At 62.7% G+C, this 461,373-nt stretch carries 394 protein-coding genes, 4 pseudogenes and 1 riboswitch (2 of these 399 only partly in view); of the genes and pseudogenes, 188 read left to right on the top strand and 210 right to left on the bottom strand.

The window, feature by feature from the left end; genetic code table 11:
* Positions 1-1,150, top strand: the 3' portion of a protein-coding gene (locus AC6H4Z_RS21740) for an alpha-ketoacid dehydrogenase subunit alpha/beta (RefSeq protein WP_497544067.1). Its footprint begins 959 nt before the window's first position; only the last 1,150 of its 2,109 coding nucleotides appear in the window; the start codon falls outside the window, past its left edge; the stop codon is at positions 1,148-1,150.
* A 103-nt stretch (positions 1,151-1,253) separates the two neighbouring features.
* On the opposite strand, the gene AC6H4Z_RS21745 is transcribed toward AC6H4Z_RS21740, so the two are convergent.
* Entirely contained in the window at positions 1,254-2,867 is a 1,614-nt protein-coding gene (locus AC6H4Z_RS21745; protein ID WP_497544068.1) for an amidohydrolase, read from the bottom strand.
* 123 nt (positions 2,868-2,990) lie between these two features.
* Between AC6H4Z_RS21745 and AC6H4Z_RS21750 the strand changes: the two genes are divergently transcribed.
* Both AC6H4Z_RS21750 and AC6H4Z_RS21755 read left to right on the top strand, forming a co-directional pair.
* Entirely contained in the window at positions 2,991-4,865 is a 1,875-nt protein-coding gene (locus AC6H4Z_RS21750) for a sensor histidine kinase (RefSeq protein WP_497544069.1), read from the top strand.
* Between the two features lies 1 nt (position 4,866).
* Positions 4,867-5,670, top strand: coding sequence for a LytR/AlgR family response regulator transcription factor (locus tag AC6H4Z_RS21755; protein WP_497544070.1), 804 nt, complete (start codon positions 4,867-4,869; stop codon positions 5,668-5,670).
* Here the strand turns inward: AC6H4Z_RS21755 and AC6H4Z_RS21760 are convergent.
* On the bottom strand, positions 5,667-6,374 hold the full coding sequence (locus AC6H4Z_RS21760; RefSeq protein ID WP_497544071.1) for an energy transducer TonB: 708 nt from the start codon (positions 6,372-6,374) through the stop codon (positions 5,667-5,669). The two genes, AC6H4Z_RS21755 and AC6H4Z_RS21760, sit on opposite strands and share 4 nt — an antisense overlap.
* A gap of 168 nt (positions 6,375-6,542) precedes the next feature.
* Between AC6H4Z_RS21760 and AC6H4Z_RS21765 the strand changes: the two genes are divergently transcribed.
* Together AC6H4Z_RS21765 and AC6H4Z_RS21770 are read left to right on the top strand one after the other, a co-directional pair.
* Positions 6,543-7,883 carry an SMP-30/gluconolactonase/LRE family protein gene (locus tag AC6H4Z_RS21765; protein WP_497544072.1) on the top strand — a complete coding sequence of 447 codons (1,341 nt, stop codon included), beginning with the start codon at positions 6,543-6,545 and terminating at the stop codon, positions 7,881-7,883.
* 38 nt (positions 7,884-7,921) lie between these two features.
* Entirely contained in the window at positions 7,922-8,848 is a 927-nt protein-coding gene (locus AC6H4Z_RS21770) for a TerC family protein (RefSeq protein ID WP_497544073.1), read from the top strand.
* Between the two features lie 8 nt (positions 8,849-8,856).
* Here the strand turns inward: AC6H4Z_RS21770 and AC6H4Z_RS21775 are convergent, their stop codons facing one another.
* A complete protein-coding gene (locus tag AC6H4Z_RS21775) occupies positions 8,857-9,036 on the bottom strand; it encodes a hypothetical protein (protein ID WP_497544074.1) in 180 nt (59 codons plus the stop codon).
* 140 nt (positions 9,037-9,176) lie between these two features.
* Between AC6H4Z_RS21775 and AC6H4Z_RS21780 the strand changes: the two genes are divergently transcribed.
* Positions 9,177-9,500, top strand: a complete 324-nt coding sequence (locus AC6H4Z_RS21780; protein WP_497544075.1) for an HNH endonuclease — start codon at positions 9,177-9,179, stop codon at positions 9,498-9,500.
* A gap of 22 nt (positions 9,501-9,522) precedes the next feature.
* Here the strand turns inward: AC6H4Z_RS21780 and AC6H4Z_RS21785 are convergent, their stop codons facing one another.
* Positions 9,523-9,807: a (2Fe-2S) ferredoxin domain-containing protein gene (locus AC6H4Z_RS21785; protein WP_497544076.1), complete on the bottom strand. Its 285-nt coding sequence runs from the start codon at positions 9,805-9,807 to the stop codon at positions 9,523-9,525.
* 129 nt (positions 9,808-9,936) lie between these two features.
* On the opposite strand from AC6H4Z_RS21785, the gene AC6H4Z_RS21790 reads away from it, so the two are divergent.
* From AC6H4Z_RS21790 to AC6H4Z_RS21805, 4 genes are read left to right on the top strand one after another with little or no spacing between them, the layout of a single operon-like run.
* Positions 9,937-10,740: an alpha/beta hydrolase gene (locus AC6H4Z_RS21790; protein WP_497544077.1), complete on the top strand. Its 804-nt coding sequence runs from the start codon at positions 9,937-9,939 to the stop codon at positions 10,738-10,740.
* Positions 10,741-10,765: 25 nt separating this feature from the next.
* On the top strand, positions 10,766-11,098 hold the full coding sequence (locus tag AC6H4Z_RS21795; protein WP_497544078.1) for a tRNA-binding protein: 333 nt from the start codon (positions 10,766-10,768) through the stop codon (positions 11,096-11,098).
* A 13-nt stretch (positions 11,099-11,111) separates the two neighbouring features.
* Positions 11,112-11,999: a sulfurtransferase gene (locus AC6H4Z_RS21800; RefSeq protein ID WP_497544079.1), complete on the top strand. Its 888-nt coding sequence runs from the start codon at positions 11,112-11,114 to the stop codon at positions 11,997-11,999.
* Positions 12,000-12,011: 12 nt separating this feature from the next.
* Complete coding sequence (locus AC6H4Z_RS21805; RefSeq protein ID WP_497544080.1) at positions 12,012-12,497, top strand: OsmC family protein; 486 nt, start codon at positions 12,012-12,014, stop codon at positions 12,495-12,497.
* A 17-nt stretch (positions 12,498-12,514) separates the two neighbouring features.
* Here the strand turns inward: AC6H4Z_RS21805 and AC6H4Z_RS21810 are convergent, their stop codons facing one another.
* Positions 12,515-13,084 carry a sigma-70 family RNA polymerase sigma factor gene (locus tag AC6H4Z_RS21810; RefSeq protein ID WP_497544081.1) on the bottom strand — a complete coding sequence of 190 codons (570 nt, stop codon included), beginning with the start codon at positions 13,082-13,084 and terminating at the stop codon, positions 12,515-12,517.
* A gap of 251 nt (positions 13,085-13,335) precedes the next feature.
* Between AC6H4Z_RS21810 and AC6H4Z_RS21815 the strand changes: the two genes are divergently transcribed.
* From AC6H4Z_RS21815 to AC6H4Z_RS21825, 3 genes are read left to right on the top strand one after another with little or no spacing between them, the layout of a single operon-like run.
* Positions 13,336-14,865 carry a hybrid sensor histidine kinase/response regulator gene (locus tag AC6H4Z_RS21815; RefSeq protein WP_497544082.1) on the top strand — a complete coding sequence of 510 codons (1,530 nt, stop codon included), beginning with the start codon at positions 13,336-13,338 and terminating at the stop codon, positions 14,863-14,865.
* Positions 14,862-15,809, top strand: a complete 948-nt coding sequence (locus tag AC6H4Z_RS21820) for an EamA family transporter (RefSeq protein WP_497544083.1) — start codon at positions 14,862-14,864, stop codon at positions 15,807-15,809. The genes AC6H4Z_RS21815 and AC6H4Z_RS21820 overlap by 4 nt, the downstream gene beginning before the upstream one ends.
* A 53-nt stretch (positions 15,810-15,862) precedes the next feature.
* Positions 15,863-16,624: a DNA polymerase ligase N-terminal domain-containing protein gene (locus tag AC6H4Z_RS21825; protein ID WP_497544084.1), complete on the top strand. Its 762-nt coding sequence runs from the start codon at positions 15,863-15,865 to the stop codon at positions 16,622-16,624.
* On the opposite strand, the gene AC6H4Z_RS21830 is transcribed toward AC6H4Z_RS21825, so the two are convergent.
* From AC6H4Z_RS21830 to AC6H4Z_RS21845, 4 genes are all read right to left on the bottom strand, one after another.
* Positions 16,625-17,410 carry an enoyl-CoA hydratase/isomerase family protein gene (locus tag AC6H4Z_RS21830; protein WP_497544085.1) on the bottom strand — a complete coding sequence of 262 codons (786 nt, stop codon included), beginning with the start codon at positions 17,408-17,410 and terminating at the stop codon, positions 16,625-16,627.
* Between the two features lie 61 nt (positions 17,411-17,471).
* Positions 17,472-18,344 (bottom strand): GGDEF domain-containing protein, encoded by an 873-nt coding sequence (locus tag AC6H4Z_RS21835; protein ID WP_497544086.1) that lies wholly within the window; start codon positions 18,342-18,344, stop codon positions 17,472-17,474.
* A gap of 136 nt (positions 18,345-18,480) precedes the next feature.
* On the bottom strand, positions 18,481-19,698 hold the full coding sequence (locus tag AC6H4Z_RS21840) for a DNA polymerase Y family protein (protein WP_497544087.1): 1,218 nt from the start codon (positions 19,696-19,698) through the stop codon (positions 18,481-18,483).
* Positions 19,695-19,952: a hypothetical protein gene (locus AC6H4Z_RS21845; protein ID WP_497544088.1), complete on the bottom strand. Its 258-nt coding sequence runs from the start codon at positions 19,950-19,952 to the stop codon at positions 19,695-19,697. Before AC6H4Z_RS21845 ends, AC6H4Z_RS21840 begins: the two co-directional genes overlap by 4 nt.
* 178 nt (positions 19,953-20,130) lie before the next feature.
* Between AC6H4Z_RS21845 and AC6H4Z_RS21850 the strand changes: the two genes are divergently transcribed.
* Entirely contained in the window at positions 20,131-20,907 is a 777-nt protein-coding gene (locus tag AC6H4Z_RS21850; protein ID WP_497544089.1) for a GntR family transcriptional regulator, read from the top strand.
* Between the two features lie 15 nt (positions 20,908-20,922).
* Here the strand turns inward: AC6H4Z_RS21850 and AC6H4Z_RS21855 are convergent, their stop codons facing one another.
* From AC6H4Z_RS21855 to fadI, 10 genes are all read right to left on the bottom strand, one after another.
* Positions 20,923-21,891: a tetratricopeptide repeat protein gene (locus AC6H4Z_RS21855; RefSeq protein WP_497544090.1), complete on the bottom strand. Its 969-nt coding sequence runs from the start codon at positions 21,889-21,891 to the stop codon at positions 20,923-20,925.
* 292 nt (positions 21,892-22,183) lie between these two features.
* Complete coding sequence (rsgA, locus tag AC6H4Z_RS21860) at positions 22,184-23,179, bottom strand: ribosome small subunit-dependent GTPase A (protein ID WP_497544091.1); 996 nt, start codon at positions 23,177-23,179, stop codon at positions 22,184-22,186.
* Positions 23,176-23,598, bottom strand: a complete 423-nt coding sequence (locus tag AC6H4Z_RS21865) for a hypothetical protein (RefSeq protein WP_497544092.1) — start codon at positions 23,596-23,598, stop codon at positions 23,176-23,178. Before AC6H4Z_RS21865 ends, rsgA begins: the two co-directional genes overlap by 4 nt.
* Positions 23,598-24,536, bottom strand: a complete 939-nt coding sequence (locus tag AC6H4Z_RS21870; RefSeq protein WP_497544093.1) for a proline dehydrogenase family protein — start codon at positions 24,534-24,536, stop codon at positions 23,598-23,600. Before AC6H4Z_RS21870 ends, AC6H4Z_RS21865 begins: the two co-directional genes overlap by 1 nt.
* Positions 24,536-26,413, bottom strand: coding sequence for a M14 family zinc carboxypeptidase (locus tag AC6H4Z_RS21875; protein WP_497544094.1), 1,878 nt, complete (start codon positions 26,411-26,413; stop codon positions 24,536-24,538). The genes AC6H4Z_RS21870 and AC6H4Z_RS21875 overlap by 1 nt, the downstream gene beginning before the upstream one ends.
* A gap of 56 nt (positions 26,414-26,469) precedes the next feature.
* A complete protein-coding gene (locus AC6H4Z_RS21880; protein ID WP_497544095.1) occupies positions 26,470-27,081 on the bottom strand; it encodes a hypothetical protein in 612 nt (203 codons plus the stop codon).
* The gene (locus AC6H4Z_RS21885; protein ID WP_497544096.1) at positions 27,078-27,656 is read right to left on the bottom strand and encodes an isoamylase early set domain-containing protein; all 579 of its coding nucleotides are present in this window, start codon (positions 27,654-27,656) and stop codon (positions 27,078-27,080) included. Before AC6H4Z_RS21885 ends, AC6H4Z_RS21880 begins: the two co-directional genes overlap by 4 nt.
* Positions 27,649-28,173 (bottom strand): RNA polymerase sigma factor, encoded by a 525-nt coding sequence (locus tag AC6H4Z_RS21890; protein ID WP_497544097.1) that lies wholly within the window; start codon positions 28,171-28,173, stop codon positions 27,649-27,651. The genes AC6H4Z_RS21885 and AC6H4Z_RS21890 overlap by 8 nt, the downstream gene beginning before the upstream one ends.
* Positions 28,174-28,289: 116 nt before the next feature.
* Complete coding sequence (fadJ, locus tag AC6H4Z_RS21895) at positions 28,290-30,479, bottom strand: fatty acid oxidation complex subunit alpha FadJ (protein ID WP_497544098.1); 2,190 nt, start codon at positions 30,477-30,479, stop codon at positions 28,290-28,292.
* Positions 30,476-31,768: an acetyl-CoA C-acyltransferase FadI gene (gene fadI, locus AC6H4Z_RS21900; protein ID WP_497544099.1), complete on the bottom strand. Its 1,293-nt coding sequence runs from the start codon at positions 31,766-31,768 to the stop codon at positions 30,476-30,478. The genes fadJ and fadI overlap by 4 nt, the downstream gene beginning before the upstream one ends.
* A gap of 104 nt (positions 31,769-31,872) precedes the next feature.
* Here fadI and AC6H4Z_RS21905 point away from each other — a divergent pair, with 104 nt between their 5' ends.
* The 5 genes from AC6H4Z_RS21905 to AC6H4Z_RS21925 all read left to right on the top strand — a co-directional run bounded on the left by AC6H4Z_RS21905 (position 31,873) and on the right by AC6H4Z_RS21925 (position 38,169).
* Positions 31,873-33,462 (top strand): glycerol-3-phosphate dehydrogenase/oxidase, encoded by a 1,590-nt coding sequence (locus AC6H4Z_RS21905; protein ID WP_497544100.1) that lies wholly within the window; start codon positions 31,873-31,875, stop codon positions 33,460-33,462.
* A 223-nt stretch (positions 33,463-33,685) separates the two neighbouring features.
* Positions 33,686-34,285 carry a hypothetical protein gene (locus AC6H4Z_RS21910; protein WP_497544101.1) on the top strand — a complete coding sequence of 200 codons (600 nt, stop codon included), beginning with the start codon at positions 33,686-33,688 and terminating at the stop codon, positions 34,283-34,285.
* Between the two features lie 41 nt (positions 34,286-34,326).
* Entirely contained in the window at positions 34,327-35,385 is a 1,059-nt protein-coding gene (locus tag AC6H4Z_RS21915; RefSeq protein ID WP_497544102.1) for a tetratricopeptide repeat protein, read from the top strand.
* A gap of 58 nt (positions 35,386-35,443) precedes the next feature.
* Positions 35,444-36,541, top strand: a complete 1,098-nt coding sequence (locus AC6H4Z_RS21920; protein ID WP_497544103.1) for a sigma-54 interaction domain-containing protein — start codon at positions 35,444-35,446, stop codon at positions 36,539-36,541.
* Positions 36,538-38,169, top strand: a complete 1,632-nt coding sequence (locus AC6H4Z_RS21925; RefSeq protein WP_497544104.1) for an HD-GYP domain-containing protein — start codon at positions 36,538-36,540, stop codon at positions 38,167-38,169. The genes AC6H4Z_RS21920 and AC6H4Z_RS21925 overlap by 4 nt, the downstream gene beginning before the upstream one ends.
* On the opposite strand, the gene AC6H4Z_RS21930 is transcribed toward AC6H4Z_RS21925, so the two are convergent.
* On the bottom strand, positions 38,166-38,645 hold the full coding sequence (locus tag AC6H4Z_RS21930) for a GreA/GreB family elongation factor (RefSeq protein ID WP_497544105.1): 480 nt from the start codon (positions 38,643-38,645) through the stop codon (positions 38,166-38,168). The genes AC6H4Z_RS21925 and AC6H4Z_RS21930 overlap by 4 nt on opposite strands.
* 114 nt (positions 38,646-38,759) lie before the next feature.
* Between AC6H4Z_RS21930 and AC6H4Z_RS21935 the strand changes: the two genes are divergently transcribed.
* Entirely contained in the window at positions 38,760-39,563 is an 804-nt protein-coding gene (locus AC6H4Z_RS21935) for an MBL fold metallo-hydrolase (protein ID WP_497544106.1), read from the top strand.
* Positions 39,564-39,569: 6 nt separating this feature from the next.
* Here AC6H4Z_RS21935 and AC6H4Z_RS21940 read toward each other — a convergent pair whose 3' ends face one another.
* Together AC6H4Z_RS21940 and AC6H4Z_RS21945 are read right to left on the bottom strand one after the other, a co-directional pair.
* Positions 39,570-40,820 (bottom strand): homospermidine biosynthesis protein, encoded by a 1,251-nt coding sequence (locus AC6H4Z_RS21940; RefSeq protein WP_497544107.1) that lies wholly within the window; start codon positions 40,818-40,820, stop codon positions 39,570-39,572.
* A 12-nt stretch (positions 40,821-40,832) separates the two neighbouring features.
* Entirely contained in the window at positions 40,833-41,759 is a 927-nt protein-coding gene (locus AC6H4Z_RS21945; protein WP_497544108.1) for an LOG family protein, read from the bottom strand.
* Between the two features lie 77 nt (positions 41,760-41,836).
* Between AC6H4Z_RS21945 and AC6H4Z_RS21950 the strand changes: the two genes are divergently transcribed.
* The 4 genes from AC6H4Z_RS21950 (at position 41,837) to AC6H4Z_RS21965 (ending at position 47,711) form a co-directional block, all read left to right on the top strand.
* Positions 41,837-43,243, top strand: a complete 1,407-nt coding sequence (locus AC6H4Z_RS21950) for an alkaline phosphatase family protein (protein WP_497544109.1) — start codon at positions 41,837-41,839, stop codon at positions 43,241-43,243.
* 13 nt (positions 43,244-43,256) lie between these two features.
* On the top strand, positions 43,257-43,508 hold the full coding sequence (locus AC6H4Z_RS21955; RefSeq protein ID WP_497544110.1) for a hypothetical protein: 252 nt from the start codon (positions 43,257-43,259) through the stop codon (positions 43,506-43,508).
* Positions 43,505-44,464, top strand: a complete 960-nt coding sequence (gene queG, locus AC6H4Z_RS21960) for a tRNA epoxyqueuosine(34) reductase QueG (protein WP_497544111.1) — start codon at positions 43,505-43,507, stop codon at positions 44,462-44,464. Before AC6H4Z_RS21955 ends, queG begins: the two co-directional genes overlap by 4 nt.
* Before the next feature lie 109 nt (positions 44,465-44,573).
* Entirely contained in the window at positions 44,574-47,711 is a 3,138-nt protein-coding gene (locus AC6H4Z_RS21965) for a protein kinase domain-containing protein (RefSeq protein WP_497544112.1), read from the top strand.
* A gap of 247 nt (positions 47,712-47,958) precedes the next feature.
* On the opposite strand, the gene AC6H4Z_RS21970 is transcribed toward AC6H4Z_RS21965, so the two are convergent.
* The 3 genes from AC6H4Z_RS21970 to AC6H4Z_RS21980 form a co-directional block, all read right to left on the bottom strand.
* Positions 47,959-49,506 (bottom strand): serine hydrolase, encoded by a 1,548-nt coding sequence (locus AC6H4Z_RS21970; RefSeq protein ID WP_497544113.1) that lies wholly within the window; start codon positions 49,504-49,506, stop codon positions 47,959-47,961.
* Between the two features lie 70 nt (positions 49,507-49,576).
* Positions 49,577-51,883, bottom strand: coding sequence for a S9 family peptidase (locus AC6H4Z_RS21975; RefSeq protein ID WP_497544114.1), 2,307 nt, complete (start codon positions 51,881-51,883; stop codon positions 49,577-49,579).
* A gap of 68 nt (positions 51,884-51,951) precedes the next feature.
* Positions 51,952-53,508: a serine hydrolase gene (locus tag AC6H4Z_RS21980; protein ID WP_497544115.1), complete on the bottom strand. Its 1,557-nt coding sequence runs from the start codon at positions 53,506-53,508 to the stop codon at positions 51,952-51,954.
* Between the two features lie 680 nt (positions 53,509-54,188).
* Between AC6H4Z_RS21980 and AC6H4Z_RS21985 the strand changes: the two genes are divergently transcribed.
* From AC6H4Z_RS21985 to AC6H4Z_RS21995, 3 genes are read left to right on the top strand one after another with little or no spacing between them, the layout of a single operon-like run.
* The gene (locus AC6H4Z_RS21985; protein WP_497544116.1) at positions 54,189-56,783 is read left to right on the top strand and encodes a UvrD-helicase domain-containing protein; all 2,595 of its coding nucleotides are present in this window, start codon (positions 54,189-54,191) and stop codon (positions 56,781-56,783) included.
* A gap of 26 nt (positions 56,784-56,809) precedes the next feature.
* Positions 56,810-57,169, top strand: coding sequence for a topoisomerase DNA-binding C4 zinc finger domain-containing protein (locus AC6H4Z_RS21990; protein ID WP_497547075.1), 360 nt, complete (start codon positions 56,810-56,812; stop codon positions 57,167-57,169).
* A gap of 51 nt (positions 57,170-57,220) precedes the next feature.
* Positions 57,221-58,651 (top strand): ATP-binding protein, encoded by a 1,431-nt coding sequence (locus AC6H4Z_RS21995; protein ID WP_497544117.1) that lies wholly within the window; start codon positions 57,221-57,223, stop codon positions 58,649-58,651.
* Between the two features lie 11 nt (positions 58,652-58,662).
* Here the strand turns inward: AC6H4Z_RS21995 and AC6H4Z_RS22000 are convergent, their stop codons facing one another.
* On the bottom strand, positions 58,663-60,372 hold the full coding sequence (locus AC6H4Z_RS22000; protein ID WP_497544118.1) for a BamA/TamA family outer membrane protein: 1,710 nt from the start codon (positions 60,370-60,372) through the stop codon (positions 58,663-58,665).
* A gap of 229 nt (positions 60,373-60,601) precedes the next feature.
* On the opposite strand from AC6H4Z_RS22000, the pseudogene AC6H4Z_RS22005 reads away from it, so the two are divergent.
* Positions 60,602-61,863 (top strand): annotated as a pseudogene (locus AC6H4Z_RS22005) (MFS transporter).
* A gap of 242 nt (positions 61,864-62,105) precedes the next feature.
* Positions 62,106-63,821, top strand: a complete 1,716-nt coding sequence (locus AC6H4Z_RS22010) for an alpha/beta hydrolase-fold protein (protein ID WP_497544119.1) — start codon at positions 62,106-62,108, stop codon at positions 63,819-63,821.
* Positions 63,822-63,836: 15 nt separating this feature from the next.
* Here the strand turns inward: AC6H4Z_RS22010 and AC6H4Z_RS22015 are convergent, their stop codons facing one another.
* The 3 genes from AC6H4Z_RS22015 to AC6H4Z_RS22025 all read right to left on the bottom strand — a co-directional run bounded on the left by AC6H4Z_RS22015 (position 63,837) and on the right by AC6H4Z_RS22025 (position 66,475).
* Entirely contained in the window at positions 63,837-64,403 is a 567-nt protein-coding gene (locus AC6H4Z_RS22015) for a hypothetical protein (protein ID WP_497544120.1), read from the bottom strand.
* A gap of 79 nt (positions 64,404-64,482) precedes the next feature.
* The gene (locus tag AC6H4Z_RS22020) at positions 64,483-65,340 is read right to left on the bottom strand and encodes a D-hexose-6-phosphate mutarotase (RefSeq protein ID WP_497544121.1); all 858 of its coding nucleotides are present in this window, start codon (positions 65,338-65,340) and stop codon (positions 64,483-64,485) included.
* A gap of 10 nt (positions 65,341-65,350) precedes the next feature.
* The gene (locus AC6H4Z_RS22025; RefSeq protein ID WP_497544122.1) at positions 65,351-66,475 is read right to left on the bottom strand and encodes a citrate synthase; all 1,125 of its coding nucleotides are present in this window, start codon (positions 66,473-66,475) and stop codon (positions 65,351-65,353) included.
* 55 nt (positions 66,476-66,530) lie between these two features.
* On the opposite strand from AC6H4Z_RS22025, the gene AC6H4Z_RS22030 reads away from it, so the two are divergent.
* Positions 66,531-67,748: a citrate synthase family protein gene (locus AC6H4Z_RS22030; RefSeq protein ID WP_497544123.1), complete on the top strand. Its 1,218-nt coding sequence runs from the start codon at positions 66,531-66,533 to the stop codon at positions 67,746-67,748.
* 4 nt (positions 67,749-67,752) lie between these two features.
* Here AC6H4Z_RS22030 and AC6H4Z_RS22035 read toward each other — a convergent pair whose 3' ends face one another.
* Positions 67,753-69,696: an HD domain-containing phosphohydrolase gene (locus AC6H4Z_RS22035; protein ID WP_497544124.1), complete on the bottom strand. Its 1,944-nt coding sequence runs from the start codon at positions 69,694-69,696 to the stop codon at positions 67,753-67,755.
* A gap of 123 nt (positions 69,697-69,819) precedes the next feature.
* On the opposite strand from AC6H4Z_RS22035, the gene AC6H4Z_RS22040 reads away from it, so the two are divergent.
* The gene (locus tag AC6H4Z_RS22040; RefSeq protein WP_497544125.1) at positions 69,820-70,656 is read left to right on the top strand and encodes a slipin family protein; all 837 of its coding nucleotides are present in this window, start codon (positions 69,820-69,822) and stop codon (positions 70,654-70,656) included.
* 13 nt (positions 70,657-70,669) lie between these two features.
* Here the strand turns inward: AC6H4Z_RS22040 and AC6H4Z_RS22045 are convergent, their stop codons facing one another.
* Positions 70,670-71,992 (bottom strand): LIC_10091 family protein, encoded by a 1,323-nt coding sequence (locus tag AC6H4Z_RS22045; RefSeq protein WP_497544126.1) that lies wholly within the window; start codon positions 71,990-71,992, stop codon positions 70,670-70,672.
* 121 nt (positions 71,993-72,113) lie between these two features.
* Between AC6H4Z_RS22045 and AC6H4Z_RS22050 the strand changes: the two genes are divergently transcribed.
* Positions 72,114-72,947 carry a carbon-nitrogen hydrolase family protein gene (locus AC6H4Z_RS22050; protein ID WP_497544127.1) on the top strand — a complete coding sequence of 278 codons (834 nt, stop codon included), beginning with the start codon at positions 72,114-72,116 and terminating at the stop codon, positions 72,945-72,947.
* Between the two features lie 311 nt (positions 72,948-73,258).
* Positions 73,259-73,612 (top strand): hypothetical protein, encoded by a 354-nt coding sequence (locus tag AC6H4Z_RS22055; protein WP_497544128.1) that lies wholly within the window; start codon positions 73,259-73,261, stop codon positions 73,610-73,612.
* Positions 73,613-74,100: 488 nt separating this feature from the next.
* Here AC6H4Z_RS22055 and AC6H4Z_RS22060 read toward each other — a convergent pair whose 3' ends face one another.
* The 5 genes from AC6H4Z_RS22060 to thiC all read right to left on the bottom strand — a co-directional run bounded on the left by AC6H4Z_RS22060 (position 74,101) and on the right by thiC (position 78,598).
* Positions 74,101-74,454, bottom strand: a complete 354-nt coding sequence (locus tag AC6H4Z_RS22060; RefSeq protein WP_497544129.1) for a thioredoxin domain-containing protein — start codon at positions 74,452-74,454, stop codon at positions 74,101-74,103.
* Between the two features lie 81 nt (positions 74,455-74,535).
* Positions 74,536-75,369 (bottom strand): bifunctional hydroxymethylpyrimidine kinase/phosphomethylpyrimidine kinase, encoded by an 834-nt coding sequence (gene thiD / locus AC6H4Z_RS22065; RefSeq protein ID WP_497544130.1) that lies wholly within the window; start codon positions 75,367-75,369, stop codon positions 74,536-74,538.
* Positions 75,366-76,022 carry a thiamine phosphate synthase gene (gene thiE, locus AC6H4Z_RS22070; protein ID WP_497544131.1) on the bottom strand — a complete coding sequence of 219 codons (657 nt, stop codon included), beginning with the start codon at positions 76,020-76,022 and terminating at the stop codon, positions 75,366-75,368. The genes thiD and thiE overlap by 4 nt, the downstream gene beginning before the upstream one ends.
* On the bottom strand, positions 76,019-76,849 hold the full coding sequence (gene thiM / locus AC6H4Z_RS22075; protein WP_497544132.1) for a hydroxyethylthiazole kinase: 831 nt from the start codon (positions 76,847-76,849) through the stop codon (positions 76,019-76,021). The genes thiE and thiM overlap by 4 nt, the downstream gene beginning before the upstream one ends.
* A gap of 3 nt (positions 76,850-76,852) precedes the next feature.
* Positions 76,853-78,598: a phosphomethylpyrimidine synthase ThiC gene (thiC, locus tag AC6H4Z_RS22080; protein ID WP_497544133.1), complete on the bottom strand. Its 1,746-nt coding sequence runs from the start codon at positions 78,596-78,598 to the stop codon at positions 76,853-76,855.
* Positions 78,599-78,706: 108 nt separating this feature from the next.
* Positions 78,707-78,809: riboswitch (TPP riboswitch) on the bottom strand.
* A gap of 44 nt (positions 78,810-78,853) precedes the next feature.
* On the opposite strand from thiC, the gene AC6H4Z_RS22085 reads away from it, so the two are divergent.
* Both AC6H4Z_RS22085 and AC6H4Z_RS22090 read left to right on the top strand, forming a co-directional pair.
* Entirely contained in the window at positions 78,854-79,309 is a 456-nt protein-coding gene (locus tag AC6H4Z_RS22085; RefSeq protein ID WP_497544134.1) for a MerR family transcriptional regulator, read from the top strand.
* Between the two features lie 40 nt (positions 79,310-79,349).
* Entirely contained in the window at positions 79,350-80,381 is a 1,032-nt protein-coding gene (locus tag AC6H4Z_RS22090; protein ID WP_497544135.1) for an ion channel, read from the top strand.
* Positions 80,382-80,394: 13 nt separating this feature from the next.
* On the opposite strand, the gene AC6H4Z_RS22095 is transcribed toward AC6H4Z_RS22090, so the two are convergent.
* The gene (locus tag AC6H4Z_RS22095; RefSeq protein ID WP_497544136.1) at positions 80,395-81,969 is read right to left on the bottom strand and encodes a Na+/H+ antiporter; all 1,575 of its coding nucleotides are present in this window, start codon (positions 81,967-81,969) and stop codon (positions 80,395-80,397) included.
* A 94-nt stretch (positions 81,970-82,063) separates the two neighbouring features.
* Between AC6H4Z_RS22095 and AC6H4Z_RS22100 the strand changes: the two genes are divergently transcribed.
* From AC6H4Z_RS22100 to AC6H4Z_RS22115, 4 genes are read left to right on the top strand one after another with little or no spacing between them, the layout of a single operon-like run.
* Positions 82,064-82,399 (top strand): PadR family transcriptional regulator, encoded by a 336-nt coding sequence (locus AC6H4Z_RS22100; protein WP_497544137.1) that lies wholly within the window; start codon positions 82,064-82,066, stop codon positions 82,397-82,399.
* The gene (locus AC6H4Z_RS22105; protein ID WP_497544138.1) at positions 82,396-83,061 is read left to right on the top strand and encodes a hypothetical protein; all 666 of its coding nucleotides are present in this window, start codon (positions 82,396-82,398) and stop codon (positions 83,059-83,061) included. The genes AC6H4Z_RS22100 and AC6H4Z_RS22105 overlap by 4 nt, the downstream gene beginning before the upstream one ends.
* Positions 83,062-83,108: 47 nt before the next feature.
* A complete protein-coding gene (gene rsmD / locus AC6H4Z_RS22110; protein WP_497544139.1) occupies positions 83,109-83,630 on the top strand; it encodes a 16S rRNA (guanine(966)-N(2))-methyltransferase RsmD in 522 nt (173 codons plus the stop codon).
* Complete coding sequence (locus AC6H4Z_RS22115) at positions 83,627-84,934, top strand: flavin monoamine oxidase family protein (RefSeq protein ID WP_497544140.1); 1,308 nt, start codon at positions 83,627-83,629, stop codon at positions 84,932-84,934. The genes rsmD and AC6H4Z_RS22115 overlap by 4 nt, the downstream gene beginning before the upstream one ends.
* A gap of 3 nt (positions 84,935-84,937) precedes the next feature.
* Here AC6H4Z_RS22115 and AC6H4Z_RS22120 read toward each other — a convergent pair whose 3' ends face one another.
* Positions 84,938-85,597 carry an NAD-dependent epimerase/dehydratase family protein gene (locus tag AC6H4Z_RS22120; protein ID WP_497544141.1) on the bottom strand — a complete coding sequence of 220 codons (660 nt, stop codon included), beginning with the start codon at positions 85,595-85,597 and terminating at the stop codon, positions 84,938-84,940.
* Between the two features lie 84 nt (positions 85,598-85,681).
* Here AC6H4Z_RS22120 and AC6H4Z_RS22125 point away from each other — a divergent pair, with 84 nt between their 5' ends.
* Positions 85,682-86,128: a pyridoxamine 5'-phosphate oxidase family protein gene (locus AC6H4Z_RS22125; protein ID WP_497544142.1), complete on the top strand. Its 447-nt coding sequence runs from the start codon at positions 85,682-85,684 to the stop codon at positions 86,126-86,128.
* A gap of 12 nt (positions 86,129-86,140) precedes the next feature.
* Here AC6H4Z_RS22125 and AC6H4Z_RS22130 read toward each other — a convergent pair whose 3' ends face one another.
* Positions 86,141-86,602, bottom strand: coding sequence for a hypothetical protein (locus tag AC6H4Z_RS22130; protein WP_497544143.1), 462 nt, complete (start codon positions 86,600-86,602; stop codon positions 86,141-86,143).
* 153 nt (positions 86,603-86,755) lie between these two features.
* Here AC6H4Z_RS22130 and AC6H4Z_RS22135 point away from each other — a divergent pair, with 153 nt between their 5' ends.
* Positions 86,756-88,210 (top strand): helix-turn-helix domain-containing protein, encoded by a 1,455-nt coding sequence (locus AC6H4Z_RS22135; RefSeq protein WP_497544144.1) that lies wholly within the window; start codon positions 86,756-86,758, stop codon positions 88,208-88,210.
* Here AC6H4Z_RS22135 and AC6H4Z_RS22140 read toward each other — a convergent pair.
* The 4 genes from AC6H4Z_RS22140 to galT are packed head-to-tail and all read right to left on the bottom strand — an operon-like array spanning position 88,207 to position 92,574.
* Entirely contained in the window at positions 88,207-89,139 is a 933-nt protein-coding gene (locus tag AC6H4Z_RS22140; protein WP_497544145.1) for a carbon-nitrogen hydrolase family protein, read from the bottom strand. The genes AC6H4Z_RS22135 and AC6H4Z_RS22140 overlap by 4 nt on opposite strands.
* Positions 89,140-89,147: 8 nt before the next feature.
* Positions 89,148-90,512: a galactokinase gene (locus AC6H4Z_RS22145; protein ID WP_497544146.1), complete on the bottom strand. Its 1,365-nt coding sequence runs from the start codon at positions 90,510-90,512 to the stop codon at positions 89,148-89,150.
* A gap of 6 nt (positions 90,513-90,518) precedes the next feature.
* A complete protein-coding gene (locus AC6H4Z_RS22150) occupies positions 90,519-91,547 on the bottom strand; it encodes an inositol monophosphatase family protein (protein WP_497544147.1) in 1,029 nt (342 codons plus the stop codon).
* Positions 91,540-92,574, bottom strand: coding sequence for a galactose-1-phosphate uridylyltransferase (gene galT, locus AC6H4Z_RS22155; RefSeq protein WP_497544148.1), 1,035 nt, complete (start codon positions 92,572-92,574; stop codon positions 91,540-91,542). Before galT ends, AC6H4Z_RS22150 begins: the two co-directional genes overlap by 8 nt.
* Before the next feature lie 67 nt (positions 92,575-92,641).
* On the opposite strand from galT, the gene AC6H4Z_RS22160 reads away from it, so the two are divergent.
* Both AC6H4Z_RS22160 and AC6H4Z_RS22165 read left to right on the top strand, forming a co-directional pair.
* On the top strand, positions 92,642-93,625 hold the full coding sequence (locus tag AC6H4Z_RS22160) for an aldo/keto reductase (RefSeq protein WP_497547076.1): 984 nt from the start codon (positions 92,642-92,644) through the stop codon (positions 93,623-93,625).
* Positions 93,585-94,646, top strand: a complete 1,062-nt coding sequence (locus AC6H4Z_RS22165; protein ID WP_497544149.1) for a Gfo/Idh/MocA family protein — start codon at positions 93,585-93,587, stop codon at positions 94,644-94,646. Before AC6H4Z_RS22160 ends, AC6H4Z_RS22165 begins: the two co-directional genes overlap by 41 nt.
* A 5-nt stretch (positions 94,647-94,651) precedes the next feature.
* Here AC6H4Z_RS22165 and AC6H4Z_RS22170 read toward each other — a convergent pair whose 3' ends face one another.
* Genes AC6H4Z_RS22170 through AC6H4Z_RS22185 form a run of 4 tightly spaced genes read right to left on the bottom strand, consistent with a single transcriptional unit; the run spans position 94,652 to position 98,873 of the window.
* Positions 94,652-95,470, bottom strand: coding sequence for a fumarylacetoacetate hydrolase family protein (locus AC6H4Z_RS22170; RefSeq protein ID WP_497544150.1), 819 nt, complete (start codon positions 95,468-95,470; stop codon positions 94,652-94,654).
* A 2-nt stretch (positions 95,471-95,472) separates the two neighbouring features.
* Positions 95,473-97,485 (bottom strand): YjhG/YagF family D-xylonate dehydratase, encoded by a 2,013-nt coding sequence (locus AC6H4Z_RS22175; protein WP_497544151.1) that lies wholly within the window; start codon positions 97,483-97,485, stop codon positions 95,473-95,475.
* A gap of 16 nt (positions 97,486-97,501) precedes the next feature.
* Positions 97,502-98,722 carry a GntP family permease gene (locus AC6H4Z_RS22180; RefSeq protein ID WP_497544152.1) on the bottom strand — a complete coding sequence of 407 codons (1,221 nt, stop codon included), beginning with the start codon at positions 98,720-98,722 and terminating at the stop codon, positions 97,502-97,504.
* 22 nt (positions 98,723-98,744) lie between these two features.
* On the bottom strand, positions 98,745-98,873 hold the full coding sequence (locus AC6H4Z_RS22185; protein WP_497544153.1) for a hypothetical protein: 129 nt from the start codon (positions 98,871-98,873) through the stop codon (positions 98,745-98,747).
* A gap of 306 nt (positions 98,874-99,179) precedes the next feature.
* Here AC6H4Z_RS22185 and AC6H4Z_RS22190 point away from each other — a divergent pair, with 306 nt between their 5' ends.
* Positions 99,180-100,229 (top strand): Gfo/Idh/MocA family protein, encoded by a 1,050-nt coding sequence (locus AC6H4Z_RS22190; RefSeq protein WP_497544154.1) that lies wholly within the window; start codon positions 99,180-99,182, stop codon positions 100,227-100,229.
* On the opposite strand, the gene thrA is transcribed toward AC6H4Z_RS22190, so the two are convergent.
* Both thrA and AC6H4Z_RS22200 read right to left on the bottom strand, forming a co-directional pair.
* Positions 100,195-102,684, bottom strand: a complete 2,490-nt coding sequence (gene thrA / locus AC6H4Z_RS22195) for a bifunctional aspartate kinase/homoserine dehydrogenase I (protein WP_497544155.1) — start codon at positions 102,682-102,684, stop codon at positions 100,195-100,197. The genes AC6H4Z_RS22190 and thrA overlap by 35 nt on opposite strands.
* 1 nt (position 102,685) lies before the next feature.
* The gene (locus AC6H4Z_RS22200) at positions 102,686-104,155 is read right to left on the bottom strand and encodes a M20/M25/M40 family metallo-hydrolase (protein ID WP_497544156.1); all 1,470 of its coding nucleotides are present in this window, start codon (positions 104,153-104,155) and stop codon (positions 102,686-102,688) included.
* An 88-nt stretch (positions 104,156-104,243) separates the two neighbouring features.
* Here AC6H4Z_RS22200 and AC6H4Z_RS22205 point away from each other — a divergent pair, with 88 nt between their 5' ends.
* The 4 genes from AC6H4Z_RS22205 (at position 104,244) to AC6H4Z_RS22220 (ending at position 108,039) form a co-directional block, all read left to right on the top strand.
* Positions 104,244-105,131 carry an alpha/beta fold hydrolase gene (locus AC6H4Z_RS22205; protein WP_497544157.1) on the top strand — a complete coding sequence of 296 codons (888 nt, stop codon included), beginning with the start codon at positions 104,244-104,246 and terminating at the stop codon, positions 105,129-105,131.
* A gap of 69 nt (positions 105,132-105,200) precedes the next feature.
* The gene (locus tag AC6H4Z_RS22210; RefSeq protein ID WP_497544158.1) at positions 105,201-105,989 is read left to right on the top strand and encodes a matrixin family metalloprotease; all 789 of its coding nucleotides are present in this window, start codon (positions 105,201-105,203) and stop codon (positions 105,987-105,989) included.
* A 27-nt stretch (positions 105,990-106,016) separates the two neighbouring features.
* Positions 106,017-106,823 (top strand): matrixin family metalloprotease, encoded by an 807-nt coding sequence (locus AC6H4Z_RS22215; RefSeq protein WP_497544159.1) that lies wholly within the window; start codon positions 106,017-106,019, stop codon positions 106,821-106,823.
* A gap of 91 nt (positions 106,824-106,914) precedes the next feature.
* Positions 106,915-108,039, top strand: a complete 1,125-nt coding sequence (locus tag AC6H4Z_RS22220) for an NAD(P)/FAD-dependent oxidoreductase (RefSeq protein ID WP_497544160.1) — start codon at positions 106,915-106,917, stop codon at positions 108,037-108,039.
* On the opposite strand, the gene AC6H4Z_RS22225 is transcribed toward AC6H4Z_RS22220, so the two are convergent.
* The 3 genes from AC6H4Z_RS22225 to AC6H4Z_RS22235 are packed head-to-tail and all read right to left on the bottom strand — an operon-like array spanning position 108,023 to position 110,428.
* Complete coding sequence (locus AC6H4Z_RS22225; RefSeq protein ID WP_497544161.1) at positions 108,023-109,156, bottom strand: PDZ domain-containing protein; 1,134 nt, start codon at positions 109,154-109,156, stop codon at positions 108,023-108,025. The two genes, AC6H4Z_RS22220 and AC6H4Z_RS22225, sit on opposite strands and share 17 nt — an antisense overlap.
* Entirely contained in the window at positions 109,156-109,860 is a 705-nt protein-coding gene (locus AC6H4Z_RS22230) for a hypothetical protein (RefSeq protein ID WP_497544162.1), read from the bottom strand. The genes AC6H4Z_RS22225 and AC6H4Z_RS22230 overlap by 1 nt, the downstream gene beginning before the upstream one ends.
* Positions 109,841-110,428, bottom strand: a complete 588-nt coding sequence (locus AC6H4Z_RS22235) for an RNA polymerase sigma factor (protein WP_497547077.1) — start codon at positions 110,426-110,428, stop codon at positions 109,841-109,843. Before AC6H4Z_RS22235 ends, AC6H4Z_RS22230 begins: the two co-directional genes overlap by 20 nt.
* 368 nt (positions 110,429-110,796) lie before the next feature.
* Between AC6H4Z_RS22235 and AC6H4Z_RS22240 the strand changes: the two genes are divergently transcribed.
* Positions 110,797-112,227, top strand: a complete 1,431-nt coding sequence (locus AC6H4Z_RS22240) for a serine hydrolase domain-containing protein (protein WP_497544163.1) — start codon at positions 110,797-110,799, stop codon at positions 112,225-112,227.
* 47 nt (positions 112,228-112,274) lie between these two features.
* Positions 112,275-112,673 carry a metal-sulfur cluster assembly factor gene (locus tag AC6H4Z_RS22245; RefSeq protein WP_497544164.1) on the top strand — a complete coding sequence of 133 codons (399 nt, stop codon included), beginning with the start codon at positions 112,275-112,277 and terminating at the stop codon, positions 112,671-112,673.
* Between the two features lie 384 nt (positions 112,674-113,057).
* On the opposite strand, the gene AC6H4Z_RS22250 is transcribed toward AC6H4Z_RS22245, so the two are convergent.
* Positions 113,058-114,269 (bottom strand): ribonuclease D, encoded by a 1,212-nt coding sequence (locus tag AC6H4Z_RS22250; protein WP_497544165.1) that lies wholly within the window; start codon positions 114,267-114,269, stop codon positions 113,058-113,060.
* Between the two features lie 44 nt (positions 114,270-114,313).
* Between AC6H4Z_RS22250 and AC6H4Z_RS22255 the strand changes: the two genes are divergently transcribed.
* Genes AC6H4Z_RS22255 through AC6H4Z_RS22275 form a run of 5 tightly spaced genes read left to right on the top strand, consistent with a single transcriptional unit; the run spans position 114,314 to position 118,408 of the window.
* A complete protein-coding gene (locus tag AC6H4Z_RS22255; protein ID WP_497544166.1) occupies positions 114,314-115,552 on the top strand; it encodes an AI-2E family transporter in 1,239 nt (412 codons plus the stop codon).
* Positions 115,549-116,523 (top strand): 1-aminocyclopropane-1-carboxylate deaminase/D-cysteine desulfhydrase, encoded by a 975-nt coding sequence (locus AC6H4Z_RS22260; protein ID WP_497544167.1) that lies wholly within the window; start codon positions 115,549-115,551, stop codon positions 116,521-116,523. Before AC6H4Z_RS22255 ends, AC6H4Z_RS22260 begins: the two co-directional genes overlap by 4 nt.
* Positions 116,520-116,933 (top strand): acyl-CoA thioesterase, encoded by a 414-nt coding sequence (locus AC6H4Z_RS22265; protein WP_497544168.1) that lies wholly within the window; start codon positions 116,520-116,522, stop codon positions 116,931-116,933. Before AC6H4Z_RS22260 ends, AC6H4Z_RS22265 begins: the two co-directional genes overlap by 4 nt.
* On the top strand, positions 116,930-117,724 hold the full coding sequence (locus tag AC6H4Z_RS22270; protein WP_497544169.1) for an alpha/beta fold hydrolase: 795 nt from the start codon (positions 116,930-116,932) through the stop codon (positions 117,722-117,724). The genes AC6H4Z_RS22265 and AC6H4Z_RS22270 overlap by 4 nt, the downstream gene beginning before the upstream one ends.
* A gap of 9 nt (positions 117,725-117,733) precedes the next feature.
* Positions 117,734-118,408 carry a methyltransferase family protein gene (locus AC6H4Z_RS22275; RefSeq protein ID WP_497544170.1) on the top strand — a complete coding sequence of 225 codons (675 nt, stop codon included), beginning with the start codon at positions 117,734-117,736 and terminating at the stop codon, positions 118,406-118,408.
* Positions 118,409-118,412: 4 nt separating this feature from the next.
* Here the strand turns inward: AC6H4Z_RS22275 and AC6H4Z_RS22280 are convergent, their stop codons facing one another.
* From AC6H4Z_RS22280 to AC6H4Z_RS22290, 3 genes and pseudogenes are all read right to left on the bottom strand, one after another.
* Complete coding sequence (locus tag AC6H4Z_RS22280) at positions 118,413-121,046, bottom strand: ABC transporter permease (RefSeq protein ID WP_497544171.1); 2,634 nt, start codon at positions 121,044-121,046, stop codon at positions 118,413-118,415.
* Between the two features lie 123 nt (positions 121,047-121,169).
* A complete protein-coding gene (locus AC6H4Z_RS22285; RefSeq protein WP_497544172.1) occupies positions 121,170-121,499 on the bottom strand; it encodes a PadR family transcriptional regulator in 330 nt (109 codons plus the stop codon).
* Between the two features lie 196 nt (positions 121,500-121,695).
* A pseudogene (locus tag AC6H4Z_RS22290) lies at positions 121,696-121,944 on the bottom strand (ferredoxin family protein); the annotation flags it as partial.
* Between the two features lie 54 nt (positions 121,945-121,998).
* On the opposite strand from AC6H4Z_RS22290, the gene AC6H4Z_RS22295 reads away from it, so the two are divergent.
* The 4 genes from AC6H4Z_RS22295 to AC6H4Z_RS22310 all read left to right on the top strand — a co-directional run bounded on the left by AC6H4Z_RS22295 (position 121,999) and on the right by AC6H4Z_RS22310 (position 127,059).
* Positions 121,999-122,472, top strand: a complete 474-nt coding sequence (locus AC6H4Z_RS22295) for a (2Fe-2S)-binding protein (RefSeq protein WP_497544173.1) — start codon at positions 121,999-122,001, stop codon at positions 122,470-122,472.
* Positions 122,462-124,732 (top strand): xanthine dehydrogenase family protein molybdopterin-binding subunit, encoded by a 2,271-nt coding sequence (locus AC6H4Z_RS22300; RefSeq protein WP_497544174.1) that lies wholly within the window; start codon positions 122,462-122,464, stop codon positions 124,730-124,732. Before AC6H4Z_RS22295 ends, AC6H4Z_RS22300 begins: the two co-directional genes overlap by 11 nt.
* 288 nt (positions 124,733-125,020) lie before the next feature.
* Positions 125,021-125,848, top strand: a complete 828-nt coding sequence (locus tag AC6H4Z_RS22305; protein ID WP_497547078.1) for a Mom family adenine methylcarbamoylation protein — start codon at positions 125,021-125,023, stop codon at positions 125,846-125,848.
* Between the two features lie 125 nt (positions 125,849-125,973).
* Positions 125,974-127,059 carry a hypothetical protein gene (locus AC6H4Z_RS22310; RefSeq protein WP_497544175.1) on the top strand — a complete coding sequence of 362 codons (1,086 nt, stop codon included), beginning with the start codon at positions 125,974-125,976 and terminating at the stop codon, positions 127,057-127,059.
* 180 nt (positions 127,060-127,239) lie between these two features.
* On the opposite strand, the gene AC6H4Z_RS22315 is transcribed toward AC6H4Z_RS22310, so the two are convergent.
* Entirely contained in the window at positions 127,240-128,124 is an 885-nt protein-coding gene (locus AC6H4Z_RS22315; RefSeq protein WP_497544176.1) for a metallophosphoesterase, read from the bottom strand.
* A gap of 172 nt (positions 128,125-128,296) precedes the next feature.
* Here AC6H4Z_RS22315 and AC6H4Z_RS22320 point away from each other — a divergent pair, with 172 nt between their 5' ends.
* Positions 128,297-128,887: a hypothetical protein gene (locus AC6H4Z_RS22320; protein WP_497544177.1), complete on the top strand. Its 591-nt coding sequence runs from the start codon at positions 128,297-128,299 to the stop codon at positions 128,885-128,887.
* A gap of 6 nt (positions 128,888-128,893) precedes the next feature.
* Here AC6H4Z_RS22320 and AC6H4Z_RS22325 read toward each other — a convergent pair whose 3' ends face one another.
* The 3 genes from AC6H4Z_RS22325 to AC6H4Z_RS22335 form a co-directional block, all read right to left on the bottom strand.
* The gene (locus AC6H4Z_RS22325) at positions 128,894-129,295 is read right to left on the bottom strand and encodes a DUF350 domain-containing protein (RefSeq protein WP_497544178.1); all 402 of its coding nucleotides are present in this window, start codon (positions 129,293-129,295) and stop codon (positions 128,894-128,896) included.
* Between the two features lie 142 nt (positions 129,296-129,437).
* Positions 129,438-130,232 (bottom strand): signal peptidase I, encoded by a 795-nt coding sequence (lepB, locus tag AC6H4Z_RS22330; RefSeq protein WP_497544179.1) that lies wholly within the window; start codon positions 130,230-130,232, stop codon positions 129,438-129,440.
* Between the two features lie 53 nt (positions 130,233-130,285).
* Positions 130,286-132,238, bottom strand: coding sequence for a serine hydrolase domain-containing protein (locus AC6H4Z_RS22335; protein ID WP_497544180.1), 1,953 nt, complete (start codon positions 132,236-132,238; stop codon positions 130,286-130,288).
* 179 nt (positions 132,239-132,417) lie between these two features.
* On the opposite strand from AC6H4Z_RS22335, the gene AC6H4Z_RS22340 reads away from it, so the two are divergent.
* Positions 132,418-133,674 carry an ACS family MFS transporter gene (locus tag AC6H4Z_RS22340; RefSeq protein WP_497544181.1) on the top strand — a complete coding sequence of 419 codons (1,257 nt, stop codon included), beginning with the start codon at positions 132,418-132,420 and terminating at the stop codon, positions 133,672-133,674.
* Positions 133,675-133,799: 125 nt separating this feature from the next.
* The gene (locus AC6H4Z_RS22345; protein WP_497544182.1) at positions 133,800-136,178 is read left to right on the top strand and encodes a hybrid sensor histidine kinase/response regulator; all 2,379 of its coding nucleotides are present in this window, start codon (positions 133,800-133,802) and stop codon (positions 136,176-136,178) included.
* A 22-nt stretch (positions 136,179-136,200) separates the two neighbouring features.
* Here the strand turns inward: AC6H4Z_RS22345 and AC6H4Z_RS22350 are convergent, their stop codons facing one another.
* Complete coding sequence (locus AC6H4Z_RS22350; protein ID WP_497544183.1) at positions 136,201-137,451, bottom strand: M28 family peptidase; 1,251 nt, start codon at positions 137,449-137,451, stop codon at positions 136,201-136,203.
* A 125-nt stretch (positions 137,452-137,576) separates the two neighbouring features.
* On the opposite strand from AC6H4Z_RS22350, the gene AC6H4Z_RS22355 reads away from it, so the two are divergent.
* On the top strand, positions 137,577-138,824 hold the full coding sequence (locus tag AC6H4Z_RS22355; RefSeq protein WP_497544184.1) for a hypothetical protein: 1,248 nt from the start codon (positions 137,577-137,579) through the stop codon (positions 138,822-138,824).
* 9 nt (positions 138,825-138,833) lie between these two features.
* On the opposite strand, the gene AC6H4Z_RS22360 is transcribed toward AC6H4Z_RS22355, so the two are convergent.
* Entirely contained in the window at positions 138,834-139,871 is a 1,038-nt protein-coding gene (locus AC6H4Z_RS22360) for a hypothetical protein (protein WP_497544185.1), read from the bottom strand.
* Between the two features lie 150 nt (positions 139,872-140,021).
* Here AC6H4Z_RS22360 and AC6H4Z_RS22365 point away from each other — a divergent pair, with 150 nt between their 5' ends.
* On the top strand, positions 140,022-141,080 hold the full coding sequence (locus AC6H4Z_RS22365; RefSeq protein WP_497544186.1) for an LLM class flavin-dependent oxidoreductase: 1,059 nt from the start codon (positions 140,022-140,024) through the stop codon (positions 141,078-141,080).
* Positions 141,081-141,189: 109 nt separating this feature from the next.
* Here the strand turns inward: AC6H4Z_RS22365 and AC6H4Z_RS22370 are convergent, their stop codons facing one another.
* A complete protein-coding gene (locus AC6H4Z_RS22370; protein ID WP_497544187.1) occupies positions 141,190-141,564 on the bottom strand; it encodes a YkgJ family cysteine cluster protein in 375 nt (124 codons plus the stop codon).
* A 94-nt stretch (positions 141,565-141,658) separates the two neighbouring features.
* Between AC6H4Z_RS22370 and AC6H4Z_RS22375 the strand changes: the two genes are divergently transcribed.
* Positions 141,659-143,008, top strand: coding sequence for a hypothetical protein (locus AC6H4Z_RS22375; RefSeq protein ID WP_497544188.1), 1,350 nt, complete (start codon positions 141,659-141,661; stop codon positions 143,006-143,008).
* Between the two features lie 323 nt (positions 143,009-143,331).
* Here AC6H4Z_RS22375 and AC6H4Z_RS22380 read toward each other — a convergent pair whose 3' ends face one another.
* Both AC6H4Z_RS22380 and AC6H4Z_RS22385 read right to left on the bottom strand, forming a co-directional pair.
* Positions 143,332-144,174, bottom strand: coding sequence for a polysaccharide deacetylase family protein (locus AC6H4Z_RS22380; protein WP_497544189.1), 843 nt, complete (start codon positions 144,172-144,174; stop codon positions 143,332-143,334).
* 85 nt (positions 144,175-144,259) lie between these two features.
* Positions 144,260-145,426 (bottom strand): hypothetical protein, encoded by a 1,167-nt coding sequence (locus AC6H4Z_RS22385; protein ID WP_497544190.1) that lies wholly within the window; start codon positions 145,424-145,426, stop codon positions 144,260-144,262.
* 229 nt (positions 145,427-145,655) lie between these two features.
* Between AC6H4Z_RS22385 and AC6H4Z_RS22390 the strand changes: the two genes are divergently transcribed.
* Positions 145,656-147,416 (top strand): OPT/YSL family transporter, encoded by a 1,761-nt coding sequence (locus AC6H4Z_RS22390; RefSeq protein ID WP_497544191.1) that lies wholly within the window; start codon positions 145,656-145,658, stop codon positions 147,414-147,416.
* Positions 147,417-147,435: 19 nt separating this feature from the next.
* Here the strand turns inward: AC6H4Z_RS22390 and AC6H4Z_RS22395 are convergent, their stop codons facing one another.
* Positions 147,436-148,233, bottom strand: coding sequence for an alpha/beta fold hydrolase (locus AC6H4Z_RS22395; protein WP_497544192.1), 798 nt, complete (start codon positions 148,231-148,233; stop codon positions 147,436-147,438).
* 164 nt (positions 148,234-148,397) lie between these two features.
* Here AC6H4Z_RS22395 and AC6H4Z_RS22400 point away from each other — a divergent pair, with 164 nt between their 5' ends.
* The 5 genes from AC6H4Z_RS22400 to AC6H4Z_RS22420 all read left to right on the top strand — a co-directional run bounded on the left by AC6H4Z_RS22400 (position 148,398) and on the right by AC6H4Z_RS22420 (position 154,639).
* A complete protein-coding gene (locus AC6H4Z_RS22400) occupies positions 148,398-149,192 on the top strand; it encodes a hypothetical protein (protein ID WP_497544193.1) in 795 nt (264 codons plus the stop codon).
* Positions 149,193-149,232: 40 nt separating this feature from the next.
* Positions 149,233-149,769 (top strand): DinB family protein, encoded by a 537-nt coding sequence (locus AC6H4Z_RS22405; RefSeq protein ID WP_497544194.1) that lies wholly within the window; start codon positions 149,233-149,235, stop codon positions 149,767-149,769.
* A gap of 88 nt (positions 149,770-149,857) precedes the next feature.
* Positions 149,858-150,568 carry a hypothetical protein gene (locus AC6H4Z_RS22410; RefSeq protein ID WP_497544195.1) on the top strand — a complete coding sequence of 237 codons (711 nt, stop codon included), beginning with the start codon at positions 149,858-149,860 and terminating at the stop codon, positions 150,566-150,568.
* A 100-nt stretch (positions 150,569-150,668) separates the two neighbouring features.
* Positions 150,669-152,699, top strand: a complete 2,031-nt coding sequence (locus tag AC6H4Z_RS22415) for a hypothetical protein (RefSeq protein ID WP_497544196.1) — start codon at positions 150,669-150,671, stop codon at positions 152,697-152,699.
* Positions 152,700-153,373: 674 nt separating this feature from the next.
* The gene (locus AC6H4Z_RS22420; protein ID WP_497544197.1) at positions 153,374-154,639 is read left to right on the top strand and encodes a hypothetical protein; all 1,266 of its coding nucleotides are present in this window, start codon (positions 153,374-153,376) and stop codon (positions 154,637-154,639) included.
* Positions 154,640-154,641: 2 nt separating this feature from the next.
* On the opposite strand, the gene AC6H4Z_RS22425 is transcribed toward AC6H4Z_RS22420, so the two are convergent.
* From AC6H4Z_RS22425 to AC6H4Z_RS22445, 5 genes are read right to left on the bottom strand one after another with little or no spacing between them, the layout of a single operon-like run.
* Positions 154,642-155,355, bottom strand: a complete 714-nt coding sequence (locus tag AC6H4Z_RS22425) for an ABC transporter permease (protein WP_497544198.1) — start codon at positions 155,353-155,355, stop codon at positions 154,642-154,644.
* A gap of 4 nt (positions 155,356-155,359) precedes the next feature.
* Positions 155,360-156,289, bottom strand: a complete 930-nt coding sequence (locus AC6H4Z_RS22430; RefSeq protein WP_497544199.1) for an ABC transporter ATP-binding protein — start codon at positions 156,287-156,289, stop codon at positions 155,360-155,362.
* Complete coding sequence (locus tag AC6H4Z_RS22435) at positions 156,286-157,224, bottom strand: hypothetical protein (RefSeq protein ID WP_497544200.1); 939 nt, start codon at positions 157,222-157,224, stop codon at positions 156,286-156,288. Before AC6H4Z_RS22435 ends, AC6H4Z_RS22430 begins: the two co-directional genes overlap by 4 nt.
* On the bottom strand, positions 157,221-158,132 hold the full coding sequence (locus tag AC6H4Z_RS22440) for an ABC transporter ATP-binding protein (protein ID WP_497544201.1): 912 nt from the start codon (positions 158,130-158,132) through the stop codon (positions 157,221-157,223). The genes AC6H4Z_RS22435 and AC6H4Z_RS22440 overlap by 4 nt, the downstream gene beginning before the upstream one ends.
* Positions 158,129-159,034, bottom strand: coding sequence for a tetratricopeptide repeat protein (locus tag AC6H4Z_RS22445; RefSeq protein WP_497544202.1), 906 nt, complete (start codon positions 159,032-159,034; stop codon positions 158,129-158,131). The genes AC6H4Z_RS22440 and AC6H4Z_RS22445 overlap by 4 nt, the downstream gene beginning before the upstream one ends.
* A gap of 183 nt (positions 159,035-159,217) precedes the next feature.
* Between AC6H4Z_RS22445 and AC6H4Z_RS22450 the strand changes: the two genes are divergently transcribed.
* A complete protein-coding gene (locus AC6H4Z_RS22450) occupies positions 159,218-160,345 on the top strand; it encodes a protein kinase domain-containing protein (protein WP_497544203.1) in 1,128 nt (375 codons plus the stop codon).
* A gap of 4 nt (positions 160,346-160,349) precedes the next feature.
* Here AC6H4Z_RS22450 and AC6H4Z_RS22455 read toward each other — a convergent pair whose 3' ends face one another.
* Together AC6H4Z_RS22455 and AC6H4Z_RS22460 are read right to left on the bottom strand one after the other, a co-directional pair.
* Positions 160,350-161,108 (bottom strand): SGNH/GDSL hydrolase family protein, encoded by a 759-nt coding sequence (locus AC6H4Z_RS22455; protein WP_497544204.1) that lies wholly within the window; start codon positions 161,106-161,108, stop codon positions 160,350-160,352.
* Between the two features lie 109 nt (positions 161,109-161,217).
* Positions 161,218-162,609: a monooxygenase gene (locus AC6H4Z_RS22460; protein WP_497544205.1), complete on the bottom strand. Its 1,392-nt coding sequence runs from the start codon at positions 162,607-162,609 to the stop codon at positions 161,218-161,220.
* 72 nt (positions 162,610-162,681) lie between these two features.
* On the opposite strand from AC6H4Z_RS22460, the gene AC6H4Z_RS22465 reads away from it, so the two are divergent.
* The gene (locus tag AC6H4Z_RS22465) at positions 162,682-163,095 is read left to right on the top strand and encodes a Holliday junction resolvase-like protein (RefSeq protein WP_497544206.1); all 414 of its coding nucleotides are present in this window, start codon (positions 162,682-162,684) and stop codon (positions 163,093-163,095) included.
* A 9-nt stretch (positions 163,096-163,104) separates the two neighbouring features.
* Here AC6H4Z_RS22465 and AC6H4Z_RS22470 read toward each other — a convergent pair whose 3' ends face one another.
* The 5 genes from AC6H4Z_RS22470 to AC6H4Z_RS22490 form a co-directional block, all read right to left on the bottom strand.
* On the bottom strand, positions 163,105-164,748 hold the full coding sequence (locus AC6H4Z_RS22470; protein ID WP_497544207.1) for an ATP-binding protein: 1,644 nt from the start codon (positions 164,746-164,748) through the stop codon (positions 163,105-163,107).
* Positions 164,749-164,830: 82 nt separating this feature from the next.
* Entirely contained in the window at positions 164,831-167,254 is a 2,424-nt protein-coding gene (locus tag AC6H4Z_RS22475; protein ID WP_497544208.1) for a protein kinase domain-containing protein, read from the bottom strand.
* Positions 167,255-167,273: 19 nt separating this feature from the next.
* Positions 167,274-168,089, bottom strand: coding sequence for a DUF4159 domain-containing protein (locus AC6H4Z_RS22480; protein ID WP_497544209.1), 816 nt, complete (start codon positions 168,087-168,089; stop codon positions 167,274-167,276).
* Complete coding sequence (locus AC6H4Z_RS22485) at positions 168,089-168,757, bottom strand: VOC family protein (RefSeq protein ID WP_497544210.1); 669 nt, start codon at positions 168,755-168,757, stop codon at positions 168,089-168,091. Before AC6H4Z_RS22485 ends, AC6H4Z_RS22480 begins: the two co-directional genes overlap by 1 nt.
* A 12-nt stretch (positions 168,758-168,769) precedes the next feature.
* Positions 168,770-169,201 (bottom strand): twin-arginine translocation signal domain-containing protein, encoded by a 432-nt coding sequence (locus tag AC6H4Z_RS22490; protein WP_497544211.1) that lies wholly within the window; start codon positions 169,199-169,201, stop codon positions 168,770-168,772.
* A 125-nt stretch (positions 169,202-169,326) separates the two neighbouring features.
* Between AC6H4Z_RS22490 and AC6H4Z_RS22495 the strand changes: the two genes are divergently transcribed.
* Positions 169,327-172,485 carry a protein kinase domain-containing protein gene (locus AC6H4Z_RS22495; RefSeq protein WP_497544212.1) on the top strand — a complete coding sequence of 1,053 codons (3,159 nt, stop codon included), beginning with the start codon at positions 169,327-169,329 and terminating at the stop codon, positions 172,483-172,485.
* Here AC6H4Z_RS22495 and AC6H4Z_RS22500 read toward each other — a convergent pair.
* Positions 172,482-174,191 (bottom strand): ATP-binding protein, encoded by a 1,710-nt coding sequence (locus AC6H4Z_RS22500; RefSeq protein ID WP_497544213.1) that lies wholly within the window; start codon positions 174,189-174,191, stop codon positions 172,482-172,484. The two genes, AC6H4Z_RS22495 and AC6H4Z_RS22500, sit on opposite strands and share 4 nt — an antisense overlap.
* A 187-nt stretch (positions 174,192-174,378) precedes the next feature.
* Between AC6H4Z_RS22500 and AC6H4Z_RS22505 the strand changes: the two genes are divergently transcribed.
* On the top strand, positions 174,379-175,527 hold the full coding sequence (locus tag AC6H4Z_RS22505) for an endo-1,4-beta-xylanase (protein ID WP_497544214.1): 1,149 nt from the start codon (positions 174,379-174,381) through the stop codon (positions 175,525-175,527).
* A 3-nt stretch (positions 175,528-175,530) separates the two neighbouring features.
* Here AC6H4Z_RS22505 and AC6H4Z_RS22510 read toward each other — a convergent pair whose 3' ends face one another.
* Together AC6H4Z_RS22510 and AC6H4Z_RS22515 are read right to left on the bottom strand one after the other, a co-directional pair.
* Positions 175,531-176,016, bottom strand: coding sequence for a hypothetical protein (locus tag AC6H4Z_RS22510; RefSeq protein WP_497544215.1), 486 nt, complete (start codon positions 176,014-176,016; stop codon positions 175,531-175,533).
* Between the two features lie 94 nt (positions 176,017-176,110).
* A complete protein-coding gene (locus AC6H4Z_RS22515) occupies positions 176,111-176,320 on the bottom strand; it encodes a hypothetical protein (RefSeq protein ID WP_497544216.1) in 210 nt (69 codons plus the stop codon).
* A gap of 162 nt (positions 176,321-176,482) precedes the next feature.
* On the opposite strand from AC6H4Z_RS22515, the gene AC6H4Z_RS22520 reads away from it, so the two are divergent.
* Positions 176,483-177,028 (top strand): hypothetical protein, encoded by a 546-nt coding sequence (locus AC6H4Z_RS22520; RefSeq protein WP_497544217.1) that lies wholly within the window; start codon positions 176,483-176,485, stop codon positions 177,026-177,028.
* A gap of 93 nt (positions 177,029-177,121) precedes the next feature.
* On the top strand, positions 177,122-179,656 hold the full coding sequence (locus AC6H4Z_RS22525) for a zinc-dependent metalloprotease (RefSeq protein WP_497544218.1): 2,535 nt from the start codon (positions 177,122-177,124) through the stop codon (positions 179,654-179,656).
* Between the two features lie 23 nt (positions 179,657-179,679).
* Here the strand turns inward: AC6H4Z_RS22525 and AC6H4Z_RS22530 are convergent, their stop codons facing one another.
* Positions 179,680-182,553 carry a BTAD domain-containing putative transcriptional regulator gene (locus AC6H4Z_RS22530; RefSeq protein ID WP_497544219.1) on the bottom strand — a complete coding sequence of 958 codons (2,874 nt, stop codon included), beginning with the start codon at positions 182,551-182,553 and terminating at the stop codon, positions 179,680-179,682.
* Between the two features lie 198 nt (positions 182,554-182,751).
* Between AC6H4Z_RS22530 and AC6H4Z_RS22535 the strand changes: the two genes are divergently transcribed.
* Both AC6H4Z_RS22535 and AC6H4Z_RS22540 read left to right on the top strand, forming a co-directional pair.
* Entirely contained in the window at positions 182,752-183,393 is a 642-nt protein-coding gene (locus AC6H4Z_RS22535; RefSeq protein WP_497544220.1) for a YceH family protein, read from the top strand.
* 96 nt (positions 183,394-183,489) lie between these two features.
* The gene (locus AC6H4Z_RS22540; protein WP_497544221.1) at positions 183,490-184,467 is read left to right on the top strand and encodes a nuclear transport factor 2 family protein; all 978 of its coding nucleotides are present in this window, start codon (positions 183,490-183,492) and stop codon (positions 184,465-184,467) included.
* A gap of 9 nt (positions 184,468-184,476) precedes the next feature.
* Here AC6H4Z_RS22540 and AC6H4Z_RS22545 read toward each other — a convergent pair whose 3' ends face one another.
* From AC6H4Z_RS22545 to AC6H4Z_RS22565, 5 genes are all read right to left on the bottom strand, one after another.
* Positions 184,477-185,208: a LytR/AlgR family response regulator transcription factor gene (locus AC6H4Z_RS22545; RefSeq protein WP_497544222.1), complete on the bottom strand. Its 732-nt coding sequence runs from the start codon at positions 185,206-185,208 to the stop codon at positions 184,477-184,479.
* Positions 185,192-186,295 (bottom strand): sensor histidine kinase, encoded by a 1,104-nt coding sequence (locus AC6H4Z_RS22550; protein WP_497544223.1) that lies wholly within the window; start codon positions 186,293-186,295, stop codon positions 185,192-185,194. Before AC6H4Z_RS22550 ends, AC6H4Z_RS22545 begins: the two co-directional genes overlap by 17 nt.
* 9 nt (positions 186,296-186,304) lie before the next feature.
* Positions 186,305-187,276, bottom strand: a complete 972-nt coding sequence (locus AC6H4Z_RS22555; RefSeq protein ID WP_497544224.1) for a sensor histidine kinase — start codon at positions 187,274-187,276, stop codon at positions 186,305-186,307.
* Positions 187,277-187,428: 152 nt separating this feature from the next.
* Positions 187,429-190,095: an ABC transporter permease gene (locus AC6H4Z_RS22560; RefSeq protein ID WP_497544225.1), complete on the bottom strand. Its 2,667-nt coding sequence runs from the start codon at positions 190,093-190,095 to the stop codon at positions 187,429-187,431.
* Positions 190,096-190,105: 10 nt separating this feature from the next.
* On the bottom strand, positions 190,106-190,447 hold the full coding sequence (locus AC6H4Z_RS22565; protein ID WP_497544226.1) for a PadR family transcriptional regulator: 342 nt from the start codon (positions 190,445-190,447) through the stop codon (positions 190,106-190,108).
* Positions 190,448-190,722: 275 nt separating this feature from the next.
* Between AC6H4Z_RS22565 and AC6H4Z_RS22570 the strand changes: the two genes are divergently transcribed.
* Both AC6H4Z_RS22570 and AC6H4Z_RS22575 read left to right on the top strand, forming a co-directional pair.
* Entirely contained in the window at positions 190,723-193,482 is a 2,760-nt protein-coding gene (locus AC6H4Z_RS22570; RefSeq protein ID WP_497544227.1) for a DUF3160 domain-containing protein, read from the top strand.
* Positions 193,458-194,876, top strand: coding sequence for a CapA family protein (locus AC6H4Z_RS22575; RefSeq protein ID WP_497544228.1), 1,419 nt, complete (start codon positions 193,458-193,460; stop codon positions 194,874-194,876). Before AC6H4Z_RS22570 ends, AC6H4Z_RS22575 begins: the two co-directional genes overlap by 25 nt.
* Here AC6H4Z_RS22575 and AC6H4Z_RS22580 read toward each other — a convergent pair.
* Both AC6H4Z_RS22580 and AC6H4Z_RS22585 read right to left on the bottom strand, forming a co-directional pair.
* A complete protein-coding gene (locus AC6H4Z_RS22580; protein ID WP_497544229.1) occupies positions 194,867-195,238 on the bottom strand; it encodes a YciI family protein in 372 nt (123 codons plus the stop codon). The genes AC6H4Z_RS22575 and AC6H4Z_RS22580 overlap by 10 nt on opposite strands.
* Positions 195,239-195,268: 30 nt before the next feature.
* Complete coding sequence (locus AC6H4Z_RS22585; RefSeq protein ID WP_497544230.1) at positions 195,269-195,676, bottom strand: DoxX family protein; 408 nt, start codon at positions 195,674-195,676, stop codon at positions 195,269-195,271.
* 168 nt (positions 195,677-195,844) lie between these two features.
* Between AC6H4Z_RS22585 and AC6H4Z_RS22590 the strand changes: the two genes are divergently transcribed.
* Positions 195,845-196,180, top strand: coding sequence for a cupin domain-containing protein (locus tag AC6H4Z_RS22590; RefSeq protein WP_497544231.1), 336 nt, complete (start codon positions 195,845-195,847; stop codon positions 196,178-196,180).
* Between the two features lie 60 nt (positions 196,181-196,240).
* On the opposite strand, the gene AC6H4Z_RS22595 is transcribed toward AC6H4Z_RS22590, so the two are convergent.
* Complete coding sequence (locus AC6H4Z_RS22595) at positions 196,241-196,756, bottom strand: L,D-transpeptidase (protein ID WP_497544232.1); 516 nt, start codon at positions 196,754-196,756, stop codon at positions 196,241-196,243.
* 113 nt (positions 196,757-196,869) lie between these two features.
* Here AC6H4Z_RS22595 and AC6H4Z_RS22600 point away from each other — a divergent pair, with 113 nt between their 5' ends.
* The 3 genes from AC6H4Z_RS22600 (at position 196,870) to AC6H4Z_RS22610 (ending at position 202,585) form a co-directional block, all read left to right on the top strand.
* Positions 196,870-197,442 (top strand): class I SAM-dependent methyltransferase, encoded by a 573-nt coding sequence (locus AC6H4Z_RS22600; protein WP_497544233.1) that lies wholly within the window; start codon positions 196,870-196,872, stop codon positions 197,440-197,442.
* Between the two features lie 15 nt (positions 197,443-197,457).
* Positions 197,458-198,480: a serine hydrolase gene (locus AC6H4Z_RS22605; protein WP_497544234.1), complete on the top strand. Its 1,023-nt coding sequence runs from the start codon at positions 197,458-197,460 to the stop codon at positions 198,478-198,480.
* 172 nt (positions 198,481-198,652) lie between these two features.
* Entirely contained in the window at positions 198,653-202,585 is a 3,933-nt protein-coding gene (locus AC6H4Z_RS22610) for a DNA/RNA non-specific endonuclease (RefSeq protein WP_497544235.1), read from the top strand.
* A gap of 81 nt (positions 202,586-202,666) precedes the next feature.
* Here AC6H4Z_RS22610 and AC6H4Z_RS22615 read toward each other — a convergent pair whose 3' ends face one another.
* Complete coding sequence (locus AC6H4Z_RS22615) at positions 202,667-205,918, bottom strand: S41 family peptidase (RefSeq protein ID WP_497544236.1); 3,252 nt, start codon at positions 205,916-205,918, stop codon at positions 202,667-202,669.
* 220 nt (positions 205,919-206,138) lie between these two features.
* Between AC6H4Z_RS22615 and AC6H4Z_RS22620 the strand changes: the two genes are divergently transcribed.
* Together AC6H4Z_RS22620 and AC6H4Z_RS22625 are read left to right on the top strand one after the other, a co-directional pair.
* Positions 206,139-208,160: a Xaa-Pro dipeptidyl-peptidase gene (locus AC6H4Z_RS22620; protein ID WP_497544237.1), complete on the top strand. Its 2,022-nt coding sequence runs from the start codon at positions 206,139-206,141 to the stop codon at positions 208,158-208,160.
* Between the two features lie 4 nt (positions 208,161-208,164).
* Positions 208,165-208,809 (top strand): dihydrofolate reductase family protein, encoded by a 645-nt coding sequence (locus AC6H4Z_RS22625; protein ID WP_497544238.1) that lies wholly within the window; start codon positions 208,165-208,167, stop codon positions 208,807-208,809.
* A gap of 43 nt (positions 208,810-208,852) precedes the next feature.
* On the opposite strand, the gene AC6H4Z_RS22630 is transcribed toward AC6H4Z_RS22625, so the two are convergent.
* Together AC6H4Z_RS22630 and AC6H4Z_RS22635 are read right to left on the bottom strand one after the other, a co-directional pair.
* Complete coding sequence (locus AC6H4Z_RS22630; RefSeq protein ID WP_497544239.1) at positions 208,853-210,178, bottom strand: amidohydrolase; 1,326 nt, start codon at positions 210,176-210,178, stop codon at positions 208,853-208,855.
* 70 nt (positions 210,179-210,248) lie between these two features.
* On the bottom strand, positions 210,249-211,916 hold the full coding sequence (locus AC6H4Z_RS22635; protein WP_497544240.1) for a hypothetical protein: 1,668 nt from the start codon (positions 211,914-211,916) through the stop codon (positions 210,249-210,251).
* A gap of 123 nt (positions 211,917-212,039) precedes the next feature.
* Between AC6H4Z_RS22635 and AC6H4Z_RS22640 the strand changes: the two genes are divergently transcribed.
* Positions 212,040-214,439, top strand: a complete 2,400-nt coding sequence (locus AC6H4Z_RS22640; protein ID WP_497544241.1) for a BamA/TamA family outer membrane protein — start codon at positions 212,040-212,042, stop codon at positions 214,437-214,439.
* A 14-nt stretch (positions 214,440-214,453) separates the two neighbouring features.
* Here the strand turns inward: AC6H4Z_RS22640 and AC6H4Z_RS22645 are convergent, their stop codons facing one another.
* Positions 214,454-215,482 carry a c-type cytochrome gene (locus tag AC6H4Z_RS22645; protein ID WP_497544242.1) on the bottom strand — a complete coding sequence of 343 codons (1,029 nt, stop codon included), beginning with the start codon at positions 215,480-215,482 and terminating at the stop codon, positions 214,454-214,456.
* Between the two features lie 76 nt (positions 215,483-215,558).
* Between AC6H4Z_RS22645 and AC6H4Z_RS22650 the strand changes: the two genes are divergently transcribed.
* The 8 genes from AC6H4Z_RS22650 to AC6H4Z_RS22685 all read left to right on the top strand — a co-directional run bounded on the left by AC6H4Z_RS22650 (position 215,559) and on the right by AC6H4Z_RS22685 (position 223,845).
* On the top strand, positions 215,559-216,320 hold the full coding sequence (locus AC6H4Z_RS22650) for a L,D-transpeptidase family protein (protein WP_497544243.1): 762 nt from the start codon (positions 215,559-215,561) through the stop codon (positions 216,318-216,320).
* Positions 216,321-216,390: 70 nt separating this feature from the next.
* Entirely contained in the window at positions 216,391-218,568 is a 2,178-nt protein-coding gene (locus tag AC6H4Z_RS22655) for an acylase (protein ID WP_497544244.1), read from the top strand.
* The gene (locus AC6H4Z_RS22660; RefSeq protein ID WP_497544245.1) at positions 218,565-219,272 is read left to right on the top strand and encodes an HAD family hydrolase; all 708 of its coding nucleotides are present in this window, start codon (positions 218,565-218,567) and stop codon (positions 219,270-219,272) included. The genes AC6H4Z_RS22655 and AC6H4Z_RS22660 overlap by 4 nt, the downstream gene beginning before the upstream one ends.
* A complete protein-coding gene (locus AC6H4Z_RS22665) occupies positions 219,272-220,330 on the top strand; it encodes a winged helix DNA-binding domain-containing protein (RefSeq protein WP_497544246.1) in 1,059 nt (352 codons plus the stop codon). Before AC6H4Z_RS22660 ends, AC6H4Z_RS22665 begins: the two co-directional genes overlap by 1 nt.
* Positions 220,331-220,366: 36 nt before the next feature.
* A complete protein-coding gene (locus AC6H4Z_RS22670; protein ID WP_497544247.1) occupies positions 220,367-221,101 on the top strand; it encodes a DUF4159 domain-containing protein in 735 nt (244 codons plus the stop codon).
* A 14-nt stretch (positions 221,102-221,115) separates the two neighbouring features.
* Complete coding sequence (locus AC6H4Z_RS22675) at positions 221,116-221,535, top strand: PGPGW domain-containing protein (RefSeq protein ID WP_497544248.1); 420 nt, start codon at positions 221,116-221,118, stop codon at positions 221,533-221,535.
* A gap of 82 nt (positions 221,536-221,617) precedes the next feature.
* Positions 221,618-222,874: an OmpA family protein gene (locus AC6H4Z_RS22680; RefSeq protein WP_497544249.1), complete on the top strand. Its 1,257-nt coding sequence runs from the start codon at positions 221,618-221,620 to the stop codon at positions 222,872-222,874.
* Positions 222,875-222,990: 116 nt separating this feature from the next.
* Complete coding sequence (locus AC6H4Z_RS22685) at positions 222,991-223,845, top strand: class I SAM-dependent methyltransferase (protein ID WP_497544250.1); 855 nt, start codon at positions 222,991-222,993, stop codon at positions 223,843-223,845.
* Between the two features lie 6 nt (positions 223,846-223,851).
* On the opposite strand, the gene AC6H4Z_RS22690 is transcribed toward AC6H4Z_RS22685, so the two are convergent.
* The 6 genes and pseudogenes from AC6H4Z_RS22690 to AC6H4Z_RS22715 form a co-directional block, all read right to left on the bottom strand.
* The gene (locus AC6H4Z_RS22690; protein ID WP_497544251.1) at positions 223,852-224,691 is read right to left on the bottom strand and encodes a DUF4062 domain-containing protein; all 840 of its coding nucleotides are present in this window, start codon (positions 224,689-224,691) and stop codon (positions 223,852-223,854) included.
* A gap of 142 nt (positions 224,692-224,833) precedes the next feature.
* Positions 224,834-227,635, bottom strand: coding sequence for a TonB-dependent receptor domain-containing protein (locus AC6H4Z_RS22695; RefSeq protein WP_497544252.1), 2,802 nt, complete (start codon positions 227,633-227,635; stop codon positions 224,834-224,836).
* Positions 227,636-227,747: 112 nt separating this feature from the next.
* Entirely contained in the window at positions 227,748-228,374 is a 627-nt protein-coding gene (locus tag AC6H4Z_RS22700) for a matrixin family metalloprotease (protein ID WP_497544253.1), read from the bottom strand.
* A 35-nt stretch (positions 228,375-228,409) separates the two neighbouring features.
* The gene (locus AC6H4Z_RS22705; RefSeq protein ID WP_497544254.1) at positions 228,410-228,820 is read right to left on the bottom strand and encodes a ribosomal maturation YjgA family protein; all 411 of its coding nucleotides are present in this window, start codon (positions 228,818-228,820) and stop codon (positions 228,410-228,412) included.
* Positions 228,817-229,191 carry a VOC family protein gene (locus AC6H4Z_RS22710; RefSeq protein WP_497547079.1) on the bottom strand — a complete coding sequence of 125 codons (375 nt, stop codon included), beginning with the start codon at positions 229,189-229,191 and terminating at the stop codon, positions 228,817-228,819. Before AC6H4Z_RS22710 ends, AC6H4Z_RS22705 begins: the two co-directional genes overlap by 4 nt.
* Before the next feature lie 51 nt (positions 229,192-229,242).
* Positions 229,243-230,268, bottom strand: a pseudogene (locus AC6H4Z_RS22715) (NAD(P)H-dependent flavin oxidoreductase); the annotation flags it as partial.
* Between the two features lie 100 nt (positions 230,269-230,368).
* On the opposite strand from AC6H4Z_RS22715, the gene AC6H4Z_RS22720 reads away from it, so the two are divergent.
* Positions 230,369-232,294: a serine/threonine-protein kinase gene (locus tag AC6H4Z_RS22720; RefSeq protein WP_497544255.1), complete on the top strand. Its 1,926-nt coding sequence runs from the start codon at positions 230,369-230,371 to the stop codon at positions 232,292-232,294.
* Positions 232,295-232,318: 24 nt separating this feature from the next.
* Here AC6H4Z_RS22720 and AC6H4Z_RS22725 read toward each other — a convergent pair whose 3' ends face one another.
* The 4 genes from AC6H4Z_RS22725 to AC6H4Z_RS22740 form a co-directional block, all read right to left on the bottom strand.
* On the bottom strand, positions 232,319-232,696 hold the full coding sequence (locus AC6H4Z_RS22725; protein WP_497544256.1) for an iron chaperone: 378 nt from the start codon (positions 232,694-232,696) through the stop codon (positions 232,319-232,321).
* A 24-nt stretch (positions 232,697-232,720) separates the two neighbouring features.
* Positions 232,721-233,995: a serine hydrolase domain-containing protein gene (locus tag AC6H4Z_RS22730; RefSeq protein ID WP_497544257.1), complete on the bottom strand. Its 1,275-nt coding sequence runs from the start codon at positions 233,993-233,995 to the stop codon at positions 232,721-232,723.
* Between the two features lie 106 nt (positions 233,996-234,101).
* Positions 234,102-235,241, bottom strand: a complete 1,140-nt coding sequence (locus tag AC6H4Z_RS22735; protein WP_497544258.1) for a metal-dependent hydrolase — start codon at positions 235,239-235,241, stop codon at positions 234,102-234,104.
* Positions 235,242-235,284: 43 nt separating this feature from the next.
* Entirely contained in the window at positions 235,285-236,070 is a 786-nt protein-coding gene (locus AC6H4Z_RS22740; protein ID WP_497544259.1) for an SDR family NAD(P)-dependent oxidoreductase, read from the bottom strand.
* Positions 236,071-236,238: 168 nt separating this feature from the next.
* On the opposite strand from AC6H4Z_RS22740, the gene AC6H4Z_RS22745 reads away from it, so the two are divergent.
* The gene (locus AC6H4Z_RS22745; protein ID WP_497547080.1) at positions 236,239-237,264 is read left to right on the top strand and encodes a sigma-70 family RNA polymerase sigma factor; all 1,026 of its coding nucleotides are present in this window, start codon (positions 236,239-236,241) and stop codon (positions 237,262-237,264) included.
* 13 nt (positions 237,265-237,277) lie between these two features.
* Here the strand turns inward: AC6H4Z_RS22745 and AC6H4Z_RS22750 are convergent, their stop codons facing one another.
* Together AC6H4Z_RS22750 and AC6H4Z_RS22755 are read right to left on the bottom strand one after the other, a co-directional pair.
* The gene (locus tag AC6H4Z_RS22750) at positions 237,278-239,053 is read right to left on the bottom strand and encodes a hypothetical protein (RefSeq protein WP_497544260.1); all 1,776 of its coding nucleotides are present in this window, start codon (positions 239,051-239,053) and stop codon (positions 237,278-237,280) included.
* 140 nt (positions 239,054-239,193) lie between these two features.
* Complete coding sequence (locus AC6H4Z_RS22755; protein ID WP_497544261.1) at positions 239,194-239,907, bottom strand: DUF998 domain-containing protein; 714 nt, start codon at positions 239,905-239,907, stop codon at positions 239,194-239,196.
* A gap of 59 nt (positions 239,908-239,966) precedes the next feature.
* Here AC6H4Z_RS22755 and AC6H4Z_RS22760 point away from each other — a divergent pair, with 59 nt between their 5' ends.
* Together AC6H4Z_RS22760 and AC6H4Z_RS22765 are read left to right on the top strand one after the other, a co-directional pair.
* Complete coding sequence (locus AC6H4Z_RS22760; protein ID WP_497544262.1) at positions 239,967-240,674, top strand: TetR/AcrR family transcriptional regulator; 708 nt, start codon at positions 239,967-239,969, stop codon at positions 240,672-240,674.
* 40 nt (positions 240,675-240,714) lie between these two features.
* Entirely contained in the window at positions 240,715-242,148 is a 1,434-nt protein-coding gene (locus AC6H4Z_RS22765; protein WP_497544263.1) for a M20/M25/M40 family metallo-hydrolase, read from the top strand.
* Positions 242,149-242,166: 18 nt separating this feature from the next.
* Here AC6H4Z_RS22765 and AC6H4Z_RS22770 read toward each other — a convergent pair whose 3' ends face one another.
* The 7 genes from AC6H4Z_RS22770 to AC6H4Z_RS22800 form a co-directional block, all read right to left on the bottom strand.
* Positions 242,167-244,284: a M13 family metallopeptidase gene (locus AC6H4Z_RS22770; RefSeq protein ID WP_497544264.1), complete on the bottom strand. Its 2,118-nt coding sequence runs from the start codon at positions 244,282-244,284 to the stop codon at positions 242,167-242,169.
* A gap of 93 nt (positions 244,285-244,377) precedes the next feature.
* Positions 244,378-245,547 carry an exo-beta-N-acetylmuramidase NamZ family protein gene (locus AC6H4Z_RS22775; protein WP_497544265.1) on the bottom strand — a complete coding sequence of 390 codons (1,170 nt, stop codon included), beginning with the start codon at positions 245,545-245,547 and terminating at the stop codon, positions 244,378-244,380.
* 52 nt (positions 245,548-245,599) lie between these two features.
* Positions 245,600-246,118 carry a hypothetical protein gene (locus tag AC6H4Z_RS22780; RefSeq protein WP_497544266.1) on the bottom strand — a complete coding sequence of 173 codons (519 nt, stop codon included), beginning with the start codon at positions 246,116-246,118 and terminating at the stop codon, positions 245,600-245,602.
* Between the two features lie 84 nt (positions 246,119-246,202).
* Positions 246,203-247,081 (bottom strand): NAD(P)H-binding protein, encoded by an 879-nt coding sequence (locus AC6H4Z_RS22785; protein ID WP_497544267.1) that lies wholly within the window; start codon positions 247,079-247,081, stop codon positions 246,203-246,205.
* Positions 247,082-247,124: 43 nt separating this feature from the next.
* A complete protein-coding gene (locus AC6H4Z_RS22790) occupies positions 247,125-247,424 on the bottom strand; it encodes a hypothetical protein (protein WP_497544268.1) in 300 nt (99 codons plus the stop codon).
* Between the two features lie 115 nt (positions 247,425-247,539).
* Positions 247,540-248,250: a type 1 glutamine amidotransferase domain-containing protein gene (locus AC6H4Z_RS22795; protein ID WP_497544269.1), complete on the bottom strand. Its 711-nt coding sequence runs from the start codon at positions 248,248-248,250 to the stop codon at positions 247,540-247,542.
* 11 nt (positions 248,251-248,261) lie between these two features.
* Entirely contained in the window at positions 248,262-249,398 is a 1,137-nt protein-coding gene (locus AC6H4Z_RS22800; RefSeq protein WP_497544270.1) for an alpha/beta fold hydrolase, read from the bottom strand.
* 65 nt (positions 249,399-249,463) lie between these two features.
* On the opposite strand from AC6H4Z_RS22800, the gene AC6H4Z_RS22805 reads away from it, so the two are divergent.
* Positions 249,464-249,811 (top strand): PadR family transcriptional regulator, encoded by a 348-nt coding sequence (locus AC6H4Z_RS22805; protein WP_497544271.1) that lies wholly within the window; start codon positions 249,464-249,466, stop codon positions 249,809-249,811.
* Complete coding sequence (locus AC6H4Z_RS22810; protein WP_497544272.1) at positions 249,808-251,007, top strand: hypothetical protein; 1,200 nt, start codon at positions 249,808-249,810, stop codon at positions 251,005-251,007. Before AC6H4Z_RS22805 ends, AC6H4Z_RS22810 begins: the two co-directional genes overlap by 4 nt.
* A 22-nt stretch (positions 251,008-251,029) precedes the next feature.
* Here the strand turns inward: AC6H4Z_RS22810 and AC6H4Z_RS22815 are convergent, their stop codons facing one another.
* The 5 genes from AC6H4Z_RS22815 to AC6H4Z_RS22835 all read right to left on the bottom strand — a co-directional run bounded on the left by AC6H4Z_RS22815 (position 251,030) and on the right by AC6H4Z_RS22835 (position 255,915).
* A complete protein-coding gene (locus AC6H4Z_RS22815; RefSeq protein ID WP_497544273.1) occupies positions 251,030-251,539 on the bottom strand; it encodes a hypothetical protein in 510 nt (169 codons plus the stop codon).
* Between the two features lie 24 nt (positions 251,540-251,563).
* A complete protein-coding gene (locus tag AC6H4Z_RS22820) occupies positions 251,564-252,202 on the bottom strand; it encodes an Ig-like domain-containing protein (RefSeq protein WP_497544274.1) in 639 nt (212 codons plus the stop codon).
* Positions 252,203-252,418: 216 nt separating this feature from the next.
* Positions 252,419-253,330 carry an ROK family protein gene (locus AC6H4Z_RS22825; protein WP_497544275.1) on the bottom strand — a complete coding sequence of 304 codons (912 nt, stop codon included), beginning with the start codon at positions 253,328-253,330 and terminating at the stop codon, positions 252,419-252,421.
* On the bottom strand, positions 253,330-255,579 hold the full coding sequence (locus AC6H4Z_RS22830; protein ID WP_497544276.1) for a protein kinase domain-containing protein: 2,250 nt from the start codon (positions 255,577-255,579) through the stop codon (positions 253,330-253,332). Before AC6H4Z_RS22830 ends, AC6H4Z_RS22825 begins: the two co-directional genes overlap by 1 nt.
* 57 nt (positions 255,580-255,636) lie before the next feature.
* Positions 255,637-255,915 carry a hypothetical protein gene (locus tag AC6H4Z_RS22835; RefSeq protein ID WP_497544277.1) on the bottom strand — a complete coding sequence of 93 codons (279 nt, stop codon included), beginning with the start codon at positions 255,913-255,915 and terminating at the stop codon, positions 255,637-255,639.
* A gap of 212 nt (positions 255,916-256,127) precedes the next feature.
* On the opposite strand from AC6H4Z_RS22835, the gene AC6H4Z_RS22840 reads away from it, so the two are divergent.
* Positions 256,128-256,322 carry a hypothetical protein gene (locus tag AC6H4Z_RS22840; RefSeq protein ID WP_497544278.1) on the top strand — a complete coding sequence of 65 codons (195 nt, stop codon included), beginning with the start codon at positions 256,128-256,130 and terminating at the stop codon, positions 256,320-256,322.
* 56 nt (positions 256,323-256,378) lie between these two features.
* Here the strand turns inward: AC6H4Z_RS22840 and AC6H4Z_RS22845 are convergent, their stop codons facing one another.
* Entirely contained in the window at positions 256,379-257,563 is a 1,185-nt protein-coding gene (locus AC6H4Z_RS22845; RefSeq protein WP_497544279.1) for a helix-turn-helix domain-containing protein, read from the bottom strand.
* Between the two features lie 51 nt (positions 257,564-257,614).
* The gene (locus AC6H4Z_RS22850; protein WP_497544280.1) at positions 257,615-258,415 is read right to left on the bottom strand and encodes a hypothetical protein; all 801 of its coding nucleotides are present in this window, start codon (positions 258,413-258,415) and stop codon (positions 257,615-257,617) included.
* 161 nt (positions 258,416-258,576) lie between these two features.
* On the opposite strand from AC6H4Z_RS22850, the gene AC6H4Z_RS22855 reads away from it, so the two are divergent.
* Both AC6H4Z_RS22855 and AC6H4Z_RS22860 read left to right on the top strand, forming a co-directional pair.
* Entirely contained in the window at positions 258,577-260,292 is a 1,716-nt protein-coding gene (locus AC6H4Z_RS22855) for a serine hydrolase domain-containing protein (protein ID WP_497544281.1), read from the top strand.
* Between the two features lie 90 nt (positions 260,293-260,382).
* Complete coding sequence (locus AC6H4Z_RS22860) at positions 260,383-260,796, top strand: hypothetical protein (protein ID WP_497544282.1); 414 nt, start codon at positions 260,383-260,385, stop codon at positions 260,794-260,796.
* Positions 260,797-260,869: 73 nt separating this feature from the next.
* On the opposite strand, the gene AC6H4Z_RS22865 is transcribed toward AC6H4Z_RS22860, so the two are convergent.
* Both AC6H4Z_RS22865 and AC6H4Z_RS22870 read right to left on the bottom strand, forming a co-directional pair.
* Positions 260,870-261,373: a GNAT family N-acetyltransferase gene (locus tag AC6H4Z_RS22865; protein ID WP_497544283.1), complete on the bottom strand. Its 504-nt coding sequence runs from the start codon at positions 261,371-261,373 to the stop codon at positions 260,870-260,872.
* A gap of 58 nt (positions 261,374-261,431) precedes the next feature.
* The gene (locus tag AC6H4Z_RS22870; protein ID WP_497544284.1) at positions 261,432-262,469 is read right to left on the bottom strand and encodes an alpha/beta fold hydrolase; all 1,038 of its coding nucleotides are present in this window, start codon (positions 262,467-262,469) and stop codon (positions 261,432-261,434) included.
* Positions 262,470-262,570: 101 nt separating this feature from the next.
* Here AC6H4Z_RS22870 and AC6H4Z_RS22875 point away from each other — a divergent pair, with 101 nt between their 5' ends.
* On the top strand, positions 262,571-263,692 hold the full coding sequence (locus tag AC6H4Z_RS22875; protein WP_497544285.1) for a hypothetical protein: 1,122 nt from the start codon (positions 262,571-262,573) through the stop codon (positions 263,690-263,692).
* 15 nt (positions 263,693-263,707) lie between these two features.
* On the opposite strand, the gene AC6H4Z_RS22880 is transcribed toward AC6H4Z_RS22875, so the two are convergent.
* Positions 263,708-265,570 (bottom strand): hypothetical protein, encoded by a 1,863-nt coding sequence (locus tag AC6H4Z_RS22880; RefSeq protein WP_497544286.1) that lies wholly within the window; start codon positions 265,568-265,570, stop codon positions 263,708-263,710.
* Between the two features lie 263 nt (positions 265,571-265,833).
* Between AC6H4Z_RS22880 and AC6H4Z_RS22885 the strand changes: the two genes are divergently transcribed.
* The 8 genes from AC6H4Z_RS22885 (at position 265,834) to AC6H4Z_RS22920 (ending at position 278,442) form a co-directional block, all read left to right on the top strand.
* Entirely contained in the window at positions 265,834-266,751 is a 918-nt protein-coding gene (locus tag AC6H4Z_RS22885; protein ID WP_497544287.1) for a CsgG/HfaB family protein, read from the top strand.
* Entirely contained in the window at positions 266,748-267,965 is a 1,218-nt protein-coding gene (locus AC6H4Z_RS22890) for a hypothetical protein (protein ID WP_497544288.1), read from the top strand. The genes AC6H4Z_RS22885 and AC6H4Z_RS22890 overlap by 4 nt, the downstream gene beginning before the upstream one ends.
* Positions 267,962-270,427, top strand: coding sequence for a hypothetical protein (locus AC6H4Z_RS22895; RefSeq protein ID WP_497544289.1), 2,466 nt, complete (start codon positions 267,962-267,964; stop codon positions 270,425-270,427). The genes AC6H4Z_RS22890 and AC6H4Z_RS22895 overlap by 4 nt, the downstream gene beginning before the upstream one ends.
* 45 nt (positions 270,428-270,472) lie before the next feature.
* Entirely contained in the window at positions 270,473-272,233 is a 1,761-nt protein-coding gene (locus AC6H4Z_RS22900) for a serine/threonine-protein kinase (RefSeq protein WP_497544290.1), read from the top strand.
* A 111-nt stretch (positions 272,234-272,344) separates the two neighbouring features.
* Positions 272,345-274,582 carry a protein kinase domain-containing protein gene (locus tag AC6H4Z_RS22905; RefSeq protein ID WP_497544291.1) on the top strand — a complete coding sequence of 746 codons (2,238 nt, stop codon included), beginning with the start codon at positions 272,345-272,347 and terminating at the stop codon, positions 274,580-274,582.
* A gap of 237 nt (positions 274,583-274,819) precedes the next feature.
* On the top strand, positions 274,820-275,311 hold the full coding sequence (locus AC6H4Z_RS22910) for an Ig-like domain-containing protein (RefSeq protein WP_497544292.1): 492 nt from the start codon (positions 274,820-274,822) through the stop codon (positions 275,309-275,311).
* A 114-nt stretch (positions 275,312-275,425) separates the two neighbouring features.
* The gene (locus AC6H4Z_RS22915; protein WP_497544293.1) at positions 275,426-275,764 is read left to right on the top strand and encodes a PadR family transcriptional regulator; all 339 of its coding nucleotides are present in this window, start codon (positions 275,426-275,428) and stop codon (positions 275,762-275,764) included.
* A gap of 2 nt (positions 275,765-275,766) precedes the next feature.
* Positions 275,767-278,442: an ADOP family duplicated permease gene (locus AC6H4Z_RS22920; RefSeq protein ID WP_497544294.1), complete on the top strand. Its 2,676-nt coding sequence runs from the start codon at positions 275,767-275,769 to the stop codon at positions 278,440-278,442.
* 186 nt (positions 278,443-278,628) lie between these two features.
* Here AC6H4Z_RS22920 and AC6H4Z_RS22925 read toward each other — a convergent pair whose 3' ends face one another.
* From AC6H4Z_RS22925 to AC6H4Z_RS22985, 13 genes are all read right to left on the bottom strand, one after another.
* Positions 278,629-279,648: an SIR2 family protein gene (locus tag AC6H4Z_RS22925; RefSeq protein ID WP_497544295.1), complete on the bottom strand. Its 1,020-nt coding sequence runs from the start codon at positions 279,646-279,648 to the stop codon at positions 278,629-278,631.
* A 101-nt stretch (positions 279,649-279,749) separates the two neighbouring features.
* A complete protein-coding gene (locus tag AC6H4Z_RS22930) occupies positions 279,750-280,229 on the bottom strand; it encodes a type II toxin-antitoxin system HicB family antitoxin (RefSeq protein WP_497544296.1) in 480 nt (159 codons plus the stop codon).
* A 189-nt stretch (positions 280,230-280,418) separates the two neighbouring features.
* Positions 280,419-281,204 (bottom strand): HNH endonuclease, encoded by a 786-nt coding sequence (locus AC6H4Z_RS22935; protein WP_497544297.1) that lies wholly within the window; start codon positions 281,202-281,204, stop codon positions 280,419-280,421.
* A 119-nt stretch (positions 281,205-281,323) separates the two neighbouring features.
* Positions 281,324-281,965 (bottom strand): hypothetical protein, encoded by a 642-nt coding sequence (locus AC6H4Z_RS22940; protein ID WP_497544298.1) that lies wholly within the window; start codon positions 281,963-281,965, stop codon positions 281,324-281,326.
* 94 nt (positions 281,966-282,059) lie between these two features.
* Positions 282,060-283,028 carry a hypothetical protein gene (locus tag AC6H4Z_RS22945; protein WP_497544299.1) on the bottom strand — a complete coding sequence of 323 codons (969 nt, stop codon included), beginning with the start codon at positions 283,026-283,028 and terminating at the stop codon, positions 282,060-282,062.
* A gap of 144 nt (positions 283,029-283,172) precedes the next feature.
* A complete protein-coding gene (locus AC6H4Z_RS22950) occupies positions 283,173-284,087 on the bottom strand; it encodes a PD-(D/E)XK nuclease domain-containing protein (protein ID WP_497544300.1) in 915 nt (304 codons plus the stop codon).
* A 163-nt stretch (positions 284,088-284,250) separates the two neighbouring features.
* Entirely contained in the window at positions 284,251-285,024 is a 774-nt protein-coding gene (locus AC6H4Z_RS22955; protein WP_497544301.1) for a hypothetical protein, read from the bottom strand.
* Positions 285,025-285,136: 112 nt separating this feature from the next.
* Complete coding sequence (locus tag AC6H4Z_RS22960; protein ID WP_497544302.1) at positions 285,137-286,267, bottom strand: hypothetical protein; 1,131 nt, start codon at positions 286,265-286,267, stop codon at positions 285,137-285,139.
* Between the two features lie 246 nt (positions 286,268-286,513).
* The gene (locus AC6H4Z_RS22965) at positions 286,514-287,059 is read right to left on the bottom strand and encodes a hypothetical protein (RefSeq protein ID WP_497544303.1); all 546 of its coding nucleotides are present in this window, start codon (positions 287,057-287,059) and stop codon (positions 286,514-286,516) included.
* Between the two features lie 1,330 nt (positions 287,060-288,389).
* On the bottom strand, positions 288,390-288,620 hold the full coding sequence (locus AC6H4Z_RS22970) for a DUF4926 domain-containing protein (RefSeq protein WP_497544304.1): 231 nt from the start codon (positions 288,618-288,620) through the stop codon (positions 288,390-288,392).
* Between the two features lie 140 nt (positions 288,621-288,760).
* Positions 288,761-289,258 carry a hypothetical protein gene (locus tag AC6H4Z_RS22975; RefSeq protein WP_497544305.1) on the bottom strand — a complete coding sequence of 166 codons (498 nt, stop codon included), beginning with the start codon at positions 289,256-289,258 and terminating at the stop codon, positions 288,761-288,763.
* A gap of 513 nt (positions 289,259-289,771) precedes the next feature.
* Positions 289,772-291,487: a TldD/PmbA family protein gene (locus AC6H4Z_RS22980; RefSeq protein WP_497544306.1), complete on the bottom strand. Its 1,716-nt coding sequence runs from the start codon at positions 291,485-291,487 to the stop codon at positions 289,772-289,774.
* Positions 291,488-291,510: 23 nt separating this feature from the next.
* The gene (locus tag AC6H4Z_RS22985; RefSeq protein WP_497544307.1) at positions 291,511-292,908 is read right to left on the bottom strand and encodes a metallopeptidase TldD-related protein; all 1,398 of its coding nucleotides are present in this window, start codon (positions 292,906-292,908) and stop codon (positions 291,511-291,513) included.
* Between the two features lie 236 nt (positions 292,909-293,144).
* Between AC6H4Z_RS22985 and AC6H4Z_RS22990 the strand changes: the two genes are divergently transcribed.
* The gene (locus AC6H4Z_RS22990; protein WP_497544308.1) at positions 293,145-293,477 is read left to right on the top strand and encodes a PadR family transcriptional regulator; all 333 of its coding nucleotides are present in this window, start codon (positions 293,145-293,147) and stop codon (positions 293,475-293,477) included.
* Between the two features lie 3 nt (positions 293,478-293,480).
* Positions 293,481-296,150, top strand: a complete 2,670-nt coding sequence (locus tag AC6H4Z_RS22995) for an ABC transporter permease (RefSeq protein WP_497544309.1) — start codon at positions 293,481-293,483, stop codon at positions 296,148-296,150.
* A gap of 280 nt (positions 296,151-296,430) precedes the next feature.
* Here AC6H4Z_RS22995 and AC6H4Z_RS23000 read toward each other — a convergent pair whose 3' ends face one another.
* The 6 genes from AC6H4Z_RS23000 to AC6H4Z_RS23025 are packed head-to-tail and all read right to left on the bottom strand — an operon-like array spanning position 296,431 to position 304,968.
* Entirely contained in the window at positions 296,431-298,176 is a 1,746-nt protein-coding gene (locus tag AC6H4Z_RS23000; protein WP_497544310.1) for a hypothetical protein, read from the bottom strand.
* Positions 298,173-300,254, bottom strand: coding sequence for a hypothetical protein (locus tag AC6H4Z_RS23005; RefSeq protein ID WP_497544311.1), 2,082 nt, complete (start codon positions 300,252-300,254; stop codon positions 298,173-298,175). Before AC6H4Z_RS23005 ends, AC6H4Z_RS23000 begins: the two co-directional genes overlap by 4 nt.
* Positions 300,244-301,602, bottom strand: coding sequence for a BatA domain-containing protein (locus AC6H4Z_RS23010; protein WP_497544312.1), 1,359 nt, complete (start codon positions 301,600-301,602; stop codon positions 300,244-300,246). The genes AC6H4Z_RS23005 and AC6H4Z_RS23010 overlap by 11 nt, the downstream gene beginning before the upstream one ends.
* Positions 301,599-302,519: a DUF58 domain-containing protein gene (locus tag AC6H4Z_RS23015; RefSeq protein WP_497544313.1), complete on the bottom strand. Its 921-nt coding sequence runs from the start codon at positions 302,517-302,519 to the stop codon at positions 301,599-301,601. The genes AC6H4Z_RS23010 and AC6H4Z_RS23015 overlap by 4 nt, the downstream gene beginning before the upstream one ends.
* 21 nt (positions 302,520-302,540) lie before the next feature.
* Entirely contained in the window at positions 302,541-303,554 is a 1,014-nt protein-coding gene (locus tag AC6H4Z_RS23020; RefSeq protein ID WP_497544314.1) for an AAA family ATPase, read from the bottom strand.
* Positions 303,555-303,600: 46 nt separating this feature from the next.
* Positions 303,601-304,968, bottom strand: coding sequence for a sensor histidine kinase (locus tag AC6H4Z_RS23025; RefSeq protein ID WP_497544315.1), 1,368 nt, complete (start codon positions 304,966-304,968; stop codon positions 303,601-303,603).
* A 226-nt stretch (positions 304,969-305,194) separates the two neighbouring features.
* Between AC6H4Z_RS23025 and AC6H4Z_RS23030 the strand changes: the two genes are divergently transcribed.
* Together AC6H4Z_RS23030 and AC6H4Z_RS23035 are read left to right on the top strand one after the other, a co-directional pair.
* Positions 305,195-306,673 carry an aminopeptidase P N-terminal domain-containing protein gene (locus tag AC6H4Z_RS23030; protein ID WP_497544316.1) on the top strand — a complete coding sequence of 493 codons (1,479 nt, stop codon included), beginning with the start codon at positions 305,195-305,197 and terminating at the stop codon, positions 306,671-306,673.
* A gap of 54 nt (positions 306,674-306,727) precedes the next feature.
* Positions 306,728-307,459: a DUF8737 domain-containing protein gene (locus AC6H4Z_RS23035; protein ID WP_497544317.1), complete on the top strand. Its 732-nt coding sequence runs from the start codon at positions 306,728-306,730 to the stop codon at positions 307,457-307,459.
* Here the strand turns inward: AC6H4Z_RS23035 and AC6H4Z_RS23040 are convergent.
* The 12 genes from AC6H4Z_RS23040 to AC6H4Z_RS23095 form a co-directional block, all read right to left on the bottom strand.
* The gene (locus tag AC6H4Z_RS23040) at positions 307,456-307,842 is read right to left on the bottom strand and encodes a group II truncated hemoglobin (protein ID WP_497547081.1); all 387 of its coding nucleotides are present in this window, start codon (positions 307,840-307,842) and stop codon (positions 307,456-307,458) included. The genes AC6H4Z_RS23035 and AC6H4Z_RS23040 overlap by 4 nt on opposite strands.
* A gap of 153 nt (positions 307,843-307,995) precedes the next feature.
* Positions 307,996-309,792, bottom strand: a complete 1,797-nt coding sequence (locus tag AC6H4Z_RS23045; RefSeq protein WP_497544318.1) for a CocE/NonD family hydrolase — start codon at positions 309,790-309,792, stop codon at positions 307,996-307,998.
* A 10-nt stretch (positions 309,793-309,802) separates the two neighbouring features.
* Positions 309,803-311,203 carry a hypothetical protein gene (locus tag AC6H4Z_RS23050; protein WP_497544319.1) on the bottom strand — a complete coding sequence of 467 codons (1,401 nt, stop codon included), beginning with the start codon at positions 311,201-311,203 and terminating at the stop codon, positions 309,803-309,805.
* A 19-nt stretch (positions 311,204-311,222) separates the two neighbouring features.
* Positions 311,223-314,714 carry a SusC/RagA family TonB-linked outer membrane protein gene (locus AC6H4Z_RS23055; RefSeq protein WP_497544320.1) on the bottom strand — a complete coding sequence of 1,164 codons (3,492 nt, stop codon included), beginning with the start codon at positions 314,712-314,714 and terminating at the stop codon, positions 311,223-311,225.
* A gap of 44 nt (positions 314,715-314,758) precedes the next feature.
* Positions 314,759-315,877, bottom strand: a complete 1,119-nt coding sequence (locus AC6H4Z_RS23060; protein ID WP_497544321.1) for a FecR family protein — start codon at positions 315,875-315,877, stop codon at positions 314,759-314,761.
* Between the two features lie 113 nt (positions 315,878-315,990).
* Positions 315,991-316,596: an RNA polymerase sigma-70 factor gene (locus AC6H4Z_RS23065; RefSeq protein ID WP_497544322.1), complete on the bottom strand. Its 606-nt coding sequence runs from the start codon at positions 316,594-316,596 to the stop codon at positions 315,991-315,993.
* A 102-nt stretch (positions 316,597-316,698) separates the two neighbouring features.
* On the bottom strand, positions 316,699-318,006 hold the full coding sequence (locus AC6H4Z_RS23070) for an MFS transporter (RefSeq protein WP_497544323.1): 1,308 nt from the start codon (positions 318,004-318,006) through the stop codon (positions 316,699-316,701).
* Positions 318,003-318,683: a DUF2848 domain-containing protein gene (locus AC6H4Z_RS23075; RefSeq protein WP_497544324.1), complete on the bottom strand. Its 681-nt coding sequence runs from the start codon at positions 318,681-318,683 to the stop codon at positions 318,003-318,005. The genes AC6H4Z_RS23070 and AC6H4Z_RS23075 overlap by 4 nt, the downstream gene beginning before the upstream one ends.
* Before the next feature lie 45 nt (positions 318,684-318,728).
* Positions 318,729-319,865, bottom strand: coding sequence for a DUF1028 domain-containing protein (locus AC6H4Z_RS23080; RefSeq protein ID WP_497544325.1), 1,137 nt, complete (start codon positions 319,863-319,865; stop codon positions 318,729-318,731).
* Between the two features lie 22 nt (positions 319,866-319,887).
* Positions 319,888-320,757, bottom strand: coding sequence for a hydroxypyruvate isomerase family protein (locus AC6H4Z_RS23085; protein WP_497544326.1), 870 nt, complete (start codon positions 320,755-320,757; stop codon positions 319,888-319,890).
* Complete coding sequence (locus AC6H4Z_RS23090) at positions 320,757-322,448, bottom strand: GMC oxidoreductase (RefSeq protein WP_497544327.1); 1,692 nt, start codon at positions 322,446-322,448, stop codon at positions 320,757-320,759. The genes AC6H4Z_RS23085 and AC6H4Z_RS23090 overlap by 1 nt, the downstream gene beginning before the upstream one ends.
* Entirely contained in the window at positions 322,441-322,929 is a 489-nt protein-coding gene (locus tag AC6H4Z_RS23095; RefSeq protein ID WP_497544328.1) for a gluconate 2-dehydrogenase subunit 3 family protein, read from the bottom strand. Before AC6H4Z_RS23095 ends, AC6H4Z_RS23090 begins: the two co-directional genes overlap by 8 nt.
* 165 nt (positions 322,930-323,094) lie before the next feature.
* Here AC6H4Z_RS23095 and AC6H4Z_RS23100 point away from each other — a divergent pair, with 165 nt between their 5' ends.
* The 5 genes from AC6H4Z_RS23100 to AC6H4Z_RS23120 all read left to right on the top strand — a co-directional run bounded on the left by AC6H4Z_RS23100 (position 323,095) and on the right by AC6H4Z_RS23120 (position 328,667).
* Entirely contained in the window at positions 323,095-323,394 is a 300-nt protein-coding gene (locus AC6H4Z_RS23100) for a hypothetical protein (protein ID WP_497544329.1), read from the top strand.
* Between the two features lie 22 nt (positions 323,395-323,416).
* On the top strand, positions 323,417-323,959 hold the full coding sequence (gene msrB, locus AC6H4Z_RS23105) for a peptide-methionine (R)-S-oxide reductase MsrB (RefSeq protein ID WP_497544330.1): 543 nt from the start codon (positions 323,417-323,419) through the stop codon (positions 323,957-323,959).
* Between the two features lie 99 nt (positions 323,960-324,058).
* Entirely contained in the window at positions 324,059-326,173 is a 2,115-nt protein-coding gene (locus AC6H4Z_RS23110) for a M28 family peptidase (protein ID WP_497544331.1), read from the top strand.
* 165 nt (positions 326,174-326,338) lie between these two features.
* On the top strand, positions 326,339-327,121 hold the full coding sequence (locus tag AC6H4Z_RS23115; RefSeq protein WP_497544332.1) for a carboxypeptidase-like regulatory domain-containing protein: 783 nt from the start codon (positions 326,339-326,341) through the stop codon (positions 327,119-327,121).
* A gap of 82 nt (positions 327,122-327,203) precedes the next feature.
* Entirely contained in the window at positions 327,204-328,667 is a 1,464-nt protein-coding gene (locus AC6H4Z_RS23120; RefSeq protein ID WP_497544333.1) for a DNA-3-methyladenine glycosylase 2 family protein, read from the top strand.
* Positions 328,668-328,679: 12 nt separating this feature from the next.
* Here the strand turns inward: AC6H4Z_RS23120 and AC6H4Z_RS23125 are convergent, their stop codons facing one another.
* Positions 328,680-329,876, bottom strand: a complete 1,197-nt coding sequence (locus AC6H4Z_RS23125) for a phosphodiester glycosidase family protein (RefSeq protein ID WP_497544334.1) — start codon at positions 329,874-329,876, stop codon at positions 328,680-328,682.
* Positions 329,877-329,961: 85 nt separating this feature from the next.
* On the opposite strand from AC6H4Z_RS23125, the gene AC6H4Z_RS23130 reads away from it, so the two are divergent.
* A complete protein-coding gene (locus tag AC6H4Z_RS23130; RefSeq protein ID WP_497544335.1) occupies positions 329,962-332,769 on the top strand; it encodes a TonB-dependent receptor in 2,808 nt (935 codons plus the stop codon).
* A 7-nt stretch (positions 332,770-332,776) separates the two neighbouring features.
* Here the strand turns inward: AC6H4Z_RS23130 and AC6H4Z_RS23135 are convergent, their stop codons facing one another.
* Positions 332,777-333,991 carry an exo-beta-N-acetylmuramidase NamZ family protein gene (locus AC6H4Z_RS23135; RefSeq protein ID WP_497544336.1) on the bottom strand — a complete coding sequence of 405 codons (1,215 nt, stop codon included), beginning with the start codon at positions 333,989-333,991 and terminating at the stop codon, positions 332,777-332,779.
* Between the two features lie 73 nt (positions 333,992-334,064).
* Between AC6H4Z_RS23135 and AC6H4Z_RS23140 the strand changes: the two genes are divergently transcribed.
* Complete coding sequence (locus AC6H4Z_RS23140) at positions 334,065-334,613, top strand: hypothetical protein (RefSeq protein WP_497544337.1); 549 nt, start codon at positions 334,065-334,067, stop codon at positions 334,611-334,613.
* 161 nt (positions 334,614-334,774) lie between these two features.
* On the opposite strand, the gene AC6H4Z_RS23145 is transcribed toward AC6H4Z_RS23140, so the two are convergent.
* Complete coding sequence (locus AC6H4Z_RS23145; protein WP_497544338.1) at positions 334,775-335,173, bottom strand: hypothetical protein; 399 nt, start codon at positions 335,171-335,173, stop codon at positions 334,775-334,777.
* Between the two features lie 102 nt (positions 335,174-335,275).
* Between AC6H4Z_RS23145 and AC6H4Z_RS23150 the strand changes: the two genes are divergently transcribed.
* Positions 335,276-336,433, top strand: a complete 1,158-nt coding sequence (locus AC6H4Z_RS23150; RefSeq protein WP_497544339.1) for a pyridoxal phosphate-dependent aminotransferase — start codon at positions 335,276-335,278, stop codon at positions 336,431-336,433.
* Here the strand turns inward: AC6H4Z_RS23150 and AC6H4Z_RS23155 are convergent.
* Both AC6H4Z_RS23155 and AC6H4Z_RS23160 read right to left on the bottom strand, forming a co-directional pair.
* A complete protein-coding gene (locus AC6H4Z_RS23155; RefSeq protein ID WP_497544340.1) occupies positions 336,414-337,052 on the bottom strand; it encodes a YbhB/YbcL family Raf kinase inhibitor-like protein in 639 nt (212 codons plus the stop codon). The genes AC6H4Z_RS23150 and AC6H4Z_RS23155 overlap by 20 nt on opposite strands.
* Positions 337,053-337,061: 9 nt before the next feature.
* Complete coding sequence (locus tag AC6H4Z_RS23160) at positions 337,062-337,928, bottom strand: DUF1028 domain-containing protein (protein ID WP_497544341.1); 867 nt, start codon at positions 337,926-337,928, stop codon at positions 337,062-337,064.
* Between the two features lie 35 nt (positions 337,929-337,963).
* Between AC6H4Z_RS23160 and AC6H4Z_RS23165 the strand changes: the two genes are divergently transcribed.
* The 4 genes from AC6H4Z_RS23165 to AC6H4Z_RS23180 all read left to right on the top strand — a co-directional run bounded on the left by AC6H4Z_RS23165 (position 337,964) and on the right by AC6H4Z_RS23180 (position 344,317).
* Positions 337,964-339,019 (top strand): MBL fold metallo-hydrolase, encoded by a 1,056-nt coding sequence (locus AC6H4Z_RS23165; RefSeq protein ID WP_497544342.1) that lies wholly within the window; start codon positions 337,964-337,966, stop codon positions 339,017-339,019.
* The gene (locus tag AC6H4Z_RS23170; RefSeq protein WP_497544343.1) at positions 339,020-339,538 is read left to right on the top strand and encodes a nuclear transport factor 2 family protein; all 519 of its coding nucleotides are present in this window, start codon (positions 339,020-339,022) and stop codon (positions 339,536-339,538) included.
* Positions 339,539-339,925: 387 nt separating this feature from the next.
* Complete coding sequence (locus tag AC6H4Z_RS23175; protein ID WP_497544344.1) at positions 339,926-342,961, top strand: SusC/RagA family TonB-linked outer membrane protein; 3,036 nt, start codon at positions 339,926-339,928, stop codon at positions 342,959-342,961.
* A gap of 24 nt (positions 342,962-342,985) precedes the next feature.
* The gene (locus tag AC6H4Z_RS23180) at positions 342,986-344,317 is read left to right on the top strand and encodes a RagB/SusD family nutrient uptake outer membrane protein (RefSeq protein ID WP_497544345.1); all 1,332 of its coding nucleotides are present in this window, start codon (positions 342,986-342,988) and stop codon (positions 344,315-344,317) included.
* An 84-nt stretch (positions 344,318-344,401) separates the two neighbouring features.
* Here the strand turns inward: AC6H4Z_RS23180 and AC6H4Z_RS23185 are convergent, their stop codons facing one another.
* From AC6H4Z_RS23185 to AC6H4Z_RS23210, 6 genes are all read right to left on the bottom strand, one after another.
* Positions 344,402-345,244 carry an NAD(P)-dependent oxidoreductase gene (locus AC6H4Z_RS23185; RefSeq protein WP_497544346.1) on the bottom strand — a complete coding sequence of 281 codons (843 nt, stop codon included), beginning with the start codon at positions 345,242-345,244 and terminating at the stop codon, positions 344,402-344,404.
* Positions 345,241-346,299, bottom strand: coding sequence for a beta-propeller fold lactonase family protein (locus tag AC6H4Z_RS23190; RefSeq protein ID WP_497544347.1), 1,059 nt, complete (start codon positions 346,297-346,299; stop codon positions 345,241-345,243). Before AC6H4Z_RS23190 ends, AC6H4Z_RS23185 begins: the two co-directional genes overlap by 4 nt.
* On the bottom strand, positions 346,299-347,510 hold the full coding sequence (locus AC6H4Z_RS23195; protein WP_497544348.1) for a metallophosphoesterase: 1,212 nt from the start codon (positions 347,508-347,510) through the stop codon (positions 346,299-346,301). The genes AC6H4Z_RS23190 and AC6H4Z_RS23195 overlap by 1 nt, the downstream gene beginning before the upstream one ends.
* Before the next feature lie 70 nt (positions 347,511-347,580).
* Entirely contained in the window at positions 347,581-348,066 is a 486-nt protein-coding gene (locus AC6H4Z_RS23200; RefSeq protein WP_497544349.1) for a hypothetical protein, read from the bottom strand.
* Positions 348,067-348,083: 17 nt separating this feature from the next.
* The gene (locus tag AC6H4Z_RS23205; protein WP_497544350.1) at positions 348,084-349,868 is read right to left on the bottom strand and encodes a M28 family peptidase; all 1,785 of its coding nucleotides are present in this window, start codon (positions 349,866-349,868) and stop codon (positions 348,084-348,086) included.
* Positions 349,869-349,948: 80 nt separating this feature from the next.
* Positions 349,949-350,989: a VOC family protein gene (locus tag AC6H4Z_RS23210; protein WP_497544351.1), complete on the bottom strand. Its 1,041-nt coding sequence runs from the start codon at positions 350,987-350,989 to the stop codon at positions 349,949-349,951.
* Between the two features lie 69 nt (positions 350,990-351,058).
* Here AC6H4Z_RS23210 and AC6H4Z_RS23215 point away from each other — a divergent pair, with 69 nt between their 5' ends.
* Positions 351,059-351,721: a hypothetical protein gene (locus AC6H4Z_RS23215; protein WP_497544352.1), complete on the top strand. Its 663-nt coding sequence runs from the start codon at positions 351,059-351,061 to the stop codon at positions 351,719-351,721.
* Positions 351,722-351,794: 73 nt separating this feature from the next.
* Positions 351,795-352,283, top strand: coding sequence for a DinB family protein (locus AC6H4Z_RS23220; protein ID WP_497544353.1), 489 nt, complete (start codon positions 351,795-351,797; stop codon positions 352,281-352,283).
* A gap of 15 nt (positions 352,284-352,298) precedes the next feature.
* On the opposite strand, the gene AC6H4Z_RS23225 is transcribed toward AC6H4Z_RS23220, so the two are convergent.
* From AC6H4Z_RS23225 to AC6H4Z_RS23240, 4 genes are all read right to left on the bottom strand, one after another.
* Positions 352,299-353,465, bottom strand: a complete 1,167-nt coding sequence (locus tag AC6H4Z_RS23225) for a serine hydrolase domain-containing protein (RefSeq protein ID WP_497544354.1) — start codon at positions 353,463-353,465, stop codon at positions 352,299-352,301.
* Between the two features lie 3 nt (positions 353,466-353,468).
* Positions 353,469-354,665: a pyridoxal phosphate-dependent aminotransferase gene (locus AC6H4Z_RS23230; RefSeq protein WP_497544355.1), complete on the bottom strand. Its 1,197-nt coding sequence runs from the start codon at positions 354,663-354,665 to the stop codon at positions 353,469-353,471.
* 126 nt (positions 354,666-354,791) lie between these two features.
* Positions 354,792-355,625: an alpha/beta hydrolase gene (locus tag AC6H4Z_RS23235; RefSeq protein ID WP_497544356.1), complete on the bottom strand. Its 834-nt coding sequence runs from the start codon at positions 355,623-355,625 to the stop codon at positions 354,792-354,794.
* Between the two features lie 21 nt (positions 355,626-355,646).
* Positions 355,647-356,306, bottom strand: coding sequence for a TetR/AcrR family transcriptional regulator (locus tag AC6H4Z_RS23240; RefSeq protein ID WP_497544357.1), 660 nt, complete (start codon positions 356,304-356,306; stop codon positions 355,647-355,649).
* Positions 356,307-356,367: 61 nt separating this feature from the next.
* On the opposite strand from AC6H4Z_RS23240, the gene AC6H4Z_RS23245 reads away from it, so the two are divergent.
* The gene (locus tag AC6H4Z_RS23245) at positions 356,368-357,066 is read left to right on the top strand and encodes a CAAX prenyl protease-related protein (RefSeq protein WP_497544358.1); all 699 of its coding nucleotides are present in this window, start codon (positions 356,368-356,370) and stop codon (positions 357,064-357,066) included.
* A gap of 2 nt (positions 357,067-357,068) precedes the next feature.
* Here the strand turns inward: AC6H4Z_RS23245 and AC6H4Z_RS23250 are convergent, their stop codons facing one another.
* Complete coding sequence (locus AC6H4Z_RS23250; RefSeq protein ID WP_497544359.1) at positions 357,069-359,534, bottom strand: ABC transporter permease; 2,466 nt, start codon at positions 359,532-359,534, stop codon at positions 357,069-357,071.
* Between the two features lie 204 nt (positions 359,535-359,738).
* On the opposite strand from AC6H4Z_RS23250, the gene AC6H4Z_RS23255 reads away from it, so the two are divergent.
* The 8 genes from AC6H4Z_RS23255 to AC6H4Z_RS23290 are packed head-to-tail and all read left to right on the top strand — an operon-like array spanning position 359,739 to position 367,360.
* The gene (locus AC6H4Z_RS23255; RefSeq protein ID WP_497544360.1) at positions 359,739-360,485 is read left to right on the top strand and encodes an FMN-binding protein; all 747 of its coding nucleotides are present in this window, start codon (positions 359,739-359,741) and stop codon (positions 360,483-360,485) included.
* On the top strand, positions 360,482-361,426 hold the full coding sequence (locus AC6H4Z_RS23260) for an FAD:protein FMN transferase (protein WP_497544361.1): 945 nt from the start codon (positions 360,482-360,484) through the stop codon (positions 361,424-361,426). The genes AC6H4Z_RS23255 and AC6H4Z_RS23260 overlap by 4 nt, the downstream gene beginning before the upstream one ends.
* Positions 361,413-362,234 carry an RnfABCDGE type electron transport complex subunit D gene (locus tag AC6H4Z_RS23265; RefSeq protein WP_497544362.1) on the top strand — a complete coding sequence of 274 codons (822 nt, stop codon included), beginning with the start codon at positions 361,413-361,415 and terminating at the stop codon, positions 362,232-362,234. The genes AC6H4Z_RS23260 and AC6H4Z_RS23265 overlap by 14 nt, the downstream gene beginning before the upstream one ends.
* Before the next feature lie 3 nt (positions 362,235-362,237).
* Entirely contained in the window at positions 362,238-363,638 is a 1,401-nt protein-coding gene (locus tag AC6H4Z_RS23270; protein WP_497544363.1) for an MmgE/PrpD family protein, read from the top strand.
* Positions 363,635-364,804, top strand: a complete 1,170-nt coding sequence (locus AC6H4Z_RS23275; RefSeq protein WP_497544364.1) for an acyl-CoA dehydrogenase family protein — start codon at positions 363,635-363,637, stop codon at positions 364,802-364,804. Before AC6H4Z_RS23270 ends, AC6H4Z_RS23275 begins: the two co-directional genes overlap by 4 nt.
* A complete protein-coding gene (locus AC6H4Z_RS23280) occupies positions 364,801-365,937 on the top strand; it encodes a CaiB/BaiF CoA transferase family protein (RefSeq protein WP_497547082.1) in 1,137 nt (378 codons plus the stop codon). Before AC6H4Z_RS23275 ends, AC6H4Z_RS23280 begins: the two co-directional genes overlap by 4 nt.
* An 8-nt stretch (positions 365,938-365,945) precedes the next feature.
* Complete coding sequence (locus AC6H4Z_RS23285; RefSeq protein ID WP_497544365.1) at positions 365,946-366,872, top strand: HpcH/HpaI aldolase/citrate lyase family protein; 927 nt, start codon at positions 365,946-365,948, stop codon at positions 366,870-366,872.
* Entirely contained in the window at positions 366,869-367,360 is a 492-nt protein-coding gene (locus tag AC6H4Z_RS23290) for a MaoC family dehydratase (RefSeq protein ID WP_497544366.1), read from the top strand. The genes AC6H4Z_RS23285 and AC6H4Z_RS23290 overlap by 4 nt, the downstream gene beginning before the upstream one ends.
* A gap of 22 nt (positions 367,361-367,382) precedes the next feature.
* On the opposite strand, the gene AC6H4Z_RS23295 is transcribed toward AC6H4Z_RS23290, so the two are convergent.
* Both AC6H4Z_RS23295 and AC6H4Z_RS23300 read right to left on the bottom strand, forming a co-directional pair.
* Positions 367,383-369,293, bottom strand: coding sequence for an Ig-like domain-containing protein (locus AC6H4Z_RS23295; RefSeq protein WP_497544367.1), 1,911 nt, complete (start codon positions 369,291-369,293; stop codon positions 367,383-367,385).
* Positions 369,290-369,916: a hypothetical protein gene (locus AC6H4Z_RS23300; RefSeq protein WP_497544368.1), complete on the bottom strand. Its 627-nt coding sequence runs from the start codon at positions 369,914-369,916 to the stop codon at positions 369,290-369,292. Before AC6H4Z_RS23300 ends, AC6H4Z_RS23295 begins: the two co-directional genes overlap by 4 nt.
* 314 nt (positions 369,917-370,230) lie before the next feature.
* Between AC6H4Z_RS23300 and AC6H4Z_RS23305 the strand changes: the two genes are divergently transcribed.
* Positions 370,231-370,788, top strand: coding sequence for a hypothetical protein (locus tag AC6H4Z_RS23305; RefSeq protein ID WP_497544369.1), 558 nt, complete (start codon positions 370,231-370,233; stop codon positions 370,786-370,788).
* 9 nt (positions 370,789-370,797) lie between these two features.
* Here AC6H4Z_RS23305 and AC6H4Z_RS23310 read toward each other — a convergent pair whose 3' ends face one another.
* Entirely contained in the window at positions 370,798-371,976 is a 1,179-nt protein-coding gene (locus AC6H4Z_RS23310) for a serine hydrolase domain-containing protein (protein WP_497544370.1), read from the bottom strand.
* 118 nt (positions 371,977-372,094) lie between these two features.
* Here AC6H4Z_RS23310 and AC6H4Z_RS23315 point away from each other — a divergent pair, with 118 nt between their 5' ends.
* The 3 genes from AC6H4Z_RS23315 to AC6H4Z_RS23325 are packed head-to-tail and all read left to right on the top strand — an operon-like array spanning position 372,095 to position 377,765.
* Positions 372,095-375,757: an outer membrane beta-barrel protein gene (locus tag AC6H4Z_RS23315; protein ID WP_497544371.1), complete on the top strand. Its 3,663-nt coding sequence runs from the start codon at positions 372,095-372,097 to the stop codon at positions 375,755-375,757.
* Between the two features lie 10 nt (positions 375,758-375,767).
* Entirely contained in the window at positions 375,768-377,123 is a 1,356-nt protein-coding gene (locus AC6H4Z_RS23320; protein WP_497544372.1) for a hypothetical protein, read from the top strand.
* Between the two features lie 48 nt (positions 377,124-377,171).
* The gene (locus AC6H4Z_RS23325) at positions 377,172-377,765 is read left to right on the top strand and encodes a hypothetical protein (protein WP_497544373.1); all 594 of its coding nucleotides are present in this window, start codon (positions 377,172-377,174) and stop codon (positions 377,763-377,765) included.
* Here the strand turns inward: AC6H4Z_RS23325 and AC6H4Z_RS23330 are convergent.
* The gene (locus tag AC6H4Z_RS23330; RefSeq protein WP_497547083.1) at positions 377,762-378,262 is read right to left on the bottom strand and encodes an SRPBCC family protein; all 501 of its coding nucleotides are present in this window, start codon (positions 378,260-378,262) and stop codon (positions 377,762-377,764) included. The genes AC6H4Z_RS23325 and AC6H4Z_RS23330 overlap by 4 nt on opposite strands.
* A 2-nt stretch (positions 378,263-378,264) precedes the next feature.
* Positions 378,265-378,588, bottom strand: coding sequence for an ArsR/SmtB family transcription factor (locus AC6H4Z_RS23335; RefSeq protein ID WP_497544374.1), 324 nt, complete (start codon positions 378,586-378,588; stop codon positions 378,265-378,267).
* Between the two features lie 132 nt (positions 378,589-378,720).
* Here AC6H4Z_RS23335 and ggt point away from each other — a divergent pair, with 132 nt between their 5' ends.
* Positions 378,721-380,466 (top strand): gamma-glutamyltransferase, encoded by a 1,746-nt coding sequence (gene ggt, locus AC6H4Z_RS23340; protein WP_497544375.1) that lies wholly within the window; start codon positions 378,721-378,723, stop codon positions 380,464-380,466.
* A 53-nt stretch (positions 380,467-380,519) separates the two neighbouring features.
* Here the strand turns inward: ggt and AC6H4Z_RS23345 are convergent, their stop codons facing one another.
* From AC6H4Z_RS23345 to AC6H4Z_RS23355, 3 genes are all read right to left on the bottom strand, one after another.
* Positions 380,520-383,138 (bottom strand): ABC transporter permease, encoded by a 2,619-nt coding sequence (locus tag AC6H4Z_RS23345; RefSeq protein ID WP_497544376.1) that lies wholly within the window; start codon positions 383,136-383,138, stop codon positions 380,520-380,522.
* 102 nt (positions 383,139-383,240) lie between these two features.
* Positions 383,241-383,549 (bottom strand): ribosome assembly RNA-binding protein YhbY, encoded by a 309-nt coding sequence (yhbY, locus tag AC6H4Z_RS23350; protein ID WP_497544377.1) that lies wholly within the window; start codon positions 383,547-383,549, stop codon positions 383,241-383,243.
* Positions 383,550-383,557: 8 nt separating this feature from the next.
* Positions 383,558-384,208, bottom strand: coding sequence for a M23 family metallopeptidase (locus AC6H4Z_RS23355; protein ID WP_497544378.1), 651 nt, complete (start codon positions 384,206-384,208; stop codon positions 383,558-383,560).
* A 121-nt stretch (positions 384,209-384,329) separates the two neighbouring features.
* On the opposite strand from AC6H4Z_RS23355, the gene AC6H4Z_RS23360 reads away from it, so the two are divergent.
* Entirely contained in the window at positions 384,330-384,875 is a 546-nt protein-coding gene (locus AC6H4Z_RS23360; protein WP_497544379.1) for a DUF4142 domain-containing protein, read from the top strand.
* 24 nt (positions 384,876-384,899) lie between these two features.
* Here the strand turns inward: AC6H4Z_RS23360 and AC6H4Z_RS23365 are convergent, their stop codons facing one another.
* Entirely contained in the window at positions 384,900-387,404 is a 2,505-nt protein-coding gene (locus tag AC6H4Z_RS23365; protein ID WP_497544380.1) for a protein kinase domain-containing protein, read from the bottom strand.
* A gap of 193 nt (positions 387,405-387,597) precedes the next feature.
* On the opposite strand from AC6H4Z_RS23365, the gene AC6H4Z_RS23370 reads away from it, so the two are divergent.
* From AC6H4Z_RS23370 to AC6H4Z_RS23415, 10 genes are all read left to right on the top strand, one after another.
* Positions 387,598-387,807 (top strand): hypothetical protein, encoded by a 210-nt coding sequence (locus AC6H4Z_RS23370; RefSeq protein WP_497544381.1) that lies wholly within the window; start codon positions 387,598-387,600, stop codon positions 387,805-387,807.
* Positions 387,808-387,865: 58 nt separating this feature from the next.
* On the top strand, positions 387,866-388,828 hold the full coding sequence (locus AC6H4Z_RS23375) for an FAD binding domain-containing protein (protein ID WP_497544382.1): 963 nt from the start codon (positions 387,866-387,868) through the stop codon (positions 388,826-388,828).
* Positions 388,828-389,622 carry an FHA domain-containing protein gene (locus AC6H4Z_RS23380; RefSeq protein ID WP_497544383.1) on the top strand — a complete coding sequence of 265 codons (795 nt, stop codon included), beginning with the start codon at positions 388,828-388,830 and terminating at the stop codon, positions 389,620-389,622. Before AC6H4Z_RS23375 ends, AC6H4Z_RS23380 begins: the two co-directional genes overlap by 1 nt.
* Positions 389,623-389,837: 215 nt before the next feature.
* Positions 389,838-391,271 carry a Fe-S cluster assembly protein SufB gene (gene sufB, locus AC6H4Z_RS23385; protein ID WP_497544384.1) on the top strand — a complete coding sequence of 478 codons (1,434 nt, stop codon included), beginning with the start codon at positions 389,838-389,840 and terminating at the stop codon, positions 391,269-391,271.
* A gap of 200 nt (positions 391,272-391,471) precedes the next feature.
* Entirely contained in the window at positions 391,472-392,254 is a 783-nt protein-coding gene (gene sufC / locus AC6H4Z_RS23390) for a Fe-S cluster assembly ATPase SufC (RefSeq protein WP_497544385.1), read from the top strand.
* Positions 392,251-393,567, top strand: coding sequence for a Fe-S cluster assembly protein SufD (gene sufD, locus AC6H4Z_RS23395; protein ID WP_497544386.1), 1,317 nt, complete (start codon positions 392,251-392,253; stop codon positions 393,565-393,567). The genes sufC and sufD overlap by 4 nt, the downstream gene beginning before the upstream one ends.
* 31 nt (positions 393,568-393,598) lie before the next feature.
* Positions 393,599-394,087, top strand: coding sequence for a Fe-S cluster assembly sulfur transfer protein SufU (sufU, locus tag AC6H4Z_RS23400; protein WP_497544387.1), 489 nt, complete (start codon positions 393,599-393,601; stop codon positions 394,085-394,087).
* Positions 394,084-394,410 carry a non-heme iron oxygenase ferredoxin subunit gene (locus tag AC6H4Z_RS23405; RefSeq protein ID WP_497544388.1) on the top strand — a complete coding sequence of 109 codons (327 nt, stop codon included), beginning with the start codon at positions 394,084-394,086 and terminating at the stop codon, positions 394,408-394,410. Before sufU ends, AC6H4Z_RS23405 begins: the two co-directional genes overlap by 4 nt.
* Positions 394,407-395,606, top strand: a complete 1,200-nt coding sequence (locus tag AC6H4Z_RS23410; protein ID WP_497544389.1) for an aminotransferase class V-fold PLP-dependent enzyme — start codon at positions 394,407-394,409, stop codon at positions 395,604-395,606. Before AC6H4Z_RS23405 ends, AC6H4Z_RS23410 begins: the two co-directional genes overlap by 4 nt.
* Positions 395,606-395,914 (top strand): YciI family protein, encoded by a 309-nt coding sequence (locus tag AC6H4Z_RS23415; RefSeq protein WP_497544390.1) that lies wholly within the window; start codon positions 395,606-395,608, stop codon positions 395,912-395,914. The genes AC6H4Z_RS23410 and AC6H4Z_RS23415 overlap by 1 nt, the downstream gene beginning before the upstream one ends.
* Here AC6H4Z_RS23415 and AC6H4Z_RS23420 read toward each other — a convergent pair whose 3' ends face one another.
* From AC6H4Z_RS23420 to AC6H4Z_RS23440, 5 genes are read right to left on the bottom strand one after another with little or no spacing between them, the layout of a single operon-like run.
* Positions 395,915-397,300 (bottom strand): M20/M25/M40 family metallo-hydrolase, encoded by a 1,386-nt coding sequence (locus AC6H4Z_RS23420; protein ID WP_497544391.1) that lies wholly within the window; start codon positions 397,298-397,300, stop codon positions 395,915-395,917.
* A 5-nt stretch (positions 397,301-397,305) separates the two neighbouring features.
* Positions 397,306-398,589, bottom strand: a complete 1,284-nt coding sequence (locus AC6H4Z_RS23425; protein WP_497544392.1) for a M20/M25/M40 family metallo-hydrolase — start codon at positions 398,587-398,589, stop codon at positions 397,306-397,308.
* Positions 398,590-398,635: 46 nt separating this feature from the next.
* On the bottom strand, positions 398,636-399,709 hold the full coding sequence (locus AC6H4Z_RS23430) for an ATP-binding cassette domain-containing protein (protein ID WP_497544393.1): 1,074 nt from the start codon (positions 399,707-399,709) through the stop codon (positions 398,636-398,638).
* A gap of 9 nt (positions 399,710-399,718) precedes the next feature.
* Positions 399,719-400,561 (bottom strand): ABC transporter permease, encoded by an 843-nt coding sequence (locus AC6H4Z_RS23435; RefSeq protein ID WP_497544394.1) that lies wholly within the window; start codon positions 400,559-400,561, stop codon positions 399,719-399,721.
* Positions 400,545-401,432 carry an extracellular solute-binding protein gene (locus AC6H4Z_RS23440; RefSeq protein ID WP_497544395.1) on the bottom strand — a complete coding sequence of 296 codons (888 nt, stop codon included), beginning with the start codon at positions 401,430-401,432 and terminating at the stop codon, positions 400,545-400,547. Before AC6H4Z_RS23440 ends, AC6H4Z_RS23435 begins: the two co-directional genes overlap by 17 nt.
* Positions 401,433-401,593: 161 nt before the next feature.
* Between AC6H4Z_RS23440 and AC6H4Z_RS23445 the strand changes: the two genes are divergently transcribed.
* Positions 401,594-402,559, top strand: a complete 966-nt coding sequence (locus tag AC6H4Z_RS23445) for an ABC transporter ATP-binding protein (RefSeq protein WP_497544396.1) — start codon at positions 401,594-401,596, stop codon at positions 402,557-402,559.
* On the top strand, positions 402,552-403,883 hold the full coding sequence (locus AC6H4Z_RS23450) for an ABC transporter permease (protein ID WP_497544397.1): 1,332 nt from the start codon (positions 402,552-402,554) through the stop codon (positions 403,881-403,883). The genes AC6H4Z_RS23445 and AC6H4Z_RS23450 overlap by 8 nt, the downstream gene beginning before the upstream one ends.
* A gap of 57 nt (positions 403,884-403,940) precedes the next feature.
* Here AC6H4Z_RS23450 and AC6H4Z_RS23455 read toward each other — a convergent pair whose 3' ends face one another.
* Complete coding sequence (locus AC6H4Z_RS23455) at positions 403,941-404,519, bottom strand: TMEM175 family protein (RefSeq protein WP_497544398.1); 579 nt, start codon at positions 404,517-404,519, stop codon at positions 403,941-403,943.
* Between the two features lie 46 nt (positions 404,520-404,565).
* Here AC6H4Z_RS23455 and AC6H4Z_RS23460 point away from each other — a divergent pair, with 46 nt between their 5' ends.
* Together AC6H4Z_RS23460 and AC6H4Z_RS23465 are read left to right on the top strand one after the other, a co-directional pair.
* A complete protein-coding gene (locus tag AC6H4Z_RS23460; RefSeq protein WP_497544399.1) occupies positions 404,566-405,183 on the top strand; it encodes a GNAT family N-acetyltransferase in 618 nt (205 codons plus the stop codon).
* Positions 405,180-405,671, top strand: a complete 492-nt coding sequence (locus tag AC6H4Z_RS23465) for a DinB family protein (RefSeq protein WP_497544400.1) — start codon at positions 405,180-405,182, stop codon at positions 405,669-405,671. The genes AC6H4Z_RS23460 and AC6H4Z_RS23465 overlap by 4 nt, the downstream gene beginning before the upstream one ends.
* A 16-nt stretch (positions 405,672-405,687) precedes the next feature.
* On the opposite strand, the gene AC6H4Z_RS23470 is transcribed toward AC6H4Z_RS23465, so the two are convergent.
* The 4 genes from AC6H4Z_RS23470 to AC6H4Z_RS23485 all read right to left on the bottom strand — a co-directional run bounded on the left by AC6H4Z_RS23470 (position 405,688) and on the right by AC6H4Z_RS23485 (position 408,322).
* Complete coding sequence (locus AC6H4Z_RS23470) at positions 405,688-406,068, bottom strand: DUF3618 domain-containing protein (RefSeq protein ID WP_497544401.1); 381 nt, start codon at positions 406,066-406,068, stop codon at positions 405,688-405,690.
* Complete coding sequence (locus AC6H4Z_RS23475; protein WP_497544402.1) at positions 406,026-406,451, bottom strand: phage holin family protein; 426 nt, start codon at positions 406,449-406,451, stop codon at positions 406,026-406,028. The genes AC6H4Z_RS23470 and AC6H4Z_RS23475 overlap by 43 nt, the downstream gene beginning before the upstream one ends.
* A gap of 10 nt (positions 406,452-406,461) precedes the next feature.
* A complete protein-coding gene (locus tag AC6H4Z_RS23480) occupies positions 406,462-406,926 on the bottom strand; it encodes a hypothetical protein (RefSeq protein WP_497544403.1) in 465 nt (154 codons plus the stop codon).
* A 61-nt stretch (positions 406,927-406,987) separates the two neighbouring features.
* Positions 406,988-408,322: a spinster family MFS transporter gene (locus AC6H4Z_RS23485; RefSeq protein ID WP_497544404.1), complete on the bottom strand. Its 1,335-nt coding sequence runs from the start codon at positions 408,320-408,322 to the stop codon at positions 406,988-406,990.
* A gap of 82 nt (positions 408,323-408,404) precedes the next feature.
* On the opposite strand from AC6H4Z_RS23485, the gene AC6H4Z_RS23490 reads away from it, so the two are divergent.
* Entirely contained in the window at positions 408,405-408,887 is a 483-nt protein-coding gene (locus AC6H4Z_RS23490; RefSeq protein ID WP_497544405.1) for a hypothetical protein, read from the top strand.
* 39 nt (positions 408,888-408,926) lie between these two features.
* Here AC6H4Z_RS23490 and AC6H4Z_RS23495 read toward each other — a convergent pair whose 3' ends face one another.
* The 3 genes and pseudogenes from AC6H4Z_RS23495 to AC6H4Z_RS23505 form a co-directional block, all read right to left on the bottom strand.
* Positions 408,927-409,844: a ketopantoate reductase family protein gene (locus AC6H4Z_RS23495; protein ID WP_497544406.1), complete on the bottom strand. Its 918-nt coding sequence runs from the start codon at positions 409,842-409,844 to the stop codon at positions 408,927-408,929.
* Between the two features lie 3 nt (positions 409,845-409,847).
* Positions 409,848-410,288: pseudogene (gene msrB, locus AC6H4Z_RS23500) on the bottom strand (peptide-methionine (R)-S-oxide reductase MsrB); the annotation flags it as partial.
* Positions 410,289-410,352: 64 nt separating this feature from the next.
* Positions 410,353-413,721 carry a S41 family peptidase gene (locus AC6H4Z_RS23505; RefSeq protein ID WP_497544407.1) on the bottom strand — a complete coding sequence of 1,123 codons (3,369 nt, stop codon included), beginning with the start codon at positions 413,719-413,721 and terminating at the stop codon, positions 410,353-410,355.
* 127 nt (positions 413,722-413,848) lie between these two features.
* On the opposite strand from AC6H4Z_RS23505, the gene AC6H4Z_RS23510 reads away from it, so the two are divergent.
* Positions 413,849-414,331 (top strand): methyltransferase family protein, encoded by a 483-nt coding sequence (locus tag AC6H4Z_RS23510; RefSeq protein ID WP_497544408.1) that lies wholly within the window; start codon positions 413,849-413,851, stop codon positions 414,329-414,331.
* Positions 414,332-414,340: 9 nt separating this feature from the next.
* On the opposite strand, the gene AC6H4Z_RS23515 is transcribed toward AC6H4Z_RS23510, so the two are convergent.
* Both AC6H4Z_RS23515 and AC6H4Z_RS23520 read right to left on the bottom strand, forming a co-directional pair.
* Positions 414,341-415,561 carry a hypothetical protein gene (locus tag AC6H4Z_RS23515; RefSeq protein ID WP_497544409.1) on the bottom strand — a complete coding sequence of 407 codons (1,221 nt, stop codon included), beginning with the start codon at positions 415,559-415,561 and terminating at the stop codon, positions 414,341-414,343.
* Positions 415,562-415,563: 2 nt separating this feature from the next.
* Complete coding sequence (locus AC6H4Z_RS23520) at positions 415,564-415,968, bottom strand: hypothetical protein (protein ID WP_497544410.1); 405 nt, start codon at positions 415,966-415,968, stop codon at positions 415,564-415,566.
* 83 nt (positions 415,969-416,051) lie between these two features.
* Here AC6H4Z_RS23520 and AC6H4Z_RS23525 point away from each other — a divergent pair, with 83 nt between their 5' ends.
* A complete protein-coding gene (locus AC6H4Z_RS23525; RefSeq protein WP_497544411.1) occupies positions 416,052-417,704 on the top strand; it encodes a SulP family inorganic anion transporter in 1,653 nt (550 codons plus the stop codon).
* Positions 417,705-418,604: 900 nt separating this feature from the next.
* Here AC6H4Z_RS23525 and AC6H4Z_RS23530 read toward each other — a convergent pair.
* On the bottom strand, positions 418,605-420,155 hold the full coding sequence (locus tag AC6H4Z_RS23530; protein ID WP_497544412.1) for an ATP-binding protein: 1,551 nt from the start codon (positions 420,153-420,155) through the stop codon (positions 418,605-418,607).
* A 3-nt stretch (positions 420,156-420,158) separates the two neighbouring features.
* Complete coding sequence (locus AC6H4Z_RS23535; protein WP_497544413.1) at positions 420,159-420,860, bottom strand: response regulator; 702 nt, start codon at positions 420,858-420,860, stop codon at positions 420,159-420,161.
* A 107-nt stretch (positions 420,861-420,967) separates the two neighbouring features.
* Here AC6H4Z_RS23535 and AC6H4Z_RS23540 point away from each other — a divergent pair, with 107 nt between their 5' ends.
* The 7 genes from AC6H4Z_RS23540 to AC6H4Z_RS23570 are packed head-to-tail and all read left to right on the top strand — an operon-like array spanning position 420,968 to position 425,171.
* Entirely contained in the window at positions 420,968-421,387 is a 420-nt protein-coding gene (locus tag AC6H4Z_RS23540) for an Ig-like domain-containing protein (RefSeq protein WP_497544414.1), read from the top strand.
* On the top strand, positions 421,384-421,680 hold the full coding sequence (locus AC6H4Z_RS23545; RefSeq protein ID WP_497544415.1) for a hypothetical protein: 297 nt from the start codon (positions 421,384-421,386) through the stop codon (positions 421,678-421,680). Before AC6H4Z_RS23540 ends, AC6H4Z_RS23545 begins: the two co-directional genes overlap by 4 nt.
* Entirely contained in the window at positions 421,677-422,564 is an 888-nt protein-coding gene (locus tag AC6H4Z_RS23550; RefSeq protein WP_497544416.1) for a metallophosphoesterase, read from the top strand. Before AC6H4Z_RS23545 ends, AC6H4Z_RS23550 begins: the two co-directional genes overlap by 4 nt.
* Positions 422,565-422,939, top strand: a complete 375-nt coding sequence (locus AC6H4Z_RS23555) for a hypothetical protein (RefSeq protein ID WP_497544417.1) — start codon at positions 422,565-422,567, stop codon at positions 422,937-422,939.
* Entirely contained in the window at positions 422,936-423,439 is a 504-nt protein-coding gene (locus AC6H4Z_RS23560; protein ID WP_497544418.1) for a protease complex subunit PrcB family protein, read from the top strand. Before AC6H4Z_RS23555 ends, AC6H4Z_RS23560 begins: the two co-directional genes overlap by 4 nt.
* A 25-nt stretch (positions 423,440-423,464) precedes the next feature.
* Positions 423,465-423,986 carry a hypothetical protein gene (locus AC6H4Z_RS23565; protein WP_497544419.1) on the top strand — a complete coding sequence of 174 codons (522 nt, stop codon included), beginning with the start codon at positions 423,465-423,467 and terminating at the stop codon, positions 423,984-423,986.
* A gap of 6 nt (positions 423,987-423,992) precedes the next feature.
* Positions 423,993-425,171, top strand: a complete 1,179-nt coding sequence (locus AC6H4Z_RS23570; protein WP_497544420.1) for an alanyl-tRNA editing protein — start codon at positions 423,993-423,995, stop codon at positions 425,169-425,171.
* On the opposite strand, the gene AC6H4Z_RS23575 is transcribed toward AC6H4Z_RS23570, so the two are convergent.
* A complete protein-coding gene (locus tag AC6H4Z_RS23575; protein ID WP_497544421.1) occupies positions 425,158-426,237 on the bottom strand; it encodes a glycosyltransferase family 9 protein in 1,080 nt (359 codons plus the stop codon). The two genes, AC6H4Z_RS23570 and AC6H4Z_RS23575, sit on opposite strands and share 14 nt — an antisense overlap.
* A 93-nt stretch (positions 426,238-426,330) precedes the next feature.
* Here AC6H4Z_RS23575 and AC6H4Z_RS23580 point away from each other — a divergent pair, with 93 nt between their 5' ends.
* The 3 genes from AC6H4Z_RS23580 to AC6H4Z_RS23590 all read left to right on the top strand — a co-directional run bounded on the left by AC6H4Z_RS23580 (position 426,331) and on the right by AC6H4Z_RS23590 (position 431,044).
* Positions 426,331-427,779 (top strand): M16 family metallopeptidase, encoded by a 1,449-nt coding sequence (locus tag AC6H4Z_RS23580; RefSeq protein ID WP_497544422.1) that lies wholly within the window; start codon positions 426,331-426,333, stop codon positions 427,777-427,779.
* A complete protein-coding gene (locus tag AC6H4Z_RS23585) occupies positions 427,779-429,269 on the top strand; it encodes a M16 family metallopeptidase (RefSeq protein ID WP_497544423.1) in 1,491 nt (496 codons plus the stop codon). Before AC6H4Z_RS23580 ends, AC6H4Z_RS23585 begins: the two co-directional genes overlap by 1 nt.
* Before the next feature lie 332 nt (positions 429,270-429,601).
* Entirely contained in the window at positions 429,602-431,044 is a 1,443-nt protein-coding gene (locus tag AC6H4Z_RS23590; RefSeq protein ID WP_497544424.1) for an MATE family efflux transporter, read from the top strand.
* A 40-nt stretch (positions 431,045-431,084) separates the two neighbouring features.
* Here AC6H4Z_RS23590 and AC6H4Z_RS23595 read toward each other — a convergent pair whose 3' ends face one another.
* Positions 431,085-431,282, bottom strand: coding sequence for a hypothetical protein (locus tag AC6H4Z_RS23595; protein ID WP_497544425.1), 198 nt, complete (start codon positions 431,280-431,282; stop codon positions 431,085-431,087).
* A 114-nt stretch (positions 431,283-431,396) separates the two neighbouring features.
* Between AC6H4Z_RS23595 and aptA the strand changes: the two genes are divergently transcribed.
* The 5 genes from aptA (at position 431,397) to AC6H4Z_RS23620 (ending at position 436,040) form a co-directional block, all read left to right on the top strand.
* Positions 431,397-432,749: an omega-aminotransferase AptA gene (gene aptA / locus AC6H4Z_RS23600; RefSeq protein ID WP_497544426.1), complete on the top strand. Its 1,353-nt coding sequence runs from the start codon at positions 431,397-431,399 to the stop codon at positions 432,747-432,749.
* Between the two features lie 7 nt (positions 432,750-432,756).
* A complete protein-coding gene (locus tag AC6H4Z_RS23605; RefSeq protein ID WP_497544427.1) occupies positions 432,757-433,719 on the top strand; it encodes a c-type cytochrome in 963 nt (320 codons plus the stop codon).
* 16 nt (positions 433,720-433,735) lie between these two features.
* Positions 433,736-435,025 (top strand): sulfite dehydrogenase, encoded by a 1,290-nt coding sequence (gene soxC / locus AC6H4Z_RS23610; RefSeq protein WP_497544428.1) that lies wholly within the window; start codon positions 433,736-433,738, stop codon positions 435,023-435,025.
* Entirely contained in the window at positions 435,022-435,612 is a 591-nt protein-coding gene (locus AC6H4Z_RS23615; RefSeq protein WP_497544429.1) for a c-type cytochrome, read from the top strand. Before soxC ends, AC6H4Z_RS23615 begins: the two co-directional genes overlap by 4 nt.
* An 80-nt stretch (positions 435,613-435,692) precedes the next feature.
* Positions 435,693-436,040: a hypothetical protein gene (locus AC6H4Z_RS23620; protein WP_497544430.1), complete on the top strand. Its 348-nt coding sequence runs from the start codon at positions 435,693-435,695 to the stop codon at positions 436,038-436,040.
* Between the two features lie 18 nt (positions 436,041-436,058).
* Here AC6H4Z_RS23620 and AC6H4Z_RS23625 read toward each other — a convergent pair whose 3' ends face one another.
* The 3 genes from AC6H4Z_RS23625 to AC6H4Z_RS23635 all read right to left on the bottom strand — a co-directional run bounded on the left by AC6H4Z_RS23625 (position 436,059) and on the right by AC6H4Z_RS23635 (position 438,799).
* Complete coding sequence (locus AC6H4Z_RS23625; protein ID WP_497544431.1) at positions 436,059-436,601, bottom strand: arsenate reductase/protein-tyrosine-phosphatase family protein; 543 nt, start codon at positions 436,599-436,601, stop codon at positions 436,059-436,061.
* Between the two features lie 34 nt (positions 436,602-436,635).
* On the bottom strand, positions 436,636-437,781 hold the full coding sequence (locus tag AC6H4Z_RS23630; RefSeq protein ID WP_497544432.1) for an alpha/beta hydrolase family protein: 1,146 nt from the start codon (positions 437,779-437,781) through the stop codon (positions 436,636-436,638).
* A gap of 97 nt (positions 437,782-437,878) precedes the next feature.
* Positions 437,879-438,799: a glycoside hydrolase domain-containing protein gene (locus tag AC6H4Z_RS23635; RefSeq protein ID WP_497544433.1), complete on the bottom strand. Its 921-nt coding sequence runs from the start codon at positions 438,797-438,799 to the stop codon at positions 437,879-437,881.
* Positions 438,800-438,978: 179 nt separating this feature from the next.
* Between AC6H4Z_RS23635 and AC6H4Z_RS23640 the strand changes: the two genes are divergently transcribed.
* Positions 438,979-440,319 carry a dipeptidase gene (locus tag AC6H4Z_RS23640; protein WP_497544434.1) on the top strand — a complete coding sequence of 447 codons (1,341 nt, stop codon included), beginning with the start codon at positions 438,979-438,981 and terminating at the stop codon, positions 440,317-440,319.
* 50 nt (positions 440,320-440,369) lie between these two features.
* On the opposite strand, the gene AC6H4Z_RS23645 is transcribed toward AC6H4Z_RS23640, so the two are convergent.
* Positions 440,370-441,860 carry a glycoside hydrolase family 10-like protein gene (locus AC6H4Z_RS23645; RefSeq protein ID WP_497544435.1) on the bottom strand — a complete coding sequence of 497 codons (1,491 nt, stop codon included), beginning with the start codon at positions 441,858-441,860 and terminating at the stop codon, positions 440,370-440,372.
* Positions 441,861-441,918: 58 nt separating this feature from the next.
* On the opposite strand from AC6H4Z_RS23645, the gene AC6H4Z_RS23650 reads away from it, so the two are divergent.
* The 3 genes from AC6H4Z_RS23650 to AC6H4Z_RS23660 all read left to right on the top strand — a co-directional run bounded on the left by AC6H4Z_RS23650 (position 441,919) and on the right by AC6H4Z_RS23660 (position 448,470).
* On the top strand, positions 441,919-443,730 hold the full coding sequence (locus AC6H4Z_RS23650) for an ABC transporter ATP-binding protein (protein ID WP_497544436.1): 1,812 nt from the start codon (positions 441,919-441,921) through the stop codon (positions 443,728-443,730).
* 68 nt (positions 443,731-443,798) lie between these two features.
* Positions 443,799-444,563, top strand: a complete 765-nt coding sequence (locus AC6H4Z_RS23655) for a DUF3108 domain-containing protein (protein ID WP_497544437.1) — start codon at positions 443,799-443,801, stop codon at positions 444,561-444,563.
* Between the two features lie 235 nt (positions 444,564-444,798).
* Positions 444,799-448,470, top strand: a complete 3,672-nt coding sequence (locus AC6H4Z_RS23660; protein ID WP_497544438.1) for a TonB-dependent receptor — start codon at positions 444,799-444,801, stop codon at positions 448,468-448,470.
* 135 nt (positions 448,471-448,605) lie between these two features.
* On the opposite strand, the gene AC6H4Z_RS23665 is transcribed toward AC6H4Z_RS23660, so the two are convergent.
* A complete protein-coding gene (locus AC6H4Z_RS23665; RefSeq protein ID WP_497544439.1) occupies positions 448,606-449,742 on the bottom strand; it encodes a C40 family peptidase in 1,137 nt (378 codons plus the stop codon).
* A gap of 188 nt (positions 449,743-449,930) precedes the next feature.
* Positions 449,931-450,479, bottom strand: a complete 549-nt coding sequence (locus AC6H4Z_RS23670; RefSeq protein ID WP_497544440.1) for an FKBP-type peptidyl-prolyl cis-trans isomerase — start codon at positions 450,477-450,479, stop codon at positions 449,931-449,933.
* 137 nt (positions 450,480-450,616) lie between these two features.
* Here AC6H4Z_RS23670 and AC6H4Z_RS23675 point away from each other — a divergent pair, with 137 nt between their 5' ends.
* The 4 genes from AC6H4Z_RS23675 to AC6H4Z_RS23690 all read left to right on the top strand — a co-directional run bounded on the left by AC6H4Z_RS23675 (position 450,617) and on the right by AC6H4Z_RS23690 (position 456,698).
* Positions 450,617-451,786 (top strand): ABC transporter permease, encoded by a 1,170-nt coding sequence (locus AC6H4Z_RS23675; protein WP_497544441.1) that lies wholly within the window; start codon positions 450,617-450,619, stop codon positions 451,784-451,786.
* Between the two features lie 650 nt (positions 451,787-452,436).
* Positions 452,437-453,033 (top strand): FtsX-like permease family protein, encoded by a 597-nt coding sequence (locus AC6H4Z_RS23680; RefSeq protein ID WP_497547084.1) that lies wholly within the window; start codon positions 452,437-452,439, stop codon positions 453,031-453,033.
* 16 nt (positions 453,034-453,049) lie between these two features.
* Positions 453,050-453,898, top strand: a complete 849-nt coding sequence (locus AC6H4Z_RS23685) for a HipA family kinase (RefSeq protein ID WP_497544442.1) — start codon at positions 453,050-453,052, stop codon at positions 453,896-453,898.
* Positions 453,899-453,995: 97 nt separating this feature from the next.
* The gene (locus tag AC6H4Z_RS23690; protein WP_497544443.1) at positions 453,996-456,698 is read left to right on the top strand and encodes a S9 family peptidase; all 2,703 of its coding nucleotides are present in this window, start codon (positions 453,996-453,998) and stop codon (positions 456,696-456,698) included.
* Between the two features lie 102 nt (positions 456,699-456,800).
* Here AC6H4Z_RS23690 and AC6H4Z_RS23695 read toward each other — a convergent pair whose 3' ends face one another.
* Positions 456,801-458,072 carry a M28 family metallopeptidase gene (locus AC6H4Z_RS23695; RefSeq protein ID WP_497544444.1) on the bottom strand — a complete coding sequence of 424 codons (1,272 nt, stop codon included), beginning with the start codon at positions 458,070-458,072 and terminating at the stop codon, positions 456,801-456,803.
* 1 nt (position 458,073) lies between these two features.
* Between AC6H4Z_RS23695 and AC6H4Z_RS23700 the strand changes: the two genes are divergently transcribed.
* The gene (locus AC6H4Z_RS23700) at positions 458,074-458,223 is read left to right on the top strand and encodes a hypothetical protein (protein ID WP_497544445.1); all 150 of its coding nucleotides are present in this window, start codon (positions 458,074-458,076) and stop codon (positions 458,221-458,223) included.
* Here AC6H4Z_RS23700 and AC6H4Z_RS23705 read toward each other — a convergent pair.
* The 5 genes in view from AC6H4Z_RS23705 to AC6H4Z_RS23725 are tightly spaced (at most 38 nt apart) and all read right to left on the bottom strand, a layout consistent with a single transcriptional unit that may run on beyond the window.
* The gene (locus AC6H4Z_RS23705; protein ID WP_497544446.1) at positions 458,220-459,401 is read right to left on the bottom strand and encodes a hypothetical protein; all 1,182 of its coding nucleotides are present in this window, start codon (positions 459,399-459,401) and stop codon (positions 458,220-458,222) included. The two genes, AC6H4Z_RS23700 and AC6H4Z_RS23705, sit on opposite strands and share 4 nt — an antisense overlap.
* Positions 459,398-460,669, bottom strand: a complete 1,272-nt coding sequence (locus tag AC6H4Z_RS23710; RefSeq protein WP_497544447.1) for a hypothetical protein — start codon at positions 460,667-460,669, stop codon at positions 459,398-459,400. The genes AC6H4Z_RS23705 and AC6H4Z_RS23710 overlap by 4 nt, the downstream gene beginning before the upstream one ends.
* 38 nt (positions 460,670-460,707) lie before the next feature.
* The gene (locus AC6H4Z_RS23715; protein WP_497544448.1) at positions 460,708-460,875 is read right to left on the bottom strand and encodes a hypothetical protein; all 168 of its coding nucleotides are present in this window, start codon (positions 460,873-460,875) and stop codon (positions 460,708-460,710) included.
* Positions 460,872-461,315 carry a hypothetical protein gene (locus AC6H4Z_RS23720; RefSeq protein WP_497544449.1) on the bottom strand — a complete coding sequence of 148 codons (444 nt, stop codon included), beginning with the start codon at positions 461,313-461,315 and terminating at the stop codon, positions 460,872-460,874. The genes AC6H4Z_RS23715 and AC6H4Z_RS23720 overlap by 4 nt, the downstream gene beginning before the upstream one ends.
* Before the next feature lie 25 nt (positions 461,316-461,340).
* Positions 461,341-461,373, bottom strand: the final stretch of a protein-coding gene (locus AC6H4Z_RS23725; protein ID WP_497544450.1) for a hypothetical protein. It continues 918 nt past the right edge of the window; only the last 33 of its 951 coding nucleotides appear in the window; its start codon lies off the right edge, out of view — the gene reads right to left on this strand; its stop codon occupies positions 461,341-461,343.

Raw genomic sequence — 461,373 nt, forward strand, 5'->3', positions numbered from 1 at the left:
CGCCGCAACGGACGCAGCACTGGCAGCGGAACAGCCTGGGCCGGAGACGGTTTACGACTTCGTGTATTCGCCCGACATCGATCCGACGAGCGAACAGTTCGACACGGAAGACGATCCGCAGTTCTCGGGCAACGAAACGACCATGGTCGATCTGCTCAACGCCTGCATGCGCGACGAAATGCGGCGTGATGACAAGATCCTCATGTTCGGCGAAGACGTTGCCGACGTGTCGCGCGAAGAGCACCTCGGCAAGGTCAAGGGCAAGGGCGGTGTGTTCAAAGTGACGTGGGGCCTGCAGAAGGAATTCGGCAGCGCTCGCGTGTACAACTCGCCGCTCGCCGAAGCGACGATTGTCGGACGCGCGATTGGTCTCGCGATTCGCGGCTTCAAGCCGGTCGTCGAGGTGCAGTTCTTCGACTACATTTGGCCGGCGTACATGCAAATTCGCGACGAGCTCGCGACGATGCGTTGGCGCTCGAACAACGACTTCAGCGCGCCAGTCGTCATCCGCACCACGTATGGCGGATACATTCGCGGCGCGATCTATCACTCGCAGACGGGCGCTTCATTGTTCACGCATTGCCCCGGCTTGCGAGTCGTCTGCCCCGCCACGGCGCTTGACGCCAACGGCCTGCTGCGCACCGCAATTCGTTGCGACGATCCGGTGATCTTCCTCGAACACAAGCACCTGTACCGGCAGACGTACAACAAGGCCGCGTACCCGGGTCCGAACTTCATGATTCCGTTCGGCAAGGCGAAGGTCGTGCGTGAGGGTACGGATGTTACGGTCGTCACCTACGGCGCAACGGTTCAGCGCGCCTTTGCCGCGGCGAACCAGCTCGCAGATGAAGGATTGTCCGTCGAAGTGATCGACCTCCGCACCCTGTCGCCGTGGGATCAGGAAACGGTGTACGAGTCGGTCAAGAAGACGAATCGCGCCATCGTGCTCTATGAAGATTCGATCTCATGGGGCTACGGCGCCGAAATCGCCGCTCGTATCTCCGATGACTGCTTCGCCTGGCTCGACGCGCCGGTCAAGCGTGTCGCGTCGACAGACACGTTCGTCGGCTACGCACCGCGTCTCGAAGACGCGATCCTCCCGCAGATCGAAGATGTGAAAAAGGCGTGTGAGGAGATTGTGAAGTTCTAGGCGCTAGGCGCTGGGCACTAGAGGCAAGGAAACGGGTCGCGGCGAGTGCCGCGACCCGTTTTTTTCGTTTCAACCCTCAGACCAGTGACCTCAGACCAGTGACCTAGTCTCCGTATACCACTCGCCCCCCCGCAACAGTCATCGCGATTTTTGCGTCCCAAATTTCCGCGCCGGGAATTCTGGTAATATCCCGATCGATGATCGCAAAGTCGGCCAGCTTGCCGCGTTCCAGACTTCCTTTCCGCGCTTCGTCGAACGACGCGAATGCGGCGTCGATCGTGTAGGCGCGCAACGCTTCTTCAACTGTGATGCGCTGCTCGGGAATCCACCCATCTGGCTGCTTACCGTCGAGCGTTCGCCGAGTGACGGCGGCGTAGATGCCTTCGAGTGGCGTGGGCGGCGCGACGAACCAATCGCTGCCAAACGCTACTCGTGCGCCGGCATCGAGCAGCGCGCGAAACGCGTACGTGAGTTTCGCTCGCTCGTGGCCGATCAATCGCTCGGCCCAGCGTCCGTCGTCGATCGCATGATACGGCTGCGCGCTTGCAATCACTCCCAGCGACTTGAAACGAGGAACGTCGGGCGCGCTCAGATGCTGCGCGTGTTCGATCCGGAAACGACGATCGCGCGCGCCGTTTTCGCGAATCACGCGCTCGTAAATGTCGAGCTGCACACGAATCGCGTGATCACCGATTGCGTGCACGATCATGCTCAAGCCCTCGGCGTCCGCCGCCTTCGTCCACGCGTAGAGGTCCTCCTCCGTGTTGACGAATAGACCGCGATCGTTCGGTGCGTCGTCGAACGGCTCGAGCATCGCGGCCGTGTGCGATCCGAGCGATCCGTCAACGAAACCCTTCAGCGCGCCAATGCCGAGCCAGGCGTCGCCGCGACCGGTCGCGCTGACGCGATCTCTGAGTCGCGCCCACGTGTCGATCGGCACTGCGGCGTAGATGCGAGTCGCAAGCCTCCCACTCTTCCACGCGCGCTCGAAGACTTCAAGATCTTCCCACGTTCCCATGTGGTGCACAGACGTCACGCCATGGCTCGCGACGAATCGCATCGCTGCGGCAAGTGCGTCGTCGAGCTCCGCGTTCGACAGTGGCGGAGCAGCACGCAACACGAGCTGCTGTGCATTGTCTTTCAGAACTCCAGTCGGCTCGCCGCGCTCGTCGCGTACGATCGTCCCGCCAGCAACGTCAGCCGTATCGCGCGTCACTCCGGCCACGCGCAGCGCCGCGCTGTTCGCTAGCGACATGTGGCCGTCGAGCCGATTCACCCACACTGGATGATCTCCCGTGTACGCATCGATCCACTCGCGCCGCGGCAGTTCCCCGCCCCACAACTCGTGATCCCAGTCGCCGTTTCGAATCCACGTTCCCGCTGGCCGCGACCGCGCAAAATCCGCGATACGTCGCGTGAATTCCTCGGGCGTCGTTGCATCACGCAACTGCACTGACGACAAGCCGAGCCCGCCTTGTAGGAAATGGATGTGAGAATCGATGAAGCCCGGCACGACGAGCATTCCGCGCGCATCGATCACGCGCGTCGCCGGCTGCGCCCGCTTCATGACCTCCGCACTCGCACCAACGGTGGCGATCTGATCGCCGCTCGTAAGAAGTGCGTCGGCCCACGGACGGCGCGAATCGCCAGTCCAGACCCGCGCGTTGACGACCGCAATCGAGTCGTCGCGTGTCCCGCTATCGCTGTCGAGAGTCATACCGCCAGATAGCTTAGTCCGTTTCGGCCCTTCGGCAAACGGGCCGACCCACGCCCGGCGCATTCCGCCCCTCGCACGCCCCACGCGCGCGGTAAAACTGCGACCTTTCATGTCATGCCGGCCATGTCTCGCCCAAACACGCGAACGATACGAACGCTCAAGTCTGTCTCGCTCGTAACCGGCGCGTGGGTCGCGTTCTTCGGCATGCAGGTGGTGCTGTCGATCGCGCTGGCGCGGCGGGGGCCGGCTCAGCTCGTATCGTTGGTCGAGGTCGACCTCGCGATCGCAGTGCTGTGGGCGTCGATGAGCTTTGCCATCGCGGCGTGGCATCGCACCGTGCGCGCGATCGCGCCGAGCGTGCTGGTGCTCATTCTCCTGCACCTCCCGTCGCTCTTTCTGGCCGCGCTCGCGGACACCGTGGTCACCCGCGCCATCATGCTGGCCATCGATCCGGCGCGACAGATCACACCGTTCTGGGCTTTTCTCGTCTACTACCTCGACTTCGACATCGTGAGCTACGTCGCGGTCGTGGCAGTGTCGGAAGCGTTGCTCGTGCGCGGTGCCCTGGTCGCTCGACAGCACCTCGCCAAGCGACTCGAGACGTCGCTCAGCCGCGCGCGGCTCGACTACCTCGAGGCGCAGCTCCAACCGCACTTTCTCTTCAATTCGCTCGGTGCCGTTTCGGAACTCGCGTACGACGCGCCCGCTACGGCCAACCGCGTTCTTCGACAGCTGATCTCGATCTTCCGTACCGCGCTCGCTCGTAAGAGCGACGAAGTAACGCTGGGCGAGGAGATCGTGGGCATTGAGCCGTATCTCGACATTCAGCGCATTCGCTTTGCCGACTGGCTGACGATCGACTATCAGGTCGCCGACGACGCCGTCGAGTGCCTGCTACCGCGCTTCATTCTCCAGCCGCTCGTCGAGAACGCGATACGTCACGGACTGAGCGGTCGCAGCGCCGCGGGTACGATCGACATTTCTGCGGTCGTCGAACGCGACAAACTGATCGTGCGCGTTTCGGACAACGGCGTTGGGCTCATGGCGGCGTCTTCCACGGGTGGCCATGGCATTGGCCTCACCAACGTCCGCGATCGCCTGGCAATCATGTATGGCGACGACGATCGCTTGCGACTCGTGAACAGTAGCGCCGGCGGCACGATCGCCGAGTTGACTATTCCCGTGCGGCGGCGCGGCGAACATGTGGCAACGACGGAACCAGACAGCACTCCGGTATCGATCGGCGACACGGACCTTCGCGTGCTGCGCGTTCCCGCCGCGCTGCGAAATCCCGCGGTCTCGATCGTTGTGACGTGGCTGCTGTGCGGTCTCGTCTGGACGCAGCAAAGTTTCGTCTTCCTTCAGATGCGCGGACGACTCGGCACAGCCTCGTGGGCGTCGATCGCGCGGAAAGACATGACGTCCGCGCTCATCTGGGCGTTACTCACGCCGCTGGTGATCGCCGGCGCCAAGCGCTTTCCGATTCGCCCACATCGATTGGTGCTTCGCGCCACCGGCCTTCTGCTCGCAGGCGGCCTTACGACAATGATTCACGTCGCGCTGTTGCAGCGTCTCACCAATCGAGTTGGTCCGCTGCTCGCGCCGGAGTGGCAGCTCACGTTGATCGTTGGGTTTGCGATTTATCTCGTGCTCGCGGCGATCGGACATCGCGGCGTGCTGCTCGAATGGCTCCGTGCGCGCGAAGCCGCGTCGATGGACCTGACCGCGGCGGTCGCCGCTGCGCAGGCTCGCGCGGCCAAGCTCCAGGCAATTCCTCCAGTGCTACTTCGTTCACTCGACGGAATCGCTGAAACGGTGCGCCACGATCCAGCGCTCACCGAAACACAGCTCGCGCGCCTCGCCGACTACCTCCGTCTCGCTCTCGAGAGCACCGATGAGCGAGGTATGACCGCCGACCGTGAACGCGCTCTCGAAGCTGCCGTCGCTGCGCTGCGCGACAGCGGTGCCTACCCGCACGACTTCACCCTGAGTGCCTGAAATGCTGACTGTCATTGTTGCCGACGACGAAAAGATCGCCCGCCGTCGCCTCGTTCGCCTCATCGAGGAAACCGGCGAGGCCGAGGTGGTTAGCGCGTGTGCCGGCGGACGCGAGGCTGTTGAGCAAACGCTCAAACTCCAACCACGGCTGCTCTTTCTCGACGTCCAGATGCCGGACCTCGACGGCTTTGGTGTGTTGCGCGAGATCTCCGGCAAGGCAGGCCCGGCGACGGTGTTCGTAACCGCGTTCGATCAGTACGCCGTGCGCGCCTTCGACGTACACGCCGTGGACTACCTGCTCAAGCCCTTCGACACGGCGCGCTTCCGAGACGCCTTTGGCCGAGCGAAGGAGCGTTTGCAGGGCGACTCTCGCAACGTGGACGACGACCGCATCCGCGCGCTGCTGACCGACTACGTCGCACACAACAAGCCGCAAAATGGCAAGCAGCCGTTGGATCGCGTCGCAGTCAAAGTCGATGGCGTGCTCAAGATCGTTCGCACCGCCGACGTTGATTGGTGGGAAACCGACGGCAACTACATGCGCCTTCACGTCGGCGGTGGCAGCCATCTCATTCGCATGACGGCTGCGGCAATCGAACCGCAGCTCGATTCGCGCTCGTTCATCCGCATTCATCGACGATACATCGTGAACGTCGATCGAATCGTCGAAGTGCAGCCCTGGTTTGCCGGCGACGCCATCGTGGTGCTTCGCAATGGCGCGAAGCTGCGCCTCTCACGCACCTATCGCGAGCGTTTGCACGCCAGACTCGGCGCTCGAAACGAGGCTGCCGAGGAGGAGCGTTAGGGCTTTGCGCCGCCCGCCACGGTGGGCGTGATGCGGAAGGTGAATCCCTGCTCCACGAGTTGACGCACCTTGTGCGTTCCGATCTTCGCGGGCGAAAAGCGCATGTACGGCAGCGCGTCGCGTACCGACCGGATGAACTCCGGATGCGTCGAGCTCACGATCTCGAGCGACGTGGTGTCGGCGAAACCGGTGGTGTCCACTACGTAGCGCGCGACCACTCCCCCCTCGACGCGCTTCGATAGCAGGTCGAGCGGATATGCGGGCGCCGCGCTGCTCTGCGATCGAACGACCACGCTGTCGACGTCGAGCTCCGTGAACACCGAGTCGCCCGCAGGTTCGCCGACTACCGGCGGCGGTGGCGGCGGCGTCACCGAATCGGCGCGCTCACCACCGGGGGCTTTCGACGTCACAAGCGCGGTGCTCGGCCGTCGCGCATCGATATCGGTCGGACCCGGCCCCAATCCCAAACCGGGTGTGAGCGTGAGGTAGTGCACGACCTCGTGCGTCTCGCGCGGCACCATCGGCTTGTTGGGCGGCGGTATGTAGTACGCGCGATTCGCAAAGCTGTCTGATGGAAGCGACGCTGCGGGCAACGTGACGATCACCCACGCGGCAATCACCACCGCGTGCGTCACGACGCTCACGATTCCCGCATTGCTCGTCGAGACCGGACGAGCGTAGGACGTCTTCCAGAGTCGCATCATACGCCTGTACCATGCGCTGCGGGGCACGATGCTTCTAGAATCTCGGTGCGAACCGTTTCCGCCGAGGGACGAAACGACTCGCCCCAGACACCGGCGTTCGAACCCGCGGCGATTCTCGATTCGTCCCGCACTGATGGCCGCGACTGCCATGCGCGCTCATGATGCCTCGTGCCCAATGTCATCAACTCACAGTGCGCAGTACGCACGCTCTGGATCGCCGCTGTCGCGATTGCCTCGTTTCGCACCGCCAGCGCACAGCTTCCAACCGGAATTCCCAGCGTCGACTCGGCGAGCGTCGCGCGCACAGCGTGGGGTCGAGCTGCGTCGGCACTGCAACTTCACGACACCGTCGCCGCTCGATTGGAGATTGCTCATGCCGCGGAATCGTGGCCTTTGCAACCGTCGTATCTCTGGGCGAACGCCGTTCTCGCGGCCCGCAGTCATGACAGTGCCTCGGCGATCGATGCACTGCGCCGGTACGCGGCGCTGGGTCTCGGTCGTGACCTCGGCGCAGATCAAACCTTCACGTGGCTCAACAGATCGCCGTCCTTCGCCGTGGCACGAGCGGAACACGATGCGAATCGGCGCCCGCTGGCGCGGAGTCACGTTCGCGCGACGCTCGCGGATTCCACTTTCTGGCCAGAAGGCATGGACTATGATCCGCGTACGCAACGTTTCTATGTCGCGAGCGCCGGTCACGGTATCATCGCCGAGCTTCGGCCAGACGGTAGCAGTCGAATCATTACGCCAATCGATCGCAGGCCCATCGCCGCGATTCTCGGCGTGCGCGCCGATGCGCAGCGCGGCGTGCTGTGGGCCACCACATCGAGCGTCCGAGCGTCGCCAGCGTTTCGTGTCGCCGATACCGCGGTTGCGGCATTGCTGAGAATTCGAATAGCCGACGGCGCTGTCGAACGACGATGGGACCTGCCGGCGGTTCCTGCAGGACACACGCTCGGCGATCTTGTCATCGGGCCGCTCGGCGACGTCTTCGTCACCGATTCGGATGACCCAGTCCTCTATCGACTTAGGCCCAACGGCGACACACTCGAGGCGATTCGCAACCCGCTCTTCCGCTCGCTTCAAGGTCTCGCCCCGTCACCAGACGGTAAGCGGTTGTATCTGGCCGACTACTCTCACGGGCTTTTGCGCGTCGATCTGGCAACGGGTGTAGTCAGTCGCCTGCCCGATGCGCCGAATTCCACCGCGCTCGGGTGCGACGGGCTCGCATGGGATTCCGGCGCGATCGTGGCCGTTCAGAATGGCGTTGTCCCCGCTCGGATCATTCGCTTCGTGCTCGACGCTGCTGGTGCGCGAATCGTCCGGACCGAGCTGATCGATCGGAACTTGGCGGTGGCTGACGAGCCAACGATTGGGACAGTCGTGGGTCGCGAATTCGTCTACGTCGCGAACAGCCAGTGGGAGAAATACGACGCGCTCGGTCGGCGAAAAACCGACAAGCCTCTTACGGCACCCATTCTTTTGGCCGCGCCGCTTCCGCATCCGTAGCCGCGTCTGGTGGGGCTTCTGGGTAATTTTCCCAGAACATGATCAACACCAACATTTGGTTCTGGGTCGGGTTCATCGGGTTCGTACTCGCGATGCTCTCCCTGGACCTTGGCGTCTTCCATCGCAGTCCGCACGAAGTTCGGCCGAAAGAAGCCGCCATCTGGACGGTGGTATGGGTGACGCTGGCGCTCATCTTCGCCGCCGGCCTCTTCTACTTCTACGGCCGCGAAGTCAGTCTGACATTCCTCACCGGTTACATCATCGAGGAATCGCTCAGCATCGACAACATCTTCGTCATCGTTTTGATCTTCGAGTACTTCCGAGTACCGAAGAATTGTCAGCACCGAGTGCTGTTCTACGGAATTCTCGGCGCGCTCGTCATGCGAGGCATCTTCATCGGCCTCGGTTCGGTCCTGATCGCGCGCTTTAGCTGGATTCTGTACGTGTTCGGCGCGATGCTCGTGATCACCGGCATTCGGATGGCGATCAAACGGGACGAGGAGTTTCAGGGCGAGGAGAACGCGATCGTTCGGCTCGTGCGACGCTTCATTCCAATGACGGCGAGCTACAGCGGCAAGCACTTCTTCGTCATGGAGGCGGGACGTCGCCTGGCGACGCCGCTGCTGCTCGTGCTCATTCTGGTCGAGTTCACCGACCTGATCTTCGCCGTCGACTCCATTCCCGCGATCTTCGGCGTGACGACGGATCCTTTCATCGTCTTCACGTCGAACATCTTCGCGATCTTGGGACTGCGGTCGCTCTATTTCCTGCTTGCCGCGGTCGTCGACAAGTTCTATCTGCTCAAGTACGGGCTCGCCGTAATCCTGACGTTCGTCGGCGTGAAGATGCTCGGCGAGAGCTTCTTCCACATCAACATCGTCCTATCGCTGGCGATCATCCTTGGCGTGCTGGCTCTGTCGATCATTGCCAGCATCGTTTGGCCGAAGAAAGAGGCCGGGCACTAGGCCCGAGTTTACCTCTTCTCGGTTGCGTCGCGAACGTCGAGCAGAATTTCGAAATAGAGCTGCTCGCGGCGATAGGCGAAATCGAGCGTCGCCATCTGCGCGTCGTCGCCCGTAGCCTTGGCCCGTTCGAACGCTTCGCGGTACATCTCGTCGAGGTTGGCCAGAATACGTTCGCGGGAGCGTGACATACGAGTCTTCTCGAGGGCTTGAAAGGTCAGACGGGGCGGTTCGTCGTCGGGGCGAGGCTGCGGACCAACGTCGATCTGATCCAACAGAAACTTTCTCGCCCGATCAAGGACTATCCGTCGCGGCTTTGGGAGGTTGTCCATTGAAACGAAGCGGAATCTTCGACCGCGACGAAAATCGATGCGTCTACTGCGGCGAGCAGTTCACCGCGGACGAACTTTCGCTCGACCACGTGCAGCCCCGCGTTCGCGGAGGCGACCGCTCGGAGGGCAACTTAGTGGCCGCGTGTAAGGCGTGCAACACGCTCAAAGGTCACCAACGCCTCAGCGAATTTCTCTTTGCGCACCCTGCGGCACGCGAGAACTTCTTTCGCTACGCCACACACGTCTGGCCGAGACTTCTGCGGCTGGTCCAGGAGGAGCTGGACGATCTCGCGGCTGGCCGCACCGCAGTGAAGAAAGCTTAGCCGGGTATCGGCGTCGCTCGCACTACAAGCGATGAAAAACCGCCTCCTCCACTACGCGACCACCGCGCAGATGCTCAACGACGATCCGTTCGAGGAGCGCGGGCGTCACTCCGCCGTACCACACACCGTCCGGATACACGACGACGATCGGACCACCCGTGCACACGCCGAGGCAGGGCGTTTCACCTCGCTTCACGCGATCGGGGCCGAACAGCAGGCCTTCTCGCTGCAACAGCGACGGCAACAGCTGATACAGCTCCCGCCCTCGCTGGTCGGGCGAGCAAAAGCCGCCCACGCAGACGAGCACGTGACGGGAGTACGGGTCCATACGCGGTGCGGCCGATGCGGGCATGCATGTGCATGAATAGCGAGTTCAGCTCCAATTGACCATCGGCTGGCTCGTCAACCCGGCAGTGATGACCCATCTTCACTATCAATGATCGAAACCATTCGTGGTGGCGAGCTGGCCGTGCTCTGCGCACGCCCCGCCGAGCAGCGGCACAATCCGGTGTTGTTCGTTCACGGCTTTCTGGCTGACGCCTCGGTGTGGACGTCATGGCTGGAGTTCTTCGCGGCCAATGGCGTACCGGCGTACGCCGTTCACCTTCGCGGTCGTGCCGGCAGCAGACCAACCGTCGATATCGGCCGCGTTTCGATCGACGACTACACCGACGATGCTGCCGACGTCGCGCGGCACGTCGGTGCGACAACCGTCGTCGGGCACTCGATGGGCGGTCTCATTGCGCAGAAACTGGCCGAACGCGGAATTGTGAGCGCCGCGGTGTTGATCACGCCGGCACCGCCGCGCGGAATCAGCATTTTCTCGCCTCGCGTCGCGATCCGACAGCTCAGATACCTGCCCGCGCTCTTCCGCTCACGCGCCATTCATCCCGGCCGTGACGATTTGCGCGAGATCGTGATGAATTGCGTGCCTGAAAACCGAAAGGATGCGCTGCTCGACATGCTCGTTCCCGATAGCGGTCATGCCGCGCGTGAAATGTCGGTCGGTGGCGTTCCGGTCGATCGCGAGCGTGTTCGCTGCCCCATGCTGGTCATAGCCGCTGAACACGATCATTTCGTTCCGGCCCGCATCGTCGCGCGTATCGCGAAGCGATATGACGCCGAGCTCGAGACTGTATCGGGTCGCGGCCACATGATCATCCTCGAGCCCGACTGGGAGCAACTCGCCCGGCGCGTCCAGCAGTGGATCGAGCACCGCGAAGGCACCCGCGGCACCTGACGGCCGAGGGGGATATCTTTTTCGAATGGCCACGGCCGACGACTTTTTCGCGATCGACATGCGGGTAGGAACGGTGCTCGAGGCTGAGCCCTTCCCCGAGGCGAGGAAGCCGTCGATCAAGCTCGCAATCGACTTCGGCGCCGAGCTCGGCGTGAAGCGGTCGAGCGCGCAGCTCACGGTGCACTACGCACCGGAGCAGCTCATCGGTCGACAGGTCGTCGCCGCCGTGAACCTCGGCCCACGACGCATCGCGGGTTTCACCAGCGAAGTCCTCGTCCTCGGTGGAATGCCCACATCCACCGAGGTGATACTGCTTTCGCTCGAACGTCCGGTCGCGAACGGAACGCGCATCGGATAGGACGGAGATCAACATGGCGGCAGCTGCAGGGACATCCGACACACCGATCGTTGCAAAGGGCTACGCGCACCCCGATTCGCTCGTCAGCACCGAGTGGCTCGCCGCGCATCTCGGCGATGCGAACATTCGAATCATCGAGAGCGACGAAGATGTGTTGTTGTACGAGACGGGACACATTCCCGGAGCCTTCAAGGTCGACTGGCACACCGACCTCAACGACGCCGTGGTTCGCGACTACGTGAGCACGGAGCAGTTTCAAGAACTGCTGCGCGCTCGAAATATCGACGAGTCGACGACGGTGATCTTTTACGGCGACAAGAACAATTGGTGGGCAGCATACGCGTTCTGGGTGTTCCAACTCTTCGGATTCACGAACGCCAAGCTGCTTGATGGTGGTCGGCTGAAGTGGGAAGCTGAAGGCCGTCCAATGAACACGGACGCACCGGTCGTGAAGGGCCGATCCAACTACACGGCGCGAGCAAGAAACGACGAGCCAGTGCGCGCCTTCATGAACGACGTGCGCAAGCACGTCGAGTCGAAGGGCAAGCTCGTCGACGTTCGCTCGCCCGACGAGTATTCCGGCAAGAAGCTGCACATGCCGGAGTACCCGCAGGAGGGCGCGATTCGCGGCGGTCACATCCCTGGCGCGAAGAGCGTACCATGGGCACGCGCGGCAAATCCGGACGGAACCTTCAAACCCGCCAGCGAGCTGCGTGCGATCTACGAGCAGGAACAGGGACTCTCGGCCGCGGACAACGTCGTGGCTTATTGCCGGATCGGAGAGCGCTCCAGTCATACCTGGTTCGTTCTGCGATATTTGCTCGGGTACGAGAACGTTCGAAACTACGACGGCAGCTGGACCGAGTGGGGAAATGCCGTCCGTGCACCAATCGAGAAATAAGGATTCTTTAACGTGTCATCTACCGAGACCACGCCGCCGGCCCCGAAGCCGGTCATTACGCGCTCCGAAATCACGTGGCGCGGCGAGCGCTTGTTCGATGCCGGCCCCGCCGGACGCACCCATCGAATCGACGCGAACGCGAAGGAAGCACCGGGCCCAGTCGAGACGCTACTCAACGCGTTGGCGGCGTGCGCGAGCGTCGACGTCATCGAGATCATTGCCAAACGTCGTACGCCGGTCGAGCGCATGAGCGTACGTATCGTCGGCGAGCGGCGGCCAGAAGCGCCTCGTCGCCTTCGACACATTCAGATCGAATACGACATCGAAGGAACGGGAATCGAGCGCGAGCACGCCGAGCGGGCGATCCAGCTGTCGTTCGAACGGTACTGTTCGGTCGCCGCGTCGCTTGCGCCGGACATCGTTGCCGAGGCTCGCCTGAAGTTGAATGGCGAGCTCGGAGGTCCAATCCAACAGCAGGTCTGGACCGAAGCGCAGTAGTTGTCGATGGGGCTCGCTTACGAGGCGAGCCCCAAATCCATCGCGTACGTATGTAGCTGCTCTTGCATGAGCCGACGCCCGCGGAACAACCGCGAACGAACGGTTCCGATCGGCACGCCAAGTGTCTCAGCGGCCGACTCGTACGATTGATCCTCGACGTCGACGATGATGAGCGTCGACCGGAACGGCTCCGGAACCTTGGCGAGCGCCAGGTTGATCGCCGGCCCCAGGTCGAGCCGCGACGACGCATCATCGAAACCGTCCCTGCTTCCTCCGAGCTGCGCTGAGTCGGCCGCGATCTGCTCGGCGTCGGCCGCGTCCAGTTCCACCATTGGACGCACCCGCTCGCGCGACCGGAGAAACACGTTGCGACAAATGGTGAACAGCCAGCGGCGACAGTCGCTCCCTGGCAGATAGGTGTGCCAGGACCGATAGGCGCGAAGGAAGGTGTCCTGCACGACGTCGTCGGCGTCGGACTCATCACGCGTCAGGGAGAGGGCGAACCTGTAGACGTCCTCGATCCAGGGAATCGCCTCCAACTCGAAGGCGGCGTGTCTATCAACGAATGCGTTATTAGTGTATTGCACGTGAGTGAATAGTTGACTGGTAAAGTATTAGAACGCAAAAAGGCCTGTTGACGGGTCACGCCCCAATGATCAGGCTACACTCCGGATAACCTCGGCGCTAGGCAATTTGGTCATCCAGAGCTCGGCGCGGAAGAATACCCTAGTTAACTCGCCGTATCCGATGTTAATTAGGCCGCCAAGATGACAACGGTTTCGCCAGCCGTTGGTTAATCTTAGTTCCGTTCCTGTAGGTGAAGCCCGCAGTTCCCCCGATGACTCCCCGCGAAGCGACCACTCCCCGCGCCGCCGACGTCGCATTGACCGAAGCGCTCACAAATAGCGAGCAGCGCTACGCACTCCTCATCGAGCGCGTGGGCTACGGCGTCTATCGATCAACACCCGACGGCCGCTTTCTCGAAGCGAATTCGGTCCTCGCCGCGATGCTCGGGTACACTTCCGCTCGGGATCTGCTCGCGCTGGATCTCGCGCGCGATTTGTATCTCGATCCAGAAGAGCGAGAGCGGCTGCGCGGTCGCCCAGCCGGCGCCGCGTTTCCCGAATGGGTGAGCACGCGATGGAAGCGCCGAGATGGGAGCGCGATCACCGTGCGGGTCTTGGTTCGTCGGCTGCACGACACCGACGGCGAACTGGTTGCCTACGACGGCATCGTCGAGGACGTCACCGAACGCCAACGCCATGATGAGCTACTGAGACGAAGTGAGCGCATGGCGAGCCTTGGGACGACTCTCGCCGGCGTCGCCCACGAGCTGAACAATCCGCTCGCCGCGATCATGGGCTTCGCACAACTGCTGCTCAAGAAACCGTGGCCGTCAGAAGATCGCGCGGCACTCGAAACGATCAACCACGAAGCGATTCGTTCGGCAACGATCGTCAAAGACCTGCTCGCATTGACGCGGAAGCGAGACGTCGAACGACGCGTCGCCACCGACGTGAATGACATCGTCGGATACATCGCACGCACGCGACGGTACTCGCTCGAAACCGCGGGCATCGCCTGCAGCGTCGAGTTGCAGCCTGCGTTGCCACTCGTTCACGGCGACCGCGCACAGCTCGAGCAGGTCATGCTCAACCTGCTGACCAATGCGGAGCAAGCACTCCACGCCGCCACGGATTCCCACGCCCCAGTACGGCCGCCGAGAATTGCGATTCGCACGCGGCAGGAAGGGAACGAGGTCGCGATCGAAGTCGAAGACAACGGACCAGGAATTCCCGAGAACGTTCAATCCAAAATCTGGGATCCGTTCTGGACCACGAAGGACGAAGGCGAGGGGACCGGCCTCGGTCTGTCGGTGGTTCACAGTATCATCGTCGACCACGGCGGAACGATCTCGCTGGAAACGGGAATGCAGACTGGCGCGCGATTCATCGTCCGACTGCCCATCGCCGCCGAATCGGTCCTGCCTGCGCCGAGCGTAAAGGCATCGCGACCACTCGATGTACTCGTGGTGGACCAGGGAGCGTCCGACCTGATGTTCGTCGAGCGTTTTCTCACAGCGCGCGGTCACGCTGTCATCAACGCCGGGAGCGGTGAGCTCGCTCGCCGACTCGCCGAGCAGACGTCGTTCGACGCGGTCGTGTGCGATGCGCGCCTGGTCGACCGCGAAGGAACTCCGTTGGCCGCAGTGCTGCGGGCCCTTCCCGGTTGCGTCGCCGCTCGATTCGTGTTGTCCGTTTCCACTGCGCTCGACGCGCAGGTTCTCCCTACACCGATCCCGGGTGCCGCCCTCGTGGCGCGACCCTACGACGTCGAAGAGCTTCGACGGCTCATCGAGGGCGATTGACCGCAACGAGAGCGCGCGCGTGGATGCCTCGGCTCGAGCCGCCGCCCACGCCACAGGAGCACTACCCACGCTCTCGCATCATCGCGGCGTTCGTAGCCGTCTACATCATCTGGGGATCCACGTACCTCGCGATTCGATACGCGGTCGCCGACATTCCACCCTTCCTCATGAGCGGTGGTCGGTTCCTCGTTTCGGGCGCGCTGCTTTACGGTTGGGCGCGCGCGCGAGGCGCCGCGGCACCGCAGAAGCTGCAGTGGCGTGACGCGACGATTGCCGGTTTGCTCATGCTTTGCTGCGGCAACGGCGCAGTCGGCTGGGCTGAGCAGCGGGTGCCGTCGGGTCTTGCAGCACTGCTCGTTGCGGTCGTTCCTCTATGGATGGTCGTTATCGACTGGGCACGGCCCGGCGGAAAGCGACCACGGACCGGCGTGTTGCTGGGTCTCGTCGTCGGTTTTGCCGGGCTAATCGTGCTCGTTGGATTCGACGCGACGACCGGACACGGCAGCGTCGATGCGATCGCGGCAATCGTTCTCGTTGCCGCGTCGGCCGCGTGGGCGTGCGGGTCGGTTTTCAACCGCGTTGCCCATCGACCTGAATCGGCCGCGCTATCGACAGGCATCCAGATGCTCGGTGGGAGCGTGGGGTTGATCGTCGTCGGCATTGCACGCGGCGAACTCGGCGACCTGCACGTTGCGCAGATTGGCGTACCCGCATGGACCGGCTGGATCTATCTCGTGACGTTCGGATCGCTGATCGGCTTCACCGCGTACATCTTCCTGCTCAAAGCGGTCTCACCGGCCAAAGCGTCGACGTACGCGTACGTGAATCCTCTCGTGGCCGTTTTCCTTGGCTGGGCGATCGCCGGCGAACCTGTCACCGGACGAACCCTCGGCGCCGCGGCGGTGATTCTCGCTGGCGTCGCAATGATCGGCGCGGCCGCGTAGCGACGAGTTCTCGCGACCATGGTGGCGCGGCTGTTGCCGAGCTCACGCTGGCCATGGCTACCAAATCCAAGCGCCCGTCGCGACGTAAGCGCGCGACGAGCAAACGCGCTCCACTCGCCGAGTATCGGAAGAAACGCGACTTCACGAAGACGAAGGAGCCGTCGGGCAAGTCGACGAGCGCTCGGTCGAAGCGCTCGCTCGCGTTCGTGATTCAGAAGCACGCTGCATCGCACCTGCATTTCGACCTTCGCCTCGAGCTCGACGGTGTGATGAAGAGTTGGGCTGTTCCAAAAGGCCCGAGCTACGATCCACGCGTGCGCCGTCTCGCAATGGAAGTCGAGGATCATCCGCTCGACTACAACACCTTCGAAGGAACGATTCCGGAAGGCGAATACGGCGGCGGAACGGTGATGCTCTGGGACCGCGGAACGTACGAAGCCCAGGATGGCGGCGGCGTGGAGTCGCTACGCGATGGCTACGAGCGCGGCGATCTCAAGGTCATCCTGCACGGAAAGCGAATGCTCGGCGGATGGGTGCTCGTGCGAATGAAACGAGACCGCGCGGCGCGCAATCAATGGCTGCTCATCAAGCATCGCGACGACTACGCGTCGGCAAAGCTGGATGTCGTTGGGAAAGCCATCACGTCGGTAAAGAGCGATCGAACGATGGAGCAGATCGCAAACGGCCGCTCTCGCGTGTGGCGAAGCGACAAGAAGACCGTGAGCGTGAAGAAGAAGTCGACCGCCAAGAAAACCGCGAAGAAAGCGCGCAAGACAGCGGCGCGGCGCCGCACCGCAAAGCGAAAGGCCGCTTAGTCAGCGGCCCTTGAACACAGGGCGGCGCTTCTCGCTAAACGAAGCCATCGCCTCGGCGACGTCGTTCGACGCGAAGCACGTCTTGATGTAGGCGAGTTCTCGCTCGAGTTGCGCCTCGAGCGGCACGTCGAGGCTGGAGGCAAGAAGTCGCTTGGTCAGCGCCAGCGCGGTCGGCGGCCCGGCGGCGAGTCGCTCGGCGTACTCGTGCACGTGGTCGCCAAAGCCGTCGTCGGCAATCACCATCGACGCGAGTCCGATACGTTCGGCCTCGGTAGCGTCGATGTCGCGACCAGTGAACAGAATCTCAGTCGCCCGCGACAATCCGACGAGGCGCGGAAGCAAGAAGCTCACACCCGCATCCGGGCTGAGCGCGCGACGAACGTAGCCCGCAGTCATGCGCGCATTGGTCGAGACCAGACGAATGTCCGCGGCGAGCGCGAGTCCGAAACCAGCGCCGGCCGCAGGTCCGTTGACCGCGGCGATCACCGGTTTTTCGCAGCGCATCATGGACAGCACCCATCGCCCGACCCACGCGAATGGATCGAGCCGCTCCGCGCGCGTTGCGTCGGGAAGGCGCGGTGGCGTCGACAGATCGAGGCCGGAGCAAAAGCCACGACCAGCTCCCGTGATCACGATGACACGGATCGCGTCCTCGGCCGCGGCGATGTCGATGGCGCGCGGTAGCTCGTCGGCCAATTCCGGATCGACGGCGTTCAGTCGATCCGGACGATTCAGCGTGATTGTGTGGACGCCCGTGGGCGACGTCGAACGAAGCAGAGACGGCATGTGGCGATCGCGGTCTGTTTGGACTGCTGGAAGCTAGCAGCCACAGTGCCGTGGCCAACCGTCAACGCGCTGTGTTCAGCCTCGGATCGCTCTGACGCTTCATCACGCGCACGGCCATCATGCCACGGTCGGCACGATCGAGCAGGCGCTGCACCGACTCACCAGTCTCACGGGCAGCCCAGCCGAGCGAGAATGGAACAGGTGCTTTCTCGAACGCTTCGGTGCGAAAGCGATCGGCGACGAGTTTCGTTTCGGCGACGTCGGCGCCATGAAGGATGACGACGAACTCGTCACCCCCAAAGCGAAGTACGGCTTCTTCGGGCCGAGTGTACCGCATGAGGAAGCGCACCATACGCTTGAGCACGTCGTCGCCCTCGTGGTGACCGCGGGCGTCGTTATAGATCTTGAAATGATCGATGTCGACGAAAATGCAGCCGCACTTGAGTTCGGGATCGGCATGAAAGCGCTGATCCAGCTCGACGAGGTATCGGCGGTTGAGCGCGCCGGTGAGCGGGTCGTGCGTGCTCATCTCTCGCAGCTGCGCCTCGAGCTGCTTGCGCGCCGTGATATCGACGATGATTCCGTGTACCAAGTCGTCGCCGGTCTCGGGATCTCTGATCAGATAGCACGTGTCGAGCACGGTACGCTGAACGCCGTCGGGGCGTTTGACGACGATCTCGAACTCGCGCACCGAGCCGTCGCGATCGAGCAGTCGCAGTTCTTCCACGCGGCGTGATGGGTCGACGAAGAGGTCGACTGCTCGCCACGTTCCGAAATCGGCAACGGTAGGAACGCCAAACATCTCGAGGAACGCTGGGTTCGCGTCGAGAATGCGGCCGTCCCGAGTGATGATGTAGATGCCCTCGCGCAATTGCCGCGCGAATTCGCGCAGGCTGTCAGGATCGGAAAGGCTGCGAAAGCGCGTGGAGCTCACTGCAATTTGCTTCGGTTTTTGTATGGGTAAGGAACTCACAGGATCCATAGCGAGATTATCGGCAGAACTGGACGAATCCAGGGCCGGTCGGAATGATTCGAGACGATCGCTGGCCCGGAAGGCGGCCCAGGCGCGTTTAGTCGATCAATCGCGCCGGAAGGATGCCGCGATCGCCGAACTTAGCGCGGACGCGGTCGACGGTTCTGGCGAGTAGCCGATCGCGATCGGTTTCGCGGTTTCGCGAGTCGCGCACCTCGAACAGAGTAAGCTGGTCGGCGGTCGCGTCGGCGCCAAGGGAGGAGAGGCCAACTCCGATGAGTCGCGCCGGAACACGCCGCGCCGACCGAAGCTTGGCCAGCAACGTATGCGCGGTCTCGAGGATCACGCGATCGGAGATCACCGCGGTCTCCAGCGTCCGGCTGGCCTGCCGTGTCTTGAAGTCGTAGTCACGAAGTCTGACCGTGATCGTTCGTGCGGTCATCGCGTCGGCACGAAGGTCGGTTGCCGCACGCGTGACCAGCGCGAGGAGTTCGCGATCCAACTCGTGGTCGTCGTTGATATCCTGCGGAAACGTCTCGTCGCGACTGATGCTTTTCGCGTCGCCACGCGAGTCCACCTCGCCGTGATCGATGCCGCGGACGCGGTCGAACAGCCACGCCGCTTCTCGCTCACCCAACCAGCTAGTGAGGGTGACGAGATCATACTGAAGAACATCAGGCACGGTGCGCATTCCGAACTTGGCCAGTCGCTCCTGGAAGCGCGGGCCAATGAACGGAATCTCCGCGAGCTCAAAGCTTTCGAGGAATGACGCTTCAGAACCTGGCGCAACGATGTGAACGCCCGTGGCGCTGGTGCCTGGCTTTGGCTTTGCGCGCTCGACGGCGAGTTTGGCGACGAGCTTGGACGTGCCGCCACCAATGGAGACCGAGAGCGACGTTTTCGCCTTGACGTGCTCGCGCATACGAGCCGCGGTCACAGCGAGCGGCTCGTCGTCGTACAGCTTTTCGGTTCCAGCGAGATCCATGTACCACTCGTCGACGCTCGCGCCCTCGACAACCGGCGAAAAGTGTTCGAGGGCAGCACGGATCTCGCGGCTCTTTTGCCCGCATGCTTTACTCGGCACGGGAACGCACATCGCGTTTGGGCAGAGACGGAGCGCACGCGAGATTGGCATTGCCGACCGAACGCCGAACTTCCGCGCCTCATACGACGCCGAGCATACGACGCCGCGGCTTTCGCGCGTGCCGCCAACGATGAGCAGGGGCTCCTTGCCGGCGCCATCGGGGTCGACTGCTCGGGCCACGGCGACGAAGAACGCGTCGGCGTCGGCCAAGAGAATCCGTCGGGGCGTCACCTGATGTGCAGATCCTGGACGAAGCGGGATGACTCGTCGTACCGAGTCACTCCGAGTGTCCTGGCCATGATCTCGCCGACGACACCCGCGACGTGGTCGCGAAACTCTTCGTCGTCCATGCCGTCGGTCGGCGACGTGTTGTCGACGACGAAGTCGATCACCGCGCCGGGCGTCTCGAGGTAGCCGGCGTCACCAGTTGGGACGTCGAACTCTTCGCCGACGGCGGAGAAGAATTCGTCCAGTGCCCAGCTCACAGCGCCACCCGCGAGTACGACGACAGCTTGAACGCGATGGCGCCGGTCGTCCGTAGGTCTATGGGGGTGACAGGCGGCATGGTTGTCTCAATGTCGTTGCGCAATCGTGCCGGAGCAACAGTTAATGACCGGGCGCAGTTGCCGACAGCAGTACTTGGATCCAGTATATTCCCCGACGATGCCTGCATCCCGAAAGCAAATCCCGCGAACCGCCGTGGTCGGCGAAGCGCCGTCGGCTGAGCTCCCAATGGGAAGCGCGGCTGACGCCCCGCATGGCTCGCGTCCCGAACAGGTTTACGCGCGGCTCCGAGACCTCATCGTTCAAGGTTTACTCGCGCCGGGAAGTCGCATCGTTGAAACGGAAATCGCGTCGCGGCTTGGCGTGAGCAGAACACCGGTCCGGGAAGCGCTACAGCGTCTCCAACAGGAAGGATATGTCATGGGATCGCCGGGCGCGCAACAGTCGCGTCTCACGGTGGCCCCACTGACGCGCGACGACGTTTACGAACTACTCAACATCGTTGGAGCGCTCGAAGGAATGGGCGCGCGCGGCGCAGCGTTGGTTCCGTTGAACGACCGCCGCAACCTCATCCGCGATTTGAAAAATCTAAACGCCGAGTTCCATCGGGCCGGCAAGGTTGTGCCGATCGACCATGGTGCTCTGTACGACGTCGACGAGCGTTTCCATCGCCGTATCGTCGAGGCGAGCGCTGGACCGCGTCTGCTGGCGCTTCACGACGCGGTCAAGCCGCAGGCCGAGCGCTACATCCGCATGTATATCAGCATGCTGACGAGCGATATCCGGACGTCGGTCTATGAGCATGACATCATCATCGGCGCAATCGACGAGGGCCGCGCCGACGACGCCGAGCTCGCCGTGCAGGTAAACTGGCGCCACGCCGCCGATCGGCTCAGCAAGGTCATTGCGATGGCGGGCGAGCGCGGCTCCTGGTAGCTCGCCCCGCACGCGCTATTTGAGCGCGGCGAGCGCGCGCTTCGCGTCCTCGTTCTTGGGATTCGCCGTCACCGCTGCCTGATACTCCGTCCGCGCGGCGTCCTTCTTTGATTGCTTCTCGTACGCCATGCCCAAGAAGTAGTGGGCGACGCTGAAGTTTTGGGCCGGCGCGTCCTTTGGCGATTCGTCGAGCCACTGCTTGATCTCGTGTTCGGCACGATCGAGACTCTGGTTCGATTGCATCAGCGCGACGCCAATGCTCAGATGCGCCGTCACGGCATCAGGCTTGGCCTTGAGCAAACGCTCATACGTAATGATCGCCTCGGGGTAGCGCTTCTGCCGGCGGAAGAAGTTTCCGAGGTTGTTGTACGCCGCGGCACTATCAGGCGCCGCCGCCAGTGCGGCGGTGTATTCACGCTCGGCGCCGGCGATATCCTTATCCCGCTCGAGCAACGCCGCGAGCTCGAAATGGCCGCGCATGGCGTTGAGTTTTTGAATCTCGATCGCCTGCTCTTTCGCTTTGTCCATGCTGCCGCCCATCACGCCCGGCGCCTTGGAGTAGAACTCGATCAACCCGTGACGCGCGTCGATGGACGTAGGATCGAGCTGCGATGCCCGATCGAATTCTGATTTGATGCGCCGCGCCAGGAACGGGAGCTTGATCTTGCTGGTATGCTCTGCTTGCTGGCCGAGCGAGTTGGCGAGCCACAGGTGATGATTCGAGACTTTTTCGTTCGCGTTCACCGCTTTCTCGAACCAGTCGATCGCGTCGCTCGGCTTGTCCATCGCGAGGTAAACACGCCCCATGCAATGCAGTGCGACGTCGTCCGATCCGTTCTTCTTCACCACCGCCTGCATCTCTGACTTCGCTTCGTCGTACTTCTGATCGGTGATCAGCTTCTGAACGGCGGGAGCGCACTGCGCGTCTACGGCTTGCTGTGTAGCAGCGAGGAGCACTACCGACAGGATGAAGCGAGAGTGCATGGGGCGGCTCGATCGGGTGGGATAGTTCACCGTACGCGAGAACAGTGCACTCGGTTTTGCTGACAGGCGAGACCTTACGGCTCGATTTCAGTTTCCTATCACGGCCGCAGGCGGAGTATCAGGGACGAAATTCGTTTGGACACGAACGACATGAATGAAACAGACATCGAACCGTGGCCGCGTGTGGCAGTATCCCACCGTACTGGCAGCGGTTCGATTCGTTTTGATTCGTGTCATTCGTGTCCAAGCTTTACGTCCAGGCGCCACCGAACCGCCGGGAATACCGACACACTCAGTTTCGGTCCGCCGACTCGAGTTCTTCGAGCAACCGAAGATAGCTGTCGTACCGCTGCTCGCTGATCCGGCCGTCACGAACCGCGTCGCGAATGGCGCAGTCCGGCTCAGCGACGTGACGACAGTCTGCGAAGCGACACTCGTCTCGCAACGCACGCATCTCGGGAAAGCAGCGATCGAGCTGCTCGGACGGCAGTGACCAGAGGCCAACCTCGCGGAGCCCCGGAGTATCGATGACGTACCCGGCATCGGCGCCGTCGCCTGGAAGCGGTAGCATGAGTGCGCCGACAGTCGTATGCCGTCCCTTGTTTACCGATTCGCTGATGGCACCAACGCGAAGGTTCGCGCCAGGGAACAACGCGTTCAGCAACGACGACTTGCCCACGCCAGACGGGCCGGTGAACACGGAGCGTCGGCCAACGAGCGCGGAGCGAATGCCCTCGAGCCCGATCGCGGCTTTCACACCGGTATAGTGAACGGGATAGCCGGCGCGCTCGTAGATGTCGAAGCGCTCGCGCGCCACGGCCTCGCCCACGAGATCGACTTTGTTGATCACGATCCGTGCGGCGAGCTCATTGCCTTCGGCGATCACGAGAAATCGATCGAGCATGCGCGGATGCGGCTCTGGCTTCGCCGCCGCGAACATCACTACGACCTGATCGACGTTTGCCGCGACGATGCGCTCACCCTGGCCGCCGCCCGGCGCGCGACGCGCGAGCTTCGAGCTTCGCGGAAGGATTTCGGAAATCGCCCATGCCTCTCCGCGGTCGCCCGGCTCGACGATCACGTTGTCGCCAACGGCGAGCTTGAGCGTCGCGCTCGCGGCGAGGATCGTATCTCGACGCAGCGATCCATCAGCGCGCTTCCCGCTATTCGATTTCTTCAATCGACCGCGCATCGAGGCTTCAATGGTCTCACCGTTGGCAGTGCGCACCTGCCAGATGCCACCGGTGCCGCCAACGACCGCGCCGTGAATTGCCGTCTCGTCCGTCATGGCGCAGAGCCTTCGTCTTCATCGCGCATTGCGTCCCACCAGCGACGCCCATCGTCGCGCGCGCGGCGCTCCTCGATCAGATCATCGAGAAGATCCTTGACGTCGCCCAGCGGCAGGAGGCCGAGGTGTTGGCGCGCATCGGCCTCGGAGAGGCCGTGCGCGAGGTACTCACTCTCGAGATGGCCTTCGGGCGTTTGTGCTCCAATACGCGCCCACTTCACGAAGAGGAAGAACGCGCCCCACGGCTGCGCGCTCTCCCCAGTTTCGTCGGCCATGATCTCGACGCTGTACGAAAAGCCGTCGCTCCCCTCGAATGCTGCAGGGCGATCGTGCACTGCCATGTACCCGCCGATCGTCGACTCATCACCCTTGGAGTGATCGGGTGGTTGGAATCGAGCGTGCGGGCGATGGGACGCCATCAGGATTTCCTGCGTCCGATCATCTCGCGCATGACGTTGCCGGTGATGAATGCGACGTTGGCGGGTCGTTCAGCCAAGCGACGCATGAGATACGGATACCACTGCGTTCCGAATGGAACGTACACCCGCATACCGTATCCTTCGCGCACCAACTGCTGCTGAAGATCGCGCCGGACGCCATAGAGCATCTGGAATTCGAAGCGCGAGGGATCGATACCGCGCTCCGCCACGAACTTCTTGACGTCGGCAATGATCGCCGGATCGTGCGTGGCAATTCCTGGGTAGTTTCCGCGCTCGATCAGCTCGTGCGCGCACTTGATGTAGTTCTGATCGACTTCCTTCTTGTCGGGAAACGCAACAGCCGCGGGCTCCTTGTAGGCGCCCTTGCAGATGCGCACGCGACACTTTGCTTGCACCGAGCGCTCAACGTCGGACCAGGTGCGGTAGAGATAGCTCTGCAGCACGATCCCGACGTTGTCCTTGTACGCAGGGTACAGACGGTCGTAGAACAGCGACAGCGTGCGGTCGGTGTACGCGCTCGACTCCATGTCGAGCCGAACGAACGTGTCATACTTCTGCGCGCGGTCGAGCACGTCGTGCATGATCGAAACGCACAGCTCCTCGGAGATGTCCATACCCATCGCCGTGAGCTTGAGCGACACGTTCGCGTTCAGCTTCTGCTGATGAATCCGATCGAGGATCGTGAGGTAGTCGCTTCCGGTCGTGCGCGCCTCTCGCTCGTTCGTGACGCTCTCGCCCAGCAGATCGAGCGAGGCCGTGATTCCCTGCGCGTTGAGCGCCCGAACCGCCGTGAGCGCTTCGTCCAACGTTTCACCAGCGACGAAGCGTGACGCGAATTTCTTGGCGAGCTTGTTGTTCCGCACGAAGCGGAAGACGCGCGGCTGATTCGAGAGGTACAGCAGTGATGAGCGAAACATCAGTTACGAACGGCGTGTGATCGGAAGGTCGCCGGCTTCGTGATCCGAACGACTGGGAAGTCGGCATGCGCCGCCACGATGTTGTCGAAGAAGCTCCATTGCATGAGCCCATCCTCGCTCTCAGGTTCGAGCAAGTAGAACGCCGCGAGGCCGTATGGCTGGCCGGCACGCACGACATACGTGCCCTTTGGCAGCGTCCGTGTCGCAGGCTCATTCCACTTCCCGCCCACATCCTTGAGCAAACGCGACGTTTCAGAACGGCCGCGTTCGATCACCGTATCGACAGCAAACGCCTGAGCAGTCGCGGTCGCTGGTGCATCGAGCTGTTCGACGGCAATGCCATGCACCTTGAAGATGGGCAGCAGCGCTTTGGCGGTGACCGAATCGAACGTGTACGCAAAGGGCAGCGTGCTCGTGAGCGTCGGCGTAAACGTCGCCATCACAGGCATGCGAACGAGCTTGATGATGCCGGTACGCTGGCGCATTCCCATTCCAGGCTCGCGCTTGACGCTGCTATCGGTGATCGGCGTGATCTGCTCCACGCGTACGTTCTCGATGCGCGTCGTGTCCATGCGCGACTTGAGCGACAGCGCTGGCGACGAGCCTGGGTTCTTGGCCCAAGCTGCAACCTTGGCCTCACCATCGCGGCTCAACTTCATGATTTCCGTCTTGTGTTCGGCGAGGTACGACAGAATTTCGCTCACGAAATCGTAGGTCGCCGCGACTCGGCGATCCATCGGATCGTGCGAGAACGCTTCGCTGAGAATCGCAATGCGATTTCGCAATCCGTAGTAGTTGGTTCCGTAGCGCGCGAGCGATTCGTACGTCGAGAAGGCCCAACCGCTCTGCGGGATAGAGTCCGCGATCATCTGTTCGAGCGACACACCGCGTCCACCACCGAAGCCGCCACCGCCACCAGCGGCGGCACCGCGACCAGCACCGCGCGCCGCACTATCAGCCCCGCGGCCACCAGCCGCCGCGCCCGCAGCAGTCGGAGCACCGCGCCCAGCGCCACGACCACCACGTGCTGCACCCGGACGACTGAAGTCGCCGTAGTCGATCGACTCGAAACCGTCACGCTCAAGCAAGCGCTTTCGGATTTCGGGGATCATCGTGTTGTTGACGTACGGCAGCACGTTCACCGCAGTCGGCGTGAGCGGCGGCGCGTACGTCAGCGCATAGCCGTGAATGCTTCCGTCGGTCGTGTGGAGATCCATGAACAGATCTGGATTCCACTTGTTGAGCATCGCGAACGCGCCCTTCGTCTCCGGAGCATCCGCGCCGATGTAATCGCGATTGAGATTCCAACCCTGCGCGTTCTGCCTGGTGCCGACCAACTCAGGACCGTTCTGTGCGCCGCGATTGCGTTCCTGCGGCCCCCATTTCTCGTTGCCGTCGGCATTGTAAATCGGCTGTACAATCAGCACGATCGAATCGAGAACGTTTTTCTTTTTGTCGAAGAGCAGGTCGCGAAGCATTGCCTGCATCGCTTCCTTGCCTTCGATCTCACCGGCGTGGATGTTCGCCTGGATGTACGCGACCGGACGGTTGAGTCGCTTCGCTTCAGCAGGCGTCGTGATCAACGGCCGCGATGCGATGACGTATGGCAGCTCGCGTCCTTCCGCCGTTTTGGCGATGGAGCCGGTCGCGATCTTTGCGCCGAGCTTCTTGAGCGAGTCGATGAAGACGATGACGTCGTCGTAGTGCGACGTCTCGGTGAAGTTCGTTCGCTCGGCGCGCGTCAGCGGACGCTTACCAACGAAGCTCTTCAGATTGTACTTGCTCTGCGCAGGGATCGAATGAGTATCGACCACCTGCTGAGCCGGCAAAGCTCCGGCGATGACAACAGCCGCGAGACTGAGCGCGACACGACGCATGAATTCCCCGAATGCGAGATAGAAGGGGAATTGTACCCGATCGGTCCGCCAGGACGCTACTCTGACGGCTTGGACGGGGTCGAGTTGCGAAGCACGAGGCCGCGGGCGCGGGTCGTGGCCGCGACGGTCGGATCCGCGCCGCGATCGATATCCGCGCGAACGTTACGCTGGAAGGTCGACAAATCGCCGTCTTTGACGCCCGCTCGCGTGAGCTGCAGCACGAGGTCTGTGGCGGTTGGGATCGGCACTTCTCTCGCGATGAGATCGGTCAGGACGAACAGGGGCATCGTGACACCCCGCTTTCCCGATGCGGACTGCACACGAGCGACGTCGCGCACCGGAACGCCCAATTCCAACGCGCTCGCCGCCAACTTGATCTCTTCAGTCGTGGCGCTGGAGCCGAGGGTTCGCTTGGCCGAGCCCATCCGGAGAGAAAGCTGATGCACCGCGACAATGATCTTGGGACCGTCAGATCCCTTGGCGACGCCTTCGAGCGCCTTGTCGTGGAGAGGCTTGGTTGGGAGCTTGGCGACTCGCGCCGAATCGATGATGGCAGTAACCGCCACGAGCGTTGGCTTGTCGAGGCGGGCTGCGAGTTCAGAGTCCTGCGCGCCCGCCACACCGCTGGCCAGCAGACAGACCGCCAGCGTTCGCGCGAACAGCTTCATTCTTGGTTCGAAACGACGATCGCCGAGTTCGCTACGCCAAAGTCGCTGTCAGTTGCGCGCGGGGCCGTGGGATCGGTCATCCAAAGGCTGTCGTCGACCACAAACGAATAGCGGTGATGTCCGACCGGAACCGGCGCGGTGACCGACCAAACGCCGCCGCCACGATGCTGCGCCTGGTAAGCAACGTGCGACGCGTCCCAGCCATTGAAATCGCCGACGACGGCGACCTTTTTGGCGTCGGGCGCGACGAGCACGAACTGCACGCGCTGCGGCTGAGCTTTGGCGGTATTGGAAAACAGAGAACGGCCGTTCTGCGAGCCGACTCCATTGCCGGAGAATTGGACCGCGCCAAGAACGAAGAAGACCGCGATTCCTGCAGCCAACAGTCCCCACGACAACGGCGCGACCATGACGCTTCGCGGCGTCGTGAGACGCGACCACAATCCGAAACGCGAATGCCTCGGCAGCCCTCGCACCGCCTGCATGACGCGGGCGTCGAATGAGCTGTCGATGCGCACGGGCTTTTTCAGCTCTCGCGCGATTCGATCCAGTCTTCCTTCATTTTCGTCACGCACTCTGCACCTCACTCAGCAGTTCACGAAGGCGGTCGCACGCGCGCATGACTCGCATCTTGAGCGCCGACACACCGACTCCAGTGACCCGCGACATTTCGTCGTAACCCAGTTCCTCCACATACTTCAGCAGGAAGGCTTCCCGTTGTTCCGGGCGGAGACGCTCGAGCGCGCGATCGATTTCTTCGCGCCATGCGCCCCGGTCAGCGGGGTGTTCCACCGCGGCTTCGAGAAGCGCGACTTCGTCAACGACGAAGGTTCGCGCTCGGCGACCGCGCCGGGCCCCGATGGTGCGGCAGCGGTTGACGAGAATGCGGAACAGCCATGCGCCGAAGCGCTCCGGATCCTCGCATCGAGCCAGCGATCGATAGGCACGCGTAAAGGCATCCTGAAGCGCCTCCTCCGCGTCCTCGCGATTGCCGAGCATATGGACGGCGTAGCGCGCGTACCGGTCGCGATACCTCTCGACCAGAACACGGAACACCTCCACATCCCCGCGTAAGACGCGGGCGACGATCACTGCGTCTGAACTACCTTCCACGAAGGACAGACCTGGGGTATGTGGTGAGGGTCACATTAAGGAAATCGCTCATTTCGGCCGTGGAAAAAGCACCGGAACGAGTGAGGCACAGGATGTTACAGCGCCGAGGACTGCGCCGTTCCACCGTTCCGTCGATCCGACGCGTAATACGTCCGACGCGACCTCGCGGCCTCGAGTAGCCCCTCCGCAGGCTGGAAGCGCCCTGGGAAACGCGTGTTCAGCTCTTCCAACTGATCTACGATGTGAGACGCCGATACGCTGTCGACGTAGCGGAAGGGTCCGCCACGAAAGGGCGGAAAGCCGATTCCGAAGACCGCGCCAACGTCTCCATCCCGGGGCGAGCGAAGGATTCCCTCGTCCAGGCAGCGGGCGGCCTCGTTCACCATGGCCAACACGCAGCGCTGGGTAATCTCCGCGGGATCGATCTCGCGACGCTGGCCGCCAACGAGTTCGTAGATGCTTTCGTCGACAGAACCTTTCCCGCCCTCGCCGTCATATCGATAGAAGCCCTTCCCGCCCTTTCTGCCCGTGCGTCCGGCCGCCACCACGCGGTGCATTGCCTCGGAAGGCGCCATTCGCGGCCCGAACGCTTCACCCAGCACCTGACCGACCTTGCCGCCGACATCGATGCCAACTTCGTCGAGCAGCGTGATCGGCCCAACCGGAAAGCCGAAATCCACGAGCGCTCGATCCACGGATTCGATCGACGCGCCCTCTTCAATGAGACGGCCCGCCTCGTTCATGTACGCCGATAGCGTGCGCGTCGTATAGAAGCCGGGACCATCGTTCACGACGATGACCGTTTTTCCGAGCTTCTTTCCGTAGGCCACCGCCGTCACCGTCGCTTCTGGATCGGTATGCGGTGTCACTATCACTTCGAGCAACGGCATTTTGTGCACGGGCGAGAAAAAGTGCATGCCCAGCACTCGCTCGGGATATCGCGCCGACTCGGCGATGCGTGCAATCGGAATGGTGCTCGTGTTCGACGCGTAGATCGCGCCCGGATTGATCGTCGGCTCCACTTCTTCGAGCACGCGATGCTTGAGGCCGATCTCCTCGAAGACCGCTTCGATCACGAGATCGACCGACGCAAAGCCGGAGTAATCCGTCGATCCGCCGACGAGACTCAGGTAGTCGTCGACTTGCTGTCGCGTGATCTGTTTCCGCGAATAGCGTTCGTCGATCACGCCGCGAATGGCCGCCAGACCTTTGCCGATTCGTGCGGTGTCGGTGTCTTTGAGTCGCACGAGCGTGCCTTGCTGCACTGCGATCGACGCAATGCCCGCTCCCATGAAGCCGGCGCCGAGCACACCAAGCTTGTGAATCTCGCGCGGCGGCGGTGCCAGCTCGTCGACGCCTGGATCCTTCTTCAGCGCATTGCTCGCGAAGAACAGAAACACGAGCTGTCGCGATACAGACGTCACGGCCATCTCACCGAACAGCCGCGCCTCTTCGCGAAGACCGCCTTCGAGGCCGCGTGTGTAGCCGGCGTGCACTGCGTCGAGTGCGGCGAGCGGCGCGGGATAGTGGCCATGCGTCTTCTGCATGACACTTTCGCGCGCCTTCTTGAAAACGACGCTACGACCGAGCGGGTTGTGCTCGAGCAGCAGACTCGACGCACCTCGAATGCGAGGCCGAGATGGCGCCCGGGTGCCGGCGGCGAGCCCACGCGCACGGTCGATCGCGACGTCGCGAAGGATTGCCGGATGCACCATCTCATCGACGAGACCCATCTGCAGCGCGCGCTTTGCGCGGATGCTGCGCCCGGTGAGAATCATGTCGAGCGCCGCCTGCAAACCCACCACGCGTGGTAGGCGCTGCGTTCCGCCCATTCCGGGAATCAGCCCGAGCTGAACTTCGGGAAGCCCGAGCGCCGTTTTGGGATGGTCGGTGCAGATCCGATAACGACACGCGAGCGCCGTTTCGAGGCCTCCGCCCAGACAGGCACCGTGAATCGCGGCCACGACGGGAACGCGCAACTCTTCCATGCGATGGAGCAGGTCCTGGCCAAGCCGGCTGATTCGCTCCGCCTCGCCGGACGATTTGATCTCGAGAAACTGGTCGATGTCAGCGCCGGCAATGAAATTGTCGGCCTTGCCGGAGATCAGTACGACTCCCTTAATGAGCGGATCATCATCAACCCGCATGAACAATCCCTCGAACTCCCCAACGAGGCTTGGACTCAGCGTGTTCACCGCCTCGCCCGGCCGATCGATGGTAACAACGAGGATGTCGTTGTCCACGCCCATCGAAAGCGTCGGAGGCGCGCCCGTGACTGCTGTCATCGTTCGATCACCATGGCGTGACCCATTCCACCGGCGGCGCACACCGTCATGAGTCCGAACTGCCCGTCGCGGCGAATGAGTTCATTGGCCAAGGTGATGAGAATTCGTCCACCAGTCGCGCCAAAGGGATGGCCGATCGAGATCGAACCGCCCATGACGTTCAACTTCGATCGATCGACCTCGCCAACAGGCTCGGAGAATCCGGCGCGCGCTGCCCACTCGCGTGAGACGAAGCCGGCGAGGTTACACAGCACCTGAGCCGCGAACGCCTCGTGCATTTCGACGAGGTCTATGTCGGCGAGTGAAAGGCCGGCGCGTTGCAGCGCGACAGGCGCCGCGAGCACCGGACCCATGAGCAATTGCTCACCAGGATCCAACGCGGCGTACGCATAGGAGCGGATGAAGGCCAGCGGCTGATACCCCAGGGTCTGTGCGCGCTCCTCGCTCATCAGCAACACGGCACTCGCACCGTCGGTGAGCGGCGACGAATTGCCCGCCGTGACACTGCCGTATCGCTTGTCGAACACGGGCTTGAGGGCACGCAGTTGTTCGATCGACGAGTCCGTGCGAATTCCGTTGTCGCTCGTGAGAACAGTCTCATAGCGCGGCGGCACGTACACTGGAACGATTTCCGATGTCAGCCTTCCGTCCTCGGTGCCGACAGCCGCAAGGCGGTGCGACCGCAGCGCGAACTGATCCTGCTCCTCGCGCGGAATGTGGTTGAGCTTCGCCATCTTTTCCGCCGACTGCCCCATTGTCTCACCCGTCGACGGCTCGGCGATCGCTGGCGTGATGGGCACGAGATCGCGCGGACGAATCGAGCCAGCAATGCGCACACGCTGCCCAGCGCTCTTGGCGCGCGACAGCGCGACGAGCTTGTCGGACATGCTGCGCGAATGCAGAATCGGAACGTTCGACAACGATTCCGCACCGCCCGCGATGACGACATCGTGATGACCGAGCGCGATCTGATCCGCGGCGTCGGTGATCGCCTGATTGGCCGACGCGCAGGCGCGACTCACGGTGTATGCCTGGCAGCCGCGCGGCAGCATCGGCATGAGCGACACTTCGCGCGCGATGTTTGGCGCAAGCACCGACGGGACGACGGTGCCGTACACGATTGCCTCGACGAGATCGCCATCGAGATTCGTTCGCTGAATGAGCTCGGCCACGCATCGTTTCCCGAGCTCGATCGCGCTCAGATTCTTGAACGCCGTTCCCGCGCGCGCAAACGGAGTGCGCACGCCCGCGACGATCGCGACGCGCCGGCCGGTGCCGAGAGTTGCCATGCTTGAAGGTGCGGGGGTCGGGGTGGCCGTGGTAGAGGGGGCAGACGGGCGAGCACGGCCGCACGAACGTCGACGCCGAGGCATGGCCGACTAACATTCGAACAATGACATCCGCTGCCGTCTCACGTGCCAGACAACTCGCCGCGTTGGGTGAGCGACCGTTCGACCTTCTGGTCATCGGCGGCGGGATTACGGGCTGCGGCATTGCGCGCGACGCTGCGATGCGCGGCCTTCGCGTGGCGCTAATCGAGAAGAACGACTTCGCGAGCGGCACGTCGAGTCGGTCGTCGCGACTCATACACGGCGGCGTTCGCTATCTCGAGCACGGACATCTGCGGCTCGTCTTCGAATCGAGCGCCGAACGACGACGGTTGCTCCGCCTAGCGCCGCATCTGGTTCGTCCGCTCGAGTTCACGTGGCCCGTGTATGCCGGCGCACGAATTCCCCGCTGGAAACTCGGCGCAGGTTTGACGCTGTACGACACGCTCGCTCTGTTCCGCAACGTGCACCGCCATCATCGCCTGAGTAGGTCGGCGGTGCTCGAGCACGAACCTGCACTTCGCGCCGATGGACTCGAGGGCGGCGCGTCGTACTTTGACGCCGCGACAAACGACGCACGCCTGACACTAGCCAACGCACTCTCGGCGGTCGAAGCGGGCGCGGTGGTCGTGAACCACGTTGCGTCGACAGGACTCATCGTGGAGAGCGGCCGCGCAGTCGGCGCCACCGTCGAGGACGCTTTGAGTGGACATCGAGGCGATGTTCGCGCCTCGGTCATTGTCACCGCCACCGGGCCGTGGACGCAGAAGGTTCGCGGCAGCAAGGGCGCGCACATCGCAGTCCCACGCGATCGCGTCGGCAACCGACACGCGCTGACGTTGCTCTCGCCAAACGACGGCCGAGTGCTGTTCGCACTTCCGGGTGGTTCACACGCGATCATTGGAACGACGGAGACATACACCACATCGTCGCCCGACTCCGTGCGGCCCTCGAATGACGACGTGCGCTATCTCATCGACTCGGCCAATGCATTCTTTCCGCGAGCAGCGCTTACGCCCAACGATGTCGTGAGCGCGTGGGCAGGGATTCGTCCACTCATTGCCAGCGCTGGCGATAGCGCGGGCGCGGCAACGCGTGAGCATTCCATCTCCACGAGCACCGAAGGCGTCATCTCCATCACCGGCGGAAAGCTCACGACGTACCGCGTGATGGCCCACGACGTGGTGGACGTCGTCGTGAAGCGGCTGCGGCGCACCGAAACTGGCGCACGAGCTAAGGAGACACCGCTTCCCGGTGGCGACTTCACATCGCTCGACGATCTGATCGCCGACGCCGCACGGACAACGAACGACGTCGCGCTGGCTGATCACCTCACGTCGGCATACGGAACGCGGTGGCGCGCGGCGTGGGACGAGATCAGCCAGAATGCCGGGCGCGCGCGACTTCACGACGACCTTCCGTACACGATCGGCGAAGCCCGATACGCGGCGTGTCACGAGATGGCAGCGACCATTGGCGATCTGCTGATTCGCCGAACGCACCTCGCTTTCGAGACACGCGATCACGGGATGGACGCCGCGCCGGGCGTGGCCAAGGCGCTGGCCCCACTCCTGTCCTGGGACAGCGAAGCTCAGGCGCAGGCCGTCGACGATTATGCGGCTGAGGTTGAGCGAATCTTCAGCAACGACGAGTAGCCGAAGCGCTCGAATCGAGCGACCAGCGGCAATCCGGCGAGCGCCAAGAATCTTTGCTGATGCCGAAAAAGGGGCGCCAAGAAAGTTGACTTCCAGCGTTTGTGCGGTCGATCACTTTTCACGTAAGTTGTTGCAGGTAATGGCGATGGGAGCGTGGCACGAGCGCTGCTTAAGTGCAGGCTCAACCGCAAGCAGTACCGCCACACTTCAGAGGATCGCAACGATGCGCCTTCGTTCTCTCACCACCGTCGCCGTAGCCATTGCAGCGACGTTCATCGCTACCGGCTGCGCGAATGACAATCCCGCCGCGCCGAAAAGCGAAATAGCTCCGCCCCAGTCGTCGCTGACCAGCACGCTCGGCTCGCTGTTGGGTGGTCCGCAGACCATCACGCCGATGCAGCGCATCACGCCCCTGCGTTCCGACCTGACCGTCTCCAAGACGATCGGCGTGCTCGGTGGTACGCTTGCGATTCCCGAGGCCGGGGTCACGATCGTCGTCCCGCCGCTCGCCGTGGGCAAGCCGACCAACTTCAGCATCACGGCCCGCGCGGGCTCCACGCTGGCGTACGACTTCGAGCCGCATGGGACGAAGTTCGCGGTTCCGCTCGTGATGACCCAGAACCTCCGACTCGCCAAGACCGACAAGAGCCTGCTCAACCTCGGCGTGCGCCTCGGCTATTACCCGGATGCCAGCAAGCCGACGAGCGTGACCGAGTTGCTGAACGTCAACATCGATCTGCTCAGCGGGACGGCTGTCTCCACGATCTGGCACTTCTCCGGGTACATCTACGCCAGCGGTCGCGACTCGGACGATCAGTTCTAAACCCGACCCGACACGGTCCCCCCCGTGACGATCGGCGCACGATGACTCCCTTTCAGCGTACCAACGAACGACACGTCGGATCAGCCGACGCGCGCCAGCTTGCTGAGCTGGCGCGCGCGGCCGGCCTAGGGTGCTCGCCGGACGATGCACTCAAGTGGAATCGCGAGGCGATCGCGATGCTCGCGGGAGAGGACGATACGTGCCTTCTCTCAGACGTCCTCCGGTGGCAGGGCTCGGTATTTCGCGATCGCGGACGAACTTCCGAGGCGGAACCGCTCTATCGGCGCAGTTTGGCCATTGCCACGCGCCTCAAGTACGACGCTGGAATTGGCCATGCGCTCAACTGTTTGGCGTCACTTGCACAGCGTCGAGGCGACATCAATACGGCAGCACTGCTTGTTACCGACGCTCTAGTAGTTGCTGAGCGTTCGGGCGACCGGCGGCTCATGGGAATGCTCCAGCAGAACCTCGGCATGTTCGCCGACATCCGGGGAAACCCGGCGGCGGCGCAGGCGCACTACCGCGTAAGCCTCCGAATCTTCGAGTCGACGAACGACTCGCAGCTCGTTTGCTGGATCCTGAACAACCTCGGTGTCCTGCTACTGAAAGAGGGCAATTACGACGAGGCCCGCAGCTCTTTTGAGCGAGCCATCGCGATTTCGCGCTCGCGCGGCGACCTCATGTCCGAAGGCATTCTCGAGGAAAACCGCGCAGAGCTCGAGCTGATCCACGGCAAGAACGACGAGGCTTTTGCGTCGATTGCTCGCGCCCAGGACGTGGCCGAGCAGCGACACGATGACCTGCGGCGGGCGGCCGCACTCAAGTTGCGGGGCGCCTACCAGCGGCTCGTCGGCCGGCCCGACGACGCGATCGACACGCTTCGGCAAGCGCTCACACTCAGCGCGATTGGCGAGGACGCCCTGCTCGGCGCCGAGGTGCTCTATCAGTTTGGACTCGCGCTGCATGCCGCGGGTCAGGAGCGGTCGGCGCGAGAGGTCTGGAACGCGGCCCTCGAAGCCTTCGAGAGGATCGCTGCTCGGCAGTGGGTGGGTCGGGTCCGACAGCGGTTAAGCACCGGAACCACAGGTCGATACTTGTAGCAAAGATCGCGTCCGCCCTGGGCGCGCCGTTGCTCTCTCTATCGTTCCGAGGTCCCCGGTGTCTACCGCCGAAGTCGGCGTTACCGAGGTGAGTTCGGCCGAACCCGCGTTCGGCTTCCGCACAATCGTTGGCGCCAGTCCGCTTCTGCGCGACGCGATGAAACTCGCGACGCGAGTGGCGTCGACGCGCCGAACGACAGTCCTGCTGATCGGTGAAACCGGCACGGGCAAAGAACTCTTTGCGCGTGGTATTCACTACGCCAGCGCAAACGCCGACGAGCCGTTCGTGGCGATCAACTGCGCCGCGATCCCGGAAGCGCTGCTCGAGTCCGAGCTGTTCGGACACGAGCGCGGCGCGTTCACCGGCGCTCACTCGCGCAAACAAGGTTTGCTCGAGCTGGCCGGCATGGGCACGCTGTTTCTCGACGAAGTCCATCAGCTGCCAACGCAGCTCCAGCCCAAGCTCCTCCGCGCGTTGGAGTCGCGGCGCGTGCGTCGGCTTGGCGCGCTTGACGAGTTTCCAATCGAATGCCGCATCATCGCCGCGGGCAGCCCGATGCTCGAGCAAGTCGTGGCAACGGGTGAGTTCCGCGAGGATCTCTATTATCGCTTGAACGTTTTCTCGATCACGCTGCCGCCACTCCGGGAACGACTCGAGGACGTCGAGCTCACCGCGCGCCATTTCCTCGCCGAAGAAACGCGCGAGCACCAGCGGCCCAAGCGCTTCTCCGACGATGCCATCGCCGCGCTACTCGTGCATCGCTGGCCCGGCAACGTTCGTGAGTTGAAGAACGTGGTCGAGCGCGCCGCCATTCTCAGCGCTGACTCGCTCATCGTTCGCGCCGAGCATCTGATGATTCAGCGACGCACGGCTCGTCCGGTCACCACCGACGATTCGATCGGCGAGATCCGGATTCCGAGGATTGGTAAGCTGCTCGACGACGTCGAGCGAGAGGCAGTTGCGCTCACGCTCAAGATCACGGGTGGCAATCAGGCCGCGGCCGCGCGACTGCTCGGCATCTCTCGACCGACCCTCGCCAAGAAGATGGTTCCGCGAAACGGCGTGCACGCCGAGTCGAACGGAAATGGGAACGGGAACGGGAATGGGAATGGCAATGGGAACGGCAACGGCTACGGGAACGGAAACAGCAGATGAAGGCTCCGCTCGACCCCGAGGGTTTGTCGCCAGCGGTTGCGACGCTCCTCGAGGAGGCGCAGCGCTCTGATCGTGCGGGTCAGCGGGAGATTGCGCGCCGACGATACGAAGCCGCGCTGTATCTGTTGCGAACTGAAGATGGAGCGGCAGCACCGGCGATCATCCGCCGCATCGCCCGCTCATATGTCGACGACGGCCAGTTCGACGCGGCGCTCGACTGTCTGACTGGCGCGCTCGGCATGTCCGAGTCGCTCGGCGACAAGGCTGGCATCGCGCACGCCGTGAATCTCATGGCGATCACGAACGGCCATCGCGGTGACCTCGACGAAGCAGAGCGCTTGTACGCGCAGGCGCTCGTGCTGGCGGGAGAGGCAGGCGATGAGCGTTTACGAGCAATGGTCTCGCAGAATCTCGGTATCGCCGCGAGCATGCGCGGCGATGTTCGCGCGGCACTCGAGCACTACGCGGCGAGCCTCGTGACGTACCGGACGGCCGGTCTCCGTGAGTTTCTCGGGCCCGTGCTGAACAACATGGGCCTCGCCTACACGCAGCTCGACCGTCTGGAGGAGGCTCACGCGGCCTATGACGAAGCGTTGCTGCATTGCGACGCGGTCGGCGACTCGGCACATCGACTGCTCGCGCTGGTGAATTCCACCGAGCTGTGGCTCGCGCGCGGCGAGGTACAACGCGCGTCGGCGCTGTGCGACACCGTCTTGCTCGAAGCCACAGTAGCGAAAGACCATCGCGCCCTCGGCGAGACGTACAAGTACATGGGTGTGATCGCCCGAACACGCGGATCGCTCGATGACGCCGCTCGCTTCTTCGGTACGGCGTACGAGAATGCGATGAGTCGCGAGGATCTCCTGCTCGCCGCGGAAACGTCGCGCGAACAGGCCGAGTTGTACGAGTCGATGGGCAAGAATCGCGAGACGCTGCAGGCGCTCTCGAAGGCGCACCAGTTGTACACGAAGCTTAGGGCGCAGACGCATCTCGCCGATCTCAAGAAGCGCATCAGTCGGCTGGAAACACGATTCTTCGACCTCGTGGCGCGCTGGGCGGGCACGATCGAATCGAAGGACGCCTACACGCTGGGCCATTGCGAGCGCGTGGCAGACTATGCGTGCGCGTTGGCGCGCGAGTGGGGCTATGACGAAATCACGATGTTCTGGTTCCGCATCGGCGCGCTGCTGCACGATGTCGGCAAGGTCGCCGTGCCATCAGAGATCTTGAACAAGCCTGGCCCGCTGACGGCCGACGAGCGGGCGATCATGGAAACGCACACGGTCGCCGGCTACGACATGCTCCGCGACATCGACTTTCCCTGGGACATCCTGCCGCTGGTGCGAGGCCACCACGAGCGCTGGGACGGCCGCGGCTATCCCGACAAGCTTGCGGGCGAAGACATCGCCGAGAGCGCGCGCATCGTGTGCGTGGCGGATGTGTTCGACGCGCTGACCACGGATCGGCCGTATCGTCGTGCCTTCACGTGGGACGAAGCGCTGACGATGATGGCCAAGGACACCGGGAAGATGTTCGACCCCGACATGTTCCCACGCTTCGAGCAGATCATGCGGAGCTCGACGGTCTACACGCTGGGAGCGCCGTCGGCGCTCGCCGCGGCAAGCTAGGCCTTACGTTCCGCCTCGTGAATGGTGCGTAGCTCGATCACCTTGAGCTGACGAACCATGGTGGGGAGCTTGAGATACGCGATCTCCCCGACCGATTTGTTGAGCAGCGCACGGCCGATCGGCGACGCCATGGTGACCTGCCCTTCTTCGAACTCGAGCGCGTCGCCGAAAACCAGATCGTAGGTTTCCTTGACGCCGGTCTTTTGGTCTTCGAGCACGACTTTGGAGCCGAGGCCGACACGGTCGGTCGGAATCTGGGCTAGATCGATCGACGCCAGTTTGCTCAATCGCTCACGAAGCTGACCCAACCGGGCGCGCACGAACTGCTGGCGTTCGAGCGCGGCCTTGTATTCGCTATTCTCACGAAGGTCGCCGTGTTCGACAGCTTTCCGGATCTCGTTGGGAAGCGTGACGTTGAGCTCGTGCTGGAGCTTTTCGACTTCTTCTCCGAGCTTCTGCTTCAGTTCTTCAATCATGATTGGTGCAGGCCTTCCTGGCGACAAAACTGAGCGCCCGGCCGAAGGGGCCGGGCGCGGTCGACTTCGTGAACATACCCCTCGCGCGCGATCTGGCAAAGGGGAGCTTAGCCGATGAGCCTTTCTGTCGAGCGCTACGGCGACGTACAGCGCATTCGGATGGCGAGTCTGGGGAGTAGGGCCTTCAATCTCGACGTCAGCGCTTATGTCATTCGCGGCGTGATGATCGACAGCGGCTTCCACCACGCGCGTCGCCCATTCCTCAACGCGATACACGCGATAGGAGTTCGCGGCTGCGTTGTAACGCACTGGCACGAAGATCATTCAGGGAACGCGGCACTGATCGCGCGGCGTGGCGTTCCGGTTTTGCTTCGGGCCGACACCGAGGAAATCGTGAGGAGTCGGCCACACATCGGCGCGTATCGACGAGTCACGTGGGGACGGCCGCCAGCGTTCGAAACGTCGCTCGCGCCATTCGATCTCGCGGGACTGGAGTTCGTGCACACGCCAGGCCACACGAAGGATCACCAAGTCGTCTGGGATCCGATGACGCGAACCGTGTTCTCGGGCGATCTCTGGCTCGGCGTTCGTGCGCGGACAGTGCATTCGTCAGAGAATCCATATCAAATCATGGATAGCCTCCGACGAGTTGCCGCGCTGCAACCCGTGCGAATGTTCGATGCACACCGTGGGCTGATCGAACCCGCGGTTAAGGCAATCGATCGGAAGATTGCCTGGCTCAGCGAGACCATTTCAACCATCGACCGCCGCATCGCGGACGGTTGGAGCGATGCGGAGATCGTGAAGAGAGTACTCGGCGGCGAAACCGCTGCCGCGGTTCTCTCGAACGGCGACTACACGACGCGGAATTTCGTCAGCGCCGTTCGGCGCGGCAGTTGTTCGGCCGCCGCGCCGTAGTCCGAGCTATTCCTTTGAGGCTTTCTCGAATTCACTGACGAGAAGCTTCATCATCTGTGCGCGACGGTCGTAGAGACGCTTGAGCGGGCGCTTCTTGTGCCGCGCGTGTGCGTATGCGGTGAGCAACGGCAGCGCGACGGTCGAGTCGAGATAGCAGACGACGGCGTCGGGCAAGCGATCCGGATCGATCTTACCCCAACTCACTGCCTCGGCCGGCGTTGCGCCCGACAGACCACCGGTGTCGGGGCGCGCATCCGTGATCTGCAGGAAGAAGTCGTGGCCCTTCTCGTCGATACCGAGAACTTCCTGAATCTGCGGCTCGGTTTGCAGCATGAAATTCTTTGGGCTACCCCCGCCGCAAATGAGGACGCCGGACTTACCGCCTTTGCGCTTTGCCGTGAGCACGATCGACGCGGTCTCGTTCACGTCGAGATTCGGATCGATCGTGCACTTGTTCCCTTCGAGCGCGAGCGCGGCGACGTTCATGCCAATCGATGAATCACCAGGCGACGACGTGTAGATCGGAACGCCGGCTTCGTACGCGGCCGACAGCAACGACTTTCGCGACAGGCCGAGTGCCTTCTCGCGTTCGCGGACGTACTTGCCGCAGAGGTTGTGAAATTCCGCGCTCGACATCGGCTTCTGGAATTCCTTCCCCTGAATCACTTTGCGGAAGAATGCGTCAGTCGAGAGGAGAACGTCGTAGTCGAAGAAGATGTCGTAGATACGAACGACTCCCTCTTCACGGAGCACGACGTCGGACTCCTGCGGATTGCCGCGGTGCATCGCAAGGCCAAGTCCGAAGTGCGTGTCGTGATAGAGATTCGCACCGGTGGAGATGATCCAGTCGACGAAACCGCTTTCGATCAGCGGAATGATCGCGGCCATTCCCAATCCAGCGGGCGTGAGCGCGCCGGTGAGCGTGAGACCGACGGTGACGTCGGGCTCGAGCATCTTCTTGGTGTAGAGACCGCACGCCTCGCGCAGACGCGCCGCGTTGTAGGCGAGGAACGCTCCGTCGATCAGATCCGCGGCCGTTTCATTGCCGGTGATCGGGGTCGGATCAATGCGCGGACCGCGTAGGTATTTGCTCTTCTCGCCCGACGTGTGCTTCACGCCAGCCTTTTCGCGCTCCTCAGCGGCTCGCTTCTGTTCGCCCTTGGGGCCAGCAGCGGACGCGCGCTTCCCGTCGCCATGACGCGACGACTTGAATCCGCCGCGATCGCGGCTGGACGACGTGACCTTCTTTTTCGCCATTGCTCTAGTTCTCTATTTGACTTGCTGTGATTCCCACGCCTGGATCACCGCGTTCGCCGCTTCCTGCGGGTCGTCGGTGAGAAGCATCAGATCGAGGTCGCCTGGGGAGATTTTTCCCTCGCCGAGCACGCGCGACTGGATCCAGCGAATGAGCCCGGCCCAGTAGTGTCGGCCGAACATGATCACCGGGAACTGATAGATCTTTCCCGTCTGAATGAGCGTCAGGGCTTCGAACGCTTCGTCGAGCGTGCCGTACCCGCCCGGGAAGATGATGAATGCGTTCGAGTATTTGATGAACATGGTCTTCCGCACGAAGAAGTAGCGGAAGTTCACGAGTGTATCGACGTACGGATTGGCGCCCTGCTCGAACGGCAGCTCGATGTTGCACCCGACCGAACGTCCGCCCCCGAGTTTGGCGCCTTTGTTCGCCGCTTCCATGATCCCCGGGCCAGCGCCGGTGATGATCGCAAAGCCGGCTTCAGCGAGTATCCGAGATACTTCCTGGGCCGCTTGGTACTGCGGATCGTCCGGGTGCGTGCGCGCCGAGCCGAAGATCGTCACGCCCTTGTCGATCGTGGCGAGATTGTCGAAGCCCTCGATGAACTCGCCCATGATGCGCATGACGCGCCAGGTGTCGGTCGCGCGGAAATCGCGGCGATCGGGGCTGGTCTGCAGGAGCTTTTCGTCTTCGGTGATGGCGCCGTCGAAGCTGCGGATCGAGTCGTCGATGACGCGCGCGGCGCCCGACTGACGCGACTGGGTCTTCTCGGACGGGGGCGTGCGGCCCGCGGCGCGATGGCCCGCCTCGGTCCGCTCGCGATATCCTTCGCGAGACGTCATCGTGGCTTCGGCGAGCTGTTCCGGGCTCGACTTTTTCCCGCTGGCGGTGCGCGGCGCTTTTGGCTTCTTGGCGCTTGGGCGCTTTTTCGAGTCGCTCATGCGTGCATCTTAGTGGGGTTGAGGCGCAGGAGCACAGAGGCGACCTTCCGGAACTCAGACTCGACTCACTCGATCATTTGTCCGTCGTCATCCTGCTCGCCGATGGCGCGCGTCCAGACGTTCTCGACGCAGCGCTCGACAGTGGATCCCTGCCGTCTCTTGCGCAGCTGCGCGCCGAGGGCGGCGGCGCGTTGCACACGATCACGACCTGCTTCCCGTCGGTCACGGGGCCAGCATACGCCCCATTTCTCATGGGGCGCTTCCCCGGGCCGATCGGCTTACCGGGGCTTCGCTGGTTCGATCGGGCGCGAGAGGTCTGCAGCTTTCCCGACTACACGCGGAGCTACGTCGGGTACCAGATGGGCGCGATCGACCGCGACATCGCGGCCGACGCGCCGACGATCTTCGAACTCTGCTCACCAAGTCTTGGCGCGCTCAACGTCATCGGTCGTGGGTTGCCGAAGCAGAATCGTATCGGTTCGATCACGCCGCGGTCGGCGGTGCGAGCAGCGAGGACACACTTCGCCGGAAACGTCGCGGGTTGGCTGACGATCGATCGCGACGTGGCGGACCAGGTCGTTCAGCGCGTCGCCGACGACAAACCCGAGCTCGTGTTTGCTGCACTGACGGGTGTCGACAAGGTGTCGCACGCGCGAGGGCAGAATTCTCCGATGATCATGGATGCGCTGCGTATCGTCGACGAAACAGCGGCGCGCATTCGTGCCGATGCGGAGCGCGCGGGCCGTTGGGACGACATGTCCCTCTGGATCGTGAGCGACCACGGTCATTCACGCGTCACCCAGCACGAGGATCTCGTGCGCGTCGTCGAAGCTGCAGGCTATCGGACCGTGTCGCACCCGTGGGTGCTGCGCGTTGGATCTGATGTCGCCGTGATGGTGAGCGGCAACGCGATGGCGCATTTGTACCTCGAGCTGCCGTCGCGAAAGCGTCGCGCCGACGCATTGAATGGCCGGTATGTAGAGCTCTTTAACACCGTGCTGGCCCTTCCCTCCGTCGATCTCGCTCTCGTGCCGCGGGCGTCGACTGTCGACATCCACTCTGGTGCCAGCGGCGTTGCATCGGTGTGGATGGAGGGCGATCGGTATTTCTATCGTCGTGATTCCGGCGATCCGCTCGGAATTGGTCGCGATCTTTCTGGCCTCACGAGCGATGAAGCGTACGACGCGACAATCGAGACTGACTATCCCGACAGCGTCGTGCAGATCATTCACCTCGCGCTCGCACCGCGCTCGGGCGAGATCATTCTCTCGGCGGCGCGCGACTGGGACTTTCGTGCGCGATACGAACCGATTCCACATGTGAGCTCGCACGGCGCGTTGCATCGCGAGCATATGCTCGTGCCGCTCCTGACGAATCGACCAGTGCAGCGCGCACCGCGGCGCACCGTCGACGTCATGCCGAGTGCGTTGGCGGCGCTGGGCAAAGCGATTCCGTCCGGGCTGGACGGTGCATCGTTTATCTGACGATCTTTCAGCCATGCCTTCCTGGTCACGCCTGAGTTTTTCGCTTTTCCTGCGGTCGATGCGCAGCCCGAGTACCGGCGTTGCGCTGTTGCGCGTGGCGTGGCGCTTTCGGGCGCGCGGCTGGTATCGACGGTTTCCGTTCATCCCACTGCCGGCCAAGGACTATGTGCGCTGGCGGATGTACACGGCATACGGCGACGAGAACATCGTTCCGCCGCCCGAGGATGTCGTGCGGTACGCGCGCTGGGCGGTGCGCGACCATTGATCGCGCCGCAGGACACGCTCGAACAGCTGATCAAGGCGCAGAGCTACGGCCTCGGCTTCGATCTCGTGGGTATTACGACACTCGGTCCTGCACCTACGGCGCCCGAATTCGACGCATGGCTCGCGAAGGGCTTCGAGGGCGAGATGTCGTATCTGTCGCGCACCGCGGAGAAGCGACGCGACTCGCGACTGCCGCTGGAAGGAATGACTCGCGCGATCGTGGTGGCGATGAACTACGGCGGGCGCGAGCCGTCGGGTCCAGTCGCGCGATACGCGCGCGGCGATGACTATCACGACGTCGTTCTCGAGCGGCTCAACGATTTGCATCGATGGATCGAGCAGCACGTTGGGCGACGCGTGCCGGGAAAAGCGTACGTCGACACCGGGCCGATTCTCGAGCGCGATCTCGCGCGGCGTGCTGGGCTTGGTTGGTTCGGAAAGAACACGACGCTGATAAATCCGCGACTTGGGTCGTTCTTCTTTCTTGCGGCGCTACTCGTCGATCTGGAGCTGACGGCGGACGAGCCGTTCGCCACCGATCATTGCGGCACGTGTCGGCGGTGTCTCGATGCGTGTCCCACGCAAGCGCTGGTGGAGCCGCAGGTGCTCGATTCGAACCTGTGCATCTCGTATCTCACCATCGAGGCGAAGGGTGAAATTCCCGAAGTAATGCGCCCGCTGATCGGCGACCTGCTCTACGGGTGCGACATCTGTCAGGAAGTCTGCCCATGGAACGTTCGCTTCTCGCAGGAATTGCGCGAGCCGGCGTTCGCGGCGCGGGAGGCAATCGCAGGGAAAGCTTCGCGCACGCTTGCGCGCGACATCCTCGCGATGAGCGATGAGGATTTTCGAATCGCGTTCAAGGGCTCGCCGATGAAGCGCGCGAAACTTCGTGGGCTGAAGCGCAATGCGGCGGTAGTGCTCGGCAACATGGGCGACGAGGATGTCAGACCATGAATCGTTTCGACTGGTGCATGGGCGCTGAGATCTGCATGTTTACCGCTCCCGCCTCTCCCAAATCGGCCCCCGACACAACATGGATCTTCGGCAACGCGTACAAGACTCGATGAGCGGTACGCACACGATCGAGCGTGAGCTCGGTGGTGGCGGAATGTCTCGGGTCTTCGTTGCGGTCGAAAACAGGCTGGGCCGGCACGTCGTCGTGAAAGTGCTTGCACCAGAGCTTGCGGCGGCGATGTCGACGGAACGATTCGAGCGCGAGATCCAGCTCTCCGCATCCCTCCAGCAAGCAAACATCGTCCCGGTGATTGGCGCCGGAGACCTGGACGGGCTGCCGTATTACACGATGCCGTACGTCGAAGGCGAGAGCCTCCGCGCGCGGCTGGCAAAGGGACCTGTCTCGATTGATGCGGTGGTCGACATTCTTCGCGACGTGGCCAAGGCGCTCGCCTACGCGCACGAGCGCGGAGTCGTGCACCGCGACATCAAGCCCGACAACATTCTCCTATCCGGACGTTCGGCCGTCGTCGCCGATTTCGGAATTGCCAAGGCCATCGCGGCCGCGCAAGAGCGACCCGCCGGTGCAACCCTCACGCAGCTCGGCACCGCGGTTGGAACGCCCGCGTACATGGCGCCGGAACAAGCGGCGGGCGATCCCGCCACTGACCATCGCGCAGACATTTACGCGTATGGCTGCATGGGGTACGAGTTGTTGGCCGGCCATCCACCGTTTCACGGGCTCCCGCCGCACAAGTTGATGGCGGCGCACATGGCAGAGATTCCGCGTCGCATCGATGAGCTGCGCCCGGACACTCCGCCCGCACTCGCGCAGTTGATCACCCGCTGTCTTGCTAAGGATCCGGCAAACCGTCCCGCCAACGCCGATGAACTGCTGCAGGAACTCGCGGTAACGACGTCGGGCCCGAGCCTCGCGATGCCATTTCACGGGCGCGGACTGTTGTTGCGTGCGATGGGCGTGTATGCCGCAACGTTCATCGGCGTCGCCATCGTTGCGCGTCTCCTCATTGCAACGCAGGGCCTGCCCGAATGGATCTTCTCCGGCGCGCTCATCGTGATGGCGCTCGGCTTTCCCGTAATCCTGTTCACCGGGTACGCACAGTACGTCGCCCGACGCGTCGCGCAGGCGACACCAACGCTCACCCCTCAGGGAAGCGTCGTGCGGCCAAGTGCGAACGGCACGCTCGCGCAACTCGCCGTGAAGGCGAGTCCGCACATGTCGTGGACGCGCACTGCACGTGGTGGCATCGCGGCGCTCACCACGTTCGCGCTGCTCGTCGCTGGGTACCTCGTTTTGCGCGTGCTCGGCATCGGTCCATCGGGGTCGCTACTTGCCGCGGGAAAATTGAATGCGCAGGACAAGGTACTGGTCGCCTCGTTCGACGCAGCCAGCAAGGATTCTGCGCTCGGTGATGTCGTGTCTGTCGCGGTGCGCACGAACCTGGCGCAGTCCCGTGCCGTGCAGCTCGTGCCGACCAGCGGCATTGTCGCGGCGCTCGAGCGCATGCAGAAACCAGCGACGTCGCGCGTCGACCTTGCCCTTGCGCGCGACATCGCCGAACGCGGGGGCATCAAGGCCGTCGTCGCAGGAAACATTGCCTCGGCCGGCACGGGTTTCATCATCACAGCGCGGCTCGTAAGTGCCGCCAAGGGCGACGAACTGGCCGTGTATCAGGAGTCCGCAGCCAGCGCGGCCGACATCATTCCCGCCGTCGACCGTCTCACCAAGCAGTTGCGCGGCAAGATCGGCGAATCGCTCAAGACGGTGGCGGACGCTCCGCCGCTGGCCCAGGTGGCAACGTCGTCGCTCGATGCGCTGCGTTCGTATGCGGCGGCACTCCGGGCCAACGACGTCGAAGGGGATTTCCAGAAGGCGGTTCCGCTGTTCGAGGATGCGATTGCGAAGGACTCCGGATTCGCCTCGGCGTACCTGCAGCTCTCCACGACGCTCTCGAATGCCAATCTCCAGGCGGCGCGGCGCGACACATTGCTGTCGACGGCGTATAAGCTGCGCGCGCGGTTGCCCGAGCTCGAGCGGAACGATGTGGAAGGCGCGTACTTCATGAACAAACGCGATCGTCCGAAGGCGATCGCTGCCTACGAGCGCGCGTTGCGCGTCGACTCGATGGATGCCGAGGCGCTGAACTCGTTGTCGATCATCGCTGGACAGACGCGACAGATCGCCCGCGCCGAACAGCTCATGCGTCGCTCGATTGTGGTCGAGCCCGAAAGCGGCATTCTGTACGCCAACCTCGCGTTCACGCTGGCTGACGAAGGCAGGTTCGACGCGGCGGATTCCGTGTATCGCGTGATGCGGGAACGGAAGATCGAGTACCCAACCGAATACCAAGAAGCGACCTTGCTGTACATGCGAGGCGAGATCGATTCGGCCGAAGCACGCGCGAGGGCGAGCGCGAAGAGAGCAGGAATACTGCAACAATCGGCGGGCCTACTCGGATTGGTGCGACAGATCGCGGAAGTGCGTGGCCGGCTTCGCGAGTCCGACAGCATCGCGCTCGAGGTTCGTGCGCGGAACAAGGCGCGAGGCGCGACTGTGAATCTCCTGCAGATTCCCTTCCGGATGGCGCTCGACGATGCGTTCCTCCGCGGGCAGAACCAGCGAGCGATCGCCAGGCTCGATTCGGCAATCCGCACCATGCCCCTCACGGCCGCATCACCCACCGGGGCAATTCTCGACGCGGTCGCCAACTATTCGATTGCCGGCGCACCTGAGCGTGCGCGCCCGTTGTTACAGCTGTTCGACGTTGCGGCCAAGGACTCCGTCAATCGGCAGTCGTATCCTGGCCATCGGGCCTTTGCCGAGGGCAACATGCTGATGGCCGAAGGGAGGCCGGACGAGGCAATTCGGGTTTTCCGGCGCATGGATAACGGTGCAGACGGGCTGCCGATCAACTGCTCCTTCTGCATGCCGCTGATGCTCGGCCGCGCGTACGATCAGCTGAATCAGGCTGATTCAACGATCGCGAACCTCGAGCGATACCTCGCCGTCACGCAGAACGGCCGCATCAATGCCGACAACTGGGCGCTCGGTCCGGTTCACAAACGGCTCGGCGAGCTGTACGAGGCAAAGGGCGACACCAAGCGCGCCGCGGAACACTACGCCACGTTCGTCGAGCTCTGGAAGCAGGCGGATCCCGAGCTTCAGCCCAAAGTGACGGAAACGCGAACGCGGCTGGAGCGCATTCGGCGGACGCTGCCGAAGTAGCGCGAGCGAGACACGCGTCTTGCCTACCCGAGTCGCAGGGAGAAAGAACTTCATCCACGGCTCGGCAGCCACCGCGATCGACTGGCCGGCGACGTTCGACACCTAGCACGATGTCATCGTACATGCCCACGGATTGCAGCGATGGGCACGCACACGCTGAAGGTCGAACAATTTCCTTGAACACAGCAACGCCCGAAGCGTGAAAGCGCTTCGGGCGTCAGGTATAACGTTCGAGCGAGCCGCCGGATTACGATCCGCCTCGCCCGCGACCGCGGCCGCCCCCGTCCGCTCCCTTTCGGGCAAGAAGGCTCTGATCGCCGGGCAGACCGAAATAGAGGCCCGTGACGCGATTCTCCGGCGAGACCTCGAACTTCATGAACATCGGGCCCGTCGGTGAGCTCGGCAGAACGGTCCAGCGGAAGTTCGTCGCGTTCCAATACTCTAATGGGCCGTGCCAGTCGCCGCGTGTGAGCTCGAGGCGTCCATCCTTCATGGACACCGTTGCCTCGCCGTACATGCTGTCGGCGTAGGTGCCGACGAAGGCGGCCAGCGGCACCTGCGATTCGCCGGTTGCACGCGCACCGGCCTGTGCGACCGCGCCGGAATCGGCGCGCTGGCGCGGCGCCCGCGCAACCAGCTCATGTGTCGGCACGTTGAGCTGGCGATCGAAGAGGTACCGCATGATCTGAGCAGGCAGTTGCGCACTGAGCATGTTGCTCAGCACGACGACGCCGAATTTTTGCTCCGGCATCACACCCATGGCGGTGGTCATGCCGTCGGTATTTCCACCGTGCTGCCAGACGAGCTCTTTGCGGTAGTCTTCGACGATCCAGCCCATGCCGTATGTGTTGAAGTGATTGATGGGCACCGAGTCTGCGCCGCCACGGCCGCCGCCACCCATGGCGCCCATGACGATCTGCGGCGTGTGGGTCTCGCGCAGCGCGGCACTGCTGACGAGTCGTTTGCCGTTGTATACGCCGTCGCCCAACTGAAACCGCAGCCACTGCGCCATGTCGTGCGCGTTGGAGATGATGGAGCCGGCAGGGCCGATGTTGTCCATGTTCGTGTGCGGCTTTACATAGACTGAGTCGCCGGACATTCCGTGCGGGGTCGCAAAGTTGCGCGTCGACAGTCCAACCATCGTCGATACACTCGACCGCATGCCGAGCGGAACGAAGATGCGCTGCTTCACCATGTCGTCCCACGAAGTGCCGGCCGCTTTCGCGGCGGCTTCGCCGGCGGCCGTCACCATGATGTTCTGATACGAGTATCGTGATCGGAACGGCGACTGCGGCTTGAGGAAGCGAACGCGATACAGCACCTCGGCACGCGTGGCGCCCGAGCCGAGCCAGATGAGCTCACCGCGGCTCAATCCTGCTCGATGCGTCAGTGCGTCGCGCACGGTGAGCTCGGCGCTGGCGACCGGGTCGTTCAGCTTGAGATCTGGCAGGAACCGCGTGACGCGGTCGTCGTAGCGCATCTTGCCGTCGGAGACGTCCATCGCTACCAGCGTCGCAGTGAACGACTTCGAGCTCGACCCGATCTCGAACAACGTCTGGTCGTCGACCGGGGTCGTCGATCCGGCCGCAAGAACGCCGAAGCCTTTCGTGTACAACACGGAGTCGTTGCGCACGATTGCGACGCCGATCCCCGGAATCTTCGAGGCCTGCAGCGCCTTGGTGATGTAGGCCTCCATGCCGGGAAACGGTTCCTGCGCGGCGGCGCTCGACAGGGCGAGCGCTGGTGCCAGGCAGACCGCGGCGCGAAGGCCGGCTCTCACTAGTAGCCTTCTCATACGGGGAACTCCCTGTGAACGAGTAGACGGTTCAGCGGCTGTACGAACGCGAGATGACATAGTACTCGCTCTATTTCCGAGACGGTGGTGTCTGTTTTTCCCAGACGAAGCGATGCAGAAAGTCCGCGGTATGCTCGTACATGTCGAGCACGTGACGATGCAACGCGGCTTCGTGCATGTCGTCCGGAACCACGAGGAGCTCGTAGTAGATATTTCGCGCGCGCAGAAGCGAAATGAGTCCGATCGTCTGCGAGGCATCCAGATTCCGGTCGTCATCACCTTGCCAGAGGAAGACGGGTGATTTCCAGCCGTTGATCGCACCGATGGGTGACGACTTGTACGCGACCGAACTGTCGGAAATCGTTGGTACATACTGGTGCAGCCCCGCGAGATCGGCCCCCGCCACAAAAATGTCGGAGTTGCGAGCCAGTGCTTGTGCCGTCAGCAAGCCGCCGTAGGACTGACCGTAGATGCCAATGCGGGTTGAGTCGACGTCAGGTCGCGATTGCAGATATTTCGCGCCTGCGACCACGTCCTGGTATTCGGCGTTGCCGTTCGTCATGGTGCCAGGCGCATTGGTGAACGACCGGCCGTACCCAATGCCCATGCGGTAGTTGATGGAGATTACGATATAGCCTTGATCAGCCAGATACTGATTGAAGGCATACATCCACGTGTACGCCCCCATGTAGTGGTAGAGCGGCAGCATTTGACGTGGCGGGCCACCGTGCACGAATACCAACGCCGGACGGCGCTCACCAGGCTTCAGGTCCTTCGGCACGAAGACCTGGTTGTGCACCTCCATTCCATCGGCTGCCTTGGTGATCACAACCTCCGGCGTCACGTGCGCGGCGCGCGGAAAATCTTTGCCAAGCGTCGGGAAGATGACGCGTGTGGCGCCGCTCTGGCGTGACATCACTGACACCGATGGCGGCTGTGCTACGCCATACGAGAGGTAGGCGAGGTATTTCTCCGAAGCCAATGGCGTCGGATCGGTTTCTGCGTCACGCCCGACGGTGATTTGCCGCGGCGTTCCCCCTGCTACCGGGACGGCCCAAATGTGTCGACGTTCGATGTCGGTCGCGTTCGTCTGATACAGAAACGTCTGACCGTCGCGGGAAATTGCGCTGTCTTCGATCAGACCATCGTTGGTGGTCAATCGCACCGGCGCAGGATTTCCTTCGCCTGACAGGTCTACGCTATAGAACCGATCCCACTCGTCGCGCGGGACCTGGACCGGGAACACGATATGATCGCCAGCCAGGCGCATCGCGCCGATGTTGGCAAAGAGAGGATCCTTCGAATCGTTGTGCCACACCTCGAGCGCTTTTCGCGTGGTGACATCCGCCACCATCAGCGACTGAGTATGACCGCCCGGGAATGTGGCGCTGTACAGTCCTGGTGAGCTCTGCAACGGATTGGCGGTGGCACCTCCACGTCCCGCTCCGCCCCGCCCTCCTCCTCCGCCGCCGCCGCCGCCACCACCACCACGTCCTGCGCTACAACCAGCTTCGAGGTCCCCGCTTCCTCTACCGTTCGCGGCGCTCGGGACGGCTGCCGTCCCGGCGGGAAAACCAAGACTGCCATTGCCCTGCTGTGTTTGTCTTCCAAACGGCACGCCAGGCCGTCGAGAAAACAAGAGACGCTTCCCGTCCGGGAACCACATCGGCGTGCCGTCGCAGTCGAAGCTCGGGTCGACGTAGTCCACCGTGCGCGTCTTCCCATCGTAAATGCCGATCAGCGAGTGATTCATGCGAAGACTCACAAACGCGATCTTCGATCCGTCCGGAGACCACTGCGGGCTACCATTGCTTCCCCACACTTTGATAAAGGGGACGCCACCGGTGTCCATCGCTGTCTTCGGGCCGCCGCCGTTTGCGACACTGACGCGATAGATCTGACCGTTCCGTGCAGTGATGGCGTAGCGACCGTCAGGCGAGACAGCAAAGCCGGCGCCTTCTGCAACTCGCCACGCTGGTCCGCCGCTCGTTCTCACTGCCCATGTGGCAAAGGTCCCACCGTCTGGGTCAGTGGCGGGGTTGGCAACCCACGCCTGCCGGTTCGGTCCCGTTCCGCGAACGAACAACGCGGTCGATCCGTCATCGGACAGCGACAACGTGTTGATTTCGATCCCGTCGTCCTTCGTGAAGTTCGTAAGCCGCACCGGAGCGAAGTCCGGTGCGGCAGCCGTGTAGACGTTGCGCATGCCCCGCTCGTACGCGACCCACGCAATGCGGTCCGCCTTCTTGGCCGTCACGAGGCTCGAGGGGTACGCGGGACTCAGGAATTGCGCGATCGTGGGCTTTCCTTGCGCCGATAGGTGCGGCGCGAACGCCAGAGACAGCGACACCATCGCCATCACCTTGATGCGATTCATTGAGCGTCTCGAAACTAGAAGGTTGTGTACTGTGGCCGCGTCAGCCCAGAGTGCGGCGCTCCGGGTGCTCATTGTCTATCCTGTCCGTTTCCCCCCGCAGGCGTTCGCGTTGGCTTGCGGCTAAGGAGCCAGGACTCTCCGCCGAACGTTATCGAGAGAGCGCTTGCTCGTCCGTCTGCGCCGACGAGGAACTCGACCGGAAGTGTCGGAAGTACCGTGAGCCCGGTAGACCACGTGAAGTTGTCACGATTCACTGGCTCCATCGTGCCATTCAATCCGCCACGCACCGCGTGGAGCTTGTCGCCCTTCACGCTGACCGTGACTTCGCCAAACAAACTGTCCACGAAGGTGCCGACATACGCGGTCAAAGGCAGCGCCGGCGTGCTCGTTACCGGCGGCGCAGCGTTGCCGCGACCGGCGCCGCCTCCACCGCCGCCTCCACCGCCGCCTCCACCACCACGGCCGCTCTGAGCAACGGCTTCAATCGGAACTTTGAGGTGCCGTTCGAGCACGTAACGCACAATCGCGTCTGGTACGCCGGTGTGGTCGAGATTGCTGAGAACGACGGCGCCGATTTTTTCCGTAGGCAGCATACCCATCGCGGCGGTCATGCCGACGGTGTTGCCGCCATGATTCCAGTAAACGTGATCGCGGAAATCTGCGACAAAGAAGCCGAGCCCATAGGCGTTGAGTCGTGCCACCCCAGCGCCACCTCGACCGCCACTGCCGATGAGCATTTGTGGCGTATGAATCTCGCGCAGCGCAGCGGTTGAGATGATGCGCTTTCCGTTGAACGTGCCATCACCCATCTGGAAGCGTAGATACTGCGCCATGTCCCGCGCCGTCGAATTGATCGAGCCGGCGGGCCCGATGTTCTCGAGGATCTCATGTTCCTGCGCGTACGATCCGGAAGGACCCATCGCGTGCGGCGTGGCAGCGTTGGACACTCGGCTGAAATCCTTCACCAACGGCGTGCTTCGCGTCATTCCGAGGGGCGTGAGGATCCGCTGCTGGATCAGATCTTCCCAGGTGCTGCCGCCCGCTTTCGCCGCGACTTCGCCGGCGACGACGACCATCGGATTGTTGTAAGCATACGCCGAGCGAAAACTCGTTGCGGGCGGTTGGAACCGCAGGCGATGGATGATCTCCGTGCGTGACAGTCCCGAGCCTAGCCACATCAATTCGCCGCGAGCCAGGCCGGTGCGATGTGAGAGCGCGTCCCGGACGGTGACTTCGGCGCTCGCATAGGGGTCGTACAGCCGGAAATCAGGAAGGTGGGCCGAAATCTTGTCATCCAAGCGAAGCTTGCCGTCGGTTTGCATGATGCCCACCAACGTCGACGTAAAAGTCTTGGTGGTCGACCCGATCTCGAACAGCGTGTTCTCGTCCACCTTGTCCGGCTTACCGACTTCCTTCACGCCGTAGGCCTTGATGTAGATCACGGAATCGTTGCGTACGATGGCGAGCGACAATCCTGCCACCTTCCCGTCGGCCATCGCCTTCGTGACGTAGGCATCGAAGCCGGGATAGGGCTCTTGCTGGGCGCGCGCCAGCGGTGCGGCCAGCGCCATGCAGCCGAACGCAAAGCCTGCGGTTTGCAGAGCGGAACGGAAGAACGAGAGCATCAGCGGAATCTCCACAATCGTGACACAGGCGGTGATGGAGCATGGGCATCGAGACGCGGGAAGAAGAGCGGTGCCTCGTGGCGCCGCTCTTCTTCCGTTCTTGCTGGGAAATGGAGCTGGGGCTTTCGGTCAACGCACATCGTTCCAGCGCAGAACGGAGGACGCAGCCCCTGAATGGTGCAGCGGGCAGATGTGGACCGCAATGGTATACTGAAACGGCGTACGGGGTTGACGAGGAGCGGGTGCAGCTCGAGATCGGCCCTGGCCGGTTCGTCGCCGCGGGTGCGTTTGGCCGGCTGCAGGGGTGAACGCCGGAACAGGTCCGCGGTGCCGACGCGCGAGCTGTTAGAGATATCTAAAAATTCCGTCGGTCGCACTTTTGAGGGGTCGACGACGAGGCGTGGCGAGCATCGCGGACTCAAGCGCAATGTCTTAGTCGGGCTGGGCACCGTCGAATCGGATGGGGTAGCCGTTCAGCTCGAAGTATTCCGCGACGGGCGGTGTTCGCCCCAGCGAGACGCCCGCGGTCTTCCAATTGGCCTGCTTCTTCCCCGGATGGGCCGCGCAATGATCGTCACGGAATAGCCCCGGTTGGCGAACGGGATCCGCCGTTCATCGAGCGCGGCCTGATCCGGCGCGGCTGACGCGTGCTCTTCGCTGATGGTCTTTGGGGAGACTGTGTGGCACTCCTTGATCGCCCAAAGCAGATGACTGCGGCGTCACGACAGTCGTCGACGAGCTTCTTCGCAAGGCTGCTATTCCGCCAGTCACCAATCTCGGTGGAGGTCCAGCCGAGCGAATTGGTACTCTTAGGCCGCCGTGGCGAAGTTCGTTTGTCGCGTCGGGACGTTCGCGCGGTCAACGCTAAGCGTGGAGTATTCTGGGACACGCTCAGCATCGAGCTGCACGACGGGACCATCCGCCGCGTGCGCGGAATGCCACGCGAGACAGCCAAACATGTCGCGCTCTACTGGGCAGCGTGGGGCGTCGCCCCGCTCGCCCAGACCGCTGCTCGAGCATTGCGTTGCCTTGTCGACCGCGACGCGTATTTCAACCGAACCGCACTCACGGAGTGGCAATCGCAGACGCGAGGACTGCGCGGCGGAATTCTCGACGCGTTTGACACGCTCTCGCTGCCTACTGACGTGGCACGCGACTTCGACGATTGTCGGCGCTATCTCGCCAACGGTGAACGACTCGTCGAAAAACGAAATGACGAGTTCGTCCAGCGGAAGAAGCAGGAACACGCCGCGTGGTTCGCGTCAGCTGGCGGAAAACACGCGCTCACTGATGAACAGCAGGAGGCGATTCTTCGCGACGAAGACAACTGCCTCGTCGTTGCTGGTGCCGGAACAGGCAAGACCAGTACGGTCGCCGGTAAGGTTGGGTATCTGCTCCGCACCGGCGCAGCGAGGCCTGACCAGATCCTGCTGCTCTCCTTTAGCAAAAAAGCGGCGGCGGAGATGACGGAACGCATCGCCTCGACGATAGGGAAAAGCGCCACCGAGCAGATTCGATCCGCGACATTCCACTCACTCGGCCTCGAGATCGTGGCCGCCGCCGACGGTGTGCGCCCCTCGCTGTCAAAGTTCGCCGAAGACCCGTATTCGCTGGCCATAGCGCTAACGGAGTATCTCAAGGCCCTGGTCGACGATCCAGAAACACAGGGCGATACTACCGCGTTTTTGTCCCATTTCCAATTTCCTTACCAATCATCGTTTTCATATGAAAACGCTCACGAATACCACCAGCTCATTCTGGGTCTAGACATCCGTACCCTTCAGGGCGAGAAGGTCAAGAGCTACGAGGAACTCTTCATTGCAAATTGGCTGTTCGTGAACGGCGTAGCCTACAGATACGAGGACCCATACAAGCACGATACGGCCACCGTACAGCACCGTCAGTACCAGCCGGACTTTCATCTCACGGACTACGACATCTATCTGGAGCACTTCGGTGTCGATCGCAACGGAAACACTGCGCCGTTCGTAGAGCGCGAGAAGTATCGGGACGAGATGGAGTGGAAGCGGAAAACGCATCGCGACTTCGGCACTCGCCTGATCGAGACGTACTCCTACGAACAGCAGGAGGGCTATCTCCTCCGGCTGCTCGAGGAGAAGCTTCGTGCGGCGGGGGTGACGCCGCGGCCGCTCAGTCCCCAAGCGGTGTTCGCTGCAGCGCAGGAACAGAAGCTCGTCGATCCCATCGCGAGACTCCTTGTGACGTTCCTCAACTTGTTCAAGGGGAACCTCTGGACACTCGAGGAGGTCGAAGCCGCCGCGCGGTCACTCTCGGGGGCAGAGAACCGAAGGCGTTCACAGGCGCGTGCCGTGGCCTTCCTCCGCGTGTTCAGGCGAGTCCTCCAGTTCTATGAGGCCGCGCTCTCCGCTGCGGGCACGATCGACTTCGACGACATGATCGCCCTGGCGACTGAACGAGTGGAGACCGGACGGTTCGTCTCGCCCTTCACGCATGTGATTGTCGACGAGTTTCAAGATCTCTCACGTGGGCGAGGTCGACTCCTGCGGGCGCTGCTTGCCCAGGTCACTGACCGTCGGCTGTTCTGCGTGGGCGACGACTGGCAGAGCATTTACCGATTCACCGGCAGCGATATCGAGCAGATGACGCGATTCAACGAGGTGTTCGGTGTCACGCGCCGCTGCGATCTCACGCTGACACATCGCTTCACTGCTGAGTTGTTGGCCGCGAGTTCTACTTTCGTTCAGAAGAACCCGTTCCAACTCAAGAAGAACTTGGTGTCGCATCGCACACTGCGTGAACCGGCCATCGAGGTACACGCTTCTGCCGCCGGCGAGAGGACGGACGAGACGCTCGACCGCGTCCTCACTCGGGTCGCTAGCCACGCGGTACGCGAGTGGCGTGCTGCACCCGCCGCGAAGGACCAACGGCCGACGGTGCTGGTGCTCGGACGGTATAACCACACCAAGCCGAAGCTCTGGGAACGCATAGCGCGCCGACATAGCAATCTGGCGCTCGAATTCTTGACGGTGCACCGCTCGAAAGGACTCGAAGCCGACTACACAGTCATCTTGGATGTCGTCGAAGGCTGGATGGGGTTTCCGGCCGAGGCGGTTGATGACCCAGTGCTCGATCTCGTGTTGGCTGGAGACGGCGCGTTCGAAACGCGGAGGAGCGACGTGTCTTCTACGTCGCGCTCACGCGAGCGAGATTCAGGTGCTTCATCCTCACGGACCCGGCACGTCGATCAAAGTTCGTCGAGGAGATCGAGCGCACTGAATACCGGCAGTGGGTAGTACCCTCCGTTGCGGCGGACGCGCACATTGCCTGTCCGACGTGCAAGGGTGGGCGGCTCTTGCGCCGGCAGGGCGAGCTTGGCCAGTTCTGGAGATGCAGCGACTATCCACTCTGCGAAGGTAAGGCGAAGTTCTGCCCGGCTTGCGGAGTCGGCGCATTCGTTCGCGAACGATCCGGTTTCCGCTGCACGGCGCCGGCGTGCGCGTTCGTCGCCGAGCTCTGTCCCTCCTGCGGTCAGGGCGCTTTGGTCGAACGCGACGGACCTTACGGCCGGTTCATGGGGTGCACCGAGTGGCGACCGGAGGGGACAGGACCCGCCTGCACGTTCAAGCAGAAGCTCGCGAATGCGGCGGGCACCGCACAAAGAACGCGACGGCTGAAGTAAGTCGATGACAAGAACCAGTTGCACTTCCATATCTCACCATGATGTCAGCCGATGACCGCCTCGTTACGTGATCTCAGGCCAGCGAAGGACGATCCCACGATCGTCGAGTCGCTGCGCGCGCACAGAACGCTGTCGGCGGCACCGCAAAACGAGCTCGATTGGATAATCGAACGCGGCACACGCGGGTACTTCTTGCCGGGCGATCGGGTCGTCAGCAAAGGCGTCCCGGTGAATCTGCTGTACGTCATCCTCAAGGGACGGGTGTCGCACCTCGCCGACGTTGGCGGCAGCCTGCGCAAGGTGATGGATTGGCGCGACGGAGACGTCACGGGAGTCTTTCCCTACTCGCGTATCGCGATATCGCCGGGCGATTCCGCGGTCGAAGAGCGGACGGAAATGATGTGCCTCGACCGCGACTATGTGAACCAGATGCCGGTGTCCTGTCCGCACACGACCGCCGCGCTCGTGCATGCGATGATCGATCGCGCGCGGACCTTCAGAGCGAGCGATCTCGAAGGGGAGAAGGCGGCATCGTTGGGGCGCGTCGCCGCCGGGCTCGCGCATGAATTGAACAATCCGGCATCCGCCGCGACGCGCGGCGCAAAGCTCCTTGGCGATGCCGTTGCCGAAGCCGAAGAGGCGGCACTCGCCGTCGGCGCGGCACAGCTGAACGAGTCCGAGCGAGCGGCCGTCGAGAGCGTGCGGGTGACGTGTCTCCGGGCACCCACGACGATCTCTCTCTCCCCGCTCGAACGCGCTGATCGCGAGGAAACGATCGCTGACTGGCTCCTGCAGCACGGCATGGACGACTCGGCGAGCACTGCGCTCGCCGAGTCGGCTGTTTCGACGGATGCGCTCGATCGATTGGCGCGCACGTTGTCGCGCGACAAGCTTGTCGTTGCAGTTCGGTGGATGGCGGCGAGCAGCCACGTGCGCTTTCTCGCGCACGACGTCGAGCGTGCGTCATCGCGCGTTCACGATCTGGTGAGTTCCGTGCGGCGAATGACGTACATGGATCGTGAGTCGACGCCGGAGCCAGTGGACCTGCGTCAGGGACTCACCGACACGTTGGCCATACTGGGACACAAGGCGCGGGCCAAAGCGGCGTCGCTAACGCTAAACGCTGCGGACGACCTCGCACGACCACTCGGAATCGGCAGCGAACTGAATCAGGTGTGGATGAACCTGATCGACAACGCGCTCTACGCGGTGAACGGCGGCGGTCGCGTGACCATCAACGCGAGCGCCGAAGGGCCGAACGTCGTCATTCGCGTAATCGACGACGGTCCGGGAATTCCCGATGAAATCAAGCGACGCATCTACGATCCGTTTTTCACGACAAAGCCAGTGGGACAAGGTACGGGCCTGGGTCTCGACATCGTTCGACGGTTGGTGGAAGCGAACCATGGACGAATCGATTTCGATTCCAAGCCCGGCCACACCGAGTTCAGAGTCGCACTTCCGGCCACCAAGGGCGCATGAAAACTCGGCTCCTACGGCCAGCCGAAAATCGGTGATGCAGGCATTCCGGCCCGCACCGGCGCGAGATCGCTCGGGTCGCGCCAAAATTCGCGCGTAGCGTCCACTGAGGAAACTCTCAACATCCAACGTTTCGCGGCGCCGCCAGTGACTGGCATGACGAGGTCGGCGCGCAGCATCCGCCGAGATTTGGGTGGTACGGCCGCAAGGAGTGAGACACCGAGACTTCCGCGCGCGACGGTCGTTTCGCCGAACGGGACGTCGCCCGACCACGTCTTGCCAATGTCGGTGAACAGCGCGCCGCCCCACTGAGCAAGCCTGCCAGTCGAGAACAACGTCCGCCGTTCCTCGAGCCGGAGCACTGCGCGGCGCCCGCCCGCGATGGCCGTTCCGTTGTAGCCGCGCACTCCAGATGGCGTCTCTCCCAACGACAGTTGCAGCGGAAGTCGCTCACGCCATCCACCCGCGAACTCGGCGCTCGCTTCGAACACGCTGACGTCGGAACTCTTGTGATACCACGCGCCGCGGCCGCTGAGCGCAGCATCGCTCCAGCTTTCTCCGCTCGCGCCGGCCAAGCCGTCGCCTTCGAGCCGGAGCGCGGCGAATGAACGTGCGGTGCCCGCACCAGAGTACAGGTCGAGGGTGACGAGTGTCGATCCGCCCATTCCCGCGGTACCCGAGAGCGCGCGCTGCGCCGTTGCTGCCACCTGCACGCCACGCGCGAGATCTTGCTCGCCAAGGAGTGCGTCGAATCCCTGCACATGTAGGTAGTCGAGAACGCGAAGACCGATTGCACCGCCGGCGCGGAATGCGCGATACGGCGCGTAGCGTCCTTCGAGAACAGAAGTGTCGGCGGGAATCAGTCCGCGTTCCGCGACGATCACGCCAGATGCGTCAGGACGCGACTGCTCGTATGTCGACAGCGGACCAATCAGCACGCTCGCGCCGCGCCATGAATAGCGAGCAACGCCGCCCATTGCCCAGATGTCCCGCGTGATCGGCAGCGAGAGGTCAGGACCGGAGCTGCGTACGAACCCACGGTACGAGGTGTTCTGTGTCCCGCCTGCGTACCACGCGATGTGTTGCAGATCGCTGAGAAATGGCTGCGTGATTGCGGCAGTAAACTGTCCGCCGACTGGATCGCGGACAACGTCGAGCGACGCGACGAGTGGTCGGTCGAACAAACCGTACTGTCGCAACGAGAGCGAGAGACCGTCGCGATAGAAGCGCCCGTCGCGCCATTGCGTGGACGCCGAGAGCCCCGAACCGCCGATGTTCGCGTTCCCGTATTTGATGTTCGACAATCCTCCTTTGGTGTAGCCGCCACCAAGGATCACCGGCACTTCATCGACGGTCTCGATAATCAGGCGGACACCATCGTTCCCATCGTTCGCAGTGCGTACGGCGACCGACGCGAGATAGGGCTGCGCACGGAGCACTCGGGCCACCTCGCCCAGCCAATGATCCGAGCATCGATCGCCAACCTTCGCACGGAGGAAAGAGCGAACGGTCGTCTCGCGCGTGGTGCTCGACTGAAAAACCGCGTACTTCGCAGCGAGTCGCCACCCGGACAGTTCAGTGCCAACGAGCGCCGGCGGCTGTGGATGGACGTCGATGGCAGTCACGAGACGTCCGTCGCAACTGACCTGCAATGAATCCGGCGTCTGCGCCGGAAGGCGCGCCGCGGCGATAACGATGGCAACGACCAATATGGGATTCGTCATGTAGCTCCTCGGCCCTCGACGTCGGTGGCACGTGGTTTTGTTCAATCGCCTGATGTTGATCGGTCCCGGGCGTACGCGGTAGAGTCCCGAAGGAACCCTAGTGCCAGCCCAGGTCGCTGTAGAGATTGGCGCCTGATCGTGACCCACCGTACGTTTTCGGCGCCGTCCTTCCCCCTCCTAGCGACGGCGATTGAGCAAGGTTGCGTCATGTAACGACCCACGAGGCCGTATGAGCGACACGCTTACGAATCCCGTCCGAACGCCGCTCAGCCACAATTTCAGATTGTATCTAGCCGGCGCCACGCTGTCGGCGATCGGTACAGCCATGGTACCCGTAGCTCTGAGCTTCGCGGTGCTGGACGCCGGACTGCGAGCGGGTGGGCTCGGACTCGTGCTTGCGGCGCAAACCATCCCGACTGTCGCCCTGCTGCTGATCGGCGGTGTGATTGGAGATCGCTGGTCGCGCCGCGGCGTGATGATTGGCAGCGACATGCTTCGGTGTGTTGCCCAGATTGCGCTCGCTGTCGCTTTGATGGCGGCTCTCACTCGCTCGCGCTGATCGTTACGCTGACCGCGCTGGTTGGCGTCGGCAACGCCTTCTTCGGGCCGGCGAGTAGCGGGTTTCTCGTTGGGATCGTGGACAAGCAGAATCTGGCGCGCGCGAACGGAGCTCTGAGAACGGGGACTGCGCTCGCCATGATCATCGGACCCTCCATTGCGGGCCTGATCGTCATTGGCGTTGGCCCAGGATGGACGCTCGGCATTGATGGGTTGTCCTACGCGGCCAGCGCCGTGTGTCTCCTTCTCGTTCGGCTTGGGCCGGATGCACAAGCGTCGAAGCTATCAAAGAACCCTCATGTCTGGCGCGATCTTCGAGAAGGATTTCAGGCGTACGCCGAGAGACGCTGGCTGTGGCTGGTGGTCGGTCAATTTGGGTTGCTGAATCTGATTGCGATCGCGCCGTTCCGTGTGATCGCGCCGACTCTGCTCGCGACGCTCCCGAACGGCGCGCGAGCTTGGGGCGTGCTACTGGGTATGGTTGGAGCGGGCGCGCTTGCGGGGGCGATTGGAGCGATGCGATGGCAGCCCAAGCGCTCCCTCGTGGCCGTCGAACTGGCGGTCTGCTCACTCCTTCCGCTGCTCTTTCTTCTCGCCGTCGGTGCGCCGCTCGTCGTGCTCCTCGTCGGAGGCATCGCGTTCGGCGCGGGTGCGGCGGTGCTGAGCGTACTGACGTTGACAGCAATCCAGCGAGAGGTCCCACTTGGCGTACTGTCGCGCGTCATGTCCGTCGTCCAGCTGACCGACATGGGCCTAACTCCGCTTGGCTACGTTCTCGCGGCGCCGGCAGTCGCGCTCCTCGGACCGCAAGCGGCGCTGGCCTCGGCGGCATCCTGCATCCTCGTCAGCGTCGGAGTCTTGCTCAGCATCTCGGATGTGCGCCGCTTCGGCGCGCCATCGTATGCCGGCGACGCTATCCCCGGAGTGTCTTAGGCCCGCGTCCGAAAACAGCAGTGAGTCTGGATTCTCAAGCCTGCACGGCGTTCCTTTGGACACGAATGCGACGAATGACAATCAATCGAACCGTTGGCATTTTAGGCGACGATGCACCGTGGACGCACACGGTTCGATTCGGTTTGATTCGTGTTATTCGTGTCCAAACCCGCTGCGTCTGAATCTCGACGTCGGATTTTGAGGTGAGTCTGCGATCGTCGACACACACTTCGAGGCTTCACATGTCCAATCGGTACGTCGCTCGGCTCGGTATCCTTTTGGGTCTTTCGTTTGCCGCGTTCACGACGAGCAACGCACAACAAGCGCGACGCGCCGTTCAGACTCCAGCGACGCTAGCAGCGGAATCGCAGCAGCTCGCGCCTGGCCCACGCGTTGACCCGTCGACGCTGCGATTCGAGATCACGTATCCGGCAGCCGCGCACGATGGTCCGGTCACCGGCCGCGTCTACGTCATCCTGTCCAAGACGAGCGCGCCCGAACCGCGAACGCTGGTTGGCCGGCTGGGCGCCCCCTTCTTCGGACGCGACGTCGAGCGGCTTGCCGCGGGTGCCCCTGCCGTTGTCGACGCCAGCGATCTCGGACATCCCGTGTGGGACATGCGCGACATTCCGGTCGGCGACTACTACGTGCAAGGCTTCGTGAACGTCTACTCGGAGTTCAAGCGCGCCGACGGACGTGTCCTCTGGATGCACGACGATCAGTGGGAGGGCCAGAACTGGAGCCGCTCGCCGGGCAACCTGTACAGCGACGTGCAGAAGATTCACTTCGATCCGTCGAAGCCCTTCAAGGTGCGGATCGATGCGTCGCACGTGATTCCACCGATCGCGATGTTGGCCGACACGAAGTTCGTGAAGCGGTTCCGTTTTCAAAGCCCGATGCTCACGAAGTTCTGGGGGCGACCGATCTACCTTGGTGCCACGGTGCTCCTCCCGCGCGACTACGAGACTTCGCCTTCGATGAGCTACCCGGTCTTGTACGATCAAGGACACTTCAGCACGGCCGCACCGCTACGATTCCCCGAGACCGGTGCCGACAGTCCGGTGTCTCACGAGTGGATGCGCGACGATTTCCCGCGTGTGCTCGTCGTGACCTTTCAGCATCCCGCCCCGTATTTCGACGACTCGTACGCCGTGAATTCGGTGAACGTCGGCCCGTACGGTGACGCAGTCATGAAAGAACTCATACCAGAAGTCGAGAAACGCTTTCGCACGATCAAGGAGCCGTGGGCGCGCTGGCTCGACGGTGGATCCACCGGCGGATGGGAGTCGCTGGCGCTGCAGATCTACCATCCGGACTTCTTTGGCGGCACCTGGTCCGGCTGTCCCGATCCCGTCACGTTTACCGACGTGGAGGGAATCAACGCGTACAAGGATAAGAACGCGTTCTGGAAGGACATGGAATGGTACCGAGAGCCGACCATCAACTCGCGTGAGCTCGACTACTCGCCGCGCCAGACGTCGCAGCAGCGGAACTACATGGAGCTCGTGAACGGCACAAAGGGACGATCTGGCACCGGACAGCTCGACATCTGGTCGGCCGTGTTCGGGCCGGTTGGCGACGACGGATACTTCAAGCCGCTCTTTGACAAGACGACGGGCGTGATTGACCCGACAGTCGCACAGTATTGGAAAGACAACTTCGACCTACTGGAATACCTGAAGCGGAACTGGACGACGGTCGGCCCAAAGCTGGTCGACAAGATCCACGTGTACGTCGGCGACAACGATACCTACCAGCTCGACCGAGCGACGCGCGAGCTGGAAGCGTGGATGAAGACGACACAGAATCCGCACTATGAGGGTTTCTTCATGTACGGCGATGGAAAGCCGCACTGCTGGAGCGGACCGGGCACGGCGACGGATCGCATTCGCGAAATGGCCGCACACGCCGTGCGCCACAAACCAGACGGCACTACGACACCCTGGTGGAAATACTGACCAGGGTGTCGCGCGCTACGCCGTGCGCATCTGTTTCGCGGGCGCGGGACGTCGCATACCGAGCGCGGCACCCAACAGGATAGCAATTGCCAGAACGCTCATCGCGACTGGAATACTCGTGGGCTTCGTCACCATATCGAACGCCACTCCCAACGCGATAAACGGGTTGATCTTTGCGAGGGCGACGACGAAGGGCGGTGGAACCAGTTTGGGCGCGGGTTGGTCGGCGCCCTTCGCCGCCATTCCTTCCAGTACTTGCTTGAGTCCATTGCCCTTGATTCCCAGGAACGTGCCGCTGGCGAATAGCAACAAAACGCCAACGATTCCTGCGACCACGAACCCGGTCGACCAGATGGCAAGTCGCGTGACGCTGAGCATGTAGAAGCCGGTGATGACAAACACGGCCAGACAGATCGGAAAGATCTTGGAGGCCGACGCCAACACATTGTGCCACTCGAGGACCTCACCCACGGTACGGGCGCGATGTCGACGAGTCTCGGCAAGCTTGGTGATTGCCGAGACACCGCCGGCGACGACGAGTGTGACGATGTGGACGAAGAGTACTATGTGATAGAGATCCATAATCAGGCGTGCCGGAATTTGGTTAGACTTCGTGTCCACCCTTTACGGGACCTACGGATTCCAGGTTTCAGCCTGATCGTTAGACGGCAGTCAGACGCTGACTCCCCCGCCACCGCCCATGGGGCGCCACCGTTATGGGTGATTCCACCGCGGCCGCCTCGATGCAGACCATCCTTAGATAACCGTTGGGCTCGAGGTCCGATAGCGTGGCGGCCGTAACCGGTCCCGGGTTCCAAACCACGACGTCGGGAAAACCGTCCATCTCCACGCGCGTGACACGCTGCGGTTCCTGTACCTCGAGTGGCGAGGTCACGTCTCGGTAGATCCGATTGACCTCGCTCTCGATGACGAGTCGCTCGGCCGACTCGACTCGTCGTGCGCCGCCGTCAGCGGTATCGCGGTAGTGGCATCCAGCCAGGCCGTGAAGGACAGTCTCGCGTACGTCGGCCACGCGCAGGTACGTATGCAGCGCGGACGTGAACGTGAACGGCTCGTTGCCGGTATTGGCAATCGTCAACGCGAGTTCAAGGGATTGGTCCTGCACGCGCGCCGTGAACTCGGCGTCGAATGCATGAGGCCAGATCGCCATGGTCGCCGGCGATGAGCGGAGCCGAAACGTCGCGGTCGCCGCGTGAGCGTCTGATGTCGGCGGGCCGATAAGCTCCCACTGCGCGGTGCGCGCAAATCCGTGTTTCGGGAGCGGTCCTTCGCTCGCGAACTGCGGGAAGATGACCGGCACTCCGCCGCGAATCGCTGCGGTGGAAGTGAATTCCGACGTCGAACTCACGAACAGTCGCTCGGTGCCGCGTGCCGGAATCCATGACGTGACGTGCGCGCCGTGGAGATACACCTCCATGCGCGCACCGTCCGGTGCGACGACGACGACCTTGGGCAGTCCGCCCGCGCCGATGATCGTCTCTTGGTCTTTAGATGACATCCGGCAAAAGCTAGCCGGCCATGGACTCCTCGGCGCTCCACTGTCTATCGCGCGGGCCGACATACACTGACTTTGGCCGGATGAGGCGGTTGAGCGCGCGTTGCTCGAACGCGTGGGCAATCCAACCGCTCACGCGGCTGATAGCGAAGGTCGGCGTGAACAGCGGAACGTCGAGTTCGAGACCGTGGAGCAGCAGTGCTGTGTAGAACTCCACATTGGTCTGAAGCCGGCGTCCGGGTTTGTACTCCTCGAGCAGGCGGATGGCAGTGCTTTCGACGGAGCGCGCCAGCGTGTACAGCCGCATGTCGCCCGCGCGCGTGAAGAGTCGCTCGGCCGCGGCTGCGAGAACATCGGCGCGCGGGTCACGGACTTTGTACACGCGATGCCCAAAGCCCATCAGCCGCTCGCCCGCCTCGATCTTTCGACGCAACACCTCCTCGGCGCGCGACGCATCGCCGATCTCGAACACGGTCTCGAGGGCGGGACCGGGCGCGCCGCCATGCAGCGGACCTTTGAGCGCTCCGACCGCGCCGACGACGGCCGAGACGAGATCGGAACCCGTGGACGTGATCACGCGACACGTAAATGTCGATGCATTGAGGCCGTGGTCGACGACGGTGTTGAGATAGGTCTCGAGGCCGCGGACGCGCTCGACGTCTGGCGCAACACCGGTGAGCATGTAGAGGTAGTTCGCCGCGTGACCGAGGTCGGCGCGTGGCGCGATCGGCTCGTCACCGGCGGTCAAACGAGCAAATGCCGCGACGATCGTTGGGGCAATCGCGACAATATCCGATGCCTCGCTCGAGCGGAGCGAGACAGTGCCGAGCGCGATGCGGAGTGCGTCCATCGCGTCGATGCGAGCGCGTGCGGATTCCCGCAGGATTGCGAGCGTAGCCGGCGGCAACGCGCGCCGTGCCGCGAGGTCAATGCGAAACGCGTCGAGTTGGTCCGGTGTGGGCAGGTCGCCGTGCCAGAGGAGCCAGGTGGTTTCCTCGAAGGTGGCGTGTGCTGCCAGTTCGCCGACCGGGAATCCGGCGATGATGAGTTCGCCTGCCTCGCCGTCGACATGACTGAGGCGCGTCGTTGCCGCAACGACGCCTTCGAGGCCGCTGGAGATCGTGTTGTCGTGTGCCATGGCGAAAACGTAGGGATCAGTGCATGATTGCGTCAACGTTGATTGATTGATCAATATGCCATCGAACGACCAGTGGATCACGGCAGCCGAAGCGGCGCGCACCCTGAAGGTCACGCGAGCAACATTGTACGCGTACGTCAGTCGCGGCCTGATCCGTTCAGCGCCGGGAACCGGCGCAACGCGCGCGCGCCGATACTCGCGAGAGGATGTCGATCGCCTGAAACGGCGGGCCGAGGAACGGCGCAATCCCGACAAGGTCGCGGCGCACGCGTTGCAATGGGGCATGCCAGTTCTCGAATCGTCCATCACGTTGATCGCCGACGAGACACTGTACTATCGCGGCCATGACGCGGTGACGCTCGCGCGGACCGCAACGGTCGAAGCCGTGGCGCGGCTCATCTGGACCGGCCGCCTCGACGTCGAGACACCGATGGCGCCGATGAACACGCCCGTCGCTCGGGGCAATCGTGCGGCAACCGACGATCCTTACATCGTGCGAGCGCAATCGGCGCTCGTGCACGCGTCGGTGGCCGATACACTGGCCTTCGACCTTCGCCCCGATGGCGTGGCGCGAACCGCAGGCCGCATCCTCGATCTGATGATTGGCGCGGTAGCGCAGCGCGCGCGCGACGAGCGCATCGACGCAGCGCTGGCCCGCGGTTGGGGCGTGCGAGCCGGCGGCGAAGCGCTGATTCGCGCCGCACTGATTCTCTGCGCCGACCATGAACTCAATGTTTCGGCGTTCACGGCGCGCTGTGTGGCGTCCGCTGGTTCACCGCCGTACGCCGTCGTCGTCGCGGGCCTCGCGGCGCTCGAGGGGGTGAAGCACGGCGGGAGCACAGCACGCGTCGAGTCGCTACTCGCGGCGACACGGCGCGAGCGGTCCGTGCGCGCGGCGTTGGCCGAGCGACTGAGGCAGGGAAATCGTATCGACGGATTCGGGCATCCGTTGTATCGAAACGGCGATCCGCGTTCGGCCGCGCTCCTCGAGATGCTCGACGATCGATTTCCACGATCGCCCGAACTCCGATTCGTTCGTGAATTCGCGCGCGTGACCGAGTCATTGACCGGCGAGAAACCCAACCTCGACTTCGGGCTTGGCGCCGTGTCGCGCGTACTCGGATTGCCTGCAGCGTCGGGGCTAACGCTCTTTGCGATCGGCCGGACGATCGGCTGGATCGGGCATGCGATCGAGCAGTACGCCGTCGATCAGATCATACGGCCGCGTGCGCGATACACGGGCGTGGCTCCAGTGACGAGCAGCGCTGTGTGATGCCCTACAATCGACGCCAATCTTCGTCGAGAACTTTGCGGTAGACCTTACTCTCGGCGAGGATGTCCACGAGATCTCGATCGACGAGGCCGGCATCTGCATCCGCGCGAATGATCTCGAGTGCTCGCTCCGCCGTCACCGCAGGCTTATACGGGCGATCGTTCGCCGTGAGCGCGTCAAACATGTCGGCGACGGTGATCATTCGCGTTTGAATCGGAATCTCGTCGTTCTGAAGATGCCTCGGGTAGCCAGTGCCATTCAGTTTTTCGTGGTGGCCGGAGGCGTACGCGACGAGGTTCTTCAAATCATGCGTCCACGGAATTCGCTCGAGAAACGCGCTCGTCTTGGCGACATGTGATTCCACCTCGGCGCGTTCGCCAGCGTCGAGCGTTCCGCGTATCAGTTGGAGATAGCGCAGCTCGTCCGGCGTGAGATACGGCGCCGAGCCTCCGCCTTCGACCGGGAAGGTGCGCTGAGCGATCTTTCCCAGCTCGATGGAATGCGGCTCGTCGACGACGGACGGCTCGTTGGCGGCGCGAACGATTTCGCGGAGCCGGTCCACGTCGCGCAAGCGCTCGTCAAGCTCGGCGTCGAGGCGCGCGACGCTCGCTGCATCGGCGCGATCGGATTTGCACGCGGCCACGAGCTGCTTGTAGTGCTCGAGTTCCAGCGTCCGACGAATCAGATCGAAACGTGAGTCGACGCGCTCCCACAGCACCGGCGGAAGCTTCTTCGCTTTCATCAGCACATCCTCGCGAACCGCCACCTTGCCGATGTCGTGAAGCAGCGCGGCGAAATGCAGCTCGCGCATTTGCTCTTCCGTGAACCGAAGATCGTGATACGGGCCGTGGCTGGTTCGCTGCACCGCCTCGGCGAGTGCCGTCGTGAGCGCAGCGACACGAACCGAGTGTCCTGCTGTCGACGGATCGCGCGCGTCGATTGCTGACACGGCAGCCTTCACGAGGCTTTCGAGAATGTGTTCGATCTCCGTGTATAGACCCGAATTCTCGATCGATACGGCCGCTATACTCGCGAGCGAACGGGCTAGCCGTACGTGTCGCTCAGCGAAGGGCACGATGTACCTGTCGGCATCTGCGTCTGCCATGATCGACGCATTCGGGTCGATCTTGCGATTGATGAAAAAAACGACGCCGAGTACTTCGCTCCGTTGCGTGAGCATTGGCACGGCCAACATCGATCGTGCGGGATAGCCGTAGCGACGTTTGAAATCCGCGCTCGCGACGAAAGTCGACCCTGGCGGTAAGGCTTCGGCGTCGGCCACGACTACGGGCTTCTTCGTAAATGCCGCGTGGCCAACCATGCTCGTGCTGCCGACCGCAAAACTGACAGTAGGAGTTTCGATGTCGGGCAGCGAGTCGAGCTCGAAGACGACCGGACGCAGGTGCGCGTTGCCGTGCTCGTCTCGTTCGAGGATCAGGACGCCGCCGCCATCGCTTTCCGTGAGTCGTTTGCCGTGTGCGACGATGAGTCTGAGGAGCACCGTCCGATCGCGTTCGTGCATGAGCGCGATACCGATTCTGTTCAGCTCTCTCGACTCATCGTCGACGCGCGCGAGGTCGCGCTTCATCTGAGCGCCCTCGGCGCGCGACGCGGCAAGCTGACAAGCAGCGTCCAGCAGACTCGCCCTGATGGCGGGGTCGTGGGCGCCCACCAGCGTGATGTCGGCGCGGTCACCGAACGCGGTTGACGCGTCCGTGTCTTCGGCGACGACGACAACGTGAGCCGGCAAATGCTGGAGCGCAGCGAACCGTTCGAGCAATCCACCATTCGCGACGAGCACGACGGCGTCATCGTCGTTGATCGCGCCGGCGACCAGGTCGCTCGGCGAACGCCACTGAATTGTCGAACGTCGCGCAGCGCTCAGGCCCGCTCTCAGTTCGTCAGGCGCGTCTGGCGACTCTTGGTAGACGACGCACTTGCTGGCCATGCGTTTGAGCTAGCGCAGTGATCATGCCGACCATGACTCGGCGCGCGTCGGGCTCGGGTATCGGAAAGCCGAGGGATCGTTCTATGCGTCGCCGGCTGACGCTTCTCGTCCTCAAGGTTTTGCATGAACGGCAACCTGACTCTGCCTTCGGCCACGCTGATCATCGGCGTGCTCGTCGTCGTCATCGCACTCTTGTTCGTGCTGCGATGCATCAATGTCCTGCGGGAGTACGAGCGCGGCGTCGTGTTCCGCCTCGGCCGAGCAGTGAAACGGGAGAAGGGCCCCGGATTGGTGATGATTGTATGGCCGATCGACCGAATGGTGCGCGTGTCGCTCCGTATCGTGACGTGGGATGTGCCGCCACAGGACATCATTACGCGAGATAACGTGTCGCTCAAGGTGAACGCGGTCGTCTATTTTCGCGTGACCGATGCGAACAAGGCCATCATCGAAGTCGAGAATTACCGGTTCGCCGTAGAGCAGGCGGCACAGACGGGACTTCGGTCGGTGCTAGGCGAAGTCGAGTTGGACGACCTGCTTGCTCAGCGCGAAAAGCTCAATGCGCGGCTGCAGACGATACTCGACGAGCACACGGAGACGTGGGGTGTGAAGGTGACGCAGGTGCAGGTCAAGCAGGTGGATCTTCCACAGGAAATGCAGCGTGCGATCGCGGCTCAGGCGGAGGCCGAGCGTACGCGTCGGGCAAAGATCATCGCGGCCGACGGAGAATTTCAGGCCTCGGCGAAGCTGGCCGAGGCGGCGGCGGTGCTCAATCGTGAACCGATTTCGGTGACGTTGCGGTATCTACAAACGCTCATCGAGATCGGAACGGAGCAGAACACGACGATCGTGTTTCCGCTGCCGCTCGACTTGCTCGGCGGCCTGCGGCAGAAGACGCCGAGCGAAGTATCGGCGCCGCCTCTGCAGCCGCCAGTTTTGCAGCCGCCGGCGACTGCTTAGCGCTGCGCGGCAGTCACGGCCGAGTCTTCCACTCATCGGTCTTGGTTGTCGCCGTCACCTGCTGGTAGGTCTTGAGCTCGCCGTTGTTGAACGCTTCGATCGTGCGTCCGATTGGAGCGATCCCGGAGAGGAACGCCGACGTGTTGGCGAGCGTCGGCGGTGGCGGGACCGTGACCACGCGAGTCGTCAGCGCTTTTCCGGTGCTGTCGGTGCCTGTTGCCGTAAGGATGCCAACACCGCTGCTGTCCCTCACGTCCATCGAAGTGATGACGAATTTTGGCGGGAGCGATCCACCGAGTTGCGGAACATAGATAATGGGCGCGGGAGGGGATGGGACCGCGCGAATGAAACGACTGGTCGAGTCGATCGGCAGTGCCTGGATGTTGCGATAGAAGCGCTCGTCGATACTTCCTGTGAAGAGGTACTGCTCGACGTTCGAGGTGTAGAAGGCGGTGACGATCTGGTTTCGCTGTTTCAGGTAGTCGCCGACGCTACGGATCGCTTTGGCGCCAGAGAAATCCCCGACAACCGGCACTATCAGATTTCGGCCTTCGAAGGTCCGAAGCCAGCGATATCGTTCCTCGGTCGCCAGAAAGGCTGTGTTGACACCGTCCTCGGTCGTGAGCGTCTGGAGTTTGGAATAGGCTACGTGCCACTGCGTCACGGCCGGCGGCGGCGCCCCAAGACGTGATGCGTAGCTGATGTTCGGGCCAGCTTCACGAAACGCCTCAAAGACTCGGCGCATCGACGCGATATCGGCAGGGGACATCGCGAAACCGTGCGTCACTGTGAGGCGATCGACGATCGCCGTCCACGTGGCGTTGAACGCGGAATCACTGACCGGTGCGACGGCGAGCGAATCGAAGATTTCGTCGGGGGTCGCTGAGGACGCGAGTGTCGGCGGGAGGGACCGAGAGAACAGTCGTGCGACGAATGCGGCGCGCGTTGGCGACAGCTCGAACAGCGCTTTGTACATGAGGTGCAACATCGCGTTCTGGCGGCGGATGTCGAAGATCACCGCCAGCCGCGGCTGGAGATTGACGATGTACGTGAAGTTCTGTTCGGGTCCAACGCCGAGGTAGGCGCCGTTTGGCGTTAGCGTTTTCTGAAGTGTGGGAATGACGTACTGATAGGTTTTTTCGTTCGAGACGAAGTTTTCCGACGGAAACGAGCCTCCCTCCTCGGACATCGTCGTGAAGATGCGCCAGAATTCGCGATCCGACAGCGAATCCGTCGTCGCACGTTTGGTCTGTGCCGGCGAAGTCGCTGGCAGGAAGACGAGAACGGCGGCGCAGAGTAGCGCAAGGCGGGCAGAACGACGGGACGCGAGCGGCAAACGATAGCTCCGGTGAGACCGTCAGAGCACCAAGACTAGCATGCGGCGCAGCTCCGCGGCAACGCCGCGTCGAATCGTCGGTGGGGATGGCGCGAAACCGTTCACCGGATCATTCTGAACGGTGCTCGACAGTCGCGCGGGTCACGCCGTTCACATCGCATCCAATCTCATGATCGTTGGTCTCGCATCGCCCCGCATCGCGTCGTCCGTTGACGACGGGTTGGAACGAGTACGGCGTCTCATCTCCGACGCGTCAGCCCGAGGCGCCGAAGTCGTGTGCTTTCCGGAAGCCTACATACCCGGACTGCGTGGGTTGGATTTCGAGGTTCCGCCATTCGAGCGCGCAGACGAAGAACGAGCGCTGCAGGAAGTCGCCAAATGGGCGCGCGAATTCAAGATCGCGACGATTCTCGGGATCGAGCACATCACTGAAACGGGACGGCAGATTGCGTCGGTCGTATTCGACGCAAAAGGAATGGAGCTTGGACGGCAGACCAAAGTTCAACTCGACCCCAGCGAGGAGAAATTCTACGAAGCCGGAACGGGACGAGCGATTTTCGAGGTAAATGGGGTGAAGTTCGGGATCGCCATTTGTCACGAAGGTTGGCGGTATCCCGAGACAGTCCGATGGGCCGCGGTGCGTGGGGCGAAGATCGTGTTTCATCCGCAGCATACAGGAAGCGAGACTGACGGGGTCGTACTGACGAGTTGGGGTTCGGCGAAGGCGCCGTACTATGAGAAGGCGATGATGTGCCGGGCGCTCGAGAACACGATCTATTTCGCCAGCGTCAATTATGCGTTGCGGTTTCCGGAATCAGCGACGGCGGTGATTGGGCCGACCGGAGAGTGTGAAGCGAGTTTGGCGTATGGAGAAGAAGGGGTGCTGATCCACGAGATCGACGAAGAAAAGGCGACCGGGTTGTTGGCGGGGAGGTTTGCGCCTTCGAAGTATTGATGGTTTGAAAAGGCGCAACGACTGAAGGGCGGGACAGCCGAACGACGCACCGGCCGAACAACGCACCGGCCGAACAACGCACCGGCGAACAACGCACCGGCCGAACAACGCACCGGCCGAACAACGCACCGGCCGAATAGCGCACCGGCCGAATAGCGCACCGACCGAACAACGCACCGGCCGAACGGCGCACCGGCCGAATAGCGCACCGGCCGAACAACGCACCGGCCGAACAACGCACCGGCCGAATAGCGCACCGGCCAAACACCGCGACGGCCGAACACCGCACCGGCGAAACAACGAGGCGGCCGGTGTCACGTCTTCAAAAGCGACGTGAGCATTTTGATAATCGTGACGAGGCGGTTGCGAAGCCTCCAGAAGGTCGCCTCCGCGATTCGTTCGGACTGCAGGTTGGCTCGCAGGTGCCGAATCGTCTCTTCCGCCTCGCCCCGCGCGATTCGAAGGGCTCGGTTGCGCTCACCCTTCTTACCTCGACCGAATCCTTCGCTGATGTTGGCACCGATCGAGTGGGCGGAATCCCGGAGTTGGCTCGCGTGGATCAACTGTCGCGGAGCGCGATCGATGAGTTGACTGATTTCGTCCGCGACGTGATCCGCGGCGTCGAGAACGGCAAGATCTCGGTGATTGCTCATTCCTCACACTAGATCATCCGCGCGACGTCTCTGCGACCGGTTCGTTGCGTAACGCATCTCCATATTTCGCCTCCGCCGTCCCGCGCCGGACGGCCGGGGGGGGGGCGGGTGCGTCGTCTGGCCGGTGCGCTGTTTCGGCCGTCACGTTGTTCGGCCGCCGCGTTGTTCGGCCGCCGCGTTGTTCGGCCGCCGCGTTGTTCGGCCGCCGCGTTGTTCGGCCGCCGCGTTGTTCGGCCGCCGCGTTGTTCGGCCGCCGCGTTGTTCGGCCGCCGCGTTGTTCGGCCGCCGCGTTGTTCGGCCGCCGCGTTGTTCGGCCGTCGCGTTGTTCGGCCGCCGCGTTGTTCGGCCGCCGCGTTGTTCGGCCGCCGCGTTGTTCGGCCGCCGCGTTGTTCGGCCGCCGCGTTGTTCGGCCGTCGCGTTGTTCGGCCGTCGCGTTGTTCGGCTGTCGCGTTGTTCGGCTGTCGCGTTGTTCGGCCGTCGCGTTGTTCGGCTGTCGCCTTCTACTCCCCGACCTGTCGCCGATTCATGTGCTGAGTGAGCCGATCAATCAGCTTCGCCTTTGGCATGATGCCAATGACGCGATCGACGAGCTCACCATCCCGAAACACCAGCAGCGTTGGAATGCTGCGCACCCCGTATCTCACCATCGTAGCCGGCTCGGCATCTGTGTCCATAGCCAACACGCGAATGGCCGATCCCAGTTCGCCCGCAACGGCTTCGATGATCGGTTGCATCACTTTGCACGGCGGACACCACTCCGCTGAGAGGTCCACGGCGACGAGGCCCGTACCTGGAGCGATGGCAGACGCGAACGCCGCGTCGGTAACGGCGTGGAGAACGGTGGATGCAGACATCGAGATGAACCTCCCATCGAGTTGGCCCGGTGCGCTCGCTACCGGTTATCGAGGAGGTTAAGCCTTAAAGCGCGCTTTAAGTCAAGCCGACGGTAGGCCGCCACGCGACCACAGCGCGCCAAGCTGATGTACCGGACCCGCTCCGCCGCCCACCGTGAGATCGTTACCGTGCGCGATCGACTCGGCGACGAAGCGCTGCGCGGCCGCGCATGCGTCCGCGAGCGAGAATTCTCGTGCAAGGAAGACTGCGATCGCCGACGAGAGCGTGCAGCCAGTCCCGTGAAGCGTGGTCGCCGCCACGCGCGGCGCGCGAAGCTCTCGCATCTCCACGCCATCGTCTAGCACGTCAACTGCGAACTCGGCGTCATCGAGATGGCCACCAGTCACCAAGACGGCACGGACACCAGAGCCCATGAGACGACCGGCCGCCTCGCGCATCGCCGCAACGGAGCGCGGCTCCGGAATCTCGACAAGCACGGCCGCCTCATAGACGTTCGGCGTGACGACCGTGCCCAGGGGGATCAGCTCGCGGCGCAGGGCGTTGAGCGAAGTCTCATCGATCAAGCGAGCACCAGTCGATGCTCGCAGGACTGGATCGATGACGACGATCGGTGGCTTGAACGTTCGCAACACGTCGGCCACGACGCTCACGGCGTCGCCCGAACCAAGCATTCCGATCTTCACAGCATCGACGCGTACGTCGTTGAAGACTGCCTCGAGTTGCGCGCGAAGCACGTCGGCGGGAACTGGGAACACACCTGACACGCTAACCGTGTTCTGTGCCGTCAACGCCGCCGGAGCGGCACAACCGTATGCGCCGAGCGCAGCGAAGGTCTTGAGATCGGCCTGAATGCCAGCACCGCCGCTCGGATCAGAGCCGGCGATGCTCAGAACATTCGGGACGCGATCGTTCACGTCGCGAACTCGAACGCGGGGCGCGTCGACACTTCGACCAGTTGACGCGCAGCATCAGCGGGATCCTGAGCCGAACAGATGGCCGAGACCACGGCAATGCCGCTCACGCCGGTCGCGCGTACTCGCGCCGCGTTACCGTAGTTGATCCCACCGATTGCGACGCTCGGCAGCGATAACGCGCGACAGACAGCAGCGGTTCCACTCAACCCGAGCGGCGGCGCTGCATCGAGTTTGGTTGGTGTCGTGAACACCGGCCCCACGCCGATGTAGTCGACGACTGATGGATCGACCAACTCCGCTTCGGCGAGCGTCGTGACCGATAGGCCGACGATTGCGTTCGGTCCGATGAGACGCCGAGCGTCGGCCGCGGACATGTCGTCCTGGCCGACGTGCACTCCGGTTGCGCCGGCGGCGAGTGCAACGTCGACGCGATCGTTGACGATGAGTGGAATGTCGAACGGGCGCAGCACCGCGGCGAGTGCTGCGGCGACTTCGACAAACGCACGAGTCGACGCATTCTTCTCACGAAGCTGCACCGCGGTGACGCCGCCGCGCACGGCTTCCATCACGAGATCCTCGATCGATCGTCCCATTGTATCGTCGCGGCCAACGACGAGATACAACGACAAATCGATCGATCGACGCGCGCTCATTCTCGGTCGCGCACGCGGGCGCGCCGTTCGAGTTCGTCGCGATCCAGACGGTACAATGCGTCGAGCAGATGCAGTTGCAAGGAGCCCGGTCCGGGCGACTGTTCCGCCGCTATTTCACCCGCGACGCCCAACGTCGCGAGTGCCGACACCGTCGCTGCGAACGGATCATCGTTGGCGCCGAGAAAAGCGCCGACGAGTGCGGTGGCAGTGCAGCCCAACCCGGTGACGCGCGCCATCATCGGATGGCCGTTGTGAATCGCAACGACGCGATCGCCATCCGTGACGTAGTCGACCACGCCGGTCATGGCAACGATTGCATGCGTATCGCGAGCGAGCGAACGTGCAGGCTCGAGTGCCGCCTGCGTCGAGTGCGTTGCGTCTACGCCTTTGCCGGCGGCGCCGAACGATCCTGCCAGCACCATGATCTCCGACGCATTGCCGCGAATCACCGCCGGCGTGAGGCGCGCGAGATCGGCGCTGACCTGCGACCGATAGCTCGTCGCGCCGGCGCCGACGGGGTCGAGCACCCAGCGAATGCCTGCGCTATTCGCTCGGGCGACCGCGAGATGCATGGCGTCGACCCAGCTGGGCGATAACGTACCAATGTTGATCACGACCGCACGCGAAATCGCCGCGAATTCTTCGACCTCTTCCGCCGCGTGCACCATCGCAGGCGACGCACCGACGGCGAGCAGCGCGTTCGCCGTGTTATTCATGACGACGTAGTTCGTGATGTTGTGCACCAACGGCGCGGCGTCTCGCACACGTACGAGCGGCGTGGAGAAATCGAGCGTCGTCGTGTTTGTCGGAATCGTTGTCGTTGCCATCGCTCAATCTCCCGTAGCGACAGTCGCCGTTGTGGCGACATACAGTTCTCCACCGGTAGCGCGGAACTCAGACGCTTTCGCCGCGAGTCCAACGTCCAGCGCATCGGTGGTATTCGCGCCAAGCGATGCGGCGTAGTCGCGGACATCTTGAGTGATCTTCATCGAGCAGAACTTCGGGCCGCACATCGAACAGAAGTGCGCGACCTTCGCACCATCTGCCGGCAGCGTTTCGTCGTGATAGGCGAGCGCCGTCACTGGATCGAGCGCGAGGTTGAACTGATCGCGCCAACGAAACTCGAAGCGCGCCTTGCTCAGCGCGTTGTCCCAGTCGCGCGCGTGTGGATGGCCCTTGGCAATGTCGGCAGCGTGCGCGGCAATCTTATACGTGATGACGCCGGCCTTCACGTCGTCGCGATTCGGCAGACCAAGGTGTTCCTTGGGCGTGACGTAGCAGAGCATGGCTGTGCCGTACCAACCGATCTGCGCCGCGCCAATGGCGCTGGTGATATGGTCGTAGCCCGGCGCGATGTCCGTGGTGAGCGGTCCGAGCGTGTAGAACGGCGCTTCGTTACACCACTTGAGCTGCTTGTCCATGTTCTCTTTGATGAGATGCATCGGAACATGGCCCGGGCCCTCGTTCATTGTCTGAACGTCGAACTCCGACGCGATCTTGTTCAACTCTCCCTGCGTCCGCAGCTCGGCGAATTGCGCTTCGTCGTTCGCATCGTAGATCGAACCGGGACGAAGGCCATCACCGAGCGAGAAGGACACGTCGTACGCACGCATGATCTCGCAGATTTCGCGGAAGTGCGTGTAAAGGAAGCTTTCTTTGTGATGCGAGAGACACCATTTCGCGATGATCGACCCGCCCCGTGACACGATTCCGGTCATTCGCTTGGCGGTCATCGGGACGTACCGTAGCAGCACGCCAGCATGCACAGTGAAGTAGTCGACGCCCTGCTCCGCCTGTTCGATCAGCGTGTCGCGATAGAGCTCCCACGTCAGCTCTTCGGGAACGCCGCCAACTTTCTCGAGCGCCTGATAGATCGGCACCGTGCCGATGGGCACCGCGGAATTGCGAATGATCCACTCGCGTGTTTCGTGAATGTCCTTGCCGGTCGAGAGATCCATGACCGTGTCGGCACCCCACAGGGTTGCCCAGCGGAGCTTCTCGACTTCGTCGTCGATCGACGAACGAATGGCAGAATTACCGATATTGGCGTTGATCTTCACCTTGAACATGCGGCCGATGATCATCGGCTCGAGCTCCGGGTGATTGATGTTCGCTGGAATGATTGCGCGGCCGCGCGCGACTTCGTCGCGGACGAGTGTGGCCGGCAGACCTTCGCGCAGCGCAATGAACTCCATTTCAGGAGTGATCTCACCGCGCCGCGCGTAGTACATCTGCGTTACCGGTCCGGTGCCGCGTAGCGTTGGCCGCTGCAGACCTTCAGGGATTTCGGCGCGCGGGCCGGCAGGTGCCGTGTACGTGCGCGACACCGTCGCTACGTTGCCGCGCGACTCGATCCACTCGGCGCGAAGCGCAGGCAATCCATCGCGCACGTCGTAGCCGCGTGGGCCACTCGTGTCGTAGACGCGGAGCGATGGCTCGCCGCCGGAGAGCGTGATCTCCCGGAACGGAACCTGGATTCCATGCGGTCCACTCACGTGAACCTTGTGGGAGTTCGGGAACGCGTCGCCGTAGCCGGTGTCCGCGATCTCGAGCGGCGGCAAAATCGTAGCAGCCATGGTGTCTCTCCTGCCAACAATTGCAGTCGAGATCCGGATGGGTTCGGTGGCCGTCGACACGACGGCCATCGAGGCGACGGGACGCGAAATCCTGGGAATTCCAGGAATCCTCGCGACTCGCCGCGCTCCCTACGCCGGTGTGATCCGGATCAGGTTCCAAGGGACTATCTCAACTCCGCGCTCTCGCGACGGAATACCCCTGGCGGCAGGGGTGAATTTACCTGATACGGAAGAAATCAGCGAGGGTGAGTCACGATGGACGGTCTGAGCATTGGCGAGATCGGTGAACGGGCGGGGATCGCCGCGTCGGCGATACGCTACTACGAGCGGCTGGGACTGCTCCCCAAACCGGCCCGCATTGGCGGCCAGCGACGGTACGATGAGAGTATTCTCGAATGGCTGTCGCTGATCGCGCTCGCGCGCGAGGCCGGGTTCACCATGGCCGAGATCAAGCGCCTCGTGACCGAATTCAAACCCGGCACGCTGCCGGCGGCGAAGTGGAAAGAGCTCGCGACGCACAAGCTCGAGGAGATCGACGAGACCATCGCGCGCGCCGAACGAATGCGCGCCGTGCTACGCATCGCACTGGACTGCGGATGCTTTCGACTCGAGGACTGCGGTGCGCTGTTGGCTGCCGGGCCGGTCGACGGTCAGAGTCCATGCGTACTTCCAAGCTCCGTCAAGCGCAAAGCGTCCGGTCGCATTCGCTGAATGACTTGCGTCCCTTCCTCGACTCATCGATCATCCCACTGTGCACCAACCTTCGATTGACGATCGCGACGGTCAGCCGCCGCCAAACGCGCCGCCGGGACGCGAATACACCGACCTGGGCTTCGGGCGTGTCGTTTCCCAGCAGGTTCGCGGACGTTTTCTCTCGCACGACGGCGAACCAACAAGCCGCAAATATGGCCTCGGCTCGCAACGACTCGAGCGCTTCTATCTCGCCGCGCTGAACGCACCGCTCGCCGTCTTCGCACTGTGGGCGCTCGGCACGCTGCTGCTGCTGAATGGCTTCTTCACGCTCGGCTACCTCGCGCTCGGCGACAACACGTTGCACGGCGGCGATCTGCTCGGGCTCAAAGATCCGTTTTTGCGCGCATTCAGCTTCAGCGTCGCCAAGTTCACGACGAGCGATCCCGGGCCGATCTACGCGATCGGTCCTACGGCGCATTGGCTCGTGGTCTTCGAGTCGTTCTTTGGGCCGTTCATGCTCGTCGCCACGGCCGGTCTGCTCATCGCGCGACTGACGCGTCCGCGCATGCGTCTGCGTTTCAGTCAGTCGGCCGTCATTGCGCCGTATGAAGGTGGCCGTGGCCTGATGTTTCGCTTCGTGAATACGCAGCCGAGCGAGTTGAGCGACGTACAGGTTCGCGTCAGCCTCACCCTGTTCGAAGAAGTCGACGGCAAGCGTGAGCGCAACTTCTATCCGCTCAAGCTCGAGCGCGATTCGGTCGACCTGTTCACGCTACACTGGACGGTCGTTCATCCGATCGACGCCGACAGTCCGATGCGCGGCATGACGCCGGACAAAATCCGCGAGGCGCAGGCCGAGGTGTTGATTCTCGTCAATGCGCACGAGGAGAATTTCTCGACGCGCGTCACCGCTCGCGCCTCATATTGGTGGGATGAGATCCGCTGGGACGCAAAGTTCGCAAGCTTGTTTGCGAGTACGACCGATGGTGCGATCGCGATCGACGTCGACCGACTCGATCGACTCGACCGTTTGGATCCTGGGGCGACGAGCGCGCCCGCTGCAATCGAACAGGCCGCCGCGTCGAAATAGCGGTGACAGCTAGCTAACGATCCTCGCCTGCTCCGACTCGAACGGCTTCGAGGTCGAGTTCCTGTTCGAGCTGGCGTAGCACATCGTCGGAGATCGCGCCTTCATTGCGCAGCCGGACAAGCATGCGTCGCTCGGCTTTCAGCATTTCAGTCCGAAGCCGGCGACGCCCTTCTGGTTCGCCCGAACTGTACTCGAGCAGGCGAATCCGATCGCGCAGTTCGTTGCGGAGCCATTCGACATCGCGACCGTCGACCCACGATTCGCGAGAGACGTCCTCGAGTGCCTCGGCGCCGCGACGTGCCGCCTCCAGGCGCGCGACGCGCGCCTCGGCGTGATGCTCTTCTTCAGGCGTGAAGTTGAAGCGACGAATCAGCGGCGCGAGCGTGAGGCCCTGAAGCACGAGCGTCATCACGATGACGCACATCGTGATGATCACGATCTCGCTGCGATACGGAAAGGCTGCGCCACTCGCGACGACGAGTGGCAGTGCAAGCGCAGTCGCCATGGAAACGATGCCGCGCATGCTCGTCCAGGCGATGAGAAACAACGCTTGCCACGCCGGCATTGGATCTCGCTCGCGAAGGCGCCGGCTCAGCGCGCGGGGGATGATGGCCATGAGCGGAACCCAGACGAGTCGCACGACAATCGCGACCACGCCAATGATTGCGCCGGAGCGAATGAGCGATCCGATCGTTCCGGGCGGCACGCCGGCCATGAGCGCGCGGAACTGAACACCGAGCAGAAGGAAGATTGCGGCGTTGAGTACGAAGACGAGCAGATCCCAGATTGATTGATTTTGCAGTCGCGACATCGGCGCCACGGCGCCGGAAAAGCGGCGGCGCAGGAACAGACCACCGGCAACGCACGCGAGCACGGCGGAAACATGCAGACTCTCTGCCGCGAGCCACGCGACGTACGGCGCGGCGAGCGTGAGCAGCGTCTCGGCCATCGCGTCCTTGGACCAGCGTAGCGCCAGCAGAACGATCCACGCGATCAGAATGCCGACGAGGACGCCGACGCCGGCGTCCACAAAGAAGCGAACGATCGATTCGCCCCAGCTGAACGTCCCAGCAACTGCGGCGGCGATGGCTGATCGATAGAGAATGAGGGCCGACGCGTCGTTGACGAGACTCTCACCTTCGAGAACGACGATCACTCGGCGCGGCACTGGGAGGCGCGACACGATCGCGGTGGCAGCAACCGCGTCGGGTGGCGAGACGATTGCGCCGAGTGCGATTGCGATCGGCCAACTCATGCCGGGGAAGAGCGTGCGTGCAACAATTGCGACGGCGACAGACGTAACGAGAACAAGTCCGATCGCCAGCAACCCAATGGGGCGGCGGTTCGCGCTGAAGTCGCGCAGCGACGTGAAGAACGCTGCTGCCCAGAGAATGGGCGGCAGGAACACGAAGAAAACGAGATCTGGATCCAGTTCCGGGAGAGCGGCGCCGGGAACGAGAGCGACGACGAACCCCGCGGCGACCTGGAGGATTGGTGGTGGAATCGGCAGCCGTCGGGCGAATGCCGTAACGGCGATGACCACCGCGGCGAACGCGAGCGCGAGAACGACCGGGGGAAAGTGCGTCATGTCGGTCAGGTAATCTCGACGCGACCGATCGTGCGTGCTAGGCGCGACGCAGCATAGGGCTTGCGGATTTTCTATTTGTTCTACAGAATAGAATATGGCTGCAACGCCCCTCGGAACCCTCGAACTATCTGTGCTGCTATCCGTCGCCCGACTCGGCGCCGAGGCGTATGGGCTCGCTGTGCGTCGAGATGTGTCGGCGCGATCCGAGCACGACTACTCGGTGGGCGCGGTGTACACGACGCTTCAGCGACTCGAGACGAAGGGGCTGATTTCGTCGCGCACGGCTGAGGCAACGCCGGCGCGCGGAGGTCGGTTGCGCAAGCAGTTCAAGATCACGGCGTCGGGGCAGCGATCGCTTCGCGAGGCACAGCGCGCCACGGCGTCGATGTGGGCAGGACTCGGTACAACATTCAAACCGGAGCCAGCATGATCGAGCCACCGCGAAACATCGAACTGTTGCTCGCGTCGTTCGGCGCGGAACCGGAGTTTTGCGACGCCGTGATTGGCGATCTCGCTGAAGAGTTTGCCTATCGAATAGAGGTGGATGGCGTGGACGCGGCCGAACGCTGGTACTATCGCGAGGCGATTCGCGCGACTCCGCACTTGGCGTACAACTCACTGCGTCATCGCGGATTCGCGGGACTGTTCCGGTCTGCCGGAACAATCCTCAGCGCGTACGCGATCGTGTTTCTTGGAATCATCACGCCCGTCGCAATCTTTGCCGGCGCGGCGACGAGAGCCGGAGCGCTCGGACCACCGATATCGCATGCCTCCTCGAAGGGTTCACCCACGCTCCTGGCGATTGCGTTTTGGCTCACGGTGGATCTGGTCGTGTTCTCGTCGGTTGGTTACGTCGCTGCCTACCGGGATGAGGATTCCCCGCTTACTACCGCGGCAATGTCGGGGGTAGTGGCAGCGGTTTTCGGGGTCGCGACAGTCGTCGTCCAAGCGCTTAGGACGCCTTGGATGGTCTCGCTGCCGGCACTCGCGCCCGTTGGCGCCGCCGTCACAGTGATCGTTGGCTCGGCGATCGCCGGAGGAGCGCTCCGAGTTCGCGTCGTTGATCGCAGTGTCCGCCGTGAAATCGTTTAGAGGAGCGGCCTAAGGCGAAATCGCGCCGAGGACTCTAGTCTTCATGGATGCGAATCATCGCCGGAAAATTTGGCGGTCGTAATCTGACCTCCCCTGCCGACCAACGCGTTCGACCCACTGCCGAGCACGTGCGCGGCGCGGTGCTCGACCTGCTCGCGCCAGAGCTCCCCAACGCGCGCGTGCTCGACCTCTTTGCCGGGACCGGCGCACTCGGCCTCGAAGCGCTGTCGCGCGGCGCGAAGCAGTGCGACTTCGTCGAATTCCGACCGGCAAGCCTCCACGCTCTTCGCGCCAATGTCGCCGCCCTTCGGCTGCGCGAACGCACACGCATCTTCAAGCGCGACGCTCTGCCCTTTGCCGGCGCACTCGCCACAGACACGTACGACATCGCCTTCGTAGACCCGCCGTACGAGTCGCGCATTCTCGATCGCGTGATCGATAGCTGGAACGCCAGCCACTTTGCGCGAGCGCTCGTGGTCGAACACGCGCGAACACACGAGCTTCCGCGCGGCGCACTCTATCGCGTCTACGACGACACCGCGATCACGATCTATCGCGTGGCAGAATGAGCGACGCTGACATAATCGTGGTTGGTGCCGGTGTCGCCGGACTTGCCGCCGCGCGCCGACTCGCGGAAGCTGGCCGGTCGGTGTTGATCCTCGAGGCCCGCAATCGAGCCGGTGGCCGGATTCTCACCGGCGACGACGGCGTTGACCTCGGTCCGGAGTTCATTCATGGATCTCCAAAGGCGACGCTCGCGCTGCTCAAGGAAGCAGGCGTGCCGTTTATCCCGACAGCAGGCTCCGCATGGAACTCCGATAACGGACGCATGCATCGCGGAGACTGGCGCCACGATGACGACCTACACGCGCTGATGCGCGTCGCCGACGGGCTCGAGTCCGACCTGTCGGTTGATGATTTCCTCGATCGAGTCGTGCACGACGAGCCACGCTTTCGTCACGCCGCCGATTCGGTTCGGCGTCGCGTGCGAGGGTTCGACGCTGCCGATACACGACGAGCGAGCATGAAGGCGATCGTCACGGAGTGGAATGGCGACGCATCCGCCGACTCGGAGGCCGGGCGACCACGCGGCGGCTACTCCAGATTGACCGCCCACATGGTACGAACGCTTGACGCCGATCGCGTCGCCGTTCACTACGAGAGCGTGGTGCGCACAATTCGCTGGACGAAAGGCGCGGTCGAAGTCGAAGTATCGCGCGGCGAACAACAGATCGAACGAATTCGCGCGCGAGCGGTCATCATCACCGTCTCGCTCGGCGTGCTATGCGCTGCGTCAAATGACATCGGCGCAATTCGCTTCGAGCCCGAGCTCGCCGCGAAACGGCACGCGCTCGACGGACTAGCGATGGGACCAGCGCTCAAGGTCATGCTCCACTTCAGTGATGCGTTCTGGGAGCGCATCGATGACGGACGCTACGCTGACGCGAGCTTTTTCTTCGCGGAGCATGAGTCGCCATTTCCCACGTTCTGGACATCGATGCCGGAGCGCACGGCGTGGCTCACGGCATGGATGGGCGGCCCTGCTGCCGCCGAGATGTCGGCGCAGTCGGATGAGGTGATCAAAGCAAAGGCTGCCGAGAGCGTACAACTGCTTTTTGGTGATCGCGTCCGTATTGACGAACTCCTCACCGAGATTCGCGTGCACAACTGGCAGCGCGATCCCTTCGCCCGCGGCGCGTATAGCTACACCGTGGCTGGAGGCTTGAACGCCAGGCGAGAGCTCGCGACGCCGATCGACGACACGTTGTTCTTCGCTGGCGAAGCAACCGACGACACCGCGGAAGCAACGACGGTCGCGGGCGCCATCGCATCGGGCGAGCGAGCGGCGCAAGAAGTCATCGGTGCGACCTGAGTCTCAAACGCGAACGATGTCGCTGGCCTCGAGGATCTGCTTGTCGTAGCCGTGCTTGGCAACCTTGATCAAGGCGCGGCCGAGCTGTTCAGTCGTCGTCACCCAGCGCGATAGGCTCGTGCGAAGCAGCGGATACAACGGCCTGAGCACGCCGTAGATGATGTTGTACGACGTCGTCCGTGATCGAATGCCGTGAAGCGGCAGGATAATTCCCGGCCGAAACACGTACACGGCCTTGAATGGCAGACGCATGAGCGCGTTCTCCGTGCGCCCTTTCACGCGCGCCCACATCACTCGGCCTTGCTCGGTACTGTCGGCGCTGCCACCCGAGACGAAGACGAACGTCATTGCGGGATTGCGCTTCACGAGCGTTTGCGCGACCGAGAGCGCAATCGAGTACGTCACGCGCGTATACTCCTCTTCGCTGAGTCCAAGCGACGACACGCCGAGGCAGTAGATGCACGCATCGAAACCGGAGAGTTGCGACTCGATGGGCGTGAGATCGAGTAAGTCGCCGTGGACGAGCTCGCGAAGCTTCGCATCGCTGCGGCCGCTTCGAGCGCGGCCGAGCGTAGTGACCTGAGTGACCTGTGGATCGAGCAGACACTCGCGAAGCGCGCCTTGCCCAACCATTCCCGTTGCGCCCAAGAGGAGCACGTTCACGTGATCGGTCCCGTTGAAGAGGCGTTCGCCTGAAGTTCAACTGGCCGGGAAGCCCTGGAAAGCTTCTTGCGCGCACCCTCGCGCATGACGACACCACCCGACGTCCGCGTCCTGACGCAAGACGAAGCCGAGGCGCTCCTAACGCGCAATCAGGTTGGCAGAATTGCCTTTTCGCTGCGCGATCGCGTCGACATCGAACCGGTGAACTACGTCTACGACGCGCCGTGGATTTTCGGACGAACGAGCGTTGGCGCGAAGCTGCTCACGCTCGCGCACAATCGCTGGTGCGCATTCGAGACGGACGACGTTCGCGGACTCTTCGATTGGCAGAGCGTGGTCGTGAAGGGCCCATTCGAGGTCTTCAATTCTGCGATCGATACGTCGGACAAGTACGAGCGAGCTGTCGCCGCCATTCGTCGCATGATTCCGAAGGCCTTTGCCGACGGCGACCCGACGCCGCAACGAAACATTGCGTTCGGGGTGCACGCGTCGGAAATCGAAGGCCGCGCGTCGACGACGAAACCCGCCTGAGCGGGTTCGGAGCTACGCGCGTCGCACCTTAGCGCGGACCGAGCCACGCGGTAGGCCGAGCGCGTCCTGCGCCGCAACGAAGACATCCGTCCACAGACGCGCGTCGCGCGGAGCATCGAACTTCGGGAGCTCGAAGTACGGGACCGTTCCGCGCGGCAGGAATCGGTCGGCGTTGTGGTAGACGAAGAGGCCAAAGTCGAACACGCCAGCCGAGACAGGCAGTCCGTCGACCTCGATCTGCGGGTCGACGCGATTCAGTTCGCGCGCCGAGTTGTTGAACTCAGCCGGCGTCGCACGTTCGCTCGGCTCGGCACCGTACGCCTCGGCCAACGCCGGCCGGACTCGTCGGACCAAGGCGGCCAGGAACTCGAGGGCGTCGTCGGTGAGGAGGTGCTCGAATTCCGGCGCGGTGGGGCCAACGACGACGACAGAGCGCGTGAGTGACGTGGTGATCGACTGATCGAGCCCTTGCATCGCGGGTGTCCTGGCTGGCGGTGAAAATGGTGCGAGCGATCGTGCAACAGAGTTAACCTGGCGGCTGCTCTGTACAAGCAACCTTTTGTTGCATATGCTGTTAGGACTGTGAGACTGTAAATCGCTGGTTTGTCATTTAGTCAATCCTTGTAAATGACTGGACCAAAACTCGACCCGCCGCGCCTCGGATCGCGCCTACGCGCCCTACGCGCCTCACACGGCCTCTCTCAAAAACAGCTCGCCGAACGACTCGGCGTCTCCGCCAGCTACCTCAACCTCATCGAGCACGACCGGCGCCCGCTCACGGCCGACCTGCTCCTCCGCCTGGCCCGGACGCTCGATACCGACCTCCGCGCCTTTGGCTCGGAAGACGGTCAACTCGCCGCCGAGCTCTGTGAGGTCCTTAGCGACCCAGTATTCGAGTCGCACCCGCTCACCGCGCCCGACATTCGCGCTGCCGTCGGCTCACATCCGGACTTCGCGCGCGCATTTCGCCATCTGCACGAACGCTTCGTCGAAGCCCGCGAATCGCTCGACGCGCTCGGCGCACAGCTGCTCGATGCGCAAGCCGAATGGGGCGGAAGCGATCGCACGCGTCTCGCGTCGGAACAGGTCTCCGACTTTATCGAGCGCCACGCCAACTACTTCCCGGCGCTCGAAGCAGAAGCCGAGCGCGTTCGTCAGGACGGGCGTATCGACGACGCGGATCTCTACGGCCAACTCTCGCGATATCTCGCGCGCACGCATGGCGTGACGGTGCGCATTCGGACCGTCGAAGAGATGGGGCGCGCCGTTCGTCGGTATGACGCCGACAAGCACGAGCTGAATCTCTCGGAGATCCTTCGCCGCGGATCGCGCAATTTTCAGCTCGCGGTGCAAACCGGCTTGCTCGACTGCGCCGATACGCTCGACCAACTCACGCGCGACGCGGCGCTCACGTCGGACTCCGCGCGCTCGCTCGGTCGCGTCGCGCTCGCGAGCTACTTCGCCGGCGCGGTGCTCATGCCCTACGCAAAATTTCTCGCATCGGCAGAGCAGGAGCGGTACGACATCGAGCTGCTCGGCCATCGCTTTCGCGTCGGGTGGGAACAGACGTGTCATCGTTTGACGACGCTGCGTCGCCCAGGAGCCGAAGGCGTATCGTTCTACCTGCTGCGCGTCGACATGGCGGGAAACATCTCGAAGCGCTTCAGCGCCGCGGGCATTCGTTTTCCGCGCTTTAGCGGATTGTGCACACTATGGAATGTGCACGGTGCGTTCGCGCAACCAGGCCGAGTGCGCGTGCAGCTCTCGCAGCTGCCCGACGGTCAGACGGTTCTCGCGGTAGCACGCACCGTTCGCCGCGACGTGGGATCATACGCGAGTCCGGAGGTTCTTTACTCTGTGGGTATTGGATGCTCGGCGGCCGAGGCGCGGCGACTCGTGTATGCCGACGCGATCAATCTCGAGACGCGCGCGGCCGCGGTGCCGATCGGTATTACGTGTCGCTTGTGCGAGCGATCCGATTGTACGGCGCGAGCGTTTCCATCAATTCGAACGCCGTTGGCGATTGATGAGAACACTCGTGGCGTGTCGTTCTTCGCGCCGGTGAGCCAGCGATCGACCTAGCGATTTGGCGGCCGGTTCACCGAGAAGTTGAATACGTCCGGACGATGGTAGTGGCCCGTGACGTCGAGCGTCATCCGTTCTTCTCGCACGCGGTCGAGGTCGAGATCCGCGTAGAGAATCGCCGGCTCGTCGAACACAGGACCGGCGAGGTACGCGCCATTCGGCGCGATGATCGCACTGCCGCCGCGCATGATCCACTGATCGTCGCTCGATACGCGGGCGGGATGCGCCGGCAATTCAGGCGGCAACGCCGACGCGTGCATCACGCTTCCAGCGGCGAGCACGAAGCATCGCCCCTCGAACGCATATTGTCTGCTCGCGATCTGATGCATCTCGTGCACCGTTGGCCACAGCGCGACGTGCACCTCTTCGCCCGACTCGTGCATCGCCTGGCGAGCGAGTGGCATCCAGTGCTCCCAGCAGACGAGCGACCCAATCTTTCCAAAAGGCGCGTCGACGGAGCGAAGGCCGGCGCCGTCACCCTGGCCCCACACCATTCGCTCCGTGTACGTCGGCACGAGTTTGCGATGGTGATTGAGTAGCGATCCGTCGGGCCCAAAGGTGAGGATCGAATTGTAGAGCGTTCCCTGCCCCGGACCTTCGGCGATTCGCTCGATGATGCCGATTACCAACGTCACGCCGTGGTCTCTCGCCATCGTCGCCAGATGTTCGGTTGCCGCACTCGGGACGACCACACTCTCGCTCGCCATCTTGCGATACACCGCTTTCACCGGACCGTGATCCCACAGCGCGACGTCGGCGGACACGTCGAGCCAGATCGGATAGCCAGGCAGCCACGTTTCCGGAAACGCAATCAACGTCGCGTCATTCTCCGCACACTCGGCGATTAGATAACTCGCATGATGCAGGCCATGTGCGAGGCTGGTGGGCGTTTCAGCCTGGATGACGGCGGCGCGAATGATTGACATACTGAAAGCTATGCGGGCGGGCGATCGAGATGCACGACGCCAATCTCGGCGGCGCCGGGACCAGATTCGGTGAACACCTCCGACGCGCGGCCCGTTTCACGACTGTATTCGGCCGCAATCTCGCGGATGGCTGCCTCCGCGTCGACCGTGCCGAGGATTGCCACAGTTCCGCCACTCCCGCCGCCGGTGATCTTCGCGCCAAACAATCCGCGGGCCGGTCCGGCGCGCATCACCAGCTCGACGAGTCGATCGGTGGCAGTACTGCCAAGACCGCACGCGCCGTAGCTCGCATGCGAGCCGAGCATGAGCTGGCCGAGTTCGAGCGCGACACTCGGCGTGCGACTGAGATCGTCGAGGAGCGCCGCGAAGCGCTCGACACGCGCCTGTTCGTGAATCGGATGCGCGGTTGCCTGACGCACTGGATAGTCGTGCCGCGGGTCGACGCGCGTGACCGAGTCGGTCGTGCCGGCGTACCGCGCGAGAAAGTCAGCACCGGTCATACGCACCGGCAACGTCTGCTCGAAGCGCGTCGCGAATTCTTCAGGCGACAGGTTGGCGAGATAGCCGCGCCACACCGGATCGTCGATCACCAGGCTTTCGCCCGCGAGATGCGCGTCGAGTCCGGCCGCTTCGGCGATCATGCGATAACCCATGAAGGCCGCGGTCCGTACAGTACCGTAGTCAGCGCCAGTCACTGCGTGCCGAACACCGGAATCGATTCCGTAGAATCGATAGCCCTGCGGGATCGACACGTATCCTTCGATTGTTGCGGGCTGGCAGCGGAGACGAAGCAGTCGATCGCGTTGCCCGCACGCACTCGTCATCTGATCCATGATGCCGCACGGCGCACCGACAACGTGATTCTCGACCCACTGACAAGCTGTCGCGATTTCATGCGGCGTGAGGGCGAGGCCGTAGCTCGCTGCGACTGCAGCCATGGTCGCCACTTCGAGCGCGGCCGACGAACTCACGCCCTTCCCCTCTGGCACCGTCGAATCGATGAGAAGGCGCAGGCCGTGAATTGAATCAGCGGCGGCGCGAAAGAGGCAGTACTGCACGACGCCGATGACATACGCGGCCCATCGATCGTTCGATCGGCCGACGAACCACTGCGCAAGCGCGTCAGGAGTGCGGAGTGCGCCCGAGAGCAATTCGTCGAGATCGATGCTGAACTCCGCCCACTCGTTCCCGCGACGCGACGCGATGTCGCACCGGTGTTGCGACTGTCGCTGCAGCACAACTGACGTCGCGCGTGCCAGCGGTAGCTGCAACACAACCGCACCACTGTAGTCGGCAATTCCGCCCATCACGTCGAGGCGACCCGGTGCGCGGCTCACCAGCACCGGCTGATCGTGGTCCAGAAAGCGTTGCACCGTTTCCTAGATCCGATTCGACAGCACGGACAATAGTCCGCGCTTTCGGAGCGCCGACGTCAGCGCCGGTTCCACGCTCGAGCGAATCTCTGCGTTCGCGTATCCCGCCCATGACACGTCTGACTCGACGTCGAGTGGCGCGTCGAGCGGTCCACCCAGTGCATTCGTGAGGATCACACCTAATTCTTCGGCAATGAGCGCGGTGCTGACATCGTAAGGATGACAGGTCAACGGAGCCGGCAGCCCACGTTGCGCGTGAATCGGCAACATCAGCGGACGAATGTCGGCGATGAAGCGATCGCGGCCGGCCATCAGTTCGTAGAACTGACCGCCCGTCGAGAGATATTGATCCTCGAAACACGCCGCCTTCTTCGCGACAGCTGGCCCGAGCACTTCGCTGATCACCTCGTCGTCGATGGCGGCGAGTACATCGCGAACGCCAGGAAAGAATCGACTCACGCTGGCAAAGCCATGCGCGAGCGTTGTCGCACGCGACGGCACGAGAGCGAGTGTTTCACGCGCGCCAGTGAGGCGGTTGATGCGCGCGGCGTGCGCGCCCTTCCCTCGCTCGGCCCACAGCTGATCGCAGAGGTGCTGCTTGAGCACCGGAATCTCAGTCTGCACCGCGAGAACAACGTCGCGAAGCCGCGTTGCGTCGCCACGATTCGGCGCCACGCCTGTGAGCACCCACGCACTGCGCTTTTGGTACATGATCTCGCGCGTGCCGTCGATCGGATCGACGATGATCCGCCATTTACAGTCGGCCTCCGAAGCGCCTTCGGGAAGTACGAGCACCTGCTCGGACAATCCTTCCGCGATCAGGCAGAGCGGCTCTTCACGTGCGACCTCGGCCAATCCTTCGACGAGAATCGATTCGCTCACTCGATCGACGCGATAGATCGTGTCGCTCGGCTCTTCCGCGTCGACCGTCGCCAATTCCTCGGTCGCCTGGCGCTCGCACGCAGCAACGACCGAATCGCGAATGCGATCGTGGAGTGCGAGGATCGGCTCGAGGAGTTTGGTGACGTCAGACATTGCCGCTGCCGTGCTTGTAGTGCGTGCTCGAGACCGCGCGCAACTCGGCTGCTTTTTCCTCTGGCGCGGTATCGTTGAGAAAATTTCCCGCGCCAACTTCCGGCCCGGCGAGGTACTTCAGCAACCCCGGCTTTCGCAGCGGTGGAAGAATCTGAATATGAAAATGAAAACCAGGCGCCGCTTCCTGCGTCGGTGCTTGGTGAAGCACCATTACATACGGCAAAGGCATTCGCCACAAATTCTCGAGGCGCACGAGCGTCTCGCCCAGCACCTCGGAGAAATCAGCGAGCTCGGCATCGTCGAGATCGGCTATACTCGCGCGCGTGGCGCGCGGCGCGACGTACGTCTCGTAGGGATAGCGCGCGAAATACGGAATAAACGAGAGCGCACGATCGCGCGAGACCAGCAAGCGCCGGCCATCCTTCTCCTCGGCCGCGATGATGTCGTGAAAGAGCGGACGCCCGTGCTCGGCCAGATGCTCCGCAGACGCCTGCGCTTCGATCTCCATGGTCTTGAAGACGAAGTTCGTGGCGTAGATCTGACAGTGCGGATGCGGGTTGCTGACGCCGACGACTTCGCCTTTGTTCTCGAACATCAGAATGCTGCGAACCTCAGGACGCGTCGCGAGGTCGCGGTATTCTCGCTGGAGCGTATGTAACAGTTCGGTAATACGCGCGGGCGGAAGCTCGGCGAGCGTCAAATCGTGGCGAGGCGTGAAGCACACGACGCGCGACATGCCCGACGCCGGACGGTTCCGATAGATGCCAACCGGAGTTTCCAACTCCTGCGGAGCACCGGGACCAACACTCGGGTGATCGTTATCGAACACGAACACGCCCGAGTAGTCGTCGTTGCGTCGCCCCGAGACGCGAGGATTCCCCGGACAGAGGTAGCAGGTGGGATCGTACTCGGGCAGGGTGCGCCCGGCGTCGGCAACGGTCGCGCCGGACCACGGTCGATTGTTGCGGTGCGACGAGATCACGACCCACTCGCGACGGAGCGGATGCCAACGTTCTTCCCATGCCATGGGCGAAAGCTATCCGAGATCGCCGATGATGCTACGTTTCCCAGCGACGAGAATAGGAGAAGAGGCCGTGGAGTATCGGGAACTCGGGCGCACCGGGTGGCGCATTTCGACGATCAGCTTTGGCGCATGGGCGATCGGCGGCGACGCATGGGGCAAGACGGACGACGAGGAGTCCATGCAGTCGCTGCACCGAGCGGCGGACCTCGGCGTCAACTTCATCGACACCGCCGATGTCTATGGCGACGGGCATTCCGAGCGACTCGTCGCGCGCTTTCGACGCGAGCGATCGGAGCCGATCATCGTCGCGACCAAAGCCGGCAGGCGCCTCAATCCGCACGTCGCGGGCGGCTACAACCGCGCCAACCTCACCGCATTTGTGGAGCGCAGCCTCGTGAACCTCGACACCGAGGCGCTCGACCTGCTGCAGCTCCACTGCCCGCCGTCGCCGGTCTACGAGACGCCCGACGTATTCGGCATTCTCGATGACCTGCAGCAGGCGGGCAAGATTCGGCACTATGGCGTGAGCGTGGAACGCGCTCAGGAAGCATTCCTCGCCGCCGAGTATCCGAACGTGCAGTCGGTTCAGATCATCTTCAACATTCTGCGGACCAAGCCAGAGCAGTTCTTTCCGATCGCGCGTGCGAAGCGCATCGGTATTCTGGCACGGGTACCGCTCGCGAGCGGTCTACTCACCGGAAAGCTGCGCTCAGACTCGCAATTCTCCGATACGGACCACCGTAAATACAACCGGCACGGCGAGTCGTTCGACGTCGGCGAAACGTTTTCCGGCGTCGACTACGACACCGGACTGCGAGCGGTCGACGAGCTGCGCGATGTCGTGCCGGCTGGAATGACGATGGCGCAAGCAGCGTTGCGTTGGACATTGATGTTCCCCGAGGTCACCGCTGCAATTCCCGGCGCGCGCAATCCGCAGCAAGCGGAGGACAACGCGCGCGCCGCCGATCTTCCGCCGCTCTCAGACGCGTTCATGTCGCGCGCGAGCGACATCTATGACAGCCACGTCCGGGCACTCGTCCATGACCGCTGGTAAGACATCGACTGCCGCGCCCGTTCGCTGGGGAATTCTTGGCGCGGCAAACATCGCCGTGAACAAAGTCATTCCCGCGATGGCCGGCAGTGACCGCTCGCAGGTCGTTGCCATAGCATCGCGGAACCTCGCGAAAGCGCGTGAAGCCGCGGAGAAGCTAGCCATTCCCCGTTCGTACGGATCGTACGAAGAGTTGATCGATGATCCGGACGTCGAAGCGATCTACAATCCGCTGCCGAATCATCTTCACGTTCCGTGGTCGATTCGCGCTGCGGAAGCCGGTAAGCACGTCCTGTGCGAAAAGCCGATTGCTCTCACGGCCAAGGAAGCGCGACAACTCCGCGACGTTCGCGATCGCACCGGCGTTCAGATCGCCGAGGCGTTCATGGTGCGCACGCATCCGCAGTGGGCTGGCGTTCACCGGCTCGTTGCGGACGGCCGAATCGGCGAACTGAAATTGATCGTCGGCCATTTCAGCTATTATCGCCGAGACGAGAACGATGTGCGTAGTCGCGTGGAGTGGGGCGGCGGCGCACTGCTCGACATTGGTTGCTATCCGATCACGCTGTCGCGCTGGCTGTTCGGCATCGAACCCGAAGTGGTTGTCGGACAGATCGAGCGCGATCCCGACATGAAGGTCGATCGGCTCGTGTCGGCGCTGATGCGTTTCCCGAATGGCCAGGCGTCGTTCACGTGTGCGGGCCAACTCGTGCCGTACCAGCGAATGAACATTTTTGGAACGCGCGGACGGATCGACGTCGAGATTCCCTTCAACTCTCCGAGCGATCGACCGGCCCGCATTTTTGTCGACGACGGCGGCCAATTCGCTGGTGGCAATGCCGAGATGATCGAGTTTCCAGCGGTCGATCAATACACACTTCAGGCCGATCGGTTTTCAGACGCGGTGCGCGGAATCGGAAAAGTGCCCGTTCCGCTCGAGGATTCGATCGCGAACATGGCCGTCATCGACGCCATCTTCAAATCATCCGACAGCAGAAAGTGGGAGGCGCCCGCGTCACTCTGAGCGTGTCACTCCACGCTGTTCTCGAGCACGCCAATCGAGCCAATCTCGATTCGCACGTTGTCGCCCGACCGTAGGGTGAAATCGTCGGGCGGTACGACGCCGGTTCCGGTGAGTAACACACATCCGGTCGGAAAGCTCGTCTCGCGATAAAGAAAGCCAACGAGCTCACTCGGCGTGCGGCGCATTTGTGAGACGGTCGTTGCGCCTTCAAATACGATCGAACCGTGGCGACGAATCTCGATGCCGATCGTCGTCTCGCTCGACAACGGACCTTCGGCGACCAGCATGCTCGGCCCGAGTGCGCACGATCCGTCGTAGGTCTTCGCCTGCGGCAGGTAGAGCGGATTCTCTCCTTCGATGTCGCGCGAGCTCATGTCGTTGCCAATCGTGTAACCAACGACCTCCGCGCGCGCGTTGATGCAGAGTGCGAGTTCGGGTTCGGGAACACTCCACGTTGCGTCGCGCCGAATGCGCACTGGTGCCTCAGGGCCGCGCACGCGCCACGGCGCTGCCTTGAAAAACAGCTCCGGACGCTCGGCTTCATACACACGATCGTAGAAACTTCCGCCGCCAGCGCTCTTCGACTCCTCGATTCGCGCAGTTCGGCTGCGCCAATACGTCACGCCCGCCGCCCAAACTTCCTGACTCCCAATTGGCGCGAGAATTCTACCGCTGATCGCCGAACTGCCGGCGCGTGACAGCATCGCGCGCAGATGGCTCACGAGGTCGTCGTGATTGATCAGCGTATCCCAATCATCGTTGAGCGAGTGGAAGACGCCGTCGGCATCAAGCACGACCTCGCTCGCAGTTCGAATGAGACGCATTGTCATGCTTTGACCTGGTTGGCCTCGAGTGAAGCGACGCCGGCGTCGAGCGCAGCAATGATTTGATCGACATCGTACACACAGCCACCCCACGTTCCTCCGCTCGCGCGCTGCAGCGCCGCCCAGAGACGCGTGTCATCGGGAAGCGCGGCATTCGGCGCCAAGGCTGGAGCCAGAGCACGAGACTCGAGCAACTCTGCACCAGTTGCTCTGTCGACTCGCGCACCGTCCGCCTCGACGAGATCGATCGAGCCATTGAGCGCCTGCCGATCAATCACGATCTCGATGATGTCGCCATCGCGCACACGACCGATCGGACCGCCTTGCAACGCCTCTGGTCCGACGTGCCCGACGCATGCACCGGTAGAAATTCCGGAGAAGCGCCCGTCGGTGAGTAGCGCGACGTGCTTGCCCCACGGCAGATACCTGAGCGCCGTGGTGATCTGCGCGGTCTCCTGCATTCCAGTTCCGGTTGGCCCATTTCCGATCAGCACGATGACGTCGCCCGCGTTGACGGCCGGCGTTGTTGCGTCGCCGCCTTTCACGGCCCGAATAGCGTCGCGCTCGTCGACGAACACTCGCGCCGGCCCGCGATGACGATACACGCCGTCGTCGCCGACAACGCTCGGGTCGATTGCGGTCGCTTTGATCACCGAGCCTTCTGGGGCCAAGTTGCCCGTCGGGAATACCACGGTGCTCGTGAGACCGGCTTTGCGCGCGGCGCCCGGACTAATGATCACATCGTCAGGCGAGATCGTACCCGCGCCGAGTCGTTTGCGAGACGCCTCGCGGCGCTCGCTCTGCTCCCACCAGTCGAGCGACGCGTTCAGTGTATCGCCTGTCGCGGTGAGCACGTCGCCATTCAACAAGCCCATTCGCCGGAGATGTAGCATGACCTCAGGAACGCCGCCTGCCATGAACACCTGCACCGTCGGATGTCCTTTTGGTCCGTTCGGCAGCGCGTCGACGAGACGCGGCGTGGCGCGATTGATTCTGTTCCAGTCTTCAACCGTTGGTGCGCGCAAACCAGCGGCTCGCGCGATGGCCGGAATGTGCAAGAGCAGGTTCGTCGATCCGCCGAACGCAGCGTGCACGAGCATCGCATTCTCGATCGCCTGATCGGTGACGATGTCGCCGATAGTATACTCTAAAGCCTTGAGTCGCGTGAGGGCGATGGCGGACCGCGAGGCGAGCTCCAGCCACACGGGTTCACCGGATGGCGCGAGCGCGCTGTGCGGCAGTGCGAGTCCCAATGCTTCCGCGACTACTTGCGATGTAGCGGCAGTGCCGAGGAACTGACATCCACCGCCCGACGATCCGCAGGCACGACAACCCATCTCCGCAGCATAGTCGAGACTGATCAGATCGCGCGCGAAGCGAGCGCCGAGGCTTTGAATCTGGCCGGCGTCTTCTGCGCCAATCACAGGGAGTGTCACACCACCCGGCACGACGACGCCCGGAAGATGTTTGACACCCGCGAGCGCCATCATAGTCGCGGGGAGTCCCTTGTCGCAACTCGCGATACCAAGCACACCGCTCGCCGTCGGCAGCGATCGTATCAGCCGACGCATGACGATCGCCGCATCGTTGCGATAGGCGAGACTGTCGAACATCCCAGTCGTGCCCTGTGTCCGTCCGTCGCACGGATCGCTGCAATACGCCGCAAAGGGAATGGCTCCGGAGGAGCGCAGCGTCTCGGCCGCGCGACGCACGAGCAATCCGATTTCCCAGTGGCCCGTGTGATAGCCGAGCGCGATCGGAGTTCCGTCGGCATCGCGAAGGCCACCGAGCGTGCTGACAATGACGAATTGATCGCCGCCGAGGTGGTCGGGCGTCCAACCCATACCAACGTTCTGCGTCAGACCAAACAGATCGCCACTCGGCGACTCGCGTAGCATCTCGGGCGTGAGCGGCAGACGACCGCTCGGACCTGCGCCAGAGATACGACTCACGGCGATGCTCTGCGCTGAGCCGAGGACGGAATCGATCGAGGGAATGATTCGAACGTCGCTCATCTTGTGAACCTCACCATCACTTGAGCGGAAAGACAACAGCGAGCACCAGCGTCACGATCATCGATGTGGTACCGACGATCGCCGACAGCGGCGTCCATGACTTGAGCGTCTCGACTTCGGTCACACCACCGATCTTGCTGAACACCCAGAAGCCGGCGTCGTTCATCCACGAGCCGACGAGAGACCCCGCCGAGATCGCGGTGCCGAGGTACACGGTGTGAAACGGAAGGCTGATTCCTTTGACCATCGCTGCCATCATGCCCGCTGCCGTGATCATCGCGACGGTACTCGATCCCTGCGCAACCTTGATCACGATGGTGATCACGAAGGCGAGAAAGAGAAACGTGAATCCAGAACCGCGAGAGCTGTCGCCGAAGATGCCTTGAATCGCCGGGCCGAGTTGCGCGGCCTGCAGCATCGCGCCGAAGGCGCCACCTGCCGCGATGATGAGAATCACGACACCGGCACCCATGAGCGACGTCTCGACCATCGCCGACATCTCGGCGCGATTCGGCTTGCGCTGTCTCGCGTAAAGAATCATCGCGACGATGGCCGAGATGAGCAGGGCGAGGTTCGGATTGCCGATGATCGCCGTGATTGGGCGAAGCGCGGTCCACAGTGCAGCGTGCGACGAATCCCATGTGCGAAGCGCGTCCACGATTGTGTTCATCGCGATCAACAACACTGGCAGGACAACCGGAATCAACGCGAGAATCAACGGCGGTGGCGCGACCGCGCCCGGCTGTTCGATCTCGACGCCAGGACGCGGGCGCATCGGAATCGGCATCCGAAAGTCGGTCCAGCGAGCGAACTGAAATCCGACGAGCGCCGCGGGAATCGACACCGCGACGCCCATGAGAATCATCACGCCGAGATCGATGCCGAGTGTGTCGGCGATGGCGAGCGGTCCGGGGTGCGGCGGCACGAGCGTGTGCGTCGAGATTCCGCTCGCTGACATCACGAGCAGGTATTTCAGATAGTTGCGATTCGTGCGTCCGTACATCGAGCGCGCGAGCGGTGCGAGCAAGAAGAAGACAGTGTCGAAGAAAACGGGGAGCGATAAGACAAAGGCCGTCGCTGCCAGCGCGACGGCCGCTCGCTTTTCGCCGAGCAGCGACAGAAAGCCTTTGACGATTCGATCAGCGGCGCCACTCTCCGTCATCGCGTTTCCGATGATGGCGGCGAGCGCGATGACGATGCCAATGCTTCCCGCGGTGCGGCCAAACCCCTCGGCCACGCGCGTGATTTTCGTCGCGGGATCACCCGGGAGCGAGCAGGCTCACGAGAATCGCCGCGCCGATCAGCGCGAGAAATGCGTTCAGTCGCAGAACGATGATGGCGCCGAGAATGGCCGCCATGCCGACCAGCAGGATGAGGATTGGGTTCATCGGGGCCGGGTCGTGAATTCTTTTGACAAGGTGACCAGATGAGTGCAGGCTTTTGCTCTGAAAAGCAACCCGTTCGGTGTCAAAAATCGTTGGAGTGCAGGCCACGATGAAAAGGGGGAACGACAGACGGATTGAGCGAATTTCGCGAATTGGGCGGATACGACGAGACAACGAGGGCTAGGCGGCTTCTCGCGCGAAGACTCGTCCGCGAAATTCGCGAAATTCGTCTCATCCGTGTTGCAGTCTCACTCGGTCATTGTGGCCAGCCAATCAGCACGACGCCCTCTCCACCGCCTGCAACTCCCCATGTCAGTCAGAACCCCTCGGCTACGATTTGCCGTCGTCGGCATCAACCATTCGCACATCTATGGAATGGTGGACGCCGTATTACGCGGCGGCGGTGAGCTCGCGACAGTGTTCGCCAAGGAGCCTGAGCTCCTCGCCGAGTTCTCGAAGACGTATCCGCACGCGAGCGTTGCACGGGATGAGCGCGCCGTGCTCGAGGATCCGTCGATTCAGCTCGTGCTGTCGTCGATCGTTCCGAACCAGCGCGCAGCACTCGGAATTCGCGCCATGGAGCACGGCAAGGACTTCATGGCCGACAAGCCTGGCGTCACCACGCTCGAGCAGCTCGACGAAGTACGACGCGTGCAGGCGGCGACGAAGCGCATCTATTCGATCGTTTACAGCGAACGCGTCGAGAACGCAGCGACGGTGAAAGCCGCAGACCTCGTGAAGGCTGGCGCGATCGGTCGCGTCGTGCAGACCATCGGCCTCGGACCACATCGCATTAGTCCGCCCGAGCGTGCGCCGTGGTTCTGGGACCCGGCGCAGCACGGCGGAATTCTCTGCGACATCGCATCGCACCAGTTCGATCAGTTCCTGTACTTCACCGGCTCGATGCAGGGCTCAATCGTTTCATCGCAGGTTGCCAACTACGCACATCCCGATCATCCGGCCTTTCAGGATTTTGGCGACGCGGTTGTTCGCGGCAACGGTGGTACGGGCTACATCCGCGTTGACTGGTTCACACCGGCCGGCCTCCCGACGTGGGGCGACACGCGCCTCACGGTCATCGGCACGAACGGCTACATCGAAGTTCGCAAGAATGTCGACATCGCCGGTCGCGAAGGCGCGAACCATCTCTTTCTCGTCGACGCCAAGGGCGTGCAGTATGTCGACTGCTCCAAGGTCGAGCTGCCGTTCGGACGTCAGCTCGTCGACGATGTGCTCAATCGCACCGAGACTGCTATGACGCAAGCGCACTGCTTCCTCGCAACAGAGCTCGCACTCCGCGCGCAAAAGCAGGCGCACCGCGTGACTACAACGGCGCGCCCAGGTACGACGCCAACCTGAGTAGATCGGCGAATGCGCCCGCGGCGGTAACTTCGCGTCCAGCACCGGGCCCCTGCACCACGAGGGGATTCTCGCGGTATCGGCTCGTTCGAAACAGTACGATGTTGTCGGTCAGCTGAATTCGTGCGAACGGATGTGTCGTCGCGTACGCATGTAGACCTACGCTCGCCTTTCCAGTCCTATCAACTCGGCCGACAAAGCGCAGGACCTCCCCACGCGTCGCGGCGTCGCGACGCAACGCCTCCATCTCGGCGTCATGATTCGGCAACGCGGCCAGAAATTCGTCCACAGATCCGCCCTGTAACACGACAGGCACGAGGCTGCGGACGTCGACGTCAGACAGCTCGAGCGACATTCCCATTTCGCGCGCGAGGATGACAACCTTTCGACCCACGTCCGTGCCCGAGAGATCGTCGCGCGGATCGGGCTCGGTGTATCCCAGCTCGCGTGCCTGCACCACAAGCTCCGAGAACGATCGGCTTCCGTCGAAGCTGTTGAACAGATACGACAGCGTGCCGGACAGAATCCCTTCGATCTCGTAGATCTCGTCGCCCGTCTGCACGAGATCACGCAACGTCTGCACGATTGGCAACGCTGCGCCAACAGTCGTCTCGTACAGATAGTGCGCGCCCACAGCACGATTCGCCTGACGCAAGCGACGATAGTACTCGAGCGGTCCCGTGTTCGCGCGCTTGTTTGGCGTGATCACGTGGATGCCGCGCTCGAGCCACGTGCTGTACAGCTTCGCGACGTCGTCGCTCGCGGTACAGTCGATCAGCACGGCGTGCGGCAGATGATCAGCATGCACGTGCATCGCCAGTCGAGCCAGATCGACCGGCTCGCCGTGCGCCTTGAGATCATCGCGCCAGTTCTCGAGATCGATCGGTTGATCCGAGAGCAGCATCGAACGCGACGTGGCGATCGCACGCACTCTGAGGTCGACGTCGAAGTCGTCCTTCAGCCGCTTGGCCTCGTGCGCGAGTTGGCGCAACAGCGTCGCACCGACGTTTCCCGCGCCAACAAGCCCGATCGACAACGTTTGATCGGAGAGATAGAACCCCGCGTGCGCGGCGCGCAGCGCTCGTTGCGTGTCCGCTTCATCGACGATCACCGAGATGTTGCGCTCCGACGCGCCCTGCGCGATCGCACGCAAACTAACGCCCGCCTTTCCCAGCGCGCTGAAGAATCTCGCCGCAATACCTGGACGCCCCGCCATGCCATCGCCAACGACTGCCAAGATGCTGCACCCGGTCGTCACGTCGACGCGCTGGATCTGTCCATGATGTCGCTCGGCGAAGAACGCGCGCTCCACGGCTTCACGCGCACGCTCGGCAACCGCCGACGGCACGGCGAAGCAAATCGAGTGCTCCGAGCTTCCCTGCGAAATCATCACCACCGAGATGCCCTCGTCGCGCAACGCACCGAACAGCCGGTGCGCTGTGCCAGGCACGCCGATCATGCCCGTGCCTTCGAGGTTGAGCAGCGCGATCGACTCGACCGTCGCCAATCCCTTTACCGGAAACGCCGATGACGAGACCGCGTGAATACGCGTGCCTTCCAGCGCCGGCTTGAAGGTGTTGCGAATGAAAATCGGCAGCGCGCGTTCGACTGCCGGCGCCATCGTGCTCGGATGAATCACCTTCGCACCGAAGTACGCGAGCTCCATCGCCTCGTCGTACGACAGTGCGTCGAGCGTCACGGCTTCCGAAACGAACCGGGGATTGGCGCTCATCACGCCATCCACGTCCGTCCAGATGTGAATCTCTTCCGCATCGAGCAACGCCGCAAAGATCGACGCGCTGAAATCGCTGCCGTTCCGCCCGAGCGTTGCCGCGACACCTTCGGGAGTGGATGCGACGAAGCCGGTGATGACCAGCGTTTCCGGTAGCGACTCACGTCGCGCAACCCATTCATCCGTACGCTGACGCGACGCGTGCCACGACACATCGGCCGCAGTCTCTGTGCGCGTGACGGTGAGCACGTCGCGCGCATCCAGCCAAGCAACGTCGTTCCCCGCTCCCGCAATCACAGCCGACAGAATCTGCGCCGACCACACTTCGCCGTAACCGGAAACCAACTCCAGCGTGTCGCGCGAATAGCCATGAAGGAGCACGGCCGCGCGAAGCACATCCAGCAGATCGCCGACATCTCGATCGACAGTTTCAACGAGAGCCGCGGCCGTTTCCCCCGACATTAGCTCTCCAATCGTCGCATGATGTCGCGCACGAACCGCCTCGATGGCGTCGAGGTAGGCCGGATCGCGCGCGCCGGCAAGATGGACGGCACGGACGAGCGAGTCCGTGACACCGCCCATAGCCGACACGACAACGAAGCGCTGCGACTCCGGCCGCGCCGCGATGATCTCGGCGACGCCACGGATTCGCGCCGCGTTCGCGAGGCTCGTGCCGCCGAACTTGTGAACGACGCGCTCTGGAACCTTCGACGTTGGCGTCAACTCAGCGCGGCGCCCGAGGAATCAACCCGTCGCGCATCGCGGCATTGTAGGCGAACGTCGCGAAAACGATCGCGGCCTGCTTCACGTCATCTGGCTGCGTGCGCTCCATCGTATCCATGTTCGTGTGATGAATCCGCACGTCGTAGTACGCATACTCCTGAACCGGATTGAACCCCGGAATCCCCTCGGCGATGAAGCTCAGGTGGTCGGTGTTGCCAATGCCCGCCGCAATGTTCTTACGGAAGCTGAGGTCCTTGAACGGTTCCATCCAGGAGTCGAAGATCGCTCGCGCTGCGTCGTTCCCTTCCGTATAGAAGCCATAGATTGGACCGTAGCCCGGGTCGATGTTGAGATACATCGACATCTTCTCGCGCGCCGCTTTGTTCGCGTCGCCTGACAGGTGCTGCGCGACCCACGCTTTGGAGCCGTAGAGACCTTCTTCTTCGCCGCCCCACAGCGCAAAGCGAATGGTGCGACGCGGCTGCGCACCAACTGCCTTGAGAATGCGCGCGGCTTCGAGCACCGTCGCGGCGCCATCGGCGTTGTCCGTGGCTCCAGTCGCGGCGTGCCACGAATCGAGATGTCCGCCGAGCATCACGACCTCGTCCTTCAGCTTGGGGTCGGTGCCTGGGATCTCGGCGATGATGTTGTAGCCGAGCGTGTCCTGGGTGAAGTACCGGCCCTGGACGTTCACGCGAACCTTGACGGGAACGTGGTCTTCGAGAAGTCGAATGAGATTATTGTAGTGCTCTCCGGCAACGACGATCGTGGGCACGGCATTGGCACCAGCGTCGCGCGTCTGGAGGAAGATCGTTCCGTGTTCGCCCCGACTCGGCTTGAGCACCGCACCAACACCGACGTCGTGCAGCAGCTTGGCAATCCGCTGTGCCTCGCTCGGACCGCCGCGCGGCGTGCGGCTCGCCTGAACCGGCGCAGCCGGCGGCGGCGCATTCGGAGCTGTTGGGTTGACGCGATCTTCGCGAATGAACGTCGTCATTAACGGCTGCGTCATCACGATCGCGCCCTTCAGCCGATCGCGCATCTTCTCGAGCGAGTCGGCGGAGATTCCGGCGATGAACAGCGGCGTTCCTACAATTTCGCCCTTCGTAGACTCCGACCACGCATCCGGATAGCCGATCATCGGCGCGAAGCGCGGCTCCGTCATCTCGAGCGTGAACTTCTGCAGCTCCCATCCGCGGCCGAACGGCCACGTCTCGAAGTGTGTGTCGCGCAGGCCCCAAGCGGTGAAGTGGTCGCGCGCCCACGTCGCGGCGCGCATGTACGCGGGCGACGCCGTGAGCCGCGGACCGATCACCGTCGAGAGGCTGTCGACCATCGCCCAGGCGTGCGACCGATTGAGGCCTTCGTCGCGGATCTTCGCAACCATCGCGCGATCGAATGGTTCCTGCGCGGCGAGCGTGGGCGCGAAGGCGCTGGTGAGCGCAGCGAGACGAATGAATCGACGAAACATTGGCAGATCGGGGCGACGGGCGAGTGGACGAACGCTATCAATGGATGTTATCCGTCAACGGGTCTGCCCGTCCACCCGTAAGCCTGCAATGTCCTACGCCGACTTCGTCGCTTTCCGACGTTCTCTTCCGCGCACACCTGCGCTCCACCGGCAGACCGTGCGCGCTCGCGGCGTCGACTTCGCCGTGTTTTCCAGCCCGCCTGTGGGTAACGGGCCGCCGCTGATGTGCGTGAACGGCGGAATGCTCTACGACCATTCCATGCTCTGGCCGGCCCTGTCGCCGTTGGCCGAGCGACGCCAGGTCATTCTGTATGATCAGCGCGGTCGGGGAAAATCGTCGGTGCCGGCCCAGCCTGCCGACACCACGATCGAGGACGACGCCGCCGACATCGGCGCCCTCCGGCGCGCGCTCGGCATTCGGACCTGGGACATCCTCGGCCATTCGTGGGGCGGCGGAATCTCCATGCTCGCCACTGCCGCTGACTCCGGTGGCGTTCGCCGGCTCGCGCTGGTCGATCCCGTGTGGTCGACCAGCGCGTGGATGGCACCGTTGCGACAGAGGGTGCTGGCGCGATTGCACGGCGCAGAGCACGACGCCGTCGCGCAGATCTCAGAAGAATCGCTCGGCAATCCCGACCCTGTGCTCCACAGCACATATAGCCGAGCGGTGTATCCGGCGTGGTTCGCCGATCGCGAGATGGCGAGCCATTTCACACCGCCACATTCGACAAGTGTGACCGGCGCCGCAGTACTCGCGCGACTACGACGCGATGGCTACGACTGGACGTCTCGTCTGCGTTCCCTTTCGACGCCGACGATCGTCATTCATGGCGAACAGGACGCGTTGCCTCTAGCGAAAGTCGGCGACGATTCCTATATACGCAGCGCTCGTGTCGTTGAAGTTCCCGCCTCGGGGCACATGCCCTTCTGGGAAGCGCCAGAACGCTTCTTCGCACTGATCGAATCCTTCCTGTAAGTCCCCTGCTGTCCTAGTCGTACACATTCTCCTCCCTCCTGCCCGTCTCCCACGGGCATTCGGTCAAGAATGAAGCGAGCAGCATTCTCCCTCCTGTCGCTCGCCGTCGGGATGATTCCCGTCGGCCTGGCGCATCGAACACACCGTCCGGTTCCGGTCGCGCCTCCCGCGGTCGTGGAACGGACGCCGTCTGTCGATAGCGGCGAAACGCGGCACACGAGCATCGCGAGCGGCTCGATCAGCGACGTCGTCCCAGAGAACGTTCCGGTGCTCGATACGCGCGACGACGAACGAGAAGCAGCACGACGCCGTTTGCGCGACGGCTCGGCGGGCACCTACATCAACGACATTCTGATCGAGCGCGACTCGTCCGTCGCGCGCTGGCCAGACCGAAAGCGACAGCCGCTCACGGTCTGGATTCAGCCAAAGTCCCAGGTGACTGATTTTACGCCCGGTCTAGTGTCGCGCGTGCAGCAGGCGTTCGAAGAGTGGGGCGCGCTGAATCTCCCCGTCCGCTTCCGCTTCGTCGGTGACTCGGCCAAGGCGGAAGTGCACGTGACCTGGATCGATCACTTCACACAGCCGATCAGCGGTCGTACACGCTGGTCGCGCGACGACGATTGGTTGATCACCGACGCGAACATCATTCTCGCGGTGCATCACTCGCAGGGCGACGTGCTCGACGAAGAGTCGATGGGCGCCATGGCGCTGCATGAAGTCGGACATCTCCTCGGACTCGATCACACGCGCGATGCCACGAGCATCATGGCTCCGATGGTTCGCGCTCGGCAGCTGACCGAAGCCGATCGAGCCACCGTGCGTCTCGTGTACGCTCTGCCCGCGGGCCCGCTCCGCTAGCACTTCCTCCTTTCGAGGAAGATCAACATGCGCCGCACTGACACCCTCCTCGTGGTCGTCGTCGGCGCATTTGCCGTTTTTGTGGCCCGACAGGTCACGAGTACGCGCAGCGCACTGGCAAAGTCGCAGGCGGAACGCGTTCGACAACAAGCGGCAGCGCTCCCCGTCAAACCGGCGCCGACAAATCCGGCGGTGCAGCCGCGTGCGGTCATCGCGACTCGGACAGATTCCGCGCCCGCTCCGACTCCGGTGTCGACACCTGCGTCGAATGGGCGCGACCCGCGACGCGACGTCGCCGGCACGTACTTCTCCGAGATGGTGACTGACCTCAAGGGCCAGTTGGTTCGCTGGCCCGATCGGCGCGAGCAGGGCCTTCGCATTTGGGTCCAGTCGAATAGCACTGTTCGCGACTGGAATCTTCGCTACGCGCAGATGGCGCGCGACGCGTTCGACGACTGGGGAGCCGACGGTCTTCCGCTGCGTTTCGATTTCATTCTCGATTCAGCGAGTGCGGACATCCGCATCATGTGGAACGAACAGTTCTCCGCGGAACTCGGCCAGCGCGTCGCGAATACGCTGCGCACCAGTAATCAGAGCGGCTGGCTAACCTCCGCGCAGATTCTCGTCGCCATTCACGACAGCACGGGTCGCGCAATTCCGCCGATCGGTCTCGCCGGAATCGTTCGACACGAGGCCGGCCATGCACTCGGACTCGGCCACTCCACCGACCCGCGCACCAAGATGTTCCCGACCGAAATGGTTCCGGACATCACGCGCGCCGATCGGGCGACGCTCAAGCTGCTGTACGACTTCCCGCCGGGAACTGTCCGATAGCGCTTGACTCGGCTGACATCGAGGCCGGGACGCAAAGGACTGGGGACACGAATAACACGAATCAAACCGAATCGAACCGTGTGCATCCACGGTGCGTCGTCGCATCAATGCCCTCGGTTCGATTGTCTTTTCACTCGTCGCATTCGTGACCCAAGCAGTTGCCGCGGCTCAAGCGAAGCCGCCTGAGGCGACAAAGACTCCAAACCGGCCGAATACCCACCTCAGGCAGGGAATCGTTCTTGCTTTTTCTCTGGCCATGCCGGATTCGACCGAGAATAGACACTTCGAGATCGCGATCGTTGGGGGAGGCCCAGCGGGGCTGAGCGCCGCGGTCTGGTCTGGGCGATACCTGCACTCCGTCACGCTGCTCGACAGCGGCGACCCGCGCAATTGGGAAACGCGCAAAGTGAATGGCTATCTCGGCCTCGACAGCGTCACGCCATCGGAATTGCGGTCGCGTGGGCGACACACCTGTCGGTCGCTCGGCGTAGACGTTCGCGACGCGGTCGTGCTGCGCGTCGAACTGCAGGACGACGACGCGTTTCGACTGTGCTTGCAAGGCGGCGATCGCGTTACCGCCGATCGAGTGCTTCTCGCGATCGGCCTTCGCGATCTCTGGCCCGACGTCCCGGGACTCGAGAACGTCTACGGCGCAAACGCACACGTCTGCCCCGACTGCGACGGCTTCGATTGTCAGGGCAAGAAGGTCGTGGTCATTGGCAACGGGCGACGCGCCGTGGGCATGGCGCTCAACCTCACCACGTGGACGCGCGACGTCATCATCTGCACGAATGGCCGTCCGGCGGATCTCGACGAGCAGGAGTACTGCGACAAGCTCGACGCGCTGAACATTCCAGTGCTCACTGATCCGATCACGCGCGTGTGCGACGACGGGCGCACCATTCACTGCCTGATGTTCGAGAACGGCATGCAGCTCGACGCCGACAAGGTGTTCTTCGCGATCGGCCAGTATCCCGCCGACGACCTTGGCTCACAGCTCGGCTGCGATCGCGACGACGAAGGCCATATCATCGTCGACGCGCGCGGACAAACGTCCGTAGAAAACGTGTTTGCCGCGGGCGACATCACGCCTGGGCCTCAGCTAGCAATCGTGGCGGCCGCCAGTGGGGCGACCGCCGCGTTGGCGATGCACAAGTCGTTGGTACCCGAGGAGCGAAGGCTCGCCCCTCTCATTCACGCTACCAGCTTACGGTGATCGCGCGGCGCTTCTTTGCGCGCATGACCTCGAACGTCACCGAGCGATTGTCGGCCAGTTTCACCGTAGCAGTCTGAAATTCACCGAGTGTCGTGATCGGCTGACCAGCCACCGCAACGATCACGTCGCCCGGGTGAAGGCCGGCGCGGTCAGCGGCAGTCGCTTCCGCCACCGCTTTCACCAACACGCCCGGTTGCAGATTGAGCGACTTCGCCAGCACCGGCTCGAGCGTCTCCATACTCGCGCCGAACATGACACTGGTCGTGAACGTGAACGTGCCGCCACGCGCACCGAAACCACCGCCACCCTGCTGTCCGTTCACGATCACCGGCGCGGCGCCTCGCGCTCCAAATCCACCGGCGCTCGCCCGAACTTCACCGCGCGGAACCACGTACACGCGATCGGTGCGATCGGGAAAAGCCTGATCGTCGGGATCGCGCTGCCGGAAGAACACCGTCATTGGCGTCCTGGCCACGGTCACCTGATAGTCCTTGTTCTCACCGGCACGTCGCACCGTAATCCCGAGCTTCCGATCGGGCAGCAGCATCTGATTCAGATTCAGCGTGCGACCAACGACATCCACGCCGTCGTACGCAATCAACGAATCGCCAGCGATGATTCCGGCCAACTGTGCAGGAGAATCGCGATCGACGGACACGATTGCCGGATGCGAGAAGTACCGTAGGAAGTGGCCGGCAGGAGTGATCTCCTCTGTCAGCGGCGCATCCCCAGTCATGATCCCCAACCAACCCTTGGCGTGCATCAGATCGAACGGAGCCTGCCCGTCCTGGCCCTGAATGATGATCCGCGCCCCGCTGCGCCCGCCGCCCATCGGCATAGCCATCATCAAGGCGTCGAGCTCCTGACGCAACTTGATGCTGCTCTCCGACATCATTGGTTGTCCTTCGATGGCGCGCATCAGCACTCTGATCGAATCCATGCGCACGCGCATCGACCCGTCGATGACACGCACGATCGTATCGCCGCGCATGCGCATGCTTGCCGGCGGCGCACCTCCACCCGACGCCTGCGCGCCAGCCGGCAATACGACCCCGATCGTCAGAAGCGCGACTGCTCCGCCGCGCGAGAGAATGCGGTCCATCGACAGAACCCTCATTAGTAACTCGTCATTTTCATACTGGCCGGCAGCGCGGTGTTGAGCTGCCGAATCGTCGCCTCACGCTGACCCAGCGTCGTGAGGTAATAGCCGTTGATCACCGGATCGTACGGCGCCGCATCGAGCGCTTCGCCCATCACGTCGCGCGCACGATCGAGCGCGGCGAGCCGAGTGCGCATGGCCGACGGACTGTCGATGACGTGACCGACCGTGTCGTTCTGCGCGAGGAATGCGGTGGCCGTCTGATACATCGCTTGCGAACGGACCTGGGCGGCGCGTGCGTCATCCACCGACGCGAAGCTGGGGGTGGAATCCGGCGACGCAACGGCCGGCGTCGCAGCGGCCTGCGTTCGGAACGGCAGCAGCGGAGCGCCCACCGTACGACGACCAGCCATCATCCCGCCCGCCACGAGCAGCACAGCCGCAGCGGCCTGCAACCACGGACGCCTGACCGAATGCGCTCGGAACGGTGATCCGCGGCCGCGATCAATCACGCCATCGGCGACCAGGATCGGACGGAGCGACTCCCACGACGTGAGCGGCGAGCCGATCGCCGCCGAAGTATTCGCGGCCAACTCGACGAGATTCCGATGCGCCGCTCGCTCGCTCGCACAGTCCGCGCACGTCGACAGGTGCGCCAGCTCGGCCGGAGTGGGCGCTTCGTCGACCAGAGCCGCCAGTCGTTCAGAAGGCAGGTGCGACATGTTCGGTATCCTTGCGTGGTAATCGGACATCGGTGACATCTACCAAATGCGCGAGCAGCTTCCGCAACTTCGCGCGTGCTTTGAAAAGTTGAGACTTCGACCCGCCCGTCGTTATCCCCAGCTCGTCGGCGATCTCTTCGTGCGTGTATCCTTCGACGTCGTGCAACATGAAAACGGCCCGTGCTCCTGGCGACAGCTTCGCGGCAGCTTCATCAATTGATTGCGCCATGAAGGTCCTTTCGTGATCCGGTTCAACCGACGCGCTGTCTTCCTGCACCTCGGTCTCGATGTTCGCCAGCCGCCTCGTCTTTCTGAGCGCGTTCAGCGTACGGTTCACCGCAATCCGATGCGCCCACGTGCTGAACTGCGAGTCGCCGCGGTAACTGGGCAGCGCTCGGAAGATCTGGATCCAGACTTCCTGGGCGATATCGGCAGCCACGTCCGGATCTCCCCCAACCAACCGGCGCACGACCATATCGATGTGCGGAGCGTGCCGAGTCCAGAGGGACCGGAGCGCCCGCTCATCGCCGGCTAGGGCGCGACGGATGAGAGCGGAGTCAGTTTCCATGTTCAGCCAATTGGTCACGACGCTACCACAAATGGTTTACAGCGCGCCAGACTCGACGCCAGTAAACAGGTAGAATGACCCTAAAGTCCCAATTTGAGAGCGTTGCACGCCCGCCACAGTCGCGCGGGCCGCGTCGTACGATCGCACAAGTCCAAGTCCCACAGTTACATCGCTGCCTCTTGCTCGTCTCCGACACAGGGCCCATTTTGTTGCCAGCGCCGGAACATCGACGCCGCTGTGACGTATGGCACTACTGGCGGACCGCGTTCCCGGTTCCTGCCGCCAGCCGATACTCAAAGGTAGGCGCACGTCATGTGCGTTTGCCGAGTTGGAAAGAGTTCGTTGTTCCCTCCTTCCGGTAAGCATCAGTGCTGTCTCTGCTGATCTACACGTTTGCGCTCGTCATGTCCGGCGGCGGTCTTCCTGTGAAGACCCCTACAGCCGTGGGTATGTCCAGCGAACGTCTCGCCAAAATCGACCACGTCGTTGAGCGTGGTATCTCGGCGGGCGGCTACCCGGGCGCGTCTGTCGTCGTCGGTCGTCGCGGCGCCGCCGTTTGGGAAAAGGGCTTCGGACGCGTCAGCTGGGACAAGAACAGCTCGACCGTCACGGCTGAGAACACCATCTACGATCTCGCTTCGCTGACCAAGGTCGTCGGAACCACGACGGCCCTCATGGTCCTGTACGACGAAGGCAAGATTCGACTCGACGATCCGGTCTCGCAGTACGTGCCCGCTTTCTCCGGCGGCAGCAAGGATCGCGTTACGCTCCGCATGCTTCTCGAGCATCGCTCGGGACTCCCGGCTGGCCGCGACCTCTGGCGCATTGCTCATACGCCCGAAGAAGCCCGCGCCGCCGTCATCGCAACACCACTCGGCGCTGAGCCTGGCCAGTACTACGAATACTCCGACCTCGGCGCCGACATGCTCGGCTTCGTCGTCGAGGCAGCGTCGGGCGAACCGCTCGACAAGTTCCTCCAAGAGCGCGTGTGGACCCCACTCGGAATGAACGACACGTTCTTCCGTCCGGCCGATTCACTTCGCACCCGCATTGCTCCGACCGAAATCGCCCCGCCGCGCGGCTACCCGCTCCGCGGCGAGGTGCACGACGAGAACGCCTACGCGCTCGGCGGCGTGGCGGGTCACGCTGGCCTGTTCAGCACCGCGGCCGATCTGTCGGTATTCGCGCAGATGATGCTCAACGGCGGTGAATACGGCGGCACGCGTATCATCGCCGACTCGACCATCGCGCTGTTCAGCAAGCGCGCTGCGGGCACCCGCGCCCTCGGCTGGGACACCTGCGGCGGCTCTGGAAGCTGCGGCAAGTACCTCGGCGAAGATGCCTACGGCCACACCGGCTTTACGGGCACGTCGCTCTGGATCGATCCTGACCGCGACATGTTCGTGGTGCTGCTCACGAACCGCGTGCACGACGCTCGGGCGAAGCGTCCGGCCAAGGTCATTGCCGACGTTCGCGCCGACCTCGCGGACGCTGCAGCCCTCGCCGTGACCGACTACGCCGACGGCCCGATGGTGATGCCGGCGGCGTTCCGCGCCGATCAGGCGGTCGACTGGAACAAGCCGGTCCGCAAGCCGCGCCGGTACGTCGCCTCGAAGCGCAGCGGCTCGAGCAAGGCCAAGGCGACCGCCAGCTCCTCGCGCTCTTCGGCGAGTGGCAAGAAGGCTGTCGCATCGAAGTCGCCTTCGAGCTCCAAGGCCAGTGCGAGCTCCAAGAGCGCATCGAGCTCAAAGGCTACTGCGAGCAAGCGCGCGTCGACCAAGAAGAAAGCCCCAGGCTGATTTCGCCTCAGCTTGCTCCGCTCTGACCAGCGGTTGATCTTGCGGTCATGAGCGATCCAACACGCCCCGACGACGACGCCACCGGGGCCGCCGAACCAGCACCAAACTCCGACGCCGCGACTGTCGCGCCCTCAGCGGGCGACGGTACGCCGCCATCGAGCGATCAGGTCAGACTCGCCCTTCGCAAGGTGAAGGATCCTGAGCTCAACCTGAACATCGTCGACCTGGGACTCATCTACGAGATCACGGTCGAAGGCGGCGACGTGTCGATCGACATGACCCTCACGTCGCCCGGCTGCCCCGCTGGTCCACAGATCATGGGCGACATCGAGCGCGCCGTGAAAGCCCTCGGCGGCGTTACGAACGTGAAGCTCAATCTCGTGTGGGAGCCGTTTTGGTCGCCCGATAAAATCGAGCCCCGGGTTCGAGCGTATATGGGCTTGTAGGCTGTTGGTCGGAACGACGGAGAGAGACAGAGGGGCCGGTGTCCTTCGCGCGACCTGGGCAATACTGCCGATACAGCCGGCAGTATTGCCGCTGGCCCGCGCTGCGGACACCGGCCCCTCTGTCTCTCGCGTGTGAAGTCGAACAGTGCGAGCCGCTGAGCGCGCGCACCCGAAGCTCGGCACGGGCGCGCACTAAACGGCGCGACACCAGCGTCCGGAGTGACTACGTCGCGTTGCGCATGCGTTCACCGCGCAGCTGCGGGATCGCGGTGTCGGAGCGCGAGCCGAGGCAATACTGCCGGCAGTTTCGGCAGTATTGCCAGCGGTCGCGCGGAGACACTGCGATCCCGCAGCTGCTCTTTTGATCGCTAAGCCAGCGCGAGATCAGTCGCGATACGGAGAATCGGTCGGCGCCGGAGCAGGAGCGGACTTGGTCGAGCGATGATGATCGAGCGCTTTGACGAACGCTGGACCCAGTAGCGCGGCCTGCCAGCCACGAAGCTCGCGCACCTCGTTCAACCGCTCGACCGAGACAGGATTCGCTCTCGCAACGGCTTCCATTCGATCGCGCGCGCATAGCACACCCGGATCGAGGTCCAACCGCTCGGCGGCCGCGTCGCGCACCGTCTTGAGCGCGTTGACGCGCGCGTCGAAATCCGGATCGCGATCCCATCGTGCGGCCTTAGGAAAGCGCGGAAGGTCGGCATCGGGAACGGCAAGGCCGCGCTGCACGGCTTCGAGTACTTCATTGCCGCGTTGCTCCATCAGACCGCGCGGCATTCCCTTGATCGCCGCGAGCACGTCGCGCGTCGCCGGCTTTTGACGCGAGATGTCGAGCAGCTGTTCGTTGCCCAACACGCGGAACGTTGCGCGGTCGAGCTGACGGGCAATCTCGTCGCGCCACGGTGCGATCTCGCGCAGAATCGCGAGCTCGCGGCGCGTGAGGTCCCGCGCGCCCTTGATGCGGAGGAACGTCTTGGTCGGATCGTCATCGGGCCACTTCGTGCCCTCGAGGAGTCCGAACTCTTCGCGCGCCCACTCCCAGCGGCCCGCGTTTTCCAATTCTTCCTTGAGACGATCGCGCAGCTGGAGGAGATGGATCGTATCCTGCGCTGCGTAGTCGAGCATGCCCTGCGTGAGCGGGCGCATGGACCAGTCGGCGCGCTGGTGCTTCTTGTCGAGCTTTACGCCGAAGTAGCGCTCGAGGAGAGCCGCGAGGCCAAAGGCGCGGAGTCCCAGGAGCTGTGCGGCAACACGCGTGTCGAAGATCGACCGCACGTTCCAGCCGTAATCCTGGTGTAGCAAACGCAGATCGTAGTCGGCGTCGTGGAAGACGATTTCCACCGACGGACTTTCGAGCAGCGTGCGAAGACCTTGGGGCGATCCAATCGGGATCGGATCGATGATGGCCGTCTGTTCGCGTGTCGACAGCTGGAGCAGATAGATTCGGTCGACGAACCGATGGAAGCTGGCACCCTCGGTGTCGAGGGCGATGATCGGCGTATCGGCAATCGACGCAAGGAACGCATCGACGGTACTCGACGTGTCGAGATAGATCGGCGTATGCGGACTGGTAACGGGCCCAGGGCTGTGCACGCTCGCAATGTAATCGGCATCCACTTTGCCCGGAGCCAACGCGCATGAGTAACACCCAACACGGGAATCCCGGCCTCCCAGACCCCGAGCTCAACAGTAAAGCTCGCCGCCGGCCGGGATGGGGCAGCGCGGACGTCATGCGCGCGGCCGCTCTCGTGATCGCCATGTACCTGCTGGTCCAGCTGGTGTGGTTTGCCCACCTCCTGATCCTCGTGGCGTTCCTGGGCATCCTGTTCGGATTGGCCGTCTCGTCGGGCGTCGACCTGCTGCAGCGCTTCCACATTCCGCGTGGCATTGGCGCGGCGGGGATCGTCCTCGGATTCTTCGGGCTCCTCGTAGGCTTTGGCGCCTGGGTGGCGCCCACGGTCCACGACCAGAGCGTGGAGATCCGGCGTCGGCTGCCCGACGCCATCGATCGACTCGAGAACTGGGCCAACTCGCATCGCACGGGGCTCATTGGGCTGGCCATTCGCGGCCTGACAGCGGAGACAGATACCACCGCGCAAACACCGGCGGCAAAGGGAGCCGCGCCGGCAGCTCCGAACGCGCCCCCGGATTCGATTTCCATCCAGGCGACGCTACAGAAACGCGTCGGCGGCGGGATGGGCGGTGTGGTCCGCTACCTGTTCCCCTTCGTCACGTCGACGATCGCCGTCGTTACTGGTTTTCTCATTATCATTTTCTTGGCGATCTACATCGCCGTGGATCCGGACATGTACCGGCGCGGCGTGATGCACCTCTTTCCCTACGACCATCGCGAGCGCGCCGGCGAAGTACTCTCGGCCATCGCCGCGGTGCTGCGCAAATGGCTCGTTACGCAGCTAATCGCCATGCTCACGATCAGCGTGGTCGTCACCGTGGTGCTACTCCTGCTTCACGTGCAGGCTGCGCTCGCGCTCGGACTGCTCGCCGGCCTGCTCGAGTTCATTCCGACCGTCGGCCCGATTATGAGCGCGATCCCGGGCGTCGCGATGGGATTCATCGACTCGCCGGAGAAAGCGGCATCAGTGGCGATCGCGTACGTCGTCATTCAGTTCTTTGAAAACCACATGCTCATTCCGCTGCTCATGAAAGGCGGAATGAATCTGCCACCGGCGCTCACGGTATTCGCGCAGGCGTTGATGGCGCTGTTGTTCGGATTCCTCGGCCTCATGTGCGCCGTGCCGATTCTCGCCGCCACGGTGGTTGCCGTGCGCATGATCTACGTCGAAGGCGTCGTCGGTGATCAGGCGGGCCAGATGCCCGAACCAATCGCCGATAGCGGTCCGAAAGCGTCGGGATGACGCGCTCACCAACGATTCCGCTCGTGCGGCGCTTTCCCGCGCTCGCGAGCATTCCGCGCGTGGAGATCGGTCGCTTTCCGACACCGGTGCAACCGCTGCGCGAGCTGTCGGCGTCGCTCTGGATCAAGCGCGACGATCTATGCGGCAATCCGATGGGCGGCAACAAGGTGCGCGCGCTCGAGTTTCTGCTCGGCGATCTCGAGCCCAAGGAGCGCATCGTCACGGTTGGTTCCGTTGGATCGACGCACGCGCTCGCAGTGGTGACATACGGCAAACGCATCGGCGCTACGATCGGCATCGCGCGCTGGCATCAGGAAATGAACTCGGCGGCAGAACGCGTAGCACAGCGATTCGATCGCGATCTTCGTCGCAATCCTGCTCCGACCTTTCGCTCGCCCATCGGTGCATACGCGTGGGCGCTGCGCGAACGACTGCGTGGCGCAAAGTGGATCGCGGCAGGGGGAAGCGCGCCGCTCGGTGTCCTTGGACATGTGAACGCCGGACTCGAATTGATCGATCAGATCGACGCGCACCAACTACCGCAACCGAAATACGTCGTCGTACCGCTCGGCACCGGCGGCACGATGGCGGGACTGTCGCTCGCCTTCGCCATTGCCAAGCGCGACATCACAGTGATCGGCGCGCGCGTTGTACCCCGCGTCGTCGGCCGGAAAGCGCGCGTGCTCCGACTCGCACGACGAACCGCGGCACTCATCGAACGCTCGACCGGAGAGACACTGCCGCGCGTGCAACCGTCGGCGGTTCAGATCGTGCATGATGTGTACGGCGGCGCCTATGGTCGAGAGACCCCTGCCGCGCGCGCTGCCGGCGACCGACTTCGCGCTATCAGCAACATCGAACTCGACGCAACGTACAGCGCCAAAGCCTTTGCTCTCGCGCTCGAGTTGGCCGCGCGCGAGCCGACGCTGTTCTGGTTAACCTTCGATTCCCGCATCCTCGGCACGCCATGACCTCGCTACCCGAAGTCACGTTCCATATCTACCCGACCGACTGCGACATGCTCGGGCATCTGAACCATGCAACGATGCTCAACTTTCTCGAGCGCGCGCGCTGGGCGCTGCTCGAACCGCAAATCGACATTCGCAACTGGGCGCGCCAGCCCGTGTTTTCCGTCGTGCGACACGTCGACATCGGCTATCTCGCACAATCGCTGCCCGGTGAAGACCTCGTCGTTCGCTCCGGTTTGTTGGCCGTGCGGCGTACGAGTTACATCATCAAACAGGACGTGCGCAAAGTCGCCGACGGAACGCTCGTCGCCGAAGCGTCGATCGTGTTCGTGGCGATCAATCAGAAGGGCGAGCCAGTTCCCGTGCCCGACGATTGGCGAAAGTTGCTTCCGGCGTGGCCGGAGCCCGAGTGATCACACTCGTCAACGATACAGAAATCGCGTTCGACGACATCGGCTCCGGGTTGCCGGTGGTTTTTCTGCATGCATTCCCGCTGAATCGCACGATGTGGGAGCCGCAGATCGGCGCACTCGTCGCCGAAGCCCGATGCATTCCCATCGACTTTCGCGGCTTCGGTGACTCTGCGGGCTCTCCACCGTACACGATGGACCGATATGCTGACGACGTTGCCGCGGTCCTCGACGCGCTGTCGATCGAGCGTGCGGTCGTCGTTGGGCTGTCGATGGGCGGCTACGCGGCGTTCGCGCTCTGGCGTCGCCACCGTGAGCGCATTCGCGGACTCGTACTCGCCGACACGCGCGCCGTCGCCGATTCGCCGGAGGGAATCGCGAAGCGTCGCGAAGTCATTCACGTCGCCGAAACGCAGGGGACGACGGCCATCGCCAACATGCAGATCGCCGGCCTCGTGGGAAAATCGACGCGCGATAAGCGGCCAGACATCTACGACGCCATGCATCGCATGATCGCGCAGGGGCGCGTCGAGGGAATCGTCGGAGGCGCCACAGCCATGATGACGCGCCCTGATTCCACGCCCACGCTTGCGACGATCGACGTCCCAACACTCGTCATCGTTGGTGCGGAGGACGTGATCACGCCGAGGAAGGACGCCGAAGCGATCCACCGCGGAATTCCCGGCAGCCGCCTCGAAGTGCTCGAGCAGGCCGGCCATCTCTCGAACGTCGAACGCCCCGCGTCGTTCACGACTGTTGTCAGCGAATTCCTCGGCAGCCTCCTCTACAATTAGGTTTCGCGCATGTCGCCGAGCGAAGAAAGTCCGCCCCAGAATGACGCGAACGGATGGCCGTCGCGTCGAAACCCAGAGTCGTCAGCCCCGCCGTCAGCCGCCGAACAGAGCGGCGCGGCGCGTGTTGGCGGCGTGCTATTCCGCAATCGCAGTTGGCTGCCCGTGCCGTTCCTGCTCGTCGCGCTGTTCGTTCCAGCGCGACCGGGTATGTGGGTGTGGCTCGTGGGCGCGGTTCCGATCATCATCGGCGAATGGATCCGACTGATGGGCGTCGCGGCCGCGGGCACCGTGACGCGCCGACGCTCGCGCGACGTGCAGCGCTTGGTGACGTACGGGATTTTCGGCTGGGTGCGAAATCCGTTGTACGTCGGCAACTTCCTGATCTGGATGGGCTTTGTCGTGATCTCGGGCGTGTGGTGGTTCCTGCCCGTGGCCATTCTGATTTTCGCGATCGAGTATACGCTCATCGTGCGATACGAAGAGGGCGTGCTCGAATCGATCTTTGGTAAAGAGTATCTCGACTACAAAAAGTCGACGCCGCGTTGGATTCCGCGTCCGCCAAAGACGCGCGAACAGGGCGAGCACCATTGGGGCGAAGCCTGGCGAAGCGAGATCAGCACGTTCATGCAGTACGGCGCACTGATCATCGCGTTCGCCATCAAGCAGCGAGTTTGGTGGCAGTGATCCGCTAGTCGTTGCGCATGGCAATCAACGGATCGACACGGGACGCTCGGCGCGCCGGCAGATAGCTCGCCGCAAGAGCGACGGCGATCAAGCTGAGCGCCGTGCCGGCGATCGTGAGCGGATCGGTGCGCTCGATGCCAAAGAGCCAACTGCGAATCAACGGCGTCACGGCAAACGCGCCGGCGATTCCAATCACCACCCCAACGATCGCCAGCAGCCCACCCTCTCGCAGCACGAGGCGCAGAACGTCGCCTTGCTGTGCGCCGAGTGCGACGCGGACGCCGATTTCCTGCGTGCGCTGCGTGACCGAGTACGAGATCACGCCGTAGATCCCGATCGCCGCAAGCACCAACGCCACCACTGCAAACATGGTGAGCAGCGTCGTGTTGAGTCGCGGCTGGCCAACCGATTGATCGACGATGTCGCTCACCGCGCGCGGGCTGAACAGCGGCATCGTTGCGTCCACCTCGTGCAGCGCCTGCTTCGTCGTCGCAACGATGGCCGCCAGATCGCCTCGGCCGCGCACAGCCAACGACATCGAGCGCACGATGTTCGTGGCGCCGTTGTAGTGCATGTAGAGCATCGGCGGCGCATTCGCGCTCAGGCCACGAATGTGCGTGTCGCCGACCATACCGACGACCTCCTGACCAATCGTGTCGCGCGGACCAAAGGCGATGCGTTTTCCAATCGGCGACTGTCCCGGCCAATACGCATTCGCTGCCGACTGACTGATGACGACCGTCGCGCGCTCGTTGTCGGTCCACGCCACGTCGCGGCCTTGCAGCAGTCGCATGCCCATCGTGCGAAAATATCCTGGCGTCACCGCGGTCAGGGCGCTCATCTGCATTTCCTTGTTCGGCCGATCCATGCCGAACGGTCGAACGCCGGTGACGATGCCGCCGCTGCTGATCGGCGGTGTATTGGCAGCGCCGGCCGCTTCGATTCCGCCGCGCGCTTCGAGACGCGTTTGCAGGTCGTGATAGAACTCCACCATCGTCGAGTCGTTGTATCGCGGCCCGTTGAGCGAAATCCGCATCGTCACTACGTGCGCAGCGTTGAAGCCCGGGTTGACGTCGAGCATGTGCCGCAGACTCTGCAACACGAGCCCCGCGCAAATCAGTAGCACCAACGCCAGCGACGTTTCGGCGACAACCAGCGATCGGCGCACGCGCAGTGCACGCGTTCCGCCCGTGGACGAGCGCCCGCCGTCGCGCAACGATGGTGCAAGATTCGGATTCGTGGCGCGCAGCGCGGGCCACAGTCCAACGACGAACATCGTCACCAGCGTCACCGCGAGCGCAAAGCCGAGCACGCGCGCGTCGAGCGACGTGTCGTCGGGCAAGAGACCGTTCGGCGCGGTCTTGAGAATCACGGCAACAGCAAACTTGCCGATGACCAACCCGAGCACTGCGCCACCGAATGACAACAGCCCGCTCTCGACGAGTAGCTGAGTGACAAGACGCGAGCGCGATGCACCGAGCGCCTGCCGCATGGCAACTTCGCGTTCGCGGAGCGTCGAACGAGTGATGAGCAAATTGGCAACGTTGATGCAGCCAATGAGCAGCACGAGTCCCGCCGCGGCGAGTAGAACGAGCAGCGCGTGGCGAATGTCGCGCACGCGTTCGTCGTGCACCGAGAAGACATTCGCTGTCCAGCCTTTGATCTCCGGATACTGCTCGGCCAGACGCGCCGCCACCGCCGAGAGATCTTGCTGCGCGGCAGCCAGCGTCACGTTCGGCGCGAGGCGACCGACGACGTTGAGCATGTGCTGGCCGTGGCTTTCGATCTGCGGATAGCCGGTTGGGTCGAAGACCGTGACGACGTCGAACGGGCCACCGTCGAGGTCGAAGTCTTTCGGCAGCACTCCGATCACAGTTCGCGTCGCCGCGTTGGCTCCGACCTTCATCGTGTGGCCAACGATGTTCACGTCGCCCGCGAACTGTCGCTGCCAGAAGCCGTAGCCGAGCACGATCTCATTGGTCGACTCGGACACCGGCTCGTCGCCGCGATAGAGTCGGCCGAGTACTGGGCGTACGCGCAGCACGTCGAAGAAGTCGCTCGTCGCGGAAATCTGTGAGAGACGAATCGGCTCGCGGTCCGTCAGCAGCGTGAGCGATGTGCCCGTGAACGCCGCCATGCCCGCGAAGGAGTGCGTGTCCTTTCGCCAATCGAGGAAGTCGGCGTACGACACGCCGAAGCGCGGCAGCGACTTGTCCGGATTCTGCGCGTAGATGAACGTCAGCCGATCGCCGCCGGGAAACGGCAATGGCCGGAGCAGCACCGCGTTGACGACGCTGAAAATCGCCGTGTTCGCGCCAATGGCGATGCCGAGCGTGAGCACGACGATCGCGGTGAACATCGGAAAGCGCCGCAACATGCGAAGCGCGTACCGCGCGTCACGCGCGAGCACGTCGAACGCATTGCCTCGGCGTTCGTCGCGAAGTTCTTCGGCGTAGCGATCGACACCGCCGAACTTCTTTCTGGCTTCGCGACGGGCGGCGTTTGGTGAGAGCCCGTTTCGTTCGAGCTTCGCGGCTTCCATGTCGAGGTGGAAGCGCAGCTCTTCGTTCAGGTTCTGATCCGGTTCGCGGCCGAGGAGTGTTCGGATGCGCGCGATCAATCGAGTTCCGATGGACATGGCCCCTCTTCTATTCAGGACAGCAACTGCATTTGACCACAGAGGACGCAGAGAACACGGAGGACAGGCAGTGGATCGTGGAGGTCTTCTCTGTGACCACTGTGTCCTCTGTGGTTCCTTTTCTTAGCTCGTCGCGAGCACGGCATCGACGGCACCACTGAAACGGCGCCAGGTGTCGGTCTCGGTGGCGAGCTGTTTCTTGCCGACGGCCGTGAGCTTGTAGAAGCGCGCGCGCCGGTTGTTCTCGGAGGTGCCCCACGACGCTTCGAGCCAGCGGCGTTTGACCAGGCGGTGGAGGGCCGGGTAGAGTGAGCCCTGGTTCACTTCGAGTACACCGCTGGAGATCTGTTGGATGCGCTGGCTGATCCCCCAGCCATGCATCGACTCGAGCGACACGGCTTTGAGGACGAGCAGGTCGAGAGTCCCTTGGAGGACGTCGGCGTTGGATTTCATTGGGTTCTTGCTCTCCTAGACGTTCGACAGGAATGATAGGGATCGCTCCTGTCGAATGTCAAGGAGAGAGGTCTCAGGTCACTGGTCACGGGTCTGGGGGAACCGCCGCAAAAGCGAAAGAGCCCGTGCGTTAGCACGGGCTCCCCTATGACCTCAGACCAGTGACCTGAGACCTGAAGACCTATCTCTGCGGCTTCCCTGGCGGATTGGCCGACTTGAACACGTCCCGATTGATCTGGACAAACTGCCGCATCTGCCCCGGCACGTCCTCCTCGGGGAAGATCGCCGTCACCGGGCACTCGGGCTCGCACGCCCCGCAATCGATACACTCGTCGGGGTGGATATAGAGCTGTTCGGGCCCTTCATATATACAGTCGACTGGGCAGACGTCGACGCAGGCGCGGTCCTTGGTGTCCTTGCACGCTTCGGTAATGACGTAAGGCATTGCGTCCCTCGGTGTGATCCTGCGATTTCAAGCCTATGAGGCTAAGATAGTTCCATGCGCCTCATCGTCAACGGAGCCAGCCATGACGTGACCGCTCCCGGCCACGAGACGCTCCTGACGACCCTGCGCGAGCGCCTCCAACTCACCGGGACGAAGCTCGTCTGCGGCCGAGGAGAGTGCGGCGCCTGCACCGTCCTCGTCGATGGAGTATCGGCCTACGCGTGCCTGACCCTAACGGCCGCGTGCGGCGAGCCGCGTACAGTCGTCACCATTGAAGGGGTCGGCCGGCCCGACCAACTCCACGCCGTCCAGGCCGCGTTCATCGAGCACGACGCGCTCCAGTGCGGCTTCTGCACCCCAGGCCAGATCCTCGCCGCCATCGCCCTCCTCGGCGAGAATCCCAACCCGACCGAGCAGGACGTCATCCGCGGCATGAGCGGCAACCTCTGTCGCTGCGGCGCGTATCCCAAGATCGTTCGCGCGATCATGGCGGCAGCGCAGGCCGGGAGAACTACCGATGACGCATAAGCGCTTCGTCACGACCAAGGTCGAAGTCGAGGGGCGCGAAGAGACCAAGGTTGTCGAGATGCCGTCGCGCGAGCCCGAGCCGTGGGGCGACGACGCGGAGCTCCACGTCGTCGGCCAACGCGTGCCGCGGAAGGATGCGCTCGAGAAGGTCACCGGCACCGCGAAGTACACGGCCGACATCGCGCTTCCCGGAATGCTGCACGCCGCGCTGTTTCGTGTGCCCATCCCGAGCGGCACCGTCACTCGGCTCGATCTCTCCCCCGCCCTCGCGCTTGACGGGGTTCGCGGCGCGATCGCGTTGGCCGACGTGCCGGACGTGAAGATCGACGGGCTGCGGCTGTTCGACACGACGATCCATTACGCCAACCAGCCCGTTGCCGCGATTGCCGCTGACACGTTAGAGATTGCTGAACGCGCGCTGCACGCGATCGTCTGCGAGGTCACTCCGTTGCCACACGTCCTCACGGCCGAGGAAGCGTTGGCCGATGGCGCGCCGAAAGTCCGACCGCAGGGCAACGCTCCCAAGAACACACCGCGCATCATCAAGCGCGGCGACATCGACCAAGGGCTGCGCGACGCAGACGTCACGATCACGCGCGAGTATCGCACGCCGTGCGTGCTGCACACCGCGCTCGAGCCGCATGGCGCGGTGGCCGAGTGGCAGGGCGATTCGCTGACGATTCACGAGTCGACGCAGGGCATCTTCATGACGCGTACCGAGGTGGCGAAGGCGTTCAAGCTGCCGATGTCGAACGTGCGCGTGATCATGAATTACATGGGCGGTGGCTTCGGCGCGAAGAACGGCGCGCCGCACTCGACTTACGCAGCCGTGGCGCTCGCGAAGGTCACTGGTCGTCCGGTGCGGTGCATTCTCGATCGCGAAGGCGAGCAGACCGACGCAGGCAATCGCAACGCGACGGTCCAACGCGTTACACTCGGCGCCAAGCGCGACGGCACGCTCACCGCCATCCAACTCGACGCGCACATCCCACTCGGCGCCGGCGGATGGTTGGCTGGGCCGGCGGGGATTTATCAGGAGATGTACAAGTGCGCGAACGTTCACACGACGGAACGGTTCGCGTACGTGAATACGTCTCCGATGGCGAGCTTTCGCGCGCCGGGGAGCACGGAAGGGTCGTTCGGTCTCGAGTGTGCGATGGATGTGTTGGCGAAGGAGCTCGGGATTGATCCGTTGGAACTGCGGCGGCGCAACTACGCTGATAGGGATCAGCGTGGAAACCGTGAGTATTCTCACAAGGCGCTGGACGCGTGCTACACCGAGGGTGCGAAGCGCTTCGGCTGGGAAAAGGCGAAAGCGGATAAACGCGGAAAGACGGGGCGCGTTCGTCGCGGTGTTGGGATGGCGTCGGTTGTGTGGGGAGCGGGCGGTGGTCCGCCGGCGTATGCGACCGTGCGACTCAATCGCGATGGATCCGTCGACGTGCTCACGGGCGCGCAAGACCTCGGCACAGGCTCACGCACGGTGATGGCGCAGATCGCGGCGGAGGTGCTGGGCGCGCGCATCGAGGATGTGAGGACCGTGCTGGGTGATACCGAGCGACTGCCGTTTGCATCGAACTCGTGGGGGTCGATCACGACGGCGTCGGTCGGGCCGGCGGTGCGCGTGGCGGCCGAAGAGGCGCGTGAGGCGCTGTTCGATGCGGCGGCCGGCATTCTCGGCGTTGAGACGTCGGATCTAGAGTCGCGCGATGGGGAGATTCACGCGAAGAGCTGCGATAAGTGTATTCGCATCCGCGACGTGTGTGAGAAGCTCGGCGACGTGATGATCATCGGGCAGGGGTCGCGGGGGCCGAACCCGGCGGGGACGGCGATTGGGGCGTTTGCGGCGCAGTTCGCGGAGGTCTCAGTGGATATGGAGACCGGACGGGTGAAGGTACTGCGGATTGTGTCGGCGCATGATTCGGGGCGGATCGTTAACCCCACGTTGGCGGAGAGTCAGCTCGAGGGTGGGATCATTCAAGGGTTGGGGTATGCGTTGTTTGAAGAGCGTATCCTGGATGGACGGTCGGGTGCTCCGCTCAATCCGTCGATGCACGACTATAAGGTGCCGACGATTGGGGATGTGCCGAGGATTGATGCGTTCTTTGTTGATGCATCTGATGTGGTGGCAAACCACACCGGCGTGAAGGGGTTAGCGGAGCCGCCGATCATTGGGGTGGCAGGAGCGATTGGGAATGCCGTGAGCGACGCTATTGGCGGCGAGGTCTCGCAGGTTCCGTTGACGCGATCTCACCTTTAGCCGCCGCAACTCGCCACTTAGAATCCCACACGTATTGGAGGTGGCGTCAAATCGCTGCTTCGCCGCAGGGCAGATCACGAAAGACGCCTCGGTATACGTAGCAATTGTTATCGCCGAAGAAGTCTATTTTGTTGAATACGGCGCCGACAATGTCCAGGCATGCCGATCTTGCGCTGAGTCTCTTGTCTCTGTGGCACGAACCAAGAAGTCCATCCCTAGCTACATCCCGACTTGCCGCTCGACAACTGGATCTCCCGAAAGGCGCGCGACACCATCGACCGCCTCGTTATGCTGGCTCCCGAAGACGACCACCTTCTGGCGCGCCTCCGGCTCGCGTTACAGCTACCACGTTACTCGGAAGATGCTCTGCACGACGATGTCCTCTTGTCCCAAGAGGCAGAAGGGGTAGTCTCCCGTATACGATCCGAGCAGAGCCCTGTAGCGCATTGGAACCGGCGCGATTTGGGGCGAGTCGATCTACGCCTGACCGACTTGCGGGTCGTGCGCGATGACATGGCGGCTGAAATTCACCGCGTTTTTCACTATATCGGAAGCGCAAGGGAAGGACTCCACTTGGGACTTTTTCGACCAGGCGCGGATAGCTCCGAGCCTCCGATCGTGCTACTCACTTTCTCGCCGTGCGACCTCGTGAGCTTTGAGCCGATCCTCCGCCAGTTAACGAATTCCTCGAAGGCACTCGTGCTCTCACGAGTCTATGCATTTCGGGAAGCTCCGCGGAATTCGTTCTCGTTCGCCTTTCGTCGAGCACTTGGCTGGATTCGACGGGAGCACGGCGACCCCGGCTTAGTACTAACGTATGTGAACCCGAACGTAGGCTTTTCAGGAACTAGCTACTTAGCCTCAAACTGGCAACTGTTCGCTCTCGAGGGAGATGTACGATATGACTATTTGGATGGGCGTTATGTGACTAGACGTGAGCTGGAACAGCTTGTCGGCAATGCCAATAGGGCACTGATCGCGGAGAAGCTTGGAAAGCGCTACGACATGTCTCGCATTTCGCTCGAGCCACTCCGCCTGTTTGCGTACGCGCGTTCCGCGTCCACGCGCAAGTTGATCTCGTCTAGTCAACCAGTCACCGTTCACCAAGAAGCGTAGTGAGCTACTTCGCAATCGCATACACCACCACGCGATCATCAAGGCCTTTGTATCGTCGCGACGCGATAAACTCGTTGTCTTATCCGAACGGTTGGAGACTCAGTTTAACGTATCGCGGCTTGTGGGTGCAGAAAGAACTCTGGAACGAATACAGCCTACTCAACACCACGGTTCTGTTTGTCTTGTGTTGCAATCCGGACGAACACTCCAACGTGTTTCGCTCGTTCGTCCCACTTCGGTTCGGCAAGGTCACTCTCGCACAGGTCAGCGGCGCGCGTGCAGCGCGAAGTGTGATGACCGTCCGACTTACGCTCGAAGGTCGGCCCTCACAAGCTCTTCTTAGCGAATTCAACACCATCGTAAGGACGAGCAAATCCGAGCCAACCCCCAACCAAACGGCTAACGAAGCGATGTACTTGGTGAGCGTCGCTCGAGTAAATGATGGAATTACCAAGAGTGAATCGCAGGGAACGATTCTCCCGAGGCTCGGCGAGGATGTGGAAGAAGTTGAGTGGGGACAGCACATTGAGCACCTCGTCAAGAATGCACCAGAATTGACCGCAGCTCAGTTTGTTCGGATCAGTCGGTTCCAGCAATTGATGGTCGTGCCGCCGAGGCGGAAGCAGCTCGTTCGATACATCTCTAAGCTCCCGGCCAGACTCCGCCCGGACATTCCCGCGCCGAAGGTTGAAGCCAATGAAACATCTGAGCTAACGCTGATCGGGTTAAGAGCCGGCGAGGCCTACGAGATGGAATTTCAGATTCACTCAGGAAGTTTTTCGAACGGAGGCTCAACGCCGACTGTCGAAGTGCGAATATCTGGCACGCACGTGGAAGTTGCCACCCCCCTGATTACCCAGTACGGCAGCGATGCCCTCATCAATTTTCTTTTATTGGCGCAAAGGAAATACGCCCCGGACGTTGTATCATTGACCGCGCGTACCGTCGGTGCGGAATCAAAACCGAACCCACTTGGCGTTGGCCCTGAGTTCCAAGTCTTGCTCCGCATCGCGCCACCTTGGTATTTCTGGATTCTGACCGTTGTCCCGTTTGCCCTGGGAACTGCGCTGCTCGTCATGGACAAGGGGGCGTTCACCGATTTGCAGAAGCCGCACGCAGCAATGCTCGCTGTCGGAGCCAAGGCCTTGGGTGGGCTCCTCATCGCCCTTGCCACGCGATATGCGTTCAACAAGCTACCGATTAAGGTCTAATCATCATTCGGCGCGTCCGATGCAACGTCCAACACCCCGGCGAAAATGATACGGCCCGGCCGAGGTAAGTGAAGACGATGGGGTCGACGAGAGACTACCGATCATCTCTGCGACGGTTCGGTGTGCAGCATCGACGCGCGACGATTCCAATCAGCGAGGAGCCGATCACGCCGAGTTGCATCACGGCGCCCCGCTCAATGTGAACACCGTGATCTCGGGAAACGCGTGCACACGCGCTGGAACAATGCTGAACCCGATCCCGCGCGTGATGTACACCTCGTTGCCCGCTTGGCCACGCCCACGTTGCCACCCTTCCACACCCATCCCTTCGTCGCTGAAGTGATGTCGCCATAGGTAATCGGTCACGAACGGAATGCCGAGCTGCATACCATGCGTATGCGCAGCAACGGCAAATGGTGCCTCGCCCGCCGGGATCTTCACGAACGAATCCGGATCGTGCATGAACACCACGCGCGGCGCATTCGCCGGAACCTTCGACAGCACATCGATGTTGTCGTTCTTCGCCCAACGCTCGCCAATACCGACCAGATAGAGCGTATCACTCGTCGAATCCGCGGACGCCCGCGGCACGAGAGGACGGACGGCGTTGTCCATCATTTGCACCCCCGCCTTCGATAGCGCTGCGCGCACGCGACGCGCGACGAAGTTCTCCTGCTCGGAGTGCTCGTTCATCAATGAGTAATCGTGGTTGCCAAGCACCGCGTAGATCGGGATGCTGTCGGTGATGATCGGCTGGAGAAGCTCGACGACTCGGTTCATCTGATCATCGACGCTGCTGTCCGCCTCGTACACGAAGTCCCCGGCGAGCAGCACCATCGCTGGGTGGACGGCAACCACACGGCGGACCGCCCGACGAATGGCGTCGGTGTTGGCCCACCACATACCGACCTGCATGTCGGCGAAAACAGCAATCTGTTTGCCTTGCCACGCCGCCGGCAGATTAGGAACGTGCGCTTGCTCGTCGTTCCGAACGACGAAACGAGGCTCGACCGCGGTGCCATAAACGGTCAGGCCCGCGAGTATCTTGAGGACGGTCAACCACATGCTCTGAGCTCCGACGGTATTGGCGTCGCACACTGCTCTTGGCCGTCACGCGGCCGGAGTGTGGCCTCTGGGCAAGAGGCGTGCTGAGCGACACGCTAGAGCTTCGGTCCTCACAGGTTTTACGGCAGCGGCGACGGCGTCGTTCACAATCGGGCACTTTGACGGAGACGATATGGCGTTCGCACGCAAGTACGAGTACTACGAGATTCGAGACATGCTGAAGGGTTCCGAAGGCGTCGCGTCGCCCGTGACTGGCCAAGGCGGCCACGCTCGCGGCCTGCACGCAATGTCGCCCGGCCATCTCGACAAGGCCGCCCAGCTCGATCGCGTCACCAAACGTGTTGGCGAGAGCAACAATCAGTTCAAGAACCGCGGCGGCACGGGCAAGACCGGCGCGTTCAAGACACTGCTGCAGCAAGGCTCCGCGGCGTGCGAAGCGATGAACTCCGCGGCGGGCCAGGCGGCGCTTGCCCTATTCGACAGCGCGACGCACGCGGGCAAGAAGCTCCGCATCAGTATGCAGTTTGCCGGCATCAAAGAAGCGGGCTTCTTGCCCGGCACACTGGCCCCGCACGCCACCACGGTCAAGAAGGGTGACGCGGCCGTCACCTCAGTGGCGACGACCGGGATGATGATGATCATCGACCGCGGCGCGAACGCGACGACGATGCAGATTCAAACGTGTTATCCCCTGTCCGATCCGACGACGACCAACTGGGAAGTCGTCGAGATGCCGGCGAAAACCCAAATCGCGTCTGGCTGACGGCAACTACTCAGTCATCGCCGCAGCGTTCAGCAATCCGATGGCAATGGAAATCGCGGCGAGGAAAATTCCCGACGCGGTCTTCCCCTCGTTGACGTCGGACGACAGGTGCGGCAGCACGAGACGCGTGATGCCATACGCCACCAGCTGTGCGACCAATGCCACGCCGGCCCACAGGAGCATCTCGGCGATGCTCTCGCTCTGCGCGACTGCTTTCGCCAAGGGAACCGTATACCCAATGATCGCGCCGCCGAGTGAGATGGCGGCGGCGGTGTTTCCCTGGCGAATGAGCGTGAACTCGCGATGTGGCGTGACCATCACGTAGATCGCAAGAAACACGACAACCGCGACGATCGCGATCCCGAAGTACAGGAGATGCGCGAGGATTCCTGTCAGGGAAGAACTCAACAAACCGACGTCCATTATGGCGCCCCAGTCAATGTGAACACCGTGATCTCGGGAAATGCGTGCACGCGGGCGGGGATGAGGCTGAAGCCAATGCCGCGCTTGATATATACCTCATTCCCTGCGCGCAGCGGGTCACGTCACGTCAACGAATCCAGGTGCCCAATCGCCGCCAGCGGATGTCCGTAATGGCGCGGAAATAGTCGAGACCTCGCTCGGGATCGTACGAGTAGTACACGAACATCGGCGTGCCGCGCAGGTTGGCGCGCGGCACGAGTCCATAGTACCGGCTGTCGACGGAGTCGTCGCGGTTGTCGCCCATCATGAAGAACATGCCAGGCGGTACGACGAGCGGGCCCCACTCGTGAAGGCTGGGATTGGGCACAGCCGCGCCGAAGCGAGATGCGCGCAACTCGACGAGATGCTGCCAGGCGAAAATCGGCTGAGGTTGATCGGCAACCGAATCGGGCAACGTGTACGCCGTGTTTCGTCGCGGTACCGCAACGTCGTTAACGAGCAACTCACCGTGCCGCATCACCAGCGTGTCGCCCTCTACGCCAGCGATGCGCTTCACCAACGTCGGCGTGACATCATCCGGCGTGATCCGGATTGACGCGTCCTGCGGCGGCGAGACGAAGACCACGACGTCTCCGCGCTTCGGCTCGGCGTAGCCCGGAAGCGAACGGTCCGTGAATGGAATGTGCGGGCCGAACCGCAGCTTATTGACGAAGAGCCAGTCGCCGACGAGAAGCGTCGGCTCCATGCTACCGCTCGGAATGCGGAACGCCTCGGCGAGCGTTTCACGCGTGACGATTACGATCGCCAGCGCTGGAAGCACGCTCATGATGAGTGCACGGGTGCGCGCTCGCAACGACTGCCCGAGCGTTCCTTTGCGCGGAACCGGCGGCGCACCTGCGTGTTTGCTTCGACGTTTGCTCATGGGTACCTCCGAGTCGAGATCTTCGTGTCCATCATCCTACGACGGCTTGTGGCCTACAGTTTCCACCCCAACAAGTTCCACTGCAGCAGCGACCACGTGAACAGGAGCGCAACGAACGTGGCGCCACTGAAGCGAAGCCGAGCCGCCATCGTCCCCGCGCTGGTCCGCCACTGACGCGAGGCGAAGTACACCGCGCCAAGAATGCAGACCGTTCCGAGCACCGGCAGCGCGAGCGCGACCTTGATCGACGTCAGAGGGCCATTAAGAAATCCTTCTCCGTTGGCGCTCAAGATCACCACCATCGCAAGCACGAACGCGATCTGTAACGCGGACGCGGTCACGAGAATCCAACGGCCCGGCAACACATCCTCACGTCGCGGCTCTCCGAACCGCCTACGCACGAAACGCCCGATCGCCGCCAGCAGCATTCCAACAAACACCAGCAGGCCGAGCCCGAGGATGACCTGATGGAGCGTCACCGAATGGCTGAACGGAACGCGCTCCATCGTCATCATCGGCGCCGGACCGAAGAACCCGCGCACGATGTGGCCGCCACTGTCCGCCTGAAACGCGACCAACGCGTCGCCGAGTTCCTCGCGATAGAGGAGTGGGCCGACGGGAAGGAGACGCGACTCACCGAGCGGTGAGTGCATCACCAAGCGGCCACTGTCGGCGCTGATTCGAATGTCGCCGCCAAGGCCGATCGCCTTTTGAAAAGTGGTAAATGAGTGGCGATTGAACTCGTATTCGCCCTGGACGCGCTGCGCTTGGGCAGCGGCGTCGGCCGGCATCACCACCACCGACGGAGCAGTCGGATAGTAGTGATCGAGGAACTGCGTTTGGAACTGTGCGAAGCTCAGCTCACCGCCCGTGTTCGTATTGTACGAGACGAACACACCGAGCTTTTCTTCCGGAATCAGCTCGAGATCCGTATGGAACCACTGCGTGTCGCCGCCGTGGCCGATGATTCGCAAACCGTGACTCGTCTTCTCGTAGAATCCGAGTGCGAAGCCGGGAAGTCGCTCGTCGTGGCCGAACGCGCGCGCATGCATACGCTTGGCGGTCGAGTCGGCGAGGATGCGTTGGCCATTGAACTCACCGTTGTTCAGGTGCGCGATCATGAACTTCGCCATGTCAGTCGCGCTGGCAGCGATGGATCCCGCAGGCATCGGTTCGACGATCTCGAATTTCTTCGGCTGGAACGCGCCACCCGCCCACGCGTTGCCATCGGACATGTCGGCGCGTAGGCGTTGCGGGACCGGCTGACGCGTCGTCGTTTGCGTCATACCGAGCGGCGCGAGTACGTGCTGTTCTATGTAGTCGTCCCACGGTACACCCGACGTCCGCTGCACGATATAGCCCGCGAGCGCGGTTGCATAATTCGAGTAGGACGCGTACGTGCCCGGCGGACGCACACGCCCCGGAATGTGTGTCGAGAGCCAGCTGCCGAGCGGAATGAGGGTAGCTGAATCGGCGCTGATGAGATCGCGTGAGTCTTCTTCAAAGCCTGGCGTATGCGTCATGATATGCCGCAGCGTGATCGGCTGCGGGAACGTCGCCGGAATCTTGAAGTCGAGATAGCGATTGACGTCCGTGTCGAGGTCGAGCTTTCCCTGCTCCACGAGCTGCATCACCGCGGTCCATGTGAACAACTTGCTCGTGGATCCGATGCGAAAAAGCGAATGCTCACCGTCGATTGGCTTGCGCTTGGCAACGTCGGCGTAGCCGTAGCCCTTGGCGAAAAAAAGTGCGCCATCTTTCACGACGGAGATCGTGGCGCCCGCGACGTGCTTGTCGCGGAGGTTCGCCACCATGATGCCGTCGAGAAACGCCTCGAGCTCGGCGCGATCGCGCACACCGCGCACTGGCGCCGGCGACGTTTGAGCGGGCGGCGGCAGCTCACTGCGCTGCTTCGGCGTGAGCGGACGAATCGACGTCGGCTGTTGCGCGGCGAGTGACGTCGCGAGCAGGCAGATCGCAGCGACAGAGATGCGGTGCGTGATCATAGGAGCGCCTCGGTGAGAGCGTCCGACGCGCCCTGTGGGAGGGGCGGGCACGTCTGCATCGCCAATATGTGCGCCGTAGGTCGCGACGGCTATTGTGCGGCGCTTGCCACCGGCACTTGCCCAGGCCATGTTCGGCCGACCCTTCTCGCTCGACTCGGCCCCTCCCGCCTACTCTGCCAATGTCGACCAGCCTCGAGGTGAGCGGTGCAGCCGTCGCGCAGCAACGACGATGGCTCGCGTGGTACACCGTCGTATCGCTCTGTGGCGCCGCGCTGCTCATTTCGTACATCGACCGCACGAACATTTCCGTCGCGGCCATCTCGATGCAGACGCAGTTCGGCTGGACGGAGACGACAAAGGGTTGGGTCCTCTCGTCATTCTTCGTCGGCTACCTGCTGTTCATGGCGGCAAGCGGCGCGCTCGCGAACCGCTACGGCGGCAAGTTCCTGCTCGGCGCGGCCGTACTCTGGTGGTCGCTCTTCACGGCGCTCACGCCCTTGGCGGCGGCAGTATCACTACCAGCGCTCCTCGCCACGCGCGTCGCCCTCGGACTCGGCGAAGCCGCAGTGTTCCCGGCTTCCATCAACATGCTCGGTCGCTGGGTACCCGCGGCGAGCAGATCGCGCGCGGTCGCACTGTTCGTCAGCTCGCTCTCGATCGGCACGATGATATCGCTGCCGCTCACCGGATGGCTCGTCCGCGCGTACGGATGGCCGGTGCCGTTTTATGTGTTTGGCATCGTAGGACTCGTGTGGGCCGCGTTCTGGTTTGGTTCGATCCAGTCGGGACGCTCACCGGATGTCGAGCAACCGTCGGAGAATCGGGCGATTCCTTGGACGCGGTTGCTGCGATCGAGCGCGGTGTGGGCGATCATCATCAATCACTTCTGCAGCAATTGGGCACTGTATGTGCTGCTCGCCTGGCTGCCGAGTTACTTCAAGACGACGTTCAATGTGAGTCTTGCCAATGCGGGATTTCTCTCGACGGCGCCGTGGGCCGCGTACTTCGTGATGGGGAACGTCAGCGGCTGGCTCGCCGATGCGATGATCGTTCGTGGACGCTCGGTGACGTTCGTGCGGAAGACGATGCAGATCGGCGCACTGGTCGGGTCGGGGACGTTCCTGCTGCTCCTTCAGACGGCCCGGACGCCGGGTGTCGCCATGCTTCTATTATGCGGTGCATCGGGAACGCTGGCGTTCTGTCTCTCTGGGTTTGCACCGAACAGCTTCGACATCGCGCCGCGCCACGCGGACGTCATCTGGGGTCTCGCCAATACCGCGGGAACGATTCCCGGAATCATTGGCGTGGCCGTGACGGGCTGGCTCGTGGACCTGACGGGGAGCTACAACGCTCCATTCCTCGTTAGCGCGGCGGTGGGCGGCGTGGGCGCGATCGTGTATTTCGCGTTCGGGTCGGGCGAGAGACAGATCGACTAGGCGCCGCGATCCCGTCGAAGTCGACACTGACGCAAGCAGGCGCATCTGCGAGCCGTTTGCAGTTCTGCTCGTATCTCGTTTGAAGATCTGTACTGGCGAACGGCGGAGGGCGAGCGCATTATCACGTGCCCAAACCGCACGGGATGCCCGCCGAAACGAGGACTCCGGATCGGCCGATTGGCGAGCTCAATCCGCCAGCGCACGCGCCCCTCCCGGGGAGCGACGCGGACTATCGCGTGCTCGCCAACGCGCTTCCGCACATTCTCTGGACGCGGGACGCGCAGGGCCGCCTGGAGTGGGTGAACGATCGCTGGTATGAGCTCACGGGTCTGACCGAGGAGGAAACGCTCCGCGGAACCGGTCCGCTCGGAGCAATCCATCCAGACGATCACGAGCACGTCGAACGTATCTGGGACGATGCAATCGCCACGTCGTCGCCATGCGAGATCAACTATCGGCTCCGAAATCGCGCGGGCGAATATCGATGGCACCTCGCCCGTGTCGTGCCCGTGCTCGACGCGAACGGCACTCTCACGCGATGGGTCTCGGCGATCATCGACATGCACGATCGCCGCATCGCCGAGCAAGCGCTACTCGAGTGGGAACGTCGGTTCGAGGCGGTGTTCAACGTCATTCCCCAAGCCACGGCGATTATTCGTCTAGCCGACGGCGCGCACCTGCAGATCAACGACGCGTTCACGCGGCTCACGGGCTACGAGCCGGCTGACATCATCGGCCAGAGTACCGTGACGCTCGGCATGTGGACCGCCGAAGAACGGGCCGAATACGTCAAACCTGTCGCCATCAATCCGGGCGGTTCTGCGGTCGTTCCGTTCCGTACGAAGAGCGGTCGGTGGTTGCGGCTCGCGCTCTCCGGGCGACGTCTCGACTTTGGCGGCGAGCCATGCATGGTGACGGTCGGCATCGACGTGACGGAGCAGGAAGCGAACGAAGCAGCGCTGCGTCAGAGCGAAGCGCAGGCGCGCGCGCACGCCGACGAACTCGGCGCGCTGATGGATGCGGTGCCCGCCGCCGTATGGATCTCGCGCGATCCCGAGTGCCTCGACATTCGAGGCAATCGCACTGCATGCGAAATGCTGCAGCTGAACGCGAGCGAGAACATGTACGGTCACGCGATGAACCGTCGCTTCGTCGTGTACATCGATGGCGATGAGGTTCCTGTCGACAAGCTCCCGCTCGAGCGCGCGGCACGCGGCGAAGAAGTACGGAGCCACGAGGAGGAGATTCGCTTTCGCGATGGCGAAGTACGCCATCTCTTCGGCAGCGCCGTTCCGTTGCGCGACGCCGAGGGCACGCCGCGCGGCGCAATCGGGGCGTACGTCGATGTGACTCGCCTCAAGCAGGTCGAAGCTGCATTGCGCGAAGCCGATCGACGAAAGGATGAATTTCTCGCGCTCCTGTCACATGAGTTGCGCAATCCACTCGCGCCCATTCTCACCGCGGCGCAGATCCTCAAGTTCCGCGCGGACCCGGAAGCGCACATCGATCTCGACGTCATCATCCGGCAGGCCAAGCATCTCGTGCGGTTGGTTGACGATCTGCTCGACGTATCGCGTGTGACCCGAGGTAGAGTCGCGCTCACGAAGCAGCGCATCGAACTCTCGAGCATCGTGACCAAAGCCGTCGAAGCGACGGGACACCTGTTCGAGAGTCGGCGGCATCGGCTCGAGCTGTCGGTTCCCGCCGAGGGGTTGGCGGTCGATGCGGACGAGGTGCGACTTACACAAGTTCTGAACAATCTTCTCTCGAACGCGGCGCACTTCACGCCGCCGGGCGGCCGAGTCACCGTGCTCGGCGCGCGGGATGGCGATCACGTCACGCTGCGTGTTCGCGATTCTGGCCTGGGCATCGATCCCGCGTTGCTACCGAACGTGTTCGAGATGTTCATGCAGGGCGAGCGTGGGCGCGGTCGAACCGAGGGAGGGTTGGGTCTCGGGCTTTCGCTTGTGCGTTCTCTCACGGAGCAGCACGGCGGAACGGTCACGGCACACAGCGAAGGACTGGGCCGCGGCAGCGAATTCGCGATTCGTCTTCCGGCCGCACTGGGCAGCACGCATCGCGCGGCGCCGCCGTCAGCGCGCCCGACGTGGCAGACCGATCAGCGTGGGTGTGGAACGCGGGTGCTGATTGTCGATGACAATCGCGACGTTCTCGACACGACGTCGCGGCTGCTGTCGCTCGCTGGCTACGAGACACAAACGGCGAGCGATGCGTTGGCGGCGCTGACCATCGCGAGCCATTTCCGGCCGCGGATTGCGATTCTCGATATCGGGCTGCCGGTGATGGACGGCTATCAGCTCGCGCGTGAACTGCGTGCGCGCATGGGTGACGATGTGCCCGCGCTCATCGCGCTTACTGGGTACAGTCAGGCTGACGATCGAACACGCAGCCGCGAGGCGGGGTTTACGCGCCACCTCGCGAAGCCGATCGACGCGGACGAGTTGCTGCGAGTCCTCGACGCCGCGTCGATCCTACCTGCGTAAAGAGGTGAGGAGAAGGAACGAGCTACTTCTTCACCACCGCACCCGTCAAACGGCCAACCGCACCGAGCGTGGTCTGCGCCGACGTGAGGCCGAGCATGAAGTCCTTGTCAGTGAACGTCGTGAGGACGTCAATCGGCTGATGGTGCGTCGGATCCCAGTTTCCGCCAATCTGTGAGCCACGCTCATTCTCGCGCAGGCTGAGCGACGGTACGAGATCTTTGAACGGATCCGAGTCCGTGTTGCTCATGTGCGGACCGACCGCCGCCGGGTAGTGCGTCGCGAACTTCTCGTTCGCCGCGCGCCAGAAGAAGGCCATTTTCATGGCTTCCTCGCTGAACTTCGACGTGCTCGCGAATTCGATGTTGATGTCGGCTTCAGGGCGCTGCTCCGGCGATAGCTTGCCGTCGGCCGTCGGCGGGCCGTGATCGACCATCATCATGTCGTGCTGAATCATGCCGAGCCATTTCGGCTCGGGATACTTCCCGGAGCCGGCGGGACTTTCCTTCCCCTGCATCGGCCCGCGCTGTTCGACGTACGCCTTTGCGCCATCGAGACCCGTCTCTTCGTTGTTCCAGAGCGCGAATCGAATGGAGCGCTCGGTCTGAACGTCAGGGCTCGAGAAAATGCGCGCCAACTCCATGACAATCGCCGAGCCAGACGCGTCGTCGTTCACTGCCTGGCCCCAGCCAATGCCGTCCATGTGCCCGCCGATGATGTACATCTCGTTCGGGTACTTCGTACCAATTTTCATACAGATCACTTCCTGACGCTCGCCCGGCGAACTCGGCTCCATGTTGATCGCGCGGATGGCGGGATCGGGCTGCGCCAGCGAATCGTTGTTCACACCGCGCTCGCGCATGTCGCTGAAGATGCGGCTTCCGCCTGGGCCGTTGCCCACGGTACCACGCCCGTTCGGCGAAGCGATGGGGGCGCGACCGCGTCCGCCACCGGCGCCTCGGCCGGCCTGCACTGGCGCAGGACTGTACTGGTAGGTGATGCGTTCGACGTTCTGACAGCCGTACTGCTTGAGCTGCGCCTCGATCCATGCGACGGCGTCACGATTTCGCTTCGTGCCCTGCCGACGGTCGCCGAACTGCGCCAGCCCTTTGATAGTGTTCTTGTATCGCTCCAGATCGAGGCGATCGACGAGAGGCTGAACCGGGTCGTACGCTGTATCCGGTCCAGCCGCGCGCTGGGCCGACGAGGACGAAGGAACCGCTACGGCCAAGAGGAGACCGCAGCTGGCCGCGGTCACGAGAGAATCGAATCGCATTTTGAAAGCTCCGAGTGCACCGAGTCGGATACAGTATACGCCGCGGCGATGGCGCACACCACACCCCGAGAGTCCGAGGGGTTCTAGCTGGCCATCCCCTCCCCATCGCCATAGGATTGTCGACGATGACCCTCCCCATCCGAATACGATCGCTTGTCGCGCTACTGACACTCTTGTCGCTTGCCTGCGCGAAGCGTCTCCCTCCCTCGCGTGACGCCAGCGAGCGTTCGGCACCGCGCTATCTCTTTGCGTGGGCCGGTGACGAAGACCGGGAGGATAGCGACTTTCTCGCTGTCATCGATCTCGCACGAGACGGCGACCGGTATGGAACGATCGTCGCGACCGCGCCAATCGGCGAAAAGGGAATCTGGCCGCATCACACCGAGCACGAGCTCGGCCCGAACCAGACCCTCTTCGCGAATGGATTTTCGGGCAACCGCAATGTGCTGTTCGATCTGCACGATCCGTTGCATCCGAAAGTCACCGAGCGATTCAATGGGGTCGCAGGTCTCAGCTTTCTGCACAGCTTCGCGCGTCTCCCGAACGGACACGTGCTCGCCACGTTTCAATCACATGGCCCAAACAACGTCGGCCCCGGAGGAATCGCCGAACTCGACGAGCGCGGGCATCTAGTTCGCTCGCGTTCGGCCGCTGATCCGTCGGCAGACCAGGCGACACTGCGCGCGTACGGGGTAACCGCCGTGCCTGCCCTCGATCGGATCGTCGTCGCGCTCACGTACATGGTGATCCCGACGTGGCATCCCTTGCGACCGTCCATCGAGCACGACCACGACGGCAATCAGGTGCAGGTGTACCGTTTGTCGGATCTTTCGCTGATCAAGACGATCAAGCTTCCGACGAACGATGGACCGAATGAACCGCGCGTGCTTCTCGATGGACGCACCGTCCTCGTGAATACGGGAATGTGTCGCCTGTACCAGGTGACTGGGCTCGCGGGAATGGAACCGGCGCTCTCGCTCGTCCACGCGGAGCCAGAAAAAGGGTGTGCGACGCCGGTCGTCGTCGGCAACTACTGGATTCAGTCCCGCGCGCCTGAGCACGACGTCTTCTCGCTCGATGTCTCCGATCTCGCACACGTGCGCAAAGTGTCATCGATCCAGTTCGACCAGCGGCAACGCCCGCACTGGCTCGCGAGCGACGGATCGCGCGTGGTCGTCGTCAACGAGCCGAGTGCAACCGCAGAGCGTCGGATGTGGATGCTGAAGCTCGATCGCAAAACTGGGATGCTGACTCTCGACAGCGCGTTTCGCGATGCCGGCTCCGCGCGCCCGGGCCTCGCCTTCGATCGAGCAAAGTGGCCGCACGGAATGACCGGTACGGCCGTTCCGCATGGCACGGTGTTCGGATGGTAGCCGTCGACGCTACCGGACGAACGTCACCTCATGCCCGTCGAACTGCGTGGCCGAGACGTTCGAACCCGTGAACACCTCGACCTTGATCGTCGAATCGTTCATCATCTGCACGAGCATCACGCCATAGGGCGGCATCACGTCGAAGATCGAGTACAATTTGTACACCACCAGCCCCGACGCCGGCGATACGGCCTGCGGACGCGGCGCGGTCGGTTCGATTCCCCAAACGCCCGGCGCTCCAACCGTTCCACCGATCGACAGCCGCACCTGCGACGGATCGTAATAGTCGTATGCGAAACTCACGCTTCTCGTCCAACCGTAGGGACCAGAACTACTGTCGACCGGCATGCCCTGCACGAACCAATCGCCAGCCAGCGTTCCCTTGACGCCAAAGTCGATTCGCGGCTCCTGATCGACGGCTGACGAGGCACGATAAAGGTGCGGCGCAATCTTCGCCTGCAACTCGGGCGTGAAGTACTTCCACGGCGAGACGTAGTGCAGTGTCTGCTCGGGATAGCGCGACGCATTCACAAAACCAGAATGCGAGACAGACATGTCGAACGCGCCGAGGTCGATCGTGCCGCCAGGGCCAGTGTGGCCAATCGCCGTGCCGACGGTGATGACCTGGCCCATCGTGAGCGTCATCGTCGGCAGCACGTGGTCGAGATAGAAGTAGAAATTCTCCGTCGCGCGGAACATCACCTTCGTATCCGTGCCAGTCGGTTGGAACACGAACATCACCGTGCCGGTCGCCGGCATGTACACCGTGCGATCCTCGGCGACCGGCGATGCGCCGCGCACCGACAGATCCCACGAGTAGAAGTACACATGATCAGTGGGCAGCACGTGCCCCGGCGGATTCAGGCTGCCGAGCGCGGTGAGCGTCTGTCCGTTGACGATGGAAACGGGGAGCACAGTGAACTGTGCGACGCCGCTCGGTGGCGGTGCGACGCCCGAGAAATCGTGATTGTCGGGCGAGCCGACGCTCTCACCGCCGCACGCGGTGATCGCCAACGAAAAGGCCAGCGCTTCGAAACCGCGTCGCATGGTGCCGTGCCAGGGTGGAGAACCCTGAAAGTTTCGGCCGGCTTCAGTGTGAGCTTGAGGGCACACGCACCCCAGCGCTTCAGCTAGCTCGGCACGCAACGCCGCCGCGGGACGGATATCTCACCTCCCATTGGGGGGTAATTTTCACGAATGAACTCTACTCTCGAACTGGGCATCGATACCTTCGGCGACGTCACTGTCGACGCTGATGGAAAGCCGCTGTCGCACGCGCGGGGCATTCGCGATGTCATCGCCGAAGCCGAACTCGCCGATTCGCTCGGCGTCGATTTCTTCGGCGTCGGCGAGCATCATCGCGCGGACTTCGCCATCTCCGCGCCCGAGGTTATTCTCGCGGCGATCGCGGGCCGCACGAAGCGCATACGACTGATGTCCGCGGTAACGGTGCTTAGTTCCGACGATCCGATCCGCGTCTTCCAGCGGTTCTCCACGCTCGACGCTGCGTCGAACGGACGCGCCGAAGTGATCCTCGGTCGCGGATCATTCACCGAGTCGTTCCCGCTGTTCGGGTTCAAGCTGAACGACTACGAGACGCTGTTCGAGGAAAAGCTCGACTTGTTCGCGGCGGTGCTCGCGCACGACGGAAAGACTGAGCCCGTCTCGTGGGCGGGAACGACGCGCGCACCACTCAAAGCACGAGTATTTCCCCCGACGGAATCAGGAACGTTGCGCACGTGGATTGGCGTTGGTGGAAGCCAGGCGTCGGTCGTGCGTGCAGCTCGGTATGGCCTGCCGCTGATGCTCGCGATCATCGGCGGCGACCCCCGCCGATTCGCGCCATTCATCACACTCTATCACCGCGCACTCGCGCAGTTGGAGCGCCCGATGATGCCGATCGGCGTCCACTCTCCTGGACACATCGCCGAGTCGGACGAACAGGCGCGTGAGGAACTATGGCCGGCGTATCGAGTAATGCGCGACCGAATCGGCGCCGAGCGCGGATGGCCGCCAACGAGCCGCGCGGAGTTCGAGCAGGAGATTCAGCACGGGTCGCTGTATGTGGGCGCGCCGGAAACGGTAGCGCGAAAAATCGCCGCGACGGCACACGCGCTCGGAATTGCGCGCTTCGACATGAAGTACAGCGCCGGGACTCTGCCCCATGCGACGCTAATGCGATGTATCGAACTCTACGGGTCGCGCGTGATCCCGCGAGTTCGTGAACTGCTGGCCCAGCAGTCGCCCGCGTCGTAAGATCGTGTCCGGATGAGTCCATCCGGGAGCGTTAGCATGTCGATGACGACTGACGATTGATGCGCTCGTGCGCGGTGCGCTATTTCGCCGCCGGGACAACGTTGGGCGACTAGTCGTCGCCCGAAGAGACCGCGCGCGGGATGGCCCGCTGAAGCTCGACCAATTCCGCACGTGCCGCGAATTCACCGCAGATCGTCACGTCGTACTCGTAGCCGCCGCCAGTTGATTCATCGATCCACGGAAAGCCGCGACAGGTGCCTGGGTAGTACGGTTTGTCGTGAATGCTACAACCGCCGTTCTTGAACAATGCGCAGCGGCCTTTCTTGACGCGGGTTCGCCATTCTTGCCATCGCGTCTCGTAGACGAGTCCAGGGCCGTGATTCGCCTCGATGGCGGCCGCTTCTTCGTCGGAGACGGACGTACCGTAGTTGCAGCACGACGCATCGTGCGGGCACGGAAAGCAGGGCAGCGACGGGAAAGTCATACGATAGTTTGCTCGTCGAGTTTGATCTTCGCTACTAAGGTTAGCGCGCTCGCGCGCCATTGCCACGCCCGTTTATCACGCGTCTTTTCTGACCATGTCGACATTCATTGACGTACCCTCGGCCGCGGCGCCAGTGTCGGCATCATTCAGCCCGAACGCGGCGGACCAGCGGCGCGACGAGAACGAGACGCATGACCACGCGGGTCTCGCGCGCCGCTTGGCCGAGCGCTTCGCGCTCATTGCGTTCGGCCTGTACCACGTTCCGCTTTTCCTGAACAACTATCCGTCGCTCGGCGGCGGCGGCTTTGATCCGAACGGACTGTCCGCGCTGTGGGGACACGTTTTCACGCCGCCCGGAGTGTGGGTTGCGCGACACGTTTTCCATATGACGGGACCCATGTCCGGCGCGTATCAGGGCGACAACGGGGACGTCGGTGAGGAGTTCGGGCGCCTGTTGCTGGCGGTCGTGATCGGATTGATCGGTGCCGTCGTGTGGACGATCGCCGATCGGCGCCGCCCGCGAGCGCGTTGGGTGAGCGAGGGTCTACACCTGCTGCTGCGCTACTCGATCGCACTCGGCCTCACGAGCTACGCCATCGCCAAAATTCTTCCGATGCAATTTCCCGCGATCAACGCGGTGACGCTCGAGCAGCGCGTGGGGCAGCTGACGCCGGGCGCTCTGTTGTGGACCTTCATGGGATATTCGCGGCCCTACGCTTTCTTCGGCGGCGTGATGGAAATGGTCGCCGTGCTGTTGCTGTGCTTTCGGCGCACGGCGACACTGGGCGCCATCGCGTGCCTCGCAGTGATGGCGAACGTGGCAGCGCTGAACTATGCGTACGACGTTCCGGTCAAGCTCTATGCGACGATGACCGTCGTCTCCGCCGCAGTCCTGCTGCTATTCGACGCACCTCGCCTACTCGGCGTATTCGTGAATGATCGTGCGGTAGGACCATCGCGCCTCTCGTCGGCCCTGCGCGACCGGATCCCACCGTTGCCGAGGTGGACGCTCAAGATCGTTGTCGTCGGTAGCGTGATCCTGTCGTCGGTGGTCGCGATGAGCCGGGCGGTCAACGCTGCGCCGCCTCCGTCGGCGCTCGATGGAGCCTGGGTCGTGACGTCGTTCACGCGCGACAACCCGGCACGCGAGCCGGTCAGCGACTCACTGCGCTGGCGCGGGCTCATCGTTCAATCCGGAGGAGTGATGATTCAGCTCGCGTCTGACGCACGCATCGGATGTCGTCGCATGGCGTCGACGGACCCGAATGTGCTCGCGCTCAGCTGCGCGAATCGGCGCGACAACGTGCATTGGACTCGCCAGGGGAACGTCCTGCAGCTCGACGGAACGTTCGATGGCGCGCACGTGACAGCCTCGGCGCGCCACCTGGAGCGGGCAGATTATCAGCTATTCCGGCGGCCGTTCAAGTGGATAACAGATCGCTGACGGTGCGAAATGCCAGACGGCGCGAAATGCCAGACGGCGCCAAATGCCGAACGGCGCCAAATGCCGAACGGCGCCAAATGCCGAACGGCGCCAAATGCCGAACGGCGCCAAATGCCGAACGGCGCCAAATGCCGAATGGCGCCAAATGCCGAACGGCGCCAAATGCCGAACGGCGCCAAATGCCGAACGGCGCGAAACTGTCGGACCGATTTTCGCTGCAATCGCTACTTGGCGCGGTATGGCATTTCGCGCTGTCTGGCATTCCGCGCCGTTCGGCATTCCGCGCCGTTCGGCATTTCGCGCCGTCTAGCATTTCGCGCCTTTTACTGGCCGAGTGCGTGTTCGAATGCTTGCATGTCGTCGGTCACTAGCACGGAACGAAGCGCGAACATATCGGTTGCCGAATTCCACGGCCCGAACGGGTACGCACGCGCGGCCCGATAACCCGCAGCCTGAACCGCGTCGGCGGCCTGAAGGTTCCACGCGCCATACGGGTACGCGAACAGATCCGGCGCGGTGCCGAGATGCTGCTGCAGTTCCTGGCGACTTCGCTCCACTTCGTCTCGAAGGACCGTTGGATCGACGGTGGTGAGCTGCGGATGCGTGCGCGAGTGTGAGCCGATCGTCATGCCAGCGTCGCGCAGCTCGAGCACTTGATCCCAATTCATATATAGAGAATCATCATGCCCGATCGGCTTCGTATATATGAAAAATGTCGCCGTGAAGCCGCACTGACGAAGGACAGGAAACGCGTGACGATACTGGCTCGCCCAACCGTCGTCGAACGTGATCACGACGGCGTGATCTGGTAGCGATGCGTTGTGCTGTAGCACGTCGACGAGCCGCTCCAGCGAGATCACCTGAAACTTGTGCTCGAGCAGATAGTTCATCTGCGCTTTGAACGACGTCGTGTCGACGTCCAGCTGGATCTGCGCTGGGGTTTGCCCAGGATGGTGCGGCGCGACGCTATGGTAGACGAGAATCGGAACTCGAATGGAATCCGTCGCGGCTGGCAGCGCCGAGTATTGCGCTGAGGCTGACGTCGCTAGTGCGAGGAGCGCGAAGGCGAAGAGTCCGATCGTAGCTCGTCGTCGAGATACCCACGCGCGCGCCCGACGAACTCCGGCGGCGCGCGGCTCCATCAGCTGATTCACAACGTCCCTCACTGTCCACCTCACCCGTGGCACTGTCGGGCAAGGGACGTTCCCGCTGAGCGGAATGGTCGCGGTGAACCGGGCGCTTGAATCGAGACTAGATACGGCGTGCCGTACTCTGTTTAAACCCTGCTTTGCCCAACACCCAATTCAGGGCCTTGCTCTTGTTGTTGTCCTGTTTGCTCCACGTGAAGATGCGCGCTCGCCAGGAGGATCCCGCCTCCTTTTGCACCAAGCCGATCTCGCTCGCATGCAGAAGAAGCGATGCGGTGAGTTTGTCGTTGCTCGAGATACGCGCTTCCTTCTGGAAATCCAGGATGAAGCCGCCGGCAGACGCCTTGAGCGCATTCAAATACGTGACGCCGTGGTCGAATTGGCCCTGTGTGACGACCGCGCCGTCCGAGGTGCACACCTGCAGAAAGCGCATCGCATCGCCGGCAATACCACAGTTCATGACGAGCGCCGCGACGACTGGCGATTTGTCGATTACGGCTTTGAACCAATCGGCAAATTCTTTGGAGCGCCCCTGCAACGCATCCGGCTGATCCTTTCTCGACCAACGACTCTTGGCGTCGGCGAAGATATTAGCCAGCGCGCGTGCCTCGCAGAAGCGCACGGCGAAGCGGAGGATCTTCTCGATCACACCCGCGACTTTGTTGATGATGAGCCCCGCGCCGCCGGTGAATGCCGCGAGCGCGGCCTTCGCACCGGCCATCGCCGCTTCAGCGAGTCCCACTAGCGCGCTCTTGGCGATTGCGCTGCGGATAGATGCGGCGATCAGATTCGGGTGGCCCGACTCGAGCGATACTCCCTTGCCCTTATGACTGAGATCGAAGTACTCGATGGTCCGCGTGATCGCCGTGTACAGACCCGTCGCGACGCCGGTGAGGCCGAAGTCGTCTGCCTGCTTCCCAAGCTCGCCTTTGATGCCGTAGATCAGCGGCGGCAGATGATATCGGACGTGCTGAATCCCGAGCTCGGCGTCCTTCGGCGAAATGTTGAACCGGTCCACCAGCCAGTTCTTGATCGTCAGCGCGATTCCGTCGACCGTCTTGTCGATCGATTCGACGACGTCACCTACGGCGGTCCCCCCTTTCGTGAGCTTTGAATCGCTTCCCACTTTGCCCTTCACGAAGGTGAGCGCGGCGTTCTTCAGCTCCGTTGCGCTCTTCTCTGGCGAGAGATCGACATTGAGGTTGCCGAGAAAGTAGATCACGCCCAGGCGTGAATTGTCCAACTCCGCCGATCGCGCTTGTGTCGACATCGTGTTCGCCCTGTGGGGAGGGAGGGAGGGCCAGTCACCGGGATCCGGATGGTGAGATCCGGATGCGGCCTGAAGGTACGGTGTCGCGCTCTCTGGGACTAGCACTTGTGGATCGGACTGTCGCTAAGAGTCCTGAGCCGTTCGCTGGCTCTCCCTCCAATCTCGGCATATGATTGGTCCGCGCACGAAGCCTCGCCGGTTCGTGAACCGTGGATGACAAGGAGACCCATTGCCCGCCTCATCGCTCCAGAAGCCGGCGAATGTTCGAGAATTCTCGCCGCGCTCGATTGCCGTTGGCCTCTTTGTCGCGCTGCTGATTGGCGCATCGTATCCGTACGTCGTTCTCAAGTTCGGATTCGGCCCGAACATCTCGGTCGTCTCGGCGTTCTTTGGCTTTCTCGCGCTCGGCTTGTTCTCCAAGAGCTACAACCGGTGGGAGAACAACGTCGTCCAGACGGCAGGCACCACGGCGGGACAGATCGCGTTCCTGTGCTGGCTCCTTGCCGCGTTCGACATCCTCGCCGCCGATCCATCGAGTGGATTCAACATCCACCTGACGCGCATGCAGACGTGGATCTGGCTCTCGGCGTCGGGACTCCTGGGCGTGTTCATGGCGGTGCCGCTGCGCAAGCACTTCATCGAAGACGAGAATCTTCCCTTCCCCGACGGCGTGGCCGCTGGTGAAACGCTGATCATGCTCGACTCGCGGGGGCCGCAGGCGCGAAAGTCGGCCTACGCCATGGTGAGCTCGCTGGTCGCGTCGGGCTTTCTATTTCTCGCAACACAGCTCGCGTGGATCAAGGATACGATCCCCGTCATCATCAACACCTTCTCGGCGCGTGCGGGCATTGGGTTCGGGTTATCGCTGCTCAATGTTGGATCGGGAATGATCATTGGCCTGCGGATCAGCGCGAGCATGCTGATCGGCGGAATCATCGGCTGGATCATCGCTCCGCCGCTGCTCGTTCAACACGGCCTGATCGCGCCCGACGCGAAGCGCGTCGACATTCTACTGACGACGATGTGGGCCGCGGTCGGCATGTTGATCGCCGGCGGTATGACGGGCCTCGCGCTGAGATGGCGCGTGCTGGTGAAGAGCTTTCGCGGACTGGCTGCGAAGGGGACGAGCCAGGACTTGCCGCTCAAATGGGTATTGATGGGCGGCGGCGCGTCGGCCGTATTCCTCGCATTCGTGAATCACCTGTTCTTTGCCACACCGTACTGGCACTCGGCAATCGCGATCGCTCTCGCTCTGCCGCTCGGACTCGTTGCACTGCGTGTGCTCGGAGAGACGAACTGGGGGCCGATCAGCACGATGGTCAATCTCGTGCAGGCAATCTTCGGTGTGATTGCTCCCGGCAGTCTCAGGGCAAGCATGGTGTCGAGCGGAATCACGGGCGCGGTGGCAGCGGAGTCGGAAGGATTGATGCAAGACTTCCGCGCGGGTCAGATGATCAATTCGACACCGCGGATTCTGACGTACATGCAGCTCATCGCGGTGCCGGTTGGTGCGCTGGCGTTGGCGTTCATGTACCCGCTGCTACGCGATACGTACGGCATCTTTGGCGATCATGCACAGCTCTTGAGTCCGACGTCGCAACGTTGGGTGGGGTTCGCGAAGGTGGTAACTCAGGACTTTTCCGGCAACACGCCTCTGACAGCTGCGGCAGCCGCTCGACTCTCGTGGATGTGGTCTTCGTTCGGCACCGGCGCGTTGATCGGGATCATCTTGACGATTCTCGAACAGAAGAAGCAGTGGCTAGGCTGGATTCCGTCGCCCACGGGAATGGGAATCGCCGTGTTGATTCCGTTCAGCGCGGTGTCGATGATTTTTCTGGGCGCCGGCGCTGATCGCATCTGGGAGAAGATGTCTCCCGAGACTCATCAGAAATATTCAATTCCGATTGCGTCCGGCCTGATCGCTGGCGAAGCCTTGGTGGCGGTGGTGATTCCGCTGCTCGTGACCATGGGCTTGATGAAGCTGCCGTGACGCGCGCGCCGCGCGCCAATCACGGCTGGTCGAGAAACGCCGCTACGTCGGCACCGAAGCGCGGATCGAACATCGTGCCGACGTGCCCGCGGCGGGCGTAGATGCGCAGTTCGGCGCGCGGAATGCCCGCCGCGGTCGCGCGCACCAAGTCTTGTGGAAACGCGCGATCGCTCGCACCGCCGATGATCAGCGTCGGCGCGATGATCTCGCCTAGCCGGGCGGTGACGTCGAAGGCGCACTCGGCGTCGATCGTCGCGAGCATGTCGCTGGGATTGGATTGCCTTTCGCCGAGTCGATCGGCGATCCATAGCGCGAGGGCGGCGGGCCACTGAATGATCCGCGGTGCTAGAACGGATGCGAGCACGCTGGCGCCGCTGTCACCTGCGGCGACCAGTTCGCCGTAGCGGCGGAGCTTCTCGCGTCCATCCGCGCCTAGCCAACTCGCGGCCGTCGCGATGACGAGCCGGCGAATACGTGCGCCATGGTCGACGGCGAGTTGTAGCGCGATCGTGCCGCCCGTCGAGATGCCGAGGACGTCGACAGAGTCACCGCGAAACAGCTCGTCGATCGCTGCAGCGTGAGCAGTCGCCAGCGCGACCATCGTCGTGCCGCGCAACATGCCATGCGGTCGCCCGATCACGCACACGCGTCGCGCGGTCTTTGTGGCGAGTGGGCCGTATGCGCGCACGGCGCTACGCTCTTCGGTCACGCCGGGCTCGACCGGACGGCGCGCCAGACCCGGAAACAGTGCGAGCGGTGGACCGTCGCCGACCGACAGGAACGGCAGACCGGCGACATACCCCGACGCTGTCATCATGACATCTCAACACGCCTTGGACGCGAATGCACAAATGAAACAGATCGAGTCGTGTGATGGAACCATTGTCTCACCATTCGGTCACGTTGCTGGCTCTCGTTCCAGTGCCGACATATGATTTGTCGGCGCACAGTGAAACACCCTCTGCAATCGAGCCTTCGCACATGAAGAGTACAGAGAACAAGATTCTGAAGAATCTCGCGGCTGGCGGCCCCGGTCTTGTGCTGACGCCGGCGCAGCAGGCGCAATTGCTGGCGAAGGTCGCAAAGGGTCAGACAAAGAGCAAAGCACGCGACATCGCCGGCGCTACTGAGCAGCAGTTCCAGGCGCAGCTCGCGCAGATGACCAAGGGAGAACAGACGATCGTAAAGCGTGGTGTTGCGGATTACACGCAAGCGTCGGATGCGATCAACACCTCGTGCCGTGCCGGCAATCCGAACGCCGCCGCCACGAACCTCGACGCGATGTTCCAGATCTTCACCCAACATGGCTTCGATACCCAGCCGCGCATCGTCTACCGACTGCTGAGTTACAAACCGCCGACCGCTTGTCCGTACGGCGCCGCAGCGGGTGGTCCGCGGATCATTGCTGGCGACTTGATTCGCGATGAAGGATTCTTTTCGTCGTCAGAGCATAGACAGTTTCTCGTGAACGGAATCAAGAACCCGCCGCCGGGAACGGTCTATGTGAAGTTCGTCATTCTCGGACGCGGCGGAGTCAACATTTCCGGCGGCGCCTACACGAACTCGGCGGAGCAAGATCTTCTTGAAATGGAGAATCCCAAGACATACATGTTCCGTACGGCGCATGCCGGACAAGCAGAGGTTCTGTTCCCGCGACGCACGGTCTTGCGTGTCGATAGCGTTGCCGCTGTCGGAGGGCACTGGCACGTTGCGGCTACGATTCCGAATCCGCAGCCAGCCGGTGCCAATATCAAGAATGGCTTCACCGGGGTCTGACGCACTTCTGGCGTCGACGACATCTCTGAGCATAGCAGCCGTGAATACATCCTCGCTCTTTCTTGCTCGCTCGCGCCACTACCTGCGGACCGAATATCCAACCAAGTTGCGCGCGGCCGTAGAATCGCTTCCCGCAGACGCACTCTGGTGGCGAGCAAACGATCAGTCGAACAGCGTCGGCAATTTGCTGCTTCACCTCACCGGCAACGTTAGACAATGGATCGTTTCTGGCGTTGGTGGCGCGTCGATTACGCGAGATCGCGATGGTGAGTTCGCCGCACGGGAGGGCGCATCGGCAGACACGCTGCTCGCCGAACTCGAGCGTGCGCTCGATGAGGCGTGCGCGGTGCTCGCGCGGCTCACCGAGTCTGACCTGACTACATCGCGCTCGATTCAGGGACGAGATGTCAGCGTGCTCGAAGCGGTGTATCACGTCGTCGAACACTTCTCGCTACACCTCGGCCAGATCGTTTTCATTGCGAAGCTCCACTCGCCGGGCGCGGTGCGCTTCTACGAAGACGCTGGCGGAAGAGCGCGCCCGCTTTGGCCTGACCTGGTACGACCCGACAGACGCTGAAAGCGTCCAACAACCTCACAAAGGACGTACAACAACTCCCGCTCAGCGGTCCTACCTTGAGCCGCACTACGAACGGTGAGGCGAGATCATGCGGGGGATCGTCGAGAGAGTTGGTGTTGCAGCGCTCGTCGCGTGGATCGGAGCCCGCGCTCCCACTCAGCGGGCAGCGTCCGCCGGTCCGATCGCACTCGACTCCGCGACCAAGATGACGCTGACGAATACTCGCGCGCTCTGGGTGGAGTACCGCGGCCGTCGTGCGCTCAAACTCGCGCCACTCGTGGGACACGAGCGTGACGTCGATCAGGAGATGGCGGCGCTGCTCACGGAATCGGACTTCAAGGATGGCGTGATCGAGCTCGATGTCGCCGGCGCTCGACGCGAAGGATACTCGAAGGCCGAAGACGTGAGCGGCTTCAAAGGAATCATCGGACTATCGTTTCGCGTTCATGGCGACAGCGCCGAGCGATTCTATCTTCGCCCAGAAAACGCTCGGCTGAACAATCAGCTGTTTCGCAATCGGTCGACACAGTACGAGTCAGACCCCGACTTTTCGTGGCAACGGCTGCGCCAGGACTCGCCCGGTGTGTACGAGTCGTACGTCGACCTCGAGTCGGGCGCTTGGACGAAAGTGAGAATCGAAGTCTCCGGTAGCACGGCCCGAATGTACGTCAATGGAGCCGCGCAGCCGTGTCTCGTCGTGAACGATCTCAGACTCGGCGAGAGTCGAGGGAAGATCGCGCTATGGACGCGGATTAGTACCGAGGCCTATTTCTCCAACCTGAAGGTCGAATCGAAGTGAGAATGACGGTCGCCGGCTCCCTTTCGCGCAATGCGAGGAGGAGCCGGTGACGACTCGCGTCCCGGCCGCCTGACCGTTCATAAGAGCTGCCGAGGGTCGCGTGAGTCTTCATCAAGTGTCGTTCATGGGAAGCGCGGGCGTTCGCCGCGCAATCACCGCGCTTCTTGCGCTATCAGTCCTCGCCTGCGGCGGAGGCGGTGGTGACACGCCTGCTACAGGACCCGGGCCCATCACGACGGTTGGCGCTTTCGCCATCGCGACGACATCCTCGGCGCTCTCTGTAGCGCAGAACGCGAGCGGCACGGTGACGATCACGGTTGGCCGAAGTGGCACCTTCACGGGGCCAGTAACGCTTTCCGTATCCGGACTCGCCGCCGGCGTTACGGGAACGTTCAGTCCAGCGACCGTCGCGGCCGGTCAAACGACGAGCACACTCACGCTCACGACCACGGCGGCGAGTCCCGTTGGAACGACGACGGTCACGGTCACCGGCGCGGCATCGGGGATCGCGAACCAAACTGCGTCCGTCGCGCTCACGATCACGGCGGCCGCCGCGGCCGGCCCGTTCACGATGGGGCTCAGTGTGAACTCTTTCCTCGTGCTTCCGTCGAATCAGTTGCCGGCATTTCCGATATTGACGGTGACGCGGAACGCTGGCTTCACGGGTGCGGTCACGCTCACGACAACTGGTCTTCCGGCGACGCTCGCCGTCGCCTATTCGCCGGCCAGTCTCACAGGGACGACGGCGTCGCTCCTGGTGTTGGACATCGGCGGCACTCCCGCGGGCACATACAACGCAACCATCCGCGGCGTCGCCGCCGGCGGACTTGGCGAGCGGACGCTGACGTTTCAGATCGTTGTCGCACCCGCCACAACGGGAAGCATTCACTGGAAAATCTGTTCGGCACTGACGCCGCAATATTTCTTCGCGGTAAAGGATGGCAGCGGGCCATGGACGCGCATCATGCCGAGCGTTGATACTGTTTACTCATTCAATATCTCATCTGCGACCGGCGCCGTTGCGATGGTGACGAACGACTCCGGAGGCTATCGCACTACCGTCTATCAGTACACGGCCGCTGAACTCGCGGCACGCGCGGCGTCGCAGTGCGCGCTCATTCAGAACGTGACGACGCGCACCGCGAGTGGAACGTTTGCCGGCGTCACCGGTTTCCGTACGTCGCAGGTGGGTATGGGATGGTGGCCCGGGTCGGCCAACGGCAACGGCTCATTCAACCTGCAGAATCTTCCCTCAGGCGCGCTCGACGTCGTCGCCGTCCGCAATGGCGACATCACCGCCGCGCTCGAGATCCCAGCCGACCGCGCGATCATTCGCCGGGGCATCAATCCCGCGTCAGGCGCGACGCTGCCGGCGTTGGACTTCAATGCCGCCGAGTCGTTCGCGCCGACGACGGCGACATGGACGTTCAATAATGTGAATGCCGGCGAGCAGATGAGCATTGGTCAGGTCTTCACCACGGCAGGAGGAACGACGGGAGCCTTCTCACTGTATCCTGGCGTCGATCGCGCGCCGAACGTACGAACGATCTATGGCATTCCGCTCGCGCAGACGATTGCGGGCGATCTGCATCAGGTGGTGGCGACGATCAATACCGTCGGCATTCCGGCCGCCGCAGCGAATCGCGGTTCGCGTCAGATCATTGCGTATGCGCGAACGCTCACGAGCGATCGAACATTGGCGTTCGGACCAGCAATGCCGACGCCGACTGTGACGTCGGTCGCCGGATCAGCGATGCCGCGATTGCGCGCGACTGGAACGTTACCAACCGAGTACGGCGCAGGAGTGTCGTTCGATATCACCCAAACGTCGACCGCGCGTTTCGCGACCGTGCATACAACGCGTGATTTCCTCAATACAGCAGGAACGTACGATGTACAGATACCGGATTTGACCAGCGCGATCGGCTGGGATTCACAATTCGCGTTGCGAGCGGGAGTGGCGACGAATTGGTGGGTGAGTGGAGGAGGGCCGGTGCTCGATTTTTATGATGCTCGGTACATCTTCAATAGCACACGAGCGAAGTGGACGGGAGCACAGACAGGAATAGCTTTGCCTGCGGATGGAGGAGTGTTTCTAATGGGGAGGGCAATTGGAAATACGATCCCTTAAATGCGCGAACTGATTTGAGGGCGCAACGGCCGAACGGCGCAACGGCCGAACGGCGCACCGGCCGAACGGCGCACCGGCCGAACGGCGCACCGGCCGAACGGCGCACCGGCCGAACGGCGCACTGGCCGAACGGCGCACCGGCCGAACGGCGCACTGGCCGAACGGCGCACCGGCCGAACGGCGCACCGGCCTGACAACGCACCGGCCTGACAACGCACCGGCCTGACAACGCACCGGCCTGACAACGCACCGGCCTGACAACGCACCGGCCTGACAACGCACCGGCCTGACAACGCACCGGCCTGACAACGTGACCTTGGTAGTTCCGTTGGTTGACACCGAAGCGGCGTGGCGTTCGTGCCGTGCGATTCCAGAACTGCGTTGTCTCGTGCGCTGTTCGGCCAGTGCGGTTTTCGGCTGGTGCGTTGTTCGGCCGGTGCGTTGTTCGGCCGGTGCGCTGTTCGGCCGTCGCGTTGTTCGGCCGGTGCGTTGTTCGGCCGTCGCGCTGTTCGGCCGTCGCGTTGTTCGGCCGTCGCGTTGTTCGGCCGGTGCGTTGTTCGGCCGTCGCGTCGTTCGGCCGTCGCGCTCTTCGGCCGTCGCGCTGTTTCAGGCAGTGCCCCATTCCTCCCCTTCCCCAACTTGCCAATCACCAATCTCATCTCCACCATTTCTTCATGCGTTTTCAAGTGTCGACCTTCCTGCGTGGCGCGACTTTTCTATTCGCCCTCGCTTCCGCCCCTGCTTGCCACACCGATCGCGCTGATTCTTATCTCTTCGTCTGGGCAGGTGACTCCGCTCAGAAGGCCAGCGACTTCATCGCCGTCATCGACGCCACACCAACATCGGCGCACTATGGCTCGGTCGTCGCCTCGGTGCCCACGGGCGTCGCTGGAACGCATCCGCACCACACGGAAGCGGAGATGCCTGTCGACGGCCACCTGCTCGCCAACGGATTTGGCGCTGGACGCACGTGGTTATTCGATCTTTCCCACCCGCTGCAACCGCGAATGCTGTCGTCGTTCGGCGATCTCGCTGGCTACAGCCACCCGCATACATACGTGCGTCTCGTCAACGGGAATGTGCTCGCCACGTTCCAGTACGCGGCGGACGGCGCTACACCCATGCAGCAGGGTGCGCACAGCGGAATGATGGGCAGCGGAGTACATACGACCGGCGGCTTGGTGGAAATGGACGAGCGTGGCCACCTGCTTCGAAGCGCGAGCGCGCACGATTCCGCGATTCGCGACACGCGTATTTATCCGTATAGCGTCCTCCCGATTCCGGCGATCGATCGCGCGGTGTCGACGACGACCGACATGGACATGGCCGACACGGTGGCGACGTCGGAATGGGTGCAGCTCTGGCGACTGTCGGACTTGAAGCTGCTGAAGTCATTCGCCCTCGCCCCCGGCCCACGCGGCAACGAGAATCGCTACAGCGGAGAGCCGCGACTGCTTCCCGACGGACGTAGTGTGTACATCCACACGTTCAACTGCGGCTTGTATCTGCTGCGCGACGTCGACGGCGTGGCGAAGACGAATCTCGTCCACACCTTCGCTGGCAAGGACTGCGGCGTACCGATTCTCACGGGGCACTACTGGCTGCAGACCGTTCCCGAGGCGCATTCGCTCGTCGCGCTCGACATCAGCGATCCCGCACAGCCGCGCGAAGTCTCGATGATCACCTTCGGCAGCGACGAAAAGCCTCACTGGATCGCCATCGATCCAACCGGCCGGCGTATCGTTCTCAACTCGGCAGGCGATGCCAAGTCGAATCGATTGTTCATCGTGAATTTCAATCCGTCGAACGGAGCGCTCACGATGGACGAGCGCTTCCGTGACGCAGGAGCGGTCGGCCCAGGAATAGACTTGTCGGGCAAGACATGGCCGCATGGATTCACGGGTCGTGCGGCGCCACATGGAACTGTCTTTTCGCGCTAGCGCTACGGCACGTCCATCTGGCGCAGTCGTCTGACCGAGAGAAATAGGAAGCCCGAAAACACGAGCGCCGAAATCGCGATAGCAGTGGGCAAGCTGAGATGATTGCCTACTGCGAAGCGTCGCTCATCGAGCCCGTGCATCAGCGCAATCGCATAATGCCGGATACTCAGCAGCCGCACTCCTGCCACATACCCCGAGAAGAATCCCTCCCAGAGCACGATGTAGAGCAGGCCGACGCCGATCGCCTGCGTCGTGACGAGACCGAGCCACACGAACGCTGACGCGTACAGGGCGACGCCGACAATCACCGCGGTTGTGACGGCCAACATCGCCCGCATGTCGCCGAGGAACGCGATGTAGCTCGTGGCAAGAGCACTGATCGCGATGAGCGGCCCGGCGATCGTGATCGACGCCAACAGCTTCGGCACCACAATCTGCCATCGCGGAATCGGCGACAGCGTCAGATTCGCGAGCGTGCGATCCTCTGTCTCGTTGGCGAACGCGGCGGCAGCGATCGCGAGCACAACGAGCGGGGCGATCGAGCCAGCGAGCATCGCGCTCAGGACGGCCGTTTCGAATTGCGTCACCGACGCCGCATGCTTCGAGCGCAACATCAATGTCGAGATGACGACAGGCATCGACGCAAGCACGACCATGATGAGCAGACGCCAGCGGCCAGATAACTGACGAAGCGTGAGTTGATAGACGGCAAGCATCTCGTCAGCCCTCCACCAAGTAGCCGAACACACTTTCGAGCGAATCGTCGAGCGGCTCGACTCTGCGCAGGCGAATCGACGCAGCCTGCGCGAGCCTCGGCAACTCGATCTGGAGGTCGGTCACGTTTCGGCTCAGCACAACGAGCGCACCGTCCGGATCGAAGTTCACAGCATCGACCGACGGAAGTCTGCACACCGCGGCAGCGAGCGCGCGCGGAGAATCGCAGATGACTCGCACGTGATAGGGGCGTTGATTGAGCGCAGCGCGAATGGCGCGGAATCCGCCGGACGCCGCGAGCTTGCCGTTCACGATGAGGAGCACGGTGTCCGCCAACTCCTCCACTTCCTCGAGAATGTGCGACGACAGCACGATCGTCTTTCCTTCGGCAGCAAGCTTCTGCAGCAGGTGCTTGAAATGCACGCGCTGGCGTGGGTCGGCACCGTTCAACGGCTCGTCGAGAATCAAAATGTCAGGTTCATGGACGAGTGTGGCAGCGAGACGCATACGCTGACGCATGCCGCGCGAGTATGTGTCCATGGGACGATGCTGCGCGTCGGCGAGATCGACGAGGTTGACGGCCTTGTCGATCGCCTTCTCGAGATTCTGGACGCCCCGCAAGCGGCCCATCATTCGCACGAACTCACGGCCCTTCATGAAGCCGTAGACTGTCTCGTGCTCAGACATCACGCCGAGTCGCTTGTACAGCGGCGGATTGTCGCGCACAGGTTCGCCGAAGACGGTCACCGTTCCATTCGATGTGGCGGCGAGTCCTGTCATCATGCGGAGCAGCGTGGTCTTGCCAGCGCCGTTGGGACCAAGCAGGCCTGTGATGCCAGGCATCACGTCGAAAGTCACGTCGCTCACAGCAACGACGCTGCCGAACCAGCGAGAAACGCCGTCGACGCGAATCACGGGGTCGATGGTGCGGATCATGGCGTCAATCTCCGATAGCGCGACCAGAGGACGCCGGCCGGGACGAGAAGCCACACGAAATACCAACTCACGAGAACCGCCGATCCCAACTCGCGCGCCGGCGCGTCCCTCGTGACTCCGCTCGTTTGACCGAAGATGATGTCGTTCACGTGTATCGGGATATTCGTCAGGTTGAACATCGAGATCCACATGCCGCCAGATCCACCGATCTCGTGTGCGAGTCCGACAGTGAACGGCGTCGTGATCACGAACAGTCCAACGAGAAACACAGCAGCGTATGCGCGACGCGAGGTGTACGACGCGGCAAGCAATGCGAGTGTCGTGATGTACGCGGCCAGAGCGAGACCGGCCGCGAGAAAGCGCGGCACATCGAGCCAGTGGTTCTGCAGATACACCATTGGCAGCGGGTCACCCATGGACAACCCGATGAACAGGATCACTTGCGGAAGCCACGCAGCCGTGAGAACAACGACGAAAAACGCCGCCCAGCGGGCAGCGACGTAGTCCGTTCCGGTGAGCGGCCGAACGAGATACAGATTGATCACACCTTCACGTTTGTCACGACACAACAATTCTGGTGCGACGACGGCCGCGAACACGAACAGGATGATCGACGCGATTCCGTAGAAGTCGGAATGCGACGGCAGATTCATCTTCTGCGCGGCACCGGGTCCGCCGAGCCGCTCTGCCGCTCCAGCGATCATCGCCATGACGAGACCAATGGCCGACAACAGGCTGATAAAGAACCATGGAAGAATCTTGGCGCGCCCGCCGCGACCCATGCCAAGCGCGATCCGTACGCCGTCCTTGAAGACCGCACGACGCGAGCGGCTTCGTCCCTCTCTGCGCCCTTTATAACTCTGATATCCAATGTCGAAGACGGTGCCGCTGTGCTCGACGCGTGTCTCCGGCTGCTCTGCGATTCCGATTGTCATGATGCTCCACCTTCGGCACGCTCGAAGAGCTCCGCGAGTGCGCGGCGGCGCGGGGCCATGCGGCGTAAAGGCGCATTCGCTTCGACGAGAGCGTCGCGGATGTGATCGTACACCGATTCGTCCGGGCCTTCGATGGTGAGTCCCGTTCCCTCGGCGGCGACGACGACGCCGCGCCGGTGGAGAGCGGTCACGAGCGCTTCACGGTTCGTGTCGACTTCGATGAAGACGGTTTCCGTCTCCCGCGTGAACTGTCCGACCTCACCGGCGTGTACCACGTGACCGCCCTGGAGCACGATGATCCGATCGCAGGTGCGTTCAACGTCCGCCATGAGGTGCGACGAGAGCAGCACGCTGATGCCGAACTCGCGGTGGGTCTTTCGAACGAGGTTCAGCATTTCCTCACGACCCATTGGGTCGAGCCCGGCGGTTGGTTCGTCGAGAAAAACGAACGCGGGATCGTGCACCAAGGCCTGCGCGAGCTTGACGCGTTGCTTCATGCCCGTCGAGTAGCCGCCGATCGCACGATAGCGTTCCTCGAACAAGCCGGTGTGCCGCAGCGTGTCCGCAGCGCGTGTACGCGCAGTCGACGGCGGAAGGCCATTCGCTTCAGCCATATGCGTCAGAAACTCGGCGGCACTCACCTGGCTCGGCAGACAGTCGTGCTCCGGCATGTAGCCGAGCCGTGCACGCACGTTGATGCTCTCCGATGCATTCTCGCCGAGTGCGGTCGCCGCGCCGGACGTTGGGCGAATCAGGCCGAGAAAGATCTTGATCGCGGTGCTCTTCCCTGCGCCGTTCTCGCCGAGGATGCCGGTGATGCCGTCAGAGATGGTGAAGCTCACGTCGTCGAGAGCCAGGACGTTCTTGTATTCCTTCGTCAGGTGCTCGGCTGCGAGTAGCGTCGTCATGATGCCTTTGGTTTGGCGGCGCACGCCGCGGCGTAGCCGTTGTCGCAGGCGCGGCGCATCATTGCCGTCGCTCGCTCGGCGTCGCGGCGGACCCCGGCACCTTTCTCGTAGAGTTCAGCGAGTCTGAAGCACGCTTCGCCGTAGCCCGACATGCATGCCATTCGATGCAGTTCGGCAGCGCGCTGAAAGTTTTGCTTCACACCCGAAGCAGATTCGTAGGCGACAGCGAGCGAGAAACAACCGCCAGCTTCTTCGTCATCGCAGGCGCGTTTGAATAGGTCGGCCGCAGTGGAGTCGTCGCGCGGCACGCCATTTCCCGCGGCAGTGAGTCGGCCGAGTCCAAGGCATCCGAGCGCGATCTTGGCATCGCACGAGCGTTTGAATAGGTCGGTAGCGCGAGCGAAGTCTTGCGGAACGGATTCGCCCGACGCGTAGAGCGCGCCGAGATTCGAACAGCCCAACATGTTGGCGCCGTCGCAGGACTGTTTGAATAGCGCTGCGGCGTGGGCGATGTCGCGCGTCATTCCGGCGCCCTGGCGATAGAGCACGCCGAGACGCGCGCAGCCGTCCATCGCGCCGTGTTCACACCCTTGTCGGAACAGCGCCGGTGCGCGAGTGGAGTCTCGTTTGACGCCAGTTCCGCGTTGATACATGACGCCGAGCCTGGCGCAACCGTCGCCGACACGCGCGTCGCATGCCCGCTGGTAGAGTACCGCGGCGTGCGGCTCGTCGCGGAGGACGTATTCGCCCTTTTCGACCTTGATCGCGAGCTGGTCGCAGGCGGTGGATTCGCCGGCGTCGCAGGATCGACGGAGGCGTTTGGCCTCTTCGTTCCCGGGGTGGCAGGCGGCGAGTATGAGACCGGCGAGGAGTATGGCGACCGGAGGGATCCGTGTTCGCATCAGCTCTTTGGGGTGGGTGGGACGACTCGACTGTCTACGGACCGGCGGGGCGGTAGGTTTCTGACGGCTTGGTTTGGGTCCGAATTTGAGCACTTTCTAATCGGTCAGTGGCGCCGCCCACATCTCGGCGTTCTATTGAATCGTCGGCGGGGCAAGCCCGGGGCTTTTTTCAGGCGATTTCGTATGTCGACTCACACACGGCACGCCGTAGCATCGACGGCATCGGTTGCATACAGCTCCGAGTCTGGCCGGACCTATTCCCTCGACCGGCTCATCGGAAAGGGAGGGTTTGGCGAGGTCTATCTGGCGACGGCGATCTCCGGCCCAGCCCTTCCGGGCCGAGTGTGCCTGAAGATCAGCGATCGGATTTCGGGTTGGCTCCGCGAGGCCTACTTCGCCGAGCTACTCGCTCGGCAGGGGCGCGCGCTTCGCGTTTTCGATCGCTTCGCCGAAGCCGAGGGCGGGGAGATGCGCTACTGCCTCGTGATGGAGTACGCGGAGTTTGGCGACCTGGGTGCGTGGCTCGAACAAAAAGGCGCACAGCCCGAGCGCTTCGTCCGACGAGAGCTCGCGGCGATCCTTGGCGCACTCGACGCACTCCATAGCGGGCACGCGCTTCATCGCGATCTCACGCCATTCAATGTCTTTGTGTGCGAAGGCGAGCAACTGAAGCTTGGCGACTTTGGCATCGCAACGCATCAACTCAGCCGACGCGGCGTCACAGCGGATGCGTTCAACCTGTTTCACGTACCGAACGAGATCGCGTGGGGCAAGGTCCGTCGCTGGCAGAAGCGCGACGACATTTTCCAGATCGGCTTGCTGGCGGCGATGCTCCTTCGGGGCGACATCACGAAGCCGATGCACAGCAAAGATGTGCGCGGGCTGCCGTGTAGCGATCATCTCAAGGAAGTCATCCATCGATGTCTCGGATCGCGCGGAAAACGATACGAGGCGGCGAGTGAATTGATTGCGGCGCTGCGCCAGCGGCCGAAGGAGCCGCGTCTGGGTCGCGTGAAATCATTGGCCGGAAAGCGTGTGTCGTTCACGGGCTTTCTCGAACGTCCGCGAGTGGAAGCCAAAGCTGCCGCGAAAAAGGCGGGCGCGATCGTCCAGTCGAAACCGGGGCAGTCGACCGACGTGCTGATTCGCGGCCGTCCGAACGCACAGCAAATTGCTGGAAAAGATGGCGGCTCGAAGTTGATCGAGGTACGTCGTCTTGCGGCGCAGGGCCACAAGGTCACGATGATCGACGAGCGTCAATTCTGGCGACTCGTCGCCCCCAAATCGCGATCGTCGTCAGCTCGACGCTAGCGACTTACGGCCGCGCGGCCTTCCATGCGAGTTCTTGTATCGTCTTGGCGACCGCGGGCGCGACTGTTTCGCGCGGCGCATCGGGCGCCGGGCCGACTGGCGGTTGCGTCATCGTCTCGCGCGTAGTGCCGGCAAGACCGACGGGGCTCTTTCCGTAGAGCGTCGAATACATCACGCTTGCGGCGAGGTACGTGCCCACTGGCGTCGGGTGACTGCCGTCGGCACGGAAGAGCGCCGAGTGACTTCCGCTCGGAATCGCGCCTTCTTGCGTACGAAATGCACGCCACGCCTCGCCGACGTGAGCGACGGTCGCTCCCACTGAGTTGGCCGCGGCGTGATAGACGTGGGTCAGGGAATCCTGCGTCTCGGGTGCGATCTCGCGAGCCCACGTTTCGTAGAGAACCAGTTTGGCGCCGACTTTCTTCGCTGCCTCCGCGAAGATTTTTACGTCGCGCAATGTTGCTTGCGGGTCGGTGATGGGGCGTGTGCTCTGGTCTTGAATGACGACCGCGTCCCAATTGCCGCGTGCAATTTCGTCGAGGGCGATCTTGCGACCGATATGCGCTTCGAGCGTAGAACCACCGACGAGAACGACGTATGGATCGAAGCGGCGGGGTGCGTGTGCGGCAGTCGCGAGGTCGCCGATGACGGCCGGGAGATCATTGACGTAGATATAACTATTGCCAATGAAGAGGGCGCGATAAGGTGTTTGCGCGGCGGCGGTGCTGGCGGCAAAGAGCGAAAAAGCGATGAGAATGCGCATAAGGTTGATTAGAGAAAAAGCGCAAATCGCCGAGAAGGCGCACCGACTGAACGGCGCACCGGCCGAACAACGCACCGGCCGTTGCGCCGTCAATTCAGTTCGCGCCGCCTCAATTCTTCTTGACGCTGAACAACATCCCTGTGTACTGCATTTCTTCCCACGTCTGGTCTCCCCACTTCACGTCTTTCGTCGGATCTGGATTGCTCTTGTTCGATGCCGAATTGTCGTACCACGCCGTCGACGTGATCTTCGCGCCCGCAGGGAGTTCGAGCGGCTTGTCGAACATGTAGTATGTCTGCCAATTGAAATCGTAGTGCGGAACATCGAGAATCACTTCCGACGTGCCATCGGCCTTCTCGAGCTTGTACTGCCAGCGCGTGCCGCGCAAATGTGTGTGCGGCATCAGCCCCCAGATACGAATCGTTGCACGCGTCCCAATTTCGGCGGGAACGGACACGTCCTTCGATCCCGCGGGCAGAGTGAACATGCCGTTCACAAACTGCGACGCATAGATCTGTTCATCGGGGGCCTGCTTCGCAAAACGGAAACCCACCTTCGTGCGATCCTTCATCTCATGACCGTGCGCCGTGTAGTGCATCTGGAACGTCAGCACGGTACCAGCACGCAGCTGTAGAGCGGTGCCCTTGGGGAATTCGATGACGTTCGTGCCCGGAACTTCAGTGCCGATCAACGTGCCGAGCTGACGCGGCGGAGCGTGGATCGAGTCGAGACGCGGCGGCTCCGGAGGAAGTCCCTGCGTGCGATTGCGAACGAGGAGTGCGAGCGGATTCTGGGCGGGAGCTGCAGCGGGAGCAGCACCAGGAGTCGCTTGCTGCGCCGGAGCCGGCGTCGCACTCGGCGGAACCTTCGCGTAGACAAGCACGTGGTGCACGACTTCGCGCGCGCCAGGCATGATCTCCATCGCCTGGATCCACTTGTCTTCCGTGAAATTCGCCGGCACTTCGAAATACTGATATTCAACGGTGCCCGATGCCGGAATCGTGAAGTCCTGAGGCATCGATACAATTGCGTCCGGCGTACCGATCGACCAGCTCGCCGGATAGTCCGGCTTTGGTGGCAAATTCTTTAGGTCGCCCGGCTTTGCGCCGGCGTCGATCCAACGAAGGATCGTCTGCTTGTCAGTATCAGACAGTCGTCGGTCGTTTCGAAAGACACCGTGTGCGCCCTCGGCGTGCCAGGGCGGCATCTGACCCGTCGCGACGGCGTCTCGCATCTCGTCGACATTCGCCTTTGCGCTATCGTACTCGATGAGCGAGAACGGACCCATTCCACCCTGATGGTGGCAGGTCGTGCAATTCTTGTAGAGAATTGGCGCGACGTCCTCGGCGAACGTCGGGTCAGCGGTGCGCGCTGAGAGCGATTTGGGGGCCCGCGCAGACACGACGCCGATCACGGCGACGGCAATGCCCACCGCCTGGACGACACGCATCTTTTTCGGAGACCGGCGCGCGGCGTGATCTATCTTGTGCTTTGGCGTCATAGCTGGGAGAGGGAGGAGTGGGTTGATGGAAATCTTGCGATTGTCCGCCATCGCGCGCTAGGGAGACACACCATGATGAATACCTTGCTCGCGCTCGCCATCGGCGTGGCGATCGGTGCGATCGTAGCTCTGCTGTGGGTCGCGACTGTTAAGCCGCGGTACACGCAACAGGTCCGCCGGACGGCAATCGAACAGAGTAAGGCGGTCACACGCGGCCAGATCTACGAGCAGCTCGTGCCCTACCTTCCCGAATTCGAGTTCAACCCCAAAGACGCTCAGTTCCTCGGTAAGCCGGTTGACTTCGTGGTATTCGACGGGTTGGACGAGGGCGACCTCCGACGCATCGTGTTCGTCGAGGTCAAGACCGGCGGTGCAACGCTCACGACACGCGAACGACGTGTGCGAGACGCAATCCGCAAAGGGCGCGTCGAGTGGACCGAGATCCGCATGGCGCCCGGGCGGTTGATCGCCGACGCCTCGCGCTAGGCAGCGCGGCTATTCACCTGTTTTGGGTAGGACAATGCGAAAGGTGCTGCCGATTCCGTACTCGCTCTCGACAAGTACGTCGCCGCCGAGCGTCCGCGCGAGCTGGCGCGTCGTGCTGAGACCGAGGCCGCTGCCGCCGGCCGTACGCGTCTTGCTCTGTTCGACTTGCCAAAACGGCTCGAAGATGCGTTCGAGGTCCTGGGTCGCAATGCCGATACCCGTGTCCTGAACCTCGAAGACGACGTCGTCGTCGCGAGCAAACGCGCGCACGGTGATCGTCCCTTGCTTCGTGAACTTCACGGCGTTCGCGAGAAGATTGACGATCATCTGCCGAAGCTTGGCGCCATCGGTTCGGAGGGTGAGCGACGCGGCGATCGGCTCCGTGATCAACTCGAGCTTTCGCGTCTGCGCGAGCGGCGCGACGACGAGCAACGCGTCTTCGACCACCTGCTTGGCATGCACCGGCGCGAGGTTCACGGTTTCTTGCCCCGCGTCGACGCGCGCGTACAACAGAATTTCCTCGATCAGCGACAGCAGCTGTCGCGCACTCACCATGATGCGGTCGAGCTGCTTTCGCTGTTCCGCGTTCACTTCGCCAGAAATTCCATCGGCCAGCAGTTCGTCGTAGCCGATGATCGCCGTGAGCGGCGTTCGGAGCTCGTGGCTCATGGTCGCGAGGAAGTTCGCCTTCGATTCGTTCGCCACGATGGCGTTCTGATAGAGCTGTGCGTTGTCGATCGCGACCGCCGCGCGCCGCGCAATGTCGCCCGCCAATGCGAGTAAACCATCGTCGAATACGCGGTCAGCATTCGTACTGACGAGTGTCAGTGCGCCGATGATCTGCCCGCGCGCAATCATCGGGACGATGATCGACGAACGAATGCCGACCGCACGTAATGCCTCGAGGTGTTTCGGACTGCGTGCCTGCGCCGCGAGGTATTCGTCGGTCATCCTTGGCGTGAACTGCGCTTCGCCAGTACGAATCACCTTCGCGATGCCCGTATTCGCCGTCACGTCGAGCGCGTGCTGCGCTCTCACTTCACTCATGTGCTGCAGCCCCAGCGTATCGATGTGCTTCGACGCGAGTTGCTTGATCTCGCCGTCGACGAGCAGGTCGACGCTGCACCAGTCAGCGAATGCCGGCACGGCGAGGCGAGCGGTGGCAGCCAGTGTCGTCGCGTAGTCGAGCGACGACGCGAGGATACTGCTCGACCGATCGAGCAGTTGAAGTCGTTCGGTCTGCTCCATTGCTTCTCGGCGCGACCGATTCGCCTGTTCCAGCGCCGTTGCAAGCTCGACGTTCGCGTGCTCGAGGTCCTGGGTGGCCACCTGAGCGCGGAGGCGGATGCCGCGCGCCGACGCGCCAAGTGTGACGATGAGCCCCGACACCACGAAAAACAGCGCGAGCGAGAGTGCGTCGGAAGGATATTGCGGACCGGACGCGGAAAAGCGCGGATTGGCGACAAGCTCGATCATCAACGCGCTGAGAATCGCCGCCGCTGTACCGGCCCGCGCTCCAACGAGCGCCGTCGATAGCGCTATCGCGGAATAAAAGAACAGAAAAGCCGCGTGCGAGATGAACGGCGCAAGCATCGATGTGCAGAGCGTCGCAATGGCAACGCTCCCCAGCACGATCGCGGCCTGACGTCCCATGAACGAATAGTACGTGTCGTCAGGACGGAGCCGGAGCCATGCGTTCCCACTCGGTGCAGCTATCGTCGCGCCGAGCTCGTTGCTATTTCCGCGGGGGCGGAGCGATGGGCCATTTCCCTGCGGCCGGACACGTCCGAGCACCAAGTCGCTGCATGAGCACGCCGAATCGCGGATTGGACTTGAGCGGATCGAGTAGCGGATCACAGGGAATACTGATGATCCCAAGCAACGGATCGCGTGCGACGACTCCACGCTCTAGCGCAGTCATTGCGGCGGCGTAGTCGCCATAGGCGAGCGCCACGACCATGCGCGTGTAGTTCGGCGAATTGCCCCGAGCCTCGCGTTCGATCAACACGCGCTGACGCGCGGCATCGTCCCATCGCCCAGCAGCTGCGTAGCCGAAAACCAGATTGCTTCGCCCGCCAAACAGGTTCGGATTCAGTTTGAACGCCTTCTCGAACGTCGCGACTGCACTATCCGGCATCCCGTTGAATGCGAGCATGAACGCACGCGCCTGATGCATGATCACATTGTTGGGGTCGAGATCCATCGCAGCTTTGTTCGTCGCGATTGCGGCGTCGAGCTCGCGCGAAACGGCCAGCGCATACGAGAGAAGGGCGACCGCAGTCCCGGACAGAGGATCCCGCTCGCGCGCGCGTCGCGCCTGGAGAAGCCCCTCTTTTGTGCGTCCAACCTGATCGAGCAGCGCACCATACGCCGACAGAACGTCGGCGTTGGTTGAGTCGATGGCGACTGCTCGCTCGAGCGGCTTGACCGCCTCGGCCAATCGCATCTCGCCCACCAGCGCGAACGACTCTGCCGTGTACGCCTCAGCTACTGCCGAATCGATCGCGAGTGCTCGCGCCGCACTCGCGCGAGCCAAGGCGTTCATCGAATCCGGAAATGCCAAGCCGAGCGTTGGAGTGTTCGCATATGCCATGGCGAGGTAGCCGTGAGCGCGCGCGAAACGCGGATCGCGCGCAATCGCCTGGCGAAACAGGTCGATCGCTCGTCCAAAATCATTGCGGTCGAACGCGTATCGACCCTGCAGAAAGCTGTAATAGGCGTCGATGTCGGCGGTGCCACGGGCACCGTTCGCAACGCGGTTGCTCGACTGCGGGTCGAGTGCGGCCAGGTGAAGCTTGCCCGTGATCGCGCGGACGATGGTATCCTGAATTCCCGCCAGCTCGTTCGGTTGACCGTCGACCGTGCTGCTCCAGAGCGCAACGTCGTCCGCTGTTCGCACAAGCTCGGCAGTCACATGAAGGCGCGTACTCGACCGGCTCACGCTGCCTTGAAGCACGACGCCGACGCCGAGCTTCGCTCCAATCTCGCGCGCACCGCGGCCCTTCACCTGCCGCGATGAACTGCGCGCCTTCACGGTGAGACCCGGAATCGCGTTCAAGGCATCGCGCACGTGATCGGTGATGCCGTCCTCGAGATAGTCGAACGTGGTATCGCCACTCGTGTTCTCGAACGGCAACACCGCAATCGAACGAATCTCGCTCGTCGAGTCGTTTGCGCGTGAACGTCGCCACAGCCCGAACCCAACAGCAGCCGCGACGAGCATCGCGATGATGCCGCCAACGACCAGCGCGCGAGAGCGCGGCTGACGAGACGCTCGCGTCGCGATTGGAAGCGCACCGACCGAACCGAGCGCACCGCCTGACATTGCGATCGAGTCGAGCGCGCGGGCGATTTCGTCGACACTCTGCGGCCGATCGCCCGGACGCTTTTCGAGGCAACGCATCACGAGATCGGCCAACGGAGCGGGCGTTGCCGCACGAAGTGTCGCGATCGACGTCGGAACCTCGGTCGCATGCGCCGCCAGCATTCCCTGCACGTTGCGCCCAGCAAAGGGCGCGTGTCCAGCCAGCATCTCGTACGCCGTGGCGCCGAACGCATAGATGTCCGCTCGAAAATCAGTCGACGGGTCGGCTGCCGCTTGCTCCGGCGCCATGTACGCCGGCGTTCCAAGAGCAACGCCAATCGACGTCAGCGGTCCGCCGACGGCAGCATCGCTAAGCGCCTTGGCAACACCGAAATCCGTTATCACCGCGGACGTTCCGGCGAGAAGCACGTTGTCAGGCTTGATATCGCGATGCGCGACGCCTTTGCTATGCGCGAACGCGAGAGCCTTCGCGACGTCGCGCAAAATTGAAACCGCCTCGGCGATCGGCAGCTCACCGTGCGAAAGGCGCGTCCGTAACGACTCCCCGTCGACGAACGGCATGGTGTAGAACGGAAGTCCGTCGAGCTCGCCCGCGGAGAGGAGCGGTACGATATGAGGATGCTGAAGTCGCGCCGCCAGCGAAATTTCTCGTCGAAAGCGCGCGATCGAGACGCTGCCAGACAGTTCAGCCGGAAGCACCTTCACCACGACACGCCGGCCGAGCGACTTCTCCTCGGCCACGAACACGCGCGACATCCCGCCGCCGCCGAGCTCCTGCTCGATTGCGTACGTGTCGCCGAGCGACGCCTGCAACTGGTCGCGGAGGTCTGTCATTTCGCGGTGTGGCCGCGGCTCAATGCGTCAACGCGTAGACGAAATAGTTGACCCAGAGCTTGTACGCTTCGGTCGCGGGAACCACGTTGAATCCTTCGTCGGAGAATTCGATGAACTCACCGATATCGGCGTAGTTGTCGATGATTGCGACCATGCGCTTCTTCGGATCGTTGTCCTCGAAGATTGCAAGATACTCGGCTGGAACCCGACGCATCTTGCTCGGGATCTTGGACAGATCGATGCTGAAGAAGCAGTTGAAGATCGGATGGTCGTTGGCGAGGCGTATCGGCTTCGACCCCGGGAAGGCGCGATTCCACTGCGCCAGCAGGTTGCGGTAGTCAGGATTCGGATCGCCTTCGATATCGTCGAAGATGATGAAACCACCGCGATCGATGTATCGCTTGAGGCCACGCAACTCGGCGTCACTCATCGTCCAGCCGCCCGGCTCGGAAAGATAGGCGATCGGGTAGTCGAACAGCTCAGGCTCGTCGAGTCGAACGATGGCACTGCCAATGATCGGCCCGCGTTCGACGAACGGCCGGATCGACGTGATCTCGCGCATGATGCGCATGAAGTGCACGTCGGTGCGCGGATAGTCGTGCGACCACCCCGGACCTTCGCCGCCGCACTCGTACGCGCCCTTGTACTTGATGCGCGCAAACGTCACGCGACCGTCGTACCCAGGATTCCCACGATAGAACGGCGATACAAAGTAGTTCTGCGCGTCCCAGCTAAAGCGACAGGCCGCCGAAAAGCCGCGCTGCGCGTGGGCTACCGACCACGCGGGCGCGGCGGAGAACAGGAGACTCGCGATCAGCGCGCCGCGAGCAACCATCAGCGGCCAGGCGCGATCTTGTTGCCGATCTGCAGATCCCAACCCATCGCATCCGGGACGTGAAAGCTCTCGAGCGTTCCGACCATGTCCGGCCGCGGCTCGCGCTGACCGTCGCGATTGACGTACACGACATCGCGCTTCTTCAGCTCGTCGCGCACGCGTTCGGTATTCCAGTTCTCGATTCCAAAACTGATATGACCGATTGCTGCTGTAACTCCGGTCGACGGCTTCGCTGGAGCCGCCTGCGGCGCGACGACCGCGTTGGCCGAATCGCCGCCTCTGCCGCGAGCGGCGGCCGCACGCGCGGCTGCATTCCCGCGGATGATCGCGCCAGCGACAGTTCCAATCTGCACCGTGGCCTGACCACCACCGCCGCCGCCCGCGCGTACCTCCCAGCCGAGGAGCGCCTGATAGAAGGCAGAGCTGCGGCGAAAGTCGGGCACCTCGAATGAGAGGTGATCGACATAGAGCGTGTTCCAACCTGTTGGCTCAAAGGGCGCCGGTGCAGGCAGCTTGCCGTTCGCGGGCGTCTTTCGGCGAAGCGCCTTCGTGCCATTCGTGATCGCGAGATCAAAACCGTCGGGATCCTTCACGCGAAAGCTCTTGTAGTCCGAGCCTACATGGTCGGCGACGGGATTGAGTCCTCGCGCCTCGAGCTCGGCCTTCACCTTATCCGTGTCCTATGGAGTGATGCCCCAGGCGAACCCGTCGAACACTGCCTGCACGGGCGGACGACTCACGCCAAGCCCCGCGTCTGTAATTGCCGCCGGTGGTGGTACCGCGAGCCCGCCGCGGATGATGATGCTGCCCGAATTCTCGCCGATGTCGAGCACACACTGTTTGCCGTCGTCGCTGCGAACCTTCCAACCCATCAGTGTTGCGTAGAACGCTGCGGCCTTCTTGTAGTCAACGCACTGATACGACAGATGGTCGAGCCAAACGGTGGTCCACCCAGTTGGCTCGAACGGAAGAGCAAGCGGCGGTGCCGGCGTGCCCTGCGCGCGTGAAACGGCCGGCACTGCAACCGCTGCGGCCAGCATTTGGAGGAACTGCCGGCGGGACGTTTTCCCGTCGCGAAGGTCATCAAGGAGTTGAGCGATGGCGTCGCGCATGGAATCTCCGATTCAAGAGCGGTGGCCATATCTACGCGCTAGCCCGGCCGATGGCCAGCGGGTACCTTCTTCGAGCGCAGAACGCATCACTTTCGCAGGCGGATTTTCCCTCCTTGAGCACTTCGTTGCGGGTTCAGCTCCAACAGTCGCTCGGTGACGCCTACCGCCTAGAACGCGAACTTGGCGGCGGCGGCATGAGCCGCGTCTTCGTCGCCGAGGAGTTGAAGCTCGAGCGAAAAGTAGTGGTGAAAGTTCTGTCCCCGGATCTCGCGCAGGGGTTGAGCGCCGATCGATTCGAGCGCGAGATCCGCACGGTCGCAGCGCTGCAACAGGCGAACATCGTCCCGGTGCTCACCACGGGCGAGACGGACGGCCTGCCCTTCTATACGATGCCCTACGTCGAGGGCGAGTCGCTGCGCGCGCACCTCGGCAATGGTCCGCTCGCGATCACGGAAGTCGTCGGCATCATGAAGGACGTGTCGAAGGCGCTCGCGTACGCGCATCAGCGCGGCATCGTGCACCGCGACATCAAGCCCGACAATGTTCTGCTTTCCGGCGGCACGGCAGTCGTGACCGACTTCGGTATCGCGAAGGCCATCAGCGCCGCGCGTACTGGTTCCGGCGGCGCGACGCTCACGCAAATCGGAACGTCGATCGGGACGCCTGCGTACATGGCGCCGGAGCAAGCCGCCGGCGACGAGAACATCGATCATCGCGCCGACATCTATGCGCTCGGTGCAATGACGTACGAGCTGCTGTCGGGACGACCTGTGTTCCCCGACCGCACACCGCAGCGAATGCTCGCCGCGCACATGGGCGAAGCGCCGCGTCCGATCGCCGAGTTGCGTCTCGACGTTCCTGCGCCGCTCGCCGATTTGGTGATTCGTTGCCTGGCGAAAGATCCGAACGATCGGCCGCAAACGGCTGGCGATATCGTGCGGGTGCTGGACACGATCACGAGCGGAGCCGGAACGCCCGCGATGCCGGCGGTTCTGTTCGGCGGTCCGCGGATGTTCTGGAAAGCACTCGCGATTTACGCCGCGGCATTCGTCGTCGTGGCAGTCGTCGCGAAAGCGGCGATCGTTGGCATCGGATTGCCTGACTGGGTTTTCCCAGGTTCGCTCGTCGTGATGGCGCTCGGACTGCCTGTGGTTCTCTGGACTGGTTACGTGCAACGCGTGACTCGCCGAGCGCTCGCGGCAACGCCGACGTACACGCCTGGCGGCACCCTGGCCAACACGCATGGCACGATCGCCAACATCGCACTGAAAGCTGCGCCGAGGGTGAGTTGGTATCGCACGGCGCGGGGCGGAGTGTTCGCGGTCGGTGGATTCATCATCGTCATCGCCGCGTTCATGGCAATGCGGGCGCTTGGCGTCGGACCGTTCGGGTCGCTCATCGCGTCAGGAAGAATGAAGCAGCGCGATCCAATCATTCTCACCGACTTCAAGACGACGAACGCCGACTCGACGCTTGGACGCGTGGTGAGTGATGCGGTGCGCGCCGGATTGACCGGATCGTCCGCATTCACGCTCATGGCGCCGGCCGCGATCGTGTCCGAGCTCGAACGCATGACGCGACCGAAGGACACGCCAGTCACCATGGCAGTGGCCAAAGAGATCGCCGCGCGCGCTGGGCTGAAGGCGATCGTCGACGGCGACGTCACGGGCGTGGAAGGTGGATACATCGTCTCCATTCGCCTCGTGCGCGCCGACTCGGGCATCGAGCTCGCCTCGTTTCGCGAAACGGGCAACGGGCCGCGCGGACTGATCGACGCGGCGGACAAGCTGGCGCGTGCGCTGCGAGCTAGAGCGGGAGAATCGCTCCACGCCATCAATGCGACGCCGTCTCTCGCGGCGGTCACGACGAGCTCGTTGGAGGCGCTCCGCAAATACAGCGAGGGCGTCAGGGCAAACCTCGTCGGCGACGATCGGGCAGTGGCGATCGCCCGCGAGGCGGTCGCGCTCGACTCCACCTTTGCAACGGCGTGGAGTTCGCTCGCCGCGGTGTTGTCGAACTACGGCGGTACACAGTCCGCCATGGACTCGGCAATGACACAGGCGTACCGCTATCGCCAACGGCTCCCAGCGCGCGAACGCGACATGATCGTTGCGCGCTACTACGCGTTCGGGCCGGGTCGTGATCGCGGCAAGGCGATCGCCGCGTACGAAGAGATTCTCCGGCGCGGAGACACGACGTCGGCCCTGTTGGTCAACCTCGGCGAAGAGCTTCGAACCCGGCGCGAGTATGCACGCGCCGAGTCGCTCAACGTCGCGGCGGTACGTCTTGGGCCCGGCAACGGAACCGCGCTCGGAAACACGGTTGAAATGCAGTTGAATCAAGGAAAGCTCAAGGAAGCTGCGACGACTACCGCGCGCCTCGCGGAAGTTTCGCTCGGCTACGGCACCAACCGGCGGCTGAGTGTGTCGTACGCGCAGGGCGACAGCCGCGCGGTGCGTTCGCTTACCGATAGCCTGATGCGCCGGGGCGGCGAAGCACGCCGTCGCTCCGGGCTCGATGCGTCGCGCTCGTTGGCGTTACTCGACGGCCGCCTCCGCGACTATGCGACGTTCACGAAGGAACGCGGCTTCACGCGCGATGTGCCGATGCCCGATGACGCCGCGTTCAACGTCTGGATCGAGATGGAGGTCAAAGGCCCCACACCGGCAGACGCCGGTCGACTCGATGCCGCGATTGCGCAGATTCCGTTTCAGCAGCTGCCGATGATCGACCGGCCATACCTCGAAGTGGCGGGCGCACTCGCGCGTGCGGGGAGCGTCGACAAGGCGCGGGCGCTGATCGCCCGGTACCACTCGGAGATGACGGACACGTCGATCCGTCGCGTTCAACAGCCGCGTTTGCATGACGCGCTCGCTGAGATCGCGCTCGCCGCCGGTAAGCCACTCGATGCGATAACCGAGTTCCGCCAGGGAGACATCGCCTTCGATGGCAAACCTGCCAACGAGTGCGCGCCCTGTCTCTCGTTCGATCTCGGTCGTGCATTCGACGCCGCCGGAAAGCCGGATTCTGCCACCGCGGCGTTCGAGCGATATCTCGCCACGCCGTATTGGTTCAAGGCGACTCCGGAGTTGGATCCGCTGCGCGTTCCCGCGATCCGCGAGCGTCTTGGGCAGCTCTACGAATCGATGGGGAAACCCGACAAGGCCATCGAGCAGTATCGGCTGTTCATAGATCTCTGGAAGAACGCTGACCCAGAGCTCCAGCCGCGCGTCGCCGACGCCAAAAAGCGTTTGGCGCGACTCCTGTCCGCGGAGAAGCGCTAGCTCGGCGCCTGCTCCCTCGGGAGAACGATTCGAAAGGTGCTGCCAACACGCGGTTCGCTCGTCACCGACACGTCGCCGCCGAGTGCATTGGCGAGCTGACGCGTAGTGCTGAGTCCCAGCCCGCTGCCTCCAGCCTTCCGAGTCTTGCTCTGCTCGACTTGCCAGAAGGCTTCGAAGATGTTCTCGATGTTCTCGGGCGCGATGCCGATTCCGGTATCCTGAACCTCGAAGACGACGTCAGCATCGCGAGGAAAAACCTTCACCGTAACGTCCCCACGCTCCGTGAACTTCACGGCATTGGCGAGGAGATTGATGAGCATCTGGCAAAGCTTTTTTCCGTCAGTTCGCAGAGTGAGCGCTGGGTCGATGTCTCGAGCGACGAGCGAGAGCTGCTTGCCCTGTGCCATCGGCATCACTGCGGTAAGTGCCTCCTCGACGATTTGCTTGGCGTTGACGTCTGTAGCGGTGACCGTTTCGCGGCCTGCTTCGACGCGTGCGTAGAGTAGAATCTCTTCGATGAGGCCGAGCAGCTGCCGCGCGCTCACCTTGATGCGGCCGAGTTGCTTCGCCTGCGCCTCGTTGATCTCGCCGGTAATCCCCTCGGCGAGCAACTCCTCGTAGCCAATGATGGCGGTGAGCGGCGTCCGCAGTTCGTGGCTCATCGTCGCCAGAAAGTTCGCCTTCGCGTCGTTCGCGACGACCGACGTGTGATACAGCCGCGCGTTGTCGATCGCGATCGCGGCACGGCCGGCGATGTCGTTGGCCAGCGCGAGGAGCCCTTCATCGAAGACACGATCGTCGCGAGTGCTGATCAAAGTCAGCGTTCCAATGATCACGCCGCGAGCGGTCATCGGGACGATGATCACCGAGCGAATGCCGAGCGTACGCAGGACCTCTCCGTGTTCCGGGCTGCGGGCCTGCGCCGCGAGATACTCGTCGGTTACGTGCGGAACAAACTGAGCTTCGCCCGTGCGAATTACGCTCGCTAAGCCGGTGTTCGCGCTGGCGTCGAGATCATAGCGGGCTCTGACCTCACTCATGTGTCGAAGGACTGGCGTGTCGATGTGCTTCGACGCGAGCTGTTTGATCTGGTTACCAACGAGGACGTCCACGCTGCACCAATCCGCGAGATCGGGCACGGCGAGACGCGCGGCTGCGGCGACCGTCGTCTCGTAGTCGAGCGAGGATCCGAGAATCCTGCTCGCCTGATCTACAAGTCGCAGTCGCTCCGCCTGCTGCATCGCTTCGCCGCGCGCGCGATTCGCCTCCTCGAGTGCGCCTACAAGGTCGGCGTTCGCATACTCGAGCTCGATCGTTGCGGCACGCGCTCGTCGTCGGACGGCGCGCATCGCCGCGGCAAATATGATGAAGAGCGAAGACACGACAACAAACGACACGAGAAGAATCGCGTCGTTGGGAATACGAAGATCGAAGATTTGATAGCGCGGAATGATGGCGAAACGGAGGACGAGTGTCCCCAGCGCCATGGCGACGACGCCGCCCGTCACGCCCCCGTACGAGGCGGAAAGGACAATGGCGGCGTAAAAGAGCAGAAACACGCCGCGCGCGATGTACGGTGCGAGCAAGAATGTGCCGAGCGTGGCAACGCCGACACTTCCGAGTGCAATCGCCGCCGATCGAATGATCACCTGCAGAGGATGGCTCGATGTTCGAGCCGCGCGCTCCTCGGGCCGCGCAATACGCATCACCACCGCTCGCACAGAGTTCCAGGAAACCTATTGCGCGCGACTCGCTACACCGGAGCCATGCGTACTCACGGCCAGCGACTCCAGACACTCGAGCACGGCTTACGGAAGCTGATTGATCCGAGTAACCTCACCTCGAGCGAACGCTGCGAAAACCGAACACCCTCGCGAGATCGAAACGTGAACGATGAATAGAGGCATTCTCCTCCTCAGTGCGAGCGTTCTACTCGGCGGATACGCGCACGTGTCGTCGAGGCCACCCGCAGCAACGCTCAAGGACGCGTATCGCGGCGCGTTTCTCATTGGTACCGCAGTGAATGACGGCATCGTCTCCGGCACTGACTCGGCGACGCGCGGTCTCGTAGTTCGGCACTTCAACACGATCACCGCTGAGAATGTCCTCAAGGCCGAGGCGGTGAATCCACAACCCGGTGTATTCAACTGGGGGCCGGCCGACGCGTACGTTGCATTCGGTGAACAGCATCACATGTTCATCGTGGGACACACGTTGGTGTGGCACAATCAGACGCCCGCTTGGTTTTTTCAGGACGCGAACGGAAAACCCAACACGCGCGAGGCGCAAGTGGAGCGACTGCGCGCGCACATTGAAGCCGTGGCCGGACGGTATGCCGGGCGAATCAACGCATGGGATGTCGTCAACGAAGTGATCGACAACGACGGCTCGTACCGGCCCACCACGTGGGTCAAGGGCATCGGTAACGGCGATAGCCTAGTGAAGCTGTCATTCAAGTTTGCTAGCCAGTACGCGCCGAACGCCGAACTGTACTACAACGATTTCAACGAGTGGCGGCCAACGAAACGCGACGGAATCGTCCGGCTCGTTCGTATGTTGAAACGAGAAGGCATTCGGATCGATGGTGTGGGTATGCAGGCCCATTGGGGACTCGACTACCCAAAGGCCGAGTATATCGAGGCCGCGATCGATTCGTTCGCGGCGACCGGTGTGAAGGTCATGATCACGGAGCTGGACGTCGACGTCCTCCCGTTGACCAAGGAGGGCCAGATCATCGGCACGGTGATGAGCGACCCGCAATTTCAACTCGAGGAGTTCAGGACGTTCCTGGACCCGTACCGCACCGGACTTCCGGACGCGGTGCAGAAGCAGCTCGCCGATCGGTATGCCGAGCTATTTCGGATTTTTTATAAGAAGCGCGACAAGATCGCGCGCGTCACACTCTGGGGCGTGCACGACGGAATGTCGTGGAAGAATGGCTATCCGATCCCAGGACGCACGAACTACCCGTTGCTCTTTGCGCGAGACCGCAGACCAAAGCCGGCGTTCGATGCGGTGATCGCCGTGCCGACGTCGAAGTAGCGGCTACGAGGCGACGAGCTGACCGCATTTGCGGCACATGAACAGGCTGCGCCAGCGGCGACGTTCGCGATAGTAGCGATCGCTGAGTCGGCGGATCGAGGTCAATAGAACGATCACGACCGTGACGATGGCGACGAGAATCGCCGTCTGGCCAATCGTGTCACCGAAGCGTTGATAGAGATACGCGGCTGCAGCACCGAGCGGGATCGCGACTGCGATCACCAACCCACCGGCCGACCTTCGACGCGGCGGTCTGAACTTGGCGACGATCTGCACGTCCGTGAGACCACCGATGTGAACGGCTCCCCCGGCTTCCGGGGATTCCTCGATACGCCCAACGGCCTCGGTATAGAGGTCGGGGATATTGATGAACTCCGACGCCTCGCACTTCGGGCACCGCGCTCCGATCAGTTCCGGGTCGCCGTCCGACGTGATCTTGGCGACCGCGCCGAGCGCAGCCTCCAACCTCCGGAGATCATTGTCCGCCATGGTGATATCCGCTCGCGCATCCGGTAATGTGACAGAGCAAATGTACTCCGCCGCGCGCGGATGACGAGCGGGTCACCCTAGGCGAGCAAGACTCTTAGTCTTTCTCGGGTCCCGGTTCGTTCTCCGCCCCGCCGCTGCCGGCCGATCCGAATTTGGGCGCGGTGAAGCCGTGCTTCGTGGTGTACGGCGGATTCGGGTGCAGCTTGTCCTGCGCTCGACGCGCCCTCTCCTCGGCTTCTTTGCGCTTGCGTTCGACTTCGAGTTCGTCGTCGAACGGGTCAGGATTCCGTGATTCGTCTGCCATGTGCCCTCCGCACGGTTGAGCCGCCGATCACGGCAGGGCACGTGCCGCGCTCTGCGCCGGGCTGGAGCGAAGCGAATTCCGGTCTGCACCCTTGCCGAACTCGACACAATATTATAGAACTCTCATCGATGCTTCAGTGCTCCCACTTTTACATGCCTCGCGATGTGTCGACGATCGATCTTCTATCTGGTTCTGACCGTGCTCGCGGCGTCTCGACTTGGCGCTCAAACCACGCGCGCTGTCCATCCGTTCGCGCTGGACGCCACGGTGGGACTGAGCTCCGGCGCAGGCGGCAAGTATTGGGATCGCACAGCACTCGCGGCCGAGATCATCCTTGTTCCTGATCATGACAGAGCGGTCTTCGGGGCACTTTCCCTCGGCGCCAGCGGGACGCCCGCGGTGGGCGGCGATATCTGCAGGATTTCAGGTGAGCCAGGCGGCGGATGCCTCGAGCGGTTTCCAGGCTCGCTCCACGCCGGGGTGCTCGCTGGAATCGAGAGGGCAATTCCGGGCGTGACGCTTCGTGCGATGGCTGGTCCGGCGTTGTTCGTCGCGCACGATTCGCCCAGTGTGGGCGGGCAACTTCAAGTCGACGCTGCCGCCGGTGTCAAACATTTTGCCTTCGTGGTCGCGGGCCGCATGGTTAGCGGGTTCACAGGCGACAGACTGCGAGTTGGTTCTGTGCAGGCCGGGTTTCGGGTGCGATAGCGCCCGTGTAGCAACATCGCGAGATGCGTCGCGGGCTTCTGGTTTCCCCTTGGAATGGCAGCGAGATTCCGAGCACCCTCAGCCCTCCTCATCATGCGACGCCATCTCCCGCTCTGCGGGTTTGCCTTCGTCATCGCCGGTGCAGTTCCGGCGCTCGCGCAGAACCCGCCCGCGTCTCCGCCCGCTCAGCAGCAGCCACCAGCCGCCAACGCGGCCGCCCCGGGCGGCGCTGCCGCACAACCACGACGTCCGCGCCCCTACGCGCAGGTGATCACCGCCAAGGCACAAACCGAAAAAGGCGGCATCACCATCCACAAGGTCGACGACAAGTGGTTCTTCGAAGTTCCTGACTCGCTGCTGAATCGCGACATCCTGCTCGTCAGTCGCGTGTCGGGTGTTCCAGCCGGAACCGGCGGCATGTCGTTCGCCGGCACCGAAGCCGCGAGACGCGTCGTGCGGTGGAGCAAGGTGAATGATCGGCTGAACCTTCAGAGCATCAGCTACGCGGCCGTCGCCGACGACTCGCTGCCGATTTCCGCGAGCGTTCGCGACAACAACTACTCGCCGATTCTCGCCGCGTTTCCAATTCAGGCTTTCTCGCACGACAGCAGCAGCTATGTCGTCGACATCACGGATTTCTTCGGCGGCGATAGTCCGGCCATCTCCGGTTTGAGCGCCGCCGAGCGCCGGACCTATGGTGTTCGACGCTTCGATCCAGCGCGCAGCTATCTGAGCGGCGTTCGGTCGTTCCCGATCAACGTCGAAGTCCGCCAGGTCCAGACGTTCGACGCGTCCGACGCGCCAGGCGATCGCACGGGCAACACGATCTCACTCGAGATGCGTCAGTCGATGATCCTGCTGCCCAAAGTTCCGATGAAGCCACGCGCGTTCGACGAACGCGTCGGCTACTTCACGGTCAAGCGCATCAACTACGGCCTCGACGAGCAGAAAGCTGCCGAAGAGACGTTCATCACACGCTGGCGCCTCGAGCCGAAGGATCCTGCGGCGTACGCGCGCGGCGAACTCGTGGAGCCGATCAAGCCGATCGTCTACTACATCGATCCGGCAACGCCAACCAAGTGGCGTCGCTATGTAAAAGAAGGCGTCGAGTCGTGGCAGAAGGTGTTCGAGAAGGCAGGTTTCAAGAACGCCATCCTCGCCAAGGAACCGCCCAACCGCGAACAGGATCCAGACTGGGATCCGGATGACGCGCGCTACTCGATGGTCCGCTGGGCCGCGAGTCTCGTTCGCAACGCCATGGGTCCGAGCACGCCCGACCCACGCAGCGGTGAGATCATCAACAGCGAGATCGTCTGGTATCACAACCACATGCGCTCGTATCGCAACCGCCTCATGATCGAGACGGGTGCTGCAAACCCGATGGCGCGTTCGCTCGACATTCCCGAAGAGTTGATGGGCGAAACGATGCGCCAGGTGATCGCGCACGAGATCGGACACGCCCTCGGGCTTCAGCACAACATGGTCGCGTCGTCGAGCTTCCCCGTGGACTCGCTTCGCAGCCCGACGTTCACGAGTAAGTACGGCGTGAGCGCAACGATCATGGACTACGCACGACAGAACTACGTCGCACAACCAGGCGATGGTCTCAAGCCGAAGGACTACATCCGCCGCCTTGGACCCTTCGATGATTTCGCGATCAACTGGGGCTATCGCGTGCTGCCGCAGAAAACAGCCGCCGCCGAGCACACGACGCTCAACGATTGGCTCGTCAACCAGAAGACGGCGATGCCCTATCGCTACGTGCCGCAGCAGTACGGCGGCGTCGACCCGCGCTCGCAGACCGAAGACCTCGGCGACGATCCGGTGAAGGCGACGAACTATGCCTTGATGAACATGAAGAAGGTCGTACCGCAGCTCGTGTCGTGGACGACGCGTCCCGGCGACGACTACTCCGACCTCGACGAGATCTACGGCGAAACGCTCGGCATGTGGTCGACGTACATGGGTCACGTCACGACGGTCGTTGGCGGCGTGACGGTCGACCTCAAGAGCAGCGAGCAGGGCGCGAATGTCTATCGCGTCGTTCCCAGGGCGAAACAGAAAGCAGCACTCGCGTTCCTGAGTGCCAACGTGTTCACGACGCCCACGTGGCTCGAGCCGTCCGACATTGCGTCGCGACTCGGACCGTCGGCGCTCGATACTCGGCAGTCGGCGGTGCTCACGGCTTTGCTCACGCCCGCGCGACTCGGGCGTCTCGCTGAATCCGAGGAGCTCGACGCAGCGAATGCATACCCGCTTGCCGAATTCCTGTCGGACATCAAGGCAGACGTATTCACGGCCGGCGCACCCGACGCCAACCGTCGCGTGTTGCAGCGCGTGTACGTCGAACGTCTCGCAGCGATTGTGAATCCACCGCCTGCTCCAGCAGTGCAGGCTGGTGCAGCCGCCGCTGCCGCGGCGGGACGACCCGCTGGGCCACCGACGCCGTTCGTCGCTGCGCCGAACGTTCAACGCAGCGATCTTCCGGCGCTCGCGCGCGCACAGCTGCGTCAGATTCGCGACGACGCACATCGCAACGCCACCGCTGCATCTGGTTCCGTGGCGAAAGCACACTGGCAAGACATCGCTGATCGCGTCGACGAAGCGCTGGAAGCGAAGCACCGATGATTCACGGTTGAGCTGAAACTCGCTCAACCGCCGGCGGCGCCCTGTTGCAGTTGTTCGGACAGGGCCGCCGTCTCTTCGCCCGGCTCGGCGTCCAACTCCTCGCGCAGCCGCTCGACGTACCGACGATACACTCGCAGTGCCTGCGCGCGTTCGCCCATCGCGGCCTGCGCGCGCATCAGCGCCACCAGCGCTTCCTCATGCAGCTCATCGCGCGCCAACACGCGCCGATACGCCTCGGCCGCCTTCGTGTGGCGCTCCTCGGCAATGAGTCGAGCACCGAGCAGCATCAACCCGTCGACATAGATGCGCTGCAGGCGATCACGGTGCTCCAAGTGCCAATCGCCGACGGGTTCGCCGTCGAGCAGGTCGCCGCGAAAGCGATGCAGCGAATGCTCGAGCTTCGCCGTTGCGTTGGGCTCCTTTCGCTTCAGTGCGCGCGTTGCCTCGGCGATTTCGTTTTCGAACGTGGAGACATCGAACTCCGCGAGCAACGCCGGATCAACGCGATAGCGATCGCCGCTATGTGTCACCCAATCTGCACCGCCTAGCGTCTTTCGCAGACGATGCAGCGTGACGTGAAAATTGTTGCGCAACTGCTCGGAGCTCGCCTCGGGCCACATCGCGAGGCCGACCTGCTCTTTCGTACGTCCTTCGGCGTGCATCAACAGGTAGACGAGCAGTTCGCGCGGTCGCGACGACCCCCACGCGGACGCATCGATCGCGCGGTCGCCAACGAATACTTGCAACGGACCCAGCGCGAGCACACGCAGGTGCGACTGCTCTGTCGTTCGCTCACGTGCCCTGGGCGCAGCGACGGCGATGCGACGCTCCGCCGTATGGCGCGCCGCTTCAGCGAGAGCCATCGCGACGGCGTGATCGGTCGTCCAGCCGCTTCCTTCTGCGTAGAACGCATCGAAGTTCAAACCGTGCGTTGTGCGCAACGTCGCGATGAGCGCCTCTCGCTCGCGCGGCGCAAGACCGGGAAGTCCAACCGCCATGCGCTTGCGATGCGCATCGACCGCACCGATCAGACGCGCGGCGTCTTCGATACGATCGCGACGCGCCGCAACGTGAGTGATCCCGTCGAGCGCGATCGCGATGCCCCACCCGTCACCGTTTGCGACCTCGATCTCGAGCGCTTCGCCGACGAGTGCGCACGCCGCATCGACGTTGTCGCGTGCGAGCTCGATCTGTGCGCTCACAGACAGCGAGTGTCCTGTTGTCGTTGGTAAATCATATTCGCGCCCGGTGCGAAGCACCCGACCAACGAGTTCCTGCGCCGTATCGAGATCGCCCTGCGCATACGCTGCCCAGCCGCGCCAGAACTCGGCGAAGATGCGCGTGATGTCGTTCGGCGGAGTCTCGCGAATAAACCCCACCGCTTCATCGAGAATCTCGATCGATGATGCGACATCGCCGGCAAGCAATCGCGACGCACCGTACTTCGAGAGTGCGGTGCCCATGCTGATCGCGTCACCAGAGTCGCGCAGCAGCGGGATGGCAGCTTCGAAGTCGACGAACGCGCGCTTACTGTCGCCTTGAAAGAATGCTGTAAGAGCGCTCGATAAGCGCGCTCGCCCGACGATCAACGGAGCGATGCCAGATGCGTCGAAGGAAAGCGCGCGATCGGAGAACTGACGGGCTTCACGAAACTGGCCGAGCGCGTACCAGAACCAACCCAGTCCACCAACGAAACGCAGGGCGAATTCGGTACGCGCGGCGTCGGCGCACGCCCAGTTTGCCGCCGCGCGAATGTTGTCGTGGTCGGCGCTCAACCGCTCGATCAGCCCCGGCTCGATCGGCCCACCAACGATCATCGGCGCGATTGCTTCGACCGTCGCAATACACTGCTCGGCGAACCGCAAGGCGACCGTACGTCGCTCACCCGCCTCGTCGAGTCGCTCCGCACCGTACTGCCGCACGGTCTCGAGGAGACGATAGCGTGCGACACCCTCTCCAGAACCCATCACGATGAGAGATTTGTCAACGAGGGCGGCAACGCCGTCGAGAATGTCCTCGACGCCGAGTGGATCGCCGGCACACACCGCTTCGGCGGCGTCGAGGGTGAACGTACCGGCGAACACGGACAGACGTCGCAATAGAACCTGCTCGCGCCCGCCCAGGAGCCCAAAGCTCCATTCCATCGTCGCACGCAGCGTGCGATGACGCGGCAACGCAGTGCGGCTCCCGCCGGTGAGAAGGCGGAACGCATCGTCGAGACGACTAGCGATCTGCTCCGGCGACAGCACGCGCACCCGGGCCGCGGCGAGCTCGATCGCGAGCGGAATTCCGTCGAGCCGGCGACAGATCTCGCTCACTGACGCAATGTTCGCGTCGCCGAGCACGAAGGTCGGGAGCGCGAGGCGCGCACGCTCTCCAAAGAGCTGAATGGCTTCGGCGGTAGCGAGCGGCGGAACGAGCCACGCCGTTTCACTCGCGACGCCAAGCGCTTCGCGACTCGTCGCCAACACAGTGAGCTGCGGACAGGCGCGGAGCAGCGCTTCGCTCAGCGCCGCGCACGCATCGACGATGTGCTCGCAGTTGTCGAGTACGAGCACCGTGCAGTCACGACCAAGCGCTTCGATGAGAAGGCCGAGTGCCGTGGAGTTTTGTCGCTCGTGAATGTGCAGCGCGGTGGCGACATGTTGGGCGAGCAGTTCGCCGCTCGTGATCGGCGCGAGATCCACCCAGTTCGTCCGCGCAAACGACGTAGACGCGCGGACCGCCAGTTCGCCGGCGAGTCGCGTCTTTCCGCTGCCGCCAGCCCCGGTCAACGTCAGAAGTCGAGCAACCTGGACGAGACCAACCAGCTCCGTGAGTTCACGCTCGCGCCCGATGAACCGGGTGAGATGAACCGGCAGTTCAGACGCGGCGCCGCCGCTTGGGACTTCGGGCATCGTCATCGCGAAGGCAGCACTCGGGTGGGGGTTGCTCGCGGTCCCGCACAGGATATGAGCGGTCGCACCAACGATCAACCCAGCCGCTTACAGAGCGCTTAGTAAGTCGAACTCGCCTTGCCTGCCGAGGCCGAGTCTCGTACCCCTAAAGCCTTTGCTCATACAGACATACACCGGATGATCCGTTACCTTATGGCCATGCAGCTCTCTGCCATCGAAGTGCGAATCCTCGGCGCGCTCATCGAGAAAGAGTCGACGACGCCCGACGTCTATCCACTCTCCCTGAACTCGCTGACGACTGCGTGCAATCAGTCGACGAATCGCGATCCGGTGATGAGCCTGAGCGACGACTCGGTGCGATGGGCGATCAACAACCTGCGCCAACAGTCGCTCGTGCGTGCGATTCAGCCGAGCGACTCGCGCGTCATGAAGTTCCAGCACCTCGTGGCGGAGAAGCTCCAGCTCGATCCGCCGGAGCTCGCGGTGATGTGCGTGTTGATGCTGCGAGGCGCGCAGACCGTCGCTGAGATCAAAACGCGAACGGGTCGGCTTGCCGAGTTCGCGACCACGGAGGATCTGGAATCGACGTTGAGGCGCCTGATCGCGCGCGAGCTTGCGACGGAATTGCCGCGACGCCCGGGACAGAAGGAAGTGCGATATACACACCTTCTGTCGGGCCCGGTGGCTGAAACAGAACAGGCCGGCGCTCCGGCGATCGCGCCCGTGATACCGGCCGGCGACTCGCGCGTGGCCGCACTCGAAGCGACGATCGAAGAGCTGCGGCGCGAAATGGCCGATCTGCGCACGCAGTTCGAAGAGTTCAAACGACAGTTCAGCTGACATCGACGCGAGCGGTTGGGCGCCGTTCGCGGCACACAGTGCGCCGATAACTGAGTTTCGCTCGCTATCGGCCGCCGGCGCAGGCAGCGTGCGGCCATGAAAACACTCACCGCCGTTCTGCTGTGCGCCGCGATGTTCACTCGCCCGCTCGCTGCGCAGGTCGCGCCGCTCGAGCAGCAACTCATCGCCGCGCGTGATACGGTGTGGCGCGCATGGTATCGTAACGATACCGCGCTCCTTCGCCGATTCATTCCGCCGGCGGCTGCAACGCTCGAGGGCGTGGGCGAACCGCGCTGGAATACGCGGAGCGACATCATGTCCGGCGCGCGCGGCTTCGTCGATTCGAAGCGTCGATTCATCGACGTCCAGTTCGAAAACACGCGCATCACGCCGTCGGGACAGAATGCGCTCGTGCAGTCGAACTATGCGGTGATCGTCGAGGCAAACGGCAAGCGCGACACGACCCGTGGTCGAGCGACGGAGCTGTTTGTGCGACAGGGCAACACGTGGGTCAATCCGTACTGGCAGCTCGAGCCGAGCGCCGTGGGAATGAGCCGAGAAATTTTGTTGCCCGACACACTCGGCGCCAATTTCGCGATTGGGGATACTGCCAACAAAGCAGGCACACCGGCGGACTATGATGCGATGATCGGCACTTGGGAATTTCGCTTCCAGGCGCGCAACGGCGACGGAACGTTCCTTCCGCCGTTCGTCGGTCACTGGACCTTCGACAAGCGCCCCGGCGGCGGTTTGATCGAGGATCACTGGCGTCCCGATGATCCGACGATCCCTACGGGTCTGAGCCTCTATACGTATCGCGTGTTCGATCCAGACCGGAAGGTCTGGCAGATGATTGGAGCGTCTTCGTACGGCGGCGGGATTCAGCCTGGCCTCACGTGGTCGAATGGCTCGTCGAGATTCGCAATTCAACGCAACCGAGGCACTCTGGTACGCATTCGCTATCTCGCCATCGGCGCGGACAGTTTTTTGTGGCGGTCCGATCGTAGCGTTGATGGAGGAAAGACCTGGTTGCTCGACGCCGGGACCATGGAGGCGAAGCGAATCGGGAAATAGAGTGGGACGTTAGCGAGAATGTTTGCGAACGGCCGCGGCAAACGCCGCACGACGTCGACGCGACACAGGCACCTTGGCGCCACTCGCAAGCACGGCGACCACGTCGCCCGACGCGTTCGCGTTGAGCGCGCGCACGCCGTCCACTCGGACCAGCGCCTGACGATGCGCGCGCACGAAACCATGCTCGGCAACGCGCGGCTCGAGTTGGGCAAGTGATTCTCGCAACAGGTAGCTTCGCGCGCCAACCCATAGCCGCGCATAGTAGTCCGCGGCCTCGATCCAATCGATCTCTCGGAGTGGAAGCACCACGGCACCACGCGCCGTGGACACGACGATGCTCTGCTCGCGCGGCGCACCATCGCCCGAGCGCAGACGCTTCTCCACGCGCTTGATCGTCGCCGCGAACCGCGCCTCGCTCACCGGCTTGACGAGATAGTCCAGGGCCTCGGCGTCGAATGCTTTGATCGCAAACTGATCGTACGCCGTGAGAAAGACGACGACCGGCATTCTGTCGACAGTCCGCCGGCGAATGACCTCGAAGCCATTCACTTCAGGCATCTGAATGTCGAGGAAGAGCAAGTCCGGACGCAGAGTATCGAGCGACGCGAGCACTTCGCGGCCGTCACGACATTCGCCAACGACAGTGAATTGCGGGAACGGCGCTAGCAGCTGACGCACGCCGCGGCGAGCAGCGGGCTCGTCGTCGGCGATGAGAACACGCCAGCTATCGGTCGTCGTCACGCCGAGCCTCGCGCAACAGAACTTCGCGATACGGAATCCGCAGTCGGGCGATCACTCCGTGATCCGGAGCCTCAACCAACTCGAGCGACGCCGCGTCGCCGTACAGCGTTCGCAATCGCTCGCGTGTGTTCTCCAGACCATGCCCCGGCTGCGTTGCCTCTCCCGACAACCCACCGCCATCGTCGGTGACGGAGAGTTCGAGCGTACCTCCGTCGCGCTTCGCCGACACGACGATTCGTCCTGCGTCGGAACGCCGCGCTATTCCGTGTCGAACCGCGTTCTCCACCAGATGCTGCAGCGCGAAGCTGGGAACAGCCGCGGACAGCAGCGATTGCGGAACATCGATCGCGGGACGAAGGCGATCCGAGAAGCGTGCCTGCTCCACGGCGAGATACTGCCGGAGCAGCGCGAGCTCGTCGTCAAGCGATACTTCGCTGTCGCGCGAGCGATTGAGCGTCGTACGTAGAACGTCTGAAAGCTGCTCGATCACGCGGGTAGCCGACGCATTCTCGCCGTCACGCACCAGCACGTTCACCGTGTTGAGGCTATTGAACAAGAAATGCGGGTTCAGCTGCGCCTGAAGCGCCGCGAGTCGCGCGCCCGTGAGCTGTTCCGACAGTCGCGCCACCTGTGCGTCTCGATCGCGAGCCTCAGCGAAGTATCGAAGCGCGTGCTCAGCGCCAACGATCGAGAAGTAGACACCGACTCCGAACGGAAACGTCGTGAACACCCAACTCACATAGAACATGCCGATGCTTCCGCCAAACGAATTCGGCTGCAGCACGAGCTTGAGCAACGTTCCGCCACCTGCCCACGCAAAACAGAACACCAGGGAAAACGCGACGTGAATGACGACGTTTCGCCGACGCAGTGGCCGCGCGAGAGGAAAGCGGCGCGAGAGCGCGATGACGAACGGCGTGAGTAGTCCGTAAATCAGCCAGTCGAACGCGCCGAACAGAATGTCACGATACTGAATTCGTTCGCCGGACAGCCCCTGCTGGGCGAGCGAATTGAGCGAGCCGAGGATGGCGGGAAGAATCCAGATCGTCGAGACCAGGATCCATGGGCGGATCGAGCGTGTGTTCACTCGGCCACGCTACGCGATGGGCGAGCCTCCCGCAACGGCGCTACCGCTTGCGGCATGTGCAGCACCGCCGGCGGCAATGAGCGGCAACATTACCCGAAATGCTGCGCCGCCAACCGAGTGGACCTGGGCTTCGATCTTACCACCGTGTCGCTCTACGATCGACCGCACGATGACGAGCCCCATTCCGAGACCGTGCTCCTTCGTCGAGAAGAATGGCTCAAACAGTCGGTCGGCAATATCAGACCCGACGCCGGGGCCTGAGTCGCGCACCAAGAGTTCGACGCCCTTGCTGCTGCTGCTGGTGGCCACGACGACCGTTCGAGCTCCCTGGGCGTTGGAAAGCGCTTCGAGTGCATTGAGTACGAGATTCAGAACAACCTGTTGCAGTTGCACGACGTCGCCGACGATCAGCGGCAGCGCCGGCTCGAGCGACAGCTCGACCGTGGCCTGACGCGTGGTCGCCGCAGAGAGTAGAAGACGACACACGCCCTGACAAACTTCATTGAGGTCGACACGCTCGGTCTGACGATTCTCGCGCCGGATCAGCGTGACCACGCGATCGATGACGTCCGACGCTCTGGCGTCATCCAACGAAATGGCCTCGAGTAGCTCCTTCACTTCGACGGGATTCGAATCTGGCCGAGCAATCAATCGACGCGCCGTCTCCGCATTGTATCGAATCGCGGCCAGCGGCTGGCGCAGCTCATGGGCCAGCGTTGCGGCTAGTTCACCTACGGTTGCGACACGCGAAATGTGGGCGACATACGAGAGCTGTTGCTCGACCGCCAACTGTGCGCGCAATCGCTGCCGGCGTTCGATGAGAAGTCGTATGATCAGCGCGAGCTTCACGAGCATCAGCGCCGAGAACACCGTAACGATCAGCAGCCGGTGTCGTTCCCACACGGCAACAGCTTGAGTACTCAGCTGAACATTGGCTAACAGCGCAATGTTGACGAGCAGTACGATCGCAGTCCCGTGCATTCGTCCCTCTCGTGATGGCCTGAGAGCGTCCTCGGCACTCGTTCGACGAGTAGTAGGAACGAACGTACTGGTCGGTACGGCACTCGGGAAGAACGCCCGCGCCGTGCCGACCAGTGGCATGAAGATTGGTTTTCTTTACAACTCTTTGTCTGCTATCCGTCGCGCAGAGCGACGCTCGGATCAACGCGCGACGCACGCCGCGCCGGAAAGTGGCCCGCTGCCGCCGCAACCACGGCGAGAAGCACGAGCGCACCGGCGAAGCTCACGGGGTCGGCCCACGTAACACCGAACAGCATTCCGCTCAGCGAGCGAACGAGCAGCGCCGCGGTGATGATACCCGCCGCGAGACCCATGCCAGCCAGGCCTAGAGTGCCGCGCATGATTCCCGCGCGCACGTCTCCGGCCGACGCGCCGAGCGCCATGCGAATACCAATCTCCTGGGTGCGCTGACTGACGCTGTAAGACACCAGAGCGTAGATCCCCAACGCGGCGAGGATCACGGCGAAGACGGCGAAACCACTCAGCAACAGCACGACGAATCGCCGAGGTGATGCAACCTTGTCAATCAATTCTTGCAGGGCGCGCCACTGATTCTTCGACGCCTCCGGCGCGACAGGCGCCAGCGCCGCCCGGACCGACGACGTGAGTTGGCTCTGCGGAAGGCTCGTTCGCACGACCAAATTGATGGCGTAGTAATCGAGCCCCTGCCGCATAGGGTAGTACAGCTCGTTCGTGAACGCGTGCTCGAGCGTGCTATGACGAACATCAGCCACCACTCCGACGACACGTAGGAGTTGCGATCCTTGTTCGATGGCTTGCCCGATTGCATCGCGATTCGGCCAGAGCGTGTGCGCCAGCGTTTCATTCACGATCACTACCGCCTCCGCGTTGGGCGCGTCCCCCTCGCTGAAATCGCGGCCAGCGCGAATCGAAATGCCCATCGCGCGGAAATAGCCGTCGCCCACCACACGAATGAACGCCTCGGGATACTGCCCGCGCGCGTAGACCTGGCCCTGACCGTGCACGCCCCAACTGCGGTCACCGCCAAACGGCAGCAGGTCGCTGAGCCCAGCCGCCGTCACACCGGGAACGGCGCGAACGCGACGCACAACGTCGTCGTAGTACGCGTTGGCGATCGTCAGATCGCGGAATCGCTTCGGCGGATCGACGCGTAGTGCGCTGGCGCGCTCCGGTTGAAAGCCGAGTTGCAAGTCGAGCACGTGCAGGAAGCTGCGGACGAGCAGTCCAGATGCGACAAGTAGCACGCAGGCCATCGCGATTTCCGTTACGACGAGCACGGAGCGCACGCGCGCATGATGTCCTCCTCTCGTCGATCCGCGCAGTCCTTCCTTGAGCGTATCATGAACGTCGGACGGCGAGTGAAGAGCGGGGAGGACACCGATCAGCACGCCGGTCGTCACGGCGACGAGCGCGGCGACGCCGAGCGCCGTGCCATCGACACCGACACGCGATAGGAGTGGAATGTCGAAGGCGCTGAGATGCGACACGACGCGCGTGCCGACGACAGTCAGGGCAACGCCGAGCAACGCACCCGCGCCTGCGAGAACCAGGCTTTCCGTGAGTGTCTGACGGATGAGACGCCCACGCGCCGCGCCAAGTGCGAGCCGCACCGCAAGTTCACGCTGTCGTGCCGACATGCGCGCAAACTGCAAGCTCGACAGGTTCGCGCTGACGATCAGCATCACCGCGACAACGGCGCAGGCGAGCACGAACAACGCGGGCCGAACCTGTCCGTTGACCCGATCGTCGAGTGCGAGCACTTTCGGCCGAATCGTGTTGCGGCGTGGGAATTCGGCGGTAAGCTGCTTGCCGACCTCTACCAGGTCGCTGCGCGCACGGGCGAGCGGAACGTCGGGCTTCAGGCGCCCAATGACCGCCAGCGTATTGCCCTGACGGCTGGTCTCGTCGCTCAGCGGAAACGCGCCGAACATGTCGGCTGTCGTGCCTGGTGCAAAGACGCTTGGAAAATCAAATGACGCCGGAAGCACGCCGATCACAGTCGCCGGCGCATCGTTGATTGTCAGCGTTCGACCAACAATCGCGGGATCCGAGGCGAATCGCTTTCGCCACGTCGATTCGGTCAGCAGGACGCTCGCATGCGCACCGTACAGGCACTCTTCGGCCGAGAACGAACGGCCGAGCATCGGCGTCACACCGAGAAAGGGAAAGAAGTTGCAGGTGACGCCTACGCGTGTGAGGCGCTGCGTCTCACCGTCATTTAAGAGAAGCGCATTGCCCGTTCCATAGTAGGCGTAGTAGCCGGCCATTCCATCGAGCGAGCGATTTCGAGTTCCGAGGTCCAAGTAGTGCGAGACCTGAAGCCGCCACTCGGCAACGCCGTCGTCGCCGATGTTCGAGATCCAGACAAGATGGCTTGGGTCGCGGAAAGGCAAAGGGCGCAGAAGCACGCCGTTCACGAGACTGAACACAGTCGCGCACGCGCCGATGCCGAGCCCAACGATGAGCACGGCGAAGGCAGTAAAGCCGGCATCGCGACGGAGCGTGCGCGCCGCGTAACGAAGATCCTGGCGCACACTGTCCAGCCATTCACGAACTCGCATACGGCCCTCGCGCCGGCGCGCGGCGTATTGAAAGCGCAGCCGCTCCTCGTCCACCGAACCAAAGCGCCGCTCTGCTTCGGCGCGTGCGGCGTCGGGCGTCATTCCTTCGCGCACCAACTGATCAACCCGCAGCTGCAGATGGAGTCGAATCTCGTCATCAGCCTCGGCGCGGTGATCGGCTCGCGCGGCAAGGCGGAAGAGTCGGCGAATGCCAGGTCGAATCTCAGGGGTTCGCATCGTCGTGTCCTCAGGCCGGTCCGGCCGTCGACGTGAGAATGCCGGTCACGGTATCTGCGTACCGCACCCACTGTGCAGTTTCGGCGGCGAGACGCGTGCGTCCGGCCTTGGTGAGCCGGTAATATCGAGCGCGCTGATTGTTGTCTGTCACTCCCCACTCGGCTACGACGAGCCCCCGCTCTTCGATGCGTTGCAGCGCCTGATACAACGCGCTGTCGCGGACGTCGAGCGCGCCGCCGGAGCGTGCTTCGACCCAGCGCGTGATTTCGAAGCCGTGCATCGGGATCCAGGACAGCGCCTTGAGCACGAGGATATCGAGGGTGCCTTTTACGAGCGGAAGGGCGTCGGACACGGCCGGGGCCTCAGAGTAAGAGTACAGAGTCTGAGGTCTATTATTGCGCCCGGGTCAGCCGCGCGTCAAGTGGCAAGACGCTCAGCGGCGCATGGATTCCTTTTCGCGTGATTTGTGACCGCGCAGATCGTCATTCAACGACGTTAGAATGTTTGGAATCCCTCATTGATCGACCGCCGAGCAACGCGACTGTGTCAACTTCATTGAGACCGTGGAAATGGTTGGCGCTTCCCTTGTTGGCGGCCTGCGGTCGCTTTGGAGATTCGGCGAGAGCGGTGCGCCACTCCAACGCCGGAAGCGGATTGGGACAGTCGGCACTGCCACAGTCGGTGACCGCGTCGCCCGTATCCGCCAAAGAATTCGTGCTTCCTGGCAGCCTGACGCCGATCGCGTTGGCAGCATCGCCAACTAGCCCTGAAGTCGCACTCGTCGTTCGTGACTCGGCCGGCAAACAGCGTGTCGTCACATGGACCGCCGGCGACGATCGCACCACACCAGTGGCAGATTTGCCAACCGGGTTCGTCGCGCGCAGCATCGCTAGCCACCCAGCTCGACGCGCGCTGTTCGTCAGCGGCTCGGTGAAGGACACATCCCAGATCGTCGGGCTCACGAACGACGGCGGTACGTGGCATTCGGCCGTTCTTTTCAAAACGCCGCGCGAAATTGGACGACTGATCGTCGGGACTCGGCCGTTCTACACGCGTGACAGCATTCGGTATCGACTGTTCTTCGCCGCCAAGCTTCCGAACGGAACATCGTCGCTCCGCTCGATCACCGAGACAGGAAAGCTCGAGTATCAGGTTGCTGGTCCAAAGTCGGCCGTCGTCGAACTGAAGGACGAAGATGCTCAGCCGGGCGGGCCGATAACCGAGTCGGCGTTTCCTGCGGCGTTTCATCCGAGCGGCCACCCGCTCATCTGGCAGGATCGTCGCGGCTGCCCGCACGCGGTCGAATACTCGCAGCAGTGGACCGAAGACCGAACGCTGTCGAATGTGCCGTGCGGTGGCTCGTTGAGCCTCACACCGAACGGCGCTTTCTATTTGCAGTGGCAAAGCGGACAACCCGGCGTCGCGGTGATTCGCGAAGCACGCGGTGCCGTCGGCCGGCAGGCGACCGCGTACACCTTCGTCGACGCGCCGGTCTCCGTTCCCGACGGAAAGGGTGTCATCGGAATCGTCGCCACGGGGAACAGGCGCTCGCTGGTGTATGCGCCGATCTCCGTTTCCCTCCCCGACGTCGCCAACGCGTGGCAGCTCGCAGGGAGCGCATGCGATGAAGAGCTGCTGACCAAGAACGGTGGCCTTTTTTTCGAACAGAAGGGCGATGGGCAGCTTTATGACATCTACGACCTGAACCGATACGGCACTGGCGAAGCGCCGCTTCTCGCCACGACTGATCTGTTCTGGGAGAATTTTGGAGCGGCGTTCAACGGCGTCTTCATCATTCTCGAGCGACGCCACGCCATGCCGGCGTTCTGGTCGTTCGTCAGTGCGGCGAACGCGTCGATGTCGAGCTCGATGTCGAATGACGTACGCGCGTCTCGCTGGGCGAGAGCGTTCGCCGCGCTCGCGGCGATGCATGGCGGCGTCACCACCGGTGAGGCCGGACGTATCGCCAACGACAGCACATCAGTGATGTCGGACGTTCTCGACGAGAAGTTCAACTTCGCCGAGTTGATGCCGCGCGGCCATTACACGACGAGCCCGGAAATGCGTCAGTATTTCCGCGGCGTGCACTACTTCACGGAGCTGAATCGCAAAGAGCATCTGAATGCGATGGATCCCGCTCCGCTCGCACTGCTTCCGCCCGACGTGCAGCGCAAAGCGATCGAGTGGATCAACGTCTATCGCCCGTTTATCGCGCCGTCGCGAGCTCAGCTCGTGTGGAACGTCGATAGCCGCAATCAGATCGCGTCGTACGCGCTCCACCCGTGGGAATACCAATCGGTCTTTCCGCTCAGCTGGGGCGTCGACAACGAGGCGCTGGAATCGAGCGTGTTTCACAGTAAGTGGCCCGCTGATCAGCAAATCGCCGGGCCAGGCGGAATCCGAGAATTGGCGTCGGGACTCGACGTCGCGACGGTCTATGGAAGCGCGCTCGCGCGATCGCTTCTCGCGCCCGATCTCGCGGCGTATCCGCGCCTCGGACCTGTCTTCAATCGAATCGCGTCGCAGCGACCAGCCGATACCGAAACGTCGTCGATCTACGAGAAGTGGCTCGACGCCCTCGCGGTCGAGTGGGCGGATTCGACGAAATTCCCGGGCGCGCCTGCTGGCAGCCCGCTCTGGTCGGCAAAGCGACTACAGACGGGACTCGCGTCATGGGCGACGATTCGCGAAGCAACCGTTCTCGTCAACGAGCGACCCGCCGCCGCCGAGGGTGGCGAGGGCGGCTTCGAGGAACTCATCGCCGACGTCCCTCGCGGATACGTCGAGCCGGCGCCAAAGACGTTCGATGCAATCGCGTCGATCTACGACGCGCTCGCAAAGCGCGTCGCCACGATGACCGACCTCGGCTCGGGCACGACTGGCAGTGAGTGGCAGAACGACAAGCCGCTGCGCGAAGGAATTCTCGCGCGACTCAGTGAGAGCGCTGCGGAAGCGAGGCGCTTTGCACGAATGGCCGAAAAGGAATTGCGCGGTGAGGCGTTGAGCGAATCCGAATACGAGGCGATTCGCTCGATCGGCGGGTCTGCCGAACATCAATTCAAACTCTACAAGAGCCTCGCCGAGAAGGACCTCGGCATCACGATTCCGGAGCCTGTTCCCAAAATTGCGGACGTCACCGGCGATCTCGAGCACGGCCTCCTCGAGGTCGCGGTCGGCGCACCACTCGGCTGGCGACAGATCGCGCCGTATTTCGGACGACGACAGATCGTCATCGGCAGCACGTATTCGTACTACGAATTTCGATCCGACAAGCTGTACGACAATGAGCGCTGGCGAAAAGAGATCGACACTCATGCGCGACCGGCGTGGGTTCAGCCCCTCATTGCTCCCGCCGACTCGCTGTGTCGCTCCGCCGCGTCGCGCTAATCCTGAGTGGTTGCGTCGCGTTGGCTGCGGTTGCGCTCGCGGGCCACGCGTCGCGCGACCACGATGTTCGACTGCTGTTCACCGGAGACATCCTTCTCGCCCGGCAGGTAAAGGTCGAGATCGATCGAACCGGTGGCTCTCCGTGGGATTCACTCGCGAGCCTCTTCTCCAAAGCCGATTGGGTCGCCGGAAACTTCGAGGGTGCGATCGGTACCGATACTGACTGCCGAGTGTCGCAGGGGCGCATCTGCTTTGCGTCGCCCGATACCGCGCCGATCCTGATGGCGCGCGCCGGAATCAGAGGCGTCTCGCTCGAGAACAATCACGCCGGCGATGCGGGGCCTGACGGTCGCGCACGGACGCAGCGTGCGTTAGCGGCTGCAGGCATTCTCGGTTTAGACTTCGCTCATTCGCCTCGCTTCGTACGGTTCGGCGAGCAAACTGTGGCGATGATCGCGGTCACGGTGGAGAAGGCGGCCGACGGGCAGGTGCAGGCGGTGCCGTCGATCGAGCTGGCGCAGAAGCTTCGACTGGCGCGCAACCTCGCGAATCTCGTCGTCGTTTCCATCCACTGGGGTAACGAGCTTCAGAATTGGCCGAGCTCAGAGCAACGATCGGCAGCAGAGTGGCTCGTCGATCATGGAGCCGATGTCGTGGTGGGTCACCACCCGCACGTCGTCCAACGACCCGACTGCGTGCATGGCAAGCCCGTGTTCTACTCGCTCGGGAACCATGTGTTCGATCAGAAATATCCAGAAACGAAGGAAGGTCTGATCGCCGATTGCACGATTCGCAACGGACGCGTGGCGTGTGGAGGAATCAGGACCCACGCGCGACGCGGATCGGCGGTGCCTGTCATTACCGGTGTCGCGAACGACAGTGCAATCGCGACATGTACCTTTCCGCTCCGGCCGACGTTGAGCGTTTCTGGCGTCGAGATTCGGCCAGCTTCCTGGTCTGCGTCCGACAGTTCGGACAACGTCGTGCTCGAAGGTTGGAAAGGCGGCTCGCGACGCTGGCAGACGCGTCGTGCGTCGCTCGTATCGCTCGAGCCAAAACTGGCAGCGGACGACAAATCCGCACTGCTACTCGCTCTCGAGCGACACCCGTCGGAGATGGACGGCGAAGTTGCGTTGCGTCCGCACGTGTATGGCGTTGACGAACACGGACTCGTCGCCAAGTGGCGCGGCACCGCGCTCGCATGGCCGCTGATCGACGCAACGGTCGATTCGAACGGGCAGGTCTGCGCGCTGCATCGGGGCGATTCGTTCATTCGGCCAGATCCGACAACTTCAACGACTCGAACGATGCGCTATCGCTGGAACGGATTCGGCTTTTCGGCGGTCGGAGAAGCGCGAGTCTGTGATGCCGACTCGCCGGTCCGTCAGCACTGAGGAAAGTCTGACGGACTGAAGATCTGACGCACTTCGGCTTCGCCTTCCCAGCCCGGCCAGTTATCGCGGTGGATTTCCATGAAGCGCGTTGCCCACCGCATCGCTTCTTCGCGCGACTTCAGATCATAGACGGCATAGCCCCCGATCACTTCCTTCGCCTCGGTGAACGGGCCGTCGAACACCGTGACCTTGCCAGCTGACAGACGAACGCGTCCACCCTTCGCCATCGGCGCGAGGCCACCGCTTTCGACGAGCACGCCCTCTTTCATCGCTTCCATTCCGAGATTCGCGATCGCGTCCATCAACGCTTTCGGCGGCGGCCCCAACCCTTCGTCGGACTTTACCATCGTCATGAATTTCATCGTCGTCTCGTCAGCGTGTGCGTAGTCGATTCAGTCGTCGCTCGGAAAGAACAGCTCGAGCACGCGTGGATTGCGAAGGGCCAATCCGCCCCAGAGCATCAGGCCCAGCAGGCTGGGAAAGATGATTGGAAACCAGCCGGGATCAACGCGGAGTTGTGTCGCGGTCGCGCCGCCGAGGTATGCAGAGAGGAGCAGAGCGCCAATCGCTGCCGTGCGCGGCGCTGCGTACAGCGCGACGCAGATCACTTCGATGACCCCCAACGCCACGGAAACGCGCAGCGGGTAGCCGAGCTGAGCAAAGGCGTCGACGACGGGAGTCGGCTTCGCAACGTGTATGACTCCGTCGAAAAGCAGAAACAGGACGACGATCCCACTCAGGCCGCGACTGAGCCACGAAGTCGTTCTCGTGGCTTGGGTTGGCAGAATTGCCGATTGCATAGGTGAATCTCCGTTCGGGTGGTGGCAGGGACGAACCGTTTCGTGACGGCCACCGTGCCTGCTCTTACCAACACGTCGATCGAGACCCACACGAATCGACACGACGGCCAAACGATATTTCGGCAGGTCGATTCGGCACCCTCACTTCAGATCTGAAGAACTCTCCACATGCACATCATTCGCAGAACCGAGCTGCCGTTCGTCGGTATGTCACACCAGTTCATCGGCGCTCAGCAGGGAGATGTCGGCGTATCGGTGTATCTCGTCAACGCGCCACCGGGGCGCGGGCCAGGACCGCATCGCCATCCATATGATGAGATTGCATTCATTCAATCCGGGCGAGGCCGCTGGACGGTGAACGGCGAATCGATCGATGCTGGGGCCGGCGACATTCTCGTCGTGAAAGCTGGGGAGATTCACAGCTTCACGAATACGGGCGACGAGCCGCTCGTGCAGCTCGACATTCACACGAATCCGACGTTCGTGCAGGAAAACTTGGGCTGACAAACGTCGCGCGCGGCCCCAGTCGTCGAGGCCGCGCGCGTTCTTTCTACGAATCCGTCGCTACTCCGTGATGGTGAGCGGTACGCTCCCACCCGCGTCCACGATTCGATGTGCGAGAGATACTGCGTCGTCGGACGTCATACGAAGGCAGCCATGTGACGCCGCCTCTCCGATGGATCCGGGATTGTTGGTGCCGTGAATGAAGTAATAAGGAGCTTTGAAATAGATTTTCACGCCCTGCATCGGGTTGCTCGCTGCGCCGGGGGGTTGGTATTCCTTGTCCTTGGCCCAATCAGTCGGCGGCGGCGTCCAACTCGGATTCCAGTCGATGTCGCCAGTCTGGAAGGAACCGGTCGGCGTGGGATGGCTCGGTCGGCCAACTGCAACGCCGTATGTTTTCACCACATCTCCGTTCTCGATCACTTTCAGCTCGCGAGCCGAGAGACTCACCACGAGGCGCATGGGAGGATCGGCTTTGTGCGTCGGCCGCATGGTCGACCACAAGAGCGCGGCGGGGATGATCGGGAAAAGCGTTAGCGCCGTCCCGAGCCGCCAGCGTCGCGTCAAGAATTTCATTGCTGCCCATCCCTACTGAAGTCAACAGCAAGAAAAGCAAGTCGTATTCCCCTGATAGACGAACACGAGAGAATGCTCATGCAGCTGAATCTGGCTTCGCCGCCCACACAGGCATGGACGACCGCGACGCCGTCGATCTGATCCGCGACGCAGTGCCGCTCGCCGCGGCTCAACGGTGGGCCGATTTCGGCGCCGGCGACGGCACATTCACTCGCGCACTCGTCGAACTCCTCGGTCCTGACGGTCGCATCTACGCCGTGGATCGCGACGCGAGCGCAATCACGTCGATCAAGCAGTGGTCTCAGTCGACGAACGCGAGCGTCACTCCCGTCGTCGCGGATCTCTCGCGTCCATTCGAACTACCCGGCCTCGGCGACGCGTTGCTCGACGGCGTACTGTTCGCCAACACGCTGCACTTCATGCCCGACGCGCGCGAGGTACTGGCACGGCTCACGTCGCTCGTCAAACCCAACGGCCATGTCGTGATCATCGAGTACGACCGTCGCGGACCCAGCCGCTGGGTTCCCTTCCCCGTTCCGTTGGCAGAATTGCCGGCGCTTGTCAGTTCGGCCGGTTTGACCGCGCCGAATGTGATTGCGACGCGGCCGTCGATGTACGGCGGCGAACTGTACGCCGCGGTGGCCCGACGCAAAGTGAAATCTCCTCTTTACGGTCGACCCGATTAGCGGTAGCGTGATCGCATGGTCATGTCCCGGCGTACGACCGCGACCATCGCGGTGATCTCACTCGCCGCATGCAGCGGTGCGAGTTGGCAATCCGGTCCACCGTCGCCCGTGTCACAAGCGGGCCGTCCAAGCGACCCTAGCCTCGTATCGCTCGTGCGCGCGCGACTCGACTCGCTCCCTGCGCACAGCACGTTCTACGCGAAGCAGCTCTCGAGCGGGCGCGAAGTCGCTGTACGTGCCGATGAGCCGATGAACACGGCGAGCGTCATCAAGATTCCGGTGATGATCCTCGCCTTTCGCGACGCCGACGCTGGTCGGCTGAATCTCGACGAGCGGTACACGATCCGCCCAGAGGATCTGCGACGCGGCACCGGCTTGCTGCAGAACTTCGCCGTCGGGCTCCAGCCGACGCTTCGCGATCTCATCACGCAGATGATCGTCACGAGCGACAACACGGCAACCGACATCATGATCGGCAAAGTCGGTCTCGCGCGAGTGAATCACATGCTCGACTCACTCGGCTATCGCGATACTCGGCTCCGCATGACTGTGAGCCAGACGTTCCGTGCTGTGTGGGAGGCGCTCGATCCGAAGTACTCGACGATGACCGACCGCGAGGTGTTCGAGCGCGGATCGCCGAACGACAGCGCCGCGGCCCGGCGCAATGTCGCCTTCGTGCTCGATTCGTCGAAGTGGCTCGGTCGCACGACTGCGCGCGAGATCAGCAGGCTGCTGGAGCAGATCGAGCGCGGTCAACTCGCGAGTGTGCAGTCGACGACCGAGATGCGTCGCATTTTGCGACAGCAGGTGTACACGTCGCGACTGCCGCAGCGAATCCGCTTCCGCACGAGCATCGGCCACAAGACGGGCGACTGGCCGCCGCTGCTCGGCAACGATGTGGGCATCATGTATCCGCCGGCGCCGGCGGGGCCGATCGTGATCGCGGTGTTCACGAACGGCAATACTGGGAGCTTCTTCGACCTCGAAGCAACTGAAGGTCGAGTGGCTGACGATGTTCTTGCGGCGTGGTGGCGATAGCCGATCGGAATCGCCACGCACCCCTGCTGAGGCCGCTGGCCCGAGCGACCGTGATTTCGTGACACCGTCGTGTCGCAACCGCATAGCAGCGTTGTGAACCGCTCGTAGATTCCGCGCGTCAGTCCGCGGCCCGACGTCGGGTGCCCTGCGTCTCACGTCCCCCAAACACAACATGCGTCGACTTTCTGCGCGCTTCGTTCGCACGAGCGCCACCGTCCTCAGTGCGCTCATTCTCCTCTCCTGCACCGATAACGCGACCGGTCCGCGCGGGATCATGGCTCCGGATGGATCCCGCCGAGATCTGGCGCCGAATCACCCGGCGCTGATCATCACGCAGATTTACGGCGGCGGCGGAAATGCTGGCGCGACGTTCACGAACGACTTCATAGAAATCTTTAATCCCGGCACCGACCCAGTATCGCTGACCGGGATGAGCGTGCAGTACGCGTCATCTGCCGGCACAACGTGGGCAGCAACGGCACTCTCCGGGACGATTCAACCTGGCGCCTATTATCTCGTCCAAGAAGGACCCGGCGCCGGCGGCACGACACCGCTGCCAACACCCGACGCGAGCGGCACTATCGCAATGTCGGCGACTGCGGGAAAGGTCGCGATTGCGTCGCAAGCCACGGCGTTGACCGGCTCGTGTCCGACGACGGGCCTCATCGAGCTCGTGGCGTTCGGAACAGCGACGAGCTGTCCACCGCCAACGCCAGCGGTGAGCAACACGCTCGCCGCGCAGCGAAAGGATGGCGGATGCACTTGGTCCGGCGATCCGTCTGCGGATTTCGTTGCTGTCGCACCGGCGCCGCGCAACAGCGCGAGCCCAACGCACAGCTGCGCGGTACTCGCCGGTCCGCCGGCGACGGTCACCGTCGCGCCGGATTCGACGCAGATTCTCGTCGGCGCAACCACGACCTTCGCGGCGACGGCAAAGGACGCGGCGAATAATTCAGCAACGACCACGTTCACCTGGTCGAGCAGCGACAACACGATCGCTACGGTCGACGCAAGCGGTATCGCGACCGGCGTTGCAGTCGGCGTTGTCACGATTACCGCAACGTCGGCCAATAGCATCGTCGGTACCGCGAAACTCAGCGTGGCGGCGGCCGGCGGAGTTACCAACCACGCGGGCGACATCGTCATCAGCCAGATCTATGGTGGCGGCGGCAACGCGGGCTCGACGTTCAAGAACGATTATGTCGAACTGTTCAATCGCACGACGAGCGCGATCAACGTCACCGGATGGAGCGTGCAGTACGCGTCGGCGACTGGCGCCTTCACGCAAGCGACACCGCTCACCGGCACGATCCCGGCCGGTGGGTACTATCTCGTCGGAGAAGCCGCGGGCACCGGCGGCACGGTCGATCTCCCCACACCGGAAGTGTCTGGCGGCATCAGCATGGCCGCCGGCGCTGGTAAGACTTTACTCATTCAGTCCGTGACGCCCGCGGGCGTTGCCTGTCCCACGGGAATCACCGTCGTCGATCAGGTGAGCTATGGTTCGGGCACGAACTGCGGAACGTCGACGGCGACACTGAGCGCCACGGCCGCCGGCTTCCGTCGCAGCGGCGGTTGCTTCTACACGCCAGATGCTGCGACCGATTTTGCTACCGACGGGCCGGCGCCGCGCAACGGCGGAACAGCGCCACGCTCGTGCGTCGTTGGCCCGCTCGATCACGTGACGATCGCTGGCTCGCTCGCCATTCTCGCCGGTGCGACGACGCAGCTGTCCGCGACTGCGCTCGACGCGAGCGAGAATCAGGTCGTCGGCGGAAGCACGACCTGGACATCCGGAAACACGGCCGTCGCTACGGTCAGCCTGACGGGTCTCGTCACCGGCGTGTCGCCGAGTTCGGAACCGGTCGTGATCACCGCAACGGTCGTCGCGGGCGGCGTCACGAAGAGCGCGGCCGTCAACGTGATGATCAATAGCGAAGGCATCAACTGGGTCGACGTGAGCAGCTCGTCCGCGAGCTTTCCGCCGGGCTTCCAGACGCAGCTCTTCGCAACCGCACGTACGACACAGGGCGGCACGGTGATTCCCGCGACGTTCACCTTCGAGGCGGTCGATCCGCAATACGCCACCGTGGCGACGGTTCAGGGAACTGGCATCGTCACCGGCGTGTCTGCCCCGACCGACGGTTCGAAGCCAGGCATCCGCATCACCGCGACGCCAACCGGCGGCGGCGCTGGGTACACGTTCATCTCGCATCCGATCACGATCGAAGCGCCCAACTCAGCGCCGACATCCGTCTATGCGAACAACGACGAATTCGGCGATCCGACCGGTGCGAATACATCGAATCCGAACGACCTGCTGATTCGTCGCGCGCAATACGTTCTCTCGTACAACGAATCGCGCGGGACGCCCAACTGGGTGTCGTATGAGCTCGATGCGCGACAGATGGTCACGGGCCAAGATCGCTGCAACTGCTTCACCGCTGATCCGCTGCTTCCGAGCGACAAGCAGATCTTCACATCGGACTACACCAACGGCGGCTTCGATCGCGGACACATGACGCGCTCGGCCGACCGCACGCTGGCCAACGTCGACAACGCCATCACGTTCTTCCTCACGAACGTCGTGCCGCAGATGGCCGACCTCAACCAGGGCGTGTGGGCGCAGTTCGAGAATGCCCTTGCCGACTCGGCGCGCGCCGGACGCGCGGTGTACATCATTACCGGTCCACTGTACAGCCAGTCGCACGCACTCAACTTCGTGAAGAACGAAGGCAAGATTGCCATTCCCGACAGCACGTGGAAGGTCGCGCTGATCGGACCGCGCACGGGCGACAATCCGTTCACGCGCGCGAACGTTCAGAGCTTCAACGATCTCACCGGCCTGACGTTGCTCGCCGTGAACATGCCGAACATTTCCGGCGTGCGAAACGATCCGTGGGCGAAGTATCTGACCACGGTCGACAAGATCGAAGCGTCGACGGGCTACGATTTCCTCTCGCTGCTCAAGACCGGCTTCCAACCGGCACTCGACTACAAGGATCACGCTCCCGTCGCCGCATTCACGACGAGCGGCGCCGGCACGGAAGGAACGCCCGTCACCTTCGACGCATCGACGAGCTCAGATCCGGACGCGAACCGTACGGACCTCGGACGCGCAGAGGCGCTCACCTTCGCCTGGCATTTCAGCGACGGCACCGATGCCTCGGGTCCCGTGGTGACCAAGACCTTCGCCGGCCACGGTGATTTCACTGCGACGCTCACAGTTACCGACGCATTCGGCTGGCCGAGCACGTCGTCGGCAACCGTATCGATCGCGGCCAATCCGACACCGATTGCGGCGCTCGTGCGCCACGCACCGACGCTCAACGCGAGCCTCGATGGTTCGCTCGAGATGATGCTCGGCGAGAACGTCACCTTCAATGGCGGTTCGAAAATCACCGGCAAGCTCTTCGTACCCGGCCTTCCGATCGTTCGCATCAATGGCACTCCGTCGCTCGGCAACACGATGGACGGCAGCGGCAGCGCGTCGCCGAGCAACTACATCGTCACGCTCAACGGCGGCTCGACGCTCGGCACACTCACCCGACGCACGGATCCAATCGCACTTCCGACCGTCGCCGCGCCAAGTGCACCGGCCGGAACGCGCAGCGTGTATTTGAATTCGCCGAGCGATCAGATTGGCGCGTGGGAGACGGTGCGCAACTTCACGATCAACGGCGCCATCGGTTCCGTGACGATGCCCGCCGGAGCATACGGCGACATCACGATCAACGGATCAAACAAGATCGTGCTCGGCGTGGCCGGTGCGACGACACCGTCGGTGTACGACCTACAGCACCTCGTGCTCAACGGTCAGTCGTCGGTGCAGATCGTTGGTCCAGTCGTTCTGACGGTTGGCAACGCAGTGTCACTCAACGGCTCGATTGACGCCGGCGGCAACGCCGATTGGCTCACTCTCAAGATTGCGCAGGGCGGGCTGACGCTGAACAGCAACGTGGCTGTCACCGGCACGGTGCTCGCGCCGAACGGGACGGTGACGGTCAACGGTGGGAGCTCGATCACTGGCGCACTCGCCGCTGACCGATTGATCCTCAACGGCAACGCACTGGTGAAGATCACATCTGCCGTTCCGACGCCGTAGTCTTCGCAAAGGTCTCACGATATAGAAAGAGGAGGGCGACCAAGTCGCCCTCCTCTTTCCTTTTCTGTTTGCGCCGCGCGATCAGGACTTCGGCAACACCAGGCCGAGAAGTGCCGCGATTGCAGCCTCGAGCTGGAGGTCGCGGCCTTTGCTCACGACGTCGAACTTGTTCATGACCTTGATGTCCGGCTCGGTCTGCTGATTCTCCAAATACTTTCCGGTCAGTGCGTCCTTCACACCGACGCCCGGCACGCCCCAGCGAATGCCGTCCTGCAATCCTTCCCAGCCGGCGAAGGTACAGGTGCCCGGCGTGGGCATACCGACGAGTGGTCCGAGCTTCTGCGCCTTGTAGGTGTACGCGAAGCAGTGGCCGTCGCTGTAGTTCGCCTCGTTTGCCATTGCGACCGTCGGTTTCGTCCAACGGAAGTTCGGCTCGTAGCCGGTGCTACGCGTATCGGTCGTGTAGTCGAAGAACTTCTTTCCGCTGAGGAACATCGCGAGGTCGGCAACGAGATCACCGCCGCCATTGAAGCGCGTATCGACGACGACTCCCTTTCGCGTGGCGTACTTGCCCATGATGTCTTCGAACGTCGTGCGATATGCGCCGTCGTTCATTCCCGGAATGTGCACGTATCCGAGCTGACCATTGCTCGCCTTGTCAACGTCATCGGCGTTGCGCTTGACCCAACGCACATAGAGCAACCGATTCTCCTCGGCGCGCGACACTGGCTTCACGACGATCTCCGACTTCGTCGCACCGTCGGAGAGACCAAGCAACACGTTCTTGCCGACCTTTCGATTCAGGAACTCGGCGATATCGCGGTTGGGCAGAATCGGAATGCCATCGACTGTCTCGACGATCGTGCCCGCGCGAATCTTGACGTCGTGGCGATCGAGCGGACCGTCCTTGATCACGTCATCGATCTTGGCACCGGCGCCCGTGTATGTCTGATCGAACAGCAGGCCGAGCGACGCCGTGTTGTCGTCGTTCGCGTTCGTCTGATTGAACGTCGCGCCACTGTGGCTGATGTTCAGCTCACCGAGCATTTCGGCCAGCATTTCGGCGAACTCGAAGTTGTTGCCGACGTACGGCAGGTACTTCGCGTACACCGGTCGCAGACCGACCCAGTCGATGCCGTGGTAACCCTTGGAATAGAACGTGTCGCGCGTGCGGCGCCACACGTGATCGAACATCGCGGCCCGCTCGGCGTCGACGTCGAGCGCTTCTTCTCCGCTCATCGCCACCATGTCGCGTTTGGCGCTCGTGGGATCGATGCGCGAGATCGTGCCGTCGGAGAGCAGGAAGATGTATTTCTGCTCTTTGTCCCACGCCATGCTGCCGCTGTTCGCGTTGAGCGTCAGCGCCATCTTCGTTTCTTTGGTCCGCAGATTCGTTGACCAGAGGTTCATGCCTTTCTCGAAGCGCGCGAGATAGTAGAGCATCTCGCCGTCCTTGCTCACGAGCGCATCGCCCATCGACGCCGACGCCACGGTGAGTCGCGCCTTCCGCTCATCGAGCCCTTCGAGATCGAGCACGAGCTCCTTCTTCTCGGCGCGAGCCGTGCGCGACGTATCGGTGTTGAGTTTCGTCGAATCGATCTTCAGCTTCGACAGCTTATCGTCGGCCTCTTTGACGAGCGCGATTTCGTCCTTGTTGAGACGAAAGCGCTCCCACGCCTCGCGATCGAAGAACATCGCATAGGCGTCCTGCTGCGCCGTCCCCCCCTGAGCAACCGACTTCAGTCCGTCACGATTGCTGAACCAAAGCATCGCCTTTCCGCCGAGGATCCACTTGCCGCGCACGTCGTTGAAACCGCTCTCGGTGAGGTTGATGACCTTGCCCGTTCCGTCAGCGCGCACGAGACCGATTTCGCCTGGCGCGATTCCGGGCACGTCGAGATCGAAGAGAATCCACTTGCCGTCAGGACTCCACTCGAAGTGGTGATCGCCGCCAAAGAGTTCCTTGTCGGTGAGAATGGTGCGTGTCTGTTTCGTACCGAGATCGAGAATGCGAAGGTTGTTTCGATCCTCGAGGTACGCGAGCTGCTTGCCGTCGGGCGAGTAGCTCGGATGCGTGTTCTGGTGTTCGTTCGACACGACCTGGGCTTCCTTCACCACGGTTGACGCAAAAAAGTACGGCTCGGCGTCGCGCGTACGACGCGCTTCGTAGATCGACCATTTACCGCCGCGTTCGGACGCATAGATGAGCGACTTGCCATCCGGCGCAAACTCGACGCCGTTTTCGGTTTCCGGCGTGGTCGTGATGCGCTTCGTGCCGCCGCCTTCGACGCTGTTCACGAACACGTCGCCGCGATAGGTGAACGCGACCTCTTTGCCCGACGGCGCGACGACGAGATTCTGCGCACCATTGGCCACCGTCAGAATTCGCTCATTGTTGGCCCTGTGGTCAGCCGTTACCGCGATGTCGAGCTTCTGCGGACGACCGCCCGCCGGCATCGTGTAGATCTGACCGTCGAAGCCAAAGGCCAGCGTGCCAGTGTTGGCGATGCTGAGAAAGCGAACGGGCACTCCCTTGAATGTCGTGAGCTGCTGCGACTTGCCCCCGTCGACGCTCATTTTGTGAACGTTGAAGGTGCCGCTCTCTTCGCTCAGGTAGTAGAACGCCTTGTCGTCATCCGTGAACACCGGATTGCGATCTTCGCCAGCGAAGGTCGTGATCTGACGATGCGTGCCGGTCTTTCGGTCATAGATCCAGATGTCGCGCGCCACGGCCGACACGTGGTGTTTGCGCCACTGATTTTCCTGTCCCTTCTTGTCCTCATAGATCAGGAACTGCCCGTTCTTGCTCGGCTTCGCGTTTTCCGCCGGCGTGGTGAGCAGCTGCGTCGGACGTCCGCCGGCCGCGGGCACTTCATAGAGTTCGGGAAGCGCGCCTGTCGGGAACTGGCGGTTCGACGCGGCGTCCTGTCGCGCGGAACTGAACAGGATCGTCTTGTCGTCGGCCGAGAAGCTCGTTGGAAATTCGTCGGCCGAATGGAAGGTGAGGCGCTTGGCTTCGCCGCCGTCGGCGTTGATGACATAGATGTCGTAATTCCCGTAGCGGTCCGACGCGAAGGCGATCTGCTTGCCGTCGTGGCTCCAGACCGGCATGAAGTCATTGGCGGTATGCGACGTAATCGGCGTCGCCGTGCCGCCGGCGCTCGAGACTTTGTAGATGTCGCCCTTGAAGGTGAAGGCGATGGTCTTGCCGTCGGGCGAGATGGCTGGATAGCGCATCCAGCTGGCACCTGCGGTCGACGTTGATGGACTCTGAGCGATGGCAACGCTGGCAAACGCGACGGCCAGGGGCGCGGCGAGGAAAAGGCGCTTCATGGAATCAGTGGCTGGGGCAAAAGGGAGGACTCCCAGTTTACGAGTTCGCTCGTTCCGGCGCTATGATGCGCGGGCCAAACAGTGCCCTTACAATGCCAAGGTTTCACTATGGAACCCTCCCGCCCCTACACGAGCCACCACCCCGACCCTAGCTTCGAAGAATCGACTGGAATACCGGGTTTTCGCTGATCGCGCCATTCACATCTACTCGGATTTTGACATGCATCGTCCGACCCGTCGCCCGTTCGCGTTAGACGTAGCCGCGACATCGCTCGTGGTCCTAGCGCTTCACGCCGGCTCGGCGAGCGCGCAGGCGGCAACCAAGCCAGCTCCGACGTTCGTGAATGGCATGGCGCAGATCGTTCCGGCGTTTCAAGACACGACGGGTTGGATCCGCCAGGAACTCTGGGTCGAGACGAACTTCGACAGCGATCATGACGGCAAGAAGGATCGTGTGCACGTCGACGTCACGCGTCCGCGACAGGCGGAGGCTGACGGGACCAAGCTTTCGGTGCTGTACGGATCGAGTCCGTATTTCGCCGGCACGGCGCGCGGCCAGGTGAACTGGAACGTGCAGATGGAACTGAACGACACGCCGCAGCCGCGCGGGTATATGGCGTCGCCGCTCTATCAGGCCGATCGATCACGAATCTCTAACGCGCTGATCAACGAGTGGGTGCCACGCGGCTTTGCCGTCGTGCATTCCGAGGCGCCGGGCACGGGACGGTCGCAAGGTTGTCCGACTGTCGGTGATGATCCCGAGCGGCTGCCAATGAAGTTCGTCGTCGATTGGCTCAACGGGCGTGCGAAGGGCTACACGACGCCGACGGGCAACGAAGAAGTGAAGGCCACGTCATGGTCGACGGGTAAGGTCGGCATGATCGGCACATCGTACGAAGGCACGCTGCCACTCGCTGCGGCAACGACCGGAGTGAAGGGGCTCGAGGTGGTCGTTCCAGTCTCGCCGAACACGTCGTACTACCACTACTACCGTTCGAATGGCCTCGTGCGTTCACCCGGCGGCTATCTGGGCGAAGACGTCGACGTGCTCTACGACTTCATCGCGAGCGGTGACAGCACCGGCCGCGCCAACTGTGAGCGTCTCTGGAAGAACGGAGTATTTGCGGGACCCACTGGTCAGGACCGCGCGTCGGGCGACTACAACGATTTCTGGAGCAAGCGCGATCTCCTTCCCCATGTGAAGGACATCAAGGCCGCAGTGCTGCTGGCGCACGGCTTCAACGACTACAACGTCGTGCCGGAGCACAGCGTGCGCATTTACGACGAAATGAAGGCGCGCGGCCTACCTGTTTCGATCTACCTCCATCAGGGTGGACACGGAGGAAATCCGCCAGCGGACATGCTCAACCGCTGGTTCAGTCACTACCTGTATGGCGTCGATAACGGCGTTGAAAAGGATCCGCCGGTGTGGATCGTCCAGGACGCAGGCGCGCAGGAACCGCGCGCGATGGCGGCACTCGCGGCGGCAGCAGCAGCGGCGCAGGCTGGCGCGGCCTCTGGGCGCGGCGGCGCCGATACCTCGGCGGCGGGTCGCGGACGCGGTCGTGGCCGCGGAGTGGTCACGCCGCCAACTCCGTTCGCATCGTTCCCCGTGCCAGGATCGGTGCCGATCGTCTTCCATCCTGCGGCGGGCGGCAACGGCATCGCGAATCTTTCATTCGGCGCGGCAGCAAACGGAACGGACAAGCTTGTTGACGACGTGGCGATGAGCGGCAGCGCCGACGCCAGTGCGGAACACTCGACTGATCGCCTGCTCTACGCGACACCCACGTTCAGCGACACTGTCCATATCTCGGGAACACCGCGCGTCACACTACGCATCGCGTCGAGCAAGCCAGCGGCGAACCTCAGCGTCTGGCTCGTGATGCTGCCGTACGACTCGTCGCGCGCCGGCTCGCAGAGCCACACGGGCGTCATCACGCACGGCTGGGCGGACATTCAGAATTACAGATCTCTCACGAATGGTGGGAACTACGACTCCAAGCGGCCCGGTGAGAAGCTCGAACCGGGCAAGTTCTACGACCTCACGTTCGACCTCCAGCCCGACGACGAATTCGTTCCGGCCGGCAAGCGCCTCGCCGTCATGATCATGTCGAGCGATCGCGAATTCACGCTCTGGCCGCGAGCCGGAACTGAACTCACCGTCGATCTCGCCCACTCGTCATTCTCGATTCCCATCGTCGGCGGCAAGACGGCGCTCGGTAAAGCAGGGATGCGATAGTACGATGTCGAAACTACGACTCCGACTTTCGATTTCACTCGACGGCTTCGCCGCCGGCCCCAACCAGAGCGTTGACAACCCGCTCGGCCTCGGCGGAATGCATTTGCACGACTGGGTGTTTCCGCTGGCGGTGTGGCGAAAGCCGCACGGCATGGAAGGCGGTGAAGTGAACGACAGCACGCGTGTCGTCGAAGAGTCGTTAGTCAACGTCGGCGCGACGATCATGGGGCGAAACATGTTCGGCGGCCATCCGGGTGCTTGGAGCAAGGACGCGCCGTGGGATGGATGGTGGGGCGACGAACCGCCATTTCACCATCCCGTTTTCGTACTCACACATCACGCGCGCGAGCCGCTCGTGCTCAAAGGCGGCACGACTTTCACGTTCGTCACGAACGGGATCGAGTCGGCGCTCGATCAGGCACGGCAAGCCGCGAACGGCAAGGACATCACGCTCGGTGGCGGCGCAAGCGCGGCGAGACAATACCTCATTGCCGGCCTCGTCGACGAAATGGAACTGAGCGTCGTCCCGATTCTCCTCGGCACAGGCGAGCGTCTGTTCGACGGCGTCGGCACCGACATGCACGGACTCAAACTCGTTCGCACAATTGCAACGCCGCAGGTGACGCACTTCAAGTTCGCGCGCGGCTAGCCGCGTCGCTCCCGAGCGCGTCTACCACAAGAGTCTTCGTCGATCAGGGCCCGCGCACCGGCGTCATTCCACCGCTCTTCAGATAGTCGATCGCGAGATTCGCCATCGCGCGAACTCCGGTCGGAAGAGCGGCTTCGTCGGCGAAGAATAGCGGCGAGTGATTGGCCGCCTGCGCTTTCGGGTCCAGTCCCTTGGGCACGATGCCGAGGAAGTAGAACAGACCGGGAATGGCGCGCGTGAATTCCGGAAAGTCCTCAGAGGCCGTGATGGGGTTGACGATGCGGAATCCGCCCTCACCGGCCGTGCGGCGCAGCGTCGGGGACATCTTCTCCAACAAGCCCGCATCGTTCTGCGTGATGAGACCGGTCTTCGTGATCGAGACCTGAGCGGCGGCACCTGCCGAATGCGCGATGTCCTGCGCCGTCCGCGTCACGCGTTCATGGATTTGCGCGCGCATCTCCGGATCGAACGTCCGAATGGTTCCGACCATCACGACGCTATCGGGAATGATGTTGCCGCGATTGCCGCCCTGAATCATGCCGATCGTGATCACCGCCGGCGCGGACGTAACGTCGATCTGACGACTCGCAACCGTCTGCAGCCCGAGCACGATCTGCGCGGCAACGACGATCGGGTCCACACCCGACCATGGGCTCGAGCCGTGCGTCTGCTTCCCCTTCACGATGATCGTGAGTCCGTCCGACGCCGCCATGAAACCGCCGGCGCGTGTGCTGAGCGAGCCCAGCGGAGCGGGCCACACGTGAAGCCCAAAGATCGCGGACGGCTTCGGGTTCTCGAGCGCGCCATCGGCAATCATCGCCGTCGCGCCGCCCAGTCCTTCCTCGGCCGGCTGGAAAATGAACTTCACCGTGCCAGGCACCCGCTCCTTCATTCCCGCAAGCACCTCGGCCACGCCCATCATGATCGCGACGTGATTGTCGTGACCACAGGCGTGCATGACGCCGACTTCCACGCCGTTGTACTGCGTGCGGACTTTGCTTTTGAACGGCAGGTCGACGAGTTCCGTCACCGGCAACGCGTCCATGTCGGCGCGCAACGCGACAACGGGTCCCGGCTTACCGCCGCGAAGAATGCCGACGACGCCAGTCTTGCCGACCGGCGCCTGCACCTCGAGACCGAGGCTGCGCAGATGCTTCTCTACGAGCGCCGAAGTTCGCTTCTCTTCGAACGAGAGCTCGGGATGCTCGTGAATATCTCGGCGCCACGCCACCACTTTTGGCATCACCTGCGTCAGGCGAGTTTCGATTTCCTGGGCAAGCGGGTCGGGTGCACTCTTCGATTGTGCTGCGAGTGGAAGTGCCGCGACGAACGACAGCACGGCGAGGTGGCGAAGCAGGGGCATCGTCATTCTGTGGGGAGGAAAGATGACCTAAGCTGCCGACGGGCCGTGCTCCGCGCTAGCGTCCGCCCGGCACGGACTAGAACACGAACACGAACGACTCGGCCGTCGATCCTTCCGACAATCGATCGGACGGTGCGAGCGATCGGAGAATCCGCTGAATCGTCGTCGGCACCGGCTGGTGGTGGAAGGCCTCGTGGCCGCGCGTGCGGAGCGTTTGGAGTTCCGCTTCGGAGAGAATTCGGCCGGGTGGAAAAACCACGAGATCGTTCGGGCGCGGCTCGCGATCGAACCGGCAACGAAATGCCTCTGACGGGTGGCACCGGTCGTCGGGAAATCGGTGCGGACTAGCGACGTCGGGTTGTAGCCCTCTGTGCGTGAGGTATGACGACAGCTCCATGAGCTGGAATCCGCCCGTTGACGGAAAGAACAGCGACACCTCGGGCCCGCCATGCGAACGCGCGTAGTCGCTGAGAAACGATGCGAGTGCGACGTTGCTGTCGACAAACTCTTCTCGCTTCACAATCTCCAGCGCGGCGCTCCTCACATTCGCCTGAAAGATCCACACAACGACGAGCGATGCCGCGGCGAGGACCAGCCGGCGTTCGTTCCGAAGTGCGCTGAAGCCGAGGCGCGCGAGGTACAGCGCTCCGATGACGTCAGTAGGCGATAGATAGTAATCTCTAACGAGCCCGAGCTTGATATAGGCGAGAGCGCACGCAATCGCCCCAACGGCGAGCGAATCCCACAGTGGATCCAACGTTCGTCGGCCAAGCGCGGCCGTCACCAGACGCCATGCGAGCACCACCGTGAGCGCGTCGACGACGACGTCGGAATAGAGGTAGCCGGTGAATGCCGATACCATAGTGCTCGTCGCGCGTGGATCGGCGTACGGCGCACTTGTATGGCGCGCGACTACGACGATGTAGACGAGCACGAACACGGCACACAGCGCGAGGTGCGCGAGTTCTAGTGCGTGATTGCGCGCGAACTCTGCGATCCGCCCGCGTTTTAGTTCGTCCCTGCTGCGCCACGCTTCGATTGCCAATCGTACGCCGGCAAAGCCCGCGATCAGAACGAAAGCGGTCTCCTTGTAGTAGAGGATGAACTGCGCGGCGATCAGCGCTCCGCAAAACGCCGCGCGACTTCTGCCGCGCACGAACGACTGTAGACACACGATCCAGATCGCGAGCCAGACGATCATGTCGCGCTCCGGATAGACCAGACCGAAGAACGAATGAACGAATCCCGGAATCGTCAACGTGAACGCGACGACGGCTGCACGAAACCACACTGGAAGACCGTCGAGAATCCGGAATACAAGAGCGATGACGACGACCAGCTCGGCGATCGAGAAAGCGTGATATAGCGGCGCCGATCGACCGAGCAGGCCGAGGATGTTGTACTCCTGCATGCCCAGCGGAAAGAACCTGCCGGCGGCGGGCAAGATCGGCATGGCGGTGAATGACCGTGCCGTCAGCTGCGCATAGTCCAGCCCGACCAGGTCCTGATGGTAGGGAACCAGAAAAGCGTACACGACCACGAATAGCGCGAGGGCCGCGATGGGAGCCAGAACCGCAGAGCTGGTGAATGGCCGTGACGCGGTCGCGCCCTTACGCGGGTCGGCGTCGGCGCGCGCGACCATCATACCGACGGCGCACAGCGCAAGCAGCGGAAGCGTCCACACTGCAACAAACCAGCTGTACGACGCGTAGTGTGCGCCGAGCTCGCTCAAGCTACTGTGCAACGGGGCGTCCATACGGCAGTATTGACGACGCAATGGGTACAATGCAACGCCGTACCCGCCCACACCGTATCTCGCAGCGATGCATTGAGAAACGATGATCATCATTTCATCAATCGCCTTCGCGTGACCGTGTTGACTGTCCCTGTTCGTCGCTTGTGCCTGGCTATCGGTACGGCAGTAGGCCTGTTTGGAGTTGCGCTCCCGGCGCAGGTTCCGCGTTCACAGCGTCCATCCATTGTGCGCGACAGCACACAACTCGACTCCGTTGGGCGGCGCGCACCTCGGCGCCTTGCGGTTACGGCCGAGGCGCAGCGCACCGCATTTCGCGACGATCGGGCGCGCGAGTTGATTGTGCACGCCCGAAGTGTGCGCCTGATGCAGGACTCGTCGCTCCGAGCGTACGATGCGAGCGTTCGGCAGCGGCTCACGGCACGCATGGGCATCGGCGCCAAGGGACTGCAGCGCGTGATGTACCGCCAGGAGAGTGCGTTTCGCGTTCAGTGGGACGCCGCGGTTGGTGCGAAGGTCGACGTCACTGGTGCCCGCGTCGGCATTCCGAGCGCGCCGCCGGAAGCAGAGCGCAAGGCGCTCGAGTCGAGTCTCACGGACGGCAGCATGACGCCCATTCCGTACCTGCCCGGACGGGAAGCCACGCTGCTGGGAGTTCAAGCCGCGCGAAGCGACGTCGATGACCGCGAGCTCGTTCAACCGCTCGCGGCTGGCGCAGAAGCCTACTACACCTACGCGTCGGGCGATTCGATGAGCTGGCGACTTCCCGACGGTCGCACTGTGAAGCTCCGTGAAATCGCCGTGCGACCGCGCTCGCCCAAGTGGAACCTTGCCGTCGGCTCGTTCTGGTTCGACGTCGAAACAGGGACGCTCGTACGTGCTGCGTATCGGCTGGCCGTCCCGCTGGATGTCTGGACGGCGATCGACGAGCAGTCGCGCGACGAAGGTACGCGCAACAACCCAATCCTCGAGAAGATCGCGAAGTCGATCGTGTCGCCCATTCGCTTCGAGATTACGGGCGTCGTCATCGAGTATGGTCTGTTTGACGGACGGTACTGGCTGCCGCGCGCGCGATCGCTCGAGGGAACGCAGCAGATTTCTTTCGCGCACCTCTCCGTTGTAATCGAGCAGGCGTTCTCGTATCCAAAGATCAACGGACCCGCGGCATTTCAGGCGTTCGCGCTCAACCAACAGCCTGAACAGCGTCCAGAGCTCCCCGACTCTCTGTCGGGCGACGCGGCGAGAAAGTGGCGTGACTCTGTGACGCGAGTGCGTGTCGCCGCACGAAAGGCGTTCGCCGACTCGATTCAGAAGGCGCCATGCGACGCATCCGGTCGCCGCGTTGCCGCTCGAATGCGCGGCGATGTGGCGGTGGCGGTGACGTATCCGTGTGATGTCGCGTCACTGGCACGCTCCGCCGATTTCGACAAGCCGATTTACGACGCGAATGACGCGCTATTCGGCGTCGAACAGCGCGACGCATTGCTCGCCGATGCGCTCCCCTTTGGCGCGCAAGCGATGATCCGATTGAGCGAGCTTCCCGCGCCGAACTTCGAGTACGGACTCGCGCTCACGCGCTACAACCGCGTCGAAGGGTTCTCGACGGGCATCTCCACCGAGCAGCAATTCGGTGGCGGATATTCGGCAAAGCTCACGGGAAGATTCGGCTTCGCGGATCGTGAACCGAATGTCGAACTCGCCCTCACGCGTTCGAATCTCACCAAATCGCTCACGATCGCCGGATATAACCGACTGGTCTCGGCCAACGATTGGGGGAGTCCGCTCAGTTTTGGATCGAGTGTGTCAGCGTTGCTCTTCGGCCGTGACGAAGGGTTTTACTACCGCGCGAGCGGCGCCGAGTTCAAATGGTCGAGCCAGCGCGGCACACAACTCGACTGGCGTCTGTTCGCCGAGCAGCAACGAACCGCCAGATGGCGCACCACCTACTCGCTCGGTGGCGAGTTCGGCCCGAACGTCACCGCCGCGACACTTGGATCGTTTGGCGGCGCACTGCAGTGGAGCGGCACGCACGGTCTCGATCCGCGCGGCTTTCGCACGCTCAGCGACGTACGCGTCGAGGCGGCAACGGGAGATTCGACGTACGGTCGTGCGGCGGTAGATGTCACGCTCTCCACTGGGTTACCCAAAGGTCTGTCGGCGGCACTAACCCTGACGGGCGGAACGAGCGTCGGACAGTTGCCCGCACAGCGCCGATGGTTTCTCGGCGGCACGCAAACGATTCGGGGTCAGACGCCCGATACGACGTACAGCGGCAATGCATTCTGGATGTCGCGTCTCGAGACCGGCACGGACATCTCGTCGTATCGTCTGCTGTTGTTCGGCGACCTCGGATGGGTCGGTGATCGGTCAGAGGTCGCGAATCTCGTTCGGCCGATGAGTGGCGCAGGCATCGGGATTTCCATGTTCGGCGGAATGATGCGATACGACGTTGCGCGCGGGATCTATCCGCGCTCGCAAACTCGAATCTCCGCCTACATCCAAACGCGTTTCTAGCCACTACGCCGCGATCACGGCGTGCGCGATGCGACGTACGCTGCGAGGTTCACCATGTCGTCCGTCGATAGCGGCGTGACGACGCGTTTCATGAGCTCCGACCAAACGCCGGCGCGCGTTCCGTGCTGCATGTCGTAGAGTTGCCGTACCGTGTACGTCGGCGAACGGCCGGCGATGCCTGGGACCGGCCCGAGTCCGTCGAGATTCGCGCCGTGACAGAGCGAACACTGTCCGCGCGTCGCGAGTGCTTCGCCCTTCTTGATTGCTCCGCGCGGAACATAGGCAATGAAGCTCGAGCGCGGATTGCGAAGCGTTTCCGTCGCTTCGGCGTTCTCTGGCACTTCGATGATCCGTCCGGCGATCGGTTCGTGGCCTGCGTCTGCTCCTTCGAGCGCGACGAACATTCCGCCGGCAATTCGAGTCTTGGGAACAGAGTCCGCTTCGACGACCTTCACCCACGGCGTCCATTTCATCGACGCGAAGTATGCAGCGGCCGCTTCGATTTCTTCGTTGGTCATGGACTTCGCGAACGCCGCCATGCGCGCGGTGTTGGTCTTCCGCGAGTCAGAACTCGTTCGAACGCCATTCTTGAAGTCCGTCATCACCTGCACGAAGTATGACGGCGGCAGCCCGGCGATGCCGGCGTTCTCCGGCCGACCCTTGCCATTCGGATAGTGGCATAGCGCGCACGCCGTGATCTGCGCGTCACGTCGACCCTGTGCGACGATCGGCGGCATCTGCGGATGATCGCCGGGGAACCAATCGGCGGGACCAAAGCCGTCGCGAACCTGCGTGAGCGTGAAAGAGGCGGTGCTTCCGGCGATCGTTCTCTTTGTGGTGTCGGCCGGCGGCGGCGCGCCGCGCTGACCGCCGCCACCCTGCCCTCGTTGGCCCTGTTGGGCCGGTGCCACGGGGAGCGGGGGTTGCAAGAATCCATATGCCCACGACGGCGGCATCGACGCGGGACCTTGCTGCGCCACTGCGCGATTGCCTACGATTCCGCTGATGAGCGCGACCGAAAGAATTCCGCGGCGTACCGTCATCGCGATGAGCCTGGTTTGTTGGTCCGACTAATCTGCCGATTGCGAGATACACACGTAAGAACTGGAGCCGGTCTCGATGACACGATTCGCAGTAGTCGCCAGCATGCTCGTGCTCGCCGCCTGTCATGCTTCCACGACGCCCGCGCGGAGCAACGTTCCGCCGTTGCTCGATCGCTCGGAGCAACTCATCGTGGTCACGACACCTGACTGGGATTCGACCTCCGGCACCCTGCGCCGCTTCGTTCGCTCGAACTCCGAAAGCGATTGGCGACCCGACGGATCATCGACACCAATCGTCGTCGGCCGCACGGGGCTCGCCTGGGGTCGCGGCTTCGACGCAAGCACCGCCGACGCCACGTCGCCGCACAAGCGCGAAGGCGACGGCAAATCGCCGGCTGGCGTCTTTCCGCTCGACACCGCGTTCGGCTTCGCGCCTGCCGACTCGGCACGCTGGGTTCGCCTGCCCTATGTCCAGCTCACGCCCGGTTCCGACTGCGTCGACGACACGCTCTCCGTGCACTACAACACGGTCGTCGAGCGATCAGCGGTTCCGCTCGATTGGTCGAGCGCCGAGCATATGAAGGAGATCGCGCAATATCGGATCGGTGTGATCGTCGGGTACAATGCGGCCCCGCCGACCAAGGGCCGCGGCTCGTGCATCTTCCTCCACATCTGGGGCGGACCGCGATCGACGACGGCCGGCTGCACTGCGTTGGACGCCGAGGAGTTGAGTCGCGTCATGGCCTGGCTGGATCGTCGTCGTCGACCGGTGATCGTCCAGCTTCCCGCGCGAGAATACGGTCGTCTGCAGCGCTCCTGGGGATTGCCGGCCCTCTAGGCGCCTCTGCGCCTTGCGCGGCCTCGACACGAGGGCAGATTCTCTCGAGTCTCCTTCAGTCCCCACTGTCATGAAATCGCTCGTCCCAGCCATCCTGCTCGGCGCGGTCTTCGCCGCCGCCGCGTCCGCTCAAGCTCCGTCTGCCGCCAACGTCGCCGCATGGGAGAAGCGCGCCCAGGCCGTTACGATCGTTCGCGACGATTGGGGCATTCCACACATCTACGGAAAGACCGACGCCGACGTCGTGTTCGGCCTGATGTACGCCCAGGCCGAAGACGACTTCAATCGGGTGGAGACGAACTACATCAACTCCATGGGACGGTTGGCCGAGGCGGAAGGTGAAGGCGCCGTCTGGCGCGACCTGCGCATGAAGCTGTTCATCAATCCTGATTCGATGAAGGCGAAATACGCCGCGAGTCCGGACTGGATGAAGAAGTTGATGAACGCCTACGCCGACGGCCTCAACTTCTACCTCTACAAACATCCCGACGTCACGCCGCGTGTCATCAAACACTTCGAACCGTGGATGCCGCTGACCTTCAGCGAAGGCAGCATTGGCGGCGACATCGAAAAAGTGAATTTGAATGCGCTGCAGGCGTTCTACGGCGGCGCCGCCGAAGCGTCGACGAGCCCGAGTGACGCCGACAAGTACGTCGAACCGTCGGGGTCGAATGGCATCGCGATCGCGCCGTCGAACACCGCGGGACATCACGCGCTGCTGCTGATCAACCCACACACCTCGTTCTTCTTCCGTGCCGAGGTTCAGCTCGTGAGTGAGGAAGGACTGAACGCCTACGGTGCGGTGACGTGGGGACAGTTCTTCATCTATCAGGGCTTCAACGACAAGGCCGGATGGATGCACACCACGAGCAACGTCGACGACCTCGACGAATACCTCGAGATGGTCGTGCAGAAGGGCGATAAGTACTTCTATAAGTATGGCAACGCTGAGCGCCCGATGATCGCGCAGAAGATCGTCGTACCGTTCAAGACGGCCTCGGGCATGTCGCAGAAGGAGTTCACCGTCTATCGCACGCATCACGGCCCGGTGATCCGCAAAGCCGACGGCAAGTGGGTCGCAATCAAGATCATGCAGGAGCCGATGAAGGCGCTCCAGCAGTCGTATTCGCGAATCAAGGCGCGGAACTACAAGGAATTCCGCCAGACGATGGAGCTCCACACCAATTCGTCGAACAACACCATCTTTGCCGACGCGGAAGGCAACATTGCCTACTTCCATGGCAACTTCATTCCGAAGCGCGACATCCGCTTCGACTGGACGAAGCCCGTCGACGGCAGCGACCCGGCAACTGAGTGGAACGGCCTGCTCGGCGTCGACGAATCGCCGAAGCTGTTGAATCCCGCGAGCGGCTGGTTGTACAACGTCAACAACTGGCCGTGGACCGCCGCTGGCGCGAGCAGCCCGAAGCGCGCGGACTATCCGGTGTACGTCGAGAGCGGAACGGAATCAGCGCGCGGACTGCACGCCATTCGTGTCCTCAAGGACAAGAAAGACTTCACGCTCGAGTCGCTGCGCTCTGCGGCGTACGACAGCTATCTACCCGCGTTCGAGTCGATGATTCCGGCGCTGCTCAAAGCATACGACGCATCTACCGACAACGCGCTCAAGCAGAAGGTCTCGGCGCAGATTGCCGAGCTGCGTCCGTGGGACTATCGCTGGGGCATCGCGTCGGTGCCGACATCGCTCGCGGTGTTCTGGGGCGAAGAGGTGAGTCGCCGCATTGGTGGCGAGGCGCGCCGAGCGGGCGTGTCGTCGGAGGAATATGTGGTGACGAAGGCGACGCCCGATCAGCTGCTGCAGGCGCTGGCAACCGCGTCGGACAAACTGGCGTCGGATTTCGGCAATTGGAAAACGCCGTGGGGCGACATCAATCGCTTTCAGCGCCTGACCGGCGACATCGTTCACCCGTTCAACGACGCGGGCCCGAGCATCCCAGTCGGATTCGTGTCGTCGCGCTGGGGATCGTTGGCCTCGTTCGGCGCGTCGCCGCACAACGGAACCAAGAAGTGGTACGGCACCACGGGCAACAGCTTCGTCGCGGTCGTGGAGTTTGGCGATAGCGTTCGCGCAAAGGCCGTGACGGCTGGTGGTGAGAGCGGGCATCCGGCCTCGAAGCATTTCAACGACGAAGCGGCACGCTACAGCACGGGCGATCTCCGCGACGTGTACTTCTACAAGTCGCAGCTGAAGGGTCACACCGAAAAGACCTACCATCCGGGCACTTGAACCGGCTCGCAATTTTCGACGTCGACGGTACGCTGTGTGATACCGTCGGCGTTGACGATGAGTGTTATCGCGCCGCGGCTGCCGCGGCGCTCGGCGTTTCACCGCTCGACGTAGACTGGACCGGCGCCCCGCATTTCACCGATGCGGGAATTCTCAACTGGCTCTGGTCGACGCATCGGCAAACAGAGCCAACGCTCGCCGACGTTGCGCGGACGCGATCAGACTTTGTTCATCGGCTGAACGCCGCGCTCCGGAGCGACGCGTCGCGCTTTACGTCGATCGCTGGCGCTGGGGCCGCAATGCGCGCGCTCGCCGAGAGTGGCTGGCGCATCGCGGTCGCAACTGGTGGATGGGGCCCGTCAGCGCGACTAAAGCTCGCCGCCGCGCAGCTCGACGTCGATGATGCAGTGCTCGCGTGCTCCGACGATGCGCAATCGCGCATCGAGATCGTACAGCTCGCACAACGCCGCGCCGAAATCGTGCACAGATGCCGTTTCGATCGCGTCGTGAGCATCGGAGACGGAACGTGGGATGTCGCGGCCGCGATCGCGCTCGAGCTTCCATTCGTTGGTATCGCGGCTGGCGCGCGTGCCGAGCAACTGCGGAGCGCCGGCGCCATGATGGTGCTGAGCGACTTGAGCGATCTCAGCGCCGTTGCGCGCGCGCTCGATACGGCACAGCCGCCGGTGAAGACGAACGGCTGATGCGCGGTCTCGTACGACAGCGGCTCGTCAACCAGCATCTCGCCAAGCAGAGCTTGAGAACGCCGGCGGAAATCGTCGCATCTCTCGGTGCGATTCAAGCGCAGGACTACGCGGCGGCGAAGTGGGCGATTGGACAACGTATTGTCAGCGCGTCCGATGCGATGGTCGATCGAGCCATGGACGACGGGTCGATCCTCCGAACGCACGTTCTCCGTCCGACGTGGCACTTCGTCGCACCAACTGACATTCGTTGGATGCTCGCACTCACGTCGCCGCGCGTGAAGGCCGCGTCGGCGGGGCAGTGGCGCAACTACGAGCTCACCGAAGCGGACTTTCGAAAGAGCAGCACGGCAATCGAGAAGGCGCTACGCGGCGGAAAGCAGCTCACGCGCGTCGAGCTTTCGGCGGCGCTCGCGCGAGCGAAGGTCGACGTCGGGTCGAGTGTGCGCGTTGGCTTCATCATCATGCGCGCCGAGCTCGACGGACTTGTCTGCAGCGGAGGTCGGCGCGGGAAGCAGTTCACCTACACACTCCTCGACGAGCGCGTCGCAGCAACGAGCGCATACACACGCGACGAAGCACTCGTTGCGCTCGCTATGCGCTACTTCGCTTCTCACGGTCCGGCCACACCCAAGGATTTTGCGTGGTGGTCCGGCCTGACGATCGGCGACACCAAGGCAGCGCTGGCAATGATTGGCAGCGGTCTCGAACACGAAACGATCGACGGTCAAACGTACTGGTTCGCCGATACGAAGGTTCCGCGCACCACCAAGCCAATGGCGCACCTGCTCGCGAACTACGACGAGTACGTCGTCGGCCTGTCGGACCGCAGCGCCATGACTGAACGGCTCGAACGCATCTCTGCGACCGACGCAAAGGCGCTCGTCTTCGAGAACATTGTCACGATCGACGGGCAGGTTGTTGGCACCTGGAAGCGAGCGATCAGTCGCGGCGCGATCGCGGTCGACATCGACTTGGTAGCGACGGTGTCCGCCCCTGAACGCCAGGCGATCTCGGCAGCCATCGATCGCTATCGGGCTTTTCTAGCCGGACCGTAGCGCCCGCCGGACGCCGCACGCCGAGTACTATTAGTCATGGATCGTCGCGCCTTTCTTCAACGGCTGGGACTCTCGGCTGGCGGCCTTGCCGTCGCGCCAGCTTTGCAGCGCGCGTCAACCTTGCTCGCGCAGACAGCCTCGACGCCAAGCTCCGGCGCGTTCGAGTTCGTGTTCGCGCGCCTGCGGTACGATTCCGGCGACTGGGACTACAATCCGAAGGTCTGCGCCAACGTGCTCGATGCGGTGGTGCAGTACACCGAGATTCCCGTTCGCCAGGACGAAGTCGTGATCACGCTCGACTCCGCTGAACTCTCGTCGTTCCCGTTCCTGTTCATGACAGGCCACAAGCTCGTGCGCTTCAGTGAGCGCGAGCGTCAAGGCCTCGTGCGGTATGTCGAGAATGGCGGCCTGCTCTTTTCCGACGATTGCAATCACGACGTGAACGGACTCTACGCCAAATCATTCGAGGCCGAGATCCATCGCGCGTTCAACGGAAAAGATGTCCTGTCGAAGCTGCCTAACAGTCATCCGCTGTACCGCTCGTTCTTCAAGTTCGACGGTCCACCGCAGACGAGCCATGAATTGAATGGCTGGGGCGACAATGTCGTTCACGGTTACCTGCGCGGCGTCGAGCGACACGGCCGACTCGGTGTGCTCTACGCCAATCAGGACTACGGCTGTGAGTGGGATTACGACTGGCGCAACAAACGCTTTCGCGCCCGCGACAACACGAAGTTCGCGGTGAACCTCGTCGTCTACGCGATGACGTAAGGCAGCGACGTCGTATGCTGGATTGGGTTCGCAGTCACCAGACGATTCTTCTCTGGCTCGCCGTTGTCTCGGTCATCACGCTGGCGCTGAGCGCCTTGCTGATTCCCTGGATGGTCGTGCGCATTCCACGCGACTACTTCACGCGCGGACGACATCATGCGCTGCCGTGGTCTGATCGTCATCCAGTCATTCGCGCACTTTTGATCGTCGGCAAGAATCTGCTCGGCATCTTCTTCGTGCTGATTGGCATCGCGATGCTCGTGCTCCCCGGTCAGGGAATTCTCACGATCATTGCCGGCATCATGCTGCTCGATTTCCCTGGGCGACACCGCCTCGTCTGCTGGATCGTCGCGCGACGTGCGGTCCTGAGCTCGCTCAATTGGCTCCGCCGAAGAGCGGGATGCCCCGAGCTGATCGTCGATTCTCCATCCTGACAAATCCTGCGCGCTCGCCCCTTGCTTTATAGAGGCTGGAACGGGAAGCGAACGCAGTCTTTGTCGGTGGAGATGGAGAACCATGGGTTTACTCGACAACTTCGGACAGCTGATCAATCAAGGGTACGCTTCAAAAGTCGCTGAGCGACTTGGCGAAGACCCTCAGAACATTTCTCGCGGCCTTCAGGCCGGCTCATCATCCATTCTTGCCGGTATTGCCAACAAGGCCGGCGATTCCGGAATGATGCGTCAGGTATTCGACCTGATCTCGAGCCCGAACAGTTCAGTTCAGGAAATCGATCCCGCGGCGTACGCTGCGGAAGCAGAATCAGGCAAAGGACTCGGCAGCGTCAGCAGCCGTTTTCTTTCCGATCTGTTCGGCAACCGTGCGTCGGCGGTGAATGACGTCGTGGCGCGCTCGAGCGGATTGAGCCTCACGTCGGTTTCATCGATCATGCGCTTTGCCGCGCCGCTGGTGCTCGGCTTCCTCGGACGTCACGTGCGCTCGGCTGGGCTCGACCAGAACCAGTTCTCGCGTGTGATGTCCGACGAGAAGGCCAACATCATGCGCGCCGCGCCCCCAGGGCTGGCGAACGCACTCGGCGTCGACACGACGCGTGAGCGTGAAGTGCCGATCGAAGGCGCCCGCAAGACGCCTGAATACGTAACGACCAGAGAGCGTGTGCCACAGAAGCGCGGCGGTTCGCGCTGGCTCTGGCCCACGGTCGCCGCGCTTGCGGTGATCGCGCTGTTCTGGGGTGCGCGCGCACGCTCGCACCGCGCGCCGATCGTCGATACGTCGACGGCGGCCGGTACGATCGCACCATCGATGGTAGCACCTGAGTCGGCAATGACGCCGTCGACGGTGACGCCGGCGGTTCCGTCGGCCGGTTCGATCACGCTGCCGAATGGAACGGTTCTCAACGTTCCCGCGGGTGGTGTGGAATCACGACTCTTCGGCTTCATCAGTGATCCGTCACGCCCGACCGATGCCACGACGTGGTTCGACTTCGATCGAATCAACTTTGCGTCGAACTCGGCGCACCTGACGCCGGATTCGGATGATCAGCTGACGAACGTTGCGACGATCCTCAAGGCGTATCCGAATGCATCGATCAAGATCGGCGGATACACCGATAACGTCGGCAACGCCGCCACGAACAAGAAGCTCTCGGCAGAGCGTGCCGCCGCGGTTCGTGCCGCGCTTCTGAAGAAGGGCATTGCCGCAAGCCGTCTGCAGTCGCAGGGCTACGGTGATGAGCACCCGGTTGCCGACAACTCGACCGACGCTGGCCGAGCGCAGAATCGCCGCATCTCGATCCTGGTTCTGCACAAGTAACGAGAAGCGGGAAGAAGGACAGGAAGCGGGAAGCGAGGGTTATCTCGCTTCCCGCTTTCTTTTGTTGGCCCTGAAGCCAAGAGTAGGTAGAATTTCGCCATGAGCTTCACGGTCCGATGATCGAGAGCAAACCGAGTATCACGGCGTATCGCGTCGCTCTCCGGCGGGCAGCGCATCAGGTGATGGACGCACGCCCGCTCGTGCACGACGATCCGATTGCGTTGAAGATCATCGGCGCACAGCGCGCGGCGGAGTTGCAGGCATCGCCCGAGTCGTTCGAGCGCGGACGCTTTGCGCCGTACCTGCGAGCCTTTCTGGTTGCGCGCAGCCGCGTCGCCGAAGACGCGCTCGCCGAAGCGGTTGCGCGCGGCGTGCGACAGTACGTCGTGCTCGGCGCCGGCCTCGACACGTTCGCGTATCGGAATCCGTTTCCGGACCTACGTGTATTCGAGGTCGACTTTCCAGCAACGCAAGCGTGGAAGCACGAACGCCTCGAGGCCGGCGGCATCGACATCCCGAGCTCGGTCACGTATGCAGGAATCGACTTTGATCGTCAGGCACTCACCGACGTTCTGATCGAGGCCGGCCTGGACACTTCGCGCCCGACGTTCTTCTCGTGGCTCGGCGTCACGCCTTACCTCGAACCGCCGACCGTGCTCGCCACACTCACGACGGTCGCAGAGTTGGCTCGCGGTGGCGGCGGCATCGCATTCGACTATAGCGTCCCGCCCGAGTCACTCCCCTTCTTGCAACGCGCCGCCGTGATGATGCTCGCGGCGCGGGTTGCTAGTCACGGCGAACCGTTTCGCGGCTACTTCGATCCTGCCGCGCTCCGAGCATCGATGTCGGAAATGGGCTTTCGCAATATTCTCGATCTTGGACCGAAGGAACTGACTGCGCGGTTCTTCACCAATCGACGCGACACGCTCAAGGTTGGCACAGCGGGCCACATCATCACGGCCACAGCGTAGCACCGCTCAGGCTTTCAACGTGTCTCCGGTCTCGAAGCCTTTGCGCGTGAGCGAGAAGATCTCGCGCGACGGGCCGCCAGCCTTCGCGAACCCATGCGCCTCGAGCTCTTCGATCGCACTCTCCCAGAGTGCGACGCTCCGCGCATTCGAGTCATCCGTAAACACGGTGTCGTTCGCCTGAATCGTCGTCCCGCCGCCGTATTGCATTCGCATGATGATCCCCGCCGAATCCTGAGCTGCGGCCGCGAGGAGTTGGCGTGCCTCGGCGCTGAGCTCAGCCTGTTGTCCGGACACCGCTGTGGTCGTCGCCGGTGCACCCTTGTCGCTCATGCCGACGAACGGCGCTTCGTTCATTCGGATCTGCAGTTGTCGCGACAGATCGCGACGGAACTCATCGAGACTGGTGTAGCTCTCGTACAGTCCGCGCGACTGACATGCGGTGCGAAAGGTCTTCAGCGCGGCGTATTGCGTCGCGTCAATGGAGTCGACCGACACTGGCGCCGACGAGAAGTAGAGCATCGCCGGCTTGCCGGCGGCGACGTGCTCCTCGATTTCCTCCACGGCACCACTCGCGTATTTGGCCGTCGCCGTACCGATGCGCGTCCAAAAGATGCCGACCAGCAGATCGGCTTCTGTTAGGATTCTCTTATCGATGATGCTCTGTGGCGCATCGCCCATCTCTGGCGCGATGTCTACTTCCCAACCAAGCGGCAAGAGCACGAGCCCGCGGCGCTCGGCGTGCGCCGCGTTCCATTCGGCGAGGACTTCACGGACGATGGCGCGTTCGCTCGACACGTCGCTGGGCGACGCGAGCATGACACGATAGGCGGTAGCTGGAAAGGCCATGATACGATGCTTCTGTTGGAGTCGCGCCCAAGGTAGGGCCCAAACACCCTCAAACGGAAGCCGCCGGACCTCAGTTGCTCCACCGAGATCCGGCGACGTCTATGCCGTTACCCCTGAGACCTCAGACCAGAGACCCGAGACCTCAGAAGTTGTATTGCAGCCGCGTCATCACGAGCAGGCCGAGCGACGGTACACCGACGAACGTCGGCGTCCGCTTGTCGAGCAAGTTCGTCGCGTTCACGGACCAGCTCGCTCCCTTTCCGATCTTGGGAAGCGCGAGCGAAAAGCCCGCATCGAGCAGCGTTGCTGTCGGCACCGCCGGATACTGATAGCAACCCACTCCGTTCGCTCCGCAGGTCGTGCCGGGCGACGCGAAGGTTACGCCGCTCGCGTACACGCCGGAGTTCACGGCAAATCCGTCGGAGTAACGCGCGCGGACTTCAGCCTTGAAGCCGCTGTTGTTGTCGTTGAAGTGTGCGGTGAGCGAACCCTTGTTCTTTGGAGAATTGATGCGCAGCGGTCCGGCACCTGGATCAGCGACCTCGGAGAAGCTGTCCTTGTTGACGAAGGAGTACGTCCCTTCAACCGAAAAGCGTTCCGTCAGCGTCTGGTCGAAGCCTAGGTCTACACCCCACAGCGTGATCGTCTTGTCCACGTTGCGGTACGTGAACAGAACGTCCGGACGGTTCGCCAACTTCGCATTGTCGAACGTGACCGTTCCAAGCGGGACCTTCGCCAAGCCAGCGGCAATCGCCGGTGCGGCGGCGGCGGCCGTTGCTTGTGCTTGCGCTGCAGGCAGACCCTGCGCGACGAGTGCGCCGGTGATCTGCGCGCCGAGATATGCGCCGAGCGACGTTGGATCGAGGAAGACGTTCGGCGTCGAGATCTGCGCGGCGGTGATGAAGTTGATCCGCTGCTGATACCATCCAGCCGCCGAGAGACGCGTGGAGCTGCCGGCGAGTCCCTTGTAGCCGACCTCGTAGTTGTTGACGAACGATGCCTTGAGCGGATCGATGCGTGTCACGGACGATGGATCGACCGCCGCGCCGTTGCCAACGAGATACCGCAAGACTGAACCGATCTGCGAGCTCGTTGGATTGAGTGCGTTGAGAATTGGAATCAGGCCAGCAACGGATGCTGGCAGCTGCGGTTTCACGATCGCCAACGCCGTCTGGTAGTACGCGGCCGCGTTCGCGTCGACGAAAGTGTTTGCCGGTCCGAGCGCCGAAATGAACGGTGAGCGCATGCACAAACCACCGGCGAGCGCCGCCGCGCAGCTGCGTCGGTAGTCCCATCCGCCCTGAGGCGGAACGCCCATGGCGCGCACATCGTACGGCAGGCCGCTGACGTTGTGCGCCTGAATCAGATCGAGGAAAAACGAGAAGTTGGCCGGCGTGGAGTACGCACGATTGAACGTGAAGCGAAAATTCTGCGACTCTGTCGGTTTGAACACCAGCGCGGCGCGCGGCGAGAAGAACGTGCCGTCGAGGCGATCGTTGCGGTCGGCGCGCAGAGCGGCCGTCAATTCCCACTGCGGACTCAGACGCGTGAGCGAGTGGATGTATCCACCGTATTCGGTGACGTTGTCGTCATCTTCGTTGCGACCGTCGATCGTCCCGCCGGTGCGCGGATTGGTCCACGTGTAGTCGCCGCCATAGATGAATCGCTGACGCGAGCCGACGTCGAACGAATGCTGGATGGAGCCGGCCGCAACACGCGATTGATCGACGATCGGCTGGCCAGTGCGAAGAAGGAATGTGCCGGTCTGATCGAGCGAGTCCTTGTTGCCGGCGTCGCTGATGTTCATGAACACCTGCGCGAACAGATTTCCCCAGCGGAGACGCTCCTGCATGCTCTGGTAGCGCCAGTTCTTCACCTGCGCGGCACCGTTGGCACCGGTCAGGTCGATGGCACTGCCGACGTTCGTGAGTCCGTACGTTGACGTAAGCTCCATCCCCTCCGTGGGACGCACGTCGAGTCGAGCTTCCGTCACGAAGCGATTCACATCGAAATCGCGTTTGACGGGCTGGCCATTGTGCGTCAGCGTTGTAGGTTCGCCGGGATCGGTGTAGTGCCAATCTTCGCCGCGCATCACTTCGGCCGAAATCTTGTACGCGACCTTCGGATTGATGATTCCTGCATTGCGCACCGACCCGCGCGCAATGGATCTCGAACCACCGTCGAGCGTGAGTGTCGTTCCTGGCGAATCGAACGGCGATCGCGTGACGATGTGCATGACGCCCGACGAGCTGTTCGGACCGTACAGCGCCGCCGCAGGTCCGAGCACCATCTCGACGCGCTCGATATCCTCGTTGATGCTCGTAAAGAGAAAGGGAACGTTCACGCGCAGCGACGGAACCGTCGCAAAGCGATAGTCCTGCAGCGTGAGTAGCGTGCCCGAAAACGCGTTGTTGAAGCCGCGCGTAACGATGTTCGACTGAACGATGCCGCCCGTCGACACGTCCACGCCCGGCACACCCTTGATGTGATCGGCGATGGTCAGCGATGGACGCGTCGCAATTGCTTGCTGCGTGATGATGCTGACGTCGGCCGGCGCGTCCACGACCTTGTCAGGTTTTCCCGTCGCCGACGTCACGACCTGCTCGAGCTGGATCGCCACAACTCTCGTCGCAACATCCACGGTCGTCGTCGCTCCGTCGCGAACCACGACGTTCTCGATGCGTCGAAGCTGGTCGCCGACGCGACTGACCGACACGGTGTATTTGCCGGCCGCGAGTCCCGTGATTCTATAGAGTCCCTGTTCGTCAGCGATCGCCGAGGCTCGTCGTTCCTGTCCGACGATGGCCTGCACGTTTGCTCGGGGGACTGGCGTGCCCGTCGTCGCGTTGGTCACGCGTCCCGCGATCGCTCCGGTCTGCGCCGCTGCTGCAGGCGCGACGGCCAAGAGGAATGCCAACGACCTACACCATGACCTAATGCGCATGCTCGAGCTCCATGGGAGGGGTATGGGCTGCATGACTTCACCGGCCGCGAGAATGAACCGCATCCGCGTCGCCGATGCTAGACCATGGATCTATGGGCGCACGTCTATTTCGTTATGGCCACCGGTTCCGTAATCGTTGTTCATCGCTGACGGTCAGCGGAAAGAATCGAGCACTGTCCGACGCAAAGGCCGCTGGGCGACAGGAGGCAGGCCTACCACACATGAGTGTTTTTGCATCGCTATTGTGGTCCAGCCCCAGTACGTGGCCGAGTTCATGCGCTACCACATTGCGCACGGTGTTCGGCAGCGACAGCGGCGGAATATCCGCTCGGCGTATGCCCACGACTCCTACGCTCTTCGCTTGCCACTGTACGCTGAACGAGATGAGGTCCGTGTGCGACAGGGCAATCACGATATCCGCCGGCACACCAGCTAGCGACGCGCGAAGGCGCGTCGTCGCCGGCCCTCGGCCGATCACTGCCTCGCCGCTCGCGGAACGAAGCAACTCGTCGGGAACTGAGTCCGCGCGAACGCTCACCGAGTCGAAATGGACGCGACGGCCGAGCCTGAGGAATTCACGATTCCAGAACGCGACGGCCTCTCGTGCCGGCGCCACGCGCGGATCGTCGGGACTGCCAACGATCGTCACGCGTAGGCGTGGGCCAGTCGAGTCCTGCTCGAGCGTCGTGGCGTCGACGCGACTGGAGTCGTGACGACCGCACGCGGCCGCGTGGAGCATTGCGATAACCGCCAATGTTCGGGCTGCCCACGTGTTCATGAAGGCACGCGACGAGTTCCGGTCCGACGCGCCGTTCGTTCGAGTAGAACCGCAGCGGCAACTCCGGCTGCATACGCGGCGAGATCGCGCGGGTCAAACCCGCTCCCGAGTACCAGACCTCCGAGCGTTGTCGCGCGAATCGCGTCGAGTGTAGGAGTATGAATGAGCTGGCTCGTCTCGACGGCGGCGCAGATCCCGTACGCCAACGCCGCGCGCGACAGCAATCCTACGGCGGGAAAGGCGGCGGCGACAAACCATGTCATCATCACCGCCCAGAGGGCGTCGCCAAGTACGTCTCGCACGCCGGCGCTCAGAGAGACCGCACCGCGGTGCACCCACAGGCCAACCACGATTGTCGAAACGGCAGCCAGGAGATAGATGAGCCGTGCGCGATGCGACCCATTCATCTACTTACGGGTTCGGCGAAGTACAACGTATGCCCTTGGTCGTCACGGATCACGAACTCGCGCGTCCCCCACGGCGTCGCGTGCGGCTCTCGCACGAACGGAATTCCAACAACGCGAATCGCCTCGGCGGCGGCCTCTACATCGGGAGTCTGGAAGCACAGGTGAAAGTGCTCATCACGAGCCACGACATCGATCGATGGATCCTTCGCATCGACGAGTTTGAGATGAAAGACCTGTGCGCCAACCCGAATGCCGGCATAGAAGTCTTCATACTCGAAGTCCAGAATAAATCCTGGTATCTGCGTGTAGAATCGGATCGACGCCGCTAGATCGGTGGTTCGCAGTTGCGGTATGATACTCGTTATCTGCATCTCGTTTCGCTGTTGAACGTCTATTCGGTCAAGCGAAAGACCCGAGTCAGCGGCTAGTTCCCGCGTCAGAGCGGCGGCCGAGATTTCTTTGCATCCGGTCGCGTTCTGCCCCGCCCACAGCGATGAGAAATCTCCGCGACCGCGCCGCTCGGCCGCAGCTCGGAGCGGCGCAATCGCGCTCGCGGCCAACGGAAATGAGGGCGCTAGCGAATTCATCGGGCCTAGCTCGCGCATGAGGCGATTCACGATACCGCGGGCGGGGCGGCCAGTGAACAGATTCGTGATCGCGGTGTTGCGTGCGGCATCGCTCTTCAGCGCCGCGCGATGAATGCTGCTCGTCGCGGCTTCGGGACAGAGTAGATACGCGGTTCCTACCTGAACGCCTGCCGCGCCAAGTGCGATTGCAGCGGCAACGCCTGCGGTATCAGCGATACCACCGGCGGCGATGACTGGCACCCTCACCGCGCGCACGATCTGCGGCACCAACGCAAAGGTGCCGATCTGCGTGTTCACGTCCTCCGACAGAAACATTCCGCGATGTCCACCCGCTTCGATACCCTGGGCGATGATCGCGTCGACGCCCTTCTCCTCCAACCAGCGCGCTTCGTCGACAGTGGTCGCCGACGAAAGAATTCTGGCGCCCCAGCCACGCACCTCGGCCAACAATTCTGCCGACGGCAGGCCAAAGTGAAAGCTCACGACCGGCGGCCGAAATTCGCGGATGACGTCGAGCGCGTCGCGGCTGAAAGGCAATCGACCGGGACCCGCCTGAATCGCTGCTGTGTCGATTTCAAGTTCGCTAAAGTATGGGGCGAGTGCCGCTCGCCACTCGGCCTCCCGCTCTGCGTTCGGCTGCGGCTGAGTATGACAGAAGAAGTTGACGTTGAACGGCCGCGTCGACTGCGCGACGATCGCGGCAAGCTCCTGTCGAAGCACATCCAGGCCGATCGTCGCGCATGGGAGTGAACCCAGACCGCCAGCGTTGGACACCGCGATGGCGAGCGCGCTCCCCTGCGACCCAGCCATGGGCGCTTGGATAATCGGCAGTTCCGTCCCAAGCAGTTCTCGCAGCGTCATGCCGGGAACGTAACTGTTGCCGGCCTCGCTTCGCTAGAGTACTTTGCGTTGCAAAGGCTGACTCACTCCGCGCCACCTTCCAGCTCGCACCACGCCGACCGTGACCCATCCATCCACCGAGTTTCTCGACCTGCAGGCCGCGCTGGCCGGCGAGTACTCGCTCGAGCGCGAACTCGGGCGTGGCGGCATGGGTGTGGTATACCTCGCCCGCGACGTACAGCTCGATCGCGACGTCGCCATCAAAGTCCTACCGTCGCATCTCGCCACGACGCCGGAAGCGCGCGAACGATTCGTCCGCGAAGCCCGCACCGCGGCTGGCCTGTCGCATCCGCATATCGTCCCGATCCATCGCGTTGGCGAAGCACGCGGATTCGTTTTCTTCGTCATGAGCTACGTCGACGGCGAAACACTCGGCGAACGACTCCGCGCGCGCGGTCCGCTTGCACCCGCCGACGCGACGCGTGTACTACGCGAGGTCGCGTGGGCGCTCGCGTACGCGCATGGACGCGGCATCGTTCACCGCGACGTGAAACCCGACAACATCATGCTCGAGGCTGGTACGGGGCGCGCGCTCGTGACCGACTTCGGCATCGCGCGCGCCGGTGAAGACCTCGACAACGCGAGCGACCCGGGCAAAATCATGGGCACCGCGCACTACATGAGTCCCGAGCAGGCTGCGAGTGAAGCAGTCGACGGACGCAGCGACATCTACTCGCTTGGCGTGGTGGGCTATCTCGCGGTTAGCGGTCGCCTGCCGTTCGAGTCCTCGAACCTGCCCGCGCTGCTCGTACGCCAAGCGACCGAGGCTCCGCCGAGCGTAATGCTCGCTGCACCTGGGCTGCCCAGCGCGCTCGGCGCGGCGATCGACAGAAGTCTCGCGCGCGATCCCGCTGAGCGTTTCGCCGACGGAGAAGAACTGGCCGACGCGCTCGCTCCGTTGCCCGACGCTCGGCCCGCGCTTCCGCCGACGTTGCGCGCGTGGCTCTCCGCGCGCAATCCGCTTCTGGTTCCGTACATGGCGTGGACCGGTCTGTTCGGCTTCCTGACGTCGGCCAACCTCGTCGTGTGGTTGGCCGGCCAGCGGCCCGACGGGCCCGCCGACATCGTGCGCTTGGCCGCGATCGCCGCGGCGCCACTATTTCCCATCATCGGCTTCCACCTCAACCAGGCGCGCCGCCAATTCCGTAGCGGCCACACGCTCGCCGACCTTCGCGCGGCACTCGACGTCGAGCGACGCGAGCGCGCGGAAACTGATGCGGTCGCTCGCAGTGAAGCGGAGCCGGGCGCGCATCGAGTGCTGCGAGTCGCCACCGCCACATCGGCGGCGTGGCTTGCGGTCACGTTCGTACTCGCCGCGAACGGCATTCTCCACGAGAACCGTGGCCAGGCTTTGCTGATGTTCGCGCCGGTGATCAGCACATTGGCGCTCGGCGCCGTGAGCAACGCGCTCGATGTGCGGTTCGTCCCCACCAAAATCCGTCAGTGGTGGCAGACGGGAATTCGTGAGCGTCTCTGGAAGGGTCGCGCGGGACAATGGCTGGCGCGCAAACTCGGCGCGCCCGAACGATCGCAGCTCGCGGGTGCGTCCGCGTTTCGCGCGACCGAAGCAGCGCTCGGCGTCGCAGCGTCAGAGCTCTTCGCTGCGCTACCGAAAGCCTATAAAGAGCAGCTTGCCGACCTGCCGGCGATCGTCTCATCGCTCGAAGCGCGTGCAGCGGAAGCGCGCGCCGAGATGGATGTGATCGCGGCACTGGCTCCGTCCGATGCCGGTGGGGCTGAAGTGTTGGCCGCGCGGAGGAATGCGGCGGCGAAGTACCTCGCGGAGAGCGTCGCTGCACTCGAGGGAATTCGTCTCGACCTTTTGCGTCTGCACGCCGGCGCCGCCGATCTCGCGCCACTCACGACGTTGATGGATGCAGCGCGTGCCGTTGGCGATGACGTGAATCGACTCGCGGAAGCACAGCGGGAAGTCGAGAACGTCGCACGGCGACGTCTGGGCGCTGGGAGAATTTCGACGCCGGCGTAGTCCCCGCGCCGGCGCGTCATCGCACTACCAAAAATTGTCGTCGCGGCGTTGGCTCACATCGATGAGGCGACGCTCGGCGATCCTGCGAATTAGATCCTCAGGCAGGGGCTTGTTGTAGGGAACCTGCAGCATGCCCTTGGGCGTGGTCTGATGCTGCTCGAGTTCCTTGAGAAACGGCTTCAGGCCAGACGGTGATGGGGTGAAGTTGAGATGAGCCTTGAACGCGGCGAACGCGAACAAGAATCGCGGCTCGACAAAAAATGGAGTTCCCCACTTGATCGCCTCCTCAGCGTCGGGCGCGACGCTCTTGAGGATTGCGTAAAGTTGGCGTAGGTGCGGCTGGCCCACGCGTGGTGCGGCACGGATGTACTCAGCGATCGTAGTTGGACGCTTGGTTGGCATCTCTCGACTCTTAGCTGGAATGGGCTACGGCACCAGGTGAAAGACGTCGTGCGGGAAGGCCGAATAGGCGTTCACCTCAGTCGTCGAGGCGTAGTCAGCGGGAAGCGCTCGGCGCATTCGGACTGCGACGATCTTCTTATCCGGAAAGATCGTGAGGTACTGGCCCAACCAACCTTCGGCGGCGAAGCCAAACAGTTGGCTCGTCGCAAGTACGCGGTAGAACGGGAAATGATCGCCCGTAGAGAGCCACTGCACGAAAGCAGCGTACTCGTTGGCCGTCAACCGCGCCGATATCGCCGCGTACAACGCGGACGTCGATGAATAAGTGTTCGAAGAGAGAGGCTGGAGTTTTGCCGTCGTCGAATCGGCAGCGCCCATCCAACGCCACTGCGCCAGCAGGTCGGGCGTGATCCCAATGCTGTTGTAATCGACGAGACGCCACCATAGGAGACCGTAGTCGAGCGCGAAGGTCGTCGATGTCGCGGTGGACTGCGTCATCCACTCTGGAGAGATCACACTCTTGCCCTGCCATACGCCGCCATCGAGAATCGCCTGGCCGATTTTCGCCAGATCGAGTGGGCGAATGCTCATCTCTCCAGCGCCGAGTGGAACGCCGCGCGGGTCTCGATACCAGCTCACCGACGTGATTCCCATCGGCGTGAACAGCTTCTCGTTCAAGTACTGATCCATCGGCTTTCCCGCGAGGTGACCCGCGAGGTCGGCGAGAAAATCGATTCCCTGATTGGAGTATTGCCAGCCTGTTCCTGGCGGGAACATCGTGCGCGCCGCGATGGCGTGCGCTTCGATGTCGCCGACGGTCCCGCCGGCGCGAGTGGGATCGAGTCCTGAACTCTGCGACAACAGCTGGCGATAGGTGATGTCTGCCTTTCGCGGATCGACGTCGGCAAAGCGCGGCAGGACGAGCGACACGCGCTCATCGAGCGAGGTGAGCTTGTGGTCCGCGAGAAGGTACCCGAACGCGAGTCCGACGAATGACTTGCTTCCCGACATCGCAGCCATCGGGGAATCGAGGCCGCCGAAATAGTTCTCGTATACGAGCTTGCCGTTGCGAAGAATGACGATGGCGTCGCTCTTCTGCGCCGTCGCGTTGTCGATCAGCGTCTTCAAGGCCGCGTCGGTGATGCCCTCGGCCGCCGGCGTTGAAATCGAAAGCCCTTCGCGAGATGTCTTATCGGTCGGTGAAACACTAACCGCGGTCTCAGTCGGTCGTTCCGAGCAGGCGGCGACAACGAGGACGGCAGTAACACCGATGCTTGCCAGGACAGGGCGTAGGGTCATCGCAAATCCCTTTCCATGAGTGAACACTAGCAGACGAACTTACGCCGACGGCTAGACTCCGAAAGGCTGTACTCGGAGAATTCGGTAGTCCCTTCGGCGGCTGAGATCACCCTCCCACCAGATCAGCTCTCGGCATTTGCCACGGCGGCAGGTTCGGCGGGCACAGCGTTGGGTTCGATCCGTCGTCGATCAGCATACTCGAAAAATTTCCTTCGCTCGTGCTGCCGAAGCGGTAGTCCGCAATCCGCCCGCCACGGACGTATGGCGCGCGTCCAAACATCAACCACGCCCGTACCCGGCAGTTGTTCGCACTCAACGCCCGCAGACCTGACAGCGACTGTGAGTCGGCCGGCGCCCACGCGTGCTCCCACTGCGACGAGCATCCATTCGGCACGACAGAGATCGTCCCGCGACGCAGGGTGTACGCGTCCGCCGAAAGATTCCGTTCCACGACAATCGTCGTCCAGCACATCGGATTCGCCGGACGCGGACTCATAATGGCATCGAGCATCTCGCCACGCGGTGTCCCAGCCAGCGACGGATCGATCTTTGCTCGAGCAACTCGATTCAATCCGAACATCGACAGCACGAACACCGCTCCTATCACGAGCGATGCAGCCGCACGACGCTTCGGCGTCCATCGAACGGCAACCACAGCCCAAACCGCCGCGCCAATCGCTAACAAGCCGAGATTCACCGCCGAGATCATTCGCAAGCCGGTCATTGCGAGCGGCAGCGCGATCAACAGCGCCGACAGCGCGAACTTGGTCGATCGCGCGTGCGTGTTCATCGCGACCGTCACCCCGAGGATGATCCACAACCACGGCTCATAGATGTAGATGGCGTCGCCGTAGAACCAACGATTGTCGAACGGCCAGAACGGATGCACACCATAGCTGTTCCACGAATCGGCGACGATGTGACTCAGCAGTGCGCACGCCACGATCCCCCAGAATCGCCCGCCGCAATCGGCGAGGCCACGACGCACGCGCGGAATGAAATACAGTGCGCCAAATGCGAGCCCCAACAGCGCGATGCCGACGAGCGTGTGCGTGTGGCCGCGATGATGAAGCAGATATCCGATCGGTGGCGGCGTGATGCGCGTGTACAGCAAATCAGCGTCAGGAAGATTCGCCGCGACGACGCCGACAGTGAAAAAGAAACCGCGCTTCGCCGGTGAGGCGGAGCGCGGTACGAACACCTCGGCGAGCGTCGCGCCGATCAGAGAGTGCGTGAGGTTCTCCATCGGCTCAGCGCCGTGCGTTGATCGTCATGCATTCAAAAATACGCTAGTCGTCCAGGCTGCCCATAGTCAGGTTGACGGTCGTTCCAGTCATCCCACTCGCTCGGTCCGACGCCATGAAGACCGCCATGTTGGCTACCTCGTCGAGCGCCATCACTCGCTTTGGGTGCGTCGAGTTGGCGAGATACCCTTGGAACTGCTCCCACGTCATCCCGGTCGCCTTGAGGTCGAAGAGCTCGCGCATCGTGCTCGTCTCCGGCATTCCGTGCGGCCGCAGACCGACGACGCGAATACCCAGCGGCGCGAGTTCGCACGAGAGGTCTCGAGTCAGCGCCTCCTTTGCCGCGTGCGCGGCGCCGTAACCTCCGTTCAGTCGCGTGCCCGCGCGCGCAGGGAGGGACGTAACGGTCATGATCACGCCACGCTTGTTCGGGATCATCTGTCGCGCAGCCAGACGCGCGGTCAGGAAGTACGACGTCGTGTACGCCGCGATCGGTAGACAGAACTGCGCGAGGTCCAAATCGGCCAGCGGAGTGCCTACGATGTTTCCGTCTGGAAGCCCGACGGCATTGAACGAAATGTCGACGCGACCGGCACGATCGACGACTGACTGTAGATGGTCGCCCACGGCTCGCTCATCGAGCGCATCCACCTCGGCGACGTCCGCGGATCCGCCGTCCCACGTGATGTCCTTCGCAACCAACGCGACTGGGGCCTGGACGCGACCGGTGAGAAAGACCTTGGCTCCCTCAGCCGCAAATGCTCGCGCGACCGCACCGCCGATTGCGCCCCCAGCTCCATAGATCACCGCAACCTTGTCCTGTAGTATCATCTCTATCTCTCCGTGTGTGGCTGTCATTTCGTTTTCGTCGACGCCAATGCAGACACCACGACACGGAGAAACTGGGCGCACACCGACCGCCCATTTTGACGTTCGGCCGGTGTCTATCCAGACATGGAGTGCTATACGGTGCCCGACCGCGGCGAAACGACGCTGAGCATTGTGACGAATGACCTGATCGCTCGCGCGCGTGCGGGCGACGGCGACGCGTTCCGAACGCTCACTGAACCGCACCGCCGCGAGCTGCAGGTCCATTGTTATCGAATGCTCGGCTCGCTGCAGGACGCCGAAGACGCGTTGCAAGACACGCTGCTGACGGCCTGGCAGGGACTCGGCGGTTTTGCCGGACGCGCCTCGCTGCGCACGTGGTTGTATCGAATCGCGACAAATCGCTGCCTCAACGCGCGTCGATCGGCGCGGCGACGACTTGCCAAGGAGTGGGACATTCCCGGCGTGCAGCACCTGGAGCCGACGAGATTTGGTGAGGCAGTATGGCTCGAGCCTTGGCCCGACGCTTTACTCGACGGTTCGATCGAGCCGCTCGGACCCGAGGCGCGCTACGAGCAGACCGAATCCATCTCGCTGGCGTTCGTTGCCGCACTTCAGATCCTGCCGCCTCGCCAACTCGCCGTACTCATCCTGCGCGATGTACTGGGCTTTCACGCGAGCGAAGTTGCAGAGATGCTCGACACGACGCTCGATGCGGTGAATAGCGCCCTCAAACGCGCGCGATCGAGTATGCAGCAGCGCCAGCGATCATCCGCCAATCACGAACCAGGTCCCGCTCCTGGCTCGCGTTCCGAGGACGCTCTCGTCGCAGAGTTCGTTCGCGCGTACGAAGCCGCTGATCTCGACGCGCTAGTCGCATTGCTGACGGACGACGTCTTCATCGCAATGCCGCCGATGCCGTTCGAGTACGAAGGCCGCGACATCGTCGCCCGTTTCTGCAGCGGAATCTTTGGTGCCGGTCGCAGATTCGACTTGGTGCCGACGCGAGCCAATGGCCAACCCGCGTTCGGCACGTATCTGCGCGGAGAAACCGACGCTCCTCACGCGGTCGGACTCATCGTGCTCACTCTCGCCGGCGATCGCATCTCCGCAATGACGCGCTTCGAAGACAGTGTGCTCGCGTGGTTCGGCCTTCCTCAATCGCTCCCGCTTCGATCGCCGGCGGCTGAAGCGTGAGTCACGACTTGGGCTAAAAGACTGCAATGACTCGTTCAGCGACTATTGGCAGATCGGCCCCGGATGCCAACATCAGCCGCACGCGATACTGTCCCGGGTTGAGCCGCGATAGATCGACCGTCAATCCGCGCGACGCGATCTGACCAGCAACAGACGGTACCTCGCGCCACTGCAAGCTGAGTCCTCGTTCGGGGTCCATGACTCCCAGCTTCACGAGCGACCGATGGATCAAGCCTTGATCGATCCGTTCCACCGCCAGCGCGTATTCGAGCGTCTCGCCATCGGGACGGACGCCATACGTCTCCCAGAAAATGCCAATCTGCCGATTACTCGGCACGCGCAACGCCCGTAGCGCGAGCGGTACTGCTTCATCGAGCGATTTTGGCGCTGAATCGCGCGGCGCGTACAATAAGAGATCTGAAAGACCCAGACGCGTGCCCGACTGTGGCAGCTTTGGTGCGAATCGCATACGGCCTGCGGCTCGTCTCGCCGAATCCAGAACCTCCAGGCTGACGATCATCGGACGCCACGGCGCCATGAGTGTCGATACCACGTTGAGACCGGCGTTCTCGATCGTTTTGCCGATTGGCGGGAGAACACCGCCACGATCGACGATCGCCGCAAATGCACCCGCCCGCCGTGTCTGTCCGAGTGCTGCGTCATCGTTGATAGCGAACGCTGCGACGATGAGCGCCGAGTCGCCGCGACGAAAGAGCGAGACCTGATTGTCCACGAGTGGCTGAAGACTGCCTGCCCACACCGGGGCATACGTCGGCCTGCTCTCCACGTTCCAGAACTCCCAGTCTTCGGCCGACAGCTGATCAGGCGACGCGAACACGTGCGCGTCGGGGAAGAAGTTGAAGGCCGGCACGCGCCGAATACCGGCGATTTGCGGCGGCTCCAACGCGCCGCGCTGCACCTCGCCCTGCGTGTACCAGAGCGCAACACCGTAGCGCAGTAGCGTCTCGCGATCGTCCGTGCGCAGCCAGTCGCTCAGCACGGTCCGACTGTCCTGCTCGATGTACATCCGAGTGATGCGGGCGAAGAACTCCGTGCGCAAATCATTCACGCTCGTCATGTACAGCGGCTGAACGAGTCGCCAGAACGCCGCCGTCATCGAGTCGCGTGGTTCGCCCTCTGCGCTTCGGTACGGTCCAGCAGCGCGCCGCCCGAGTAGCATCGCGAGATCGTCCCATTTGCGGCGGTCCGGCTCGGGCATCTCGGCGAGTGCCGAGGTGAACGCAGCATCGGCACGGGAGTACTGGCCGTACTGCTGCGCCGTATATCCAATGAGCGCGAGACACCAGCTCTTCGTTGCCGGGGTTGCTGCGCTGGCCGCGCATACGACGCCGGTGCTATCGGCGGCCTGTGGCTTTCCCGCCTCGACGAGATAGCGAATCTTTTGGCCGAGGATCCACCGGTCACCGGGAACCATGGCGCCGAGGCTGTCGAGCGTCGCCAGAAGCTGCCGTCGCGCCGCGACGACCTCATACGCCTCTGGGGGCGCGGCGGACGCGACTTGCTGGATGTAACAGTAGCGGCCGACGACGGCGTCACAGCCGTTGGCGCCGGTCAGTGTCGCGCGCGGCAGGAGTCGGCGTCGCAGCGTCTCGAAGTCGCCCTGTGCCCGGTGCGCGATTCGAAGAGCGCGCGTGGAATCAACACTCGTGACCGCGAGAGGTGGTCGACGAACGGGTGCAGATGCGCCAGCCGCATCGGATGTCGCGGGGCTTTGGCGTAACGCCGACATCGCTCCGACGACGACGAACGCCGATACCGTGAACAACATGTTGTGCCGCCATCTCAGCGATGAAGCAATTCCCCGCTGGGCACGACGGCAGGCGATGTGCCGCGCGCGGCGCTCGACTCAGCGCCGCGCGGTGTGTGGCACCAATGGCCAATGAAATGATGAACTACTGAATTTGACTTCTAGCGAGGCGCGCAGTTCGGGTCCGGCGCCACACGATACAAGCGAAGGGATAACACGGCGAGCCACGCCCATCCGGCGACGACCGAGATCCAGATTCCCAGAATCCCGCCCGACTTGTTGGCGAATACGCCGCCACCATAGAACGCGACCAGCACGACAATGCCGCTCGCGAGCGAAAATCGCGCGAGCGACCGCATGCCTCGCCGTGACAACACCCGCGCGGCAACGAGACAGCTGACGCCGAGTGCGGTGAAGCCGAGCGTCCCGACGATGAAGTGCGTCATCCCCATGGTGCTCATCGACGTCGGCGGTCCCACAGGCGTGCCGACGGGAAATCCGTCCATCGGATCGGCGCGAAATACCGACGCGGCAACCATGCTCGCGCCGAACGTGCCGAGCCACCAGCTCGTAGCGCGCGACGCTGGCGCAAGCACTCGCGCGAATCCCACGGCCGCGGCGATCACCATGAGGCCCGTGAGCGCGAAGTTCACCGTCTGCACCCAGCCACCGGGCCCGTTGGCGAGCACGCTGAGCGGATGTCGCGCGAATGAAAATCCATCGCGCACAAATGCTTGGATCAACCCGACCACGAGATAGAACGGCCCTGCGACGACGCCGTAGCCAAGCAGTGAACGGGTGATCGCCGCGCCACGATCGAAGCCCGCTGATTTCGTGAGACCGGGCGCCGCGCCGGCAGATGCGTTCAACGACATGTGCGCCTTCCGTGATGGTGGGGGTGGACTGTCGGCGTCCACGCTATACTATTTCACCCATGAGTGCAACAGTTGATCGTCGCGCCAAACATCGGCGCGCAGGACCGCGCGAGGACGACCCACGTGTCGTGCGCACGCGAGCCGCGGTGGTCGACGCCGCGCGAACGCTATTCCTTCGCCAGGGGTATGCGGGCACCACCATGGAGGAGATCGCGGAATTGGCCGGTCTCACCAAGCGCACCGTTTACAACAACTACGGCGACAAAGGCGCGCTCTTCACGCAGATCGTCACCGATGTCATCGCGTTCGCCGAGGCCTTTGCGCGAGAACTCCACGAGGAATTCACGATCGGTGTCACGGCTGCCAACGTACGGCCAACGCTCGACGATCTCGGTCGCCGACTCGCACTCGGCATCGTGCGTCCAGAAGTCGTAGCGCTTCGTCGTCTGCTGATTGGTGAGGCGCGGGAGTTTCCAGCGCTCGCCGCGGAGTACTTCGATCGAGCACCCGGCCAGGTAATCGCGGCGTTGGCGACGGGATTCCAACATCTGAAGGGCGCCGGCTTGCTACGTGTGACACACTCGCGCCGAGCGGCCGCGCAGTTCGCGTACCTCGTCGCCGGCGAGGCGCTCGATCGCGCCATGTTGGTGGGCACGGTACCGCCAAAGACTCAGGTGATCGCCGGCGCCAAGGAAGGCGTCGAGACGTTCATGGCGCGCTACGGGACTGGTGGTCGTCGCGCTGCGACGGCCCGCGAGCTATTCTGAATCCTTCCCCCACTCTCTCGCCTTTCGGACGGATCCCAGAATGTCGCGTTCACCGCTCATCGCCTTCGCCGCACTCTGCGCCGCCGCGGCGCTTCACGCGCAAGCACCGCTCTCGCCGCGCCAACAAGCCGCGCGCGAGATCTACGCAGAGCTCGTCTCCATCAACTCGGCAGACTCTGTCGGTTCGGTGACTCGCGCTGCCGAAGCGATGGCGAAACGTTTCCGCGACGCGGGCTTCCCAGCGAGTGACGTCCAGATCCTTATCCCGGCCGGAAAGCCGACGAAAGGCAATCTCGTCGTCCGCTACCATGGCACCCGCGGTGCTGCGGCCGGCAAGCCGATTCTCCTGCTCGCGCACATCGACGTTGTCGCTGCACGACGCGACGAATGGCCGCGCGATCCGTTCACGATGGTGGAGGAGAACGGCTACTTCCTGGGCCGCGGCACGGCGGACGACAAGCCGATGGCCGCGATCTTCGTCGCGAATCTGCTTCAATACAAGAAGGAAGGCTGGCGCCCCGAACGCGACCTCGTGCTCGCGCTCACAGCTGACGAAGAGGGCGGCGACGCGAATGGCGTCCAGTTTCTGCTCGCCGAACATCGGCAGGTGATCGAGGCGTCGTACGCGATCAACGAAGGCGGTGGTGGAACGCTCGATGGAACAGGCCTGGCCGCTAAGCCGCTGTTCCACTCGATTCAAGCCGCCGAGAAGGTCTACACGGACTTTACGCTGACGACGACGAACACCGGTGGGCACTCGAGCGTGCCGCGGCCGGACAACGCGATTTATGAGTTGTCTGATGCGCTCTCAAAGCTCGCGCGCTTTTCGTTCCCGGTGGAGCTGAACCCAACGACGCGTGCCTTCTTCGAGGAGACGGCCAAGGTCGAGAAGCCGGCCATGGCCGCCGCAATGCGCGCCATCGCCAAGAATCCGTCGGACTCGGCCGCCTCGGCGACACTATCACGCGACATGCGCTACAACTCCATGCTGCGCACAACGTGCGTTGCGACACGCCTTGCGGGCGGACATGCCTACAACGCGCTGCCACAGACCGCGAGTGCGAACGTCAATTGCCGCATGGCGCCGACGTCGAACGTGGAGTACGTGCGATCCACTCTCGCACGCGTGTTCGCTGACACGGGCATCAAGATCACGTTCACGAATTCCGCTGCTCCAGATTTCCCGACATCGGTCCCGCCGATCGAGCCGGCGCTGCTTGCCGCAGCGACGGATCTGACGCACTCGATGTGGGGAAACATTCCGGTGATTCCGACGATGTCCACCGGCGCGACGGACGGGCACTGGCTCCGCGCGGCAGGAATTCCGACTTATGGCGTCAGTGGAATTTTCTCGTCGCCCGGCGAGACCAACGCGCACGGGCGCGACGAGAAGCTGCGCGTGAAATCGTTCTTCGAGGGACTCGATTTTCTCGACAAGCTCGTGCGACGATTGGGCGCGGGCACGCAGCCCTGACGCATTCGCGCGTGTAGCCTACCAGATCCGCACGCGCTTATCGCGGGGAATGTACAACTTGCTCTCGGCCGGAACGCTGAACGCGTCGTACCACGCATCGATGTTCGCGAGCGGACCATTCACACGGAACGCTCGCGGGCTGTGACGATCGGTCGTCACCTGCTGCTTGACGTACGCGTCCGTGTACTTCCCGCTCCACGCTTGTGCCCAGCCGAGAAACACGCGCTGATCGCCTGACAGACCGTCCAATACCGGCGCTGGTTTTCCCTGCAGCGACGCGCGATAGGCATCCAGTGCGAGCGTGATGCCGCCCAAGTCGGCGATGTTCTCGCCGAGTGTGAGTTTGCCGTTGATGTGAAGATTGGGCAGTGGTGTGAAGCCGTCGTACTGTGCGGCGAGGGCGTTGGCTCGCGCTTGAAACGTCTTCGCGTCGGCCGGCTGCCACCAATCGCGCAGTGCGCCAGCCGCGTCGATCGTCCGTCCCTCGTCGTCGAAGCCGTGCGTCAGTTCATGTCCGATGACGGCACCGGCCGCGCCATAGTTGACGGCCGGATCAGCGTTCGGATCGAAGATCGGCGGCTGGAGAATGCCGGCGGGAAAGACGATGTCGCGCAGTGAACCGTTGTACGCGTCGTTGGTCTGCGGCGTCATGTTCCAGTCTGTCTTATCGACGGGACCCTTCATTCGGCCAACATAGAACTGCCAGTCGAATGCGCCTGTGCGCTCGGCGTCGCCGAGCAGGTCGTCGTCACGGATCACGAGCTTGGAGTAGTCGCGCGCGTGATCAGGATACCCGACCTTGATCTGGTACGTGTCGAGCTTCTTGAGCGCCTCCTGACGAGTGGGTGCGCTCATCCAGTCGAGCGTCTCGATCCGCTTCCGGTATGCGGCTTTGACGTTCTGTACCAATTCTTGAATCTTGGCCTGTGTGCTGGGCGGAAAATAGCGAGCGGTGTAGAGCTGACCGACACCAAAGCCCATGGAGCCGAAGCGTGCGAAGCGATCTCCGGTGAGAAAGTCTCCGCCGGAAACGACGTTGACACCGCGTTTCCAGCGCGGGCTGCGCGCCGTTTGTCCGGTGAGTACTGGTACGAGTATGTGCGAGAATGCGCTTTCGAACCCAGACGAGAGGAACGGTGAAGCGTTTTCGGCCACCGTGAAGGCCTGCCACGCCTGGAGCGTTGACAGTGGCGTGGACGCAAACACGGCGGCGATCTTTGGGAAAGCGCTCTTTTCACCGACGATGATACGGTCGGTGCCGCTCAGCCCAGCCTCTTTGAGGAATCCATTCCAGTCGAAGCCGGGCGCGAACTTCGAGAGCTCGGCGACAGACATCGGGTTGTACAACGCGTTCGGGTCGCGCGTCTCGACGTTTGTCCAGCTCGCCTTTGCAATGGCCGACTCGAAGGCAACGATGTCCTTCGCGCGCGCGTCGGCGTCGGGCCAGTCGACCAGATGAAGGATGGTCGATACGTAGCGTTGAAGCGAATCCCGCGCCGCCGCGAACTCGGGCTTCAAATAGTAGTCGCGGTCTGGAAGCGAGAGGCCCGACTGGTTGAGATAGACCGAGTAGATCGCCGGATTCTTGAGATCGACATCGAGCGTGATCGCGAAGATAGTGCCGTTGAAGGAACTCTGATTTCTGCCACTCAGTGCAGCGATGGCATCGCGTGACGTCGCGGAGCGAACGACATCGAGGTGCGATGCCAGTGGCTTGGCGCCGAGCGTTTCGACGCCGGCGGAGTCCATGAACGCCTTGTAGTACGCGCCGACCTTCCCTTCCAGATCCGTTGGCTCATGCGGGGCCTTCGCTGCCGCCGACTCCAGCATGGCGTGCAGGTGTGCGTTGGTCGAATCGGTCATCATGAGACGCGGCCCGATGCCCGGCTTGTCCGCGGGAATTTCGGCGCGCTTCAGCCATGTGCCGTTGGCATAGCGGAAGAAGTCGTCTCCGGGTCGCACCGACGTGTCTCGCGAAGCGAGATCGACGCCCCACGTTCCATACTGCGGGTGCTGGGTTGCTACCGGCTCCGCTTTGGAGCATGCAAATACGAAGAGGAGCGGAGCGCAGCACAGAAGTCTTGGCATGGGCCGGAGCGCCGTGTCGCTGGTCAGGAGAGACGTGCCGATGAGCATTGCATGAACATGCTCACGCGACGGACGCGGCGCCAGATCGTTGTCACCAAGAACTCTAATTTTCGATGGCGCTTTGGACGCTCGCCCGTGACTTCATTCGTAGAGTCGAGCGGCGCGAGTTCGGACATCCCAGTCGCTGACACTGAACTGCGAATCGGGAATCGCATTGCCGGATTCGATCAGTCGGCGCAGCGATCGATTGCCAGCGAGCCGCTCGAAGTGCCCCACGCCTGACGGGTTCGCGACGGTCGGATACGTGGCCCATGCGAATTGGTCACGATGGAGTCGGCGAATCGCTTCGAGCAACGCGACACCGGCCCGCACGGGGCGCAACGCGCGACGATCAGCGATTTCCAATCGAAGCGTCGTCCCGGCCGGCTCGAGCGATAGTCCGCGCAGACGCTCGTCGTCGGCGCACGTGGCCGCGACGGCCGTTGCGTCCAACCACGGAGCCGAGAGTTGACGGAACGGCCGGTCTGTAGCACGACCGATGTCGATATTTGTCGCCTCGAATAGACAGATACCCGGGTAGCAAAGCGCGCTCTCATACGACGGTAGCGCCGGAGACATTGGAACGAACGTCAATCCGGTGTCTACCCAGTGCATATCGCGCCGCCAGTTCGCACATGGCACAACGCGAAGTTGCAACGACGACGCTCGCTCTCGCTGCCAGAGGCGCGCAATCTCGCCGATCGTCAACGAGTGACGGATCGGGAAGTCGGCTCGGCCGAGCAGCGAGTGTTGCTCGTCGTCGAGCAACGGTCCCTCAGCGTCTCGCATATCGCCGCCAATCGGATTCGGGCGGTCGAGAACGATGACGGGAAGGCCGGTGGCGGCGCACGCATCGAGGACGTGCGTCATCGTCCACACGTACGTATAGAAGCGCGCGCCAGCATCGGGCAGATCGACGACGACCGCGTCGATCCCTTCAAGTTGTTCGCGCGTCGGCGTGAGTCGGTCGCCATAGAGGCTCGTCACGCCAAGCCCAGTCAACGCATCACGCCCGTCCGCGACGTGGGCGCCGTCAGCAGCGATGGCGCCGAGGCCGTGCTCGGGCGAAAACAGTCGCGTGATGTTGATTCCGGCGTCGAGCAGCGCAGATCGCGAAGCGACGTCGAAACGATCCGCGAGTCGTGCGGCGTCATTCGTCAGCATCGCGAGAGGGCCAGCCGGCCAATGCTCTAGCCCATCGACAACCTGGTCGACGCCAAAACGGACGCGGTTGGGATTGGCGGCGGACTGCCACTTTGGTGAGTCGTGCATACTTGCCGGCAAAGTGGCGGTGGGGAGCTGCTCTGCTCCCAAAATAGCAGCGTCACGGCGTGCCGGGCGACCTGAGGTAGTCGGCGTCTACGAAGTCGGTCAACATCATGATCTGGTTATAGGCGACGTGCAGCGTATCGCCATGCAGCGTTCCAGTCGCGCCCCACGGCCCGGCGCTGCTCCATCCTTCCCACTTGAATGTGATCGTGGAGTCCACGCGCGCGAACGATCCGCGGTACTCGAAGAACCCGACGCGACCACTCGAGAACTGCAAGGCGAACGTGCTGTCCTCGTAGAAAACGAACTGCGATACGAGGATGCCGTTGTGGTACAGCAGAGTTCCAGGGTTGCCGTACGGCGCGCCTCTCTCCGTGTAGACGTTCCCTGCGCGCGAGAGCGCGGGAAATCCGGCTGTCGGCGATCCAGGACCAGACGCCGGTACCGTAGGCGCGGGAGCCCCGGGAATCGGCTGTTGACCGGTTTGCGTTGGCGTCGTGATGTCCGCGCACGCAGCGGCAATGCCGAGCAGCGCGATGACGATCGTGGTTCGAGTGTTTCGAGCTGTTGTCACGTGTCGATCCGTGATCGAGAGCGGAGTGGACGGAATCTGTCAATCAATGAAACGAGATCCTGTCGTTTGAAGCGGACATCCGCTTCAGACCCCTTGGCTGACGAACGCCGCGGTGTTGTCGGCAGCCCACTGATGGAATGTTCGAGCTGGCGTTCCAAGGATTTCATGAACCGCGGATGTCACGTACGCTCGATGCCCGAGCGTTGCCTGCCAAGCGCCGAGTAGCATCTCGACGACGGCGGGCGGCCACGTCCCCGCCGTTTCGCGACGAAACTCGTCGGGCGACAGTTCATCGAATCGAATCGGTCGCCCAATGGCATCACCGATCACACGCAACTGCGCGGCTTGGCTGATCGACTCCGGTCCAGTCAGAACGTAGTCGCCGCGCACATGCTGCTCATCGCTCAACGTGCGCGCGGCCACCGCGGCGATGTCACGCTCATCGATCGGTGCCGTCTCTGCGGCGCCGCACGGCCAGCGCACCGGGTCGCCTTTTCGAATCTGCGGCGCCCACCAATGGAGTACGTTCGACGCGAACATCCCTGGCCGGAGAACAACGACATCGAGCGCGGCGGCCGTGAGCAAACGCTCAACCTCGGCATGAAGAGCCCGCAATCCGTTCGGTTGCTGGAAGAATGGGTGCGGAGTCTGGTGCGGCGACGAGAGGTAGACGACGCGCCGGCGTTGCCCCGACGTCTGCGCCGCGAATCGCGCGATGGCCGCGGAAGCTGCGTCCTGCGCGGCAGTCCAGACGAGGAATACAGAACCGACTCCGTCGACAGCTGCGTCGAGCGACTCAGGTTTAGTGAGGTCGCCTACGATGATCTCCGCGCCAGGAGGGAGAGCTGCGCGCTCCGGATGGCGTGTGAGTGCTCGCACCGGAACGCCGGCGCGCAATAGTTCATCGACGACGAGGCGGCCAACGCGGCTCGTTGCGCCAGTGACGAGGACCGAGCCTGTCACGACGTGCACCGACCCGAATCGGAGCAACGACAGAACTGAAGCATCACGCGTGTCTCGCTTGGCGTTTGCGTGCGTAAATCATGATCAGCGCAATCACACATCCCCACGCAATACCTCCAAGCCCGAAACCGACGTAGATGGACGCTCGATCACCAAGGCTGGATCGTAACACGCTCGACAAGAAGATTCCCGGAGTGCCGAGGATCAACACGACGACCCGAAACCAGCCGGGCGCGATGGTGCCGCTGTCATCGATCGCCGATGCCAATCCGAACAAGCCCGCGGCGAGAGAAGCCTGAATCGCGGCGATCGATACGACGAGAAGAGCGGAGCGAGCGGACATTGTCTGCGCGACGATGCGAATTAGCGGATAGCAGAGGGGCGACGTCAACTGCACGCCGCCCCGCTATGCTACTCGTCAAAGTCCTACCCGCGCAACTGACGCTGTCCTACATAGGTCAGGCCGCTTCCGCGGAAGGTGTCGCGTGGCTCGAGAGGTACTTGAGGACCGATTGCGCCGCCACGGTAGACGACGCCGGATTCTGTCCCGTGATCAGTCGGCCGTCGACGATGGCGAACGGAACCCAGTTTGCCTTCTTCTCGAACTTGGCGCCGAGCCGTTGCAGCTCATCCTCGACCAGGAACGGCACGACCTTGGTGAGTTGCACCTCTTCCTCTTCGGCATTCGTGAAGCCGGTGACGCGCTTTCCCTTCACGAGTGGCGCGCCTTTGTACGTCACGTGGCGGAGCACGCCAGGCGAGTGGCAGACCAACGCGATCGGCTTGCCAGAATTGTAAAACGACTCGAGCAACGCGATCGACACCGGACTCTCGGCGAGGTCCCACGTGGGCCCGTGTCCGCCGACATAGAACACTGTGTCGTAATCCTCGGCTTTCACATCGGCGAGCTTCACCGTCTGGGAGAGCGCCTTTTTCGCATCCGGGTCTTGCTTGAACCGCGTCATCGCGGGGGTCTGACCGTCCGGTGCGTCGCTCTTCGGATCGATTGGCGGCTGACCGCCGTTTGGCGACGCAAGCGTCAGTTCGACTCCGGCATCCTTGAAAACAAAATAGGGCGCCGCGAATTCCTCGAGCCAGAAGCCAGTCTTGCGACCAGTGTTGCCCAACTGATCGTGAGACGTGAGAACCATCAGAATTTTTGTCGTCATGCCACACAGTATTAGTGTGGCTTTCGCGTCGATATCCGATCTTCGTCCAATCGAGAAGCCAAGAACGCGTTGATCTCGCGAACGACGTCCGCCTCATTCGTAAGAAAGACGTAGTGGCTGGACTCAGGTACGTCCACGATTCGCACGTATGGAGCAGCGCGTCGCACAACGTCGGCTTGCCTGGCTCGAGAAGTGGAATCACGCGTGATGAACACAGCCCGCGCCGCGCTCGAGAGGTTTTGTGGCGGCTGAGGATGCGCGAAAATGGCAAGCACCGGAACAGAGACGCGCAGGTATTTTCGCAGTCCGGCAATCATGGCTTGAGCAACGAAGCGAGCATCCTCGGGCGACCGAATGGGGAGGCCAACGCTTCCATCCGCATACTGATCGAATTGCTGGTGCAACTCGGCGATCGGAACCGCGAAGCCGAACGCTCTCGCTCGCCAGGCACGAAACGCGGCGAAGCTCGAACGATCCGCGGTCCCGGCGGCCGGTGGTGGTGGCGGCGCTTCGCCAGGATCCATGTCGCGCAGCTCGCGTAAATCGCGTTCGAACGTCGGGAGGACCGTCGTCAGCAGCTCGTCGACCAATCGCCTCGACGGCGCGTTGCGCAACGTGTCGAGCTTGCCCCGCAGCTCGTTGAGATCGACGCGTGTATCTCCGCTCGTCGTGTCATAGAATGCATACGCATCGGCGGCGTCTAGATAGATGAGCGCCGAGACGCGGTCGCCGTGGCGCGATCCGATCGAGCTGAGCTCTTCGCCGGCGATCGAGTGGCCGACGAGCACGGGCTTGTTGAGATGCAGCGAGTCCATGACGGCGAGCACGTCGTCGCCGAGTCGGTCGGGCGTATAGCCGGCGTCAGGAACGGTCGAGCGGCCGAAGCCGCGGCGGGTGATACCGTAAACGTGATGGTTCGCGCGGAGCTGACGCGCCAAGTCGTCGAAGACATGCGCGGTGTTTCCCAGCCCGGCGAGCAGGACCATCGGCCGACCGGTACCGCCCCAGTCGAGCACCTCGAGCTTTACCGTCGGCTCGACAGTAACGAAGCGCGTGATCGGCTGGTCGGCGGGAACCACTTGAGCGGTCAGTGCCGTGCCGACGGCAAGAATGGAAGCCATGCCTGTCACCCACGTACCTGGAAACATCCGCCCTCCTCGAAATTGGAAGTTGGCCCTTGCGTGATCGCGATTTGTTCTACAGAATAGGACTTATGAGCAAATCACGCCAGCCTACACTTTCGCGTGGCCTCGAGCTCGCCGCGCTCCTCGCCGTCGTGCGTCTTGGCGACGACGCGTACGGTCTCGAAGTACGTCGCGAGCTCATCGAACGGGCAGGCCGCGACTACGCGGTTGGCGCCGTGTACACCACACTGCAGCGTCTCGAGGATAAGGGTTTTCTCAAGTCGCACCTGAGTGAGCCGCAGCCGGTTCGCGGCGGACGGGCCCGTCGGCACTTCACGCTCACCGCTGCCGGACAACGCGCACTCCGTGACGCCGAGCGAAACGCGGCGACCATGTGGTCCGATGTTGGAGACATTCTGCGACCGAGGACGTCATGATTCCGCAGAGACTACGACATGCAGAGCGACCGACGGTGTGGGTGACGAGTGCTCACCGGTTCGGTCCGTGGCCATGGTATCTCACCGCCGCGGATTTCTTCGGGCTGGACGTGGACGTCGTCGACGACATCGCCGGCGATCTCGTGGAAGAGTGCGCGGGTCTTTCAGGGCTACCGCGCTTGGCCGCGCGTGCGTGGTGTGTCGGTCAGGTGCTTCGCGCACTTCCATACCTTGCGATGAGCACTCTGCGCCGCGGACAACCGCGCGCACAGCTACGTCTGCTCGGCGTGCTTGGCGCGCTGATCGTCACAGCCGCCTTCGTCGTCGTGGTACCTCGGCTTCGCGTTGGACCGCCGGCGCTGATCACCGCCGACCGTGGCTTCGACGCGAACGATATCGTGATCAACGATTGGAAGTTCGTGCAGTTGCCGATCCGCGCTCTCGACGCGCGCGGTCACACGGTGACGAAAGCCGGCATTCGCTACGAGCGTGTCAGCGGTGAGCATACTGATATCTCGAAGACTGGCGCGGTCTCGTGCCACGAGCGAGGCGATGCCGTGGTTCGCGCGTCGCTCAACGACTTGGTATCGCTCGTCACAGTCCACTGCCGACCCGTCGCGCAGATCCACACGATGGCATGGCACGACTTTCTGCCCGGTGATCCACCGCAATTGCTGCTCGTCGACGCCATCGGTGCTGACGGCAAAGTCGTCAAAGAGTTGCGCGGCTCGGTTCAGATCGTGGATACGAGCGTCGCGACGCTGCATCGAGGCCTGCTCACGCCGCGCGGCTTCGGGTCGACGCGACTCACGATTGCCGTTGGAGACGCGCGCGTGAACATCGCGGTCAACGTGCACGAAATGGTCGATCGATTCGACAATCTCACGCCCACACAACGCAGTGTCGCAATGCCGTTGCGCCTCGCACACGGCGACACGCTCCATTTTCTTGTCCCGGCTGGAAACCTGTGGGTCAAGTGGAAGTCGCCCGATGGCGCCGCAGCGCACCCGATGATCACCGCCGAGGGGACGGGGTATTGCCACATGGACAATGAGGCGATCGTTCGCTGGCGACCAGTCGGCGAATACGGCGCACACTGCTATATGGGCGACGGCGCGCGGATCCGCATTGCGCGGAGCAACACGGGTGATTCGGTGCTCGCTGGCGCACTGCTCCTCGAGCGAACCTCGCGTTAGCGCGATCGCGACTGAGTTGTAGTCAGCGCGCTTTGGGATGGAGGCGCTTCAACAGCGGAATCAATCCTTCGTCGCGTCGATTGGGATCGCGAAATTCGACCACCGTCCAACGACCATTGTTACGCGCGATTTCGACAACCACGTCTGGCGTCTTGTGACTCGCGCATCCGCCTGAGCCAACGACGTCCGCGAGAAATCCACTGCCTTGGGCGCGGACTGATTTTACTGTGTACTTGTTGCAGGGATCCTGGGCATTGAGGTACGGATCGCCATCAAGGCCGTCGACTTCATCCTTCGCTCGTGCTCGCGCGGTCGAGTCGATGCGAAGCCACCGAACGAGTTCTGGTTCGAACTGCAACGGCCCTTTCGTCGCGGCGGCCATGATCATGTCCCGATTGCCAGGCTTCGCGGCTCGGGGTACGTACCAGTCGTAAAACGCCTGGACGGCGTGGCGCGCGGAGTCGGTCGGCGTCTGCGCAGGGAGAACGTTTACGAACACGGTTCCGAAAAGGATTAGTGCGCGAATGATCATTGTTGGCCGCCGAAGAAACCGCGATCAAGGAGCGTTGTTCAGCACGAACGAAACCGTATTCGCGGCACTCTGCGCACCAGACAACGCGGTCTGAGATGCACTCAGCATGCACGCGCCGTTGGGCAGCGTCCGCAGACCTGTCGAATCGACCTGTAGCGTATTGATGCTCAAGGTAACTACCGCGATCGGCTGGTTCGGAGTGGCAACAATGTTCGTTTGCTGCGCGGAGATCGACTTACCTCCGCAGCTAACTGTCGCTTGGACACTCTTTAACAATCGAAAATCTGCTTCGACATTCAGAACTATATCGATCTGACCAGCAACGCTGATCAGGTTCGCCGGAGCCGATGTGCACCCCGCGGAGACCGTGCAGGTTTTGATGTTGATCGCGGCAATCGTGACGGTCGAAGGGATGCCGATGCCAGTAACGGTGACTGCGCCAGCTCCGAGGATAGACGGGTCTTCGTGCGACCGAACCACGACCGTGGCAGTGCCAACCTTCATCCCCGTCACCGTACCGGTCTGATCGACCCTCGCAACGGAGGTGTCGCTCGACGACCAAACGACCGTCGTATCTGCGACACCCGCGGTCGGAGATACCGTCGCCGTGAATCGAGCAGTTGACCCAACTGCCATCACCAGCGACGAGGGCGAGATCCTCACTTCGCCTACGAAGACGTGGGTGTCCACAGGAAGAGTTACGTCGCCGCCACAAGCCGCGGAGCCGACGGCCGCCAGGGTCAAGAGACCCACCAACGATGACTGAGCTATGCGCTGCATACGTCGTATCTGCACTCGGCGAACTAGGCTTAGAATGAGAGAACGCGCCTCGTCGCGCCTCCTGCTAACCTATCGATCATTCGCAAAATACAAAGACGCTCACACCTTCGCTGAAGTTTCCTGCGGCCAAAGCCACGCTGCACCGCGAACTCCGCTCGAATCACCGTGCCGGTTGCGCACGACTCTGGTGACGACGCGATCAGAAAATACGTAATCTTCGAGTCTCGCCGACACAAACTCCGCCAGTTGCGGCATGTTCGACATGCCGCCGCCGAGGACGATCACGTCCGGGTCGAGCAGATTGATCACCGAGGCGAGCCCGCGCGCGAGCCGATCGCGATAGCGCGTCACAGCAACCGTCGCGCGCACATCACCCGACGCGGCGCGTGCTACGATCTCGCTCGGCGCGATTGACTCTCCGGTCTCCGACGCGAACTCTGCCGCGAAACCCGGGCCAGAAAGAAACGTCTCGATGCACCCACGCTTGCCGCAGTAGCACTCAGGTCCGGGATACTCTGCCGGCGTCATCCATGGCAGCGGATTGTGTCCCCACTCCCCGGCAATGAGGTTCACGCCGTCCAGGCAGCGTCCATCGACCACGATTCCACCGCCCACGCCAGTGCCGAGGATGACGCCGAAGACGACCTTCGCACCCTGCGCGGCTCCGTCAGCCGCTTCAGAGATTGCGAAACAGTTCGCGTCGTTCTCGATGCGGACGGATCTGCCGAGTCGCGTCTCGAGATCGCGGCCGAGGGGTTGACCGATCAGCCAGACCGAGTTGGCGTTCTTCACGAGACCCGTGCTCGGCACGATGGCGCCGGGAATACCGATTCCAACGGTTCCGCGCTCGCCCGCTTGCTGCTCGACCGCGTCCACCAACGAACCGATCGCCGCGACGGTCGCGTCATATGAGCGTGGCGTGTCGACGCGACGGCGGGCAACGATGTCGCCGGAGTGACCGAGCGCGATCGCCTCGATCTTCGTCCCTCCGAGATCAACTCCGATTCGCATCACGCACCCATCGCGGCGAGTATCTCGTGATACCGCGGGTGGGTCAGCACGGGTTCGATGTCCGGGAAGCGCACCCACATGTGCGCGACGCCGTCTCGTGCCTCGGCGGAACGGAGCGCGAGTTCAAAGCCTTCGTCGACGCGCCCGAGATAAATCGCCGAGATGGCGAGCGAGAAGAATGGGACGGACGAAGTTTGCGCGCGCGCCTCGAGCTCGGTGTGAATCGCCTCGGCTTTCCGCGTTTCGCCACGCTGCATGAACAGGCCCGTCATGGCCTGCAGCATCCACGGATGTCGTCCGAAGCGTTCGATCGTACGCTGCGTAAACGCGAGCCCCGCGTCCGTGTTCCGCGCCCAGGTGTGTGCCCAGGCCAACGCGTAGTGCGGACCGAACGCACTCGGCTCGCGTTCACACGCGCGAACCGCTTCGCTCACTGCCTCTGCATGGCGGCCCAGGGCTCCCATGACAACGGTATACACCGTTGAGCAAACCGGGTTGAACGGATCGTCGGCAATACTGCGTTGGACCTCGCGCACCGCGCCGTCGTCGTCGCGATCCACGTGCACGATCGCCTTACCCCATCCTGCACCAAGCGAGCGCAACTCCGAGAGACGCGGGTTCAGCGCGAGCGCACGCTCGAACAACGCCACTCCTTCCCCGTGTCGGCGGAGGTCCTCTTTCGACAGAATGATCGCCGCCATGGTGCCAATGGCTTCGGCATGATTCGGATCGACGGCCAGCGCTTTGCGCAGATGATCGTACGCTCGCGGATGACACTCGGCGCGCGTGCCGAGTCCATACTGTTCCCTCACCCGCCACGCATTGCCCAACGCCGCGTGCACATCCGGGTCGTCGGGAGTGAGCTCCAGCGCCTGCTCGAGAGCGACGATGGCATCGAGAATCGGCCGTCCGCGCTGCGCGGTGAGTGATCGACCGCGCACGAGCAGCTCGTACGCCTTGATCTCGTCGGTGGACACCGACGACGACGGCGCCGATGCGGCAAACGTGAGCTGCAATCGCTTGGCGATGGCCGCGGCGATCTCGTCTTGCACCGCGAATACGTCGACCAGTTCGCGATCGTAGCGCTCAGACCAGAGTTGGTATCCATCGGCGACCGCGACGAGTTGCGCCGTGATTCTGATGCGCGATCCGGAGCGGCGAATACTTCCTTCGAGAATCGTCGCCACGCGCAGATGTTGGCCGATCTCGCGCGGCTCGGCATTCTTGTTCTTGAAGGAAAACGCCGACGCGCGCGCGGCAACATGCAGCCCTTCGATACTCGCAAGCGCATTCGTGATGTCCTCGGCAATGCCGTCGCCGAGATATTCGTTCTCGCGATCGGCGCTGAGGTTGACGAAGGGAAGCACCGCGATGGAGCGAGCCGGCGGATCGTCGGTGCGCGGTGCCGCCGCGTCATCAGTCGAGAACAGCGCATCCGCGAACGCGCCCGTCGTCGCGAAGCGATCGATCGGTGTTCGCGCCATGGCGCGCTGCAGCGACCGCGCGACGTTACGCGGGACAGCGTCGCGAAGCGCGGTCACGTCCGCGGGCGTTTGCACGAAGCGCTTGGCAATCACCGCCTGAATATTCGGCCCGGTAAAAGGCGGCTCGCCAACGAGCGCCTCGTACAGCACGCAGGCGAGTGCGTACTGATCGCTGCGTCCGTCAACCGATTCGCCTGCCGCCTGCTCGGGGCTGATGTACGCGGGCGTGCCGACGCTCATGCCGGTCTGCGTCATCGCATCGTCACCGATCGTGCTGATCGCTTTGCCGATTCCGAAGTCGGCGACGAAAACATGATCGTCCTGAAGCAGGATGTTCTCCGGCTTCACATCGCGATGGACGATGCCCTGCTCGTGCGCGTGAGCAAGCGCACGGGCCGTCGCGATTACGATGCTGATCGCGTCAGCGATGGGAAGTTGGCCTTCGCGATCCAGGCGATCGCGCAGCGACTCACCGCGTACAACCGGCATTACATAGTAGAGAACACCGGATACCTCGCCCGAGTCGTACAGGGGTAGCACGTGGGGATGAGAAAGTCGCGCTGCAAGCTGGATCTCGCGAAGAAAACGGTCCCGTCCGAGCGTGACGGCCAGGTCGGCGTGCAACACCTTGAGCGCGACGTCGCGCCCGTGCTTGACGTCGTGCGCGAGGTACACGGTCGCCATGCCGCCAGCACCGAGCTGGCGGCCAATGCGGTAGCGATCGGAAAGCGCGGTCGCGAGTTGGTCGGCGGGAGTGGTGTCCACAGGTCCGGAGGAGGGGGCGGGGGAAGTTCGCGCCCAGTCCTTGGTACGTCTAGGCGACTAGGAACTCTCAGCGGCCGATCCGCCGCGCAGCGCGCGAATCACCCCATAAATCAGCCCCAGCACGAACCCACCCGGCCCCGTGATGAAAATTCCCAGCATTGGGCCCTGATTGGCGCCGGGCATGAAGATCATCGGTCCGATGAAACCCGCGATGAAGCCGATGCCGCCGAGTATCAGAGCGGGCCGGAGCGCCTCTCGTACGACGGCCTTCGTGCGCGTACTCATGCCGTAGCGAACGAACAGAGCGACGATGACTATGAGAATGAGTACGAACATCGCAATGGTCTCCCGAGGGTTCCGGCGGACAGATCAGTTTCGTCGATTTTGGCGCCCCCTTTCATAAGTATCGGCCGACAGGAGCGCCACCGATTCCTGTGGATCGAGGCAGCCGATTCGGCTCGCTCCCCTAATGGGTGAACGGTAACTTGCAGGAATGGGATCGCTGCTCGTTCGCGAACCACACATCACGCCACTTCGAGGATACGCCCTTGCAGCGCAAGAAGGCCGTCGAGCTTAGAAAGACGTGGGGGGACCGCCCCTGCGACCACCCTGCATTCTCGCGCGAGTACGACGCTGGCGAGCGCACGGGCAACTACATCTGCACGCAGTGTGGTGCATCCCTCACGTTCCGTGAGAAAGGAGCCATTACCGCGTCGCGCAAGACGGAGTCCGAGCGCGAATAGCGTAGTCGTATTCCACGGGTAAAGGCGACAACAGCCTTTTTTGGGTGCCACTGTCGCTACGATCGACTGACTTTCGAGAAATCTGACGGCGTCTGGTTCGTGTGCTTCTTGAACGCTTGATTGAACGTCGACTTGGAGGCAAAGCCGGCATCCAATGCGAGCGCCAGCATTTTCCTCGTCCGCGCCTCGCCGGCTTGAATGCGACGCTGGACGTCGCGCACGCGATAGAGGTTCACAAAATCGTAGAACGTCTGCCCGACTTCGGCGTTGAGCACTTCCGACAATTTGTGCGGCGTTGTCCCAAGTCGCGATGCTAGGTCGGCGAGCGTCAGTTCGCACTCGGCCCACGGACGATCGCGATCCATCAGGGCGAGCAGCGCATCCTTGAGCTTCGCCGCTTCGTTGTCGCCGAGCCCCGATCGCTCGTACCGCGGCGCGCTTGGTTCGACCGCGACCGCAACCGTCTCGCGAACGACCATCGTAATCGGAGCGACCGGCACAGGATATTCCGCGGTTTCATAGCGGAAGATCTCTGGCTGGCGGAGACCGGCGTAGCCGACCGCGTATACCAACAGAGCGATCGCGAGCGTCACCTGCTCGTCGCGCACCAGCGCCGCGTCAACCGTAACGCGGATTGTCGTCGCCAAGGCCCAGATGCCGGCGGCCGCCGTTGCGAGCCACAACAACCATCGGAGATTGACGCGCGTCGTGTTCGAATAGCTGTCCTCGATGCGACGACGATGCTTTCGAAGATAGACGACCGTCGCGATGGAGTACGCTACGCCCGAGACATACTTGAATGGATCGATGATCACGAGCCGCGCCGGTATGTCGCCGACGAGGAAGCGCTCGTACATCGCAATCTTCGCGGTGCCGCTCATGAAATAGTAGGGCGCGGCGATCGCCACGTTGATGACGATGGGAACGAAGTGCAGGAGCTGGCGTCGCTCGAAGCGCCACGAGCGATCGCTCGCGGCGACCGCGTACAGATACACTAGCGGCCCGAAGATCCACGGCAGGAGGTACGACACGCCGAAGAAGTGCGGGTAGACGCGAATGACTCCCGCCGCGTAGTACACACTCGACGCGAGATAAATCGTGAAGGCGGCAAGCAGCGCCGCGAGCAACCGGTTGGCGGTTTTGTTGTTTCGCTGCGCGACGATGACGCCGGAGAGGAGCAGCCCCTGCAAAGCGCCGACAGCCGCGGCGAGCTGAATCCAATCGAGCGTGAGACTCGCCATGGCCGAAGAACATATCGGCCACGGCGGGACGAGTAAATCGGACGAACGCGGCTAGGTGCCGAAGCCCACTTTGAGCGAAAGACCATTCACCCGCGCGGCATTGTACTCGGCGCCCACACGCAGCTTGAACAACCGAAGTTCCGCGCCGACCGCTGCCTGCGCACCGAACACGTTCTCGTCCGCGAGGTTCACAGCGTCGGTCTTCTCATGGGCGCGAGCCAGATACCAAGACACGCTTCCGTAGGGCGACAGCGAGGCCCAGTGCGACAGCGGGATTGACCGACTCACGACGAAATCGGTGCCGTACACGGAGAAGTCCATGTCGGCCGGCCCATACATCTTCACGAAACTCACGCGGGCCGACGCGTTCCACGCGCTAGTTCCGTCGCCGATGAGCGTACGCTGCACCTGCCCGCCGTAGAAGCCGTAGTTCGCCTCCGGGTTTTTCGTGGCGTACAGGGCGACGTCGGTCTTCGCATCTACTCCTACCCGAAACGTGAGACCGGGGACCTTGAGCCCGTTTCCTTCGGTCAGCCAGTGTGTGGAGTCGGGATGGACGAAGGTGTCGTTCCAGGCGGAAGCAGAGGCGTCGATGTTCGACTGCCACTGAAGCGCCGAGAGCTCGAACTTGCCTTTGCCGAGCGGGCGCGCGTCGTCGAGCGGGCGGAACAGCACGACCAAGCCGGCTTCGCGCGCGAACCGGTGCCAAGCGGACTGCGTGAGTGACGGATCGATCTGGAACGAACACTCGGCCCAGCGCGGATTCACGTGGAGCTTCTGCGCGTCGGCAGGCGTCTGGCTCAGTGCCAGGGCCATCAGAATCGCGATGGTGGTCAGACGTTTGTGTCGCATGGGAAGGACTCCATTCGGATCGTTGATACATCGGGAACGGTCCGAAACTGCGGAATGGTGCGTCTAGAGTCGTCCGAACCGATCGGATTGCACCGATCGGGGCTCGCCAGCCGGACAGACCGCTGGCATGTTTGCTCCCCACCGCCCTCCCGAGCCCGATCATGCGCCACTTTGCGCTCGTCTCCGCCATCGTTGTCGGCACCCTCGCCGCCGGATCGAGCGCCGTTCGCGCTCAGAACATCGTTGGCCTGCGCGACGCGCGGGCGCTGCGGGCCGACAGCGTCTTCCAACGTTTCGACCGCACCGACTCACCGGGCTGCGCGCTCGGCGTCTATCAGGACGGCAAGATTTTGTATGCGCGCGGTTACGGAATGTCGAGTCTCGAGCTGAGCGTTGCGCTCTCGTCGCGGTCGGTGCTCGACGTCGGCTCGATCTCGAAGCAGTTCACGGCGATGTCGATCCTTCTATTACAGAAGGACGGGAAGCTCTCGCTGGACGATCCGATCCGGAAATACATCCCCGAGCTGCCGCCGTACGCGGACAAGATCCCGCTGCGTCGCGCGCTCAGTCAGACGAGCGGGATGCGAGACCTCTATGTGATGTGGGAACAAACGGGCCGCGCCTTTCGGGGCGACACGATCGACGCGCTGCGCATCATCACGCGGTCGGCCGAGCCCAACTTCACTCCGGGTGACCGCTACCTCTACTCGAACTCGGCCTGGATCCTCGCGGCGCAGATCGTCTATCGCCTGACGGGAAAGACTCTGGCCGAGTTTGCGCAGGAGCGCATTTTCGGCCCGTTGGGGATGCACGACACGCGCTATCTCGTGGATGCGACGATGATCATCCCGAACCTCGCGACAGGATATGCGCCGCGCCAAAACGGATTTCGTGTCGCGCGCTCACCGTACGATGGCTCGATCATGGGCGCGGGTGCGGTGCACACGACCGTCGAGGACTTCGGCCGCTGGCTCGCCAACTACGATTCTATGAAGGTCGGCGATCGCAACATCATCGAGACGATGACGACCGCGACGAAGCTCAATGATGGAACGCCGGCGAAGTCGGGTCCGACGCTCGCGTACGCGGTCGGGTTGACCGTCGGGACGTTGCGCGGTCTTCGCGTCGTCGCGCACGGTGGAAGCTGGGCGGGCTATCGCGGACACTTTTTACGGTTCCCTGATCAGCATTTCGCCGTTGCGACGTTCTGCAATCTGACGACGTCGGGTCCGGATTCGCTGGCGCGCAAAGTGGCGGGGATCTATCTCGCCGATCGCATGCAGCCGGACAGCGCTGCGATGTGGGTTGCGGAGCTCGATCGTGCTCGCCGGGCAGACGTGACCGCGGCGAATCTGCGCGGACTCGTTGGCGTGTGGCGGAACGTGGAGCGCGGAGAGGTCCGTCGCACTCGGCTCGTCGGCGATTCGCTGATGCTGTTGAGCAGCGGGACACGCGAGCGGATGACGGCGCTCGAGGGCGGGCGGTTCCGTGTCGGGTCGGGGACGGAAGTTCGGTTCGAGGGCGATGTGCCGCAGCCGTCTGCTCTCGTCGTGCGGACTACATCGGAAACAATCCCCTATGCGCGGGTGGACTCGGTCGCGCTAACGGCGGCGCAGTTGGCGGAGTATGCGGGGGAGTATCGGAACGACGAAGTCGAGACGGTGCAGACGTGGAAGGTGGAGAACGGGCAGCTCGCGATTTATGCGAACAACCGGCGGCTGGGCGTGCTCGAGGCGAGTTATAAGGATGGATTCACGCGTGGGGACAACGTGGTCGATGTGCAGCGGGATGCGAGTGGGAAGATCACGGGATACGTGATCGAGGCGGGGCGAGTGCGACACCTGCGCTTCGTCAGGGTTCCTAGCGACATCCCATGATTTGATTATTCTTATCGCTCGCGGATGCATTGGAAGTTTCTAAATCCTCCAAAACCCATATATTTGCGCCACCCCCCACCGAGACGTGACATGCGCCGACTCCTGATTCTTCTCATGCTGACCGCGGCGGCCTGCGGCGGCTCTGATACGACTCCCACGACGCCTGCCGTAGTCACTGTCTCGGGGGCGTGGCAACTCAAGAACGTCAACGGGACCTTGCTCCCATTCACTGGAACGCAGGCGGACACCACGTTCGACCTGCTGAGCGATCAATTCACGCTGAACGCGGACGGTACGTGGATCGAAGTCGCGTCCTATCGCTTCACCCAAGGCGCAACCGTGACCACCACGACGGAAACGGCGACGGGCACATACACGTCGACGGCGAACGGCGCCATTCAGTTCACGCAGATCACCCCGTACAGCTCCACGTTCACCGGGGCGGTCGTGAACAATGTCCTCAGGCTATACATCGGCCCGTCGACCTGGGCCTACGGTCGATAGCGGTCTTCCACCAGCTCGGCCGTCATACGGGACATCGCGACGAGGTGAACGCCGATGCCGAGCGCGAGACGCCTCAGAGTCCTCGCTCGATCCATCGGCGATCGGCTAGAACGACCGACGTCGCGATCTGCCGCTCGGGAATCGACCAGTATGTTCGAAGGAGTCGCTCCTTCTCGACCATTGGCACGACGGTAAATCCGTTTCGCTCGTAGAAGGCGATGGCCCAAGTCGCGTCCGCCCATGTGCCGATCAATATCGGCTTGGCAGTGAAACTCTCGATGTGCCGGAGAAGGCTGGTGCCCACACCCTTCTGTTGCGTGCCTGTCGCAACGTAGGCGTGCCGCACCAACGCGACGTCTCCCCTATCCTGCACGCCCATGACACCGATCACGCGTTCGTTCTCCTCGGCGACCCAAAATCTCACGCCGTCGGCCAACTCGCGAACCAGTTCGTCCTCCGGCATGTACGGCTCGTGCCACCGGTCGCTTGGGATTACTCCCTGATACGCGCGAGCCGCGTCGTTTATGACCGCGACGATTTGCGAAAAATCGGACTCCGCACTGGCTCGGATTTGCATCTGCTCCTCATTTCGGTCTGCACGCGAGCGGCTAGTGTGTTGACACTACCGCGATGTGCTAAGGTCGCAACCGAATTGGGACGGACCGCGTAATCCGCGGGCGAGCAGTATCCACGGCGGGAGAGCGCAGAGTATCGAGCATCTCGCGGATCGACTCAATCACGAGATCGGGCTGGCCGCGCTGGATGTAGTGTGTGCTTCGCTCGGCAAGGATCCACCGACCACGCGTCGAGCGTGCGACAATCTCCTTGTGCATCGCGACCCACTCACGGTGGAGGCCATCGGCGACTTCCGGTGTGACGCCGGGAACCGACATCTTGCCGGCCGTGAGCGCCGTGAGGGGAAGCGCACCAAAAGGCTTAGCATCTCTCTTTACTTCGGCAAAGAACTCCGGCAGTGAATTCGAGATCTCCGCCGTATTGTGCATTGCGGCGTCGCTCGTGTTGCGCGCGACGGCGATGGCCGACATCGTGTCCGTGATTTGCGCCTGCGCAATGACGCGATCGATGCCGAGAAAATGAAGTGTGGGTATGGCCTTCAGGAATACCTGAGTCCACGACGGTATTCCCTTCATCCGATCGAGTTGATCCTCGTGCGATCCGTCAACGAGAACCAGACCCGCGACCTCTCCCGGATAGTGCACTGCGTAGTGCCGGATGATCGGCCCGCCGAGTGAATGTCCTACGAGAAGGTACGGACCGGGTTCGCCGGACTTGGCGAGCAGGGTGTGTAGGTCATTGACCATCGCGGTTGGCATAGGTCGGACGCGCGGCGGATCACTCCATCCGGTGCCCGCCCGATCGTAGGCGCACGTGCGGCTGAGCGCTGAGACTTGCGGCAGCACGGAATACCACGAGGAGAGTCCGAAGTCTCCCAATCCTGCCTCGAGCACCACGGTTGGTGTCCCGCTACCGACGCAATAGATGTGCATCGATCGGCCTGGCTCGACCTCGACGAGCTTACCCGGCGCGTGCCACCGCGCGTCGTCGCGCCGATGGAGGACACGCGCATACGTCGCGGTTCCAATCAGTGCGAGTAGGAGGCAAATCGCGCCCCACTTGAGGACCTTCAACGTCAGACGAATGAGCGTTCTCATGGAATAAACCTCTAGGGAATCCGTCATGTTGCTGATCGGATCGGCCGATGCTTACCAGTGAACCGAGCCGACTCGTTGCGTTACTCGCACTCCCCCGCACGATGCTCCGATCTTCCTGCCTCACCCTTCTCGTCGTGGTCACCGCCTGTGGCCACGACGGCAGCAACGTTGCCGGCGTCATAGACGGAATCACTCCGCCCGCCGCAGTTGTCTCCGTGCCCTGGGTAGACGGCGCATGGGTTCAACCCGTTCCAAGTTGGGGCTCGCCAGTCCGCCTCGTCCTTCCGGTACCACTCGACAGCATCGTGCTCGGTCCGGCGGGCGGACTCGGATTCTTCGGCGCACATGAGGGCGGGCACGTCGAAGGGTTGGACCACGTCTGGATTCCGACGAAACCGGGTACGGTGATTGGCAGTTGGGCGGACGGTACCGTGCTCAAAGTTCAACTCATCGATGGCGCGTATTACATCGACATCGACTATGGCCGCGGACTCGTTGGAAAGCATCAGCTCGTGGAGAAGCCGCTCGTCGTCGCCGGACAACACGTGAAGCAGGGAGACCCCGTCGGCACCGGCCACTTGGCGGAGTTCAATCTCGTCGACTACAACCGGTCTGATGGCGTGCGGACCGAAGAAACTGGCGGCTCGAACGTTTCACCGTTCGACTATCTCGCGCCTGACGTCCAGGCCGCGCTGATCGCGCGCGTGACGAACGAGGTCGTCACCCCGTACTTCGCTCACGGATCCGCAGTTGGGAACAGCCGGCCGTGGGAGCCGCTCCTCACGAACAAGCTGCTCTTCCATCATGATCATCCCGGCACGTTCTTGGGCGCGTGGCTTCGCACCAACAAGCCGTGGGCGACGCCCGATCCGTTGTACTTCGACGTGATAGCGATCAACGACGTGACGAACGCGTACGGGCGCTTCCAGCACATCGACCTCGAGGACTACAACACGTCGGCCGCGGGCTCGAAGGGGTTGATGGATGGTACGTGGGTGCCGGGTGATAGCGCAGGAAAGTTCAGCGTGAAGTTGAGCTACAATGGAGCCACGTATTACGCCCGCTATGCCGTAGACGAGAGCGGCCCGCGCGCAAAGCTCAGATTGGAATGGCGTGTGGGCAGCTATCCTGACTCGATTTCATCGAATGCTGCTGTCTACATCGAGCGCAAGAACGTCTACCTCGGGCTCGATGCGCAGCAACTCGGGCTGCTCCCGCGATAAATCGCGCCGCGACGTTTACCTACAGCCGGGCATCTTGAACGCCCCGATTTTGGTCGAGTAACTCGTCGCGCCCTTCTTGAAGTAGTCGCCGACATACCACACAGTGCAATCGTCGTCGGGGTCGAGCGTGGCGGTCGTATAGTCTTGCCAACGCAACGTGTTCGTCTGCGCGCCTTCGCCTTCTGCCAGAATGGTTTCGGCAAACGTGAGCTGCCCGAGCGGATCGTTCGGTTGACGCCCGGTGAAGCGTTGGCCGGCAAAATGGTTCGGGCCGCCGAACGAGTACCCCATGCCGATGTTGCCGAACTTGTCGATCGTTCCGCTCGCCATCCACCGATACTCGCCATCGCCGAGGTACGTTCCCTGTTGATGGAGTGAGACGTTACGAGTTTTCTCATTCACTCGAAATTCGTACCAGCGTACGCCGCCACCGCCGGCCGCCGTCGCAATCGAGTGCGTCGCGAGAATCGACTCGTGGTCGCCGAGTCGGCGGTAGACGAGACGCTGCATGATCTTGTCGCCCTGCGAATCGAGACCACGCTCCGTGCCGGGTTGCGGCACGCAGTTCGTGAGCTGACCGCCGCACAGATATGAATAGGGCGCGACGTTGATCGACGTCGGTCCATCGATCTTCGTCTTCGATGGATCCTTCCAGTCGACATGGAACTGCCAGACGTTCACGACGCTGTCCGTCAGCAGGGTGTCGAGCTGTCTGCCCCCGCCCGCGATCATGATGTTCGGCGCGCCCTTGGGTGGCAGCGTCTTCCCATCAATGTCCGCGTTGTTGAAGAAGTTCACATTCTCGACGATGATGCACTGCTCGGTCGCCGGTTTGCCCGCGAGCATCGCCTGCCGATCGGCGACGCACGCGTGCTTCTGTGTGGCGACGGTCGGCGAAATGCGGTTGTCGCTCGTGCTGGTCGGGATGTAGTAGCCATCTGGCCAGATCGCGGGCCGCGGATAGTCCGGGAAATACGGACGCAGAAACTCATATCGATAGTACGAGCCGAGCGGATCGGAGGATGTGCTCACCGCGTAGCACATCGAGTACGGTCCCTGAGGGCCTGGAGGTGCACCGGCACCGCGCCCGCGATTGCCTCGGCCTGCCGTATCTCCGGGTGTCGGCGGCGGAGGAGGCGGCGGCACGAACATTCGCTCGGCTTTGCCTGGCTGTCCCGCTACACCAATCACGCTCGGGCGCGCGCCGTCTGCCGGGCCAAATGGCTCCGGTTGATCCGGACGCACCGGCCCGCGAGAGAAAAGCGGAAGCACGATGAGCCAACGATCTGCGAGTTGATCGTAGCGCACGACGACGTCACCGCTGTTTCGCGCTTCGCAGTTCCCGGTGAAATTCTTGAAGACGTTGTTGGCTGCGACCGGTCCGAAAAGCACCTTGCCCGTCGTGTCGTATTGCTTGCCCTTTTTCGTGAAGACCGCGATGCCGCGTCCGTTCACGATCTGCATGATGTGATTCGGGCCGACGGCGAGCGCATTGTCAGATGGATTGCCGCCGCGACCGGTTCCATTCGGTCCTTCGAAGCCAACACCGAGACCATCGAAGCTGGCGACGAGCTTCGCGGCTGGCTTCGTGCCCGCCACGTTCTGCTCGACGTCGGCACTGGCTTTCGAAACCTTCATGCGAACTGGCGCAGTCGATCGGTCTTTTTCTTCGGCCTCTTCCGCGTCCGGGTCGTCCTCGTTCGGCGGCGAGAGCGTGGCGAGTGGTTTGGACGTGTCGGCGGCGACCGCGGGCTTCGTCGTCGCGGCACCGAACGTCGGCCCGTGCGAGCGATCTGCCGAATAGGTTCGCCAGGTGTAGACGCCAGCGATCGAGATGACAGCGGCCAACGCTGCGGCGGAGGTCTTTACGTATCTCATGGCGGTATTTGCGATTGTGCCGGTCCGTCGTCACCTGCGGTTTAATGTACGCGTCCGTACCAATTCTTGAATCCCGCCTCGGTGCTCGGCGTTGAGGTAGCGCGGTGTACAGCTCACCCACGCCAAAGCCCATCGAGCCGAATCACCCATGGCGGCGAACTCCGGCTTCAGATACAAATCCGGCGCTGCATGCTTGAAGCGCAGCGCGGTGTTCGATAGGATGGAGCCGTCACGCCGCGCCAGGAACCCTCCCCTACCATTCCATGCGCACCCTCAGGATCGTTTCAACGTGGTGGCTCGTCGCGGCAATCGGGTGTGCCTCGAACCCGGCCACCCGGCGCGCCACCTTGATCGCGGATGCCGATCGCGCCGCCAAAGAAGCCGTCGCGTTCGAGAGTCAGCTCGACGTGGCGAAGATACCGGCCCGCAGTCTGGCGGTGCTGCCGTTCACTGTCAGCAAGCGCGACACGCTCCTCACACCTCTCGGATTCGGCCTCGCCGAATTCCTCTCGGCCGATCTCGCCGTCTCGAACCGGCTCTTGGTCGTTGAGCGGCTTCGGTTGGACGCGATCCTCAGAGAGTTGAAACTCGTAGACCAGGGCGTGACAGATCCGCGCGGCGCGCCGCGTGTCGGGCGGCTCATCGGCGCTCGGCGCTTGCTGATCGGGAACATCGTGGCGGGCCCCGGAGACAACGTGCAATTGCACGCCCGCATCATCGACGTCACCGCTGGAACCGTCGAGGACGCGGTCACGGCCCGGGTCCCACTGTCACGAATCATCGACGCAGAAAAGTCTCTCGCGTTCGTGCTGTTCGAGCGACTGGGCGTGACACTCACGCCTGCCCAGCGCGTCGCCATCGCGCAGCGTCAAACGACTCAGCTCGCAGCGTTGGTGGCGTTCGGGCGCGGCACTGAAGCCGACACCCGAGGCGATGTCGCCGGCGCAATCGCCGCCTACGCCGAGGCCGCACGGCTCGACGCGTCGTTTGCCGCGGCGCGCGCTCACGTGGCAAGTCCCTCGATCACCGTCGCTCGTACGTCCGGCGTGCAACGAGTTGTTTCGATGACCACCCAAGCACTGAATCAGCCGGCGGCTGCGCAGGCGAGCGAAGCGACGGACGCCGCGCTCTCGGCGAGCCTCAGCGTACCGGTCGTCGTCACCATTCGCGTAAGTCCATGAAACGACTCGCGATTCTCGCCCTCGCGGCGTCGAGCACGGCCTCCGCACAGGTGAACCTGCTTCCGTCTACGGCGTGGGGCTTTGCGCCAATCGCGTCCGGCTGGCATTTCACGACGCCGCTCGCGACATCCACAGGGGCCGTCGCGGACGCAGCGCAGGTTGCCGTGCCGCTTCAGGTTCGCGTCACCACTGGTGCCTGGAGCTTCGATCTCACGGGCGCGTACGCCACGGGCGCCGTTCATATGACCAGCGCCTCCGCCTCGGGTGGCAACGGCGGATTCGGCGGCGCAGGCGGCGACAATTCCAGCGACAAGGTCGTGCTGCTCAATGGTCCGACGGACCTCAAGCTCCGCATGAGTGGACCGCTCGTGGAAGACCGGTTGCTCGTCGTCGCTGGCGTCAACCTTCCGACCGGAACGACCCGGCTCAACGCCGACCAGCTCAATGTGCTGCAGACGGTCAGCGCGCCCGGGCTCGCGATGCCGGTGCCCGCGTACGGCATGGGAACGGGCGGCACGCTCGGCCTCATCCAAGTCGTGGAGACGGCCGGCTGGACGCTCGCGCTTGGCGGATCGATTGAAAAGCGTACGGAATACACGCCGATCGCCCTGGCCGTATCGAGTGGTGGTGGCGGCGACACCCGCCTCACACCAGGCATGGCGACGCATCTCACGCTCGGCGCGGATCGGGTCGTGGGCTCATCGAGATTGAGTGTTTTGTTATTAACGGATATGTATGGCACCGATCAGGTCGCGTTCGGCGGCGGCGCCGCCGCATCCGAACCGACGCACTACCGCCTGGGACCTCAGGTCGGAGCGTTCACGAGACTCGATTTCGCGGGAGACCACTGGAGTGAAGGCGCGCTCTCGCTCTCGGTGCGCCATCGATCCGCGTTCGCCGACGCTAGCGGCGCTAGCGTCAGCGGGTCGGACGGCAATTACATCGACGGCTCGATCGGTGGTGTGCTCGGCGGCGGCGATCGCACGGGATTGGTGGTCGGCGTCGACGGGCGGTGGCACTCCGGACTTCCGTTTACGAACGCGCTAGTCGGTGCCGCCGCAACGGCTGGCGGTGCTACGCTTGGCGTCGAGACGCGCCACTTCCGTCTGGCGATGCACGGCCAGTACGGCACGTTCGACACGGGCGTGTCGCATTCAACGGGATACGGTGGATCGCTGTCCCTGTCGTTCTTTGCCGGCCGAGGCCAACAATGAGCTCGAGCATCGGTCGCCGCCCCACGGTGGGCATTCTTCTCGGAGCAGTCCTCGCGCTAACCGTCGCGTGCGCCGAGAAGACGGCCGCGCCGACTGCACCCGCCTCGCCGCGGTTCACGCTGCAGGTATCGACGCTCGGCCGCGCGTCTCTAGTTGCGCAAAAGCTCGTGATCGCCGCGGTGTACTTCAGCAGCGTGCCCGACACGAGTGGAGATTCAGTGCGGGTTCTGGACATTCAGTCGGTGCTTTCATCCGGCGGCCCGCAGTCGCTCACGCTCAAGGTCGATCTCACCGGTTGTCTCGCCGACCAGACGCGTCGCGGATCGCAGAGTTCCTGCAGCATGTACGTCGGTGCGTTTCTCGAACCCGCAACGTTCGCGGTCGATAGCGGCAAGATCGTCGGAAGCGCATTCGACTTTCAGTTTCTCGGACCTTTCGACGTGAGTCCAGGTCATGCGCCGGCAGTCCCGACGATCGATCTCTCGACGTCCCGCTTCGCGGTTAACGAATGGCAGGCCGATGAGGCGCTGCGCGTCGGCGGCCAGCAGGCTCCGTACGGACTCACTGGCGTCATTTCGGGAGTTTCTGGCGCAACCCCGGGAAGTTCACCCACGCTGTTCGGCCTCGAGTTCGGCTCTGTCAGCACGAGCTCGAACCAGAATGCGTCGAATTTTCAGCCCGTCGGACAGCTCGATATCTATCAAAACGGAGCGTGGCGCCGCGTCGACGGACCAGTGGGTGCGTCATCCTTTCTGTCCGTTGCCGGCTTCGCCGCGAACGACGTGTACGTCGGCGGCACGAACGGCTTGTATCACTTCGACGGCACCGCGTTTAGTTCAGTGGCCTCGGTTCCCACCGGTGTGGCCGTGAGCTCAGTCGCGACGGCGACCGGGTCGGCCGCGTCGACGAAGCTCGTCATCGCTGGGACGCAAACAGGAATCGTTTTCGTCGGATCCGGAACGAACTTCACGCGCTACACCACACCGCTCAGCGTAGGCGGCGCGACGCCCGCCGCGATCGACGGTGTGTGCATCAACAGTGCGACCGAAGCGTTCGCCTCAGCGCGGAATGGTGGAGCGCTGTTGCGCTTCGACGGAACCAACTGGACCTCCGTGCCGGCGACACTCACAGCCGGCAAGGTCGATCTTCAGTGTCTTGGTCCGGGCCAGGCGTACGTCACGAATCAAGGATCTGGAAATCTGCTGAAATGGAACGGCAGCGGTTGGACATCGCTTCCGGTTCCACAGGGCATCAACGGACGCCCGCTCAATTTCGGCGTGGTGTCGGCGAACGAGATCTATGCGGTCGGCGACAGCGGCAACACGAATCGCGCGTACTATCGATACGATGGCAGCGCGTGGCGCGAAGTCGCTCGCACGTCGTTCAACGGATTCTATCTGCAGCACCCGTGGGCCGATCCCAACGGCGGTGCCGTCTACGTGGGCTCGTCGCCGAGCGGCGCGATGCGCATCGACAAGGTGACGAGCAACGGCACGACTGTCGTGAGCTACTCGCCAGGGCTGCGCAGCGTGAGCATGCCCGGAACGACGACGGCGTTCGTCGTCGGCGGGAATTACTTCCTCGCGCGATTGAACGGATCGCGCTGGACAGTCGACGCGCCCCCAGCCGGCACGCAGACGAATCTGATACTGCAGGGCGTCTGGTCCGATGGCGCGAGCAACGCGTGGGCCGTCGGACAATCCTCGGCGATCGCGCATTGGGACGGCACGCGATGGAACATCGTTAGCGATGCGCGAAGGCCGGTGGTATCACCCGCGGACAACTACAACGCTGTCTGGAGTGCAGGCGGCAATGTGTGGATCGCCGGTGACGCGTCGATCATTCGGTGCACGTCGTCGTCGTTGCCGTCCTCGGGCACAACGATCTCGTGCGCTACTGATGTCCTCGCGAGTCAGGGCCCCTTCTACGCAATCTGGGGGACGTCTACGAAGAACGCGTTCGCCGTTGGCGCGAATGGCCGCATCGTCCATTTCGATGGAAACTCGTGGAGCGCGATGGCCAGTCCGACGACAGGGCGACTCGGCGCCGTCGGTGGAACGGGGCCGAGTGATGTGTGGGCGGTCGGCGACACCGTTGCGCTTCACTACGACGGAACGAAGTGGAGCACGGTGACGCGCAGCCTCCTCGACAACCAGCTCGTCGGATATCAGCAGAACACCACGTTTCAGACCGGACTCTGGGCCATCGATCCGACGGAGGTCTATCTCGGCACGATCGGCAAGATTCGTCGTGGCTCTTCACTCTCCTGGGAAGACATGGCAGGTCCGTTCTACAACAGCGCCTTCGTCGGTCGAGTGGTCGGTGTCGCCGGCGTCGCACGCGGCTGTGCTCTGGCCATTACGGATGCACAGACGGCTCCCGGTGGTGCGATGCTTCTGCGCGGCGTCGGTCAGGCGGGCTGTCTCAATTCGCCGACAACGACACCGACAGTGTGGCCCTGAGACGTGACTGAGGTTCTGGAGCGACGATGCCGCCTTTGCGGCGCCGTGGCTGCCGCGAAATCGACGTTCTGTTCGCGGTGCGGCGCCGCGGCCGAGCGGTCGGGGACCGACGAGGACCAGGAGCTCGCCGCTCAGATTCGCGCGCTCTTCGCCGGTGAAATCGCAATCGACCGAGAGATCGGCCGAGGATCGATGGGAGCGGTCTACGCCGGATTCGACGTGGAGCTCGAGCGACGCGTGGCGATCAAAGTGTTGCTGCCTGACATCGCCGCCAACCCCGAGATCGCCGATCGCTTCAGACGCGAAGCGAAAATGATCGCGGCGCTGAGCCATCCGAACATCATTCCGATTTACAGTCTTCGAAACAACGCGATGGTGAGCGCCATCGTCATGCAATTCGTCGACGGCAACAGCCTCGACGTCATTCTCCGCGAGCGCGGCGCGTCTCCACTGCCGCTTCCGGTCACGGGACTCATTCTCTCGAGGGTCGCGGCTGGTCTCGAACACGCGCACACGCGTGGCGTGATTCACCGCGATGTCAAACCGGCAAACGTGTTGTTCGATCCCGCCGGCCAGGTGGTGGTCTCCGACTTCGGCATCGCGCGCCGCGACGGCGACGCGACCGCCACCGCGTCGGGAATCCTCCTCGGCACGGTGGCGTACATGAGCCCCGAGCAGTGCCTCGGCCGCCGGGCCGAGGCGGCGTCGGACCAATACGCGTTTGGCATAATGGCGTTCGAGCTCCTCACCGGACGCCGGCCGTTCATCGGACGGACGACCGAGCTGCTCGGCGCCCACATCAACCGTCCCCCGCCGCGACTGACGGAGTTTCGGACGGACCTGTCGCCGGAGATTGAGAGTTTCGTCATGCGCATGCTGGAAAAAGATCCGGCGGCGCGTCACCCGAGTCTGCGCGAGGCGGAGCGTTTTTTCGGTCGCCTGGTGGCGGACCAGTCGTCGGCCACGAGAGAGTTGATTCACGCATCCCTGCGGAAGCCGATGGCGTCGCCACTGAGCAGCGCTGTCGTCGAGCTAGCGCCGACGATCGCGAGCCCCGCGAGCCGCTCGGCACGCAGCAGAGGTCGCGCATGGGTCATGCTAGCCGCAGGTGTGGGCGTAGGTATTGTGCTGGCGGTCGGCGCGATGATACGGCGCTCGACTTCAGCGGCTCCCGAGAAAGTCGTGCAGCCGGTTTCGGAGATCGCACCGCATGCCGGGGCGGCGACCAATAAACCGACAACGCGGGCCGAGTCGTCCGCTCGAGAGACAACTCATATTGCCGATCGGACCGTGGCTGCGTCGAAGACCGCGGCTCAACCGCGACACGAAACGGTTCAGTCGCCAACCGTCAACACGGGGCCGGCGATCAAATCTGCCCTCGATAGCGCTGTGCGCCCCGATAGCGCGAGTCCGGCGGTGCGTCCGCAGGGTGAGGTGCAGCCGAGGGTGGTCGTTACACCCTCGCTACCCACGCCGTCGGCCGCCGACGCCCGCGCGGTGGCGAGCGAATTTCTCACGTGGTGCAATCATCGCCAATGGCGAGACGTCGAGCGGCTTGCCTCGCTCGATGGGTCCGCGGAGTTACGGACCGAGTTGATCCGCCTCGTTCGGAGTGCTCCGGATATCCAGGCCGGGTTCGAGCGCCTTGCGTCGCGGCCGGTGCTCGCGGATCGCACGTTCACGACCGATTTCGTTCTCGACCTCGAATGGCGCGGCGGACAGCGACTGCTTCAGGTGACTGTCAGCGCCGAGCTGTCGAGTGGTTCGTGGCACGTCGTCGGATTCGGAGTTCACTCGGCCGACTAGCGTTGCCCAGATCGGTTGTCGTAGCCGCTCAGCTGGCGCGCACCAGCCGACGCTGGCATTTTCGAGCGACATCATGCGCCGTTCTATGCACAGCCTTCGGCCGGCCCGATAATGACCGTGTTGCGAGATCAACTGGCAACGAGCTTGGGCGCGTCCTACACGCTCGGCCGCGAGCTTGGCGGCGGCGGCATGTCCCACGTCTTCCTCGCCGAGGACACCACGCTCGGCCGACGTGTCGTCGTGAAAGTTCTGCCACTCGACATGGCATCGGGCGTCTCGATCGAACGATTCAAGCGCGAGATCGCGCTCGTCGCGCGACTTCAGCATCCACACATCGTTCCGATCCTCGCCGCCGGCGAGATCGACGGCCTGCCCTACTATACGATGCCGTTCATCGAGGGCGAGACGCTGCGCGAACGACTCCAGCGGTTGGCGCCGCTCTCCATCGCCGAGTCGCTGCGTGTGTTTCGCGAACTGGCGTCGGCGCTTGCGCATGCGCATCGCAAAGGCGTCGTGCATCGCGACATCAAGCCGGAGAACATCCTCCTGACCGAAGATCACGCGGTGATCACGGACTTCGGCGTCGCGAAAGCATTGAGTGATGCAACGGTCCAGGGAGCGGGAGGACTGACGTCCATCGGCGTCACACTCGGAACGCCAGCGTACATGGCACCGGAGCAAGCGGCCGCCGATCCCGACGTTGATCATCGCGCCGACGTGTACGCACTCGGTCTCGTCGCGTACGAGATGCTCGCGGGTCAGGGTCCGTTCACCGGTCGATCTCCGCAAGCGCTCATGGCCGCGCACATCATCGAGACACCGGAGCCCGTCAGCCGCAAGCGCGCCGCGATTCCGACAGCGCTCGCGACACTCACGATGCGCTGCTTGGCCAAACCGGCGAGCGATCGTCCGCAGCGCGCCGAGGACATTCTGCGCGAGTTGGATCTCGTGCATGTCTCCGGTCCGTCCGACGCACTTGCGCCACGCGTACCGTCGGTGGCCGTGCTGCCGATGGTGAACACGAGTGGCGATCCGGAGAACGAACACTTCAGCGACGGACTGACCGACGAGTTGATCGGCGTGTTCAGCCGAGTACCGGGAATCGCCGTGACTGGGCGGACGTCGAGCTTCGCGCTGAAGAAGAAAGAGCTCAGCGTTCCAGCGATCGCCGAGTTGCTGCACGTCGAACATGTGCTCGAGGGAAGCGTGCGTCGCGCGGGCGAACGTCTCAAAGTTCGCATGCAACTTCTCGACGCGACCGGTCGCGTGTTGTGGTCGGACAGTTATGATCGTCGCATCGAAGATGTGTTTGCCGTTCAGGAAGACATCGCGCAGGCTGTCGTCAGTGCACTCGAGGTCAAGCTCGGCGCGATGCGCGGACCGTTAGTGCGTCCGGCGACCGTCGATCTCGAGGCGTACGATCTCTATCTCAAGGGCCGGCATTTCTGTCGACGGTGGTCGCCGCAGGACATGCGTCTCGCGATCGAACATCTCGAGCAGGCGATCGCGCGCGATCCGTCGTTCGCGCGCGTGTATGCGTGGCTCTCGAACGCGCACTGGCTCCTCGTCGTCACTCGGTGGGACAATCCGGACACGCACCTGGCGCGCGCGCGCGAGTACGCTTCGACTGCGCTGGCACTCGATCCCAATCTCGCCGAGGCGCACTGGGCGACTGGACAGATGCTATTTGCGGCCGACTGGGACTCGGCGGCGGCCGATCTCGCATTTCATCGCGCGTTCCTGCTCGATCCTGGTTTCGATGAAGCGCACCACATCTATGGTCTTGGCCTTCTGCATCAGGGCCGGCTCGATGAGGCACTCGTCGAGCTGACGCGAGCGCTGCGCATCGATCCGCTCTTTGCAGGCGCGCACGTCACGCTTGCGCGTCTTCATCTGAGCGCGCGACGACCTGACGAAGCCATCGCGCACTTGAACGAGGCCATGTCGCTGTCTCCGCACGCGGCGCTCGCTCACACGCACCTCGGTCAGGCGTATCTGCAGAAGAACATGCCGCGCGAGGCGATCGCCGAGTTCGAGCTCGCGGCGGAGCGCGGTCATGGGAGTGACAAGGCATTTCTCGCACACGGCTATGGAATCGTCGGACGACGCGGCGATGCTGAAGAAGTGGTGCGACGGCTCCTCGAATCGGAGGAGCGTGCGCCGTCGGTGCACATGGCGGCTGCGTATGCCGGCATTGGCGATCACGATGAAGCGTTCGCGTGGCTCGAGCGGGCCGAGAAGGAACGCGACCCGTGGGTGACGGCGCTTACGATCGAGCGGGCACTCGATCCGTTGCGAGGGGATCCGCGCTTCGATGTGCTGGTGCGGCGTGTCGGCTTAGCTCGCTAAGGACGTTTGCTTCACGGGTGACTCTTTCGCGTGCGTTCCAGTTGACCTGAGAACGTAAATCGATTCGTGAAAGACGTTCCACTCGTGAGGTGACGTGTGTTTATCGATTCATCATGGCGTTCGCTCGGTTTTCGACGGCCTCTCGCGGCCGCGCTGTTGTCGGTCGCAGGTTGCGGCGGCGATTCCGCGGCGCGGCGCCCAACCGAGCCCGCGCCGCTGCCCGTCGCTCGTGTTGTCGTGACGCCCTCACCAATTCTGGCATACGTCGGCCTGCCGCAGCAGTTCGCCGCCTCGATATTCGATGGCATGGGCCGCGAGCTCGTAGGCCGCGCGGTTTCGTGGTCGATCTCTGATACGACCAAAGCGACCGTCACCGCGAGCGGCCAGGTCAACGGTGTCAGAGAGGGATTCGTCACGATCACGGCGACCAGCGAGGGTCAGAGTGGATCGCGAGAGCTGCAGGTGTTTCGAATCGAGGTGGACTCCGTCGTCGTGACGCCCGTGATAGCCACGCTGAACGTCGGGGCCACCCAGCAGCTCACGGCGGTCACGTTGACGCGGACGGGGCTTCCGCTGCCTGGCCAGGCGGTGGCGTGGTCGTCATCAGACATCTCGAAAGCGACGCTGAGCGCGAGCGGGCTCGTCACGGCGGTGGGGGCTGGATCGGTCACCGTCATCGCGACGAGTGGCGTGAAATCCGGCAGCGCGCGCGTTACGGTCGCTCCTTAGATACATGCGCGTGGTCTAGCCCCCCTTTCGGCGGCGCGTGTCCCTCACTAACATAGGCTGTCTATGTAAATGACATAGACTGTCTATGTTAGTGACCTATCCCCGGCGCCCGTCATGCGAGAAGAGATCCCGCCCGGCACGCTCGACATGCTCATCCTGAAGACCGTGTCCTGGCGCAAAGAGCTGCACGGCTTCGAGATCGCGGAGTCTATTCGCGCGACATCTGGTGGTGTGTTCGTGGTCGAAGAAGGCTCGCTCTATCCGGCGCTTCAGCGACTCCTGGTTCAGGGTTGGGTCGTCGCTGAATGGGGACGTACTCCCGACAATCGCAGGGCGCGGTACTACCGCATCACCGCATCTGGCCGCCGCCAGCTGGAGCGCTCCGTGGCGTCCTATGGCCGCGTGACGAGCGCCATCGCCGGCATACTCGATCCTTCACCGTCGAAGGGGTGACCATGCTCGGACCACTTTGGCGCCGCCTGAAACTGCTGGTCAACCTCGACCGCGCGACGCTCGACCTCGAAGAAGAGATGCGCACCCATCGCGAATTGCGCGTCGAACAATTGCGTGCGCAGGGCGCCGCTGATCCGGATGCCCAGGCCCATCGGCAATTCGGAAACACTATTCGCCTATCCGAGGCGAGTCGGGACATCTGGCTTTGGCCGACGATCGAGGCACTCTGGCAGGATGCGAGACTCACGGTTCGCAGTCTCCGCAGAAGTCCCGCCTTCACGATCGGCGTCATGTTCACCTTCGCGCTCGGAGTCGGCGCGAACGCCGCGATGTTCTCGGTCATCGATCGGATGATGCTCCGTCCGCCCGCGCTCATGCGCGACCCTGCGCACGTAAGCCGCGTGTACATGTACCGCACTTCGGATGGCGTGGAGAGCGGAACCGGCGGCCAGTACGCGAGGAACGCCGACATCGCGCGCTGGACGACGTCGTTCAGCGCCGTCGCGATGCACACGACCCAGCAACTCGCCGTCGGAGTGGGACAGGACGCCCGCGAAATGCGCATCGCCGTCGTCAGCGCGAACTTCTTCGGATTCTTCGACGCACCACCGACCGCCGGCCGGTACTTCGATGCGTCCGAAGACGCGCCGCCCTCGGGCGCACCCGTCGCGGTGCTGAGTCATGCGACGTGGCAAGCGCAGTACGGTGGCCGTCAGGATGCGATCGGTTCGACAGTACAGATCGGCGCGGTCGTGTACACGATCATCGGCGTCGCGGCCAAGGACTTCGTCGGACTCTGGCCCCTTAGGCCGCCGGCGGCGTTCGTCCCAGTCTCGACATATGCAGCGAGCATTCTCGGTCCGCATTGGCAGACGACCTACGGTTCGTCGTTCGGACTCAGTAGCATCGCACACCGGAAGAATGGCGTCACTCTGGACGCGGCGAGTGCAGACCTCTCCAAAGCGCTCGTGCAGAGCTATCGCGCAGAGGGGCGCAGCGAGGCGAGCTTCGCCGAGTTACGGCCGCGGGCAGTCGCGGCATCGGTGCTGCTCGAGCGCGGGCCGGATCAGTCGGACGTCGCGCGCGTGGCCACGTGGCTCGGCGGCGTCGCGATCATCGTCCTGTCGATCGCCTGCGCCAATGTCGCGAGCCTTCTGCTCGCGCGCGCGCTGTCGAAGCGACGAGAGATTGCCGTGCGGCTCGCGCTCGGCGTCAGCCGCACGCGACTCCTCACACAACTCCTCACCGAGAGCATGGTGCTGGCGGTAGCCGGAAGCCTGCTTGGTGTGATGGTTGCGACCTGGATGAGCGCGACGCTGACTACTGCGTTCCTGCCCGGCACTGATCGGCTATCGGTTGCGGGTGACCCACGCACGCTCGCGTTCATCGGCGTCATCACCTTGATCGTCGGCGCATTCACCGGCGTGCTTCCAATGTTGCAGGCGCGTCGCCTCACGCTGGCGGACGATCTCAAGGCTGGCGCGCGGGCCGGCAGCTATCGACGCTCGGGCACTCGCTCCGCGCTGCTCGTCTTGCAAGGCGCCCTCTCGCTCGTGCTGCTCGTTGGCGCGGGACTCTTCGTGCGCAGTCTTCGAAATGTGCGCGACGTGCGGCTTGGCTTCGACGCGGATTCCGTGCTCGTCGTCTCGCTGAAGATGCGCGACGTCAAGCTCGACAGCGCGAAGAAGGCAGAACTCCGATGGCGACTTGTCGGCGCGGCGACGACGGTACCGGGAGTCGAGCATGCAAGTTTGCAGATGCAAGCTCCCTTCGGAGGCATGACGAGCTGGCCGATCGCCGTCGCGGGCATCGACTCCGTTCGAGCGCTCGGCCAATTCGAGTTCAATGCGGTATCGCCCGACTATTTCGCCACCATGGGTACGCGGATCCTTCGCGGACGCGCCTTTGAAAGCAGCGATCTTGCCGGCACGAGGCGCGTGCTCGTGATCAGTGAGTCGATGGGCAAGGTGCTGTGGCCGCGCGAAGACCCGCTCGACAAATGCGTACGCATCGGCATTCCACCGGACACCGCGCCGTGTCGGTATGTCGTCGGGATCGCCGAGGACATTCACGCCCGAAGCTTTGGCCCGCAGGGCAATGACTTCTACTATTACTTGCCCGCCGGGCAGTGGCACCAACAGGCGGAAGGCCTGTTCGTGCGCGTCGCAGGTGACACGCGTGTGTCGATCGAGCCCCTTCGGCGTCGGCTGCAGCAAGAGATGCCGGGCAGCTCATACGTCACGGTCGCGCGACTCGGCGAGTTGGTGGACGCGGAATCCCGTTCATGGGTGATGGGCGCGACTGTGTTCACCGCGTTCGGCGCGCTGGCGCTCGTGCTGGCAGCTGTTGGACTGTACAGCGTGATCGCGTACAACGTGGCGCAGCGCCGGCAGGAACTCGCCGTACGAGTAGCGCTCGGCGCGGCCGCGGGCGACGTGATGCGTTTAGTGGTCGGCGAAGGGCTGCGGTTTGCTGTAACTGGAGCCGCTGTTGGCGGGGCGATCGCGCTCGTTGCAGCGCCGCGAATCGCGCCGCTGCTGTTCAATCAGTCGCCGCGGGACCCAGTGGTGTTTGGAGCGGTGACGGGAGCGTTGCTCGTCGTGGCGGTCGTGGCGAGCGTGGTACCGGCGATTCGCGGTGCTCGGGTGGATCCGAACGCGGTGTTGAGGGCTGAGTAGGGGACGGACTGGTCTCGCTGCCTTGTATCTAGATCCTCGGCAGAGTTCGCACAGATTCTGATCGGGGCGCCAGCTCGGTGCTGCCTAACGCCCAAGTTCAGTTGCAAGCGAGTCAAATAAGAAGCGCGGGCGAAGCCAGCGCTATCCTCAGATCGCTTGTCAGCTGCAACGCTCGTTAGCGAGCAGCTAGACGGAGCCGAATATGCTGCCGTGCGCATCCTCTAACATTCGCCACGGCGCAGTCGGTGGGTCCGTAGCGTTGCCGAGGGCGTTGAAAAGAGACAACGCATCCTGGCTCTCGAACCGAAATCGGCGCAGCGTCACGAACTCCTTGAAACGCTTTTTGACTTCGCCGCCCGGATCGAGACACAAGACGGTGATCGATTTGAGGTGCTCGGAGTCCAACGCAGCGGACTTGAGAAGGTACCGCACGTAACTATCGGCTTCTGGGAGGGAGTATCCAACGAAGCGGATATGCTGCGCGCGTGCAAGAACCTCCCGAGCTAGCTCCCACGCGGGTGAGATCTGGGGATGAGAACCCTTACTCCACGTTGGTGGAACGATTGGACCGCCATCGACGGAGCCGTGAAGCTTGGCAAGAACCGGGTTTTGTGCGTCGTCAGTCGGCTTCCTTCTGAAGGCCACGTGGCGCGATGTGTCGAAGACGCCATTGATATACGCGCAGACGTTCTCAAGGACGCAGTCGTAGTTGGCAGTCACAACGTCATAGTGGACCGGAGCATTGAGAGTCCTGCTGCACCGGACGCCATCACCCTGACGCTCCAGCAAGAGTTGCTGAATCGCCGCGACGAAGTATCCGTATCCTCGGACCTGCTTGTTTGTACCGAATAGGTACTGCTGCCAGTTCTCCGGTATTCTTCCGTCCGAGTGGCGGGACATCTCTGGGGTTCTGTACTGAATGACACTTGCGATGAACTCCTGAAACGTCTCGCGCAAACTCGGGCGACCGAGGAACGCATCGACTTCGAGGATCGACAGAAGTTCCTCGATGTTGTCGAGCTCCGCGGCGTAGACGTTCTTGATCTGGGATAGTCGCCTGATGCTTGCAAAGACTTCGTCGAACGACGGCCCTCCGCGACGCGCAATTAGGTGTTGATCCTTGGCGCCATCGACGAAGTTGCTGATCAGCGGTAGTCCGAGGGGAGCGGAGAAGCCCGCACCGAGAAAATAGACGATTCTTTCCATGGGTAGAAACGTGTTGCTCGCTAACGCCCCAGCTAAGCTGCGAAGGATTCCAATAAGAGTTACGGCGTAGCCGCAACAATTCAATAGATCCTTTGTCAGCTTCAGCGTTCGTTAGCCGACGGCGAAAGGAGGTGAAGGCGCTCAAGAATGTCGACGATATTGCCAGACTCTATATCGCGCACATTCACGCCATACACGTCCGCGATTCGACGATAGTAGTGTTCGTTGTCCGCCTCGCCGTGAAAGTCCCAGAGGCTAGACTCGTCGGTTATCAGGCAATCGTCATAATCCATATCAACGACCTCGGTGAAGAACCGTGGTGCGAGATACTCTACGTCGCCGAGGCGATCGGTGGGGGCGAATTCGATCTCGGGTTTGTGAGTCACGCCAGGACGGGGTAGTAGCTTACCGTCGGCGACGCGACGCTGGAACATCTTCGCGAGATTGGCGAGCGCTTCTTCGCGTGTTTCGCCGCAGCCGAACATAGTCGGCCAGCCGTCCACGTACGCCGTCCATCGAACGGGCTTAAGGTGGCTGTTGGGCGGCAGGTCCCACGGGCCCTTGGATTCCTTCAGGCGCACCGGGTAGTCGGCGAGCGACCACTCTGACCTGAGATGCGAAAGCACGTATTTCCAGAGTCGTCGCATGCGAAGGAGGCAGATGTTCGGCCTAACGCCCAAGTTCACCTGCAAGGGAATCAGATAAAGGCGCGTGGCGCAGCCACGCGCACTCCTTAGACTCCCTTGTCAGGTGTAACGCTCGTTAGGCTGCTAGCGCGACTTAACTTTGCCCACGAGTTCATTGTGATACGCTATGTAGCGTGCGCCGGGAGTATGCTCGGCGTGGTGCCGGACTTTCGTGATGCGAACGCCGCGAAGATCACAAATGGCGTGGCAGTTCGGACATAGTATCAGAATATTTGCCGGGATATCAGGGCCGGCGTGCTTACCGCCGAGTGGCTTGAGGTGGTGGCCTTCGGAGTAGGTGCGGCCGCCTCCCATCGTCACAGCTGTTCCACAGAGCTGGCAGACGTCCTTATGCAGCGCTTTCAGTTGTCTCACCAGTTCCGTGTCGCGTATGCGTCTGGTGACGACCGACTCGTAGGTGCTCGGTGGCTCAGCAAGGTCCACGGCGCGCGTGAATCGCGCAAAACCAGCCGACGCTCGATTTGTAAAGAGTGAAGAAAGGACGTTGTGCTCACGGTCGGTAACCTTCCGAAGGTTCATTCCCCGGTTGGAGACTCGCCGAACGAAATCGCGGAGCTCCCGCGTCGCCTCGACCGCAGCACGCGGTAACCACAGATGACGAAAGCGACCTACGCGGAAGTAATGTGTTGCTCGGCCATTTTGCGGCGAGCCGCGCCTTGGCAGCGTTTTCACCTCGCCGAAACCACAGCACCCACCATACTGGCCGGTCTGCCAGTAGTACACGTGGTCCCCTTCGCGAGCGGCCGAGGCGTTTGCCCATATGCCTTCGATGAATTCAGCCGGCCAACTCTGGATCGGATCGGCGACGCGGGTTGTGAGGTCTCGGCCGACGAAGACCCAGTTGGACATTCGGACTCTCCGTTATGAGAAGTCAGCTTGCAGCCTAACGCCCAAGTTCACCTGCGGGCGAGTCAAATAAATGCGAGCGAAGCGAGCTACCAAAGATCGCCCGTCTGGTGCAACGCACGTTAGACTGCTGGTCGTGATGCTGATTTGCTCTCTAGGCGCTCTATTGCTATTTCGAAGGCGCGATCGCAATTCGCCCTGAACTCTTTCGCGTTTGCGAACACTCCGCGGTCTTCCGGCGCCGTCGAATTTGGCCGATTGTGCGCGGGCTTGATGATCGGTCCCTCGTCTGGCGAAAAGGCCCATGACTGAGTGAGCGTCGCCTCTTCGGGATGCTGCAAAAGGCGATTTCTCACATCCCTGATCCCGACAGCCTCCACTCGCGGCATCTCCTCGAAAGCCTTGGGCGCCACTTGATTGACAAGTTCCAGTGCACGCCAAGCTAGGAGGTAAAAAGAGTCCGTCCACATCAAGACTTCTTCGGTGTGTGGCATCCAAACCGAGAATGGCGCGGGAGTGCCGCCCTTCCATCGCTCCCTGCGGTAATGACCGTCCGGCAGCGTCTCCAAGAGTACGTACTCGTTCAGCAGTTCGATTCGCTCTAACAAGGCGTTGAGTTGCCTCAATCGCGCGCCGAATTCCATCCTGAGATACTCGACGGGTCCCGCAATCGGCGGCGGCCCCGGAGGCCATTTGTCCATCAGCAAGCGCCGATGACGACCAAAGAGCGCTGCGGTGCTCAAGAAGAACTGCTTATTGAACATAGGAACGTGGAGCAGTCGAACGCCCGAGTTAAGCTGCGGGCGAATCACATAGAAGCGAGCAATTCCTTGGCTCGGCCGGCAGCTTCAACGATCGTTAGGTACCATGCGCGCCGGTATTCGGGTCGAGGTTTTCTCCCGTTCTGAGCGCAGCGCGTACGTGCTCAAGTAGAGCTTCCTCGACCTTTCGGCGGCCGCCAATCGTATTCTCGTAAAAGAGAGTACGGAAGGGCGAAACGTCAAATGGTAGCTCAGTACCATCGACCGCGAGCAGGATAGTGGGTTTGCGAATCGCATAGGCGTAGCCAACTTCGAAGAAAACGTTGGCGTTCGCTGGTGTGATTTCCGCAATGACTAACTTCGCGCTCTGAATACTGTTCGCGATGTCGCTAATGATCAATCCAGGCCCGAAGGTCTCATCGGCGCGGTGAACATCGAGATCGGCCTTCTGGCAAACCGGTTTGATAACCTCCTGATATAGATCGTTGTATGGATTATTGAATTCCATCACAACAAAAGCGCGCCCGCGAGCAGCCGAAACGACGAAATCGGAGGTTGTGCAATTCGCGGCGCCGAGGAAGAAAAGGCCAACTTGGGAGGGAGGCAGCGTTAACTGCGTATCGAGGTTGACGACGACGACTCCGTCTACGATGAGTGCCACCTTTGAACCGACGAGCGCCGCGGTGATACGATATTGACGGTGCGCCTCGATGGAATGCCAGCTACCGCCACCGCGATGAATCGTCCATTTCAGCTGTGCAATCGAGGTCTCGTTGTAGAACCGCACGGCAAACATAAAGCTGCCGCCGCCGAGTCCTGCGGTCAGCATGTTTCGCGTAGTGGGATCGTACCAAAGGACGATCTCGCACACCGAGCTCGCGCTAACCGCCGCAAACTCCATGTTGACGGAAACGGCACCGCCGGCAAAGAACTGATTTGAGAGGCCTATGGCCGCCGTAACCTGCCCCGGGGCATCCTCCCGCTCTTTGCCATGAAAGACAACTCGGTCCGGCGCGATCGCCAGCTCTCCAAAGACGGGTACCCAGTTGGCTTTGGTCATGTGCATTCGATGGCTATATGGGTGCTACCTAACGCCCGAGCTAAGCTGCAAAGCATTCAAATAAGAGTGCGCGCAGAGCGCGCACACAACAATAGCCATGCTTTGACAGCTCCAGCGTTCTTTAGGCGGCATGGCGGAACAGTGCTCGCTTCAGGGCTCTGCGATATAGACCCGAACATCGACGTCTCGTCCGTCAATAGTCTGCGGACAGGACAGTTCTCGTTCCAGGCGGCGCGGATCGGGAATGTCGCGGGCTGCATCAACGATTACAAAAACGAGCGTGTCACAGGACGGATGGGCGATATAGCACTGCACATCGACATGTATTTCGTCCACGACTCGCTTCCACTGGCCACGTTTTGCGATCCACTTTACTTCGAGAAATAGCTTAACGGACTTGCTGTATAGATCCACGAACTTGTGCATACCAGCCCGCGACGGGACCGCTTCTTCCTTGGCAAGATCGAAGACGACCGGGCGCAGCATGACATACAGAAGGTCGCGTGCATCATCTTCCTGTGCGACAACCCAAGGAGACAGGCCCTTTTCTCTGTTGTTGAATGATCGAATGGTCGGTGTAAGCGAGTCGATGACTCGTCTTACGTCATGAAGCAGAGCTTCTCGGCCGTGGAGTTCAATTACTTTCTGGCGGTCTGACTCCATTCCGCACACGAGTGCTTCGAGATGCTCGCCTAGAAACGCAGCAAAGCAATGGTATGGCGGCCCGAACGTATCGCCGTGGATGGTGTGCATCACATAGGAATCGGCATCCCGCGCAATGTTTTGGTCGATGCCGGGCGTATTTTTGGCCCAGTGCGGCTTACCAGCTGTGATCCAAAGCTCATAGGCCCAGGCCCGTCGTCCAAACTCCGCGCGCTCTTCGGGCGTAAACGCGATTCGTACGTGCCGGAAATCGCCGATCTCTTCAATCCAATGATCCGCGTAGACTACGCCCTCGCGGTGAAGTGAATCGAGGTCGTCGCGCACGTGCTCCGGAACAACTCTGAAGGTGCGGCCGAGAGCCTTGGTGGCGAGCCGCTCTAGCTGAACATCGCCTTCGCTCATCGTTGTGCTGTGGGGTAAACCTGCGTTGCAAAAAGAGTAGGATGCCACCTAACGCCTTAGCTCAGCTGCAGCCGAGTCAACAAAAGCGCTGGCGAAGCCAGCGCAATTCAAAAGATCGGCTGTCAGTTGCAGCGTTCGTTAGACCGCCGCGCGGACAGTTCCGTCAAGCATCACCGGCGTCCTTGGCCTTCTTCTGCTCTTCCCATTGCTTCAGACAGTGATCGAAGAAGTCCACCGTGTTGAAATGCTTCTTCTCGGCGCCTCGCGGTACGCCGTGAGCTGCAAGGAGAGCGAGGCACTTGGCTCGCGGCGGCTCGGTGCCCGGAGGTTTCACCCCTGACACGACGAATCCCTTTGGCCAATTGACAGCGCGAAGCTTAAGAGGCGATGGACCAGCTTTGAACGGAACGTCGTAGTCAACGAGTAGGTGATTCAAGTCGTCCGAGGAACTTGCGAGGAGCGAGCGGACGAGCATCGTGGCATGGGGCGTCATATGCAGGCCCACCCACTCGGCCGCATCGTACCAGGCAGCCGCATCCGTTACAGCTTGGCCCATCACAGTGTTCGATGTCTCGTCGACGTAGAAGCTGCCGATCGCGATTGAGCCTCGGAACAGAATACCCTGCGCCAGGGAATCAACGGCGAACTTCCGGAGTAGTAGACAGAATTGCTTAACATCTGCGACCGTAGGTGCGTGCGGGGTACGATAGACGATTAGCACCGTGTCGTTGAAGGTGAACGTCGAGACGGCGCTCGCGGGAATATGGCCACCGACTTCCTTCTTGTGGGCCTTTTGCTTGAGGATAGCAAGTACTCTTCCGCGAGACTCCAAGAACTTTGCGATCTTTGGATCGTCGTATCCGGCCGCCCCAAGCGCGTCAAGGATTGCGACGATGCCCTGCGTGGGCTGAAGTGGGCGAGGTGATCTCTTTGCCATCGTGCTATGGATCGGGTGCGAGTCGGCGCTCGTGGCGGTTGGACGTAAGAATTGCTGTGTTGCGGTCTAACGCCTTAGCTCAGCTGCAGCGTTCGTTAACCTGCTGCCACCATCAGGCAAGATCGTCGACACGAGTTGCTTGTAAGAGTCGTCGCGGAGTACTTGATGCGAAATGCAGCCAGCCAGTGTGATCCTTGGGCATGACCCGAACCCAGCGATCAGCGAGTTCGTCCGAGGAAAACCGCCATGGCGTGGTCGGTTCTGTATTCGGCGCATCCGCCTTCAGCTCATCGCATGTCGCCGACCACAGGAGATATTCATTCGCGAAAATCTGAATCGACGCGGTGTGCGTAAACAGCCGCTCGTTCATGAAGAATACGAAGAAACTATCATCGATATCCGCGATACTTGCAACGGAGGCTGGATCACCGAATTCGTGGTAGCCGCCACTCGCACCGACGATGGTGAAGGGATCTGGCCAACTGGATGCGGCCGTGCCGTACGGACTCGAGGCCTCGTCGAGCCAAAAGGCGCTTGCTAGGCACGGTGCTGGGCCACAACCCGTCACGTTACGCACAGAAGAGTTGTTGCAGACGCCCAAATGCCACTCGTTTCCTTTCGGACTCATTGCCAGCTTGCCTAGAGACAGATACGCGCGCACGTGTGACAGATCGACGATGGACCTCGGACGCCGCAGTCTGATATGAAAGGAGAGGGAGCGCAGTGGCCGCTCGCGTTCGTGAAGAAACTCGATACGGTGTAGGCGCTCTTCGAGTGATGCGAACGATCGAGAAACGAGATTGGCAAGGTCCTCACCCCAGCGTGCAAAGAACGCGGTCTGCTCTTCCTCGCTCAACGAGATCTGGAGATACTGAAATCGTGCAGCGAATCCTTCAGGACTGTCCAATACGAGTCGCAGTGTTTCGCGATCAACGATCTCCACTTGGATATTTCCGATCGTTTTGCCGAGTGCGAGCAGCTTTTGACGAGCACCCACGGTCAAGCGGACGTTCGTGAAGAACACGAACGTATGGAACGCCCCTGTGCTTGCGATCGCGCTGCTGAGATCAGCCTTGAACTTTGAGCGCACCCAGCGCTGATCCGTTGCCCCGTCAGTCGGCGAATTGCGAAAGCCGACGGCACCAACCACGCGACCCGCGGGATTCGCGGCTTCGATATCGTAACCATCGTCCGGGCCTCCTTTGGGCTGGCGCGGACGAACGTGACTGAATCGGCGATCCAATGAGAGGGCATGGATGCAGAGCCTCTCACGAGCCGGCTGATTGCCATCTAGCCAGGTTCTGAGGCGCTCTTCGGTGAGTCGAGGGTCGCCGGCCACGTTTGGTCGTTTCAAGAGAGAGCGTATAGCAGGCTAACGCCCCAGCTCAGCTGCGGGCGAAACAAATAAGAGGCGAATGCGAAGCATTCGCCAATCCCTCGATCGCCCGTCTGCTGCAGCGCACGTTAGGCTGCCGGGTCGAGATGGAAGTCATTCGAGTTCGTGCCGAATGTAATTCATCAAACTGGCAACGCGATCGCTCCACATTGGCGAGCGCCGACTGTACGGTTCCGGGACTTTGCCTTCGGGGGTTAGTCTTGGTGCCCGCCAGCCGTCCACCCAAGAAGAGCCGTCCTGCTCACAATGAAGCCCTGCTCCGAGGCTCGCGAATCGCGGAATGACGTGAATGTGGAGATGAAAGCGCTCGGGCGGCGCTGGAGTCTCGAACGCGGACTCGAAGAAGTAAACGAAATAGACGCGTGGCAAATCGTCCGTGGGAAACTGAAGTTGCCAGTAGGACCGGAGCGCCCCATCGAGCGCTTTGAGATTCGGCCCGAGCGCTTGAAGCTCGAGTTCGGCCAATTCCTGGATCGAATCCCGATGGAAACGCGGTTGCAAAGCGAGCCATCCAAGCCAACCCTCACCACCGCCATACTGATTCACCACCCAGTCGCCGGGCAGGGATGCAACTCCGCCGGGAATGGTGTGAAGGTCCTGAGACCGATGACAGCCGGCGCAGTTCTTATCGTATTGCATGGAGTGCGGTGGCGCCTAACGCCCGAGCTAAGCTGCAAATGATTCAAATAAGAGTGCGCGCGGAGCGCGCACGCATCAATAGCGATCCTTTGACAGCTTCAGCGTTCGTTAGACGCCAGGCGATGGGTTGGTAGCCTGGCTAGACAGGAACACTGAGAAGGGTCTCTACACGCTCGGCCCATCTCGCTGCTGAGAAGCCGCGTGACGAGGGGTGGTTGATCCACGTGGCCGCGACGCGAAGCCCCGACTGCGAGTGCCAATTGCGAAGATGTGCTTGGTCGGCGATGGGGCTAGATGTCCATCCGACTGGAAAGACAATCTGATTCCATTGCCGCTGCCCGAGTGACAAGACGTGGGAAGGCTTTAGATCCGCTAAGAGGAAAATGAAACGTCGCGCGCCAGCGTCCCACATTGCCTGAGAGGGAATAGCATCGAACGTCGCTCCAACGGTAATCGGTACAAAATTGCAGAACGCGACGCCGTTCCAAAAGTCTCGGCGCCCCTCGGGTGTGGTGGCAACCTGACCGCCCACGAGTCGAGCGACCTTCGCGTAAAAGGGAATTGAGCGGGCACCATCCCGTACCCCAACAACAATGTCGCGCGTCAACTCCACCGAATCATCGGAAGGATCCGTCAGGTAGTGAGAATCCCCGAGGAGTAGGAGGCGCTGAGAGGCAGATCGCCATTTCTCGCCGATCCACGGGTTGTGCACGAGATCGTTCAAGTGGTGGCCTAGAGGGGATGTCCGGTTGGCGTCTAACGCCCCAGTTCAGCTGCGGGCGAATCAAATAGGAGCGTTCGCGTTAGCGAACGCAAATCCTTAGCTCGCCCGACAGCTGCAACGCACGTTAGGCAGCGGGCGGTCGGAGCTCCGCCCGGCATCATGTGGGCATGGGGATGCGCGCCAGCAGCGCGACTACAAAGACGCCAGCCATTGCGGCGCCAAGCCAAAGGCCACGGGCGCAACAACCGCCAACCTCGCTGGCGATCGTTGCGCCCTTGCGCTGATAGGAAGGAATCGTCGACCGGCTCGTCCGTAAAATCATCGACATCGTCGAGATCCAGTCCCGGGCGCAGGCGCGTTTCGGCCCGCGCTAGCAGCCACCAGGCCGTGAGCAGATGCATCGTCATCCCGATCGCCAGGATGTACAGCAGCGCCAACACCGCAAACTTGGTTGCAATCGTTAGAAACGCGATTGGCCTGCCTAACGCCCCAGCTCAGCTGCGGGCGAGTCAAATAGAAGCGCGGGCGCAGCCCGCGCAACATCCTTAGCTCGCCCGACAGCTGCAGCGCACGTTAGGTAGCACGCATGCGGGAGGTTGCTCTGCGTCACGGTGCGATGATCTCAAGTTCGTCGGCGTCGAAGTCGGCCAGCCAAAGCGTCCGGCCGTCTGCATCGACTGACTCAACGGAATACCGGCTGTTCTGAACGTCCACGACGGTTCCGACATCTCCGACCTGCGGCTGGCGCCGAACCGTGGTTGTTCCAAGCACTCCGCGGTCGGTCGTGCGAAGAAGTCTGATCCGAACCGGGTCGAGAGATTGAATGGATTTGTGCACCGCGAGGAGAGTCGTGTGCTACCTAACGCCCGAGTTAAGCTGCGAACGAGTCAAATCAAAGCGACCGAAGCGAGCGTTCCTTTGATCGTTCGTCAGCTTCAACGATCGTTAGATAGCTGCGTTGAGAGATTCGCCTGGCGCTACGCGTAACCAAGGCGCTTGAGTACGATGGCTGCAATTGTACTTACGACAACCCCTGCGCCGAAGAGGAGATAGTCTCGTAATGCACTTCGTTTGTCTCCTTTTCGAAGGATTTCCTCAAAGTATTGCATCGCTGGTAGCGGCACCTGCTCCATCGCCTGGATTTTCGCCCTGATGTCGACTTCGCGTCCGGCAAGTGCCGCCAGCTGTGATTCAAGGCCGGCGATCGTCGTTTGTCGCTCTTCCGCGAGTTTCGTAACTCCACGAACTACCGAATCCACTTCCATCGTGGCGGAGGTCAGAGCCCGCAACGAATCTTGCATACGTGACTGAAAGCTGACTGCATTGGATTCTTCCGCCCAACCGCGGCGGATCGCGAAGCGAACGAGCGCAGACTTTGGATACTTATCGATGAGCTTCTCAAAGAGCGGTATCAACCCACCCGCGAGAAGCGAACTCAGAGCGCCGAGAATCAGTCCTACGATGCCGAAATCCATGATGGACGGTTGCCGATTGTGGATCGTCGTAGGCCAATGGTCGGGTTAACTACGACTGCCGGTCCCTCTTGTGAGAACAAGCCTGAACGCGGCCAAGCGCGATCGATTTGCGATCGTACATGGCGGACGCCGAAGCTGTGTGGCTATCTAACGCAAATTAGACAGACATCTTATGCGACTTACATGGGAATAACAACACATAGATTCGCAGCATAACATGCGAGAAACTGGATGAAGAAAGTGTACTCAAACCACGCTAGATGAGTCGATTGGAGAACTACACAAACGATCTGCCTTAGGGGTAACCCTGCAACAACTCGCAGCATAACACGCACGAACCACCATTTGACGTCTGAGTCTCGCTAGCCTCAGCGAGACTGCCGGTTGGGCCGCGATTCCCGCGCACACCTGACGCCGAATCCGCGCCAGCCACGTAGATCGACCACAGAAAGCGAAACCGCGCCCCGCCATCCAGGCGAAGCGCGGTTCACAGTCCTCTAGAACGGCCGACGGTCAGTCGAACGCCGCGCCCACCATCAACTTCCGAATCAACAACCACGGCGACCCGTGCGAGATCGAGTTCGTCTGCGTCGGCTGCCCCTTCGCATCGCCACCCGTACCAAACTTCTGATACTCCTTCGGCCCCGTGATTCCGTCGAGGTTCCCCCAGAAGTCCGTCGTGATCGCGTTGTACGTCACGTCCGTCACCTGACGCGTGATCTTGCCGTTCTTGATCTCCCAGAAAATGTGGCCGCCAAACTGGCCATTGTACCGCTGCTGGTCGATCGAATAGCTGCCGCGACCATCGATCATCACGCCGTTCTTCACGTCGGCAATGAGCTCGTCGCGCGTCGGCGAGTTGGCCGGCCCAGGCTCCAGATGCACGTTCGGCATGCGGAGGAACGGATAGTCGCGCCACGAATTCGCGAACGTGCAACCACGGCTGAAGTTCTCGCCGACCAAATGCGCCGTCTCTCGGTTCGTCTGTAGACCAACGAGAATGCCGTCGCGAATGATCGGGAACTTCGTCGCCTTCACACCGTCATCATCATATGCATACGAGCCGAGTCCGTTGTCGGTCTTGTCGGCCGTGATGTTCATGAGCTTCGAGCCGTACTTCAACTTGCCCACGTCCGAGAGCTTCACGAAACTCGTACCGGCATAGTTGGCTTCGTAGCCCACGATGCGATCGACTTCCGTGGCGTGCGCAACGATCTCGTGGATCGTGAGCATCGCGTGCGACGGCGACATGATGACGTCGCGCAATCCGCTCGAACCCAACGGCTTGGCCGTGCACATCTCGACCGCGTCAGTCGCCACACGCTCGGCGGCCTCGAGGAAGTCGGTCTGCTCGGCGATTTCCCAGCCACCCATTGCTGCGACGCCGATGTAATTGCGCGTGCGCGTGACGTCGCCAACCTTCGCCGTGACGGTGAAGTTCGGGCTCGTCGTGTACAGCTCCTGCTCGATGTAGCTGCCTTCGCTCGACGCGAAGTAGCGCCACTCGTAGTTGTGGCTCGCGGTGACGGTGACGGCCGTGACACCGGCCACACCCTTCGCCTTATCGACGATCGCCTGCGCCCAGTTCTGCTTGTCGTTCTGCGAAACCGACAGCGGCGGCTTCGTCATCGGCGTGATGTAGTTCTCGACGTACTTCGGAACCTGCGCGAGCTTGAGATCGGCCTTCTTCGCGATCGCGCTCGCCTTGGCGACTTCCGTCGCAACGCGCGTGATGCGCTTGATCTCGTCTTCCGTCACGATCGGGCTCGACGCAAAGCCCCACACACCACTGTGCACCACGCGCACGCCGAAGCCGGCGCTCACGCGCTCGATGTCGGTCGGAATTCCCTTGAACCCGCCCGCGCCACCACCGCGACCGCCGCGTCCACCACCGCCGCCACCACCTCCTCCACCGCCACCACCAGCTGCGCCGGCGCCCGCGCCGCGACCACCACGGCCCCCGCGACCAGCAGCATCGCCACCGTCAGCACGATAGTTGACCGTCGCACCCGGCGGATTCGTCGTCATGGTGAAACGAATATCGCAATACGTGCAGCCGGCGAGCTTCGCTTCGCCGAGTGCAATGTCGGACATGCCTTTGAACTTCGACTCGGCAACGCGGCCGCTGGGCGACTGCGCAATCAGCTCGGCGACGAGATCGCGCGAGTAGAATGCGCCGATCGCCGCGGTGGTGCCGACGCCTTTGAGAAAATCACGACGTGAAGTCATTTATCGATGTCGGTAGATGAGCGTCAGACGGCCGGTGAGACCGAAGTCATATAGAATTCTTCAATACGCACGGGCGGCACGAGGGCCGCGTTCGCCGCGCCGAACGCTTCGCCCGTCTCCATCGGCACAGGCTTGCCGACGAGCGACAGGTTCGCGTAGCCGACGATCGGCGACATGTTCCAGCGGAAGTTCTGCACCGGGCCGACGATCTCGCCGTTCTCGATGAGGAACAGACCGTCACGCGTCATGCCCGTGTTGAGCAAAGGCTGATCGGCCGACGGCACGCCGCGGATGTACCAGAACTGCGTGACGAGCAGACCACGACGCGTCTGCTTGATCATGTCTTCGACCGTCAGGTTCGTGCCTTCCATGACGAGCGTCTGGTTGGTGTTCGCGCCCTGATTCGGGCCGAACGCCTTGAGCACGCCCTTCTCCACCCACGTCACCGGATGCGCGGCGATGTTGTTCGGGCCAATGGTCGTCTGACGAAGCGTCTGATTGCCGACGTCGCTCTTCAGCGTGAACATGTCGCTGAACAGTTTGTCGCCGACCTTCTTGCCTACCATGTATGAAGCGGGCGAGCCTGGCGCGTTGGCGCCGAAGAGTCCTCCGCCACCGCCGCCTCCACCACCACCCGGAGGACCGTCAGCGCCCGGAGGCGGACCGCCAGCCGGCGCACCCTGCGGCAGGAATCCTCCGCCGCCACCACCACCGCCGCCGAAACCACCGTTCGGATTGAAGATGCCGACGAGCAGCGACAGGAAGCGCGCGTTGGCGCGCGGCTCGAGAATCACCGTGTAGCGGCCAGGCTCGATCGCCTTTGCCTTACGGCTCTTGAGCGCCTTGTTCGCCGCGACCGCGGTGATCGCCTTGGCGTCCATGTCGGCCGCGTTCTTGACGCCGGTCGTTCCCGCCCAGCCGGAACCCGTTCCGTCGGCCATGCGGCAGGTCAGCGAGAAGCCCGTGTCAGCCGACCGATAGTACGCGAACAGTCCCTTGGAGTTCGCGTTGCAGGTGGTGACGTCGTTCTTCGGAATGAACCCGGCGCCGAGTACGCCCATCTTCTCGGTGAGGTCGATGCTGTCCTTCACCATGCGCGCGCGTTCAGCGGGACCATAGTTGATCACGCTCGGCAGCGCGCCTTCGACGGGGATGTACTCCTGCGGGCCGGTGAGCTCGGGGAGATTCGGGTTCTCGGTGGCCTTGTCAGCCGCGTCGAGCGCCTCGTCGATCATCTTCTTGATTCCGGCGTCGGTGAAGTCGCGGGTGTTGGCGCTGCCTTGTTTATGGCCGACACGGACCGTCGTGGTGAGCTGACGGTCGTACTGAACGAGGTTGGTGGTGATGGTCGAATTGGCCCATCGAGTGCCAGATCGCTCGCCGCCGGTGAGGGTGACCTCGACGGCGTCGGCCTTGGCCATGCTCAAGACCTTGTCAGTAATAGCTTTAGCTTCTTCGCGAGTATACATGGGGTGCGGATGCGATGGACGCGCAGGAGACTGCCTATAGTAATTCGTTTAGGCGGCCGGTTTCGTTGGTCTTTCGATGCCTTGGTTGAAGTTGGCATCGGGGCGTCGGGGCGGGAAGTGAAACGCGGCGCTTGACAGGGTTGGTGTGCGTCGGCATTCTGTTGGCCCAACCTGGTTAGGGGAACAGAATGCCACGCGACGCCAGCGATCTCCTTCACGGCACGCTCGACGTGCTCGTACTCAAAACGCTGTCGTGGGGCCCGAAGCACGGCTATGCCGTGGCCGAGTGGATCCACGAGACGACGAAGGGCGAGTTGGAGATCGTCGATGCGGCGCTGTACAAGGCGCTGCACCGACTCGAGGACGCCGGCGCCATCAGCGCCGAGTGGGGGGTGTCGGACACGAATCGTCGGGCGAAGTACTACTCGCTCACGACGCGCGGACGCAAAGTCCTGCGCGACGAAGCCGAGACGTGGCATCGGTACGCGAGTGCGGTCGGCACGATTCTGAGCAAGGCCTGACCAATGAGCCTCTCCGATCGACTGCCCGCCAGCGTTCGACGCCTGCTGCGACTTCCGCCGAGCTACGCGCGGCGCATGCAGGATCTCGACGAGGAGATTCGCTTTCATTTCGACGCGCACATCGCGCGGCTGCGATCGTCCGGAATGTCCGAGGACGACGCGCGCGCAGCGGCGATGCAGCGTTTTGGCGACACGGAGGATTTGCGTTCATACTGCGGCGCAATTGCGGCGCGTCGCGAACGAACACGGACAGTTGCGCGCTGGGCGGACGAGCTCGCGCAGGATGTGCACTACGCGATCCGACAGATCGCGCGCGCACCAATCTTCACCGCGACAGCCGCGCTCATCCTCGCACTCGGCATCGGTGCGAACACGGGCGTGTTCAGCATCGTCAATCACGCGCTCATCTCGCCGTTTCCGTTCGCTGACGGAAACCGCATGGTGGTGATCGTGTCGACGAGCGGCAACGGACGCGTCATAGTCCAGCCGGCCGAGAAGCTCGTTCGGGGATGGCGTGCACAATCCAGAGCCGTTCAGGACATCACCCTCTTCGAGGAATCGTCCTTCACACTCGGCGACAGCACGCGCGGTCAGCCGCAGCAAATCTCCGGTGCGGCGATTTCGCCCGCGATGCTGTCGTTCCTCGGCATGAAGCCGCTGCTCGGCCGCGGGATTCTCCCGAGCGACACGCTCGCCGATGCGCCACCGGTCGTGGTGATCGGCGCGGACCTCTGGCGTCGTGAGCTCGCCGAATCACGCGATGTACTCGGCCGAAAGATTGTCGTGAATGGAGTGCCGCACACGATCGTTGGCGTAGTGCCGGCGAGCTTCGTCATTCCATTCACCGATGCGCGCGACGTGTTCGTCGCAATGCACCATGGCAACCCGGGTCGCCTGGCCGGAATCGGAAAGCTCCGTCCCGACGTGACGATCGATCAGGCGAACGCTGAAGTCGCGACACTCTTTCCGCCGAAGAGTGAGCTGAACGTCTTTACCGATCCACCGATGGTGAAGCGCCAGCTCGACATGGTGAGTCACGATCGAAAGCAGATGATTCTTCTGCTCTTCGGAGCGGTCGGAATCGTTCTGCTCATCGCCTGCGCGAACGTCGCGAATCTGCTGCTCACGCGCTCGTGGGGAAGACAGCGCGAGTTCGCCGTGCGTGTCGCACTCGGCGCAGGACGCGAGCGCATCGTTCGTCAGGTGCTCACGGAGAGTGTGCTTCTCGCTGCAATCGGAGGCGTGCTCGGCATCGGCTTCGCGTATCTGGTGTTGAAGGGCGTGCGTGCTGCGATGCCCGGCGGCGCCAAGGACTTCAACGACGTGCAGATCGAGCAGGTCGTGCTTCTCTGGAGCGTTGCGATCTCTGCGATGACGGGCGTGCTGTTCGGCGTCGGTCCCGCGTTGGCCGCAGCGCGAGCGAATGCAAGCGAAGCGTTGAAGGCGAGTAGTCGCACGTCGACGGGCGGACGGTTCTCGCGCCGTGTACGCACGAGTCTCGTCGTCGGCGAAGTGGCGCTCTCGGTCGTGTTGCTCACCGGCGCGGGCTTGCTCGTACGCACGCTCATCGCGCTCGATCGTATCGACGTTGGCTTTGCACCTTCGGGCCTGTCGAGTGTTCGCTTGAATCTGCCGCCAACCGCAATCTCGGATTCGAGCGCGCGACAAGCGGCGTGGCTCGCGGTGCGCAGCAGCGTCGAGGCGATGCCAGGCGTTCGCGGAACCACGCTCTCGATGGCGTCGCCCGCGGACTTCAGTATCTCGCTCGGCGGAATGGAGGTCGAAGGACATCCGTCTGCTGGCGCCGACAGCTTGAGCACTTTCGCAATGAACGCGGTGTCGCCGGAGTACTTCGCGCTGACCGGCATTCCGCTCAAGCAGGGCCGCGGCTTTGCGCCGAGTTCAGCGATCACGACGAAGACGAACGAAGACGAAGTCATCGTCAATGAGTCGCTCGCCCGGCGACTGTGGCCGACGACGAATCCCATTGGCGCGCGCGTGCGACGTGGGTACGTTCGCGGCAATTGGAGTACGGTCGTCGGCGTCGTTGGCGATGTGCGTTTGCCGAGTCAGCAGAACGATCGGCTCAATCGCGATTTGCAGTTGTACCTTCGCAGCCCAAGCGCGCCAGGGTACACCACCCTTCTCGTTCGAGGTGATGTTCCACTGAGCGTGCTGAGCCCGGCCGTCACCAAGGTCGTTCGCGACGTGAATCCGGCCTTCAAGGTGACGTCGCCGCTCACGATGTCGGACAAGATGATCGCGTCGGGAATGGACACGCAGCGCTTTGTGCTCAGGCTCATTGGTGCGTTCGCGCTCTTCGCCGTGGTGCTGGCCGCGGTTGGTCTGCATGGCGTGATCGCGTACTCGGTGAATCAGCGCACGCAGGAGATTGGCGTGCGCATCGCGCTTGGCGCGGAAGGGAGCGACGTGGTTGGCCTCGTGTTCACGCAGGGTTTCCGTATTGCACTCGCGGGACTGGTCGTCGGCGTTGGTGGTGCGTTGGCGGCGACGCGTGTGCTGCGAACGTTCTTGTATAGTGTGGAACCCGGTGATCCTTTAACGTTGGCGACGGTGGGCCTGCTCCTGCTTGGCATTGCTGCCGTGGCGACCTATGCGCCTGCCAGGCGTGCGGCGCGTCTCGATCCGATTGCGGCGCTGCGGGCCGATTGAATGAACCGCAGAGGCCGCGGAGGACGCAGAGGAAACCATCAAGCGGTTGATTGACCACGAAGGTCACGAAGGTCACGAAGAAAAGAGACGTACGTGAACCCTTTGTTGGAACCACAGAGGACACGGAGGACACAGAGGACACAGTGTCGTTCTCTGCGTCCTCTGCGTCCTCTGTGGTCAAATGCAGTTGCAGTTGGATTGTCGCCGAGATCCGACGAGGCGCACCTGGTTTCCTTCGTGTGCTTCGTGTCCTTCGTGGTGCCCAAGCAGGAAGAATCCGCTACGGCAATCCTCGACGCCGCCGAATCCACCACTCCCCGCTCAGCGCTAACGCAAACGGCACGATCCACCATGCCGATCGCATCGGATGCCACGTCTCGAGACGCGGCGTCGGATGAATCGCATCGCTCAGCGCCGCGGGCAGTGACTTGATCTCCGAAGCCGGCAGCGCGCGACCGCCATGAGCATTCGCAAATACTGCCAATAGATCGCTCGCGTCAGGCATCGGATGCGCCACGTCGGCGCTCACGACAATCGGAGTCGTGCTCCGCGCGCCGCCGCTAGACACGACGAGATGATAGATCCCTGGCTGAGCGGCACGCACCGTTCCGCGGAATTGACCAGCGTTCGCTTCGGGCCAGAGCCGGACACTCTGCGGCGCCTGTCCTGGCTGCGCCGACTCGAGCGACGCCGACACACCCGCGCGAACCGGCCGCACACTCGACAGTGCCGCATCGCGCACCGAAACACTCACGTCGGCATCTTCGCCAGGCGCGATCGCCGAATGATCGGCCAGCACGTCGATCGGCAGCGGAGCGCTCATCGCGGGATCGGCAACAATCGTCTGCCAGAAACGGTCGAACGTCGACGCTGAGCGATCGCGAAAGCGCCATGCGTCGAGCGCGCCGCTCACCACGAGCTGCCCTGCCCCGACCGCCGAGCGCCACACGACCGGCCTGTCTCGCGCCGCGCGCGCAACGACCTCAGCCCCATCGGGCAGGCGCGTAGGCCACGCGATTTCCGACGAGCGCAGCGCCACACTATCGCCATTCGCCTCAGTGATCGTCGTCGCCTTGCCGCTGTCGGCGCTCCAACTCGCAACTTGCGTGAGACGATCGTCCGGTCCAGCTGCTCGCCGATCGAACAACAGCACCACACCGCCCCCGCGACGGCGCATGAACGCGTCGAGGCCAGCGACGTCATTCGCGGTCAACGCCTCCGGCGCGCCAACTACGACAGCATCGTATAGCTGAAGCGCGGCGAGATCGTCGAGGCGGCCCGGCGGATTGCCCGCGTCGGTGCTGACGTTGCGCGACGTGACGACTCGACTCGACACGACGAACCGCGCATCGCGCTCCAGCGCGCGACGCGCAAACGTCGACATCCAACTCGGTCGCGGATCGAAGAAAAGAACGGCCCAACGTCTATCTCGCACGTCAACCACGACGTCGGCAGTCGCCGGAGCGGCGCCGTTGATACGCGCGGAAACGCGCAGCGCGGCCGCGCCGACGGCAGTTGGCAGAAAGCCAAGCGTGAGCGAGACGCGCTCGTCGTCGCTGGCAATAGTTCGCGTTGCGCGATCGACGACGAGGTCGCCGCTATGGAGGGAAATATCGACGGCTCGGCCGCGGGCGCCTGTGACACGCGCGGTCATCGCGATCGGTGCGCGTGCGTTGGCCGGCGCCCACGCAGGTGCGCTGACTTGTGCGAGCGTTACCGACGGCGCCGAACGATCGGCGAGCACGACGAAGGTCGGCGATGCGACCGCGGTGGACGGCGGCGCCGAGTTGCCGGCGAGAACCGTTGCATCCGCATTCGGTACGATTGAGCGAACGACCGTGAACGACTTCGCGAGCGTACGCTCGACACGATCCGCGAGCGAGCCATCGGACCGCGCGCGCGCGATGACTGATACGACCGGCTTCGTGGTACGATTCGACGTGATCGCCGGATCGAGCAGCGCCGCGAGTGCGATCGCAATCGCAGCGGCGCGAAGCAGCATGGCGACGATCGGCGAGCGCATCACCGCGTACCGCCGGGATTGCGCAGAGCATCCGTCAGCGCGCCGTTCAGCCGACGCGGTTCGAGCGCTTCCGCATTCACCGGCGCGGCAAGCACGTCGCCCTTGAGCACGGCCGCGATGGCCGTCGCCGCGCGATCCAACTGGGCGTGCGCATCGTCGAGACGTGAGCGGCCAATCGCCCCGGCCGCCGAGTTGAGCATTTGCGCAACTTCTTGCAATGGCTTCGATGACGGGTCGACGCGCAACACATTCTCGGCGAGTAACGACGCGCGTCCGGATTCAGTTGGCGCTAGACGCGGCGTCCCTGCCAACTCCGCAATCGCCGCCAGTGCTCGGCGAAGCGCCGTGACGCGCACATCGATATCCGGCTCGGGCAACGGGCGCGTGTCGCGCGCCGCGTCGGTGAGCACACCGCTCATCCGGCGCGAAAGATCGAGCCGTTCGCGTTCGGTGAGCGCGCGCAGCAGAATGCGGCTACGCGAGAAGGCTTGCTCGAGCTGTTTGAGCGCCGCGCGTTCGTGCGTCAGCGCAGTGGTCAGGTCTACGTTCGTTAGCGCGGTCGACGCGCGGCTCATCGCGCGAATCGCACGCACCAACGCCATCCGACCCTGATTCGCCGAACGACCCGCGAGCAGATCGTCCTCGCCCTCGGCTTCTGCCTCTTCATTGAGGTTGTTGATGTCGCCGGTCGGATCGGGCGCATCCGCAAGCTCACCGCCCATCATGAACACGAACTCCGCGCGCACCTTTCGCTGTTCGCCCGCCAGATCCTGTGATTCGGCTTGATACGCGTCGGCAGCCATCGACGCTTTCTTCGCGGCGAGACGTTCCGTTTTGAGAATCACCATCTGCTGACTGACGGCGTAGCGCTCCTGCTCCGGATCGAGCGAGAAGCCGGGCGCGGCGTTGCCGCCCGGCGCGAGGATCTCGGCGATATACGAATCCGATTCCGTCGGCGCTGCGCCCGGGCGATGATCAGTCGCGATCGCGCGATACACGACCATGTCGCCGGCGTCGAGCGAAAGGCCGTCGAGGCGCCACTGTGCGCGTGCGGTCCACGTACGATCGTTTGCACGCGCGATCTGAATCGGAACGTCGCCCTCGCTGAAAGTGAAGCGCTCGCCCGACCCCGACACTTTGGTATAGCGGACCTTCAACGAGGCCAGACCGATGTCATCGCTCGCCTCAATCGCGAGATCGAGTGTGTGATGACCATCGGCGAACACGACATCTTTACCCGGCGCGCTGATGCGAACCTTCGGCGGCTCATCAGGCATCACGGTAAGGCCAATCAGCCGGCGAACTCCGACCTGACCCGACGCGGTACACGGCTCGATGGCGACATAACCATCGGCGTCGGCAACGAGCTCCGTCGAGAACGTGTTCGAGCCTTTCGCCACGAGCGTGTCGTGCGAGTGCAATGTCTCGACAACGATGCGCGCGGCGTGCGCATGGATCGTGAGACGGACGCGACTGCCAGCGAGCGCTTCGACGCGAGCTGGATCGCGCAGCGTCTGTTGCTGGCGCCCGGCATATGCTGGCGGCGCAACCGCGATGTCGACGCCGTCTACAGTCGCGACGCTTGCTGCTGCACCGCGCGACGGCAGGACGCTATCGCCATTGGCAACGCGCGTTATTGCGAAGGTCCAGAGCGCCACGGTTGCCGCGAGCGCCACGACCGTGTTTCTCGCCGGAAAGAGCGTGGCGGGATCGAGACTGCGCGTCAGCTTCGCCGCGCGATCATAAATAAGTGTGGCAATCGGTTCGCCGACGGATACGCCGGGACGCATCTCTGTCGCGGTGACGAGCAGGTTGCGACACTGCGGAGCGCGCTCCTCCACGATCTGAGCAACCTGCTCCTGTCCTCGACGTGCACTCGCGATTCGCGTAGCGACGCCGATTGCCGCGAGCACGCCGCCGATCAGCAGCGCTTGCCCGAGTGCGTCGGGGCGCGAACGCACAATGGCGATGATGAGCGCGGTGGCGAACCCGATCGACGCGCCTTCGGCAGCCGACAGCCAGGTGAGTCGGCGGCGAACGCGATCGAGGAAGGCGCGAAGCGCCGCGGCGTCAGGCTGCACGATCGCGCACTCGTTCTTGGACGGCCACTTCGCGCTTTGCGCGACGCATCCATGTCTCGACGCCGAGCAGTACGAGCACGGCAATCCAAAGCCACCGGCCGTCGGATTGCGTGTTTGCCGACGAGCGTGTCGCGCTGGTCGCCGCGGGTGCACGTTGCCACGGAGCGAGCGTTGCGTCGGAGAGCGACGCGGGCTCGAATTCGGAGAGTGGAGCGGCACGCGACATCGATTGCCTGACTGCTGCAATGAGCGACGCCGTGGTCATGCTGCCCGCGTCAGCCGATGAAAAGAGTAGCAGTCGTGCGCGGCCGTCGAGAGAATCCTGTGCAGCGACAACGACGGAACGTCCGCCGCCGTCGCGTGTGACCGCGATGCCCTTTGTACTATCCGCACCGAGTGGAGCAGCACTTGTTGCGGCCTGTTGTAGATCAGTATTCGAGCGCAGGCGCGCGATCACGTCGATCATCCACGGTTGCGACGGCCGCGATGCTCGCCGAACCCAGTCTGCGCGCTGCTCGAACTGCGGCGCGACGATGGCGATGTCGCGCGCGTGCAATGTATCAGTCGGAAGCCGGACGCCCACGCTTCGTGCGGCTTTGACGGCGGCGGCCATGCGAGTTCGCTCATTCGCCCCAGCGAACACCGCGATCGAGTCGGTCACATTGCGCCCGTTCGACGCCCACTCAGCGTCGGTTCGATCCGCCGATGGCGTGATGCGCACGACGGCCTCGCCTCCATTGAGGCCCGTTGCTTCGTCGAGCGACGCCGTCTGGACAGCATCGACTCGAATCAACCGAACACCGATAGCAGCCGGGATCGCGGCGAGCATCGCCGAATCGACGGCCCCGACTTGGAAATCGGAAACGATCGCCAACTCTCCGCGGCCGGCCTGGCGTCCAATCCACGCCACCGCGCCAGCGATTGCGCTCGATGGATTCGCCGTCTCGATGACGGAGCTGTTTGGTGCCTCGCTCGTCAGACGTGTCGCTTCGCGGCGCGCAGCGTCGCTCGCCCGCTCGCCCGAAGCGCCGGAGCGCGCCATGCTCGCACTCGTGTCGACGATGATTGCCCGTGAGAGCGCGGCGTCGAGCGCGCGCGTGCGATTGGCCGTGAGCCACAGTGGCTGCGCCAGCGCTGCCACCGCAATCGCGAGAATCGCCGCACGAACTACGAGGAGCAGTACATCGTGAATGCGCGTGCGTCGCGTGGGCAGCAGTCGCGACGCATCGAGAAAGCGAAGGGTGGGAAAGGGCTGCACCCGCGCGTGGCCGCGACCCAGCAAATGGATGAGAATCGGCAGCGCGATCGCGCCGAGTCCGAGCCAGGCCCACGGGTTCTGCCAGATCACTTGCTCACCGCGCGCGGCGCGTGACCATGCTCGTGGCCGCGACTGCGCTTGAGCAGATAATTGCGCAGCGCAACTTCAGGCGGCGTGTCGGTCGACATCAGCGCATAATCGATCCCGTCGCGCAACGCCTGCGTGCGGCAGCGATCGAGGAAATCGTTCATCGCCGCTGCGTAGCGAGCGCCATCGGTGGCTGCGTCGATCAGGCGACGCTCGCCCGACTCGAGATCCTCGAGTTCGACGTGATCGGTGTAGCCGAAGTTTACCTCAGCGGGCGACAGAATTTGGAGCATCGCCACGTCATGGCCATGCTGCGCGACGTGTCGCATCTCGCGGCGCATGGCGTCTTCGTTGTCATAGAAATCTGAAATGACGATGACGACGCCGCGCCGCTGCAACAGATGCGCGCCACGGGAAATCACCCGCGCAGGATCCCACGCGCCGGCTGGTGCTAACCGATCGATTCGGGACAACAACGATCGCAGGTGCTGACGACCGCCGCGCGCGGGAATGTACGAGAGCTTGTCCCGCTCCATGGTCATGAGGCCGACAGCATGACCCTGTTCCGACACCAGGTGCGACAGCGCCGCGGCCGCGATCTGCCCATACCGAAACTTTGATACGCCGGTCGGCGGAAACGCCATCGACGCGCTCGTGTCGAGCGCGATCATCACCGAGAGATTCGTCGTTTCGCGAAACTGACGCGTGTACAGGCGATCGCTGCGCGCGTACAGCTTCCAGTCGAGATACTTGAGATCGTCGCCGGCGCGATACGGCCGATGCTGGCGAAACTCGGTTGTATAGCCGTGGAATGGACTGCGATGCCCGCCCGTGCGAAGTCCTTCGACGACCAGTCGTGCCGCGAGCTCCAGATCGGTGATCGCCGCAACGACGGTCGGAGACAGCGCGGACGAAGTCATCGAACTACTCGCGGCGCGGCGCTACGGCCGGACAGCGGCGAGCAGCTTCCGAATCACGTCGTCGGGCGTGACACCATCTGCTTCAGCCTGAAAATTCACCAGCATACGATGCCGAAGCACCGGCAGCGCAACACTCGTGACGTCGTCGGGCGACGGCACGGTGCGACCATCGAGCAACGCCGCAGCTTTTGCGCCGAGGATGAGTGCTTGTCCGGCGCGCGGGCCGACGCCCCAGCGAATCCATTCCTTCACAGGCTGCGGCGCAGTCGGATCGGCCGGACGCGTCGCACGAATGAGACGCAGTGCGTAGTCGACGATATTCGCCGCCGCGGGAAGCTCGCGCACCAACACTCGCGCCGCTTCGAGCTCCGCACCCGTCGTCACATGCTTCGCCGCGCGATCGGCGCTCGTCGTCGTCTCGGCGAGAATGCGTCGCTCGTCGGTCGCGTCCGGATATTCGATCACGACGTTGAACATGAAGCGATCGAGCTGCGCTTCGGGCAACGGATACGTACCTTCTTGTTCGATCGGATTCTCGGTCGCGAGCACGAAGAGCGGGCGTTCGAGTCCGTACCGAACGCCGCCGACCGTCACCTGATACTCCTGCATCGCCTCGAGCAGCGCAGCCTGCGTGCGCGGCGGCGTGCGGTTGATCTCGTCGGCGAGAATGATGTTCGCGAAGACGGGACCGGGAATGAAGCGCACGTGTCGTTTGCCAGCGGCCGCGTCATCCTCGATCACCTCTGTGCCGAGGATGTCGGACGGCATGAGGTCGGGCGTGAACTGAATGCGACTGAACTTGAGATTGACCGCGTCGGCGAGCGTCTTGATCAACAGAGTTTTCGCCAGACCGGGCACGCCGCGGAGCAAACAGTGTCCGCCGGCAAAGAGGCAGGTCAAAATCTCGCGCCGCACCTGCTGCTGGCCGATGATGACGCGACCGATCTCGTCATCGAGGCGCGCTACGAGGCCGGCGGCTTCGTCAAAAGGGAGCAACGCGGTACGGGGTGAGGCGGGAGCAAGCTGAGTCGTCATGTCTGCACAAGGTATTTGGGTGCAGGCACACGGGCCAGCGCGCCGCTCAGGTCAACTGCGATCGCTCGTGACCGAAGTCGCGGCCCGATCCCGCTTGGTCCGGCGGACCCGCAGCGGAACCGTGTGCGCTGGAGTCGGCGGGGAGCGTAAAGCAGAAGACTGCCCCCGAGCGCTCGTCGGTTTCGGCCCAGAGGCGTCCACCGTGCGCCTCGATGATCGACCGACTGATCGACAAGCCCCAGCCCATGCCATCGGGCTTGGTCGTGTACGATGCGCTGAACAAACGCGCGCGGTCCACGTTGCCGAGGCCGATCCCGGAATCGGTCACGGTCAACTTGGCCGAACCTGACGCGTCGCGTTCGGCGGCGATGGCCAGGTTGCGCGGCAACTCGGCGTCCATGTCCTCCATCGCCTGAATGCTGTTGCTGATCAGGTTGAGGATGACCTGGCGCAGCTGAACACGATCCGCGCGGACATTCGGCAAATCGGGCTCGAATCGCAGGTCCATCGTGACGTGTTTCGCGCGAATGGTCGAGTGGACCATGACGCAGACTTCGTTCACGACGTCGGTGAGCTTGAGCGGCGCCTTCTCGAGGTCCTCTTTGCTGAAGAGGTGTCGCGTGGAGTGGATCACTTCGCGTGCGAGCTTGCCGGACTGCAGGACGTCGTCGAGGCCCTCGCGAACCTCGCCGTAGTCGATCATGGGGCGATCGAGCATACGGAGACACGCATGTGAATTGGCGATGATCGCGGTGAGCGGTTGTGCCAGTTCGTGCGCGATCGATCCGGCAAATTCCCCGAGCGTGGCCATACGCGACGCGCGCAGCAACTCGGCGTTGGCGCGATCGAGCGCCTGCATGGCGCGCTTTCGATCGGTGATGTCGCGAACGATACTCATGAATCGATCGGTCTCGTATTTGACGAGCCGCGCCTCGTACTGCCGCACATCGCCGTTCGGAATCGGCACCTCGTATTCGACGAGCACGAGTTCCTCGCCGTTGAAGACCCGCTCGACGCCGGCGAACATCGCGGCGGCGATCGGCGGCGGCAGAATCTCACCCATGTTCTTGCCGAGGAAGAACGACGGGGGAGCCAGGAGGATGCTTTCATCGCGCGCGTGATAGTCGAGAAACTCGCCGTCGCGCGCCTGCACGAACATGAAGTCGGGAATGGCGCGCAAGATGGCCCGGTTGCGCGCTTCCGTTTCGCGATTGCGAGCGCGGCTCGCGAGAAGTGCGACGATCAGAACGGCCTGCGCTCCGAGGAGGAACGCGGCGCCGACCATGTAGGCCTTGTGCCAGCCGAATTGGCTATCGCCCGCAGCAGTAGTTTGGGCGTGAACGATCGCAGGAACGAGCCACAACGCGAGCAGTAGCCGCGGGAAACGCGGCTTCGCCCTCATCTCTCGGATCATCCATCCTCTCGGTTCCCCGTTGCTTGCGCATCCAACCGGCTCCGGCGGATCACGCGGTAATCCTGCACTCAGGATGAACGGGACGCCAGACCAAGTCGAACGACGTGACAATGGTCACTGCGCGTTCCAACAACCTTTCGTCGCGCCCGCGAGCTCGAGCATTGCGCTACCTCCGAAGCCGCTTTCAGTTTCGACCGTCGTAAGACCCCGGACCTTCGGAGCGGCGATGGCGATCGTCAGACACGTGGTGGCTGGACTGTTCGCGCTCGCGTCGTTCGCTGGCGCGCAGGTCGACACGATGGTTCCGGCATCCGCCTACGCTGCGCGTCGCGCCAAACTCGTCGAGCTCGTTGGTTCTGGCGCGGTCATCGTGAACGGACGAAACCTGGTCGGACAGCACGAGCTGCCGAGACAGGATGCAAACTTCTGGTATCTCACGGGCGTCGAGTCGCCCTATGCGATTCTCGTGATCGCGCGCGACACACGCCGAGGCGCGCCCGCCGGAGCAACACGCTCGGCGCTCTTTCTCCCGGACACTTTCGAGTTCGCCGGCGCGCAAATGCCAATGATCGACTCTGGCTTCCGACGCGCGTCGTGGAATACCCCGCGTCATCGGCTGGCACCCGGCCGCGGCGCGGCGCAACTGACAGGCATTCCGGAGACCTATCCCCTCCGTGAGTTCACGCAGCGAGTTCGCGAAATCGTCGCCGACGCGCCGGTGATCTTCCTGCCGCGCACGACGGACTCACTCTACGCACCTCCAGGACTCACGCGCGCGACGTCCGCCGAGGAACAGGCATGGCGAGCGGAAGCTGCGCTGTTTCCGGGGCGTCGCATCAACGACGTCACGCCACTCATAAGGAAGTTGCGGCTCGTCAAAGATCAGTATGAGATCGTGGCGCTGCGCCAGGCCGCGCAAATCAGCGCGCAGTCGATGTTGACGCTGATGCGCCACGTCAAACCCGGCATGAACGACCTCGAAGCCGCCGGAATTCTCGAGGCCGAATGGAAACGACTCGGCGCCCAGCGCGCGGCGTTCGCACCGATCATTTCCAGCGGTCCAAACGCGATGACCTTCTTTTCGCTCGCCGGCGAACGCTACGACGCTGTGGGTCGCGTCATGAAGGCGGGCGATCTGCTGTTCAACGACTACGGCGCCGCGGAAGTTCGGCGATACGCCAGCGACATCTGTCGAACGATTCCCGTTTCGGGCGTGTTCAGCGCCGAGCAGCGGAAGTACTACGACATCGTTCTCGAAGCGCAGGAGGCGGCGATCGCCGCCATCAAGCCGGGAGTGATGATGGTGGACGTCATCAAAGCAGCGGCGGCGGTATTTCGTGCGCACGACCTCGAGCGGTATGAGAACGTCGCGACGATGGGCTCATACAAGGTCTGGGGTATCATGCCGTCGCCCACGCACTATCTCGCGCGCAACGGCGGAATCACTAGCTACACGCGCTTCGGCGGTGGCGTGCGCGACATCGGCCATCACGTTGGTCTCGACGCCACTGACAGTCGCGATTGGACTGGCCCACTCGCGGCGGGAATGGTGGTCACGGTCGAGCCGAAGATGTACATCCCCGAGAAGAACATCGCGATCATGATCGAAGACATGATTCTGGTGACGCCGAACGGTCATGAGAATCTGTCCGTGCTCGCCCCGAAGAAGGCCGTGGAGATCGAGCGCGTCATGCGGTCACGATAGTGCTGGGCATTGCTTGATCCTGTAGACTCTCATCGACTCGATCTGAGGCACGCCATGTCAGACGCGACTGTCATTCCCGATGGCTCGCCAGGGCTCCGCGTTGGATTCGTACTTCTCACGCTGGTACTCTGGGTGTTCTTCGTCCGCGCAGTCTATTGGTCGTCGTTGCGCACACGCTCGGACAAGGACGTCGCGATGCGCCGCGCAACTATCGCGGCCTTTGGTGCAGGCGCGTGGATTGCGCTGACTGGCCTCGCCGCCGCGCGCGGCGCGCTCCATTTTTCGCCGCCGCCCACGATGGGAATCGTCCTTGGACTGTCGGTCGTGTTGGCCATCGTTCTAGCGATGTCTCCCGTCGGCAGACGCATCGCGGTCGGCGTTCCCGTGGCGGCGTTGGTTGGGTATCAGAGTTTTCGTATCATCGTCGAGCTGCTCCTGCATCGAGCATATCTCGAAGGGCTGATGCCCGTGCAGATGAGCTACTCGGGGCGCAACTTTGACATCATTACCGGGATCACGGCGCTCGCGCTTGGCGCATGGCTCTCGACCGGCCGCTGGTCACGCAAGCTCGTCTTCGCGTGGAACACCCTTGGCCTCGCGCTCTTGGCGAACATTCTGATCGTTGCGCTGCTGTCGGCACCGACGCCGCTGCGCGTGTTCATGAATGAGCCGGCGAACGCGTGGATCACGCGCGCTCCGTGGGTCTGGCTTCCGACCGTGATGGTCTCCGCCGCGCTGTTCGGACACATCGCGGTATATCGACGGCTCGCCGCGCCGGCGCTCTAGTCGGGCGTATTCCGCATGTGATCGGCGAGCCCGTGAAGCTTTTCGCGGAGTGATTCGCGAAGGTCGGCGGGCATCTCCTGCTCGTTCAACGCCTGATCCATGCACCAGAGCCATTCGTCGCGCTCGCGCGACGAGATCGTGAACGGGAGATGGCGCGCGCGAAGCCGGGGATGGCCGTTTCGCTCGACGTACGTCTGCGGTCCGCCGGTCCACATCATTAGATAGAGGTGGAGCTTGTCGCGCGACGCTTTGAGCGTCGCCGCGTGTAGGCGCCGAACGGTCGCCGCTTCGGGCGCCGAGTCCATCAGGTCGTAGAAACGGTCGACGAGCTGGCGAATGCCCGCCTCGCCGCCAATGAGGTCGAATGGGGTAGACACCCCTATAAGGTAGGGGGAGGGAGAGGTCACAGGTCTCTGGTCTCTGGTCTCGAGGTCACTGGTCCGAGGTCACCGGTCCCAGGTTTCGCAGTTGCCCTGAGACCTCAGACCAGTGACCTGTGACCTGTAACTGACCAGAGACCAGAGACCCTATGACCTCTAGGGCGTTACGGCGGGCACGATCGGCAACACGATCGCCGACGCATGTCCCGCCGAATGCAGAATCGTCTGGTTCGCAACGCGGATGTCCTGCTCCGTCTCCTCGGCCGCCGGCTTGCCCGAGTTCAGATTCCGCGCGAAACGCGGGAAGTTGCTGCTCGTGATGTGCACACGGATTCGATGACCTTTCTTGAACTGGTTGCTCGTGCCCCAGAGCTTGATCGTCACCGGGTATTCCTTGTTCGGCGTGAGCAGCGTCGGCTTCTCCTGCGACTCACGAAAGCGCGTGCGCACCTCACCCTCGGCGATCGCGATCGACTTTCCGTCGGGGTACACGTCGGACAGCGTCGCGAAGAAGTCGGTGTCGGTGACGTCGGTCGAGAACTGAAGCTGCACTTCGACCATGCCTGTCACCTCCGTGTCTTCCGTAAGCACCGGCGTGGAGTACACGAGCACGTCGGGCCGCTGCTCGGTCACCTTCTGATCGAGCGGGCCAAGCGCAGCGTAGCCGTAGTCGCAGCAGCCATGGCCGCCATACGTCGGCACCGGGTTGCGAGGATCGTAGCGGAACTTGTCGGGCGGCTCGTTCGCCGGCGCTTCGGTGCTGAGCGTGCCGTCGCCAAAGCGTGAATTCGCCCAGCCATTGCTATGGAAGTAGTACTTCGTCGCCTTCGCCCGAGCGAGCGGCCATTCCTGCTCGTCGCGCCACTTGTTGAGGCCCATGACGAAGATCTTCACCGGCGCTTCCTTCTCGACGCCGTTCTGCGTCCCCTTCAATAGATAGTCGAACCAGCGCGTCGACATCGTCTGGAAGTCGATCTTCACGTCGGGACCGAAGTTCACGTCGCCGAAATTCCAATCGCCATCGGGGAAGCGCGGCACGCCGTGCCCCCACGGCCCAATGAGCAGACGCTGCCACTTCTTGGCGTTGTCCGTCTTTGAGTGATTGCTCATCCCGATGAAGTTGGTCTGCGTCTCCATGCTGAGATCGTCGAACCAACCGGTAACGTGCAGCGCCGGCACGTCCATTTCGGGATACTTGTCCCGAATGCTCATCGCCTTCCAGAACGCATCGTGCGAGTCGTGCGAAATGACGTCGGCGAGGAACTGCGACCGAACGGCGCCGGTCATGTCGGGGATCGACTTGAGCGGCAGCACCCACGCGAGCTTGTTCCAATCCGCGACCGGCTCCGGCTTGCCCTCGGCGATCGCTTCCTGCTGCGCGGCCCACTTGGGTCCGAACGCGAGATGGAAGATGCCGTCGCTCGCCCAAACACTTCCATAGTTATCCGACTGAGCCGAGACCGGGATGAGCGCCTTCACATATTCGCTGCGATACTGCGCCGGAGCGACCTGAGTGTAGGCGGGATACGACGTGCCGAACATGCCGATCTTGCCGTTGCTCCACGGCTGATGGCCGATCCACTGCTGGATGTCGTAGCCATCCTGCGCCTCATGGATGTACGGCTCCCACTTTCCCTTCGACGCGCGAAGTCCGCGCGAGTCCACGGCGACAACGGCGTAGCCCTTCGCGAGCTGCGCTGCCGCGCCGCGCCCCGACCCATTCTTTCCGTACGGCGTGATCGTGAGCAGCACGGGGAATGGCCCCTGCCCCGGCGGCAAATAAATGTCTGCGCCGAGCTGCGTGCCGTCGCGCACGGGAATGCCGACGTTCGCTTGCGACGGAGGAGTTGCAGGCGCGCCGCCACGGCCCTGCGCCGCAGCAACCGGTGCGATCGCCAGGAGTCCGGCGAATGCGGAGGCGAGCGATTGATGAATGAGGCGTCGACGGTCCATTGTCATACTCCTATGCGTTCAGATCGATACAGCCCTTGAAATTCGGATTGCCATTTTCATCGGGGCCGAGCGGGAACACGACGTCGGTGCCGTAGGTGCCGCCGCCACTCGGATACGTGCCTGAAGGAAACACTGAATCAGGCGACCGGCCGTACTGACGGATCAAACGTCGCATGTCCCCGAAACGAAGGCCACGTCCAAAGGTCCAGAATGCACGCTCGCGGAACAAGAGGCTGACGGCCGCATCCTTCGTTGCCGGCGTGGCCAGCGGCGGAAGGAGCGTGGAATTCACCGTCACCGTGCCGATGGTCAGCGTCGTTGCGCGAAGCGCATTGAGGATCGTCATCATGCCCGGAATGTCGCTCGCGGCAAGTCGCGCCTCTGCTTCGACGAGCCGCGCATCGATTCCGCTGACAAGCGCCATGGCAGTCGTCTGCCCATACAGGCTTGTCGCGCGCAGATAGGTCACACCGTCGGAACCACGCGTCGTGTCCTTGCCGTTGGTGCTGACCGTGTACGCCGCGGGCAAACGGGGATCATGCATCGTGAAAAACGGAATGACGCCCGGCACGATGATGTTGCGCGCGTTTCCTTCGACGCTATCGCCGAGACTGTACGATCGTCCGCTCGTATTGAGCGTCCAAATTGGATTGTTCCCCGACGTCGTGGCGTAGGTGAAGTTGTAGGCATACGTCGTCGGCACTGTCGCTGACGCAACCAGCGCCGCCGCCTCGGCGAACTTGCCGTTGCCGCTCAGTGCTCGTGCTTTGCCGATGCGTGCCGCGCGATTGATGTTGACGCTCGCCGCATCAGTGCCGGTGCTCTTGCTCATGGCCGTATCGAACGACGCCGAAGCCACATCGAAGATCTGCGCGCTCGTCAGCGGTTGCGTGTAGACTGGCGGGCTCAGGTTGCCATCGTCGAGCGGAATGCCGTTACAGAAGTCAGCCGCGATCTGCAGCTCCGCCATTCCGCGCGCGAAATACATCTCGGCCACGTTTGCGATCGGCGACGGCGTCCACTTGTTGAGCAGTGGGATTGCCTGATTCGCCGCCGTGCGGATGCTCGTTACGCCGCGCAGCGCCGACGTGAACGCCGAGATGGCGAATGGGTTCGAGCCGCGTCGTTGATCGACGAAACCGGTAACGCTCGCGGACACGGTGATATCCCACTCGTCGCCGACGAGACCGCCCATCGTCCACGAGCCGGTGATGCCGCGCAGGTTGATCAGTGCGCCGACGCGAATTGCGTCAGCGCCCGCCGCCGAGTTGACGTTCGACGGATCGATGAGACCTGGCTGTTCCGCCGAGAGGAGGTTGTCAGTGAGACTATTCTGACAACCCGCGATGACTACTGGTGCAAGGGCGATGACTGCACAGACCGCCCGCCGAGAAAACTGATTCGCTCGCATGAGAGGGATGGTCTGAGGTTTAGAAGCGGAGATTGATGCGCATGACGTAGTACGTCGGTGGACCGACGGTGACCTGATCGAACGTGTGCGCGTCGCCGGAGCCGCCGGTGGTATAGATGCTGTTCTCCGGGTCGACACCGGTGTACTTCGTCCACGTCTGAATATTGCGCGCCGTGAACGACACCGTTGCGCCGGACGCCGCGGCGAAGCGCGCCCAGCGATCGGGCAGCGTGTACGTCGCCGACAGTTCGCGCCACTTGATGAAGTTGCCCGGGCCAGTGTCGCCGCCGGCTGCGATCGGCGAAGGATCGGTGTATTCGAGCGCGCGTGCCTGTTCGTACAGCGAGGCATGCGGATCGTTTCTGCCGACGCAGTTGAAGACGACGTTGCACATCACGATGTCGGTGAGATTGATCGCGTGGTTGCCGCCGCGATAGTCGAACATCGTCTGGATTCTGAGCTTGCGATGGAAAATTTCGATCGCCGGTGTGAAGGCAATCTGTTGCGGCGGAATGCTGACGCCCATGTACACCGACGTGTCGCCGGCGAACGTGACCTCACTCAGATTCGGATCCTTGTTGTATGACAGGATGCCGTCGCCGTTCTTGTCCTTGTAGCCGGTGAGAGGAATCTCCCAGTAGCCGCCGATCGGGTAGCCGACCGCGATGCGCGTGTCGTTCGACGTCTGCGTCGGCGTGTTGCCCAGGCTGAGAACCATGTTGCGGTTGATCGACGCGCTCAGTGTGAGGTCGATGCCGATGTTCTTGCGATCGACCGGCTGTGCCATGATCGAACCTTCCCAACCGTCGTTGCGCACGGCGCCAAGGTTGCGCGTGATCGTCGACGCCGATCCGAGCGACGGTGGAACGACCGCCGAGATCAGCGCGTCCTTGGTGCGCTTGTAGTAGCGCGTTACTTCGATCGTTGCGCGTCCGCCGAACAGCGTGCTCTCGAAACCACCTTCGAGTTCGGATGAACGTTCGGGCTTGAGGTTCGGATTGTCGATCGAGCCAATGCGCAGGCCCGACACGTCGACGCCGTTCACGTTGCCCGTGACCGTACTGAGTGACGACAGCGCCGCCGTTGCTCCCGGCTGCACGCCCGATGCGCCGTATGCACTGCGAACGCGCAGGTTCGTCAGCCACGACGGATGCGGGAAGAACGATTCGTCAGAGATGATCCACGACGCACTCACCTTCGGGTAGATCACGTGCTGGAAGTTCGTGCCGAATGCGCTGTTCTGGTCAGTGCGAACCGCCGCTGTGAGGAACAACCGATCGCGCAGCGCGACTGCCTGCTCGACGAAGAAGCCGAGTGTGCGAGTCTGCGTGCTCGACGAGTTCGCGCTCAGCGTGCCGCTGCCCACGACCTGTGTTCCTGGCGGAATGCTCGACGCGCTCGCGAGGTTTCCGTCAACGTTCACGTTGACATACTGCATGCCGCCGGTCGTCTTTAGGTTCAGCCACTGATGATTCGACGGTGTGAACGTCACCGTACTTCCGAAATCGGCGGTGAGGTTGCGCAGGTTCGTGCGCGCATTCGACGCGAGGCCTTGCAGCGCGGTCGCATTGGTCGGCGGACCCTCACCGCGGAACTTGAAGTCGTAGTCTTCCTGGCCGGCGACGTCCGTACCAATGTTCGCGCGATTCTGCATCCACGAGAACGGACGCCACTGCACGTTGACGGCACCGATAAAGCGATCGACGTCCTGCTGTCGCTTCTCCTGGAACACATAGCTCGGCGTGAACGAGCCGTAGCCCATCAGCGGCGTTGGCGTGGCGACGAGGCCGACGTTGCCATTGTTCAGATAACCCGTGCCGTAGAACGCGATACCCGCGGCGCTCGACGAGCTCGATTGGTTGATCAGACGCGTGCCGGAGTTGATGTACCCCATGTTCACGCCGATGTCGAGCTTCGAGTTCACGGCGGTGTTGAGGTTCAAGCGGAACGAATTCTTCGCCAACGTATTCGGGTGACTCGTCCAATCGTGCGGATCGACGCCGATCGAGTCGTATCGATTTTGCTCGAATCGAGGGAGTTGAAACACTCCCTGTTCGCCTTCGCGATCGGCCGAGATGAAGTACCGCGATACGTCGTTGCCGCCCGACAGCTGCGCACCGTAGTGATTGCGATAACCGGTACCGAGCATCGTGAGGCCGAGGTCGTGCTGACAAGTTTTCGTTTTCGTCGCGAAAACCTCGGTGCAGTGCCAGTCCTTCCAGAGGTTCGTCGTCTGCAAGCTGTCGGGAATGCACGTGCCGGCTGGAACCATCGGCAGCACGCACGCGCCCTGCGTAACGAGCGGCGTTCCCGATGGGCTGTGTCCCTGCAGCGTCGCGTTGGTCGGGTAGTTGTTCTGGCGATCGGTGAGAAACCCACCTTCGCCGAAGGCCTGCCACTTAGGCGCCCCGGCTTTTCCCTTCTTCGTCGTGATGAGCACCACACCGTTCGACGCGTCGGTGCCGTAGAGCGTCGCGGCAGACGGGCCCTTCACGATTTCGATGTTCTCGATGTCGTCCGGGCTCAGGTCATCGCTGCGTGCAGGCTGCGCACCGCCGATGGCGTACGAGAACGACACCTGCGACGTCATGCGAACGCCGTCGATGATGTAGATCGGCGCGTTGTTCAAGCTCACGCTGTTCGATCCACGAATACGAATTCGCGAGCCAACGCCAGTCTGCATTCCGGTCTGGACGCTCACGCCTGGCACGCGCGAATTCAGCACGTCACTGATATTTCTCACCGTCTGCGTCTCGGCGACATTCGTCACGCCGATGTTCGCCACAGCGTTGCCAAGTTCGACGCGTCGCTGTTCGCCCGTTGCCGTCGTCACGACGTCAGCGAGTTGTAGCACCGCCTGCGTCATCGCGAAATCGAGCGTCGCGGTTTGATCGGCGGCGGTGGAGACAGACTTCTTCTGCTCCTGAAAGCCAACGCGCAGCACGCGCACTTCCACGACGCCAACCGGCACATTGCGAATCGTGTAGCGTCCCTCGGCGTTGGTCGCGGCGCCAAGGTTCGTTCCAACGACCGCGACGCGTACGTCCTGGATCGGCTGGCCGCTCGCCGCCTCGGTGACTCGTCCACTGATCGACGGCGGCGCGGCATTCTGCGCTTTCGCTTCAGACGCCGGGATGTTCACCACGACGAGCTGTCCCGTCGACAGCGCCATGATGCGAAGCCCGGCGGATTGGAGTACGAGCTCCAACGCTTCGTCGGTACGAATCTCGTCGCGTGTCAGCCAGACCGACGTCGTCTTGGGCAAGATCGCGTCGTTGTAAGTGATCGGTACATCGGCGCGACGACCGATCTCGCGCAATGCCGCTTCGACGGACACGCCGGCGAGCTTGAGCGAGATGTTTCGCCTGAGCTGCGGCACGAGCGACGCCGCGTCGGCAACGATGCGGACCGATTCAGTCGGTGACGCACCGCCCTGGGCTGCGAGAGGCTGGGGCGACTGCCACGCGAGCACCGTGAGAGCAGCCGCGATGATCGAGCTGATGCGACGCATGCTTCCTCCGGAGGTCGAAAGGTCTCGAAGTGTCAGAATGGTTTTCATGGCGTTGACCGTTCGCTCTTGCTGTGACGGGTGAGCGTGACGCGATCGCCTTCAACGCGCGCGTCGACATCGAGCGATGTCTCGAGAACGACGAGTGCTTCGAGCATCGTCTCGCCTTTCAGCGTGGTCGTGAGCCGCACGGTGTCGAGGCTCTTGTCCGCGAGTACGAAGCTGCTGCCGTACCAGCGACTCAATTCCGCGAGCACGTTCGGCACGAGCACGTGATCGAACACGAACTCGCCGCGCGTCCACGCGAAGCGCGCCGCAACCGACGCACGCGGCAGAAGACGCGCGGCGCCTGCTTCGTCGACCAACGCCGCCTGTCCCGCGGTGACCGAAAGGCTTTTTACATCTCGAACGGCGCGCGTTGAGGTCGGTGCGTGGCTGGTGGTTGGCTCAACTGCAACCTCTCCGTCGGCAACCGCGATTTCGACGCGCGGCTCCGTCGGCCGCGCACGAACGACGAAGCGCGTACCGACATCGCGAATCGTCGTGCGAGCCGTGCGCACCGAGAACGGGTGCGCGACATCGTGCGTGACGTTGAAGTACCCATCGCCTTCGAGCTCGACGACGCGTTCCGGCGAACCGTAGCCGCTCGACACGCGCAACACGCTCATCGGTCCGAGCTGGAACGCACTGCCGTCGGGAAGCGTGACCGAGGCGCGTTGCCCTCGGTCGGTGCGATACTCGCGCGCGGGTTCGACCACCGGCTGCCGTGACGCTTCGCGTAGTTGCTCTGCACGGTGATCAGCCCATACTCCGGCAAACAACACCGCGCACGCCGCTGCTGTCGCCCACGCCGCCAGGTTGCGTCCACCCGAGCGGCGACGCTGGACCGGTGCCGCCGGCGCCACGAGACGAAGACGCGGTTGTTCGTCGACGTCGAGCTTCGGTGCGATCGACGCCCACATTTCGTCGGCGCTCCACGATCCGACGCCGCCGATCTTCGGCTGCGTCGCTTCGTCCCAGGCCGACCGCAACGCGTCGAGACGCGCAGTGTATTCGGGACTCGATTGCGCCCAACGCAGGACGTCGGCCGATTCAGACGCCGACGCCTCGCCGCTCAGAAACGCAGCAAGTGCGCGCGGGCTTGGTTCGCGTGCATCCTCGGTCATGCGAGGATCCGCGCCTCAGACAAAAAGGATCTCATGCACGTACAGGCGCACGAGATCGAAAAGACCCTTAGTCAGATCTCAGGTCTGAGGTCTCGGGTCTCAGGGATAACGGCTTAAACCCAGTCCGTGAGATGCCGACGCATTGCGGTAAGTGCGCGGCCCATGTGCACTTCCACCGTCTTCACGGAGATCCCAAGCGTCTCGGCGATCTCACGATACGAGAGTTTGTGCTCTCGATTCAGCGTGAAGACCTGCCGGCAACGCGCCGGAAGCGAATCAACCGCTCGATTGATGGCGTCGGAAAGTTCGGCGGCGCCGGTTTCTTCGCCCGGCTCGATCGGATCTGCGCGATCGAATTCGTGTTCGCCCGTGAGCGCCATCTCTTCCTGCCATCTGCGCTCGAGTCCGTCATGGCGCATGTAGCTGATCGCGCGGTTTCTCGCCGAGCGATAGAGATACGTCGTTAGCCCGCCGCGAACGTCCCACTCATGGCGATGGCGCCAGATCCAGAGAAACAGATCCTGCACCAACTCTTTCGTCGACTCCACATCGCGCGTGCTGTTGTACACGAACGCGCACAGACGATCGGAGTAGTGCCGAACGAGCGCTTCGAACGCGGCGTGATCACTCTCGCGAATACGTGCAACCCAATCGCTCTCCGCGTACGGCGCGTGAGCGTCATTCGATTTCGAAATGGGTCGCTGTAACGGATTCAGCATCGGCGCGCATTATGCCGCGCCACTTCGCAAGCCGCAAGAGCAACGGTTCTTTGTCGAACCGGTATCGCTTGCGTCAATTCGTTGACGCAACAACTAATGGGGCTACGATGCGCTCACGGTTTCTGACGCGTTTGGAGCGAGCGCTCGCGCGCGACGCACGCCAAGCATCATCGCGGCGGCAGTGACCGCAAACACGCCAAGCACCATCATGCTGCCGACGTAATTCCCCGTCACCGTTTTTCCCCAGCCGACGATGTTCGGCGCAGCGAATCCACCGAGATTGCCGATCGAATTGATCAGTGCAATTCCGCCTGCAGCCGCAGGACCGCTCAATAGCGCCGACGGCACGCACCAGAACACTGGCAGGAAAGCGTTGACTCCGAATGAGATGATCGCGAGTCCGGCAATCACCGTCGCTCCCTGACGCGACATCGCGGTCACCACAAACCCGATCGCCATCAACACCATTGGCCACGCCGCGTGTGAGATGCGCTCCTGCTTGCGATCCGAATGCGCGCCGTTGAGCAACATGCCGGCAACACCAGCAAGCCCGATCGCCCCAATGATGAATCCAACGTGCACTGCGTCGAGATGCAGTGCGTCAGCGAGCAACACGGGTCCGAAGAACACCGGGCCAAGCTCCGCGGCGATTGCGAGGAAGTACAAAACCGCGAGCCACCACACGATCCCACTCGTCAACGCCTTTGCGGCGTTCGTCTCTGCGACGGTTTCACTTCGCCGGCGTTCGAAATCCAACTTCGACATCAGCCATCGTCGTTCACCATCGGTCAACCATGTCGCTTCGGACGGACGGTCGGTGAGGAGAAACAGAATCGCGATGCCCAGGATGATCGACGGAATTCCTTCCGCAACGAACAGCCACTGCCAGCCAGCAAGTCCGAGATTCTCGTTGAGCGACAACAGCGCGCCGCCAAGCGGCCCGCCGATCGCACTCGCCAACGGAATGCTCACCATGAACTTCGACATCGCGCTCGCACGCTGCTGTTCCGGGAACCACTGGCTCAAGTAGTACACGATTCCTGGGAACGCGCCCGCTTCCGCCGCACCAAGCAAGAAGCGCAGCATGTAGAAGCTCATCGGGCCGCGAACGAACATCATAGCGCACGCGATGATGCCCCACGAGATCGCGATTCGCGCAATCCATCGCCGCGCGCCGACCTTCGCGAGAAACAGATTGCTTGGCACCTCGAACAGTCCGTACCCGATGAAGAACACTCCCGCGCCGAAGCCGTAGGCCGCCGAGCTCAGCCCGACGCTCTGATTCATTTGCAGCGCCGCAAGACTGACGTTCGTGCGATCGATAAACGCCGCGATGTAGAGGACGAATAAGATCGGCAGCAGACGCACGCTCACCTTGCGCAGCGTCGCTCGTTCGAGCGCGTCGCTCATGAGTTCGCCGGGAGCGTGGTGATGCGATAGCGATGGCGCAGCGTTCGTTGGAGCACGGGATCCTCCATCTCCATTTCGAATTCATCGGCCGGCGCGATTTCGTGCACGGTCGCTATCGTTCCACTGAACAGCGCCGAGCCCGCACGCAGCGGCACATCGAAGCTTTCGTACAACGCAGTGAGTCGATCGGCGGGCAGCAGCGACGCAAACGTACCCTCTTGATACAACTCGCGATTGCCGTTGCGATGCGCCCACGATCGCAGGATCACGCGATCCCAATGTGGCGCGAGATCATCGAAGCGCCAGAGGTCTGCCGCAACGACCTTCGCGCACAGCTGCTTCGACAGGGCAACGCTCGATCGCTCGAGCCCACGATCGGTGTGATCCGATCCGAGCCCAACCCACACGCCGTCGTCGCGCGTGACGAGCACGAATTCCACTTCGCCGCTCGTCTCACCGCCAACGACTTCGATGGCATCGCCCGTCGTGAGCAATGATGCGGCGACGCGATAGAACACCGGAGTGCGACTCGGGCGAGGCGTGCCGAGCGCTTCGAGCTCGCGGATGTGTGCTTCTACCGCGGCTTGATTGCGCCCGGCCCAGCCTGCGAGCACGAGATGTTTGATTGCGCTGACGTCGAAGCGAGCCGACGCGCGCGATGAGTTTGAAGTTTGCACGCGGTCCAGTATATCGCCCGCCGCAACCCCAACGTCAAATCGACCCTACCGACGAACCTGCGTCACGTCGAGCAAACGTTCGCGAACTGCACGCGCTTTTCCCGCACGTTCGAGCGCAGCCCAGAGATGCGATACCATCTCCGAATCGACGAGTCCCGCTGGTGACCCAACACTCGGCCCACCAAGCTTTTCCGCGGTACGAAACGCATCGACGGCAGTGACGACATCGGGCGTGTAGTCGTTCGCACCCGCGGCGCGTGCGTCGAGCGGCGGATCGTTCGCTTTGTAGAGACCGAGCGCCTGAAACATGACTTTGAGCTGCCACACGTCGCCGCCGCTGAACTGCTGGAGCGTCCGATACCCGAGGGTCTGCGAGATAGCATCGTAGATGCGTCGCATCTCGGCGACTGGTTCAGGATTCTCGCACACGGAGATGTTCGCCGTAACGCCGTCGGTTCTACGCGAACGGCCAGGACGCGAATCGGCGACGATCACGGCGGCCGACTGTCGGAGTCCATGCCGCTTGTCACCTCCGAGTACGTGACCGGCCGCGATCGCGTCGATGAGTCGATCGGCGAGATGTCGCGGCTGTCCTTCGCTCGCCTCGAAACTCTTTGCGACTGCTTCGATCACTTCGGGCCCGACGAGAATATTGCCTTGCGTGACGTAGTTCGTTCCCGAGCGATGCCCTGCCCACGGTTGCGGCTGTGTTCCGGTGTACTGCGCAGAGCGTCCTTTGATGTCGATGACGCCGATCTGCCGCGACGTGGCGCCGGAGTCGGCCGCGAGCAGTCGCTTCAGTGCGTCTGCGGGCGTCTCGCCCTTCGCGAGCGCGTCGAGCAACTCATTGCCGTACTCGGTGCGCGTGTTGGCCTGCGTGGCGACCGCGCCAACGCCAACCCGAACCCAAGGCACGCCGTTGCCGACGCAGGGCACTCGCGTTGTGACGGCGACGCCAACTTCGCCGGTGCGTGGATCGATCGCCGCGATCGAGAAGGTGTGAAAGACGAGCGAATCGCGCCATTCGATCGGTACCTGCGCGTGAGCCGGACGGGACAACCCTAGCACGGCAACTGACAGGACACGAATCACTCGAATTGAAAAGACATCGAACCAAGCGCGTTCACGGTGGCGATTCACTGGACCAGCGGCGGGTTCGATGTGTTTTTTCATTCGTGTCATTCGTGTCAGAGTTATTGGTCGTTTATACGTTACAAATCTCAAATGCCTGCCTCAGCGACGCGAGTGGTTCGCGCTTTGGCACAAACTCCTGCGCGACGAAGCCAGTGAAGCCCGTATCGACAATCGCCTGCATCACTCGACGGTAGTTCAGCTCCTGCGTGTCGTCGATCTCAGCTCGACCCGGAACTCCACCGGTATGATAGTGCGCGATGTGCGGCGCGTTGGCGCGAATCGTCGCGACGACGTCGCCCTCCATGATCTGCATGTGATAGATATCATATAGCAGCTTCACGCGCGGCGAATCGACGCCACGAACGACCTGAACACCCCACGCGGTGTGGTCGGCCTGATAATCCTTATGATCGACTTTGCTGTTGAGCAGCTCGAGGCAGAGCGTCACACCATGCTTCTCAGCCGTCGGCGCAAGTCGTTTGAGACCGGCAACGCAGTTCGTAATCCCCTCTCCGTCGGACATGCCCGCGCGATTGCCGCTAAACACCACGATGTTCGGTACCTTCGCCGCAGCCGCCAATGGAATCATGCGTTCTGCGTCGGCGACCAGCTTGTCGTGATTGTCCGGACGATTGAACCCGACCGGAATCGTGCCGAAGCCATTCGCCAGCGCGCACTGAAGCCCGTGCTTCTGCGGCACCTCCCATTCGTTTTCGCTCAACAGCTCGACCGAGCTGTATCCAATCTCTTTCGCCGATGTGCACAGATCGTCGAGCGACATGCGCCCGAAGCACCACCGCGATACCGATTGCTTGATCTTGCCCGTACGCAACGATACGCCGCGCTCGGCGAGCACCGACTTTGGTGACAGCGTTGCCGCAGCCGCTGCGGCACTCAGCGCACCCAGCGCTTCGCGCCGAGTGATTCCATCTCGTCGCATCAAACCTCTCCTCGCTTCATTGCCGCGACGGCGTGTGCCGCAGCGCGGGCCGTGAGGGCCATGTACGTGATGCTCGGGTTCTGACACCCGGAACTCGCCATGCACGAACCGTCGGTGAGAAACAAATTCTTCGCGTCCCACGCCTGATTCCACGAATTCACCACGCCGTCCTTCGGCGTGTGACTCATGCGCGCGCCGCCCATCTCGTGAATGCAATGACCCGGCGGATTGTTCGAGCCATGTTGACGAATATCGGTGCATCCCGCCGCATCGAGTATTTCGGCCATTGCCGTCGACATGTCCTTGTCCATCGCGCGTTCATTCTCCCGCCATCGCACTTCGATACGTGCCGCGGGAATTCCCCAGCGATCGCGCACATCGGGATCGAGCGTGACGCGATTGTCCTCATGCGGCAGCGTCTCACCCCAACCCGACGCCGACAGCGACCACGGTCCGAGCTCGTTGATCAGAGAATCCTTGAACGAGGCGCCATAACCGGCCATGTTCGAGCCACGACCCCAACCGTTTCGCCCTGAGCCGCCCTGCATTCCGTAGCCGCGCAGAAAATCGGGATGCTGGGACTTCACGTTGCGAAAGCGCGCGATGTAGATGCCGTTCGGACGATGGCCCGTCGTGCGCTTGTCAGCGAAACCCGGATACGTTCCCGACGCGCCAGAACCGTAGTGATGATCCATCACGTATCGGCCGAGCGTGCCACTCGAGTTCGCGAGGCCGTCGGGAAAGCGCGCGCTCTTCGAGTTGAGCAACAGCCGCACCGATTCGATCGCCGACGCACATAGAAAGACAATCCTCGCCGTGAATTCCTGCTCCTTCATCGTGTTCGCATCGATCACCCGCACGCCGCGCGCGCGACTACGCTTCGGATCGTATAGCACTTCCGCGACGACGCTGTTCGGTCGCAGCGTCAGATTTCCAGTCTTCCGCGCCGCGGGCAACGTCGATCCCAAGCTGTTGAAGTACGAATGCGTGACGCATCCTCGCTCGCACGGCCCGCAGTAGTGACACGCCAGTCGGCCGTTGTGATTCTGCGTCAGAATCGCCGCGCGGCCAATTGTCATGACGCGCTCGCCATTGAACGACTTGAGAATCTTCGGACGCGCATCCGCCTCGACGCAGGTCATCGCCATCGGCGGGAGAAACTCGCCGTCCGGCAGTTGCGCCAGACCTTCGCGCGCGCCCGTGATGCCGATGAACTTCTCGACGTAGGAGTACCACGGCGCAATGTCCTTGTACCGAATCGGCCAGTCGGTCCCGTGACCGTCCTTTGCGTTGGCTTCGAAGTCGAGATCACTCCAGCGATAGACCTGACGCCCCCACGTGATCGACCGACCACCAACCTGGCGTCCGCGAAACCACTTGAAGGGCGCGTCGCTCGGATTCGTGTACGGATTCTCTCCGTCCTTCACGAAGAACTTGTGTCCCACTTCGTCGCACGCGTAGCAACCGCGCTGCACCGGATGATCGCGCTCGAGCGCTGCGCGATCGCCGAGTCCGCGGAAGTGCATCTCCCACGGTTGCACGTGCTCGACGAAATCAGTGCGCGGATCGACGGGGCCACCCGCCTCGAGCACGAGCGTCTTCAGTCCACGCTCGCTCAACTCCTTCGCCGCCCAACCGCCACTGATTCCCGATCCGACGACGATCGCGTCGTAGTGTGTCGTCTCACGCATGCGGCATCGGGGCTGCGCCGTCGAATCGACCCGGCATGATTTCGGTGTGCAGCACGCGCTTCATCACGGCCTCGCTCGTGAAGTAGCCGTGCACGATGAGACCTTTCAAACGCCAGTACGTCCGCCCTGGCTCGGCGCGTCGATCGCCAGCCTCGATCGTCGACAACGACTTTGTGTCGAGCGCATCGAGGCCCGCGAGGAATGCCACGCGATCCGCGTCGCTGTAGTTCTCGCTCACGATCACGTTGACGAATGCCGGCACGCCCACATCCGTTGCACTCGGCGAGTCGGTGCGCGGCAGAATGGTGTCCGCGATCGTGCCGACCAACGCGAGTTGATTATCGCTGAGTCCGGTGGCCGGACGCAGGCCGCTGGCGACTTTCGCCCAGGCGGCGATCGTCTCGTTCGGAAGCAGTGCCAACGCGCCGGCTGCACCGAGCGCGCGGAGGAGGTCACGCCGTTCCATAGTGAAGGCGGGCAAGCGGTGGATGGGGTGTATCCGAGGCGGCTAGCGTATCGCGGCGCGGCGGCCACGTCAACGGCGCCAGTCACTGGCCAGGTTTTTAGGACGCTCCCTCGGGAGACGGAACGTCTCCGGCCGGGTTATTGTACGAGAGAGGACGTTCGACGAAGGGAGGGAGGTTCAATGAAAGTCTATTCACTGACCGTTCGAAATCGGTTCGCGGCCACGCTCTTGGCGATCGGCGTTTTGGGCGCCGGCGCGGCGTTGCTCGTCGTTGGTTTTGCTCTGCTCGCCGGGTTGGCTGTCGCGGGCGGCGTGCTCGGCACCGGCATCATGCTCTACCACCGTTTGCGCGGAACTCGCCCCACCCTTCCCGGCACCATGGGCTGGCGTGAAATGCCGCTCGACCCGTCGCTCGAGGTATTCCCGAGCGCTCGTCCAAACGTAGACCGAGTGTTGCCCGCCAGCACCGACAACGGCTGATCCTCTCACGGAGATCCGATCGATGACGGAGTTCGCCCTGACGCGCCGAGAATTCGTGATTGCCGCCGCGGCGGCGACGCTCTGTCGTTCGAAAGAGGCCAGCGCGCCGGGCGACGTCACCATCGTGCAGTTCTCCGACAAGGGCGAAAAGCAGGGCACCGTCCGAGTTCCCAAGGTCGTGAAGACCGACGAGGAGTGGCAAAAGCAGCTCACTCCACTCGCATTTCAAATCACTCGCGAGGCGGGAACGGAGCGGCCGTTCACCGGTGCGTACTGGAACCTCCACGACAAAGGGCTCTTTCGCTGCATCTGCTGCGACACTGCCCTCTTCAGCTCCGACGTCAAGTTCGACTCTGGCACTGGCTGGCCGAGCTTCTGGCAGCCGATCGCCGAAGAGAATGTGAAGCACGGAAAGCCAAGCAGCGGTTTCACGAACAGTGAAGTCACCTGTCGCCGCTGCGACGCGCACTTGGGTGACCTGTTCAACGACGGTCCCAAGCCCACGGGCCTGCGCTACTGCATCGATTCCGTGGCCCTTCGTTTCGTGAAGCTTCCGAGCGCATAGGCCTCAGCGCCAACTCTGTACTGTCAGTCTGCGTAGCGATCGGTATACTCTCCCGTCGCAGAGTTCGTCGCGTCCCCCCACAAGCAAGGCAGGCGATTGATGAAAGCACGATCCCTGGCCATCGCCGCGATCGGCGCGCTGGCCCCGTCCCTACTGTTCGCGCAAGAACGCGAAGATCGCACGCTGCTCACGCAGGCGCAGATGACCGCGATCATCAACGAAGTCTCCGGCGAGCGCGCCATGCACCACGTGCTGGAGTTGGTGCCGTATCAGCGCGTCCGTCTTCCCGAGGAATACAACGGACCGTATCGCGAGAGTCGCGTCATTGCCGACTTCGCGAAGCAATATGGCTTCAGCAACGTCTCCATCGAGACGTTCGGTACGCCGACCATGGCGTGGCAGCCCACGCAGGGCGAACTATGGATGACGACGCCCAAGAACGTGAAGCTGTTCGACATTCACGACATCGCGCTGGCACTCGCGTCGCTCAACGCCAACGGTGACATCACGGCTGAGTTGATCGACGTGAACGCTGGGCGTCCGGAGGACTTCGAAGGCAAGGACGTGAAGGACAAGCTCGTGCTCACCTCCGGTTCGACTGGTCAGGTCTACCAACAGGCGATTCAGCGCGGGGCCAAGGGCGTGCTCGGCATCAGCGCGATCGGCTATCAACGCGCTGTCGATTTCCCGACTCAGATCGTGTCGTCCACAGTGAACGCACAACCCGGAACCGTCGCGTGGTCGGTGACGCCCGAAGTGCAGCACAATCTCCAAGCGCTGCTCGTGCGCGGTGAGAAGATCACGATTCGCTCAATCGTGAAGAGCGTTCAAATACCGGGCAAGACCGAGTACGTACACGCCGAGATTCCCGGCGACGGCAGCACGACGCAGGAAGTCGGTATCAGCGGCCATCTGTACGAGGGCGTGATCAAACAGGGCGCGAACGACGACAACTCCGGCTGCGCACTCATCCTCGAGATCGGTCGCGCATACATCAAGTTGATCAACGAAGGCAAACTCCCCCGCCCCAAGCGCACGATCAACTTCCAGTTCGTGCCAGAAATTTCTGGCACCAACGCGTATCTCAACGCGCATCCCGACAAAGAGAAGAAGATCATCGGCACGCTCAACTTCGACATGGAAGCGATTCGCGTCGCCGACAGCCGGAGCTATTGGGTGTTGCAGCGTACGCCGGACACCTTCCCGTCGTACCTCAACGACATTGCGCAGAGCATGATGGAGTACATCGCCGACATCTCTCGCGAACGCATTCGCTTCCGTCGCTCCATCCTCGGCTACGCGCCCACGCAGCCGGTGGAAGCGCCTCGCGGCAGCAAGGACGCGTTCTACATCAAGATCGACAAACACTACGGCTCGAGCGATCACGTGACGTACATGCAGCACGGCATCCCGGCCGTCATGTTCATCACCTGGCCGGACATGTGGTATCACTCTTCGGAAGACACGCCCGACAAGCAGGACCCAACGCAATACAAGCGCGCCGCCGCCGTTGGACTCGGCGGACTTGCCGTGATCTCGACTGGCACGGATGAAATGGCTGCGCGCGTCGTGAGCGACAACCTCGGTCGCGGTCTATCCCGCATGGGCGAGTCGCACACAAAGGGACTCGGCTACATGGCGGACGCCACAAACGGAACGCAACTCACGCAGGCGTACAAGGAAGCGCGCGTCGCGATTCAGCATCAGGCCGAGATCGAGAAGGCAGTCGTGCGGTCGGCGAGCGTGCTGTGGACGAACGTAGACGAAGGAAAGAAGCGCACGGCAGCGTTCGAGCCGCTGATCGATCAGCGCGCGAATTCGTTGTTGAATGAAGTGAAGGCCGCCTATCAGCTCGACGCGTTGCAGCGAAGCGTCGCGGCTGTCGAGCCGGCGATGACGCCGGAGGAACGTGAGGCGTCGACCCTCGTCGTCGAACAGGCTGGCGTCACGACTGCTGGTCGAGCTGGCGGCGCGGGCGGTGGTGGTGGAGCGGCCGGTGGCGGGCGCGGTGGCAGAGGTGCTGGCCCCGCTGGCCCGAGTCTCCCAGACGAGTTCAACGCCGAGTTGGCAATTCTTCTCACCAAGGGAAAGACGGCGCTTCAGATTCGAGATTTCTTATCGGGCGAATTTACGCCATTGCCAATGGCGGACGTCATGGCGGTATTGAAGGCACGTGAAGCGGCCGGCGCAATCAAGTTGACGCCGAAGAAGTAGCAACATTCCGGGGCTGGCGGCCACGGCTACTGTTAGAGATCGTTCGTAAAGGCGAACTCGAGCGGACATGGCGGTGTACAACAGCCCCGGAAGCGGTCGGGCAGTAGGAATATTGCTGTAAGACTCGTCGCTTGTTGTTCTGAGCTTTTACTTCCAGGCGGTCCGATGTCTACACGCATCGCACTTCAGTTCGTCCTGCTCGCTGTCGCGGTCGCGCTACCCGCGCGCGCCCAGCAGCCAACCACCGGCGGGACGATCACCGGCATCGTCAAAGACTCGGCAGCGCGCCCGGTCGCAGGAGCCGATGTGGTCGTCCACCCTGGTACGCTCCGCACGCGTACCGATTCGACCGGTCACTTCGTTTTTTCCGGTCTCGATCCAGACAACTACACAGTGCGCGCGCGAAAGCTCGGCTTCGCTCCCGAGGATTTCGACGTCAAGCTGTCGAAGACGAGCCACGTCGACATCACACTCACGCTCGCGGTGCGAATGCCGATGCTCGACACGGTCACCATTCGCGCTGACCGTAAGTGTCCTGAGTTCACTCTCGAGGGTTTCGTCTGCCGTCGGCAGGCGGGAGTCGGAACGTTCATGGATTACACCGAGATCGACGACAAGGAAGCGCTCTACACCGCCGATCTCTTTCGCGATCTCAAAGGTTTTCGCGAGACTGTTCGCACGACACGCGACCAAGGACCAATCCGCGTCGTAGCGCCAATGCTCCCGTGGGGATGTATCAAGTCGTTGGTGAACGGACGCGACGCCTCGCCGGCGAATCCGATTCCAGAGTACCCATACGACCTCGTCGCGCTGGAGGTGTACGCGCGGCCCGACTCCGTGCCGCAACAGTTTCAACGGTACACGTGGCCCGGCATGGGCGGAGACATCACGCGCTCTGGTCGCTGTGGCGTAATCGTGTATTGGACGCAGCGCGCCAAGGTGAAATAGCTCGACAGGGCGCGTCGAGCGGCACGCCTTCAACGTCCGAAAACGGCGAGCCAAGTTCGCGGCGGGCGCATATTCTTGATCTATGCGCCCGCTCGACCGTGAGAGTTACACCCGCGCCCTCGAGGCGCGCGACGCCCGATTCGACGGAGTGTTCTTCGTCGGCATCACGTCCACGGGCATCTACTGTCGGCCCATTTGTCCGGCGCGTGTCACGCTTCGAAAGAATCGCCGATTCTTCTCCACCGCTGCGGCAGCCGAACGGTCCGGCTTTCGTCCCTGCCTACGCTGTCGTCCCGAACTCGCGCCCGGACTCGCGCGAGTTGACGCTGTCCCTCGACTCGCCGAATCCGCTGCAGCACGAATCGCCGCCGGCGCACTCAACGGACGAAGCGTCGACGACCTCGCCTCAGAACTCGGCGTCAGCAGCCGTCAGTTGCGGCGCGCAATGCACCACGAGCTCGGTGTCTCTCCGATTGAGCTCGCGCAAACGTACCGACTCCTGCTGGCGAAGCGGCTGCTCACTGACACGAGCCTATCGATGTCGCGCGTCGCCTACGCGAGCGGCTTTCAGAGTCTACGCCGATTCAACGCGCTCTTCAGCACACGCTACCGCATGAAACCCGACGCTCTCCGTCGGCGACCAGCGCGTCCCTCGGCGACTGAAACCGGCGAGGGCGTGACGCTGACGCTGTCGTATCGACCACCCATCGACTGGCCTGCGCTACTCGGCTTTCTCGCCGCCCGCGCAACACCAGGCGTCGAACTCGTCGTCGATGGAACGTACTCGCGAACCGTACGCGTGGGCGACCGCGTCGGAACGATTTCCGTGCGGCAATCCGAAGCCCGAACATCCGCGTCACCGATTGTGCAACTCGACGTGTCTGCCGCACTCGTGCCGTCGCTCATGTACGTATGCGCGCGTGTGCGCCAATTGTTTGATCTCGACGCCGACCCAGCGAAGATCGAGTCACACCTCGCAGCATCAGGCTTTGCTCCGCTACGACAGTTGCGTCGCGGACTGCGCGTGCCCGGCGCGTTCGACGGATTCGAGTTGGCAATTCGCGCCATCATCGGACAGCAGGTGAGCGTGAAGGGCGCCACGACTCTAATGGCGCGGCTCACCTCGGCATTTGGCGACGTCGCTGATATTGGGCATCCATCGCTCAACCGCCTCGCAGTCACGGCCGAGCGACTTGCCGAGGCGAGCGTGTCGAGCATACGTGCGGTTGGGCTCACCGAAGCGCGCGCGGCAACGATTCACGCGCTCGCACTGCGGGTTGCTGCCGGTGACGTGCAGCTAGAACCAGACGTCGACGTGAGCGCAGCCACTCGACAACTGCTCGACGTTCCAGGCATCGGACCGTGGACGGCGGAATACATTGCGATGCGCGCGCTCCATTGGCCCGATGCGTTTCCCTCTGGCGATCTCGTGCTTCGACGCAATGCCGGGAATCTCACCGCAGCGCGCTTGCTCAAAGCCGCGGATGCGTGGCGACCGTGGCGCGCCTACGCCGCCATGCAGCTCTGGATGAATCCCAGCCGATAGTTCACAAAATACTCATTTCCTTCGGACGACGAGCAGCGCGTTGCCCACCTCGCGCTCGCCCTCTTTGTCGGTCGGCTTGTTCATCAACTCTCCGTTGACGACCATCGTCGTCGAGCCACCGCCGTCGAAGTTCATCGCCTGCCACGCGCCAACGCGGCGCATGAGTGTGGCCAGCTCCGTCAGCGTTGAACCGCCGCTGTTCTCCGAGCGTCCGTCGACGGTGAGCAAATAGAGTGTCGTGCTGTCGCGCGAAAAGCCGATGGCGGTGCGCGGATGCTTCATTTCGGCGTTGCGCGAGATCGTGCCTTCGACCGTGGCCGCCTCCGACGCGACATTGTTGCCGTCGCGAAGAATTCGCGGCCAACCGCCGACGAGCAGCGTTGGCGCAGCACCGCGCGGAGGACGCGGGAGCGTCGTGAGCACGACTCTCACCGTATCGCCATCGGCCATCGCCTGCACTTCCTTCGTGCGCGATCCCGCGCCATACGCAGCGAGCACCGCGCCATTCTTCGGAATCGCTGATCCCGAAACGGCCGATACCGCGCCACGTCGCAGAAAAAGAAGCGTGTCGCCGCGTTTGCCAATCGACTCGAGCGCTGCTTCCGCAGTTTGCCGTGTCGTATCACTCGGCGTCGTCTCGCCAAAGCGCGACGTGTAGAGCGCGGTGCCCTCCGGTTTCCCGACCGGATTGAAGTTCACCGTCATGATCGGCGTCGTCGTACCATGCACCAACGCGCGTCCGTCGAGAATGAAGCGATCCATCAATGGACGTCGCGCCGCGTCGAGCCCGAACTGAATGTGGACGTTGTCGTAGGTGTCGTACGGAGAGTCGGTGACCTTGAGGCCTTTCCACCATTCTCCGCCAATCACCTGATCGTTCTCGTTCTCGCCCGACTTCAACTCGAAGAAGTCCGCGTTCACCGCGGCCAGCACCGTCGCACCGTCTGGTTGCGGGCGTTTCGCCATCTCGGTTGGCTTCTCGCGTCCGCGCAGTTGATCCTTCGCGCGAGCAACGCGCAGATCGAGATCTTTGTGCCGCAGGTCGACACGGACCAGATACACGACGAGCGGGCCGTTCTTGTCGGTGAACTGCCGATAGCTCACGCCCGGCGCCAGTTCGCGAGAGACGATTGTATCCCGCGATTGCCCCTGCGCGGATACCGCAATGGTACTCAAGCCGAATACTGTCGCGATGATGCAACGAAGCACTTGTAGCCCTTGACTGGGTTGCCCCGTATTATGTCGTAGAGGTCGTAGTTCCTCTATCCCCCCTACGCTTTGAGAGAGGTACGCGATGCGATTCAACGCTCATCGCCTGCTCGCCCCGCTCGCCGCGGCAATGATGGCCGTGGCACTCACACATCCACTTCACGCGCAGAACACGATTACCCTCGAGGGATTGGTCAAGTCCGAGGGTGCTCCGATCGCCAATGCGCAGGTTACCGTCGTCAACACGGCGACCCAAGAAACCGCTCGCTCGACGACGCGTGCAACCGGCGAATTCCGCATCCTCGGTTTGTTCTCGGGCAAGTACTCGGTCACCGTCCGCGCACTCGGCTACAAGCCGAACACCGAAGCCGTCGAACTAGTCATCGGCCAGCGCGCGCGACTCGAATTCGAAATGGCCAAGGGTGCCGCGGAACTCGCCGCGACCCAGGTCGTTAGTGAACGCGTCAAGCATGTCGAAGTGCAACGCCTCTCGGTGTCCGCGCCAGTACTCAAGGAAGAAATCGAAAATCTTCCGCTGAACCAGCGCGGCATCATGAACCTCGCGGCGGTCGCACCAGGCATCAAATCATACGCGCCGCAGTCGGGACGTACGCTGCCATCCGGTGGCGCGGCGCCAGACTCTCGTTTCTTCAACGTCTATATGGACGGCGTCGAAATGAAGAGCCTCTACAACGGCAACATCGTCGGTCTCGGTCAAACGGGATCGCCGCTGCCGCAGGAAGCGCTCGAGCAGTTCCGCGTCTACACCAATCCGTACGACGCTGAATTCACGCGCGCCGGATCGTACGTCATCAGCGCTGAGAGCCGCCGCGGCACAAACGACTGGCAAGGTTCGGCGTTTGGTTTCCTGCAGAACAAGTCGATGATCGCGCGCAATCCATTCCAGACGGTTCGTCCGAATTTTGGTCGCGACCAGGCTGGTCTCAACCTTCGCGGACCGATCGTGAAGGACAAGCTGTTCCTCGCGGCGAGCTACGAGCTCACGTCGACCGACTTCTATCTCGACGTGAACCCGACAAGCGGCGCAAACTGGGCACAGTACAAAGGCTCATACCTCGCGCCGAACAAGAACCAGACGCTCTTCACGCGACTCACCTACGTCAACAGCCCGACGGTGACGTATGACGCCATGGTCTCGGCCCGCTTCCTCGACGGCCAGGGCAACTTCGGCGCGAAGGTCGCACCGAATGGCGGAATCTCGCAGAAGTACAAGATCTACACGGGCCAACTCCGTCAGCGATATCTCGCGCCAGGCGGAAACTTCGTGAACGAAGCCAGCCTGCAGCTCGTGAGCTGGGATCACAACGAAGCGCCGCTCCAGGCTGGTCCGCAGTTGTCGTATCCTGGCATCACGTTCGGCACGTCGGGCTTTCCGCTGATCCTCAAGGAACTGCACACGCGCCTTGTCGATCGCGCAACCTGGAACGTCGACGCAGCCGGTTCACACGTGGTCAAGGCTGGCGTTGAACTGAGCCGCATCGGAGCGAGTCAGACGTATCCGAGCAATAAGGATGGAACGTTCACGTTCCTCACCGATACGTCGACGCTTCCGACCACTGCATCGATCGCCGTCGGCTTCACCGATCCGAACGGCATCAGCGACGCGAAGGCAAGCGCCAACGCTTTCACCACCGGCGTGTACGTGAACGACGAATGGCGCATGCGTGAGAACTTCACGCTGTCGCTTGGTCTTCGCCACGACGCCGAGTTCAACACGATGAACAACAACTACACGGTTCCGTGGGCGAGCGATCCGGTGCTGCAGGCCATTCCGCAGTTAAAGGACTACCTCAATACGGGCAACCGTAAGAACCAACTCGGCAACTTCTCCCCGCGTGTCTCGTTCTCGTGGGATCCGACGAACAAGAATCAGACGTTCGTGCGCGGCGGTTTCGGCATCATCTACGACCGCGTGACGAGCTTCATCGGTTTCCAGGAGCGCAAGAACTCCACGTGGCGCACGTACAACTTCACGAATCCCGGTACGGTTGATCCAGCCGTGCTCCGTCAGCGTGTGATCAGCGGTCAGTCCGGTTCGCCGGCGCCGATCCTGATCAAGGAAGACATGAAGACGCCGCACAGCCTTCAGTCGTCGCTCGGTATCGGTCATCAGTTCAACGACCAGTTCGGTATCAACGTCGACTACGTGCGCCAGCACATGGACAACCTCTACGTGCAGCGCAATCCAAACTACGTCGACAAGTCGGTGACGCCGAACAAGCGCGCGCTCACGGCGAACTACGGCGACATTGTCCTGTGGGATGACATTGGCAAGGCGGACTACTCGGCGTTCCTGACGCAGGCCACGTGGCAGCGGAACAAGACGCGCCTGAACCTCGCGTACACGCTCGGCTGGTACGAGGGCGACTTCGACACCGCTGCGCTACCGAACTTCTCCTACAACTTCCTGTTCGATCGTCAGCGCACCACGGGCGATGAGCGCCATCGCTTCGTGCTGTCGGAAGTCAGCCCGATTCCGTTCGGCTTCATGCTGTCGTCGATCACCACGATCGCCAGCCCGCGTCCGTTCCTCACGACGGATGGTCGGGACATCAATCTCGACAATATCACTGGCGACGATTACGTCGGCGGCACGACGACCGCGAGCGGCAATCGCACGGCGCTGCCGGCGAACTCGTTCCGCAACTGGTATCGTACGGTCGATGTTCGCCTGGCTCGCCCACTCTACTCAGCCAAGGGCAAGACGATCAGCGCCTCGGCTGAGGTCTTCAACCTGTTCAACTGGAGCAACAACCTGTCGTACGGCGGTACGCAGTACACCGCGACGGGACAGCCGGTTGCCTCGTACGGCGTCGCGACCGGTGCATATGCCGCACGACAGGGTCAGGTTGGCATGAGGATCGACTGGTAAGACTTCTCTAACGGTAGATCAGGTAGGGTTTCACCTGATTGGCGAACGTAACGGCGTCGGCGTCCCACTGTTTCAACAGGGCGTCGACGCCGTTTTGTTCGACCGCAAGCCGCAGCTTGTCGGTGCCGGCCAGTCGATCGATCGACGCCTGGCGCCACTGGAAGTCCTTCGGATGATGCGCATAGATCGCGCGGAGCATTCGCACGCCGACTTCGACTGGCTTCACGGCGTTCCGATCGGTCACATGGACCTGAATCATCGGAATCGTCTGGCCGCCAAACTTGTACGTCGGCTCGATCGTACGCGTCGCCGTATCGAAGCGAACGCCAGGCAGCTTGAGCGCATTCAGCTCTTTCGCGATTGCCGCGTTGTCGGTCATCCACGAAGCACCGATGAGCGTGAAGGGCGAGTCCGTTCCACGGCCCTCGGTTGCCGTCGTTCCCTCGAAGAACACCGTGCCCGGGTACAGCAGCTCGGCCTCGAGCGTGCGCAGGTTCGGCGACGGATTCACGCGCGGAATCTTCGTTTCGTCGAACCACATCGACCGCCGATAGTTCTTCATCGGTATCACGGTGATGTTCGCGTCGATCAGCTTCGTGCCGGCGAGAAATTTCATTAACTCGCCAGCAGTGAGACCGTAGCGGAGAGCAACCGGATACTGGCCGACGAGTGATGCAAACTTCGGATCGAGAATGTTGCCCTCGAATCGGTCAGCGCGAATCGGATTCGGACGATCGAGAATGATCACCGGCTTCTTCACCGCGTTCGCCGCGAGAGCGCCGGTCCATTCGAACGTGTACACCCGCGCGCCGACGTCCTGGATATCATAGATCAGAACGTCGATGTCCTTGAACATGTCGGCACTCGGCGACTTCGTGTCGCCATACAACGAGTACACTTTCACACCCGTTGCCGAGTCAACGCTCGACGCGATGTTCTCGCCGGCCTTGGCGATGCCGCGAATGCCGTGCTCCGGTCCGTAGAGTGCCGTGAGCTTCACGCCCGGCGCCTTGAACAGAAGATCGATCGTGCTGGTCCCCTGTCGATTGCGGCCGGAATGGTTGGTGAGGAGACCGACGCGCTTGCCTCGAATGAGGTGCATCGAGTCGGTGAGAAGAACCTCGACGCCGGGAATGACACCAGCGGAGGATTGCGCAGCAGCGGTCGCGGTTGGAATCGCGAGGGCGAGCGCGAACGGAAGTGCCTTGAGGGATAGACGCATGATCCGAAAATAGTGCCGCCGAACCCGTCGGCGGGGCAAGCGGACGCCGATGCCGGCTGCTATCATGGTGGCCATGACACCCAACCGCCTCGCTCTATTGCTCGCGCTCTGCATCGCGCTCGTCGCGCCATCGGCCTCTCACGCTCAGTCCACGGTTTCGCTGCTCGACTATCAGACGACCGTCCCCGCTGGTTGGGTGAGTCGCGCACCAGCCTCGGCAATGCGCCTCGCCGAATACACCATCGCGGCGCCCGATGGCGGCACCGGCGCGGAAGTCGTCGTCTACTTCTTTGGTAAGGGACAGGGCGGCGACGTCCCGGCGAATCTCGCGCGATGGAAGGCGCAGTTTTCGACGCCCGACGGCTCGCCAGTCCCCGAGACGATCACGCGCGATACCACGGGCGCGTTTCCGATCACCTTCGCTGAGTATCGCGGCACGTACGCGCGCGGCATCGGGATGGGATCACAAGAGAACGCGAAGCCAGGACAGGCACTACTGGCTGGAATCGCCGAGACGCCGCGGGGAACGTTGTTCGTTCAACTCTTTGGGCCGGCGGCGCGCGTGGCCGCGGAGCGAGAGACGCTCATGAAGTTCGTCCGAGGCCTGCGACCCGGGAAATGAACTGCGGTGCGGCTTAAGACCACGACGAGGAAAAACACGGATTGCGCGAATGAAACGGATTCACGGAAACAACACGGGCATTTCTGCTAACTGGTGTTCTTTCCGTAGAATCCGTGAATTCGCTAAATCCGTCGATTCGGACCGTCATCGAAGCCGGCTCGTCACTGCTTCTTGGCCGTGAACGTCCCGTTGCCCATACCGCCGAGATCGACCGTGCCTTTCATCGCATCATTGCTCTCGACCGTGCCAGAGTAGGTGACAACGAGTCCCTGCCCTTGGACGTCGACCTTGATGCTGAAGTTGATCTTCGACTCCTTCACCGTGCCTTTGAAGTCCGCCTCGCCGAACGTCTGCGACGAATAGTGGCCGGTGAGTGAGTCGCCCTGCTGCTTGAGCGTGATCGTCGGCGTGCCACTTCCGCCGTCGGTGGTGACGTTGAATAACCACTTGCCCGTCACGTCGATTGCTTTCGCCGAGCTCTGGGCACGCGCGATGGTTGCTGTCCCGATCATCACCATCGTGAGCGCCACGCCCGCCAGATACGCTCGCAGTCGGTTCATCGCAGACCTCGTTGTTTTTCCTGGGTGGATGTAGCGAATCCCAGTATGGCGTGAGATCATACGACGAGCAAGAAGCAGTGCGAATCACCCAAACGAGTGACAATGCGCTTTCGATCAGAAGTATTGAACGTCGTAGAATCTCCAATGGTCGTAATCGGCGCACTCGCAGAGAGCATTCCCGGTTCGCTCATGCTCTGCTACGGCGAATCGAATCTCCCGACGCCAGACTTCATCATTCGCGCGGCAGACGAAGCAGCGCGCAACGGACACACGTTCTACACACACACCGCCGGATACCCGGAACTCCGGCAGGCGATCGCCGACAAGATTCTCGAGCTGCACGGCGTGGCCTACAAACGCTCCGAGATCATGAGTACCGTCGGCGCGTCGATGGCGATCTTCTCCGCCATACGCGCGTGTATGGGTGCGGGCGACAACGCCGTCGTCATTTCTCCGTCCTATTCGATTTTCGTCAACGGAGTGATCATGACGGGCGGCGAGCCGCGGTCGGTATCGCTCACACGCCACGGCGATCGATTCCACCTCGACCTCGATCTCGTCCAGCGTGCGATCGACGACCGCACGCGGATGATCATCGTCAATAGTCCGTCCAACCCAACCGGCTGGATGATGACTGCCGACGAGCAGCGCGCTCTATGCGAACTCGCCGAACGTCACGACCTCGTGATTCTCGCCGACGAAGTCTATGAGCGACTCGTCTTCGACACGCCGATCGCTCCATCCATCGCGCGCGTCTGCGCAAACAAGGATCGCTTGATCGTCGTCAACAGCTTCTCCAAGACGTACAACATGACCGGCTGGCGACTCGGCTGGGCACAGAGCAGCGAGCGCAACATCCAGATGATGTACAAGGCCGCGGAGTTCATGAGCTCCAACGCGGCAGCGATGGTGCAACAGGCGGGAATCGTCGCGCTGCGCGATGGCGAGTCGTACGTGCGTGAGCTACGCGACCACTACGCCGCTCGACGCACTCAGGTAATGGATTCGCTGCGATCGATTCCAGGATTGTCGCTCCCAGATCCTGAAGGCGGATTTTACGCCTTTCCGCGGATCGAAGGACTCAGCGATTCAACGGAGTTCGTCAAACGACTCGTGCGCGAGACTGGTGTTGCACTCGCACCTGGCGTGGCGTTCGGCGCCGACGGTGAAGGCTACGTGCGCTTTTGTTTTGCGGCGACCGAGGACACGCTCACGCATGCCCTCGATCGCTTCCGCGGCTTCATGGCGCAGCGCGTCTGAACAACCCGACGGCAACTGCCTTTGCTCGAACGTGTCCCGTCATCGCCGCGACGACCGCTGCTCGAGTCGCCGCCGGCGCCGCGCCAACCGCGGGCACATCGAGCATCGTGTCGAGCGCGTAGAGCTCGAACACATAGTGATGCGGCGGTCCGCTCGACGGCGCCGCTGGACCGCGATAGTACGGACCCGTCACGCTGATCTGCCGGCTGCCATCCGCGAGCTGCGGCCCTTGAGGAACGCCCTCGGGCAACGCGTGCGCTGACGCCGGAAGATTCCACACCATCCAATGCAGCACGTCGTCCATGCCGTTGCCGGCGACGGCGTTCGCGTCATGCACGATGAGCACGAAGCTCGCCGTGCTATCGGGCGCGCCTGACCACGTCAGCGCGGGCGATACCTCGTCACCCGCCTGCGAGAACTTGACCGGAATCTGTCCGCCGTCGGCAAAACCGTTCGGAGTCAGCGTCATGATCTGAACGGCGCGGCCACGTCCGCCTCCACCGCCACCGCCGCCACGTCCAGCCGGGGCGCCAGCAGGAGGATTCTGCGCCGACGCTGCGCCAAGTGGAGCAATGACTGCGAGCAGCGCGATCAGTCGCACGAGTGTTTGAAATTTCATGATCGCGCCCTATTTGAATGACGCCGGCTGCGCCGCGCGCCACACGTCGTATCGCATACGAAGCGTTTTCACGGGATTGAGATTCTCACCCGCATGAATCGCATTCGGCCCACCCGACTCGGGCTGCGTCACCGTGAGATACATGGTGTACTTGCCGTTGTTGTGCGAGTCACCATTCGTATCGTTGCGCTCCGACATCAGGATGTATGCGACGTGCGCCGTTTTCGACGTGCACGGAATTGCCGGCGTCGATCCGTCGGCCGGCGGCGGCGGACAGCTGCATCGGCTGTCGCCACCCGATGCATCCGCGGCTTCCATCGCGGCCATCACGCGGTCGGTGATCGCTCCGTTCGTGCCAAGAAAGGCCTTCACGGCATTCGGCACGACCTCGCCCGGGCGAAGGATGTTGCCCTGAATCGAATAGTAGATCTTCGTGCCCGGCACCTGTCCCTGGATGTCCTGCGACACGTAGCCGTTCGTCAATCCCGAGTGGCCCGCACTTCGGCCCGAGAGATCGAGAATTCCGAACTGTCGCGACTGGAACGCTGGATCCTGCGACAGCAATTCGATGATCCGCGCCGGACTCGTTCCCTTCTGTAGCTCGGCGTAGACGAGCATCTGATTCGCGTGCGTGCCGTCGACACCCGCCTGACAGGCCGCCACACCCTTGCCCGGAACGACCACGGCCTGCACGCCCATGAGAAATGCGTCGTCGCGATTGACGCACGTTGCCGACGCAATCACGACGCGACCTGTCGCCATGTCGATCGCAATCACAGACCATGTTGCAAACGCCGTCGACGGGAACAGCAACGACAGTGCGAGATACGCTGCGAGGCGACGTGCGGCGCCGAATAGTTGCACGACCGTACTCATGAACGACTCTCCATTGGCCAGGTCTCGCGAAGAAGATGCGCGCCACTCGTCCGGAGCGCGAGCACTTCCCCGAGTCTGGATTGCGCCGCACATTGGCAGACGCCGACTCACTCTCGACTCTCGCCACCACAATGCGCCACCGCTTTGTCGCCGTCGCCTTCCTCAGCATCGTTGCCGCCCTTCCCGCGAGCGCGCAGGTCGTGCAGACCGGTGATCCGATCAAGCGCGGACTCTCGGCGGCGGACTTCCCGCGCGCCAAGCAACTCGTGCCCGGCGTCTACTCCTATGAAGCGCTGCGCGCTGGTGATCCCGGCCGCCAGATGACGACAGTCAGCCTCATCGTCGTCACCACCGACGGTGTACTCGTTGCCGACGGTCAAGGAAACGTCGCCCAGACACGCGAGATGGTCGACTGGATCAAGAAGACGACGACACAGCCGATCAAGTACGTCATCATCTGTTCGGACCACGGCGATCACACCGGCGGCAACGCGGCCTTTCCCGAAGGCGTCACGTTCGTGGCGTCGCCAGCCTCCAAGAAAGTGCTCGACGCCGCGGGAAAACCGCCGCTTCCGACCGAAGCCGTCGCCGACCGTCGTGCCCTAAAGATCGGCACGACGAATATAGAAATACTCAATCTCGGCCGAGCACATACGGGCGGCGATTTAAGTGTGTATCTGCCGGATCAGCGGGTACTCTTCATGAGCGAGGCGTACCTCCACGCCATCTTCCCCGCCATGCGCTCGGCTTATCCGTCAGAGTGGGTGCAGACGATCAAGAAGGCCGAAGCGATGAACGCGACGTGGTACGTGCCGGGGCACGGATTCGTCGATGATGCCAATACTCTAAAGACTGACCTGCGTACCTTCCGTGTCGCGACCGAGCAGGTCGTCGCCGAGGCGAAACGGTTGCACGATGCCAAGGTGCCGTGCGTTCAAGCGCCCGCCCCCGCCGACGGCGGGCCTCGGCCGCTGTGCGAAGCTGCGCAGAAGGGCAACTGGGGCGATCTCACCACCTGGACGTTGTACGGCAGTCAGGTGGAGACCGCAGTTCGCCGGGTGTACGACGAGTTGGACGGCAAGCTTCCGTAAATGACCCCTGTCTCGCAGCGGTCGCCGTTCATTCGTCTCGCGCTTGCGGGCGTGGCCATGGCCGTGGTCACAGCGTGCGCGGCGATCCGTCCCGCGGCGATCGTAGAGAACTTCAATCGCGACGCCACGGCGACTGCGGTTCGGCTATCGCTCGAGCAATTCCACGAGGCGCTGCGCCACAGGCAGACGAGCGTGATTCTCAGCTTTTTTCTGCCCGACACCGACTTTCGCGCGTTCGACGGCGGAGAAGGTTGGCTCACCTACGACAATATTCGGCTACAGGACGCTGCCGATTTTCGGCGACTGAAGAGCGTCGAGGTGCACATCGACTCGTTGTACATCAACGTGCTCGATCCGAGTGCCGCGGTGGTGGCTGACAATCTTCGCGAGGTCTACACCGACAGCGCTGGGCGTCAGCAGCGCATGCGTATTACGCAGACGATGGTGTGGACTCGTCGCGCGAATGGATGGAAGATCGCGCATCTGCATTCGTCGGAGCGACCTGACAGCACGCCTTAGCGTGCGGCGTGCGGCGTGCGGCGTGCCGACGGCTAGCTATCCAACGCCCGGCCACGACACGACGAATCGCGTCGGCTCGCCGTGGCGAGCAGACGTACCACCAGTTGCTACTGGAACTACGCAATGAGCCGGTTGCGTCACATGACTCGAACCACAATGCTCTGATCACCGTGCGAGGGCGCCTCGTCGCACACGCACGTCGCGAAACACCGAACCAGATCCACTCCCGGTGCCAGCACGACAGATCCGCATTATCGCCTACGTATTGCCGCATACAATATCCAACTACATCTTCCCCGCACGGAAAATTCCTGCGGCGCGGTGACGCGCCGATACATCTCGCTCCACCCGGGGGGATCGATGTTGCATCGTATGGTAGTTCGATGGATGCCGCTTTTACTTGCGGTATTCTTCGTTGGTCGCGCAGCGCACGCGCAGACAGGCAGAATCACTGGACAAGTCACCGACACGGTGGGCGGACGGCCGCTCGCCGGCGTCGAGATCACAGTCGCAGGTGAAGGTGACCGCGTCGTTGGCGCTCGCACCGACGCTGCCGGCAAATACACGCTCGGCGCAGTCCCCGCCGGCAACGTGCAACTGCGCGTTCGAGTGCTCGGCTACGGCGCAAAAGATCGTCAAGTCACGGTCGTCGCCGGTCAGACGATCACCGCCGACTTCGCACTCGCGCAACGTTCCATCCAACTCGACCAAGTCGTCGTTACCGGTACTGGTGGCGCCGTCGAGCGACGAGCGGTCGGCAACGTCATCGAGAGTATCAACGCCAACGACGTTCTGAAAACGTCGGCACCGCGTAGCGTCGATCAGTTGATCGGAGCGCGCACACCAGGCGTCGTCGTTCTCCCCTCGACCGGACAGGTCGGAACCGGCGCGCAGATCCGCGTGCGCTCGGTCGGCAGCCTCTCGCTGAACACGGATCCGATCGTGTACATCGACGGCGTGCGTATGGACGCGAGCCCAGCGCAGGGACCCGCCCAGCGCGGCGGAGCGGGCGCAAGCCGCTTGAACGACATCAATCCCGAGGACATCGAGTCCATCGAGATCATCAAGGGCCCCGCCGCCGCGACGCTCTATGGAACGGAAGCGTCGAACGGCGTTGTCCAGATCATCACCAAGCGCGGCGCCAACAGCGCCCCGCACTGGGACTTCAGCGCGCGCCAGGGAGAAAACTGGCTCGCGAATCCCGAAGGCCGAGCGGGTCTACTCTACTTCAAGGATGCGAGCGGCGCGCTGCAGTCATTCAACCTGTATCGCTACGCCATCGACAACGGCACGGGCGCCATCTTCAAGGATGGCCACAATCAGGGATACGCGCTGAATCTCCACGGCGGCAACGATGCCACGCGCTATTACCTGTCCGGCACGTACGACAATGACGGCGGTGTCGTCGCCTGGAACTGGGACAGAAAGGTTGGCGCTCGCGCCAACATCGACATCGAAGCCAACAAGAAGCTCCGCATCGAAGGAAGCCTCGGCTACATCCGCGATCGCATCCGCCTCGCCCAGAACGGTTCGATCAACCCGGATCCATTCAGCAATCTCGTATGGGGCTCGGGCACGCCGGCCTCGATCGCACGAACGGGCGGCTGGGGTTTCGCGCCGGCCGCGCTGTGGGATGACGTCGAAGATCACGCCGACAACGACCGCATGACGACGAGCGTGACGGCGAAGTACGAGCCGTTCAGCTGGTTCACGCATCGCCTCGCCGTCGGTCTCGACGTGAATTCGCAGAACAACTGGACGCTCTATCCGCGCGAATCGGCCGACAACGCCACGTTCTACGGGTCCAACGGCAACGGCTCGAAGAGTGTCACTCGTTCGTCGCGCAACTTCGTGACGCTCGACTATTCAGGAAATCTCAAGTATTCGATCCGGTCGCTCGACTTCACGACCTCGATGGGTCTTCAGGCCTATCGTTCGGAGATCAGCAACATCACGGCGACGGGAACGACGTTCCCGGCATCGCCGATCACCACGGTCTCCGGCGCAACGACGTTCGCCGCGGGCGAAGGCTACACCGCCAACGCGACCGTCGGTCTGTTCGTGCAGGAAGCACTCGCATGGAAGAATCGCCTCTTCCTTACGGCCGCCGTTCGCGGTGACGACAACAGCTCGTTCGGTAAGGACTACTCCGCTGCGTACTATCCGAAGATCAGCGGATCGTGGGTGATCAGCGAAGAGCCGTTCTGGAAGGAGAAGGCTGGCGCCATCAGTCGTTGGGTTGGCGACCTGCGTTTGCGTGGCGCGTACGGCGCTGCCGGCAACCAGCCCGGCACGTTCGACGCCGCGCGACTCTACACCTCGAGCGTCGGTTATCAGAACGTCGGCGGCCTCGTGCCATCATCGTTCGGTAACCCCGACCTCAAGCCGGAGCGCAGCACAGAACTCGAACTCGGCTTCGAGACGTCGCTGTTCGATCGCCGTTTGGACCTGACGTACACGAACTTCAATCGAAACGTCACCGACGCGATCGTGAACGTCCCGGTGCCGCCGTCCGTCGGCTTCCCGGGCAACCAGGTGATCAACATCGGTCGCTGGAAGACGTGGGGCAATGAATTCGGCGCCAACGTCCGCATTCTGCAGGGTCGTCGCGTCTCGTGGGAACTTGGAGCGCAGCTCTCCAACAACGGCAACCGCGTCGTCGACCTCGGCGGACAGCAGTTCCTGACGGTCGGTGGTGGTGGTCAGGCTCAGGCCCGTGTCGGTTACGGCCTCGGCGACTTCTTCATGTACAAGGTTCGTTCGGCGCAGCTCAGCCCGACCGGTGCCGTGCTTTCCGCAATCTGCGACGGCGGCACAGGCAAGTCGGGACTCGAGCAGGGCGGACCGGACGCACCGTGTCCGATCGGCACGTACAGCGGCACGGCAGCACCACGAGTGTTCTGGGGCCACACGCAGCCGACCTGGCAGCAGGGCTTCAACACGACGGTCACGCTGTGGGACAACCTGCGCCTCTATGCTCGCGTCGACGGCACGGGCGGCAACTGGCAGTCGGACACCGAAATTCGCGCGCTGCACAACCAGGGCTCGACGAAGGCGGTGATCCTGCAGAACGATCCGCTCCTTCAGACCTATCGCCAGATCGAAGCAGACGCGCCGAGCACGTATCAGGCTGGTTTCCTGAAACTGCGCGAGCTGTCCGCGTCGTACACGCTCAAGCCGTCGCTCACCTCGAAAGTTGGCGCCTCCGGCGGCACGATCACGCTCGCGGGTCGCAACCTTTCGATGCTGTGGACCGCACAACAGGGCTGGAACACGTCGCGTGACGGCGAGATCTACGTCGACATCGCCAACCAGCACGTGTGGGATCCGGAAACTCGCGCCGTAGGCTCACTGTCGAACGGCTTCCAGACGATCATGCCGCCGACCGCCAGCTTCGTCGCCACGTTCCGCCTCACCTACTGATCCCGACCGAGGAGAATAAGAAATATGTCATTCAGATTTTTCAATCGGTCGACGCCGGCGACATCGGTGTGGTCGACTGTATACGCGGCGCGGCGCGCTGCCTTTGCGTTTGCGCTTGTCGGCATCAGCGCGTGCAACAGCCTGCTCGACGTCGACAATCCCGCGAGCGTTCCGGCTGAAAGCCTCTCCGATCCGACGCTCGCTCCGGCACTCGTTGCCGCCGCGATGCAAACGCTCCAATGCGGCGTCGAGCAGTATGCCGTCACGGGCGGCGAGCTCGCCGGCGAATACCTCTCATCCAACGGATTCGTCGACAATCACCCGTGGGAATGGCGCGGCATCGTCGAGATCAAGGGCGCGCCGGGAAGCTGCGCCTTCGCTCGCGGTACCACAGCCATGGGCTTCTACACGCCACTTCAGCAGGCGCGTTTCCAGCTCGATGACGCGTTCAATCGTCTCGACAAGTTTACGGACACGCAGGTGGCGAATCGTGCTCGATTGATGGCCACCGTCCGCGCCTACGCCGGCTATGCCGACTTGCTGCTCGGCGAAGGCATGTGCGAGATGACGATGGACAACGGGCCGAAGATGACACGCGAGCAGACGTGGGCGATCGCCGAAGACCGTTTCTCCGACGCCCTCGCCCGCGCGACTGCACTCGGTACCGATACGGCGGCCGCCTCGCTCATCAACATGGCCAGGGTCGGCCGAGCCCGGACGCGTCTCGACCTCAAGAAGCTCCCCGACGCGGCAGCAGACGCCAACCTCGTTACCACCGGCTATGTGCGAAACGCCGAATACACCGAGGGTGGCGTCGCTCAGCGTGAGAATCGCATCTACAACCTGACGATACGCAACGACTACCTCTCGGTGGCCGACGCGTATCGCAACCTGGTTGTGAACGGCGTGGCAGGCAACGTGCCGGATCCGCGCGTGAAGGTGAAGGACACGGGCAGAAAGGGCAACGACGGCGTCACGCCGCAATGGCAGCAGCAGAAGTTCATCGCGCAGTTGGGCGGCACGCCAATTCCGATCGCGTCATGGAATGAAGCGCAGCTCATCTACGCCGAAGCCATTGGTGGACAGCAAGGCTTCGACGCGATCAATCGCGTGCGAACGGCGAACGGCGTGCCAACGCTCAGCGCTCCAGTGCCGACGGGTCAGGCGTTCACCGATCTCGTCGTCGAAGAGCGCCGCCGCCAGCTGTTCAGCGAAGGCCAGCGGTACTCGGATATGCTGCGCCTCAACCTGCCGTTCACGCAGGGTGTGAATCGCAAGGGCCAGACGTACAGCAACCTTACGTGCGTCCCGCTGCCAGACGTCGAGACGCGCAACAACCCGAACTTCAAGACCTGAACGATTCGGAGGTCTTCTGAAAACAGAACGCCCGCACATTCGTGCGGGCGTTCTGCTTTCATGGCAACTATTTCAACGCCCGCGCTACGCCTTGCCCATCACCGCGAGGTCGTCAGCGCCGTGGCCGGTGGCGATCAGCGTATCCATTCGCGCCGCGATGCCGGGGAGCACGGCGAGCGGACGATTGCCCGCCGTCTCGATCATCAGCCGAACGTCCTTGCGAGCCATGGTCAGCTCGAAACTCGGCGCGAATCGCTCTTCGATCATCGCCTTGCCACGTCCGCCAATCACGCCGGCAACGTTGAAGAACTCCGCCACCTTCAGCGCGTCTGCGGCCGGCATCTCCGCTTCACGCGCGACCGCGATCACGTCCGCGACCAGTGACGCAATGCCGATGATGAATGCGTTGCCGCACAACTTGTTCACGGCCGCGAGATCCGGCCGTTCCCCGAGATACTCGACGCGCTCGGCCATGCGAGCGAGCGCGGGCTGAACTTCGTCGAACAACTCACGCGGACCCGAGGACAGAATCACTCCTGCTCCCTGTCGCGCCGCAGCCGGACCGATGAATACCGGGCAGTGGAGGTATCGAACGCCCTCGCCATTCAACCGGCGCGCGCGCGCAGCCGTCAGTATTGGCTGCGTCGTCGTGTGATCGACGATCACCGCTCGCGGATCGAGACCGGGCCGCAGCGCCGCGACCACATCTTCGACGACCTCGTCGTCCTTGAGCACCAAGTGAATCCGTTGCGCACCGCGCACCGCATCTGCTGGCGTCTCCGCGACGCGTACTCCGAATTTCTCGAGCGCTCGCGCCTTGTCGATTGACCGGTTCCACACCGTGATCTGATCGCCACCGCGCTTCGCGGCAGCCTCGATGAGCGCGGCGCCGAGCAAACCGGTACCGAGAAATGCTACCTGAGTCATGGTTTAGAGATCACACGTGAGAATGCGATGCCGTCCGACCAGACGCCGGTCGGCGCCCAACCAACGATCTTGCCGCTGTCCAAGTCGATCGTGACGACGCGATTGCGGCCCTGAAGCGTTACGAACGCCCAGCGGCTGTCCGGAGCAATGATCACGCCTTCGGGTGACGGCGATCCCGGCACTTCCGGCTTTTCCACCAGACTGTCGCGCGGCACATCGATCTTGAACTGCTCGCGGTGAGTCACGGCATCGAAGATTCGAATCGTTGCTGCCATCGGATCGGTAATCACCGCTTTCTTTCCGTTGGGTGAAATGGCAATGCGATAGGGCAAGCCGAAACCGCGAATCGTATCGACGACCGTGCTCGATTTGAGGTCGACCACGACGACCACACTGTCGCGATTGCTTCCGGCCCACGCCGTGTTGCCATCGGGAGCGATTGCCACGCCCTCCGGTTGACGCGCCACCGGTATGAGTCGTGGCTCTCCGCCTGCCGTGAGCGACACCACTGAGAGCACGTTGTCGCCGATCGCGCCGCTCACCAAGCGATCGCCTTTGGCCGAAAGACCGAGCATGTGCGAGCCGCGGCCGTTCGTCGGCAGCGTCTTCACCACGGCGCCCGTCCGGAAATCCATCAGCAAAACGATCTTGCTGTCCTGCGACGTCACGACCACGAGCGAATCGCCGGGAAGAAATGCCATTCCGTGTGGACGCTGGTATTCCTTGAGATCGATCGTTCGCGCAACAGTATGATGCTCGACGTCGATCACCGTGATCGTGTTGCCCGGCTTACCGCGCACACCGTAGTTGGACACGAGCGCCCAACGACCGTCGTGCGAGGTCGCCACTTCGTGCGGACCCTCGCCCGTTGGCAGTGTCGCGATGACTTTTCCGTTCGCCGCGTTGACCATCGTCGCGGTGTTGTCGTTCATGTTGCTGACGATCACGGTGCCCGCGGGCCCGCGTTGAGCAAATGCGCTCAGTGGCGAGAGAATCGCGCACAAAATCGCCGTGGTAATCGCCGCACGCTGCACGTCGCTTCGCGAAATCGTCATCAGGCCGCCCGCGCTGGATGGACGCGCGCCGCGGCAGTGTCCGCGCGACGCAATGTGAGAAGTGTGATCTCCGGTGATGCGCCAATCCGGAACGGAATTCCCCAATACCCCGTGCCCGGATTGATGTACAGCAGCGAATCACGCTCAGTGTGAGCGCCCATCGCGTGTTGCAAGAACGGCGAAGCCAGACTCCATCCGAGCGACGGCAGCGCGAACTGCCCCCAATGCGTGTGACCGCTCAACGTGAGCGCAACACCTCGCTCGGCCAGCATCGGCCACAGCGCCGGATTGTGCGCAAACGCAATCGCCGTCGTGCGCTCAGGCACGCGCGACAACGCGAGGTCGATGTCTGGCGCGACGCGCGAACTACCGCGCCTCCCGCCTGCCGGATCACCGGTGCCCACCAACGCAATCGTCGCCGGCCCGCGATGGATCAAATGCATGTCGTTCACGAGAACGGTGCCGAGATCCGCTGCGCGAAGCGCGCGCTCGACCTCATCCCAGCCAGCGTACACGTCGTGGTTGCCCGGAATCATGTACACGCCGAGCGGTGCGTCGAGATCGCCGAGCGATCGTGCATATGCTGCGACGTCTTCCACGCGGTCATCGACCAGATCGCCGGTCACGGCCACGAGATCCGGCACCAGCGCATGCGTCGCTCGAACAACGCGAGCGAGAAAGCGACGCGACGTGTGTGGCCCAACGTGAAGATCGGACAACTGCGCGATGCGCAGTCCCTCGAAATTCGGATCGAGCCCAGGCACATCCACATCCACTCGGCGAACCACCAGCCGACGTGAACCGATGTACCCGAACACGAGCAGCGCGCCCATGATCGCCAACACGGCCGTCGCCAATCCACGGCCAAAGAGCAACGCGTGTCCGAACGGCAGGCCGACGAGCACACCGAGCAAACCACCGCCAGCGACTAGCGGCAGCAAGAGTTGTGTGTACAGCAGCGGTCGAACGACGAGCAGTCGGAACGCGGCATTCGGATAGAACGGCCAGCCGCGCCAACGAATGAACAGCACCAACGGAATCGTCGCGTACAGCGCAATCGCGATTCCCAGCGGCAACGCACCTGGAAAGGTGCCGGCCACGAGCGTGATGATCGTCCCCCACGCCAGCGTGAAATAGCCGACGACGCGCGCCGCAATCCTGGCGGAGCTGATCCCGCGACGTGCAGAGGGTCGAGACTCGGGAGTGGCCATGATTCGAAAGATACGGGGGGCGAGCCAGACATGGCCCGCCCCCCGCGTCGTCCTTTCAAAACCCTGTCGTCTAGGCCGCTGCACCCTCGACGATGGTCTCGATGCCCGGCCAGCCGTCGCGATTGTACTTCGCGAGCGTTTGCAAATACCGCTCTCCGTCTTCACCGAACTGCGCACGCACGGCGGCCGCACCGCGTTGCACGCCCGCTTCGTCCGTGTACGGCGACTCGATGTCGTCGGGCATCTGACCACCTTCGTGCTTCACGCCGGCCGCGTCGAGAAACGCAATCTGAATTGCCGGCTCGAGCTCGACGTACAGCAAATGCATCAGATCGAATTCGTCCTGTGCAGTCTGCGCATTCTGTCGAACCACTTCCTTTGCCAGCTTGTCCGGCGACCAGGTCTTGAGCGTCACCGGTCGAAACCCGCCCGGTCGCGACGCGAGACGAATCACGTACAGCTCACGCGCCTCTCGGCTCGACCGAATGACGTGCGTCACCAGTGCAACGCGACGATCGGGCGATAGTGAACGATATGGAGTTACGACTTTCGGCATGACGCTCGATTCCTGGTCTAGTACCGCGGCTTGGTAACCTTCGGCGCCTTGCCGCAGTTCGCTGGCCAATTCGCCGGCCACGTGCCCGGCGACTTCTCCCGCGAAATGAACTCCGGATCTTCGCTCGACAGATACGCCATCATCGCGGCAAGCGTCGCGTTGTGCTTGAGATCGTCGAAGACAACCTTGTCGTACGTGTCGCGATTGGTGTGCCAGGTGTAGGTGTTGTAGTTCCAGCCCACCGCACCCATGCCGAACGACGGCGTGCCGAAGCACGCGAACACTGCGCCGTCCGTTCCACCCGGATTACCCGTGGGCGCGTCGTTGAAGCTCCACGACACCACGTTCGGGCTCATGCTGTCTGTGTAGAAGCTCGGCAGCTTGGCGTACCACGACTTGAGGTGGCGACCGATGTCGGAGAGACCCGCCGCCGAGATCGACTGCACGCGGCCCGTGCCGTTGTCCTGGTTGTACAGCGCCTGCAGGCCCTTCATGACTTCGGGGTGCATTTCGGTGAACGCGGTCGAACCATTCAGACCCTGCTCTTCGCTCGCCCAGTGGCCAACGAGGATCGTACGCTTCGGACGGGGATAGACGAGTTTGAGAATTCTCATGGCTTCCATCGCCATCATCGTTCCCGTGCCGTTGTCCGTCGCGCCAGACGAGCCGTCCCACGAATCGAAGTGCGCCGACAGCATGACGTATTCGTCGGGCTTCTCGACGCCCTTGATCATTCCGATCGTGTTGAACGCCGGCTGTTCACCGAGCAGCGACGCGTCGACGTCGATCTTGACGCGCGGATGCTGATTGTTCTCGGCAAGACGCGATACGAGACCGTAGTCTTCGCAGGTCAGCGTCACTGCCGGTGCGGTCTTGTTGTACGACTCGAAGATCTCGATCGTGCCCCAACCGCCCGTGCCACCAGGTGCGGCGCCAAAGCCACCGCGACCACCGCCGGCCGAAGCCAGGCTCGAGGCCGGACCGCCGCCACGTGCGCTGGCGGGCCCTGCCGTTTGGTTGCCACGACCGCCGCCACGACCCGCTTGAGCAGCGCCATTCGCGAACGGATTGTTGAAGCCGCTCAGCTTGGTGCGCGACGAAATCATACCGACGACACCCGCCTTCTCGAGGCGCATGCCCAGCGTGCCGGTGCCCAGCGCGAGGTTGTATCCCGTTCCGCGATAGAGCTTCGTGCTGTCGCGATCGACAGCCCAATCTGCCTGCATCTGCGCGATCAACGTGTCCATGCGCGCGATCGACGCCGGCGTTCCAAAGCGATTCCAGTCTTCCGACGGACGGCAGGTCGGCCACGCCGGCGAGAGCAGCACGATCTTGCCCTTCGCCTTCGGCAGCCACTTCACGAATTCAGTACTGTCCGCAAACTTCGGCAGCACGATCGCTTCGGCGGTCACCGGCGTTCCCTTCGTACCCGGACTCCACGCCAGCATCGTTCCCTCGAGGGAGCGCACGCGCGGCGATACGAGCGCGATGTTCGACGTTCCGCGACGCCAACCGCGCCACGTGCCGTACTGCTCGCGCTTCGCGTCGATGCCCCACGCCTTGTACTGACTGATCACCCAGTTGCTCGCCGCAAGGATACCAGGGCTTCCGGTGAGGCGCGGACCGATCGAGTCGAACAGCGTCTGCGACAGCTTCTGCACGTGCGAGCTGTCCATGCCGAGGCGCCAGATGCGCTGAATGTTCGGATCGTCGGTCGGGAACTGGGTGCTCTGCGCAGCGAGCGGCGCTACGCCGGTCAGCGCGAACGCACCGAGAGCAGTGAGTCTGCGAAGATGTGACATGAGTGTGTGGGAGAGAGGAACTTCCGCGGCCCGCTGGATCGGCTCGGGCGACCCTTGAACCTAATAGGAAAACACGCCTTCTACGGCTTGGAACGACGCTCCACCAGCTCGATCGCGAGACCGTCCGGATCCTCGATCATGAACGCCCGGGAATCGCCAAATGCGTGCGGCTCCTCGAGGAATTTCACGCCGTCGCGCTTGAGCTGCGCGAGCAGGCCATCAAAGTTTTCGACCGAGAATGCGACGTGATCCAGCACCTGTCCGCGGGACGGGACCAACGGCTGATCGCGACCGCACCGGTCTCCGACGCACTGTCGTGGATACCACGCCATGGCTCCATTGCCAAAGCGCACGTTCCCCGCCGGCTGACGAATCGTCCCTACCGGCTCCAGCGCCGGCCAGCCAGCCTCGCCATACGGCACGTCGCACGGAGCCCACAGCTTTCGCGGGGTCTCGACACCCTGCGCATCGCGCACCGGCGGCAACTCCATTCCCAAGTGCTCGACGTACCAGTTCGCGGCGCACAACGGCTTCTCGTGAAAGAAGTGCACGTGCGACAGCGACGCACGCGTTCCCGGTCCGCCAGTCAACTCGAAGAGCACACCATCTGGAGCCACGACATAGCTGAAGCCGCCGTCGCGCGGCGGCGCCGCCTTCGCGGTGTCGAGCTGCTTTGCGGTGAGCGTTCCCGCATACGGTGCGAGCCCGGAACGCCAGACTGTTGGCGTATCCCTGGGCGCAATGAACAACGGTAGATGCGTAATGCCAACGGCCTTCAACGTCGCGGCGAGGTCCGTCGTGTTGATGTTCGCCCCAATGTGCCAGAACGCACTCTGCGGCGTTCCGCGATGCAGATCGTCGCGCCACGCGCCGGCCGGCGGCGTGCTCACCTTGTTGAACAGCAAGAGCATGTCCCCTTCGACCGCCGGATATCCAGCGAACGTCGTTCGCTTTGCGCTCGGCCACACACGGAGATACCACGCGATGGCGCGTTCGGGATCGACGGTATTCAATCCGACGTGATGTAGCTGCGGCATGGGCGACGGAGTCGCCTGCGCGCGCGTCTCGCGCGCTGAACCGGCTACAATGCATGCAATGCAAATCGCGATTGTTCGAATCATGGCACCAACATTAGCCCCGCGAGCCCAGACTCGGCGAGCCCTTGTGTTGCTTCGACGTCTGGCGCTGGCGTGAAGCCAGTCGAACGACTCGAGCAGGCAACGGCGCCGGACGGCACGGTGCTCACACTCTACCGGCATGATGGCGCGTACTCCATTCGCGTCGACGGGGTCGAGCTCATGTCGACGCGTCGGCATCACTCGGAGGACAAGCTCGCCGAGTTGACGTGTGCCCCTCTCAGTACCGTCGATGGTGCGCGTGTGCTGATCGGCGGCCTCGGACTCGGCTACACGCTCAAGGCCGCACTCGCGTTGCTCGACGCGACCGCCACGGTGGTCGTCGCCGAGATCGTCGCGGACGTGATTGCGTGGAATAAGAAGTACGGGCTCTCAGACGCCGCCTTGAAGGATCCGCGCGTAGATCTGCGGCACGATGACGTCGCGAACGTTCTGCAAAAGCATCCCGGAATGTTCGACGCGATCCTGCTCGACGTCGACAACGGTGCTGATGCGTTGACGAACGCGGGGAACGCGCAGTTGTACCGCATAGACGGAATCCGAATGGCGAAGCACGCATTGCGGCGCGGTGGTCGCTTGGCCTACTGGTCTGCGAGCGAGGATCGGAAGTTCGAGCGACTCCTTCGCGGCGCGGGCCTTGCCGTCGAGGTCGTCAAAGTTCGCGCGCATGCAACGTCAGGTGGCTTCTACACGCTCTACGTCGCCCGAAGCGGCTAGTTCTTGCCCACAGCGCTTCGTGCGAGCTAGGATGGTGGCCGCCCACGACGCCCACCCCAAACGCACCAGGTATATGACGACGCCCGCAATTCCATTGAAGGAGTTTGATGCCGAAATGGCGAGCACGCGCAGGCTACTCGCCCGCGTGCCGAGCGACAAAGGCACGTGGAAGCCGCACGAGAAGTCGTTCTCGCTTGGACATCTCACACAGCTTGTCGCATTCATGCCCGGCTGGGTCGCTCGCACTTTGCGCGAGCCCTTCATCGACCTCGCCGGAGGTCCGGGCTACAGCTACGAAAAAACCGAGACGCTGCTCGAGATCTTCGACAAGAACGTGCGTGATGCACGCGCGGCGCTCGAGTCAGTCACTGGCGCTGCACTCGACGAATCGTGGTCGCTCAAGATGGGCGAGCGGGTTCTGATGACGGCGCCGCGCGGTGAGACGGTGAGGCAGCATCTCAACCACCTCATTCACCATCGCGGCCAGCTCACCGTGTATGCGCGGCTCGTCGATGTTCCGCTGCCATCGATCTACGGTCCAACGGCCGACGAACGGATGTAGTCGAGGGTCGCGCTGCTACTCGCTGACGACGGACGCCATGAGGCGTTGAATCATGCCGTCCATCGCGCGGTTCTCATACCAGTGCCACACAAAGACGATGTCGTGCTCGGGATCGATCCAGATGATGTTCGATCCGTTCCCGAGTGCGCCAAAGCTCGATGCCGGACCGCTCGGCCACTGCTTCTGCTTGGTGTTCAGCCACCACAGGTAGCCGTAATCCGGACCGTGGTCGCTCGGCGTGACTGCGTCGCGGAACCACTGCGCCGGCACGAGCTGCTTCGTGTTCCAACGTCCGTGGTTGGCGACCAACAGGCCAAACCGCGCGAGATCTTCGGAATTGATCCATAGGCCGCCGCCCCATCGCGTGCCGCCGCTCATCGAGCCGACTTTCTTTCCGTTGATCTCGACCTGAGAATTCTCATACGGAACCCAGCGCCAGTCGTGCGACGCGCCGATCGGATCCATGATCGACGTCTTCAAGACATCCGGAAGGCCCGTTCCGAACAGGCGGAGCAGCGAGAGCGAGAAGCGATTGATTCGAACGTCATTGTACTCGTAGAACGCGCCCGGATCCTGAATCGCACGCGGCTTGCGCTCGCCGGCGCCGAACTGCTCGTGGCCCACGAAGTCCGCGTTCTTTCCCCAGAGCGAACCCTCCCACTCGCTCTCCTGCTGCAGGTGGTTCTTCCAGGTGATCATCGCGTTGTGCGGCGAGTCGTACCCGCCGTCGTGAATCGTCGCGCCGACGCGATCGTTCACGTTCTTGATGAGGCCACGCTCCACCGCGATCCCCGCGATGGTCGACAGAAAACTCTTCGCGACGCTGTACACCGGATCGCTCGCCTTCGTGTCGCCGAACTGCGCAACGATGTAGCCGTGGCGCAGAATGATTCCATTCGTTGACGCGCGCTGCTTTGGCAGTGGTCCGAGCGGCGTGCCGAACGTGCGCACCTGATCCTTGTCGAAGTCCCAGTTGCTACCGTGACTCAGCGCGAAGTCGACGGCTTCCTTCAACTTCGCCGCATCGAAGCCGAGCGCAGCGGGCGGTTTGGTTTCCCACTGTCCCGCGGGCGGAAAGTATGTCGCCGCCTTCTGTGCAATCGCCGATGCCGAGAACGCAACGACATAGAGCGCCGCAACAGCGAGAGAACGTGCCGAGCGTAGTGGCTTCAACGACACCATGCGCTACTCTCCGTCACCCGTAGTTGCGACCGCTGGCCTGGACATGATGTCCTTGAACGAAACCATGAAACGGCGCATCTCGTCCGCAGTGCCTACTGATACGCGCAGGTGTTCGTTCATCGGTGGGAACGGGCGTCCAACCATCACGCCCTGCTTGGCAAATTCCGCGATGACAGGTTTAACCTGACGGCGCAGATGCACCATGAAGAAGTTTGTCTCCGACGGAATGACGCTGTACCCAAGCGCCTGCAGTTCTGTCGTCGCTTTCTTGCGGAGATCGAGCGTGACTTTCTTCACCTGCGCCTGCGATCCCGTGTCCTTGAGCGCAGCGACTCCACCGAACTTCACGACTGCGCTGATCGAGTCGCTGATGAACGGCTCCATTCGCTTGATCATGTCGGGCTGTGCGATGCCGTAACCCAGTCGCATGCCGGCAAGCGCCGCGATCTTCGAGAAGGTCCGAGTCACCATCACCTGACGCCCTTCGAGGACATATGGAATCGACGTTCCGTAGTTCGCATCTTCGACGAAGTGGAAATAGGCCTCGTCGATCAGCACCGGAACGTCCTCGGGAATTCCGTCGAGGAGCTGCTTGATCTCTTGCTTCGTCACGATGCGACCCGTGGGATTGTTTGGGTTGCACAGGTACACGAAGCCGACATCGCGATAGTTCGTTTTAACGGTGTGAATGATCGCCGGAATGTCTTGCCGGAAATCGCTCGTCAGCGGAAGCGTGATCGCTTCGCCCTTCACGCCAACGACGTGAGAGAACACGAAGCTGTACGATGGCTCGACACCCACGACTTTCTTGCCATTGGGCGAGAACGCCGAGCCCATGACGTCGAGTAGTTCGCCTGAGCCGGCCGCCAACACGACGTTCGCTTTCTTCACGCCGTGGTGTGCGGCGATGAGGTCCACGAGATCGCCGTCGGGGGCGTTGTACCGATTCGAATACTTGAAAGCCTGCGTCATGGCCTTCAACACCGACTCCGGCGGCCCATACGGATTCTCGTTGAACGCCAGGTGCGCGAGCGTGTCGTACTCCTCGTTGCTCGCGAGCGCTGGCAGGGCTTCGGTTGCGCCGAGCGTGGCGCGTTCGTGCGCCATCAACTCCATGGGCGACTTCAACGTCAGATATCCCACCGCCGTGGCGACGCCACCGACGAATCCACGGCGACTCAACCGATTGCGATCCTGCATGACGTCCTCCATTCCGGGTCGGGCAAGACGATAGCTTGGTGACCCTTCAAGAGAACCTCTACGGCGGTCCGGCGCTACCCACGGCGGAGGTCACGCGGCGGGCGATCGTCGCGTCGCGATGCGACGTCAGCTCTCCCGAACGAAGCTCAGGATGTCGCGATGAACGGATGGATCACCAAGCGTTCGTCGATGTCCCATGCCGGTGAGGCGAACCAGACGTGCGCCGGGCCACGCCGCCGCCACCGCGGCACCATGCGCGAACGGAACGTATCGATCCTCGCCGTCGTGCAGGATGAGCCCAGGCACCTTTACCTGGGACGCAATTCGATCGGTCTGCCGGCCATCGATCGGACCAACTCGCTTCTCGAGGAGCGCGATCGCTCCTGTTACACGGGCATCGGAAACGCCCATGTGCTTCGCCGTGATTCGGATGAAGTGCCCGGCGTCGTACGGCGGGGCGATGAGCACCGCGCGCCGCGCGTCGAGTCCGCCGGCTAACGCGATCAAGGCCGCCGACGCGCCGAGCGAGTGGCCGACCACGGCGGCGAACGGTCCGGTCGCGCGGGCGACGTCGAGCGTGGCTTGCGCCATTTGCGGGAGCGTGGCGCGTGATCCCGTAGACCGACCATGTGCGGGATGATCGAAGGAGACGATACCAAAGCCAGCGTCGCGAAACACAGTCATGAGAGGCGCGAAGTCCGCTGCGGCTCCCTCCCATCCGTGCACGAACAGTACGCGCGGCGCATCCAGGTTGTCATACGCCGTGTACACCGAGATCGCCTCGCCGCCCGACGACATGGCCCAGCGCTCGCCGACGGGTATGTCGCTCGCAGCGGGACGACGCGCCGGCGTTGCGAATCGATCCACGATCATCGCGTCAACAGCGGATGGCGCGATTGCGCTCAACACTCGCAACGATGCTCGCTGCACCATGGTCGACACAGCAGTGAATGTCGTCATGGTCAAAATAGTACGATCGTTCTATTTTCTCCGCAAGGGCGATCGGCCGGTCGTCGGACGCACCGAGTCGATCAGTGCGTCGAGCGCGCGGCGCATCCGCGCGACTGCTCCCGGCGTGCGCAGCAACCGTTCGGAATGGTGCGTTGCCAGAATGATTCCCTGCAGTTGAAACGCAAAAAGCGCCGTGTCGAGGTCAGAGCGGAAATGCCCCTCCTCGACGGCGATCGACGCGGCGCGACGCAACGTGTCGGTCCACTGGCGCATCGCGTCGGCGATCAAGTCGCGCGCAGTGCCGGGTTGATCGTCGAGCTCGACTGCCGCCTGCAACAGCAGACAGCCACCCGGCATCACCGCGTGATCGTTCGCCCAAACATGCCAACGCTCGAGAATCGCTCTCACGCGGGGTTCACCCCGTGGCTCGCGAAGCGCTGGCACGACCACCACATCCCGAAAGCGCGCGATCGCCTGCTGCAGCACTGCCAACTCCACCGCCTCGCGCGACTCGAAGTGCGCGAACAGTCCGCTCTTCGACATCCGAGTGCGCTCCGCCAGGCGGCCGATCGTCAGGCCAGCCAATCCCTCCACACTTGCGACGCGAATGGCCTCATCGATGATCCGCGCGCGCGTCGTCTCTCCCTTGCCCATGGGATCCGGAGTCGGCACCGTTCGCGCGCGTGGCATGCCGTAAAATAGCACGGTTGAACTATTCTCGACGCGAGGCCGATACTTTAGTGTCCTGACTATGGCACTGACCACCAACCAGTACCCGCCAGACACCCCCGCGGCAGCGCGCACCGTCGCATGGGTCGGACCGTTCGCGGTCTTCATGATCTGGCTCGCGCTCGACAAGTACATTCCGCTCGCGTATCCGGCGAAAGAACTGCTGCGCGACGGCGTCCTCATCGCCGCAATCGTCGGCTTCTCGCGCCACATTCTGCCGACGCGCGCGCCGTTCTGGCTCGCCAGTATCGGGCTTGGACTCGCCGTCTGCGCGCTTTGGATTGCCCCCGACGCGCTCTTCCCAGCGTGGCGCAGTCACTGGCTGTTCCAGAACGGAATCACCGGTCATCTCAAGACGTCGATTCCGCCCGCTGAGCTTACGCCGATCATGCTTGCGCTGCGCACGGCGCGCGCAGCAGTGCTGGTACCCGTGATCGAAGAGCTTTTCTGGCGAGGCTGGCTCGTTCGCTGGCTGCAGGACTCACGCTTCGAGCGCATTCCACTCGGGCAATACACGCCGCTCGCCTTCTGGGCCACGACGCTGCTCTTTGCCGCGGAGCATGGTCCGTACTGGGAAGTCGGCCTGCTGTGCGGCGTGATCTACAACTGGTGGATGTGGCGCACGAAGTCGCTCGGCGATCTGATCCTCGTGCACGCGGTGACGAACCTCGCGCTGTCGCTTTACGTGATCACCACCGCGCGATGGACGTACTGGATGTAGGGCTACTCGGACCGAACCGCGACGATCGGATCGACGTGCAGCGCACGACGCGCTGGCAGATAGGCCGCGACCAGAGCGATCACGCCCAACACCACCGGTAGCGCACCGAACGTCAGCAGATCCGTCGCGCCGACGCCAAAGAGCATCTTTGCCATCACGCGGGTGAGCGCAAATGCGCTCACGAGGCCAATCACGATACCCACGGCGACCGTGACGACCGTCTCGCGGCCGACGAGCCGGAGGATGTTGGCGCGATCGGCGCCCAACGCGATTCGAATTCCGATTTCACGCGTGCGCTGATCGACCCAATAGGCGATCACGCCGTAGATACCGATCGCCGCGAGAATGAGTGCGCAGGTGGCAAAGGTCACCATCAGCGTCATCGACAGACGCCGGCGCGCCAGCGAGTCGTGCAATCGCGCCTCCATCGTGCTGAGATCGTACGCCGGCAATTCCGGGTCGAGTGCGCGAATCTCTCTCGTGATCGGGCTACTCATGGCGGCTGCGTCGGTCGACGTGCGCACGACGACGAACCGACTGCCGATGTTGTACTGCTCGACCGGGAAATACGCCGTGATCGGCGGCTCGGCGTCGACTTCGTACTCGCGCGCATCTGCAACGACGCCGACCACCGTGCGCCACTTGCCTTCCGCTCCCTGGCGCAGACGCTTTCCGAGCGGATTCTCGTTCGGCCAAAAGCGTGCGGCAAGCTTGTCGTCGACGATCACGACCTCGGGCGATTGCTTGTCGTCGTGATCGCTGAACGCGCGGCCCTGTAGCAGCGAGATCCCCATCGCCTTGAAGTAGTCGGGGCTGACATACGCGCTGCTGGCGATGATCAGATTGTTCCCCGCCGCCTTCGGCACATAGCCCTCGATGCCGATCGGTTCCCACGCCAGCGCAACTGAGCTGAGCGGTAGCTGGTAGTTGCTTCCAACGTACTGCACGCCTGGCAACGCACGAACGCGCGCGTCGAGCTGTCGGTAGAAAGCCGACACGGCCTCCGGCGTCTTGTATCGGAAGCCGGGCAGCGACACGCGCAGCGACAGCACGTTGTGCTCGTTGAACCCTGGATTCGCGTTGCTGATACGCGCGTAGCTCCGAATCAGCAGCCCAGCGCCAATGAGCAGCACCAGCGATAGCGCGATCTCAGCGGTGATGAGCGTTTTGCGAAGCGTGCCGTGGCCAAGGCCGAACGCGCTCGAGCCCACCGAACCGCGACCGCCCTCCTTGAGCACCGCGTTCGGATCGACACGCGACGATCGGAGCGCAGGCACGAGGCCAAACCCGACGCCGCTGAGCAGCGACATCAGAACCGTGAACGCCAACACGCGCCCGTCGATGCGAACATCGTTCAATCGCGGGATACTTGCTGGGCCGAATGGGTGCAATGCGCCAATCCCAGCCAGCGCTATTCCCAGACCCACCACGGCGCCGGCAAGCGAGAGCAGAACACTCTCAGTCAGCAGCTGTCGCATGATCCGCGTTCGATCCGCACCCACAGCACAACGAATCGCCATTTCCTTTTCGCGCACGGCAGATCGCGACAGTAGCAAATTGGCGACGTTACCACAGGCGATGAGCAGCACGCAGGCCACGGCACCAAGCAGTACGTAAAGTGCGAGACGCGTATCGCCAACGACTTGATCGATCAGCGGCACGACGCTGATCGTGAGGCCGCCATTCGGCGGATAGTTGGCGGGATACTGCTGCCTCATTCTCGCCGCGATCCCGTCCATCTCGACCTGTGCACGCGCCAGCGACACGCCGGGCTTCAACTTGGCAAATACGTTGAAATCCTCGCCGCCACGGTTGGTCCGCGCGCTCGCGCTCAGCGGCAGCGGCAACAGAAGATCAGCATGTTGAATCCCGTTCACCGCCGGCATGACTTCTTTCGTGAACGAGAAGTCGCGCGCCATGACGCCGATCACGGTGAGCGTGTTGCCGTTGAGCGTGAGCGTCTTCCCAACGATCGACGGATCCGATCCGAACCGACGCTGCCAAAATCCGTCCATGAGAATGACAGAGAGCGTCTTCCCCGGCTGATCCTCATCGCTGGTGAATACGCGGCCCTGCTGTATGCGTGCACCGAGTAGCGGAAAGAGCGACGATGACACACGGACGCCGTCGATGCGTTCTGGCGCGCCATTCCCGGTCATGTTGAAGCTCGCGCCGATGCCCGCCGCGACGCGCTCGAACACCGTGTTGTCCGCGGCGATGTCGAGATATTGGCCGATGGAAAACCAATCCTGTGCCACGTTCAGCCCCGGCGACCGTTGCCACAGTATCGCAATGCGATTCGCATCGGCATACGGGAGGGGGCGGAGTATCAGCGCGTTCGTCACGCTGAAGATCGCGGTGTTCGCCCCGATGCCGATCGCGAGCGACAGCACCGCCACGGCGGTGAACCCGCGCGCCTTGGCCAATACGCGCGCGCCGTGTTTGAGGTCGTTCCACCAGGCGTCCATCTCGTGGCCTCACGTAGAGGGTCGTATCCAACCTTAGATCGAATGCAGCACGGTCGCACTCATCGCCCCCGGATCCTTACGAAATACCAACCGGCGGCTCACGACCGAACCCGTCAAATGGATCTCGATGTGCGCCTTCTCAGCCCTGCGGCCGACCTCCATATTCTCCGGTGACGCCCATCGCACTGACCGGGGAATTACGCTGTGAATCCCAAAGACCGAGTTACGAACAACCTCGTTGCACTCGGCTCGGCCGCCGTTCTTGCGGTATACGCGGCCGGGTTTGTTCGCACTCGGCCTGCTGCTCAGCGATTCGCGCAACTAGCTGAGCGTCGCCCGGTTCCGCCCACTCGAATCGATGCGGAGATTCCCGCGTCGTCGCCCGCGGGCGCCGAGGCACCGTCGGTCGTGCCGGCGGCCGAAGTGAAGCCAAGTCGTCCGACGACCGACGGCAAGCCGACCACTCCGGCAAAGCAGAGCACTGTACCGGTTCACTCGGCAGACTCCTCGGCGGCGGCTCCTGTGGCTGCGCCGACGACCACGCCGGCGCCAATCATCGCGGCTCCCACTGCGACCGTCGTCGCTGCGCCGGCGCCTGTAGCGCCGGCGCCCGTACCAGCGCGCGATTCGTCGCACGTCGCAGCGACCGCGGTTGCCGACTCGGGGCAGAGCGGCGAGAAAGAAAAAGCGAAACTGAAGGACGGCATCTTCTTCGGCTGGGGCACATCGCGCCACGGCGACATTCAGGCGGGACTCGAGGTCAAGAACGGACGCATCATCTCGGCGTTCATCAGCGAGTGTCTCACGCAGTACTCGTGTTCGTGGATCGAGCGACTGCCGGCCCAGGTCATCGCGCGACAGGGCCCCGATGTCGACTTCGTCTCCGGGGCGACGCAGAGCACCAATGCGTTCTACTACGCGGTCGCCGACGCGCTGAAAAAGGCGAAGTGACCGACGCCTACGTCCACACGGTCGCCGTGATGGGCACCGTGGTCAGCTTTCAAGTCGTTGGACATGGCGCAACGGACGTCGAGCGCGCCGCACGAGACGACGCCATCGCGCGCGCCGTTGCCTGGTTCGAGGAGATCGAAGCCACGTGCAGTCGCTTCGACCCGCAGAGTGAACTTCAATGCCTCTCGCGGCAGATTGGCGTTCCTGTTCCTGCGAGCGCAATGCTGTTCGAGGCCGTGCGCTTTGCCCTCGCCGTCGCGAGCGAGACTGGTGGCGCATTCGATCCGACGGTCGGTCTGACGATGGAGCGAAAGGGATTCGATCGTGAACATCGCAGCGGCCACATCGTGCACACCGCGCTCGACTCGGACGACCACGTGAGCTACCGCGACGTCGAGATCAGCGAGGGTGAGAAGACGATCACGCTACATCGTCCACTGCTCCTCGACCTCGGCGCCGTCGCCAAAGGAATGGCAATCGATATCGCGGCGCGCGAGCTTCAGCCCTTCGAGAACTTTGCCATCGATGCGGGTGGCGATCTGTATTTCGGCGGACACAATGCCGCGGAGAGACCGTGGTCTGTCGGAATTCGGAATCCGCGTGCGGACGGTCTGCTCGATACACTGCACGTCTCTGATGTTGCCGTGTGTACATCGGGCGACTACGAGCGCACGAACGAGGCGGGCCACCATCTGTTGGATGCGCGCACCGGTACGTCAGTCAACACTGTCGCGAGCGCGACCGTACTTGCTCCATCGGCGATGGTCGCAGACACGCTTGCCACGGCCGCTTTTGTGCTCGGCCCGATCGAGGGCATCGCGCTGCTGCAGCGTCACGACGTCGAAGGGTTGGTGGTAACGCCAACGCTTCAGCGCTTCTCGACGCACAACTGGGGTAGCACCCACCACCCTGATTCTTTTACCGGCGATGTCGGTCGTTAGCGTCAAGCGATTTCTCCGCACGCCCAAGGGTCTCGCGCTGCTCGCGATTGGACTGCTGGCGATCATCGCCACGGTCGGTGCCGGGCCGGAGCGCGTCGGTCCGATACTCCTCGCGGGTGTCGGGACGGCTATGCTGCTCGATGCGCCGATTCTCCGCTGGCGCGAAGGTGAGTGGAGCCTTCCGAGCGGCGCGCTGCTCACTGGCCTGATCATCGCGATGATTCTCAGTCCGTACCAAGCGTGGTACATCGCGGCTGTGACGTCGGCTGTCGCGATCGTGAGCAAGTATCTGTTCCGTATTCGTACTGCGAACGTCTTCAATCCTGCGGCGCTCGCGCTCGTAGCGACGTTCTATGTATTCCACGCCGGTCATAGTTGGTGGGGCGCACTGCCGGAGATATCGCCCGTCGCGCTCGTCGCGCTGTTCACGGCCGGTATCTTCATTTGCTATCGCGTCAACAAGGTTCCGGCAGTTCTCTCGTTCCTTGGCGTGTACTATCTGCTCGTGACGATCATGGCGTTTGTCGGCGACCCCGCACGCGTCGCTGATTTGTACCGCGCGCCCGATCTGCACGCGGCACTGTATTTCGCCTTCTTCATGGTCACAGATCCGCCCACGTCGCCACCCAAGCATCGTGATCAAATCATCTTCGGTGTCATCGTTGCTTTGGCGAGCTTTGCGGCATTCGAGATGATTGGCGCGGCGTACTTTCTACTCGCCGGTCTCCTCGTCGGTAACGTCTGGGAAGCGTGGCGCCGTGTGCGCGTGCGCGCCGAGCGTGTGGTGCGCGATGCAGTTCCCGCATAGACGATGACTTCAGTCTCACGCGAGCTCGCGACGGTGTTGGCGAGGACGTCCTATGCGGACCTCGGTGCCGATGTCGTCGTCGACACGCACCGCGCAATCCTCGATTGGCTGGGATCCGCGCTCGCCGGCTCGCTCGAGGCGCCCGCGCAAATGACACGGGGCGTCGTCGCAGGACTCGGCGCGTCGAGTGAGGCCACGGTCTTCGCCGGAAATCGAGCGTCGGCTGCAGGTGCGGCGTTAGCGAACGGCGTCGCCTCGCACATCCTCGAACTCGACGACGTCCACAAAGGCTCCACCATGCACGCGGCCGCGCTGGTAATTCCTGCGGCGCTTGCTGTTGCCGAGCGCGAACACGCAACGGGCGAGGCATTCCTACTCGCAGTGACCGTTGGTTACGACGCGGCACTGCGCATTGGCGAAGCCGTGAACCCGAGTCACTATCGATTCTGGCATCCAACGGGGACTGCCGCGACGTTCGGTGCTGCGGCTGCAGCCGGATCGCTGCTTGGACTCACTGATGAGCAAATGCTCGACGCACTCGGCTCCGCCGGTACGCAGGCCGCCGGCTTGTGGGAGTTCAATGCCGACGGCACGATGAGCAAGCACCTTCATCCGGGCAAGGCCGCATTCAATGGCGTGCTTGCTGCCGATCTCGCGAAAGCTGGTTTCACCGGTGCACGAAAAATTCTCGAAGGCGATCGCGGTTTCTTCCGATCGATGAGCACCTCGCACGACGAAACGCGCGTCGTTGACGGCTTAGGTGAACGATGGAAGGTGACGGAGAACTGCTACAAGGTGTGGGCGTGCTGTGGCCATACGCACAGTGCGATCGATGTTGCTCGCGACATGCGCTCCAAGCGAGGTTGGACGGCCACTGACGTGCTGCGCGACATCGCCTCGATCCAGATCGAGACGTACGGACCCGGATACGAAATCGTGAAAGAACGGAATCCGAACTCGTCGTACGCGGCCAAGTTCAGCATTGCCTACTGTGTCGTCGCCGCGCTGCTACACGGTGGCGCGCCGTTGGAAGTTTTCTCCGCCGATCGCTTCAACGCCGAAGGTGTTCGCGATCAGGCCACGACGGAATTATTGCAACGTACGAGCGTAACTGTTGCGCCGGATCTTACCGCGAAGTATCCGAACGCGTGGCCGACGCGCATTCGCGTCGAACTGGCAAACGGCGAAGTCTTGAATGCCGCGAGCGACTATCCGGTCGGCAACCCGGAAAACCCGGTGACTACCGCGCAGCTCGAAGACAAGTTCGCCGCGCTGGTCGGCCCGCGATGGGGCAGCGACGTCGCGTCGCGGGCACTCGATGCGGTGCGTTCGCTCGGATCGGTCACCGATATGAGCACCGTGTTCCGCGCGTTCGGTAGCGGGACTGCGCTTCGCGAGCAATGACCGACATCAATCCGCGCTTCAAGCAGCACGAAGAGTATCGCACGGGAGTGCGCGAAGTTTGCGCGCGCTTCGACAGTGCGTACTGGCAGAGCGTCGACAAGATCGCAGCGTACCCCGAGGAGTTCGTCAAAGCACTGACGGAAGCCGGATGGCTCGCCGCGCTCATTCCGACAGAGTATGGTGGCAGCGGCCTGTCGCTCTCCGAGGCGTCCGTAATTCTCGAGGAGATCAATCGCTCAGGAGCGAACTCGGGAGCCTGCCATGCGCAGATGTACATCATGGGCACGTTGCTCCGACACGGCTCCGCCGAGCAAAAGCAGCAGTACCTCCCCAAAATTGCGTCGGGCGAACTGCGGCTCCAATCGTTCGCCGTTACCGAACCAACGACCGGCACCGACACGACGAAGCTCAAGACATTCGCCGAGCGACGCGGCGATCGGTACGTCGTGAACGGGCAGAAGGTGTGGATCTCGCGCATTCAGCACTCCGATCTCATGCTGTTGCTCGCGCGGACGACGCCACGCTCCGACGTTTCGAAGAAGTCCGACGGCCTATCGGTGTTTCTCGTCGATTTGAAGGACGCCGAGCAGCGCGGCATGCGCGTGCGGCCGATTCGCAACATGGTGAATCACGAAACGAATGAGTTGTTCTTCGACAACTTCGAGATTCCTGCGACGAGCCTCATCGGCGAAGAAGGCAAAGGCTTTCGGTATATCCTCGACGGCATGAACGCCGAGCGAATACTCATTGCCGCCGAGTGTATCGGCGATGGGTACTGGTTCATCGACCGTGCGCGGCAGTATGCGACCGATCGCATCGTTTTCGATCGGCCGACGGGGCAGAACCAAGGCGTTCAGTTCCCGATCGCGCGCGCGTACACCAACGTCCGCGCCGCCGATCTCATGCGCTTCGAAGCCGCGCGACTGTTCGACGACGGCAGACCGTGTGGCGCGGAGGCGAACATGGCCAAGCTGCTCGCCGCCGACGCCTCGTGGGAATCGGCGAACGTGTGTCTGCAGACGTTCGGCGGCTTTGGTTTCGCCGCAGAGTTCGACGTCGAACGGAAGTTTCGCGAGACGCGACTCTATCAGGTTGCTCCGGTGTCGACGAATATGATTCTCTCATATATCGGCGAGCACGTGCTGGGCCTTCCGCGATCGTTCTGATGCCGCTCAGCGGACTTCGCGTCGTCGCGCTCGAGCAGGCCGTCGCCGCGCCGTTCTGTTCGCGCCAGCTCGCCGATCTCGGCGCCGACGTGATCAAGATCGAGCGGCCAGACGGCGGCGATTCGGCGCGCTCTTACGACAGCGCGATGAATGGAACGTCGGCGTACTTCGCGTGGCTCAATCGTGGAAAGAAGAGCGTCGTGCTCGATCTAAAGGCGCCTCGCGATCTGGAAGCGTGCTCGCGGTTGATCGACGATGCCGACATCCTCGTGCACAACCTCGCGCCCGGCGCGGTGGAACGACTCGGCTTCGGATACGAACAGGTCGCGGCGCGCAATCCGCGCATGATCTGGTGTGGCATTTCCGGCTACGGCCCCGACGGCCCAATGCGCGACCGAAAGGCGTACGACATGCTCGTGCAAGCCGAATCGGGAGTTGTGTCGGTGACTGGGAGCGCGGAAAGCCCCGCGAAGGTTGGCGTATCGATCGCCGACATCGCGTCGGGGATGTACGCGTACTCGTCAATCCTCGCGGCGTTGTATGCGCGCGAGAAGTCTGGCCACGGCGAGCGGATCGACATCGCCATGCTCGAATGTCTCACCGAATGGATGACGCCGGCGCTTTACGTGTGGCAGGGAGCCAATCGCGTCGTCGCTCGCGCGGGTGTGCGACACAACATGATCGTTCCGTACGGTGCGTACGCGTGCGCCAACGGCGACGTGATGTTCGCCATTCAGACCGACCGCGAATGGCGTCGCTTCTGCGGCGATGTGTTGTGCGATTCGTCGCTCGCAACCGATGCGCGATATGCCACGAACTCGGTGCGTGTCGAGAATCGTGAATCGCTCGAAGCGACGATCGAGAGTATTCTGGGGCGCCACCAGCGTACGGATGTAGTCGCGCTGCTCGAGCGCGCCGACATCCCCATGGGCATGGTGAACGACGTGCCTGCTGTCGTGGGCCATCCGCAGCTCGCGGCTCGCGACCGATGGACCCAGGTGGATTCCCCGGGCGGCGATATTCCGGCGTTGCTTCCACCGCACAATCTGAAGAGTGCTCCACCGCACATGGGCCGCGTGCCTGCGCTCGGCGAACACACGAACGAAGTCCTCGCGGCGATTCGCCGCAACTGAGGTCAAACATGACTATGCGCCCATCGAGCGCGCGACCCGAACGAAGCATGTTGTTCGTCCCGGCGTCGCGATGGCCGATGATTCAGAAAGCCGCGGCGAGCCAGGTGGACGCCGTCTGTATCGATCTCGAGGACTCGGTTGCCGCCGGCGACAAGGAAGCGAGTCGGGCCAACGTGATTCGTGCCTTCACCGAGCTCGATTTCGGAAAGCGTGCGCGAATATTTCGTATCAATGCGATCTCGACGTCTTTCGCCTATCGCGACATCATCGACGTCGTCGAGGCAGTGGGCGATCGACTCGATATGATCATGCTGCCGAAAGCCGAGTCGCCGGCGGATGTGGCGTTCGTTGCGACGCTGCTCTCACAGATCGAGGCGCATCGCGGCTTCAGCCGGCAAATCACAATCGAAGCGCAACTCGAGACTGCAGCCGGAGTCGTCTGGGCGCGCGAGATCGCGCAGTCGTCGCCACGACTCGAGGCGCTGATTTTTGGAGCGGGCGATTACGCGGCGTCGATGCGCATGCCGGCAACAGGGATCGGGACATTCGACGCGAACGACGAGTTGTATCCGGGACATCGCTGGCATGCGGCGATGCATACTATCGTGGGCGCGGCGCGCGCGAGTGGGCTGCGCTGCGTCGACGGACCGTATTCAGACTTCAGCGATCTCGTTGGCTTCGAGCGCGCGTGCCGAATCGCGCGATCGATGGGCTTCGACGGTAAGCAGTGCATTCACCCCACGCAGCTCGCGATCGCCAACACCGTCTTTTCACCGACGGACGCAGAAGTCTCTCACGCGCGGCGTGTGGTCGAGGCATATGATGCGGCGGTTGCAACCGGCCGCGGCGCAGTGTCGCTCGACGGCAAGATGATCGACGAAGCCAACGTGCGCATGGCGCGCGTAGTGTTGAACCAGATCGAGGCAACGACATGACGGATCGTACGTACGTCGGGAGAGCATTCGAGGACTTTGAAGTCGGCGCGATCATTCGCCATCCGATCGGCCGCACGGTGACGGCAACCGATAACGCGTGGACCACGCTGCTGGCGGTCAACACGAACCCGATTCACTTCGACGCGCACTACGCGGCGCAGACGGAGTTCGGGAAACCGCTCGTCAACTCGCCGTTCATCCTCGCGCTCATCACCGGCCTGTCCGTCGCCGATATCTCGCGCTACGCCGTGAATCTTGGCTGGGATGAAGTGCGACTGCCGGCGCCGGTGTTCGAGGGAGATACGATTTACGCGCGCACCGAAGTGCTGAGTGCGCGCGAATCGAAGTCACGGCCGCACATGGGCATCGTCGAGGTGAAGACGACGGGCTTTAAGCAGGACGGTACGGTCGTCATGACCTTCCGTCGCAGTGTCCTCGTGTACAAGCGCGATCACGTGCCGGAGCTACCCATTCCTGACTTGAAGTAGCTCCGGCGCGGTTCACATCGCGCTAGGGGTGAATCGTCACAGTGATCGGACTGCCGAGCACGCTCGCCCCACCAATCTTCGCGACGATCGTCTCCGGACCAACTGCACCTGGCGCCGTGTAGGTCGCCGTGCAAACGCCGAGCGAACAGGTTGGAGCTGGCAACGTTCCAGCGCCCGTATTCGTCAAGGTAAAATCACTCGGCGCCGCTGTTTTGACCTTGTTCCCGAAGCGATCCTTCACCGTCACAGTCACCACCGCGGTGCCGTTGATTGCGATGCTCGCGGTGCTGATTTCGACAGTTGTCCTGAGCTCACTTGGAACGCTCGCTTTCACCACGGCGCTTCGACGAAGCACGATCCGTCCGGCCGAATCGCCCAGGGTCGTCATCGCCGCCAACGTGCCCCGTACACCCGTAACCGTGTACGATCCCGCGCTGTCCGGCGGAACCCAGATGGACGCAGCGCTTCCGTTCACGTCGACCTGAGCTGAGTCAGGCGCGACACCGAACGACGTACCGAAACGCACCCAACGACCGGCTGCGGGCTGGCCGAGTGAATCGCGCGCTTCAGCGAGGATCGGGATTGCGGTTGCACCCGCCGTGACGGTGTCCGGCTTGATGATCGTCAAGACCGACTGATCGACGATCACTGGGATCTGTGGTGCGGCCGGATTGTTTTGCGGCAACGAAGGTCCGCTGAGCTGCGGAGTGATCGACGCGAGTGTTGCACCGGCGACTGCGGCCGTAGGCCCGGCCCAGATTCCCGTCATCGGAATCCCTAGCGGTGAAACAGTGATCAACGCGTCGGCGATCACCGCACCGCGCGCGTCACGCGCGACGAATCTGGTCGGCACCGAATCCACCGACGTCAGCACTATGCGAAGCTGTTCCACGGCAACGTGCCGAGCAACCTGCTGGACGACCTCGAATATCGAATCCATCGCGACAACGGAGAATCCGTCGGGCGCAAACCCAAGCACCCGGATTTTCGCGGTCCCGTTCCCGGCAGCGATCAATTGCGGCGCTGCCATCTGACCGGTCGTCGGATTGCTGGTCCCGATCGGACCGGACACCCGTACGATAATGGAGTCCGCAGTCGTCGCCGGAACGAATCTCACGAACGTTCCCGCCAACCCGTTTCCGCGACGATCGGCAAGCGTCACCGACGGTCCGAGCGAGTCGCCGAAGCTCCACGCCGAGAAGAGTCGGGCCGAGAGTGTCAGCGACAGCTGCTGCGATACACGCGCCACGACCGTATCAGCGCACTTCGCGGCTGCAAGGCAGAAGTCATGCGTCGCGATCAGCGTGTCGGCGCCGTTGGATTTGGCGACATACCGAATCGTGTCGCCAGAGCCGACCACGGTGGTGTGCTGTCCCAGGTGCGTCCAGCGAATTCCCAGCGACGCCTTGGTGACAAGATTGCCATTCGCTCGAACGAGTCCCGCCGAAATGGCCACGCCGGTATCGTTTACTGCCGTAAGCGTCGAATCGTGCGTCGACAGCACGCGAACGCCACCGACAACCACCGTCTCCAGTCGCGTCGACGTCGGAACGACGAATCGCGAATCGGGCAGCGTCAGCGACACTATCGATAGCCCGGGTCGTCGCCCAACCAGCGTCCGAGTCCGACCGGCGGTGACATTGGAGTCCGACGACAGCGCTGCGAAACCGACGATGGTGCTATCGGCCGATTTCCAGCCGAATACGAGCGCTTGGATCAAGTGCCCGACGCCGTCCGTCGCCTTGGCCTGCACGACCGTCGAATCGCCGACGACCATCGTGTCGCGCGGCGTGACGATTTGCAGCTGCGCCGAGAACGTATTCGGACCGCTCGGGAGGTTTTCGTTGCAGCTCGATGCGATGCCGACGCAGGCAATCGTCGCCGCAACGATCGACGCGCCGCGCACGCGTTTGAAATTCGATGTACGCATCATCGGCCGAGTCGCACGGACAGACCGGCGCCGATCAGGGTTCGTGTGCGGTCGCCCTCGAGCGGGTTTCCGCTGAAATACCACTCCGAGGCCGAGCCGCGGACGGCAAACATTCTATAGATCGGGATCTCGACGGTCAGACCGACGCTTCCGCCAAACGCCAAGCCGTCGGAGTAGCTGAAGCGCGCCTCGTGGCCAGTCGTGCCGCCGGTGCCAACCCAGTTGTAGCCCGTGGTATCACGCGAAGCGTATGACTGGCCGACCATCGCGCCCACCGCGGGAGTGAACAGGATGCGCTTCCACTCGAGCAACGGACCGCCGGACAGATATCCTCCCTGTACGGTGCTCAGCGTATGAGCGATGCGGAGGAAACCACCTTCGACCGCCCAGTTCTGCCGTCGAAGCGAAAGAGAGAAGGACGCGCTTTGCATCGCGTCGCGTTCGAGCGGCAGAGCGTTGGCTTGAAGCCACTCGCCGCCAAGGACGATACCGGTATCGAAGGGTCTTGCTCCGGCGGCGCGTGTGGGCGCCTGTGCGTGTGCCGGCATCGCGAGCGCACCAGCCAGTGTAACGGCGGCACCGAGCATCGCGGTTCTACGACGAACATGACAGGTACGAATGGGCATGTCCTCAGGTCAAGTTCACAGCAGCTACAGTGTAGCAGCGAATAGTCGCATCGTCGCACTTTAGACTATTCAATTCGTGTTCTTTAAGGGAGTCCATTTGGCGAAAAATTATCGCCACTAATCAAGAACATTTGGCGGAAATCCCCGAGGACCGAACCGAGACACGGTGATTTTCGTCACCGAGCACCGCGTGGGCGCTGACTTCAGAATGACGCGGAACGAGAGTGCGTGCTCGGCACGACATCCGATATCATGGACGCCGAGACGCCAACCGGCGAGATTCGAGGAGCGATCCTTACAAGGAGCTTTGTCAGGTGTCACGACATCGGATGGTCACTGGGGCAGGCGTCGTCGCCGCACTCGTGTCGATTGGGCTAGCAGCGCGTAGCGTTTATGCGACCGGTACCCTGCCGCAACAACAGCAACAGACGCCCGCCGCCAACGGCCAGATGGTCAGCGGAATATCGTGCGACGCGCAGGAGGGACAGCGCATCCACATCCATCAGCACCTGGTGCTCCTCGACCACGGCAAGCCGATCCCGATCCCAGCGAGCATCGGAATCCCGGCCGGCAAGCGATGTATCTACTGGGTCCACACCCATACGGCCGACGGCATCATCCACATCGAAGCGCCGCTCAATCGTTCCTTCACGCTCGGCGACTTCTTCATGATCTGGGGCGAGCCGCTCACGCGATCGCGCGTCGCCGCGGCCCGTGCCGCCAAGGGCGAGTCGCTCAAGGTGTGGGTCGATGGAAAAGAGTACAAAGGCGACCCGGCAAAGATTCCGCTCACCGCCCACGCCGACATTACCATCGAAGCGGGACCGCCGTTCTCCAAGCCAGTACCGTTTACGACCTGGGGCCCGCTCTAAGCGACAGGTTCAGGGCCGCGTCAACAACGAAAGCGCGGCGTCTTGAACGCGACGGTTTGCAGCCGACGCGGGCGACGACGAGTTGGTCGTGTTGAACACCGCGATCACCGCGGAGCCATTGGCCGGATTGAAGTACAGGAATGATCGAAACCCGGCCTGGCTTCCTGTGTGACCGAGAATGCGCTGCCCATCGCGATCGATGATGAAGAACGAGAGCCCCATCCACTGATCAGGTGAGGACTCGTAGCTCTGCGACATCGGCTTGACGGGCTTCCACATCTCATCGAAGCTCGATCGCTTGAGCACGACGTCGTACCGTTCGCGCGACATACCCGAGATCACGGCGTTCGTTAGAAAGGCCGTGTACTTCGCCAGATCGCCGAGCGGTGCGTTCCAGGCGCCGTTAGGCGATGTGATTCCGGGATCGAAGTCGGCCCCGTTGTCGGTCAGCCGTTCCTTGCCCGCTGAATCCTTGCGCACGTAGTAGTTGTGCGATCGATGCTCCGCCAGGAAATACGGCGTCGATCGGAAGTAGCTGCGGTTCAACTCGAGCGGCGCGAAGATGTTCTTCTGGACGTACGCCTCCCACGGATCGCCGGTGATCTGTTCGACGACTCGAGCGAGATAGATGAAGCCGGGATTCGAGTAGCCGTACCGTGAACCGGGTTTGAACACCAGTTCCTGATACGGCATCATGGCGACGAGCTGGTTCCATGTCGTCGGCTCGAACGGCTCCCACGGCTTGTCGCTGCCGTACGGCCACGTCCCGTTTTGAAAGCCAGCCGTGTGCGATAGCAGCATTCGCAGCGTGATGCTGTCCATCATGCCGTACGGATCATGCATCGTTCGCAGCTCGGGCACATATCGCACGATCTTGTCGTCGAGCGACAGCTTTCCTCGGTCGCGAAGCTGCATGATCGAAATGGCGGTCAGCGTCTTCGTGATCGACCCCCAGTGATAGATGCTCTGGTCGTCGACGCGGACGTTTGCCGTGCGATTGGCAAAGCCGGTATCAAATCGGGCGACGATACGGCCGCTCTTCATGAACACGACGCCAGCGCCGACGACTTTGTCGCTGTCGACGTACGCAGCGAAGGTGCGAGTGAAGGACGGCCACGCGGAGGGCGCTTGGGCGGCGGCAAGAGTTGGCGCAAGCGCCGCGAGGAGCAGGAGAGGGCGGGTCGACATGAGACAGTCATGCGGCGAACGGGCGGGAAGTGCAAGTGCGTCGCCCGACCGAACCCTTCCCCCCTCCCCGCTGTCTCACCTTCCGCCTCCTATCCCCATCCCCGGCACCACCCGCTCTGTGCGCCTTTTCCGCCTCATCGCCATCCTCGCCGCGCTCGTCGCCCTCGCCCCGAGTCGCGCCGCCGCCCAGGACCCTGACATCATCCGCGGCCGAGTCACCGGCCCTGATTCGCTGCCCGTCGAAGGCGCCAGCATCTCCGTCACGGCCATCGCAAGCGGGGTCAACAAGACGGCCCGCACCGACCGAGATGGCCGTTTCACCGTCACTTTTCTCAGCGCCGACGGCGACTATTGGGTCGCCGTTCAGGCCATCGGACTTGCCGCGCGACGCTTCGAGATCAAACGGCTCGCCGATGAGGATGTTCTCATTGCCGACGTCCGCCTCCAAAAGCCGCTGACGATTCTCGCGGCAGTGCGCGTTCAGGGGCAACGTCCGCCGCCACCGCGAAACGACAACGGAACCGACATCTCCGGCACCGAACGGGCCGTTAGTGCGCAAAACCTCGATCTCGCGTCACTCGGCGACCTCGCCGCGCTCGCGAGCACGTTGCCCGGCGTCACACTCATTCCGTCGACCGATGGCGGCCCCGCAGGGTTCTCGGTCTTTGGGCTCGACGCGGCCGCGAACAGCTTCACGCTGAACGGTCTCGCAATGAACGGCAGTACGCTGCCGCGCGACGCAGCGGTATCGACGACGGTCGCGACATCCCCGTACGACGTGTCGCGCGGCGGTTTCAGCGGCGGCCAGGTCACCACGCGCTCTCAATCGGGCGGCAACTACATCGTGCGAACGATGAGCCTCACCGGCATCACACCGCAAATGCAGTGGTCCGATCGCGCCGCGCAGTCGCTCGCGCTCGCGTCGACCAACGCGTCGATCAGTGGGCGCGCGTCGGGACCGATCAAGCTCAACCACGCGTTCTACAACGTTGCCTATCAGTTCGACGACAACGTCCGCGACCTCCGAACGCTGCTCGACATCGATTCCGTCGGCCTCGAGGCGGTCGGTATCTCGCAGGATTCCGTCGCCCGCCTTCGCAGCGCGCTCGAAGCAGCCGGCCTTCCGTACTCCGTCGCCGGATTTCCGAGCGCCAACCGATCGCAGCGCGGTTCGTTGCTCGGATCGTTCGACTTTACGCCGAACTCCTCGCAGGGGCACTCGCTCAACCTGACTGTCAACGGTAACTGGGGACGCACACTTCCGACCGGGTTCAATAGTTGGGATTCGCCGGCGCACGCGGGACGCGCCGACAATCGCGCCGGATCGGTACAGCTGCGACACACCGCATACTTCAACTCGATCATTCTTTCGACCACATCGATTGGTCTATCGGGCAGCGTCAACGAGAGCGAGCCGTATCTCTCATTGCCCGGCGCCAGCGTCCGCATCACGTCCGACTTCGCTGATGGCTCATCGAACGTTCGCTCCATTCTCGTCGGCGGCAATGCGGCACTCGGCTCCACGTCGTCGAATACCAACCTGCAATTCCGAAATGCGCTGTCGTGGCTCAGCATGGATGGCAGCCACAAACTCACGCTCACGACCGAACTCGCGCGCAACTCTTCGATGACCGATCAGTCGTCGAACTTGCTCGGCTCATTCGCGTTCAATTCGCTCGCCGATTTCGAGGCTGGTGTGCCATCGTCCTTCTCGCGAACGCTCACACCACGTCGACAGGGACGCAGTCAAGGCACGCTCGGCCTCTCACTCGGCGACGCCTGGCGCCCGAACCCCGACTTGAGCATCACCTACGGTGTTCGCGTCGACGCGAGTCGCTTCGGATCGAGGCCAGAATACAACCCGCTCGTGCAACAGACGTTCGGAATCCGCAACGATCTCGTTCCCAATCCAATCGCACTCAGCCCGCGGATAGGATTCTCTAAAACGCTGGGCGAATCGCCGCAGATTTCAGTCGCGGATGGTTTCGTGCGCGGTCCGCGACAGCGTATCGCGGGCGGCATCGGTGTGTTTCAGGGATCGCCGGCGCAGTCGCTGATGAATCGCGTCATCTCGAACACAGGCCTGCCGAGCGCAGTGCAGACGCTGACATGCGTGGGGGATGCGGCGCCGGTGCCGAACTGGGAGAGCTATCGCATCGATCCATCGACGGTGCCGTCGACGTGCGCCGACGGAACGAATGGCTCGGTGTTCGCGACCTCGCAGCCGGGCGTCACACTCGTCGATCCGAATTACCAGGCGTCGCGACGGTGGAGCGCCGATCTGAATTGGCAAGGGTGGGTTTTGCAGAACCGCTTCAACCTCGCCGTCGCGGGGAGCTATGCGCTCAACCTCGATCAACAGGGTGAGATCGATTTGAATTTCTCACCGACGCAGCGCTTCACGCTGGCCAACGAAGGCAACCGGCCCGTCTACGTCGCGTCGAGCAGCATCGTCCCAGAGACCGGCGCCATCGCATCGGGCGACGCTCGCGTCTCTCCTGCATTCTCACGCGTCACGCTGATCAACTCGGGACTTCGCTCCGACTCGAAGCAGATCATCGTACGAATCTCTCCGGTGAGCTTCAACTCGAACTTCACCTGGAACGCGAGTTATACGCGAAGCTGGAACCGCCGGCTGATTCAGGGCTTCAGCAGCACCGTCGGCAACCCGCTCGACCGGCAGTGGGGCGACAACGATCTGAACGCCAAGCATCAGGTTCAGCTGTCGCTGAACTACAATCTGGCGAACACGCTCCGACTCAACTGGACGGTTTCGGCGCGGTCGGGCATTCCGATCACGCCGCGCGTCGCCGGCGACATCAATGGCGACGGGTATTCGAACGATCGCGCCTTCGTCTTCGATCCGGCACACACTGCGGATTCGTCCCTCGCCGCGCAGATGACGCAGCTGCTCAACGACGGCTCTCCGATCGCACGCGACTGCCTGCGCTCGCAATTGGGCCAACTATCCAAGCTCGGCGCCTGTCGCGGGCCATGGGTGTTGAGCGGCAACAACGCGATCAATATCTCGATCAATCCAATGAAGCTGCGCATGCCGCAGCGAACCCAAGTCCGCTTCCAGCTCTCAAACCCGATGGGCGGAGTGGACCTGCTCGCGCACGGCGCCGGACACGTCCGCGGCTGGGGTCAGATGACCAGCCCCGATCAAACGCTTCTATATGTTCGCGGCTTCGACGCCGCGACCCAGCAGTTCAAATACGAGGTGAATCAGCGCTTCGGTTCGACCGCCCTCCAACAGAGCGTCTCTCGCTCGGCGCCTGTGACACTGACGGGTCTGCTGACGGTCGATCTCGGACCGTCGCGCGAACGTCAGTCGCTCACGCAGATGCTCGACCGCGGTCGCAAGTACAAGGATCAGGGAAAGCAGAACGAGCTGTCGATCAAATCGATGTACTCGAGCGGCGGAATGCCGAACCCGATGACGAGCATGCTGCGTCAGGCGGTGGAGCTCAAGCTCTCGCCGGAGCAGGCTGACAGCATCGCGACGCTCAATCGCTGGCTCACCGTTCGTCTCGACTCGATCTGGAGTCCCGTCGCCAAAACGCTTGCGGCACTGCCCGATCTCTACGATCAGAGCGTGGCGTACGATCACTACCGCGTCGCCCGCGAAGCGTCGTTCGATCAGCTGATTCGCATCGCGCCCGATCTCGTCGCGCTCCTCACCGACGAGCAGAAGCGGCTGATGCCGAGTGGGCTGGCCAACCTGCTTGATGTGCGGTATTTGAAATTGATTCGCTCGAACTCGAGCACTAGTTACTGATCTCTCGTTGATGACACGGATGCTTGCTTCGATTGGTTCTCGCGCCGTCACTGCGCGCGCGGTTCTCCTCGGCCTCGCCGGTTCGAGTGGCGCGTTCGCTCAAACTCCTGCACCGCAACGCCCGACGATCGCCGTTCGCGCGCTTGGCGCAACGACTGCGACCACGGCGCTGACTTTCAATCAGGTCCAGCACCTACGCGCGCTGTCCGACGGTCGAATCCTCGTCAACGACCCGGGCAAGCGACAGGTGATTCTGCTCGATGCGAATCTCGCGAACCCCAAGGTCGTGATCGATTCGTCGGGTGGCGTGAACATGTACGGCCAGAATGCCGGCGCGCTCATTCCATTCGCTGGCGATTCCACACTGTTCGTTGATCGAACCACGTCGGCATTTCTCGTCATCGATCCAAAGGGCGACGTCGGCCGCGTGATGTCGATGCCGGCAGGCAATTCGTCGCTCGCTTCGTATCTCACCAACCCATCGACGTACGGGTATCCAAGCTATTCGCCGGCGCTCGGAATCGTGTATCGTCTTCCAATGCCGCGCCCGCAAGTCGATCGTCCACGGCAGGGCGATCCGGAGATCACGCGCAACTTCGACGACAGCGCGCTCGTGGTGACGATGAACGTCAAGCGACGCACAGTTGACACACTTACGCGTGTCTCGTCGGGAAGCACGCTGACGATCAAAATGAGCGCGACGAATACGAACACAAACACACGCGCGCCGATCTTTCCCATCTTCGACGATTGGACCGTGACGACCGACGGATCGGTCGCGGTGCTTCGAGGTCGCGAGTACCGCGTCGACTTCTACCGGGCCGACGGCACACGCACTCCAGGCCCACGCCTGGCCTATCCCTGGAAACCCGTGGATGATGAGGAGCGCACGCGTCTGATCGATTCGGTGAATACGCAGCGTCGCAAGCAATTCGACGACATGATCGAAGAAATGAAGAAGCGTGCGCTCGACTCGACGCAGACCGCGGGACCTGGCGGCGAAAAGATCATTCTCGTCGACGGCATGCCGATTCGAACGTACGGAGGCGAGCGCATGCCGCCGCCAACGCCACCGGCTATCGTGCCGCCGAACGAGATTCCCGACTATCTCCCCGCCGTTGAGCGAGTGACTGGCGCTTATCGCGCTGACGAGGACAATCGCGTCTGGATCCGGCCCAAGCCGCTGTCGAGCGCGCCTCGCAACGCCGGAACGATCTACGATGTCGTCGATCGCACTGGCGCGCTCGTCGATCGCGTGCAGCTTCCCGTTGGTCGCACGCTGGTGGGATTTGGACCGGGCGGATTCGTCTTCGTCACCGTCCGCGACGGGAGCACCGTGAAAATCGAGAAGCACGCGTTCAAGTAGCTGGCTGGTCCCACGGAACAACTGATGCGGTGGCGGGTGCCACGGACTATGACAGGCTTTCTTTCGCGACTGCGATCGCTCTGGCAACCCGCCCAATCACCGCGAGTCGAAGAATTCGACGTGCGCGGCTTTGGCGTCATCGTCGACAACACGCGGCCCGATATCGAGACGCCCGTCGTGCTGCAGCGACTCGACGATGCGCTGGAGCTCATCGAGACCTATCAGCCGTGGCGCATCGCGCACATGCGACGCGACCTCAACGGCTTTGTCGTGATGCGGTACGCGTGTCGCGGAGCATTCTTTCCCGACCAGCGCGTGTGCATGACCGAGCTCACGTTTCTCGCGCGCACCGACATCACGGCGGCTCCCGTTGCCTCGTCGATTCTGCACGAAGGAATTCACGCTCGCGTGCACGCCATGGGTGTCGCCGAGGCGACACGCGACCGCTCGCGAGAGGAGCGCATCTGTCGTCGCGCCGAGCTGGAGTTCGGACTGTCACTCCCGCCAGAACTTGGCGCGCCGGTGATCGAACGCGCCGTTGCAAGTCTCCAGCTCGACGACAACGATGTCGCGCCAACCGTCGACTGGGCCGAGGCCCAACGCCGCCAGGATGCGATCGACGCCGAGGCGAAGCGGCGCTAAGCTGTCCCTTCGCGCACCATCCGCTCGGCGAATAGTTGCATGATGCCCGTCCAACCGTTCGGCGAATCCACCGACATGCGTGCCGCCGCGCCGGACGCACCGTGGCGCTCGAAGTGCCGATGTTCGAGGTCGACGCGCGTCATTCCGTTCGGTTCGGGCGTGAAGCGCACCTCGACTTCGCTCGACTTCGTGAGATCCGGTTCGAAGGTGAAATCAGGCTTTACTTGCCAGGCAACAACGAATCGGCGCGGTGGCTCCCACAGCAACACCTTACCCCAGTCGCACTCGGTCCCGTCGTCTTGTTCGGTGTAGCAGCGACCGTCGACCTTCTCTTCGATGATCGCGCGCGTCATCGGCGATTTGCCGATGTGGTGCGAGCGCGGCCACCACGAGTCGAAGTCCGCGGTGAACACCTCGAACGCGCGTTCGGCACTCGCCTTTACCGTCACCGATTTGCGGACGGGCGTCGTGTTCGTGTTTGGCGTGGGATCGGTCATCGTCACGACTGCCTCCTCGGTTTGGTCCCTTCCACTCGTTGTTTGAACGACATGAGCGCGACGCCCCAGAACTCGTCGAAGTACTCGCGGAGCGAGGCGAAGGCCTGCGGGTTGAGTTCGTAGAGGCGCCTGTTCCCGTCTGGGCGGTCGACCACGAGGTTCGCATCCTTCAGAACTCGCAGGTGCTGCGAGATCGCCGGACGACTCATGGGGAAGCCGCGCGCCAGTTTCCCCACGGGCATCGGCCCGTGTCGCAGTCGTTCGAGGATGGCTCGGCGGGTCGGATCACCAACGGCGTCGAGCTGCGATTCTAGGTAAGTATTCACTTACGGTAAGTAATGTCTTACCCAATTGGCGTCAAGCAAATTCGGCGCAGCCTTGCCCGGACGGTGACAATGCGCGGCTCACCGCGCATGTTTTGACACATGCCATTGCCGTTCGCCAGAGAATCCAAGCCTATGCGACGCTTATCCTTGGCCATCGCGGCCATCTTCATTGTTGCCGGCTGTCAGTCGGTCTCGACTTCCGCCACGCCCAGTCGGGCCGACGCACTGCCGACCCGCGTCCCGGCACTCTTCCCCGCCACCTGGCGATTCCAAGCGGGCACACCGGCGACCTTCGCCAACAACGCGATGGTCGTCAGCAACGACTCGATCGCCAGCCGGGTCGGCCGCGACATCATGCAGCGCGGCGGCAACGCGATCGACGCCGCCGTCGCCACCGGCTTCGCGCTCGCCGTGACGTACCCCTTCGCCGGTAACATCGGTGGCGGCGGATTCATGGTCATCCGCATGGCCGACGGCCGCAGCGCTGCGCTCGACTACCGCGAAATGGCGCCGCTGACCGCCAGTCGAAACATGTTCCTCGACGAGAACGGCAAGCTCACGCGAAAGAGCGTGATCGGTCATCTCGCGGTCGGGGTTCCAGGCGCCGTCGCGGGAATGGCCGAGGCGTTGGCGCGGTACGGAACGATGTCGTTGGCGGACGTCGTGGCACCGGCAATCAAACTCGCCGATCAGGGTTTCCTCATCGACTCGAGCCTCATGCGCAGCCTCAACGGCTACGCGCGAGACATTCAGCGCTTCGAGGGCGGCAAGCTCTTCTTCCCCGGCGGAAAGGTCGTGCAGGCGGGCACGGTACTCAAACAACCCGAGCTCGCATGGACGCTTCGTCAGATCGCGGCGCGCGGTACCGACGGCTTCTATCGCGGTCCGGTCGCGGATTCACTCGTCGGTGAGATGCAGCGCGGCGGGGGCATCATCTCGCTCAAGGATCTGGCGCACTATCAGCCTGAGTGGCGCACGCCGGTACGAAGCGAGTATCGCGGCCACACCATTCTCGCCATGCCGCCCGCCTCCTCTGGCGGCATCACGATGACCGAAGCGCTGAACATTCTCGAGACGTACGACACGCCTGCGCCATTCGGCAGCACGCAGTGGGCGCACCGTTTCGCCGAGGCGTACCAACGTTCCTTCCTCGATCGCAACAACAAACTCGGCGACCCGGCCTTCGTGAACGTCCCTCAGGCCGAGTTGACGAGCAAGCAGTATGCGCGCGAGCTTCGGTCGAAGATCAACGATCAGCGTCATACGCCAACGGGCACGATCGTCGCCGCACGCGAGCCGCAACACACGACCCACTATTCGGTGGTCGACGCAAAGGGCAACGCAGTATCTACCACGACCACGTTGAACAACGGCTACGGGTCGGCCGTGTGGGTGCGCGGCGCTGGCTTCTTCCTCAACGACGAGATGGACGACTTCGCCGCGAAGCCGGGCGAAGCAAACATGTTCGGCCTCGTACAGGGCGAGCAGAACGCCGTCGCTCCGGGTAAGCGCATGCTATCCGCCATGACGCCGACGATCGTGCTGGACTCGCACGACAATGTATTGCTCGTCGTCGGCGGCGCTGGCGGACCGACGATCATCACCGGCACGTCGCAGGTGATTCTCAACGTCATCGACTACAAGATGTCGCTGGCCGACGCCATGCGCGCGCCGCGCCTGCACCATCAGTCGATTCCCGATTCGCTATCGTTCGAACGCGGCGGCGTTTCGCCAGCAGTGCTCGATTCCCTTCGCGCGATGGGGCACGCGCCGAAGGAAGTCGCGAGTCTCGTGAACATCAACGCCATCATGCGAGTGAATGGCGGATGGCATGGTGTGCACGAGCCACGTTCGAGCGGCGGTGCGGTTGGATATTGAGCAATTTAGAAACGAGTAGCAATTCAAGACCGCTACTCGTTTCCGCCGTGCGTCTACTCCGACCTCAGCGCTACTAACGGATCCACCCTCGCGGCTCGTCTCGCTGGAATCCACGACGCCAGTAGCGCGACGCCAACGAGCACGGTCGCTACGATAGCGTAGATCGGCGCATCGGTCGTCGTCACGCCGAACACCAGCGTCTGCAACGACCGCGCGGCCACCAATGCCCCGACAGCGCCTATGAGGATTCCCACAACGGCGAGTTGGAGTCCCTCACCCAATACCATCATCACGATGCGATTCTGGACCGCGCCAAGTGCGGTGCGGATCCCGAGCTCGCGCGTGCGCTGGCTTACACCGTACGAGATCACGCCATAAATCCCGATTGCTCCGAGTACGAGGCCGACGCCTGCGAAAGCAAGCAGCAGCACCGCGATCGTTCGCGGCGTGGCCGTCGATGCAGAGAACAGCGCGCCAAGTTCGCGGGCGTCGGCGATCGGAACGTTCCCATCCATTGAGCGGATCGCCGTGCGAATCGCCGGCATGATCGACAGCGGATCGCGCGACGTGCGCACGACGAAGTGCATGAACACCAGCCCTTGCTGTTCGTTCGGTCGATAAATCTCGTCGCCAGGTTCTGTTTTCGGCGACATGAAGCGCACGTTGCCAACGACACCGACGATAGTCGCCCAGTCGTTGCGCGTAGCGTTTCCCGTCCGAATCCGTTGGCCAATCGCGTCGCCGTTCGGCCAGAAGTGCTTCGCCATCGCTTCATTGATTACGACGACCGGTGGCGCGTTGCGCGTGTCGCTCGGCAGGAAGAGTCGGCCGCGGACGAGTGGAATGCGCATCGCCGCGAAATAGTCGCCAACGACCGAACGCCAAGTCACTCGTGGATGCTTGCCCGTTGACGGAATGGGTTGCGACTCGATGCTCAGATCGCCGCCCCAATTGAATCCCGTCAGCGGCAGATGCTGCACCGCCCCGACTCGCTCCACTCCCGGCTGTTCGGCCACTCGTCGCAACATCTCGTTGAAGTACGTTGCTGTTTGCTCAGCACTGCCAACCTGCCCGCTCGACGGTTGGATTCTGAACGAGAGCACACCGTGCGGATCGAAACCGAGATCGACGCGACTCAAGCGCCAGAGCGATTCGGTCATGAGGCCAGCGCCGACGACGAGCACCATCGCGAGCGCGACCTCGACGACGACGAGCGTTCGACGAGTAGCCGCACCCGCGCGGTTCGCACCCGAATTCGCCGACGTTCGCAGCGCGCCATCGGGATCAACGCGTGTGGCGCTCAGCGCCGGCGCCACGCCAAAGGCGAGGCCGATGAGAATCGTGATTGCCGCTGACGCGAACAGCACGCGCGCGTCGACCGACACGCTAGATAGCAGCGGTAGCGTCGACGGAAGAATTGTCTTCAGCCCTCGAACGCCAGCCACACCGAATAGCATGCCGAATGCGCCGCCGATGATGGCGATGACGAGGCTCTGCACGAGCATCTGACGCGCGATCTGTCCGCGCGAGGCGCCGAGTGCGCGACGGACTGCAAGTTCACGCCGGCGTCCGGTCGCGTGTACGAGCAGCAGATTGCCGACGTTGGCGCCGGCGATCAACAGAACGAATGCAACGGCACCGAGCAGCACGAGCAACGACTGGCGCACACTGCCCACCAGGCTGTCGTGCAGCGACGTCACCGTATTGCCGCGCCCGTACTCGTCCGTATAGTTGAACGCCGCGCGCATGCGCGGTGCGAGGTTCGACATTTCGCTCGTTGCCGACGCGAACGTCGCCGTGGTCGTGAGTCGCCCGAACGCCATTGCCGTTTGTCCGGTATGAAAGCGCGACGACGGATCGATCTGCAACGGAAGCCACGCATCGACGTGCGGCTGAAATGCTTCGAAGGTCGCGGGCATCACGCCGATCACGCGCGTTGGCGTGCCGTCCATGTCGACCACGCGGCCGATGACCGACGGATCGCGATTGAACTGAGTCGCCCACAGCGCGTCGCTGAGTACTACGACGTCCCATGCGCCGGATGACGACTCGCCATCGGCGAATCCGCGTCCAAACGCCGCACGGGCGCCGAGCGTCTGAAAGAAGTTCGTCGATACACGCGCTGCCTCGATTTGTCGCGGCTCGCCACTTCCGGTGAGTGCGATTCCCCAACCAGGACTGAACGCCGACACGGCGCTGAACGACTTTGCGTTCTGTTGGAGATAGACCAATTCGGCGTTGGAGATCGTTGCCGTCGGCCAGATCGCCGCGAGCTGCTCTGGATTCGCATACGGTAGCGGCCGCAACAGAATGCCGCTCACCACGCTAAACACGGCCGTGGTCGCGCCAATGCCGAGCGCGAACGTCGCGAGCGCGATGATCGTGAAGCCCGGCGATTTTCTCAGTGTGCGAACGGCGTATCGCGCGTCCTGCACGACGCCTTCGATGGTGCGTTCGCGATACTCGTCGCGAACGGCTTCGCGCCACGTCTCCTTCCCGCCGAACGCAACGAGCGCCGCGCGTTTCGCGTGCTCTCGCGACGCACCGGCCCGCACGTCACGCTCGGCGTGCATGTCGAGATGAAAGCGAAGCTCTTCGTCGAGTCTGGATTCCTGTTGCCGAGCGTTGAGCGTGCCTCGGAGTCGTGAAATCCACTCTTTCAGTCGGCCCACAGTGACTCCTTTCGACGGTCGAAAGGAAGACTACGAGACGCTCACAACCCGGTCAATACACGTGGGACAAAGCGGCCTAGCGAGTAACGGCGACGCCCCTGATCACTTCCGCCAAGGCGGCACTCCGTCTTTCCGCTTGAGCTCCGGATTCTCGCGATAGATGGTCATCGTATGGCCAATGACCTGCACCACGTCGGCGCCAACGTCGGACGCGAGATCGTTCGCCACTTCTTTGGCACTCACGTCTGCGTTCTTGGAAAACTGGATCTTCACCAGCTCGTGCGTTCGTAGTGCGTCTTCAATGGTTTGACGCACGGTCTCCGTCAGGCCATGCTGGCCGACGTGCACCGAGGAGCTCAGGTGATGCGCTTCAGCGCGAAGCGCCGCGCGGTCCTTCGAGGAAAGTGGCATGCCGAAACCTACTGCTCTGGCGGCCGTTCGCGGCCACGGCGGACACCGCCGAGCGCGTCGAATGGGTTGATCGGCTCGCCATTCCAGTATTTGCCGTCGGTCGGCCAGCGCATGACCTGAAAGTGCAGGTGCGGCGTGTCCTTCGGCGCGTTTCCGGTCGTGCCCACGAAGCCAAGCGTGTCGCCTCGAACGATGGTACGACCGGGCAACATGGCCTCGTTGTAGTGATCCATATGCGCGTAGTAGTAGACGAGCCGCGCGTTGGCATCGACCGTGTACATCGAGATTCCGCCGAGCGTGTTCGTCGACATCCGGAGAATACGCCCGTCGTCGGCCGAGAGAATCGGCGTACCGCGCGGGGCCAGGATGTCGATCGCGCGATGCACACGGTCTCCGTCGCGCGGCTCGGTGAACGAGTCGTCGACGCGCGACATGTCGGCGCCTGCAACCGGCACGAGGATGTGTCGATAGTGGAGGTACGCGTCGTCGCTCATCGACGCCACGTCGCTCGGCATCGGCGGTGCGCTGTCACGTGCGATCGTCGCGACAGTCGAGGCACTCGGCACACCCGCGCTTTCAGGCGTCGGGTAGTAGAGCACCGGTCGCGCACAGGCGATGGGGGCGATCAGGGCGAGGAGAAGGCAACAGGCGCGTCGCATCGAAGTTGGACGACTCAGCCCGACCGCAGGTTGCGCGTTCGAGCCCGTTTGCCGCCGATAGATCCGATCTCCGAATGGTGACGTACACATCGCGTCCACCTCAACCTCAGGAGATTTTCCAATGAAGCGCGTCTTTCCCGTCGCCACGGTTTTCGCCGTTGGCGCGCTGGCCTTCAGTCTTCGCACTGGTAGTGCCGCTCCGGTTCCGTCCACGCCCGCGCTCGATGATGCCACGATCGTCGCAATCTTCGACGCCGCGAACACGGCCGACATCGAAACCGGCGAGCTCGGCGCAAAGAAGGGGAGCACCAAGACCGTCCGCGACTTCGGCGCAATGCTGGCGCGCGACCACAAGGCGGTTCGGCAGCAGGGGCGCGACCTGGCGAAGAAGCTCGGTGTCACGCCTACGCCCCCGAAGGACGACAACAGCGCCAAGGATCATGCGGCAGTCATGAAGAAGCTGAACGGGCTGTCGGGTGCAGAGTTCGACAAGGCGTTCCTGCAGAGTGAAGTCGCCTATCACGACGCCGTGATCGCCGCGGTCCAGTCCACGCTATTGCCCGCCATTCAAAATGGCGAGTTGAAGGAGCTCGTGGTGAAGGTGGCGCCGGCATTCGTCGCGCATCGCGACGGTGCGAAGAACTTGTTGAGCAAGGCTGCAAACTAACTCGCGCTGCAGCGAGCCAGGTCGCTACCTGCTCAAAACGCGCTGATCCAACCCGACTTTGGCTACGATTGCGGCAAAGCGAGGATCGGCGCGGATCGGGTCGAAGAACGTCTCCGACAACGATTCGCTCGAGTAGAACGAGTCGTGGTCGGCGGCGGCGCGCTCGAGGAGCGTGAGCGCGTGTGCGTTGTCGCCGAGGCCGAGGTACACTCGAGCGGCGGCCGCACCCGCGCCACTCACCTTCCCGATCCGTTCTTCGAGAGACTTCGCCAACGCCGTTGCGCGAGCCGTATTCCCGGACTTGGCGTAAGCATATCCTAACAGGCCGAGCGTCTGCGTCGACGAGGAGTCGAGCTTGGCGGCAGACTCCAGCTGGCGAATGCCTTCGGGCAGCTTACCGGCCTGCAGGTACACGGTGCCCAGCATAAAGCGCGTGACGAGCAGCGTGGAGTCGAGCTCCACGGCGCGACGGCCAGCAATCGCGGCGCTGTCGAGCGTGCGCGTCACGGCGAGCGCCAGCGCGTACGAGCCGAAGCCAATCGGAGAGAGCGGATCGAGCTCCGTTGCGCGCTTGAGTTGCGTGCGTGCCTCGGACGCTCGGCCGTTCAGCAACAGGAGTTCTCCATACCATTGGTGCGCCGCCGCGAGATTTGGATCGAGCGCCAGCGCGCGCTTGTAGTCGCGCTCCGCGTCAGCCCATCGCCAGCCGGATTGCAGCAGCGTTGCGCGCGATGCGAATGCTTCGGGCAGCGTGCTGTCGAGCGCAATCGACTTGTTGATCGCCGCCATTGCGAGAGGCATGAGCGAGTCGACGCGCACGTTGGCGTAGAGCGGCAACAGCGCGTACACGTTGGCGATTCCGGCGTACGCCCGCGCAAAGCCCGTGTCCTTTTTCGCAGCCTGTTCGAAGTAATCGAGCGCGCGACGCAATCCAGTTTCACCGCGCTTCTCGAAGAAGTACCGGCCACGCAAGTACAGATCGTACGCCTGCAGATCGCTCGTGCCGTGATTGTTTGCGGCAGTCGTTGTCGGCGCCGCGGGCGCCGGAGCCGGCGCAGCTGCGAGCGCAGCACCGCCGGACGTCAGCTCGGGTGAGATCGCAGCGACGATGGCCGATGAAATCTCGTCTTGAACTCGAAAGACATCCTTCGAGTCGCGCTCGAACATGTCGGACCAAACGGTGAAGCCGTCGGCCGTGTTCACGAGGCGCGCCGTGACGCGCAGGCGATTCTTGTCGCGCTGCACCGTTCCAGCGAGCACCATCGTAGTGCCGAGCGACTTGCCGACGTCCGTCGGACTCGCGGCCTGATCGCGCTTGGCTCCTTCAGTAGCGTTGGCAACGCGAAGTCCGGGAATTCGACTGAGTGCATTCGTCAGCTCGGCGGTCATTCCGGCGGCGAAGTATGCGTCGCTCGTGTCGCGGCTGATGTTGACGAGCGGCATTACGGCCAGCGACTTCGCGGCCACGACCGGCGCGGTCGCAACACCATTGGTAGCGACACTCGGCGAGCGCCGATTGTTGAACCACGCTCCGCCCGCTGCCACCGATGCGAGAATGCCCGCGCCGGCGAGCGCCCACAGCACGCGTCGGGGGCGTTGCACATTGGGAGTCGCCGCCGAGACGAACGTTCCACTGACGACGGCCGGATCCTCGAGCGCGCGCGTGACTTCGGCCGCGGTCTTGGGGCGCTTTGCCGGATCCTTTTCCAGCATCCGCATGAGGAGCGATGCGAGCGCTTCGGGCACGTCGTACCTTCGCGACCCGATCGGAGCAGGCGGCTCGGTGAGCTGTGCGGCTAGCAGCTGTTGCGGTGCACGACCGTGAAACGGCGGCGTTCCGACGAGCATCTCGTAGCCGACGATGCCAAGTGCGTAGAGATCTGCCCGGTGATCGGTGTTCGGATCGCCCGCCGCTTGCTCGGGCGCCATATACGCCGGCGTGCCGATCGAGGTGCCAACGAGCGTGATCGTTCCCGCGCGAGTCGTGGGCTTGGAGCTCGCCGTTTCGCGCGACGCGGAAATCGCCTTGGCAACGCCGAAATCGGTGACGGTCGCGGCACCCGACGATAGCAGGATGTTGTCGGGCTTGATGTCGCGATGGATGATTCCGCGGCCGTGAGCGTAGGCGAGCGCGCGCGTGACGTCCTTGAGAATGCTGACCGCCTCACGCACCGACAGCGGACCTCGCGATAGCCGCGCACGCAGCGACTCGCCTTCCACGAACGGCATGATGAAGAAGGGCAGCCGCATCGACGGCGCGCCTGCTTCGTCGGGAGCCGTTTCGCCCGCGCTCAGCACCGGCACGATATGCGGGTGCTGGAGGGCCGCCGAGAGCATGATTTCGCGCTTGAACCGGTCGACAGAGACCGTGGCCGCGAGCTCGTACGGCAGCACCTTGATCACGACGGACCGTCCGAGGGCATTGTCTCGCGCCACGAACACTGTGGACATGCCGCCGCCACCGAGCTCTCGCTCGAGGGTGTGGGTCGTTCCAAGTGTACGCTGGAGCTCGTCTCGAAGAACAGTCACGTCACAGTCGCTGAATCGGCGGGTGCACCAACCTAGGTCCCGCTCAACACTTGAGACACCCGCATCGGGGCGAAAGGTTCTCGATTTCTTCGCATTTTACCGATTCGCTACGGGTGTGCGATGAGTGTTTGCCGTCCCAGCTGTGACGAACAGATCTACCCCTTCACGGCCCAGATCCCCTATATTCACCGCCATGGCCGACCATATTGACCGCTACGTACCCGCGGAAACGAACGGTGGATGGGGTTTCGCGACCGCCGTGATCATCCTCGCTCTCGTCATGATTGGGGGCGTCACGTACATCCATAAGCAGACGTACAAGCATCCGACCGACGTGACCTGGCACGGCAAGGGCTCAGGCCCCCAAGCCGAACCTGAACACGCGAGCTCACCCGCGCACTAATCGGCGCTTTTGCGAAGTTCGCTATGGCGGGACCAAACGGTCTCGCCATTTTGTTTTGGTGACCCACCCCTTTCTATATCGCCAAGCCGCGTCCGCTGACGACGCCGCACAGCAGCTTTCCCAACCCGGCGCCGTCGCACTCGGCGGTGGGACCGACCTCCTGACGACGATCGCCGAGGAGATCACGCTGCCGGATGTGCTCGTGGATCTGCGAACGATTCCGGGAAGCGCCGGAATCACCGCAACGCGCGACGGCGGAATTCGCATTGGCGCGGCGACGCGAGTGTCCGACATCGCGAACGACGCCTTGGTGCGGGATCGGTTCGCCGCGCTCGCCGAAGCATGTGAGGTGGTCGGCACACCGGCGCTCCGTCACATGGGAACGCTCGGCGGGAATCTCTGTCAGCGCCCGAGATGCTGGTACTTTCGGCGCGGAATTCCGTGTCTGAAGAACGGCGGTAGCCACTGTCCGGCGGTCGACGGCGAGAATCAGTACCTGGCGATCCTCGACGCGGGTCCGTGCTACGCGGTCCATCCGTCTGATCCAGCAGTGGCGCTAAACGCACTAGATGCTGTCGTTGAAGTGACTTCTATTTCTGGCACGAGAACGCTTTCTATTGCGGACTTGTATTCGCTTCCAAGCGAGCGAACAGACCTAGAAATCACTTTAAGTCCGGGTGAATTCATCTCAGCGATCGTCATTCCCGGCGCGTCGTCAGGGGGCACTCAGCGATACCACAAGCTCATGCAGCGAGAGGCTTGGGATTTCGCGTTGGTGAGCATCGCCGGATGCAAGCGAACCGATGGCGAGGTTCGAATCGTCCTGGGAGGAGTTGCGCCGCGTCCGTGGCGGGTGAACTCGTCGGTCGAAGAAGACGTGTCGTCTGGCGGTCTGGACGAAGATGCGATTGCCACTCTGGCCGAGCGTGCGCTGTACGACGCGGAACCGCTGTCGAAGAACGGGTACAAAGTGGACCTCGCCGCGGCGCTTTTGCGTCGCATCATGGGAGAGCTCGTCTAATGCCCTGGCTCGCACTCGGCACCACCACTCGCGAACTGCTCGAGGGCGACACCGTCGTCGGCAGCGGAGTGGACGCGGATTGGCGTGTGTCTACCGCCGACCTCACGGCGCGGCATTTCGTTGTCCGTGTTCGGGGCACCTCCATCGCGGTCGAGGCGAACTCGCCGGACAATGTGGTGGCGCTGAATGGACGGCAGGTGATGAAAGCCACCGACGTGCGCGACGGCGCAACGATTCTGGCCGGAAGCGGCCGGTTCACGTACACCCACGAACTGCCGACGACGGCGACGGTCGGCGAGCCGGCGGCGGAATACGGATTTCTGGTCGACGAAACCGGGCGCGTCGCCCATCCGCTCACGAGCCGGTCTACGCCGATTGGGCGCGATGCGTCAAATGCGGTCGTGTTGCGCGATCCGACCGCGTCGCGTTTTCACGCCGAGGTTCGGCGAGAGGCGGGCGGCTTCGCGATTCATTCCATGGGCGCCATGGGAGCACTGCTGAACGGACGCCGGCTGGAGCATCCGCTAATGCTGAGCGACGGCGACACCGTCGAAATCGCGTTTGCCAAGCTGCGTTTTACCCGCGAGGCGCCGACGGGGGAGATTGGCGTGGCACCGCCCCATTCGACCCGGAACGACGAATCCGGACGCCGCCCGACGCTGGAGACAGCCGAACGGGTGGTGGTGGACGATGACAATCCTGCCGGTCGTCACACGAGGCGGGTCCAACTTCTGGCCGGATTAGGCGTCGTGCTGGCGGGAGTCCTTTGGTGGACCCTCGGTCGACACCGGTAGGACCCTAGCCTTCGCCCTGTAAAACCGACTAATTTTATCAGCTTGTCCGACTTTGCCTGACTTCCGGCGGTCGGCAGCGGACGTCGCATCCGAACTGTCCGCAAACGATTCACCGAAAATAAGTTGCGTCGCGTCCGCAGGGACGGCATTTGCCGCCTCGATGATCGCGGAATTATTGAATTGGACGACGACTCGCAACGCTTGGGGCATTGGTAATGAGTAGCTCGATCGAATCCCTTATCAGCCGGGAGTATCAGCACGGCTTCGTGACCGACATCGAGTCGGATACGATGCCGCCTGGGCTGAACGAAGACGTCGTTCGCGCGATCTCGGCGAAGAAGAGCGAACCGGCATTCATGGTGGAGTGGCGGCTGAAGGCGTATCGTCGCTGGCTCACGATGAAGGAGCCGCACTGGCCGAATGTTCACTACGGTCCAATCGACTATCAGGCGACGAGCTACTACTCGGCGCCCAAGACGGCGAAGCCGCTCGGCAGTCTCGATGAAGTCGACCCCGAATTGCTGAAGACCTACGCGAAGCTCGGCATTCCGCTCAACGAGCAGAAGATGCTGTCGGGCGTGGCGGTCGATGCGATTTTCGATTCGGTGTCGGTCGGCACGACGATGCGCGATGAACTCGCGAAACACGGAATCATTTTCTGCTCGTTCGGCGAAGCGCTGCGCGAGCATCCCGATCTCATCGAGAAGTATCTCGGCTCCGTCGTTCCGTACAGCGACAACTATTTTGCGGCGCTGAATAGCGCCGTGTTTTCCGATGGATCGTTCGTCTATGTGCCCAAGGGTGTTCGCTGCCCGGTGGAACTGTCGACGTACTTCCGAATCAACTCGGCGGATACGGGCCAGTTCGAGCGCACGCTGATCGTCGCCGACGAAGGTTCATACGTCAGCTATCTCGAAGGTTGCACCGCGCCGAAGCGCAGCACGAATCAGCTGCACGCGGCAGTGGTTGAGCTCGTGGCGCTCAAGGGCGCGACGATCAAGTACTCGACGGTCCAGAACTGGTACGCCGGCGACAAGGATGGCGTGGGCGGTATCTACAACTTCGTCACGAAGCGTGGACGCGCGGAAGAGAACGCCAAGATCTCGTGGACGCAGGTGGAGACGGGCTCGGCGATCACGTGGAAGTATCCGAGCGTGATTTTGAAGGGCGATAACTCCGTCGGCGAGTTCTACTCGGTTGCGGTGGTGAACAACCACCAGCAGGCCGATACGGGCACGAAGATGATTCACATCGGCCGCAACACGAAGTCGACGATCGTGTCGAAGGGCATCTCGGCGGGTCAGGGCAACAACTCGTATCGCGGTCGAGTGCACGTGCTGCCCAAGGCAGCGGGCGCACGCAACTATACGCAGTGCGATTCAATGCTCGTCGGCAACCGTTGCGGCGCGCACACGTTCCCGTACGTCGAAGTCGGCAACAACACGGCGATCGTCGAGCACGAAGCATCGACGTCGAAGATTGGCGAAGATCAGATCTTCTATCTGAAGGCGCGGGGTTTGAGCGCCGAGCAGGCTGTGTCGATGATCGTGTCGGGCTTCTGCAAGGAAGTGTTTAAGGAACTGCCGATGGAGTTTGCCCTCGAGGCGCAAGCGCTGCTCGGAATAACGCTAGAGGGTAGTGTTGGCTAGCAGTCGGTTGGACTAATACAGCAGGTTTTGGAACCGACCGATTTTGGTTTCGGGTCTGAGGTCTGAGGTCTGAGGGAAACAGCGAAGGGATCAGGTCGCGCTTACCCTGAGACCTCAGACCAGAGACCTGAGACCTCCGAACGACAAGTACGATATTAGTGAACGTAGAAATTCGATATTCGCCATAAATTCAGACTAGAATGTCTTTGCTCGTCATTAAGGACCTCGAAGCACGCGTCGCCGACAAGCCTATCTTGAAGGGCTTGAGCCTCACCATTGAACGCGGCGAAGTGCACGCGGTCATGGGTCCGAACGGATCGGGAAAGAGCACACTCGCGCAGGTGTTGGCTGGAAACCCGGCATACGAAGTGACGGGCGGCTCGGTCACGTACGACGGCAAGGATTTGCTCGAGCTGCAGCCGGAAGAGCGCGCTCAGCAGGGCATCTTCCTCGCGTTTCAGTATCCGGTCGAGATTCCCGGCGTGTCGAACGCGTACTTTCTCCGCGCGGCGTACAATGAAATTCGCAAAGCGCGTGGTGAAGAGGAAATCGATCCGCTCGAATTCGCCGACCTGATGGACGAGAAGCTGGCGTTCGTCGACATGGACGCGGCGATGCTCACGCGTTCCGTGAACACTGGATTCTCGGGCGGCGAAAAGAAGCGCAACGAGATCCTGCAGATGGCCGTGTTGCAGCCCAAGCTCGGCATTCTCGATGAGACGGACTCGGGTCTGGACATCGATGCGCTGCGCATCGTCGCCGATGGCGTGAACAAATTGAAGCGTCCCGACAACGCCACGATCGTCGTGACGCACTATCAGCGTCTGCTCAACTACATCGTGCCGGACTTCGTGCACGTATTGGCGAACGGACGCATTCTCAAGTCTGGTGGAAAGGACTTGGCGCTGGAGCTCGAGGAGAAGGGCTACGACTGGGTTACGTCGGGCTCCGCCTCCGATGCGCTGGCAGGGGCGAGGGCGTGACCGCTCCCATGATCGACGGAAGCCCGGTCGAGTCGTACGTCGAAGCATTCGACACTCTGGTGTCCGGTGCGCCGGCTCCAGCGTGGCTGGAGTCGATCCGTCGCGCAGCATTCGAGCGCTTCGCGGGACTTGGCTTCCCGACGACGAAGAACGAGGACTGGCACTTCACGAGTGTTTCGCCGATCTCCGAGCAGGAGTTCGTGCTGCTCACGGCCCGCAGCGGCGACGTTAGTCGCGATGAGCTCGCCGCGTTCCAGTTTGGCGCGACGGACTGGCACACGATGGTCTTCGTGAATGGCCGCTTCGCGCCTGAACTCTCGGAGCTGGGTGCGTTGCCGGCTGGCGTGTTGGTCCGCGATCTCGGTACGTCGTGGGAAAATGCGTCGGATGCGTTGGAGAACATCGGCCGCATCTCACGATACGAGTCGCATGCCTTCACCGCGTTGAACACGGCGTTCATGCACGACGGCGCGCTGATCGAGATCGCGCGCGACGCCGAGATCGCGAAGCCGATCCATCTGATCTACGTCACCGACGCGACTGCGGCCAAGGGGATGATGCACCCCCGCAACCTCATTCATGTCGGTCGGAATGCACGCGCCACGGTCATCGAGAGCTATGTCTCGACGACGGATGCGATGTACTTCACCAACGCCGTCAGTGAAGTCTCGCTCGGCGAGGGTGCCACGCTTCGGCACTACAAGATGCAGCGCGAGGGTTCGCGCGCGTTCCACGTGGGAACGATCGAAGCGCATCAGGCACGCGACAGTCACTACATCTCGTTCGCGCTATCCACGGGTGCATCGCTTTCACGCACGAACGTCTACACGACGCTCGACGGCGAAGGCGCCGGTGCCACGCTGAACGGGTTGTACATGTTGGACGGCGAACAGCACTGCGATCAGCAGACGGAGATCATTCACGCCCAACCGAACTGCTTTAGCCGAGAGCTCTACAAGGGCGTGCTCGACGGACGTTCGCACGGCGTGTTCAACGGCAAAGTGTACGTGCACCCGATCGCGCAAAAGACCGACGGCAAGCAGACGAACAAGACGCTGCTGCTCTCGCCGACGGCGCAGATCGATACGAAGCCGCAGCTCGAGATCTACGCCGACGATGTGAAGTGCACGCACGGCGCAACGATCGGCCAGATCGATCAGGCGTCGTTGTTCTATCTCAAGAGCCGTGGTATCGAGAACAACCGGGCGCGCCGTCTGCTGACGTACGCGTTCTGCGCCGACGTGCTCGAGACCATCGAAGTCGACGACATTCGCATCGCGCTCGAGCAGGCGACGCTGGAGCGGTTCGTGTGATCACCGCGCGGCGTTCGCTTCGGGGCGGTTGATGGCCACCGAGGCGCTGTATCAGGAAATCATCCTCGAGCACAACCGGAAGCCCCGCAACTTCCGGGAGATGGAGAATGCTGACCGCAAGATCGAGGGTCGCAATCCGCTGTGCGGTGACGCGCTCACGCTGTGGTTGAAGATGGATGGCGACGTGATCGCCGATGTGAGTTTCCGCGGTCAGGGCTGCGCGATCTCGAAAGCATCGGCGTCGCTCATGACATCGGCCGTTAAGGGTAAGACGCGAGTGGAGGCCGAGGCGCTGTTCGAGCGGTTCCATCAGCTCGTGATTGGACAGCTGCCGGAATCGGAGCACGCGTCGCTTGGCTCTCTGCGCGCCCTTGGCGGTGTGTCGAAGTTTCCACTGCGAGTGAAATGCGCGAGCCTGGCCTGGCATGCGCTGCACTCGGCGCTCGAACCGGGTGCGGCAGCGGAAGCAGTATCGACTGAACAGGAAGGACCCGAATCACCGCCGTTGGAAGGAGCATGACGGAGTTCGAGTACCTCGCGGATGTCGATGATCTTCGAGAGGGAGCGATGCTCGGTGTGAAGCGATCGGACGGATACGAGATCTGCCTGTTCAACTACCGCGGAACGATCGGCGCCGTGGGAAATGAGTGCACACATGCCGAGTTCCTGTTGTCCGACGGGACGCTGCGCAACGACGGCACACTCGAATGCGTGTGGCATGGCGCGCGCTTCGACTGCCGCACCGGTCGTGCGTGCCGCGGACCAGCTGAAGATCCTGTTCCGGTATTTTCTGTTCGCATCGAACAGGGACGCGTCCTCGTCGGGCCCAAGGCGGCCGCATGATCAATAGATCCGACTTTCCGTTGCTCGCCGCGAATCCGAAGCTGCATTATCTCGATTCGGCGGCCACGTCGCAAAAGCCGCAGGCCGTGCTCGACGCGATGATGCAGTACTACGCCAACGACAACGCCAATCCGCATCGCGGCGCATACGCACTATCGGCTCGCGCGACTGATCGATATCACGACGCGCGCGACCGCATCGCAAAGTTCATCGGAGTACAGGACGCTGCGCGCGTGATCTTTACGCGCGGCACGACGGAGTCGATCAATCTCGTCGCGAGCGCCTGGGGACGCGCGAACGTTCGGTCGGGCGACGAGATCGTGATCACGGGGCTCGAGCATCACGCCAACTTCGTTCCGTGGCAGCAACTCGCCATTTCGACGGGCGCCAAGCTGCGCATTTGCGACGTCACGAGCACGGGCGAGATCGACGTCGAGCAATTTGCGTCGCTCGTTGGGCCGCGCACGAGAGTCGCCGCGTTCAATCACGTATCGAACGCGCTGGGGACGATCAATCCGGTGTCGGAGTTAATCGCGATCGCTCGACGAGCCGGTGCCGTGATCGTCTGCGACGGTGCGCAGGCTGTGCCGCACTTCCCGCTCGATCTCGACTCGCTCGACGTCGACTTCTACGCGTTCAGCGGCCACAAGATGCTCGGCCCTATGGGCATTGGCTGCCTCGTCGGCCGCCGATCCCTACTCGAGTCGATGCCGCCGTATCAGACGGGCGGCGACATGATCGAGTTCGTGGGCGATGAACAGACGACATGGAACGTGCTGCCGCACAAACTCGAAGCCGGCACTCCGAATGTTGCCGATGCCGTGGGCCTCGCGGCGGCGTGCGACTATCTGAGCGGCGTTGGAATGGATGTGGTGCGCGCGCACGAACAGGCGCTGACCGCGTTGGCGACCGAGAAGCTCCAGGCAATTTCCGACGTGACCGTGTATGGTCCCCCGCCGGCGCAACGAAGTGGTGTCGTAAGCTTTACGGTTGGTGACATTCACCCGCACGATCTCGCGACAATTCTCGACGAAGTTGGAGTGTGCGTTCGCGCCGGTCACCACTGCGCGCAACCGTTGATGCGGCGCCTCAATCTGCCGGCGACGGCGCGTGCATCATTCTACGTCTACAATACCGAAGACGACGTCGATGCACTCGTCGCCGGTATCCAACACGCACGGGAGGTTTTCGCCTAATGTACGCCATTGCCGTCATTCGCTACCGTCGTCCGCTCGAAGAAGTGGCCGAGGTCACGGAACAGCATCGCGGATACCTCAAGGAGCTCAAGGATGAGGGAATCCTCATCGCGTCAGGCCCGATGGATCCGCGAACCGGCGGAGTGCTGTTGCTCAACGTGCCGGACGACGACGTGGCAGCGACGCTCGATCGCGTACGCGACGGCGATCCCTACGTGACGTTCGGGCTGGCGCAGTACGAGTTGATCCCGTGGAACGTCGGCATTGGACGCGAGGAGTTGGACCGACTCACGAAGAACGACGGCTGACTATTTCGTGATCCGGCGCAGCAGGTCGTACGTGAAATCCAGCGCGTCGTCGAACGACTTGACCAGAATTCGCTCGTCCTTTCCATGTGCGCGCACATCGTCGATCGCGATGAACAGCCCGCTGAACCCGTAGACGGGAACGCCCGCGTTTCGCAGGAACAACCCATCGGTGGCGCCGGTCTCCATGATCGGCACGATGGGAACCGGGCCCCAAATTGCCTTCACCGACGCTTCGACGGCCGCAAACAGATCGGCGCGCAGCGGTGACGCTGGACTTGGAACCGCCGTATCGATCGGCGCGACGTGTACCGACGTATCGTTGACCACGCGAGCGATCGTCTTCTCGACTGCTACGGCGTCTTCACCCGGCAACATCCGGCAATTCACAGTCGCCTTCGCGCTCTGCGGCAGCGCGTTCTCGGCGTGACCGCCTTCGAGCATCGTCGCGACGCAAGTCGTGCGCATCAGCGCGTTGTACAACGGCGTCTTGCTCAATCGCGCAATCGCGGCCGGATCACTCACACCACTCGCGAGCTTCCTCATATCGGCGGCTACCGGCGGACTCGCGGTTGCCGCGGCCTTGGAGAAATACGCTTTGACGACGTCGTTGATCTTGACCGGAAATTCGTATTTGCCCAGTCGATCCAGCGCACCGGCGAGCGCGTAGATCGCGTTGTCCTTGCGCGGCAGCGAGCTGTGTCCGCCGGAGTTCTTCGCGGTGAGCGATATAGAATGAAAGACCTTTTCCGCCGCTTGAACATCGAACAGCGTGTGCTTGCCGCCCTCGATCTCTCCACCGCCAGCATCGACGTTGATCGTGTATTCGGCGTCGATCAGATCGTGGCGATTCTTGATCAACCACTCGACACCGTTGTAGGGCATACCGCCCTCTTCGCCAGCGGTGAGCGCGAGGATCAGATCGCGATCGGGAACCCACTTTTCTTCCTTCAGGCGAAGTAGCGCGGTGACGAGCGACGCCGCTCCGCCCTTTTGATCCTGCGTTCCCCGCCCGTAGAAGTAGCCATCGTGCTCGCTCAACACGAACGGATCGTACGTCCAATCCGCGCGCTTCGCTTCAACCACATCGAGATGCGCTAGCAGCAGAATTGGCTTGTGCGCGCCGCTACCACGATAGCGAATGACGAGATTTCGATTCTTTGGTGTCGGCCCAACGACCTGAACGTCGGCCGCAGGAAACCCGGCCTGCTCGAAACGCGTTTGCAGTTGCTGCGCGGCGATGGTCGTGTTGCCACGCGAACCCGTAGTGTTCGTCTCGATCAACTCGCGCAGAATTGCGTGGCCGAGTTGATGAAATGTTGCCGGGGACTGCTGCGCCGCGACGGGCGAGGCGAGTGCCGCGGCGAGAAGCAGTGAACGTGTGCGCATCGATGTCAGGGCGTGACGCCAGCGCCCGACGAAACACCGGCAAGCGCGGCAACTAGCAGCGCGGCCCATTGCGGTCCGCGATACGCATCCGGCGTGTCGACGTACCACTCGTTGAGCGCGTGTGCGCCGCCGCCCTGGCCACCACCGCCAATGCGAATACCGGGCAAGCCAAGGCTGATCGCAATGTTGGCGTCGGTACTCGAGGCGCCAGTGCTCGTGCTGAAACCAAGTGCTTTCGCCGCAGACATCGCAGTCTGAACGATCGGCGCTTCATCGGCCTGACCGCCTGTCGGTCGAATGCCGATCGTGTCGATCACGAGCGAAAGCTTCGCGGCTGCGGCGCGCGGACCGGGCCAACGCGCATTCTCTGCATCGAGCGCCTGCTTGAGCGCCTTCATCACCTTGCCGTCGATCGTCGTCAACTCGGCCGCGCTCTCGGAACGCATGTCCACTTCCATTGCACCCTCGAATGGAATCGAGTTCACCGACGTGCCGCCGGAAATGACGCCGACGTTGAATGTCGTCTTCGGGTTAGCCGGAACTTGAATGTCGGAAATCAACGAGATTGCACGGCCGAGTGCGTGAATCGGGTTCGGAATTCCGAATGCACCGTAGCTATGTCCGCCCGGCCCCTTGTACGTGACCTTGTATCGATTGCTGCCAACAGCGCGACTCGTCACCCCGAGTCCGTCGCCGTCGACAGTGATGAAGTAGTCGATCTTGCCTTTCAATTCCTTGGTGAGCAGGTGGCGCGTTCCGCGAAGATTTCCCGGACCCTCTTCGCCGACGTTACCAATGAAGTACACCGTGCCGTTCGTCTGCACACCGGCTTTCTCGAATGCGCGCGCGACAGCAAGCACCGTCGCAAGTCCGCGATCGTCATCGCTGATACCTGGCGCGACGAGCGTGTCGCCCTTTCGCTTGATCGTGACGTCGGTTCCCTCGGGGAACACGGTGTCGAGGTGCCCTTCGATGAGAACCGTCGGACCCTTGCCCGTTCCCTTTCGTTCGGCGATGACATTGCCAACTTCATCGATGCGCACATTGCGGAGCCCAATGGCTTCGAGACGTCGCTTGAATTCGGCCGCACGCACCGACTCCTTGAACGGAGGCGACGGAATCTGCGTCAGCTCCATCTGCTGCTGCAGCGTCCACGCGTTGTCGTTCTTGATGATGTCGAGCGCCGCACGAACTCTGGCATTCGATGCCGGAATCGCGAACTGTTGCGCCGCAATTGGCGATGCGATCAGCGCAGCAACGAGTGCCCCAACGAATTTGATCTGTGTCATCTGAGAAACGTACGGTGAGGGTCAGACGCCGTGAAGACGGCGATAGCTAGCAAAGGTGTACGGCTGTTGCCTTGAACCCGACGACGACCTCGACGCCGGTGAAAAGCTGCATTTCACGAACCGACCGTGCTGTCACCGCCGCGACGATCGGAGTTCCACTCGCGTCGACGATGATGCGCGTCAGCGCTCCGGCCGGAACGATCTCGCGAATCGTTCCACGAAACTGGTTCTGTACCGACGACATGGACGGCTCGGCAGACAGCGATACCTCCTCCGCGCGAATCACCGCATGCGTGGGCCCCGGAACGACGTCTCCGAGAGCATAAAACGTCAGCGTTCCTGTGGTGAAGGCGACCGCATGCTGAATGAATTCCTCCTCGGCAGCCTCATACCAGTCTGGCGGCTCGGGACGAATGGGTCGTGCGATTCCAGAGAACACATTCTCGGCACCCAGGAAATCGGCGATATACGGCGACGCAGGTTTGCGAAACACGTCTTCGGGATCGCCCTTTTGCACCACGCGACCGCGGTCGAGCATGATCGCGACGTCGCCGAGGAGGCCTGCTTCGCTAAAGTCGTGGGTCACCTGCAGAACGGTGAAGCGACGCTCGAAGTAGATCGTACGAAGAATTCGGCGCGCAATGTTACGAGTGCGCGGATCGAGCGCGCTGAACGGTTCGTCGAGCAGCAAGAATTCAGGACGACGCGCCAGCGTTCGGGCGATGGCGACGAGCTGTCGCTCGCCCCCGCTGAGCGATGCAACCGACCGATGCGCGAGCGCGTCGACGCCAAAGCGGTCGATCATGTCGTCGACGACTTCCTTGCTCGTTGCCCCATACTCGACGTTCTGTCGCACGGTGAGATGCGGAAACAGATACGCGTGTTGATAGACGATTCCAATTCGTCGCAGCTCGGGCGGCGCATGTGTGAGATCGTCGCCGCCCAGCAAGATCTTTCCCGACGAAACGCGAACGACGCCGGCGATCGTCTCGAGCAGCGTGGTCTTTCCGGCACCGGCGGGACCAATCACGACGCCATACGCGCCCTGCGGGACATCGAAGGTGATGTCAGCGAGCGAGAAGTTACCGGCGCGCGCGCTAACGCCCTGGAGTGAAATCATCGCGCTGGGCTATGCCGCCGGATACGACGCACCCGAACGAAGCGCACGAAGCGCTGCGAGTGGCACGAGGGCGAACAGCACGAGCACAGCGGCGACAGGAAGCGCTTCGCTCAAGCCAAAACTCGTGAAGCGATCGTAACTCAACACGCTCGCGACTTTCGGATTGTACGTGAGGATGACGATCGCGCCGAACTCGCTGACAGCGCGCGCCCACATCACCACGGCAGCGGCAGTCAATCCGCGCGCTGAGAGGGGAAGCGTTACGCGCCGAAACGCGCGCCATGGATCGTCGCCGAGCGTCCGTGCCACCGACTCGTAGCGCGCATCGACGCGGGCGAACGCTTCGCGCGCCGCGCTCACGTAGAGCGGCGCCGACACAAACAACATTGCGCAGATGATTCCAGTCGGCGAGCCCGCCACGCGAAGTCCCGCTGCGTACAGCGCGCCGCCGATCGGGCTCGCGCGCCCAAGAACCAGCAGGAGTGCAATGCCAGCGACGGGATGTGGGATGACCAGCGGAACGTCCATCAGCGCGGAGACGATCGCCCGGCCGGGAAATGCTCGTCGTGCGAGCAGATACGCCAACGGCGTTGCACCGAGCACTCCAAGGATCGTAACGACGGTCGCGGTCCACGCCGTGAGCCACAGCGATGCGCGCAACTCGCGATCCTGTGCGAGGCCGGCGAGCCCGCGCGCGCCACCGGCAGCAACGAGTCCGATGACGGGCGCGAGAATGAAAAGCAGAAAGATCGACGACAGCAGCGCAACGATCGCCGCGACGGCGCCGCGCGACACGACGCTCGGTCGGCGCGGCGGTGCGGTCGTTTCGAAAACGCTAACGACCGGATCCACTACGAATTTCCGCCGGCGCACCTGGACCGACGACGATCGGACGATCGAGCATGTCGACGTGAGCAGCTCGCAGAGTCTGGATCACTCCCGGCGACGTCAGATAGCCGAGAAACCGCGCCGCCTCTGCTGAGTGCGGCGCGTCTTTCGGTACGCTCAAACCGTAGAGAATCGGTTGGCCGGTGAACTCAGCGGTCGTTCCGGCCGATGCACCCCGGACGCGAACGGAAACTTGGGCATACTCGGTCGCACGCTTCGGATCGCCCAGGTTGATGGCGTCGGGAAGCGGAATGAAGCGAAAGCCGTTGGATTCGGCGACGGATTGATAGTCGTAGATGTAGTCCAGCTCTCCCGCAGCGAGCAGTGCAGCGAGCTCAGCAGCGTTCGGCCGAATGTTGCGCTCTGGCGCGTGCTGAAGGAGCGACGCCGCCAGACCGGGTTGTTTGTAGAACCGCTCCGCAAGCGAGAACATGAGCAGTGTGCGGTAGCCTACCGGCGCGAGATTCTGGTCGGTTCTGCCGACTTCGACGTCGCTGCCCTGGAGGATCCTCATCCAGTTGTCGGTCGTAATCTCGCGAGAGTGCTTCGATCGGTCGGTGTAGGCGACGACCATGCGGTTCCGCGCAAACTCGGCGTACCAGCTGGCGTACTTCGGCACCAGGAGCTGCGAGATGACCTCGACGTCGGCGAGGAGCACGAGATCCGGCGTCCGGTGTAGCTCGGTGATCTTGCGGACGTGTTCGAGCGAGGCGCCGCTTTCGCGCTGGATGACGGTGCCTGTTCGGGCCATGTAGGCGTCCAAGACCGGCTGAATTGGCTTGGTGAGGCTGGCCGCGATGTAGATCAGGAGGGTGTCGGCGAGAAAGGGGAGCATTGGTCAAAGAAAGCGCCTCGCGGAGGAACCCGCCACAGGCGAAACTTCCCTTGTCACCCGGCCGTCGTGAGGGACGAAGGCTTGCGCAAACCCAGACTTGTCCTAATGTATTAGTACAAGTTCTTGCGCGCCTCGGCCCGCCTATTCCTCCCCTCCCCTCCATGTCTGAATTCGCGATCGACATTCGAAATGTCGTGAAGCGCTACGAGGAGCACGTCGCGGTACGCGACCTGTCGCTCCAGGTGCCACGCGGATCGGTGTACGGCTTACTCGGCCCCAACGGCGCCGGGAAGACGACGACCATCCGAATGATTCTCGACATCATCTTGCCCGATGCCGGCTCGATCTCGCTGTTCGGTCAACCGAACACGTCGCCCGGCGTCCTGAACCGCGTTGGGTATCTGCCCGAAGAGCGCGGACTGTATAAGAAGATGCAGGTACGTCGTGTTCTGCTGTTCCTCGCCGAACTCAAAGGAATTTCGCCGAAAGAAGCCTCGAAGCGCATCGACGAATGGCTGGAGCGATTCAGTCTCAGCGGCGACGGAAAGAATTGGGGCGACGCAAAGGTCGACGAACTGTCGCGAGGTATGCAGCAGAAGGTGCAATTCATCGCCGCGCTGCTGCACGATCCGGATCTCGTCATCCTCGACGAACCGTTCAGCGGACTCGACCCGATCAACGCGCAAGCGCTAAAGGATGCGGTCGTCGATCTGAAGCGCCGAGGCAAGACGGTGATCTTCAGTACGCACATCATGGACAATGCTGAGAAGATGTGCGACTCCGTGTGCATCATCGCACGCGGCGAAAAGGTGCTCGACGGCACCGTTGCCGGCGTGAAGCAGGGCGCGGGCGCACGGAACATCGCATTGACGGTGGCCGGCGGCCATCACGATGGCATCGGTCCCGTGCTTCGCGATACGCAGCTGGTGCTGAAAGTGGACGACAACAACAATTACTTCGAGTTGGAGTTGGCGCCAAACGCAGATACGCAGGTGTTGCTGCGTCGGTTGCTGGAAACCGGCGCGCATATCGAGCGCTTTGAATTGATGCAGCCATCACTCCATCAAATTTTCCTTCAGCGTGTCGGCGCCACTGGCGTCGAAAAGGGGATGTCCGGCCATGGATAAGATCCTCATCGTTGCCAAGCGCGAATATCTCGAGCGAGTTCGCTCGCGCTGGTTCATCGTGATTACTCTCGCGGTGCCGGCGCTCATGGCCGTCGTGTTCGCGATCATGATCATGATCGCGACCAAGAGCACTGCGTCATCGAACGTCCGTAACATCCGCATTCTCGACGCGACGGGCACGTCGCTCGGCGAGCGCGTTTCGCAAAACCTGATGGCGGATAGCGGCGCGAGCGCTAGCGGCGCAAAACCGGTTGTCGAACAGGTGTCGGCGGCCGACCTGCCGGCGCTCCGAGATCGCGCTACGGCCGACGTCGTCGCGAAGAATGGATTGACTGGCTACCTGGTGCTGACGGACAGCACGATGATCGGCCGCTCGTTCTATTATGCTGGTCGAAACGCCTCGAGCGTGGCCGATATCGATCGCTTGCAGACGGCCGTTCGACAATCGGTATCAGTCGTGAGACTGCAGCGCGAAGGACTGACGGACAGTGTGGTGAGTGCATTCAACCACATGCCGCTGAAGATGCAGAGCGAACGAATCACCGATGCTGGCCGCGGTGGATCGGGTCAAGCAGGCATTATTGCTGGCGTCATCGTCGGCGTGTTGCTCTTCATGTCGATCATCATTCACGGTCAGAACGTTCTGCGCGGCGTGCTCGAGGAGAAAGCGTCGCGCGTCGCTGAGGTGGTGATCTCGAGCGTGAAGCCTGAAGCGTTGCTCGCCGGCAAGGTGCTCGGCGTCGGCGCGGTTGGGTTGACCCAACAGGTCGCCTGGATCGCCATTGGTACCTACCTATCGCAGTTCATCCTTCCGGTCATTCTCAAGAACGTTGCTCCGGCAGCGGCGACGGCTTCAGCCGGCGCCGCTGGCGCGTCGCCGTTCGCTGGCGCACTCGGCGGATTGTCGCTGAGTGTCATCGGCGTTGCGATCGCGTTCTTCCTCGTCGGCTTCACCTTTTACGCGGCGCTGTACGCGGCGGCTGGTTCAATGGTGAATAGCGAACAGGAAGCCCAGCAGGCCGCGGTGCCTGTGATGCTTCTCATCATGAGCGCTTGGCTGATGGTGAATCCGGTGATGATCAATCCGAACAGCCGACTCGCGGTTGTCATGTCGTGGCTACCGTGGTCGTCGCCGATCATCATGCCCATGCGCATGGGTCTGACGTCGGTGTCACCGCTCGAGGTGGGCGGGTCGATTCTCGTAGCGCTCGTCGGGTGCATCGGCGCGGTATGGCTCTCAGCGCGAATCTACCGCGTCGGCATGCTGATGTACGGTAAGAAGCCGAGCTTCGCAGAAGTGGCAAAGTGGATCCGCTACGCATGATTGCGTTCTGAGAACAAAAAAGGCGGAGAGCAGCAGGCTGCTCTCCGCCTTTCTTTTTTATCGGTGCCTGAAGCGTCGCTCGATGCGCGGATCTGGAATGATCCACATCAGCGCCACGGCAACAAAGAGCGCGTCGGACCAGTACTGATTCACGAATGCCAGCGGAATGGCGACGATATAAAAGAGTGGGGAGATCTTTCCCTTCGTGTCCTTGCCGATGGCGATTGCCAATTCGGAGTTCGCGCCGTCGACGGCAATGATTGCACGAGAAAGAATCCAGTAGGCGATCGCGGCGCCGAGCAGAATGCATCCGTAAAATGCCGTGGGCACAGAGGCGAAGTGGTTCTCGCCCATCCACGCCGTAGCGAACGGAAGCAGAGATAGCCAAAACAATAGATGGAGATTGGCCCACAGCACTCCGCCGTTGACGTGTTTCGTCAAGTGCAGCATGTGATGGTGGTTGTTCCAATAGATGCCGAGGTAGACAAAGCTCAGCACATAGCTGAGAAAGGTCGGCATCACCTCGGCGAGCGCACCGAGCCGTGGGCTATGTGGTACCCGAAGCTCGAGAACCATGATGGTGATCAGGATGGCAATGACGCCATCGCTGAACGCCTCGAGTCGTTGCTTGTTCATCCGACCAATGTATGCGGACCCGCAACAGGCGCTACATATTTGAATCATGACCGATCTCGCCGCCGCCACGCCCTGGCACTCGTTCGTCATGCCCGCGCAGATTCTCACGCCGCGGTTAGTCCTTCGTTGCTACCAGCCCGCAGACGCTCCGACGCTGAAGGCCTCGATCGATGAGAACCTCGAGCATCTGCTCCCGTGGATTCCATGGGCGTTGAACGAACCAACACCGTTGGAAGATGTCGAGCGCCGAATCGTTGGATTCGCCGAGTCGTTTCAGACGGGCCCGAATTGGGGCTTCGGCATTTTTCGCCGCAGTGATCAATACTTTCTCGGCGGCATTGGCTTCCATGCTCGGATTGGACCTCGAGCGCTCGAGATCGGCTACTGGCTCGATAAGCACATGACGGGACACGGGTACATGACCGAGGCGGTCATTGCACTCACCCGCGCGGCATTTGAGTTTCCTGAAATCGATCGGCTAGAGATTCGCTGCGATCCTCGCAACGAACCGAGTGGGGCGATTCCGCGGCGCATTGGCTATCGGCACATCGCGACGCTCGAGAAGAATTCGACGATCTTTCCCGGTGAGCCGCGCGATACAATGGTGTGGGAGCTGACGCGCGCGGATTTTTCCAACCTCTCCTTCGACGAATCGAACCGATGACGATTCCGGCCGAGACGAGCGGCAGAGAAATGCTTCGCCACACGCTGGCCACGCTCGCTTATCGTGGAGGCAAGGCCTTTCGCGACGTGCCGCCGGAATTCGCGAGCTATCGCATCGCAGAAGGAACGCGAACCCCCGGAGAGATTCTCGCGCACATTGGCGATCTCTTGGATTGGGCCAGCTGGCTTGCGCGCGGCGAGCATAAATGGGCGAACACGCCAGCGACCGATTGGAATAGCGACGTCGCGCGATTCTTTGTAGCACTCGAGCGACTCGACGACTACTTCGCGAGCGGAGCGCCGCTGCATCGGTCGGCGGAAGAACTCTTTCAGGCGCCGATCGCCGACGCGCTCACGCACGTCGGCCAGATCTCAATGCTCCGTCGGCTCGCCGGACATCCGGTCCGTGCCGAGAACTACGCGAAAGCTGACATCACGCGCGGCCGCGTTGGCGCGGCACAGGCGGCGTCTCGAGTAGAATTCGATTGAACGCCCGAGCTGCGCGCTAGTCTGCGCGACTCGCTAACGTGCCTCGGTTCGACGGCGCGCCAATGGCGCCTTTCAGTTCACCCGCCCAGCCCGCGAGTCGCTCTTCGACGACACCGTGGACATTCGACACGAGCGACGCAACGGCGTCGTCGAGCGCCGCGCCAATCTTGCTACTGGCACCTCGAGTCGCGCCCACTGTTGCGGCAGCGGCTTTGATGTCTGCCCCGGATCCACTCAGGAGCACGCCGGCGCCTACGGCGATAGCGAGTGCCGACCATGGGTTGTCGCGTACCAGTTGGGTGAGATTGAGTTTTTGCTCGAGCTGCGCGAGCGTGCTCGACATCCGTTCGCGCGTTAGTTCGATGTCCCGCCGGACGTCAGCCGTTGTTTCAGCCATTCCGAGTCCTCCTTGAGCGTCGTTGCAGTTTCCGTTGGCGCGAGCTCGGAGGGCGACACGAACTTCGCGCCACGCCGAGCGAGCCACGCCGCGATAGCGGATGTGATGACGAGCAGGATCAGTGCGGCAACCCAGTATCTGTCCGACGGAATCCATTGATCGCCGATCAGCAGAACGACGCCCACGAGCAGCGACAATCCGCCAAGTAGCGCGAAAACTCCGCCGATTGCGGCGATCGCGGTGCCTTTACCAATTCCGCGCGCGACTCCTCCAAGCTCGAGTCTCGTGACGCGCACCTCGGCGCGCGCGAGCGCGGCGCTCTCTTCGGCGAGATCGCGAAGCAGCGTGCCTATACCGGGTGTGGTGCGCGAAGCGTGCGTCACGTAACGACCGCTAACGTCGGAATGCCTTCCCGATGAGGTATCCGAGACCGACCGCGATGAGCAGCGAGCGAGCCGGATGTTCCTTTACCTGACGCTCGATTCCCGACGTCATGCCGTCGATGTCGGCGTCGCGAAGCCAGGACGCAGTGGCCTGCATTCCACCAGCGACATTCGTCGACACATCGGCGGGCCGACTGTCGGCCTCGACGGCAACGGAGCCACTTCCCGTTGAGCCGGCGAGATCACCTTGGCGGTGCCGAAGCTTGTTTGCACCAGTCTCAAGTGCGTCAGCGAGAGAATCCTTGAGGTTCCCTGCGCGCTCGCGAACGTTCGATCCAACGTCGGCTAGTTTGTCGTGCGTCGAGCCGGCGATGTTGCGCGCGCGATCGGCGAAGCCGCTATTGCCGGCGTTTTGCTCGTTACCCGACTGATTCGACGCAGGCGCGTCCGGTGAGAAATCGTTGCGCTCCATCACTGCACGCTCCGCTGAAGGTTGCGCAGAGAGTGTGCAGACGATGTGCCTGATCAGACGGCGATCATTGCTCGCGCATCCATTGCTCTCGATACGCGAGCGTGTTCCGGTAGGCGCCGAGCCCTGCGGCGAGCAGCACGAGTGTCATGGTCATTCCGATCGCGGGGACGACAACGAGGGAATAGCGCACCTGCGCGCGACCAAACACGTGGTCGTTGAACAGCGCGACGGACGTTGGGCCGAGCGTTCCGGAGATCAGGTTCAGCGTGAGGAAGTAGAGCGCGGCACCTTGGGCACGCAGTGGCGGTGGAACCATCTCTGACGCGGCTGCCGCTGCCGCACCGAAGGGAAATGCTGCAAAGAAATTCACGACAGCGAGTCCGACAATCGCGAGCGTGGCCGTTGGCATGAGTGGGTACACAGTAGCCGACGCAAGCATGCCGACCGCGGCGATCATCCCGACGCGAAATGGTCCATCCACCTTGCCGCGGCGAACGAACCAATCCGACGTCCAACCTCCGGCAACAACGGCGACGACGCCGATGGTCATCGTGAGTAGGCCTTGAACGCGAAGCGCCGCAGCCTCTTCCCAGCCGTACGTCCGCCGGAAAAACGTTGGCAACCATGCCGCGATCCCGAGATTCACGGTGCCAGCCAGCGCGAATCCGAGTGCATGCGTGGCGAAGGCGCGTCGGTTGGCGCGCACATACGCGATGAAATCACTCAACGGAACGCGCACGGTCGACACGGAGCCGGAGCGACGTGGCTCTCGCACCGTGAGCAGAAGGAGTGCAATGAGAAGCCCGGGAAGGCCAACAACGAGAAACGCGGATTGCCAGGGACGGATGTTGCCGATCACCGGGACTGTCCACGACTCGTGCACGCCTACGAGCTGTACGACCCACCCGCCAATGAAATACCCGATGCCGGAACCGAGGAAGATTCCTAATGAGTATACGCTCAGTGCTCTGCTGCGTCGCTCGCTCGGGAAGTAGTCGGCAAGCAGCGAGACGCTCGGCGCATTGATCGTTGCTTCACCGACGCCGACGCCGATTCGGAAGAACAACAGCCGGCCATACGTTTGTGCGGTGGCACAGAGCGCGGTGAACACGCTCCACAGCGTGACGCCCGACGCCATGATGTTCCGCCGATTCGATCGGTCGGCCAACCTCGCAATCGGAAAGCCGAGGATCGAATAGAAGAGCGCGAAGCCAAGTCCGATCAGATAACTCATCTGAACGTCGGAAATGCCGAACTCTCGTTCGATCGGCCCAACGAGCGCGACGAGAATCTGTCGATCGACGTAGCCGCTGATGTTTGCCAGCGTCAGAACGGCAACGACGTACCAGGCATACGTCGATGTCGGCGACTCCGGCGCACGGCTCGGGCTGGCGGGCATGGCACTAAGATAGCGCGAAGATGGAATGCTCTGCCGCGGATGAGTGTCAGTCATGGGTACACCAACACGCACGAGGATACCGATGCGAAGCATGTCACTTGCTGTCGCCGCGATCGCGCTGGTCGCTACGACGCACTCCGTTCACGCGCAGGGCGGCGGCCGCCGCGCAGGAGGGCCGGGACGCGGCGGACCTCCAGGTGGGATGATGCGGTGCGCTCAGACCGCGGACTCGCTCACCGATGTTCAGAAGACCCAGGTCAAGTCGCTGAGCGACGCGTATTTTGCGGCGCACAAGTCGTCGCTCGACAGCCTGCGCGCGATCATGGAAGCCAGTCGTGCCGCGCGCGAAGCGGGCAAGACGCCGGAAGAGGTTCGCGCGATCATGGAACAGGGGAAGTCGATCAACGATGCGCTCGCGCCAGCACGAAAGGAATTCGCTGAATCCGCCGTCAAGCTGCTGACGGCGTCGCAGATCGCGGACGGCTGCATTCCGCAGGCGCCGGGCGGACCGATGATGGGTGGACGCCGAGGAGGCGGACCGCCGCCGCCGCCACCAGGAATCTGATGTTGACGGGGCGTGGGCGGACGCGCGACTAGCGCCCGCTCACGCCTGGCTTGTTGCGGCTTCGAACGCCGCGGAGGCGACGTCGTGAATAGGCGTGGGGATTCCTGCTTTACGCCCAAGCCGGCAGACCGCTGCTGCGAGAAGATCGAGTTCGGTCGGACCACCGCGCTCCAAATCGGCGAGGAAACTCGGACGCGTTCCCGGTTGCAGAGCAAGAAGGTCGGTGCGCAATCGTTCCGCATCCTCTTCACCGAGTGGCGCGTTGCCTGCTCGACTCACCGCAACGATCTCGGCGAGAGAACCGAGGAGCAGGGCGCGACCGCGTTCACTGGCGAGTGACGGACCGACTGGGCGTCGAGAAAGACCTGAGACGACTGTCATCGGAACGATGAACGCGAACTTGCGCCAGAGATCGAGCGGCATGTCGTCGCTCACGCGTGCCGCGGTTCCGCCAGCCGCGAGTGCTTCGACGAGCCGCGTCGTACGGTCGCGCGAAACGCGATCGAGCTCGCCGAGAACAATGCGATCGAATGGACTGCGACGTTCGATCACGCCGGGGGCGATGCGAAATACGCTGACGGCGGCGAGCCCGCCGATGATCGACGCACGCGGTACGCCGAGCCCTTCGAGGCGCTCGGCCACGTCGACGCCGTTGAGCAGCGGTACGACGGCTGCGCCGTTCTTCGCGGCGGCGGCGAGATCGGGCGCGACGTCTGGGAGAGAATAGCCTTTGACCGCGACGATGACGTAGTCACAGTCCGCGACGCGCGCGCCATCGCTCGTTGCGTCGATCTTTTCAACGAACTTTTCATCTGGCGTACGAACCTCGAGTCCGCGCTCGTTGATCGCGGCCAGATGATCTCCGCGCGTGACGAGGCGGACCGACGTTCCGGCGCGGCTCAACAGGCCGGCGTGGTAGCTGCCGATCGCGCCGCCGCCAACGATCCCGATTTTCACTAGCTACTTCTTCGCGTCTTCGAAAAGCGACAAGTACTCGCCATATCCTTCCTCGGCGAGCTTGGATACTGGAATGAAACGCATCGACGCAGAGTTCATGCAGTACCGTTGGCCGGTCGGCTTGGGGCCGTCGTCGAAGAGATGACCGAGGTGCGAGTCCGCGTGCGCAGAGCGCACTTCGGTGCGCGACATGAACAGACTGCGATCGGTTTTCGTCGTGACATTGTCCGGCACCAGTGGTTTGGTAAAGCTCGGCCAACCGGTGCCGGAATCGAACTTGTCGAGTGAACTGAAGAGCGGCTCGCCGGAGACGACATCGACATAGATGCCGGCTTCGTGGTTGTCCCAGTATGCGTTCTGAAACGGCCGCTCTGTTCCTTCGTGCTGCGTGACCTGGTATTGCAACGGCGTGAGCTTGCTCTTGAGCTCGTCGTCGTTCGGTTTCTTGAAGTCTGTCATCGAATACACTCGACGTGAAAGCGACTCCGAAGTCTGTCCCGCTCTCGGATCAAAAGGAAGCGACCTTTGGGGCGGCCTTCAACATCTTGAGCACCTCTTCGATCGCGACCTTGAGTTCGTGATCGAAACCCTTCGCATCGTCGGCGGGGGAGTTCTTGACCCACACGTCCGGCGGTACGCCGTAGTTCTCGAGATCGACGCCGTAGTTGTTCGGCTTCGACGGATCCCACGTGACGACCAACGAGCCCGGCGTTCGGATCGTACCGCCGTTGATGAGGTTGTAGCTGCCGGTTGCGATCACCTGCGCCGATGTAGGATTGCCGACGACCTTGCCGAGTCCGAGTTGCTTGAAGCCGGCGGGCGTGACTTCGGCGTCGGACACTGAGCGGTAGTTCGTCATCATGACCTTCGGTCCGACGATCGCCTGACGCGGACGGCGGCCCCAGGTTCGTGAGCCATTTCGGTTATTCCAGAACTGATATGGCTGGCGTTCGAGAATATCGAGAAGCTCCTGGTCGATGTTACCGCCGCCATTGTTCCGGATGTCGACGATGATGCCCTTCTTTTGCCAGAAGCGATCGATTTCGTTCTGGAAGCGTTCCAGCGACGGTTGATCCATCGCGCGAATGTGCACGTAGGCGATCTGGCCATTCGTCGCCTTGTCGACGGAATCGCGATTGTTCTCGACCCACTCCTCGTACTTGATGTTCGTGAGGTTGGTGACCGTCGCGATACGGAACGTCTTGGCGTTCGCGCCGTCGGCCGTCTTCGAGACCTTCACGGGAACGTATTCATTTTCGGTCTGACTCAGGATCTTCCAGTAGTCGTCGCCCGCTTTCACATCCTGACCATCGACGGCGAGCACGTAGTCGCCGTTGCTGATGTCGATCCAGTCCTTGTCGGCCGGGCCGTCACGATAGACATGCGACACGCGATACTTGCCGTTTGACGGCTCCATCTCGAAGCCGAGGTAGCGCGTGGTGTACGCGCGTGGCACGTTGACGCTCGATGGTCCGCTCACACCCGTGTGCGACGAACTCAGTTCGCCGATCATCGCGTTGGCGATGTCGTATACGTCTTCGTTCGTGCCGGCGTACTTGAGCAGCGGCGAATACCGCGCGTAGATCGCCGCCCAATCCTTGCCGTGCATCTGCGGATCGTAGTAGCGGTATTTCATGACGCGGTACGACTCGTCGAGAATCTGCTTCCACTCGTCGCGACGATCGACCTTCACGTTGAAGTTGAAGTTGACCTGCTCACCTGCCGACGCGGCCGGTGCGCCGGCCTGCGTAGCGCGACCGCCACCCGCGGGAGCACCTGCGCCGATCGTTAGTCGCTCAATTGGGAAGCCGACGACCGCGGGAGCACCGCCTCGGCCCTGCGGCGGCGCGTCTTCCGCCGGCGCGCGCACCTGACCGCGAAAGTACACTGCGCGACGGTCGGCAGTTGGCTGCATGCCGGCAAACGTTCCCGCCGCGATGCGACGACGATCGCGGCCGTCGATGCTCACCGAATACAGGCCGTTCTGCGATGCATCGGCCCCGGCGGCGCCACGACCACCGCCGCCACCGCGTCCGCCGAATCCTCCTCCGACGGAGTAATACACCGTGCGTCCATCGCGCGAAAGAAAGTACGATCCGACGCCCGACGTTCCGCGCGTGAGTTGAACGGCGCGGCGATCAATGCCCTTGAGATCGACGCTGATCGACACCGGCGCGCCGGCACCGTCGCCTTCTGCTCCTCGCACCGTGACTGCATTGCCACGTCCGCCGGCTGCGCCGGTCGCGCGTCGGTTACGTTCGCGTACCAGCGGATCGTTCGGGTCCTCGGTCATGCGCGCTAGCGATACGGCGAACAGTTGGTTCGACCCACCATCACGATTCGACGCGAACACCAATGTCTTGCCGTCGGGCGTGAGTTGGCCGTTCGACTCGTTCCACTGGCTTTGAGAGATATTGTATTCCTTCTTCGATTTGATGTCGTAAAGGAAGACTTCGGAATTCTGCTCGTCGTCGCGGCGGCTATAGACCAACCAGTTTCCGTCGGCCGAATATTGTGAGACGGTGAAACCGCCAGCAGGATTCTTCGCGAGCTCGCGTAGCGGTCCTCCGGCAATGTCGACTTCGAGGATCTTGTTGTCTGATCCAAACGCGAGCTTCTGCGAGTTTGGCGCCCAGAGGAGATTGTCCTTGTCACCGGGCGCAGTGGTCAACTTTTTTCGAGTGCCGGCCGCGATGTCGTAGACCCAGACCTGTTGTTCGCCGCCCTCGTCCGAGATGTACGCGACCTTGCGACCGTCGGGCGAATACTCTTCGGCGCGTTCGCGCCAGGGCGAGCTTGTCACCTGCGTCTTTTCGCCGACGCCCTGCTCGGTTGGCACGATCACGATCTCGCCGTGATAGTCCACCGCCATGTACTCACCGCTGGGCGAAATGCTGAAGCCTTCGGCGTGACTCTGCGCAGCGAGGACGTCGATGTCGAAGTCCTTGGCGTCGAAGGCGAGCGACAGGTTGAGCTTCTTCGGCTTTCCGTTTGGCACGTCGACCGTATAGAGATCGAAGTCGTGCTGGAAGACGATTCGCTTGCCATCTGGCGAAATCGACGGGAAGAACACGCCGCCGCTCTTGAAGTTCGTTACCTGCTGCGCCGCGCCACCCTTTGACGCCATTCGCCAGAGATTGAACGTGCCATCCACCTCCGACGCGTAGTAGATCATTCCGTCCGCGCCCCACATCGGAAACACGTTGTTGGCGAACGTTTTGAATTTTGAAAGATCCGTATTTGTCAGTTCGTTGATGCTGCCATTGCTGACATTCATCACGACGATGTTCGCCGCTGCGTTGCCACGATATTCCTTGCGCCACGTGGATGGGAGATTGCGATTGAACGCGATCATCGACCCGTCCTGACTCATCATTCCGGCGCGCGCGATGCCCATACCGAGCGGGCGGGCGACGCTCCCATCGATCGGTTGCACGTACAGCGGTGAACCCCAGGCGTTCGCGCCGCGCGCGCTCGACATCACCACGCCCTTTCCATCGGGCGTCCAGTACAGCGCTTGATCGTCGCCCGAATACCACGTGAGCTGTTTCGGCTCGCCACCCGTCGATGGCATGATGAAGACGTCGTTGTTGCCGGTGCGCGCGCTCGTGAATGCGATCCACTTGCCGTCGGGTGAGAAGCGCGGCGAGAAATCGCGCGCCACGTTCACCGTCAATCGGTGCGGATTCGTCCCGTCGGCATCAACGACCCAGATGTCGTCCTGATAGGTGAAGGCAACCCGACCGTCGTTCGCGACGCCGGCGTTTCGCGCAAAACGAATCGGCTCCGACGATTGAGCGAGCGTTGGCTGAGGGCGAACGGCAACGAGAATCGCGAGCGCGAGCGTCGCTCGCACAGCATTGGCTTGGCGGAACATGACGCCTCCACGGCAGGACGGAATCGAGAGTCATCGAGTGTGCCGCCAACCGGTGTTAGGGTCAAGGGTCGAGCGGGATGTCAAAATCTTCGTTTGACAGCGCCGCCCACGACAGCCAGGGTTGATCATGGCTGACATGAACTCGCGTGGCCCGGGCGTGTGGATTCCGCCTCCGCTTTACTTCGTTGTTGGTTTTATCGCGGCCCTGTTCATCGGTCGGTGGATCCGACCGATCTCGATCGTTCCGGTGTGGGCGTCAAAGCCATTTGGTTTTGCCGGGCTCGCCGTAGCGACTGCCGGGGTTGCACTCGCCGCTTCGGGAATGCTCACGTTCGCGCGTGCTCATACGGCAATCGTCCCGATTCGAGCGGCATCGCGGTTGGTTCAACATGGCCCATACCGGTTTACTCGAAACCCGATGTACACCGGCATGTCGCTGCTCTACCTCGGCGTCACGGCGATGTTCAACTCTCTCTGGCCGCTATTTATGCTGCCAATCGTGCTCCTCGCCATTCGACGCTTGGTGATCGCGCGCGAGGAGGCGTATCTCCAGCGCGAATTCGGCGTGGAATACGACGACTATTGCCGGCGCGTGCGCCGCTGGATCTAGGAACCGAGCTTACTTCGCTCGCCGACGGGCCGTGAGGAGGACAGCGATCTCGTCGGGACGCGGATTGATGAAGTCCACACGCATCCGGCCGTCGGGCAGAGTGCTCAGTGTCGCCGGGATCGAGCTGTTGGTGAGCACCCATCCAGCGGGCAGCACGACAGCGTTCGCGGGACGTCCGAAGCTGCGATCCCAGACCAACTCGTCATTCACGAGCTTGTAGCGCGCGGTGTCGGTATACGTCTCGAACATCCGCAGCCGGATCGATTCGCCTGTCTTCACGGGCTCGAAGCGAAACACCACGATCTCGCTCTGCGGCGTCACGTCGCGAACGGGCAACTTCGCTTTCGTGATCGCGTCGCCCTTGAGGATCTCCCACTTGAGATCGTCGCCCGTGTCGAGATTGCGAGCGCGTGGGTTCGACACCGTGCTACCGGCGCGCACTTCGTTGATGTACGTGCTCGTACCAACGCGCGACTCGGTGTAGTCGTGATACAGATCGAACGCGTGCGTTTCCGGCTGCTGCAGGAAATACACGATCTCTCGATTCTGATGCGCACGTTCGTCGAGACGGCTGCGGGCTACGCTCGACTTGCCGTCGGTGACGCCATTTACCGGACGGGCACGGAGCGTTACCGGCGCTTCGGCAGGCGTGTTGTTCCAGAAGCTGATGCCGATTCGACCATCCGGCTCTTGCAGTACTTGCGACGGATAGTTGCTCGAGATGAGCTCGTATCCCTTCGGCAGCACAACCGAATTGCGCTTGATGCCGAGCGGGCGCGTGAAGACGATCGTGTCGCCGCGCACGAAGTAACTCGTCGCGTCTTCGTACGTTTTGTCTATGAGCACGCGTGCTTCCCCGCCATCCGGTGGTACGGGACGGGCCAGCTTCACGCGGATGTACGTTTGCGTCGTGTCGTTGCTTCGCACACCGCCAGCGCGCGCGATCGTGCTGCCAACGACGTCGAAGGCCAACGGCTTGCCCGTCGCCCGATCGAAGACGCTCTCGTCGGTGGCGACGCTCCCCTTCCGAATGGGATTGAAGTAGTACGTCGCGCCGGCCGTATTCGCCGTCACTTCATATATGATGCGGAACTTCGCCGTGCCCGGCGCAAGCAGCTCGTACCGCGTGTACGCGTCGGATTCGGTTTGCGGCGCAACCTGCGCGAGCGCCGGGCCCGCGACGAGCGCACCCGCCGCGCATCGTGCGATGACCCGGCCGAACGCGCGCACGTCTAGCGACCCTGACCCGTAACCGAGAAGCTGGCTCGCGCGTTGGCGAGTTGCATCTTCTGATCAGGATTCTTCGCCATGATGTCGGCGAGAAGCGTTGCCATGATTTCGTCCGTCACGACCGTCGGCTCCGGACCGAACCGAACACCATGGCCGAGGTGCGTGGGTGCGTCGAGCAGCACTTCGTTCTTGAGCGGGATGTCGTTCTTGCCCGACTGCACGCGCACGGCGCAGAACTTCTTGCCCGCCTTCTCCATGTAGCTCACGCGCACGCCGTCGACGCCCGTTGGAATCTCCGGAAGCGGATGTGTTCCGCCATCGGTTCCCTCGAAGGTGGTCGCGCCGGCTTTGAGCGCCGGGAAATTCCGCTCAAATCCGCCTGCGTAGAGCAAACAATGACGCATCATCGCCTCAGTTTCGAAGAAGTGTGGGAAAGGACAGGCAAACCTACCGTAGCCCGGGAGGGTCCGCCATCCTATCTTCGTGCGCCATGAGCGTCGTCGCCGAGGTGACTCCGACCGCACTGCGACCGCCTGCGCCACCGTCGTATCGATGGGCAGCGCGGGGCGACATCAACGCCTTCTTCGGCTTGATGCTCGACAACGTCGTGAATCTCGCCGTGCTCGCGGGAATTCTCGTCGCGGGCTTCGGCTTCCCGGCCACGCTCGTCTACACGCGCATGTTCCCGGGCACGGCGTTCGGCGTGATGTTCGGCGACATCGTGTACACGGTGATGGCGATTCGCCTCGCTCGTCGTACGGGCCGCACCGACGTGACGGCCATGCCACTCGGTCTCGATGCTCCTTCGACGATCGGCATGGCGCTGACGGTCCTCGGTCCAGCGTTTCTCGCGGCCAAGGCCAAGATGTCGGTCGACGACGCCGCGATCGTCGCCTGGCAAGTTGGGATGGCGGCGATGGTTCTGATGGGCGTGTTCAAGCTCATCATGTCGTTCTTCGGCGACTCGATTCGCAAAGCGATTCCGGAAGCTGGCCTGCTCGGCTCCATCGGCGGCGTGGGTATCGCGCTGCTCGGCACTCTGCAGCTGGGCGAGATCTTCGGCGAGCCAATCGTCGGCATGATGGCGCTCGGCGTGATCGTCTACGCACTCGTAGCAAAGATCCGCCTGCCGTATCGCGCCCCCGAAGTGCTGGCGAGCGTCGTGATCGGCGCCGCGTTGTACTACGGTCTCGGAGCACTAGGCCTGTCGGTTCACCACGTTACAGTACCGGTGGCGCATTTCCCGCTCGGCCTGCCGCTTCCGTCTTTAGGATTTTGGCATGGAATGCCGATCGCGGTACGCGAGTACATCCCGCTCGCGCTGCCCTTCGCGATTCTGACGGTGATTGGCGGTATCAATGTGACGGAAAGCGCGCGTCTCGCGGGCGACGACTACAACACGCGCGACATTCTGCTCACCGAGGCCTTCGCAACGATCATTGCCGGAGTGTGCGGCGGCGTCAGCCAGACAACGCCGTACATCGGTCATCCCGCCTACAAGGCGATGGGTGGACGCGCCGGCTATACGCTCGCCACGGGTCTCTTCATTGGACTCGGCGGAATCTTTGGGTACATCGCGTTCATGGCCGACGCGCTCCCGAAACCGGCGCTGGCCCCGATTCTGGTCTTCGTCGCCCTCGACATCACGGACCAGAGTTACCTGGCCACCCCGAGGCGACACGCCGCAGCGGTGACGCTGGCGATTTTCCCGTCGGTTGCCCAGCTCGTCCAGATCTTCCTGTCCCAGGTCTACAACGGCGCGCTGATGTCGGCAGCGATCGACCCAGCCGGAACGATGAAGGCAACTGGCATCACGAATCCGGACTTCATCAGCACCTGCGCCGTGATGATCCTGCTCGCCCATGGGTTCATTCTGACGGCGATGCTCTGGGGCGGCGCGGTCGCGTTCCTGATCGACCGGAGGGTCAAGGCGGCGGCGATCGCCCTCCTGACCTGTTCGGTCTTGGCCCTATTCGGGTTCATCCATTCGGTCACGCCATCGGGCGGCATCTACTTGCCCTGGCGGGTTGGCTCGACGCTACCCTATCAGTGGGCGGTGGCCTACCTGGCCTTTGCGCTCCTGATCGTAGGGCTGTCGCAGACCAAAGGATTCGCCGAGAGCGCGCTCGTCGCCGAGCACTGAGCCGCGGCGCTGCCACCCTAAAACGAGAGGAAGGGTAGCCCTGATGATTGCTCACTCAGAACTACCCTTCCAGAAACGACGAACAGGAGTCAGGCGTCGCGCATGATTTCCCACCCACCCCTCATGGCGCGAACACCTAAGCTCCTGTCGTCTTTTTCACACCACCGAGAGACGTTTGGGGGGCACTCGGCGGTGTGGAATGAAAGTATCTGGTCTACAGCTCGGCGTCGATAGCTATCACACAAAGATCAGATAAAGATCGGATTCATTGCTGGTTCGATTCTGTATGTGTCTTTTTTACAACGAGTTACGGATTTCTGATAGTATCTGAGAGGAGAGAGACACCAGAAGTTACTTCGAAAAAGCTGAAGAGCGCAGCGGCCGAAGAGCGCAGCGGCCGAAGAGCGCAGCGGCCGAAGAGCGCAGCGGCCGAAGAGCGCAGCGGCCGAAGAGCGCGACGGCCAAACACCGCGACGGCCAAACACCGCGACGGCCAAACACCGCGACGGCCAAACACCGCGACGGGCGTCCTTAACGTCGGTGCGCCGTTCGGCCGGTGCGCCGTTCGGCCGGTGCGTCGTTCGGCCGGTGCGCTGTTCGGCCGGTGCGCTGTTCGGCCGGTGCGCTGTTCGGCCGGTGCGCTGTTCGGCCGGTGCGTTGTTCGGCCGGTGCGTTGTTCGGCCGGTGCGTTGTTCGGCCGGTGCGTTGTTCGGCCGGTGCGTCGTTCGGCCGGTGCGCCGTTCGGCCGGTGCGCTGTTCGGCCGGTGCGTTGTTCGGCCGGTGCGCTGTTCGGCCGGTGCGCTGTTCGGCCGGTGCGTCGTTCGGCCGGTGCGCTGTTCGGCCGGTGCGTCGTTCGGCCGGTGCGCTGTTCGGCCGTCGCGCTGTTCGGCCGGTGCGCTCTTACGCTGGCTGCTCCAACGCGTCTGGCCTCAACTCCGTGGCTGGCAGCTGAAACGAAAAAACACTCCCCCCTCCTGCTCGGGGCACATATCCAAGCGATCCCCCTTGGATCTCGGCGAGCGTCCGCGCAATCGACAATCCCAACCCCGCCCGCCCGGCGTCCGGTGCCGCCGTTTTCGCCCTGTAGAACGGCTCGAATATTCTCCTCGTATCCTCCTCACGCACACCCGGACCGCGGTCGGACACGGTGAAAACGAGCGTCGTGCCCTCGCGCCGAGTCGCAAGCTCGATCGGCTCATCGGGCGGAGAATACCGGACCGCGTTCTCCAGGAGGTTGCAGAGGACTCGGAGGGACTGCGAGAAGTCGAAGTACCCCACCAGCGCCGGCGACGACAGATCGATGACCGTTCGCAACGTTCGCTCGCTGAACAGCCCACGCGTCTGACGAACCGCGGCGCCAATCAGATCTTCGGCCGTGTTCAATTCGGGGATGGCCGTAAATCCGCCGCCCTTGAGTCGCGATAGATCGAGCAAGTCGCTGACGAGCCGACCCAGGCGATCAGCCTGCTCTTCGATCGCTTCGGCAGACCGATTTCCCTGCATCCCTTCGCTCTGCGCCAGGGCCTTGATCGTCGTCAACGGCGTGCGGAGATCGTGAGACACTGATGCGAGCACGATGTCCTTGAGTCGATCCGCCTCGCGCAACGCCTCGGCGTGCTCGGCTTCGGCAACCAGCCGCACACGATCGGCTGCCAGCGCCGCGTAATACGAAATCGCGTCGAGAAAGCGCCGTTGGGAAGGATCCAGCTCCACCACATTGACGTTGGCGACCGTGAGAATGCCGACGACGCGCCCCTGCACCGACAACGGAAACAGGATCTTCTGAACGCCATCGCCATTGCTCGACACTACCCGCTGTTCGCCGAGCGATGCGCGAAGCACTTCGCCCGAGGGCTGTACGAGCGAAGGCGCGGCCTGCTCGATCGCGCGCAGAAGCACGGGCTCATCGGTGGCCTTGATGGTGCTCGCGGCGTCACGGGTGGACGGGCCGAAACCGCGCTCGCGATCCCACGCGATGATCGAGCACTCGGTGACGTTGAGTGTCGAGCGAATCACCTCCGCGATACGCGCGAGCGCATCTTCGGCTCGGCCTGCGCTGAGCGTTTCAGACCCGAGCCGCGCGAGTGACGCGATTTCTACCGCACGACGGTCGGCTTCCTCGGCTTCCGTCTGCGCTCGCACCAGCAAATGGTTCGCGACGATCGCGGTGACGAGAAACGCCGCGAGCGCGACGAAATCGAGCGGCTTACCGTCCCCAATTCGGCCGTACGGCGGCTGAAAATAGTAATCGATGAGGAGGAAACCGACGCAGGCGAGCGGAATGGCCAACATTCGCCCGCCCGACGTGCTCGCGCCCAAAATCACGAGCAGATACACGAGCACCACATGCACCTGATCGATACTGTCCCGCATCTGCACCATCACCACGGTGACGATGGCCATCAGCGCGATCCATACGATCCAGCTCGTGAGGTCGCGACGGCGTACCATAACTCAACGCGCTAGTTCTGCGCGGTATCCGACGCCGGGTTCAGTGACGATGATCTGCGGAGCAGCGGGATCCATTTCGATCTTGCGACGGAGATTCGTGATGTGCACGCGGAGGTACTGCTGCGGGCTTCCGAACTGCCGGCCCCACACCGCATCGAAGATCTGCTGGTGCGTGAGCGTGCGTCCAGCAGCGCTGAGGAGCGTTGCAAGAATCTGCCACTCAATCGGCGTGAGGTGAAGCTGCGTGCCATCACGAGAAACCTTTCGCGAGATCGTATCGATCACGAGTCCGCCGATCGCAACCGGTGTAGCGCTGCCCGTAGCCGCCGCGAGTGTCTTGGCCCGACGGATCTGCGCTTTCGCGCGCGCCGCGAGCTCCATGACACTGAATGGTTTCGTGACGTAGTCGTCGGCCCCCGCATTGAGCAGGTCGACCTTTTCGTGCTCGGAGTGCCGCGCCGATAGAACGATGATCGGCACCGCCGAGCGCTGACGAATCTCACGGCAGACGTCGACGCCGGCCATGTCGGGCAAGCCGAGGTCGAGGACGACGAGATCGGGGCGACCGCTCGTGGCCGCATCGACGCCGGAGATTCCGTTCGCCGCCTCGTCGACGCGCACGGTGACTTCGCGCAACGCGTCTCGAACGGCGCGACGGATCGCGGGCTCGTCGTCTATGACAAGAACAAGGTCAGCATCAGGCATGACAGGGACACGGCTCGGATGGGCGTCGAGAGATAAGACCATTGCAGCAAGCTGATTGGTCACACCAACACTCGCATCGGAGATGTGCATTTCTTAGCGATGGCGGCATGGATAGTGTCCAGAATTTCCGTATGCGAATGCATCCAGTTTTGGCGCTCGCGATCGCGGGAGCGACCCTTGTCGCCTGCGACCAGTCGACGCCGCCGCTCGTCGCCAGTCTTGGCGGCCTTTCCTTCGCCGGTGCCCCGGCGATCAGCTTCGTCCTGTCGCCCAACCAAGCGACCCTTGCCGTTGGCCAGACGGTACAGCTTCTGGTGAATCTGCCGGACACCCTGAGAGGGCAGCTCCTGTGGCGTTCGCTGGAGCCGCGAATCGCTATCGTTAACCAGGACGGCATCGTCACGGCGGTGGCGGCCGGTCAGGCGACCATTCTGGCACGTCTTGCCTTCGACACGAACCGGGTGGCACCGGCAACGATCATCGTTCCGGGGGTAATAGCAGTTCCTGGCGTGGTGGTTGTCCCGTGACCAAAGCCAAGAACACCGTCCCGCCCCGTGTTACGTCGCCTATACGACCCCGCGACAGCGGAGCGACAGCTCTCGAGCACTATCGGCGTGAGAAGGCGCGCCGGTCGGGCGAGCAACGACCAGAAAGCGAGTTGCTCGCCGCCGCCAAGCGAGAGTACCTCGCCATGCTCGAGGCCGACGCCGTCAAGGGAAAGGGCGGCCGGCCTCGAAAAAAGGTTGGCCGGCAAAGTGCCGATACTGATGGGCAGGACAGCGACGCTGACGCAGAAGTGGACGAACCCAAGGACGAATGACCGACGTAACGCTTGCCACAACCGAAACCGACAAGCGCCGTCACTCGAGAGACCGACGGTCGATCGAGTTCCTATTCGAAACCCTGCTCCGCCCCGGCAATTGGGCGGCGCGAGCGTCTCACGCGCTCGGGCTCCAGGGCCGCGTTCGCACCTCTGAGATCACGCTGAGCCCGGAGCGAGCGGCCACGCACCGCCCGCGCCCTGTGCTCCGTCTTGCATTTGCATCGGATTTTCACGCTGGCGGAATGACCGACGGCCGCACCTTGGCCGACGCGTGCGCTGCGCTCACCGCCATGCAGCCCGATGTCCTGCTACTCGGCGGCGATTTCGTGTCCGTTCGAGGCGCCGACATCGAACGCATTGCGCCGCTACTCGCGGCCGTTCCTGCCCCGCTCGGCAAATACGCCGTGCTCGGCAATCACGATCTGCACTGCGACCACGCGCTCGTCGAAGCGGGACTCGAACGCGCGGGAATTCGCGTCCTCACGAACCGCAACGTGCGACTTCCCGAGCCTTTCGGCGACGTCGTCATCTGCGGGCTGGACGACGCGACCGCCGGCAGTCCGCGCGCCGACCTCGCGCTCGACGGCGTGTCCGGGACGCGAATCGTGCTCATGCATTCGCCCGACGTGCTCGCGGAAATCGGCGACCGGGACTTCGAGTTGGCGCTCTGCGGGCACACCCACGGTGGACAGATCGCGCTTCCGTGGGGCACACCGGTCATCGTCCCGGGCGGCCATCTCAGCCGTCGCTACTGTCGCGGGCGCTATCAGGTTGGGTGCAACGAAGCCAACGCGCTGCTCGTGAGTCGCGGTGTTGGCTGCAGTTCCCTCCCCATCCGCATGTTCGCCGCGCCCGAGGTGCATTTGTGCTTAATTACGTGAGTGCGCCTCGATCGTAAGCTCCTCCTGATTGCTCCTACCATCGTGCTGCTGTTCGTATTCGCGGGGATGATTTACGCCGCGATGCAACTGCGCGTGCTGAGTCTCGGGAGTGATTCCATCAAGGATCGAAGCGACTACATCGCCGCCGTAGAACGCGGCGAAAAGACGCTCGAGCCGCAGAAGGCCATTGGCTTGCTGCGCATCACGCTCGACGTCGAAGCGAAACGCACCGCCGCGATCACCGCGAGTCGCGATCTGTTGGTCGTGCTATCGATCGTTGGCTTCATTTCCTGCGCAATCCTCGCTCTGGGAATTCGCAGCGTGCCGCGCGAGCATTGGCCACGTTTCGCCTTTCAGCGAGCGCAGACCGAATGACGCGCCGCGCGCTTCTCACAGGCCTCGTCGCTCTCTGCGTGGGATCGAGCGCATCACTCGACGCGCAGCCGTCGGCCGAACGCGGGCCGGTGCCCGTCACTCGCCTTCATGACGGCGACGGCGGCTTCTCGGCGTACACCGGCGTGGTGGACCCGGTACGAACAGTCGTTCGAGACTCCGCGAATTGGCGCGCGCTCTGGGCGCGGATCAATCGGCCCTTCATTCCCGCGCCGTCGCTCCCGGAGATCGATTTCAGTCGCGAGATGATCGTCGTCGCGGGACTCGGTGCGCGACCGAGTGCGGGCTACGACATCGTCATCGAGTCGGTCGAACAGGATTCGGCTGGCATCGAAGTCGCGCTGCGTCGCACTGGCCCCGCGCCTGGCTGTCCTGTGCCTGCGGTCATGACCCAGCCAATCGACGTGGCACGGATTCCCGCAAGTGAACTGCGGGTGAGGTTTCGAGAACGTAGCGTCGTCGTCCCTTGCAACTTGCGGTGACGCCCAATCCATTGATTTCATGCTGATGCGGGCGGCCAATTTCCGAGCGCAGGGCAATCGACGGATCGTCGCGACATTCGTCGTGATCGCGGCACTGAGCGCACGAACGCTCGCCGCGCAGGCAAAAGAAGACACGATGCCGCGAACGCACGTCGTTCCCGCACTCGGCCTTCGCTTCGGTACGCCGCAAAAAGCGTCCGCCGCCCTCGGCGTCGTTGTTGGCCAGGACTGGCAGAAGAACGGCCGAGATCATTCGCGCAACCTCGCACTGTTTGCCGAACCCGGCGTGTCAGGCGGCCGAGCGTCGCTCGCGTACGTGTCGCACGGCTATGGCGGCTTTGGCTCCGGATTCGGACTCGCCGCCACCGGCCTGCGTACGTGGAAGGATCCGTGGACGGTCAAGCAGAATCAGTCGTACATTGGCGGCGAGTTGATCGTTTGGCCGATCGTGTTCGTCGGTCCTCGCATCGGACTCTTCCGAAACATCAGCGCCAACGAAACGTCACGGCGCTGGTTCCTCGCCTTCGATTTTGGTATTGGCCTCTAGCACGTCATGACGAGCACCGATCGACTCTACTATCACGACGCCTACCGCACATCCTTTGCGGCTGAGGTCGTCGATCGCAGCGCTGATGGAACGCGCGTGTATCTGAAGGAAACCGCGTTCTATCCAACCTCCGGCGGTCAACCGCACGACCTCGGTCGACTCGGCAACATCGAAGTCGTCGATGTGATCGACGAGGGTGACCGGATCGCACACGTGCTCACAACGCCGTTGAACACGGCTGGCGGTCAGATTGCCGCGACGATCGATTGGGCGCGGCGCTTCGACAACATGCAACAGCACACTGGCCAACACCTCCTGTCCGCAGTGTTCGAGGATCTGTTTGGCTTCAAGACGGTGAGTGTGCACTTTGGCCCCGACTACTCGACGCTCGACATTGATTCGGAGTCGGTGTCGCACCAACAGCTCGTCGCTGCGGAAGCACGCGCAAATGCGATCGTTGGCGACGCGCGACCGGTGTCGGTGACGTTCGAAGACGCGGCGAGTGCAACGGGCCTTCGTAAAGCGTCGGATCGCGACGGGACGTTGCGCATCGTGAACATCGACGGCGTGGATCGCAGCGCGTGCGGTGGCACCCACGTTCGGTCGACGGCCGAGATTGGCGTAGTACTCGTCCGGTCGGTGGAAAAGATTCGCAAGGCGACGCGCGTCGAATTCGTCTGCGGAACGCGCGCCGTGCGTCGCGCTCGCCGCGACTACGAATCGCTGGCGTTGATTGCGACGTCGTTGTCGGCGTCGCTCGACGACGCTGCACCGCTCGTAACCGCTCAGGCGGAGCGATTGAAGGAAGGCGATAACGCGCGCAAGAAACTCGAGAAGGAGCTCGCGACCTTTCACGCGCGGCAGCGCTACGACGCGGCGACCCCCGATGAGCGCGGTGTGCGGACGGTCGTCATTCGCGATGCCGCTTCTATGGATGAACTCAAGACGCTCGCGCAGGCCATGCTCGGAATGCCGAACGTCGTCGTGGTCGGCGCGCTCGCGATTCCCCCGTCGGTACTGTTCGCTTCGTCTGAGGATTCTGGCGTCGACGCGGGACGTTTGCTGAAAGAGCGTCTGACAGCATTAGGCGGACGTGGCGGCGGCTCAGCGCGAATCGCTCAGGGTAGCGTGCCCGACGCGAGCGCCGTGGAAGCACTCGTCGCGCAGCTGGTCAATCGCGGCTGAGCTGCGCTTCGTCCCACACTTCGTCGATCGCTTTCAGTACCCGCTCAGTTCCGAGATCGGGAAGCTTGTCCGTGTGCTCTACGCTGCGACCGATCGTTCCATATAGCGCCCATTCTGCGCGCTTGCCCCGACCATAGATCGCGACAGCCGGCGTCTGAAACGCCGACGCGGCGTGCGCGATGCTCGTGTCTGGCGTGAAAACAAAATCCGTCGTGGCGACGAGAGCCATGGCATCGCGAATCGCCTTCGTGTTCACGAACGCACCGCCACCGTCGCGAGCAATCGTCTCACCTCGCTCCGCCTCGGCAGGAGACGCGATCACCTTGATGACCGCCGACGGCGATAGTTCGTGGATGTGGCGCATGACGGCGACGTAACGCTCGTCGGGCCAGATCCGATCCGATCCGCCAGCGGAGATGTTGATCAGCGCCGAGGAGTGAGAGCCGAGGTCGCCCCAGACGGAGGATGCCCATTCTCGCTCGCTCGGCGTGGCCGTGAGCGCCGGCTGACGACTCTGCGCATCGAGCTGGACGTCGAACGCACGCGCAAGCTCAGCCAATCGATCGACCATGTGCGTTCCAGCGGGCGCATCGTTGGGAACGGTAACATTGAACGCCGAGTCATTGCCGCGTCCGGCGATGCCGACGCGATATCTGGCTCCGCTCGCTAGAATGAGCAGCAGCGTCGTCACGGACGGGGCCGTTACCATGCAATCGATTACCGCGTCGTAGCGGGCCCGTCTGAGCCGGCGTGCTACAGGCAGGTAGCTCGAGAGTTTTTTCTTGTCGAAGACAACGATCTCCGCGAGGTAATCGGCGCCTTCGACGAGACTCGCGTTGATCGGCGAGGCGAGAACGTCGAGCGTGACTGTGGGGTATGATGACGCGATGGCGCGCATGACACCGGTCGACAGAATCATGTCGCCGGCTCGGTCGTGTCGCAGAAACAGCACGCGCGTTGGCCGCGAACCCCAGTTAGGGCGCGCGTCCGACGGTGTCCGCATCAGCCGCACGAGCAGCCGGATCCAGACCCGCCGCCACCACAGCTCGAGCCGCTTTAGTTGCATTGTAAGGAATGTATCAAACCAGGCTGTGTCCCATGGTCATTGCCTGCCCCATTTTCATACTTCGACGCACCCCTCCCACTCTCGCATCTCCGTATGAATCGCATTCGTACCCAACTTCTCGCCGCCGGACTGTCAGCCGCAGTCGCGGCCCCGATAGCCGTCGGAGCACAGGCTGCCGCTCCGGCGCCGAGCGCCGGCGCCGTCCGCGTTCCCTTTGAGAAGTACACGCTCCCGAACGGACTCACGGTCGTCCTGGCGCAGGAAAGTTCGACGCCAACGGTCGCCGTGGAAGTGCTCTATCACGTTGGCTCCAAGAACGAGACGCGCGGCCGGACCGGCTTCGCGCATCTCTTCGAACACGTGATGTTCACCGGATCGGGACACGTTCCCTACGGATTGCACGACAAGTACACGGAAGGCGTTGGTGGAAACAACAACGGCAACACGACGAACGATTTCACGCAGTACTACGAGATCGTGCCGTCGAACTATCTCGAGCATGCGCTGTGGCTCGAGTCCGATCGTATGGGTTGGCTGCTCGACGCGCTCGACGTCGCGAAGTACAACGCCCAGCGCGACATCGTCCAGAACGAACGCCGGCAGGGCGTGGACAATCAACCGTACGGGCGCGCCAACGAAATCATTTCGGCGGCGACCTATCCGAGCACGCATCCATATTCGTGGCCGGTGATTGGAAGTCTTGCCGATCTGCAGGCCGCGTCGGTCGAAGACGTGAAGGCGTTCTTCCGACTCTACTACGCCCCGAATAACGCAACACTCGCCATCACTGGCGACTTCGATCCGGCAACGACCAAGGCGTGGATCGCGAAATACTTTTCTGGCGTGCCGCGTGGCAAAGCAATCGTGCGGCCCAGCGTTCCGAAAACGAAGCTGACCGCCGAGAAGCGATTGGTACTCGAGGATCGCGTACAGATCCCGCGCTTGTATCTGTCATGGCCAACGGTTGGCGAGAATAGCGACGACCAATACGCGCTCGACGTGCTCGCCGACATTCTCTCGCGGTCACGTATCTCGCGGCTGACGAAAGCGCTTGTGTATGACAAGCAATCCGCCGCTGCAGTGAACACGTACCAGAGCACCAACGAATCGGCTGGCGACTTCACCATCATCGTGACGCCGCGACCCGAACACTCGCTTACCGAGCTCGAAGCCGACGTCGATTCACTGCTCGCCGAGGTGCGACGCAAGGGCCCGAGCGCCGACGAGATCAATCGCGCGAACGCGTCGCTTCAGCTCTCGTTTCTCGGCGGGCTCGAGTCGAACCTCGGCAAGGCGCAGCGTCTCGCGATCGGCCAGGCATTCCATAACGATCCGAGTCGCGCATTCGCTGTGGACTACGCGAAGTATCAAGCTGTGACCGCGGCTGACGTGCAGCGCGTGGCCAACACCTACCTCGGCAAGGGTCGTGTCGTGCTGAGCATCGTTCCTGTTGGAAAGAAAGATCAGGCCTCAAAGGCTGCCGCAAGCACTACGGTGTCGCAGAACGCAACGGCGAAGACGAATAGCTCGGAGGCCAAATAATGTCGTACTCACTTCGTGCTCGCTGCGCATTCGGCGCGTTGGCCATTGTTCTTCCGACCGCTGCGTTCGCACAGAAGCAAGCGTCGTCTGGCGAGGCAAAGTTGGATCGCGCGGCAATCCCGACGGCGGCGAAGACGCCTGAGCTGCACGTTCCAACGTGGACCAAACTGACGCTCGCCAACGGCGCGCAGCTCATCGTGTCGGAGCGACATGGTCTGCCGCTCGTGTCAATGAACGTCGCATTCGTTGGTGGAGCAAATCAGTTCGAGCCTGCGGGCAAGACGGGACTCGGTGGATTCATCGGTTCGATGCTTCTCGAAGGCACCACGACGCGCACCGGCGATCAACTCGCTGAGGCGATGCAAGCGCTTGGCTCCAACATCAACGCGAGCGTTGGTGCAGAGAGCGGCGCGATGAGCCTGTTCGTGATGCGCGACAAGTTCGATCCGATGCTCGCGCTGTTCGAGGACGTGCTGGTAAACCCTGCGTTCCCACAGCCCGCACTCGATCGGTTGCGCGCGCGCACGGTCGTCAATCTTCAGCAGGCGAAGGACAGAACTGGTTCAATCGCGGGCGTCGTTTTCCCAAAGCTGCTGTACACGGCTGACCAACCATATGGTCGTTCGACGACCGAACAGTCAGTGAAGGCGATCACGCGCGACGATCTTGTCGCCTTCCATAAAGAATATTTTCAGCCCGGGCGCGCCGTGATCACCGTTGTTGGCGACGTAAAGCCAGACGACGTGAAGCGTTCGCTCGACAAGGCATTGGCGCCTTGGAAGGCTGGTGGAAGCAAGCCAGCGTTCACGTATCCCACACCACCCACGCCCAAGGCGACGACGATCTATCTCGTCGACAAACCGGCGGCCGCGCAGTCGACGTTCGCGATTGGTGAAGTGGGACCGTCGCGCAGCACACCCGACTACTACGCACTGCGTGTGCTCAACGCCTTTTTTGGCGAGCTGTTCCAGTCGCGCTTGAACGCGAACATTCGCGAAGCGAAGGGCTACAGCTATGGCGTGAGTTCGCGCTTCGCGTTCGGCCGTGGACCTGGTGCGTTCCGTGCCGGCGGCGACATTGTGACGGCGAAGAGCGACAGCGCGCTGATCGAGTTCATGAAGGAGCTCAAGGGCATTCGCGGAGCGCGCCCGATCACCGACGAAGAAATGGAAGCGGCGAAGAACTCTCTCATCCAGAGCCTTCCCGGCCGCTTTGCATCGGTTGGAAGCGTGAGCGGCGCCGTCAGCGAGATTTACACGCAGGACTTGCCGGAAAATTACTATCAGAGTTTTGTAACGAGAATCAACGCCGTGACGAAGGACGATGTGCTGCGTGCGGCGCAGAAGTATCTCGATCCGGATCACATGGCGATCGTGATCGTCGGCGATCGTGCAAAGATCGAAGGGCCGCTCGCAGCTACTAAGATTGCGCCGCTCGTGCTGCTCGACATCAACGGTGACCCGCTACCGACTCGCGCAGTTACGCCGTAATGGCCGCGAACGGCGCGCGAAAATTCCACTTGCGCCGTTCGTGTGTTTGTCCTAGAATGCTCGTCCCGCGATAACCTCACCCTTTGAATGGAGGTCAGTGCTGTGAAGACCCTTGCAACCGCAACGACGATCCGATTCGCCGGCGCCGCCCTGATGATGGGTGCTCCGACGGACGTGCTCGTCGTCGCCGACATGGTCCACAGATACTGATCGCGTATCCAGCTCGAGCTGTTTCGAGGGCGGCGCCGCGATCCGGCGCCGCCCTTTTTTGTTCGGCGCTGTTCCAATCCAATCACTTCCGAAGCTCTGGTGCCTAGCGCCTAGCAAACACTATGTCAGAAACGCTCGCTCCCCCATCAGAACAACTCAACGCACCACCGCCACACGTGGACGGCGGAATCTGGGACTCCGTTCGCGAAGCGCTGCGCGGATCACATCGCGACTACACCGAAGGACACGTGTCACGCGCCATTCTCATCCTCGCCATTCCCATGGTGTTGGAGATGATCATGGAGAGCGTGTTCGCAGTCTGCGACGTCTTCTTCGTTTCCAAGCTTGGCGCCACTGCGGTTGCAGCTGTCGGTCTCACCGAGTCGTGGCTCACGCTCATCTATGCCGTCGCGATGGGTCTCGCCATCTCCGCGTCGGCGATGGTCGCGCGGCGAACAGGCGAGCGTGATCGCGAAGGTGCCGCGCAGGCAGCAGGTCAGGGAATTGTGCTCGCACTCTTCGTCGCGATCGTGCTCGGCATCGCCGGCGCAATCCTCGCCCCGAAGTTGCTCGGTGTCATGGGCGCATCGCCCGACGTCATCGACACGGGCAGTTCATACACGCGCGTGATGCTCGGCGGAAATGTCACGATCATCATGCTGTTCGTGATCAACGCGATCTTCCGCGGCGCTGGCGATGCGGCAATCGCCATGCGCGTGCTGTGGCTGGCAAACGCGATCAACATTTTGCTCGGACCGTGTTTGATCTTTGGACTCGGGCCGTTCCCGAAGCTTGGCGTCACCGGCGCCGCGGTGGCAACGACGATCGGGCGCGGCACGGGCGCACTATTCGCGCTAAGCCGACTGCTCAAACCCGGCTCTCGCGTCGACATCCATCCGCGACATCTGCGCGTGGACTTCGCGTTGATCGGACGAATGGTACGCATCGGATGGTCGGCCGCGGTACAGATGCTCATCGGCATGGCCAGCTGGATTGCGCTGATTCGCATTCTCTCAACGTTCGGCAGTAACGTGCTCGCCGGGTACACGATCGGCATTCGCTTGATCATCTTCGGCCTGTTGCCGGCCGCGGGTGTCGCCAACGCCGCGGCGACGATGGTGGGTCAGGCACTCGGCGCAAAGAAGCCGGATCGCGCCGAGCATGCGGTGAAGGTGGCGGGCACGTACAACATGATCGTGCTCAGCGCGGTTGGCGGCGTGTTGGCGCTGCTTGCTCCGCAGATCGCGCGACTGTTCACGCACGACCCACTCGTCGTGCCCTACGCATCGAATGCGCTTCGGATAGTCGCGTGCGGCTTCCCCTTCTATGCGTGGGGAATGGTGATTTCGCAGTCGTTCAACGGCGCCGGCGACACACGGACGCCGACAATGCTCAACCTATTGGTGTTCTGGTTGTGGGAGATTCCGCTCGCGTACGTTCTCGCCAAGCCACTCGGCATGGGCCCGAACGGGATCTATCTGGCGATCGCGATTGCGTTCTCGACGTACGCGGTGGCCGGCGCGGCAGTCTTCCGTCGAGGACACTGGAAGACCAAGCGAGTCTGAAGCAACGGAGGGCTGCGGCGCGTCGCCGCGGCCCTCTTTTCTATAGCAGCCTCTTCCAGCGCTTACGTCGGCGTTGTTTGCCGCTGCGTCGCGCGGATTTCGCCGGCGCCTCCAGCGCGTCGATGGCCATTTCGGCCGTGTGCTTGCCGATTTTCCATTGAATACGGCCGCGCTTGCGGCGCTGAATCTCTTGCAGCCGCCGCTGAACCTCTTCCAGGTCTTCCGGCTCGTCGCTCATCGGCGCCATCCTCCCCCATTGCCTGGTTCGCCTTCATATTGAAGGTAATATGTCGGTCGCCGCTCTCCGCGCCCGCCGTTTCGCCGCACGTTGAACTCCTCACGCGATTTCCCCATGGCTACCGAAACCCTCGCCGCGCCGAGTGCACTCTCGTCTACCCCACCGTCGCTCGAAGCGCTCTGGATGCCGTTCACGGCCAATCGCGCGTTCAAGCGTGCGCCCCGAATGCTCGTTGGCGCAAAGGACATGCACTACACCACGGCCGACGGCCGTCAGGTGTTGGACGGCACCGCCGGACTCTGGTGCGTGAACGCGGGCCACTGTCGCGAGCAGATTACCTCGGCCATTCGCGAACAGGCCGGCGTGATGGACTACGCGCCGCCCTTTCAGATGGGTCATCCGCTGGCGTTCGAGCTCGCGCAGAAGCTTTCGGCCATGCTGCCGGGCGACGTCGACCACGTTTTCTTCGGCAACTCCGGTTCCGAGGCCGTCGACACAGCGCTCAAGATCGCGCTGGCTTACTGGCAGTCGAAGGGACAGCCACAGCGCGTTCGATTCATCGGCCGCACACGCGGCTATCACGGCGTTGGCTTTGGTGGAATCGCCGTTGGCGGCATCGAGGCCAATCGAAAGCAGTTTGCGGCGCAAACGCTGCCCGTCGTCGACCACCTTCCGGCAACGCACGATGCGGCGAAGAATGCCTTTTCGCGCGGACAACCGGAGCACGGCGCGCACTTCGCCGACGCGCTCGAGGACATGGTCACGAAGTATGGTGCCGACACGATCGCAGCAGTGATCGTCGAGCCGGTCGCGGGGTCTACCGGCGTGCTCATTCCGCCCAAGGGCTACCTCGAGCGTTTGCGCGAGATCTGCAATCGCCACGGCATCCTGCTCATCTTCGATGAGGTGATCACCGGCTTCGGCCGGCTCGGTGCGTCGTTCGCGGCCGAAAAGTTCGGCGTCGTGCCCGACATGCTGACGCTGGCGAAGGGAATCACCAACGCGACGGTTCCAATGGGCGCGGTTTGCGTTCGCGGCCCGATTTACGATACGGTCGTGAATGGCGCAGCCGCTGGTATCGAGCTGTTTCACGGATACACGTACTCCGGACATCCGCTCGCCGCGGCGGCCGGTTTGGCCACGCTTGACGTATATAAGAGTGAGGGATTGTTCGCGCGTGCAGCGTCGCTCGAGTCGTATTGGGCCGACGCCGTTCATTCTCTGCGCGGTCTGCCGCACGTGATCGACCTGCGGAACATCGGACTCGTTGCCGGCGTCGAGCTGGAAGCGCGCGCCGGTGCACCGGGCGCTCGCGGGTTTGAGACTTTCCTCAAGTGCTTCGAAGCAGGCGTTCTCGCCCGTTCCACCGCCGATACCATTGCGCTGTCTCCACCGCTCATCATTGAGAAAGCTCAGATTGATCAGCTCTTCGGAACGCTCGCCGACGCGCTCAAGCGTGTCGACTAGCGCGCGCATGCGCGCGCCCTTTCGTTTTGCTATTCTTGCGGCGATCGGCCTGACGGTCGCCGGCTGCACCCTCCAGGAAGCGGCGACGCGCACCGACTCCACGGCCGTCGCCGCTCCACGTACGACAAACCGCGCCTGGAACGCGGATGCGTGGCAGCCTCCGGTCGTCGACAGCACGCCAGACGATCCGTTCGAGACGTCGGTGTATCGCGGACTCGCACTACTCACGCATACGCGGGACAGCCTTCCCGCGTATGTCGGCGGCACGTTGAACTGCACGAGCTGCCATCTCGACGAAGGGCGTCGCCCAAATGCCGCACCGCTCACCGGTGCGTACGCGCGCTTTCCCAAGTTCATGGATCGCAGCGGCGCCGTCGTCCCGATCGAGGACCGCGTCAACTACTGCTTCACTCGCAGTCTGGCCGGGTCAAAGCTTCCCTCGGACAGTCGAGAGATGCAGGACATCGTGGCGTACCTCTCGTACATCTCGAAGGGCGTTCCGACCGGCGAGCACGTGCGCGGCGAAGGAATGCCGAAGATGCCAGACCTGGCTGGCGACTCGACGCGCGGACGTCCGCTATTTGTCGAGAACTGCGCTCGCTGCCATGGAAACGACGGCGCGGGAATGGGCACGATTCCAGCGCTATGGGGGTCGCGGTCGTTCAGCATCGGCGCATCGATGGCCCGTCAGGAACGCGCCGCATCGTTCATTCGCCACAACATGCCGTTCGACCGCCCGGGAACGCTGACCGATCAACAGGCCTACGACGTTGCCTCGTACATCACGTCGATGACACGACCCGATTCTCCGGGAAAGGAGAATGATTGGCCAACGGGTGGCGCTCCCGCAGACGTTCCGTACGACACGAAAGGCCACAAGGCGTTCAAACCGCCCAAGCTGTTGCCGCGTACGACGAACGCGGCTGCGGCAATCGTCATCGCTCCAACCTCGGTGCTGAACCGCAGGTAAACTCGAACCGCAGCCAATGGACGACACGCCGTCACCAACCTCGACGCCGCCAGCCACGATCAGCAGACGGACGTTGATCACTGGAGCGGCCGTGGCCGCTGGCGGCGCGTTGCTCGGGGGACTTCCAGCGGTTGGGGCGCAACAGGCGAAAACCGTCGCGCCCGCCGTCGAGCCGCCACCGATTGCACCGGCAGACCCAACCAAAGTGCTCGGCGCACCCACGACTGCAGTGGGGACGCGATCGCCGTTCGTCACGCCGGCGCGTGCGCCGGTTGGCGACGTCACGGGTACGTCGCTCACGCCACTTCAGGCGCTGTCGGGAACGATCACTCCCTCCGATCTGCACTTCACGCGCATTCACGCCGGTGTTCCTACGATAGATCCGGCGAAGCACACGCTGCTCATCCACGGCCTCGTCGATCGGCCGCTGGAACTGACGCTCGCCGACCTCAAACGCTTTCCATCCGTCACGCACACGTACTTCGTCGAATGCTCCGGTAACGGTCGCGCAGCATATCGCACACCAAAGCCGGAGATGACACCGCAGCAGGTGGACGGAATGACGGCGAACAGCGAATGGACCGGTGTTCAACTCGACACCATTCTCAACGAAGTCGGCGTAAAGAAAGGAGCCGATTGGTTTCTCGCCGAGGGCGGCGACGCTTGCCTTCTCGCGCGAAGCATTCCGACGTCCAAGGCGCGCGACGACGCGCTGATCGTCTATGCGCAGAATGGCGAGCCGCTTCGACCCGAGCAGGGGTATCCAATGCGGCTGTTGCTTCCCGGCTGGGAGGGCAACACGAGCGTGAAGTGGCTCCGTCGTTTGAAGTTTGCTAATGAGCCCTTCATGACGCGGTGGGAAACGTCGAAGTACACCGACCCGCTTCCCGGCGGGAAGGCGCGCATGTTCAGCTTCGAAATGGACGCCAAGTCGATCATCACGTCGCCGGCGTTTCCCGAACGCCTCACGGGACCGGGGTGGTGGCCGATCTCTGGCATTGCGTGGAGTGGTCGCGGTCGAATCGCACGCGTCGATGTCAGCACAGACGGTGGTGCGAACTGGGTTCCCGCGGAATTGATTACCCCGCTCTCGCCCAAGGCGCACGTGCGCTTCCAGTACATGTGGCAGTGGAAGGGCAATCAGAGTTTGATCATGAGCCGGGCGGTCGATGAGACCGGATATACGCAGCCAACGCTGGCGCAGCTCAAGGCCGTCCGCGGACCTGGCACCGACTATCACTTCAACTCCATTCGCGCGTGGCGCGTCTCGCCCGACGGCGTCGTTACGTTCGAGGCGAACACATGACGCGGCTCATCGCCATCGCCGCCCTCGTGCTCCTCGCCGGCTGTAAGGTCGATGCGCGCGACGACTACCTCGGCGACAAAGACCCGCGACAGTTCGCGCTCGGTCGCGCCGCGACGGCCGCGGAGATCGCAGCAGTCGACATCGATGCGTCGCCGAGTGGAGCGGGGCTACCGGCGGGTAGCGGGACGGTGGAGGACGGGGCAAAAGTCTACGCCGCCAACTGCGCCTCGTGCCACGGCGAAAACGGCGAGGGAAAGCCGCCGGCCTATCCGCAGCTCCTCGGCGGGCCGAAGGGCAGCTTCGACTTCGCGAGCGACTTCAAGATTCCGCGGACGATCGGCAACTACTGGCCCTACGCCACGACCCTGTACGACTACATCCGCCGTGCCATGCCTCTTACGGCACCGGGCTCGCTGACGCCCGACCAGACCTACGCGGTAACTGCGTATCTGTTGAGTCGAGAGGGAGTCATTCCGGCTGCGGCCACCTTGGACGCGCGGTCACTGGCCGCCGTGAAAATGCCTGCCCTATCACACTTCGTGAAAGACGATCGGCGAGGCTCTTTGGGCGGGAAAAGCGCCCGGTAGCGGGCCCGCCCGCGCGCGGCGTGACGCTGCGCGCGGGCTGTGCGTCCCCTGTGCAGTCCCTTTCTGGAAAGGTCCCGACGATGGGCACCCGTCCCACCACCAAGAGTCGATCGGCCAAGACTCCCTCGGGCAATGTTGCAGTCGCGCTGGCGGTTCTTCCAGCCAGCGGTCCCGAGCCACGCGTCATCCAGCAGTTCACGTCGACCTTCTTAGTCGATCGTCATGGCGAGATCTGGCGCGTCTACGACACGAACGCCGTCGATAGCGCCGAACGACGCATGCCCGCGCTCTCCACTTTTCCCTTTCGCGTCTTTATCGCGCTCGCGCGAAACGCGGAAATGCGCGTGCACGCATTTGCTCGCGATGCGGTCCGCAGTGTCGACCCGGTGAGCCTGCAAGCGCAACTCGACGTCAGCACCCGGAACTAAACCAACACGCGCAGCGACCTACGGCCCTCCCTCGAGCGCCGACAACAGCGCGTACATGCACCGGTCGATTCGCCCGTACGACTCGGCGTAGACATCTGCCGGTAGCCTGAACGGATCGCGAATCGTGCGGGAGGCGATCGGGTCGGGGTCGAGATCCGCGAGCACGAGCATTTGCCCAAGCACGCCGAAGCGCTTTCGGAGATCGCGCGCCTGATCGGGCGACATCGTCACGATCAGCGCGGCCGAGCGATAGACGTCCGTCGTGATCACTGCGGATCGGTGGGTGGAGAGATCGACTCCAAACTTTGCCGCGGCGGCAATGGCTTCTGGCGGCGATGATCGGTCGCTGCCCGTGAAACCTGCCGATCGTATCGCGCGACTTTGAAGCCCGAGTGCCCGGCCAGCGCGGATCTCTCGACGAAACAGCGCAGCGGCGAAGGGGCTACGACAAATATTGCCGTAGCAAATGAAGAGTATCGCACCGGGACGCAGCGGCGTCTGCAGCGCCTCGATCGCTCGCCGCCTGCGGTGGGCGTGAAGCAGGCGGTCTGCGAGATCCATCAATGACATAGCGAGGCGACCGGTGGCTGGTCGTTTATGGCTTTAGAGTTCTCTCAAAGAACGCCCAGGTCCGATTCCACGAATCGATCTGCTCGGGCGAATCGTTCCGTTCGAGAGTTTCTGGATTCACACGGCGGCTGAACGTGTGACCGCAACCCGCGGCGCCCACCGGCGGATCCTTGTAGATCTTCGTCTCGGCCAGATTCGGCTTCAGCGCCATCAGCGTATAGACCATCTGCTGATCTTCGCGGAAGTACACGTCGCAATCGTTTGTTGCGACGTGGACGAGCATCGGGACCTTGAGGTTTTCCACGTGGAAGACCGGCGAACGATCGAGGTAGATGTCGATGCAGTCGCGGTTCTTCTGTGGTCCGCAGTTGCGCTCGAACGGCAAACCTTGGATGCCTTCTTCTGCCGCATAGTCGCGCGCGTAGCTCGGGCCGTGGTCCGACAGGCGGAACACGAGATTGGTTACCGGCACGATCGCCGCGCCTGCCTTGAACGGGTTGTCGGCGCGGAAGAGAATGTGCGACGTAATGAATCCGCCGTGGCTCCAACCCATGATGCCAAGCTTGTTCGTGTCGACGTACGGCAGCGTCGCGAGGTGGTCGACGGCCGAGAGCACGTCGTCGACTTCCTTGCCGCCGTAGTCGATCTTCTTCATCCATTCGTCGCCGTAGCCAGTGCTTCCGCGATAGTCCGGCGTGAGCACGACGTAGCCGCGCTGCACGGCCTCGACGACAAAGGGAAAGAGACCGGTGTCCCAATCGCCGTGGACGCCGCCGTGCACCCACACGAGCGCTGCGTGCTTCTTGTTGCCCCTGTTGATTGGCGAAAAAACGTAGGCAGGAATCTCGAGACCGTCTGCCCGACTCTTGTATTTGATCTTCTGAAATTCGTATTTGCCAGGCGCCTTAGCCGCGTAGACGCTGTCCGTCTTTCGCTTGCCGGCAATCCCCCGCGCGCAAACATCGGGGTTGCAGCCGCGAAGATCTGCAGGATCCTTCGATACGTACAGCTGGCGAGCACGCAGCGTGTCCATCGATCCGTTCCAGCCCGGTGCTCCGCCGCCACCACCGCGCCCAGCTCCGCCACGTCCGCCGCGACCAGCGGCGCCCGTCGTATCTTGAGCCACGAGCGGCGCCGCAACGAGCAGCGCCGCAAGAATGAGTCGCTTCATTGAAATCCTCACGTCAGTAATAGTCGCGTCGCCGAATGTATCGGGATTGCGCGACCCGCGCGAGGCTGATGGCGCCAGAGAGGGCGCCGATTACTGCTTACTTCGTGGCCGTTCCTGACTCCGACGGCGATTCCCACGCCGACACGTTCACATCGACGGGAAGCCTGATGTTCGCCACCGAACGCGCGACGTCGATCACGCCCTGCCACATGCCAGCAAAGGCAAAGCCGACGTCTTGAGGCGCGCGTCCCGTATCAAAGTTCTTGCCGCCAGCGATCCAGAACCGAGGCGTCGTCGTATCACCGGCCGCCGTGAAGACATCCTTGATGTCGGTGAAAATCTCGGCCGCGTTGTGCTGATGTGTATAGACGCCAGGTCGATACTTGTTCGACGCGAGCACTCGCGCTGCCCACGCTTTGTAATAATCGCGCATGGCGGGCGGAATATTCTCCGTGCGCTCGAGATCGAGAAAGATCACCGCACCCTGAGGAAATCCCTCTTCGCTCGCCTGCTTCACAGCGTCGTCGCCATTGAGGGCTCCCTCCTCGGCGCTGAGCAGATCGGTGGAGCAGTCGTTTTGCTTTCGGATCGCCGCGCGCTGAGCGGACGTGAGATTGCGCGGCGTCTTCCCCCACGTCTGCTGACCGACGTACACGGCGGCCAAACCCCACCCCATCTTGACCAACGTGTCGCGCTTACCAGTCCACGACGCGTCGTTGTGGCAGGGCGCCGGCAGGTAGTAGCCGACCCATTTGTACGGCGACCCCGGTGTGTGTTTCCACGCGGTCATCGTTGCCGTGCCTGGGTAGGTGTGTGTATCGAAGCCGACGAATTTCCCCTTCTCGTAGTCGTTGGCGATCTTGGCCGTCTGGCCCGTCACCGCCGCGGCCGCCTGGGCGAACTTTGCCGAAGCATCGGCCATCTTGGACTTCCGGCCCGGCTCGAGCGGCGTCGTATGACAGGCCGCAACCGAAATGATCAGCCCCAGCGCCCAAGCACGTACATCGCGAATTCGCATCGACCTCACCGCCTCAGCCTGCTCCTTCATATTCATTACAAACGCAATCGGCGTACTCCGCGGGCGTCGCGCCGGGGAATCCGACTGCCCTTGACGGGCGTGGCGGCCGGAACGACTTGACCTCCCGCAGCGCGCGCCATCGATTTGGCGAAGCTGCCTACCCCCTCCCTCGCTGCCTCATGCGCTCTCTTCGCTCAATTCTCCCGCTCGTCGCACTCGCGGCCTGTTCCGGATCCAGTGGCCCCGCCACTCAAGCCGCATCGCCGCGCCCAACACCTTCGACCAACGACGCGTCCCTCGTCGCGCGCGCGCGCGCGATCCACGAGCGCGTCATCACGATCGACACGCACAAGGACATTCCGGACAACTACGCGACGCCCGACGCCGACCCAAAGACGATGAATTCGCAGGTCAACCTCGACAAAATGAAAGTCGGGGGATACGACATGGCCTTCTTCGCTGTGTACGTTGGCCAGGGCGCGCGCACGGACAGCGGCAATGCTTGGGCAAAGGAGCGCGCGCTGAACAAGTTCGCCGCGATCCACCGCATGGCCGAGCAGATGTATCCGAACCTGATTGGAATCGCGTACACGCCAGAAGATGCGGTGCGCCTTCACAATTCTGGTAAGCTCATTGCCGCGATCGGCATTGAGAACGGCTGGGTCATTGGCCACGACCTCACGCTCATCAAGCGCTACTACGACCTTGGCGCGCGGTACATGACGCTGTCGCACACGTCGAACAACGACATTTGCGATTCATCGACCGATCCACGCGGACCGGAATGGCATGGACTCAGCCCGTTCGGCCGTCAGGTCGTTGCCGAGATGAACCGTGTGGGCATGATGGTCGACGTGTCGCACGTGTCCAAGGAGTGCATGATGCAGGCGACGGCTCTGTCCACGTCGCCCGTGATCGGATCGCACTCGAGCACCACCGCGGTGGCGAACGTACCGCGGAACATGGATGACGAGATGTTGTTGGCAATGAAGAAGAACAACGGCGTCGTGCAGATGGTTGCACTCGGTGCGTACGTCAAAGCACAACCTGCCGAGCGTGACACAGCGGTAAAGAAGCTGAACGATGAATTCTTTGGACCGACTCCCGCGCGTGGTGCGGGTGGCGCAGCGGGTGGTGGTCGTGGTGCCGGGGCAGGCGGTGGTCGCGCTGGCGGCGGCGGTCGCGGAAATCAGCGAACGTCGCTCGCGCCGGACAAGCTTGCAGAGTACGACAAGCGCATGGCCGCGATCGAAGCAAAATGGCCGTCACCGAACGTCGTCGACTTCGTGAATCACATCGACCACGCAGTGAAAGTCGCCGGAATCGAGCACGTGGGAATCAGTTCCGACTTCGACGGCGGCGGTGGAATCGACGGCTGGCGCGACGCGAGCGAAACGTTCAACGTGACGCTCGAGTTGGTGAAGCGCGGCTATAGCGAAGAGGACATTCGGAAGCTGTGGGGCGGCAACACGCTTCGCGTCATGGGCGAGAATCAGAAGCGCGCAAAGACGACATCATAAGTAGGATCAAGCGTCGAAAGCATCCCGGTGAGCTCTCTCACCGGGATGTTTCATTTTCGGCCAGTCGCAACGTGCACTGGTGCGCTTTCGACTCCGGTGCGGCTCACGGCAGTTACGACGATCTCATCGACGGCGCTCGAGGGCAGTCGGTGCACCTTGAGCCAGCCGGGGAGCACCTCGGTCGTCCACACGCCATTCGTGTTCGTCCGAATGGTCCAGAGCCACACCTTTTCGCCCTGCTTCGGCGTCAGCGTGAGTGCGGGTTCACCGGTCGCAGCGTCGTGACCCAGTGACGCCGTTGGCCTAGACGGAGGCGTGGAGCCAAGCCACGGCGACGCCGGCACGAGCGCTGGCTCCGCATACAGCGTCGCGAGCTTTTCGTTGAGACTGTCGGGTCCCTTCATCAGCGCCGTCATGTTGAAGTGCACATGACCCTGATCGCCACCGCGCGCTCGCGTCGAATCGATCTCGTCGACGATCTCCTGCGACGTGATGCGTCGGGTGCCAGTCTCTGAAATACGATATGTCGCGAGGCCGGGCCACATGTGGCGTTTCTTCGAGTTCTGTGACAGCCACCAATCGTAGAGCACCGGATACCGCTGCTCCGGAGCGCCGATTGGCCAGTACAGCTGCGGCACGAAGTAGTCGGCCCAACCGTTCTGCAGCCACTTCTTGGAGTCGGCGTAGATCTCTTGATACGCGTCGAAGCCTTTCACCGACGCCGGAAAACCAGGGCGCCAGATGCCGAACGGACTGATTCCAACGCGCACCTGTGGCTTCACGTCGTGCACACCCTTGTAGAGCGCTTCGACGAGCTTGTTCACGTTGTCGCGACGCCAGTCGTCTTTCGCTAGTTTGCCGCCGCCTTTCAAATAGCGAGCGTACGTCTCCGAATCCGGGAAGTCGATCTTCTTGCCGCTCGCGTCCGTTTCCGGATACGGGTAGAAGTAATCGTCGATGTGCACACCGTCGACGTCGTAGCGCTTGACGACATCGACAATCGTGCGCAGAGAGCGCCGGCGTACTTCGGGATCGCCAGGATCCATCCAGAGGAAGTTGCCGTACGCGCGAACGAGGCCGGGATTCGTCTTGCTGATGTGCGTGCGCGCGGGTTGCGAGTCCCGCGCATACGCGGCGCGATACGGATTGAACCACGCGTGCAGTTCCAGGCCGCGCTTGTGCGCCTGCTCGACAGCGAACGTGAGTGGGTCCCACGGTGGCTCGGGTGCGCGACCCTGCCGGCCGGTGAGAAAGCGCGCCCACGGTTCGTAGGGTGACGCGTACAGCGCGTCTGCTCCGGGCCGAACCTGGAAGATGACGGCGTTCATCTTCAGCGACTCGGCCCGATCGAGAATCGCAATGAGCTCGCGCTGCTGGTCCCACGTGCTCAGACCAGGCTTGGAGGGCCAGTCGATGTTCCCCACCGTCGCAACCCACACCGCGCGAAACTCGCGGGAGGTGGGCGGAGGTGAGGAGGCGCCCTGCGCGAATAGCGCACGCGCGGCGACGACCAACAGGGCAAACGTGTGAATGGGTCGCATGCTCTTATGATAGCAAGTTGCCCCGCCCGCGCCGTCATTCCGCGGCTTACATTCCGGAATGGCCAAGTATGACAAGACTCGCGCATGGAAAGAGGCGCGTCAGCTCATCTCCGAACACCGCGGATCGCTGACCATTGGCCTCGTGCTCATGGTCATCAACCGCCTCGCCGGATTCGTGCTTCCATGGACGTCGAAGTTCCTCATCGACGATATCGTGGGAAAGCACCGTGCGAACCTGCTCATGCCGCTCGCCGCCGCCGCCGCTGGGGCGACGATCGTTCAGGCCGCCACGTCGTTCGCGCTGGCGCAGGTCGTGAGCATCGCGGCGCAACGCGCGATCACCGAAATGCGGAAGCGTGTACAGGCACACATTCTCCGACTGCCCATCTCGTACTTCGATTCCACGAAAACGGGCGTCCTGATCTCGCGCATCATGAGCGACGCCGAGGGCGTGCGGAATCTCGTCGGCACGGGACTCATTCAGCTCCTCGGCAGCATCATGACGGCGATAATGGCCGTCATCGTGCTGTTCTACCTGAACTGGAAGCTCACCAGCGCAACCCTGTTCATCCTGCTCGTCTTCGGCGCCATGATGATGCAGGCGTTCACGAAGCTTCGTCCTCTCTTCCGCGAGCGCGGCGCAATCAACGCTGAGGTCACGGGACGACTCGCCGAAACGATCGGCGGCGTGCGACTCGTCAAAGTGTACGTCGCCGAGCCGCGCGAGCGCCTGGTGTTCGCGCGTGGCGCGCACAAACTGTTTCGCAACGTTGCCAAGACCATTACCGGCACATCGGCGGTTGGCGCTGGGACGGCCGTGATCTCTGGCGTCATCGGCGTCATGATGATCGTCATCGGTGGCCGTTCGATTCTCGCCGGCACCATGACGCTCGGCGATTTCGTGATGTACGCGTTCTTCGTCGGCCTCATGGCCGTCCCGCTTGTCCAGATCGCGTCGATCGGCACACAGGTGAGCGAAGCATTTGCCGGCCTCGATCGCATTCGAGAAATCCGCGAAATGCCAACGGAGGATCAGGCAGACGCCACAAAGGCGACCATGCCCGAGATGGATGGCTCCGTCGAGTTCCAGGACGTGACGTTCGAGTATGTCCCAGGCGCGGAAGTGCTCAAGCATGTGTCGTTTTCCGCGGCGGCGGGGTCGACGACAGCGCTCGTCGGATCGAGCGGTGGCGGAAAGAGTACGCTGATCGGTCTCGTGATGGCGTTCAACCGCCCGAAGAGCGGACGCGTGCTCGTCGACGGAAAGGACGTCGCGAACATTCGGCTGCGCGACTATCGGTCGCACGTCGGCGTTGTGATGCAGGACAACTTCCTGTTCGATGGCACGATCAAGGAGAACATCGCTTTCAGCAAGCCCGGCGCAACCGACGACGAGGTGCGCGCAGCTGCGCACGTGGCGCACTGCGATGAGTTCGTCCAGCGTTTCGAAAAGGGCTACGACACGATCGTTGGCGAACGCGGCGTAAAGCTCTCGGGCGGACAACGACAACGCGTTGCGATCGCCCGCGCTGTGCTTGCCGATCCAAGAATTCTCATTCTCGACGAAGCGACGTCGAGCTTGGACAGCGAAAGTGAAGCGATGATCCGAGATGGTCTCAGGTCGCTGCGTCGCGGACGAACGACGTTCGTCATCGCGCACCGCCTCTCGACCATCGAAAGTGCCGACCAGATTCTCGTGCTCGAGGGCGGCGCAATCGTCGAACGTGGAACGCATCGCGAGCTCATCGAGCTCGGCGGGCGATACCGGCTTCTCTACGAAAAGCAGTACGGCGCCGAGAAGGACTCGTTCATCAATCCCGGCGAGGACTTCTCGCGACTCGGCCAGAAGGAGCAGGTCGGAAAGATCTGAATACGGGGCCGAGCCGTCGAGCTCGCCCCGCGCGGTTCGGCATGGCTTATGACTGATTCCGGCTCGTCATGAGAACGCTATTGCTGCTCGCCGCGGCGACCGGAATCCTGGGAACTCTCGATCACGCGAGAGCAGTCTCGACCGCTGCGCCACTGCGCGCGGCGATGGTCGCGTCCGTTCCCTTTCGCGTTGGCGAACGCCTCACCTATCAGGCGAAAATCAATTTTCTCAACGCCGGCTCCGCGACGATGAGCGTCGTCGGCATCGAGACTATTCGTGGACGACCGGCATACCACACGATGTTCGAGGTGAAAGGACGAGTTCTTCTCTTTCACGTCGACGACCATTACGAGAGTTGGTTCGACACCGCATCGCTCGTGTCCCTGAAGCACGTGCAGCACATCGACGAAACGTCGTACAAGGCCGATCGCACATACGAGTTCTTTCCCGAGCGCCGAGTGTATCTGCGAAATGGCACGGAGAACCCGAGCGTCGCGGAGCCGCTAGACGAAGGGTCGTTCGTGTACTTCATGCGCTCGACACCGCTCGAAGTCGGAAAGACGTACGACTTCGATCGCTACTATCATCTCGATCGAAACCCGGTTCGAATCGAAGTCGTACGACGTGAGCGCGTGACCGTGCCGGCCGGTGAGTTCGACGCGCTGTTGCTCAAGCCGACCATCAAGTCGAAAGGGTTGTTCTCGGAGAGCGGACAAGCCGAAGTGTGGTTGGCTGACGACAGCACACGCATCGTACTGCGTCTGAAGTCGAAGCTTCCGTTCGGCACGCTGTATCTCGAGCTCAAGGACATCGCGCACGACGCGGGCAAGTAGCGAGCGTCGAACTTCACCGACTTCACGCTCGATCGCTCTGCGGCGCGCGCACTAGCACGGCCCTCTCCAGCGCGCCGCATTAAGAAACCTGAACATATCGACCTATGCGCCCCCTATAGCCCGCAGAGGAATGACGGGCACGTAGGCGGTGTCTACTACCCGTCCAGCGTCCGACGCGCTCCGCACGTATTGAGTGTGTCCCACCCACCGTCTGCACCCCAGTCTCGAGGGTCCTGTGTTTCCTCGTCGCACGATAGCAGTTCTGCTGCTTGCGCTGTTCCCAATGCTCGGAAGCGTCGCGCCACTCCATGCGCAGGATGGTTCCGACATCATTCGCGGCCGCGTCATTGGCCCCGACAAGAAGCCTGTCGAAAACGTCACGGTTACTGCGACGTCGCTCGTCAATCAGACGTCGCGCAACGCAAAGACGAACAAAGATGGCCGCTTCTCCATCATCTTCTCGGGTGGTGGCGGCGATTACATGATGTCGTACACGACGATCGGATTCGCGCCAACGCGTTTTGAAGTGAAGCGTGAAATCGATGAGGACATTCTCGTCGCTGACGCCACGCTGAACAAAACGGCCGTTTCGCTCGATGCCGTTCGTGTCACCGCGGGCCGCGAACGCCCAGACCGAAATGGCAATCAGGTAGAAGTTGGCGGACGCGATCAGGCGCTCAACACCAACAATGTTCCGATCGACGTCCTCGGCGATCTCTCGGCCATGGCCGCGACGCTTCCGGGCGTCACGCTCATTCCGGGCGCCGACGGCGGTGCCTCTGGATTCTCGGTCCTCGGACTCGGCGCCGATCAGAACAACATCACGCTCAACGGCCTGAACTTCGGCGGCACCGACCTGCCGCGCGATGCGACGACGCAGACGCGTGTGACGACATCCAGTTTCGATCCGTCGCGTGGCGGCTTTTCGGGCGCTCAGATTTCTCTGCGCACGAACAGCGGCACCAACTATCAGACCCGCTCTCTCCATCAGACCGTCGACGCGCCGGGGCTGCAGTACACCGATCCAATCGGTCGTCAGCTCGGCCAGCGGTTTACGAACCTCCAATTGAGCGGCAGCGCTGCCGGGCCGATCTCATTGGATAAAGTATTCTACTCGTTCTCGTGGCAGCTCGGCCGTCGTTCGAGCACACTTCAGGATTTGCTCAACACCGATCCGCTCGCCCTCGAGCGCGTGGGTGTGTCGGCCGACTCCGTCCAGCGGCTCTTGCAGATGCTCGGTGCGTCGAACATCCCGCTCACCAGTTCGGCGATTCCGAGCGCAAAACTCAATCAGAACGGATCGTTCCTCACGAGCTTCGACTTTGCGCCGTCGGGTGGTCACTCGTTCAACATCACGGCGAATGGACGTTGGAGCGGCCAGGACGCGACGAGCCTGTCGACGACCGCTGTTCCGCTGCACGGCGGCGAAACGCGGAGCTGGGGCGGAACGCTTCAGGGCCGGCACTCGAGCTACTTCTGGGACAACTTCTTGAACGAGACCAGCGCTTCGGTTCAGGAAAGTCTCACGAGTGGCGATCCGTACATCGAGCTTCCGTCGGCAACGGTGCGCGTCAACTCCACGTTCGACGACGGCACGGCCGGCGTCTCGAATCTCCAGTTCGGCGGCAGCACCGGACTCCCACGCAGCTCGAACACGCTGACGTCGGAGCTGCAGAATCAGCTGTCGTGGATCAGTCTCGACAACAAGCACCGGTACAAGTTCGGCGTCGATCTGCGCTACAATCGCTACTCGCAGGACAACACCACGAACCGCTACGGAACGTTCGTCTACAACTCGCTGTCCGATTTGCAGAATGGAATTCCCGCGAGCTTTACGCGTCGTCTACAGGTGAATCGACGCTTGGGCGACGATCTTGGTGCATCGGCGTGGCTCGGTGATTCGTACCGTCGCACGCAGCGCTTCCAGATCACCTATGGCGTTCGCGTCGATGCGTCGCACTTCCAGGGCAACCCGGCGAACAATCCGCTCGTTGATTCAGTGTTCGGCACGCGCAACGACGCGGTTCCGCGCGGCGTTTACGTGAGCCCACGACTCGGCTTCAGCTGGACGTACGGCACCAATCCGCAAATCGGCGGATTCGAAGGCGCGCAGCGCGGCTCGCGCGGCCAGATCAGCGGCGGTATCGGTCAGTTCCAGAACCTGCCGAATTCACAGCTCATCTCTGCGGCCGTCGATCAGACCGGACTTCCGTCGGCTGCGCAGCAGTTGAGTTGTATCGGTAGTGCGGTACCGATCCCGAATTGGGCCGATTACCTCAGCACGACAGGCAGCATTCCGAGCACGTGCGCCGGCGATCTGTCCACGTATTCGAGCACCGTTCCGAACGTGTCGCTGTTTGCGCCCGACTACACGCCGCAGCGCAGCTGGCGCGCGAACCTCAACTGGAACCTGCCGATTCTCGGCAATCGTCTTCGCATGACGAGCGGTGCGACGTACTCGCTGAATTTGAATCAGCAGAGCCAGATCGATCTCAACTTCGATCGCATCGCCCGCTTCACGCTGCCTGGCGAGAATCGCCCGGTGTTCGTGAATCCGTCGAGCATCTTCACGACGACTGGCGCAATTCTGTCTCGCGATGCACGCGTCACGCAGAGTTTCGCTCAGGTCACTGACTATCTGTCCGACCTCCAGTCGCACAGCACGCAAGTGAGCCTCGGGTTCTCGCCGGTCGCGTTCAACTCGTCCTTCCAGTGGAGCGCGACGTACATCTGGCAGAAGGTCGTCGACAAGACGCGCGGCTTCGGCGGCGGCTCAACGGCCGGCGACCCGTATGATACGCAGTGGGCACGCGGCGATCGCGACGCACGTCACCAGATCACATACAACCTCGGCTACACCTTCCATCAGGCTGTGAGCGTCACGGCGTTCGGACGCTTCCAATCGGGCAACCCATTCACGCCGTCGGTCTCCGGCGATGTGAACGGCGACGGGTACAACAACGATCGCGCGTTCATTTACAATCCGGCGACGACGACGAACGCGACGCTCGCGAGCGGCATTCAGAATCTGCTCACGAGCGCGCCAAGTTCGGTGCGCAGCTGCCTCGAGAAGCAGCTTGGAACGATTGCTGGAAAGAACAGCTGCGAAGGACCGTGGACGACGAGCCTTAGTCTCCGCATCGCGCTGGTCTCCCAGGCGCTGAAGATTCCGGATCGCGCCACGATCTCGCTCGGTATTGCCAACCCGCTCACTGGCGTCGATGCGCTGGTGCACGGCTCGAACAACCTGCACGGATGGGGCGCCCCGTCGATCGTCGATCCGACGCTACTGTACGTTCGCGGCTTCGATCCGACGTCGCAGAAGTACATCTATGACGTGAATCCGCGCTTCGGTGCAAACCGCCAGGCGAGCGCGCTCAACCTCGCGCCAATGCAGCTCACGATCGACGTGCGCTTCGACGTCGGACCAGAGCGCGAGCGTCAGGACCTATTCCTCCGACTGCGCACCGGTCGGAACGGAAAGGGCAACAAGATGACCGATCAGCAGATCAAGGCGATGTACGTCCGCAGCTATCCGAATCCGTTCGAGTCGATGCTGCGGCAGACTGATTCACTCGGTCTGAGCAATGATGTCGCTGACAGCATCGCAATCTTGAACAAGACCTACGGCAAGGTGATCGACTCCATCTGGACGCCGGTGTCGACGTATCTGTCCGGGCTCCCAGAGAAGTACGACCTCGATGAGGCATACGAACGTGTGCGTGTGGCCGAGAACCAGTCGCTCGACAAGATGGCGATCTACGGTCCGGCGGCGAAGGCGCTGCTGACCGAAGAGCAGATTCGAAAGCTGCCGCCGTTCATCGCGCTCTTCCTCGACAACCAGGCCATTCGCCAGGTGCGCCCGGGTCGCGCGGGTGGCGGACGCGGTGGGTTCTTCGGAACGTGAGGACTAGAGGACGCTCAAAATGGAAACGCCCGCGAATTCGCGGGCGTTTTCTTTTTGAGCGTCCTCTGGTAGGTCTCAGGTCTCTGGTCCGAGGTCTCAGGGTCTCAGGGTCTCAGGCGCGAAAGGTTTCCGCGTCTATCGAGGGCGCGGCGCATGGTCTGGTCCATCGAACTGCACCTCGGCGCCATTCGCAAAACCGCGCGCCAGATCGAGCAATAGGCCGCGCGCATCCGGTGTCACGCGACGCGCCGCGACCATGTGGTCGACGAACCAATCGCCGCGCTCGGTCGACAGATTGTCGTATCGCACGCCGCCGCCACTCGCACTCGAGTGAATGATGCGGTTTCCACCCGCGTAGATCGCGACGTGGCCGATTCGGCCGTTCTCCTCGAACATCACGAGATCACCCGCCGATATCGCGCGCCAATCCGGCGCGATTGCCGTTCCAACTTGTGCCTGCTGCAACGCGGTGCGCGGCAGTGTCACGCCCTGTTTAGCAAACACATATTGAACAAAACCTGAGCAATCGAATCCAGAGCTCGGCGATGCGCCGCCCCACTTGTACGGCACGCCCACGTACTGCTCGGCCGTTCCCAGCACACGCTGCGCGCTCGCTGACGTCCCTGATGTCGGAAAGCGCGCGGCCGGAATCGCGACCGCAGGCGTCATTTCGCTCCGACGATCGCGCGCCCCAACGCGACCGATGCCGCTATTTCCGCCAACGTGGAACGACACGCCAAAGCGGAGTTCGTTCGTTGGCGTCGGCGCGCCGGCTGCGGTCGGAAGCACGTATCGAGACATCCGCCATCTCGCTTCGCCGAACACGTCGATCGCACGGCCCAATGGAATCGAGGCACCGGCGCCGTAGCTCCAGTTGGGGCGGGTGATCCGATAGCCGGCGCTGTCCTTGGCGGCCGTTCCGACCCCAGCGAACACGAACGGCGCAAAACCGCGGCTGTAGCTGCTAAACGACCGACGGAGCGAGAGCACCGCATCCGCGTCCGCGCCCCAGGGGCGAAGTGTCGACGTGCCGCCAAAGGCGCTCGGCGTGGAGTTCTCGAGGGCGAGGTGCGCGCTAGCGCGCAGCCCCAAGCCGCCGTCGCCCGTCAACATGAGCGCAAGGCCGGCGAGCGGATTGCCGCCCGCGGCTGGCAGGAACGAGACGAACGGACTGATGGAAAGGTCGGATTGCTGAGCGGCTGCGATCGTTGGCGCGGCGATAGTCGCGGCGACGATGGCGGCGGAAGCGGAGACCAGAGCTGGCCGGTACACAGGGAACTCTCGAGGCGGGGTGTCGCCGCCGCCTAACGCACGACGGCGGCCAAAGTTCCCTCGCTCAGTAACATGTTGCTACACAGTCGTTTGAGTCACTTCGTCCGACTCATACGGACGCCCCAGTGTCTCGCCCGCGGGACACCGGTGTGTCACTTCGCGGCCACTTGGGACATCTGAATAGCGGGCTACTTCTTCGCGCTCACGACTGCCCAGGTCGGACATGCCGGCGGCGGGGCAGCCTGCCCACGCGGCGTCGGTTCGGCGCGCGGTAGCGTGTCGGCGACCGCCATGAGCTCGACGTCGAAGATGAGCTCCGATTTGGGCGGTATCGCCGGTGGGCGCCCGGCCTCGCCGTACGCGAGCTGATACGGAATGAACAATCGGCGCCGAGCGCCGACACGCATGCCTTCGAATCCGACGTCCCAGCCGGCAATTACGCGACGCGCGCCCTGCGCAAAAGAGATAGGCGGCTTTGGGCTGCCGTTCGCGGCCGTGTCGCGTGACGAATCGAACTTCTTCCCGTCCACCAGCCAACCGGTGTAGTGCGCGTAGAAGCACTTCCGCGGCTCCGCCAATGCGCCGGTTCCTGGCGCGACGTCGATCTGCCGAAGGGCAAATGCAGTGCGTGTTTCGCCAGACGCAGGCGGAATCGATGCTGGAAGCGACGGGGTGCGGTGCACGATGCACCCCGTCGTGGTGACGGCGAGAGCGATTGCGGCGATACGTGAGTTCATGCCGCGAATGTACGCCTCGCTTGCGCGCCAAGCGAGGGCGCGCGGCCATTCAGGGGGGCGGGTATCCCGCGGGCGGCGCCACTCGTCTCCCAAGGCATGCCCGGTTCCAACTCGCCCCGCTCCGTGAGAGAATGATCATGGCTTTCGACGGACTTCGCATTGCCGCGCGCACGCTTCGACAGCAGCCGGTGTTCACGACCGTCGTCGTGCTGTCGCTCGCCCTTGGCATTGCGCTGAACACGACGATGTACGGTGTGCTCGACGCGCTCATGAAGCCGCGTCTCGACATGCGGGCGCCTGAGGGGTTGTACTGGATTCGGTTGTACGGCGACTTCAAGCATCAAGTCGACAACCGCGCGCGCAACGACGCGCTGATCAGCGGCATGCACAGCTACGAATCGATCACGCAGATGACGTTCGTGTACGGCGATCAGCTGATCGAACACGGGCAGAACATTCGCGAAGCGTCGGTGAGTGGGGTGGGCGCGAATTTTTTTGACGTTACCGGAACGCGGCCGCTGCTTGGCCGCACCTTCATTGCATCCGACGAACAGTCGGACGTCGCGCCCATCGTCGTGAGCGATCAGCTCGTGGCGTCGCTCTTTCAGGCAGGCGAGTCGCCGATCGGTGCGCGTCTCATGGTCAATCGCGAACCATACGTAATCGTCGGCGTCGTTCCATCGACGGCAAACTTTCCGCACGCGAATGTGTGGGCATGGACGCTCGCATCGGTCAAACCGGCGGCGGCGATCTATATGTGGCTCATTCGTCTTCGCGAAGGCGCCACGCGTGCCGATGCCGAAGGCGAGCTGCAGGTCATTTCCAACCGCATCGCACTCGCGGCCGGCGAAAGCTCGCGCGACGTGGCGTTCCGATTTCACGCAGCGGCCGATCCAGAATTCCAAGTTCGCGGTTTTCAGATTGCGCTCATTCTCGCGGTCGCCGCGGTGATGCTCGTCGCGTGTGCGAACCTCGCCAACATCCAGCTCGCACGTGGCATCGGACGACGTCGCGAGTTGGCGCTGCGAGCCGCACTTGGCGCCACACGACGTCGCATCGTGGCGCATCTACTCGGCGAGAGTGTCCTGCTCGCCGCGTTGGTTTGGTGCTCGGACTCGTACTCACGTACTGGGGTTCGCGTGCGCTTACCGCGTCGATTCCGGAGCAGGTCGGCCAATACGTCGTGGAGCCACAGTTCAGTTGGCGCGTGCTCGCCTTTGCGCTGTGTGCCACTGCATTCTGTGTCGTCCTCATCGGGCTCCTTCCCGCAATCACTGTCTCGCGAGCAGACCCGAATGAGTTGCTGAAGTCAGGCGCTGGAACCGGAACGACAAGACGCAATCGACGGCTGTACGGCATTCTCGTCGGTGCGGAGATCGCACTCGCGCTCTCTCTGTCGAGCGGCGCCGCCGTGCTGGTGCACACGTGGATGTTGACGAACTCGTTCCGTTACGGCTTCGATCCGAGTCCGGTCGCGATCGGCAACATCAGTCTCCGACTTCCCAGCGGGCCTGCACGCTACTCCGACGTCCTTCAATCGGTCGTCGGGCGATTGGGCTCTGTACCAGGTCTCTCGAGCGCCGCGACTTCGATGTATCTCGAAACGGAGAATCGCGGCATCTCGGTCGACGACGGCGGCGCAGTTCGCGAGATCCCGACGCCAGGCTATTCGGCCACGGTGGTATCGCCCGCATACCTGCGCACGCTTGGACCGACCATCGTGAATGGGCGCGACTTCCTCGACGGTGAGCGAGATAGAGCCGCGGTCATTGTCGATGAACACACCGCTGGCATACTCTGGCCGAACTCCAATCCGTTGGGCGCGCTGATCAAACTCGGCGACACACGATCGAACCGGCCGTACGTGCGAGTCGTCGGTATCGCCGCCGACCTCGAGAAGCGCGTCGACAAATGGGCGGAGCGCGGTCAGTCTCGCGCCAACAAGCAACTCGGCCGCATGTACTACCTGCCTGGGCCAACCGACGAGTTCATCGCTAAGGACGGCACGCTCACCGGCCTTCAGGTCATCGCGCGCGGTAAGAACGATGCGAAGAAATTGCCGATCGCCATTCGCCGAGAGGTGCTGGGTTGGTCGGATGCGCGAATTTTTCGCGTGCAGACGTGGGATCAGTACTGGGGATTGAGTCAAACGCGCGAGAGCCAACGATTCGTCGCGTCACTCTTCACGCTCTTTGCGGCGCTCGGCGTCGGACTAGCGGCGTTCGGCGTGTATGGTGTGATTGCGCATTCCGTGGCGGAACGCCGACGCGAACTCGGGGTGCGCGTCGCGCTTGGTGCGACGTCGCGCGACATTCTGCACTCCGTGCTTCGCGAAAATGTCGTCGTCGCACTCGCTGGCGCGGCGCTTGGACTCTTGATGACGAAGTATGGCGTACTGCTGCTCGGCAGAATGGCAGCGGAGGATGAGATCTTCAACGCGCCACTCTTTGCTGCGGTCGCCGCCATGCTCGTTGCGGTTGTCGCGGCCAGTGCGTTCATTCCAGCACTTCGCGCCACACGCATCGATCCCACGGAGTCGCTGCGTCACGAATAGCAGCTCGCAGGAGTCGATGCAGACGCTCGAAGCGCAGAGAATCATTGCGACGTATCGCACGGGCAGCTCGTGGCCCGTGCTCGTGGAGACGAGCCACGGTGTGCGCTTCACCAAGTTGCGCGGCGCTGGTCAGGGCACCGGCGCACTCGTGGCTGAAATCGTCGTCGCTGCATTGTGCGATGCACTGGGACTGAACACGCCACAGCGATCGCTCGTCATTCTTCCGCGCGATGTCGAGTCCGCGGACAAGAATGACGAGCTCCGATGGTTGCTCGACGCGAGCGAGGGACTCAACCTCGGCTTCGCCTACCTCGACGGCGCGAAGAATCTCACCGTCGCGCAGATAGACGACGTGAATCGCGACGACGCCGCGGCGATCGTCTGGCTCGACGGTCTGGTGATGAACCCCGACCGCACGGCGCGAAATCCGAATCTCATGTGGTGGCACGAGCGCCTGTGGCTCATCGACCACGGCGCGGCGCTTGGCTTCCAGTACGCGTGGTCGTCAGTGAGCGAGCTATCGACTGGCTTGCCGATGCCGACGCACGAGCCACACCTGTTGCGCGATCGCGTCGCCGACCTCCAAGCCTGGGACGACATTCTTGCCGCCCGACTCACACGAGACGTGATCGAGGATGCTGTCTCCCAAGTCCCTGACGATTTTCTAGCTCCGCTATTCCCGCTTGCGGAGCCCGCGACAACCGAATCACTTCGACGCCGACGCGCGGCGTACGTCGCGTTCCTCTGGAAGCGACTCAAGGAGCCACGAACGTGGGTCGGCGCCGAGCAGGCGGCGCCGGAACGACGTCGCGGGCGGCCTGACTGGCTGGGTCAGCGTCCGAACCGGCGCTCCGAACCTGGCTAGAGAGCTGGGCTTAGCGGTCTTCGTGGCTCGGACGTAATATCCGAGTAGACAGGCCCCACCACCGCCCAGTCCCGCGGTCCTTTTTTCGGAGCACCGAATGATCCGCCCCCAGTTCCGCATCGCCGCCGCGTTTGGCGTCGCTGCCGCCGCGCTCGCGGCTCCGCTGAGCGCGCAAAACGCGCAGAACGGCGTCACCCAACAGGGTTGGAATCCGCAGCAGATCCTGCGAACGGAAACCTTCGTCAAGCCGCCCGCCGACGTCGAAAAGATGATCATGACGCCGCGCACGGATATCTCGTTCACGAACCCGAGTCCGGACCGCAAATGGTTTCTCCGCGCGCCGGGCGCGGATCGCGGCGACATCGACGCGTACGGTAAGTCGCATGTGAACCTCGGCGGATTGCAGATCGACACGAAAGCGAATCGTGCGCGCACCGTCACGACCAGCACGCGCACCGGCCTCACGCTCATCGATCCGCGCACGATGGCGACGAAGACCATTGAAACGCCAAAGGGCGCAACGCTCTGGGCGCAGACGTGGTCGCCGACCGGAACGCAGATCGCCTACATCGCCAACTTCGATGATGCGTCGCAGATCTACGTCGCCGATGTCGCCAGCGGAAAGTCGACGCAGATCACCAGGACGCCGCTGAACGCAACGCTCGTGACGAGTCTCGACTGGACCGCCGACGGCAAGAGCATCGTTACGGTGCTCGTCCCCGAAGGTCGTGGCCCGGCACCGATTCACGGCAAGGCGAACGGCGTCGAAGATGGTCCGGAAGTTCGACTCACAGAATCGCGCGCGCTTCCGCAGGTGATTCATCCGAGTTTGCTCGAGGATCCGCACGACAAGGCACAGCTCACGTACTACACGACGGGCCAGCTTGCGATCATCCACGTGAAGTCGAAAGCGGTTCGCAAGATTGGTTCGCCAACGACCATTCGCGCGGTCGATGCGTCGCCCGACGGCCAATACTTCCGCGTGACACGCATGGTCGAGCCGTACTCGTACATCGTGCCCGTCGCGCAGTTCGGTTCCGTCCAAGAACTGTGGGACGCGAGCGGCAAGGTGATCGCGACGTTGAACAAGACGCCACTGCGCGAAGGTGGACGCGGCGGTGACGATCCCGATGCGGCACCGGCTGGTCGCGGCGGGCAGCAGTCGTCGCCGAGTGATACGGGCAAGCGAAATGTTCAGTGGAATCCGGTTGGTCCGGGACTCGTATATCTGCAGTCGGTGTTCGCAGGCGCTCCGACGGGCGGCGCAGCTCCGGCTGGTGGTCGCGGTGGACGTGGCGGCGGCGCGGGTCGCGGCGGTCAGGTTCCACCGGCGCAGCGTCAACCGAGCAGCGTTCATTACGCGAGCTGGATGGCGCCGTACGGTCCGACGGACACGAAGGTCATCTACGAAGGCAGCGGTCGTCTGACCGCGGTTTCATACAGCGCTGATGGAAAGACGATGTTCGTGACGGACAGCGGCGGCGTCTTCGCGATCCGCACTGCTGACCCGACGAAGAAGTTCAGCCTCGGTAGCAACGTGACCGTTTCCGGCGGCGGATTCGGCGGACGGGGTGGTGGTGGCGGACGTGGCGGCGCCGGTGGTGGTGGCGATGACGGCGGCGCGCTGGCGACGAAGATGGGGCCGCACGGCGAGCCGGTTGTCATTGTCGGTAGCGACAACAAGACCGTCTTCCTCTCGGGCACGCGTACGCCGGGCGCGAATTGGACCACGCAGGGTCCGCGTCCGTGGGTCGACAAGCTCGACTTCGAGTCGGGTCAGCGCACGCGCGTATTCGACGGCGCCGCTGATGCGTACGACGAATTCGTTGCAACGCTCGACGACGACTACAGCCAGTTCATCTACACGCACGAATCGCCGACGGTCATTCAAGATGCGTGGTTGCGCGACACGAAAGCTGTGTCGAGCAAGCAGCTCACGCACGCCGTGGACGTTGGTCCATCGGTGACGGGTGCGCAGTACAAGCGCATTCAGGTCACGCGTCCGCGCGACGGCATCAAGTTCTGGGTCGACATCACGCTACCGAAGGACTGGCGTCCGGGCACCAAGCTTCCTGGCATCATCTGGTTCTATCCGCGCGAGTACACGACGCAGGCCGATTACGATCGTTCGCGCTTCACGACGAACATCAACAAGTTTCCGGAAGTGCCGTCGGCGCGCCCAGCGTCGTCGACGAAGCTGTGGGTCACGCAGGGTTACGCGCTCATTGAACCGGATTGTCCGATCATGGGCGACACCGGCAAGATGAATGACAACTACACGCGCGACCTGCGCGAGAATCTCGACGCAGTAATCGATGCCGTGGTCGAAGCAGGCTTCGTCGATCGCAACAAGATGGGCATCGGCGGTCACAGCTATGGCGCATTCAGCACGGTCAATGCGCTCACGCTCGTGCCGTATTTCAAGGCGGGTATCGCGGGCGACGGTATGTACAATCGCTCATTGACACCCTTCGGTTTCCAGAGCGAGCGACGCGACTTCTTCCAGGCCGAGCAGACATATCTCGACATGTCGCCGTTCCTGCGAGCCGACAAGATCGCTGGCGCGCTGCTGATGTATCACGCGCTGGAAGATCAGAACGTCGGGACAGCGCCCATCAGCTCAGTGCGCATGTTCCATGCGCTCCAGGGACTCGGCAAGCCGGCTGCGCTGTATATGTACCACTACGAAGATCACAGTGATGCGACGTACGCGAGCGATCTCGATCTGTGGGCGCGCTGGTTCGCGTGGTTCGATACGTATGTGAAGAATCCAGCGGCGAAGCAGGCAGTGATGCCGTAAACGGGCGCCTAGGAGTTGGTAAAACAAAACTGCCGGATCTGCCGAAATCGGCCGGATCCGGCAGTTGTTGTTTCTCCAACTCCAGCTGTCTGAACCGCTCGACTATTTCTTGATCGTCGCGCCGGTGAGCTGCGCAATCGCACTGAGTGTGGTCTGCGCCGCGTTTAGACCGAGCCGAAAATCCTTGTCGCTGTACGTGATGAACATGTCCGTCGGCTGGTGCCAGTTCGGATCCCAGCCAGCGCCAATCTGTTCGCCGCGCTCATTTTCGCGAAGGCTGATCGCCGGAATGAGATCCTTGAACGGATCTGAATCCGTGTTCGTCATGTGCTGGCCGACGCGTGCGGGGTAGTCTGTCGCATACTTCTCGTTCGACGTCTGGAAGAACCACGCGAGCTTCGCGGCGCCTTCCGCTCCTTTCGACGCACCGGCGAATTCGATGTTTACGTCCGCCTCGGGACGCTGATCGGGCGACACCGTTCCATCGGCGCGCGGCATGCCGTGGTCGAACATCATCATGTCGTGCTGGATCATCCCAAGCCACTTTGGCTCGGGATACTTCCCGGAGCCAGCCGGTTCTTCCTTGCCCTGGAGCGCCTGACGCTGTTCGACGTACGCTTTCGCACCATTCAGTCCGGACTCTTCGTTGTTCCAGAGGACGAAACGAATCGAGCGATCAGTCTTCACATCTGGATTGCTGAAGATGCGCGCGAGTTCCATGACGATCGCGGTGCCAGAACCGTCGTCGTTCGCTGCTTCGCCCCAGCCGATTCCGTCCATGTGGCCGCCGACGATGTACATCTCGTCGGGGTGCGTGGAACCAACCTTCGTGCAGTAGACCTCTTGACGCTCGGTGGTGCCGATCGGCGTCTGCTCGGTGTCGAGCGCACGAAGCTTCGCATCGGGCTGCTTTAGAGAATCAGAATTGACGCCCGTGCGCGCGCGAATGCCACGCAACCGTCCTCCGCCCGACGCTCCGTCTCCACGCCCGCCGCCGGCCGGTGCTCCGCCAGCGCGTCCACGACCTGCCGCAGAGTCGCCGCCGCGTCCAGCGCCGCCCGGAGCGCCGCCACGCGGCGGAGCCTGCGTGTACATGTACTTGATGCGCTCCGTGTTGGTGCATCCGTAGCTCTTGAGCTGCGCTTCGATCCAGTCGACCGCCTTGCGATTGCGCTCGGTTCCCTGTCGGCGATCACCGAATTGCGTGAGTCCCTTGATGGTTGCCTTGTACTTCTCGAGTTCCAGGCGACCGACCATTTCGCGAACGGGATCGTTGGCGGTATCGCGCCCTGCGCCCTGCGCCTGCGTGGAAGCGGGTGCCGACAGGCTCACCGCGGCGGCCGCCGCCAGCGCAAAATAGAACTTCGGATTCATCGTGAATTCTCTACGGATCGAGTGGGAAGCGGATCATGAAATCGAACGTCGTCGGGCAAAGGCCATCTGCCCAGACAACGCTCAGACACCCGTCGCCGTTGATCACCCACTGCCCGGCCACCAGATCCTGCCCGAGCCGGTGCTCCGCTAAAACACCACTGACATCGTCATATTTCCCGCCATCGTTCCGCCCGGCACCGACGGGACAGTTGCCTGTATCGAACCGTGGGCAGCGTAGAGGTTTTGGGCCGATGTCGTCACGATCGGAGTGAGCGATGTGAACGTCACGGTAAAGGTGCCCTGCGCGACGCCACCACCGTTCCCCGCGATGAATAGCGGCACATCGGGGAGCTGGCTCGAAATCATCTCTGATACCAGCACCTCCCAGGTCAGCGCGTTGTTCGGCGCGCTCACAGTTCCAACGTGTGCCGGGCCGGCGATACTTAGACCAAGCGTGATTCGGATCGGCGGGGTTGCCGACGACCCTCGTACAGAAAGCGAGAATCCGGCCGCGTTCGCACTGCTCGTCCACGCCACGAGCACTTTGTCACAAGAATGCGCATAGGTCATCGCACCGCTCAGTATCAGCCGACAGGAATTCGGTTGCGTGTCGGTGGTGACAACTCTCAAGCTCGCCACTGTCGCGTTGGAAGCCAGAGCCGCGTCGGGTTGGTAGTCTGCGTCGATCTGACAAAAAGCCCCCGTCGTGAGCGGAATCGCGCGAAGGAGATGCGACGTGCCTCCGGTCGCGATCTGTTCCATCTCAAATTCTGTTGTTGAATTCTTCGTCACCGTCCTCTGTGGGAACGCGGCGACGAGGGCAGCTTTCAGCGCAGTAAACGGGTCCCCGCCGACGCCCAGCAAACTCGATCCAATGTCCGTGGTACTCACGCCCACGTGGCCAGCCGTGTCGGGCGCGCTCGCCGCCATCGGCCCCGGATCCAGTTTCCAGTTCGACGGAGCCGTTGCCCCGCACCGCCCATCGAGCGATGTGATCGGAACGGGTTTCAACGGAACGACCGCCGTGGCGGCAACCGCCGCGACAGGCTTTGCCTTTGCCTGTCGGCTCAGCATGATCCATTCACTCAGCTTCTGCGCTTCTGCTGGAGTCGGGGTACCGCCCGCCATGACCTTCTTCCAAATCACCTGCACATCGGCTGGTGCTTTCGAGAAGTCTGGCAACGTTGCGGCTACTGAAGGCGGCAGTACTGCTTGCGCAGCTGCTTCTCTGGCGATTGGCGACGCCGCGATGATGACCATCGCCATCCGCGCTATTCGCGTACCGAACCGCGGCCACACTGCGTTGCGACCACTTGAGCGAACACTCATGGTTTTGACTTCGCCATCGCTTCGAGCGCCATCCAGTCGAGCCCGTCGCGAATCAGGGCGGCGTCGCGCGCGCGCTGCGCCGTCCAGTTGTTGTCGTCCTTCGGATAGCCAGATTGAATCCCCGGCATGCAAACGGAGATCACCTGCGGAACATCCGATGCGAGTGTTTTGTCGTAGGCCGCCACGTTCGCTTGCATCAGCGGGATTGCGTTCGGGTCGCCATCGTCTGCGAGCCGATTTTGCCCGACACCCAAGTTGATCATCGAGGCTGGACGCTTGCGCTCCGCCGGTGACATCGCGTCGAGCATCGCTTGAAGCTTCCCCATCTCGGCGCCGATCGCCGAATTCCCCTCAGCGCGATGCTGTACGATTTCCTTGTCCGTTTGCGATGCGTTTGCACGAAGCTGTGCCTCACTTTCAGCTTCGGCTTTCTTCAGCTCCGCGAGCATCTTGTCGGCACCGGCAGGATCCGTCTTTTTGATCTGGTCGTACATCTCCTTCATCCTGGCCTCGCGCGCTGGCTTTTCGCGCAGGTACGTCGCCAGGAAATCGCTCATGGGTGTGGCCCCGCTCGCGGCCTGCTGTGCTGCGTGCCGCGTCGAATCCTGACGCGCCCCGAGCATTTTTACACGGAGATAGCGCTCCTTGGTCACGGGTATGAGCGCCGGCTGCTGCGATCGCGTGATGACTACGCACTTGCCACCATAGATCGGGTGCCCGCGAAATTTTCCTGTCTCCTCGTAATCCTGCATGAACGGCGGTCCCTGATCGGCCTCAAGCTTTTCCTCGACATCGCCTGGTTGCCCGGCAATGTTCACCATCACGCTGAAATCAAAGCGTCCGTTGTTCATCTCGATGGGGCGCCCACCCTTCCCATCATCTCCCCAGCCGTAGTACCAGATGAACGACGTCAATCCGTAGTCGTACGGCAGACCGAACGCCGACGCCGTATGCGTTCGACCATCGGAGCGGTGCATCCTCACGCCATATCCAACGGGACTCGCCAGGGCTGCATCTCGCTTGAACAATGCCGCGAGCGCGTCTTGGCCAGCTGCGGCCGCCTTCTTCTGCCCGGCATTCGAGAGCGGTTCGCCGACGCCGCTCCCCATGCTCCACATCGTGAGCGCCCCACGCGTGGTCTCGGGCGTTGCCTGGCCAATCGCAGACGACGGCGAAAGCACCAACCCAATGGTGAGGCCAGCGGCGGTCATCCGAACGACACGTCGAATGCATGCGATAGTCGCCTTGGCCGGCGGATCGAGAATCATGAGTATATGCTCACTATTGAATTTTTATTGCCCGACAATCACGGCTTGACGACGCCAGTCAGTGGAGCGCCAAGGTTCTGATCGCGGCGGACGGCGATCGCTCCGCGTTGGTTCGCCGCTGCGCCCTGCGCGAAGACTCCCGGTGCCGCGCTCCCGATGAGAACAAATGCGCCGGCAGCCAACGAGCGAATTCTCATCGCGTTCATGGCTTCGCGACTCTGAGCGTGCGAACGATGCTACGCGCGGCCTCGATGGCATCTCCGGCGTACACGACCTCCGTAATGCAGAACTTGCCGCCGACCGCTGGAATGGCGCGATAGACGTCCGGCTTTCCGGTGATCGACGAGCCCTCCATTTCGAATTCGGTGGGCGAGTCCTTCGTCGCTTTGCTCTGCTTATAGGTCGTCTTGGCCGTTTGCTTCAACTCGAAGAACGAATCGATCATCTTCGGCGAGCTCACCGTGACGGACAGCGCCTTGTCGGGCGACACCGCCGTCGCAAGTAGCGGCGTGAGCTTCCAAGTCGCGGGAACGCTCACCCGGCAGACGCCATCGCGCGATACCACGACCTGATCGTCAGCGACGGAGCGTGGCGCCTTGGCGGAACTCACCAATGACGCAGCGGCAAATAGAAACAGGAAGTTCATCTGGCACTCCATGTGGGTGATCGAACTAGGGAGTCGACGCTGTTCGCCCCGACGCGAT

It is taken from the genome of Leucogemmata humicola, from assembly GCF_055379415.1.

Coding starts and splice junctions, on each gene's coding strand:
- AC6H4Z_RS22685 (WP_497544250.1), top strand. CDS start 222,991: ATGATCGAGAGCAAACCGAGTATCACGGCGTATCGCGTCGCTCTCCGG.
- AC6H4Z_RS22695 (WP_497544252.1), bottom strand. CDS start 227,635: ATGCGCATTAGGTCATGGTGTAGGTCGTTGGCATTCCTCTTGGCCGTC.
- AC6H4Z_RS22795 (WP_497544269.1), bottom strand. CDS start 248,250: ATGACGACAAAAATTCTGATGGTTCTCACGTCTCACGATCAGTTGGGC.
- AC6H4Z_RS21830 (WP_497544085.1), bottom strand. CDS start 17,410: ATGCCGTCTCTGCTTCGTTCGACGTCGCCCACGGGCGTCCACACAATC.
- AC6H4Z_RS23540 (WP_497544414.1), top strand. CDS start 420,968: ATGGATAGTGTCCAGAATTTCCGTATGCGAATGCATCCAGTTTTGGCG.
- AC6H4Z_RS23290 (WP_497544366.1), top strand. CDS start 366,869: ATGACGGATCGTACGTACGTCGGGAGAGCATTCGAGGACTTTGAAGTC.
- AC6H4Z_RS23220 (WP_497544353.1), top strand. CDS start 351,795: ATGACGACGCCCGCAATTCCATTGAAGGAGTTTGATGCCGAAATGGCG.
- AC6H4Z_RS23160 (WP_497544341.1), bottom strand. CDS start 337,928: ATGAGTACGGTCGTGCAACTATTCGGCGCCGCACGTCGCCTCGCAGCG.
- AC6H4Z_RS22610 (WP_497544235.1), top strand. CDS start 198,653: ATGCGTCGACTTTCTGCGCGCTTCGTTCGCACGAGCGCCACCGTCCTC.
- AC6H4Z_RS22520 (WP_497544217.1), top strand. CDS start 176,483: ATGTGTCGACGATCGATCTTCTATCTGGTTCTGACCGTGCTCGCGGCG.
- AC6H4Z_RS23230 (WP_497544355.1), bottom strand. CDS start 354,665: ATGCAGGATCGCAATCGGTTGAGTCGCCGTGGATTCGTCGGTGGCGTC.
- AC6H4Z_RS21790 (WP_497544077.1), top strand. CDS start 9,937: ATGATCGAAACCATTCGTGGTGGCGAGCTGGCCGTGCTCTGCGCACGC.
- AC6H4Z_RS22350 (WP_497544183.1), bottom strand. CDS start 137,451: ATGCGATTCGATTCTCTCGTGACCGCGGCCAGCTGCGGTCTCCTCTTG.
- AC6H4Z_RS22860 (WP_497544282.1), top strand. CDS start 260,383: ATGCGCCGACTCCTGATTCTTCTCATGCTGACCGCGGCGGCCTGCGGC.
- AC6H4Z_RS23080 (WP_497544325.1), bottom strand. CDS start 319,865: ATGACACGAATGAAAAAACACATCGAACCCGCCGCTGGTCCAGTGAAT.
- AC6H4Z_RS23440 (WP_497544395.1), bottom strand. CDS start 401,432: ATGCTCCCCTTTCTCGCCGACACCCTCCTGATCTACATCGCGGCCAGC.
- AC6H4Z_RS22905 (WP_497544291.1), top strand. CDS start 272,345: ATGACCGTGTTGCGAGATCAACTGGCAACGAGCTTGGGCGCGTCCTAC.
- rsgA (WP_497544091.1), bottom strand. CDS start 23,179: ATGACGGACGAGACGGCAATTCACGGCGCGGTCGTTGGCGGCACCGGT.
- ggt (WP_497544375.1), top strand. CDS start 378,721: ATGCGACGCTTATCCTTGGCCATCGCGGCCATCTTCATTGTTGCCGGC.
- AC6H4Z_RS23355 (WP_497544378.1), bottom strand. CDS start 384,208: ATGCGACGCGCCTGTTGCCTTCTCCTCGCCCTGATCGCCCCCATCGCC.
- AC6H4Z_RS23320 (WP_497544372.1), top strand. CDS start 375,768: ATGACACGGATGCTTGCTTCGATTGGTTCTCGCGCCGTCACTGCGCGC.
- AC6H4Z_RS23615 (WP_497544429.1), top strand. CDS start 435,022: ATGACGCGGCTCATCGCCATCGCCGCCCTCGTGCTCCTCGCCGGCTGT.
- AC6H4Z_RS22040 (WP_497544125.1), top strand. CDS start 69,820: ATGAACGGCAACCTGACTCTGCCTTCGGCCACGCTGATCATCGGCGTG.
- AC6H4Z_RS22205 (WP_497544157.1), top strand. CDS start 104,244: ATGTCCTACGCCGACTTCGTCGCTTTCCGACGTTCTCTTCCGCGCACA.
- AC6H4Z_RS22450 (WP_497544203.1), top strand. CDS start 159,218: ATGTCGACTCACACACGGCACGCCGTAGCATCGACGGCATCGGTTGCA.
- AC6H4Z_RS22625 (WP_497544238.1), top strand. CDS start 208,165: ATGTCGAAACTACGACTCCGACTTTCGATTTCACTCGACGGCTTCGCC.
- AC6H4Z_RS23245 (WP_497544358.1), top strand. CDS start 356,368: ATGGCACTGACCACCAACCAGTACCCGCCAGACACCCCCGCGGCAGCG.
- AC6H4Z_RS23285 (WP_497544365.1), top strand. CDS start 365,946: ATGACTATGCGCCCATCGAGCGCGCGACCCGAACGAAGCATGTTGTTC.
- AC6H4Z_RS22525 (WP_497544218.1), top strand. CDS start 177,122: ATGCGACGCCATCTCCCGCTCTGCGGGTTTGCCTTCGTCATCGCCGGT.
- AC6H4Z_RS22990 (WP_497544308.1), top strand. CDS start 293,145: ATGCCACGCGACGCCAGCGATCTCCTTCACGGCACGCTCGACGTGCTC.
- AC6H4Z_RS22510 (WP_497544215.1), bottom strand. CDS start 176,016: ATGGCGGACAATGATCTCCGGAGGTTGGAGGCTGCGCTCGGCGCGGTC.
- AC6H4Z_RS22655 (WP_497544244.1), top strand. CDS start 216,391: ATGAAATCGCTCGTCCCAGCCATCCTGCTCGGCGCGGTCTTCGCCGCC.
- AC6H4Z_RS22210 (WP_497544158.1), top strand. CDS start 105,201: ATGAAGCGAGCAGCATTCTCCCTCCTGTCGCTCGCCGTCGGGATGATT.
- AC6H4Z_RS23180 (WP_497544345.1), top strand. CDS start 342,986: ATGTCATTCAGATTTTTCAATCGGTCGACGCCGGCGACATCGGTGTGG.
- AC6H4Z_RS23035 (WP_497544317.1), top strand. CDS start 306,728: ATGTCAGACGCGACTGTCATTCCCGATGGCTCGCCAGGGCTCCGCGTT.
- AC6H4Z_RS23640 (WP_497544434.1), top strand. CDS start 438,979: ATGCGCTCTCTTCGCTCAATTCTCCCGCTCGTCGCACTCGCGGCCTGT.
- AC6H4Z_RS22165 (WP_497544149.1), top strand. CDS start 93,585: ATGACAGCCACGTCCGGGCACTCGTCCATGACCGCTGGTAAGACATCG.
- AC6H4Z_RS22620 (WP_497544237.1), top strand. CDS start 206,139: ATGCATCGTCCGACCCGTCGCCCGTTCGCGTTAGACGTAGCCGCGACA.
- AC6H4Z_RS21975 (WP_497544114.1), bottom strand. CDS start 51,883: ATGAATCGCATCAAGGTGATGGCGATGGTGTCGCTGTCTCTGGCGTTC.
- AC6H4Z_RS23030 (WP_497544316.1), top strand. CDS start 305,195: ATGGCGATCGTCAGACACGTGGTGGCTGGACTGTTCGCGCTCGCGTCG.
- AC6H4Z_RS23630 (WP_497544432.1), bottom strand. CDS start 437,781: ATGAAGCGACTCATTCTTGCGGCGCTGCTCGTTGCGGCGCCGCTCGTG.
- AC6H4Z_RS22920 (WP_497544294.1), top strand. CDS start 275,767: ATGCTCGGACCACTTTGGCGCCGCCTGAAACTGCTGGTCAACCTCGAC.
- AC6H4Z_RS23265 (WP_497544362.1), top strand. CDS start 361,413: ATGTCGGTCGTTAGCGTCAAGCGATTTCTCCGCACGCCCAAGGGTCTC.
- AC6H4Z_RS22945 (WP_497544299.1), bottom strand. CDS start 283,028: ATGCACATGACCAAAGCCAACTGGGTACCCGTCTTTGGAGAGCTGGCG.
- AC6H4Z_RS21880 (WP_497544095.1), bottom strand. CDS start 27,081: ATGAAGCTGTTCGCGCGAACGCTGGCGGTCTGTCTGCTGGCCAGCGGT.
- AC6H4Z_RS23415 (WP_497544390.1), top strand. CDS start 395,606: ATGTACGCCATTGCCGTCATTCGCTACCGTCGTCCGCTCGAAGAAGTG.
- AC6H4Z_RS23310 (WP_497544370.1), bottom strand. CDS start 371,976: ATGTCGACCCGCCCTCTCCTGCTCCTCGCGGCGCTTGCGCCAACTCTT.
- AC6H4Z_RS23605 (WP_497544427.1), top strand. CDS start 432,757: ATGCGCGCGCCCTTTCGTTTTGCTATTCTTGCGGCGATCGGCCTGACG.
- AC6H4Z_RS21855 (WP_497544090.1), bottom strand. CDS start 21,891: ATGCACTCTCGCTTCATCCTGTCGGTAGTGCTCCTCGCTGCTACACAG.
- AC6H4Z_RS22245 (WP_497544164.1), top strand. CDS start 112,275: ATGAGCGATCCAACACGCCCCGACGACGACGCCACCGGGGCCGCCGAA.
- AC6H4Z_RS22605 (WP_497544234.1), top strand. CDS start 197,458: ATGGTCATGTCCCGGCGTACGACCGCGACCATCGCGGTGATCTCACTC.
- AC6H4Z_RS22035 (WP_497544124.1), bottom strand. CDS start 69,696: ATGGCCAGCAAGTGCGTCGTCTACCAAGAGTCGCCAGACGCGCCTGAC.
- AC6H4Z_RS22700 (WP_497544253.1), bottom strand. CDS start 228,374: ATGCTCCACGCGGCCGCGTGCGGTCGTCACGACTCCAGTCGCGTCGAC.
- AC6H4Z_RS23430 (WP_497544393.1), bottom strand. CDS start 399,709: ATGATTTCACTCCAGGGCGTTAGCGCGCGCGCCGGTAACTTCTCGCTC.
- AC6H4Z_RS23710 (WP_497544447.1), bottom strand. CDS start 460,669: ATGATTCTCGATCCGCCGGCCAAGGCGACTATCGCATGCATTCGACGT.
- AC6H4Z_RS22670 (WP_497544247.1), top strand. CDS start 220,367: ATGGATCGTCGCGCCTTTCTTCAACGGCTGGGACTCTCGGCTGGCGGC.
- AC6H4Z_RS22590 (WP_497544231.1), top strand. CDS start 195,845: ATGCACATCATTCGCAGAACCGAGCTGCCGTTCGTCGGTATGTCACAC.
- AC6H4Z_RS22835 (WP_497544277.1), bottom strand. CDS start 255,915: ATGTTCGTACTCATTCTCATAGTCATCGTCGCTCTGTTCGTTCGCTAC.
- AC6H4Z_RS23635 (WP_497544433.1), bottom strand. CDS start 438,799: ATGCGAATTCGCGATGTACGTGCTTGGGCGCTGGGGCTGATCATTTCG.
- AC6H4Z_RS23250 (WP_497544359.1), bottom strand. CDS start 359,534: ATGGACGCCTGGTGGAACGACCTCAAACACGGCGCGCGCGTATTGGCC.
- AC6H4Z_RS22650 (WP_497544243.1), top strand. CDS start 215,559: ATGACACGATTCGCAGTAGTCGCCAGCATGCTCGTGCTCGCCGCCTGT.
- AC6H4Z_RS23465 (WP_497544400.1), top strand. CDS start 405,180: ATGACGATTCCGGCCGAGACGAGCGGCAGAGAAATGCTTCGCCACACG.
- AC6H4Z_RS22935 (WP_497544297.1), bottom strand. CDS start 281,204: ATGTCCAACTGGGTCTTCGTCGGCCGAGACCTCACAACCCGCGTCGCC.
- AC6H4Z_RS22540 (WP_497544221.1), top strand. CDS start 183,490: ATGAAAACACTCACCGCCGTTCTGCTGTGCGCCGCGATGTTCACTCGC.
- AC6H4Z_RS23535 (WP_497544413.1), bottom strand. CDS start 420,860: ATGCCTGATGCTGACCTTGTTCTTGTCATAGACGACGAGCCCGCGATC.
- AC6H4Z_RS23685 (WP_497544442.1), top strand. CDS start 453,050: ATGCAGACGCTCGAAGCGCAGAGAATCATTGCGACGTATCGCACGGGC.
- AC6H4Z_RS21955 (WP_497544110.1), top strand. CDS start 43,257: ATGCCTTCCTGGTCACGCCTGAGTTTTTCGCTTTTCCTGCGGTCGATG.
- AC6H4Z_RS22805 (WP_497544271.1), top strand. CDS start 249,464: ATGAGCAAATCACGCCAGCCTACACTTTCGCGTGGCCTCGAGCTCGCC.
- AC6H4Z_RS23190 (WP_497544347.1), bottom strand. CDS start 346,299: ATGACGATTTCGCGAAGCGACGTGCAGCGTGCGGCGATTACCACGGCG.
- fadJ (WP_497544098.1), bottom strand. CDS start 30,479: ATGACAGCAGTCACGGGCGCGCCTCCGACGCTTTCGATGGGCGTGGAC.
- AC6H4Z_RS21795 (WP_497544078.1), top strand. CDS start 10,766: ATGGCCACGGCCGACGACTTTTTCGCGATCGACATGCGGGTAGGAACG.
- AC6H4Z_RS23165 (WP_497544342.1), top strand. CDS start 337,964: ATGCGCGCCACTCGTCCGGAGCGCGAGCACTTCCCCGAGTCTGGATTG.
- AC6H4Z_RS22595 (WP_497544232.1), bottom strand. CDS start 196,756: ATGAAATTCTTGACGCGACGCTGGCGGCTCGGGACGGCGCTAACGCTT.
- AC6H4Z_RS23680 (WP_497547084.1), top strand. CDS start 452,437: ATGTACTACCTGCCTGGGCCAACCGACGAGTTCATCGCTAAGGACGGC.
- AC6H4Z_RS22425 (WP_497544198.1), bottom strand. CDS start 155,355: ATGCTTGCCGTCTATCAACTCACGCTTCGTCAGTTATCTGGCCGCTGG.
- AC6H4Z_RS22475 (WP_497544208.1), bottom strand. CDS start 167,254: ATGACAGACCTCCGCGACCAGTTGCAGGCGTCGCTCGGCGACACGTAC.
- yhbY (WP_497544377.1), bottom strand. CDS start 383,549: ATGCCACTTTCCTCGAAGGACCGCGCGGCGCTTCGCGCTGAAGCGCAT.
- AC6H4Z_RS22750 (WP_497544260.1), bottom strand. CDS start 239,053: ATGTTGTTCACGGTATCGGCGTTCGTCGTCGTCGGAGCGATGTCGGCG.
- AC6H4Z_RS22855 (WP_497544281.1), top strand. CDS start 258,577: ATGCGCCACTTTGCGCTCGTCTCCGCCATCGTTGTCGGCACCCTCGCC.
- rsmD (WP_497544139.1), top strand. CDS start 83,109: ATGCGAATCATCGCCGGAAAATTTGGCGGTCGTAATCTGACCTCCCCT.
- AC6H4Z_RS23550 (WP_497544416.1), top strand. CDS start 421,677: ATGACCGACGTAACGCTTGCCACAACCGAAACCGACAAGCGCCGTCAC.
- AC6H4Z_RS23705 (WP_497544446.1), bottom strand. CDS start 459,401: ATGAGTGTTCGCTCAAGTGGTCGCAACGCAGTGTGGCCGCGGTTCGGT.
- thiE (WP_497544131.1), bottom strand. CDS start 76,022: ATGAGCGCGCGTCGATCGATCGATTTGTCGTTGTATCTCGTCGTTGGC.
- AC6H4Z_RS22430 (WP_497544199.1), bottom strand. CDS start 156,289: ATGATCCGCACCATCGACCCCGTGATTCGCGTCGACGGCGTTTCTCGC.
- AC6H4Z_RS23670 (WP_497544440.1), bottom strand. CDS start 450,479: ATGAACTCACGTATCGCCGCAATCGCTCTCGCCGTCACCACGACGGGG.
- AC6H4Z_RS21915 (WP_497544102.1), top strand. CDS start 34,327: ATGACTCCCTTTCAGCGTACCAACGAACGACACGTCGGATCAGCCGAC.
- AC6H4Z_RS23720 (WP_497544449.1), bottom strand. CDS start 461,315: ATGAACTTCCTGTTTCTATTTGCCGCTGCGTCATTGGTGAGTTCCGCC.
- AC6H4Z_RS22440 (WP_497544201.1), bottom strand. CDS start 158,132: ATGACGACGCTACTCGCAGCCGAGCACCTGACGAAGGAATACAAGAAC.
- AC6H4Z_RS22600 (WP_497544233.1), top strand. CDS start 196,870: ATGGACGACCGCGACGCCGTCGATCTGATCCGCGACGCAGTGCCGCTC.
- AC6H4Z_RS23240 (WP_497544357.1), bottom strand. CDS start 356,306: ATGCCACGCGCGCGAACGGTGCCGACTCCGGATCCCATGGGCAAGGGA.
- AC6H4Z_RS23120 (WP_497544333.1), top strand. CDS start 327,204: ATGCGCCCGCTCGACCGTGAGAGTTACACCCGCGCCCTCGAGGCGCGC.
- aptA (WP_497544426.1), top strand. CDS start 431,397: ATGGCTACCGAAACCCTCGCCGCGCCGAGTGCACTCTCGTCTACCCCA.
- AC6H4Z_RS23055 (WP_497544320.1), bottom strand. CDS start 314,714: ATGCGTCGCATCAGCTCGATCATCGCGGCTGCTCTCACGGTGCTCGCG.
- AC6H4Z_RS22420 (WP_497544197.1), top strand. CDS start 153,374: ATGCGTTTTCAAGTGTCGACCTTCCTGCGTGGCGCGACTTTTCTATTC.
- AC6H4Z_RS23275 (WP_497544364.1), top strand. CDS start 363,635: ATGACCGACATCAATCCGCGCTTCAAGCAGCACGAAGAGTATCGCACG.
- AC6H4Z_RS21905 (WP_497544100.1), top strand. CDS start 31,873: ATGACATCCGCTGCCGTCTCACGTGCCAGACAACTCGCCGCGTTGGGT.
- AC6H4Z_RS23015 (WP_497544313.1), bottom strand. CDS start 302,519: ATGACTTCGTCCGCGCTGTCTCCGACCGTCGTTGCGGCGATCACCGAT.
- AC6H4Z_RS23590 (WP_497544424.1), top strand. CDS start 429,602: ATGTCAGAAACGCTCGCTCCCCCATCAGAACAACTCAACGCACCACCG.
- AC6H4Z_RS22445 (WP_497544202.1), bottom strand. CDS start 159,034: ATGCGAACACGGATCCCTCCGGTCGCCATACTCCTCGCCGGTCTCATA.
- AC6H4Z_RS22255 (WP_497544166.1), top strand. CDS start 114,314: ATGAGTAACACCCAACACGGGAATCCCGGCCTCCCAGACCCCGAGCTC.
- AC6H4Z_RS22025 (WP_497544122.1), bottom strand. CDS start 66,475: ATGGCACACGACAACACGATCTCCAGCGGCCTCGAAGGCGTCGTTGCG.
- AC6H4Z_RS22295 (WP_497544173.1), top strand. CDS start 121,999: ATGCGCCTCATCGTCAACGGAGCCAGCCATGACGTGACCGCTCCCGGC.
- AC6H4Z_RS23625 (WP_497544431.1), bottom strand. CDS start 436,601: ATGGATCTCGCAGACCGCCTGCTTCACGCCCACCGCAGGCGGCGAGCG.
- AC6H4Z_RS22335 (WP_497544180.1), bottom strand. CDS start 132,238: ATGATCACGCACCGCATCTCTGTCGCTGCGATCTGCCTGCTCGCGACG.
- AC6H4Z_RS22975 (WP_497544305.1), bottom strand. CDS start 289,258: ATGGATTTCGGCATCGTAGGACTGATTCTCGGCGCTCTGAGTTCGCTT.
- AC6H4Z_RS21755 (WP_497544070.1), top strand. CDS start 4,867: ATGCTGACTGTCATTGTTGCCGACGACGAAAAGATCGCCCGCCGTCGC.
- AC6H4Z_RS22020 (WP_497544121.1), bottom strand. CDS start 65,340: ATGTCATCTAAAGACCAAGAGACGATCATCGGCGCGGGCGGACTGCCC.
- AC6H4Z_RS22385 (WP_497544190.1), bottom strand. CDS start 145,426: ATGTCGACACAAGCGCGATCGGCGGAGTTGGACAATTCACGCCTGGGC.
- AC6H4Z_RS23485 (WP_497544404.1), bottom strand. CDS start 408,322: ATGCCCGCCAGCCCGAGCCGTGCGCCGGAGTCGCCGACATCGACGTAT.
- AC6H4Z_RS21750 (WP_497544069.1), top strand. CDS start 2,991: ATGTCTCGCCCAAACACGCGAACGATACGAACGCTCAAGTCTGTCTCG.
- AC6H4Z_RS23530 (WP_497544412.1), bottom strand. CDS start 420,155: ATGGTACGCCGTCGCGACCTCACGAGCTGGATCGTATGGATCGCGCTG.
- AC6H4Z_RS22265 (WP_497544168.1), top strand. CDS start 116,520: ATGACCTCGCTACCCGAAGTCACGTTCCATATCTACCCGACCGACTGC.
- AC6H4Z_RS21815 (WP_497544082.1), top strand. CDS start 13,336: ATGACTCCCCGCGAAGCGACCACTCCCCGCGCCGCCGACGTCGCATTG.
- AC6H4Z_RS21970 (WP_497544113.1), bottom strand. CDS start 49,506: ATGAGAAGGCTACTAGTGAGAGCCGGCCTTCGCGCCGCGGTCTGCCTG.
- AC6H4Z_RS21825 (WP_497544084.1), top strand. CDS start 15,863: ATGGCTACCAAATCCAAGCGCCCGTCGCGACGTAAGCGCGCGACGAGC.
- AC6H4Z_RS22410 (WP_497544195.1), top strand. CDS start 149,858: ATGCGGGGGATCGTCGAGAGAGTTGGTGTTGCAGCGCTCGTCGCGTGG.
- AC6H4Z_RS22995 (WP_497544309.1), top strand. CDS start 293,481: ATGAGCCTCTCCGATCGACTGCCCGCCAGCGTTCGACGCCTGCTGCGA.
- AC6H4Z_RS22850 (WP_497544280.1), bottom strand. CDS start 258,415: ATGCGACACAAACGTCTGACCACCATCGCGATTCTGATGGCCCTGGCA.
- AC6H4Z_RS23560 (WP_497544418.1), top strand. CDS start 422,936: ATGACGCGCCGCGCGCTTCTCACAGGCCTCGTCGCTCTCTGCGTGGGA.
- AC6H4Z_RS23405 (WP_497544388.1), top strand. CDS start 394,084: ATGACGGAGTTCGAGTACCTCGCGGATGTCGATGATCTTCGAGAGGGA.
- AC6H4Z_RS23170 (WP_497544343.1), top strand. CDS start 339,020: ATGACCCCTGTCTCGCAGCGGTCGCCGTTCATTCGTCTCGCGCTTGCG.
- AC6H4Z_RS21965 (WP_497544112.1), top strand. CDS start 44,574: ATGAGCGGTACGCACACGATCGAGCGTGAGCTCGGTGGTGGCGGAATG.
- AC6H4Z_RS22530 (WP_497544219.1), bottom strand. CDS start 182,553: ATGCCCGAAGTCCCAAGCGGCGGCGCCGCGTCTGAACTGCCGGTTCAT.
- AC6H4Z_RS22985 (WP_497544307.1), bottom strand. CDS start 292,908: ATGGCCAAGGCCGACGCCGTCGAGGTCACCCTCACCGGCGGCGAGCGA.
- AC6H4Z_RS22535 (WP_497544220.1), top strand. CDS start 182,752: ATGCAGCTCTCTGCCATCGAAGTGCGAATCCTCGGCGCGCTCATCGAG.
- AC6H4Z_RS22135 (WP_497544144.1), top strand. CDS start 86,756: ATGACTGGACCAAAACTCGACCCGCCGCGCCTCGGATCGCGCCTACGC.
- AC6H4Z_RS22555 (WP_497544224.1), bottom strand. CDS start 187,276: ATGCACGGGACTGCGATCGTACTGCTCGTCAACATTGCGCTGTTAGCC.
- AC6H4Z_RS22480 (WP_497544209.1), bottom strand. CDS start 168,089: ATGGTTGCTCGCGGCGCGCTGATCGCGAGTCTCCTGTTCTCCGCCGCG.
- AC6H4Z_RS23100 (WP_497544329.1), top strand. CDS start 323,095: ATGAAAGTCTATTCACTGACCGTTCGAAATCGGTTCGCGGCCACGCTC.
- AC6H4Z_RS22190 (WP_497544154.1), top strand. CDS start 99,180: ATGTCAGTCAGAACCCCTCGGCTACGATTTGCCGTCGTCGGCATCAAC.
- AC6H4Z_RS23045 (WP_497544318.1), bottom strand. CDS start 309,792: ATGGACCGTCGACGCCTCATTCATCAATCGCTCGCCTCCGCATTCGCC.
- AC6H4Z_RS23025 (WP_497544315.1), bottom strand. CDS start 304,968: ATGATCCGAGAGATGAGGGCGAAGCCGCGTTTCCCGCGGCTACTGCTC.
- AC6H4Z_RS23060 (WP_497544321.1), bottom strand. CDS start 315,877: ATGACCGAGGATGCACGCGAACCAAGCCCGCGCGCACTTGCTGCGTTT.
- AC6H4Z_RS23690 (WP_497544443.1), top strand. CDS start 453,996: ATGATCCGCCCCCAGTTCCGCATCGCCGCCGCGTTTGGCGTCGCTGCC.
- AC6H4Z_RS22340 (WP_497544181.1), top strand. CDS start 132,418: ATGTCGACCAGCCTCGAGGTGAGCGGTGCAGCCGTCGCGCAGCAACGA.
- msrB (WP_497544330.1), top strand. CDS start 323,417: ATGACGGAGTTCGCCCTGACGCGCCGAGAATTCGTGATTGCCGCCGCG.
- AC6H4Z_RS22885 (WP_497544287.1), top strand. CDS start 265,834: ATGCGCACCCTCAGGATCGTTTCAACGTGGTGGCTCGTCGCGGCAATC.
- AC6H4Z_RS22435 (WP_497544200.1), bottom strand. CDS start 157,224: ATGACAATCGGAATCGCAGAGCAGCCGGAGACACGCGTCGAGCACAGC.
- AC6H4Z_RS23300 (WP_497544368.1), bottom strand. CDS start 369,916: ATGCCCATTCGTACCTGTCATGTTCGTCGTAGAACCGCGATGCTCGGT.
- AC6H4Z_RS23270 (WP_497544363.1), top strand. CDS start 362,238: ATGACTTCAGTCTCACGCGAGCTCGCGACGGTGTTGGCGAGGACGTCC.
- AC6H4Z_RS22615 (WP_497544236.1), bottom strand. CDS start 205,918: ATGAAGCGCCTTTTCCTCGCCGCGCCCCTGGCCGTCGCGTTTGCCAGC.
- AC6H4Z_RS22125 (WP_497544142.1), top strand. CDS start 85,682: ATGACGACACCACCCGACGTCCGCGTCCTGACGCAAGACGAAGCCGAG.
- AC6H4Z_RS22230 (WP_497544162.1), bottom strand. CDS start 109,860: ATGTCGCACCTGCCTTCTGAACGACTGGCGGCTCTGGTCGACGAAGCG.
- AC6H4Z_RS22925 (WP_497544295.1), bottom strand. CDS start 279,648: ATGGAAAGAATCGTCTATTTTCTCGGTGCGGGCTTCTCCGCTCCCCTC.
- AC6H4Z_RS23140 (WP_497544337.1), top strand. CDS start 334,065: ATGACACCCAACCGCCTCGCTCTATTGCTCGCGCTCTGCATCGCGCTC.
- AC6H4Z_RS22280 (WP_497544171.1), bottom strand. CDS start 121,046: ATGTCCATCGGAACTCGATTGATCGCGCGCATCCGAACACTCCTCGGC.
- AC6H4Z_RS23575 (WP_497544421.1), bottom strand. CDS start 426,237: ATGCAACTAAAGCGGCTCGAGCTGTGGTGGCGGCGGGTCTGGATCCGG.
- AC6H4Z_RS22370 (WP_497544187.1), bottom strand. CDS start 141,564: ATGACTTTCCCGTCGCTGCCCTGCTTTCCGTGCCCGCACGATGCGTCG.
- AC6H4Z_RS23580 (WP_497544422.1), top strand. CDS start 426,331: ATGAATCGCATTCGTACCCAACTTCTCGCCGCCGGACTGTCAGCCGCA.
- AC6H4Z_RS22690 (WP_497544251.1), bottom strand. CDS start 224,691: ATGGCCTTTCCAGCTACCGCCTATCGTGTCATGCTCGCGTCGCCCAGC.
- AC6H4Z_RS22770 (WP_497544264.1), bottom strand. CDS start 244,284: ATGCTCATCGGCACGTCTCTCCTGACCAGCGACACGGCGCTCCGGCCC.
- AC6H4Z_RS22585 (WP_497544230.1), bottom strand. CDS start 195,676: ATGCAATCGGCAATTCTGCCAACCCAAGCCACGAGAACGACTTCGTGG.
- AC6H4Z_RS21940 (WP_497544107.1), bottom strand. CDS start 40,820: ATGGCGAAAAAGAAGGTCACGTCGTCCAGCCGCGATCGCGGCGGATTC.
- AC6H4Z_RS23145 (WP_497544338.1), bottom strand. CDS start 335,173: ATGAACCGACTGCGAGCGTATCTGGCGGGCGTGGCGCTCACGATGGTG.
- AC6H4Z_RS22665 (WP_497544246.1), top strand. CDS start 219,272: ATGCGCGGTCTCGTACGACAGCGGCTCGTCAACCAGCATCTCGCCAAG.
- AC6H4Z_RS22725 (WP_497544256.1), bottom strand. CDS start 232,696: ATGCCAACCAAGCGTCCAACTACGATCGCTGAGTACATCCGTGCCGCA.
- AC6H4Z_RS22085 (WP_497544134.1), top strand. CDS start 78,854: ATGGACGGTCTGAGCATTGGCGAGATCGGTGAACGGGCGGGGATCGCC.
- AC6H4Z_RS23360 (WP_497544379.1), top strand. CDS start 384,330: ATGAAGCGCGTCTTTCCCGTCGCCACGGTTTTCGCCGTTGGCGCGCTG.
- AC6H4Z_RS23020 (WP_497544314.1), bottom strand. CDS start 303,554: ATGACGACTCAGCTTGCTCCCGCCTCACCCCGTACCGCGTTGCTCCCT.
- AC6H4Z_RS22875 (WP_497544285.1), top strand. CDS start 262,571: ATGCTCCGATCTTCCTGCCTCACCCTTCTCGTCGTGGTCACCGCCTGT.
- AC6H4Z_RS22465 (WP_497544206.1), top strand. CDS start 162,682: ATGATGAATACCTTGCTCGCGCTCGCCATCGGCGTGGCGATCGGTGCG.
- AC6H4Z_RS23460 (WP_497544399.1), top strand. CDS start 404,566: ATGACCGATCTCGCCGCCGCCACGCCCTGGCACTCGTTCGTCATGCCC.
- AC6H4Z_RS23135 (WP_497544336.1), bottom strand. CDS start 333,991: ATGCGTCTATCCCTCAAGGCACTTCCGTTCGCGCTCGCCCTCGCGATT.
- AC6H4Z_RS22940 (WP_497544298.1), bottom strand. CDS start 281,965: ATGTTCAATAAGCAGTTCTTCTTGAGCACCGCAGCGCTCTTTGGTCGT.
- AC6H4Z_RS23210 (WP_497544351.1), bottom strand. CDS start 350,989: ATGATTCGAACAATCGCGATTTGCATTGCATGCATTGTAGCCGGTTCA.
- AC6H4Z_RS22765 (WP_497544263.1), top strand. CDS start 240,715: ATGTCGCGTTCACCGCTCATCGCCTTCGCCGCACTCTGCGCCGCCGCG.
- AC6H4Z_RS23695 (WP_497544444.1), bottom strand. CDS start 458,072: ATGAATCCGAAGTTCTATTTTGCGCTGGCGGCGGCCGCCGCGGTGAGC.
- AC6H4Z_RS22680 (WP_497544249.1), top strand. CDS start 221,618: ATGGGTTTACTCGACAACTTCGGACAGCTGATCAATCAAGGGTACGCT.
- AC6H4Z_RS22630 (WP_497544239.1), bottom strand. CDS start 210,178: ATGACGATGCCCCTGCTTCGCCACCTCGCCGTGCTGTCGTTCGTCGCG.
- AC6H4Z_RS21980 (WP_497544115.1), bottom strand. CDS start 53,508: ATGCTCTCGTTCTTCCGTTCCGCTCTGCAAACCGCAGGCTTTGCGTTC.
- AC6H4Z_RS22740 (WP_497544259.1), bottom strand. CDS start 236,070: ATGATACTACAGGACAAGGTTGCGGTGATCTATGGAGCTGGGGGCGCA.
- AC6H4Z_RS22950 (WP_497544300.1), bottom strand. CDS start 284,087: ATGAGCGAAGGCGATGTTCAGCTAGAGCGGCTCGCCACCAAGGCTCTC.
- AC6H4Z_RS22955 (WP_497544301.1), bottom strand. CDS start 285,024: ATGGCAAAGAGATCACCTCGCCCACTTCAGCCCACGCAGGGCATCGTC.
- AC6H4Z_RS23490 (WP_497544405.1), top strand. CDS start 408,405: ATGCGAAGCATGTCACTTGCTGTCGCCGCGATCGCGCTGGTCGCTACG.
- AC6H4Z_RS23195 (WP_497544348.1), bottom strand. CDS start 347,510: ATGGCCACTCCCGAGTCTCGACCCTCTGCACGTCGCGGGATCAGCTCC.
- AC6H4Z_RS21865 (WP_497544092.1), bottom strand. CDS start 23,598: ATGGCGTCCCATCGCCCGCACGCTCGATTCCAACCACCCGATCACTCC.
- AC6H4Z_RS22170 (WP_497544150.1), bottom strand. CDS start 95,470: ATGCGTCTCATTCGAACTGCGAGCGAGGTCGTGCTTGATGCCGACGGC.
- AC6H4Z_RS23520 (WP_497544410.1), bottom strand. CDS start 415,968: ATGATGCGTCATTGTTTGCTCTACGCAGGCGGATTTGAGCGGAATTTC.
- AC6H4Z_RS21935 (WP_497544106.1), top strand. CDS start 38,760: ATGAGCCTTTCTGTCGAGCGCTACGGCGACGTACAGCGCATTCGGATG.
- AC6H4Z_RS22810 (WP_497544272.1), top strand. CDS start 249,808: ATGATTCCGCAGAGACTACGACATGCAGAGCGACCGACGGTGTGGGTG.
- AC6H4Z_RS23450 (WP_497544397.1), top strand. CDS start 402,552: ATGGATAAGATCCTCATCGTTGCCAAGCGCGAATATCTCGAGCGAGTT.
- AC6H4Z_RS23470 (WP_497544401.1), bottom strand. CDS start 406,068: ATGGCTGAAACAACGGCTGACGTCCGGCGGGACATCGAACTAACGCGC.
- AC6H4Z_RS23065 (WP_497544322.1), bottom strand. CDS start 316,596: ATGCTGAATCCGTTACAGCGACCCATTTCGAAATCGAATGACGCTCAC.
- AC6H4Z_RS22730 (WP_497544257.1), bottom strand. CDS start 233,995: ATGACCCTACGCCCTGTCCTGGCAAGCATCGGTGTTACTGCCGTCCTC.
- AC6H4Z_RS23655 (WP_497544437.1), top strand. CDS start 443,799: ATGAGAACGCTATTGCTGCTCGCCGCGGCGACCGGAATCCTGGGAACT.
- AC6H4Z_RS22460 (WP_497544205.1), bottom strand. CDS start 162,609: ATGACGCCAAAGCACAAGATAGATCACGCCGCGCGCCGGTCTCCGAAA.
- AC6H4Z_RS23155 (WP_497544340.1), bottom strand. CDS start 337,052: ATGAAATTTCAAACACTCGTGCGACTGATCGCGCTGCTCGCAGTCATT.
- AC6H4Z_RS23085 (WP_497544326.1), bottom strand. CDS start 320,757: ATGCGACGAGATGGAATCACTCGGCGCGAAGCGCTGGGTGCGCTGAGT.
- AC6H4Z_RS22015 (WP_497544120.1), bottom strand. CDS start 64,403: ATGGATCTCTATCACATAGTACTCTTCGTCCACATCGTCACACTCGTC.
- AC6H4Z_RS22320 (WP_497544177.1), top strand. CDS start 128,297: ATGGCGTTCGCACGCAAGTACGAGTACTACGAGATTCGAGACATGCTG.
- AC6H4Z_RS22580 (WP_497544229.1), bottom strand. CDS start 195,238: ATGAAATTCATGACGATGGTAAAGTCCGACGAAGGGTTGGGGCCGCCG.
- AC6H4Z_RS22200 (WP_497544156.1), bottom strand. CDS start 104,155: ATGTTTCGTCGATTCATTCGTCTCGCTGCGCTCACCAGCGCCTTCGCG.
- AC6H4Z_RS23420 (WP_497544391.1), bottom strand. CDS start 397,300: ATGCGCACACGTTCACTGCTTCTCGCCGCGGCACTCGCCTCGCCCGTC.
- AC6H4Z_RS23620 (WP_497544430.1), top strand. CDS start 435,693: ATGGGCACCCGTCCCACCACCAAGAGTCGATCGGCCAAGACTCCCTCG.
- AC6H4Z_RS22355 (WP_497544184.1), top strand. CDS start 137,577: ATGACCCTCCCCATCCGAATACGATCGCTTGTCGCGCTACTGACACTC.
- AC6H4Z_RS22315 (WP_497544176.1), bottom strand. CDS start 128,124: ATGTGGTTGACCGTCCTCAAGATACTCGCGGGCCTGACCGTTTATGGC.
- AC6H4Z_RS23510 (WP_497544408.1), top strand. CDS start 413,849: ATGGCTGACATGAACTCGCGTGGCCCGGGCGTGTGGATTCCGCCTCCG.
- AC6H4Z_RS23235 (WP_497544356.1), bottom strand. CDS start 355,625: ATGACGACATTCACTGCTGTGTCGACCATGGTGCAGCGAGCATCGTTG.
- AC6H4Z_RS22185 (WP_497544153.1), bottom strand. CDS start 98,873: ATGAACCCAATCCTCATCCTGCTGGTCGGCATGGCGGCCATTCTCGGC.
- AC6H4Z_RS22215 (WP_497544159.1), top strand. CDS start 106,017: ATGCGCCGCACTGACACCCTCCTCGTGGTCGTCGTCGGCGCATTTGCC.
- AC6H4Z_RS23445 (WP_497544396.1), top strand. CDS start 401,594: ATGTCTGAATTCGCGATCGACATTCGAAATGTCGTGAAGCGCTACGAG.
- galT (WP_497544148.1), bottom strand. CDS start 92,574: ATGGCATGGGAAGAACGTTGGCATCCGCTCCGTCGCGAGTGGGTCGTG.
- AC6H4Z_RS23225 (WP_497544354.1), bottom strand. CDS start 353,465: ATGGTGTCGTTGAAGCCACTACGCTCGGCACGTTCTCTCGCTGTTGCG.
- AC6H4Z_RS22895 (WP_497544289.1), top strand. CDS start 267,962: ATGAGCTCGAGCATCGGTCGCCGCCCCACGGTGGGCATTCTTCTCGGA.
- AC6H4Z_RS22360 (WP_497544185.1), bottom strand. CDS start 139,871: ATGCGACGCGGTTTCGAAGCGCTGGCCTTTTCGTTGGCGATCACCGCG.
- sufU (WP_497544387.1), top strand. CDS start 393,599: ATGGCCACCGAGGCGCTGTATCAGGAAATCATCCTCGAGCACAACCGG.
- AC6H4Z_RS23090 (WP_497544327.1), bottom strand. CDS start 322,448: ATGCGTGAGACGACACACTACGACGCGATCGTCGTCGGATCGGGAATC.
- soxC (WP_497544428.1), top strand. CDS start 433,736: ATGGACGACACGCCGTCACCAACCTCGACGCCGCCAGCCACGATCAGC.
- AC6H4Z_RS22705 (WP_497544254.1), bottom strand. CDS start 228,820: ATGAATGGGTCGCATCGCGCACGGCTCATCTATCTCCTGGCTGCCGTT.
- AC6H4Z_RS23585 (WP_497544423.1), top strand. CDS start 427,779: ATGTCGTACTCACTTCGTGCTCGCTGCGCATTCGGCGCGTTGGCCATT.
- sufB (WP_497544384.1), top strand. CDS start 389,838: ATGAGTAGCTCGATCGAATCCCTTATCAGCCGGGAGTATCAGCACGGC.
- AC6H4Z_RS22815 (WP_497544273.1), bottom strand. CDS start 251,539: ATGATCATTCGCGCACTAATCCTTTTCGGAACCGTGTTCGTAAACGTT.
- AC6H4Z_RS21745 (WP_497544068.1), bottom strand. CDS start 2,867: ATGACTCTCGACAGCGATAGCGGGACACGCGACGACTCGATTGCGGTC.
- AC6H4Z_RS23185 (WP_497544346.1), bottom strand. CDS start 345,244: ATGACTCAGGTAGCATTTCTCGGTACCGGTTTGCTCGGCGCCGCGCTC.
- AC6H4Z_RS22305 (WP_497547078.1), top strand. CDS start 125,021: ATGCTGGCTCCCGAAGACGACCACCTTCTGGCGCGCCTCCGGCTCGCG.
- lepB (WP_497544179.1), bottom strand. CDS start 130,232: ATGAGCAAACGTCGAAGCAAACACGCAGGTGCGCCGCCGGTTCCGCGC.
- AC6H4Z_RS21925 (WP_497544104.1), top strand. CDS start 36,538: ATGAAGGCTCCGCTCGACCCCGAGGGTTTGTCGCCAGCGGTTGCGACG.
- AC6H4Z_RS23370 (WP_497544381.1), top strand. CDS start 387,598: ATGGCCGACCATATTGACCGCTACGTACCCGCGGAAACGAACGGTGGA.
- AC6H4Z_RS22870 (WP_497544284.1), bottom strand. CDS start 262,469: ATGAGAACGCTCATTCGTCTGACGTTGAAGGTCCTCAAGTGGGGCGCG.
- AC6H4Z_RS22455 (WP_497544204.1), bottom strand. CDS start 161,108: ATGCGCATTCTCATCGCTTTTTCGCTCTTTGCCGCCAGCACCGCCGCC.
- AC6H4Z_RS22760 (WP_497544262.1), top strand. CDS start 239,967: ATGAGTGCAACAGTTGATCGTCGCGCCAAACATCGGCGCGCAGGACCG.
- AC6H4Z_RS22710 (WP_497547079.1), bottom strand. CDS start 229,191: ATGCAGATAACGAGTATCATACCGCAACTGCGAACCACCGATCTAGCG.
- AC6H4Z_RS23650 (WP_497544436.1), top strand. CDS start 441,919: ATGGCCAAGTATGACAAGACTCGCGCATGGAAAGAGGCGCGTCAGCTC.
- AC6H4Z_RS22260 (WP_497544167.1), top strand. CDS start 115,549: ATGACGCGCTCACCAACGATTCCGCTCGTGCGGCGCTTTCCCGCGCTC.
- AC6H4Z_RS22890 (WP_497544288.1), top strand. CDS start 266,748: ATGAAACGACTCGCGATTCTCGCCCTCGCGGCGTCGAGCACGGCCTCC.
- thiC (WP_497544133.1), bottom strand. CDS start 78,598: ATGGCTGCTACGATTTTGCCGCCGCTCGAGATCGCGGACACCGGCTAC.
- AC6H4Z_RS23505 (WP_497544407.1), bottom strand. CDS start 413,721: ATGTTCCGCCAAGCCAATGCTGTGCGAGCGACGCTCGCGCTCGCGATT.
- AC6H4Z_RS22285 (WP_497544172.1), bottom strand. CDS start 121,499: ATGAAATCCAACGCCGACGTCCTCCAAGGGACTCTCGACCTGCTCGTC.
- thiM (WP_497544132.1), bottom strand. CDS start 76,849: ATGGCAACGACAACGATTCCGACAAACACGACGACGCTCGATTTCTCC.
- AC6H4Z_RS22225 (WP_497544161.1), bottom strand. CDS start 109,156: ATGAGGGTTCTGTCGATGGACCGCATTCTCTCGCGCGGCGGAGCAGTC.
- AC6H4Z_RS22400 (WP_497544193.1), top strand. CDS start 148,398: ATGAAGAGTACAGAGAACAAGATTCTGAAGAATCTCGCGGCTGGCGGC.
- AC6H4Z_RS22845 (WP_497544279.1), bottom strand. CDS start 257,563: ATGGCGAGTCTCACGCTCGATTGGATTCAGCTCGCCGCGGCTGTCGGC.
- AC6H4Z_RS22490 (WP_497544211.1), bottom strand. CDS start 169,201: ATGCGCGACGCCATCGCTCAACTCCTTGATGACCTTCGCGACGGGAAA.
- AC6H4Z_RS21850 (WP_497544089.1), top strand. CDS start 20,131: ATGCCTGCATCCCGAAAGCAAATCCCGCGAACCGCCGTGGTCGGCGAA.
- AC6H4Z_RS23050 (WP_497544319.1), bottom strand. CDS start 311,203: ATGCGAGCGAATCAGTTTTCTCGGCGGGCGGTCTGTGCAGTCATCGCC.
- AC6H4Z_RS23565 (WP_497544419.1), top strand. CDS start 423,465: ATGCGGGCGGCCAATTTCCGAGCGCAGGGCAATCGACGGATCGTCGCG.
- AC6H4Z_RS22865 (WP_497544283.1), bottom strand. CDS start 261,373: ATGCAAATCCGAGCCAGTGCGGAGTCCGATTTTTCGCAAATCGTCGCG.
- AC6H4Z_RS22500 (WP_497544213.1), bottom strand. CDS start 174,191: ATGCGTATTGCGCGGCCCGAGGAGCGCGCGGCTCGAACATCGAGCCAT.
- AC6H4Z_RS21800 (WP_497544079.1), top strand. CDS start 11,112: ATGGCGGCAGCTGCAGGGACATCCGACACACCGATCGTTGCAAAGGGC.
- AC6H4Z_RS23130 (WP_497544335.1), top strand. CDS start 329,962: ATGCGATTCAACGCTCATCGCCTGCTCGCCCCGCTCGCCGCGGCAATG.
- AC6H4Z_RS22095 (WP_497544136.1), bottom strand. CDS start 81,969: ATGACGCACTTTCCCCCGGTCGTTCTCGCGCTCGCGTTCGCCGCGGTG.
- AC6H4Z_RS21760 (WP_497544071.1), bottom strand. CDS start 6,374: ATGATGCGACTCTGGAAGACGTCCTACGCTCGTCCGGTCTCGACGAGC.
- AC6H4Z_RS22175 (WP_497544151.1), bottom strand. CDS start 97,485: ATGAGCGACGTTCGAATCATTCCCTCGATCGATTCCGTCCTCGGCTCA.
- AC6H4Z_RS23715 (WP_497544448.1), bottom strand. CDS start 460,875: ATGAACGCGATGAGAATTCGCTCGTTGGCTGCCGGCGCATTTGTTCTC.
- AC6H4Z_RS22010 (WP_497544119.1), top strand. CDS start 62,106: ATGTCCAATCGGTACGTCGCTCGGCTCGGTATCCTTTTGGGTCTTTCG.
- AC6H4Z_RS21870 (WP_497544093.1), bottom strand. CDS start 24,536: ATGTTTCGCTCATCACTGCTGTACCTCTCGAATCAGCCGCGCGTCTTC.
- AC6H4Z_RS21910 (WP_497544101.1), top strand. CDS start 33,686: ATGCGCCTTCGTTCTCTCACCACCGTCGCCGTAGCCATTGCAGCGACG.
- AC6H4Z_RS21995 (WP_497544117.1), top strand. CDS start 57,221: ATGACCGCCTCGTTACGTGATCTCAGGCCAGCGAAGGACGATCCCACG.
- sufC (WP_497544385.1), top strand. CDS start 391,472: ATGTCTTTGCTCGTCATTAAGGACCTCGAAGCACGCGTCGCCGACAAG.
- fadI (WP_497544099.1), bottom strand. CDS start 31,768: ATGGCAACTCTCGGCACCGGCCGGCGCGTCGCGATCGTCGCGGGCGTG.
- AC6H4Z_RS22755 (WP_497544261.1), bottom strand. CDS start 239,907: ATGTCGTTGAACGCATCTGCCGGCGCGGCGCCCGGTCTCACGAAATCA.
- AC6H4Z_RS23410 (WP_497544389.1), top strand. CDS start 394,407: ATGATCAATAGATCCGACTTTCCGTTGCTCGCCGCGAATCCGAAGCTG.
- AC6H4Z_RS22100 (WP_497544137.1), top strand. CDS start 82,064: ATGGCTGCAACGCCCCTCGGAACCCTCGAACTATCTGTGCTGCTATCC.
- AC6H4Z_RS22735 (WP_497544258.1), bottom strand. CDS start 235,241: ATGGAGAACCTCACGCACTCTCTGATCGGCGCGACGCTCGCCGAGGTG.
- AC6H4Z_RS23200 (WP_497544349.1), bottom strand. CDS start 348,066: ATGCCGAAAGTCGTAACTCCATATCGTTCACTATCGCCCGATCGTCGC.
- AC6H4Z_RS22140 (WP_497544145.1), bottom strand. CDS start 89,139: ATGTCAATCATTCGCGCCGCCGTCATCCAGGCTGAAACGCCCACCAGC.
- AC6H4Z_RS23525 (WP_497544411.1), top strand. CDS start 416,052: ATGAGCGTCGTCGCCGAGGTGACTCCGACCGCACTGCGACCGCCTGCG.
- AC6H4Z_RS22560 (WP_497544225.1), bottom strand. CDS start 190,095: ATGCGAACCCCTGAGATTCGACCTGGCATTCGCCGACTCTTCCGCCTT.
- AC6H4Z_RS23675 (WP_497544441.1), top strand. CDS start 450,617: ATGGCTTTCGACGGACTTCGCATTGCCGCGCGCACGCTTCGACAGCAG.
- AC6H4Z_RS22060 (WP_497544129.1), bottom strand. CDS start 74,454: ATGTCTGCATCCACCGTTCTCCACGCCGTTACCGACGCGGCGTTCGCG.
- AC6H4Z_RS22375 (WP_497544188.1), top strand. CDS start 141,659: ATGTCGACATTCATTGACGTACCCTCGGCCGCGGCGCCAGTGTCGGCA.
- AC6H4Z_RS23150 (WP_497544339.1), top strand. CDS start 335,276: ATGCGCTTTCGATCAGAAGTATTGAACGTCGTAGAATCTCCAATGGTC.
- AC6H4Z_RS22470 (WP_497544207.1), bottom strand. CDS start 164,748: ATGGGACGTCAGGCCGCGATCGTGCTGGGGAGCGTTGCCATTGCGACG.
- AC6H4Z_RS21930 (WP_497544105.1), bottom strand. CDS start 38,645: ATGATTGAAGAACTGAAGCAGAAGCTCGGAGAAGAAGTCGAAAAGCTC.
- AC6H4Z_RS21775 (WP_497544074.1), bottom strand. CDS start 9,036: ATGTCACGCTCCCGCGAACGTATTCTGGCCAACCTCGACGAGATGTAC.
- AC6H4Z_RS23295 (WP_497544367.1), bottom strand. CDS start 369,293: ATGATGCGTACATCGAATTTCAAACGCGTGCGCGGCGCGTCGATCGTT.
- AC6H4Z_RS22275 (WP_497544170.1), top strand. CDS start 117,734: ATGTCGCCGAGCGAAGAAAGTCCGCCCCAGAATGACGCGAACGGATGG.
- AC6H4Z_RS22105 (WP_497544138.1), top strand. CDS start 82,396: ATGATCGAGCCACCGCGAAACATCGAACTGTTGCTCGCGTCGTTCGGC.
- AC6H4Z_RS22150 (WP_497544147.1), bottom strand. CDS start 91,547: ATGTCTGACGTCACCAAACTCCTCGAGCCGATCCTCGCACTCCACGAT.
- AC6H4Z_RS21945 (WP_497544108.1), bottom strand. CDS start 41,759: ATGAGCGACTCGAAAAAGCGCCCAAGCGCCAAGAAGCCAAAAGCGCCG.
- AC6H4Z_RS23595 (WP_497544425.1), bottom strand. CDS start 431,282: ATGAGCGACGAGCCGGAAGACCTGGAAGAGGTTCAGCGGCGGCTGCAA.
- AC6H4Z_RS22115 (WP_497544140.1), top strand. CDS start 83,627: ATGAGCGACGCTGACATAATCGTGGTTGGTGCCGGTGTCGCCGGACTT.
- AC6H4Z_RS23070 (WP_497544323.1), bottom strand. CDS start 318,006: ATGAGCGACGCGCTCGAACGAGCGACGCTGCGCAAGGTGAGCGTGCGT.
- AC6H4Z_RS23205 (WP_497544350.1), bottom strand. CDS start 349,868: ATGTCACATCTTCGCAGACTCACTGCTCTCGGTGCGTTCGCGCTGACC.
- AC6H4Z_RS22675 (WP_497544248.1), top strand. CDS start 221,116: ATGCTGGATTGGGTTCGCAGTCACCAGACGATTCTTCTCTGGCTCGCC.
- AC6H4Z_RS23325 (WP_497544373.1), top strand. CDS start 377,172: ATGACAGGCTTTCTTTCGCGACTGCGATCGCTCTGGCAACCCGCCCAA.
- AC6H4Z_RS22365 (WP_497544186.1), top strand. CDS start 140,022: ATGAACTCTACTCTCGAACTGGGCATCGATACCTTCGGCGACGTCACT.
- AC6H4Z_RS23455 (WP_497544398.1), bottom strand. CDS start 404,519: ATGAACAAGCAACGACTCGAGGCGTTCAGCGATGGCGTCATTGCCATC.
- AC6H4Z_RS23330 (WP_497547083.1), bottom strand. CDS start 378,262: ATGACCGATCCCACGCCAAACACGAACACGACGCCCGTCCGCAAATCG.
- AC6H4Z_RS21770 (WP_497544073.1), top strand. CDS start 7,922: ATGATCAACACCAACATTTGGTTCTGGGTCGGGTTCATCGGGTTCGTA.
- AC6H4Z_RS22880 (WP_497544286.1), bottom strand. CDS start 265,570: ATGAGATACGTAAAGACCTCCGCCGCAGCGTTGGCCGCTGTCATCTCG.
- AC6H4Z_RS22505 (WP_497544214.1), top strand. CDS start 174,379: ATGAATAGAGGCATTCTCCTCCTCAGTGCGAGCGTTCTACTCGGCGGA.
- AC6H4Z_RS23175 (WP_497544344.1), top strand. CDS start 339,926: ATGCCGCTTTTACTTGCGGTATTCTTCGTTGGTCGCGCAGCGCACGCG.
- AC6H4Z_RS22300 (WP_497544174.1), top strand. CDS start 122,462: ATGACGCATAAGCGCTTCGTCACGACCAAGGTCGAAGTCGAGGGGCGC.
- AC6H4Z_RS22130 (WP_497544143.1), bottom strand. CDS start 86,602: ATGCAAGGGCTCGATCAGTCGATCACCACGTCACTCACGCGCTCTGTC.
- AC6H4Z_RS22235 (WP_497547077.1), bottom strand. CDS start 110,428: ATGGAAACTGACTCCGCTCTCATCCGTCGCGCCCTAGCCGGCGATGAG.
- AC6H4Z_RS22980 (WP_497544306.1), bottom strand. CDS start 291,487: ATGACTTCACGTCGTGATTTTCTCAAAGGCGTCGGCACCACCGCGGCG.
- AC6H4Z_RS22965 (WP_497544303.1), bottom strand. CDS start 287,059: ATGCAATACGATAAGAACTGCGCCGGCTGTCATCGGTCTCAGGACCTT.
- AC6H4Z_RS22030 (WP_497544123.1), top strand. CDS start 66,531: ATGCCATCGAACGACCAGTGGATCACGGCAGCCGAAGCGGCGCGCACC.
- AC6H4Z_RS23115 (WP_497544332.1), top strand. CDS start 326,339: ATGTCTACACGCATCGCACTTCAGTTCGTCCTGCTCGCTGTCGCGGTC.
- AC6H4Z_RS22515 (WP_497544216.1), bottom strand. CDS start 176,320: ATGGCAGACGAATCACGGAATCCTGACCCGTTCGACGACGAACTCGAA.
- AC6H4Z_RS22800 (WP_497544270.1), bottom strand. CDS start 249,398: ATGTTTCCAGGTACGTGGGTGACAGGCATGGCTTCCATTCTTGCCGTC.
- AC6H4Z_RS21875 (WP_497544094.1), bottom strand. CDS start 26,413: ATGCGTCGTGTCGCGCTCAGTCTCGCGGCTGTTGTCATCGCCGGAGCT.
- AC6H4Z_RS22775 (WP_497544265.1), bottom strand. CDS start 245,547: ATGCACGACTCACCAAAGTGGCAGTCCGCCGCCAATCCCAACCGCGTC.
- AC6H4Z_RS23425 (WP_497544392.1), bottom strand. CDS start 398,589: ATGACACAGATCAAATTCGTTGGGGCACTCGTTGCTGCGCTGATCGCA.
- AC6H4Z_RS23110 (WP_497544331.1), top strand. CDS start 324,059: ATGAAAGCACGATCCCTGGCCATCGCCGCGATCGGCGCGCTGGCCCCG.
- AC6H4Z_RS23380 (WP_497544383.1), top strand. CDS start 388,828: ATGCCCTGGCTCGCACTCGGCACCACCACTCGCGAACTGCTCGAGGGC.
- AC6H4Z_RS22790 (WP_497544268.1), bottom strand. CDS start 247,424: ATGTCCGCTCGCTCCGCTCTTCTCGTCGTATCGATCGCCGCGATTCAG.
- AC6H4Z_RS22000 (WP_497544118.1), bottom strand. CDS start 60,372: ATGACGAATCCCATATTGGTCGTTGCCATCGTTATCGCCGCGGCGCGC.
- AC6H4Z_RS23645 (WP_497544435.1), bottom strand. CDS start 441,860: ATGCGACCCATTCACACGTTTGCCCTGTTGGTCGTCGCCGCGCGTGCG.
- AC6H4Z_RS23570 (WP_497544420.1), top strand. CDS start 423,993: ATGACGAGCACCGATCGACTCTACTATCACGACGCCTACCGCACATCC.
- AC6H4Z_RS22915 (WP_497544293.1), top strand. CDS start 275,426: ATGCGAGAAGAGATCCCGCCCGGCACGCTCGACATGCTCATCCTGAAG.
- AC6H4Z_RS22825 (WP_497544275.1), bottom strand. CDS start 253,330: ATGCGAATCGGAGTTGATCTCGGAGGGACGAAGATCGAGGCGATCGCG.
- AC6H4Z_RS22395 (WP_497544192.1), bottom strand. CDS start 148,233: ATGATGACAGCGTCGGGGTATGTCGCCGGTCTGCCGTTCCTGTCGGTC.
- AC6H4Z_RS22645 (WP_497544242.1), bottom strand. CDS start 215,482: ATGACGGTACGCCGCGGAATTCTTTCGGTCGCGCTCATCAGCGGAATC.